442 protein-coding genes, 11 tRNA genes, 1 other RNA gene and 1 riboswitch (1 of these 455 running past the window's edge) are annotated in these 461,373 nt (G+C 43.3%); of the genes, 278 read left to right on the top strand and 176 right to left on the bottom strand.

Annotation, left to right across the window (positions count from 1 at the left end; genetic code table 11):
* Window positions 1-86 precede the first annotated feature (86 nt).
* A complete protein-coding gene (gene flgA / locus HVMH_RS07745) occupies window positions 87-845 on the bottom strand; it encodes a flagellar basal body P-ring formation chaperone FlgA (protein ID WP_162174177.1) in 759 nt (252 codons plus the stop codon).
* Window positions 846-1,005: 160 nt separating this feature from the next.
* On the opposite strand from flgA, the gene HVMH_RS07740 reads away from it, so the two are divergent.
* The 29 genes from HVMH_RS07740 to HVMH_RS07600 all read left to right on the top strand — a co-directional run bounded on the left by HVMH_RS07740 (window position 1,006) and on the right by HVMH_RS07600 (window position 31,569).
* On the top strand, window positions 1,006-1,977 hold the full coding sequence (locus HVMH_RS07740) for a chemotaxis protein (protein ID WP_029909605.1): 972 nt from the start codon (window positions 1,006-1,008) through the stop codon (window positions 1,975-1,977).
* Window positions 1,978-2,061: 84 nt separating this feature from the next.
* Window positions 2,062-3,381 carry a hypothetical protein gene (locus tag HVMH_RS07735; RefSeq protein WP_051622998.1) on the top strand — a complete coding sequence of 440 codons (1,320 nt, stop codon included), beginning with the start codon at window positions 2,062-2,064 and terminating at the stop codon, window positions 3,379-3,381.
* A gap of 316 nt (window positions 3,382-3,697) precedes the next feature.
* Complete coding sequence (gene flgB / locus HVMH_RS07730; protein WP_029909597.1) at window positions 3,698-4,102, top strand: flagellar basal body rod protein FlgB; 405 nt, start codon at window positions 3,698-3,700, stop codon at window positions 4,100-4,102.
* A gap of 5 nt (window positions 4,103-4,107) precedes the next feature.
* The gene (gene flgC / locus HVMH_RS07725; protein ID WP_029909594.1) at window positions 4,108-4,518 is read left to right on the top strand and encodes a flagellar basal body rod protein FlgC; all 411 of its coding nucleotides are present in this window, start codon (window positions 4,108-4,110) and stop codon (window positions 4,516-4,518) included.
* A gap of 10 nt (window positions 4,519-4,528) precedes the next feature.
* The gene (locus HVMH_RS07720) at window positions 4,529-5,212 is read left to right on the top strand and encodes a flagellar hook assembly protein FlgD (protein ID WP_029909591.1); all 684 of its coding nucleotides are present in this window, start codon (window positions 4,529-4,531) and stop codon (window positions 5,210-5,212) included.
* A 14-nt stretch (window positions 5,213-5,226) separates the two neighbouring features.
* Window positions 5,227-6,828 carry a flagellar hook protein FlgE gene (locus HVMH_RS07715; RefSeq protein WP_029909588.1) on the top strand — a complete coding sequence of 534 codons (1,602 nt, stop codon included), beginning with the start codon at window positions 5,227-5,229 and terminating at the stop codon, window positions 6,826-6,828.
* Window positions 6,829-7,140: 312 nt separating this feature from the next.
* Window positions 7,141-7,878, top strand: coding sequence for a flagellar basal body rod protein FlgF (locus tag HVMH_RS07710; RefSeq protein ID WP_029909586.1), 738 nt, complete (start codon window positions 7,141-7,143; stop codon window positions 7,876-7,878).
* A gap of 15 nt (window positions 7,879-7,893) precedes the next feature.
* On the top strand, window positions 7,894-8,685 hold the full coding sequence (gene flgG, locus HVMH_RS07705) for a flagellar basal-body rod protein FlgG (protein ID WP_029909582.1): 792 nt from the start codon (window positions 7,894-7,896) through the stop codon (window positions 8,683-8,685).
* Window positions 8,686-8,730: 45 nt separating this feature from the next.
* A complete protein-coding gene (locus HVMH_RS07700; protein WP_029909580.1) occupies window positions 8,731-9,474 on the top strand; it encodes a flagellar basal body L-ring protein FlgH in 744 nt (247 codons plus the stop codon).
* A gap of 280 nt (window positions 9,475-9,754) precedes the next feature.
* Complete coding sequence (locus HVMH_RS07695) at window positions 9,755-10,855, top strand: flagellar basal body P-ring protein FlgI (protein WP_029909577.1); 1,101 nt, start codon at window positions 9,755-9,757, stop codon at window positions 10,853-10,855.
* 19 nt (window positions 10,856-10,874) lie between these two features.
* Window positions 10,875-11,357 carry a rod-binding protein gene (locus tag HVMH_RS07690; protein WP_029909575.1) on the top strand — a complete coding sequence of 161 codons (483 nt, stop codon included), beginning with the start codon at window positions 10,875-10,877 and terminating at the stop codon, window positions 11,355-11,357.
* 20 nt (window positions 11,358-11,377) lie between these two features.
* Window positions 11,378-13,180: a flagellar hook-associated protein FlgK gene (gene flgK, locus HVMH_RS07685; protein WP_029909571.1), complete on the top strand. Its 1,803-nt coding sequence runs from the start codon at window positions 11,378-11,380 to the stop codon at window positions 13,178-13,180.
* 17 nt (window positions 13,181-13,197) lie between these two features.
* Window positions 13,198-14,238, top strand: a complete 1,041-nt coding sequence (gene flgL / locus HVMH_RS07680; RefSeq protein ID WP_029909569.1) for a flagellar hook-associated protein FlgL — start codon at window positions 13,198-13,200, stop codon at window positions 14,236-14,238.
* Between the two features lie 153 nt (window positions 14,239-14,391).
* Window positions 14,392-15,789, top strand: coding sequence for a murein transglycosylase domain-containing protein (locus tag HVMH_RS07675; RefSeq protein ID WP_051622997.1), 1,398 nt, complete (start codon window positions 14,392-14,394; stop codon window positions 15,787-15,789).
* A 38-nt stretch (window positions 15,790-15,827) separates the two neighbouring features.
* Window positions 15,828-16,826, top strand: a complete 999-nt coding sequence (locus tag HVMH_RS07670; protein ID WP_029909564.1) for an NAD-dependent 4,6-dehydratase LegB — start codon at window positions 15,828-15,830, stop codon at window positions 16,824-16,826.
* Between the two features lie 51 nt (window positions 16,827-16,877).
* Complete coding sequence (locus HVMH_RS07665; RefSeq protein WP_081822698.1) at window positions 16,878-18,128, top strand: LegC family aminotransferase; 1,251 nt, start codon at window positions 16,878-16,880, stop codon at window positions 18,126-18,128.
* The gene (locus HVMH_RS07660; RefSeq protein ID WP_051622996.1) at window positions 18,125-18,799 is read left to right on the top strand and encodes an acetyltransferase; all 675 of its coding nucleotides are present in this window, start codon (window positions 18,125-18,127) and stop codon (window positions 18,797-18,799) included. Before HVMH_RS07665 ends, HVMH_RS07660 begins: the two co-directional genes overlap by 4 nt.
* Window positions 18,799-19,827: an N-acetylneuraminate synthase gene (gene neuB, locus HVMH_RS07655; RefSeq protein WP_029909557.1), complete on the top strand. Its 1,029-nt coding sequence runs from the start codon at window positions 18,799-18,801 to the stop codon at window positions 19,825-19,827. Before HVMH_RS07660 ends, neuB begins: the two co-directional genes overlap by 1 nt.
* A 2-nt stretch (window positions 19,828-19,829) precedes the next feature.
* Window positions 19,830-21,044, top strand: coding sequence for a UDP-N-acetylglucosamine 2-epimerase (gene neuC / locus HVMH_RS07650; protein WP_051622995.1), 1,215 nt, complete (start codon window positions 19,830-19,832; stop codon window positions 21,042-21,044).
* Window positions 21,034-22,851, top strand: coding sequence for a motility associated factor glycosyltransferase family protein (locus HVMH_RS07645; RefSeq protein ID WP_029909552.1), 1,818 nt, complete (start codon window positions 21,034-21,036; stop codon window positions 22,849-22,851). Before neuC ends, HVMH_RS07645 begins: the two co-directional genes overlap by 11 nt.
* 125 nt (window positions 22,852-22,976) lie before the next feature.
* Window positions 22,977-24,293: an N-acetyl sugar amidotransferase gene (locus tag HVMH_RS07640; RefSeq protein WP_029909550.1), complete on the top strand. Its 1,317-nt coding sequence runs from the start codon at window positions 22,977-22,979 to the stop codon at window positions 24,291-24,293.
* A 114-nt stretch (window positions 24,294-24,407) separates the two neighbouring features.
* Entirely contained in the window at window positions 24,408-24,968 is a 561-nt protein-coding gene (locus tag HVMH_RS07635; RefSeq protein WP_155837658.1) for a hypothetical protein, read from the top strand.
* Complete coding sequence (hisF, locus tag HVMH_RS07630) at window positions 24,943-25,719, top strand: imidazole glycerol phosphate synthase subunit HisF (protein ID WP_029909544.1); 777 nt, start codon at window positions 24,943-24,945, stop codon at window positions 25,717-25,719. The genes HVMH_RS07635 and hisF overlap by 26 nt, the downstream gene beginning before the upstream one ends.
* Window positions 25,716-26,351, top strand: coding sequence for an imidazole glycerol phosphate synthase subunit HisH (gene hisH / locus HVMH_RS07625; RefSeq protein ID WP_051622994.1), 636 nt, complete (start codon window positions 25,716-25,718; stop codon window positions 26,349-26,351). The genes hisF and hisH overlap by 4 nt, the downstream gene beginning before the upstream one ends.
* A 31-nt stretch (window positions 26,352-26,382) precedes the next feature.
* Window positions 26,383-27,450: an N-acetylneuraminate synthase family protein gene (locus HVMH_RS07620; RefSeq protein ID WP_051622993.1), complete on the top strand. Its 1,068-nt coding sequence runs from the start codon at window positions 26,383-26,385 to the stop codon at window positions 27,448-27,450.
* A 16-nt stretch (window positions 27,451-27,466) separates the two neighbouring features.
* Complete coding sequence (locus HVMH_RS07615) at window positions 27,467-28,561, top strand: phosphotransferase enzyme family protein (RefSeq protein WP_029909536.1); 1,095 nt, start codon at window positions 27,467-27,469, stop codon at window positions 28,559-28,561.
* 21 nt (window positions 28,562-28,582) lie between these two features.
* Window positions 28,583-29,749, top strand: a complete 1,167-nt coding sequence (locus HVMH_RS07610; protein WP_029909532.1) for a hypothetical protein — start codon at window positions 28,583-28,585, stop codon at window positions 29,747-29,749.
* A 29-nt stretch (window positions 29,750-29,778) separates the two neighbouring features.
* A complete protein-coding gene (locus HVMH_RS07605; protein WP_029909529.1) occupies window positions 29,779-30,495 on the top strand; it encodes an acylneuraminate cytidylyltransferase family protein in 717 nt (238 codons plus the stop codon).
* 12 nt (window positions 30,496-30,507) lie between these two features.
* Complete coding sequence (locus HVMH_RS07600) at window positions 30,508-31,569, top strand: nucleotidyltransferase family protein (protein WP_081822695.1); 1,062 nt, start codon at window positions 30,508-30,510, stop codon at window positions 31,567-31,569.
* A 58-nt stretch (window positions 31,570-31,627) separates the two neighbouring features.
* Here HVMH_RS07600 and HVMH_RS07595 read toward each other — a convergent pair whose 3' ends face one another.
* The gene (locus HVMH_RS07595) at window positions 31,628-34,111 is read right to left on the bottom strand and encodes a 6-hydroxymethylpterin diphosphokinase MptE-like protein (RefSeq protein ID WP_029909523.1); all 2,484 of its coding nucleotides are present in this window, start codon (window positions 34,109-34,111) and stop codon (window positions 31,628-31,630) included.
* Between the two features lie 302 nt (window positions 34,112-34,413).
* Between HVMH_RS07595 and HVMH_RS07590 the strand changes: the two genes are divergently transcribed.
* From HVMH_RS07590 to fliN, 23 genes are all read left to right on the top strand, one after another.
* Window positions 34,414-34,941, top strand: coding sequence for a flagellar protein FlaG (locus HVMH_RS07590; RefSeq protein WP_029909520.1), 528 nt, complete (start codon window positions 34,414-34,416; stop codon window positions 34,939-34,941).
* A 401-nt stretch (window positions 34,942-35,342) separates the two neighbouring features.
* Entirely contained in the window at window positions 35,343-36,161 is an 819-nt protein-coding gene (locus tag HVMH_RS07585; protein ID WP_029909516.1) for a flagellin N-terminal helical domain-containing protein, read from the top strand.
* Window positions 36,162-36,658: 497 nt separating this feature from the next.
* Window positions 36,659-37,474 (top strand): flagellin N-terminal helical domain-containing protein, encoded by an 816-nt coding sequence (locus HVMH_RS07580; RefSeq protein ID WP_029909510.1) that lies wholly within the window; start codon window positions 36,659-36,661, stop codon window positions 37,472-37,474.
* 622 nt (window positions 37,475-38,096) lie between these two features.
* A complete protein-coding gene (locus tag HVMH_RS07575) occupies window positions 38,097-38,912 on the top strand; it encodes a flagellin N-terminal helical domain-containing protein (protein ID WP_029909510.1) in 816 nt (271 codons plus the stop codon).
* A 217-nt stretch (window positions 38,913-39,129) separates the two neighbouring features.
* Complete coding sequence (gene fliD, locus HVMH_RS07570; protein ID WP_029909505.1) at window positions 39,130-41,181, top strand: flagellar filament capping protein FliD; 2,052 nt, start codon at window positions 39,130-39,132, stop codon at window positions 41,179-41,181.
* Between the two features lie 36 nt (window positions 41,182-41,217).
* Complete coding sequence (gene fliS / locus HVMH_RS07565) at window positions 41,218-41,670, top strand: flagellar export chaperone FliS (protein ID WP_029909502.1); 453 nt, start codon at window positions 41,218-41,220, stop codon at window positions 41,668-41,670.
* A complete protein-coding gene (locus HVMH_RS07560; RefSeq protein ID WP_029909499.1) occupies window positions 41,663-41,959 on the top strand; it encodes a flagellar protein FliT in 297 nt (98 codons plus the stop codon). Before fliS ends, HVMH_RS07560 begins: the two co-directional genes overlap by 8 nt.
* A gap of 111 nt (window positions 41,960-42,070) precedes the next feature.
* The gene (locus tag HVMH_RS07555; RefSeq protein ID WP_051622992.1) at window positions 42,071-43,177 is read left to right on the top strand and encodes a sigma-54 interaction domain-containing protein; all 1,107 of its coding nucleotides are present in this window, start codon (window positions 42,071-42,073) and stop codon (window positions 43,175-43,177) included.
* 15 nt (window positions 43,178-43,192) lie between these two features.
* Window positions 43,193-44,383: a sensor histidine kinase gene (locus HVMH_RS07550; RefSeq protein ID WP_029909493.1), complete on the top strand. Its 1,191-nt coding sequence runs from the start codon at window positions 43,193-43,195 to the stop codon at window positions 44,381-44,383.
* On the top strand, window positions 44,380-45,765 hold the full coding sequence (locus HVMH_RS07545) for a sigma-54-dependent transcriptional regulator (protein ID WP_029909491.1): 1,386 nt from the start codon (window positions 44,380-44,382) through the stop codon (window positions 45,763-45,765). Before HVMH_RS07550 ends, HVMH_RS07545 begins: the two co-directional genes overlap by 4 nt.
* 172 nt (window positions 45,766-45,937) lie before the next feature.
* Entirely contained in the window at window positions 45,938-46,270 is a 333-nt protein-coding gene (gene fliE / locus HVMH_RS07540) for a flagellar hook-basal body complex protein FliE (protein ID WP_029909489.1), read from the top strand.
* A 21-nt stretch (window positions 46,271-46,291) separates the two neighbouring features.
* On the top strand, window positions 46,292-47,986 hold the full coding sequence (gene fliF, locus HVMH_RS07535; protein ID WP_029909487.1) for a flagellar basal-body MS-ring/collar protein FliF: 1,695 nt from the start codon (window positions 46,292-46,294) through the stop codon (window positions 47,984-47,986).
* A 6-nt stretch (window positions 47,987-47,992) separates the two neighbouring features.
* Complete coding sequence (gene fliG / locus HVMH_RS07530; protein ID WP_051622991.1) at window positions 47,993-49,012, top strand: flagellar motor switch protein FliG; 1,020 nt, start codon at window positions 47,993-47,995, stop codon at window positions 49,010-49,012.
* A 3-nt stretch (window positions 49,013-49,015) separates the two neighbouring features.
* On the top strand, window positions 49,016-49,867 hold the full coding sequence (locus HVMH_RS07525) for a FliH/SctL family protein (RefSeq protein ID WP_035628843.1): 852 nt from the start codon (window positions 49,016-49,018) through the stop codon (window positions 49,865-49,867).
* A gap of 12 nt (window positions 49,868-49,879) precedes the next feature.
* The gene (gene fliI / locus HVMH_RS07520; protein ID WP_029909482.1) at window positions 49,880-51,220 is read left to right on the top strand and encodes a flagellar protein export ATPase FliI; all 1,341 of its coding nucleotides are present in this window, start codon (window positions 49,880-49,882) and stop codon (window positions 51,218-51,220) included.
* Between the two features lie 11 nt (window positions 51,221-51,231).
* Entirely contained in the window at window positions 51,232-51,681 is a 450-nt protein-coding gene (gene fliJ, locus HVMH_RS07515; protein WP_029909479.1) for a flagellar export protein FliJ, read from the top strand.
* Between the two features lie 87 nt (window positions 51,682-51,768).
* Window positions 51,769-53,577 carry a flagellar hook-length control protein FliK gene (locus tag HVMH_RS07510; RefSeq protein ID WP_029909475.1) on the top strand — a complete coding sequence of 603 codons (1,809 nt, stop codon included), beginning with the start codon at window positions 51,769-51,771 and terminating at the stop codon, window positions 53,575-53,577.
* 18 nt (window positions 53,578-53,595) lie between these two features.
* Window positions 53,596-54,603 (top strand): methyl-accepting chemotaxis protein, encoded by a 1,008-nt coding sequence (locus tag HVMH_RS07505; RefSeq protein ID WP_162174176.1) that lies wholly within the window; start codon window positions 53,596-53,598, stop codon window positions 54,601-54,603.
* Window positions 54,604-54,634: 31 nt separating this feature from the next.
* Entirely contained in the window at window positions 54,635-55,486 is an 852-nt protein-coding gene (gene motA / locus HVMH_RS07500) for a flagellar motor stator protein MotA (RefSeq protein ID WP_029909471.1), read from the top strand.
* Between the two features lie 29 nt (window positions 55,487-55,515).
* Entirely contained in the window at window positions 55,516-56,496 is a 981-nt protein-coding gene (gene motB / locus HVMH_RS07495; protein ID WP_081822692.1) for a flagellar motor protein MotB, read from the top strand.
* A 29-nt stretch (window positions 56,497-56,525) separates the two neighbouring features.
* Complete coding sequence (locus HVMH_RS07490) at window positions 56,526-57,122, top strand: flagellar basal body-associated FliL family protein (protein WP_029909466.1); 597 nt, start codon at window positions 56,526-56,528, stop codon at window positions 57,120-57,122.
* 21 nt (window positions 57,123-57,143) lie between these two features.
* A complete protein-coding gene (fliM, locus tag HVMH_RS07485) occupies window positions 57,144-58,163 on the top strand; it encodes a flagellar motor switch protein FliM (protein WP_029909464.1) in 1,020 nt (339 codons plus the stop codon).
* Window positions 58,156-58,617: a flagellar motor switch protein FliN gene (fliN, locus tag HVMH_RS07480; protein WP_029909462.1), complete on the top strand. Its 462-nt coding sequence runs from the start codon at window positions 58,156-58,158 to the stop codon at window positions 58,615-58,617. The genes fliM and fliN overlap by 8 nt, the downstream gene beginning before the upstream one ends.
* A gap of 80 nt (window positions 58,618-58,697) precedes the next feature.
* Here fliN and HVMH_RS07475 read toward each other — a convergent pair whose 3' ends face one another.
* Window positions 58,698-59,141 carry a MarR family winged helix-turn-helix transcriptional regulator gene (locus tag HVMH_RS07475; protein WP_051622990.1) on the bottom strand — a complete coding sequence of 148 codons (444 nt, stop codon included), beginning with the start codon at window positions 59,139-59,141 and terminating at the stop codon, window positions 58,698-58,700.
* Window positions 59,142-59,271: 130 nt separating this feature from the next.
* Here HVMH_RS07475 and HVMH_RS07470 point away from each other — a divergent pair, with 130 nt between their 5' ends.
* Window positions 59,272-60,894 carry an MFS transporter gene (locus tag HVMH_RS07470; RefSeq protein WP_081822691.1) on the top strand — a complete coding sequence of 541 codons (1,623 nt, stop codon included), beginning with the start codon at window positions 59,272-59,274 and terminating at the stop codon, window positions 60,892-60,894.
* Between the two features lie 22 nt (window positions 60,895-60,916).
* Here the strand turns inward: HVMH_RS07470 and HVMH_RS07465 are convergent, their stop codons facing one another.
* Window positions 60,917-61,891: a helix-turn-helix domain-containing protein gene (locus HVMH_RS07465; RefSeq protein ID WP_029909454.1), complete on the bottom strand. Its 975-nt coding sequence runs from the start codon at window positions 61,889-61,891 to the stop codon at window positions 60,917-60,919.
* A 265-nt stretch (window positions 61,892-62,156) separates the two neighbouring features.
* Here HVMH_RS07465 and HVMH_RS07460 point away from each other — a divergent pair, with 265 nt between their 5' ends.
* The 3 genes from HVMH_RS07460 to eat are packed head-to-tail and all read left to right on the top strand — an operon-like array spanning window position 62,157 to window position 65,799.
* Window positions 62,157-63,488, top strand: a complete 1,332-nt coding sequence (locus HVMH_RS07460) for an ethanolamine ammonia-lyase subunit EutB (RefSeq protein WP_232087746.1) — start codon at window positions 62,157-62,159, stop codon at window positions 63,486-63,488.
* A complete protein-coding gene (eutC, locus tag HVMH_RS07455) occupies window positions 63,485-64,357 on the top strand; it encodes an ethanolamine ammonia-lyase subunit EutC (RefSeq protein WP_029909448.1) in 873 nt (290 codons plus the stop codon). The genes HVMH_RS07460 and eutC overlap by 4 nt, the downstream gene beginning before the upstream one ends.
* A 20-nt stretch (window positions 64,358-64,377) precedes the next feature.
* Window positions 64,378-65,799, top strand: coding sequence for an ethanolamine permease (gene eat / locus HVMH_RS07450; RefSeq protein ID WP_029909445.1), 1,422 nt, complete (start codon window positions 64,378-64,380; stop codon window positions 65,797-65,799).
* Between the two features lie 583 nt (window positions 65,800-66,382).
* Here the strand turns inward: eat and HVMH_RS07445 are convergent.
* Together HVMH_RS07445 and HVMH_RS07440 are read right to left on the bottom strand one after the other, a co-directional pair.
* Entirely contained in the window at window positions 66,383-68,410 is a 2,028-nt protein-coding gene (locus HVMH_RS07445) for a copper-translocating P-type ATPase (RefSeq protein ID WP_081822690.1), read from the bottom strand.
* Window positions 68,411-68,501: 91 nt separating this feature from the next.
* Window positions 68,502-68,738, bottom strand: coding sequence for an SHOCT domain-containing protein (locus tag HVMH_RS07440; protein ID WP_029909441.1), 237 nt, complete (start codon window positions 68,736-68,738; stop codon window positions 68,502-68,504).
* Window positions 68,739-69,069: 331 nt separating this feature from the next.
* Between HVMH_RS07440 and HVMH_RS07435 the strand changes: the two genes are divergently transcribed.
* Window positions 69,070-69,639: a Spy/CpxP family protein refolding chaperone gene (locus HVMH_RS07435; RefSeq protein WP_051622989.1), complete on the top strand. Its 570-nt coding sequence runs from the start codon at window positions 69,070-69,072 to the stop codon at window positions 69,637-69,639.
* A 147-nt stretch (window positions 69,640-69,786) separates the two neighbouring features.
* Window positions 69,787-70,977 (top strand): hypothetical protein, encoded by a 1,191-nt coding sequence (locus HVMH_RS07430; RefSeq protein ID WP_029909437.1) that lies wholly within the window; start codon window positions 69,787-69,789, stop codon window positions 70,975-70,977.
* A gap of 221 nt (window positions 70,978-71,198) precedes the next feature.
* Here the strand turns inward: HVMH_RS07430 and ssrA are convergent.
* Window positions 71,199-71,554: a transfer-messenger RNA gene (gene ssrA, locus HVMH_RS07425) on the bottom strand.
* A 152-nt stretch (window positions 71,555-71,706) separates the two neighbouring features.
* Window positions 71,707-72,183 carry an SsrA-binding protein SmpB gene (gene smpB, locus HVMH_RS07420; protein ID WP_029909436.1) on the bottom strand — a complete coding sequence of 159 codons (477 nt, stop codon included), beginning with the start codon at window positions 72,181-72,183 and terminating at the stop codon, window positions 71,707-71,709.
* A 35-nt stretch (window positions 72,184-72,218) separates the two neighbouring features.
* On the opposite strand from smpB, the gene HVMH_RS07415 reads away from it, so the two are divergent.
* Window positions 72,219-72,650: a type II toxin-antitoxin system RatA family toxin gene (locus HVMH_RS07415; protein ID WP_029909433.1), complete on the top strand. Its 432-nt coding sequence runs from the start codon at window positions 72,219-72,221 to the stop codon at window positions 72,648-72,650.
* A gap of 18 nt (window positions 72,651-72,668) precedes the next feature.
* Window positions 72,669-72,959, top strand: coding sequence for an RnfH family protein (locus tag HVMH_RS07410; RefSeq protein WP_029909431.1), 291 nt, complete (start codon window positions 72,669-72,671; stop codon window positions 72,957-72,959).
* A 16-nt stretch (window positions 72,960-72,975) separates the two neighbouring features.
* Here HVMH_RS07410 and HVMH_RS07405 read toward each other — a convergent pair whose 3' ends face one another.
* The gene (locus tag HVMH_RS07405; protein WP_232087745.1) at window positions 72,976-73,284 is read right to left on the bottom strand and encodes an outer membrane protein assembly factor BamE; all 309 of its coding nucleotides are present in this window, start codon (window positions 73,282-73,284) and stop codon (window positions 72,976-72,978) included.
* 147 nt (window positions 73,285-73,431) lie between these two features.
* Here HVMH_RS07405 and fur point away from each other — a divergent pair, with 147 nt between their 5' ends.
* A complete protein-coding gene (fur, locus tag HVMH_RS07400; protein WP_029909427.1) occupies window positions 73,432-73,836 on the top strand; it encodes a ferric iron uptake transcriptional regulator in 405 nt (134 codons plus the stop codon).
* A 93-nt stretch (window positions 73,837-73,929) separates the two neighbouring features.
* Here fur and HVMH_RS07395 read toward each other — a convergent pair whose 3' ends face one another.
* On the bottom strand, window positions 73,930-74,847 hold the full coding sequence (locus tag HVMH_RS07395; protein WP_029909425.1) for a sensor domain-containing diguanylate cyclase: 918 nt from the start codon (window positions 74,845-74,847) through the stop codon (window positions 73,930-73,932).
* Between the two features lie 58 nt (window positions 74,848-74,905).
* Complete coding sequence (ettA, locus tag HVMH_RS07390) at window positions 74,906-76,576, bottom strand: energy-dependent translational throttle protein EttA (protein ID WP_029909423.1); 1,671 nt, start codon at window positions 76,574-76,576, stop codon at window positions 74,906-74,908.
* 251 nt (window positions 76,577-76,827) lie between these two features.
* On the opposite strand from ettA, the gene glyA reads away from it, so the two are divergent.
* The 8 genes from glyA to thiL all read left to right on the top strand — a co-directional run bounded on the left by glyA (window position 76,828) and on the right by thiL (window position 83,788).
* Window positions 76,828-78,123, top strand: coding sequence for a serine hydroxymethyltransferase (gene glyA, locus HVMH_RS07385; RefSeq protein ID WP_029909421.1), 1,296 nt, complete (start codon window positions 76,828-76,830; stop codon window positions 78,121-78,123).
* Window positions 78,124-78,133: 10 nt separating this feature from the next.
* Window positions 78,134-78,598, top strand: a complete 465-nt coding sequence (gene nrdR / locus HVMH_RS07380) for a transcriptional regulator NrdR (RefSeq protein WP_029909419.1) — start codon at window positions 78,134-78,136, stop codon at window positions 78,596-78,598.
* 15 nt (window positions 78,599-78,613) lie between these two features.
* Complete coding sequence (gene ribD / locus HVMH_RS07375) at window positions 78,614-79,774, top strand: bifunctional diaminohydroxyphosphoribosylaminopyrimidine deaminase/5-amino-6-(5-phosphoribosylamino)uracil reductase RibD (protein WP_029909417.1); 1,161 nt, start codon at window positions 78,614-78,616, stop codon at window positions 79,772-79,774.
* A gap of 9 nt (window positions 79,775-79,783) precedes the next feature.
* Window positions 79,784-80,434 carry a riboflavin synthase gene (locus HVMH_RS07370; RefSeq protein ID WP_029909415.1) on the top strand — a complete coding sequence of 217 codons (651 nt, stop codon included), beginning with the start codon at window positions 79,784-79,786 and terminating at the stop codon, window positions 80,432-80,434.
* Between the two features lie 65 nt (window positions 80,435-80,499).
* Complete coding sequence (ribBA, locus tag HVMH_RS07365) at window positions 80,500-81,615, top strand: bifunctional 3,4-dihydroxy-2-butanone-4-phosphate synthase/GTP cyclohydrolase II (protein WP_029909413.1); 1,116 nt, start codon at window positions 80,500-80,502, stop codon at window positions 81,613-81,615.
* A gap of 129 nt (window positions 81,616-81,744) precedes the next feature.
* Window positions 81,745-82,206 carry a 6,7-dimethyl-8-ribityllumazine synthase gene (gene ribH, locus HVMH_RS07360; RefSeq protein ID WP_029909411.1) on the top strand — a complete coding sequence of 154 codons (462 nt, stop codon included), beginning with the start codon at window positions 81,745-81,747 and terminating at the stop codon, window positions 82,204-82,206.
* 14 nt (window positions 82,207-82,220) lie between these two features.
* Window positions 82,221-82,715 carry a transcription antitermination factor NusB gene (gene nusB, locus HVMH_RS07355; RefSeq protein WP_029909410.1) on the top strand — a complete coding sequence of 165 codons (495 nt, stop codon included), beginning with the start codon at window positions 82,221-82,223 and terminating at the stop codon, window positions 82,713-82,715.
* Window positions 82,716-82,804: 89 nt separating this feature from the next.
* Window positions 82,805-83,788, top strand: coding sequence for a thiamine-phosphate kinase (gene thiL, locus HVMH_RS07350; protein ID WP_029909407.1), 984 nt, complete (start codon window positions 82,805-82,807; stop codon window positions 83,786-83,788).
* Window positions 83,789-83,806: 18 nt separating this feature from the next.
* Here thiL and HVMH_RS07345 read toward each other — a convergent pair whose 3' ends face one another.
* Window positions 83,807-84,874 carry a 3-deoxy-7-phosphoheptulonate synthase gene (locus HVMH_RS07345; RefSeq protein WP_029909405.1) on the bottom strand — a complete coding sequence of 356 codons (1,068 nt, stop codon included), beginning with the start codon at window positions 84,872-84,874 and terminating at the stop codon, window positions 83,807-83,809.
* A 251-nt stretch (window positions 84,875-85,125) separates the two neighbouring features.
* Here HVMH_RS07345 and HVMH_RS07340 point away from each other — a divergent pair, with 251 nt between their 5' ends.
* Window positions 85,126-85,443: a DUF3579 domain-containing protein gene (locus tag HVMH_RS07340; RefSeq protein WP_051622988.1), complete on the top strand. Its 318-nt coding sequence runs from the start codon at window positions 85,126-85,128 to the stop codon at window positions 85,441-85,443.
* A gap of 49 nt (window positions 85,444-85,492) precedes the next feature.
* Here HVMH_RS07340 and HVMH_RS07335 read toward each other — a convergent pair whose 3' ends face one another.
* The 5 genes from HVMH_RS07335 to HVMH_RS07315 form a co-directional block, all read right to left on the bottom strand.
* Window positions 85,493-86,293, bottom strand: a complete 801-nt coding sequence (locus tag HVMH_RS07335; RefSeq protein ID WP_029909401.1) for a prepilin peptidase — start codon at window positions 86,291-86,293, stop codon at window positions 85,493-85,495.
* 16 nt (window positions 86,294-86,309) lie between these two features.
* On the bottom strand, window positions 86,310-86,600 hold the full coding sequence (locus HVMH_RS07330) for an STAS domain-containing protein (protein ID WP_029909400.1): 291 nt from the start codon (window positions 86,598-86,600) through the stop codon (window positions 86,310-86,312).
* A 23-nt stretch (window positions 86,601-86,623) separates the two neighbouring features.
* The gene (gene queD / locus HVMH_RS07325; protein ID WP_029909399.1) at window positions 86,624-87,013 is read right to left on the bottom strand and encodes a 6-carboxytetrahydropterin synthase QueD; all 390 of its coding nucleotides are present in this window, start codon (window positions 87,011-87,013) and stop codon (window positions 86,624-86,626) included.
* Between the two features lie 87 nt (window positions 87,014-87,100).
* Window positions 87,101-87,976 carry a (2E,6E)-farnesyl diphosphate synthase gene (gene ispA, locus HVMH_RS07320; RefSeq protein WP_029909398.1) on the bottom strand — a complete coding sequence of 292 codons (876 nt, stop codon included), beginning with the start codon at window positions 87,974-87,976 and terminating at the stop codon, window positions 87,101-87,103.
* 68 nt (window positions 87,977-88,044) lie between these two features.
* Window positions 88,045-88,647, bottom strand: coding sequence for a peroxiredoxin (locus HVMH_RS07315; protein ID WP_029909397.1), 603 nt, complete (start codon window positions 88,645-88,647; stop codon window positions 88,045-88,047).
* Between the two features lie 201 nt (window positions 88,648-88,848).
* Here HVMH_RS07315 and HVMH_RS07310 point away from each other — a divergent pair, with 201 nt between their 5' ends.
* Complete coding sequence (locus tag HVMH_RS07310) at window positions 88,849-89,481, top strand: CBS domain-containing protein (RefSeq protein WP_029909396.1); 633 nt, start codon at window positions 88,849-88,851, stop codon at window positions 89,479-89,481.
* A gap of 40 nt (window positions 89,482-89,521) precedes the next feature.
* Here the strand turns inward: HVMH_RS07310 and trxA are convergent, their stop codons facing one another.
* Both trxA and HVMH_RS07300 read right to left on the bottom strand, forming a co-directional pair.
* The gene (gene trxA, locus HVMH_RS07305; protein ID WP_029909394.1) at window positions 89,522-89,896 is read right to left on the bottom strand and encodes a thioredoxin; all 375 of its coding nucleotides are present in this window, start codon (window positions 89,894-89,896) and stop codon (window positions 89,522-89,524) included.
* A 30-nt stretch (window positions 89,897-89,926) separates the two neighbouring features.
* On the bottom strand, window positions 89,927-91,315 hold the full coding sequence (locus HVMH_RS07300; protein ID WP_029909392.1) for a class II fumarate hydratase: 1,389 nt from the start codon (window positions 91,313-91,315) through the stop codon (window positions 89,927-89,929).
* Window positions 91,316-91,487: 172 nt separating this feature from the next.
* Between HVMH_RS07300 and HVMH_RS07295 the strand changes: the two genes are divergently transcribed.
* Both HVMH_RS07295 and HVMH_RS07290 read left to right on the top strand, forming a co-directional pair.
* Window positions 91,488-93,404: an ATP-binding protein gene (locus HVMH_RS07295; RefSeq protein ID WP_029909390.1), complete on the top strand. Its 1,917-nt coding sequence runs from the start codon at window positions 91,488-91,490 to the stop codon at window positions 93,402-93,404.
* Between the two features lie 85 nt (window positions 93,405-93,489).
* Window positions 93,490-94,176: a response regulator gene (locus tag HVMH_RS07290; protein WP_029909389.1), complete on the top strand. Its 687-nt coding sequence runs from the start codon at window positions 93,490-93,492 to the stop codon at window positions 94,174-94,176.
* 55 nt (window positions 94,177-94,231) lie between these two features.
* Here the strand turns inward: HVMH_RS07290 and HVMH_RS07285 are convergent, their stop codons facing one another.
* On the bottom strand, window positions 94,232-95,356 hold the full coding sequence (locus HVMH_RS07285; RefSeq protein WP_029909387.1) for an NAD(P)/FAD-dependent oxidoreductase: 1,125 nt from the start codon (window positions 95,354-95,356) through the stop codon (window positions 94,232-94,234).
* Between the two features lie 270 nt (window positions 95,357-95,626).
* On the opposite strand from HVMH_RS07285, the gene HVMH_RS07280 reads away from it, so the two are divergent.
* Genes HVMH_RS07280 through HVMH_RS07265 form a run of 4 tightly spaced genes read left to right on the top strand, consistent with a single transcriptional unit; the run spans window position 95,627 to window position 98,016 of the window.
* Window positions 95,627-95,932: a DUF5052 family protein gene (locus tag HVMH_RS07280; RefSeq protein WP_029909385.1), complete on the top strand. Its 306-nt coding sequence runs from the start codon at window positions 95,627-95,629 to the stop codon at window positions 95,930-95,932.
* Complete coding sequence (locus HVMH_RS07275) at window positions 95,929-96,270, top strand: hypothetical protein (protein WP_029909382.1); 342 nt, start codon at window positions 95,929-95,931, stop codon at window positions 96,268-96,270. The genes HVMH_RS07280 and HVMH_RS07275 overlap by 4 nt, the downstream gene beginning before the upstream one ends.
* A 46-nt stretch (window positions 96,271-96,316) precedes the next feature.
* On the top strand, window positions 96,317-97,570 hold the full coding sequence (locus HVMH_RS07270) for a GGDEF domain-containing protein (protein ID WP_029909380.1): 1,254 nt from the start codon (window positions 96,317-96,319) through the stop codon (window positions 97,568-97,570).
* A complete protein-coding gene (locus tag HVMH_RS07265; protein ID WP_029909378.1) occupies window positions 97,567-98,016 on the top strand; it encodes an FKBP-type peptidyl-prolyl cis-trans isomerase in 450 nt (149 codons plus the stop codon). The genes HVMH_RS07270 and HVMH_RS07265 overlap by 4 nt, the downstream gene beginning before the upstream one ends.
* 21 nt (window positions 98,017-98,037) lie before the next feature.
* Here the strand turns inward: HVMH_RS07265 and HVMH_RS07260 are convergent, their stop codons facing one another.
* Window positions 98,038-98,325: a hypothetical protein gene (locus HVMH_RS07260; protein ID WP_029909377.1), complete on the bottom strand. Its 288-nt coding sequence runs from the start codon at window positions 98,323-98,325 to the stop codon at window positions 98,038-98,040.
* A 9-nt stretch (window positions 98,326-98,334) separates the two neighbouring features.
* Window positions 98,335-98,862 (bottom strand): DUF3087 family protein, encoded by a 528-nt coding sequence (locus tag HVMH_RS07255; protein WP_029909375.1) that lies wholly within the window; start codon window positions 98,860-98,862, stop codon window positions 98,335-98,337.
* A 193-nt stretch (window positions 98,863-99,055) separates the two neighbouring features.
* On the opposite strand from HVMH_RS07255, the gene queA reads away from it, so the two are divergent.
* The 7 genes from queA (at window position 99,056) to HVMH_RS07220 (ending at window position 107,007) form a co-directional block, all read left to right on the top strand.
* Window positions 99,056-100,105 (top strand): tRNA preQ1(34) S-adenosylmethionine ribosyltransferase-isomerase QueA, encoded by a 1,050-nt coding sequence (gene queA, locus HVMH_RS07250; protein ID WP_029909373.1) that lies wholly within the window; start codon window positions 99,056-99,058, stop codon window positions 100,103-100,105.
* 23 nt (window positions 100,106-100,128) lie between these two features.
* Window positions 100,129-101,241: a tRNA guanosine(34) transglycosylase Tgt gene (gene tgt, locus HVMH_RS07245; RefSeq protein WP_029909371.1), complete on the top strand. Its 1,113-nt coding sequence runs from the start codon at window positions 100,129-100,131 to the stop codon at window positions 101,239-101,241.
* A gap of 187 nt (window positions 101,242-101,428) precedes the next feature.
* Window positions 101,429-101,767, top strand: a complete 339-nt coding sequence (gene yajC / locus HVMH_RS07240; RefSeq protein ID WP_029909369.1) for a preprotein translocase subunit YajC — start codon at window positions 101,429-101,431, stop codon at window positions 101,765-101,767.
* Between the two features lie 128 nt (window positions 101,768-101,895).
* Window positions 101,896-103,779 carry a protein translocase subunit SecD gene (secD, locus tag HVMH_RS07235; protein ID WP_029909367.1) on the top strand — a complete coding sequence of 628 codons (1,884 nt, stop codon included), beginning with the start codon at window positions 101,896-101,898 and terminating at the stop codon, window positions 103,777-103,779.
* A 9-nt stretch (window positions 103,780-103,788) separates the two neighbouring features.
* Window positions 103,789-104,823, top strand: coding sequence for a protein translocase subunit SecF (gene secF / locus HVMH_RS07230; RefSeq protein ID WP_408610125.1), 1,035 nt, complete (start codon window positions 103,789-103,791; stop codon window positions 104,821-104,823).
* A gap of 166 nt (window positions 104,824-104,989) precedes the next feature.
* Entirely contained in the window at window positions 104,990-106,564 is a 1,575-nt protein-coding gene (locus HVMH_RS07225; RefSeq protein ID WP_029909364.1) for a peptide chain release factor 3, read from the top strand.
* A 116-nt stretch (window positions 106,565-106,680) separates the two neighbouring features.
* Window positions 106,681-106,755, top strand: a riboswitch (cyclic di-GMP riboswitch).
* Between the two features lie 102 nt (window positions 106,756-106,857).
* Window positions 106,858-107,007, top strand: coding sequence for a hypothetical protein (locus tag HVMH_RS07220; protein ID WP_155837653.1), 150 nt, complete (start codon window positions 106,858-106,860; stop codon window positions 107,005-107,007).
* A 24-nt stretch (window positions 107,008-107,031) separates the two neighbouring features.
* Here HVMH_RS07220 and mgtE read toward each other — a convergent pair whose 3' ends face one another.
* The 7 genes from mgtE to HVMH_RS07185 all read right to left on the bottom strand — a co-directional run bounded on the left by mgtE (window position 107,032) and on the right by HVMH_RS07185 (window position 112,422).
* Complete coding sequence (gene mgtE, locus HVMH_RS07215) at window positions 107,032-108,378, bottom strand: magnesium transporter (protein ID WP_029909362.1); 1,347 nt, start codon at window positions 108,376-108,378, stop codon at window positions 107,032-107,034.
* Window positions 108,379-108,504: 126 nt separating this feature from the next.
* Window positions 108,505-108,834: a ribosome hibernation-promoting factor, HPF/YfiA family gene (gene hpf / locus HVMH_RS07210; RefSeq protein ID WP_029909360.1), complete on the bottom strand. Its 330-nt coding sequence runs from the start codon at window positions 108,832-108,834 to the stop codon at window positions 108,505-108,507.
* Between the two features lie 146 nt (window positions 108,835-108,980).
* A complete protein-coding gene (gene lptB, locus HVMH_RS07205) occupies window positions 108,981-109,703 on the bottom strand; it encodes an LPS export ABC transporter ATP-binding protein (protein ID WP_029909358.1) in 723 nt (240 codons plus the stop codon).
* Window positions 109,703-110,263, bottom strand: a complete 561-nt coding sequence (lptA, locus tag HVMH_RS07200) for a lipopolysaccharide transport periplasmic protein LptA (protein ID WP_232087832.1) — start codon at window positions 110,261-110,263, stop codon at window positions 109,703-109,705. Before lptA ends, lptB begins: the two co-directional genes overlap by 1 nt.
* Complete coding sequence (gene lptC / locus HVMH_RS07195; RefSeq protein WP_029909355.1) at window positions 110,235-110,798, bottom strand: LPS export ABC transporter periplasmic protein LptC; 564 nt, start codon at window positions 110,796-110,798, stop codon at window positions 110,235-110,237. The genes lptA and lptC overlap by 29 nt, the downstream gene beginning before the upstream one ends.
* 47 nt (window positions 110,799-110,845) lie before the next feature.
* Window positions 110,846-111,388 (bottom strand): KdsC family phosphatase, encoded by a 543-nt coding sequence (locus HVMH_RS07190; RefSeq protein ID WP_029909347.1) that lies wholly within the window; start codon window positions 111,386-111,388, stop codon window positions 110,846-110,848.
* Between the two features lie 44 nt (window positions 111,389-111,432).
* Window positions 111,433-112,422, bottom strand: a complete 990-nt coding sequence (locus HVMH_RS07185; RefSeq protein ID WP_029909345.1) for a calcium/sodium antiporter — start codon at window positions 112,420-112,422, stop codon at window positions 111,433-111,435.
* 73 nt (window positions 112,423-112,495) lie between these two features.
* Here HVMH_RS07185 and HVMH_RS07180 point away from each other — a divergent pair, with 73 nt between their 5' ends.
* From HVMH_RS07180 to HVMH_RS07095, 18 genes are all read left to right on the top strand, one after another.
* Window positions 112,496-113,128, top strand: a complete 633-nt coding sequence (locus tag HVMH_RS07180; protein ID WP_029909343.1) for a DUF72 domain-containing protein — start codon at window positions 112,496-112,498, stop codon at window positions 113,126-113,128.
* 58 nt (window positions 113,129-113,186) lie between these two features.
* Window positions 113,187-113,984, top strand: a complete 798-nt coding sequence (locus HVMH_RS07175; RefSeq protein ID WP_029909342.1) for an ABC transporter ATP-binding protein — start codon at window positions 113,187-113,189, stop codon at window positions 113,982-113,984.
* Entirely contained in the window at window positions 113,981-114,766 is a 786-nt protein-coding gene (gene mlaE / locus HVMH_RS07170; protein ID WP_081822797.1) for a lipid asymmetry maintenance ABC transporter permease subunit MlaE, read from the top strand. The genes HVMH_RS07175 and mlaE overlap by 4 nt, the downstream gene beginning before the upstream one ends.
* Before the next feature lie 31 nt (window positions 114,767-114,797).
* Entirely contained in the window at window positions 114,798-115,271 is a 474-nt protein-coding gene (mlaD, locus tag HVMH_RS07165; RefSeq protein ID WP_029909338.1) for an outer membrane lipid asymmetry maintenance protein MlaD, read from the top strand.
* Window positions 115,268-115,885, top strand: a complete 618-nt coding sequence (locus HVMH_RS07160; RefSeq protein WP_029909336.1) for an MlaC/ttg2D family ABC transporter substrate-binding protein — start codon at window positions 115,268-115,270, stop codon at window positions 115,883-115,885. Before mlaD ends, HVMH_RS07160 begins: the two co-directional genes overlap by 4 nt.
* A 19-nt stretch (window positions 115,886-115,904) precedes the next feature.
* On the top strand, window positions 115,905-116,189 hold the full coding sequence (locus tag HVMH_RS07155) for an STAS domain-containing protein (RefSeq protein WP_035628835.1): 285 nt from the start codon (window positions 115,905-115,907) through the stop codon (window positions 116,187-116,189).
* Window positions 116,190-116,208: 19 nt separating this feature from the next.
* Window positions 116,209-117,147 carry an ABC transporter ATP-binding protein gene (locus tag HVMH_RS07150; protein ID WP_029909333.1) on the top strand — a complete coding sequence of 313 codons (939 nt, stop codon included), beginning with the start codon at window positions 116,209-116,211 and terminating at the stop codon, window positions 117,145-117,147.
* Window positions 117,137-117,904 carry an ABC transporter permease gene (locus HVMH_RS07145; RefSeq protein WP_029909330.1) on the top strand — a complete coding sequence of 256 codons (768 nt, stop codon included), beginning with the start codon at window positions 117,137-117,139 and terminating at the stop codon, window positions 117,902-117,904. Before HVMH_RS07150 ends, HVMH_RS07145 begins: the two co-directional genes overlap by 11 nt.
* A gap of 22 nt (window positions 117,905-117,926) precedes the next feature.
* Complete coding sequence (locus tag HVMH_RS07140) at window positions 117,927-118,154, top strand: BolA family protein (protein ID WP_029909328.1); 228 nt, start codon at window positions 117,927-117,929, stop codon at window positions 118,152-118,154.
* A gap of 3 nt (window positions 118,155-118,157) precedes the next feature.
* On the top strand, window positions 118,158-119,414 hold the full coding sequence (gene murA, locus HVMH_RS07135) for a UDP-N-acetylglucosamine 1-carboxyvinyltransferase (RefSeq protein ID WP_029909327.1): 1,257 nt from the start codon (window positions 118,158-118,160) through the stop codon (window positions 119,412-119,414).
* A 13-nt stretch (window positions 119,415-119,427) separates the two neighbouring features.
* Entirely contained in the window at window positions 119,428-120,063 is a 636-nt protein-coding gene (gene hisG, locus HVMH_RS07130) for an ATP phosphoribosyltransferase (protein WP_029909324.1), read from the top strand.
* Window positions 120,064-120,084: 21 nt separating this feature from the next.
* The gene (gene hisD / locus HVMH_RS07125; protein WP_029909321.1) at window positions 120,085-121,386 is read left to right on the top strand and encodes a histidinol dehydrogenase; all 1,302 of its coding nucleotides are present in this window, start codon (window positions 120,085-120,087) and stop codon (window positions 121,384-121,386) included.
* 70 nt (window positions 121,387-121,456) lie between these two features.
* Window positions 121,457-122,200 carry a Nif3-like dinuclear metal center hexameric protein gene (locus HVMH_RS07120; RefSeq protein ID WP_029909319.1) on the top strand — a complete coding sequence of 248 codons (744 nt, stop codon included), beginning with the start codon at window positions 121,457-121,459 and terminating at the stop codon, window positions 122,198-122,200.
* A 162-nt stretch (window positions 122,201-122,362) separates the two neighbouring features.
* Entirely contained in the window at window positions 122,363-122,974 is a 612-nt protein-coding gene (gene petA / locus HVMH_RS07115) for a ubiquinol-cytochrome c reductase iron-sulfur subunit (RefSeq protein ID WP_029909317.1), read from the top strand.
* Window positions 122,974-124,209 carry a cytochrome b gene (locus HVMH_RS07110; protein WP_029909315.1) on the top strand — a complete coding sequence of 412 codons (1,236 nt, stop codon included), beginning with the start codon at window positions 122,974-122,976 and terminating at the stop codon, window positions 124,207-124,209. Before petA ends, HVMH_RS07110 begins: the two co-directional genes overlap by 1 nt.
* Window positions 124,209-124,859, top strand: coding sequence for a cytochrome c1 (locus HVMH_RS07105; RefSeq protein WP_029909313.1), 651 nt, complete (start codon window positions 124,209-124,211; stop codon window positions 124,857-124,859). The genes HVMH_RS07110 and HVMH_RS07105 overlap by 1 nt, the downstream gene beginning before the upstream one ends.
* Window positions 124,860-124,908: 49 nt before the next feature.
* Window positions 124,909-126,273, top strand: a complete 1,365-nt coding sequence (gene radA / locus HVMH_RS07100) for a DNA repair protein RadA (RefSeq protein ID WP_029909312.1) — start codon at window positions 124,909-124,911, stop codon at window positions 126,271-126,273.
* Between the two features lie 63 nt (window positions 126,274-126,336).
* On the top strand, window positions 126,337-128,589 hold the full coding sequence (locus tag HVMH_RS07095) for a PAS domain-containing hybrid sensor histidine kinase/response regulator (protein WP_051682470.1): 2,253 nt from the start codon (window positions 126,337-126,339) through the stop codon (window positions 128,587-128,589).
* An 18-nt stretch (window positions 128,590-128,607) separates the two neighbouring features.
* On the opposite strand, the gene HVMH_RS07090 is transcribed toward HVMH_RS07095, so the two are convergent.
* The 3 genes from HVMH_RS07090 to HVMH_RS07080 all read right to left on the bottom strand — a co-directional run bounded on the left by HVMH_RS07090 (window position 128,608) and on the right by HVMH_RS07080 (window position 131,604).
* Window positions 128,608-129,417, bottom strand: a complete 810-nt coding sequence (locus tag HVMH_RS07090; RefSeq protein ID WP_029909308.1) for an inositol monophosphatase family protein — start codon at window positions 129,415-129,417, stop codon at window positions 128,608-128,610.
* 2 nt (window positions 129,418-129,419) lie between these two features.
* Complete coding sequence (locus HVMH_RS07085; RefSeq protein WP_269473347.1) at window positions 129,420-130,649, bottom strand: HlyC/CorC family transporter; 1,230 nt, start codon at window positions 130,647-130,649, stop codon at window positions 129,420-129,422.
* Window positions 130,650-130,806: 157 nt separating this feature from the next.
* Window positions 130,807-131,604 carry a cytochrome C assembly family protein gene (locus tag HVMH_RS07080; protein ID WP_029909306.1) on the bottom strand — a complete coding sequence of 266 codons (798 nt, stop codon included), beginning with the start codon at window positions 131,602-131,604 and terminating at the stop codon, window positions 130,807-130,809.
* Window positions 131,605-131,770: 166 nt separating this feature from the next.
* Between HVMH_RS07080 and ffh the strand changes: the two genes are divergently transcribed.
* Window positions 131,771-133,150, top strand: coding sequence for a signal recognition particle protein (gene ffh, locus HVMH_RS07075; protein WP_029909305.1), 1,380 nt, complete (start codon window positions 131,771-131,773; stop codon window positions 133,148-133,150).
* Between the two features lie 145 nt (window positions 133,151-133,295).
* Here ffh and HVMH_RS07070 read toward each other — a convergent pair whose 3' ends face one another.
* On the bottom strand, window positions 133,296-133,949 hold the full coding sequence (locus HVMH_RS07070) for a histidinol-phosphatase (protein WP_029909304.1): 654 nt from the start codon (window positions 133,947-133,949) through the stop codon (window positions 133,296-133,298).
* Window positions 133,950-134,167: 218 nt separating this feature from the next.
* Between HVMH_RS07070 and HVMH_RS07065 the strand changes: the two genes are divergently transcribed.
* The 7 genes from HVMH_RS07065 (at window position 134,168) to HVMH_RS07035 (ending at window position 142,972) form a co-directional block, all read left to right on the top strand.
* Complete coding sequence (locus HVMH_RS07065) at window positions 134,168-134,680, top strand: RNA pyrophosphohydrolase (protein WP_029909303.1); 513 nt, start codon at window positions 134,168-134,170, stop codon at window positions 134,678-134,680.
* Between the two features lie 331 nt (window positions 134,681-135,011).
* On the top strand, window positions 135,012-137,672 hold the full coding sequence (aceE, locus tag HVMH_RS07060; RefSeq protein WP_029909302.1) for a pyruvate dehydrogenase (acetyl-transferring), homodimeric type: 2,661 nt from the start codon (window positions 135,012-135,014) through the stop codon (window positions 137,670-137,672).
* A gap of 84 nt (window positions 137,673-137,756) precedes the next feature.
* Window positions 137,757-139,076, top strand: a complete 1,320-nt coding sequence (gene aceF / locus HVMH_RS07055) for a dihydrolipoyllysine-residue acetyltransferase (RefSeq protein WP_029909300.1) — start codon at window positions 137,757-137,759, stop codon at window positions 139,074-139,076.
* Between the two features lie 13 nt (window positions 139,077-139,089).
* Window positions 139,090-140,871 carry a dihydrolipoyl dehydrogenase gene (gene lpdA, locus HVMH_RS07050; RefSeq protein ID WP_029909299.1) on the top strand — a complete coding sequence of 594 codons (1,782 nt, stop codon included), beginning with the start codon at window positions 139,090-139,092 and terminating at the stop codon, window positions 140,869-140,871.
* Between the two features lie 223 nt (window positions 140,872-141,094).
* Window positions 141,095-141,676 (top strand): hypothetical protein, encoded by a 582-nt coding sequence (locus HVMH_RS07045; RefSeq protein ID WP_029909297.1) that lies wholly within the window; start codon window positions 141,095-141,097, stop codon window positions 141,674-141,676.
* Between the two features lie 24 nt (window positions 141,677-141,700).
* Window positions 141,701-142,863 (top strand): IS3 family transposase gene (locus tag HVMH_RS07040; protein ID WP_155988733.1). Its coding sequence is split into 2 segments (ribosomal slippage): window positions 141,701-141,965 and window positions 141,965-142,863, totalling 1,164 coding nucleotides; the frame shifts between segments, so codons are not numbered across the junction.
* Window positions 142,826-142,972, top strand: coding sequence for a hypothetical protein (locus HVMH_RS07035; protein ID WP_155988737.1), 147 nt, complete (start codon window positions 142,826-142,828; stop codon window positions 142,970-142,972). The genes HVMH_RS07040 and HVMH_RS07035 overlap by 38 nt, the downstream gene beginning before the upstream one ends.
* 96 nt (window positions 142,973-143,068) lie before the next feature.
* On the opposite strand, the gene HVMH_RS07030 is transcribed toward HVMH_RS07035, so the two are convergent.
* Window positions 143,069-143,542, bottom strand: coding sequence for a lecithin retinol acyltransferase family protein (locus HVMH_RS07030; RefSeq protein WP_081822688.1), 474 nt, complete (start codon window positions 143,540-143,542; stop codon window positions 143,069-143,071).
* 107 nt (window positions 143,543-143,649) lie between these two features.
* Here HVMH_RS07030 and HVMH_RS07025 point away from each other — a divergent pair, with 107 nt between their 5' ends.
* From HVMH_RS07025 to HVMH_RS06980, 10 genes are all read left to right on the top strand, one after another.
* On the top strand, window positions 143,650-144,033 hold the full coding sequence (locus HVMH_RS07025) for a helix-turn-helix domain-containing protein (RefSeq protein WP_029909293.1): 384 nt from the start codon (window positions 143,650-143,652) through the stop codon (window positions 144,031-144,033).
* A gap of 96 nt (window positions 144,034-144,129) precedes the next feature.
* Entirely contained in the window at window positions 144,130-144,339 is a 210-nt protein-coding gene (locus HVMH_RS07020; RefSeq protein WP_029909291.1) for a DUF3820 family protein, read from the top strand.
* A gap of 248 nt (window positions 144,340-144,587) precedes the next feature.
* A complete protein-coding gene (locus HVMH_RS07015; protein ID WP_197942619.1) occupies window positions 144,588-145,322 on the top strand; it encodes a class I SAM-dependent methyltransferase in 735 nt (244 codons plus the stop codon).
* 141 nt (window positions 145,323-145,463) lie between these two features.
* Window positions 145,464-146,555, top strand: a complete 1,092-nt coding sequence (locus HVMH_RS07010) for an ADP-ribosylglycohydrolase family protein (RefSeq protein WP_232087743.1) — start codon at window positions 145,464-145,466, stop codon at window positions 146,553-146,555.
* Window positions 146,556-146,570: 15 nt separating this feature from the next.
* Complete coding sequence (locus HVMH_RS07005; protein WP_029909285.1) at window positions 146,571-147,146, top strand: helix-turn-helix domain-containing protein; 576 nt, start codon at window positions 146,571-146,573, stop codon at window positions 147,144-147,146.
* A gap of 92 nt (window positions 147,147-147,238) precedes the next feature.
* The gene (locus tag HVMH_RS07000; protein WP_029909283.1) at window positions 147,239-147,667 is read left to right on the top strand and encodes a DUF4396 domain-containing protein; all 429 of its coding nucleotides are present in this window, start codon (window positions 147,239-147,241) and stop codon (window positions 147,665-147,667) included.
* A 179-nt stretch (window positions 147,668-147,846) separates the two neighbouring features.
* Window positions 147,847-148,527, top strand: coding sequence for a rhodanese-like domain-containing protein (locus HVMH_RS06995; protein WP_029909280.1), 681 nt, complete (start codon window positions 147,847-147,849; stop codon window positions 148,525-148,527).
* Window positions 148,528-148,550: 23 nt separating this feature from the next.
* Window positions 148,551-149,270, top strand: a complete 720-nt coding sequence (locus HVMH_RS06990; protein WP_029909278.1) for a methyltransferase family protein — start codon at window positions 148,551-148,553, stop codon at window positions 149,268-149,270.
* Between the two features lie 123 nt (window positions 149,271-149,393).
* Window positions 149,394-149,909, top strand: a complete 516-nt coding sequence (locus HVMH_RS06985; protein ID WP_029909276.1) for a hypothetical protein — start codon at window positions 149,394-149,396, stop codon at window positions 149,907-149,909.
* Window positions 149,910-149,997: 88 nt separating this feature from the next.
* Entirely contained in the window at window positions 149,998-150,828 is an 831-nt protein-coding gene (locus HVMH_RS06980) for a glucosaminidase domain-containing protein (RefSeq protein ID WP_051622985.1), read from the top strand.
* A 99-nt stretch (window positions 150,829-150,927) separates the two neighbouring features.
* On the opposite strand, the gene HVMH_RS06975 is transcribed toward HVMH_RS06980, so the two are convergent.
* Entirely contained in the window at window positions 150,928-152,004 is a 1,077-nt protein-coding gene (locus tag HVMH_RS06975) for an alkene reductase (RefSeq protein ID WP_029909274.1), read from the bottom strand.
* A gap of 280 nt (window positions 152,005-152,284) precedes the next feature.
* Here HVMH_RS06975 and HVMH_RS06970 point away from each other — a divergent pair, with 280 nt between their 5' ends.
* The 3 genes from HVMH_RS06970 to HVMH_RS06960 are packed head-to-tail and all read left to right on the top strand — an operon-like array spanning window position 152,285 to window position 156,096.
* Complete coding sequence (locus HVMH_RS06970) at window positions 152,285-153,223, top strand: sensor domain-containing diguanylate cyclase (RefSeq protein WP_051622984.1); 939 nt, start codon at window positions 152,285-152,287, stop codon at window positions 153,221-153,223.
* Between the two features lie 60 nt (window positions 153,224-153,283).
* Complete coding sequence (locus HVMH_RS06965; RefSeq protein WP_051622983.1) at window positions 153,284-154,918, top strand: sensor domain-containing diguanylate cyclase; 1,635 nt, start codon at window positions 153,284-153,286, stop codon at window positions 154,916-154,918.
* Window positions 154,919-154,920: 2 nt separating this feature from the next.
* A complete protein-coding gene (locus tag HVMH_RS06960; RefSeq protein ID WP_029909271.1) occupies window positions 154,921-156,096 on the top strand; it encodes a hypothetical protein in 1,176 nt (391 codons plus the stop codon).
* Window positions 156,097-156,189: 93 nt separating this feature from the next.
* Here the strand turns inward: HVMH_RS06960 and HVMH_RS06955 are convergent, their stop codons facing one another.
* The 4 genes from HVMH_RS06955 to HVMH_RS06940 all read right to left on the bottom strand — a co-directional run bounded on the left by HVMH_RS06955 (window position 156,190) and on the right by HVMH_RS06940 (window position 159,915).
* Window positions 156,190-156,456 carry a hypothetical protein gene (locus tag HVMH_RS06955; RefSeq protein ID WP_029909270.1) on the bottom strand — a complete coding sequence of 89 codons (267 nt, stop codon included), beginning with the start codon at window positions 156,454-156,456 and terminating at the stop codon, window positions 156,190-156,192.
* A 185-nt stretch (window positions 156,457-156,641) separates the two neighbouring features.
* On the bottom strand, window positions 156,642-157,136 hold the full coding sequence (locus tag HVMH_RS06950) for a host attachment protein (protein ID WP_029909263.1): 495 nt from the start codon (window positions 157,134-157,136) through the stop codon (window positions 156,642-156,644).
* 124 nt (window positions 157,137-157,260) lie between these two features.
* On the bottom strand, window positions 157,261-158,655 hold the full coding sequence (locus HVMH_RS06945) for a DEAD/DEAH box helicase (RefSeq protein ID WP_035628825.1): 1,395 nt from the start codon (window positions 158,653-158,655) through the stop codon (window positions 157,261-157,263).
* 66 nt (window positions 158,656-158,721) lie between these two features.
* On the bottom strand, window positions 158,722-159,915 hold the full coding sequence (locus HVMH_RS06940; protein WP_029909259.1) for a DEAD/DEAH box helicase: 1,194 nt from the start codon (window positions 159,913-159,915) through the stop codon (window positions 158,722-158,724).
* 287 nt (window positions 159,916-160,202) lie between these two features.
* On the opposite strand from HVMH_RS06940, the gene HVMH_RS06935 reads away from it, so the two are divergent.
* Window positions 160,203-160,538, top strand: coding sequence for a hypothetical protein (locus HVMH_RS06935; RefSeq protein WP_035628823.1), 336 nt, complete (start codon window positions 160,203-160,205; stop codon window positions 160,536-160,538).
* 88 nt (window positions 160,539-160,626) lie between these two features.
* Here the strand turns inward: HVMH_RS06935 and HVMH_RS06930 are convergent, their stop codons facing one another.
* Complete coding sequence (locus HVMH_RS06930; RefSeq protein WP_029909256.1) at window positions 160,627-162,699, bottom strand: [FeFe] hydrogenase, group A; 2,073 nt, start codon at window positions 162,697-162,699, stop codon at window positions 160,627-160,629.
* Window positions 162,700-162,864: 165 nt separating this feature from the next.
* Here HVMH_RS06930 and HVMH_RS06925 point away from each other — a divergent pair, with 165 nt between their 5' ends.
* From HVMH_RS06925 to HVMH_RS06900, 6 genes are all read left to right on the top strand, one after another.
* Complete coding sequence (locus HVMH_RS06925; RefSeq protein ID WP_035628821.1) at window positions 162,865-163,554, top strand: dUTP diphosphatase; 690 nt, start codon at window positions 162,865-162,867, stop codon at window positions 163,552-163,554.
* A 154-nt stretch (window positions 163,555-163,708) separates the two neighbouring features.
* The gene (locus HVMH_RS06920; RefSeq protein WP_029909252.1) at window positions 163,709-164,323 is read left to right on the top strand and encodes an FKBP-type peptidyl-prolyl cis-trans isomerase; all 615 of its coding nucleotides are present in this window, start codon (window positions 163,709-163,711) and stop codon (window positions 164,321-164,323) included.
* A 264-nt stretch (window positions 164,324-164,587) separates the two neighbouring features.
* Window positions 164,588-166,189 carry an ABC-F family ATPase gene (locus HVMH_RS06915; protein WP_029909250.1) on the top strand — a complete coding sequence of 534 codons (1,602 nt, stop codon included), beginning with the start codon at window positions 164,588-164,590 and terminating at the stop codon, window positions 166,187-166,189.
* A 230-nt stretch (window positions 166,190-166,419) separates the two neighbouring features.
* The gene (gene parA, locus HVMH_RS06910; RefSeq protein WP_029909248.1) at window positions 166,420-167,052 is read left to right on the top strand and encodes a ParA family partition ATPase; all 633 of its coding nucleotides are present in this window, start codon (window positions 166,420-166,422) and stop codon (window positions 167,050-167,052) included.
* The gene (locus HVMH_RS06905; RefSeq protein ID WP_029909246.1) at window positions 167,049-167,306 is read left to right on the top strand and encodes a hypothetical protein; all 258 of its coding nucleotides are present in this window, start codon (window positions 167,049-167,051) and stop codon (window positions 167,304-167,306) included. The genes parA and HVMH_RS06905 overlap by 4 nt, the downstream gene beginning before the upstream one ends.
* Window positions 167,307-167,541: 235 nt before the next feature.
* Complete coding sequence (locus HVMH_RS06900; RefSeq protein ID WP_029909244.1) at window positions 167,542-167,991, top strand: Dps family protein; 450 nt, start codon at window positions 167,542-167,544, stop codon at window positions 167,989-167,991.
* 57 nt (window positions 167,992-168,048) lie between these two features.
* Here the strand turns inward: HVMH_RS06900 and HVMH_RS06895 are convergent, their stop codons facing one another.
* Window positions 168,049-168,663 carry a DUF938 domain-containing protein gene (locus HVMH_RS06895; RefSeq protein ID WP_029909242.1) on the bottom strand — a complete coding sequence of 205 codons (615 nt, stop codon included), beginning with the start codon at window positions 168,661-168,663 and terminating at the stop codon, window positions 168,049-168,051.
* A gap of 322 nt (window positions 168,664-168,985) precedes the next feature.
* On the opposite strand from HVMH_RS06895, the gene HVMH_RS06890 reads away from it, so the two are divergent.
* The 12 genes from HVMH_RS06890 to HVMH_RS06845 all read left to right on the top strand — a co-directional run bounded on the left by HVMH_RS06890 (window position 168,986) and on the right by HVMH_RS06845 (window position 174,410).
* A complete protein-coding gene (locus tag HVMH_RS06890; protein ID WP_174403346.1) occupies window positions 168,986-169,141 on the top strand; it encodes a hypothetical protein in 156 nt (51 codons plus the stop codon).
* A 42-nt stretch (window positions 169,142-169,183) separates the two neighbouring features.
* Window positions 169,184-169,309, top strand: coding sequence for a hypothetical protein (locus HVMH_RS11870; RefSeq protein ID WP_269473346.1), 126 nt, complete (start codon window positions 169,184-169,186; stop codon window positions 169,307-169,309).
* Window positions 169,310-169,317: 8 nt separating this feature from the next.
* Window positions 169,318-169,473 (top strand): hypothetical protein, encoded by a 156-nt coding sequence (locus HVMH_RS11925; RefSeq protein WP_408610133.1) that lies wholly within the window; start codon window positions 169,318-169,320, stop codon window positions 169,471-169,473.
* A gap of 292 nt (window positions 169,474-169,765) precedes the next feature.
* Complete coding sequence (locus tag HVMH_RS06885; RefSeq protein WP_029909240.1) at window positions 169,766-170,374, top strand: MarC family protein; 609 nt, start codon at window positions 169,766-169,768, stop codon at window positions 170,372-170,374.
* 24 nt (window positions 170,375-170,398) lie between these two features.
* Window positions 170,399-170,854: a YaiI/YqxD family protein gene (locus HVMH_RS06880; protein ID WP_029909239.1), complete on the top strand. Its 456-nt coding sequence runs from the start codon at window positions 170,399-170,401 to the stop codon at window positions 170,852-170,854.
* A gap of 27 nt (window positions 170,855-170,881) precedes the next feature.
* Window positions 170,882-171,217 (top strand): TfoX/Sxy family protein, encoded by a 336-nt coding sequence (locus HVMH_RS06875; RefSeq protein ID WP_029909237.1) that lies wholly within the window; start codon window positions 170,882-170,884, stop codon window positions 171,215-171,217.
* 21 nt (window positions 171,218-171,238) lie between these two features.
* Complete coding sequence (locus HVMH_RS06870) at window positions 171,239-171,724, top strand: GNAT family N-acetyltransferase (RefSeq protein WP_029909235.1); 486 nt, start codon at window positions 171,239-171,241, stop codon at window positions 171,722-171,724.
* Between the two features lie 22 nt (window positions 171,725-171,746).
* Window positions 171,747-172,088 carry a cupin domain-containing protein gene (locus HVMH_RS06865; RefSeq protein WP_029909233.1) on the top strand — a complete coding sequence of 114 codons (342 nt, stop codon included), beginning with the start codon at window positions 171,747-171,749 and terminating at the stop codon, window positions 172,086-172,088.
* Window positions 172,085-172,792 (top strand): DNA alkylation repair protein, encoded by a 708-nt coding sequence (locus tag HVMH_RS06860; RefSeq protein ID WP_029909232.1) that lies wholly within the window; start codon window positions 172,085-172,087, stop codon window positions 172,790-172,792. Before HVMH_RS06865 ends, HVMH_RS06860 begins: the two co-directional genes overlap by 4 nt.
* Window positions 172,793-172,807: 15 nt before the next feature.
* On the top strand, window positions 172,808-173,206 hold the full coding sequence (locus tag HVMH_RS06855; protein ID WP_029909230.1) for a DUF4260 domain-containing protein: 399 nt from the start codon (window positions 172,808-172,810) through the stop codon (window positions 173,204-173,206).
* Between the two features lie 15 nt (window positions 173,207-173,221).
* Entirely contained in the window at window positions 173,222-173,392 is a 171-nt protein-coding gene (locus HVMH_RS06850) for a hypothetical protein (protein WP_155837650.1), read from the top strand.
* Window positions 173,393-173,507: 115 nt separating this feature from the next.
* Window positions 173,508-174,410: a M23 family metallopeptidase gene (locus tag HVMH_RS06845; RefSeq protein WP_029909228.1), complete on the top strand. Its 903-nt coding sequence runs from the start codon at window positions 173,508-173,510 to the stop codon at window positions 174,408-174,410.
* Window positions 174,411-174,479: 69 nt separating this feature from the next.
* On the opposite strand, the gene HVMH_RS06840 is transcribed toward HVMH_RS06845, so the two are convergent.
* Window positions 174,480-175,511, bottom strand: coding sequence for a YeiH family protein (locus HVMH_RS06840; RefSeq protein WP_029909227.1), 1,032 nt, complete (start codon window positions 175,509-175,511; stop codon window positions 174,480-174,482).
* Window positions 175,512-175,624: 113 nt separating this feature from the next.
* Here HVMH_RS06840 and HVMH_RS06835 point away from each other — a divergent pair, with 113 nt between their 5' ends.
* A complete protein-coding gene (locus HVMH_RS06835) occupies window positions 175,625-176,494 on the top strand; it encodes a LysR family transcriptional regulator (protein WP_051622982.1) in 870 nt (289 codons plus the stop codon).
* 12 nt (window positions 176,495-176,506) lie between these two features.
* Here HVMH_RS06835 and HVMH_RS06830 read toward each other — a convergent pair whose 3' ends face one another.
* Both HVMH_RS06830 and HVMH_RS06825 read right to left on the bottom strand, forming a co-directional pair.
* Window positions 176,507-176,788, bottom strand: a complete 282-nt coding sequence (locus HVMH_RS06830) for a hypothetical protein (RefSeq protein WP_029909222.1) — start codon at window positions 176,786-176,788, stop codon at window positions 176,507-176,509.
* Between the two features lie 51 nt (window positions 176,789-176,839).
* Window positions 176,840-177,613: a TIGR01458 family HAD-type hydrolase gene (locus tag HVMH_RS06825; RefSeq protein ID WP_051622981.1), complete on the bottom strand. Its 774-nt coding sequence runs from the start codon at window positions 177,611-177,613 to the stop codon at window positions 176,840-176,842.
* A 200-nt stretch (window positions 177,614-177,813) separates the two neighbouring features.
* Between HVMH_RS06825 and HVMH_RS06820 the strand changes: the two genes are divergently transcribed.
* On the top strand, window positions 177,814-178,119 hold the full coding sequence (locus HVMH_RS06820) for a hypothetical protein (protein WP_029909219.1): 306 nt from the start codon (window positions 177,814-177,816) through the stop codon (window positions 178,117-178,119).
* Between the two features lie 23 nt (window positions 178,120-178,142).
* Window positions 178,143-178,466 (top strand): DUF4156 domain-containing protein, encoded by a 324-nt coding sequence (locus tag HVMH_RS06815; protein ID WP_029909217.1) that lies wholly within the window; start codon window positions 178,143-178,145, stop codon window positions 178,464-178,466.
* A 145-nt stretch (window positions 178,467-178,611) separates the two neighbouring features.
* On the opposite strand, the gene HVMH_RS06810 is transcribed toward HVMH_RS06815, so the two are convergent.
* Together HVMH_RS06810 and HVMH_RS06805 are read right to left on the bottom strand one after the other, a co-directional pair.
* A complete protein-coding gene (locus tag HVMH_RS06810) occupies window positions 178,612-179,832 on the bottom strand; it encodes a GNAT family N-acetyltransferase (RefSeq protein ID WP_029909215.1) in 1,221 nt (406 codons plus the stop codon).
* A 179-nt stretch (window positions 179,833-180,011) separates the two neighbouring features.
* A complete protein-coding gene (locus HVMH_RS06805; RefSeq protein WP_051622980.1) occupies window positions 180,012-180,464 on the bottom strand; it encodes a hypothetical protein in 453 nt (150 codons plus the stop codon).
* A 215-nt stretch (window positions 180,465-180,679) separates the two neighbouring features.
* Here HVMH_RS06805 and HVMH_RS06800 point away from each other — a divergent pair, with 215 nt between their 5' ends.
* From HVMH_RS06800 to HVMH_RS06760, 9 genes are all read left to right on the top strand, one after another.
* Window positions 180,680-181,426 carry a TIGR01621 family pseudouridine synthase gene (locus tag HVMH_RS06800; protein ID WP_232087742.1) on the top strand — a complete coding sequence of 249 codons (747 nt, stop codon included), beginning with the start codon at window positions 180,680-180,682 and terminating at the stop codon, window positions 181,424-181,426.
* A 279-nt stretch (window positions 181,427-181,705) separates the two neighbouring features.
* Window positions 181,706-182,689 (top strand): glucokinase, encoded by a 984-nt coding sequence (gene glk, locus HVMH_RS06795; RefSeq protein WP_029909212.1) that lies wholly within the window; start codon window positions 181,706-181,708, stop codon window positions 182,687-182,689.
* 23 nt (window positions 182,690-182,712) lie between these two features.
* Window positions 182,713-183,981 carry a glucose-1-phosphate adenylyltransferase gene (gene glgC, locus HVMH_RS06790; protein ID WP_029909211.1) on the top strand — a complete coding sequence of 423 codons (1,269 nt, stop codon included), beginning with the start codon at window positions 182,713-182,715 and terminating at the stop codon, window positions 183,979-183,981.
* Window positions 183,982-184,025: 44 nt separating this feature from the next.
* Window positions 184,026-185,759 (top strand): glycoside hydrolase family 57 protein, encoded by a 1,734-nt coding sequence (locus HVMH_RS06785; protein WP_029909210.1) that lies wholly within the window; start codon window positions 184,026-184,028, stop codon window positions 185,757-185,759.
* Entirely contained in the window at window positions 185,759-187,120 is a 1,362-nt protein-coding gene (malQ, locus tag HVMH_RS06780) for a 4-alpha-glucanotransferase (RefSeq protein WP_029909209.1), read from the top strand. The genes HVMH_RS06785 and malQ overlap by 1 nt, the downstream gene beginning before the upstream one ends.
* Before the next feature lie 36 nt (window positions 187,121-187,156).
* Window positions 187,157-189,379, top strand: coding sequence for a 1,4-alpha-glucan branching protein GlgB (gene glgB / locus HVMH_RS06775; RefSeq protein ID WP_051682469.1), 2,223 nt, complete (start codon window positions 187,157-187,159; stop codon window positions 189,377-189,379).
* Window positions 189,380-189,411: 32 nt separating this feature from the next.
* Window positions 189,412-190,893, top strand: a complete 1,482-nt coding sequence (gene glgA / locus HVMH_RS06770; protein ID WP_029909207.1) for a glycogen synthase GlgA — start codon at window positions 189,412-189,414, stop codon at window positions 190,891-190,893.
* 68 nt (window positions 190,894-190,961) lie between these two features.
* Complete coding sequence (locus tag HVMH_RS06765; protein ID WP_029909205.1) at window positions 190,962-193,454, top strand: glycogen/starch/alpha-glucan phosphorylase; 2,493 nt, start codon at window positions 190,962-190,964, stop codon at window positions 193,452-193,454.
* A gap of 72 nt (window positions 193,455-193,526) precedes the next feature.
* The gene (locus tag HVMH_RS06760; protein ID WP_029909203.1) at window positions 193,527-193,976 is read left to right on the top strand and encodes a YcgN family cysteine cluster protein; all 450 of its coding nucleotides are present in this window, start codon (window positions 193,527-193,529) and stop codon (window positions 193,974-193,976) included.
* Between the two features lie 94 nt (window positions 193,977-194,070).
* On the opposite strand, the gene HVMH_RS06755 is transcribed toward HVMH_RS06760, so the two are convergent.
* The 8 genes from HVMH_RS06755 to HVMH_RS06720 all read right to left on the bottom strand — a co-directional run bounded on the left by HVMH_RS06755 (window position 194,071) and on the right by HVMH_RS06720 (window position 203,153).
* Window positions 194,071-194,454, bottom strand: coding sequence for a DUF302 domain-containing protein (locus HVMH_RS06755; protein WP_029909201.1), 384 nt, complete (start codon window positions 194,452-194,454; stop codon window positions 194,071-194,073).
* Window positions 194,455-194,551: 97 nt separating this feature from the next.
* Window positions 194,552-194,854 (bottom strand): DUF3240 family protein, encoded by a 303-nt coding sequence (locus HVMH_RS06750; RefSeq protein ID WP_029909199.1) that lies wholly within the window; start codon window positions 194,852-194,854, stop codon window positions 194,552-194,554.
* Window positions 194,855-194,857: 3 nt separating this feature from the next.
* Window positions 194,858-197,947: an efflux RND transporter permease subunit gene (locus HVMH_RS06745; RefSeq protein WP_029909198.1), complete on the bottom strand. Its 3,090-nt coding sequence runs from the start codon at window positions 197,945-197,947 to the stop codon at window positions 194,858-194,860.
* Between the two features lie 2 nt (window positions 197,948-197,949).
* On the bottom strand, window positions 197,950-199,146 hold the full coding sequence (locus HVMH_RS06740; RefSeq protein ID WP_029909196.1) for an efflux RND transporter periplasmic adaptor subunit: 1,197 nt from the start codon (window positions 199,144-199,146) through the stop codon (window positions 197,950-197,952).
* Window positions 199,143-200,402: a TolC family protein gene (locus tag HVMH_RS06735; protein WP_029909194.1), complete on the bottom strand. Its 1,260-nt coding sequence runs from the start codon at window positions 200,400-200,402 to the stop codon at window positions 199,143-199,145. The genes HVMH_RS06740 and HVMH_RS06735 overlap by 4 nt, the downstream gene beginning before the upstream one ends.
* Before the next feature lie 137 nt (window positions 200,403-200,539).
* A complete protein-coding gene (locus tag HVMH_RS06730; protein ID WP_029909192.1) occupies window positions 200,540-201,892 on the bottom strand; it encodes a sensor histidine kinase in 1,353 nt (450 codons plus the stop codon).
* Window positions 201,889-202,584: a response regulator transcription factor gene (locus HVMH_RS06725; RefSeq protein WP_029909190.1), complete on the bottom strand. Its 696-nt coding sequence runs from the start codon at window positions 202,582-202,584 to the stop codon at window positions 201,889-201,891. The genes HVMH_RS06730 and HVMH_RS06725 overlap by 4 nt, the downstream gene beginning before the upstream one ends.
* A gap of 86 nt (window positions 202,585-202,670) precedes the next feature.
* On the bottom strand, window positions 202,671-203,153 hold the full coding sequence (locus HVMH_RS06720; RefSeq protein WP_029909188.1) for an FKBP-type peptidyl-prolyl cis-trans isomerase: 483 nt from the start codon (window positions 203,151-203,153) through the stop codon (window positions 202,671-202,673).
* 70 nt (window positions 203,154-203,223) lie between these two features.
* On the opposite strand from HVMH_RS06720, the gene HVMH_RS06715 reads away from it, so the two are divergent.
* On the top strand, window positions 203,224-203,640 hold the full coding sequence (locus HVMH_RS06715; RefSeq protein WP_029909186.1) for a CopD family protein: 417 nt from the start codon (window positions 203,224-203,226) through the stop codon (window positions 203,638-203,640).
* 54 nt (window positions 203,641-203,694) lie between these two features.
* Here the strand turns inward: HVMH_RS06715 and HVMH_RS06710 are convergent, their stop codons facing one another.
* The 4 genes from HVMH_RS06710 to exbB all read right to left on the bottom strand — a co-directional run bounded on the left by HVMH_RS06710 (window position 203,695) and on the right by exbB (window position 206,610).
* Window positions 203,695-204,747: a carbohydrate porin gene (locus HVMH_RS06710; RefSeq protein WP_029909184.1), complete on the bottom strand. Its 1,053-nt coding sequence runs from the start codon at window positions 204,745-204,747 to the stop codon at window positions 203,695-203,697.
* A gap of 172 nt (window positions 204,748-204,919) precedes the next feature.
* Window positions 204,920-205,780, bottom strand: coding sequence for an energy transducer TonB (locus HVMH_RS06705; protein ID WP_029909182.1), 861 nt, complete (start codon window positions 205,778-205,780; stop codon window positions 204,920-204,922).
* A gap of 1 nt (window position 205,781) precedes the next feature.
* A complete protein-coding gene (locus tag HVMH_RS06700) occupies window positions 205,782-206,168 on the bottom strand; it encodes an ExbD/TolR family protein (protein WP_029909180.1) in 387 nt (128 codons plus the stop codon).
* A complete protein-coding gene (gene exbB / locus HVMH_RS06695) occupies window positions 206,155-206,610 on the bottom strand; it encodes a TonB-system energizer ExbB (RefSeq protein WP_035628816.1) in 456 nt (151 codons plus the stop codon). The genes HVMH_RS06700 and exbB overlap by 14 nt, the downstream gene beginning before the upstream one ends.
* A gap of 315 nt (window positions 206,611-206,925) precedes the next feature.
* Between exbB and rimO the strand changes: the two genes are divergently transcribed.
* From rimO to HVMH_RS06670, 5 genes are all read left to right on the top strand, one after another.
* A complete protein-coding gene (rimO, locus tag HVMH_RS06690) occupies window positions 206,926-208,302 on the top strand; it encodes a 30S ribosomal protein S12 methylthiotransferase RimO (protein ID WP_029909175.1) in 1,377 nt (458 codons plus the stop codon).
* A gap of 84 nt (window positions 208,303-208,386) precedes the next feature.
* Window positions 208,387-208,878: a hypothetical protein gene (locus tag HVMH_RS06685; protein WP_051622979.1), complete on the top strand. Its 492-nt coding sequence runs from the start codon at window positions 208,387-208,389 to the stop codon at window positions 208,876-208,878.
* A 55-nt stretch (window positions 208,879-208,933) separates the two neighbouring features.
* Window positions 208,934-209,440 carry a DNA-deoxyinosine glycosylase gene (locus tag HVMH_RS06680; RefSeq protein ID WP_029909171.1) on the top strand — a complete coding sequence of 169 codons (507 nt, stop codon included), beginning with the start codon at window positions 208,934-208,936 and terminating at the stop codon, window positions 209,438-209,440.
* Between the two features lie 89 nt (window positions 209,441-209,529).
* Complete coding sequence (gene trhP, locus HVMH_RS06675; protein ID WP_029909169.1) at window positions 209,530-211,023, top strand: prephenate-dependent tRNA uridine(34) hydroxylase TrhP; 1,494 nt, start codon at window positions 209,530-209,532, stop codon at window positions 211,021-211,023.
* Between the two features lie 13 nt (window positions 211,024-211,036).
* Complete coding sequence (locus tag HVMH_RS06670) at window positions 211,037-211,294, top strand: YfhL family 4Fe-4S dicluster ferredoxin (RefSeq protein ID WP_029909167.1); 258 nt, start codon at window positions 211,037-211,039, stop codon at window positions 211,292-211,294.
* 91 nt (window positions 211,295-211,385) lie between these two features.
* Here HVMH_RS06670 and HVMH_RS06665 read toward each other — a convergent pair whose 3' ends face one another.
* Window positions 211,386-211,808 (bottom strand): gamma-glutamylcyclotransferase family protein, encoded by a 423-nt coding sequence (locus tag HVMH_RS06665; protein ID WP_029909165.1) that lies wholly within the window; start codon window positions 211,806-211,808, stop codon window positions 211,386-211,388.
* Window positions 211,809-211,920: 112 nt separating this feature from the next.
* Between HVMH_RS06665 and HVMH_RS06660 the strand changes: the two genes are divergently transcribed.
* The 14 genes from HVMH_RS06660 to HVMH_RS06595 all read left to right on the top strand — a co-directional run bounded on the left by HVMH_RS06660 (window position 211,921) and on the right by HVMH_RS06595 (window position 225,056).
* Window positions 211,921-212,478, top strand: coding sequence for a DsrE family protein (locus HVMH_RS06660; protein ID WP_029909162.1), 558 nt, complete (start codon window positions 211,921-211,923; stop codon window positions 212,476-212,478).
* Window positions 212,479-212,658: 180 nt separating this feature from the next.
* Window positions 212,659-213,321: a glutathione S-transferase family protein gene (locus HVMH_RS06655; RefSeq protein WP_029909160.1), complete on the top strand. Its 663-nt coding sequence runs from the start codon at window positions 212,659-212,661 to the stop codon at window positions 213,319-213,321.
* Between the two features lie 32 nt (window positions 213,322-213,353).
* Window positions 213,354-214,184, top strand: a complete 831-nt coding sequence (locus tag HVMH_RS06650) for a hypothetical protein (RefSeq protein ID WP_051622978.1) — start codon at window positions 213,354-213,356, stop codon at window positions 214,182-214,184.
* A gap of 39 nt (window positions 214,185-214,223) precedes the next feature.
* Window positions 214,224-215,213: a prenyltransferase gene (locus HVMH_RS06645; RefSeq protein WP_051622977.1), complete on the top strand. Its 990-nt coding sequence runs from the start codon at window positions 214,224-214,226 to the stop codon at window positions 215,211-215,213.
* 21 nt (window positions 215,214-215,234) lie between these two features.
* Entirely contained in the window at window positions 215,235-216,128 is an 894-nt protein-coding gene (gene cysM, locus HVMH_RS06640) for a cysteine synthase CysM (protein ID WP_029909155.1), read from the top strand.
* Window positions 216,129-216,150: 22 nt separating this feature from the next.
* The gene (locus HVMH_RS06635; RefSeq protein ID WP_029909153.1) at window positions 216,151-216,657 is read left to right on the top strand and encodes a CYTH domain-containing protein; all 507 of its coding nucleotides are present in this window, start codon (window positions 216,151-216,153) and stop codon (window positions 216,655-216,657) included.
* Window positions 216,635-218,041 (top strand): TolC family outer membrane protein, encoded by a 1,407-nt coding sequence (locus HVMH_RS06630; protein ID WP_232087740.1) that lies wholly within the window; start codon window positions 216,635-216,637, stop codon window positions 218,039-218,041. Before HVMH_RS06635 ends, HVMH_RS06630 begins: the two co-directional genes overlap by 23 nt.
* Before the next feature lie 74 nt (window positions 218,042-218,115).
* Complete coding sequence (locus tag HVMH_RS06625; RefSeq protein ID WP_029909148.1) at window positions 218,116-219,651, top strand: ABC transporter substrate-binding protein; 1,536 nt, start codon at window positions 218,116-218,118, stop codon at window positions 219,649-219,651.
* 2 nt (window positions 219,652-219,653) lie between these two features.
* Entirely contained in the window at window positions 219,654-220,289 is a 636-nt protein-coding gene (locus HVMH_RS06620; protein WP_051622976.1) for a DUF2238 domain-containing protein, read from the top strand.
* A 75-nt stretch (window positions 220,290-220,364) separates the two neighbouring features.
* Window positions 220,365-220,844, top strand: coding sequence for a L,D-transpeptidase (locus tag HVMH_RS06615; RefSeq protein WP_029909143.1), 480 nt, complete (start codon window positions 220,365-220,367; stop codon window positions 220,842-220,844).
* A gap of 18 nt (window positions 220,845-220,862) precedes the next feature.
* The gene (gene nikB / locus HVMH_RS06610) at window positions 220,863-221,786 is read left to right on the top strand and encodes a nickel ABC transporter permease (protein WP_029909140.1); all 924 of its coding nucleotides are present in this window, start codon (window positions 220,863-220,865) and stop codon (window positions 221,784-221,786) included.
* A complete protein-coding gene (locus HVMH_RS06605) occupies window positions 221,783-222,640 on the top strand; it encodes an ABC transporter permease (RefSeq protein WP_232087739.1) in 858 nt (285 codons plus the stop codon). Before nikB ends, HVMH_RS06605 begins: the two co-directional genes overlap by 4 nt.
* A 92-nt stretch (window positions 222,641-222,732) precedes the next feature.
* Entirely contained in the window at window positions 222,733-223,809 is a 1,077-nt protein-coding gene (nagZ, locus tag HVMH_RS06600) for a beta-N-acetylhexosaminidase (protein ID WP_029909138.1), read from the top strand.
* An 8-nt stretch (window positions 223,810-223,817) separates the two neighbouring features.
* Window positions 223,818-225,056 (top strand): mechanosensitive ion channel family protein, encoded by a 1,239-nt coding sequence (locus tag HVMH_RS06595; protein WP_232087738.1) that lies wholly within the window; start codon window positions 223,818-223,820, stop codon window positions 225,054-225,056.
* 15 nt (window positions 225,057-225,071) lie between these two features.
* On the opposite strand, the gene murB is transcribed toward HVMH_RS06595, so the two are convergent.
* Window positions 225,072-226,103: a UDP-N-acetylmuramate dehydrogenase gene (gene murB, locus HVMH_RS06590; protein ID WP_029909135.1), complete on the bottom strand. Its 1,032-nt coding sequence runs from the start codon at window positions 226,101-226,103 to the stop codon at window positions 225,072-225,074.
* A 59-nt stretch (window positions 226,104-226,162) separates the two neighbouring features.
* On the opposite strand from murB, the gene HVMH_RS06585 reads away from it, so the two are divergent.
* Window positions 226,163-227,515, top strand: coding sequence for a sodium-dependent transporter (locus HVMH_RS06585; protein WP_029909134.1), 1,353 nt, complete (start codon window positions 226,163-226,165; stop codon window positions 227,513-227,515).
* Window positions 227,516-227,584: 69 nt separating this feature from the next.
* On the opposite strand, the gene HVMH_RS06580 is transcribed toward HVMH_RS06585, so the two are convergent.
* The 3 genes from HVMH_RS06580 to HVMH_RS06570 form a co-directional block, all read right to left on the bottom strand.
* Window positions 227,585-228,070: a Crp/Fnr family transcriptional regulator gene (locus HVMH_RS06580; protein WP_029909132.1), complete on the bottom strand. Its 486-nt coding sequence runs from the start codon at window positions 228,068-228,070 to the stop codon at window positions 227,585-227,587.
* 234 nt (window positions 228,071-228,304) lie between these two features.
* A complete protein-coding gene (gene dapE / locus HVMH_RS06575; protein WP_029909129.1) occupies window positions 228,305-229,438 on the bottom strand; it encodes a succinyl-diaminopimelate desuccinylase in 1,134 nt (377 codons plus the stop codon).
* Window positions 229,439-229,534: 96 nt separating this feature from the next.
* Window positions 229,535-229,876: an arsenate reductase gene (locus HVMH_RS06570; protein WP_029909127.1), complete on the bottom strand. Its 342-nt coding sequence runs from the start codon at window positions 229,874-229,876 to the stop codon at window positions 229,535-229,537.
* 181 nt (window positions 229,877-230,057) lie between these two features.
* Here HVMH_RS06570 and HVMH_RS06565 point away from each other — a divergent pair, with 181 nt between their 5' ends.
* Entirely contained in the window at window positions 230,058-230,957 is a 900-nt protein-coding gene (locus HVMH_RS06565) for a DapH/DapD/GlmU-related protein (protein WP_029909125.1), read from the top strand.
* Window positions 230,958-231,054: 97 nt separating this feature from the next.
* On the top strand, window positions 231,055-231,435 hold the full coding sequence (locus tag HVMH_RS06560) for a VOC family protein (RefSeq protein ID WP_029909123.1): 381 nt from the start codon (window positions 231,055-231,057) through the stop codon (window positions 231,433-231,435).
* Window positions 231,436-231,437: 2 nt separating this feature from the next.
* On the opposite strand, the gene glnD is transcribed toward HVMH_RS06560, so the two are convergent.
* A complete protein-coding gene (gene glnD, locus HVMH_RS06555; protein WP_232087737.1) occupies window positions 231,438-233,990 on the bottom strand; it encodes a [protein-PII] uridylyltransferase in 2,553 nt (850 codons plus the stop codon).
* 102 nt (window positions 233,991-234,092) lie between these two features.
* Window positions 234,093-234,875 carry a type I methionyl aminopeptidase gene (map, locus tag HVMH_RS06550; protein WP_029909119.1) on the bottom strand — a complete coding sequence of 261 codons (783 nt, stop codon included), beginning with the start codon at window positions 234,873-234,875 and terminating at the stop codon, window positions 234,093-234,095.
* Window positions 234,876-235,200: 325 nt separating this feature from the next.
* Here map and rpsB point away from each other — a divergent pair, with 325 nt between their 5' ends.
* From rpsB to HVMH_RS06475, 15 genes are all read left to right on the top strand, one after another.
* Window positions 235,201-235,941, top strand: a complete 741-nt coding sequence (gene rpsB, locus HVMH_RS06545) for a 30S ribosomal protein S2 (protein WP_029909117.1) — start codon at window positions 235,201-235,203, stop codon at window positions 235,939-235,941.
* 76 nt (window positions 235,942-236,017) lie between these two features.
* Window positions 236,018-236,902 (top strand): translation elongation factor Ts, encoded by an 885-nt coding sequence (tsf, locus tag HVMH_RS06540; protein ID WP_029909115.1) that lies wholly within the window; start codon window positions 236,018-236,020, stop codon window positions 236,900-236,902.
* Between the two features lie 144 nt (window positions 236,903-237,046).
* Complete coding sequence (gene pyrH, locus HVMH_RS06535) at window positions 237,047-237,760, top strand: UMP kinase (RefSeq protein ID WP_029909114.1); 714 nt, start codon at window positions 237,047-237,049, stop codon at window positions 237,758-237,760.
* 18 nt (window positions 237,761-237,778) lie between these two features.
* A complete protein-coding gene (gene frr / locus HVMH_RS06530; protein WP_029909111.1) occupies window positions 237,779-238,336 on the top strand; it encodes a ribosome recycling factor in 558 nt (185 codons plus the stop codon).
* Between the two features lie 118 nt (window positions 238,337-238,454).
* Window positions 238,455-239,174, top strand: coding sequence for an isoprenyl transferase (locus HVMH_RS06525; protein ID WP_029909109.1), 720 nt, complete (start codon window positions 238,455-238,457; stop codon window positions 239,172-239,174).
* The gene (locus tag HVMH_RS06520) at window positions 239,161-239,964 is read left to right on the top strand and encodes a phosphatidate cytidylyltransferase (protein ID WP_029909107.1); all 804 of its coding nucleotides are present in this window, start codon (window positions 239,161-239,163) and stop codon (window positions 239,962-239,964) included. The genes HVMH_RS06525 and HVMH_RS06520 overlap by 14 nt, the downstream gene beginning before the upstream one ends.
* 4 nt (window positions 239,965-239,968) lie before the next feature.
* A complete protein-coding gene (gene rseP, locus HVMH_RS06515; RefSeq protein ID WP_029909105.1) occupies window positions 239,969-241,369 on the top strand; it encodes an RIP metalloprotease RseP in 1,401 nt (466 codons plus the stop codon).
* Window positions 241,362-243,650: an outer membrane protein assembly factor BamA gene (gene bamA / locus HVMH_RS06510; RefSeq protein ID WP_029909103.1), complete on the top strand. Its 2,289-nt coding sequence runs from the start codon at window positions 241,362-241,364 to the stop codon at window positions 243,648-243,650. Before rseP ends, bamA begins: the two co-directional genes overlap by 8 nt.
* A gap of 81 nt (window positions 243,651-243,731) precedes the next feature.
* Window positions 243,732-244,265: an OmpH family outer membrane protein gene (locus tag HVMH_RS06505; protein ID WP_029909101.1), complete on the top strand. Its 534-nt coding sequence runs from the start codon at window positions 243,732-243,734 to the stop codon at window positions 244,263-244,265.
* A gap of 11 nt (window positions 244,266-244,276) precedes the next feature.
* Window positions 244,277-245,317 (top strand): UDP-3-O-(3-hydroxymyristoyl)glucosamine N-acyltransferase, encoded by a 1,041-nt coding sequence (gene lpxD, locus HVMH_RS06500; protein ID WP_029909098.1) that lies wholly within the window; start codon window positions 244,277-244,279, stop codon window positions 245,315-245,317.
* Window positions 245,318-245,319: 2 nt separating this feature from the next.
* Window positions 245,320-245,760 (top strand): 3-hydroxyacyl-ACP dehydratase FabZ, encoded by a 441-nt coding sequence (fabZ, locus tag HVMH_RS06495; protein WP_029909096.1) that lies wholly within the window; start codon window positions 245,320-245,322, stop codon window positions 245,758-245,760.
* A gap of 22 nt (window positions 245,761-245,782) precedes the next feature.
* Entirely contained in the window at window positions 245,783-246,553 is a 771-nt protein-coding gene (lpxA, locus tag HVMH_RS06490; RefSeq protein WP_029909094.1) for an acyl-ACP--UDP-N-acetylglucosamine O-acyltransferase, read from the top strand.
* Window positions 246,554-246,557: 4 nt separating this feature from the next.
* Window positions 246,558-247,715 (top strand): lipid-A-disaccharide synthase, encoded by a 1,158-nt coding sequence (gene lpxB, locus HVMH_RS06485; protein WP_029909092.1) that lies wholly within the window; start codon window positions 246,558-246,560, stop codon window positions 247,713-247,715.
* A 4-nt stretch (window positions 247,716-247,719) separates the two neighbouring features.
* Window positions 247,720-248,328, top strand: coding sequence for a ribonuclease HII (rnhB, locus tag HVMH_RS06480; RefSeq protein WP_081822686.1), 609 nt, complete (start codon window positions 247,720-247,722; stop codon window positions 248,326-248,328).
* A 79-nt stretch (window positions 248,329-248,407) separates the two neighbouring features.
* Window positions 248,408-249,379: a chemotaxis protein CheV gene (locus HVMH_RS06475; protein WP_029909088.1), complete on the top strand. Its 972-nt coding sequence runs from the start codon at window positions 248,408-248,410 to the stop codon at window positions 249,377-249,379.
* Between the two features lie 88 nt (window positions 249,380-249,467).
* Here the strand turns inward: HVMH_RS06475 and ykgO are convergent, their stop codons facing one another.
* The gene (gene ykgO, locus HVMH_RS06470) at window positions 249,468-249,593 is read right to left on the bottom strand and encodes a type B 50S ribosomal protein L36 (RefSeq protein WP_011370693.1); all 126 of its coding nucleotides are present in this window, start codon (window positions 249,591-249,593) and stop codon (window positions 249,468-249,470) included.
* Window positions 249,594-249,812: 219 nt separating this feature from the next.
* Here ykgO and HVMH_RS06465 point away from each other — a divergent pair, with 219 nt between their 5' ends.
* The 3 genes from HVMH_RS06465 (at window position 249,813) to HVMH_RS06455 (ending at window position 253,421) form a co-directional block, all read left to right on the top strand.
* Window positions 249,813-251,747 (top strand): ATP-dependent DNA helicase, encoded by a 1,935-nt coding sequence (locus HVMH_RS06465; RefSeq protein WP_035628802.1) that lies wholly within the window; start codon window positions 249,813-249,815, stop codon window positions 251,745-251,747.
* Window positions 251,740-252,420 (top strand): tRNA (adenosine(37)-N6)-threonylcarbamoyltransferase complex dimerization subunit type 1 TsaB, encoded by a 681-nt coding sequence (tsaB, locus tag HVMH_RS06460; RefSeq protein WP_029909081.1) that lies wholly within the window; start codon window positions 251,740-251,742, stop codon window positions 252,418-252,420. The genes HVMH_RS06465 and tsaB overlap by 8 nt, the downstream gene beginning before the upstream one ends.
* A 158-nt stretch (window positions 252,421-252,578) precedes the next feature.
* Window positions 252,579-253,421, top strand: a complete 843-nt coding sequence (locus HVMH_RS06455) for a hypothetical protein (RefSeq protein ID WP_029909079.1) — start codon at window positions 252,579-252,581, stop codon at window positions 253,419-253,421.
* 68 nt (window positions 253,422-253,489) lie between these two features.
* Here HVMH_RS06455 and HVMH_RS06450 read toward each other — a convergent pair whose 3' ends face one another.
* Complete coding sequence (locus HVMH_RS06450) at window positions 253,490-253,711, bottom strand: hypothetical protein (RefSeq protein WP_232087736.1); 222 nt, start codon at window positions 253,709-253,711, stop codon at window positions 253,490-253,492.
* Window positions 253,712-253,913: 202 nt separating this feature from the next.
* On the opposite strand from HVMH_RS06450, the gene ycaO reads away from it, so the two are divergent.
* The 7 genes from ycaO (at window position 253,914) to HVMH_RS06415 (ending at window position 262,307) form a co-directional block, all read left to right on the top strand.
* Window positions 253,914-255,641 carry a 30S ribosomal protein S12 methylthiotransferase accessory factor YcaO gene (gene ycaO / locus HVMH_RS06445; RefSeq protein ID WP_029909069.1) on the top strand — a complete coding sequence of 576 codons (1,728 nt, stop codon included), beginning with the start codon at window positions 253,914-253,916 and terminating at the stop codon, window positions 255,639-255,641.
* Window positions 255,642-255,731: 90 nt separating this feature from the next.
* Complete coding sequence (locus HVMH_RS06440) at window positions 255,732-256,688, top strand: acetyl-CoA carboxylase carboxyltransferase subunit alpha (protein WP_029909067.1); 957 nt, start codon at window positions 255,732-255,734, stop codon at window positions 256,686-256,688.
* Between the two features lie 14 nt (window positions 256,689-256,702).
* Window positions 256,703-257,965 (top strand): tRNA lysidine(34) synthetase TilS, encoded by a 1,263-nt coding sequence (gene tilS / locus HVMH_RS06435; protein WP_029909065.1) that lies wholly within the window; start codon window positions 256,703-256,705, stop codon window positions 257,963-257,965.
* A 132-nt stretch (window positions 257,966-258,097) separates the two neighbouring features.
* Window positions 258,098-259,732 (top strand): CTP synthase, encoded by a 1,635-nt coding sequence (locus HVMH_RS06430; RefSeq protein ID WP_029909063.1) that lies wholly within the window; start codon window positions 258,098-258,100, stop codon window positions 259,730-259,732.
* On the top strand, window positions 259,732-260,568 hold the full coding sequence (gene kdsA, locus HVMH_RS06425; RefSeq protein ID WP_029909062.1) for a 3-deoxy-8-phosphooctulonate synthase: 837 nt from the start codon (window positions 259,732-259,734) through the stop codon (window positions 260,566-260,568). Before HVMH_RS06430 ends, kdsA begins: the two co-directional genes overlap by 1 nt.
* An 85-nt stretch (window positions 260,569-260,653) precedes the next feature.
* Window positions 260,654-261,934 (top strand): phosphopyruvate hydratase, encoded by a 1,281-nt coding sequence (gene eno, locus HVMH_RS06420; RefSeq protein WP_029909059.1) that lies wholly within the window; start codon window positions 260,654-260,656, stop codon window positions 261,932-261,934.
* A gap of 19 nt (window positions 261,935-261,953) precedes the next feature.
* Window positions 261,954-262,307, top strand: coding sequence for an FtsB family cell division protein (locus HVMH_RS06415; RefSeq protein ID WP_029909057.1), 354 nt, complete (start codon window positions 261,954-261,956; stop codon window positions 262,305-262,307).
* Window positions 262,308-262,327: 20 nt separating this feature from the next.
* On the opposite strand, the gene HVMH_RS06410 is transcribed toward HVMH_RS06415, so the two are convergent.
* Window positions 262,328-262,870 (bottom strand): Smr/MutS family protein, encoded by a 543-nt coding sequence (locus tag HVMH_RS06410; protein WP_051622974.1) that lies wholly within the window; start codon window positions 262,868-262,870, stop codon window positions 262,328-262,330.
* A gap of 159 nt (window positions 262,871-263,029) precedes the next feature.
* Here HVMH_RS06410 and surE point away from each other — a divergent pair, with 159 nt between their 5' ends.
* The 4 genes from surE (at window position 263,030) to HVMH_RS06390 (ending at window position 265,883) form a co-directional block, all read left to right on the top strand.
* Complete coding sequence (gene surE / locus HVMH_RS06405; protein WP_029909053.1) at window positions 263,030-263,773, top strand: 5'/3'-nucleotidase SurE; 744 nt, start codon at window positions 263,030-263,032, stop codon at window positions 263,771-263,773.
* A 96-nt stretch (window positions 263,774-263,869) separates the two neighbouring features.
* Complete coding sequence (locus HVMH_RS06400; RefSeq protein ID WP_029909051.1) at window positions 263,870-264,511, top strand: protein-L-isoaspartate(D-aspartate) O-methyltransferase; 642 nt, start codon at window positions 263,870-263,872, stop codon at window positions 264,509-264,511.
* 83 nt (window positions 264,512-264,594) lie between these two features.
* A complete protein-coding gene (locus HVMH_RS06395) occupies window positions 264,595-265,101 on the top strand; it encodes a YqaA family protein (RefSeq protein ID WP_332102798.1) in 507 nt (168 codons plus the stop codon).
* A 35-nt stretch (window positions 265,102-265,136) separates the two neighbouring features.
* On the top strand, window positions 265,137-265,883 hold the full coding sequence (locus HVMH_RS06390; protein ID WP_051622973.1) for a M23 family metallopeptidase: 747 nt from the start codon (window positions 265,137-265,139) through the stop codon (window positions 265,881-265,883).
* Window positions 265,884-265,892: 9 nt separating this feature from the next.
* Here the strand turns inward: HVMH_RS06390 and HVMH_RS06385 are convergent, their stop codons facing one another.
* Entirely contained in the window at window positions 265,893-266,261 is a 369-nt protein-coding gene (locus tag HVMH_RS06385; protein ID WP_029909046.1) for an Mth938-like domain-containing protein, read from the bottom strand.
* Between the two features lie 160 nt (window positions 266,262-266,421).
* On the opposite strand from HVMH_RS06385, the gene alaC reads away from it, so the two are divergent.
* From alaC to thrC, 4 genes are all read left to right on the top strand, one after another.
* The gene (gene alaC, locus HVMH_RS06380; protein WP_029909044.1) at window positions 266,422-267,621 is read left to right on the top strand and encodes an alanine transaminase; all 1,200 of its coding nucleotides are present in this window, start codon (window positions 266,422-266,424) and stop codon (window positions 267,619-267,621) included.
* 52 nt (window positions 267,622-267,673) lie between these two features.
* Window positions 267,674-268,990: a homoserine dehydrogenase gene (locus HVMH_RS06375; protein WP_029909042.1), complete on the top strand. Its 1,317-nt coding sequence runs from the start codon at window positions 267,674-267,676 to the stop codon at window positions 268,988-268,990.
* Window positions 268,991-269,098: 108 nt separating this feature from the next.
* Window positions 269,099-270,142, top strand: a complete 1,044-nt coding sequence (locus HVMH_RS06370; RefSeq protein ID WP_029909041.1) for a hypothetical protein — start codon at window positions 269,099-269,101, stop codon at window positions 270,140-270,142.
* A 130-nt stretch (window positions 270,143-270,272) separates the two neighbouring features.
* A complete protein-coding gene (gene thrC / locus HVMH_RS06365) occupies window positions 270,273-271,748 on the top strand; it encodes a threonine synthase (RefSeq protein WP_029909039.1) in 1,476 nt (491 codons plus the stop codon).
* Here thrC and HVMH_RS06360 read toward each other — a convergent pair.
* Window positions 271,745-273,568, bottom strand: coding sequence for a single-stranded-DNA-specific exonuclease RecJ (locus tag HVMH_RS06360; RefSeq protein WP_232087735.1), 1,824 nt, complete (start codon window positions 273,566-273,568; stop codon window positions 271,745-271,747). The two genes, thrC and HVMH_RS06360, sit on opposite strands and share 4 nt — an antisense overlap.
* A 17-nt stretch (window positions 273,569-273,585) precedes the next feature.
* On the opposite strand from HVMH_RS06360, the gene HVMH_RS06355 reads away from it, so the two are divergent.
* The gene (locus tag HVMH_RS06355) at window positions 273,586-274,176 is read left to right on the top strand and encodes a YqiA/YcfP family alpha/beta fold hydrolase (protein ID WP_051622972.1); all 591 of its coding nucleotides are present in this window, start codon (window positions 273,586-273,588) and stop codon (window positions 274,174-274,176) included.
* A 4-nt stretch (window positions 274,177-274,180) separates the two neighbouring features.
* On the opposite strand, the gene HVMH_RS06350 is transcribed toward HVMH_RS06355, so the two are convergent.
* From HVMH_RS06350 to dksA, 4 genes are all read right to left on the bottom strand, one after another.
* The gene (locus HVMH_RS06350; RefSeq protein ID WP_029909033.1) at window positions 274,181-274,408 is read right to left on the bottom strand and encodes a hypothetical protein; all 228 of its coding nucleotides are present in this window, start codon (window positions 274,406-274,408) and stop codon (window positions 274,181-274,183) included.
* 41 nt (window positions 274,409-274,449) lie between these two features.
* A complete protein-coding gene (locus HVMH_RS06345) occupies window positions 274,450-275,064 on the bottom strand; it encodes a hypothetical protein (protein WP_029909030.1) in 615 nt (204 codons plus the stop codon).
* 42 nt (window positions 275,065-275,106) lie between these two features.
* Window positions 275,107-276,672 carry a bifunctional aminoglycoside phosphotransferase/ATP-binding protein gene (locus HVMH_RS06340; RefSeq protein ID WP_029909029.1) on the bottom strand — a complete coding sequence of 522 codons (1,566 nt, stop codon included), beginning with the start codon at window positions 276,670-276,672 and terminating at the stop codon, window positions 275,107-275,109.
* Between the two features lie 94 nt (window positions 276,673-276,766).
* Entirely contained in the window at window positions 276,767-277,195 is a 429-nt protein-coding gene (dksA, locus tag HVMH_RS06335) for an RNA polymerase-binding protein DksA (protein ID WP_029909027.1), read from the bottom strand.
* Between the two features lie 210 nt (window positions 277,196-277,405).
* Between dksA and HVMH_RS06330 the strand changes: the two genes are divergently transcribed.
* Complete coding sequence (locus HVMH_RS06330; protein WP_029909025.1) at window positions 277,406-278,167, top strand: HAD family hydrolase; 762 nt, start codon at window positions 277,406-277,408, stop codon at window positions 278,165-278,167.
* A gap of 7 nt (window positions 278,168-278,174) precedes the next feature.
* Here HVMH_RS06330 and HVMH_RS06325 read toward each other — a convergent pair whose 3' ends face one another.
* Complete coding sequence (locus HVMH_RS06325; protein WP_051622971.1) at window positions 278,175-279,515, bottom strand: FGGY-family carbohydrate kinase; 1,341 nt, start codon at window positions 279,513-279,515, stop codon at window positions 278,175-278,177.
* Window positions 279,516-279,692: 177 nt separating this feature from the next.
* Here HVMH_RS06325 and HVMH_RS06320 point away from each other — a divergent pair, with 177 nt between their 5' ends.
* Genes HVMH_RS06320 through yjgA form a run of 3 tightly spaced genes read left to right on the top strand, consistent with a single transcriptional unit; the run spans window position 279,693 to window position 283,253 of the window.
* Complete coding sequence (locus HVMH_RS06320) at window positions 279,693-280,631, top strand: cell division protein ZipA C-terminal FtsZ-binding domain-containing protein (RefSeq protein WP_029909021.1); 939 nt, start codon at window positions 279,693-279,695, stop codon at window positions 280,629-280,631.
* Window positions 280,632-280,643: 12 nt separating this feature from the next.
* The gene (gene ligA, locus HVMH_RS06315) at window positions 280,644-282,674 is read left to right on the top strand and encodes an NAD-dependent DNA ligase LigA (RefSeq protein ID WP_029909019.1); all 2,031 of its coding nucleotides are present in this window, start codon (window positions 280,644-280,646) and stop codon (window positions 282,672-282,674) included.
* 33 nt (window positions 282,675-282,707) lie between these two features.
* Window positions 282,708-283,253, top strand: coding sequence for a ribosome biogenesis factor YjgA (yjgA, locus tag HVMH_RS06310; RefSeq protein ID WP_029909017.1), 546 nt, complete (start codon window positions 282,708-282,710; stop codon window positions 283,251-283,253).
* A gap of 24 nt (window positions 283,254-283,277) precedes the next feature.
* Here the strand turns inward: yjgA and HVMH_RS06305 are convergent, their stop codons facing one another.
* From HVMH_RS06305 to HVMH_RS06285, 5 genes are read right to left on the bottom strand one after another with little or no spacing between them, the layout of a single operon-like run.
* Entirely contained in the window at window positions 283,278-284,174 is an 897-nt protein-coding gene (locus HVMH_RS06305; RefSeq protein WP_029909015.1) for a DMT family transporter, read from the bottom strand.
* Window positions 284,175-284,230: 56 nt separating this feature from the next.
* On the bottom strand, window positions 284,231-284,764 hold the full coding sequence (locus tag HVMH_RS06300) for an asparaginase domain-containing protein (protein WP_051622970.1): 534 nt from the start codon (window positions 284,762-284,764) through the stop codon (window positions 284,231-284,233).
* A complete protein-coding gene (gene lexA, locus HVMH_RS06295) occupies window positions 284,761-285,222 on the bottom strand; it encodes a transcriptional repressor LexA (RefSeq protein ID WP_029909011.1) in 462 nt (153 codons plus the stop codon). The genes HVMH_RS06300 and lexA overlap by 4 nt, the downstream gene beginning before the upstream one ends.
* Window positions 285,223-285,278: 56 nt before the next feature.
* Complete coding sequence (locus HVMH_RS06290) at window positions 285,279-285,578, bottom strand: YciI family protein (RefSeq protein ID WP_029909010.1); 300 nt, start codon at window positions 285,576-285,578, stop codon at window positions 285,279-285,281.
* A gap of 24 nt (window positions 285,579-285,602) precedes the next feature.
* Entirely contained in the window at window positions 285,603-286,268 is a 666-nt protein-coding gene (locus HVMH_RS06285) for a septation protein A (protein ID WP_029909007.1), read from the bottom strand.
* Window positions 286,269-286,423: 155 nt separating this feature from the next.
* On the opposite strand from HVMH_RS06285, the gene HVMH_RS06280 reads away from it, so the two are divergent.
* The 6 genes from HVMH_RS06280 to HVMH_RS06255 all read left to right on the top strand — a co-directional run bounded on the left by HVMH_RS06280 (window position 286,424) and on the right by HVMH_RS06255 (window position 291,399).
* Window positions 286,424-287,266 carry a PHP domain-containing protein gene (locus HVMH_RS06280; RefSeq protein ID WP_029909006.1) on the top strand — a complete coding sequence of 281 codons (843 nt, stop codon included), beginning with the start codon at window positions 286,424-286,426 and terminating at the stop codon, window positions 287,264-287,266.
* Window positions 287,267-287,368: 102 nt separating this feature from the next.
* Window positions 287,369-287,992: an L-threonylcarbamoyladenylate synthase gene (locus HVMH_RS06275; protein ID WP_029909004.1), complete on the top strand. Its 624-nt coding sequence runs from the start codon at window positions 287,369-287,371 to the stop codon at window positions 287,990-287,992.
* 50 nt (window positions 287,993-288,042) lie between these two features.
* Window positions 288,043-288,696 (top strand): site-2 protease family protein, encoded by a 654-nt coding sequence (locus HVMH_RS06270; RefSeq protein WP_029909002.1) that lies wholly within the window; start codon window positions 288,043-288,045, stop codon window positions 288,694-288,696.
* Window positions 288,696-289,649, top strand: a complete 954-nt coding sequence (gene rluB, locus HVMH_RS06265; protein WP_051622969.1) for a 23S rRNA pseudouridine(2605) synthase RluB — start codon at window positions 288,696-288,698, stop codon at window positions 289,647-289,649. Before HVMH_RS06270 ends, rluB begins: the two co-directional genes overlap by 1 nt.
* A gap of 32 nt (window positions 289,650-289,681) precedes the next feature.
* On the top strand, window positions 289,682-290,395 hold the full coding sequence (locus tag HVMH_RS06260; protein ID WP_029908998.1) for a hypothetical protein: 714 nt from the start codon (window positions 289,682-289,684) through the stop codon (window positions 290,393-290,395).
* Window positions 290,396-290,496: 101 nt separating this feature from the next.
* On the top strand, window positions 290,497-291,399 hold the full coding sequence (locus tag HVMH_RS06255) for a bile acid:sodium symporter family protein (protein WP_029908996.1): 903 nt from the start codon (window positions 290,497-290,499) through the stop codon (window positions 291,397-291,399).
* A gap of 11 nt (window positions 291,400-291,410) precedes the next feature.
* Here the strand turns inward: HVMH_RS06255 and HVMH_RS06250 are convergent, their stop codons facing one another.
* Genes HVMH_RS06250 through HVMH_RS06240 form a run of 3 tightly spaced genes read right to left on the bottom strand, consistent with a single transcriptional unit; the run spans window position 291,411 to window position 294,494 of the window.
* A complete protein-coding gene (locus HVMH_RS06250; RefSeq protein WP_029908995.1) occupies window positions 291,411-291,656 on the bottom strand; it encodes a SlyX family protein in 246 nt (81 codons plus the stop codon).
* Window positions 291,641-293,452 carry a M61 family metallopeptidase gene (locus tag HVMH_RS06245; protein ID WP_051622968.1) on the bottom strand — a complete coding sequence of 604 codons (1,812 nt, stop codon included), beginning with the start codon at window positions 293,450-293,452 and terminating at the stop codon, window positions 291,641-291,643. The genes HVMH_RS06250 and HVMH_RS06245 overlap by 16 nt, the downstream gene beginning before the upstream one ends.
* 1 nt (window position 293,453) lies before the next feature.
* Window positions 293,454-294,494, bottom strand: a complete 1,041-nt coding sequence (locus HVMH_RS06240; protein ID WP_051622967.1) for an SLAC1 anion channel family protein — start codon at window positions 294,492-294,494, stop codon at window positions 293,454-293,456.
* A 232-nt stretch (window positions 294,495-294,726) separates the two neighbouring features.
* On the opposite strand from HVMH_RS06240, the gene HVMH_RS06235 reads away from it, so the two are divergent.
* From HVMH_RS06235 to pgl, 9 genes are all read left to right on the top strand, one after another.
* Window positions 294,727-295,710 carry an SLAC1 family transporter gene (locus HVMH_RS06235; RefSeq protein WP_162174173.1) on the top strand — a complete coding sequence of 328 codons (984 nt, stop codon included), beginning with the start codon at window positions 294,727-294,729 and terminating at the stop codon, window positions 295,708-295,710.
* A gap of 82 nt (window positions 295,711-295,792) precedes the next feature.
* Window positions 295,793-297,205 (top strand): glutamate--tRNA ligase, encoded by a 1,413-nt coding sequence (gene gltX / locus HVMH_RS06230; RefSeq protein ID WP_029908991.1) that lies wholly within the window; start codon window positions 295,793-295,795, stop codon window positions 297,203-297,205.
* A 213-nt stretch (window positions 297,206-297,418) separates the two neighbouring features.
* Window positions 297,419-297,494 (top strand) — tRNA-Ala (locus tag HVMH_RS06225).
* A 71-nt stretch (window positions 297,495-297,565) separates the two neighbouring features.
* Window positions 297,566-297,641: transfer RNA gene (locus tag HVMH_RS06220), tRNA-Glu, on the top strand.
* A 4-nt stretch (window positions 297,642-297,645) separates the two neighbouring features.
* A tRNA-Gly gene (locus tag HVMH_RS06215) sits at window positions 297,646-297,720 on the top strand.
* Window positions 297,721-297,818: 98 nt separating this feature from the next.
* Window positions 297,819-297,894: transfer RNA gene (locus tag HVMH_RS06210), tRNA-Glu, on the top strand.
* 243 nt (window positions 297,895-298,137) lie between these two features.
* Complete coding sequence (gene gnd / locus HVMH_RS06205) at window positions 298,138-299,586, top strand: decarboxylating NADP(+)-dependent phosphogluconate dehydrogenase (RefSeq protein ID WP_029908989.1); 1,449 nt, start codon at window positions 298,138-298,140, stop codon at window positions 299,584-299,586.
* 3 nt (window positions 299,587-299,589) lie between these two features.
* Entirely contained in the window at window positions 299,590-301,080 is a 1,491-nt protein-coding gene (zwf, locus tag HVMH_RS06200) for a glucose-6-phosphate dehydrogenase (protein WP_029908986.1), read from the top strand.
* Between the two features lie 10 nt (window positions 301,081-301,090).
* Window positions 301,091-301,798 (top strand): 6-phosphogluconolactonase, encoded by a 708-nt coding sequence (pgl, locus tag HVMH_RS06195; protein ID WP_029908984.1) that lies wholly within the window; start codon window positions 301,091-301,093, stop codon window positions 301,796-301,798.
* 66 nt (window positions 301,799-301,864) lie between these two features.
* On the opposite strand, the gene HVMH_RS06190 is transcribed toward pgl, so the two are convergent.
* Complete coding sequence (locus tag HVMH_RS06190) at window positions 301,865-304,036, bottom strand: RelA/SpoT family protein (RefSeq protein ID WP_051622966.1); 2,172 nt, start codon at window positions 304,034-304,036, stop codon at window positions 301,865-301,867.
* 180 nt (window positions 304,037-304,216) lie between these two features.
* Here HVMH_RS06190 and dusA point away from each other — a divergent pair, with 180 nt between their 5' ends.
* The 5 genes from dusA to HVMH_RS06165 are packed head-to-tail and all read left to right on the top strand — an operon-like array spanning window position 304,217 to window position 308,722.
* Window positions 304,217-305,284 (top strand): tRNA dihydrouridine(20/20a) synthase DusA, encoded by a 1,068-nt coding sequence (gene dusA / locus HVMH_RS06185; RefSeq protein ID WP_029908981.1) that lies wholly within the window; start codon window positions 304,217-304,219, stop codon window positions 305,282-305,284.
* Entirely contained in the window at window positions 305,281-306,867 is a 1,587-nt protein-coding gene (xseA, locus tag HVMH_RS06180; protein ID WP_029908978.1) for an exodeoxyribonuclease VII large subunit, read from the top strand. The genes dusA and xseA overlap by 4 nt, the downstream gene beginning before the upstream one ends.
* A 34-nt stretch (window positions 306,868-306,901) precedes the next feature.
* On the top strand, window positions 306,902-307,120 hold the full coding sequence (gene xseB / locus HVMH_RS06175; RefSeq protein WP_029908976.1) for an exodeoxyribonuclease VII small subunit: 219 nt from the start codon (window positions 306,902-306,904) through the stop codon (window positions 307,118-307,120).
* A gap of 4 nt (window positions 307,121-307,124) precedes the next feature.
* Window positions 307,125-307,493: an arsenate reductase (glutaredoxin) gene (arsC, locus tag HVMH_RS06170; protein WP_029908974.1), complete on the top strand. Its 369-nt coding sequence runs from the start codon at window positions 307,125-307,127 to the stop codon at window positions 307,491-307,493.
* 14 nt (window positions 307,494-307,507) lie between these two features.
* Window positions 307,508-308,722 carry a hypothetical protein gene (locus HVMH_RS06165; protein ID WP_029908971.1) on the top strand — a complete coding sequence of 405 codons (1,215 nt, stop codon included), beginning with the start codon at window positions 307,508-307,510 and terminating at the stop codon, window positions 308,720-308,722.
* A gap of 203 nt (window positions 308,723-308,925) precedes the next feature.
* Here the strand turns inward: HVMH_RS06165 and HVMH_RS06160 are convergent, their stop codons facing one another.
* Complete coding sequence (locus tag HVMH_RS06160; protein ID WP_155837648.1) at window positions 308,926-309,372, bottom strand: hypothetical protein; 447 nt, start codon at window positions 309,370-309,372, stop codon at window positions 308,926-308,928.
* 185 nt (window positions 309,373-309,557) lie between these two features.
* Here HVMH_RS06160 and HVMH_RS06155 point away from each other — a divergent pair, with 185 nt between their 5' ends.
* From HVMH_RS06155 to HVMH_RS06140, 4 genes are read left to right on the top strand one after another with little or no spacing between them, the layout of a single operon-like run.
* A complete protein-coding gene (locus HVMH_RS06155) occupies window positions 309,558-311,048 on the top strand; it encodes an RNA polymerase factor sigma-54 (RefSeq protein WP_029908966.1) in 1,491 nt (496 codons plus the stop codon).
* Window positions 311,049-311,079: 31 nt separating this feature from the next.
* Window positions 311,080-312,012, top strand: a complete 933-nt coding sequence (locus HVMH_RS06150) for a cupin domain-containing protein (RefSeq protein WP_029908964.1) — start codon at window positions 311,080-311,082, stop codon at window positions 312,010-312,012.
* A 41-nt stretch (window positions 312,013-312,053) separates the two neighbouring features.
* On the top strand, window positions 312,054-312,761 hold the full coding sequence (locus HVMH_RS06145; RefSeq protein WP_232087734.1) for a response regulator transcription factor: 708 nt from the start codon (window positions 312,054-312,056) through the stop codon (window positions 312,759-312,761).
* Window positions 312,762-312,817: 56 nt separating this feature from the next.
* Window positions 312,818-314,302, top strand: a complete 1,485-nt coding sequence (locus HVMH_RS06140) for an ATP-binding protein (RefSeq protein ID WP_232087733.1) — start codon at window positions 312,818-312,820, stop codon at window positions 314,300-314,302.
* 3 nt (window positions 314,303-314,305) lie between these two features.
* Here HVMH_RS06140 and pyrF read toward each other — a convergent pair whose 3' ends face one another.
* The 11 genes from pyrF to gyrA form a co-directional block, all read right to left on the bottom strand.
* Window positions 314,306-315,022 carry an orotidine-5'-phosphate decarboxylase gene (gene pyrF, locus HVMH_RS06135; RefSeq protein WP_029908959.1) on the bottom strand — a complete coding sequence of 239 codons (717 nt, stop codon included), beginning with the start codon at window positions 315,020-315,022 and terminating at the stop codon, window positions 314,306-314,308.
* Between the two features lie 14 nt (window positions 315,023-315,036).
* Complete coding sequence (locus HVMH_RS06130) at window positions 315,037-315,369, bottom strand: LapA family protein (RefSeq protein ID WP_029908957.1); 333 nt, start codon at window positions 315,367-315,369, stop codon at window positions 315,037-315,039.
* A 67-nt stretch (window positions 315,370-315,436) separates the two neighbouring features.
* Window positions 315,437-315,742, bottom strand: a complete 306-nt coding sequence (locus tag HVMH_RS06125; protein WP_029908955.1) for an integration host factor subunit beta — start codon at window positions 315,740-315,742, stop codon at window positions 315,437-315,439.
* Between the two features lie 131 nt (window positions 315,743-315,873).
* The gene (rpsA, locus tag HVMH_RS06120) at window positions 315,874-317,547 is read right to left on the bottom strand and encodes a 30S ribosomal protein S1 (protein WP_029908953.1); all 1,674 of its coding nucleotides are present in this window, start codon (window positions 317,545-317,547) and stop codon (window positions 315,874-315,876) included.
* A 210-nt stretch (window positions 317,548-317,757) separates the two neighbouring features.
* Complete coding sequence (gene cmk / locus HVMH_RS06115) at window positions 317,758-318,423, bottom strand: (d)CMP kinase (RefSeq protein ID WP_035628798.1); 666 nt, start codon at window positions 318,421-318,423, stop codon at window positions 317,758-317,760.
* Window positions 318,423-319,769: a 3-phosphoshikimate 1-carboxyvinyltransferase gene (gene aroA, locus HVMH_RS06110; protein WP_029908949.1), complete on the bottom strand. Its 1,347-nt coding sequence runs from the start codon at window positions 319,767-319,769 to the stop codon at window positions 318,423-318,425. The genes cmk and aroA overlap by 1 nt, the downstream gene beginning before the upstream one ends.
* 56 nt (window positions 319,770-319,825) lie before the next feature.
* On the bottom strand, window positions 319,826-320,710 hold the full coding sequence (locus tag HVMH_RS06105; protein ID WP_035628797.1) for a prephenate dehydrogenase: 885 nt from the start codon (window positions 320,708-320,710) through the stop codon (window positions 319,826-319,828).
* Between the two features lie 9 nt (window positions 320,711-320,719).
* Window positions 320,720-321,820 carry a histidinol-phosphate transaminase gene (hisC, locus tag HVMH_RS06100; RefSeq protein WP_029908945.1) on the bottom strand — a complete coding sequence of 367 codons (1,101 nt, stop codon included), beginning with the start codon at window positions 321,818-321,820 and terminating at the stop codon, window positions 320,720-320,722.
* Window positions 321,821-321,839: 19 nt separating this feature from the next.
* Complete coding sequence (gene pheA / locus HVMH_RS06095; RefSeq protein WP_029908943.1) at window positions 321,840-322,943, bottom strand: prephenate dehydratase; 1,104 nt, start codon at window positions 322,941-322,943, stop codon at window positions 321,840-321,842.
* Window positions 322,944-322,974: 31 nt separating this feature from the next.
* On the bottom strand, window positions 322,975-324,039 hold the full coding sequence (gene serC / locus HVMH_RS06090) for a 3-phosphoserine/phosphohydroxythreonine transaminase (RefSeq protein WP_029908941.1): 1,065 nt from the start codon (window positions 324,037-324,039) through the stop codon (window positions 322,975-322,977).
* Between the two features lie 122 nt (window positions 324,040-324,161).
* On the bottom strand, window positions 324,162-326,780 hold the full coding sequence (gyrA, locus tag HVMH_RS06085; RefSeq protein ID WP_029908939.1) for a DNA gyrase subunit A: 2,619 nt from the start codon (window positions 326,778-326,780) through the stop codon (window positions 324,162-324,164).
* A 271-nt stretch (window positions 326,781-327,051) separates the two neighbouring features.
* Here gyrA and slyA point away from each other — a divergent pair, with 271 nt between their 5' ends.
* From slyA to ppsA, 7 genes are all read left to right on the top strand, one after another.
* Window positions 327,052-327,522, top strand: a complete 471-nt coding sequence (slyA, locus tag HVMH_RS06080) for a transcriptional regulator SlyA (protein ID WP_029908938.1) — start codon at window positions 327,052-327,054, stop codon at window positions 327,520-327,522.
* A gap of 29 nt (window positions 327,523-327,551) precedes the next feature.
* Window positions 327,552-328,610 (top strand): HlyD family secretion protein, encoded by a 1,059-nt coding sequence (locus tag HVMH_RS06075; protein ID WP_029908935.1) that lies wholly within the window; start codon window positions 327,552-327,554, stop codon window positions 328,608-328,610.
* Window positions 328,611-328,630: 20 nt separating this feature from the next.
* Window positions 328,631-329,659 carry a DUF2955 domain-containing protein gene (locus HVMH_RS06070; RefSeq protein ID WP_029908932.1) on the top strand — a complete coding sequence of 343 codons (1,029 nt, stop codon included), beginning with the start codon at window positions 328,631-328,633 and terminating at the stop codon, window positions 329,657-329,659.
* Window positions 329,660-329,734: 75 nt separating this feature from the next.
* Window positions 329,735-330,454 carry a bifunctional 2-polyprenyl-6-hydroxyphenol methylase/3-demethylubiquinol 3-O-methyltransferase UbiG gene (gene ubiG / locus HVMH_RS06065; RefSeq protein WP_029908930.1) on the top strand — a complete coding sequence of 240 codons (720 nt, stop codon included), beginning with the start codon at window positions 329,735-329,737 and terminating at the stop codon, window positions 330,452-330,454.
* Between the two features lie 36 nt (window positions 330,455-330,490).
* Window positions 330,491-331,150, top strand: a complete 660-nt coding sequence (locus HVMH_RS06060) for an HAD family hydrolase (protein ID WP_029908928.1) — start codon at window positions 330,491-330,493, stop codon at window positions 331,148-331,150.
* Window positions 331,151-331,180: 30 nt separating this feature from the next.
* Window positions 331,181-331,903, top strand: coding sequence for an SDR family NAD(P)-dependent oxidoreductase (locus tag HVMH_RS06055; protein WP_029908926.1), 723 nt, complete (start codon window positions 331,181-331,183; stop codon window positions 331,901-331,903).
* 157 nt (window positions 331,904-332,060) lie between these two features.
* A complete protein-coding gene (gene ppsA / locus HVMH_RS06050; RefSeq protein WP_029908924.1) occupies window positions 332,061-334,475 on the top strand; it encodes a phosphoenolpyruvate synthase in 2,415 nt (804 codons plus the stop codon).
* A gap of 6 nt (window positions 334,476-334,481) precedes the next feature.
* Here the strand turns inward: ppsA and HVMH_RS06045 are convergent, their stop codons facing one another.
* From HVMH_RS06045 to HVMH_RS06025, 5 genes are read right to left on the bottom strand one after another with little or no spacing between them, the layout of a single operon-like run.
* Entirely contained in the window at window positions 334,482-335,312 is an 831-nt protein-coding gene (locus HVMH_RS06045; protein ID WP_029908922.1) for a hypothetical protein, read from the bottom strand.
* Window positions 335,313-335,318: 6 nt separating this feature from the next.
* On the bottom strand, window positions 335,319-336,971 hold the full coding sequence (locus HVMH_RS06040) for an ABC transporter ATP-binding protein (protein WP_035629258.1): 1,653 nt from the start codon (window positions 336,969-336,971) through the stop codon (window positions 335,319-335,321).
* 32 nt (window positions 336,972-337,003) lie between these two features.
* Window positions 337,004-338,374, bottom strand: a complete 1,371-nt coding sequence (locus tag HVMH_RS06035) for an ABC transporter permease (protein WP_029908919.1) — start codon at window positions 338,372-338,374, stop codon at window positions 337,004-337,006.
* Complete coding sequence (locus tag HVMH_RS06030) at window positions 338,371-339,351, bottom strand: ABC transporter permease (RefSeq protein WP_029908917.1); 981 nt, start codon at window positions 339,349-339,351, stop codon at window positions 338,371-338,373. The genes HVMH_RS06035 and HVMH_RS06030 overlap by 4 nt, the downstream gene beginning before the upstream one ends.
* Entirely contained in the window at window positions 339,351-341,462 is a 2,112-nt protein-coding gene (locus HVMH_RS06025; RefSeq protein ID WP_051622965.1) for an ABC transporter substrate-binding protein, read from the bottom strand. The genes HVMH_RS06030 and HVMH_RS06025 overlap by 1 nt, the downstream gene beginning before the upstream one ends.
* 251 nt (window positions 341,463-341,713) lie before the next feature.
* Here HVMH_RS06025 and HVMH_RS06020 point away from each other — a divergent pair, with 251 nt between their 5' ends.
* Window positions 341,714-342,490, top strand: a complete 777-nt coding sequence (locus HVMH_RS06020) for an enoyl-ACP reductase FabI (protein WP_029908913.1) — start codon at window positions 341,714-341,716, stop codon at window positions 342,488-342,490.
* A 150-nt stretch (window positions 342,491-342,640) separates the two neighbouring features.
* Here HVMH_RS06020 and HVMH_RS06015 read toward each other — a convergent pair.
* From HVMH_RS06015 to tig, 9 genes are all read right to left on the bottom strand, one after another.
* Window positions 342,641-342,717 (bottom strand) — tRNA-Asp (locus tag HVMH_RS06015).
* A gap of 21 nt (window positions 342,718-342,738) precedes the next feature.
* A tRNA-Val gene (locus HVMH_RS06010) sits at window positions 342,739-342,814 on the bottom strand.
* A 30-nt stretch (window positions 342,815-342,844) separates the two neighbouring features.
* A tRNA-Asp gene (locus HVMH_RS06005) sits at window positions 342,845-342,921 on the bottom strand.
* Window positions 342,922-342,938: 17 nt separating this feature from the next.
* A tRNA-Val gene (locus HVMH_RS06000) sits at window positions 342,939-343,014 on the bottom strand.
* A 400-nt stretch (window positions 343,015-343,414) separates the two neighbouring features.
* Window positions 343,415-343,687 carry an HU family DNA-binding protein gene (locus tag HVMH_RS05995; protein WP_029908910.1) on the bottom strand — a complete coding sequence of 91 codons (273 nt, stop codon included), beginning with the start codon at window positions 343,685-343,687 and terminating at the stop codon, window positions 343,415-343,417.
* A 115-nt stretch (window positions 343,688-343,802) separates the two neighbouring features.
* On the bottom strand, window positions 343,803-346,241 hold the full coding sequence (gene lon, locus HVMH_RS05990) for an endopeptidase La (RefSeq protein ID WP_029908908.1): 2,439 nt from the start codon (window positions 346,239-346,241) through the stop codon (window positions 343,803-343,805).
* Window positions 346,242-346,331: 90 nt separating this feature from the next.
* A complete protein-coding gene (gene clpX, locus HVMH_RS05985) occupies window positions 346,332-347,582 on the bottom strand; it encodes an ATP-dependent Clp protease ATP-binding subunit ClpX (protein ID WP_029908905.1) in 1,251 nt (416 codons plus the stop codon).
* A gap of 12 nt (window positions 347,583-347,594) precedes the next feature.
* Window positions 347,595-348,203, bottom strand: coding sequence for an ATP-dependent Clp endopeptidase proteolytic subunit ClpP (gene clpP / locus HVMH_RS05980; RefSeq protein WP_029908903.1), 609 nt, complete (start codon window positions 348,201-348,203; stop codon window positions 347,595-347,597).
* Between the two features lie 142 nt (window positions 348,204-348,345).
* A complete protein-coding gene (gene tig, locus HVMH_RS05975) occupies window positions 348,346-349,659 on the bottom strand; it encodes a trigger factor (RefSeq protein ID WP_029908901.1) in 1,314 nt (437 codons plus the stop codon).
* Window positions 349,660-349,912: 253 nt separating this feature from the next.
* On the opposite strand from tig, the gene HVMH_RS05970 reads away from it, so the two are divergent.
* A complete protein-coding gene (locus tag HVMH_RS05970; protein ID WP_029908899.1) occupies window positions 349,913-350,128 on the top strand; it encodes a YgaP family membrane protein in 216 nt (71 codons plus the stop codon).
* 37 nt (window positions 350,129-350,165) lie between these two features.
* On the opposite strand, the gene HVMH_RS05965 is transcribed toward HVMH_RS05970, so the two are convergent.
* The 6 genes from HVMH_RS05965 to HVMH_RS05940 all read right to left on the bottom strand — a co-directional run bounded on the left by HVMH_RS05965 (window position 350,166) and on the right by HVMH_RS05940 (window position 357,610).
* Window positions 350,166-352,115, bottom strand: coding sequence for an ABC-F family ATP-binding cassette domain-containing protein (locus tag HVMH_RS05965; protein WP_029908897.1), 1,950 nt, complete (start codon window positions 352,113-352,115; stop codon window positions 350,166-350,168).
* Between the two features lie 9 nt (window positions 352,116-352,124).
* Window positions 352,125-352,817 carry a lipoprotein-releasing ABC transporter ATP-binding protein LolD gene (lolD, locus tag HVMH_RS05960; RefSeq protein WP_029908896.1) on the bottom strand — a complete coding sequence of 231 codons (693 nt, stop codon included), beginning with the start codon at window positions 352,815-352,817 and terminating at the stop codon, window positions 352,125-352,127.
* Window positions 352,810-354,060 carry a lipoprotein-releasing ABC transporter permease subunit gene (locus HVMH_RS05955; RefSeq protein WP_029908894.1) on the bottom strand — a complete coding sequence of 417 codons (1,251 nt, stop codon included), beginning with the start codon at window positions 354,058-354,060 and terminating at the stop codon, window positions 352,810-352,812. Before HVMH_RS05955 ends, lolD begins: the two co-directional genes overlap by 8 nt.
* A gap of 18 nt (window positions 354,061-354,078) precedes the next feature.
* The gene (locus tag HVMH_RS05950; RefSeq protein WP_029908893.1) at window positions 354,079-354,702 is read right to left on the bottom strand and encodes a trimeric intracellular cation channel family protein; all 624 of its coding nucleotides are present in this window, start codon (window positions 354,700-354,702) and stop codon (window positions 354,079-354,081) included.
* Between the two features lie 133 nt (window positions 354,703-354,835).
* Window positions 354,836-356,146 carry an NAD(P)/FAD-dependent oxidoreductase gene (locus tag HVMH_RS05945; RefSeq protein WP_029908892.1) on the bottom strand — a complete coding sequence of 437 codons (1,311 nt, stop codon included), beginning with the start codon at window positions 356,144-356,146 and terminating at the stop codon, window positions 354,836-354,838.
* A 240-nt stretch (window positions 356,147-356,386) separates the two neighbouring features.
* A complete protein-coding gene (locus HVMH_RS05940) occupies window positions 356,387-357,610 on the bottom strand; it encodes an RND transporter family protein (RefSeq protein WP_155837647.1) in 1,224 nt (407 codons plus the stop codon).
* A gap of 126 nt (window positions 357,611-357,736) precedes the next feature.
* On the opposite strand from HVMH_RS05940, the gene mfd reads away from it, so the two are divergent.
* Together mfd and HVMH_RS05930 are read left to right on the top strand one after the other, a co-directional pair.
* Window positions 357,737-361,267: a transcription-repair coupling factor gene (gene mfd, locus HVMH_RS05935; protein WP_051622964.1), complete on the top strand. Its 3,531-nt coding sequence runs from the start codon at window positions 357,737-357,739 to the stop codon at window positions 361,265-361,267.
* A gap of 59 nt (window positions 361,268-361,326) precedes the next feature.
* Entirely contained in the window at window positions 361,327-362,136 is an 810-nt protein-coding gene (locus HVMH_RS05930) for a peptidoglycan binding protein CsiV (RefSeq protein WP_051622963.1), read from the top strand.
* A gap of 140 nt (window positions 362,137-362,276) precedes the next feature.
* On the opposite strand, the gene minE is transcribed toward HVMH_RS05930, so the two are convergent.
* The 4 genes from minE to HVMH_RS05910 all read right to left on the bottom strand — a co-directional run bounded on the left by minE (window position 362,277) and on the right by HVMH_RS05910 (window position 364,982).
* The gene (minE, locus tag HVMH_RS05925; protein ID WP_029908888.1) at window positions 362,277-362,531 is read right to left on the bottom strand and encodes a cell division topological specificity factor MinE; all 255 of its coding nucleotides are present in this window, start codon (window positions 362,529-362,531) and stop codon (window positions 362,277-362,279) included.
* A gap of 2 nt (window positions 362,532-362,533) precedes the next feature.
* The gene (gene minD, locus HVMH_RS05920; protein WP_029908886.1) at window positions 362,534-363,343 is read right to left on the bottom strand and encodes a septum site-determining protein MinD; all 810 of its coding nucleotides are present in this window, start codon (window positions 363,341-363,343) and stop codon (window positions 362,534-362,536) included.
* Between the two features lie 94 nt (window positions 363,344-363,437).
* Entirely contained in the window at window positions 363,438-364,136 is a 699-nt protein-coding gene (gene minC, locus HVMH_RS05915; RefSeq protein ID WP_029908884.1) for a septum site-determining protein MinC, read from the bottom strand.
* Window positions 364,137-364,340: 204 nt separating this feature from the next.
* A complete protein-coding gene (locus HVMH_RS05910) occupies window positions 364,341-364,982 on the bottom strand; it encodes a hypothetical protein (RefSeq protein ID WP_029908882.1) in 642 nt (213 codons plus the stop codon).
* Between the two features lie 227 nt (window positions 364,983-365,209).
* Here HVMH_RS05910 and HVMH_RS05905 point away from each other — a divergent pair, with 227 nt between their 5' ends.
* Window positions 365,210-366,223, top strand: a complete 1,014-nt coding sequence (locus tag HVMH_RS05905; RefSeq protein WP_029908880.1) for a CsgG/HfaB family protein — start codon at window positions 365,210-365,212, stop codon at window positions 366,221-366,223.
* Entirely contained in the window at window positions 366,220-367,224 is a 1,005-nt protein-coding gene (locus HVMH_RS05900) for an LPP20 family lipoprotein (RefSeq protein ID WP_029908879.1), read from the top strand. Before HVMH_RS05905 ends, HVMH_RS05900 begins: the two co-directional genes overlap by 4 nt.
* Before the next feature lie 4 nt (window positions 367,225-367,228).
* On the opposite strand, the gene HVMH_RS05895 is transcribed toward HVMH_RS05900, so the two are convergent.
* On the bottom strand, window positions 367,229-368,308 hold the full coding sequence (locus HVMH_RS05895; RefSeq protein ID WP_029908877.1) for a sialidase family protein: 1,080 nt from the start codon (window positions 368,306-368,308) through the stop codon (window positions 367,229-367,231).
* Window positions 368,309-368,381: 73 nt separating this feature from the next.
* On the opposite strand from HVMH_RS05895, the gene HVMH_RS05890 reads away from it, so the two are divergent.
* Entirely contained in the window at window positions 368,382-368,621 is a 240-nt protein-coding gene (locus HVMH_RS05890; RefSeq protein WP_029908875.1) for a (2Fe-2S)-binding protein, read from the top strand.
* On the opposite strand, the gene HVMH_RS05885 is transcribed toward HVMH_RS05890, so the two are convergent.
* From HVMH_RS05885 to HVMH_RS05855, 7 genes are all read right to left on the bottom strand, one after another.
* Window positions 368,618-373,021, bottom strand: coding sequence for an EAL domain-containing protein (locus HVMH_RS05885; RefSeq protein ID WP_051622962.1), 4,404 nt, complete (start codon window positions 373,019-373,021; stop codon window positions 368,618-368,620). The genes HVMH_RS05890 and HVMH_RS05885 overlap by 4 nt on opposite strands.
* Window positions 373,022-373,094: 73 nt before the next feature.
* Window positions 373,095-374,051, bottom strand: coding sequence for an HlyD family secretion protein (locus HVMH_RS05880; RefSeq protein ID WP_029908871.1), 957 nt, complete (start codon window positions 374,049-374,051; stop codon window positions 373,095-373,097).
* Window positions 374,051-374,422 carry a DUF3302 domain-containing protein gene (locus HVMH_RS05875; protein WP_029908869.1) on the bottom strand — a complete coding sequence of 124 codons (372 nt, stop codon included), beginning with the start codon at window positions 374,420-374,422 and terminating at the stop codon, window positions 374,051-374,053. The genes HVMH_RS05880 and HVMH_RS05875 overlap by 1 nt, the downstream gene beginning before the upstream one ends.
* A 158-nt stretch (window positions 374,423-374,580) precedes the next feature.
* Complete coding sequence (locus tag HVMH_RS05870) at window positions 374,581-375,705, bottom strand: ABC transporter permease (RefSeq protein WP_029908868.1); 1,125 nt, start codon at window positions 375,703-375,705, stop codon at window positions 374,581-374,583.
* 1 nt (window position 375,706) lies between these two features.
* Entirely contained in the window at window positions 375,707-378,466 is a 2,760-nt protein-coding gene (gene rbbA / locus HVMH_RS05865) for a ribosome-associated ATPase/putative transporter RbbA (protein WP_029908866.1), read from the bottom strand.
* A 14-nt stretch (window positions 378,467-378,480) separates the two neighbouring features.
* Window positions 378,481-379,551, bottom strand: a complete 1,071-nt coding sequence (locus tag HVMH_RS05860; RefSeq protein ID WP_232087823.1) for an HlyD family secretion protein — start codon at window positions 379,549-379,551, stop codon at window positions 378,481-378,483.
* 201 nt (window positions 379,552-379,752) lie between these two features.
* Entirely contained in the window at window positions 379,753-380,655 is a 903-nt protein-coding gene (locus HVMH_RS05855; protein WP_051622961.1) for an AraC family transcriptional regulator, read from the bottom strand.
* Window positions 380,656-380,855: 200 nt separating this feature from the next.
* Between HVMH_RS05855 and HVMH_RS05850 the strand changes: the two genes are divergently transcribed.
* From HVMH_RS05850 to HVMH_RS05840, 3 genes are all read left to right on the top strand, one after another.
* On the top strand, window positions 380,856-382,025 hold the full coding sequence (locus tag HVMH_RS05850) for an NAD(P)-dependent alcohol dehydrogenase (RefSeq protein ID WP_029908858.1): 1,170 nt from the start codon (window positions 380,856-380,858) through the stop codon (window positions 382,023-382,025).
* A 115-nt stretch (window positions 382,026-382,140) separates the two neighbouring features.
* Window positions 382,141-382,668 (top strand): (R)-mandelonitrile lyase, encoded by a 528-nt coding sequence (locus tag HVMH_RS05845; protein WP_197942635.1) that lies wholly within the window; start codon window positions 382,141-382,143, stop codon window positions 382,666-382,668.
* Between the two features lie 2 nt (window positions 382,669-382,670).
* Window positions 382,671-383,726, top strand: coding sequence for an NAD(P)-dependent alcohol dehydrogenase (locus HVMH_RS05840; protein WP_029908854.1), 1,056 nt, complete (start codon window positions 382,671-382,673; stop codon window positions 383,724-383,726).
* A gap of 207 nt (window positions 383,727-383,933) precedes the next feature.
* Here HVMH_RS05840 and HVMH_RS05835 read toward each other — a convergent pair.
* From HVMH_RS05835 to uvrC, 5 genes are all read right to left on the bottom strand, one after another.
* Window positions 383,934-384,020: transfer RNA gene (locus tag HVMH_RS05835), tRNA-Leu, on the bottom strand.
* Window positions 384,021-384,096: 76 nt separating this feature from the next.
* Window positions 384,097-384,170: transfer RNA gene (locus HVMH_RS05830), tRNA-Cys, on the bottom strand.
* A gap of 2 nt (window positions 384,171-384,172) precedes the next feature.
* A tRNA-Gly gene (locus HVMH_RS05825) sits at window positions 384,173-384,247 on the bottom strand.
* A 119-nt stretch (window positions 384,248-384,366) separates the two neighbouring features.
* Complete coding sequence (gene pgsA / locus HVMH_RS05820) at window positions 384,367-384,924, bottom strand: CDP-diacylglycerol--glycerol-3-phosphate 3-phosphatidyltransferase (protein WP_029908852.1); 558 nt, start codon at window positions 384,922-384,924, stop codon at window positions 384,367-384,369.
* Window positions 384,925-385,076: 152 nt separating this feature from the next.
* The gene (uvrC, locus tag HVMH_RS05815; protein WP_029908850.1) at window positions 385,077-386,909 is read right to left on the bottom strand and encodes an excinuclease ABC subunit UvrC; all 1,833 of its coding nucleotides are present in this window, start codon (window positions 386,907-386,909) and stop codon (window positions 385,077-385,079) included.
* A gap of 71 nt (window positions 386,910-386,980) precedes the next feature.
* On the opposite strand from uvrC, the gene HVMH_RS05810 reads away from it, so the two are divergent.
* The gene (locus HVMH_RS05810) at window positions 386,981-387,910 is read left to right on the top strand and encodes a S49 family peptidase (RefSeq protein ID WP_029908848.1); all 930 of its coding nucleotides are present in this window, start codon (window positions 386,981-386,983) and stop codon (window positions 387,908-387,910) included.
* A gap of 175 nt (window positions 387,911-388,085) precedes the next feature.
* Window positions 388,086-389,288, top strand: coding sequence for a GGDEF domain-containing protein (locus HVMH_RS05805; protein ID WP_051622960.1), 1,203 nt, complete (start codon window positions 388,086-388,088; stop codon window positions 389,286-389,288).
* A gap of 68 nt (window positions 389,289-389,356) precedes the next feature.
* On the opposite strand, the gene acnB is transcribed toward HVMH_RS05805, so the two are convergent.
* Both acnB and HVMH_RS05795 read right to left on the bottom strand, forming a co-directional pair.
* On the bottom strand, window positions 389,357-391,930 hold the full coding sequence (acnB, locus tag HVMH_RS05800) for a bifunctional aconitate hydratase 2/2-methylisocitrate dehydratase (protein WP_029908844.1): 2,574 nt from the start codon (window positions 391,928-391,930) through the stop codon (window positions 389,357-389,359).
* A gap of 186 nt (window positions 391,931-392,116) precedes the next feature.
* Window positions 392,117-393,385 (bottom strand): Nramp family divalent metal transporter, encoded by a 1,269-nt coding sequence (locus HVMH_RS05795; protein ID WP_029908842.1) that lies wholly within the window; start codon window positions 393,383-393,385, stop codon window positions 392,117-392,119.
* Between the two features lie 312 nt (window positions 393,386-393,697).
* On the opposite strand from HVMH_RS05795, the gene purB reads away from it, so the two are divergent.
* Window positions 393,698-395,095, top strand: a complete 1,398-nt coding sequence (purB, locus tag HVMH_RS05790) for an adenylosuccinate lyase (protein WP_029908840.1) — start codon at window positions 393,698-393,700, stop codon at window positions 395,093-395,095.
* Window positions 395,096-395,194: 99 nt separating this feature from the next.
* Window positions 395,195-396,364 carry a cupin domain-containing protein gene (locus tag HVMH_RS05785; RefSeq protein WP_029908838.1) on the top strand — a complete coding sequence of 390 codons (1,170 nt, stop codon included), beginning with the start codon at window positions 395,195-395,197 and terminating at the stop codon, window positions 396,362-396,364.
* 22 nt (window positions 396,365-396,386) lie between these two features.
* Here the strand turns inward: HVMH_RS05785 and HVMH_RS05780 are convergent, their stop codons facing one another.
* The 19 genes from HVMH_RS05780 to dnaE all read right to left on the bottom strand — a co-directional run bounded on the left by HVMH_RS05780 (window position 396,387) and on the right by dnaE (window position 421,887).
* Complete coding sequence (locus HVMH_RS05780; RefSeq protein ID WP_029908836.1) at window positions 396,387-396,914, bottom strand: hypothetical protein; 528 nt, start codon at window positions 396,912-396,914, stop codon at window positions 396,387-396,389.
* 13 nt (window positions 396,915-396,927) lie between these two features.
* Window positions 396,928-399,852 carry an insulinase family protein gene (locus HVMH_RS05775; protein WP_029908834.1) on the bottom strand — a complete coding sequence of 975 codons (2,925 nt, stop codon included), beginning with the start codon at window positions 399,850-399,852 and terminating at the stop codon, window positions 396,928-396,930.
* A gap of 168 nt (window positions 399,853-400,020) precedes the next feature.
* Window positions 400,021-402,114, bottom strand: coding sequence for a polyribonucleotide nucleotidyltransferase (gene pnp / locus HVMH_RS05770; RefSeq protein WP_029908832.1), 2,094 nt, complete (start codon window positions 402,112-402,114; stop codon window positions 400,021-400,023).
* A 255-nt stretch (window positions 402,115-402,369) separates the two neighbouring features.
* Window positions 402,370-402,636 carry a 30S ribosomal protein S15 gene (gene rpsO, locus HVMH_RS05765; RefSeq protein ID WP_029908830.1) on the bottom strand — a complete coding sequence of 89 codons (267 nt, stop codon included), beginning with the start codon at window positions 402,634-402,636 and terminating at the stop codon, window positions 402,370-402,372.
* A gap of 130 nt (window positions 402,637-402,766) precedes the next feature.
* Entirely contained in the window at window positions 402,767-403,258 is a 492-nt protein-coding gene (locus HVMH_RS05760) for a Crp/Fnr family transcriptional regulator (RefSeq protein ID WP_051622959.1), read from the bottom strand.
* Window positions 403,252-404,070: a methyltransferase domain-containing protein gene (locus tag HVMH_RS05755; RefSeq protein WP_051622958.1), complete on the bottom strand. Its 819-nt coding sequence runs from the start codon at window positions 404,068-404,070 to the stop codon at window positions 403,252-403,254. The genes HVMH_RS05760 and HVMH_RS05755 overlap by 7 nt, the downstream gene beginning before the upstream one ends.
* A gap of 9 nt (window positions 404,071-404,079) precedes the next feature.
* Window positions 404,080-404,976, bottom strand: coding sequence for a tRNA pseudouridine(55) synthase TruB (truB, locus tag HVMH_RS05750; RefSeq protein ID WP_029908824.1), 897 nt, complete (start codon window positions 404,974-404,976; stop codon window positions 404,080-404,082).
* Between the two features lie 48 nt (window positions 404,977-405,024).
* A complete protein-coding gene (gene rbfA, locus HVMH_RS05745) occupies window positions 405,025-405,399 on the bottom strand; it encodes a 30S ribosome-binding factor RbfA (RefSeq protein ID WP_029908822.1) in 375 nt (124 codons plus the stop codon).
* Between the two features lie 83 nt (window positions 405,400-405,482).
* Window positions 405,483-407,963, bottom strand: coding sequence for a translation initiation factor IF-2 (infB, locus tag HVMH_RS05740; RefSeq protein ID WP_029908820.1), 2,481 nt, complete (start codon window positions 407,961-407,963; stop codon window positions 405,483-405,485).
* Between the two features lie 22 nt (window positions 407,964-407,985).
* Window positions 407,986-409,473, bottom strand: a complete 1,488-nt coding sequence (nusA, locus tag HVMH_RS05735) for a transcription termination factor NusA (RefSeq protein ID WP_029908818.1) — start codon at window positions 409,471-409,473, stop codon at window positions 407,986-407,988.
* A gap of 83 nt (window positions 409,474-409,556) precedes the next feature.
* The gene (rimP, locus tag HVMH_RS05730; RefSeq protein WP_029908815.1) at window positions 409,557-410,009 is read right to left on the bottom strand and encodes a ribosome maturation factor RimP; all 453 of its coding nucleotides are present in this window, start codon (window positions 410,007-410,009) and stop codon (window positions 409,557-409,559) included.
* A 211-nt stretch (window positions 410,010-410,220) separates the two neighbouring features.
* On the bottom strand, window positions 410,221-410,577 hold the full coding sequence (locus tag HVMH_RS05725) for a 3'-5' exonuclease family protein (RefSeq protein ID WP_051682468.1): 357 nt from the start codon (window positions 410,575-410,577) through the stop codon (window positions 410,221-410,223).
* Window positions 410,574-411,736, bottom strand: a protein-coding gene (locus HVMH_RS05720; RefSeq protein ID WP_155988733.1) for an IS3 family transposase whose coding sequence is annotated in 2 segments (ribosomal slippage) — window positions 410,574-411,472 and window positions 411,472-411,736 — 1,164 coding nt in all. Because the reading frame shifts where the segments join, the coding sequence is not laid out codon by codon here. The genes HVMH_RS05725 and HVMH_RS05720 overlap by 4 nt, the downstream gene beginning before the upstream one ends.
* 24 nt (window positions 411,737-411,760) lie before the next feature.
* Entirely contained in the window at window positions 411,761-412,108 is a 348-nt protein-coding gene (locus tag HVMH_RS05715) for an exonuclease domain-containing protein (RefSeq protein WP_051682467.1), read from the bottom strand.
* 20 nt (window positions 412,109-412,128) lie between these two features.
* A complete protein-coding gene (locus HVMH_RS05710) occupies window positions 412,129-414,033 on the bottom strand; it encodes a putative nucleotidyltransferase substrate binding domain-containing protein (protein WP_029908811.1) in 1,905 nt (634 codons plus the stop codon).
* A 128-nt stretch (window positions 414,034-414,161) separates the two neighbouring features.
* Window positions 414,162-415,823 carry a cation acetate symporter gene (locus HVMH_RS05705; protein ID WP_029908809.1) on the bottom strand — a complete coding sequence of 554 codons (1,662 nt, stop codon included), beginning with the start codon at window positions 415,821-415,823 and terminating at the stop codon, window positions 414,162-414,164.
* The gene (locus HVMH_RS05700) at window positions 415,823-416,128 is read right to left on the bottom strand and encodes a DUF485 domain-containing protein (protein WP_029908807.1); all 306 of its coding nucleotides are present in this window, start codon (window positions 416,126-416,128) and stop codon (window positions 415,823-415,825) included. The genes HVMH_RS05705 and HVMH_RS05700 overlap by 1 nt, the downstream gene beginning before the upstream one ends.
* 100 nt (window positions 416,129-416,228) lie before the next feature.
* Window positions 416,229-418,187: an acetate--CoA ligase gene (gene acs, locus HVMH_RS05695; RefSeq protein WP_029908805.1), complete on the bottom strand. Its 1,959-nt coding sequence runs from the start codon at window positions 418,185-418,187 to the stop codon at window positions 416,229-416,231.
* Window positions 418,188-418,410: 223 nt separating this feature from the next.
* Window positions 418,411-421,887 (bottom strand): DNA polymerase III subunit alpha, encoded by a 3,477-nt coding sequence (gene dnaE / locus HVMH_RS05690; RefSeq protein WP_029908803.1) that lies wholly within the window; start codon window positions 421,885-421,887, stop codon window positions 418,411-418,413.
* 137 nt (window positions 421,888-422,024) lie between these two features.
* Here dnaE and aat point away from each other — a divergent pair, with 137 nt between their 5' ends.
* Complete coding sequence (aat, locus tag HVMH_RS05685) at window positions 422,025-422,792, top strand: leucyl/phenylalanyl-tRNA--protein transferase (RefSeq protein ID WP_081822680.1); 768 nt, start codon at window positions 422,025-422,027, stop codon at window positions 422,790-422,792.
* Window positions 422,793-422,907: 115 nt separating this feature from the next.
* Complete coding sequence (gene infA / locus HVMH_RS05680) at window positions 422,908-423,126, top strand: translation initiation factor IF-1 (RefSeq protein ID WP_024851017.1); 219 nt, start codon at window positions 422,908-422,910, stop codon at window positions 423,124-423,126.
* Window positions 423,127-423,282: 156 nt separating this feature from the next.
* Here the strand turns inward: infA and clpA are convergent, their stop codons facing one another.
* From clpA to HVMH_RS05665, 3 genes are all read right to left on the bottom strand, one after another.
* On the bottom strand, window positions 423,283-425,532 hold the full coding sequence (gene clpA / locus HVMH_RS05675) for an ATP-dependent Clp protease ATP-binding subunit ClpA (protein ID WP_029908797.1): 2,250 nt from the start codon (window positions 425,530-425,532) through the stop codon (window positions 423,283-423,285).
* The gene (clpS, locus tag HVMH_RS05670) at window positions 425,532-425,846 is read right to left on the bottom strand and encodes an ATP-dependent Clp protease adapter ClpS (RefSeq protein WP_029908795.1); all 315 of its coding nucleotides are present in this window, start codon (window positions 425,844-425,846) and stop codon (window positions 425,532-425,534) included. The genes clpA and clpS overlap by 1 nt, the downstream gene beginning before the upstream one ends.
* A 136-nt stretch (window positions 425,847-425,982) precedes the next feature.
* Window positions 425,983-426,783 (bottom strand): DnaJ domain-containing protein, encoded by an 801-nt coding sequence (locus HVMH_RS05665; RefSeq protein ID WP_029908793.1) that lies wholly within the window; start codon window positions 426,781-426,783, stop codon window positions 425,983-425,985.
* 192 nt (window positions 426,784-426,975) lie between these two features.
* On the opposite strand from HVMH_RS05665, the gene HVMH_RS05660 reads away from it, so the two are divergent.
* Window positions 426,976-427,545: a PhnA domain-containing protein gene (locus tag HVMH_RS05660; protein ID WP_029908791.1), complete on the top strand. Its 570-nt coding sequence runs from the start codon at window positions 426,976-426,978 to the stop codon at window positions 427,543-427,545.
* Window positions 427,546-427,633: 88 nt separating this feature from the next.
* On the opposite strand, the gene HVMH_RS05655 is transcribed toward HVMH_RS05660, so the two are convergent.
* Complete coding sequence (locus HVMH_RS05655) at window positions 427,634-428,992, bottom strand: GGDEF domain-containing response regulator (protein ID WP_029908789.1); 1,359 nt, start codon at window positions 428,990-428,992, stop codon at window positions 427,634-427,636.
* A 95-nt stretch (window positions 428,993-429,087) separates the two neighbouring features.
* Complete coding sequence (locus HVMH_RS05650; protein ID WP_029908787.1) at window positions 429,088-431,307, bottom strand: NADP-dependent isocitrate dehydrogenase; 2,220 nt, start codon at window positions 431,305-431,307, stop codon at window positions 429,088-429,090.
* Between the two features lie 216 nt (window positions 431,308-431,523).
* Here HVMH_RS05650 and HVMH_RS05645 point away from each other — a divergent pair, with 216 nt between their 5' ends.
* From HVMH_RS05645 to HVMH_RS05630, 4 genes are read left to right on the top strand one after another with little or no spacing between them, the layout of a single operon-like run.
* Complete coding sequence (locus tag HVMH_RS05645) at window positions 431,524-432,084, top strand: rRNA large subunit pseudouridine synthase E (protein ID WP_029908784.1); 561 nt, start codon at window positions 431,524-431,526, stop codon at window positions 432,082-432,084.
* Between the two features lie 21 nt (window positions 432,085-432,105).
* Window positions 432,106-433,299 (top strand): tRNA 2-thiouridine(34) synthase MnmA, encoded by a 1,194-nt coding sequence (gene mnmA / locus HVMH_RS05640; protein ID WP_051622957.1) that lies wholly within the window; start codon window positions 432,106-432,108, stop codon window positions 433,297-433,299.
* Window positions 433,296-433,982, top strand: a complete 687-nt coding sequence (gene hflD / locus HVMH_RS05635; RefSeq protein WP_029908780.1) for a high frequency lysogenization protein HflD — start codon at window positions 433,296-433,298, stop codon at window positions 433,980-433,982. Before mnmA ends, hflD begins: the two co-directional genes overlap by 4 nt.
* A 28-nt stretch (window positions 433,983-434,010) precedes the next feature.
* Window positions 434,011-434,283 carry a cupin domain-containing protein gene (locus HVMH_RS05630; protein WP_029908778.1) on the top strand — a complete coding sequence of 91 codons (273 nt, stop codon included), beginning with the start codon at window positions 434,011-434,013 and terminating at the stop codon, window positions 434,281-434,283.
* Between the two features lie 74 nt (window positions 434,284-434,357).
* Here HVMH_RS05630 and HVMH_RS05625 read toward each other — a convergent pair whose 3' ends face one another.
* Window positions 434,358-436,259, bottom strand: coding sequence for a SurA N-terminal domain-containing protein (locus tag HVMH_RS05625; protein WP_029908776.1), 1,902 nt, complete (start codon window positions 436,257-436,259; stop codon window positions 434,358-434,360).
* A gap of 178 nt (window positions 436,260-436,437) precedes the next feature.
* Here HVMH_RS05625 and HVMH_RS05620 point away from each other — a divergent pair, with 178 nt between their 5' ends.
* Window positions 436,438-436,794: a response regulator gene (locus HVMH_RS05620; RefSeq protein WP_029908774.1), complete on the top strand. Its 357-nt coding sequence runs from the start codon at window positions 436,438-436,440 to the stop codon at window positions 436,792-436,794.
* A 96-nt stretch (window positions 436,795-436,890) separates the two neighbouring features.
* On the opposite strand, the gene HVMH_RS05615 is transcribed toward HVMH_RS05620, so the two are convergent.
* The 11 genes from HVMH_RS05615 to tsaE form a co-directional block, all read right to left on the bottom strand.
* On the bottom strand, window positions 436,891-438,213 hold the full coding sequence (locus HVMH_RS05615; RefSeq protein WP_029908772.1) for an adenylosuccinate synthase: 1,323 nt from the start codon (window positions 438,211-438,213) through the stop codon (window positions 436,891-436,893).
* Window positions 438,214-438,238: 25 nt separating this feature from the next.
* Window positions 438,239-439,414: an ATP phosphoribosyltransferase regulatory subunit gene (locus HVMH_RS05610; protein WP_029908769.1), complete on the bottom strand. Its 1,176-nt coding sequence runs from the start codon at window positions 439,412-439,414 to the stop codon at window positions 438,239-438,241.
* Window positions 439,415-439,463: 49 nt separating this feature from the next.
* On the bottom strand, window positions 439,464-439,652 hold the full coding sequence (locus HVMH_RS05605; protein ID WP_029908767.1) for a DUF2065 domain-containing protein: 189 nt from the start codon (window positions 439,650-439,652) through the stop codon (window positions 439,464-439,466).
* Window positions 439,653-439,711: 59 nt separating this feature from the next.
* Window positions 439,712-440,569 carry a protease modulator HflC gene (gene hflC / locus HVMH_RS05600; RefSeq protein ID WP_029908765.1) on the bottom strand — a complete coding sequence of 286 codons (858 nt, stop codon included), beginning with the start codon at window positions 440,567-440,569 and terminating at the stop codon, window positions 439,712-439,714.
* 1 nt (window position 440,570) lies between these two features.
* A complete protein-coding gene (hflK, locus tag HVMH_RS05595) occupies window positions 440,571-441,767 on the bottom strand; it encodes an FtsH protease activity modulator HflK (protein WP_029908763.1) in 1,197 nt (398 codons plus the stop codon).
* A 90-nt stretch (window positions 441,768-441,857) separates the two neighbouring features.
* Window positions 441,858-443,156: a ribosome rescue GTPase HflX gene (gene hflX, locus HVMH_RS05590; protein WP_029908761.1), complete on the bottom strand. Its 1,299-nt coding sequence runs from the start codon at window positions 443,154-443,156 to the stop codon at window positions 441,858-441,860.
* A gap of 51 nt (window positions 443,157-443,207) precedes the next feature.
* Window positions 443,208-443,471: an RNA chaperone Hfq gene (gene hfq / locus HVMH_RS05585; RefSeq protein WP_029908759.1), complete on the bottom strand. Its 264-nt coding sequence runs from the start codon at window positions 443,469-443,471 to the stop codon at window positions 443,208-443,210.
* Window positions 443,472-443,651: 180 nt separating this feature from the next.
* Window positions 443,652-444,623: a tRNA (adenosine(37)-N6)-dimethylallyltransferase MiaA gene (gene miaA, locus HVMH_RS05580; protein ID WP_029908757.1), complete on the bottom strand. Its 972-nt coding sequence runs from the start codon at window positions 444,621-444,623 to the stop codon at window positions 443,652-443,654.
* Between the two features lie 4 nt (window positions 444,624-444,627).
* Window positions 444,628-446,484: a DNA mismatch repair endonuclease MutL gene (mutL, locus tag HVMH_RS05575; protein ID WP_029908756.1), complete on the bottom strand. Its 1,857-nt coding sequence runs from the start codon at window positions 446,482-446,484 to the stop codon at window positions 444,628-444,630.
* Between the two features lie 275 nt (window positions 446,485-446,759).
* The gene (locus tag HVMH_RS05570; RefSeq protein ID WP_232087822.1) at window positions 446,760-448,358 is read right to left on the bottom strand and encodes an N-acetylmuramoyl-L-alanine amidase; all 1,599 of its coding nucleotides are present in this window, start codon (window positions 448,356-448,358) and stop codon (window positions 446,760-446,762) included.
* On the bottom strand, window positions 448,348-448,971 hold the full coding sequence (gene tsaE, locus HVMH_RS05565; RefSeq protein ID WP_197942634.1) for a tRNA (adenosine(37)-N6)-threonylcarbamoyltransferase complex ATPase subunit type 1 TsaE: 624 nt from the start codon (window positions 448,969-448,971) through the stop codon (window positions 448,348-448,350). Before tsaE ends, HVMH_RS05570 begins: the two co-directional genes overlap by 11 nt.
* 322 nt (window positions 448,972-449,293) lie before the next feature.
* On the opposite strand from tsaE, the gene queG reads away from it, so the two are divergent.
* A complete protein-coding gene (gene queG, locus HVMH_RS05560; protein ID WP_029908753.1) occupies window positions 449,294-450,472 on the top strand; it encodes a tRNA epoxyqueuosine(34) reductase QueG in 1,179 nt (392 codons plus the stop codon).
* Window positions 450,473-450,481: 9 nt separating this feature from the next.
* Here queG and HVMH_RS05555 read toward each other — a convergent pair whose 3' ends face one another.
* From HVMH_RS05555 to HVMH_RS11865, 4 genes are all read right to left on the bottom strand, one after another.
* A complete protein-coding gene (locus HVMH_RS05555) occupies window positions 450,482-451,753 on the bottom strand; it encodes a cation:proton antiporter domain-containing protein (RefSeq protein ID WP_029908752.1) in 1,272 nt (423 codons plus the stop codon).
* 20 nt (window positions 451,754-451,773) lie between these two features.
* Window positions 451,774-452,415, bottom strand: coding sequence for an amidohydrolase family protein (locus HVMH_RS05550; protein WP_269473368.1), 642 nt, complete (start codon window positions 452,413-452,415; stop codon window positions 451,774-451,776).
* A 125-nt stretch (window positions 452,416-452,540) separates the two neighbouring features.
* Window positions 452,541-453,857, bottom strand: coding sequence for an anti-phage deoxyguanosine triphosphatase (locus tag HVMH_RS05545; RefSeq protein ID WP_232087831.1), 1,317 nt, complete (start codon window positions 453,855-453,857; stop codon window positions 452,541-452,543).
* A gap of 95 nt (window positions 453,858-453,952) precedes the next feature.
* A complete protein-coding gene (locus HVMH_RS11865) occupies window positions 453,953-454,081 on the bottom strand; it encodes a hypothetical protein (protein WP_269473365.1) in 129 nt (42 codons plus the stop codon).
* Window positions 454,082-454,204: 123 nt separating this feature from the next.
* Between HVMH_RS11865 and HVMH_RS05540 the strand changes: the two genes are divergently transcribed.
* From HVMH_RS05540 to HVMH_RS05530, 3 genes are all read left to right on the top strand, one after another.
* Window positions 454,205-454,408 (top strand): hypothetical protein, encoded by a 204-nt coding sequence (locus HVMH_RS05540; protein WP_029908748.1) that lies wholly within the window; start codon window positions 454,205-454,207, stop codon window positions 454,406-454,408.
* A gap of 25 nt (window positions 454,409-454,433) precedes the next feature.
* Entirely contained in the window at window positions 454,434-455,060 is a 627-nt protein-coding gene (gene trhA / locus HVMH_RS05535) for a PAQR family membrane homeostasis protein TrhA (RefSeq protein ID WP_029908746.1), read from the top strand.
* Window positions 455,061-455,174: 114 nt separating this feature from the next.
* Entirely contained in the window at window positions 455,175-456,887 is a 1,713-nt protein-coding gene (locus HVMH_RS05530) for a proline--tRNA ligase (protein WP_029908744.1), read from the top strand.
* Between the two features lie 105 nt (window positions 456,888-456,992).
* On the opposite strand, the gene HVMH_RS05525 is transcribed toward HVMH_RS05530, so the two are convergent.
* Window positions 456,993-457,361 carry a VOC family protein gene (locus HVMH_RS05525; protein WP_029908742.1) on the bottom strand — a complete coding sequence of 123 codons (369 nt, stop codon included), beginning with the start codon at window positions 457,359-457,361 and terminating at the stop codon, window positions 456,993-456,995.
* Window positions 457,362-457,496: 135 nt separating this feature from the next.
* On the opposite strand from HVMH_RS05525, the gene HVMH_RS05520 reads away from it, so the two are divergent.
* The 6 genes from HVMH_RS05520 to HVMH_RS05495 form a co-directional block, all read left to right on the top strand.
* Window positions 457,497-457,943, top strand: a complete 447-nt coding sequence (locus HVMH_RS05520) for a MarR family winged helix-turn-helix transcriptional regulator (RefSeq protein ID WP_051622955.1) — start codon at window positions 457,497-457,499, stop codon at window positions 457,941-457,943.
* Between the two features lie 773 nt (window positions 457,944-458,716).
* Window positions 458,717-459,529, top strand: a complete 813-nt coding sequence (locus HVMH_RS05515; protein ID WP_029908738.1) for a DUF2189 domain-containing protein — start codon at window positions 458,717-458,719, stop codon at window positions 459,527-459,529.
* A 181-nt stretch (window positions 459,530-459,710) separates the two neighbouring features.
* On the top strand, window positions 459,711-460,202 hold the full coding sequence (locus tag HVMH_RS05510) for a hypothetical protein (RefSeq protein WP_051622954.1): 492 nt from the start codon (window positions 459,711-459,713) through the stop codon (window positions 460,200-460,202).
* Between the two features lie 212 nt (window positions 460,203-460,414).
* Entirely contained in the window at window positions 460,415-460,639 is a 225-nt protein-coding gene (locus HVMH_RS05505) for a hypothetical protein (RefSeq protein WP_029908734.1), read from the top strand.
* 185 nt (window positions 460,640-460,824) lie between these two features.
* Window positions 460,825-461,211 carry a hypothetical protein gene (locus tag HVMH_RS05500; protein WP_155988736.1) on the top strand — a complete coding sequence of 129 codons (387 nt, stop codon included), beginning with the start codon at window positions 460,825-460,827 and terminating at the stop codon, window positions 461,209-461,211.
* A gap of 27 nt (window positions 461,212-461,238) precedes the next feature.
* On the top strand, window positions 461,239-461,373 hold the start of the coding sequence (locus HVMH_RS05495) for a DUF4395 domain-containing protein (RefSeq protein WP_051622953.1). Its footprint extends 579 nt past the window's final position; the window shows 135 of its 714 coding nt (coding positions 1-135); the start codon lies at window positions 461,239-461,241; its stop codon lies off the right edge, out of view.

The following is a 461,373-nucleotide window of genomic DNA, read 5'->3' as shown; positions in this document are numbered from 1 at the left end:
GTAATATTCTGTTTTCTAGTCTTTTTATCGGCAGACATAGAATTACTTTAGTAAAAAATAAGCAGAAACATCACTTTTTTATCTGTTTACGGAACCAATACAGTGTTCGGAGCAATAACTATGCCTTTTAGTTCTTTTTTGGAACTGGCGTTGCGAACGGGTATTTGTTGCCGGTTCGTCCCGCTTTCCAAAGCAATGCCTTCAGTTTCTACTCTTACGCTACCTGCAAAGGTCACTATTTTTATCGGCTGATTTTTGAAAACTAAATAGGGCGGTTGCAACATTTTTACGGTAATGATGCTGTTAGGGCCAATGCCCATTTTGGCTCTCATGCCGATAACGTTTTTAATGTGCATCATCGAGTTGCGTTTTGCCTGCTTATAAGGAACGTATGCCTGCTGAATATCCGAAGATTTGATTGTTGCATCTCTTAGAATGCCTCTTGTCGAAATAATGACAGGCACTTCGCCATCAACCGTTGCGATGACATACAACGTCCAGTCAGGGTCATCACAACTGAGGCGAAAGCTCATGCGTCCAGCGACTTTGTCTGGAGTCTTGTCTTCCAGATTGACCGCTTGCTTACAAACGCCCAACTGAAGTCTGGAGCTGATTGGGCTGATGTCGATTTTCGGGTTTCGTAAATGTTGGTCGACTTTTTGCTTTACGAAGTCGTAAACCTGTTTTTCAAGGCTTTCTGCGGACTGATAAACGCTTTTATTAGTGTTTGAATCAGCATGAGCGAAGGAAAACGGCAAGATTGTCCATAGTGTTATGGCGAGAAGCCGATTAAAAGCAGAGCCGGAAAAGAGGTTGGATGAATAATAAGTGGGATAATGTGTCAAAATGCACTCTAATCCAGTGTTGGGTTTCGTTTTGATTGCATAGAAAATTTCAGTTATATTAACTGAATTGAAATCAATTTTCTCGCTTTTCATTGTTGCCGATTGCGGTGCGATGTAAAGGGAGATTGCTTTCTAAGGTAGATAATAAAGGTGGCTTTACATGTCTAGTTTTCTAAAAGGGGTTGACCAAAGAACGTCTCTTGCGGGGATGAACCGTATGGAGTTGTTGTTGTTTAAGATTCAAGGTGAACAGTTATTTGGAATAAACGTGTTTAAAGTTCGCGAAGTCATTCGTACACCTTTTATTTCACCTGTTCCTAAGGCTGACTCGCGTATTGTTGGCGTAGCGGATATTCGTGGGCAGACCATGCCGATGATTGATCTGGCAAAAGCTTTGGATCTTCCTTCAATTCCGAAGGATAAATACAGTGATTCTCTGACCATTGTGACAGAGTTTAACAGTTCGGTTCAGGGGTTCTTGGTGGAAGATGTTGATCGCATCGTGCATCTTCGTTGGGAAGATATCTTGCCACCGCCGGACTCTTTGCAGAACGTCAACTATCTCACAGGTATTACCCGTGCCCAAGATCGCATTGTTGAAATTGTCGATGTCGAAAAAGTCTTGGCAGAAGTATCGGGTCGTCAAGAAGAAATGTCAGACGAGTTTTTGCATGCAAACCAAGACAAGACAGCAGGACACAACTTCTTTGTGCTGGGTGCGGATGATTCCGCGGTTGCGCGTAACCAGTTAAAAGTTACGCTTGATAAGCTGGGTATCGCCAATAAGATCGTTACCAACGGTCGCATTGCGTTGGACTTCCTGAAGAAGTGGGCTGACGATGCTGATAAAGGTATTTCTGAGCCGGTTGGGCAACGCGTCTTGATGGTGATTTCAGATATTGAGATGCCAGAGATGGATGGTTACACCCTAACCACGAATATCCGAAAAGATCCTCGTTTAAGCGATATCTATGTTGTATTGAGTTCTTCTTTGAGTGGTGGGTTCAATGCATCTTTGACCGAGAAGGTCGGTGCGAACAAGTTTATGTCGAAATGGCATCCTGAAGAGTTGGCACAAGCGATTATTGATCGCATTGATGAAGTAAAGTCTCAGATTGAAAAGTCTGCTTAAATTTAAGTTGATGTTTGATTTGTTTGGCGTTGAGTAAAAGTTGATACAAGGCGGTTGGTTTTGCAAAGTTCAGGATTTGTTTCTATGACAAAATTTTGGTTAATGGCCTTGGGGCTGGCTTTTGGCCTGACAGTGTCTTTTCAAAGTTTTGCCGAGCAAGCTGCATATCAACAACGTGATTTACCTCAACAGGCACCTCAAAGTAATTCTGCAAATCCTTACCCTATAAAGTGCGTAACTGTCACCGGAACGGCATCAACCGACGGTGTGACAGAAGCTTATGCCAGAAAAATGGCAATCCGTGATGCTTTGAAGTTAGCAAGCATGCAAAACAACCTTCGAGTCTCCAGTGCACAAGAAGTTAAAGACTACGCAATATCAAATGATGTCACGCGTTTTACAACGCATTCTAAAGTGTCTGGATTTAAAGTTGTCAGAGAAGGCTATAAAGAACTGCCTTTCGATGAGCAGTTTGATAAAGACGGCAAGCCTTTAAAAGACACGCGTTCTAAAACCTACCAAGTGACACTGAAAGTCTGCCTGACCGAAGATCCACTGGCATGTAGTAATTATCCAGGTAACCAATATCAGCCAAAACTGGCGATCGCCCAAGTGGTGACAACAGATGGTTACGGTGGCAGAGATATTTCCAACTTGTTGTCTGGTTACCAACTGGAATTAAATCGTCGAATTCGTGATTTAGGATATTTGAATGAGAAAATGTTGGAAACCGGTAGTCAGTTGACCGAGTCGCCAAGCATGGTGGCACCAAACGTATCAAGAGATGTGCTGCAGCCTGTTCGTGAGAACACGGGGGCGCAATATCTGATGATGACGGTGTTGCGGTCGCTATCGAGACATAACACTGATCCTGCAGTTTGGAACAAAATTAAAGGCTATTATGATTTGGAAGTGAAGCCTGATGCGCGTTATATCGAGGCGGATTCTTATATTATCGACTTGACGACTTTTCAAATCGTTTTCCAGAAGCGTTATGGGTTTGATATTAAAGGTAAGGTAACGGTTGGACGTGATCGACCTTTTGGCACCAATGCGTTTTTTGCGACCAATACCGGTATGGCGTTTCATGCGATGTTACAACAGCAATCACGCGATGCTTATCGTTACTTGCATTGCCAGCCTTTAAAAACACGCATTATCGATATTCGTAACGGCGAATATATTCTTTACCTTTCTGAAGAATCCGGCGCAAAAGTGGGTGATGAACTAGCGGTTTATCATCAGTTTGGCAGCAGTGTTCAATATCAAGGGCAAAACCTTGGTTTTGATTCGGTGCCGGCCGGTTTCCTGAAAATCGAGCGTATTCAATCCAAATTCGCTGTAGCAAAAGTGACAGCTGAAAAAGGGCTTATTCAAGTAGGGGACGAAGTCCGCTCCTGGTAATCTTAAAGTCGTCTTTTTCTCAAAAGGCGGCTTGTTTCTATCTTCTTTTCTTTTACCCCAACCTGGTAGATTTTGATCATATTCATAAGTGGTTTGTCGGTGTCGGCAATATTTGCCGAAACTTTGTATTTTTTTGACTTTTCTGCCTAAAGTTTTTTTAAGCCCTGCCGATAAACGCCCGTTTTTTCGTAACTTTAGACATTTTTTTCAATTTTGGCACTCTGGTTGCTAAAAGCTACATGACGGAAAAACCATAATAAAAAATTGACACTTAGTGTATTCCGTTACGACCAGATTAAATTTAAGGAATAAGGTTATGGAATCGATATTTGGAATACATGAGCAGGCTTTGCTGATTCGCAAAGAACGCGAAAGTATTTTGGCAAATAACCTTGCCAATGCGGATACGCCAAATTTCAAGGCTAGAGATATTGATTGGCGTAAAGAAATTAAAAACGCTCAAGATCAGATGGATGCCAAAAAATTTGCTCCAGACTTGGAAATGACAAATAGCCGTCATATCGAAGCTTTTGGTGACATGACAACGGGTGACTATTTGAAGTATCGCGTTCCGACTCAGCCTTCTTTGGATGGCAACACAGTTGAAGCGCATATTGAAAAAGCCAAGTTTATGGAAAACGCCATTCAGTACCAAGCTTCGCTTGAATTTATCAATGGCAAGATTTCCGGTATTCGTACCGCATTAACAGGTGGAGGCTAAGATAAATGTCAGTATTTCCGACTCTAGATATTTCTGCGACAGGCATGAGTGCGCAGACGATTCGTTTGAATACGATTGCCTCGAATATGGCGAATGCAGACAGTATCAGCTCCAACTCGGCTGAGACTTATCGTTCCAAACAACCGATTTTCAAAACGATTATGGATAACGAAACAGGGCTACCGGAAGGTGGTGTTGAAGTTGACAAAATCGTTGAAAGCAAGGCTCCTTTGAAAATGGAGTATGCGCCGAATAACCCGATGGCAAATAAAGATGGTTATATTTTCCGTCCTAATGTTAATCCGGTAGAAGAGATGGCAAACATGTTGGATGCCTCTCGTTCTTATGAAACCAATATCCAAGTCATGAATACGTCTAAGCAATTACTGCTAAGAACCATTCAGATGGGTAAATAAGGAGTAGGTTATGTCAACGGTATCATCAACTTCTAGTGATTATATTAAGGCGCTTCAGCAGTCGTCGAATACGGCAGCATCTGCTCCGAATCAACAGCTAGGACAAGCGGATTTCTTAAGATTGCTAACAACGCAATTGCAAAACCAGGATCCTAATAAACCAATGGACCCTAAAGATTTTGTTACAAACTTGACACAAATGAGTCAGTTGCAGTCAACGCAGGATTTGAATACATCAATGACGGCGATGTTGTCTGGTTTCCAAGGACTACAAACTTTGCAGGCGGCCAGTATTATCGGTAAGTCTGTACAGGCCAATGGTGAAGACTTGACTTATACCCAGGGCCAGGATGCTCAGTTCCGCTTGACGGCGAAAACTGACCAAGCCTTGACGGATGTCAAAGTGGTTGTCTCGAAAGATGGTGAGGCAGTGAAAAATATTTCGGTAGGTGATTTGTCTGCTGATAAAACAATCAATTGGGACGGAACCGATGATAACGGCAACGCCCTAGCGGATGGTACTTATAAATTGACCGCTTATGGAACGGATTCCAATGGAAGTATCCAACAAATAAGCACAGTCGTGGGTACTAAGGTTAACAGTGTTGCTATCGGGACGGATGGCAAAATGAAACTGACCCTTGCAACAGGTGAACAGGTTGCAATGGATGCGGTTCGTGAAATTGGTCAATAAGAGAGAGGTGGATTATGTCGTCTTATGATTTAAATGCATTAAGTGGTATTAATGCCGCATCAACAGGGTTGTCGGTTATCTCCAACAACTTGGCTAACTCAGAAACGGTTGGTTTCAAAAGCTCACGAGCTGAGTTCGCCGATATGTTTACTGGCGCACAAAGCTCTCCAGGGAGTGGTACTCGTGTCAACGCAATCACTCAGGATTTCACACAAGGGACTCTAAACAGTACGGGGCGTGACTTGGATATGGCAATCGATGGAGAAGGTTTCTTCATCTTGGATGACCAGTCTGGTAAATACCCTAACGTTTATACTCGTAATGGTTCATTCAAGTTAGATCAGGACGGTTTTATTACCGACCAGAACGGTAACAAGTTGCAAGGGTACTTGTTGAATACGACGCTTTCAACTGAAACCAAACCGGTGTTTGAAACCACGCTGGGCTCTATTGACTTGAATAAGTTGAATAAAACGCCGAAAGCAACGGATGAAATGACCTATAACATCAACTTGAACGGTGATACGGCTAATAACGTTGATCCAAATGGTAATGGCGTAGGTTCAACCACGACGACAGGCGCGCCTGCTAGAACAAACTTTCAACGTTTGGTGGATTTCAACGATGCGACAGGTGGTTCTAAAGATCCTTATTCAGGTTCTCCAGACTTCTCGACCAATAAAACTGTTTATGATTCTTTGGGCGGTGAGCACCGTCTAACGGCTAACTACTATAAACGTGATGTTGTTTCGGTTGGGAACTCGACACAAGATTACAATGGTGACGGTACTAACGATAAGTATACGAGTTGGATCGTTCAATACACCATGGAAGACCAAGATGCTAACGGTAACTGGGTAACTAGTGGTCACGTATCAAACACTGCTGGTCAGCTTGTTGATAATGCGGGCGCTGCGGTAGCGACGATTCCGGCACCTGCGGGTACGGATTTGCTGGATGGTCAAATCTTTGAATTACGATTTGATACAGATGGTAACTTGGTAGATGTTCAACAACCCAACTCCCTAAATGCACCGGTTGGTATTAACACAACCAATGGCGAATTACCTCCTGCGAGTTGGACTCAGGTAACAAATAAAAGTGCGGCTTTGAATTGGGTTGTGGATTCCCCACTGACAGGTGCAAATGACCCACTAGGTAATCCTACCAGTGCATCTATTAATATCGCGGCTGACTTTACGGATATGACCCAATTTGCGGGTTCCAATAACCTTCGCGGTGTTTCTCAGAACGGTTATGCAATCGGTGACTTGGTTGGTTTGAAGACGGGTCTGGATGGTGTTATTCAGGCTAACTATTCAAATGGTCGAGCAGTACCCATTGCACAGGTTGCTCTGGCTAACTTCAGCGACAAGAATGCGTTGACGAAGCTGGGTGGTCAAACTTATGCAGAGTCTTATGGTTCTGGTACGGTTCAGGTCGGAACAGCTAACAACAACGGATTTGGGAAAATTAACTCGGGTTCACTGGAGTATTCAAACGTTGATACGGCTGGTGAGCTGGTTAAGATGATTCAAACACAACGTACTTATCAAGCAAGTACGCAGGTATTGTCAACTTCGCAAACCCTGATGCAAAGAATTCTGCAGCTATAAACAGTTCTCATTGCATGGAAAGCCGGCAACTTTTGCCGGCTTTTTTGTTTGTTCTGCCGCTAAACAGGTTATCGGCCGTTTTCTAAAAGCTTTAATTAAATTTTTATACCGTGTTGGCACGTTGAATGCTTCTACTTAACTGATGAATAAAGACGTCAGCTTTTTGGCAATAGAACGTTAACACACAAGGAAATGAAACCGAGACCGTAAGAGTCAATTTAAAAAGTGTTTCATCGTTTGAACTAGGGCAGCACGATTTTGCTGTCTTGGTTCAGATTTTTTGACTGGATAAAAATTGCAAGGAACTGTCAGATGGATCGTATGTTATACATTGCGATGAGTGGTGCGAAGGAAGTTGCTCTTTCTCAAGCCAACAACGCAAACAATTTGGCAAATGCGACAACAGACGGATTCAAGCAGGACTTCAACCAATTTCGTGCCATGCACGTGGAAGGTCCTGGTTGGAACTCCAGAGCTTATGCTTTGGATGAACGTTCTGGTACGGATTTTACTCCAGGACCGATTAAGGTCACGGGGCGAGATTTGGATGTCGTAACGAAGGAAAACGGCTTTATGGCTGTTCAGGCACCTGACGGTTCCGAAGCATTGGTGCGCTCTGCATCCATGCATGTTACTCCGGAAGGGGATTTGGTTGATGTTAGGGGCGATCCGGTTCTTAACGAAGGCGGATCTCCGATCAATATTCCACCTGCCAAAAAAATATCGATTGCTTCCGATGGAACCATCTCGTTTTTACCGGCAGATTCTCAAACCAACATTATGGTAACTGCAGATCAGTTACGACTGGTTGAACCGGATATCAAAAACCTGCAAAAAGGGTTGGATGGTTATATCCGCAATACGGGTGGTAATTTGGATCAAGCGATTGTCAAGGTTACCAGTGGCGCTTTGGAAACCAGTAACGTGAACACGGTAGAAGCACTGACGAATATGATCGAATTATCCAGAAAATATGAAATGCAAGTGAAGATGATGAACACATCGAAAGCACATGCACAAAAATCCGATAGCTTGTTGAGCTTAAGTTAGGAATAGGAGAGAACAATGGAAAGAGCACTTTATGTCGCCAAAACGGGGTTAGAAGGTCAGTCATTCCGATTAGCTGCTATTTCTAACAACATTGCCAATGCCAACACCTATGGCTTTAAGTCAGGCCGTGCAGAGTTTGAAGACTTGATGTACCAAAACGTCCGTCAGCCAGGCGCGCAGGCCACGCAGGATGAAGCGAATACACTTCCTTCTGGGCTACAGCTGGGTACAGGGGTGAAAGCTATTGGTGTTCAAAAAATCTTTACTGAAGGTAATGCGATGATTACCAACAACCAACTGGATGTCATGATTCAGGGGAAAGGTTTTTTAAGAGCATTGGATCAAAACGGAAACATTCTTTATACCCGCGATGGTTCATTACAGGTCAACCAAAACGGTGACTTGGTAACCTCATCAGGCTATTTGATCGACCCGAACATCAACATTCCACAAAACGTTACTGAGATTACCATCTCCAGTGATGGGCAAGTAGCAGGTCAAGAACCTGGTAACACCCAGCCAACCGTTTTGGGACAGTTGGAGTTGTCTACTTTCATCAACCCAGCCGGTTTGGAGTCAGTAGGTCAGAACTTCTACAAAGAAACGCTAGCGAGTGGTACGCCTCAAGACAAAAACCCGGAGACGGATGAGGCAGGAAGTATTTTGCAAGGTGCGTTGGAATCTTCGAACGTTAACACGGTTGAAGAGTTGGTGAGTATGATCGAAGCTCAGCGAACTTATGAAATGAACTCGAAAGTCGTGAGTGCGGCTGACGGCATGATGAAATACCTAAACAATAATGTTTAATGCGTTAAACATCTGAAATCTCCTAACGATAAGGAGGGTAGAACCATGACCAGAAAAACAAACAATAAAACAAGAAAATCGTTGAACACTTTAGTGAAGTTGGCCATTGCTGCGGCAGTGATGCCTGCTCTCTTGGTAGGTTGTTCAGCGACTCCGGAACGTATGGATAAATTCAGCTACGAGCCAAATTATCCAACGAATATTCCAACGAAAAGCACACCGACAAACGGTTCTTTGTATCAGACGGGCGATAGCATGACGCTATTTGACGACTCTCGTGCCCATAAGGTCGGGGACATTATCACCATTCAGTTGGATGAGAAGTTTGACGCCAAGAAAAAAGACGAAGCCAAATATAACAAAACCAATACCCAAAACTTTGGTTTGAATGGCTCCGGCACAGTCGGATCTAACGCAACAGCATTCGGTACTACATTAGGTGGGACAACCGGGTTGGGAATCGGCTATGGCTCGAAAGGTGCCTTCAATGGTAAATCCGACGTTAAACAAAACTCAAGTTTGTCGGGGGCGATTGCCGTCACCGTTGTTGAAGTGATTCCAAATGGAAATCTAGTGATCCGAGGCGAAAAATGGCTGACGATTCATGACGGAGAAGAAGTGATTCGTTTTGCCGGCATTATCCGTCCTCAAGACATTCGTCCGGACAATACGATTGATTCAACCAAAGTGGCAGATGTACGCCTAATCTACAAAGATACAGGTGTCGCTGGCGACATGACAAAACCAAGTGCGGTGACGCAGTGGTTGCATAAATACTGGCCGCTTTAAAGCAACGCCTTGATTATTGAGTAATAGATTTAAAAGTTTAATTTAGTGTCTACTGCCGGGGCGGGTTACCCCAACCTGGCAGATTTTTTAATACATATCTACCGGTTTTTTTCTGGTCTTTGGGGGCGTTTATTCGCCCCATTTTTTTATCTAAAAATCGTCGTTCGGCAAATTCTCGAAAACTTTAACTTTTTTCTCATTTTTTTGTATAAATGGCATATCTGATGCTTAATTCTTTCTAAAGATAACAATAGAAATCCTGAAAGATAGGAGTTTGACCATGTTTACCAGAAAAATCGCCATTTTCATGACGGCATTAATTCTTTGGAGTAGCTTTGCGCAAGCGGCTCGTGTCAAAGATTTGGCTAATATTGCAGGCGTGCGAAGCAACCAATTGATTGGTTACGGCTTGGTTGTCGGCTTGGACGGTACGGGCGACAAGACTGCTTATGCCGATCAAAGCTTGATGAGTATGCTGAATAAATTTGGTATCAACCTTCCTTCTGGAACAAAAACCAATTCGAAAAACATTGCTGCCGTTGCGGTTCATGCCGACTTGCCTGCATTTTCCAAGTCTGGGCAACGTATTGATGTGACGGTTTCCTCGTTGGGGAATGCCAAAAGTCTACGCGGTGGAACGCTATTGCTAACGCCGCTGAAAGGGGTGGACGGTAATGTTTATGCACTAGCGCAAGGCAGCTTGGTGGTTGGTGGCTTGAATGCAACTGGAGCGGATGGTTCTAAAATCACCATCAATATTCCAAGTGTCGGTCGTATTCCAAATGGTGCTATGGTTGAAAAAACGGTTAATACCGGGTTTGATTTAGGGAACACCATTACCCTTAACCTGAAGAATTCGGATTTCACAACTGCGACGAACTTGGTCAATGCCATTAATGAGAAACTTGGGCCAGGAACGGCTTCGGCGATGGATGGTGATTCTGTTGAAGTGATGGCGCCAAGAATGCCAAACCAACGTGTTGCGTTCTTGTCCATGATAGAAAACATTCAAGTCAAACCGGGTGTTGAAGCGGCTCGAGTGATCATCAACTCCCGTACTGGAACGGTTGTTATCGGTGCCGACGTCAAAGTCTCTGCCGCGGCAGTGACCCATGGTAATTTGGTGGTCAAGGTATCGGAAGCCCCTAAGGTCTCTCAACCGAATGCTTTGGCGGGTGGTCAGACAGCAGTTACACAGTCTTCGCAATTAAGTATTCAAAATCTGGGAACCAATCAGATGATGAGATTTCCAAAGGGCGTGACCTTGGACGATATCGTTCAAGCGGTGAACAAAGTCGGCGCAGCGCCAAGTGATTTGATTGCGATTTTGGAAGCATTAAAACAAGCCGGTGCTTTGCAAGCCGACTTGATGGTTATTTAAGGAAAAGAGGGGCAGTGCCATGGCAGATATGATTGCACCATCTTCTGATTTGAAAGCGTATCAGCAAATTTATTCGAGCCCGAATAACTTAAACGAACTGAAGCTTGAAGCCAAAAAAAATCAGCTAGCGGCGTTAAAGCCTGTCGCTCAGCAGTTTGAAGCACTGTTTTTATCGCAAATCTTAAAAGAAGCGAGTAAAGTAAAATTTGATAACGGTTGGCTGGATGGCGGCCAAGCGGATTTTTATAAAGATTGGTATAACCAGCAAATTGCCCAAGAGCTTTCGACTAAAGGAAGTCTTGGTTTGGCCGATATGATAGTTAAGCAACTGGCGCCAAAGAACCCTTCGCTGAAACCAACAGATCTTAAAGCGAATTTCCATCAAGAAGGAAATTCACTGAATGTTCTGACAGGTAAAGAAGGACAAGCTGTTCAGACAATGACGACAGCAAGCAATTTGGCATCAAGACCAATCAATAAAAATAGCGCTAGTGCTGACTAGGACCAGAAAGGAAATAAACTATGGCGAACTTACTTACGATAGGCATTAGTGCAGCCAGTACCTTCCAAAAAGCAATTGAGGTAACTGGTAACAACACTGCCAACGTATCGACCCCAGGCTACAACCGTCAAAGAGCCGAAATCATCAGTAATTCAACAGGTTTGGTTGGAAACGCTTATACAGGCGGTGGTTCCACTGTTGAATCCGTTCAGCGCATTTATGCGAGTTATATCCAAACCCAACTGGTCAGTGCCAATAGTTTGAAGTCTCGTTATGATGAGCAGCTTTCGCTGGCGCAGCAAGTAGAAGGGGTGGTTGCCAGTAACGACGGTAGTATCCAGAACTTCATGCAAAATCTGTTCGATTCTTTCCAAAACTTGGCAAACAATCCAACAGATACCAGTAGTCGTCAGCAAGTCATCGATCAGTCCAACAACCTGCAAACGATGGTGGGTAACCTTTCTGGCGTTTTGAAAGACACACAAAAACAAGTGAATGATCAAATCAGTGGTATGACGGATGAAATCAACAACCGTCTTGATACGATTTATCAAATCAATAAACAAGTATCGATTGCGCAAAGTGGTGGTACAGCGTCTCCGAATGAATTATTAGACCAGCGAGATCAGGCAATACTTGAGTTGAGTAAGTATATGGACATCAAGACCTATACTCAGTCGGATGGAGAAATGGTTGTCTACACCGGGAATGGTAAATACCCATTGGTAACGGGCAATACCGTTAACCATCTTCAAGCTAGCTCCTCAGAGTTTACGAATGATGGACGCACAGAAGTCTATATGGACATTAGTGGTCAGAAAACAATGGTGTCTAGCCAAATTAAAGGCGGGCAAATGGGAGCGGTTCTAGATTTTCGCTCTAATATGCTCGACAACACAATCAATGATTTGGGTGTTATGTTGAATGGCTTGGTGGCAGGCGTGAATTGGCAGCATTACCAAGGTTATGATGCGAACGGTAACGCTGGCGGTAATGTTTACACGCCACTTAGTTTGACTGCGGATAAGAGTGTCAAAAACGTTGGTACGGAAGATGGGACGAATATCGTTGTCAGCTTCAAGCCAGCAATCGCCGGTAATCAGCCGCCATATACGCCAGCAACACAGCCTGCTACTTATACTGCGAAACAAACAGACTTAGCAACCGCGAATGCGGCTATTGGTAATTTGCAACCGAAAGATTATCTTATTAAGGTTAATGCGGGCGGTAACTTTGAAATTTATGATCAAAAGGATCCAACCACTATTTTGGGGACGGTAGCACTTGGTGCTTCAGGGCAAGTGGATGGACTGAACTTTGATTTCACTTCAGTTGCGGCGGGTACGGTTCAATCTGGTGATAAGTTTTTGATTAAGCCTAACCAAGGGATGCTTGATAATTTTAAAACGGAAATCTCTGATCCTAATAAGCTGGCAACACGTGGGCAAAGCCCTAATCCAGCTGACGTCGCGCCAACACCGGCAGCAATCGGAGACAATACCAATATTGCAAACTTGGCGAACTTGTCGGATAAAAAGTTATTGTTTAATGATGCATCTGGCAATCCTGCTCAGACGCTTTTAGGCGGCTACTCACTTATGTCTACGCATGTGGGGGCTTATGTTCAGGCAACGCAAACACAATCAGTAGCGCAAACAAACGTTTATAAGCAGATTTCAGACAGACGTGAAAGTATGTCTGGTGTAAGTTTGGACGAAGAGGCGGCAAACTTGATAAAATTCCAGCAAGCCTATCAAGCGTCTGCTCAAATCATTCAGGCGTCAAAGACCTTGTTTGATACGTTGATTGGCGCAATCCGATAGGGTAGAAGGAGAAGGTTATGCGAGTCTCAACAATGCAGTTTTATACAAAAAGTTACTCTGCCATTCAGGATAATCAGAATGCGGTTCTCAACCTGCAAGAACAGATTGCTTCAGGCAAAAGAGTGAACAAGCCGAGTGATGATCCTTCTGCTAATCCGCAAATTAATCTGTTGAATAAAACAATTAATAGCTTGTCTCAGTATAAGACAAATGGTCAATTTGCTTCTTCTCAATTGTCTTTGGAAGAAACGCAGTTGAATTCTGTTGTGAACTCTGTTCAGCGCGCGCGAGAGTTGGCGCTGCAAATGAGTAACGGAACCTATTCGGCAACCGATAGACAAGCGACTGCAAAAGAAATCGGTCAGATTATTGATCACATGAGCAGCTTGATGAATAGCAAAAACTCTCAAGGAGAGTTGTTGTTCGCTGGAAACAGCGTCAATGCGACGGCAGCGTTCATTCCAGATGCAAATGGTAACACTACTGCTGCGATGACTGCCCGTGGTAACCAATACTATGCCTATATCGGTAGTAATAACTCAAATGGTGGTGTGCCAGTTGATTCACAATCAAACTATGGTGCCCGATTTGTTCAGATCGGTTTCGATTCGGATAATACGCTGACCCCGAACGACAAAGGGGATTCAAGCCGTGTAAGAATTACCGATAATGGTGCATCTGTATTTAATTTATCTGGTGGTGCAACGTCTTTGCCTGCTGGGGTGGATCCTAGTCTTTTGAATGTTTTGGTGACATTGAAAGACAACCTTGACCAAGGTTTGGCGCCGCCGGCAAGTATTGCAACGGATTTGGAAACCGGCATCAAACAGCTGGGATCATCACTTGCTGAAATTGGTGGACGCCAAAACCGTATTGATGCGCAAAGCACTGCGGGTGATACTTTTACCATTGCTTTGAAACAACGTTTATCCAACCTGCAAGACATGGATATGGTTCAAGGTGTCACAGACCTGACGACCAAACAAAACTCTTTGCAGATTGCACAGCAAGTGTTTGCCAAAGTGCAAGGTATGTCGTTGTTCGACTATATCCGCTAATCATTACTGACAAGCCTCTCCTCTCAGAGAGGCTTATCTTTCTGAATTTTCTATAAAAGCTTCCTTTCTCTTCAGAATTGGCTTTCATATTGCTAATATCTTCTTTGTTGATACTTTACTGATAATAATGATGAATTTTTGACAGAGAAAGCCATGTCTAATACGAGAATCTGGGTCTATTTGATTATTGCCTCTACCATGTTGATGGTGGTGAGTGGTAGCCTGTTCGTGTCTTTCCAGCATTGGGTCGTCAAGGAATCGCCAAATGCCGTATCAGTAATTGAATCCATCATTCCGCGTTCATCAACACAAAATACCCTACAAGTCGCATCTGCCAAGCCTGTTCAATCGCATCGTGTTATGTTGAGTACCGCTTGGGACAATAAAGATGCAGAGAAAAACGAACCTGAGACTAAACCGGACGCTGCTACAGATACTGTTGTAGATGTTTCAGAAACGCCCAAGCTGCAAGTGGTTGAAACTCGTGTCACCACCAATGTCGCGACTAGAGTTTCGAGTATGCCGAATCCTGTCATCAAGACATACAGCTCGCCTCAGCCTGAAAGGTTAGATTTGGTTGAAGCTTCCGATACGCCAACTAATTTCTCCGTGAGACCTGCGGTTTTGACAATTGCAAAACCGCAGAAAGCTACACTGTCTCATAATCATGCGTCAAAACTCACCCCTTCGTTTGTTATTTATCAGGACGAATTGGTCGTGGAGTTTCCAAAGGCAATTGCCACCACGCAAAACATCAAAAAAGCCGTGACAAGACTTTTGCTATCGCATCATTTGGTCAGAGATGGCAATTTGTTGTCGGACAAGCATCTTGATTATACAAATCGTCCCTATTTCTACCGTAAAGTGTTGGATGAAAACAAACTGCCAATCCGTTATCCGAAACAAGCATATGATTACATCAACTACCTGATGAGCGCCTCGGTGGAAGAGGTAAAAGACGAGGACGGTGAGTTTGTTGAAGTGCATATTCCTTTACATGAAAGCGGTTTGAAAGGGCCGGCTAAAAGCTATCGCGAAATCGTGAACACCTACGCCAATAAATTCGATATTAACCCGGCACTGGTTTATGCGGTGATGGAAACCGAGAGCGGATTTAACCCGAAAGCGGTGAGCTCTTCGAATGCGATTGGTTTAATGCAATTAAAGCCGGGCACCGCCGGAAAAGACGTCTATCAGTACATCGACCAAAAACCGGGACAGCCTTCTAAATGGGATTTGTTCGATTCAGAAAAAAATATCCGCATGGGCATCGCCTACCTCAGCTTGTTGAAGCACGACTATCTTTCAGATATTCGCAATGACAAAATCAAGCAAATGGTCACCATTTCTTCTTATAATGGGGGCATTAAGACGGTACTTGGTTTGTTTGGTAAAACGCCGGACAAAGCCATTGCACGCTTGAATCGACTCAATCCAAAACAGGTTTATCGTACCTTGCGTTATCAACATCAATCGGATGAAACGCGTCGTTATTTGGATAAAGTCTTGCGTGCCGAAAGCCGTTATAAAGCATTATTGGATGATGCTTAAGTCATCTCCAAATCGTTAAGGACAAAAAGGATATCGAGATGCAGCCATATTGGCAGGGCAAACAGGTTTTGGTAACGGGAGCAGATGGTTTTATCGGTTCTCATTTGGTGGAAGCACTGATCAATGCAGGTGCTAAAGTCAGAGCGCTAGCGCTATACAATTCGTTTAACGACTGGGGTTGGCTCGAACAATCTCCAGTATTGAGCCAAGTTGAAGTGGTGAGCGGCGATGTTCGTGATCCATTCCTTTGTAAGCAAATTACAAAGGATTGCCACACGGTGTTTCATTTGGCCGCTCTGATTGCCATCCCGTATTCTTATGTCGCCCCAAACTCTTATGTCGAAACCAATGTTAATGGTTCTTTGAACATGGTACAGGCGGCAATGGAAAATGGCGTGCAACGTTTTATGCATACCTCAACCTCCGAAGTTTACGGTACGGCGCAGTATGTGCCGATTGACGAAAAACATCCGTTACAACCCCAGTCACCTTACAGTGCCAGTAAAATCGGTGCAGATGCGATGGTGATGTCCTATTTCAACGCCTTTGAATTTCCGGTTTCCATTGCCCGTCCATTCAACACCTATGGACCAAGACAATCCGCGAGAGCGGTGATTCCAACCATCATCACGCAGATTGCCAACGGTATGAAAGAAATCAAGTTGGGCGATACCTCTCCAACGCGTGATTTCAATTTTGTAACCGATACCTGCCGTGGCATGATGGCGATTGCCCAATCGGAAAAAACCATTGGTGAAACTGTGAATATCGGCTCCAACTACGAGATCTCTGTTCAAGATACGCTAGAGTTGATTAAAGAACTGATGGGCAGTGATGTGGTGTTTGTGCAGGATGAACAACGTATCCGTCCGAAAGACTCTGAGGTTTTCCGCCTGTGGTGTGATAATACGATGATTCGTGAGTTGACCGGGTTTGAACCTGCAACGGATATTCGCGCAGGCTTGCAACAAACCATTGATTGGTTCACCAACCCAACTAATCTTAAGCGTTACAAAGCCGATATCTATAATGTCTAACTCCGGTTTTAGACGAGACATTTAGATGAAAATGGGTAGGTGGCAAAATTTATGACGGCGGACAATTTGAAAAATGTAACTTCAGAAGCTCAGTCTGATCGCTGGCAAAGCCTTGCCAATGCTATTCGTAACCATTATCAGGTTGCCGAATCCGATTTCGTTCCGTTACACGCGCCGTGCTTTGATGAAACCGAAAAAGAACTGCTCAACGCCTGCATTGATTCTACCTTTGTGTCCTCGGTAGGTGAGTTTGTCGGCGCGTTCGAAGAACAGATTGCTGACTTTACTGGCGCAAAGCATGCAGTAGCTGTCGTCAACGGCACCATGGGATTATTTCTCGGTTTAAAAGTGGTTGGGGTGAAGGCAGGAGACTTGGTACTGACCCAGTCGTTGACCTTTGTTGCTACGCCGAATGCCATCAAAATGCTGGGTGCCGATCCTGTGTTTGTAGATGTTGCTCCCAAAACCATGGGGTTGAGCGCAGAAGCTTTGGCAGAATTTTTAAGCACACAAACCTATCAACAGAACGGCAAGTGTTTTCATAAGGCTTCGCATCGCCTTATTTCTGCTTGTGCGCCGATGCATACCCTTGGCTTTCCCATGGAGATTGAGCAAGTCGTTTCGCTCTGTCATGAATATGGCATCAAGGTGGTTGAAGATGCCGCCGAGAGCTTGGGCTCGTTTGTCAACGGTGTGCATACCGGTACGTTTGGCGATGTCGGCGTGTTCAGCTTCAACGGTAATAAAGTCATTACCACTGGTGGCGGCGGTATGCTGGTGACCAACAACCCAGATATTGCTGCACATGCCAAGCATTTGAGCACCACGGCAAAAATTCCGCATCAATGGTTGTTTGAACACGATGAAATCGGTTACAACCTGCGCATGCCAAACCTCAATGCCGCACTGGGTGTGGCACAGATGAAAAAGCTGCCGAGTTTCTTGGCTGAAAAACATCAGTTGGCGTTGCAATATCAAGATTGGGTGAGCAGTACTCAAACTTCTGGCTCCCCCAACCTGGTAGATTTTGGCGCGGATTATCGTCAGAACTTTCCAGACAATCTACCAAACTACTGGCTGAACGCATGTGTACTGAATTCAAATGAAGATCGAGATGCCTTCTTATCCGAGTTCAATGGCGCTAATTTACAAACTCGCCCTTTATGGACGCCGATGCATCGTCTTGAGATTTATCAAAACGAATTGCGTGGTGACATGACGCATACCGAATTTTTTGCCGAGCGAGTCGTGAATGTACCGAGTGGTGTCATTTGCCCGCCACCTGTGGAGTTAGCATTATGAAGACGCCTTTGCTCCTGATCGGCGGCGGTGGTCATTGTGCATCGGTGATTGATGTCATTGAGGCCAATGACAGTTTTGAGATTGTTGGCATTGTCGAAGCACCAGGCGCAGAGACCAAATCTTTGTTGGGCTATCCGGTTATCGGTACCGACGATCATTTGAGTGAGCTACTCAAAACCACACAGAATTGCGTGATTACCGTCGGGCAAATCGAGCATGCCGCGGTCAGAAAGTCTTTATTCGCCAAGGTGAAAAAACTGGGTGGACAATTGCCGAGCATTGTTTCGCCGTTGGCAAGAGTTGCAAGATCTGCCAGGTTGGGGGAAGGGGTTGTGGTGATGCATCATGCCATTGTTAACCATTTTGCTAGTATTGGTGATAACAGTATTATCAATCACAAGGCATTAGTTGAGCATGGTGCTCTGGTTGGCAAGCATTGTCATATTTCTACCAGCGCAACCTTGAACGGGGATGTTGAAGTGTCGGATGAATGCTTTGTCGGCAGTGGTGCTGTGTTGGTTCAAGGGGTGATGATTCCTGAAAACTCTTTAGTTGGCGCGGGTGCGGTGGTGACACATCATTTGCAAACACCGGGAGTTTATGTCGGTTGCCCGGCGGTGTTGAAAAAGCCTCGTTCAATTTCGCGTGATGATCATTTGGGGGATAACTGATGGCTGCAGTCTTTGTCATCGCCGAAGCAGGCGTGAATCATAACGGTGATTTACCCCGAGCCTTTGCGTTGGTCGACGCTGCGGTAGAAGCAGGCGCGGATGCCGTCAAATTCCAGACTTTCAAGGCGGACAGCTTGGTGTCGAAAAGTCTGGCGCAAGCGGCTTATCAGGAAAAAAATACCGGGCAAACGCAAACACAGTACGAACTACTCAAATCACTTGAGCTTTCTGAAGCCGCACACAAGGAATTGTTTGATTACTGTAACGATAAAAACATCGAGTTCATGTCAACGCCGTTTGACGATGACAGTATCGATTTCTTGAAAGCTTTGGGCATGCGTCGCTGGAAAATTCCATCGGGCGAATTGTTGTCCATTCCTTATTTACGCAAAATCGCCGCGTTTGATGAGCCAACCATTCTCTCGACAGGTATGGGGAATCTTGCCGAAGTACATTTAGCGGTCGATACCTTGTTGAAAGCGGGTTTGAGCAAAAAACATCTCACCATTCTGCATGCAAACACCGCTTACCCAACGCCTTTTGAGGACGTCAATTTAAGAGCGATGCTGACGCTGGCGGAAACTTTTCAGGTGGCAGTAGGTTTGTCGGATCACTCTCTTGGCATTGAAGTGCCAACGGCAGCGGTAGCGTTAGGCGCTGCGGTGATTGAAAAGCACTTCACATTGGATAAAACCCTGCCGGGGCCAGATCATCAAGCCAGTCTTGAACCTCAGGAATTAAAGGCGATGGTGAGTGCCATTCGTCATATCGAATTGGCTCTGGGGTCGGGTGAAAAAGTTACCTCAACCTCCGAAAGCGGGCACAAATCTTTGGTTCGCAAGCGCATTGTTGCCAAACAGCCGATTGAAGCGGGTATGATTTTGAGTGAAGACAATGTCACCCTCAAGCGTTCGGAAAAAGGTGCACTAGCGGCCGAGTGGGATAGGATTCTTGGGCAAACGGCGCAGTTGGACTATGAAGTGGATGATGGCATTGAGATTGGCATTGATGGTGATGATGGAGTATAGCCTTGACGATAGCCTCGACTAAACAGTTTCAACAAGCACAAAACCGGCGCAAAATCGCTGTGGTGACGGCAACCCGTGCCGAGTATGGGCTACTGTCACAATTGATTGGTTTGCTGGAAAAGCATCCTGATTTTGAGTTGCAGCTGTATGTTACCGGTGGACACTTGTCAGATGAGCAAGGCTATACCGTTGAGCGCATCCGTCAGGATGGTCATCCCATTACGGCAGAAGTGCCCATTTTGAGCCATTCAGAGCTAGACACACCATTCGGCATTTCCAAAACCACTGCCAAAGCACTAGAAGGTTTCGCGTCGGTTTTTGCACAACATCATCCTGATGCACTCTTTGTTTTGGGCGATCGTTATGAGTTACTCGGCATCTGCTCGGCAGCCTTATTGGCGAATATCCCCATTTTCCATCTCCATGGGGGAGAGGTGACAGAAGGCGCGGTAGATGACGCTATCCGCCATGCGGTTACCAAAATGGCTTCCCTACACTTTGTTGCTGCAGAACCTTATCGCCAGAGAGTGGTTCAGATGGGCGAGCAACCCGATACCGTCTTTAATGTTGGCGCACCGGGTTTGGATGTGATTTATCAGATCGACAAACTGCCGTTGACTGAGATCGAAACCTTTTTGGAGATGACCATTCACTCCCCGATTTTTTTGGTGACTTATCATCCGGTTTCTTGGGGGGACACACAAGGGCAACAGGCACTGGAAAACCTGTTTAATGCCTTTGAATCCTTGAAAACAGATTACCCGGATATGTCGATTGTTTGGACGGCGTCCAACACTGATGTCGGTGGGCATGCTTTGAATCAGCGCATCCAACAATGGGTGGTGGAAACCGAAGTGAATGCCGAGTTTGTTACCTCACTAGGCTCGCAGCGTTATTTGAGCTTGATGGGCTTATGCGATGTCGTCGTGGGGAACTCCTCCAGCGGCATCATCGAAGCACCCGCCATCGGTACGCCGACTGTGAATATAGGCGAACGCCAAAAAGGCAGACTGATGGCAGACTCTATTATCCAATGTGATGAATCTACAGCCGCTATCATTGACGCCATCCACCACGCCATGAAGTTATCGACAGCTGGCGTCACCAGCCTTTATGGTAAAGGCGATACCGCCCAACAGATACTCCAAGTGCTTGAAAAAACAGATTTTGACACCTTGCTGCCTAAGCGATTCTACGACCTCTCTTATGACGTTTAATGCGACTGATGACAGTAACCCTATTGTCGTTTTGATTGGCGCATTGGACGAACTGAACGCCGAACTTCATACCCGAATTCAAAGTGCTGAATCTGATCATTACCTTTTAATCGAGACTGAAAGCGCAGAGACCACCAATCGTAAACTACCTGAACAATTACACAGAGTTGGTTATCAAACTGATTTGCAAACCACGCTGTTACCTTTTTATGAACTGTTGGAGTCACGAGAGCTAGAAGCGATTGTATTGTCCAAACAGAATGCATTGGCTTTGGATTTGATGCAACAACTACCTCAAGCGCTGGAATCTCTAAGATATTTCAAACTTCGGGCGGATTATCCTTTTTACGTCAAAAATGCTTTGCTGAATGTTTATGACCTCAGTCATCCGATTATTGAATTTTCGGATGCTTATGAAGGCAAAACAGCGGTGGTTCTGGGTGCGGCACCTTCACTTGAGAAGCTATTGCCCTGGTTGAAACAACATCAGGAAAAGTTGGTTGTTTTCGCTGTGGCAAGGCTTGCCAAAAAACTCTTGGAAGAGGACGTTTATCCCGACTTTCTCGTTGCCTCAGATCCTACTGAAGCTTCACTGGCGCATGCACAAGACATGGAGCTGTTGCAGAACAAGAGTGTTCTGGTGGTGCAACACTATAGCAAGCCAGCATTGTTGGAGCGTTGGGGTGGCAGCATGCTTTACTGGGGGCCAAAATGGCCTCAAGAAAGTAAAGATTTCGGGCAAGAAAGGAATGTGGAAGTGTCAGGCGGCACCGTTGCCAATCTTGCAGTGGTATCGGCTTTAGGCATGGGGTGCAAAACGGTTTACCTGGCAGGGTTCGATTTTTGTTTTCCACCATCCGGTGAAACCCACCTAAAGGGGAGCATAGAATCCAATCACACCCATCGCTATGAACAAAGCGAGCAGGTCGAAAACTATTTGGGTGAAATCTGTGAGACAACGCTGGAATTCAAAAGCGCGATAGATGCTTTGCCAGAGCAGCTGCAAACACTCGTTCAGCGTTATGGTTTGCCAAATGATTTTGAGTTATGGAACCTTAATCCTAAAGCCGCCAGAATCGATGGTGTCAATGTAACTGACATCACAAGCCTTAAGCTGCCATCCTCTCAAAAGACATCTATTGATGATCTGCAAGCAAAGTTGTCTGTAGAAAGCCCTTCAGGCAAAACGGCTATCAAACACCTCCTGACGGAACTACACTCGCTGCAAAGAAAGTACCGAGATATTAAACAACTTTGCATCAAAACGCTTGCAGCTTCGTCGTCTTCTCAGCCGGATGAAGTGTTGATACAAAAGTTCGCCAAAGCCGATAAAAAGCTGAAGAAGTTAACTCACAGCGAGGATGCCTTTATCCAGCGATTCGGCTTTAAGTTTTTCACATTTGTGATTCAGTTGACAGAAAAACTGGAGCAAGAACCTAACAACCAAGCTTTGACGCGGCAATATTTTCAAACACTATTTGAAGCTTATCGTGACTCAGCGGCACAGTTGATTGCTACCGTTCAGCAGTCGCAGGAAAAAGGGCAGTTTCTATTGCACGAGCTGGAAGCTGAGCACGATTTCGAAGCACTGACAAAGCTTTGGTTGCAGCATGATAAACCGCACCGTTTCTTGCCTTGGCGATTGAAGCATTCAACCTTAGCAGCACAAGCGCAGCAGGATGCACCAGCAATTTACAATCAGTTGCAAACAGCGATAGACGAGCAGCAAAAACAGCAGCAGGAATTATCGAAAAACACCTTCGCTTATTTCACAAAAAATGCGCATAAAATCGAGGCGGTGGGCTGATTGAAGGGTAAAAAAATAAATTGCCGGCTAGAAATTACATGAAAGGTGCAATTTAGGGTCGATTTTTGCTATAACTTGCCGATAAAACATAAAACAATGAAAACAATCAGGGGAAGTACGTTTAAATGTCATTTCTAATTCCAAAACCAACACCTGTCGATCTTTCTCAATTTGAACTTCCAGAAGACCAGCTCGCTACCAAATACGGTCTGCCGCATGATGTGAAGTTCTGTAAAAAATGTACCATTTCCAACCAACGACCTAACTCTGCAGTCGAGTATAAGCACACCAAAGACTCCAAAAAAGCCACCATCAATTTTGATGAAGAGGGTGTGTGTGATGCGTGTCGTGTCGCGGAAGAAAAAGAACATACGATTGACTGGGGCATGCGTGAAGAAGAGTTGCAAGCCTTGTGCGACAAGCATCGCTCAAAAGACGGTTCTTATGATTGTTTATTGCCAGGCTCAGGTGGAAAAGACAGTTTTTATGCCTCGCATATCCTGAAAGAAAAATACGGCATGCACCCATTTACCGTGACTTGGGCACCGCATATCTATACCGAATGGGGATGGCGTAATTTCCAACGTTGGATTCATGCTGGTTTCGATAATCAACTGATGACGCCAAACGGTCGTGTACACCGCTTGTTGACCCGTTTGTCGGTAGAGAAGCTGTTCCATCCGTTCCAAGCGTTTATGATCGGGCAAAAAGCCTTGGCACCGAAAATGGCGGCGATGATGAATATCCCGTTGGTATTCTTCGGTGAGAACGAAGCCGAATACGGTAATCCAAAAGGCGATACCGATAAGGCGCAACGTGATTGGCAATATTTCACCATGACTGATGAAGCGGACATCAATATCGGCGGTGTGTCCATCAAGTCCCTAAAAGAAGATTTCGGGTTGGAAAAGTCCGACCTAGACCCTTATATGCCGGCAGACCCTGAGAAGTTGAAAGAAACGGGTGTGGAAGTGCATTACTTGGGTTACTACCTGAAATGGCATCCACAAAGCTGCTACTACTATGCGCATGAACATGGTGGGTTTGAAGCTTCTCCTGAGAGAACGCCGGGCACCTATTCCAAGTACAACTCCATTGATGACAAAATCGATGACTTTCATTACTACACCACGGGTGTGAAATTCGGTATTGGGCGTGCAACCTATGATGCCGCGCAAGAGATTCGTTCCGGCGATATTGACCGCGAAGAAGGTGTGGCGCTAGTGAAACGTTTTGATATGGAATTCCCTGAGCGTTTTGCCGAAGAGATTTTCCAATACCTGAGTATTCCGGAAAAAGAATTCCCAATCGCCTCCAAAATGTTCGAGCAACCGATTATGGACAGAGAGTATTTTGACCTATTGGCAGACACTTTCCGCTCACCGCATTTATGGAAGAAAGAAAATGGGGTTTGGGTGCAACGTCATACGGTTTGGAGGTAAATTCCGGTGTTTTCCGAAATTAATATTCTAGTTCACTACATAACGGGTTCGTCTGTAATCATTATGCTTTCTATGTTTGGTGTTTATTCATTCTACAAGCTTAGAGAATATCAGATGAAATCAAAGAAGAATGAACGGGATAGTGTAGAAGCACTTTCAAAGGCGCTGAGTGAATATCATTCAAGCAAGCTTCCTCGTAAGTTAAAGGAAGTATTATTAGAGCAAAGTTTTTCGATGAGATACGGATTTGATTTTAGCTATACGTTGCTTAATTTTTTTTTAGAAAAATATGATACATCCGAATTATTGAGACTTTATTCTAAGTCAACTAAATATATTGAATTTGATCCAAATTTGAATGAAGTGAAAATTAAAAAAGAATATGACAAACATTCTTTTTTATTTAGAAAATTGAGTAAATTAACTGTAAAAAAATATTGGTATTTTTGCATTTATTTTATAACAGCATTTTTAGCTACTATGATCTTGGCGTTTATTCCCGCTTTGGCAAAAGCCCTAGCTAGCTTTGAAGATCTTTATGTATTGGCATTTTTATGTGTAACTTTTTACCTGATTGCATGGAGTGCTCTTGATGAACATGACCAGTTATCAAGTGCAGAATTTTTGTTAAAAAAATTAGATATTAAACATGATTCGCTTAATCCCTCGTCTTGATATTAAATCCTCTCACCTGATTAAAGGGGTGAAGTTGGAAGGGTTGCGTAAAATTGGTAACCCGAATGAATATGCCCGCCGTTATTACGAGCAAGGCGCGGATGAACTGCTCTATATGGATGCAGTGGCTTCGCTTTATGGTCGTAACAACCTGACGGAAATCATCAAAGAAACTGTTAAATCCGTGTTTATCCCGATTACTGTTGGTGGCGGAATTCGTTCGGTAGCGGATGCCCGTGAAATCCTGCGTTCCGGTGCAGATAAAGTTGCTATCAATACCGCAGCCGTTCAACGCCCTGATTTGATTAATGAGATGGCGAAAACCTTTGGTGAGCAATGCGTGGTGCTGTCGGTAGAAGCCATTAAACAAGCAGATGGCAGATGGTTAGCGTTTACCGATAACGGTCGTGAGCACACAGGATTGGATGTGGTCGAGTGGGTAACGCAGGCTGTGGAGAGAGGCGCGGGTGAAATATTGCTGACATCGGTTGACCATGAAGGCGGGCGTAAAGGCTATGATTTGGATTTGGTGAGAGCGGTGACCTCTGCGGTGAATGTCCCCGTAATCGCTTCCGGCGGTATGGGTGAAGCCATGCACGGTGTGGATGCGGTGAAAGCGGGAGCGGATGCCATTGCGATGGCGGATATTCTGCATTATGACCGTGATGCGGTAGGCGGCATTCGCCAAGTCTGTTTGGACAATGGGTTGGAGGTGCGTCCTCCCCAAGCGATTTTGGAGGCCGCATCATGAGTGCAAAGGTCACCATTATCGATTACGGCGCAGGTAACCTGCTGAATGTGCAGCGTGCGTTTGAACATCAAGGTGCGCAAACCGAAATCGCCACCACCCCAGAGCAAGTTGAGCAAGCAGATCGTTTGGTATTCCCCGGCGTAGGGGCGTTTCCTGAAGCCATGCAACAACTTAAAACACAAAACCTGGTAGAAGCCATTCAGATCGCTGCCGAGCAAAAACCCTTTTTAGGGATATGCCTGGGCATGCAGATGATGCTAGAGGAAAGTGAAGAATTCGGTACCACCGAAGGCTTAAAACTTTTACCCGGCAAAGTCAGAAAACTACCGGAAACCAGTATTTCAGGTGAAATCATGACGATTCCACACATGGGGTGGGCGCAAATCAGACCGAACAAAACGCCTTGGCAAAACAGTCTATTGACATCCGTACCGGAAACCAATGCGTTCTATTTTGTGCATTCTTATTTTGCCGATGTGGCGAATGAAACTGATCAATTGGCGGTATTTGATTTCGGTGGTCACGCTATTACCGCGGCAGTGCAGCAGGATAACCGCATGGGCTGTCAGTTCCACCCGGAAAAATCGGGTGAGATGGGTTTAAGATTGATTGAAGCCTTTTTGAAGGTATGAGCCTAAATTAAAGGTGCTATTGGAGAAGCAGATGGCAGGTTATTGGCAACACATTCAAGATTCGAAACGCCCGTTGTTTTTACCGGACATCGGTACCTATTTCAATCAGGACATGGATGAAGCCAAAAGCATGATTGATGCTTTGGCGGCAACGGGTGTCACTACGGTTAAAGGTGAGGTTCTGCAAAATGCCGATGTTTGTCTGGATGCGGAATTATCCGGCAATGAAAAGTTCTGGGGACACAAGACAGGTCAAGTTGTCGAGGAAAATTACCGTGCGCTGATTGAACGTAAAGTCTTGCCGTTAAGTGCTTATGAAGAGTTGTTCAACTATGCCAAGCAAAAAGGCATGGATGTCATTGTCTCTGTCTATGATTTTGAAGGCGCAGATTTCGCCAAAGAAATTGGCTGCAAAGCCATCAAAATCGCTTCTTCAAATATCACCCATCAACCGCTGATTGAATATGTCGCACGCCTTGGGTTGCCGATGATTATTGATACCGGTCATTCCACGATTGAAGAGATGGCGAGAGCCGTCAACTGGGCACAAGATGCCGCTGCAAACCATGAAGTTGACTTGGTGGTTGAGCACAGTCCGAAAGGCCCACCAAACCCTGTGGATCAGCAAAACCTCAAGTTTATGCAAACCTTAGGCAATGCCGTTGGATTGCCTTATGGTTTATCTGACCATCATGGTGGTGAAGAAATGCTGTATGCCGCGACGGCTATGGGTGCCGTGGTATTGGAGAAAGGCGTTTGTCACGACGATATGGGTGATGAACAGGACGGCGGTCATGCCTTGCCGATTGGTCAAGTTGCCGAAGTATTGCAGAAAATTCATAACATTGCCGATGCGATGGGCGATGGCATCCGAGTATTGCCGCGTCAACGAGACAAGTATGTTTCTCGCATGGGGATGGTAGCGAAAACCCACTTGAAGGCGCAGGACACTCTGACCTTGGAAAGCGTGCACTTCGCTTTTCCAGCGCAGGGTATCAAAGCTGAGTATTGGTCTGAAGTGGAAGGGCACGTACTTAAAAATCCGATTGCCGCGGGTCAGGTTATCCGTTGGTCGGATGTTGAATTCAAAGACGATTGATTCAGGCGCTTGAGGCATGAGTTGGCTACCTGCTGAACCTGCATTTCTTGGGCTAAGACCGCCGGAGTTGGAATGGAATCCATACTTTTTGGATGACCACTCGCTTGCCTATCTATCCCCAACCTGGCAGATTTTAACAGCACTTTTTGAGAGCTTGCCGACTGTCTACCGGTTGGATACACATCACCCTCAGCCTTATGGTTTCTACCGCTTTCAAGGCGTGATTACGTTAAAAAATCCAACTCAGGAATCTCAAACTCAAAAAGTTGATTGGTTTGTCAAACTGGTTGACCCTTCTCAAGCTGAAAGGTTGATGGCGGCGCAGAACGTCGCTGACTATGTTTCTCAGCATGGCGTTGTTTCACCTCCGTTAATTGATGGATTTCCCTTGGTGTTGGCGGACGATGTGACGGCGTTTGCTTATCCTTTCTGGCAAGGACGTTTGACGAATTATGATGAGACCGATTTGAAGCAACTGGGTCGAGCAGTTGGTCAGTTGCATCAAACGCTGGCGAGTTATCCACAGCGGGAGTCGGTTCAGCAAGCCGGTGAAAAGCGCCATCACATGCTGGTGACGCGTTGGCAGAGCTTGCAACAACACGCGGCGCAGATGACTTCTTTACCAGAGGAAGCGCAAGCGATTTTGTCTTCACATAACCCTGAGTGGCTGTGGCACTTGACCGAACAGGCGCAGATGGTGCATGGCGATTTGAATGTGGGAAATATTCTGTTTTTGGACACGGGAGATGTGGCTTTTCTGGATTTTGAAGACAGCTTGACGGCATGGTTTGATCCTTTAAAGGATTTGGCGTTTATCATTGAGCGTTTTGTACTCACCGTACATGAACCAGAGCAACTAGAGTCTCATGCCTATGCCTTGCTGGATGCCTACTTTGAAGCTTACCCTTCAACGGTTGTTTCTCCGCAAAGGTTTGTGGATTTAATACAGGCGCTGGCGGTACGAGCCATGCTGTTACTGGCGGAATTAACGTTGAAACGACAGCCTGTGACAAATTCAGAGTGGAAAAAGTTTGTTTTTCTATATAATCTAGCAGAACGACACCGAATGGAGCTTGAGAATATTACGCAACCCTACACGACGCGAACTTGAAGTGGGTTGTTATCAACGTTTATGAAACTACTCATTACAGCCAGAGACCCAGCCACCGCCGTATCTTTTGAAAGATTGATTCCCACCCTGATGTCGGATGACCGTTTTACCATCCGCGTACTTTGCCAACCGCCAGCCTGTCAGATTTTTGCACCACTTGTAGAAGCCTATGCTTCCGCCACCAAACCTTTGACGTTGGTGGAAATGCCAGCAGATGAATTCACACAAGTGATTGAAGACGATTTTCTTAGAAACCAGTTTACCGAGTTTGCGCCTGATGCGGTGCTAACCGGCATTTCCGGGCCGGATACCGGTGTGGATGAAGCGGTTTTGCACTATGCACGCGAACATGGCATCGACAGCTATGCACTACAAAGCTTTTGGGGTGATATGAACCAAGCCTCCGGCGCGATACCCGATACCGCTTTTGTACTGGATGACGAAGCTGTGAGAATCACGCAAAGACGCTATCCGCAAGTGGAAAGCATTGCCATCGGTTCCATCAAGCATATCGACTATCAACATTACGATCCAATATTGGCGCGAGCCAGCCATAGACCCAACCTGGTAGATTTTTCAGATGAAAAGAAGGCTGGAAAGCCTGTTGTTTTAGGGTTTTATGGACAACCTATTTTGGAGATTCCTGGTTACTTTGCCACGATAGAAGCCTTGACCCGTCAACTGTCCAAATGGCAAAGACCTTTCAAACTGATGTACCGCCCACACCCTAAAGAATCCGATGAGCTTCGCCACAAAACCCTGAGTTTGTTTCAGGAGGCATTTGGTGACGATGTGTTCTTGGATAACTTTAATGACATCAAAGACAGCTTGGTTGTGTGTGATTTGGTGCTGAGTGCGTTCTCCACTTGCGGGTTTGATAATTTATACCTGAATGAAATGGCGCCGGAAGCTTTTAATAGCAGTGTTTATCTTTGGTTTGAACCTGAATTGATTGCTTGGTGGCAGGAATACAGTCATCTGCAAGAAATGCCGTTGATTAGTGAAGATTTGTTACTGTCGGTCGATAAAGAAGAGCAGATGCTAGAAGTTTTTGAGCAAGGACTGACACAACCAGTACAACAGCGACTGTGGCGACAAGCCAAAGCGCACTTACCAAGTGCGAGCGAGTCGATAAATATTCTGGTGAATAAGATTTGGTCGGATTTTTGCTCAAAGCAAGATAGATAAAAAAACAATGACACACTAAGGGAACACGGATGACACAACAGGCAAATATCTTAGCCTTGATTCCAGCAAGAGGTGGCTCTAAAGGGTTGATCGGAAAGAACCTTTATCCGATTTTAGACAAACCGCTATTGCAATACACCATTGATGAAGCGCAGAAAAGCCGTCATATCACTAAGTTGATGATGTCGAGTGAAGACGTGGAGATCAACCGTTATGCAGAAAGCCTTGGTGTAAAGGTGAACTATATTCGCCCAGCATCGCTTGCAGAAGATCACACGACCACCGCAGAAGCGGTGTTGCATGCCCTTGATTGGTTAGAAGAAAGAAATGAATTGCCCGATGCAATTATCTTGCTTCAGCCGACGTCTCCATTGAGAACCGTAGAGGAAATGGATGATGCCATTGAGCAGTTCCTGGCGAGTGACAAGCAGTCGTTGGTCAGTGTTCAGCCGATGAAGGAGCACCCATTTAAATGTATCCAGCAACAAGACGGTGAGTGGCAATATCTTGCCAAACCGGAGAAGTTTGTTTCTCGCCGTCAGGATTACACCAATGACTATTATGTCATTAACGGCGCTATCTATATTGTGACGCCGCAATGGTTGCGGGAAAAGGGGGAGTTTACTGGAGAAGGGGAATCCGAACTGTTTGTGATGGATTGTATTTCCGGTGTCGATATCGACGATTTGACAGACGTATTCCAAGTTGAAGCCTTGTTGAAAATGCGTCAGATGCAGCTTAAATAAGAGGGCGGTGCGATGGATTTGTTTGATTGGCAGATGATTGCAATTGATGAAAGCGCAACCGTTCGTGAAGCATTGACCGTGCTTGACCAACAGGCGATGCAAATCGTTTTGGTAGTGGACGAACACCAGCAATTAAAAGGAACGGTAACGGACGGAGACATCCGCCGTGGTTTGCTACGAGGTGAAACGCTGGACAGCCTGATCACCAGTGTAGCGAATAAAAGCCCGACCGTAGGTTATGAATCGGAAACCGAGATTGTCTGGCGCCAGCACATCAAACGTCGCTCGTTGCGACACTTGCCGATCTTGAATGACAACAAACAAATCGTTGCACTTTATTATCACAAAACCCAATCTACGCCACGACGCAACAACCCGGTTGTATTGATGCTGGGTGGTTTGGGAATGCGTTTAAGACCTTTAACCGAGACAATTCCAAAACCAATGTTGCCAGTCGGTAATCAACCGATTTTGGAAACCATCGTCAAGCATATCGCCGATCAAGGGTTTACCGAGTTCTATTTTTGCATCAACTATTTGGGTGATAAAATTCGCCAATATTTTGGTGACGGAAAGCAGTGGGGGATACATATCACCTACATCGAGGAAACTAAACCATTAGGCACGGCAGGGGCATTGAGTCTATTGCCAGAGCCTGCGAAATCGGTAGATGAACCTTTGATTGTGATGAATGGTGATTTGCTGACCAAGGTCGATTTCCGTTCTTTGCTGGAGTTTCATCAAGAACATAAGAATACGGTCACAACTTGTGTCAGAGAATATTCACATCAAGTACCTTATGGCGTGATTGAAATGGAAGGGCCGTATATCAATCAACTGGTCGAGAAACCGATTTACCGTTATTTTGTGAATGCCGGTATTTATTGTTTGTCTCCGGGTGCGTTGGGCAGAATTCCTGATAACGCGTTTTTTGATATGCCAACATTGGTTGATGATGTCATTGCGGATGGTCAAAACTCAGGGGGATTCCCGCTGACAGAATATTGGATGGATATTGGGCATATTCCAGACTATGAACAAGCCCAGGCAGACTATGAGGTCTATTTTAAGTAGTTAAAGTCTCTTGTGTTTACAAAGTAAAAAGCCGACGTTATGTCGGCTTTTTTGTGCACTAGTGTCTGGGCTGAGTGGCCAGAGCCATCAATTCGTCGGAAACGGAATTGTCTGGCTCAAGTGCCTTGATCTTATTGATGGCCTCTATCGCTTCTTCTTGAATGTTTAAGTGAATCAGCAGTTTGGCGACCTTAATCCAGGTAGCGGCATCGTCAGCATGCTTTTGCAGGTAGTGGAAATAGATTTCTACCGCACTGGAACCGTCGCCCATCGCCGCTAACATGTCAGCATAAGAGACAAAGAATTCGTCGGAATAATGTGTCAAAACTTCCAGCGTGTTAAGCGCATTGTCATAGTCTTTCTTCATCAACAGAATGTTGAGTACACGTTTTAAGCCTTCAAGCAAAAGCTTGTTGTCTTTGATTTGAATGAAGCGGTCTACGGCATCATCCGGCATGTCTTTTAATTCATAAAGATAACCTGTTCCTATGTGACAGAGATCTTCAGAGTAGGACAAGTCTTTTTCCGCAATGTAGTTGATCAGCTCTTCCAGCTCGTAAGGACGGTTTTCCGAGAAGTAACGTTTGATACGTTCATATAGCGCGCCAATATTGTCACCTTGAGACTTCAACTGTTGGCTGAGTTTGGTTTCAGTGCGTTGCAACTCTTCGTTAAACGCATCAAGCACTTTTTTTAGTGTGCTTTGCTGTTCTTCAGTCAAGTCATCAATTGACAGGCCATTCATTTTCAACCAAACAAGCGGGCGACCTTCTTCTTGGTATTCCTGCCATTTTTCAATCAATTTGGTAAAGGATTTAGTCCCTTTGGTTTCGTTAATACGATGGTTGAGACGGGTAATCGCCGTTTCAATGGATTTACGCAGGGGAATCGCAGAGTTGATGATGCCGTTGAAATAATGGATGAAAGAGTTTTTGATGTCATCACGAGTCATATTGTCTTCTTTGATACTCGGGTTCATAAACTCTTTGTAGGCTTTGATAGAGTAGTTGAAGATAAACTCCGAATGCTCACCCATGATGTGTGTGGTGTTTTTCTGAGACAAGATGATTTCTTGGGTCAGTTTGTCGGTTTCATCAAGGTTAACGAAAAGTTTCTTCGCGATTTTCTTACCGTTTTTCGCTTCTTTAACGGCATCTTTACAAATATCTCGCATTTCCTGGCAATAGGTTTTGGCGTAGTCCAAGTGTTTTTTATAGTCGTTCAAATCAAAATGCAGGATGTCTTTCATTGTCTGAACGGCATCGGCTTTTTGGGTCTCAGGCAGAACGATTTCTTCTGGGCGGCTATAAGCGACATTTTCCATCAGCGCTGTTTCTGGGCTGAGTGTAAAGAATTTATTGCCAAAGAACTCAATTGCGTGGGCAACCAGTTCTTCCATCCCTTGTCGGGCATTGGCAAAGCTTGGTGTGGTTTCCGCAATGCGCCCGGAATAGGTCTTGACGCGGTTGGTTGCCGTATCTAAGTATTTCCCAGTTTTCGACTCAAGGCTTTCGGACTCGTAGCTTTTACCGTTTTCGCCATAACAGAAATCAACACCTGAGAAGATAATCTGTTCGGATCCTAAATAACCTGCAACCGATGCCATGGTATTGGTCACCGTTGGACCAACGGTGGTGAGGTTTTCTGGTTGCTCATGTAATGAGTCTCGCCAAGGAAACATCAACCCTAAATAAGCATGAAGCCCTGTCCACTCCGCAACAAGTTTGCTGTTGACGTTGTTGGAGTGAACCAATATCGCCGTATCGCCGAACTGAAGAATTTGTTTGCTGTTGTCATAGCTCACATCATGTGGGTCAACCGATACAAAGAAATCTGGCTGAATGCCTTCTTTTTTCAAACGGTTTGCAATACGGGCAGCCGCGAAAATAACCAGTCTATCCTGGTTTTCTTTAATCCAGCCGATGCTGTCATCTAAAGAAGGCCCGCCCCCCATAATAATAGAAGTTGTGCCTTCCAAGGCACGACCAAGGTTGGCCAGTGGCATATTGTTGGATGCTAGGTTTCTGAGTTGACTGTCGATGAAGATATTGTTGATGGCATAACCGCTTTCCGAGGAAGCGAAAATGTTGTATCTATCTAATGCCTGATCCCAGTGGGTGGTGTAGGTTTGACTTTTACCATCAATCACCGCAAGAGATCGTAACAACATGTATCGGTTGTGGGACACGTAATCCGTATATAAGTCATGCAGTACGCCAAAATCCATATCCATCGGTTGCAGGTCAATTATATCTTCATCGATTTTAAAGCGATCTTGTATGTAGTCAATGATTTCAGGGCGCTCCATAATGATGTAATGGCGGCCTCGATCTTTATGGAATTGTTGCAGGTAGGGAATAAGCAGTCCCGAATCAGAGCCAACGATAATGAATAGCATGTTGTCCACATCAAGGGTTTTGCTGAAAACCTTATTGAAGGTCGAAGTGGCACCGACTGTATCAAAAGCGTTTTGGTTTATTTCCTGGAAATAGTTGTCTCCAAAAGCGTTCGTATAGAGTTTTGAGGTATCGATGCTATTCATATGTAAATCACTTGCTCTTTTTTTAAAAAATTTTCATGAAAATTTTTGGGTAAGAATCCTTTAATTTAAAGGCTTTCACGGTGATAACAGGAAGTATGCCAAAAAAAATTGAAAAAAAATTAAGTTTTTTTTCTAAAGATATATAAATACCCGCCGTTAACGATGTTGAGGACAAATAAATTAAGCGTAACGGCCTGTTAGCCAGAAAATGGAATTTGTGACATAACATATGGATTTTGTTAAGATAATTATCAAAGACGTTAACGAAAGTCGCTACACATTACTAGATGAAGGTGAGAGTCATGAACACTCTACAAAACTCTATATCTGCGGATACGCAATATAAAAGTATTGATGTTAGTGCTCAAACAGCGGCATCTTCTGGCGTAATCCAAGATGCTGGAAAAGTTAGTGGCGCTAGCACAAAAAAAGTGACGACGTCTGTCAGCGCGCAGCAGGTAGCGATTAATGCGGCTATATCTTCTACGCATTCAAAGCAGCCACAGGCTACGTCGACTCCAGCATCCAGTAGCAGTTCTTCTAGTAAGGACAATAAGCTGGCAATGGAGATATTGAACAACAAGTTGGCGCAGCTGAATAACCAAATGCAATTTAAAAAGGACGAAGTGAGCGGATTGACCTATTTTTCGCTGATTGATTCCACGACACATAAAGTCATTAAGCAGTATCCGTCTGAAGACTTTTTGCATGTCGCAAGGCGATTGACTGAGTACTTGGATCGTGTGAATTCGTCGCAACCCTTAAGTAGTGCAACAGATTCGAGAAGTGTTTCAAGTGCTATAGGTAATATTATTAGCGAATCCGCTTGATTATATAAGTTTGTCCTTTTCGCTAAAGAACGCAGAGAATGAAAATTCTTTGCGTTTTTTGTTTCTGATGTTTGGTTTTTCGACCTTTGTTGTGTTTAACCTCTTTATTACGCCTAACTATATATGTTCTTTTCCACGCGTATCATAGCTATTAACGCTGCTTAATCCTTGATTTTAAAGATGATTGACTAAAAGTGGCAATAAAAAGACAAATGTTAAGTTATTGATATTTATATAAAAATATATTTTTTTTGTTTTTTTTCTCAATTCTGTTCAAGTTTTTAATTTCTTACCCGATAACTAAACTGAAAGGAAAATGTTTTAAATACTGAATTAGCGTGAAGTGTTTAGGACATAGCAAATTTAGCTATATCTAAAGTAACCACTTGGGAGTAAGTATTATGGCTATGGTAATCAACACAAATATCGCTGCTGAAAATGCAGTACGTTTGTTGGACAGATCTCAAAAAGAAATGTCTACCTCTATGGAACGTTTGACTTCTGGTCTACGTATCAACAAAACTGCGGATGACGCGGCAGGTAAAGCGGTTGTAATGTCTATGACATCACAGGTTCGTGGTACCACAATGGCTATCCGTAACGCAAATGATGGTATTTCTCTTGTACAGACTGTTGACGGTGCTGCAGAAGAAACGGTAAACATGCTTTATCGTGTTCGTGAGCTAGCGGTTCAGGCATCCAACGCCACCTACAGTTCAGCTCAGCGTTCACAAATGAACCTTGAAGTTTCTCAGTTGAGAATCGAGATGAACCGTATCGCTTCAACCACTAAATTTAACGGTGTTAAGTTGATGGCGTCTAGTAAGACTGTTTCCATCCAAGCTGGTTGGGAAACTGCTTCTCAAAACACAGTTAAAATCTCACTTAAAACTATGAACGCATCTGCTTTAGGTGTAACTGGTACTATCCAGACAGCAGCTTCAGCACTAGGTGTAATGTCACAGGTTGATGCAGCCCTAGGGTCAATCGCAAAAACTCGTGCGAAGTACGGTGCGGTACAAAACCGTTTGGACTACACAGTATCGAACTTGCAGAACGTAAACGAAAACATCATGGCGGCAAGAAGCCGAATCGAAGATGCTAACTTTGCGACTGAAAGTGCGAACTTGGCAAGAACTCAGATCCTACAACAAGCAGGTATGAGTATGTTGTCTCAAGCGAACCAATCGCAACAAAACGTACTAAGCTTACTTCGATAAGTGAAGTCTTAAGCCAGGGCAACAGCTCTGGCTTATCCCTTTATAAAACATATCTACCTTAGTTCTCTTGCTTTAGAAATAAAGTAAATGTGTTTTTAAATGCATTCAATATTCAGATGATAGATTTTGAATAAAAGATAGCTGTAACCCTTACAGCAATTATTCTCAAGGTTTCCCTTGTGTGTTAACGGCATTGTTCAGAAATGGCTTGCCGTTTTTTTTATTCCCGCTTTTAGCTTTTCCAAACGACCTCCGTTTCCCCAACCTGGCAGATTTTGCCATGTACGTCCATGCTCATTATTTTTCATATCTAATTCAGTGTGATCAAAGCATTATTTTTCATTGATTTTTCTAAGTTGTTGAAAAAAATATAGATTTTTTTAGTAAAAAAACTAAAGCATTTGTTTTACTGCCGATAAATAAGTTGAAGGCAGCAAAGAATGCCTCACATAAATATATAAAAAGATACACACACAACACACACAAGGAGAATCACCATGTTAGTGATTAATACTAATATTGCATCTGAAAATGCAGTACGTCTGTTAGACAGATCTCAAAAAGAAATGTCAACCTCTATGGAGCGTTTGACTTCCGGTCTAAGAATCAACAAAACAGCGGATGACGCGGCAGGTAAAGCGGTTGTAATGTCTATGACATCACAAGTTCGTGGTACCACAATGGCTATCCGTAATGCAAATGATGGTATCTCATTGGTGCAAACTGTAGATGGTGCTGCGGAAGAAGTGGTAAACATGCTTTACCGTGTTCGTGAGCTAGCGGTTCAGGCAACCAACGCCACCTACAGCTCGGCTCAGCGTTCACAAATGAACATTGAAGTTTCTCAGTTGAGAATCGAGATGGGGCGTATTGCTTCAACCACCAAATTTAACGGTGTTAAGTTGATGGCATCTAGTAAAACTGTTTCTATCCAAGCCGGTTGGGAAACAGCCTCACAAAACACCATCAAAATCTCATTGAAGCGTGTAGCAGCTTCTGCATTAGGTGTAACAGGTACTATTCAAACAGCGGCATCTGCACTTGGTGTAATGTCACAGGTTGATGGTGCGTTGGTATCGATTGCGAAGACACGTGCTAAGTACGGTGCGGTACAAAACCGTTTGGACTACACCGTATCGAACTTGAAGAACGTAAACGAAAACATCATGGCGGCAAGAAGCCGAATTGAAGATGCAGACTTTGCGACTGAAAGTGCGAACTTAGCAAGAACTCAGATCCTACAACAAGCAGGTATGAGCATGTTGTCTCAAGCGAACCAATCGCAACAAAACGTTCTAGGTCTGTTGAAATAATCAGGTATTAGATTGATACGAGTTTGTTTTTACTCTGGAAATACCTTACAGGTAAACTCCAGAGTAAGGACAGGTTCGCAACTTACTTTGCGGAGATAAGGAAACTACCTGTATTCAACCAGTTTTTATGTATCCGATTTCGAACCAACACTGACGAGATTTGATACATCAATACTGGTGATTGAAAAAGCTGATGCATTGTTGCATTGAAGTATTGAGTAAAAATTCAAGGGTTGACCCTGATTAAGAGCTTTATAAAAACTAACGAAAGTTATATCATATTAGCTTAGGAGTTTTCCTTGTGTGTTAACGGCATTGTCCAGAAATGGCTTGCCGTTTTTTTTATTCCCGCTTTTAGCTTTTCCAAACGACCTCCGTTTCCCCAACCTGGCAGATTTTGCCATGTACGTCCATGCTCATTGTTTTTCATATCTAATTCAGTGTGATCAAAGCATTATTTTTCATTGATTTTTCTAAGTCGTTGAAAAAAATATAGATTTTTTTTAGTAAAAAAACTAAAGCATTTGTTTTACTGCCGATAAATAAGTTGAAGGCAGCAAAGAATGCCTCACATAAATATATAAAAAGATACACACACACAACACACACAAGGAGAATCACCATGTTAGTGATTAATACTAATATTGCATCTGAAAATGCAGTACGTCTGTTAGACAGATCTCAAAAAGAAATGTCAACCTCTATGGAGCGTTTGACTTCCGGTCTAAGAATCAACAAAACAGCGGATGACGCGGCAGGTAAAGCGGTTGTAATGTCTATGACATCACAAGTTCGTGGTACCACAATGGCTATCCGTAATGCAAATGATGGTATCTCATTGGTGCAAACTGTAGATGGTGCTGCGGAAGAAGTGGTAAACATGCTTTACCGTGTTCGTGAGCTAGCGGTTCAGGCAACCAACGCCACCTACAGCTCGGCTCAGCGTTCACAAATGAACATTGAAGTTTCTCAGTTGAGAATCGAGATGGGGCGTATTGCTTCAACCACCAAATTTAACGGTGTTAAGTTGATGGCATCTAGTAAAACTGTTTCTATCCAAGCCGGTTGGGAAACAGCCTCACAAAACACCATCAAAATCTCATTGAAGCGTGTAGCAGCTTCTGCATTAGGTGTAACAGGTACTATTCAAACAGCGGCATCTGCACTTGGTGTAATGTCACAGGTTGATGGTGCGTTGGTATCGATTGCGAAGACACGTGCTAAGTACGGTGCGGTACAAAACCGTTTGGACTACACCGTATCGAACTTGAAGAACGTAAACGAAAACATCATGGCGGCAAGAAGCCGAATTGAAGATGCAGACTTTGCGACTGAAAGTGCGAACTTAGCAAGAACTCAGATCCTACAACAAGCAGGTATGAGCATGTTGTCTCAAGCGAACCAATCGCAACAAAACGTTCTAGGTCTGTTGAAATAACAAAACAAAAAAGCCCCAGATAGGGGCTTTTTTGTTTAAGTTGGCGCATAATTTGTTTAGAAGCTTTTCTCTAACCATGAATAAATATTGAAAAGTCTTCTTCTATGTTTAAAGTTATTGCTCAGTTGGCCGATTTAGTCATCAAGAGCTATAATAAAACAACGAGCAGCTCGGTTAAGTTATTAAAACTTGCACGCCTTGAGACTGGAGAAAAGTTATGACCACATCAACAACACCAACGAATAGTGAAATTGGTGCTAGCATATTAAACTCTTTGGGAGCTAATAAGTTTGACGTTACAACCATAACGAAAACATTAGCGACAGCATCTGTAGCAGCACAAAGAGCGAACCTGGATGCTCAAAACACCAAATACACAACACTTCAAAACGGCTTTGACACTTTAAAGCAAGCGCTTGAAGGCTTTTCTTCGCAGATTTCAACGCTAACGGACTTTTCAAATTTTCAGCAAAAAACCATTACGTCCTCTGACGCCAGTGTTATTGATGCGACGGTAACAGGTACGCCTGCAAATGCAACTTATCAGGTTGAGGTTCAAAACCTTGCAACTGCTCAAACGATAGCAACCCAAACAGCTTATTCTTCAGCCGCGACGGCGATTGGCCAAGGGACTCTGTCTATAACTGCAAACGGCACGACAACCAACCTGACAATTGACCCAACGAATGATACTTTGACAGGCATTAGAGACGCTGTTAATGCTGCAGGTATTGGTGTGACAGCTTCCGTAATTAATGTTGGAACAGGGTACAAGCTTGTATTTTCATCGGCCAATACAGGGGCGAGCAATCAGTTCACTGTTTCAGTAACAGATTCTGATGGTAATAACACTGATACAAGTGGTCTATCACAATTAATCAATGCCAATATGAATCAAACCGTAGCGGCACAAGATGCTACTTTTGTCTTGAATGGCTTGAGCATTAATAGCGCTTCCAATAATGTTTCAGGCATCATTGATGGCGTGACTTTGAACTTGAAGGGTTCAGCGCTAGGGCAAACAAAAACATTACAGATTTCTTCAGATACCAGTAAGTTAGATCAAAGCATTTCGGATTTTGTTGACCTATATAACTCATTAGACAATATCTTTAAAACGCTAGGATCTTATGACAAGCCACCAACAGATGCGAGTGGTAACCCTGTACAGGGAGATCAAACAGGTGCGTTGAAAGGTGACCCAGCATTAAGAGAAATTAAAAACCAAATTCGTCAATCAATGATTGAGTCTATTCCAGGGCTTACGGGTGCTATCCAGTCATTTGCTGATATCGGTATTACATCTAACTTGGATGGGACATTAAGTCTAGATAAAACCATGTTATCTAATGCGTTGGCAACTAGCCCGGATGCGGTTGGAAAATTGTTTGCTGCAAATGCCACAGCGACCGACAGCTTGGTGACTTACAAAGGGTCAACGACGGATACGGTTGAAGGTACTTATAACCTGACCGTAAACGTTGCTGCGGCACAGGCTTCTATTACCGGCGGCGCGACTGGTGGCGGTAATATCACTATCGACAACACAAACAACACTTTGCAAGTCAGTGTGGATGGAACCAGTTCTTCGACATTAACGCTTGCAGCAGGAACCTATACGCCAAATGATTTGGCAACAGCGATCACGAGTGCAATTAATAATGATAGCGCGATTAAGGCCGGTGGTAGTAGTGTGTCCGTTCAGTACGATACGACTACTCAAGCATTCACGATTAATACGAATAAGTATGGTTCTGCATCTACCTTGTCGTTGGATAGTGGAACACTGTTGACATCTGGTGTAACTGGTTTAGCTGTGACTGCACAGGTGACAGGTCAAGATGTTCAAGGGTCGCTTGATCAAAACGGTAGCTTCTATACTTTTATAGGGAAAGGGCAAGATGTCACAATTAACAGTATCTTGGCCGGTTCTCCAAAAGGCTTAGAGTTTAATGTTGACGGTACACAAACAGGTGCTCGTGGAACCATTACGTTTAACCGTGGTTATGCAGATAAACTAACAAAATTGTTTTCAGGGTTGAATGATACTTCAACGGGTCTGATTGGAACTCGTTTATCGAATATTCAAGACAAACTTGACAGGGTGAAAGAAGAGCAAACAAAAGTCGATGACCGCTACAACAAAATATTGGCGCGTTACCAAGCTCAGTTTGGTGCTTTGCAAACATTGTTGAACCAAATGGATAGCACCAGACAGTCTTTATCAAGCTCTTTAGCGGGCATTTTAAGCAGCAGTACTGGAAAATAATAAATCAATAGCCAGAAGTAAACCAAGGGAAGTATTATGAATCCATTGATGAAACAGAAATTCCTAAACCAATACCAACAAACTTCATTGGAAACGGGTTTAGAGAATGCGTCTCCTCATAAGCTGGTTTCAATGTTGTATGATGGTGCGCTTGAGACCATGGCGAATGCTAAAGGTGCCGTAGAGCGTAAAGATTATGAAGCCAAAGCGCACAATCTAAATCGTGCCATTCTGATCATCGGTACATTGCGTAGCGGGTTGGATATGGAAAACGGTGGAGAGGTTGCTAACAACTATGCGGAGCTTTATGGCTATATCAACCAAAAACTATTGCATGTCAGTTTTAAAAACGATTTGGAAGCCCTAGCAGATGTGATGGATTTGATTCGCAATTTGCGTGATAGCTGGAACTTGATGCCTGACAACATGAAGTCTGCGACTAAAGATCAGTTGGGTAACCTTAAAAAAATGAAGGCTGGACGTGGATAATCAAGTTGTACAGTGCCTGCATCATTCAAAATTGATGCTTATGCATGCCGAAAATCAAGAATGGGAAGAGTTCATTGAGCTTCACCCTGTTTGGGAAGATGAAATCGGCAAGTGTTTCGTTGGTATCACTCCGCAAGAAGATGCTGAAGCTTTAGCAAGCATTTTGGTGGAGTTGATAGCAGATGTCGATAAAATTCAAGGGCTTATCAAGAGCCGTATGTCTGAAATTGAAAATAATTTCTCACGAGTTATTCAGCAACAGAAAGCAATGAATAGCTACTTAAAATAACCCTAAAACTTCTAAGATCATTCTTTTAATTTAAAAATCGTGCCAAATTTTTGACATCCCGCTGAAAAACCGCTATAAAGTAGGAAATGTCGAAAACGGAACGGCGACTAGATGTCTCAAGAACTTTTAACCTCTTTGGTTGGCAACGGGCCAGCCATGCAGAAAGTCAAAAAACTCATTCTTCAAGTGGCGAAAACAGATGCCACAGTTCTTATTCTTGGTGAATCAGGCACAGGTAAAGAAGTCGTCGCACAATCGTTGCATACGGTTTCAGCTCGGTCAGATAAGCCATTTGTCCCTATCAATTGCGGCGCTATCCCAGGCGAACTCCTAGAGTCCGAGTTGTTCGGTCATGAAAAAGGTGCGTTTACCGGCGCGATTACTGCTCGAAAAGGGCGTTTTGAAATGGCTGAGAAAGGCACGATTTTCCTGGATGAGATTGGTGACATGCCTTTGCCGATGCAGGTCAAACTGTTGCGAGTGTTGCAAGAACGTATTTATGAGCGTGTGGGCGGTACGCGAAGCTTAGAGTGCGATGTACGCGTTATTGCAGCGACACACAGAAATTTGGAAGACAATATTTCTGAAGGCAAGTTTAGGGAAGATTTGTTTTATCGCTTAAACGTTTTCCCTATCGAAATGCCGGCTCTAAGAGAACGCCCAGAAGATATTCCAGATTTGTTCGAGTTCATGTTTCAAAAAATCAAAGGGATGAGCCGAGAGATACCACTCATTTCCGAAAGGGCAATGATTGCTTTGCAAAATTATTCTTGGCCTGGAAATGTACGTGAGCTTGGTAATCTTGCAGAAAGATTGTCTATCCTATTTCCTGGTCTCACTGTCGACTATGATGACCTTCCTGAAAAGTACCAAGTTGAGCTAAAAGAAAATGCTTCTCTCATTAAGGTGAGTGATACTTCATTAATTACCTCGAATAAAGCGTTAGTCGCTGATGATGAATCAAAAACTGATGTTCCTGAAGTGAGTAACAGTGAAGAATTGCCCGGTGTAGAAGGGGCTGTTGTTTATGAGAGTGGGTTAGGTCGTATTCCTGACTTAGAGTCCGGTTTGGACTTGAAGTCATATTTGGTTGAAATGGAAGTTCAGCTAATTCAGAGAGCTTTGGCACAAACAGATGGGAATGTTTCGCAGGCAGCGAAACTCTTACAGACCAACAGAACAACGTTGGTTGAAAAAATTCGCAAATTTAACCTTTAAACTTAAGAGTCGTGTGTGTCTGAAAATACAGAACTCGAACAAAAACGGTTAGCCGAATTGGAAGCAGCCTTTGAGCTGTTCAATCAAACGTCTTCGCAATTGACGCAAGCCTATGAATCTTTACAGAATCAGGTTGAAGATCTTCAGACAAAACTAGCTGAGAGTGACAGAGAGAAACAAAAAGTCGGCGAGCGTCTTGAGCAGCTCCTGAACCTTTTGCCGGCGGGCGTTATTGTTCTGGATTTAGATCAAAAAATTATTGACCTTAATCCTGCTGCTATCGCTATTCTTGGGCGAGATGCCATTGGTCGTCAATGGGATGTTGTGGTGAGAAATGCATTTTTGATGCAAGACGATGCGGGGACATTGTTAACTCACAATCGGATGGCCTACCAGCTTTCAGAGTCTGTATTGACCTTTTCGGAAACGGAAAGAGAATCTTCTCAGCCAGTTGGAAAGATTTTGTTGATACAAGATGTGACTGATGCGCGCAATTTACAACAGCATATCAGTCGTTATCAACGTTTAAGCTCAATGGGTGAAATGGCTGCTTCACTTGCTCACCAAATCAGAACCCCTTTAGCTTCTGCATTGCTCTATGTTTCGCAACTAGGCTCCGAAGAGCTGGATGATGACAAGCGACAAAAGTTTGTCGACAAGTCTTTGAAAAGCTTACACCACCTTGAAAACCTGATAAAAGACATGTTGCAATATGCAAAAGGTGGGCGTGTTCATGATAAAAAAATTCAGATTGCAGAATTAATTGAAAATGTTAAGCACGCCGTAGAAAGTCGTGTAGAGCAGTCGGAAAGCGAAATACGCTATGAAACGATTTCTGAAGAATTCTATGTGGTCGGCGATACTGATGCGCTCTTGACAGCATTACAAAACTTGGTGATAAATGCGATAGACGTTGTACATAAGCATGCGTATATCACAGTGGATGTTAGAAAAATCACAGAGGGCCAAAGAGAAATGGTGGATATTAGAATTTCAGATCGTGGCCCGGGAATTGATGAAACCTTATTGAATAAGGTTTTCGAACCTTTTTACACAAGTCGTGCTCAGGGAACCGGTTTGGGTTTGGCGGTCGTGCGTGCGGTGGCAGAAGCGCATGATGGCGAAGCTTGGGTGATGTCCGTCCAGGGAAAAGGGGCGACATTTGGTATTAGACTGCCACTGATTCAAACGAAGGAGGCTGCATGACGATTGCAAAGATTTTGATTGTCGAAGATGACAGCAAACTTCAAGAAGCTCTAGTCGATACGCTTGAGTTGAACAAATTTGAAGTCGTTGCGGTGAGCTCTGCACAAGATGCTCTAGTCGCTTTGGATGATGAGATTGCTATGGTGTTCTCGGATATTCGTATGGATGGTTCTATGGATGGCTACGAGTTGATGAAACGCATTCGTGCAATCAAACCCTATTTACCGATTGTTTTGATGACTGCGTATGGCACGGTTGAGCAGGCAGTAGAAGCAATGAAAGCCGGTGCAGTGGATTACATCCTGAAGCCATTTGAAGCCGATATTCTTGTGGAAAAAGCCAAAGCCTACTTTTATCGTGATGCTTCCAGTACAGAGGATTTTGTAACGGCCGATCCTGCGATGATTCAGCTTAAAGCGATGGCGCAGAAGGTTGCAGACAGTGAAGCCAGTGTCATGATTTCCGGTGAAAGTGGTACGGGTAAAGAAGTGTTAGCACGCTTTATTCATAATAATTCCAAAAGAAAAGACCAACCATTTATTGCGATTAACTGTGCAGCCATTCCTGAAAATATGTTGGAAGCCACTTTATTTGGTTATGAAAAAGGCTCCTTCACAGGAGCCTTAAAATCTATGCCTGGAAAGTTCGAGCAAGCGCAGGGCGGTACCATTTTTCTTGATGAGATAGGTGAGATGAAAGCTGACCTGCAAGCCAAGCTACTGCGTGTGTTGCAAGAAAGGGAGGTGGAGCGTATTGGCGGGTTGAAGTCGGTGGATTTGGATGTCCGAGTATTGAGCGCTACAAATGTTGATATGAAAAAAGCCATTATGAATGGTGATTTCCGTGAAGACCTATTCTATCGACTCAATGTATTTCCAATTAAATTGCCTTCGTTGAAAGAGCGACCTAAGGATATTGCCGCGATTGCGGAAAGATTGTTGCAAAGACACTGTGGTAATAGTCGTGTTGAACCCATGATGTCAGCACCTGCCATGAAAGCACTGTTACAGTATCCGTGGCCGGGTAATATTCGAGAGTTGGATAATGTTATTCAGCGCGCCTTGGTTGTGATGTCTGGTAATACCATTCATGAAAACGATATTTTGTTGGATGATGTTCCTCGGTATGCCCCAGCTGCTCCAGAGGAAACCTCGGAAGCTCCGAAAACCGTTTCTATGCAAGAAGCATCTGAAATGGATGATATGCTTGAATCAGAACCTATGTCTATGGATTTGAAAGAGCGAGAAGTGCAGCTGATTTTAGAAACGCTTAAAGCCAACGACGGCCATAGACAAAAAACGGCAGAGGCCTTGAATATCAGTCCTAGAACGCTTAGATACAAATTGGCGAGATTCAAAGAACAAGGTTTAGAAGTTATGTAATTCGACATTTGTCGGGAGCCCCCAACCTGGCAGATTTTTGAAGTCGGAAATTTGACACTTTTTTGGCATGTCAATTGCTGAATTGTGTCATAATTGAAAGAAATTGACGGTTAGTTTATTTAAGATAGAATGCTTAAATACGCTGATTGTAGACACTGGAGTGGTTGAAAGAATGAGTCAAACAATTGATACGCAAAGCTTAATGATGCAAATGCGAGCACTTGCTTCTGAAGCTGCATCCAAATCTGCGCAGCCAGCTGAACAAGCGACGGGGATGAAGAGTGCGGAAAATTTTGCCGACCTTCTGTCCCAATCTGTGAACGCGGTAGCTGAACAGCAAAATAAAGCTTCTGAGCTGAAAGATGCTTTTGAGCGCGGTGATAAAGTTGATTTGACAGAAGTCATGATTCAGGCACAGAAGGCAAGTTTGTCTTTTCAAGCAATGACACAGGTTCGTAATAAACTTGTAGAAGCTTATAAAGACATCAAGAACATGCCGATTTAATTTACAAGGATTCTGTAGTCGATGGCTGAACAACCTGTAATGGATTCAAACTTGAATACGGTTAAACCGTCAGCGGCATCGACTCTCATTAAAAACCTCACCTCTTTGTCCGTTGCTAAACAAGTTAGCCTTGTCATAGCGCTGGCTGCCGCTATTTCTCTAGCGGTAGGGATTGTTCTGTGGTCGCAGGCGAAAAACTATACGCTTTTATTTGGCAGTATGGACGCCAAAGACCTAACTGAAGTCATTCAAACATTAGACCAGGAAAAAGTCCCTTATAAGTTAGATGAAGGATCCGGCGCGATTCTTGTGCCTGATGATATTGTGCATTCATTGCGTCTTAAACTTGCAGCTCAAGGCTTCCCTAAACAAGCACCTACTGGCTACCAGATTCTAGACCAAGATCAGGGGTATGGGATTTCTCAGTTTAAAGAAACCACCCAGTATCACCGAGCACTAGAAGGTGAGCTGGCCAAGTCTGTAGAGACTATCAATTCTGTGAAGTCGGCGAGAGTCATGCTAGGTCTGCCGAAACGTTCTGTTTTTGTCAGAAAGCAAAGAGATGCGACCGCTTCTGTTGTTGTGACTCTTTACCCAGGACGAGGCTTGAATGACGAACAAGTCAACGCGATTGTGTACTTGGTGTCGTCAAGTGTTCCCAATTTGCAACCGAAAAATGTGACGGTGGTCGATCAGCAGGGTAACTTGTTGACGAGCGATCAGCAAATCGGTGGTATGAGTACGAGCTTGAAGCAATTGGCTTATACACGACAAATCGAAGATACCTTATCACGCAGAATTACCCAGTTACTGTCTCCGATTGTGGGTGGTAATCATAAAGTCCGTGCCCAGGTGACAGCGGAGATGGACTTTACTCAGCAAGAGCAAACAAGGGAAAACTATCAGCCTGATCCCGAAGCTATTCGCTCTGAGCAAGAAATCAAAGAAGTGAATAATAAGCCTGATCCAGGCGGAATCCCAGGTGCGTTAACCAACCAACCACCAAGAGCTGGTGTGGCACCAGAAACGGGTTATAAATCTTCAGGTGCTTCTGGTGGTGTTCAAAGCTCAAAAGAAAAAACCACTAAAAACTATGAGTTGGATCGCACGGTTTCACATATCAAAAATGCAGTCGGTTCTATCAGACGTCTTTCCGTTGCTGTGGTTATCGATGATAAAACAGATGTAGATGCTGAAGGTAAGACCAGTAAGAAACCGCTGACGGAAGACGAATTGAAACGTTATCGTCAATTGGTTAGTGATGCGGTTGGGCTTGATGAAACTCGTGGTGATACATTAAGTATTGTCAATGCTGCCTTTGCGCCAGAAGTTCAGCAGTCATATGAAGTACCTAAGATTTGGGAACAATCATGGTTCTGGAATTTGGTCAAACAAGTGCTTGCAGGTCTTGCGGTGTTGATCATCATCTTCGGTGTGATTCGTCCGATGTTGAGGGATTTGTCGAAACAAGACGAAGCCTTTAACGATTACCTAGAAAATGTTCCTCTGGAAGAAGAAGAGCTGGAAAATGCAGACGAGATTTCTAAAGCGCTTGAACAGATGAATGAAGAGGTTAAAGCGACCGCAGAAGAAGTACAAGAAGAGTCTCAGGAAGAGAAAGAAGTTATTGAGAAAGTTAAAGCCATTGTTGCAGCCAACCCGAAAGTGGCATCGCATATTATTAAGCAATGGATGAAGCCGTCGGAAAAAAGGTAAGTAGTCATGCCTAAGTCAAATATTGAAGAAGTTGAAGAAAAAGAACTGACTGGTTTGGAAAAAGCTTCCATTCTACTGTTGGCTTTGGGTAAAGATACGGCCTCTAAAGTGTTGGCGCATTTGAACCCGAGAGAAGTCCAGCAAATCGGTACAGCGATGACAAGTGTGACGGATGTTTCTCACAGTGATATCCATTATGTCATGCATGACTTTATGGATGAGTTAGGGGAAGATGCACTTGGTGTTAACCCTACCGAGTATGCGCAGTCGTTGATGGTAGATGCACTTGGCGACGGCGGCGGCGGTTTGATGGATGCCGCGATGTTAGGAGATCAAATTAAGGGCTTGGAAGCATTGAAATGGATGCATCCATCAACTATCTCCAATATGTTGCGCAATGAACACCCTCAGGTTACAGCGATTGTTTTGTCTTACTTTGATCCAGAATTATCCGCTGAAATCCTGAGAGGTTTGCCGGAGCGGTTCCAATCGGAAATTGTTTATCGTATTGCAACGTTAACCACTATTCAGCCTAGAGCACTATTTGATTTGAATGATGTTATTCAAAATGCATCAAGTGATGGTGAAGGTGGTAAGCTGGCAACAATTGGCGGTGAGAAAAAAGCGGCGGAAATCCTCAACTTTGTTGGTAGTGGTATTGATTCACGTGTGTTGGACGATATTGCGGTTGAACATGAAGATATCAGTAAAGCGATTCAAGACAAAATGTTCGTCTTTGAAGATATTAGTGGCATTGAACCTCGTGGTGTTCAGACAATTCTTTCCGAAGTACCGAATGAAGTGCTTAAGGTTGCATTGAAAGGTGCGGATCAAGATATGATCGACCTATTCCTTGGTAACATGTCTAAACGTCAGGCTGAAATGTTGAAAGAAGAGCTCGAAATGAGTGGGCCAGTCAAACTCAGCGATGTTGAAGATGCGCAAAGATCTATTATTCAAACGGTTAGGCGTTTGGCAGACGAAGATAAGATCGTTATGCCTGGCGGTGGTGAGGAGTTTGTATAATCTATGTCGATGGAGACTGAAAAGGAAGGTGTGTCGTCAAGCATTGATGAACAAGAAGATATTCCTCAAGCGACCGTAATCAGTTCGGATGCTTTCAATGCTCCCGAGGTAAAAGCCTGGAAATTTGCCAACCTAGAAGAACAGGCAAAACAGGAACATCAAAAAATTCGTGATGATGTGCTAGAAAAGCTTCGTAAAGAAGTGGAGCCTCAAGTTCGTGAACAATCCATATTGATTAAAAGGCAAGCCTACGAAGAAGCTCAGAAGAAGGGTTATGAAGAAGGGTTCCAGCAGGGTGTTAAGGCAGGGCGATTAGAAGGCAAAAGCCAAGCTCAGAAAGAAGCCGAAGAACGTCTAACTCCTCAGGTCAAATCTTTGCAAGAACTTGCAGAATTCATGGTTGCACCTTATCAACGTATAACGGAGCAAGTATTTGCCCAGTTAGCCGCGTTGTCGATTGAAATTGCCAAAAAAGTCGTTGAGAAGGAAATCGTTCAGCACCAGGATTGGGTTCTTGAAGCGGTAAAAAAATCGGTTAATCGTCTTCCAAATGAGATTGAACCGATAGAAGTGCATTTGAATCCCGAAGACAAACAAATCGTAGAAACTTATGCGGAAGATTCTCGAACCAATTGGGTGTTGATCGCGGATGAAAATATTTCTATCGGCAGTTGTAAGGTTAAACAGAATGCATCAACCTTGGTTAACGATTGGCGAGAGCAGTTGGAAACCTTGTTAGAGGAAACCTATTCCATTGCAGAAAAACTTTCGGAACCCGAAGAAACAACGGCTTCAGCTGAAGACGCTAATCAAGAACAAACTGTAGACGAAACATCTTCTTCGCCTAACCTATAGAGAGAAGATGCCATGCTTAAACAGCTTTTCAATCAATATTTATCCCACAAAACCTCAGAACTCATTGAGCAGATTCCTGAAGTTTCCCCTTTGAGAGTAGAAGGGCGACTTACTCGAAGTGTTGGAATGACACTTGAAGTTGAAGGAACTTATGCACCTATTGGCTCAAGATGCCAAATTCAGTCTCAATCACATGGTGATGTTGAAGCTGAAGTGGTCGGGTTCAATGGTGATCGTTTATTTTTGATGCCCATTGGCGATGTTCAGGGCTTAGAGTCAGGCGCAAAAGTGACACCAATACCTGGTGGTATCAAGGTTGGGGTTAGTGAGGCTATGTTGGGACGAGTGTTGGATGGAGCTGGAAAACCCTTGGACGGTAAATCACCAGTTGTTTGTGAGGATCGCGTTCCGCTTCATGGTAGGAAAATCAATCCTTTGGAGCGCAGTCCAATCGAAGAACCATTGGACGTCGGTATTAAGGCAATCAATGCATTATTAACAATTGGCAAAGGTCAGCGTGTTGGCTTGATGGCAGGAACCGGTGTTGGTAAAAGTGTGCTGCTGGGGATGATGACTCGCTACACGGAGGCCGATATCGTTGTTGTTGGTTTGATTGGTGAACGTGGTCGAGAAGTAAATGATTTTGTAAGGAATAATTTAGGACCTGAGGGGTTGAAGCGAGCAGTAGTTATTGCAACGCCTGCAGACGTTTCTCCTTTGATGAGAATGCATGGAGCTATGTTGGCAACCGCGATAGCTGAGTACTTTAGAGACAAAGGTAAAAAGGTATTGTTGTTAATGGATTCCTTAACGCGCTTTGCTCAAGCTCAGCGAGAGATTGCGCTAGCAGTTGGAGAACCACCAGCCAGTAAAGGTTACCCGCCTTCGGTTTTTGCAAAGTTACCACAATTGGTGGAAAGAGCGGGTAATGGCTTTGAGAACGGCGGTTCCATAACGGCAATTTATACCGTGTTGGCTGAAGGGGATGATCATGTCGACCCTGTTGTGGATTCAGCAAGAGGGGTGTTGGATGGGCATATTCTGTTATCAAGAGATATTGCTGACTCAGGTCGTTATCCTGCCATTGACATAGAGTCTTCCATTAGTCGTCTGATGATTGATATTGTTCCTAAGGAACAAGTCAGTGTGGCGCGTCGTTTTAAGCAGATATATTCTAACTACCAGAAAAATATCGATCTGATTAACGTTGGCGCCTACCGCCAAGGAAGTGACAGAGAAATTGATTTGGCGATTGCCAAACACCCGATTTTTAATCAATTCCTTTCTCAAGATATCGGTGAAAAATACACGATTGAAGAAAGTGTTCAATCCTTAAAAGCTGTTGTTTCATAAAGTAATTTTCAATGTTAAAACGTTTGGAACGAATGAAAAAGTTGGTCGAACTTGCTCAGGATGATCTTGAAAAAGCATCAACTTATCTGAAAGGAATCCAGCAGCAGATTGCACTGCATCAAAGCCAGATCGAGGCACTAAAATCTTATCAATCTGACTATATCCAGCAGTTAACCCGAAGAGAATCGACAACTTTACAGCAGTTGAATACCACCCAAGCGTTTTTGGATAAGCTCAATACGGCAATTGACCAACAAACTGAAGAAGTGGCGCGCCTTAATCAAGCTGCGGATGAAGCTGAAAAGTCCTGGATTGAATTCAAGACCCGAGAGCAAGCGTTGGTTAAACTTTACGAAAAAATTAAAAAAAATCATGATGTTAAAATGGATAAGGCTGAACAGAAAATTCTTGATGACCTTAGCGGGAGACAGTTTTTTCTCAGAAATCAATTGGATGATTAATCTCGTTTGTTCAATATTTTCTGAAATTGGCTTGCTAGTTGCTTTGACATGGATAAAATCACCAACTCAATTGCAAAGAGCATGTTTATGAATGGACAAATTAGCCTATTAAATGCCATTTCCGAAAAAGAGCCTCAGACAAGCAATGTCGAGCGGCAAACTTTGCCTAAAGGCGCTAATGCATTTGCCTTATTAATGGCGGGCAATCATTCAAGTAAATCAATTCCAACCTCTAAATCAGTAGAGAAACACAATACTGAAGCTGATAGTGGTAAAGAGGCGGTTGCATCTACTGAACAAGTTTCTACTGACAAAAAGATAAAAGAAAGCGATAGCGATAGCAAAAGTGCAAAAAAAGCACTGGATGATGTACTTCCTCAGCTTTCTTTGAAAGACACACCATTAACCGTTTCTAAAGACAGTCCATCGCAAACTGTTTCAACTCAATCTCCTTCAACGCCAGCTGATGAAACAATTTCGGTAGAAGACGCTGGCATTGCCCCGCCCTCAACAGAAGTAGCTGACGGCAAAGATACGGTCGACACAGATGCGCTTGTCAATGTGCCTGTGCAAACAGACGGTAATGCGACTTTGCCCTCTGTATCACCAGTTGCCGCTGACAGCAGTGTTACTGATGTTTCTAATCTAGAGACTGATGAAGCTGGCGCAGCAAATACTCAAAGTGTGACGACGGTTTCAAGCAGCATCGCGACAAGCGCGCCAGTGGCTGCTCTTTCTGCAGATGATGAACCTTCACCGAGTGTTGTTGATAAAAAGACAAATGGGCAAGTTGTAGCCTCTCAGGACGTGAACGTAAATGCGAATAAAGCAACGGGAGTGGATGCGAGTAAGGTAGCTACCCCCGCACCAGTGGCTCAAGAAAGGAACGTTGTAGATAATAGCTCAACACCTGTACAGCAAAGCTTAGTGGACAGCCATAAGGTAAATACTCACCAAACGAATTTGACAGTAAATGCTGTAAATAATGATCAGGCGAGCACGCCAGCCGCTTCTGTTCAAAGTACTCCTAATCCAGCTATTACTGCTGAAGTCGCAACAGCAGCTACTCCTGCTACCGACAAATCACAGGTGGCAATGGCTTCTCAATATACAGGAAACCAAGTTACTGCTAGTGCGACGACTACTAGTACGAGCACTACTACAGTGTCTAGTGCGACAACTTCAAGTTCAGATAATTCATTGAATTCTCAATCTGGACAACAAGGTGGCGGACAACAAAGTTTTTCTCAAAATGGGCAAGGTAATCCATCGTCCCAGAGCAACCTGTTGAACCAATTTGTTCAGTCTCAGATGCAAGCTCATCAAGCCGCCGTGCAGCAAGCAGCGGTGAAGAACTTTAATGACTTGTCTATGGGAGCCGACTCAACGTCTTCTGACTCATCAAAGCTTCTAGGTGGCTTAGGGTTTGATAACAAAGCGCAATTGCCACCAGGCATGCAGGGAATCGTTTATTCACTGCGTTCTCCGCAGTGGAGCCAAGCTTTAGGTCAGCGCATGATTTACATGGCTAACAACAAAGTTCAGGAAGCAAAAATTACGTTAAACCCTGAAAAATTAGGGCCTGTTCAAATAAAATTACACTTAGATAAGAATCAGCAAGTTCATGTTGCGATGTCGGCGCACCATCATATGACCAAAGAAACGATGGAAGCGGCCATTCCAAAATTGAGGGAAATGTTTGATTCGGCGGGTATTGACCTAGGTTCGATAGATGTGAATCAGGATAGCCAGTTTGAAGCGCAACAACAGAATAATGAACAAGGTAATCAACAAGGCAAAACTTTCGGACAATCTCTTTCAGCAGATGAAAGTGAACATGAAAGCGCGCCAGTTATTGTCAAACAAACCGATGGTTTGATTGATTATTATGCATAGCCGAAAGGAATGAGTGTTATGAAAGGTTTTATACAGTTTTGTTTTAGCTTAGCCGCTATGGCCTTTTTGCCAACGGCCTATGCAGGAGGTTCAGAGATGTTAGGACAATCGACCATGGGCATTGTTGTCATTGCTGTTATCGTCGCGGCAGTAATTGCCGGAGCACTGGTTTACTTATTCTGGTGTAACCGTGCGGGTGTTTGTGACCAGTCTGAACTGGTAGCGAATATTAACAAAGTGGTTTCTGAGGCTGACTATTCTTCAAAAGTAACGTCATCCTCTTCTGATCCGAAGTTGCTATCCTCCATCAACGAATTGATGGTGAAGCTTCAAGCACAGGTTGCTGAAAAAGATGAAGCGCTGAATGAAGCAAACGCTAAGATCAGTAACTTGCAATCAGAGATTGGATCTTTGAATGACACGCTTGCCTTTTGCCAACAGCAAAACCAAGAGTTGGAAGCTAAACCCTGTATGGATGCAGAAGTCGGGGCAAAATTGGTAGAATTGTCCGACGATTTTTCTGACGCGGTTGCGAAGATGGGAGAAGGTACCAAAATTGGGATGGATTCCGCTTCTAAGGTTATTTCAGAAGTTGGTGGTTTGACTGAGGAAGTCAATCAAGCATCAAGCGTTATTATCAAGCTTGAAGAAGACAGCAACAATATCGGAACAGTATTGGTGCTGATTCGAGACATCGCAGAACAAACAAACTTATTGGCGCTAAATGCTGCAATCGAGGCAGCACGTGCAGGTGAGCATGGAAGAGGCTTTGCCGTTGTTGCCGATGAAGTACGTTTATTAGCAGGGAAAACACAACAGGCTACAACTGAAATCCAAGGCATTATTGAGGAACTGCAACAACGTGCCCGTAATGCGGTGGAAGTAATGAGCAACGGGAAGGACAAAGTGGAATTGACTCGATCCCAAGCTGCGAACGTCAATGAGCTACTGTGTGATATTAATGAGCAGTTGGATAAACTGAAATCGGTTCAGACAGAGTTACAACAAGCAGTCGCGGAAATTTAAACTAAAAGATTGAGTTAACGGGATTTTCTAAATGAAAGCAATTGTCGGCACATTGGTGGTAATAGGATGTCTTCTAGGAGGTTATTTACCTCACGGGAGCGTTGGTATCCTGATTCAACCATTAGAGGTTGTGATCATCTGTGGTAGTGCATTTGGTGCTTTCGTTATTGCGAATCCGGGCTGGGTTATTAAAAAGAGTTTCTCAGCAGCTTTGGGGCTTGCAAAACCTTCTCCTTACAACAAAGACACCTATATGGAGTTGTTGGGGTTGATGTTCAGATTGTTTAACAAAGCAAGAAGAGAAGGATTGATGGCGATTGAAGCGGATGTTGAAGACCCGCATGCCAGTGAGTTGTTTAATTCGTCACCAAAGATCATGGCGGATCACCATGTTGTCGACTTTATTTGTGACTATTTGAGATTGATGATTTCCGGTGCGAGTAACCCTTATCAGTTAGAAGATTTGATGAACCTAGAGATGGATACGCATCACCACGAAGCGTTGGCACCATCTGAAGCCATTGGGAAAGTGGCAGAAGCTTTGCCTGGTTTCGGTATCGTTGCTGCGGTACTAGGGATTATCGTGACGATGAGTTACTTGGATGCAGGGCCTTTGGAAATTGCCCATCATATGTCTGTGGCATTGGTAGGGACATTCCTCGGTATTTTGGCTGCTTACGGTTTTGTCGCGCCGATCTCTGCAGATTTGGCTAACAGAGCAAATGATGAAGGTGCTTTTTATGGAACCATCAAGGCTTGTTTGATGGCAAACTTGAATGGTTATGCACCTCAAATTGCGATTGAGTTCGGAAGAAAAGCCGTGCCTGGAGTCAATAGACCTAACTTCCAGGAAGTGGATGAATTCTTGCAAACCTTAAAATAGAGGCTGCTGATTAAACTGGGACAAGACCTATGGCTGATGAACAGTCAATAATTATAAAACGCCTGACAAAATGCCCGCACTGTGCACATGGTGGAGCATGGAAGGTTGCATTCGCCGACTTTATGACGGCCGCAATGGCGTTCTTTTTGATGCTATGGGTATTGAGTGGTGTCAATGACGAAGAAATGAAAGCGATGGCCGAATATTTCCGCGATCCAAGTGTCATTGAAGCTTCGCCAAATGTGTTGGTGAAGTCCAAGGAAGCTGGGCAAAGCTCTAATTCAGTTATTGATATGGGCGGCTTCAAGGATGCACCGCAGCATTCTGAAGATGACGGAAAAGATATTGATGCTGCAGAGAAGAAAGCTGAAGCGGCTCAAATGTTGGATTTGAAACAACAGATTGATCAGAAGATAGATGACAGTCCGACGTTAAAAGAATTAAAGAACCAGCTTAAGATTGATTTGACGCCTAATGGGTTGCAAATACAGGTGCTGGATGATCGTAAAAAGCCGATGTTTGAATCTGGGGTTGATTTACCTAAAGATTATGCGGCGAAATTGCTTGAAGAAGTGGGACAGGTGTTGTCAAAAACACAAAATCGAATCAGTATTGCAGGGCATACGGATTCATCAAGCTATCATTCGAATGCAGCTTATACCAACTGGGAGTTGTCCGCTGATAGAGCAAATGCTGCGAGACGACTTTTGATTGATGGAGGGGTTAACCCTAAAAAAATCGCACAAGTAGTAGGGTTATCAGATACGGTGCCATTTGATAAGGAAAATCCGTATAATCCTCGGAATAGACGGATTAGTATTGTCGTCTTGAATAAAGAAGCGGAAGATAGGCTGAAAAGTCTGAGCGACGCTCCGGGGGTAGAAGATTTGTCAAAGGATTTGTCAAAATCTCCGGAAACTCAAACAACGACGGATGCTACCAAACCACAGGTGAATCCGGTACAAGAACCTATTTCTCCTCCAGTGACCGGCGCACCGGCATCACATTAATTTGGTTGTAAAGCAATAAGGGAAAAGCTATGGCGGAAGAAGCAAAAGAAGAATCGACAGAGAAAAAAAGTGGTGGAAAAGGCATTATTATCATTCTCTTGGTGGTAATGATTTTGCTAATAATTGGGATTGGGGTATTGACCTTTTTCCTTTTGACATCCAAAAACCATGAAGGTGGCGGTGATGCGGCAGCAACCGCACAACACGCTTCTGCCGAACATGGAGATGCAAAAGAAGAAGTGAAAGACGGTGTTGTCCGTAGTTATTCTCCTAAATACAAGCAGTATGATCCACCAGAGCCAGGGGCAGCACCGCAGTATTTTGCGATGGAGCCTTTTGTTGTGAACTTCAAAGGTCAAGGGCAAGCTAAGTTCCTAGCAGTAACCATTAAATTCATGACGCATTACCCACAGTTGGTAAAAGACTTGGAAAACTACCGCCCTATGCTGCGAAATGACATTACGGCGATGTTGAGAATTCAGACCTACACAGAGTTGAACCAAGACAACGGACAACAGCTTTTAGCTGATAAGATTTTGAAGATTGCCAAAGCGGATTTGGAAAAAAACAATATTTATCCTGATTTGCTTGAAGCGGTATATTTCGATCGTTTTGTAATGCAGTAATAGAGAACTGGATTTAAAGAAATGGAAGATATATTAAGTCAAGACGAAGTCGATGCCCTATTAAGGGGTATGGGCGGTGGTGACATCGATACAGAAGATGATGATTCTTCTGAAGCGACGTCTGCCAAAGTCTATGACTTTACTAACCAAGAAAGGATAGTTCGTGGTCGTTTACCTGCGTTGGATATTATCAACGAAAGGTTTGCACGAGGGTTCCAAAGACACTTCAACGAGATGATTATGTCGAGTGTTGAAGTGACTGCGGGCGAAGTGAAAATTATCAAGATGATTGACTACCTTCGTAACTTGTTTGTACCGACGAGCTTGAATATCTATCGTATTAATCCATTGAACGGTGTGTCTTTGTTCACACTCGATTCAAAGCTGATTTTTACCGCGGTAGATATCTATTTTGGTGGTACGGGACTTCTGCCATTCAAAATCGAGGGTCGTGAATATACGCCGGTCGAAATGAGTATGGTAAGAAGCATCCTGGATATTTCTTCCGATAACCTCCGAAAAGCTTGGGGGCCTGTAATGGATATTGAAATCGATTACATGCACTCGGAAATGAACCCTAAGTTTGCCAGTATCGTTGAAGCGACCGACATGATTGTCGTTAGCCCAATCAACGTGAGGTTTGAAGGGGTCGAAGGCCGTGTCGACATTGTCATGCCTTATGCGATGTTGGAGCCGGTAAGAGATAAGCTTGAAGAAGGGATGTCTAACCTTCAAGGTGAGTCTGATAACCGTTGGTCTCGCACACTTAAAGAAGAAGCCAAGAACATTGAGGTCGAAGTTTCCGTTAATCTTGCTGAGCTTAAGATGAACATGGATGACCTCATGAAAATGGAAAAAGGCGACATTATTCCGATTGAAATGCCGGATAGAGTTGCCGTCAAAGCTGAAGGTATTGCTTTTGTTAAAGGTAAACTGGGCGAAAGCAATGATAAGAAGGCGGTGAAGGTAGAAGAAATTCTCCACCATCCAGCTTATTCGGAACGAATGATAGAAAACGTAAAGGAATGGTACGATGAGTGATCAAGATGACATGAGTGCATGGGGTGATGCACTTGCAGAACAAGCGGATGCTGAAGGTTCATCGACTGCGACTGATGATGATCCATGGGGATCGGCATTAGCTGAGCAAGCCGACGCTGAAGCCACTTCGCAAGGTGACATTGATGCCGCTTCCTTTGACGCTCTTGAAAAAGGTCGTGGAGAAGGTGGCGAGAAGGTTGATTTGGATGTATTACTTGACATCCCGGTAACACTTCAGCTTGAAATCGGTCGAGCCAAAGTGTCGATTCGTAACCTGCTTTCTTATACGCAAGGTTCTGTCATTGAGATGGATCGTTTGGCGGGTGAGCCTTTGGATTTACTTGTGAACGGCACATTGATTGCACACGGTGAAGTTGTCGTTATCAATGATAAGTTCGGTGTGCGTCTCACAGATGTAGTTAGCCCACAAGAGCGAATCAAAAAGCTTAAATAACTTTTCTGATATTGCATAAAAAAAGCGGCTTCGGCCGCTTTTTTATTGTCTTAAAAACACAAAATCTGCCAGGTTGGGGGTTACATTTCCGCCAAGCGGTTATACAAAGATTCGTTGCATCGTCCAAGCATCTTGGAAAAAGTATCTTTGTCTTGTGGCGTCCACTCCTTAAACATTTCATTGATGCGGTGAATGCGGATTTCACGCATTTCACTGGCGAGTGTTCTCCCTTTTTCTGTCGAAGTCACCCAAGTAATGCGGCGATCCGACGGATCACTTTCTTTCGTGACCAAACCATTAAGTTGCATTGCCGTCACCTGTCTTGTAACCGTAGTGGCATCCAATGCCAATATTGCAGCAAGATCATTGATTTTCTTAGCTTCTGCCTGAACTTGAAGTAACAGTAAGTAGTGAGAACGCTCAAGAGGATAGTTTCGTCTTCGGTTCAAGGCTTCCAGTAAACGCATTAGTAATGCCATTTCTTTTTCTAGTGATTCCGCGGATAAATATTGGTCAGGTGTCAAAGTAGTTCCTTTTCGCTTTCCTTGTAAATTCAATATATCAAAAATTGGCAATGAAATTTTGCGTTGTTCAATCAGGATGAAATAAATTATAATCTGTATAATACAGATATTAAGTTTTTAGGGTAAGTACATGTCAAGTGAAGCGTCTTTGCGTCAAACTTCAAAAGCGCCAAACTTCCTCAATCAGCCAAAGGCTGTTTGGGCAACGGCTTTTGCTGCCGTAGTGGGGTTTATGTCGATAGGGTTGGTTGATCCAATTTTGACTTCCATCTCCAAAGGGTTGAATGCGACACCGACACAAGTTTCTTTATTGTTTACCAGCTATTTTTTCGTCACATCAGTGATGATGATATTCACCGGATTTATCTCCAGTCGTTTAGGGGGCGGCAAAACGTTGCTGCTCGGCGCCTTTTTCATTATTGTTTTTTCTGCGCTATCTGGTATGTCATCATCGGTGACTGAGTTGGTGGGGTTTCGTGCGGGTTGGGGGTTTGGTAATGCATTGTTTGTTGTGACTGCATTATCCGTCATTGTGGCATCATCTCGTGGCGGAACCGTGGCTGCAATTTTGATGTATGAGTCGGCACTTGGCTTGGGTATTTCCGCCGGACCATTATTGGGAGCTTTTCTCGGCGCTCACTCGTGGCGTTATCCATTCTTTGGTACGGCCGTTTTAATGACAATAGGCTTTATTGCGATTTGGTTATGGTTACCTAAGCAGCCGTTGCCTGTGAAAAAGACATCCATATTGGAACCAATCAAGGCGCTGGGGCATAGTGGTTTGTTGACAACGGCTTCCAGTGCATTTTTCTACAACTATGCCTTTTTTACGGTGCTGGCTTTTGTACCTTTTGTGTTAGATATGTCTGCCCATGCGGTGGGGATGATTTTCTTCGGATGGGGCGTTTTGCTGGCATTGTTTTCAGTGATTGTCGCCCCTAGGTTACAAATGCGATTCAGTGGGCTTCAAATCCTATTTGCAATACTCTTAACCTTTAGTTTTCTGCTACTGGTCATCGCTTTCGGTGATAAGACGGACATTATTGTGTCGGTGATTGCTTCTGGTGCGTTGATTGGTATTTGTAATACGGTTTATACCGAGATGGCTCTAGAGGTTTCCGAGATTGAAAAACATGTGGCGTCGGCGGGCTATAATTTTGTTCGCTGGTTTTCAGGAGTGATAGCACCTTTTTCAGCCCCTTTGGTTGCGCAACATTTTGGCAGTCAATGGGCATTTATCATCGCTGCAATTGCACTGCTTATTGCGCCAAGTATTTTATTTGCGCGTAGAGCTTCACTTGGAAGGTTTGCGCAAAATTATATTGAAAGTACCATTCATGATGCGATGATTGCTGGGCAAAAGGGAAAGGAAAAACTGCTTTTGGTTATTTTCGATAAGGCAGAGGAATCATTATTGGATAGAGCGGTTGAACAAGCCAAGAGTCGGAAGTTATTCGTTCATGTTGCATATATCCATACTTATGATGTGTTTGACGAAGACATTGCAGAGCCGGAATCTTATGAAGCATCGGAAAAGCTTTTAAAGAAAGCGCTATGTCATTTTGAAGATAAAGGTGTTTATGCGGAAGGAGAGGTTGTTGAGTCTTCAAAGGTTCGCCTGTATGACAGTCTTGAAGCCATTCTTCATAAAGTTCAGCCAGGCTATTTGATGCTGCCTAAAGGTATGAAAGACAAGGTAAAGACATTGGCGTCGACACGAGGAGGTCAAAGCCCTTTTCTCGTAATTCAGTAGAGTTGGTTTGAGGAATACCTTATCAGCGGTGTGGGCGCTGGGTGGTTTCGGAAGGGGTTTCACCGAAAAGCTGTTTGTAGTCTTTGCTGAATTGTCCCGCGTGCCAAAACCCCCAGTAAGAGGCAATATCTGCAATGGACTGGTCTTCTTTAGCTTCCTTTAAAGCTCGTCTTACCTGATTCAAACGCATGGTTCTCAAAAACTTGAGAGGGCTACAGCCCAGTATAGTTTCGAAACTGTACTGAAGCGTTCGGCGACTCACATAGGCAATCTCACACAGCTCGGTAATGGTAACGGGCACATCATTCCGGCATTCATTCAAGTAAGCTTTGACTCTATCAACCACGGCCTTTCTATGTTGATAGCTAGGAATTAGGTTAGAGGCGCCATCTGGTTCCTCAGGCAATGCATTAATAATGGCGGTAACGAGAAAGTCTTGTTTGATTTTTTCGGAGATGACATATTTTTCTGACTGGATCATAAAACGTTTTAGCAATGCTTGAAGTAACAAGTTTTGTTCTGGCGTAACACGGAACTGAAGAGACTTATAAAGTGGACTGTTCAGCAAATCAACGCCTTGTTTTTCGGCGATCGATTTTAAGGCGGTTTCTTCTAATACAACACCATAGATCGAAAAGTCTTCGGGTGTTACTAACTCAAACTCTTGGTCGCCGACATGGCAGGCAATGGTATCTTTGCTGATTAATTGCCCATTGATTCTACTGTCTTTCTGATCTTGAAAGGGGATACCAAACCATATGGCATTCGACCAGAGTTGGCAATCCTGGTGTAACGCGTTGCTGGTGTATTCTTGAAAAATATGGACGTGATCGCTCTCGATCTTTTCAGTACGCCCATAGAACTTTCCATTACTGATCTGATCATATGCTTGAGACCAATTCGTCAAGCTGTCTGCTTGATGGTCAATATCCATCGTCTCAATAACGCACTTTTTGAGTGCGGAAAGCGTATCTTTTTGGTGCTCTGTAAATTTCATATTTATCGAATCCAAAATCCTACAAATCAAATATCGTTAAAAATCCATTTTAAATAATTGATATTTAACGTCTTTTTTAAGTTTGCCAAAACTTGATAGTCTCGGGGAACGCTTCTGGCTGTTTCTCTTAACAACTGAATAAGCAATCTTTATTCCTAACTGATAACAAGAAGCATTCAAAGGAGGGGTGTGGTAATCAATGAGCACTGCTTACAAATATGTGTTAGGTCAGCAGACATATCATTTTAAAAACTTAACAGACCTTATGGCCAAAGCAACACCAGCTCGTTCGGGTGACAGACTTGCTGGCGTTATTGCGAGCTCTGCAGTGGAGCGTTCAGTTGCACAAATGGCATTGGCGGACCTGCCACTTAAGACTTTTTTGAACGAAGCTCTTGTTCCCTATGAAATAGACGAAGTCACGCGACTGATTATGGATGAGCATGATGCTGAAGCGTTTTCATTAATCTCGCATTTGACGGTAGGGGATTTCAGGAACTGGTTATTGAGCGATGCGGTGACGCCTGAAGTTTTGGAGCAGATTCGTCCGGGTATTACACCCGAAATGGCCGCAGCCGTCAGCAAGATTATGCGTAACCAAGATTTAATCATGGTGGCGCATAAGTGCCATGTTACAACCGGGTTCCGTAGCACCATTGGTTTGCCTGGCCGTATGTCAACCAGGTTACAACCCAATCATCCAACTGATGACTTAAACGGAATTGCTGCCAGTATTTTTGATGGTTTGCTTTATGGAAATGGGGATGCGGTGATTGGTATCAACCCAGCAACCGATAATGTTGCTCAGGCAACGCGTTTGATGAAGCTGATGGATGAAGTTATTCAGTCTTACCAGATACCCACACAATCTTGTGTTTTAACCCATGTAACCAACACCATGGAAGCGATTGAAAAGGGCGCACCAGTCGATTTGGTATTTCAATCAATTGGCGGCACGGAAGCAACCAATAGCAGCTTTGGGTTTAACCTGAATATTTTAGAAGAGGCTCAGCAAGCGGCTTTATCTCTCAACAGAGGCACAGTGGGACAGAATGTCATGTATTTTGAAACTGGACAAGGCAGTTCACTTTCAGCTAATGCCCATCATGGTGTTGACCAACAAACTTGTGAAGCAAGAGCTTATGCCGTTGCGCGAAAGTTTTCTCCCTTACTGGTCAATACGGTGGTTGGGTTTATAGGTCCGGAGTATTTGTTTGATGGAAAAGAAATTACAAGAGCAGGCCTGGAGGATCATTTCTGCGGAAAGCTGTTAGGTTTACCGATGGGGTGTGATGTTTGTTACACCAATCATGCCGAAGCTGATCAGAACGATATGGATAACTTGCTAACCCTGTTAGGCGTAGCTGGCTGTTCATTTGTGATGGGTATTCCCGGTTCTGATGACATCATGCTCAATTATCAAACCACCTCTTTTCATGATGCGCTTTACGTTCGTAGAGTGCTTGGATTAGATCCTGCACCAGAATTTCAGAAATGGCTTAAGGATATGGAAGTTTTTACAGACACCGATAAATACCTGTTGTCTTCAGAAGTCCCTAGAAAGTTTTCAGGTTCTCTCAAGGGGCTGTTGCAATGAGTAAGATCAGCTTTTCAAACAGCCAAGCGCTCAGTGGAGGTGGCACTACTGAAAACCCGTGGAAGGTTTTGCAACAGTTTACGCAAGCGAGAATCGGGCTTGGTCGCGCGGGCGTCAGTATCCCAACTAAAGAACTGCTGGAGTTTCAATTATCTCATGCGCAAGCCAAAGATGCGGTTCATCAGCCTTTGGATATTGATAAGTTGCAGCAGGATCTAGAACAACTTGAAAGTACATTGCTCCCCAAAACGGTTGAAGTTGTTCAAAGCCGAGCCTCTGATCGGTTTATTTATCTTCAACGTCCAGATTTGGGTAGAAGGCTTAGTAAGGACTCAAAAACCTATATAGAAGAGCACTACTCAGGCAATCAGGACATGGTTTGCGACCTGGCGATTGCAGTTGTTGACGGACTTTCATCCAAAGCAATTGAAACCAATACTTTGCCGTTCTTACAAGCGTTATTGGACTTGATGGCAAATGAAACACAGCAAGATTGGACGCTAGCGCCTATCACTATTGTGAAGCAGGGGCGTGTTGCTATCGGTGATGAAATCGGTGAGCTTTTCAATGCAAAAACAGTGCTGGTTTTGGTGGGCGAGCGACCTGGGTTAAGTTCACCGGATAGTTTGGGGTTGTATTTAACCTGGAACCCACATATTGGGTTAACCGATGCATTTAGAAACTGCATCTCAAATATTCGCCCAGAAGGGCTGAACTACAAGGAAGCGGCAAAGCGGGCGCTTTTTTTACTGCAAGAGTCACGACGGTTGAAGTTATCAGGGGTGAACTTGAAAGACCGAAGTGACGAAAAGGTAATCGAACATTCGTCCGATACCGGAAATTTTTTAGTTAATACGTTAGATAAATAGCGTTCATTTGGAGGAAAGTTATGAGTGCGTCTCAAACTGATCACGACTATCTCGCTAAGAGACAGTTGAAAAGAGGAACAGCAGGCTGGTTTTTGTTAGCTGGTTTGGGAGTTTCTTATGTTATTTCCGGTGACTTTGCCGGCTGGAACTTCGGGCTGGCACAAGCAGGCTGGGGTGGTTTTGCAATTGCTGCGGTGTTGATGGCAATCATGTACTTCACGTTGGTACTGTCATTGGCGGAAATGTCTGCAGCAATTCCAACTGCAGGTGGCGGGTATAGTTTTGCACGTCAGGCAATGGGTACAACTGGCGGTTATCTCACAGGGCTTGCGGTACTCATTGAGTATGCATTAGCGCCTGCGGCAATCGTCATATTCATAGGCTCAGCGGTTCAAGCGCTGATAGGCTTTGATGGTATTTGGGTCTATGCGCTCTTCTATCTCGTGTTTGTTGGTATCCATTTGATGGGGGTTGGCGAAGCCTTAAAAATCATGATGGTCATTAGTGCGCTTGCGGCACTAGCAATCATTGCGACGGGCGTTGCGTTAATCAGTGGTTTTGACGTTAATAACCTGTTTGACATTCCTGTGAAGGAAGGGGCATTGGGGGCTAACAGCTTTATGCCGATGGGATGGTACGGTATCTGGGCGGCTTTGCCTTTTGCAATGTGGTTGTTCCTAGCAATTGAAGGGGTTCCTCTAGCAGCAGAAGAAGCTAAAGAACCTGAAAAAGATGTTCCAAAAGGCATTATCGCTGCGATGTTGTTCTTGTTGGTTACCGCTGTCTTGGTTGTCTTTTTGTTAGCGGGTGCTGCCGGTGCGAAAATGATTAGTGAAAGTGGCGTACCTTTGGTCGATGCATTGAATGCACATGGTAATGCAAGCCTTGCAACTATGGTAAATGTGTTGGCATTAGTGGGGCTGATCGCATCTTTCTTCTCAATTATTTACGGTTATAGCCGTTTGGTATTTGCATTGTCTCGTGCCGGTTATTTGCCGAAATCGCTTTCTATCACTAACGATCGTAAAATTCCATCAAGAGCATTGATTGTTCCTGGTGTACTTGGATTCATCGCCTCGTTAAGTGGTGAAGGGGATTTGATGTTGGCAATGGCGGTAGTTGGAGCAACAGTCTCGTATGCATTAATGGCATTGAGTCACATCATGCTTCGTATCAAACAGCCTGACTTGGAGCGTCCATATAAAACGCCTGGTGGTGTATTTACTTCTGGTATTGCGTTAGTGCTGTCTTTGGTTGCTCTGACTGGAGTATATGCATTTGATCCACGTGCATTTAACTACACTATGTTGTTGTTCGTTCTAGGAGCAATCTACTACTTTGCGTATAGCAAAAACCACTTGGTAGCGAAATCTGCCGAAGAAGAGTTCGACATGCTTTCTAAAGCTCAGGATGAGTTAGGGGAGTATGCGGAAGTCGCTTAACTTTCATTCTTAAGTTCCATACCTCGCCCTGTTTTTCTACAGGGCTTTTTTTACTAGTAGTCTTTGGCCTTTTCTACACTTGATTACAGACTCAGTAGAGAAAGTTACCTCTATGGTCCAAGAAATTGCACATACTTCACATGAGCAGGCAGAAGGAATTCAGCAAGTTCATAAACCTATTGCAGAGATCGATCAGGTTACATAGCAAAATGCAGCGCTTGTAGAGCAAACTTCAGTCGCGACTGAAAGTATGAGTGAACAAGCGGCTATGTTGAAAAAAAGATATGGCATTCTTTGTTACAGGCAAAGTTAGCAACCCCGCTAAAGTGGCTAGGATTGGTGACTCAGGAAATAGGGATACTCAAAAAGTAGTCAAGAAAGTTGCAGAGAAAAGCCGTGATAAACCTTTGCAATTTCCTTCAGAAAGTAAATCAGGTAAGGATGAATGGTCGAACTTCTAGTTAACGCTTAAACTAACCAGCGTAAAAAAGCGACGAACAGGGATACAGTGATTTCTGTGAGTCGCTTTGTTGCTAATTAGTGCGCATATTCTTGGCAGAGTTTCATACGCCCTCTAAAGTGTTTATTTTTCGTACTTCAGGAGCTTGGCATTGATTGCGACTACAACTGTACTTAACGACATCAATACTGCGCCCGCTGCAGGACTCAATAATATACCGACATTGAATAACACGCCCGCAGCTAAAGGCATAGCAATAATGTTATAACCAGCAGCCCACCAAAGATTCTGAATCATTTTCCTATAGGTTTTCTTTGCAAGTTCAATAGTTGCCACCACATCTCTAGGATCGTTGTGAACCAAAATAATATCAGCAGACTCAATAGCGACTTCCGTTCCTGCTCCGATAGCTATCCCAACATCTGCTTGAACTAAAGCCGGGGCATCATTTACACCATCTCCAACCATTCCGACCAGAAGTCCTCTAGCTTGAATCTCTTGTATCTTTTTGGCTTTTTCTTGCGGTAGAACTTCAGCAAAATAATCGTCCAAACCAATTTCATCCGAGACAGCCTTGGCAACTTGATGGTTATCGCCTGTTAGCATCATGCATTGAATTCCCATCGCTTGTAGTTGCTTGATGCTTTGAATGGACTCCTCTCGAACCATATCTGCTAATGCAATAGCACCTTTGAGCTCTCCATCAGTTAAAACAAATATGACGGTTTTTCCTGATTCAAAAGCCTGTTCAATTTGCTTTGACTGAAAGGTAATATTGTTGTCACTTAGATAGCCCGGACTGACTACTTGAACATGCTTTTGTTCGATAGTGCCCTCAGCACCTTTTCCCGGAATTGATTTAAAGTTATCCACTTTAAAAAATTCAGTGGAAGCTTTAGCGATTGCTTTTGCTATAGGGTGCTCTGAGTGTTGTTCAATAGATGAAGCAAGCATCAATAAATTTTTTTCGTTTAACGAACCCTCTAAACAAACAACATCGGTGATGCCAAATTCACCTTTTGTCAAAGTGCCTGTCTTATCAAATACGATTGCTTGAAGGTTTCTTGCCATTTCAAAAGCGGTACGATTTCTAATCATTAAGCCATTACGGGCGGCGAGTGCTGTAGAAACAGCAACCACCAGAGGAATGGCTAGACCTAAGGCATGAGGGCAGGTAATGACCATTACCGTTACAGTCCTTTCTAAGGAAAAAGCAATGTCATGCGATAGAATTACTGACCAGGCAAAGAAGGTTATTGCGCCGCCTGATAAAGCGACAATCGTTAGCCAGACAGCAGCACGATTGGCCAAGTTCTGAGTTTTAGACTTACTTTCTTGAGCTTTTTCTACCAGCAGTATTACTTGAGATAAGAAGGAGTCTTTTCCAGTTTTTTCTACCTTTATCGTTAAAGAGCCTTCACCATTGACTGTGCCACCAATAACAGGGTCACTTGTCTGTTTTGAAATGGGGTTGCTTTCTCCTGTTAACATAGCTTGATTTACAGAGCTTTCCCCTTCAAGCACAACGCCATCTGAAGGTATTTTTTCACCGGGTTTAACAAGGACTTTATCGCCAGGCTTTAAATCTTCAAGGTTAACTTCAATTAAGTTGTTTCCTTCAGATATTTTATGGGCCGTAGTTGGCATTAAAGCCGCAAGTTTTTGGAGAGCCTGAGATGCACCTACAACAGACTTCATCTCTATCCAATGACCCAGTAACATTAAATCAATCAGAGTGGCTAATTCCCAGAAAAATACCTTACCAGGTAAGCCTAATACCACAACTGCACTATAAAAAAAGGCCGTACTAATCGCAACTGCGATGAGGGTCATCATTCCTGGTGTTTTGTTGCTTAATTCGCTCCAAAGTCCTTTTAAGAAAGGTGTTCCTCCATATATGAAAATGATGGTTGAAAAAACAAGTAACCAATATTTGTCACCATTAAAACTGAGAGATTTTTCGAACCCGAAAAGTGTTTGAAGCATTGGGGACAAAAATAAAATAGGAATTGTTAGTATCATGGATACCCAAAACCGTTGCCTGAAGTCTTCTATCATGTGTTGATGGTGGTTGTGATGATGATGTTGATGCATGCCGTCTTTTTCTTTCATTGCAGCATGAGAATGATGAGTGGTGTGTTTTACATCCATGTTCAACTCCCTCTAACGTATGAGCGTAGCAGGCCGCTACATTTCATCGAGTTAAGTATTCAGTTAATTTTTAAAGCTTAAGGTCTAAAAATTAATTGCTTTCCAGGGTTTGTTTCATATTTTTATATTCTTCAGCACTAATTTCTCCCCGCGCGAATCGTTTTTCTAATATTTCCATCGCACTTTCTTTAGGAGGGTTAGGTGTTGAATTATTATTTCTAAACATTGGCACTAGAATGAATGCCAGTATCAAAATGATTACTAAAAACCACAACCACATGAACCCCCCCCCATAATATCCATGCATATTCATAAAGTCCCAGTTCATATGTCCCCCTTACAAGATACAGTTCATTGCACATTGTTTTCTTTTTAAAGGTTACTCTTTTTTTGTAAAAATCAAAGTCATATTAGTAATGAATAATGGCAATAGTCTTAATTCAAAACTATGTCGCGAATAGTGTGAATTTATTTGACATTAAAAAAAATAAGTTCAAAATCAACATGTAACGTTGCGAAAGCATTCACAGAAATGTTTCTCTCCCGTAACGTTATGCATGCTTTAGTTTTTATTGAAACACCGCGGCAACAGGAGGTTAGTCAGCGAGGTAGGTTGTTTTTATATCTAATTTTTTAAAAGATTTAAGAGGCATTACAAAATGAAAACATCTTTGAAAGCATTATTACTATCGGCAACTCTAATTATTCCATTTTCCCAAGCACAAGCTGATGATGACTATACCCCGATGATGGGGAATGGTTACGGCATGATGGGGGGTGGTGGATATGGTCCTGGATATCACATGCAAAATGGCTATGGTCCTGGCATGATGGGGGGTTATGGTAGCCCTGGCATGATGGGCGGTTACGGCGGTATGGGAATGATGGGCGGCTACGGCGGTATGGGCATGATGGGTGGTTATGGCGGCATGGGTGTAATTAATCTGAGCGATAAACAAATCAACCAAATGCAAAAGATTCGTTCTGAACAAATGGCCCAAATGACTCCTATGATGAACGAAATGTGGAAAGCCAGAAATGATATGTTCAAAGCCATGCGTTCTCATGATCAAAAAGCTATCAGCAAAGCCTATGATGAAATGGCCGCTGTTAGAAAGCAGGCCTTTATGCTCCACTCTAAAATGCGTGAAAAAATGCAATCGATACTTACCAAAGAGCAAAAAGAAAAGTTACGCAATGCTTACCGAGGCATGATGATGGGGTATTAGCATCAAAAAAAGTAGTTCAGATATTTTTTGGACTACTTTTTTATTCTAATTTTCAAGTTCCCAAGCTATGTTCCAAGAACCTAGCACAGCTTGAGTCTAAATTGAATAATATCAGGTTCGTTCAATAGTTTTATTGAGGAGATACATATGATATTTAGAAGCATACTATCCTTCCCGCTATTTTTTATTGAACTCGTAGTTGTCACTGTTCTTTATTTACCAAGTGTTGCTAATGCGACGCCTGCTTTTGCCCGTATGGAGCATGAGACTTGTGAAGAATGTCATACGGCTTACCCAGCGCTGAATGCGACAGGTAGACTGTATAAAATGAATGGGTATTCATTTAATAATATGATGCGTGGTCGAGGCTTTGGTATGAATAAAATGGCCAACGAATCACAATTTGAAAGCATGATGAAGCAGTTCCCCATTGCAGCAGCGATAACTTCAAGACCCTATGACAAGAAAAAAAGCGGAAAAAAAGAAATCCGAGCCATTCATGAAGTGGAACTATTGGCTGGTGGAAATTTCAACAAAGTCTTTACCTATATTGATATTGAAGCTGAAGGGGAAGATGGATTTGGTCTAACTACCGAAGCGACTTCTTTAGGTTATACGATTAACCCGCACCTTCATCTAGAGGCAGCTTACGCCCCTAGTTTTTTTTCCGATCCCTATGACACTTTGTCAAACATGCGCCGCTTATCCGTAAGCAACTACAATGTTTTGGAATCAAGTTTCAGTGGGGTAGATGGTCAATTAAGACATCCGCGTCAGCAGTTTTCGATATTTGGTCGGCTTGCTCGACGTTTGTTTTATGACGCAACAGTCGGTGGTTTAACTGAGGATAAAACAGGGCAAGATTCGACAGTTTATCTTGGAAGACTCGCTTTAGACATTACACCTCGCTTGATGGTAGGAACCTTTGGAGTATCCGGCCGTAGTGAAATCTCTTCAACGAATAATAAATCAAGTCAAGCTCGTAACTTTGACCGCTTCGGTTTTGATACTCAGGCAGATATTCTTCAAGTGAGATTAACCGGTGTCTATATGAGAGCTCACGATCAATATGCTACGTCGAAAGCAAAAGAAAGCAACGTAGATGACTACGTTCAAGCAGTCTATTTTTCAAGCAATAGACATTGGGTGCCTTTGCTGCGCTATCAGTCTTCGGAACAAAACAATGGTACACAAAAAACTGAATCAGTAATTGCTGGCTTAAGCTACTACCCGATGGAAAATGCAAAAGGAACCATTGAGTACAGTGAAGACACTAGCGTGCCTGCAGGCCAAATAAAAGACAATCGTTTCACGTTGCAATTCCAAGTAGCACTGTAATTTCCATCTTCTATTTGCAAGGCAATGAAAATATTGGCTTCTTTTGATTAGGTATTTCAAGTATCCAATGGATACTGTTAATAAGTGGCGCAAACACATTTAAATGACAGTTTTTATGCCACTTAATTCTATGTCTTGTTGAATTATGGGATGTATAGATAAGAAAAAAGCCCGTTCAAGGGCTTTTATGAAATTACTGGAAGTTGACCAGTAATGTATATTGGTGGAGATGGGCGGAGTCGAACCGCCGTCCGTAAAGCCTCCATCTAAAACTCTACATGCTTATTTGGTCTACTAATTTAACCTGAACGCTGCCCGACCAGCAGGGATCACGTCAAGCGAGTTTGTAAAGTTTAACTGCCAACATCCAAACACATGCTAACAGCGGTTTCGCGTAAGTCGATACAGCGCTAGAGGCCACGAACAACTGGTCTAGGCTGCACTAGCTGGATTAAGCAGCTAGAGCGTAGTTATCGTCGTTTGCAACTATAACAAATTGAACTAAGATTAACGTGCATCATTCAGGCACGGCATGCATTTTAAACTTCGTACTCCCCGTCGAAACCAGTGCATCCCCGAATTCGGTATCACTTAAATCGCCGTGAAAATCTGCCAGGTTGGGGGTAACCGAACCAAACAGAAGCGTTTAAAATTTGTCGTTATTATAGCACTTAGGCTGTAGATGTAAGTGCTTTTGAGTTTAAGTTTCTTTCAGAAGCTATATAGGGATTAAATACTAACTTTCAAGAGGCGTTGTTTTTCTCTATTCCAGTCGCGTTCTTTTTCAGTTGCACGCTTGTCGTGAAGTTTCTTACCTTTTGCCAGTCCGATGGAAATTTTTATTTTCCCTTTGGACCAATGCAAATTGAGGGGAATCAGCGTGTAGCCTTTTTGGTCGATAAGCCCCATCAACCGGTCAATCTCTCTGCGGTGCATCAATAGCTTTCGCAAGCGAAGTGGGTCTGCGGTGTTGTGAGTAGAAGCGGTGATAAGTGGTGTAATTAACGCACCAAACAACCAAGCCTCGTTATTCTTTAGTAGAATGTAGCTTTCGTTAATTTGGACTTTACCTTGTCTCAAACTTTTGACTTCCCAACCTTCCAGTGCCAAACCGGCTTCGTATTCTTCTTCAATGAAGTATTCAAAACGCGCCTTTTTGTTGACGGTAATGGAGTTGGAATTGTTTTGCTTCTGCTTTTTTGCCATAATCTGCAAATTATAGCGAATCTCGTTCTTCAAAAATGAAAAAAATTACTCGATCGGCATTACTGCCGTATGCCGCTTTAGAGGTCTACAATATCGTCAATGACGTTGCCTCCTATCCTGAGTTTCTTCCTTGGTGTGGCGGGGCCGAAGTCTTGGAGTCTACTGAAGCTTCTATGCTTGCCAGCGTGACCATCGCCAAGGCGAGGCTGAAACAAACTTTTGTGACCAGAAATGAGCTGACACCTGGTGAGCTGATCAAAATGCAGCTTGTTGAAGGCCCATTCAGTCATTTATCCGGGAAATGGGAGTTCAAGGTTTTGGATGAACGAGCGTGCAAGATTTCTTTTGAATTGGTGTTTGAAGTAAGTCATCCTTTGCTTAAGGCTGCACTTGGGGCGGTTTTTGAACAGATTGCATCGACTATGGTTCAGTCGTTTTGTGAGCGTGCTAAGCAGGTTTACGGCTAAGAAGAGTTACAGATACAAATGATAAAAATTGAAGTTACTTATGCATTGCCGGATAAACAGTACCTTTTTGAGCAAGAAGTTGAAGAGGGTGCTACGGTTGAGCAAGCGTTAAAACAATCTAAGTTATTGAAAGAGGTGCCGGATTTATCTTTTGATAAGGTCGGGATTTTTGCACAATTGGTGACGTTGGATACAGTGCTGAAAGATGGGGATCGAATCGAGGTTTACCGTCCGCTCAAAGCTGACCCAAGAGATAGACGTAGACAGAAAGTGCAAGAGGAAAGAAGCGAGTCAAAGACTCGCTCCTGAAGAAAAGGTTTGAAAATCAGCCTTTATCTTTTTCGGATTTTTTGACGATTTTCCAGTTTTCTAAATAGGCATCGTGGTCGAAATTGACGATTAGATGTCTTACCGCATCAGGATGGAATGATTTGTCGGTAGTATAGAAAACGTATTCCCAATGTCTTGGATTATAAGGGTCTTGCCCAAGTGGTGGTCCCAGTAACTGCTGGACTTGCCCCATCGTTAAGCCAGGCTGTAATAAGCTAACGGCTTCTTGATTGATGACCGTGCCTTGGGTAATGGCGGCTTTATAGGGCTTGAAAAATGAGCATCCACTTAATAGCGTTGTCATCACGAAAGCTAGCACTGCTGTGCGCAGTAGGGGCTTAAAAAGGCTTTTTTTGCAAATGGTTCGCATCTTTGGTTATCTTAAAAGTAAATTTGGTTTATTATACCGCTTTAATAAGTGAATTAAATATGATTAGGGTAGATTCGTCTTATGAGTAGTGCAGAGTTAAAAAAAGTTGGGTTAAAAGTAACGCTTCCTCGCTTGAAGGTGCTAGAGATTTTGGAAACACAAAGTGAAGAGCACCACTTAACTGCTGAAGACGTTTACAAAATATTGATCGAACAGGGTGAAGAAGTTGGTTTGGCAACGGTTTACCGTGTGTTGACGCAATTTGAGCAGGCCGGTATTGTTCGACGTTTGAACTTTGAGAACAATATTTCAGTATTTGAATTGGATACGGGTGATAACCACGACCACTTAGTGTGCATCAAAAGCGGTAGGGTAAAAGAGTTTGTTGACCCAATCATTGAAGAACGTATTCAAGAAATTGCGAAAGAAAAAGGTTATGAATTGGCAAGCCACTCTTTAGTGATTTATGGAACTTTAAAACACTGATAGATTTTCAAGTTTTTAAGTTTCAACAAAAAAGCCCCGCTTTGTCTAGACAAAGCGGGGCTTTTTTGTTGGTGTTTACAAAGGCCGTGACGATTACATCACTTTGGTGATTTCTCGTGTACCTTCTAGGGCTTTAATCGCTTTGTTAACGCGTTTGAACAGGTCTTGGCTGTTTTCTGTTTCTAGGCGCATTTCAGTGACTCCTGCATGACTGGTTAGGCAGGTGGTTTCACCGTCATCCAGTTTGATTTTCTGTGCGGAAATCGTTTCTTGTGCAAGTTTGGTGATGCGGAAGGCATCAACAGACTTAACGTCCGGCAGAACAAACATAAACTGATCACAGCTTAAACGGCCGATATAACCCAAGTCTCCCACGACATTTTTAATGGCATGAGCGGCAATCAAAATCGCCTTATCTCCCATTTCATGTCCGAAGGCATCGGTAATGCGTTTGAAGCAGTCCAAGTTGATTTTTGCCATGGAAAGCGGGCGGTTGTTTAAGCGTGCTTTATTGACTTCTTCGTCAACAATTCCCAGGAAATAGTCGCGATTGAAAAGTTCTGTTAATGGGTCGTTGGAAGACAAATGCTCAATTTGCTCTTCCATATGCTTGCGACTAGTGATGTTGATAGCTAGCCAGATTACAGCAGGTTGGTCGTAAACGTCAGAGTTTAGCGGGTAAACGCGAGCTTCGTACCATTGTCCTTCGTTCGCACGTTCTGATTCGATTCCGTTGACTTCATCATCTGCCAATTGGTACTCAATTTCTTGTAGCGTATTACTGGCAATTGATTTTCTAACGATTTTCAAAAAACGGTCAGCCATTTTTTCCGGTAGAACATCATGATATTTTTTGCCGATTAAAGGATGACCGTCTGCATAAAGCGATCTGTCACTTCCACCAATGACATCCAAATAGGTGCCGTCTTGTCCCATAACAAAAATGGGGTCAGGCATAGCATTGGCAATGGCTTCAATGTGCGAATGAATTCGATCAAATTGTTCAGACATATCTTTTTCCTTAAAAATGGGGTCAGAAAGTAAAAATCACAATGCTAAGTTATCGTTATCAGTCTTTCGAAATAGGCTTATATTTTATACGATGCGGTTGAGCAGCATCTGCACCTTTTCGACGTTTTAAGTCTTCTTCGTAGTCAGAGAAGTTACCCTCGAACCATTCTACGTGTGAATCTCCTTCAAATGCTAACATATGAGTGGCGATACGGTCTAGAAACCAGCGGTCATGCGAGATCACCACGGCACAACCAGCGAAATCCAAAAGTGCCTCTTCCAATGCACGAAGGGTTTCAACATCCAAGTCGTTGGTAGGTTCATCAAGGAGCAATAGGTTACCACCGCTACGTAATGTTTTTGCCAAGTGTACGCGATTGCGTTCACCACCGGACAGTTCACCGATGCGTTTTTGTTGGTCGGTGCCTTTAAAGTTGAAACGACCAACGTAAGCACGGGCGTTGATTTCAATGTTTCCGACGGTGAAGATTTCATCGCCTTGCGAGATTTCCTCGTAAACGGTTTTGCTGTCATCCAGTGCATCCCGGCTTTGGTCGACATAAGACAGTTGAACCGTTTCACCGAAGTTGATTTCACCTGAATCTGGTTGTTCTTGCCCGGTCAGCATGCGGAATAATGTCGATTTACCGGCTCCGTTAGGCCCGATGATACCGACAATCCCCCCTTGAGGCAGATTGAAGGTTAAATCATCAATTAACAATCTGTCGCCAAACCCTTTGGTTAGGTTTTTCACTTCAATAACTTTTTCACCTAGGCGTTCTGCAACCGGGATGAAGATTTCTTTGGTTTCATTTCGTTTTTGAGATTCTTGGCTACTAAGCTCGTCAAAGCGGGCAAGACGTGCCTTGGATTTGGCATGACGCCCTTTCGCATTTGAGCGCACCCATTCCAATTCGTTTTGAATGGTTTTCATGCGAGCCGCTTCTTGCTTAGCTTCAATCTCAAGACGTTTTTCTTTTTGCTCTAGCCAAGAAGAGTAGTTGCCTTGGTAAGGAATACCTTGTCCACGGTCAAGTTCTAGAATCCATTCAGCGGCATTGTCTAGGAAGTAACGGTCATGCGTGATGGCTACCACTGTTCCGCTGAATTCAAGTAGGAAGCGTTCAAGCCATGCAATGGATTCTGCATCCAAGTGGTTGGTCGGCTCATCCAGTAATAGCATGTCTGGTTTCTCGAGTAACAACTTGCATAACGCTACACGACGGCGTTCACCACCGGACAATTTGGTGACGTCTGCATCCCAAGGTGGCAGACGTAAAGCATCGGCAGCAATTTCAAGACGACGCTCAAGGTTGTGACCGTCCATTGCTTGAATCAAGTCTTCGATTTCAGCCTGTTTTTTCGCCAAGGCATCGAAATCTGCATCCGGTTCAGCATAGGCGGCGTAAATTTGATCTAGTTGCGCAAAGGCATCTTTAACGTCTTTGACAGCCTCTTCAACATTGCCGCGAACATCTTTGGTTGGGTCAAGTTGTGGTTCTTGAGGTAAGTAGCCTACTTTTATGCCAGGTTGGGGTCTTGCTTCACCGACGATATCGGTATCAATACCCGCCATGATTCTCAAAAGGGTGGATTTACCCGCACCGTTAAGGCCCAAAACACCGATTTTGGCGCCTGGAAAGAACGAAAGGGAAATATCTTTCAGAATGTATCTAGAAGGGGGAACAACTTTCCCGACTCGGTTCATGGTATAGACAAATTGTGCCATTGCTTAACTCTTACTGGGGTTTGTTTTACGTACGAAAATAATCGATAACTGTACCGAAAATCCTCTATTTAATAAAGTTAAAGAGAACTTATTATTTTTATTTACGCTGAATTATAGAAGCAAATGTCAATGAATAGGAAATTGGTTTTATTTTCTTGTGAATTACCCGTAGAGAAAAGTAGTTTCAAGCGTTGATAATTGGTAGAATTCCTCTTTATTTTTAAAAGTTAATTCAGTGTGGAGAAAACAGCATGTTTGATAAGTCAATGACGATTGCAGGTTACGACGATGTATTGGCGGATGCAATCAAATCAGAAGCGCAACGTCAGGAAGATCATATCGAATTGATCGCATCAGAAAACTACACCAGCCCAAGAGTAATGGAAGCTCAAGGCAGTGTTTTGACGAATAAATATGCTGAAGGTTATCCAGGGAAACGCTACTACGGTGGTTGTGAGTTTGTTGATGTTGTTGAACAACTAGCCATCGACAGAGCGAAAGAATTGTTTGGTGCGGACTATGCAAACGTACAACCTCACTCAGGTTCGCAAGCGAATGCACCGGTTTACATGGCACTTTTAGAGCCAGGCGATACCGTTCTAGGGATGAGCCTAGCACACGGTGGGCATTTGACTCACGGTTCTCACGTAAGCTTTTCAGGGAAAATCTATAACGCCGTTCAGTATGGTTTGAACCCTGAAACAGGTGAAATCGACTATGAAGAAGTTGAGCGTTTGGCAAAAGAGCACAAGCCAAAAATGATCATTGCCGGCTTCTCTGCATACTCGCAAGTCGTTGATTGGCAACGTTTCAGAGATATCGCTGATATGGTTGGCGCTTACCTGATGGTTGATATGGCTCACGTGGCTGGTTTGGTTGCAGTAGGTGAATATCCAAATCCAGTACAAATCGCTGACGTTACCACGACCACAACTCATAAAACACTTCGTGGACCTCGTTCAGGTTTGATTTTGGCTAAAGCGAACCCTGAGATTGAGAAGAAATTGAACTCTGCCATCTTCCCTGGCGCACAAGGTGGTCCTTTGATGCACGTTATCGCAGCAAAAGCGGTTGCGTTTAAAGAAGCAATGGAACCTGAATTCAAAACTTATATCCAAAACGTCAAAGCAAACGCGAAAGCCATGGCGAAAGTATTCATGGATCGTGGTTATGATGTCGTTTCTAAAGGGACTGAGAACCACTTGTTCTTGGTGAGCTTCATTCAACAAGGTTTGACTGGTAAGTTGGTTGACGCAGCATTGGATGCAGCGCACATTACGGTTAACAAGAACTCAGTTCCAAATGATCCTATGTCACCATTTGTAACAAGTGGTATTCGTATTGGTACAGCGGCATCTACAACACGCGGTTTCACGGTTGAAGATTCAACTAATCTGGCCAACTGGATGTGTGATGTGATTGATTCTTGTAGCCAAGATGATGGTACTTGGGATGAAGAAGTTGTGGATCAGGTTCGTCAAAAAGTTGAAGCACTTTGTGCTGACCGTCCTGTTTATACAAATGCCACTGACTTTATGCAGATGTAAGTGCTGATTTATGCAATGTCCGTTTTGTAACGCACCTGATACTAGAGTTATTGACTCACGCTTAGCGACTGATGGCGCGCAGGTGCGCCGTCGTCGTGAATGTATCCAGTGTATGGAACGTTTCACCACTTATGAGACGGCAGAACTGACGTTGCCTAGAGTAATTAAATCAGACGGGAATCGTGAAAGATTTTACGAGGATAAAATTCGAGGGGGCTTGATCAAAGCACTTGAGAAACGTCCGGTTGAAAGTGATGCAATCGATCAAGTGATCCATAAAATCACCAAACAACTGACGGCGGATGGGCTTAAAGAAGTGCCTTCGTCGCAAATCGGTGAGCTGGTAATGGAAGCTTTGAAAGAAATCGATCAAGTCGCTTATGTCAGATTTGCTTCGGTTTATCGTTCTTTCCAAGATGTGAATGCATTTAGAGAAGAAATTGAAAAACTGGTTAAAGCGACAACTTCTCAGTAACTTTGTGAGTGATTAATGTTCTCTGACTTTGACCAAGAAATGATGCGCCAAGCTATCGACTTGGCGAAGCAAGGATATTATTCCACAAAGCCAAACCCATCTGTGGGTTGTGTAATCACCAAAGATGGTCGTATTATCTCAACAGGCTGGCACCAAAAAGCTGGTGAACCACATGCGGAACGTGTGGCTTTAGCCAACGCAAAAGCCGCTTCATTATCGGTTGAGGGCGCAACAGTTTATGTGACGTTAGAGCCTTGTTCGCATTTTGGAAAAACGCCACCTTGCGCCGATGCCTTAGTGGATGCAAAAGTTGCTAGAGTTGTGGTGGCAATGCAAGACCCTAATCCTCAAGTCGGCGGTAGTGGAATTAAGCGTTTACAAGCCGCAGGCATAAATGTTGATGTGGGACTGATGCAAGCCGATGCAGAAAGTTTAAATAAAGGGTTTATCTTTTCCATGACAAATAATCGTCCTTTTGTACGTTTGAAAATAGCCAGTAGCCTTGACGGGCGAACAGCGATGAGTGATGGAAAGAGTCAATGGATTACGGGCGCTGAAGCCAGAGTAGAAGTTCATAAAATGCGAGCAATGCATGGTGCTGTGGTAACAGGCATTGGAACAGTGCTTGCGGACAACCCAAGTTTGAATGTTCGTTTGGATTCAGATGTGTTGGCCTCAATGAATCTTGATGAGACGACGGCAAACCCGATACGAGTGGTTCTGGATGCTAATTTGAGTATGCCATTGGATGCAAAGATGTTATCGCTTCCGGGTAGAACCTTGTTGATGACGTCAAAGATAACGGCGGAGCGTAACCCTGATTTGATAGAGAAAATCTACCAGGTTGGGGGTGAGGTCGTTGCGGTAGCAGCAGAAGATGATAGGCTTGATATTGAATCTGTACTCCAATACCTATATGAAGTAGAACAGGTGCGCGATGTGATGGTGGAAGCGGGCGCGATTGTCGCGGGTGCATTCATCGAGTCAGGTTTTGTGAATGAAATTCATGCGTTTGTGGCCCCTTCATTGATGGGGGATAGCGCTAAACCGATGTTTGCATTGCCAAGTATCCAGTCTATGTCGGATAAGATTCAGTACCAATTTGATGCTATTCAGAAAGTTGGTGAAGATTTGCACTTGGTGCTCAGTCCGTCGAAGTCAACCTTGTCAAAATAGGAGAAAAGTGTGTTTACAGGTATTATCGAATCCGTAGGTTCACTTTCAAAAATCGAACAGGTGAATGGTGATGCACGTTTCACTATAGATACCGGCAAGCTGGATATGGCTGATGTCAAAATCGGGGACAGCATCGCCTGTAACGGGGTTTGTCTCACGGCTATCGAGTTGGGTGCCAGACATTACGTTGCTGACGTATCCGCTGAAAGCTTAAGTGTCACAACTCTTGGCGAGTTATTGGTTGGTTCTCCGGTTAATTTAGAAAAAGCACTACGTTTACAAGATCGTTTAGGTGGTCACCTGGTCAGTGGTCATGTTGATGGTGTGGGTGAGATTTTGACTATTGAACAGGATGCGCGTTCATGGCGTTATCAGATTCTCGCCCCTGTGGCATTGGCAAAATATATTGCGGCGAAAGGATCGATTTGTTTGAACGGAATCAGCTTGACCGTCAACAAGGTTGAGGGAACGAATTTTGATATCAATATCGTGCCACACACTCGCCAGGAAACCACCATTAAAGATTTGCAGATCGGTTCCAAGGTCAATCTTGAAGTAGATCTATTGGCGCGTTACTTGGAAAGAATGATGACTGCGCCGCAAGAGGCGGAAGGCAGTCGAGTCACTAAAGAACTTTTGGCCGAAAACGGTTTTCTCTAAACAGGGTTGATGCACAATAGGTCATCCAAGAGAAATACAAGACAAACTCAAACAGAGCAAAGCAGATGCAATTAAATACAATTGAAGAAATTATCGAAGACTACAAGCAAGGCAAGATGATCATCTTGATGGATGATGAAGACCGTGAGAATGAAGGTGATTTGATGATGCCCGCCAGTGTGGTTTCTGCCGACGATATTAACTTCATGGCGAAGTTCGGTAGAGGGCTGATTTGTTTGACTCTGACAAAAGAACGTTGTCAGCAATTGCACTTGCCACTGATGACTCGAAACAATCAAGATACTTTAGGAACGAACTTTACGGTTTCCATTGAAGCGGCTCAAGGGGTGACGACCGGGATTTCTGCTGCTGATAGAGCGACTACGATTCAAGCTGCAGTGAAAGCCGATGCTCAGCCAAGCGATATTGTTACGCCGGGTCACGTTTTCCCGATTATGGCGCGCGCTGGTGGCGTGTTGGAAAGAGCAGGGCATACTGAGGCTGGTTGTGATTTGGCGGCTATGGCAGGATTTGAACCTGCATCGGTTATTGTCGAAATCATGAATGAAGACGGTACGATGTCGCGTCGCGATGATTTGGAGAAGTTTGCGGCAGAACACGGTATTAAGTTGGGTACGGTTGCGGACTTGATTGAATACCGCCTTAAAAACGAAAAAACCATTGAAAGAGTATCTCGGTGCCGCTTGCCAACCGAGTTTGGTGATTTTACACTGATTGGTTATGAAGATGTGCTGGATCATAGAGCGCACTTTGCGTTGACCTTTGGAGATATTTCTTCAGAAGATCCAATTCCGGTTCGTGTGCACATGGCTGATACTTTGTGTGATCTGTTTTCTGCAAAGCGAGATGAATGTAAATGGTCATTGCGTTCCGCGATGCAACAGGTCTCTGAAGAAGGTAAGGGGGTCATCGTGGTGCTAAGAAAGCATGAAGAAGGTACCGAGTTATTGGATAAAATTCAGCAGTTCCAAATGAAAGACAGAGGTATCAGTCAGCCTGAAGTTCAAGTAGAAGATGATGCGAAGACTTACGGGCTTGGAGCACAGATTCTTTCTGATTTGGGGCTGAATAAATTAAAGGTTATTGGGTCAGCTTGGCGTATGAATGCTTTGAGCGGATTCGGCTTAGAAATTGTTGGCCACATTGATAAAAAAGACTGATTTCAAAAGCAGGCAATGGGCAAAAAAATATAAAAATTAGGGTTTTTCGTCAAGGTGACGTTAAAATAAATGCGCTAAATGCAAGTGCAAACAGATAAGAAAACAAATCAGTAAAACAAAGGAAACACTATGAAAACAGTTGAAGGCCACTTAACGGCGCAGGGTTTGAAAATTGGCTTGGTAGTCGGGCGTTTTAACAGTTTTATCGTAGACAGCTTGGTAAAAGGTGCTGTTGATACCATCATCCGTCATGGTGGTTCTGAAGACAATATTCAACAAGTACTTGTACCTGGTGCGTTTGAAATTCCAGTGGTTGCGAAAAAGATGGCTGAATCCGGCAAGTATGACGCTATCGTCGCATTGGGTGCGGTGATTCGTGGTGGTACGCCACACTTCGATTATGTTGCGGGTGAGTGTGTTAAAGGGCTAGGGGTTGTTTCTCTACAAACGGGTACGCCAGTGTCTTTTGGCGTGTTGACGGTTGATACCATTGAGCAAGCGATCGAGCGCGCTGGAACCAAAGCTGGTAACAAAGGTGAAGAATGCACCTTGGCTGCGATTGAAACAGCAAACGTTTTGAAGCAACTGTAAGATTATCGGATTTTATGAATATATCTAATTTTAAGCCAGGGCAAGGTGAAGAAATTGCCGAAGACGATTCAAAGATAACGCCACGTTCTTTATCCAGAGCAGTGGCGCTACAAGCTCTTTATCAATGGCAGTTGAATCGTTCCGAGATTTCGGAGATCACCAAGGAATTCAATGAAGAAGGCCGCCTAACAGGTATTGATGTTCCTTTGTTCCAAGATATCGTGAACACGGTTGTCAGTGAAACAGAAGACTTTGATGAGCTTTATGGACAGTTTCTAGACAGATCTGTTGCGATGATTGACCCGGTTGAGAAAATCATTTTACGGATTGGGGTTTATGAACTGAAGTACAAGCCAGAAATTCCCTATAAAGTGGTTTTGAATGAATCGGTCGAGTTAGCTAAGCGCTTTGGTGCTGAAGAAAGCCATAAATACATCAATGGGATTTTGGATAAGGTCGCTCAGCAAATCCGTTCACTTGAAGTTGCTGCAGTTAACGCATCCAATTAGCAAATAAGGCTTCACCAACTACTTTTCTTAGGTGAAGCTTCATATCTTTACTATCAATTTACCTATCAATACAGAACTTTGAGAGGCTTATGTCAGAATTTTCAATCATTGATGAGTTCTTTAAGCCATTAGGGTTGATTGGTCATTCCCATTCGACAGACATTGGTATTGGCGATGATGGTGCCGTCATCAGTTGCCCGGAAGGTAAGAAGCTTGTTGTCGTAACGGATACTTTGGTGGAAGGGGTTCACTTTCCTTTAGAAACGTCAGGTTACGATATAGCATGGAAGGCATTGGCGGTTAATCTGAGCGATTTAGCTGCGATGGGAGCGGTTCCTGCCTTTTATACTCTTTGTTTGAGCTTACCTCCGCGTTGTGCAGATAAATCATTTTTGATGGATTTTGCAGCAGGGTTGAAGGGTTTAGCGACAAAGTATGGTGTGCCTTTGGTGGGAGGAGATACCACTAAAAGTGACCGTTTGACTTTGACCGTCAGCGCTCATGGTTGGGTCGACAGTGCCAAAGTGTTAAGGCGAGATGCTGCCAAAGTTGGCGATAAGATTTATGTGTCCGGCAACATTGGTGATGGCGCATTGGCGTTACAGGCACTACTGAAAAAATATGATGCGGCGTTGGTGTCTAGTACGGTTTTCGACAAGTTTTACCGGCCAGAACCTCGTGTAAAGTTAGGGTTGATGCTCGGTGATATTGCCAATGCAGCAATTGATATTTCTGATGGTTTCATCGCTGATTTAGAACATATTTTGCTGGCATCAAATGTATCTGCCGAGGTCGATTATGCGGCCATGCCATTCTCAGATTCAATGAAGCAATATCTGCAAGAGATAGATAATCCTTGGCTGCCGTTAACGGGTGGGGACGACTATGAGTTGTGCTTTACGCTACCCGTGTCTCAGATAACTGCATTTGAAAGCGCTATCAATAAAGAAGATTTGGGCGTGCCTGTTCGCAGTATAGGCACCATTGTGCCAAGAGAAGAGAGTGGGGTTATTTGGAAAAATGCCCCCGAACTTGTCGAGAGCATTTCAGCAAAAGGCTATGAGCACTTCTAAGGGTGAAGTGCGGTTGCTTTATTTAGCGACTTTTCTGCGGTTTCTTACGCCTTCAGCCAATAGTTCAAGCGCAGTGATGCTGTCATCCCAACCAATACAAGCATCGGTGATGCTTTGGCCGTAAGTCAAAGGTTGTCCTTCGACAACATCTTGACGACCTTCTGTAATGTGACTTTCAATCATGGCACCCATGATGTGTGGTTCACCCGATGTAAGTTGATCTCTAATGGATTTTGCCACCACTAGCTGATTCTTATGTTCTTTGTTACTGTTAGCATGACTGCAATCAACCATTAGTTTGGTTTGTACATGCGCTTCTTCAAGAGCTTTAACGGCTTCAGCAACATGCGGTGCATCGTAGTTAGGGCCATCATTACCGCCTCTTAAAATAACATGGCAATCCGGATTTCCAGTAGTGGAGAAAATCGCAGAATGACCTTGCTTGGTAAGAGACAAGAAAATATGAGGGTTGTTCGCAGCGCGAATGGCATCTACCGCGATTTTAAAGCCACCGTCTGTACCGTTTTTAAAACCGATAGGGCACGAGATACCTGAAGCCAATTCTCTGTGACCTTGGCTTTCAGTTGTACGGGCTCCGATAGCACCCCAGGAGATCAAGTCGGCAACATACTGCGGAGAAATCAAGTCCAGAAACTCAGTTGCACTCGGTACGCCTTCACTATTGATGTCTAGCAATAATGAGCGAGCCAATTCCAAACCTTTATTGATTTCAAAAGATTCATCCAAGTTCGGGTCGTTGATAAGCCCTTTCCAGCCAACGGTTGTTCTTGGTTTTTCAAAGTAGACACGCATGACGATCAGCAGGTCGTCGGCATATTTCTCAATAAGGGTTTTTAAGCGAGTTGCGTAGTCGCGGGCAGCTTTCGGGTCATGGATAGAGCAAGGGCCGATGACAACAAGCATGCGATCGTCCTTATCGTGAAGGATGTTTTTGATAGCTTCTCGAGTGTTATAAACCGTTTGAGCTGCAAGGTCGGAAATAGGATATTTTTCATGCAACTTTTCCGGTGCACTTACTTCTGTGATGGCTTTAATGCGTAGGTCATCTGTTTGAAAATGGCTCATCTCGGTATATCTCGTCAACTTGTCTCGGTACGTCTTAAAAAAGAGGCATATTATGCCATTATTTGAGGGTTTTATGGGGCTAAAAATATTTGAATTTATCATTTTAATCAATGATTTTGATTCAAACCTTGTTGAATTTAAGCAGAATCAGGCAAAAGTCTGATTTATTCAGTTCAATTAGTGTGCTAAAATTCGCGGCAAGTTTTAAATAGATGCATTTAACGCACTTCACATGCTATTTGTGAAGTTGCATGAAGTTTAGTTTGGAAGTTATGGTTCATTGTCGCTACATTATCGAAGGCTACACCGAAGATGGTAGGAAGTTCCGTCCGAGTGATTGGATTGATCGTATTGCCTCTATGATGGCTTCTTATGGCTCATCTCACCGCTTGGTTTTCTCCGAACTATTGCATCCAGAGTTATATCAAGGGCAGAAGTGCTTGATTATCGATACTCAATTGGAAGATGTGAATCCTGGTATGTTTGAGTATGTCATGGATTTCGTCAAAAACAACAAACTGAAAATGACACAAGTCTGTGAAGAAATGGAATCTGAGTTAGGAAGCTAACTGACTAGGATTTTTATTTCCATGAGCCGTTCAGCTCTCCTTTCCTGATTTACGCAATCAAAGAAAAAATAAACGAACTTCCCAACAATAAAGTACATAGGCCGCCCAAAGCCAAGAATGGGCCGAATGCGACAGGTTCTTGTAGATTTCGTCTATGGAATAAGCTGAGAGCTACTATCCACAAAATACTGCTCAATGAAGCGATCAAGATGATTTGAGCCAGTGCTTCTACGCCAAACCATGCGCCCATTGCTGCTAGTAACTTGAAGTCTCCAAATCCCATTCCTTCCTTTTTGGTTAGAAATTTGAAAGCATAAAACAGTGTCCAAAGCAGTATGTAACCAATGACTGCGCCCCATATCGCATCAATAGGGTCGGTGAAGACCGACTGAGAGTTGATGATGAGCCCAATCCATAGCAGAGGTAGGCTAAGGATGTCTAAAATCAGCTGATGCTCTATATCAATGACGGTAATTGCGATAAGCATCCAAGTAAAAATCAGTGCAAACCAGCCTTTGGCGTCAAGTCCAAAGTGAAGTGCCACGATTAAGGTCAAAAGCATCGACGATAATTCAATAAGAGGGTAGCGAGCGGAAATGGATGTTTTACAGTGTCTGCATTGACCTTTGCTACTTAGCCAACTGAATACTGGGATGAGTTCTTTCCAAGAGAGCGCGGTATCACAGCTAGGGCAATGTGAGCGAGTGAAAGAAATGTGTTTGAGTTGGGCTTCACCTTCCCATTCCATCATGCGAGGTAGGCGCCATGTCAACATAGACAGAAAACTACCTAGTAGTAGCCCAAAAACAGTGATGAGAGAAATTTGCGCTACTGGGGAAAGTTCGAGCATTTAGTGTGCTTCTAAATCAGGTGATCTTGAACAGTTTATCGAAATTAACCACTTCAAAAATCTTCAGAATATGTTCTGAAGCCGAGTGGAGAATAAGCTGGTCTGCTTTGTCGCCCAGTTGTGAGCGAAGTTGCAACAGCATGCCTAACCCACCACTGTCAATGTGAGTCGCATTCGAGAAGTCTATGATAATTTGGTCACAATCAGCATTTTGATGGGCTACTTGGAAGGTATTGAAGTCGTCGACAGTGAAGTTGTCGATAACGTGTAGCCAGAGTGAATGGTCTTTCAATTCATGTGTGATCATGATGTAAGCAGCCTCTTTGGTGATTAACTTGTTGAAGGTTCACTGTAAATAACGCAATTTCGGTCATTTTCCCAAACGGTAATTTGGTGCATGGTCACGTTTGGCGCCTCAATACGTTGCTGTATTTGTCTGAAAAGGTACTGGGCAATATTTTCTGCAGTAGGATTGACCGTTTTGAAATATTCGATATCGTTAAGAAATTTATGATCTAGCTCTTTAACGATTTCTTTCGCATGTTTCTTGATTTGTTTGAAGTCAATCACCATGCCGATGTCATTGAGTTCTTGTCCAACAATTTCCACTTCAATTTTCCAGTTATGCCCGTGCAGATTAGCACAGTCACCCGGGTAACCTCTTAGGCTGTGGGCAGATGCAAAATCGAGTAATGTTTTTAAAACAAATTGTTGAGCCATTTCGTATCAAATTGATCTAGTAAAGAATAATTGCAAATTATAGCAAATATCCCATGTTGTAGAGCACTCTTTAATCGGTTGTTATCTTTAGTGATTTCGATCTGCAATATAGCCAGCGATTGAGATTAGAAAATCGCTTTGAATATCCATTTTTGTTAGACATTCCTTGGCTTCGGAGATAAGAGTATCTCGCATGTTTTTCGATGCGTCAAGGCCGATAAGTTTCGGATAGGTTGCCTTGTCGGCATCTTCATCACTACCTTGCGGTTTGCCAAGGGTTTCGGTATTGGATTCTATATCAAGAATATCATCCTGAATCTGGAAAGCGAGCCCGATTTTTTCAGCAAAATATGCCAGGTTGGGTCTAAGGGCGTCAAAGCGGTCTGATTGGCAAGCTCCCAGTAATAATGCAGCTTGGATAAGTGCACCAGTTTTCATTTGATGCATTTTCTGCAATGCTGAAAGGGAGGGGAGTTTTCCTTCAGAGTGAATATCAATAAACTGTCCACCAATCATTCCGACAGTCCCAGAAGCTTGACTAAGAATTTGAACCATACTGACTTTATGTTTGTCCGAAAGGTTGGTGCCATTCGCCAAACAATCAAAAGCCAGGGTTTGCTGAGCATCTCCTACGAGTATTGCAGTTGCCTCGCCGTATTTGATATGACAAGTTGGTACGCCTCGGCGTAAGTCATCATCGTCCATTGCCGGTAAGTCATCATGAACCAAAGAGTAACTATGGACGAGCTCAATGGCGCATGCGGCAGCATCTAACTTATCTAGTGACATGCCTAATGCTTCGCCGGTAGCATAAACTAGAGCTGGCCTTAAACGTTTGCCGTTGTTTAGGGTTGCGTAACGAATGGCCTCAGCTAGCTCGGTAGGGGCAGTTTGATGGCTTGTTAGAAAATGAGTTAAGGCATCATTGACTCGTTGTTGATAGAGGGCGAGTTGTTTTTTCATGCATCATTCCAAATAGGGAAAACAAAAAAGGCTGTCCGAGGACAGCCTTTTTTACTACGAAAAGCGGATTAAAGCTTGTCTGCGTTTTTAGATAGGTACTCAGCAACACCTTCTGGCGTATCTTTCATTCCTGAATCACCTTTGTTCCAACCAGCTGGGCAAACTTCACCATATTCTTCGTGGAATTGAAGCGCTTCAACCATACGAACCAATTCATCAACGTTACGGCCTAGTGGTAGGTCGTTAACAACTTGATGACGAACAATACCTTGATCATCAACTAGGAAAGCACCACGTAGAGCAACGTTACCTGGGTGAACGATACCGTAAGCTTCCATGATAGACCCACCAAGGTCAGCAACCAATGGGAATTTAACTTTCCCTAGACCACCTTGTTCAATAGGTGTGTTGCGCCATGCGTTGTGAGTGAATTGCGAGTCAACGGAAATACCGATTACTTCAGTGTTTAGTGCTTTGAAAGTCTCAACACGGTGATCAAAAGCCAAGATTTCAGAAGGACAAACAAAAGTGAAGTCTAGAGGGTAGAAGAAAACAATCGCGTATTTACCCTTGATGTGGTTTTTCAAGTTAAAGTCATCAACGATGGTTCCATCTGCCAAAACGGCCGCAGCTGTAAAGTCTGGAGCAGCTTTTGTTACTAATACTGACATAAGTTATTTCCTTATAGTTGTTAAACTGAATCTGCAATAGTATAGTCAATTCATTTCATATTGAAAGTTCAATTTCCTGTGTTTTTAGTCAAAAAATACCTTAAATATTTTCAGGCTATTATCTGTTTTTGTTATAGAAAACATGGGTTTGGCCGATATTAAAAGCAGTGATAGAGCTTTTCTTATTAAGGAAAAAGTTGCATGTTTATCGTTTATTCGCCTGAAGGCCAAAGCTACATTGGCACTTCACAAATACGTCCAGATCTAAGAGTTGATCCTGCGGCTAAAGTTCCGGCTGTGCCGGAATCTGGGCTAGAAGAAACCAATATTGATCTTGAGATGGCGGAAAAGAATAAGAAAATGCACCAAGCCATTCATCAATATCAGTCGGTAAAAGAAGGTGATGGGCGTCATGCTGTTTTTCATATTGGTGAGATTATGTCGACACCGGTATTTACCATTTCTGAGAAGGCTTCCTTAATGGATGCATGGGAAATGATGCAACGCCATACGATTCATCATATCCCAGTGGTGAATGAAATGGAGACACTGGTAGGAATGATTTCTTTCCATGAAATACTTCAAAGATCGATTGTCGATAGAGAAGGTGAGCTAGAGGAAATTCGTCAGGAAACCGTTGGGCAATGGATGCATAAAGAGGTGATTACAACCCTTGGTAAAACTGATATCAGGAAAGTTGCATTGGTCATGAGTCAATATCAAATTGGCAGTATCGTTATCTTGAGTGATGACAAAAAGTTGTTGGGGATTGTGACGCTGTCAGACTTGGTGAGACGTTTGTCAGAAGAACCGCCGTTGACGGTCTATGCATAAAAAAGCCGCATGAACTTGCGTTCTGCGGCTTAGTGTTGCTTTAAGCTTGATCGTTGTTTTGCGCTTCAGCCAAATCTTTGTGAACCTGTTCCATATCCAGTTCGCGTAGGCCTTTGATGCCTTCTTCTAAATTAGCCTCTGGTAGTAGTCCTGGATTTGAGAAAACCACGATTTTTTCACGCATGAAAACCAATGTTGGAATTGAACGTACTTGAAACAAGCCAGCAAGTTCTTGCTGTTCTTCAACATTGACTTTAGCGAAAACGATATCAGGGTGTTTTTCAGACACGGATTCAAAAATCGGCGAAAACTGCTTGCATGGACCACACCATTCTGCCCAGAAATCTAGAATAACGATGTCATTATCTGTGATGGTTTTTTCAAATTCTTCTGCCGTCAGATTGATGGTTGCCATAGTTTGCTCCTTGTGAGTGCTTTGAATAGCTTAGATGGATGGTGTTCCGCCGCGAGTTAATAAAAGAGGGTTGAGGTAATGCTTAAGCGTTTCATCGTCTAAGTCGGTCATTTCTTTGGCGACATCAAATACAGGTCGGCCGGTTTGGTAAGCTGTTTTGGCGATTTTTGCGCCGGTTTCGTAGCCCACAACAGAGTTTAAAGCGGTTACCAGAATCGGGTTGATCTCCAATGCCTCATTAAGCTTGGTCTCATTCACCACAAACCCAGTAATCGCTTGATCTGCAAGTTGAGTAGCTGCGTTTGCAGCAATTTCCAAGCTTTGAAGCAGGTTGGTTGCAATCATTGGCAGCATTACATTTAATTGAAAATTACCCGACTGCGCACCAACAGTAATTGCGGTGTGATTTCCCATGATTTGGGCGGCGACCATGCAAACAGCTTCAGGAATAACCGGGTTGACTTTACCAGGCATGATTGAGCTTCCAGGTTGGAGTGCCGGTAGTTGGATTTCACCCAGACCCGCTAAAGGGCCAGAGTTCATCCAACGCAAGTCGTTAGCGATTTTCATTAAGCTGGCAGCCAGAACGTTTAATTGTCCACTTAACTCCAATGCAGTGTCCTGTGAACTTAAGCCAACGAAGAAGTTAGGCATGGGTTCAAACGGAATCGCTGTGATGGTGGAAAGGTTGGCACAAACCAAAGAACTGAATTCTGGTTCGGCATTGATGCCTGTACCAACGGCAGTGCCACCTTGAGGTAATTTATGTAAACGTTTTTGTGTGTCTTTTAGGCGGTCAATGTTATCTTCAATAAGTTGGCGCCATGCAGAAATTTCTTGTCCAAGGGTAACAGGGGTGGCATCCATTAAATGCGTGCGACCGGTTTTGACAATGTCTCCAACTTCTTGTTCTTTGTCTTTCAATACTGACGCAAGGTGCGTCAACGCAGGTAATAGGTGCTCTTCTAGCTCAATAGCGGCTGAGATATGAATGGTTGTAGGAATAACATCATTTGAACTTTGGCTCATATTGACGTCATCATTAGGGTGAACTTCAGTTGCCATCATTTGATTTGCAAGGTGGGCAATCACTTCGTTCGCATTCATATTGGTACTGGTACCAGATCCAGTTTGAAATACATCTATCGGAAAATGCTCATAGTATTTGCCGTCGATTAACTCTTTTGCGGCAGCTTGAATGGCGGTTGCTTTTTCTTGGGATAAGAGATTCAGTTCAAGGTTACTTTCGGAACAGGCGAATTTTACATAGCCGAGTGCTTGAATGAATTTTTTCGGCATTGGCGTGTGGCTAATAGGGAAGTTGTTAATGGCTCTTTGTGTTTGTGCGCCATAAAGCGCATCAACGGGAACTTCGAGTGTTCCCATGCTGTCTTTTTCTGTGCGAAATGCCTGTGTCATATAAGTCGATCTCATCCAAATTGCGAACTCTGCTAATGAGGTTTTAGCGGGCTTAGAGGCCGAAACCTTTTTGAAGAGTCTTTCATGTGAAGAAAAAAAATTAAATTGTTGGTATTCTATCTTATCCAGACAAGTGTCTGAGAAAAACTCTTTATAAATAGCGATAAACTCCATGAAGTCAATTAAAAATGATATATCCCGTTTCTTTTACAAGAATGGACTATGGTGGTGCTTGCACTACAACCGGAAGTTTGCCGCTATTACCTTGTCCGACGAATTGGAATCCCGCATAGGTGCAGCGGTTATTACAAGTGATGATTTCATGTCTTATATGGAACCGGAATCGGTGCATCATTTTATGACACATACCCAAGCCTTGCTTGAGGGTAAGCAGTCGCATACGCAATTCTTGACGGGGTTGAACATAGATGGGGATGTTGTTTGGCTGGTGAATGATTTACGTCATCAAAAAAACTCGAACTCTGATACAGAAGTCATTTGTGCTTCCTGTATCGATATTTCGCGGATGTACAAGCTGGAAGAGCGCTTAATTGCATCTCATAGTGATTTAATTATCGAAAGGCTACAAGAGAAAGAGCGTCGCTCTCAACAAGAGAATGCCTTACTTCATGACTTATATAAAAGCCAGACCAAGTTTCTGGCAATGCTTAGTCATGAATTGAGAACCCCTTTGATGGGCATGAGCAGCTTGATAGGTGTGGCCAAACAGAATCAGGACAATGGTTTGCCAGTTGATGAACAGCTTCAAATCATGAAGTTGACAGTGGATCAGTTGAATTTCTTAATCAACGATATTCTGACTTACTCCCAAACAGAATCTGAGCACATTCAGATTAACCCAAGTACTTTCACTGTAGATGAAATGGCGGAATATGTTACACATCTTACAAAATCAATAGCCAACGACAAAAAGGTAACGGTGTCGGTGGCCAAAAAGACTCGTAGTTGTTGCTTTTATGGGGATTTGTTAAGGGTTTCTCAGATACTGGTTAATTTGATTGTCAACGCCATAAAATTTACGCATGAAGGCGGGGTTTTTGTTGAGATAGAAGAGTCGAAAATAGGGTTGCAGTTTTCCATTACCGATTCCGGTGAAGGGATTGATAAGGAGCAATTGCAAAATATCTTTGAGCCATTTAAACAGCTTGAGTCAAAAGGGAGTCAGCAATATTTTGGTTCGGGGTTAGGTCTTCCTATTGTTAAACGACTGGTTGAGTTACTGGGCGGTACGATTGATGTTGAGTCTATCAAGGGCGTTGGTACCAAGTTTACCGTTGATTTGCCCATGGAGGAGGGTGTTTGTGCTGAGCCTGATGACCAGTCTTCTGCAGATATCGAGTCTCGTATTGAACACAAGCAAAAATTGATTGAGCTAAAGGAGCCGCTTAGTGTCCTGATTGCAGACGATTCAATCATTAATCGAAAAGTCTTGGAATTGTTCTTGCATGAAATCAATTGTGAAGTTGAGCATGCTGAAGATGGTAACCAGGCATGGCAGAAATTTTTGGAAAAAGACTTCGATATCGTCTTTCTTGATATACAGATGCCAGAAATGGATGGCATGGAAGTCTGTAGAAAAATCAGGGAACTTGATCATGGCTTAAAGCCAAAGTTAAAAGGTGTTTATGCTCTTACCGCAGCTCATACGGAAGATGAGATTTCCAAACTGGGATTAGAAGTAGACAAAACACTTTTTGATGCCTGGATTGAAAAGCCTATTTCACAAGACAAGGTTTTTGGCGTGCTTTATAAGGAGCTAATCGCAAGAGAGGAACTATCAAAGGCTCCACTGACAAAACTTGTTCCGGATTCCTTGGTTCATCTCTTACCTCAATTTATTGAGTCAACGTCGAATGACTTGATGAAACTGGAAGTGCTTTGGAAAGAAAAAGACGAAGCGCAATTTCGTCAGGTCTCTCATAGCTTAAAGGGGAATTTGATGTTGTTTGAAGTTGAAGAGATGTTGGCGTTGATTAAAAGGATGGAGAAGCTGTCCTTTGAAGCCGATAAAGAAGAACTTGATGAGTTGTTATTGCAAATAAATAGAATTTATCGTAGCCTGTATTAATTTTTTGGCAAATGAAGTTATAATTAATAGCTGTTTGCTAAGACAGATTTTACATTTTCAAATTAAAAGGATTTAAGGAACGATTATGGCAGGTGCCAAACCTACAGTTTTGATCTCTGAAGACCATGACCTAGTAAGAGCGGGGTTTAAGTCAATTTTGGAGTCTGATGGTGCTGTGTCAGTGATTGCTGAAGCCAAGGATGGTGAGGAAACACTGACGTTAACCGAAGAAAAGAAACCGGATTTGTTGTTGATAGATCTATCCATGCCTAAATTAAGTGGCATGGCGGTAGTGTCCCAACTTAAGAAACGTAAAAATCCAGTTAAAATTATTATACTGACCGCCGCGGAAGCGCCGAATGTTTGGAAGGAAGTTCTGGACTTGGGGGTTGATGGTGTTGCGCTGAAATCAGTTTCAAAAAGCGAATTGATTTCAGGCATTGAACTGGTTTTAAAAGGTCAGGTATTTGTTCACTCTGAAATTGAATCCGATTTGAACAGTTATCTTGAATCGCTTGAGCAAGTTAAAGCCATTGAGACTGGATTTAAAAAGCCTAAGAAGCTATCCGTTCGGGAAAAACAGGTTATCAAGTTGGTCGCCGAAGGCTATAAAACAAAAGATATTGCGGAGATGCTAGACATATCGGACAGAACGGTCTCTAAGCACCGTGAGAATATCATGACCAAGCTAGGGATGACATCTTCTGCCGAATTGATTAACTACGCAAGCCACATTGGGTTGCTGAAAGTTAAACTAGACGAAATCAAGTAACGTCATTGTTAGAATAAATACCCCGCGCGCAAGTGTGCGGGGTATTTATTCTTTTCTATCGGTATTGTCTCAAATACCACCATTCAAAGAATTTTTTCGCGTAATGCATTAAACGACAAGGCGGTAGCAAAATTGTACCTTGCTCTGTGCGTTTGATGAACACGCCATGCGAAAGTGTGTCAATAATACAAATCAACTCATGTTTGATGGTTTCAGATGGTACAGAGCCTCGCAGTTCGCTGATTAAGTTATGTGTAGCGGTGGCAGCTTGTAAGTCCGCTGCATGTGCTTGTTTTGCCTGCCAATCAGGCCCTGGGTAGCTTCCGGAGTCGCCCGCAACATAGGTTTTCTCCAGACCTGAAACTTGGCAAAGTGCGTTGGCTTTTATCATGCCACCTTCGGATTTTTCGATCTCTGAATCTTGTAGCCACGCCGGACCAGTCATTCCTGGCATAAAGAGAATCAAATCGGCATCGAATTCACCGCCTTCGGTTATTACCTTGTTAGATTCAAAACCTTTCATTTTGTGCCCCAAGTGGGTTTTAATACCTTTTTTCGCCATCATTTTTAGGACGGCATTAGGCACTTTATCTCCGAGGCGTTTTCCGGGTTGTGGGGCTGGGTTGAAAAAGATGATTTCAAACTTGCTGCGTCTACCTTGTCTTCGCAGTAGGGTGTCGATACCAAATAAAAACTCAAACATTGGACCGCCGCGCATAGCAGAAGGCTCGTTTGGGTTGCCGCCAAAACCAATGGCGATAGTTCCTTCGGGCATGTTGTCTAGCCTGTCTCTAATGGCTTCAGCTGCGGAAATACCTTCGCAAGGCGTAATGGCATGCTCAATGCCTGGTAGTTTCTTGATGAAACGACCCCCCGTGGCGATAATCAGGCCGTCATTCTGGTACTCTCCATCTGTTGTTACAACGGTTCTACCTTGGTTGGTGACATTGAGTACACTGGCTTGGATGTATTTCACGTTTTGTTTTTCAAAAAAATTGGTTAAATCAATCTCTAAGGATCCGCCATCTTTTTCTCTAGCAGGAATCCAGATAATGCTTGGTAAATAAATAAGTTGTTTGCTTGGTGCAATGACCGTGATTTCTGCTTGAGGAGCTTGTTTTCGAGTTTCTTTAACTGCAGTCAGAGCTGCAAACCCTGTTCCAAGGATGGTAATGTTCATAGGAGGTACCTTGTTAACTACTTAGGTTTTTTAAGTTGTTGAATATCTATTTGATTGTATGATAACGAGAAAAACCAAGGGTTTGGAATCAATTTTTATGTTGAATATTTATAAGTAATTTCTATTTTGCATAAATTAAACTTATTAACTGACTTTTCATGGATTTATGGAGTCATGATTTAGTGGGAATCCTCTCAGCAATCTGTTAGTTAAAAAGGTAAAATACCGATACCGTGAACATACACAAAGAGAAAATCTGAAGTGGGAATTATGAGAAATATTCTGCTAGCAATTGCTACTGGCGCCACTTTGCTGAGCTTGTTCAGTTTAAGTGGTTGTGAAAAGGTCTCCAATACAGCTAAAAACATCCAATCAGACTGGGTTGGTCTAGATCGTAAGATAGAAATTTATAGTTGTTACTCCGGTAAGTTAATTAAAGTGATTAAAGGTAATATTCGTCTTAACCAAGATGACAAATTTGCCAACGGCGCGTCTTTTTTAGTGAATGGAAAGAAAATGCATACCAATATGTGTTTTATCGTGCAAGAAATCGGAATTAAAGAAGAGGCACAGTGATCTTGAAAAACCTTGCATTTATACTTGTGGCTATGACTGTTTTATTGTCAGGTTGTAGCCAGATTCAAACTAAAAAAATCGACGACACACATTTTATCTTAACCCATCCATATAACGAGCCGCCAAGAGATTTGATGAGTAGTGCACTGGCTTCGAAAGCAAGTGAGCTTTGTCCGAGTGGCTATGATGTGTTGTCCAAAAATGCAGCAAAAAAAGCCGAGTTTGGTTACAGCGACGACCAATGTGCAGCATATAAACATTGTGACTATGTTTTAGAGTGGCGTATCAGTTGTGTCGATAAACCGAAAGATGATTTTTCAATATTCGGTAAGCACTAACTCAGAAACTACTCTCTTCAATTAAGAATGTACAAACGGAATTGCCATGTCTAATGCGAAGCACTATATCTGGTTAGTCGGATTTTCAGTTTTGGCCTTTTGGCAAATAGGACAAATTGCCCATTGGCCGAAGCCAGTTCAAACATTATTGCTCTATGCACCATATATCACGGCTGCATTGGGTATCTTTATCAGTGTTTTTCTAAACCGAATTCAACCTATCTTTCTGTTGTTAACCTTGGCGGTATTGAACTTCGCCATTGTTTACTTTTTTCCGAAAAATACCGGACAAACGGATATCTTAGCGGTTACAGCATTTTATCCATTGTTGGCAACCTTCCTGCCGTTGAACCTTTTAGTTTGGATTTTACTGCCTGAAAAAGGCGTAATGTCTAAACCCTACGTCTTTAGTCTGCTAGCGCTGTTTGGTTTGCAAGGATTTGGGTTCTACTGGTTGATGGATAATTTGCCGATGAATGTCATACTGACAATGGCGCAGCCTGTGGGCGCTTCCGGTATTACGTTGCCAATGGTTCCGTTTTTAGTGACGATGGCGGCGTGGTTGGTTATTGTTATTCGTAATGCGTTTCAAGACCACCCTAAAGTTTTAGACAATACAGTCATCTTTGTATTGATATTAATGGCGTACGGTCTGAATCAATATGCGTCTTTTGGTGTATTGGCTTGGCTGTCATCTATTGCCGCCGGGTTGATTATTTTATCTTTGGTTTTTGACTCTCATCAAATTGCTCACACCGATCAATTAACCGGTATGAAGGGGCGTAGAGCATTATTTGAAAGATTTACTGGCTTAGGTCGTAAATATGCGATTGCCATGATGGATATCGACCACTTCAAATCCTTTAATGACCGCTATGGGCACGATATTGGAGATAACGCGCTGAAGCTGGTTGCTTATCAATTGTCGAAAATCCCTGTTGGTTACCCTTATCGCTACGGTGGGGAGGAGTTTACTGTTGTTTTCCCAGGTAAAACTGCTGAACAAGTAAAGCCGATTTTGGATGATATTCGCGTACAGATATCAGAAGTACCATTGGAAGTCATGGAAAAGGGACAGAAAGCCGAGACAAAAGTGACCGTGAGCTTTGGATTGGCAGAAAAAACGGAAAGAAGTCAGCAGCCTGAAGCTGTTATGAAGTTGGCGGATGAAGCCCTTTACGTTGCGAAAAAAGCAGGAAGAAACTGTGTGAAGGTGTATGGAGAGACCTCTACCAAAACCACATCAAAAACATCGTCAACAACTAGAAAACGTACACAAACGAAAGAAGATAAAGCATGACCGAAAAAACTAGGCTAAAACGCGTTTCTGAAACTTCAGAGCTAGAAGTTCAGTTCAAACTTAGTTTGCTCGATGACACAGTGGTAGAACAGACTGAGGAAAATGAGGTCTTTGTATTTCAAGTTGGAGATGGTCAGTTTTTAGCCAAGTTGGATGAACTGCTGGTTGGGCTAGAAGAAGGAACACGCGCAAAATTCACTCTGATGCCGGAAGATGCTTTTGGTCAACCGGATCCTATGAATTTTCAAACCATGAAAAAGGCAGACTTTCCTGAAGGTATGCAGTTGACCGAGGGGCATGTCATTGGTTTTAACACACCAACTGGAGATGAAATTCCAGCAACGGTGTATCAAATCAAAGAAGATGAAGTGGTGATGGACTTTAATCATCCATTGGCCGGTCAGCCACTAATTTTTGATGTAACGGTCGTAAAGGTTTTATCTTAAGGCTATAAGCTTCTATGAAGTTTATGAGTGTTTTTTCAAATAAAGCTGTTTATGCTCTTGACTGCAAAAAGCAATGTTATAGGTGTCGCCAATCTTTTCAGCCGGGTTAAGGGGAATGGCTTCCGATTCAGGTAGTCTCAAACCGCATTCGACACAAGTGGCCATACGTTCGGCTTTTTCAGATGTCGTATTCTGTTCCTGTTCATTGCCAGACAATGCATCTTGACGAATCTCATTGACTCTTTTCATGATAAAACGCACTAGCAAGTATGCGAAGAAAGCGACGACGAATAATAGTAGAGTTTTCATTTTGCCAACCTAGTTTGATTGTGAGTGGTAACGCGCCACTTGCGACGGGTCAAAAGTGCTTTGGTTCAGGTCTATGCCTGCGGCATTCATTTTATCTTCCAACTCACGCTTTTCTGCCAATAAATCAATGAGTTCAGAGTGGTTGTCTTCAAGGCGATGCATCTGCTCAAGCCCTAAGTGATAAAATCTCATGGTTTTCATGGCTTGGTGGTCGTTGATGGCGACATCTTTTCTGAGTTTTTCCATGACGTTAGTGATGCGCATTAAAGAGCGTTTTAGTTGCCAGCCATACATGGATTCACGCATCCACTCTTTGTCAATAAAGAAAACTTTGACGATAAAAAAGGTGATGATTAGGCCAACCAACGCGCCAATGAAATTCAGTACCCAAGGATTTGAGTTATACGCAGAGAGTAGTTTGACACTTAGCGTGGCGAAAATCATGCCGATGACTAAAAACATTCCCATGATGATGAGGGTGGCATTACGTGTTTTTTGTCGATACAGCTTGGGATCAACGTCTTGGATTTCGAACATAAATTTTCCAGAGTGCTTGTGTAATCTTATATTTTTTAACAGAAAGCCAATTCTATTAAAAAAACCGGTGTAGCGGGTAGCTTTTAGCAACCAACTTCCAACTTAAATAGTTGGAATCAAGTATAATTTGCGGTTTTAAAAGATTTGCACTTTTGCTGTTTGGAGCGGAAGTGCTGTTTAAATTTTATAGATGATGAAGCGACAAGATTTTTATTTTGACCTACCGGAAACACTGATTGCTCAAACGCCTGCTAAGGAGCGTACGGGCAGCCGTTTGTTGGTTATCGAACCCAATGGAGGGGTTTCGGATAAGCAGTTTCCTGATCTTTTGGATTATATTCAGCCAAACGACTGTCTGATTTTCAACAATACGAAAGTGATACCGGCACGATTGTTTGGTCATAAACATAGCGGCGGTAAGGTTGAGTTCTTGGTTGAGCGTATTTTGGATGATCAGCGTGTGCTGACGCACATTCGTTCAAGTAATGCGCCTAAGCCCGGGACGAAAATCCGCATTGAAGATCAAATTGAAGTTGAAGTACTAGGTAGAGATGATGCATTGTTTGAAGTTGCATTCGAGCTACCGGATGGTGAAACGGCACTTTCATTGATTGAAGCCTGTGGTCACATGCCACTGCCTCCCTATATTGAGCGAGCGGATGGTGAAGAAGACAAGTCTCGTTACCAGACAGTTTACTCCGAGAAGCCTGGAGCTGTTGCTGCGCCGACTGCTGGACTGCATTTTGACGAAATTATGTTGGATAAAATTCGACAAAAAGGTACCCAAATCGGTTTTGTGACTTTGCACGTAGGGGCGGGGACATTCAAGCCGGTACAGGTGGACGACATCAGTGAGCATCGTATGCACTCTGAAGTTATCGAGGTGCTGCCGGAAACAGTCGAATTGATTCATTCTACAAAGCAGAAGGGCGGTCGGGTTTTTGCCATAGGTACGACATCCGTCAGAAGTTTGGAGAGTGCAGCGACTTTCAATGATGGCGTGCTGACTGCGTATCAAGGTGAAACCGATATTTTCATTACTCCTGGCTATGACTTCAAGGTGGTGGATGTTTTATTGACCAATTTCCATTTACCGGAATCTACCTTGATCATGTTGGTATCTGCGTTAGCAGGCTATGAAGCGACTATGAATGCATACCGGCATGCGGTTGAAGAAAAGTATCGATTTTTCAGCTACGGTGATGCAATGCTGGTACATCCAGCGAAAAAAGCTAAATCTTAAATTTATTTGACGAAGAAAAGACGATGGAATTCGAATTAGATAACCAAGACGGAAGAGCCAGAAGAGGGCGATTAAAATTTGAGCGAGGAGTGGTGGAAACGCCTGCCTTCATGCCTGTAGGAACCTATGGTTCCGTAAAAGGGATGACGCCGGAAGAAATTGAAGATACGGGCGCTCAAATTATCTTGGGCAACACCTTTCACCTGGCAATTCGTCCGGGAACGGATATTATTGAACAGCATGGTGATTTGCATGATTTCATCAACTGGAAAGGCCCTATCCTGACGGATTCGGGTGGTTTTCAAGTGTTCAGCCTTGGTAAGATGCGGAAGATCAGCGAGCAAGGTGTTCACTTTCGTAACCCGGTGAATGGTTCCAAACTTTTTATGGGGCCTGAAGAGTCAATGGAAGTGCAGCGAAAGCTTGGCTCAGATATCGTGATGATTTTTGATGAATGTACTCCTTATCCGGCAAGCTATGAGGTAGCGGCAGACTCAATGCGCCTGTCGTTGCGCTGGGCTCAACGCTCCAAAGATGCGCATGGTGATAATCCTTCGGCGTTGTTTGGTATCGTGCAGGGTGGTATGTATGAAGCGCTACGTATCGAATCCATTGAAGCATTAAAAGCAATTGGTTTTGATGGTTATGCCATTGGCGGATTGTCCGTTGGTGAACCCAAAGACGAAATGATGGCGACGCTTGATTTTACTGAGCCGCACATGCCGAAAGATAAACCTCGCTATATGATGGGTGTCGGTAAACCGGAAGATATTGTTGAAGCGGTACGCCGCGGAATCGATATGTTCGACTGTGTTATTCCAACTCGTAATGCTCGAAATGGCTTTTTGTTCACTCATGACGGCGTGGTTAAAATCCGAAATGCGGTACACAAAACCAGCTTAGAACCATTGGATGCACAGTGTGATTGTTATACCTGCAAAAACTATACACGTGCCTATCTGCACCACTTGGACAAGTGTGGTGAGATTCTGGGAGCTAGATTGAATACCATTCATAACCTGCATTATTATCAGTTGTTGATGAAAGGGCTTCGTGAGGCGATTGCAAATAATCAGCTGGAATCCTATGTAAAACACTTTTATTACCAACGAGGCGAGGTTGTTCCGCCGATGTGATTCTGACCCAACCTGGTAGATTTTGAAGAAAATCTGCCAGGTTGGGGTTCTGGTAGGATTGTAGTGCTTATCGGAATTTAATGAGTGAGAAACTGTTGATTTGGCCTGTTTTTGCATAGTATTTTGAAGTGAACTATGCCAAAATACGGCGACTAATTTTTAGATAAATCTTATTGGGAGACAAAAGATGGGTTTTTTTATTTCTGATGCGATGGCAGATGGTGGCGCGGCAGCGGCACAAGGTGGCGGTTTTGAAGCTTTGTTGCCATTGATTATTTTATTTGTCGTATTTTACTTCTTGTTGATTCGTCCTCAGCAAAAGAAAGCGAAAGAGCACAAAAAGTTGGTGGAAGCACTTTCTAAAGGTTCAGAAGTTGTTACTTACGGCGGTCTTGCCGGTAAGGTCCGTGATATGGACGAGAACTTCGTTGATTTGGAAATTGCCAACAACGTAATCGTCAAAGTTGAAAGACAAAATGTTTCTCGTGAATTGCCAAAAGGGACCTTGAAAGGGACTGCGGAATAATCGAGACACTTTTCAGAAGGGGCATTATGCCCCTTTTGTTGTTTTAAGCCACGCTGTAAGTTCAAACCTTTGAATCTTGAAATCCTTGCAGGTGGTGCTGTTTTAATGTTGAGTTTGGAAAATTAAACATGTTTGACTCTAAGAGAAAAGTCATTAGTAACCAATACCCAGCCTGGAAATATATTTTGCTGGCAGTCGTGATTGTATTGGGGGTGATTTATTCAGCCCCTAACCTGTTTGGTGATGACCCTGCGGTTCAAATCTCGCCAGCGAAAGCCGTGAACTTCAATGCTTCTATTGAAACCAGAGTGCAAAAAGCTTTGGAAGATGCCAATCTCCCCATCAAGAGCATGAGTTATAAGGCTGACCAATTGTTGGTTCGATTCAACTCAACTGAAGAGCAGTTAAAAGCGAAGAGTGTCATCAAAAACCTTTTGGGTCGAGAAGCGGTTGTCGCACTTAACCTTGCGCCTGCAACGCCGCAGTTTTTAAGAGACTTGGGTGCTGAACCTATGTTCCTAGGTTTGGACTTGCGTGGTGGTGTGCACTTCTTGATGGATGTCGATATGGAAACGGCGGTGCAAAAAGCCTATACCCGTTATGTCGACGAAATCAAAGCCTCTTTCCGTGAAAAGCGTATTCGTTACCTGTCAGTAGATTACGAAAAAGAAGCTTTGTGGGTTAAATTCCGTGAAGGGACGAACCTTGATGAAGCTCAGGCGGAAATCAACAAGAAATTTGATGGCGATTTCATCATCAAGCAACTGCCAGAAGGAAGAGAACCTTCATTGGAATTGCTGCTGTCTCCTAAGACCATCGCTACAGCTAAGTCTTATGCTTTGAAACAAAACATCACCACGTTGCGTAACCGTATCAATGAGCTAGGGGTTTCCGAGCCGGTTATCCAACAACAGGGCGATCGTCGTATTGTTGTGCAGTTACCGGGTGTTCAGGATACCGCTAAGGCTAAAGAAATCTTAGGGGCGACGGCAACACTGGAATTCAGATTGGTTGAAGAAAAAGGGGATCCTCAGGAAGCTGAGAAAACAGGTTATGCACCTCATGGCGCTCGCTTGTATCATTTCCGTGATGGCCGTCCGATTTTACTTCAACGTCGTATCATCGTTAGCGGTGACAACGTTATCAATGCGCAATCAGGTATTGAATCCAAGTCAGGTTCTCCTGAAGTTAGCGTGACATTGGATAGCGTTGGTGGTCGTAAGATGTTGGCAACGACGAAGAAAAACGTCGGTAACCGTATGGCGGTTGTTTACATCGAAACACGCATTGATACTGTGCTGGAAAACGGTAAAAAGGTTAAGCGTCGTGTAACGTCTAAAGACGTCATCAACGCGGCAGTTATCCAAGGGCAGTTCGCTAATCGCTTCCAGATCACAGGCTTGTCTTCACCACGTGAAGCTCAAGACTTGGCATTGTTGTTAAGAGCGGGTGCGCTGGCAGCGCCAATGGAAATTGTTGAAGAAAGAACCGTTGGGCCAAGCCTTGGTAAAGATAACATTGACCAAGGGTTCATGTCGGTCATTATCGGCTTTATCCTAGTGTTGGTAGTCATGGCATGGCGCTACAAAGTGTTTGGCATGATTGCCAATCTTGCGCTGACACTGAACTTGATTTTGATTGTCGCCATTATGTCATTGATGCAGGCAACTTTAACGCTGCCGGGGATTGCAGGTATCGTTCTGACCGTCGGTATGGCGGTTGATGCCAACGTACTGATTTTCGAGCGTATCCGCGAAGAGTTGAGAGTGGGTTCTGTACAGGCGGCTATTAATGCTGGTTATGAAAAAGCATTTGTCACCATTGCGGATGCGAACATCACTACCTTGTTGGCGGCCATCGTACTGTTCAGTTTTGGTACTGGGCCAATCAAAGGGTTTGCAATCACCTTGTCTATCGGGATTATTACTTCCATGTTTACGGCCATTATGGGTACGCGTGCTATCGTCAATTGGCGTTATGGCAACAAGCCGATTGAAAAGCTATCGGTTTAGGAGAGAAACATGGCAACAGATAAGAATCAGGATAAAACGAATATGTCTGAACAAAAATTGATTAACTTCATGGGACAACGCAAGATCGCGATGGTGGCATCGACGATTTTGATTATCGCTTCCATTGTCGGGATTCTCATCAAAGGCTTGAACTTTGGTATCGACTTCACTGGTGGGACGATTATTGAGTTGGCGTATGATAAGCCAGCCAATGTTGATAAGATTCGCCAGAATTTACAAGCAAACGGTTTTGACCAAGCGGTTGTGCAGAATTTTGGTTCAGCCGAAGATGTGTTGATTCGTATTGCGCCTCGTGAAGGTGTGAACTCTTCAAAAATCTCCAATCAAATTTTAGGAATTTTGAAGTCGAACAACGACGATAAAATCGACCTTAGACGTGTTGAGTTCGTTGGGCCTCAAGTTGGGGATGAATTGACCGAAGACGGTTTCTTAGCGGTTATCTATGCATTAATCGGTATTTTGATTTATGTCGCGCTCCGATTCGAATTCCGTTTTTCTGTCGGGGCGGTTGCAGCTTTGATTCATGACGTAACGATTACCGTAGGTGTATTCGCTTGGACACAGGCGCAGTTTGACCTGACAGTACTAGCGGCCATTCTTGCGGTTATTGGTTACTCCTTGAACGATACCATTGTTGTATTCGACCGTGTCCGTGAAAACTTCCGTATTGAGCGTCAAGGGACGCCAGTTGATGTAACCAACTTAGCGGTTAACCAAATGTTGGCGAGAACCATCATGACGTCATTCACGACGTTGGTGGTGTTGATCGCGCTGTTTATTTTTGGTGGGGAAATTATTCACAACTTTGCGATGGCATTGATTGTGGGGATTGTAGTCGGTACCTATTCCTCAACTTACATTGCAAGTGCCATTGCATTGGCTTTGGGTGTTTCGAAAGAAGACTTGATGAAACCTGCTAAAGAAGGCGCTAGCCGAGATGAGCAGGAAGAAGAGCTAACCAGACTCTTCTTGGAAGAGGAAGCGCAAAGAGAAGCTAAGCAGGCTCCCCAAAAGAAAAAATAGCCGGATAAATCTTCCTGCGTAGTTTGTTCTACGCAACGAAAATCTGCCAGGTTGGGGAATGAAAGACCCAACCTGGCAGTTTTTTTATTTGTAATGGGAGATTTGATAGAACAGATTTAAATTGATCCATTTCAATTCACTTAGATAGTTTGAGTTTTTGACCCTTATGTCCTTACAGTTAGAAAAAAATAAAAGACGTACGTTTGCGATTATTTCCCATCCGGATGCCGGTAAAACCACGGTAACAGAAAAGTTGTTGCTTTACGGTGGTGCGATTCAGATGGCGGGTGCGGTGAAAAGCCGTAAGACCGACCGAGGCGCAACATCCGACTGGATGAAAATGGAACAGGAAAGAGGGATTTCCGTTGCTTCGTCTGTGATGCAGTTCCCTTACAAAAAAGTCATGATGAACCTGTTGGATACCCCGGGTCATGAAGATTTCTCGGAAGATACTTACCGTACCTTAACGGCAGTTGACTCGGCATTGATGGTTATCGACGTTGCAAAAGGGGTTGAGGATAGAACCATCAAATTGATGGAAGTTTGTCGTTTACGTGACACACCAATCCTGACCTTTATCAACAAACTTGACCGTGAAGGTAAAGAACCAATTGAGCTGCTAGATGAAGTTGAAGAGGTGTTGAAAATCAGCTGTGCGCCAATGACTTGGCCAATAGGGATGGGTAAACGCTTTAAGGGAATCTATCATCTTTACAATGACACCATCAGACTTTTCGAAGTGGCAGACGGCTTGAATGCCTCTGTAGGGGAGTTGATTGAAGGCTTGGATAACCCTCTGCTGGATGAAAAAATCGGTAGTATGGCAGAAGAGTTGAGAGAAGAAATTGAACTGGTGCGTGGCGCGAGCCATGAGTTCGACTTGGATGCCTTCTTGTTGGGTCAGTTGACACCTGTGTTTTTTGGTTCTGCGGTGAATAACTTTGGATTGCAGGAACTGTTGGATGGGTTTGCCGAGTATGCGCCACCGCCAAAAGGACGTGAAACGGAAACTCGTATGGTCAATGCCGAAGAGGATAAACTCACAGGGTTTGTCTTTAAGATTCAAGCAAATATGGATCCTCAGCATCGAGACAGGGTTGCATTCATGCGCATCGTGTCCGGTAAGTATGAAGCTGGCATGAAGCTTAAACATGTGCGTATTGGTAAAGATGTGAAAATTTCCAAGGCAATTACGTTCTTGGCAAACAAACGTGAGCATGCAGAAGAGGCATATCCTGGTGATATTATCGGATTGCATAACCATGGAACCATCAAGATTGGTGACACTTTTACACAAGGTGAAGACCTGAAGTTTACGGGGATTCCAAACTTTGCTCCTGAGCTTTTCCGTCGCGCACAGTTAAAAGACCCAATGAAAATGAAAGCCTTACAAAAAGGGCTGACACAGTTATCAGAAGAAGGGGCAACTCAGTTGTTCCGTCCTATTGCCAATAACGATTTGATATTGGGTGCTGTTGGTGTACTACAGTTCGAAGTGGTTGCGCAGCGCTTGAAAGACGAATACAACGTCTCATGCTTGTTTGAAGCAGTGAATGTCTCGACGGCACGTTGGATCATGGGTGACAAGCCTGAGATTGAAAAATTCTTGGCGAAGGTAAAGGATAACGTTGCTTACGATGCGGCTGATCAATTGGTTTACATCGCACCTACAAGGGTGAATTTAAGCTTGATGGAAGAGCGTTGGCCAAACTTGCAGTTCGTTGCTACGCGCGAGCATTAATCTTTTTTAAGTTGGTTTCAGAAAGTAAAAAACAAAAATATTCGATAAGTCGATGATTTATATTGCATTTGTGAAAAAAATATGTCATAAATGCATATCGAAAACCATATTTAACAATAATGTTGAGCCAAACTTACTGTGAAGTAAGGACGGAAAGCCACGGGTCTTTCTAAGATAGCCGGGTTGCCATTTGCCTATGTAGCCGCTTTTACTTTGACAAAAGTTGCGGTTATATCGTAACTTGGTTTTATCCTAGCTAGACCCCTTGATGCTATCAAAAAAGGAATTGCAAAATGGCAGTCAAATTGGTCAAACGCAAATCGAATATTTTCAGGGAAAATAAAAAGACACCTATGGTGTTGAAGTGGTTGTTTGTGACGGTTTTTCTTACCGCGGCAACTGCGTATGCCTATAGTGAAGATGTCTTAGCGAAGATGTTTTAGTCAAGTACTGCTCTTTAGCGGTTCTTACACTAAGATGATGGTCGCCAACCCCAAGAATACAAAAAATCCTAGAGAATCAGTTACCGTTGTTAGCATAAGACCTGATGCTAGGGCAGGGTCTATTTTAAATTTATTGAGTGCTAACGGAATCATTGCGCCAGCTACTGCCGCTGCAATCAAATTCAATAGCATTGCCGCGCCAAAAATCATTCCCAGAGACAGTTGATCAAACCAGATGGCAGCAGTAGCTCCCGTCAATACTGACCAAATTAAACCATTTAAAAAGCCAACCAACCCCTCTTTAAGCACTAGGGCACGACTGTTTTTTGCGCCCAGTTTTCCTGTTGCCAGAGCACGAATGACGATGGTTGCTGTCTGAGTGCCGGCAATACCTCCCATGCTGGCAACAATGGGCATCAGTATCGCCAAGGCGACAATTTGTTGGATAGTAGCCTCAAAGGCACCGATAACTGTTGATGCAAATAACGCAGTGAGTAGGTTGATGCCGAGCCAGAAAGAGCGACGCTTGGCTGAGCGAAGTGGAGGAGAAAATAAATCTTCTTCTTCGGTCAAACCTGCGCTAGCCATTTGCGCATGTTCGGCTTCTTCACGGATGATATCAACGATATCATCAATGGTGATACGGCCGAGAATCAAATTGTTTTCATCGACAACCGCTGCAGAAATGATGTCGTTCTTTTCAAAGTAATGGGCAACATCTTTATCGGAAGTAGTTGCCTTGATGGCATCTTTTTTCTTTACCAGTTCATGAACAAGTGTGTCCTCATCGTTAGTGATGAGGTCGTTAACTCTTAGGACACCTTCATATTGACCTTCGCGATCTCTCACAATCAGGTCAAGCGTTGCTTCAGGTAGTGAACCCATTTTTCTCAGAAGACGCAACACAACTTCAAGGCTGACATCCGAACGAACGGTGACAATGTCGGTACTCATCAGTCCCCCAGCGGTGTCCTCTGGGTAGCTAAGAGCCGTTTCTACAGCAGTTCTTTCTTCATCAGAAAGGTTGTCTAGGATGTGCTGCTGCCCTTCTTCGGGCAGAGATTGAACGATATCGGTGATATCATCTGTTCCCAACTCTTCAGTCAGTTCAATAATTTCTTGGTTATCAAGCTGTTGTAGTAGGGAAGAGCGAACTTCCTCATTCGTATGGCCGATGACTTCCCCCTGGATTTCAGGAGAAAGGTGAACCCAAAGCGGATAACGCTGTTTGGGAGGGGTAGCCTCAAGTATTTCAGCAATTTCTTCAGGAACAAGGCTGGTCAATATTTGTTGAGCATAATCCTCGTTATTTGCATTGACAGCTTCGAGTAGTTGTTCCGTGATTTGAAGTTTGTCGCTAGTCTGAGACATATAGGCGGCCAGGAGAGTTGGTTAATTGTGAGTTATTCTAAAACAATTATTTGGTAAGAATAAGGGGAATTTAGTTAAAAACGCTCATAAAAAAAGGGCCTCAGGCCCTTTTTCTTTCGGAAAACTTTAAGCCTGCTCGGCCATATTTTTAATGCCACCAGATTTTTGGTTGTGGCTTCCGATTTTTTCTTTGTACTTGATGATTTGACGGTCAAGTTTGTCAACCAAACCATCAATAGATGCATACATATCATCAGTAGTATGTTCAGCAAATAAATCTTTCCCTGAAACGTGGACAGTCGCTTCCGCTTTTTGTCCTTGCTTGTCAACAGTCAAAATTGTGTGAGCAATCGTGACATGGTCAAAATGTCTGGTTAGCTTCTGCATTTTTTCTGTAACGTAATCATGAAGAGCATCTGTGATGTCGATGTGGTGACCTGTGATGTTGATTTGCATAATATCGCTCCTTTGCCTGTGCTTGCGATGTGCAGTTCGTTTATTTTTATCTATTTTTACGCTGAGCGTGTTTCCCACGTCTTCAATTGAAGTATAGCACAAAAGCACTTTACGTTAATCTGAGTTCGTGATGGAAAAGTGAAAAATTACTTGAAGTTTTCGCCTAGATAAACCCGTTTGACGTCTTCGTTTGAAAGGATGTCTTGCGGAGTCCCACTCGCTAGAATAGTACCAGCGTGAAGGATATACGCGCGGTCACAAACACCAAGAGTTTCTCTTACATTGTGGTCCGTGATGAGAACCCCAATTTCTTTTTGCTTTAAATGCAAGATGATGTTTTGAATATCTTTTACAGAGATTGGATCAACTCCCGCAAAAGGTTCATCAAGAAGGATGAAGTCAGGCTCCATAGCCAAAGCACGAGCAATTTCTACGCGGCGTCTTTCTCCACCAGAAAGCGCTTGCCCTAATTGCTCTGTAATATGGCCAATTTGAAGGTCATCTATTAATTCTTCATATTTTTGGTTTTGTTGTTCTTTTGATAGCTCGTTACGCATCTCAAGAATTGCCATGATATTTTGCGTGACGGTCAGTTTTCTGAAAACGGAAGCTTCTTGCGGTAAGTAACCAATGCCCAGTTTGGCACGTTGATCAATGGAAAGGTCGCTGATATTGTTATCGTTTAAGAAAATATCTCCACCGTCATTTTTAACGAGCCCTGTCATCATATAGAAGGTGGTGGTTTTTCCAGCGCCGTTTGGCCCTAGAAGGCCGACGACTTCACCGCTGCAAACATCCAAGTCAACAGAGGTAACGACAACACGCCTTTTATAGCTTTTCGCCAAGCCGCGAGCGTAGAAAGTCGCCATTATTTTTGTTCCTGTTCGTCAGGGGTAAAGATCATTTTGATGCGATCTTGTTTTTCACCCTTTGCTGACAAGGTTTTGAGCGTTAGATCGTAAAGTATTTTGGGGCCGCTGATACTGTTCTTGCCTTCTTGAATTACTTGAGCGTGGCCTTCAAGTAGAAGTGTTTTCTGTGCCGCAGAGTAGGTTATCTTATCGGCATGGCCTGTCACCCAACCTTTTTCTTCTTCGAGGTAGCGTTTGAAAGTAGCGGGTTTGCCAATCACAATTGCAGTAGATATTTTTCGATGAGGGTGGTGTAGAGTAACTTTGTCACCTTTTATAGTTGTTGTTCCTTGAGTAATAACAACATTGCCCTGGTAGATGCTGACGCCTTCTTTGTCTTTCGCGTTCAATGAGTCGGCGGTGACTTCCACGGGAAGGTTTTCATCTGATGTGTTCGCAGTATTTTCCGCATGTGCAGAGAAAGCAGTGAATAGCATCGAGAGCATCAACAATAGTGTGAAAGCATCTCGCATAGCAAAAGGAAATCGATTAGTGAGGTTGGTATTGCGTTTTAACATTTGATTCAAATTTGTATTGGTCTTGTTTCAAATTGGCAGAAAAACCAACGCCCGTAATGGTTACGTTAGGAGTTGTGAGTTTGGTAAAGACATGGTTTACCAGCTGTTCTGTTTCGCTATTATAAGTAATTTGTTCTGTTTGAAGGCTTTTATTTTCTTTGTTGCTAGATGCACTTTCTATTTGAACTTTGCCTTCTAGATGGATGGTTTGATCGTTTTGACTGCTTCCTTTTAGGCTACGAATCAGCAAGGTTTCGTTTGGCTTTTGCTGGATAGAAAAGGGCGTAGTGAAGTCACTTTGCTTGGAATCATTCTGATAGTGAATGGCTCTGGCCGTTAAGTAGGTTTGTTGTTGATCAGGAGCGCTTTTATTGATTTGCCAAGTAGTCGAGTCAAAAATTTGCCAGCTGTAAGTAGTCTTTGGTCGCTCAAGCGGCGTTTTGTTAGACGGTTGTATGAAGTTTTGTCGTGTGTTGATCAACAAAAGAGAGATGGATAGTACAAAAACCAGAATCATTGGTAAGCGTTTTTTCATAAGCTATCCCTCATTGGTTTTGTTCTGATAAACTCTATCTTGCTTATTTATAGGCTTTTTCTGAGGTAAAAGTCTATATGTTTTTGCCAAAGCCCTTGGGACTTTAGAAGCAATTCACACATTTCACGGACACAACCTTCACCACCGTTAAAGCGAGAAACATAGTGAACATGTTGCGGTACTTCAGTGTCTGCATTTTTAGGGCAGGCGGCAAGTCCAACACGGGTAAGGATTGGTAGGTCAAGAATGTCATCCCCCATATAAGCGATTTCACTCAGGTCTAACCCTAGTTCTTCTACCAATTTTAAAAAGGTAGGAAGTTTGTCTGGAACACCTTGATAGACGTGTTTCACTTTCAGGTCTTTCATTCGCTTGTCGATTAGCGGGGATTTACGGCCTGTAATAATGCCTATCTCAATGCCGCTTTGTTGTAGCATGACCATTCCGTGCCCGTCGCGGGTATGAAAGCTTTTGTACTCTATGCCATTGTCGCCGTAGTAAAGCTTGTTGTCGGATAAAACCCCATCAATATCTAGAATTAAAAGTTTTATTTTGGCGGCTTTTTCTAAAATATTGGTTTGAAAATCCATGCTGACTACCTTGCTATTCTGTAAATACGTTTGAGACGACGCTCTTATGGGTGAACCATTCTATAATAAAGTAGTATCAAATAGCCAAGATAACTGAGTGTTAGGAGCATGCCTTCTGCTCTGGTGATTACTGCGCTGCCATTTCTAGGAAGTGCGACAATCAACATGGCGAGAGTCATTCCAAGCATTACAGGATAATCGATAATTAAAGTCGAATTGTCTACTGGTGAAGGGTCGATCAATGCAGGCATTGCCATAACGGCAAGCAGGTTGAAAAGGTTTGATCCTAGAATGTTTCCGATCATCAGGTCGGACTCGTCTTTTTTGGCGGCGGAAATGGCCGCTGCAAGCTCAGGTAAGCTAGTTCCGACAGCAACGATTGTTAAACCGATGATCAAGTCTGGAACTTCGAAATATTGCGCAATTTCTACTGCACCCCATACCATTAATTTGGCACTGGCGATAAGAATAACAAATCCGATTAGAAGTAAAACGATTGATTTTTTGAGAGATAGTTGTGGTAGATCTTTGATTTCTTCTATAGTTTCTTCAACAAGAGGGTCGTGTTTATCGACCGTTTTGTTGGCTTTGATCATCCAAGCCATAACGAAAATCAGCATGCCGATAAGGATGATACCGTCCAACCGTCCTAATTCATGATCTAGCAGTAAAAACAGACCCAGTACTGAGACAACGAGTAAAATAGGAAACTCGCGTTTTAAAAGAGAAGATTTAACGACTATCGGCGAAATTAATGCGGTTATCCCAAGCACCAATCCGATGTTGGCAATGTTCGAACCAATGACGTTACCAACGGCTAAGCCAGGGCTGTTATCAATTGATGCCAAGATAGAGACTAGTACTTCTGGGGCAGAGGTTCCAAAGCCTAAAACCACGACGCCAATAATCAGGGGAGAGATGTTTAAGTGGGTCGCTGTGCTTGCAGCTCCGTCAATGAAAATGTCTGAGCTCCAGACAAGAAGGGCTAGTCCTACGAGTAATACCAAGCTTGGTAAAATGAGCGTCATTGTCATACAGTTTTCTTTTAGACTGTTTTACGTAAAGTCGTTATTATAGGGTTTTTTATAATTAAAATAAATAAAGCTTATGGCGAATGAAGTTGAAAATTTATTGGTAGGGACTCGAGGTTGGGCTCATAAAAGCTGGAATGGCGGCTTTTATCCTGGTGATATGCCTGTTGAATGGCAACTGGATTTTTACGGTCAGCATTTCAAAGCGATACTCTTACCTCAAGCCGAGTGGCAAGGGTGGACTAAAGCGCATATTGAAGAGTTTGAGGTTTTGCATGAGCCTGAATATTTCTTTGTGGTTTTTGAAGTAAGTGCTTTTAATGATGGTGTTTTGCCAAAGTTAGAAGCTATCAAGGGTTGGTTAAGAAATAAGGCTTTTGGTGTTTTGGGGTTTCATTTATCTCAGGCTGAAATGAATGCTCTGCAATCTGAACTTGAACCTCTGGGTTATAAATTGACATCTTGCGCTTCTAGGCCACAACTAATGGGCTGGTCCTTGGAGTCAGAGTTTGGTGTTTTGACAGGAGAACCATTGTATTTGGTACGAATGAATGACCATCCGATGAGTCAATTGAAGGAAACAGTGACCCCATTTTTGGAGTCACTGCCACATGATTACTCAGGTGGTTTTATCTTCTCTATTGATGAAGATGTGTCGACCAAGCATGTGACTGATCTAAAGTTGTTGTTGGAACTATTGGGATATTAATATCATCTCAATGTTCAATGATTCTTTTATTTAGGCAATTTTGTTATGATGAGCCGCTATGAATACTGAAACCGTTATTCGAATTGAAAACCTTAGATTCCAACGAGGGGATAGGGTTATTTTTGATGATGTTACCCTGGATATTCCCGAGGGCAAGATCACTGCGATCATGGGGCCTAGCGGAACGGGGAAGACAACTTTACTTAAGTTGATCGCAGGGCAGTTGGTACCTGATTCGGGTAGTGTTACGGTTTATGATAAAAATGTACACAAGCTTTCACGATCTCAACTCTATGCATTGAGAAGCCGAATGGGAATGCTATTCCAGTCTGGCGCATTATTGACAGATTTGAATGTGTTTGAAAATGTCGCCTTTCCCATTCGAGAACACACAGACCTTCCTGAAGAACTGATAGAACTAATTGTTAAGCTAAAATTGCAGGCGGTAGGATTAAGGGGGGCGTTGGAACTAATGCCCTCCGAATTATCAGGAGGGATGTCTCGTCGAGTTGCCTTAGCTAGGGCAATTGCATTAGATCCTGATATGGTTTTCTATGACGAACCTTTTGTTGGGCAAGACCCTATTACAATGGGCGTTTTGGTGTCATTAATAAAGAAACTGAACCAAAGCCTTAAGTTGACAAGTGTTGTTGTATCTCATGATGTTAAAGAGGTGCTTTCAATTGCAGATTTTGCCTGCGTTATTTCAGAAGGTAAAATCATCGCCCAAGGTACGCCAGAGGAGTTGCTGGCATCCGACTCAGAATATGTTAAGCAGTTTTTACAAGGCCTGCCGGACGGTCCGGTACCTTTCCATTATCCGGCAACGGATTACATAGAGGATTTGTCTTGCTGAATTATTTTCACTCTTTGCTATTCACGTTGGGTAGGGTAACACTGGGTATTGCCTCCTCGGTCGGTAGAGGAGCGTTATTTGTCGCTTCTTTAGTGCCAGCTTTACCTTATGCGTTTACTCGCATTGATCTGCTCGTTAAGCAAGTCTACTTTTCTGGTGTTTTATCATTACCAATTATTTTAACGGCCGGCTTGTTCGTTGGGATGGTACTGAGTCTGCAAGGTTATAATGTGTTGGTGGATTACAACTCCGAAGAGGCAGTCGGAACAATGACAGCACTTTCTCTGTTGCGTGAGTTAGGCCCGGTAGTCACTGCCTTGTTGTTTGCAGGTAGAGCGGGTTCGGCCTTGACCGCCGAGATCGGTCTCATGCGTTCTACAGAGCAGACGTCAGCACTGGAAATGATGGCGGTAGACCCATTGAAATTTATTTTTGTACCAAGGCTTGTAGGCGCCATTATCGCGCTGCCAATGCTTTCTGTTATGTTTACAGGTATGGGGATTTTTGGGGGCTATTTGGTTGCCGTAGGCTGGTTAGGCGTTGATGATGGTGCTTTCTGGTCGCAAATGCACGCTCATGTTGACTGGAAAGATGATGTTGTCAACGGCATGATAAAATCAGTTGCATTTGCCGTATTGGTTTCAATTATTGCTCTATTTCAGGGACAAGATGCTATACCAACATCTGAAGGGGTGAGTAGGGCAACAACCCGAACGGTTGTGCATGCCTCGTTAGGGGTTTTAGGGTTGGATTTCGTTCTAACTGCATTAATGTTTAATTAATCAACGCAAGTGTGTGTAAGGAATTCTTGATATGTTTCGTCGTTCCAGTATAGAGATATGGGTAGGTGCATTCGTTTTAATGACACTGGTTGCATTGATCTTTGTCGCATTTAAAGTCAGTAATTTTCAAGGGTTTCAAGACAAACCAACCTACCAAGTTAGCGCATTATTTTCTAATATAGGTGGCCTTAAAGTGAGGGCACCAGTCAAAATAAGTGGCGTCGTCGTCGGGCGTGTTGATTCTATTTCGGTGGATCAAAGAACCTATCGTGCAAAAGTCGTGATGGATATCTATAAAGAATACAATAAGCTTTCGCTGGATACCTCTGCATCAATCCTAACGTCCGGTTTGCTAGGAGATCAATATATCGGCTTGACTCCTGGAGCAGATGATGAATTTCTTAAAAATGGTGATCAGATCGATATCGCACAATCTGCGTTGGTTTTAGAGGAGTTGATTGGCCAGTTCTTAACTAAGTTAAGTGATAGTGGGAATAAAAAATGATTTTTAAGCGCAGAATAGTAGTTTTATTTGGTTTATTGGTATCACTGGTTGTTACAAGTGCTCAAGCTCAGATTAATCAATCTGATCCTAAAGAAATGGTTCAGGAGCTTTCTCAAACTGTTTTAAAGCAGATTGATCTTCAAAGAGAAGAGTTGAACTCTGATCCTGAAAAGGTCAAAGCATTTGCTGATGAATATATTTTGCCTTATGTTGATACGCCAAAAATGGCGCGTTACGTCATGGGGCAATATTGGCGTTCAGCAACGCCTAAGCAGCAGGAAGAGTTTACCGAGGCTTTTAAAGACACATTGCTTCGTTCTTACTCTCAAAGCTTGATTAAATTAAGGGTATCAAAAATCAAGGTGACTCGCGTTGAAGAGCCTCGTGAAGGCAGAGCAACGGTTATGACAGATGTTACCCAATCAGATGGGAATGTATCTTCGGTCATTTATCGCGCCTATTTAAACAACCATACACACAAATGGATGCTGTATGACGTGACGATTGAAGGTATTAGTTTATTGCTTAACTACCGAAAAATTTTCGCGTCTGAATTTGACACTAAGGGCATTGATCAGGTGATTGCTTCCCTTAAAGAAAAGAATAAGGTGTAAGTTTGTGGAAGCAGTGAATATGTCCGAACAAACGGCTTATGTTGTTAAAGATAAGACGCTCACCTTAACGGGTGATTTGACGGTTCACGCTATCAGCAAACTGTTTAAAAACAATCCCTGGATTGCTGAGCAGAAGATTGAAGAGATTGATTGTTCTCTTGTCACCTCTGCAGATAGTAGTTGCTTGGCATTGATTCTCTTTTTACAGGCCAAAGCAGGACACAAGGTAAAAGTGACTTCTTTACCTGAAGACATGTCTGGCTTGATTGATCTTTATGAACTAAAGCCATTTTTATCGGCTTAACAAAATATATAAATTAAATATGACTAGTGCGGCAGTTTCATTTCAGAATGTCAGTAAAGCCTATGGCTCGTTACAGGCGCTGAAAGGTGTTTCCTTTGAAGTTGAAAAGGGAGCTTTTTTTGGTTTGCTTGGGCCAAACGGTGCGGGTAAATCGACTTTAATTAATTCAATGGCAGGGCTGGTGAAGCCTAGTTCAGGGCATATTCTTGTTAACGGGTATGATACTGAGAAATCTTATCGTCAAACTAGACGACAACTAGGGCTGGTTCCTCAAGAGTTGATTTCGGATCCTTTTTTCTCAATAAAAGAACTTCTAACAATCCAGTCCGGATATTTTGGTCTTTCTGGTAGTGTTCAGGATAAATGGATTGGGGAGTTGCTTGAGAGGCTGGCTTTAAGCGATAAAGCGGATGCCAACACAAATCAGCTTTCTGGAGGCATGAAAAGACGAGTTCTTATTGCTATGGCTCTGGTTCACAAACCGGACGTCATTGTTTTAGATGAGCCAACAGCGGGTGTTGATGTTGATTTAAGAAAAACATTGTGGGACTTTACTAAAGAGCTTCATCAAAAAGGTCACACGATTATTTTGACAACACACTATTTAGAAGAAGCAGAGTCTTTGTGTGAAAAAGTAGCAATACTCCAAAAAGGGCAGTTAAGCGCTTTAGAGGCGACGTCAGATTTGGTTTCTATGCATCCTTTCCGTTATGTGCGAGTGAGTTTGTCCCAGCGATTTGAAAACGCGATGCTTTCAACCGTGGTGGATTTGGCAACCCGTTTGGATAGTTTCAATGTGAACGAAGTGGTTTTCAAAGTTGAGAAAGAATTGCCTTTGAATCAAGTGATGTCTTGGTTGTCTGCGTCACCGTTGTCTATCAAGGATATTACTAGTAGAGATGCAACTTTAGAGGAAGTGTTTATCAGTTTGACAGGAGGTAAAGATAATGAACTTTAATCTTGTTGGTTGTTGGGCGCTTTTTGCCAAAGAGGTCAGACGTTTCTACTCGGTTGCTATTCAAACTATTTTCGCGCCAGTGGTTTCGTCGCTATTGTATCTGCTGATTTTTGGGCAAGTCATTGATACGCAAATTGAGGTGTTTAGTGGTTTGACCTATAGTCAATTTTTGATTCCTGGTCTGGTTATGATGACGGTGTTGCAAAATGCTTTTTCCAATACATCTTCAAGTATTATTCAGTCAAAAATGCATGGAAACTTAACTTTTGTCATGTTGAGTCCTATTTCTCCCTTGGAGTTGTACCTTGCATTTGTTGGTGCGTCTGTTATTCGAGGGCTTGCTGTAGGTGTAGGCGTTCTACTGGTAGGAATGTTTGGCTTTGATTTGACGATGAACCATCCTGGGTGGATTCTTCTTTTTGCAGTATTAAGTGCAGCTATTATGGGCTCGGTAGGCTTGACGGCAGGGTTGTTGTCTGACAAATTCGATCAGCTTGCAGCGTTTCAAAATTTCATTATCGTTCCATTGACCTTCTTGAGTGGTGTTTTTTATTCTATTCACGCATTACCGGGTATTTGGCAGCATATTTCTCACCTGAATCCCTTCTTCTATATGGTTGATGGCTTTCGTTATGGTTTCTTTACTCAGTCCGATGTATCTATTGCGTTGAGCCTGACCATCACGATTGTTTTCTTTTTAGTGATAACGGCGATTAATCTGATTTTGTTATTCAAAGGCGTTAAAATACGCGATTAAGTTTTTTATAAAGTGGAAAGTTATGTCTCCCGAAAATATTCGAAACAAGATTCAAGCGGCTATTTCTGGCGCACAAGTTGTAACCAGTGGTGAAGATTGTAACTTTGCAATCGAAGTAATTAGCGCCGAGTTTGAAGGTAAAACCCCCCTGCAACGCCACAGAATGGTGAATGATGTTTTTAAACAAGAGTTTGAAAGCGGTGCGCTTCATGCCTTGTCGATTAAAACAGCCGTTCCGGAAAAAGAATAGACTATGGATAAATTGGTAATTGATGGTCCATGCAGCCTTTCTGGACAAGTGCAGATATCTGGCGCAAAAAACGCTGCATTGCCTATTTTAATGGGATGCCTTCTTGCTGAAACACCGGTTAAGTTATCGAATGTCCCACATTTGAAAGATGTGACAACTACGATTCAATTGTTGGCGACCATGGGCGTTCAAGTCCTATTCGATGAGCAGTTGAATATTGAAATTGATGCCTCGGAGATTGTGACCAAAGAAGCTCCTTATGAGCTAGTGAAAACGATGCGAGCTTCAATTTTGGTAATGGGTCCTTTGTTGGCACGTTTTGGAGAAGCTAAGGTTTCTTTGCCTGGTGGTTGTGCCATTGGTTCGCGCCCAGTTAATATCCACATTGAGGGTATGCAAAAAATGGGCGCTGAGATAAAAGTTGAGCAAGGTTATATCATTGCCAAAGCAGGCAAGCTGAAAGGTGCTGATATTACAATGGAACCAGTCACTGTGACCGGTACCGAAAACTTGATGATGGCCGCAGTGCTTGCTGAAGGTCGCACAGTTTTAAGAAATGCCGCTAGAGAGCCAGAAGTCTCAGACTTGGCAAATTTCTTGAACAAGATGGGAGCCAAAATTTCTGGTATCGGGACAAGTACATTAACTATTGATGGCGTTGAATCCTTAAAAGGAGTCGCTTATAGCGTGATTCCTGACCGTATTGAGGCGGGAACTTACCTTGCTGCAGCAGCAATCACACATAGTTGCATCACGGTAACGCATGCAAACCCTGAACATATGGAATCCGTATTGGAAAAGTTTCGTGAAGCGGGTGCCATAGTAACGACTACACAGGATTCCATTACCTTGGATATGCGCAATAGAGAATTGAAGCCCGTCAATATTGTGACTGACCCGTATCCGGACTTTCCAACAGATATGCAAGCTCAATTTGTTGTGATGAATGTTCTAGCGGAAGGTGAAGGTAATGTGGAAGAGACGATTTTTGAGAATCGTTTTATGCATGTTTCCGAGTTGATTAGAATGGGAGCGGACATTAAAGTGACCGGCAATACAGCTCAGACACATGGTGTAAAGAGTTTAACCGCAGCACCTGTGATGGCAACAGACTTAAGGGCTTCTGCCAGTTTGATTTTGGCCGGTTTGGCAGCAAAAGGTCAAACAGTCATCAGTCGTATCTATCATATTGATAGGGGTTATGAGTTGATAGAAGAAAAGTTCCACAAGTTGGGCGCCCATATCTACAGAGCAAATTAACAGAAGAACGAAAATGGATAACCAATTAACAATCGCCTTATCAAAAGGCAGAATTTACAAAGATACTTTGCCGCTTCTGGAAGCGGCTGATATTTTGCCTTTGGAAGATCCAAGTAAGAGCAGAAAGCTTATTATTCCGACTAATCAGGAAAATGTAAGGCTTTTGATTGTGCGCGCCACTGATGCGCCAACCTATGTTTCTCATGGGGCTGCGGATATTGGTGTCGCAGGTAAGGATGTTTTGATGGAAGCGCCATCAGACAACCTCTATGAGTTGCTGGATTTACAAATTGCGAAATGCCGTTTAATGGTTGCAGGGCCTGAAACTCCTAAGCCTCATGGGCACCGTTTAAAGATCGCAACCAAATATATCAATTCAGCTAAAGCCTATTACGCGCAAAAAGGTGAGCAAGTTGATTTGATTAAGCTTTATGGCTCAATGGAGATCGCTCCATTGATTGATTTGGCAGATAAGATTGTAGACTTGGTGGATACGGGAAATACGCTACGAGCGAATGGATTAGTGCCAGAAGAGCATATTGCCAATATTAGCTCTAGATTAATCGTGAATGAACATGCGTACAAAACTAAATTCAATCAAATAAATGAAATTGTTGAGAAGTTTCAGTCAGCTATCTCAAATACCTAATTAAAGTTGGAAGTTATCACTATGTTAAATATCAGAAAACTCTCAATCGATTCAGAAGGCTTTAAGCCTGAACTTGAAAAATTACTTGCTTGGGAAACCGTTTCAAATGAGTCGGTTAATTCGGTGGTAAAAGATGTTATTCACAACGTAAGAACACGAGGTGATGAAGCATTGCTTGAATATACGGCAAAATTCGATCGTTTGAGCTTGGAGAAAGGTTCAGACTTGGAAGTGCCTAAGGCAGAGTTAACTGCGGCGTTGAACCGCATTCCACAAGACCAGAAAGATGGTTTGGAATTGGCTGCGCAACGCGTGAAAGATTATCATGAAAATCAAATTATGAAGTCTTGGAGCTATAGAGAAGCTGACGGCACGATGCTGGGTCAACAAGTGACAGCTTTGGACAGCGTTGGCTTGTATGTTCCTGGAGGTAAAGCCGCTTACCCTTCATCAGTCATTATGAATGCGGTTCCTGCAAAAGTGGCCGGCGTCAAGGACTTGATTATGGTTGTTCCAACGCCAGATGGTGAAGTGAATGATATGGTGTTGGCCGCTGCTGCGATTTGTGGGGTGGATCGTGTGTTTAAGTTAGGTGGTGCGCAAGCTGTTGCAGCGCTGGCTTATGGCACCGAAACCGTTCCATGTGTCGATAAAATTGTTGGTCCGGGTAATATTTATGTTGCGACTGCTAAGCGAGAAGTATTTGGTGCTGTTGGTATTGATATGATTGCAGGACCATCTGAAATTTTGGTTTATTGTGACGGTCAAACTGATCCAGATTGGATTGCGGTTGATTTGTTCTCTCAAGCAGAGCACGATGAAGATGCTCAATCTATTTTAGTGACTCAAGATGCCGAATTCGCAGAAAAAGTTTATGAGAGCATGAATAAGCTGATTTCTGAAATGCCACGCCAAGCCATCATTACTAAAGCTTTGGAAGACAGAGGGGCGATTATTGTGGTTGAGAATGAAGACCAAGCCATTGATCTAATCAACTACATTGCGCCAGAGCATTTGGAACTTTCTATCGAAGATCCAGAAGCTTTGTTGCCAAAGATTAAGCATGCGGGCGCAATTTTCATGGGACGTTACACAGCAGAAGCATTAGGTGACTACTGTGCAGGGCCTAACCACGTGTTGCCAACCTCTAGAACGGCTCGTTTTTCATCTCCACTAGGCGTATATGATTTCCAAAAACGCTCTAGTTTGATTATGTGTTCTGCTGAAGGTGCGAATCTTCTGGGTCAAGTAGCAGGTGTGCTGGCCGACGGAGAAGGTTTGCAGGCTCATGCAGCATCGGCAAGATACCGAGTGAAAAAATAACTTTTCAATCGAAAGTCCTAAATAAAAATGGCCTGTTTTAGGTCATTTTTTTTATCAGCGGTGGCAAAATATGGATAGAAAAGCACTGTTAAATTATTTGGATGATTATCTAAAGGTTTCAAGCTTTAAAGACTATGCTCCAAATGGACTTCAGGTAGAAGGTGCTGAAGACATTCGTAAAATTGTCACGGGTGTTACTGCATCACAAGCTTTGATAGATAAAACGATTGAGCTAGGTGCAGATACATTGTTAGTTCATCACGGTTATTTTTGGAAAAATGAAATTCCAACCATAACCGGCATGAAAAAGAAGCGCATTGAGTCTTTACTGAGTCATAACATCAATTTAATTGGTTACCATCTTCCTCTTGATGCTCATCCGGTACTTGGAAACAACGCGCAGCTGGCTACTCTATGGAGTATCGAAGATATTACGCCTGAGCCAACGAGTTTGGTTCGATTGGGGGTGTTGTCGGAACCTATGGCAATAGAAGCCTTTAAAGGGCGTGTAGATGAATCTCTAAAAAGAGAATCCTTACATTTGCCAGGCGGAAAGTCTCAAGTACAGAAAGTTGCTTGGTGTAGTGGGGGAGCTCAAAACTATATTCAGCAAGCAATTGACTGGGATGCTGATGTTTATATCAGTGGAGAGGTGTCTGAGCAAACAACGCATCAAGCTCTTGAATGCGGTATTCACTATTTGGCAGCGGGTCACCATGCGACCGAAAGATTGGGTGTGCAAATGCTGGGCGAGCATCTTAAAGAGCATTTTGCGCTAGATGTTGTTTTTTGTGATATTAACAACCCTGTTTAACAGTAAACTATAAATATATTAGTACTTTGTGAAATAAATTTTTTTATGAGGTTATATAAATATAATTATGTAACCCAAAAATGGCTTTGCTAAAATACGTCGATTCTAAACTTAAGCAACCTAACATTGAGGTAGCTCAATGGGGAAGTAGAGGAAAACCCTATGTCACAAAATGTGCATAATGAGAATAATAACTTAACGCGCCGTAAAGTTTTAACGGCTGCAACGGGTGTGCTAGGGGCAACAGGGGCAACTTTTCTGGCTGTTCCATTTGTAAGTTCATGGCAACCAAGTGAGAAAGCTAAGGCTGCCGGTGCTCCTGTTGATGCTGATATCAGTCATCTTCAACCAGGCCAAATGATGACCGTGTCATGGCGTGGAAAACCTGTCTGGATTGTTAGAAGAACGCCAGATATGTTGAAACGTTTGCCTGAGATGGATCCTAAACTTCGTGATCCAGAGTCAAAAGAATCCACACAACCTAAATACGCAACCAATGAATATCGCTCTATTAAGCCAGAATATTTGGTCGTAGTCGGTGTTTGTACTCACTTAGGATGTTCTCCTTTATATCGTCCCGCTGTGAATTCACCAGATATGGAAAAAGGCTGGGAAGGTGGCTTTTTCTGTCCTTGTCATGGTTCTATGTTCGATTTGGCTGGTCGCGTTTTCCAAGGCGTTCCTGCGCCAACAAATTTGGTTATTCCTCCTTACTACTTTAAAACCGCCTCAATTGTTCGAGTAGGTGAAAACGCTAAGAAAGGAGTTGCTTAATGTCAAATACTACACATGAAAGGCCTAAGAACTCTATCCTAGCTTGGATTGATAGACGCTATCCTTTGGTAAGCACATGGAATGCTCATGTTGGAGAGTATTACGCACCAAAGAACTTCAACTTCTGGTATTTCTTCGGATCCTTAGCATTATTGGTTCTGGTCAACCAGTTCATTACCGGTGTTTGGTTGACGATGAGCTATAAACCAAGTGCCGCAGAAGCTTTTAACTCAATCGAATATATCATGCGTGATGTCGAATGGGGTTGGTTGATTCGCTATATGCACTCTACTGGCGCATCTGCGTTCTTTATCGTTATTTATCTTCATATGATGAGAGGGTTACTATACGGTTCCTATAAAGAGCCAAGAGAATTGGTTTGGATTTTGGGGATGTTTATTTTCCTGGTACTGATGGCTGAAGCTTTCATGGGGTACTTGCTACCTTGGGGACAAATGTCTTATTGGGGAGCTCAGGTAATCATTTCTCTATTCGGAGCCATTCCGGTTATCGGGCATGATTTGGCGACATGGGTGAGAGGGGATTTCATTATTTCTGATGCGACATTGAACCGCTTCTTTGCTTTGCATGTTATTGCTTTGCCATTGGTTTTGATTGTATTGGTGTTCATGCATATCGTCGCACTTCACCAAGTCGGCTCAAACAACCCTGACGGTGTTGAAATCAAGAAATATAAAAACGACAAAGGCTTACCAATTGATGGTATTGCTTTTCACCCTTATTACACAGTCAAAGACAGTATGGGAGCTATTGTGTTCTTGTTCTTCTTTGCATTCGTTGTGTTCTATATGCCTGAAGGTGGTGGCTTCTTCTTGGAACCACCAAACTTTGAGCCGGCAAACCCGTTGAAGACGCCTGATCATATTGCGCCAGTTTGGTATTTCACACCGTTCTATGCCATTTTGAGAGCAATTCCCGATAAATTGATGGGGGTTATCGCGATGGGAGGTTCTATTGCTGTCCTGTTTGCGATGCCTTGGCTAGATCGCTGTAAAGTGAAATCCATCCGTTATAGAGGCGCTTCATATAAAGCTTTGCTAACAATGTTCGTGATTAGTTTCTTGGCGTTGGGTTGGTTGGGAACGCAGCCAGCATCACCAGAGTTGACTAAGCTAGCGAGAATCTTCACTGCAACTTATTTCTTGTTCTTCATTATCTTGCCGTTTACTTCGGTATCTGAGAAGACAAAACCGGTTCCAGAGAGGGTAAGTTAATGAAAAAACTATTCGGATTGTTGTTGTTTGTACTGCCGTTTGTTTCCGTTGCTGCCGTTCATGGGGTTGAGCTGGAAAAGGCGCCGATTAACCTAAAAGATAAAGCTTCTCTGCAAAGAGGCGCGCTTCTGTTCTCAAACTACTGTATGGCGTGTCACTCAGTCAAGTACATGCGTTATAACCGTATTGCGCGTGATTTGGGTTGGACTGATGATGAGATCGTCAAGAAGATGGCTTATGGTCAAGCAAAGCCTGTTGATGACGTGATGACTCGCATGTTGCCGGGTGTCGATATGGAAGTTTTAGGAACGCATGTTCCAGATTTATCTTTGATGGCACGTCTAAAAGGTCCTGATTATATTTATACCTTCTTGAAGGGCTTTGAATATGATGAAAAGACCAAAACATGGGATAACAAAGTTCTTCATGGAACGGTTATGCCAAACATCTTGGAAGGCGTTCAACGTTATTCGACAAAAGAACAATTTAGCCAGGATGTCGCTGACATCACTAACTTCTTGGCATATGTTGGTGAACCAATCAAGGTGAAAAGAGAATCTCTTGGCTGGAAAGTGATGCTGTTCTTGTTTATATTCTTTATCATTACTTATCTGTTGAAGAAAGAATATTGGCGAGATATTAAACACTAAATGATAAAGCCCGCTGATGCGGGCTTTTTATTTTCAAGAAGAAAGTTTTATGGCAAAGAAATCAAAATCAGCTTACGTCTGTACCGAGTGTGGTGCCGAGCATTCGCAATGGCAAGGGCAGTGTGTCGCTTGTGGTGAGTGGAATACGCTTAAGGAAATAAAACTAGGCGCACAAAAAGTAAGTAGTAAGCGTCAGTTGGGTTATGCTGGGGAACAAAGTTCTGACATCAAAGTCATAAACGATGTCAGTCTGGATGAAGTTCCGCGCTTTTCCTCTTCTATTGAAGAGTTGGATCGTGTTCTGGGCGGAGGAGTAGTCTCCGGTTCTGTTGTTTTGATTGGTGGAGATCCGGGCGTAGGTAAATCTTCTTTGTTATTGCAGGTGTCCTGTCACCTAAGCGAAAACATGTCAGTACTCTACGTGACGGGGGAAGAGTCGCTTCAACAAGTGGCCATGCGAGCTAAGCGCATGGGCTTGCCAGACCAGAGTTTAAAACTCTATTCAGAAACCGATGTAGAGTTAATAGCTGAGGCAGCCAGTAACGAAAAGCCGAAAGTGATGATTGTTGACTCGATCCAAACTCTACAGCATTCAGAAGTTTCCAGTGCCGCAGGTGGTGTTTCTCAGGTTAGAGAAACGGCAGCTTATCTCACACGCTTTGCCAAGCAAAACAACATTATGATTTTCTTAGTTGGGCATGTCACCAAGTCGGGTGAAGTTGCTGGACCAAGAGTGTTAGAACATATTGTCGACACGGTATTGTTTTTGGAGGGACAGTCAGACAGTCGCTTCAGAACGTTAAGGGCGATTAAGAACCGTTTCGGAGCAGTTAATGAGCTAGGTGTGTTTGCCATGACCGAAAAAGGCATGAAGCAAATCAAGAATCCATCAGCGATCTTTTTATCGAGGGGCGAGGTTGTGTCTCCCGGTTCCGTTGTTATGGTTGTTTGGGAAGGATCTCGTCCTTTGCTCATTGAAATACAGGTATTGGTCGATGATTCCCCTTATGGCTCACCAAAACGGGTCACGGTTGGTTTTGATAATAACCGTATGTCGATGTTGCTAGCGGTATTGCATAGGCATGCAGGGATTCAAGCATCGGATCAGGATGTGTATGTCAATGTGGTTGGCGGAGTAAAGGTTAATGAAACCAGTGCCGACTTAGCTGTGTTGTCTGCTGTGGTTTCGAGTCTGCGCAATAAAGCACTACCGGAAGATTTGGTGGTGTTTGGGGAGGTGGGGCTTTCAGGAGAAATCCGCCCAGTATCAAGTGGACAGGAACGTATTTTTGAGGCAGCCAAGCATGGATTCAAAAAAGCGATAGTACCCGCCGCAAATGCGCCCAAAGAACCTGTTCCTGGAATGAAAATATATCCGGTGAGCCGATTATCAGAGGCGTTAGAGCTGCTTTAACCGAAGCTTTTATATTTGTCGACAATTCGGTTAGAATAAACTAAAAGATAAGAAAAAATTCCCATGGCAAATGCTTTAAATCAAATGTTGATCGACTTCAGCGATTTACCAATCGCCGCTGCCTATGTTGAAAAAGACGACGATATCAATTTATTTATCGCCTGGCAAAATAAAGCGGCGGATGCTTTATGGGATGATTACGATCTGAATGAAGATGTCGATCTTAAACTTCAGATTATCCAAGCTTTCTCGCATTCTGCGCCCACTTCGTTCACCCATCATTTAAAAGAAAATGTACAGCCTTGCCGTTTTTTTGTTACGGAGATGGGAGAAGGTTTGCTGGTGCAATTTTTCTTCGGAAATATTCGTGAGTCAGATATAAAACGTTCACATAAATCCATTCATGAAATGATGTTGGATACCTCCAAAACTTGTGGACTAGAGCTAGATTTAAAAACAAAGCATATCCACTATACACAGAATTTTTATGAAATCTGTACTATTGACTACTCGTCATTAGGTCATGATTTTGATCAGTTTATTGATCGGATCCATCCATCAGACCAAAAACGTGTTTTAGATACGATTCAGTCGCACTTTGAGGTTTCATGGGCATTTGACATTGAGTTTCGATTCAAGAACATTTTTGGAGAGTTCATTTGGTTGGCGATGACAGCAAAGGCTGTCTCGGACAAGGATGATGATGAGCTTACCCATCTGATTGCGACATTGCACAACATTAGCGAGAAGAAAGCGATCGAACAGACACTGAAGACAAGAGAGCAATTAATCGTACAAATCCTCGACAGTCTTCCGATCAGCATCTACGTTAAAGATGAAAATGGGTGTTATCGCTTCTTCAGCCATCAAGCTGAGATTGAACTGGGTTATAGTCGTAACAAAATTATCGGTAAAACGGACTTTGAGTTTTTGCCCCCTCAGCAAGCCAGGCAACAGCATGAAGAAGATGTTGATACTAGTCGATCTCGCAAAATCATCATTAATGAAGAAAAAATCTGCCAGGTTGGGGATGAAGAGAATTGTAAATGGTTCTTGAGAGGTAAAGGCCCAATCAACATTAAGGTGGATGATTATCAGCAAACTTGGATTTTAGGCTTTTTGGTTGATATCACCCATCAAAAGGATACCGAGTCCAAGCTGATTGATGCCAAGGATGTTGCAGAGCAAGCGCTGAAAGCTAAGGCGGACTTCTTATCTATCATGAGTCATGAAATTCGTACACCACTGAATTCTGTAATTGGTGGAGCGCAACTGTTGATGATGAACGAATTTGATGAAGAGTACCGCTCTCAAATTGAAATGATTCACCACTCCGGCGTTCACTTGTTGAACCTTATTAATGACGTTCTTGATTTGAGTAAGATGGAAGCTCAGAAACTTGAGTTGGAAGAGATTCCATTTGATTTGACTCAGCTAGTCGAAATTGTCACCAAAATGAATCAGCACATGGTGCAAGAGAAAGGTTTGTATCTTGATTTACAGATTGATCCAGCTTTACCGATTAATCGTAAAGGTGACGCCGCTAGGTTACGCCAGATATTGCTGAATCTCATTAATAACGCCTCAAAGTTTACTGAAAAAGGTGGTATTACACTTAAGATATCAAAGTCCACTCGAAACAACCCAATGTTTGTGCGCTTTGAGGTGACTGATACAGGCATCGGAATCACGCCCGAGCAAAAGCAGAAGCTTTTTAACGAGTATGTACAGGCGGAAAGTTCCATTAACAGAAAATATGGTGGAACTGGATTGGGCTTGCTGATTTGTCAGAAAATCGTGGACTTGATGGAAGGTTCTATAGGTGTCAACAGTAAGATAGAAAAAGGAACAACTTTCTGGTTTGAAATTCCCCTTAAGATTGATACTGAAGCAGCTGATCAAAATGCTTTAGGGGATCAAGCCTCCCAAGAAGATCAGAAAAAATCGAAGCATCTATCGATTTTGGTCGCAGAAGATAATCAGACAAATCAAATGTTGATTCAAGCGATCTTGAAAAAGTTAGGGCACCAATCCGTTATTGCTGCCAATGGTCTAGAAGCCGTGGATGCTTTAAAAGCGGGTCAGAAGTTTGATTTGGTGCTAATGGATTTGAACATGCCGGAGATGGATGGGATTGAAGCTGCCAAAGAGATTCGTGCTTTGGATAGTGATGTTTCCACCATTCCTATTATTGCATTGACGGCCAATGCTTTTGAATCCGCTCAAAAAGAAGTCTTTGAAGTCGGAATGAATGACTTTCTAACCAAGCCAATCAATTTATCCGACCTAGGACGAGTATTGGATACCTGGGGTTAGTGTAGCTAGTTGGACGCCCTAATTTTCAAGTAAGTACGTTTGCCATTCGCTAAAGAGTGCAGGTGTAGTTGCAGCAACAGCGGAGCGCTTCACCACTTCTGTTACGAAAACATCTTCGCCTGTCAACGTACTGCTTTTTCCACCCGCTTCATTCAGAATTAAGTAGCCCGCCGCGTAATCCCAAATGTTTTGCGCACCATGGCAATAAAGCTGTCCGCGACCGTAAGCAACCCAGCACCAGTCTAATGCAACCGAACCGATGCTACGTTGTGAAGCATAGGGGTTATCTTGAATGATCTTGATGGAGAGTTCGGCAGGTAAGCGTTTGAAGTCAATCAAACCAATGCATTGCTTCATTTTCTCTTTTGGCGTATCTGCACTAAAACGTTTGCCATTAAGCTCCGAACCCATGCCCAATCTAGCGGCAAACATTTCATCTCGGCTTGGGTCATACACCAAGCCCATGACAGTTTTCCCTTGCACAACTAACGCAAGGGAAACGGTGAATACTGGAATGCCACTTGCAAAGTTGCTGGTACCATCCACTGGATCGAGAATCCAGCACCCAATATCAGATTGAAGTGCTTTTACCTGTTCTTCACGCGTTGACTCTTCCCCTAAAAAAGAAAATACAGGCCAGTTGTCATGCAGAAAACTTTTGGTTTTTTTCTGCATTTCAAGGTCGGCTTCTGTGAGTAGAGAACCGTCTTTTTTGACTTCAGCGCTGATCTTTTCAAAGCGAGGTAGGATTTCTTGTTTGGCTAAATCAATAATGCCGGTTTTAAGCTTTTCCCACTGGGAAGCATCAGAAAAGGGGTAGTTAGACATGTTTAATCCAGTAAATGTATTTTGACTTTTTCAATCGTGTGTTTCGAGGTCTCCACCACTTCCAGGCAGTAGCTATCGATTTTTAGACAAGTGCCCACGCCAGGCAGTGTTTCAAGCTCTTCTTGAATCAGGCCATTAAGTGTTTTTGGACCGCCAGTCGGCAGCTCGAAGTGGTAGGCTTTGTTGATGTCACGAATAAACTCCGAGGCGTCGAATGTGATAGAGCCATCATCATTAACTTCGGCATTCAATTCACTTTTGGTGCGTTTGTCTGTACTGAGTTTACCGACGATTTCTTCCAGTAAGTCTTCCATGGTCAACAAGCCTTGTAAATTGCCATACTCGTCAACAATCAGAGCCATCTGGCGTTTGTTCTCATTGAAGTTTGCTAACTGTATGTTAAGCGTCGTTGTTTCAGGAATGAAGTAACCAGGACGAGCGGTTTTCACCAAATCCTTTAGGGTAATGTCATTTTTGGCGATAATCGGCAGCAGTTTTTTGATATTGACGACACCAATCAACTCTTCATCGATATTGTCACGGTATACAGGAATGCGCGTGTAGGGTGATTTGACAATACGCTTGGTGATGTCTTCGATGGATTCATTGACATCAATACCGTAGATATCCTGTTTTGGAATCATAACGTCTTCAACGGTGATGTTTTCAAGCTGCATGATGCCGTTCAGCATATTACGGTATTCAACCGGTAGCTTTCCCGTCGCTTCGTTGATGAGTGTTTGAAGTTCTTCCTGGCTCAATGCATGTTGATCGGTTGCATCTTCTTTGACTTTTACACCAAACAGTCGCAGAAAACCGTTTGCCAGAAAGTTGACCATCCAGACTAATGGTGAAAGCACCTTGAGCAGCGGCTCAAGAAGGTAGGCAGCCGGGTAAGCGATTTTTTCAGGATAAAGTGCAGCAAGTGTTTTTGGCGCCACTTCAGAAAAAACCAAGATAACCAGTGTCAAGATACCTGCAGCTAGTGCGATACCAGCTTCACCCAGTAATTGCATGAAGATAATGGTCGCGATGGATGACGCAAAAATATTAACGAAATTATTTCCAAGCAAGATAACGCCAAGCAAGCGATCAGGTTTTTCCAATAGTCGGTCAACTTTGATTGCGCCTTTGTGGCCTTCTTTAACTTTGTGTTTCAGGCGATAGCGGTTAATCGCCATCATACTGGTTTCAGAGCTGGAAAATAGTGCGGATAGAATAATCAGAAGCAATAAGATGCTAAAGAGTACGGATAAGGGGAGACTGTTCAATTTTCATAATAACGGAGTTAGTCGAACTGGAATTATATCGGCTACCAACTCACCGCATCAAGAACTTTTCAAAAAGTTTGGGGAATTAAATGGATTTTATTCTGTGATAATCAAATACTTAGTTTAAATTAAGCAAGACAACTTCAGTTCCGATGTAACTCAGAATCAACAGAAAATAAGCCCAGATTGTATAGTAGGCTGCTTTTTGACCTCGCCAGCCGAAGCGGAAATGTCCAATCAAGAACACGCCATAAGTCAGCCAGGCAAGGATTGCGAAAAAGGTTTTATGGATGAGATGTTGCGCGAACATATCTTCCATAAAGAAAGCGCCGCTCAATAGTGAGAAGCTCAAAAGTACAAAACCGATCATCACCAATTGAACCAGAATCTTTTCCATCACTTGTAGTGGTGGTAGGTTTCTGAAAAGAGTGCTTAATTCTTTTTTGCGGAAACGTTTTTCCTGCGCTGAGTAAAGGATTGCCTGAGCGGTAGCAAGCCCCATGATGCTGTATGCACTGACGGAAATCAAAACATGGCTTCCCAACTCGGTAGGTAGAGGGTGGACTTCTGAAGACATAAAAGGCATGAGACTGGTAATGCCTGCAATCGGGAAGATGAAAATCCCCAAGTTCTCAGTAGTGTTGTTCAGGTTGGTTGCCAATAGCGAGAGAACCGCCAGCCAGCTGATCAATGAAAGAGAGGTGCCGAAGCTGAACAGAATCATACCGTTGGAATACAGGCTGCCCGCAAACGACAAGAACTGGAAAACAGCAGCAAAGACAATTAAGGTCAAGAATTTTGAACGTGGCCATTGGGCGACCGCGGTATCAGTGTCAAAACGTCTCCAAAGCATGTAAGTGGTGTAGAAATATAGCAGACTGGAAAGTGTGGCTAACAAAATCGTAGCGGTATACATGCAATGAGTCCTTGATCCCTTTTCTCTTTCTTCTTTGACAGGCTGTCGCTGTCTTCTTAGATATTTAAGTCGTAAACCCGTATAATAGCGAAAATTAAAATGAATTGACAAAAAAATGCGTCATCGCCATGTATTTTGAGATCAACCTAATTATTCGGAAGACAGTATGTTTGACAATCTATCAGACCGCTTAGCCCAGACGTTTAAGAACATCACCGGTCAAGGGAAGCTAACGGAAGCCAACATCAAAGACGCCATTCGTGATGTACGAAAAGCACTGTTGGAAGCTGATGTCGCTTTACCGGTAGTGAAATCTTTTATTGACCAAGTGCAAGCTCGAGCCATAGGTCAAGAAGTCAGCAAAAGCCTGAATCCCGGGCAAGCATTCATCAAGATCGTTCGCGACCAATTGACTGAGGTCATGGGTGGCGAAGCTGAACCTTTAAGCTTTAATGTTGAACCGCCAGCCGTCATTATGATGGCGGGTTTGCAAGGTGCAGGTAAAACCACCACCGTCGCAAAACTTGCCAAATGGTTGCAAGAGCGCGAGAAGAAAAAAGTCATGGTGGTGTCTGCCGACGTTTATCGCCCTGCGGCGATCAAACAGTTGGAAACGGTTGCCGAGCAAGTAGGTGCGATGTTCTTCCCATCGACAGCGGATCAAGACCCGGTTGAGATTGCAAAGAACGCCCATGCCGAAGCACGTAGAAAATTTGCTGATGTATTGATTCTGGATACCGCGGGTCGCTTGCATGTCGATGAAGAGATGATGGCGGAAATCCAGCGCCTGCATAAAGCCATCAAACCGGTTGAAACCTTATTTGTTGTCGATTCCATGACGGGGCAAGATGCTGCTAATACCGCTAAAGCCTTTAACGACGCTTTGCCGCTGACAGGGGTTGTATTGACCAAGGCAGACGGTGATGCGCGTGGTGGTGCGGCATTGTCGATTCGTGAGATTACCGGTAAGCCAATCAAGTTCGTTGGGATGGGTGAGAAAACCGATGCATTGGAGCCTTTCCATCCTGACCGTATGGCTGGACGAATCCTTGGAATGGGTGACGTCCTGAGTTTGATTGAAGAAGTCGAAACTAAGATTGATAAAGAAAAAGCCGAGAAGTTTGCCAAAAAGGTTCAAAAAACCGGTCAATTCGATTTGGAAGACTTCTTGCAGCAACTGCAACAGATCAACAATATGGGCGGTCTTGGTGGTTTGATGGGTAAACTGCCTGGAATGGCGCAGATGAAAGATCAAATCAACCAAGGTGCCATGGAAAAAGATTTCAAACGCCTCGAAGCGATTATCTACTCTATGACACCTCAGGAAAGAGCGCACCCATTGATTATCAAAGGGTCACGTAAAAAGCGTATTGCCGCAGGTTCTGGGACGACTGTGCAAGACATTAACAAGTTGATGAAACAGTTTACTCAAATGCAGAAGATGATGAAAAAAGTCTCCAAAGGCGGCATGAAAAACATGATGCGCGGCATGGCAGGCAAGATGCCTGGCATGGGCGGAGGCATGTTGCCGCCAGGTATGCGATAAGTCTTGTTGTAGATACAAAAAAAACCGGAATATATTCCGGTTTTTTTATGCCTAGCGTTTAACCCAATATTCAATTCAACATTAGTGAAAATCTGCCAGGTTGGGGTAGGGGGTAGGGTATCTTTGGCTCAGCTTGCGTTGTGGCTTAACGCAAACTGATAATCGGCCAATCTTTCTTCTGTGCGTGTGCCAGTAGTTGCTCGTCGGCATCCACAACAATTGGAAAGGACACCTCTTCCAATAATGGAATGTCATTGTGAGAGTCTGAATAGAAATGGCTGTTTTCTAAATTCTCACCGGTTTCTTTTAGCCACATATTTAGGCGCTCGACCTTACCATGTTGGAAAGTCGGAATACCATCCACTTCACCCGTGAATACGCCGTCTTTGACTTCAGGGTCGGTGCCCAAAAGGTTCTCGATACCGTAAAGCTTGGCGATAGGGCGTGTGACAAAGCTATTGGTGGCGGTAATCACCAGTAGGGTATCGCCTTTGTCACGGTGGCTGTTCACCAAAGCTTGTGCCTTTTCCAGATAAATTGGCTGGATAAAGTCTTCCATAAACTGTCTATGCCATGCATCCAACTCTTCCATGGGGCGGTTAGCAATCGGTGCAAGTGAAAAACGTTGATACGCCATGATATCCAAAGAGCCTTTTTTATAGTCTTCATAAAATTGCTCGTTTTGTTGTTCAAAGTTTTCGGCATCAACCAAACCTTGCTTAATCAAAAACTTGCCCCAAAGGTAATCACTGTCACCACTAATCAGGGTATTGTCCAAATCGAAAATTGCTAGAGCCATAGCGGAAAGTCATCTTACAGTTAGTTGTTAAAATAGCCGCCTATTGTAACGAAAACACAGGGTTATTGCAGGTTCTCAATAGAGAATTCAGCGAATACCAAAACAAAGGTGGAGTATGGCTTGGGGAACCTTACGCATATTTAATGCAAAAATTTGTAACTTGCCGCCTTTTACTGCCATAATATCAGTATTAAATTTAAGTTTTTTTAAGGTTAAAAGTGATTGATGCAGATGGTTATCGACAGAATGTCGGCATCATTATCGTAAACAAGGAAGGTAAGCTATTCTGGGGAAAACGTGTCAATCAGGATGCGTGGCAATTTCCTCAGGGTGGTGTTCGAGTGCACGAAACGCCGCAACAAGCTGTTTTTCGTGAGCTGAAAGAAGAGGTCGGTCTTGACCCTTCCGATGTACGTATATTGGGGCGAACTAAAGATTGGATTTCTTATGATCTTCCCAAGCATCTCATTCGTCACTACAGTCACCCTGTTTGTATCGGACAAAAACAAATCTGGTTTTTGCTCGGTATGGTCGGTGATGAAGCGAAGATTAACCTAGATTGTCATGAAACACCTGAATTCGAGGGGTGGCAGTGGGTCGAATATTGGCTTCCAGTGCAAAACGTGGTCGATTTCAAACAAGGTGTTTATCATCAAGCCTTAACTGAACTTGAAGAGCACCTGCAAAAGTTCTGGCTGAACGAAAAGAATCCTGTGGAATCAGATAGTTAATCTTTTTCCCAAGATTCTTTTAACATCGCTAACCCATTCTCTTTATTAAAAACTTTTCCCTGTATCACCGCAGCAACTACTCTATGGGGCTTTCATCAATAGCGCCCCCATGTAAAAAGTGTTATTATTGCCAACTGTTTTAATAATTAGATAGGGATTTCTGTGTCCTTTTATCAGAAATTCCGACGCCTTATGAGTACTAAGTAGCAGAAAAATAAGGTGTTTTTTTGGACGGTTCTGTGTATGAACTACACAGGCCGAGTGACCATCCGACTTACCCTGTTGGATGGTGAGCTGGTAAACCAATACCAACCAATGAGGTTAATAAAATATGAGCGAGATGTTCATCGACCAAGATCCACAAGAAACACAAGAGTGGATCGATGCATTAGAAGCAGTTGTTGAGTTTGAAGGTTCTGAAAAGGCTCAACACCTTATCGCGAGCTTGATTGAAAAAGCACGCGTCCACGGAATTGATATTCCTTATTCTGCAAACACCCCATATATCAATACTATCGCCCCTGAAGAGCAAGAAAACTATCCAGGTGACTTAAGTCTTGAAAAACGCATGAGAGCGCTTTTGCGTTGGAATGCGATGGCGATGGTGGCAAGAGCAAACAAATATACCAGTGTGGGTGGACATATCGCTTCCTATGCCTCAAGTTGTACGCTTTATGAAGTGGGAATGAACCACTTCTTCAAAGGTCCAAAGCATGAGTTGGGTGCAGACATGGTCTTTTTCCAAGGTCATACCGCACCAGGAATGTATTCACGTGCCTTTATGGAAGGCCGCCTAAACGAAGACCAATTGCACAAATTCCGTCAAGAAGTAGATGGTAACGGTCTTTCTTCTTATCCTCATCCATGGTTGATGTCTGACTTCTGGCAGTTCCCAACCGTATCGATGGGTCTAGGGCCTTTGATGGCTATCTACCAAGCACGTTTCATGAAATACATGCATGCACGCGGTTTGGCTAAAACTGAAGGTCGTAAAGTCTGGGCTTACCTAGGTGATGGTGAGATGGACGAACCAGAATCACGTGGTGCGATTCAGTTGGCTAAGCGTGAGAAATTGGATAACCTAATTTTCGTTATCAACTGTAACCTACAACGTCTAGACGGCCCTGTTCGTGGTAATGACAAAATCATCCAAGAACTAGAAGGTGTCTTCCGTGGTGCTGGTTGGAGCGTTATCAAAGTCATCTGGGGTTCAGGTTGGGATCGTCTATTACAAAAAGACACCAGTGGTAAGCTAATCGAGCGTATGGGTGAAGTTGTTGACGGTGAGTACCAAGCCTACAAAGCAAAAGACGGTGCTTTCGTTCGTGAACACTTCTTCGGTAAATACCCAGAGACACGTGCTTTGGTTGAAGACATGACTGATGATGAAATCTTCAAACTAAGCCGCGGTGGTCACTCACCTCGTAAGATTTACAACGCTTATAAGCGTGCGTCAGAAGCTAAAGGTCAGCCAACTGTTATCCTAGCCAAAACCATCAAAGGTTACGGTATGGGGCAATACGGTGAAGCGGCAAACACGGCTCACCAACAGAAGAAACTGGATATCGACGGTTTGAAATACTTCCGTGACCGTTTCTCTGTACCGATTTCTAACGAAGCATTAGATAAAGACATTCCTTTCTACCGTCCAGAAGAAAACTCAGACATCATGCGCTATATGAAAGAGCGTCGTGAAGCACTAGGTGGAAGCCTGCCAGCACGTCATGACGACGCAGAGCCTTTACCGGTTCCAGATATGGATGCATTCAAAATGTTGACCGACGGTACGGGTGATCGTGAAATGTCTACTACCATGGCATTCGTTCGTATCATCTCTATCCTGTTGCGTGATAAGACATTAGGGCCTCGTGTTGTACCGATCATTCCTGATGAAGCACGTACTTTCGGTATGGAAGGGTTGTTCCGTCAAGTTGGTATCTACGATCCTGCTGGTCAGCTTTATCAGCCAATGGATTCAGACCAATTGATGTGGTACAAAGAGTCTGCTAACGGTCAAGTATTCGAAGAAGGTATTAACGAAGCGGGTTCCATGGCGAACTGGGTTGCTGCGGCAACTGCTTATGCCAACTACGGCGTGAGCATGATTCCTTTCTACATCTACTACTCAATGTTCGGTTTCCAACGTATTGGTGACTTGGCTTGGGCGGCAGGTGACTCTCGTGCAAGAGGTTTCTTGATCGGTGGTACTGCTGGTCGTACAACCCTTGAAGGGGAAGGCCTACAGCACCAAGACGGTCATAACTTGATCCAATTCGACCACGTACCGAACTGTTTGACTTACGATCCGACTTTCGCTTATGAAATGGCGGTCATCATCCGTGACGGTATCCGTCGCATGATGCACAACAAAGAAGACGTTTACTACTACATTACCGGTATGAACGAAAACTACATCCATCCGGCGATGCCAGAGGGTGCAGAAGAAGGTATCTTGAAAGGGATTTACCCATTCAAGAAATCAACAGCCAAACATAAGTTGAAAGTTCAACTAATGGGGTCTGGTACGATTTTCCGTGAAGTCATCGCAGCAGCAGAGATGCTAGAAGCAGACTGGAAAGTAGCAGCAGACATCTGGGGTGTACCAAGCTTCAATCTACTACGTCGTGACGGTATCGAAACGACTCGTTGGAATACTTTGCACCCAACCGACAAACCTAAAGTTCCTTATGTCACAGAAGTGCTTAAGGATGCTAAAGGTCCTTTTGTAGTCGCTACCGACTACATTCGTGACTATCCAGAGCGTATCCGCCAATATGTTCCAGGTGACTACTATGTCCTTGGTACAGATGGCTTCGGACGTTCTGACACGCGTGAACAACTGCGTAAGTTCTTTGAGGTAGACCGCCACTACGTTGTGGTAGAAGCTCTAAAAGCACTTGCCGACGCAGGCAGTATCAAACCTGAAATCGTTGCAGACGCCATTAAGAAATATGGCTTGGATGCAGACAAGGTTTTCCCAACACACGCTTAATGCGTTAGGGATGCGCTAGGAGTCGTATTTATGCAATCAATACGGCTCCCAATAGTGATAGCATGAACAAAAAGGACACAAAGTATGTCAGTTGAACAAATCAAAATTCCTGATATCGGCGATTTCGATTCGGTCGATGTCATTGAAGTTTTAGTTTCAGAAGGCGATGTCGTTGCGGTTGATGATTCTTTATTAACACTTGAATCCGATAAAGCCACCATGGAGATTCCATCTCCAGTTTCCGGTAAAGTCACTAAAGTTTCCGTTTCTGTCGGTGACAAGGTTTCTGAAGGCGCTTATGTGCTGGATATCGAAGTCAGCGGTGAAGCAGCAGCTTCTGCTCCTGCGGCAGAGTCAAAACCTGCTCCAGCCGAGAAAGCACCTGAAAAGGTAGCCGAACCAGCACCTGCACCAAAAACAGAGCCAGCACCTGTGCAGCCAAGTCCGGTTGCCATTGCCAATGCCAAACCAGTCAATACGCAAGAAATGGGCGCAGCATACCATGCCTCGCCATCAGTACGTGCGTTTGCCAGAAAACTGGGTGCAGAGCTTTCACAAGTTTCCGGGTCTGGGCCAAAAGGCCGCATTATTCAAACGGATGTTGAAGCTTTCATCAAATCCGTTATGCAAGGCTCTGCACCAGCTTCTGCTGGTGCAACAGGTGGTGCTGGTATTCCTCCAGTTCCGGTCATCGACTTCTCGCAATTTGGTGAAACCGAAACAGAAGAGTTGGGTCGTATTAAGAAAATTTCCGGTAAGTTCCTTCACACTAGCTGGTTGAACGTACCGCACGTCACACAATTCGACGAGTGTGACATCACCGAGATGGATCAATTCCGTAAAGACATGAAAGCCACTGCTGAGAAGCAGGGCGTGAAACTAACACCATTGGTTTTCGTGATGAAAGCGGTTGTCAAAGCTTTGCAAGATTACCCATCTTTCAACGCATCTTTGTCGCCTGACGGTCAATCCATCATCAAGAAAAAATACTACAACATCGGTATCGCGGTCGATACGCCAAACGGCTTGGTGGTACCTGTCGTGAAAGACGTTGATAAAAAAGGTATTTACGAACTATCTCGTGACTTGATGGAGCTTTCAGTCAAAGCACGTGACGGCAAGTTGAGCCCTGCGGATATGTCTGGTGGTTGCTTCACTATTTCAAGTCTTGGTGGTATCGGTGGTACACAATTCACGCCTATCGTCAATGCACCGGAAGTTGCCATTATGGGCTTGTCAAAGGCCAAGATGCAACCGGTTTGGAACGGTAAAGAGTTTGAGCCACGTTTGATGATGCCATTCAGCGTTTCTTACGATCACCGTGCTGTCGACGGTGCCGAAGGCGTACGTTTCACCACAACCGTTAGCCAATACCTATCTGACTTGCGTCAGTTGATTCTTTAATCGGGAGTAACAGATGAGTAAAGTTGTAGACATCACAATTCCTGATATTGGTGATTTCGCCTCGGTTGACGTTATCGAGGTTTTGGTGGAAGCCGGTCAAGAAGTTGCTCAAGACGACTCTTTGGTTACCTTGGAGTCCGACAAAGCCACCATGGAAATCCCAGCACCTTATGCAGGTAAGATTGTCTCTTTCACTGCAGCAGTAGGGGATAAAGTTTCCGAAGGGTCGATTATCGGTCAAATGGAAATCGCCAGTAGCGATACCGTTGCCGCTAACGTAGAGCAAAGCGTTGCCGCTTCCGCTGCGCCAGAAAAAGCGCCTGAAGCACCTAAGCAAGAAGCACCAAAAGCGGTTTCTTCTGCTGACCTTCCACCTGCTGATATGCAGTGTGAGGTTTTGGTGCTAGGTTCTGGCCCTGGTGGTTATACTGCTGCTTTCCGTGCGGCTGACCTTGGCAAAAAAGTGGTCATGATCGAGCGTTATGCAAATATCGGTGGTGTGTGCTTGAATGTAGGGTGTATTCCTTCAAAAGCGTTATTGCATATGTCTGTCGTGTTGAACGAAACACGTGAAATGGGCGCACACGGTATTACGTTTGCCGAGCCAAAAATCGACACCAACAAAATGCGTGAGTACAAAGACAGCGTTATCGGTAAATTAACCGGTGGTTTGGCTGGCCTTGCTAAAGCGCGTAAAGTGGAAGTCGTTCAAGGCTATGGTAAATTCAGTTCTGCTAACACTGTGACTGTTGAAGCGGCAGATGGCTCTACTAAAACCATCGCGTTTGAAAAAGCCATTATCGCCGCCGGTTCTCGCGTTGTTAAGTTACCTTTCATTCCACATGATGATCCTCGTGTGATGGACTCAACCGATGCACTAGAGTTGGAAGAAGTACCAAAACGAATGCTTGTTATCGGTGGCGGTATCATTGGTCTGGAAATGGCTCAGGTTTATGATTCACTGGGTTCAAGCATCACTGTGGTTGAACTGGGTGACACCATTATTCCTGGTGCGGATAAAGACATCTCTAAACCGCTACTGAAAAAGATTCAGAAGAAATACGAGAACATCTACCTCAACTCAAAAGTCACTAATGTAGAAGCTACTAAGAAAGGCTTGGTCGTTACTTTTGAAGGGAAAGATTGCCCAGAAACTGATACCTTTGACCGTATCTTGGTTGCCGTAGGTCGTGCACCTAACGGTAAACTGATCGATGCTGAAAAAGCCGGTGTTTTGGTGAATGACTGGGGCTTCATTGAAGTCGATGAGCGTCAAAAAACCAATGTCGACCACATCTATGCTATCGGTGATATTGTTGGTCAACCTATGTTGGCGCACAAAGCCGTTCATGAAGGTAAGGTTGCCGCAGAAGTGATTGCCGGTATGCCAAGCGCATTTACACCGATGGGTATTCCATCTGTTGCCTATACTGACCCTGAAGTGGCTTGGGCAGGTAAGACAGAGCAGCAGCTTAAAGATGAAGGCATTGATTATGAAAAAGGTGCTTTCCCTTGGGCAGCGTCTGGTCGAAGCCTAAGTTTGGGTAGAGATGAAGGGATGACCAAAGCCCTGTTCTGCGCGAAAACACACAGATTGCTTGGTTGCGGTATTGTCGGGCCTAACGCTGGGGAGTTGATAGCAGAAGCTATGCTTGCCATCGAAATGGGTGCAGACATGCAGGATATTGGTCTAACCATTCATCCGCATCCAACACTCAGCGAAACCATCTGTTTCGCAGCGGAAATGGCGGAAGGAACGATTACAGATCTAATGCCACCGAAAAAGCGTAAATAACTTTCTTTGCGGCTAAAACTCGCCACTTCTGCGTTGGGAAATGGTCACTTACAATTTGTAAGCTCACATTTCCCGTCTTGAACTGACAAGTTTTTTCTCGCAAATAAAGCCATTACTCGATATATTGAAACCCGCGCTCAAAAACGCGGGTTTTTTATTAGTTGCTTCCTAATCCCCAAATTTAAAGCACTGTTTAATACCAAGTTAACAGGAAAGTCACGAAATGCCAAATTCTGAAATACAACAATGGTTAGCCCTTATTAAGGATTTTTTTTTGGCTCTAGCTGCATTATCTACCATAGTTATTAGTATTTATGGCATAAGGACATGGAAAAGAGATTTAGTGGGCAAGGAGGTATATTCTGCTGCCAAAGAGCTAGTCAAGGAAAGTCATTTGATTTGTAGAGCTGCTCAGAAAATTAGAGAACCAGTTCAGACATATGAAAGAAGGTTTTTTACAGAAAATGACATTCAAAATACGACAAGAGAAGAAAGATGGAAAATCTCAGAGATAGATGCATATAAAGCCAGAGTCAAACTTTTTTCTAAAGAAATAGCAAAATACGAGGCAGCCAAACTCGATTTACGTATTCTTGTAGGATCGAAAATTTATCAAGATTTTTTACCACTTGGAGCGTTATTAACAGAAACAGTTAATCGAGTTAACTCCTATCTAGATGTTATTGAAAGCGACTCAATAAACAATATTCAGCAATCTGAAGAAGTTGTGAGGGCACAAGAATTACTCTACCCCTCAAGTATGAACTGGTCTAATGGAAACGGACACTTCAATGAGAGACAATAGATGTTGTCGAATCTAGGAGTGGTTATGAATCAGAAGCGAGTTTATAAAACTTACACCAAAGAATTTAAACAAGAAGCGGTCGCGCTTGTCACTGAACAAGGTTATAGCGTTGCTGAAGCGGCGCAAGCGCTAGGCGTTAATCCAAACTTGCTTTACAAGTGGAAAGACAAGCTTGAAGCGCAAACCAATGGTGCGGCCTTAAGCGATAATGAGCGTGAAGAACTCAAAAAGCTGCGAGCTGAAAACAAGCGGCTTCGAATGGAAAAAGACATTTTAAAAAAGGCCTCAGCCTTCTTCGCCCGAGAAATGCACTAGGATTTGAGTTTATCCATACGTTGGCGCAAGAAGGCTACTCGGTTAAATTAAGCTGTAAGGTGATGAGTTTTAGCCGCTCCGGCTATTACGATTGGATCAAGCGTCCCAAGGCTATTATTACCGAAGAACAACTGCGACTGTATCGGCGAGCTAAAGCCCTTTTTATAGCCAGTCGAAACAGTCTCGGTTCACGAGAACTGATGAAGCGATTACGTAAAGAAGGCTTTAAGGTTGGGCGCCACAAAGTCATCAAGTTAATGGAAATCTTAAACCTAAAGGTTGAACAGCGTGTTGCATTCAAAGTCACCACAAAACGGGACCCAAGCCACGCTGTGGCAGATAACCTTGTGAACATGGACTTTAACCCCACAGGCATGAATCAAGTGTGGGCCGGTGATATCACCTATTTAAAAACCGCACAGGGTTGGCTATACCTGAGCGTGGTGATGGACTTGTACTCACGCCGGATTATCGGTTGGTCAATCAGCCCGCGCATGACCACCGAACTCGTGCTTGAGTCGCTCAAGCAAGCCTACTGGCTTAGAAAGCCGCCCAAAGGGGTGATCTTCCATAGTGATCGTGGATCACAATACACCAGTGACGCATTTAGAGCGCAGCTGAAACAATTCAAAATCCGAGCCTCAATGGGCGATGTTGGCGCGTGTTGGGATAATGCCGTGGTTGAAAGGTTCTTTGGCAGTTTAAAGCATGACTGGCTGCTCAAAGTACATCAACCTAACCATGAGCATATGATTGACGATGTGAAAGCGTATATGCGTTATTACAACTTAGAAAGGCTTCATACAAGCAATGGTGACATGAGTCCTATTGAATATGAAAATTATAAACGTGATGTGTCCGAAATTGCTTGACCAGTACAGTAATCTAGATGATGAGCTTTCAGAGAAAATTTATAATGCACGTGAGACTGGCGAGAAGTCATTGCTGGCGTATTTGCACCGAAACAGTATTCGTGGCTAAGATCCAATGGCAACAGGCTCGATTGATTTGTAGAAAATTATCAAAATCTACCAGGCAGGGTAGAGCTAAGCCCCGCATCGCGAGACTTTTTTGTATTTAAACAAGGTGGTCATATTTTCGCATTGAATTGACCATAGCACACCCAATTGCCCCGCCTAGAATTGTAAGTAATAAAAGATTATTTGACTTCATTTTGTGCGCCAATGCGAACGCTGTGCCTGCCCCAAGGGCTGCACCTTGAAGTTGTTTGCTAGAGGGTTTTTCTTCAAGGAAAGCGGATGCTAAATGTTCACAGTTGAAGTTCAGTAAGTTGTACTTTTTATCAATGGATAAGTAGTTTTCAGCCTCTGTGATTAAGTTCTCCTGTTGGGCTTTAGTAAAATTGTTTGAAATAACTTTTACCTCCTTCTCATTAGAATAATCTTTGAGGGATGTTATTTGGGTATTTCCATTAGGACTGTTGTGTATCACACGGTCTTGACCAAGATAGACTCCGGCATGCTCTACTATTCCTTTCTTGCGATATAACAAGTCTCCGGGTTTTAATTTATTTTGCATAATATACTCCATGCGTTTAAAGTAATATTTATCTTAAAATTTATTTTGTATACGTAAAACGTATTTAAATTCATTTTATGACCATGCAGTCATGCAGTCAATTGTTTTGGTAAAAATTTATGATAAAAAAAACAGTTTCTTATTCTTCTATACTAGGAGTTGTAGTTGCTACTAAACGGAAAGAGCTTGGCATTGAACAAAGTGTATTAGCTGAGGAAATGGGGTTGTCACAAGCTAGTTATAGCCGTTTGGAGTCAGGAAAATCTATGTTTTCCGTTGATCAGTTGTTTGAATGTGCTCAGGCATTAGACATTCCTGTACAAGATTTATTTCAATCAGTTGTAAAAATGGCGCAAAACTTGGAAAACAGTGGAGAGGTTTCTATTCAGGCGCAGTCAAGAGGGAATGCAACAAGAGCCAAGTCCTCAGAGGGGAATGAAGTAGGTTCGTTTATCGCCGGTGCAGCTCTTGCAGCACTTATTATTGGGCTTGCAAGTAAATAATTGAGGGTAGAGGCGGCGGCAGCTCTCCTAAAACGCTACTGAAAGATGTACCCGTATATCTCCAAGGTCTAAACGCTTATATCTATACTTTAACTTATGAATCCAGAGAACCTAAAAAAACTCGTTACAACCACTATGCCTTATGGAAAATACAAGGGTCGAATTATTGCTGATTTACCGGGCAATTACCTTAATTGGTTTGCGCGTAAGGGCTTTCCATCGGGTAATTTAGGAGAGTTATTGGCACTCATGCAGGAGTTGGATCACAATGGCTTAAAGCAGCTTCTTGATCCCTTAAGAAAATAAGCTTTTAATTAGAAAATAATCAAAATCTACCAGGTTGGGGTAGAGCCATTATTTATTAAGCCTCGCATTGCGAGGCTTTTTTGTTTGTGAAGAAAAACTCTCGTTTCTATTTGAAGGCTAAGCATTAAATTTTCAGCAGCTTTTTGGCACGAAATGGTAAGATTTATTGGCGTTCAAAATTATTAACAGGTCAGTATGACTTGTTGCTGTGATGTGTTTTTAGGTTTACAAGTTAAGGGAGAAACGTTGTGGGCAATGAGATTAAGGCAGTTGATTCAGCAAGTAAATTCGATCAAGATCGGGCAGGTGAATACGCACAGCAAAGTCGTATTGGACTGGCTGGTTATGATGCCTGCCACGATCTAGCCGCTTGCCTACTATCTGTAACACTCGACTCTGAGAGTGAAGCCCAAATTCTTGTTGTTGGCGCGGGCGGCACTGCTCAAGAAATTGTTGCTGCATCGAAGCTGGCACCTAACTGGAAATTTACGGCTGTAGATCCTTCCGAACCCATGTTGCAGCTATCTCGAGAATCTCTTGCCAGTAAAGGGTTAGAAGCACGTACCGAACTACACTTGGGTTATGTAAGGGACTTGAGAACCGAAAAAAAATTCGATGCAGCAACATTGATTGGCGTTATTCATCACTTGCAAGGTGAGGATAAAAAGAAAGAAATTCTTGATGAAATTGCAAGCAAGCTTAAGCCTGGCGCACCGATTATTCTGGCTGGCAACCGTTTTGACTACGCGAGTAAACCTCTTTTTTTATCTGCATGGGGAGAGTTATGGCGCATGAACGGTGTTTCAAAGGAAGAGGTCGAAAGTAAGAGAGCAAAAATACTACACGGGGCTGATCCACTTGCATCAAATGAAGCCGTTATAGACTTGCTTGGCAGTGCTGGATTTATTGAAGCAGAGCAATTCTTTTCTAGCCTGTTTTGGTCAGCGTGGATAGCGAAATATAATCCAAACCAAAGTCAGTAGGGCTAATGGATATAGAATAATCAAAGCCAGGCAGAATTAGATTTTGATTTGATAAGTTTAGTTAAAACAATTTGTTATAAAGGGTATGATTGAATTTAATTCCGCAAACTAATGTCAGATTAAACGCTGCATTAAGGAGGTATGATGATGAACTCTTCGGAAATTAAAGATCGTGCTGCGGGTGCCATTATGGGCGCTTTTATCGGCGATGCGCTTGCACTAGGCCCTCATTGGTATTATGACCTGACCGAACTGCGTAGAGACTACGGCGATTGGATAGAGGACTACACTGATCCAAAGCCGGGTCGATACCATGACGGTTTGAAAGCCGGTCAACTCTCTCAGGCAGGGTTTATTCTAGAACTCCTGTTGCGCTCCCTAGTTGAAAACAAGGGTTATGATGAACAAGATTTTTGTCGTCGAATGGACGAAGAACTTTTTCCGCTCATTGACGGTACGCCTATCAGCGGTCCTGGGAACTATACCAGCCAATCCATTCGAGATGCTTGGCGAAAACGCATTCAGCAAAACTTTCCTTGGGGGCAAGTCAGCGGGCATGCGGATACCACAGAAGCGATTGAGCGTACCCTTGCCATTGCTGTTCGTTATGCATTTCAGCCAGACAAACTTGCTACAGCCATTACGCATAACACGATTCTGACACAAGATGATGATACGGTCGTCTCTATGACTGTCGCCTTTGGTGCGGTATTGGGGCTGCTTGTTCAGGGTAACCGCTTGGATATGGATATCTCTGCAAAACTGATGAAGCTGGTGAAAAGTGGTGCGTTACCTTTTCATGCCGTCACCAATGATGATTTGCAACCGCCGAAAAAAGGAGACCCTGATCCACCACGTGTAGGACGTTTTGCTTCTCCAGATGCCTTGCTAACCCCTTCTTATATGGCGGAAGCTGCCTTTGATCCTGATATTCAAATTGAACCGCCTTGGAAAGTCTCAATCGTTTATGGGATGCCATGTGCTATTTATCATCAACTACCTGCGGCTTACTATCTGTCTGCTTTATTTCATGATGACTTTGAGTTGGCCGTGTTGCATGCGGTTAACGGTGGCGGGCAAAATCAGGCACGTGCAATTCTGACTGGCGCGCTTACCGGTGCTCAAGTTGGCATGAGTGGCATCCCCAAGCGATTCCTTGATGGGCTTGATAAGGCTGATGAACTGATGCAGTTGGCGGAGCATCTGGCCGCTGATATGGAAACCGGCAATTGAACAATTAAAGAAACAATGAAAATTTATATCAAAAATATGGTCTGTGACCGATGCTGTCTGGCCGTTGGCAATGTATTAAAAGAGATGGGTTTGCAATATGAATCCATTAGTTTGGGCGAAATTGATTTTGCAGACCATTATGGGATAAAGCTCCCAAACAGCATACAAAAGCGCTTGTCAGAAGCATTGGAAGCTTTGGGGTTTTCAATTCTTAATGATAAAAACAGTCAGCTCATCGGTGAAATAAAAATATCATGTTTGAACTATCTTCAGGATATTGAAAATCCTGGTAAGAAAAAGCTATCGGAATACATCAGCAGCACGATCCAGCTTGAATATAACTATTTGAGCAGTCTGTTTTCCGTTGTTGAAGGTATAACCATTGAACAGTATTTCATACAGATGCGAGTGGAAAAAGTGAAAGAGTTACTGGTCTATAGAGAACTGGCGCTGAAAGAGATTGCCTTTCAATTAGGTTACAGCAGTGTTGCTCATTTAAGTGGGCAATTCAAAAAAATCACCGGCCTGACGCCAAGTCACTTTCGTTTATTGAAAGATCAAAAATTGCGAACCCCTTTGGACAAACTGTAAATTCTGTAAAAGAAGGCAGACAGGATGTAACAGGGTTTCGTCTCCAGCGCATTAGAATCATTCCCGATGTTTAACGAAATCGGAGTAATGAAATGAATACCGTGTGGAACAATAAAATTAACTGGATTAAGAGCGCCCATAATACGAAATGGTGTTTGATTGGCTGTGCCATTGGAGATTTTGGCACGATTGCCTATTTCCAATTTAACGAACATAGCCTTTCGACTTTTTCAGTCATGATGTTGGCAACCTTAAACGGCCTGTTAACCAGTATTTTGCTTGAAACCCTTATTTTGTTTCGTTCAAATTTCAGTTTGAAGGATGCGCTTATCACGGCGCTGGGTATGAGTTTTATATCCATGTTGGCCATGGAAATTGCAATGAATATTACAGATTACTTGTTGACCGGCGGCGCAGTATTGAACTGGTGGGTCATCCCTATTTCACTGTTTATCGGTTTTTTAACCCCTTGGCCATATAATTATTGGCGGTTGCAGAAACATGGTAAATCGTGCCACTGATTATTGAAGTAGGGTTATAAGTCAATGGAGCTTGAGCTCCATTGATTTCTTCGAACTCCCAAAATCTACCAGGTATGGGGGGAAGAAGCATCCGATAAATATCAATTTCTTTTCAGTATCACTCTGCTAAGATTAATGTTGATCGTATAGCCAAATGACTCTCATTTAAAGGAGGTAGCATGGCTCGTAGAATCGTATTGATCATTACCGCAGCCGTCATGCTTTTTACAACGCCAGCTTGGGCGGCAGACGCTTCTAAAGCTGACAATAAAGCCGATCTTAAAGTCAAAATCACCCGAGATATCAGTTCTTTCACTGTGATGCACAATGGTAAACCCGTTGTGATTCAACGTAACCAAAACCAGCAAAATACTATTGTTAAGGATTATGCACTCACCTCAAGAGTATGCCCTCCTTTCTGTATCCAGCCCATGCACCTGCTACCAGGAGTGGAGACGATAGGGGAATTGGAGATGTTGAATTACATTAAACGCGCATCTAAAGGTGACCCGAACCTATTGATTATCGATTCTCGTACGCCGGATTGGGTGGCGAAAGGGACGATTCCCACGTCTATTAATATTCCATGGACACAACTGTATCAACAAGCCTCTAACTATGAACCGATGGTTGTAGAAGGTATTTTGACTGACCGATTTGGCGCAACCGTGCATGATGGAATTTGGAATTTTTCCAATGTAAAAGATTTGGTGTTTTTTTGTAATGGCCCTTGGTGCGGACAATCGCCCACCAATATCAAAGCATTGGTCAGTATGGGCTATCCTGCGCATAAGCTCCATTGGTATCGAGGAGGGATGCAGTCCTGGCATGCCTTTGGTTTGACGACCGTTACACCCTAAGTTGCTATTTTGGAGAATAAGACATGTCTGTAACGCCGGCTAATAACGACACTGCTCAAACTGTCTCCCTTCGACATTGGGTTAGACTGGTTTTGGTGTATTTCTTCATTTTGCTGATTTTACTGGTCTGTGGTGGAGATTTCGGGTGGTGGCAGGCTTGGGTTTATTCTCTATTTATCTTTACGTCTGGGATTGGTGGACGCATGTGGGGAGAGCAACGCCACCCTGGATTAACCGCCGACAGACAAGATACAGAAAGTTTTCAACAAGCCAAGGCGTGGGATAAAGTACTTGCGCCTTTGATGGCGGTGAGTATCAGTTTCCCTATGGTGATAGTGGCTGGGTTGGATCATCGCTATCAGTGGTCTCAAGCGTTTCCACTTTGGGTTAACCTTACCGGGCTTTTATTCGTTGCAGTGGGCTATGCTTTTTCGGCATGGGCATTTGCGGAAAACCGATTTTTCTACAGCGTGGTTCGCATTCGTACAGATCAAGGTCATGTGGTTTGTGACAGTGGTCCGTATCGGTTTGTGCGACACCCGGGCTATGCGGGAAATATGTTGGCGTTGTTTGGTATGGCGTTTGCACTAAGCTCGGTTTGGACTTTGATTCCTGCAGTAGTAGCATCCATTATCACAGTGACGAGAACAGAGCTTGAAGACCGCGCGTTACAAGCCGAGTTACCGGGGTATCAGGATTATGCGCAGCGCGTGCGTTATCGATTGATACCTGCCATATATTAAACCCGCCATGAGCGGGTTTTTGTTGGGAGCATTTAATTCTATTCCGTCTCTAATGATTTCGTAATAATATAAGTAATAACCGTTAGCAATAGTTAGGTCAATAACAAGAATAGGGGTTGGGATATGAAGAGTCATATTTCATGGGGTATTGCGTTGTTAATGTTGATGACGCTTTCCGGGTGTGCTTCGCACAATGCACGTAACATCAATTTGGGTGACATGATGCCAGGTGAAATGATTTCACTGAAAGATGGAACTAAGTTGGCGTGTGCAGTGGAGTTTATTTCGAGCCATTATGAGGGCGGTAAGATTACGGCATTTAACTCTACAACGAATGAAGCATTTAGCGGTCGATATCATGTGATGTTAGTTGGCGGCGGTTCATCGACGGGGGTTGTGACAAACGCCTGGGGGTTTACAACGGGCTCTATTAAGACAACCTCTGACGCCACCGCGGCTACCGCTAAAGGAGTCTTGACGGGAAGCAAGGGGACGGTGATTGATATTTCTCTAAACCTCACGCCAACCAAAAATCCTAATAATGATTATGCGGTGTTCTTTTCAGGTCAAGGAACGGGCGTTGACAACCGTGGTGCCCGCTATCAGATTTACTTCGGCCCCAACTACTATAAAAAATAATGTGATAGCAACCATCAAAATCTACCAGGTTGGGGTGTTTTGATTATTGAGATGAGCTAAATCGGCTGGAATTCGATAAAATACCGCGATGAAATTTTTTATCTTATTCTTGTCTGTTGTTAGTGCTGTTCTCACCGCGAGATTATTTATGGGAGTGCAGGCGAACACAGAGATTCATAGTAAAGCTTCCAATACTGCTTCTAATAACTCTCATTACTCATTGCGCAAATACCCTCACGTTGAACAGTTTTACGGTTTAACGGCGAAAGAGGCGGTAAAAATCGGAATGAAGGAAAACATTCCTCCCGCGGCTATCTTGGCGATTGCCGGTTGGGAGTCAGGCTTTGGGCAAGGGTATGTTTCGCAGATTACGGGTAATATCATGAGCTTGGGCGCGCGAAAGGGTGAGCCCGAGTTGCCACCATTAACCTTGCCGAGAAATCTTGAGACCAATAAGCTCATGATTGATTTCAAAAAGGCAAAACAGCTGCCGAAAAATCAGGTGGTTTGGCAAAAAAGACCGCCGAGCCTAAAAAAAGATTACCGTCCTAAACCTTATGCCGGTACGAAAAACAATCTGCTTTACTTTCGCAATCATCCTCAAGCTTTGAAGCAAGCCTATACCCATGTGATGCAGGATTTTTCCGGTAGCTGGATAAGTGAAAAATCTAAAGTGCCTGTGTTTTTTAAGGCTTCGAAAGATATGGATAAATTGGTTTCCAAGAAGGGTAAAAATATCTTGTTGAATTGCAAGGTCGCAAAAGAGTTTTTGAAAAGCATTGGTGGCAAACCGAGAAGTTTTAATACGAGACCAGCGTGGATTAAGCATGTATCCAAGGTGATGGACAATGCCGGGTTGTGTCTCTTGGCCAAAGAAATGAATCAAGGGAAAGCTTTTAAACGTGCTTGGCTACAATAACTGTCAGGGATAACCGTCGGACGTTACTGAGTAAAATCTACCAGGTTGGGGCAGGTTTCAATACGTTGAAACCTGCTTTTTTATTTACCGGATTTGTATTTAAGCTTTCATGAAAGGATAATCGGTGTAGCCTTTTGCATCAGAGGTGTAGAAGGTGTCTTGATCCGGTGCATTCAACTCAGCGCCTGCTTTAACACGCGCTGGCAGGTCTGGGTTGGCAAGGAAGCCAGTACCAAAGGCTACGGAGTCCGCCAAGTTGTTGGCAATCACTTCTGCGGCTTCTTCAGCGTTATAGCCCATATTCACCATCAAATGTCCTTTGAAGTGCTCACGAGCGATAGGAATGACATCCGCTTGCTGTAAGCCAAAGAAATCCGCTCTCATTACATGCAGGTACGCGAGATTGAATCGATTGACATGCTCTGCAAGGTAACTGATCCAATAGGTTGGATGGCTGTCTTTCATGCTGTTGAAGCTATTCAGTGGCGAGAGACGTAGGCCGACACAACCCCCCCCAATTTCATCGGTAACCGCTTCAAGGACTTCCGTCAGGAAACGCGCGCGATTTTCGATTGAACCACCATATTCGTCGGTGCGTTGATTGGCGCTGTCTCGTAGGAATTGGTCGATAAGATAACCGTTGGCACCATGTACTTCGACGCCATCGAATCCCGCCGCCATAGCATTTGCTGCTGCCTTGCGGAAATCCAACACAATATTGGCGATTTCTTCTTTAGTGAGTTCGTGAGGCACGGTGTAAGGCTGTTTGCCTTCTGGTGTTTGGGTTTCTCCGTCAATGGCGATAGCACTTGCACTAACGGCTTCTTTGCCATCATTCAGTAATGGGTGTGCAGCGCGTCCAGCATGCCAGATTTGTAGGAAAATCTTTCCGCCGGCTTGGTGAACCGATTCAGTCACTTTTTTCCAGCCTTCAACTTGTTCTAGTGAGTAAATGCCAGGGTCGTTACCAAAAGCGGAGGTTTGTGGGGTGACCATGGTGCATTCGGTGATGATTAAACCTGCACTTGCGCGTTGTGTGTAGTATTCCGCCATGAGGTCGTTAGGAATATGGTTGATGGCGCGACAACGGGTAAGAGGCGCCATCACAAATCGGTTGGCGATTGTTAGGTCACCGAGTTTTACAGGGTGAAACAGGGGCGTTGTATCTGTTGGCATTGCATGTCTCCTTCTTCATGAATGGACGTTATTGCGAATCCATACAAAAAATCAGTAAATTGATTTGTTGAGTAACGTTCAAAGTATAACTCCCGATTGTTTCTGGATGGTGACGTTTATCATTGAATGAGTATGAAAGTCTGTGTCGCGATTAAATTATCATGTTGGCGCGAAAGAAAAACTGATTGTAAAAATTACGAATTATATTTATATTGAAATCCACAGTCGGGAGTGTGGTTTTAGTTAGATATTCATTCATTGAATGGCAAGGGATTGAAAAATGGCAGTAAGCGTGCCTGATGCAGGAGCAATGACAAGTTTTGTAGAGTTTTTACCAGCGGTTCTGTTCGAGTATGCGCTTGAAACTGATGGTTCCCGAGAGTTGATTTACATTAGCCCTAAAAGCCTTGATGTTTTAGGTTACGCCCAAGAAGACTTTCTTGAAGACATGGATACATTTTGGCGTTTGACTCATCCTGATGACCTAGCGCAAAAGGATGAAGTAGACGGTCAAGATGAAAACACTTCTGCTTTTGATACCAAGGTAGTGCATCCATCAAAAGGCGAAATCTGGATTCGGGTTACCACTAAGCCAACGGACAGAAAAAAAGGCGATGCAGTTATCTGGGGTGGCTATATCTTTGATGTCACTGACAGCAAAGTTCAAGAAGCTGAATTGGAACGCCTGAATACAAAATTTGAAAGAATATCGACATCTGATGGGCTGACAGGTGTGCTGAACAGACGTGCCTTTGATGAAAGCATGCATAAGGAATGGAAGCGTGCGTTAAGGGATGATACTGAGCTATCGCTAATCATTGTCGATATAGATCATTTTAGAAATTACAACATTGGTTATGGGCACTTGGCAGGCGATGATTGTTTGAAAGTGGTTGCCAATACATTATCAAAAGTGGTTAAACGATCGTCCGATATTGTTGCACGTTATGGTGGGGAAAAGTTTGCCATTTTGCTGCCCAATACGGGATTGGTAGATGCCATTAAACTGTCTGAACGGTGCAGAGTCAGTATTCTTGATTTGAAAATGCCGCATGAAAGCTCAAACGTGCATTCGATAGTGACTGTCAGCTTAGGCGTGAGCACGATTTCTCCGGAGTTTGACTTCGATATGCTTACTTTTATAGAAGCTGCCGATACTTGTTTATATGAAGCCAAATCAAATGGTCGCAATCAGGTGGTTTCTATTAATAAACTGTAACCTTCAGAATTTAATTAATCATTATCATAGACTTCTAAATTGAGTGATAAGAATATACGCATGAACAATCCTCCTCACCTTCGGCCTTACATGACACTGCTGCTCATTGGTTTGTTACTCAGTTTTGTCTTTTCCAGTCGAGCTTTTTCACAATCTGAACACATTGATTGGCAACTCTACAGCATAGATAGCAGCTTACCGATTGATCCCAGTAGTCCTGACACAACAAATCTACAGAAAGCGGATGGTATTTCTTTGGTGGGTGGGCACTATCTCTATGAGGGAACGTTGCACATTAATAAAACAGGGGATTATGTTGTCGATTTTAAAAACACCACGACGATAGATCGCTTTTCTTTTTATGTTTACGACCAACAAAACAACCTTGTTGCCAGTGCGAATGGCGGCATAGGCAGTAAGGCGTTAAATCCATTCTTCCTTCGCCACGGACGTATTTTTGATTTGAAGGCAGGGCAGTACAAGCTGCTAGCGGAAGTGTCTTCGCCATACTTTATCGCGCAACCCGTTCCTTATATCGAAACCCTTAGTGACTACCAGCAGGAGATAAAGCTGGGGAATGCGATTGTGCTGATTGGTATCGGCATTTTCCTCGCGTTGGGGATTTATTATGGCGCGCTGGCATTTGCCAGCTCCCGTAAAACCGAGCTTTTCTATGCCATCTTTATCTTCTCCAATTTGATATTTAATGCCGGAGCGCATTTGATTCTGGCGCAGATGTTGAACTGGCATAACTTCTATCTGGTGTCCTTTCCTATTCTCATCTCCAACTTCTTCTATGTCCTCTTTGTTATGAGGTTGTTGGAAATCCATCCTGTTAAAAACAAACGTCTGTACACCTTGGGTATTGTCGGGTTGGTGCTGTTGGCAATATTCGCATTGTTTGCGCTGATGGCGCCTAACTGGATCAATGAGATGGCTCGTTATGGCGTATGGGTGTTTTTGCTGTATGGCTTTATTGCGGGTGTCTCACGCGCCATTAAGGGCAGCGTTGTCGCGCGTTTGTATTTGGTGGCACTCACAGCATTTATCATGCTTGCCAGTATGGCGACGTTGCCGACGCAATTGAGTTCAAATACCATTGATGTCGAACATTATGGGATAGCAGCGATTGCTGTTGAAGCGATCTTGTTGGCGTTAACCTTGACCTATCGAGTCGGTGAGCTTTACCGAGAGCGCATGAATATATTGCATCATCTCGACCACAATAAAAAGTTGGCGCATACCGATTCTTTGACACAAATTCCAAACCGTTATTCGTTGGAGATGGAGTTTTCTTCAATGGGACCATATGCTTCTTTGACTTACATTGATATGGATAACCTCAAGTTTTACAACGATCGTTTTGGGCATGCGAAGGGCGATGAGCTATTGTCGACATTCGCCAAGTTGATGCACCAAAGACTGGAAAATGGCAAAGAAAATGCACGTATCTTCCGCGTGGGCGGGGATGAATTTGCAATCATCTGCCAGGATGGCAATGAGCAAAAAGTGCGGGGGCTTATAGAACATGTTGTCGATGAGATGAGAGGGTCCGGTTTTGAAAATGCCGGTGTCAGCTCAGGGGCAGCCTATATGCATGAAGTAACCAATACATCCGAGTTGAAGCACCTTGCGGATATCAGGATGTATGAAAATAAGTATAGACGGAAAAAACAACTTAACAAAGAGGGATAGGGATGCGCTCACAAAAGAAAGGTTTGATTTTACCGATAGTTGCTTTAACGATTTTGCCACTGATTGCTTCATGGTTTGCCTACGCAGATCACCTTCCACCCGGATTTGGTGTGTTTCCACCACTACAGGTGACTGAACCGCCAACGCCTGGCTTTAACCTGACCATATTTCTTGTGTTGTTGGCAGTAGAAGCATTTTTAATTTTTTTCTTAGTCTTTCCCCAAAAGTTCGGGTTCAAGCCCGTTGAACCGCCTACACCTTACGACCGTAAACCTTTGCCATGGTGGTTTTGGGCGGGGTTGATCATTACTCTGTTCTTTTGGTATTTGATGTGGGCACGTCCAGAGCCGCTCATGAATCTCGTTTATTTGGCATTCCCACCATTGTGGTGGGGTTTTATCACACTGATTGATGGCTTGGTTTACTCCAGAAGTGGCGGCTACTCGTTGATGAGCAAGAAGCCGAAGCTGTTTGCCATCACCATTGTGGTGTCGATGTTTGCCTGGTTCTACTTTGAGTATTTCGACTACTTCGCATTGGGTAACTGGTATTATCCAAATACGGTTTTGATTCCAGCTTTATCTCATCCTGAGATTGTCGTTCTCTATTTGGTAGCTTACACCACTGTATGGCCAGCAGTATTCGAGTGGTACGCTTTGCTACATACCTTCCCGAAACTAGCCGTGAAGTATTCTGATGGTCCTAAAGTGAAGCTGCCAGGTACGGCGTTGTTACTTGTAAGTTTGGCATTAATCACCATTATGGTGTTCTATCCTTATCCATTCTTTTGGGCGATTTGGGTCGGCATTATGCTGGCGTTCTCCGGAGTGTTGGTGATGTTGAGTATTCCTTCGCCATTGAGTGAGTTGGCAAAAGGTAACTGGAGCCCGATGATTTTGATTGCGTTGTCGGCGCTGTTCAACGGTTTCTTCTGGGAAATGTGGAACTACGGAAGCTCACATCCAACGAACCCGATTTCCAACCCAAACTATTGGGTGTATGACGTGCCTTATGTGAATGTCATTCACATCTTCTCTGAAATGCCGCTGGAAGGCTATTTGGGATACATGCCATTTGGATTGATGGTGTGGCTGATGTTTATCTGGGCAGGTAAGGTATTTGGGTTTGATACTTACTTGTTGAAAGAAGACGAACGCAAATACAACAGTGAAGTCTAAAGCGCAATCGTTTTGCTGTGCTTTTACCAGTCGCAACCCTGACTCGGGTTTCGGCTGGTGTCATTAAGGTTTATTGTCTAGCAGAAGTAGGGCTTAACCTAGCTGAAGTTTATGATGTTCGATTTTGTGGAACTGCATCAAGACAATGTAAAACGTAATCACATCTGCTGCTGTATTGAACAGCATATAGAAAGCTATTTTGAAATGAGATAGGAAGTAGGGTAACCCAATATCGTTAATTACATGAGAAACGATAATGAAGTTAAGAATAAAGAGCGGAATACTCAGGATAATGGCTTTTTTCAGAGCTTCTTTGCCGCTTGCACCTATTGAACCGAATGTTTGTCTTTTCTGCGCCATTTAATAATCCCTCATTTCCAATTTAAAAGTAAAAATAGCTAACCGGACTATCCTAAGCCAATCACGCGCAGGTTTACTTGAAAAACCATGACTGTTTTCAAGACTATGAAAAACCGCGAACAAGTGTCACGGTTTTTTTATGTGGGATTAAAAAGTAGCGCTTTTGCTGACCTTACGTTCATAACTTAGAGCTCAAAAGCTTTTTGTATGTTTTCAACGTTTTGATGGGTAAAGTCTTTAGCCAGAAATACTTTAATTTTAGACAAGGTTAAATCATTTAAGCCTTTCTTAACTTGGTTGTGAATTGGTTTTGAGATTGATAAATAGAGTTTTGCATCATGCTGCTTCGCGAATGCGTTGATAAATTCACTTAAGCTTTCAGTCAGATGATGTTTTCGTTCTATTTCACTTTTATTTTCAAAAGAACTGTGTCCACCTGCGATTGAATTAGAATAGCCTCCCGCCCTATCGCTATAGATTTCCGATAGTTTAGCGTGACCTTCAATGCTTTCAATAGACTGGTAGGCATGGAATGAAACTGTTTTTTGCTCGGTTTGTTCTATGTCAAACACTTTAATGTTGCCAATATCAGCAACGATAGCATAGCCAATGGTGGTACTCATAATCACCCTCCCTTTGAGTTTAAGTTGAATAACACAACAAAAGGTTTGAACAATCATAATTTTATTCTAATGAAATTGCAGCATATCACAAGAGCAATCATTGGCTGTTTGAACAATAAAATGCCATCTGGTTGGGATATTGTTTAGTGTATTTCAATACCCCTAGCAAGTTGATTTAATTTTATGAATTGGTGTTTTGAGCGTTTGCAGGTTTGCGATTGCGCCCAGAAGAATTAGGCTTAGAGCCCTTGCGGTAAGGGGAGTCATTGCCCGTTCTTTTGTTCGTACGGTTCTCGTTTTGTTTACCGCCTGTATTGCGTTTGTCAGGACTTTTGCGTGGCGAAGCGGGTGCTTTGCCTGCTGGCTTGTCTTCAAACACTTTTGGTTTTTTAGGCTTTTTGGGCTTCTTCGGTTTGAGACCGATTTTGGATTCTCCCAGTGGGTTTTTCGGCTCGAAACCAGGAACGATTTCCCTTGGTAGAATTTGATTGATCAGGTTTTCAATGCCGACCAGTTCTTGGAATTCTTCCGCACATACCAGAGAGATGGCTTCACCACTCTCACCCGCACGACCTGTTCTGCCGATACGGTGCACGTAATCTTCAGATACATGCGGTAAATCGAAGTTCACCACATGGGGTAGCAAATCAATATCAATACCGCGTGCGGCGATGTCCGTAGCAACCAGCACCTGTAACTTGTTTTCCTTAAAACCATTCAATGCGCGAACTCGCGCATTTTGGCTTTTATTGCCATGAATGGCATCGGCTTTGATACCACTTTTATCCAATTGCGTGGCCAGTCGGTTTGCACCATGTTTTGTGCGGGTAAAGACCAGCACTTGGTACCAGGCATGGTCTTTAATGAGCTGGATCAGTAATTTGGTTTTTTGAGCTTTGTCGACGGGGTAGATTTTTTGTTTAATGGTTTCTGCGGTAGAGTTTTTCGGGGTAACCGAAATCTCGACTGGATTATGAACCAGACCTTTTGCCAGCTCTCTAATCTCATTGGAGAAGGTGGCTGAAAACAGCAGGTTTTGGCGCTTTTTAGGCAGCAGCGTCAGAATCTTTTTGATGTCGCGAATAAAGCCCATATCCAACATACGGTCGGCTTCGTCCAAGATGAGTACTTCCAAGTGATCGAAGCGCACAGCATTTTGCTGATAAAGATCAAGCAGTCTGCCGGGTGTGGCAACCAAAATGTCTGCACCTTTACGTAGGCGTTGCATTTGCGGATTGATCTTCACACCACCGTAAACCACAGCAGAGGTTAGTGTGAGCTCTTTGCCATAGGTTTCAACACTCTCACTGACTTGCAACGCAAGCTCACGTGTAGGCGTTAGAATCAACGCACGTGCTTGGTTTGATTTTGCTTTAGGTCCTTTGGAAAGGTTTTCAAGCAAGGGAAGTGTAAAGGCGGCGGTTTTTCCTGTACCCGTTTGGGCAGCTGCCATGACATCGTGCCCTTCCAAGACAGCAGGGATTGCCTGCGCCTGAATAGGGGTCGGTGTCGTATAGCCAGTGTTTGCAATGGCTTGTGTAATTTGGGCATTTAAGCCAAGTTCGGTAAATTTCATTGTTTCTCGATATTAAATTTAAATCAGCATTCGTTTCGCGAGCGCTGTTGTTTGTGGGGAGACAACCTATCTTTTATTTTGTGTTTTATTTTTCGGTTGATAATTCAGAATCGAAATGGGGACGGTCTTTTTGACCGGAAAGCCTTCGATTTCTATACGTTGGATAAGGTGCCCCAATAAGCTTTCAATGGCGCAAAGGTTTTTGAAGTCATCTTTCGATACTAGAGAGATGGCTTCGCCTGTGGCACCGGCTCTACCTGTACGGCCGATGCGGTGGATGTATTCTTCAGCCGGATAAGGTAAATCGTAGTTCACTACGCGGCTGAGGTTATTTATATCAATACCACGGGCAGCAATGCCGGTGGCAATCAAATATTTCAGTTTGCCGGATTTGAAGTCGGACAAAACCTGTTCTCGCATCGCCTGACTTCTACCGCTATGGATGGAGTCAGCAATAATGCCTCGCTTGCCAAGCTGTTCGACGAGTTTGGCGGCGGAGTGTTTTTTCTCAACGAAAATCAGTGCCTGATCCCAGTGTTGTTCATTAATCAAATGGCTCAGTAGTGCGGACTTAGTATCTTTGTCGACCGTAACCAACCATTGATTTATCTTCGGAGCCGCTTTGGTTTCGGGCGAAACCGAGATTTCGACGGCACTATGGGAAACCGTGTCGGCAAGATAACGTACATCATCTGTCAGCGTGGCGGAAAACAATAGGCTTTGGCGGTTAAGCGGCAAACGGTCGATGATTTTATTGATGTCATCAATAAAGCCCATGTCGAGCATTCTGTCGGCTTCATCTAAAACCAGAAATTCCAAGTCATCAAAGAACAGGGCGCGTTGATACGCCAAGTCCAGCAATCTTCCTGGTGTTGCCACCAATAAATCAACACCTTGCAACAGACGCTGCTTTTGCGGCTCTAAATCCGTACCACCGTAAACCACCAATGAACTCAGGTTCAAGTGCTTGGCGTAATCCACGATATTTTTCTCAACCTGCACAGCCAGCTCACGCGTCGGCGCAAGGATAAGTGCGCGGATGGAGCGACCACGAACAGCATCAAACGCGGTGAGCTTTTCCAGCAAAGGCAATACGAAACTGGCAGTTTTACCTGTTCCAGTCTGTGCTGCCGCCATGAGATCCTTGCCAGACAAAATAACTGGAATCGCCTGTTGCTGGATTTCAGTAGGTGTGTCATAACCAAGCTCGGTAACCGCTTTAACTATCGGAGCAGACAATCCAAGTTGTGAAAATGACATAGAAATCCTCATCGGTCGAATAAATTGCAGCGGGTAGGCTTCTGAAACTGGAATGGTGAATTAGGAGAGATGCCGTTGAATTATAAAGCATTACGCACATAAATGTCGGAAAGCTCAACCCAAACGCCAAGATAAATCGAAAATAGTGAAAAAAATCTACCAGGTTGGGGGAAGAAAGAGGGATTCATTGACTCATTTCCCGTGGTGAGCGGATTATGATAACAATTCAAAATTCGTCGGAAACCGTGATTTAAGGTAGAATCTTCTGAAAAAATTGGAGAAACAAAGTGATTCAAAATTACGAAGAGTTATATATCACGGTTCAATCGGCAGTTGAAGCCTATTTAAAACAGGATGATACTGTGGAAATCGTTTTTCAGAAAAACGACAATAATACCTGTGAGATCAAGAACAAGCAAAACGGCAAAAAGCTGGTCATGATGTTTGCCCGCATGAGCGATGAATATAAAGTCGGCTTTGCGTTTTATGAACCCGATGCTTATGGCGGGTTTAGCAACCCGGAGTGGATTGATGATATTGGGCACACTGAGTTTGATGAGAAGTTTGCACTAACCTTGATTGACCAGCATTTAGTCCGCTCAGCGCCTGCGAGCGATTGGTAATCTCAGTTTCAAATCTATCTATATCTCAAGCTGTAAAAATAAAGAGCGACCTTGTTGCAGTTTACACAGCTTGAGTCTTAACCAAGTTTTACAAAACTTCTCTGACCAGTTTTTTAATCACCATTCTTGAAGAGTTGCCATGCTGTTGAGTATCAACCTCAAGCGTAAAGCGACAACGTTCACCCGTAGGGGTTATTACCGTTAAATCTTCAATATCCGCAGCCGATGCCATTTGATGACGGACATACTTAGAACCATACTGACGTGGTGGGAGTTTGCCTGTAATCAACGCTTTGATGTTTGATATGCCCTGCACATCGCCAAAAGGAGAGGCTGTTGACCAGATGGCATCCGGATGGAGCAGTTTGGCAATTTCTTCAGCATCTCGTCTATCCACACAATCCAGGAATTGCATCAGCAGAAGACGTTTGGAAGCTCGAGGCGCATAATGCGTGTGTAACAAGTGATGCGCCTTTTCAGAGTTGGGCTTCTCTAATTCCGTTTCGTAAAGCTTTTGTACGTCTTGGTTTTCGTAAGAACGTCGGCGTGTGGAGTTTTTGTCGATTTCGTAAATGGCATGCATACGTTTCTCTAGGACTTTTGGATCCATGGACTTCGGTTCGCCACCACCACCTAAGCATCCACCTACACAAGCCATGACCTCAATGGCGACATATTTTTTTCGCCAGTCATCATTTGATAACAATCGTTGTGCTGCCGCTATGCCATTGCAAATGGCAATCTTGCCGATGCCAGGCACCTCGGCGGTTTTTACGCCGGTGTTGACGCCGCGAAGTTGCTCCCATTCCAGAGGAAGCGTGTTTTCCTTGTCAATCAAGTGGGTAGCGGTTCGCACCACAGCTTCCATCACGCCACCCGATGCACCAAAGATTTGTGCGGCTCCAGTGCTTTCCCCTAGTGGATTGTCGAACTTACCGTCATCCGGTAATGCGCTGAAAGCAATACCACGAGCCTTGATCATTCTGGCGAGTTCTCGGGTGGTCAAAACGCGGTCAATATCTCCAGACGTTCCAGGGCGAACAGCTTCATCTTTTTTGGCGGTACAAGGCATGACACTCACCACATAAGGTTCGGTTTTACCCGACTCAAATTCAGCGCCAAGTGAGCGGGCGAAGGCACCGCGTTTGGTGAGGGCACCATGCATTTGTTGTGGGGATTTGGTGGTACTTAAATGTGGAATCAAGTCTGGGCGATTCAGCTCCACCCAGTTCACCCATCCGGGGCAACAGGAGGTAAACAAGGGCAGGTTTTTCTGTGCTTTCAGGCGAGAAAGAAACTCGGTGCCTTCTTCCATAATGGTCAGGTCTGCGGCAAAGTTGGTGTCGAACACGTAATCGAACCCAAGTTGTCTCAGGGCATTTATCATCCGCCCGGTACTGATTGTGCCTGGGTTCATGCCAAACTCTTCGCCGATGGCAACACGTGTTGCAGGGGCAACTTGTACGGCGGAAATATGTCTGTGAGCATCTAGTGTATGAATCACATCATGCCAGTGCGGTGCTTCAATTAAAGCGCCGACAGGGCAAACGAGTGTGCATTGCCCGCAAGAGATACATTTGGTTTCCGAAAGCGGTTTATCGAAAACCGTGACAGGCACTCGCCCAGAACTGTTCTCCGCAAAGCCGATGATGTTTTGCTGTTGACCAGCTTCGCCACAGGCATCTGCACATAAACCACACTCGACGCATTTTGAAATGTCCCGCCAAATACTGGGTGAAGTGTGGTCGGAGAGTTGATGTTCTGGATGTTCTTCCGAACCTCGGGGCAATTTTTCCCAACAGTCTTCCAGTTGGTACTCGCTGACGAAGTTTTGAAACTGGCATGAGCCATTGACTTCACAACGAATGCAATCATTTGGGTGGCGAGCCAATAACCATTGCGCATCAGTTTTGCGGTATTCGATTAATTCTTGGGTATCGGTTTCGACGATATCGCCATCTTTGACGGTGGTTTTGCAGGCAGGTTGAGGTTTCTTTTCACTACTGACGTTAACCAGGCAGAGTCGGCATACGGCGTGAGAGGGTAAGCGAGGGTAGTAACAGAGTGTTGGAATGTGAACACCGACGGCTCTCGCTGCCTCCAGCAACGTAGTACCTTCTTCTACTTCGGTCTTTCTACCATTAACGGTCACCTCAATCATATGCTCCTCCTGATGATGTCCAAGGCACAGTAGTGACTCACTCTTTGTTGAGTATCACATAATTCAATGTAAATTAGAAAGAATTTTAGGGGATGAAACAGTGTTGAAAATAAATTTGAACTGGTATTATCTCTTTACGATTTTAATTTAAGTAAATGGAATTTTATGTCTAACTCAAAATCAGCCAATGCGATTAATGAAATGCTTTCAATGCAAGCTGCATTGAATGAAATGACAAACGGTGCAAACTGGCGTAGTGGTAAGACGGCACTAGGTAAAGTGATTGATTGGCGACGCTGCATAGTGATGGAAACCGCTGAGCTGATAGACAGTTACCCATGGAAACACTGGAAGAGTGTTGATGCGACAACCGATAGGGAAAATGTCCGTGTCGAGTTGGTGGATATCTGGCATTTTCTACTGAGTTTGGCGTTGGAAAACTTCAGTAAGGATGACGCGGCAGATATCCTGAACAAAGCTTATGAATCCAGCGATGACGAAAAGCTAAAAGATTTGTCTGTTATTATCCAAGTACAGGTTCATGAAGCGATGATGGCAAAAGCGCTGATTAAAACACAAGTGACAGACAGCTACCTGTCGGCACTCACAGTGACATTCTTCAGGTCTTGCCAGGTTGCCGAGCTTGAGTTTGATCAGTTGTACCAAATCTATATGGCGAAGAATGTTTTAAATAAATTTCGCCAAGACCATGGCTACAAAGAAGGCACTTATGTCAAAGTGTGGGATGGTAAAGAAGACAACGTAGTGATGTTCGAGATTATCGAGCGCATGACGATCTTTTCCGGTGATGAACTTTATATCAGTTTGAAGGAAACCTATTCCCAGCTTGCTTAGCACCTTATAGCGAATTAAAGCTTTAAATAAAACCGCCATGCGCCCCCCCAACCTGGCGGTTTTTTATGCCTTTATTTGAGTGGACCAAACCCGAAAAAAGTCGGTAAAACTATGTTAAGCTACGCCTCTTTTGAATTGATTGAGTAGTGAAATTATGTCTTATACTTCTTCTGCAGATATTGTGAGTTATACATTAGGGCGTCAGTTTGGCGACCAGTTGGTGGCAGATCCGTTTGATGGTTTGAATGCCGAAGCAATGGCGCAAGGTTTGATTGATACGCTTAGCGGTAAAGCAAGCCCAATCGACCAAGCGGCTATGCAAGATGCTTTCCAGGAAATCAATGATGTGATGATGGCAAAGCAAGCTGAGAAAGCGAAAGAAGCTGCAGCAGAAGGGGAAGCCTTCTTGATGGAAAACGCTAAAAAAGACAATGTCGTGGTACTGGAATCCGGTCTTCAATATGAGATTCTAGTTGAAGGCAATGGCGAAAAACCTAAGGCGGATTCTGTGGTTTCCACTCACTACCACGGCACGTTGGTTGACGGTACGGTTTTCGACAGCTCGGTAGAGCGTGGTCAACCAGCGGAGTTCCCTGTGAATCGCGTGATTGCCGGTTGGACAGAAGCATTGCAATTGATGCCAGTGGGTTCAAAATGGCGTCTGACAATCCCTTACGATTTGGCGTATGGTGAGCAAGGTTCTAGTGGCGCAATCGGGCCTTACCAAACTTTGGTTTTTGAAGTTGAGTTGCTGGGTATTGCTTCTTAAGTAAACGTTTGCTCTGTACTCAGTTAAAGCCCGCAATAGCGGGCTTTTGTATTTTTGCTGAACATCAGGCTTGGCAAAATAGATTCAAGTCATGCAAAATCTACCAGGTTGGGGTGTTTAGTCTGTAAAAAAACTAGAGGAAAAACTAGCGTATTCGCCCCAAATTTCCTTCGAGTTATGTCAGAATACCGCATTCATTTTATTTGTTAGAAATTCAGTCAGTTAAGTTCATTCGACCCGTCAGTTAAATAAGGATTTTTTAAGGTGTTATCGACCGCAAACATTACGATGCAATTTGGTGAAAAACCGCTTTTTGAAGATATCTCAGTCAAGTTCGGCGATGGTAATCGCTATGGTTTGATTGGGGCAAATGGTTGCGGTAAGTCTACCCTAATGAAAATCCTTGGGGGCGACTTGGAGCCTACTGCTGGTAATGTGAGCCTTGATCCAGATGAGCGTCTGGGGAAACTGAAACAGGATCAGTTCGCCTATGAAGAATTCTCAGTGGTCGATACCGTGATTATGGGCGACCCTGAATTGTGGGAAGTGAAGCAAGAACGTGATCGCATCTACAGTCTGCCGGAAATGACTGAAGAAGACGGTATGAAGGTCGCAGATTTGGAAGTGAAATTTGCTGAGATGGACGGTTACACTGCTGAATCTCGTGCGGGCGAATTGTTGTTGGGCGTGGGGATTCCGGTTGACCAACACTTCGGGCCGATGAGCGAAGTTGCACCGGGTTGGAAGCTGCGTGTGTTGCTGGCACAGGCGTTGTTTGCTGACCCAGATATTCTGTTACTGGACGAACCGACGAACAACTTGGACATTGATACCATCCGTTGGTTGGAAAACGTACTGAACGAACGTAAAAGTACGATGATCATCATCTCGCATGATAGACACTTTTTGAACAGTGTTTGTACGCACATGGCCGATTTGGATTATGGTGAGCTGCGCGTTTACCCTGGTAACTATGACGAGTACATGGTGGCGGCTACGCAAGCGCGCGATCGTCTGTTGTCTGACAATGCTAAGAAACAAGCGCAAATCAATGAATTGAAAACCTTCGTGAGTCGTTTCTCTGCTAATGCTTCAAAGGCCAAGCAAGCGACGTCACGCGCTAAACTGATTGATAAGATTGAGTTAGAGGAGGTCAAGCCTTCTAGCCGTGTGAACCCGTTCATTCGTTTTGAACAAGACAAGAAGCTTTTCCGTTTGGCGTTGGAAATTGAACACCTAAGCAAAACCTATCATGACGATGATGGCGACAATGAAGTGATTAAAGACTTCAGTATGATGTTGGAAGTGGAAGAGCGTCTTGCGATTATCGGGGGTAACGGTATCGGTAAAACAACCTTCTTGAAATGTTTGGTTGGGGATACTGAGCTGACATCCGGTGAAGTGAAGTGGTCTGAAAACGTTAAGATCGGTTATTACGCTCAGGATCATGCTTCGGATTTTGCTGAAGACTTGAGTCTTCTGGATTGGATGAGCCAGTGGAAACAACCGGGTGATGACGAGCAAGCCATTCGCGGCATTTTGGGGCGCTTGTTGTTCTCGCAAAAAGAAATCGACAAGTCTGTCAAAGTGCTTTCCGGGGGAGAGCAGGGCAGAATGCTGTTCGGTAAGCTGATGCTGCAAAAACCCAATGTGTTGATTATGGATGAACCGACCAACCACTTGGATATGGAATCAATCGAGTCGTTGAACATCGCATTGGAAAACTATCCTGGGACGGTTATCTTCGTTTCCCATGACCGCGAGTTCGTATCTTCGATTGCAACACGTGTTTTGGTGATGACGGAAAAAGGTATTGAAGACTACCGTGGGGATTACGAGTCATATCTTCAAACTCTTGATGCTTGATTCCTATTCAAACGTTTTTCAGAAGCCCGCATTTGCGGGCTTTTTTGTTTGTGCCCGCCCATTTTCATTCACCGTTTTTAATCCATTCACAACGTCTATGGGTTGCGAGTTGTCCATAGGATAAAACTCTGATTGTGAATCATCCGTAAAAATATAATAGATCGCAGTTAATCATTATTCTTGCAAACCAGCAGTGCTGCTGGCTAGCAAACTTAAACTTGGAAGCCTGAATGCCAGCACGTATTTTTTCGATCGCCAACCAAAAAGGGGGAACTGGCAAAACCACCTTGAGTATGAACTTTGCCGCAGGTCTGGCCAAACGCGGAAGAGCCCTAGTTATTGATGCCGATCCACAAGGTTCAGCGGGACAATGGAGCAGCCTGGCACCGGAAGACAGATTATTTCCGGTCTCGGTGATTCGAGTTGGCGGTAATTTGGCGACTGAAGTAAAACGTTTCGCACAGGATTATGACTTTGTGGTCATTGATTGCCCGCCAACACTTGAAACAGGCGTGATGCAAATGGCAATGAAAGTATCGGATGTGATTTTGATACCGGTATTGCCATCACCAGTGGACTTATGGGCGAGTATCCGTTTGGTTGAAGCTATTGAGCAAGCTAAGATGCAAAACCGTGCGTTGAAGCCGTTTATCGTGGTCAATCAGTTGGAACCACGTAGTGCATTGTCGAATGCGATGAAGCAAGCACTGGGAGAGTTTGATATTCCAGCATTGAAAGGCGGTATTCGTCGCAGAGCGATTTATCGTAATGCGGCAGTGGATGGCGCGAGTGTCTACTGTGTCGGTAAGACAGGTGCAGCGGCAGCCAAAGAAGTCGATGAAATTATTGAGGAGGTATTATGAGTAATACACAAACAGCAGGATCAAAACTAACCAACAGCGTACGCCGAGCGAAGACGGCGCAAACCGAAAACAAAGTGGCAGAGGAAGAAAAGAAGGCCACAACAACTGCGGCTCCGAAAGCAACGACAACCACTCGAAGAGCGCCAGCTAAGACAGCTAGCGCAAAGCCAGCTGCGAAGCCAGCACCAAAGACAGAGCAGGAGTCTGAAACTATTAAGCCTATGGGATCAAACCAACGCGTTTGGCCTGACTAAGTTCCTGTAGATTTTTCTGTTTTGAAAAACTGAAAAATCCACCAGGTTGGGGGGAAATGCTGTATTCAGGAAGAATCGGCGATCCCCCCTTTTTTTTATCAATAGAAATAAACTATTGAGATGATTAATAAATATTCGTTCTCCGTACATGATCCTTCCTTGCTATTGGGGTGATTTTTTGCCAACATAAGAATTGTTCTTATTTGTTTGTTCAAAAAACATCAGGAGAAACACCATGTCAGTTATCACGCAACTCAAAACCATTCAAGCAAATGCCCACACTTACTATCTTCAGCTTCACCAAATTCATTGGTTGGTGCAAGGACCTCGTTTCAAGGCTATGCACGAAATGACTGAAGGCTACTATGAACGCATGTCTGAAATGTATGATGATGCTGCAGAGCGTTTACTGCAAAAGGGTGCAATGCCGCTTTTGAGCATAGATGAGTTGAAAGTCGCTTCGACATTAGCACCATTGAGCGATAAGGTTTTTGATGAAAAAGCAGTATTGGCGTATGTTGAAAAGATGCTGAAGCATTTGATTGATAGTTATAGAACGCTTGCGGAAACAGCCGATGACGAAGGCGACCGTACCACTGCGGCATTGGCCGATGACCAATTGGAAGTATTGGAAAAAGAAGAGTGGATGCTATTGGCAACCAAAGGCGAGGCAAAATACGTCTAATTTGGTTTCAACTTGCCGATCACTAGAAAAAGCCACTGTAAAAGTGGCTTTTGTTTTTCAAACGTTATTCTGCCAGACCAATATACGATTGTTCTGCGGCATCTCAATATCATCCAATAAGCTTAGACCTGCATTTTCCGCCAATTGATGAGACCACTCAAAATCCTTGATGCAACTTTCCGGATTACGTTGTTTTAGCCAAACATCAAATCGAGCGTTACTTTCACAGGTGTACTGACCGTTGTAATTAAATGGTCCATAAATCATGATGATGCCATTTTCAGTGAGTATGGATGCAATGTTGTCAAAGAAGTCCTCTACGTTCCTGTGCGCCATGATATGGAAGCTATTGGCAGTGAAGACGGCATCGTAGCGCTCATTTGGCCAGGCATCTTCCGATACATTCAAACGAAGTGGCGCAAGCACGTTAGTCAGTTCCGCATCCGCAATCCACTGATTAATGCCATCATGCGATTCCATTAAATCTGACGTTTGCCACGTCAGGTGAGGCATTTCCGCGGCAAAATGCACTGCATGCTGTCCGGTACCACTACCGATTTCTAATACGTTTGAACGCGGCATTAAAAATGGGCGAATCGCTTCAAGGATAACGTGTTTGTTCTCTTCGCTGGACTGCGCAAATGGTTTGCGATAGGTGTCTTGTTGTAACATAGCTAGGACTTTTTGAATTTAAGTTCATTTGATTATATCGAATAAGGCAAGGAAAGATGAGAGTGTGGCGAGATGACGTTTGAAGCATCCAAGCCCAAGAAACAACTTATGGCTCACGCGGAATCCTTGGTTTGATCAGGAAGTCTTACCTGAGTTGAAAGCGCGTATTCACGCTTTGCTTGCGATATAAAGGCGTGGCGTCTACTGGGAGATTGTTTATACTAGCGCCCTAATTTTTTGGCTCATCTGGACGCATTGAATCCGGTTTTTTTGAAAGACAAAAAGTGGATATTGGGCTTTATTCAATCTTTTTGTGACAACTGTGATGATGATTATGGTGCCGGAGCCAAGCGCCATTACAGTCGCCGCACAGCTTGCCAAACAACGAATAACGGCATGGGCGGTAAACCTCATCAATAAAGCGGCAGGCGCGGCTACCGGCATTCAAATGGCGCTTTTAAAAAGCACGCAATCTTAAGCAAGTATCAATAAAAAAATTAACGATAAAAGGAGGAAACTTTTGAAAGGTTTAATGGATTATATTGAAGAAGCCAAACAGCAGATTAAGGAAGTGCCTGTGGAAGAAGGTCACGCTTTGGTGGAAAAGGGTAAGTTTGGGATGTTCGTGAGCCAGGCGAATACCTAGCAGGCGCGATTCAAGGCGCTATCAATGTGCCGAGAGGGGTCTTGGAACCTGCTGCCGATTTAAACTACCCGGGTGCTATCCTGCTTTGCGTGATGCACGTGATAATGCTTGATTGGTCGTGTGTTTGTCTGGTGGGCGCGCAGCATTGGCAACCAAAACCCTGAATGAAATGGGTTTCAGTAATGTCACAACTTGGTTGCTGGTATGGGCGGCTGGCAAGCAGCAGGTTACCCTATGGTTATTCCTTCTGACGAAGGGGTGACGGTAACATTGAAAGAGCCTTGTCGTATTGATTAAGCCTTTACCCAACAAGCGTTTTAAACCTCTGACAAAACCCGCCCGATAAGATTATCAGGCGGGTTTTTTTATGCTCCACAATGGTTAAGTACCGGGTGAGCATTGACGCCGAAGTCATCCTAACTTAGGATGACGGAAACGAATTCACATTGGATGGTTATGAGCGAATTATTGGCGACTTTTATTTTCTTTTTTGCGGTCATTGACCCGATTGGTACTGTGCCGGTGTTTATCTCTGTTACCAATCATTATGAAGAAAAGGTCAAACGTAAAATCGCTTTTCAGGCGACATTTGTGTCGGCATTGATTTTGATTTTCTTCGTCGTTGCAGGTGAACTTGTCCTCAATGCCATCAATATCCCGCTATCCGCCTTTCAGATAGCGGGAGGTATTATCCTGTTTCTGTTTGCTCTGACGATGATCTTTGGCGAAAGCAAGCCAGAAGAAGAACTTAAGATGGCTGGAAACGCCAATGAAACTGCGATTTTTCCACTCGCAGTGCCATCCATCGCGAGTCCAGGAGCGATTTTAGCGGCGGTGCTCATGACTGAAAACAACCGCTATAACCTGTTTGAACAAGTACAAACTTCCCTGATGATTTTAGCGGTACTATTGGTTGTGCTGGTGTTGATGCTATTGGCTACCTGGGTTCACCGCTTTATTGGCAATGGCGGTGCAAGTATTGTCAGCCGAGTAATGGGGATGATTTTGGCCGCCATGGCTGTCTCTAATGTTCTGGCGGGAATCAAAGACTACTTTGCTATTTAACCTTCAAGTAATGAGAAATACCGAATGAAACAAGTCTGGGTAGACGCCGATGCCTGTCCCGTGGTGATTAAAGAGATTCTTTTCAAGGCGGCAAACCGTACGCAAACACAGGTGACATTGGTTGCCAACCATGCCATGCGCATTCCCGCTTCGAAGTGGGTGGATTTTCGGCAAGTCACTCAAGGGTTTGATGTTGCTGACAATTGGATTGTCAAAGAGTGTCAAAAAGGCGATTTGGTCGTTACACAAGATATTCCTTTGGCGTCAGAAGTCATTGCCAAAGGGGCACTAGCACTGAACCCAAGAGGTGAGTTGTATACCGAAAGTAACATCCGTGCACGTCTCAATATGCGTGACTTCATGGAAACCCTTCGTTCCAGTGGTATTCAAACCGGTGGGCCGGATGCGTTCAACCAAAAAGACAGACAGGCTTTTGCCAATCAGTTGGACAAATGGCTAGCGAAGAACAAGGCGAAATAATAATAAAATCTGCCAGGTTGGGGTGAAATGGCCAAGCAGCGAGATGACTTTGTTGACCTCATAGTGGATAACCTCCAGTTGTTTTGTCCTGCGACGGCAAAACGTATGTTTGGTGGCTATGGCATTTTTTGCGGTGACTTGATGTTTGCACTTATCATCGCTGGGGAGCTTTACGTTAAGGTTGATGATGAAAACCGCAACTTGTTTGAAGAAAAAGGATTGGAGAAGTTTTCCTACCTTCGCCAAGGCAAGACTTGTTATTTATCCTACTACACGGTTCCCGAAGAAGTGATTGATGACCTGGATACCTTGAGCTATTGGGCAGGTTTAGGTTATGAAGCAGCACTTAGGGCAAACAATTAAGGTAAGCACATAGAACGTGTCATGTTGTTTAAAATCGAAAAATGTCATGAGGAAGTCACGGATGCTGAGCTGTCAGCATTACTTGACGAGGTTTATGTACAAGGTGGTTTTATCAGAAAGGATGTTGCCGAAAGCGTTTTTGAACCTAACAAGGTGAAAGCACGGGGGCAAATGCTATGCGCGCGTGACACTGCAACAAGTGAGCTTGTCGGCATGGTTATCGTCGTGCCGCCGACGTCCAGTACTGTTGTGAGAGCAAAGCAGGATGAATGCGAGATGCATTTATTGGGAGTCAAAAACAACTTTAGAAATTTGGGCGTTGGAAAACAATTGGTTTCGCATGCTTTAGCGTTTGCACAAGAAAATCATTGGAAAAAGATGATCTTATGGACGCAATTGACTATGACAAGCGCGCATAAGCTGTATGAAAGTTTCGGTTTTGTTCAAACGGACAAAATGGTTAAAAGTGATATAGCGTTCATTGTTTACGAAAAAGAATTGTTCTAAGCCTAGCTGAGAGAGATATGCGATGAAAGTGACATCCATTAAAAATGCCGAGCACTACAACTGGGGCGATAACTGTGATGGTTGGCACTTGGCTCGTTCGGATAACCTCAGTGTGATAGAAGAACGGGTGTTGCCCGGCTGCTTTGAGGTGAGACATTACCATGAGCGCGCAGAACAGTTTTTCTATGTGTTATCCGGTCAAGCTGAGCTTGAAGTGGAAGGGATAGCTCACATGCTTCACGCAGGAGAAGGGATGCACGTTCCGGCAGGGGTGAAACATCAGCTCAGTAACCAGACACAAGAGGATGTGAGATTTCTCGTCATCTCAACACCGCCCAGCCATGGAGATAGAATCATCGAATGAATGCAGACATCATTAATCAACAACTCATGAGCTTGGGAAATGCCGAGATGGCGGAGCAAGCTCAACGTTTCTTCAAAACTGGTAAGGGTGAGTACGGTGAAGGTGATGTGTTTATTGGTATTCGTGTGCCGGTGTTACGCCAGCAGGTGAAGCAATTTTTTGCGGTGGATTTGACGGAAGTCGTACCGCTGTTGAACTCTCACATTCATGAAGTTCGTTTATTTGCATTGTTGCTATTGGCGGATCGCTACAAAAAAGCGAAGGCAGATGAGCAGGAAACTATTTTTCAACTCTACAAGTCGCATACCGCTTGCATCAACAACTGGGATTTGGTGGATGGTTCTGCGCCTTATGTCGTGGGGGCTTATTTGTTGGAACGTGACAAGACATTGCTTTATGATTGGGCAATCTCTTCAATTCTGTGGGAAAGGCGCATTGCTATGGTTTCCACATTTCATTTCATCCGCAATCATCAGTTTGATGATACTCTGAAGCTTGCCGAAATACTTCTGCAAGACAAAGAGGATTTGATGCATAAGGCCGTGGGCTGGATGCTTAGAGAAGTGGGCAAGCGAGATGAGCTGGTTTTGAAAGCTTTTTTGAAGCAGCATTATCACAACATGCCGAGAACCATGCTACGCTACGCTATTGAACGCTTTGCTGAGCCTGAACGTAAACGTTATTTACAAGGTCTGATTAACTAAGCCGGAGGAGTGCTTATGTTAAACCTGCTTGCTAAACCAAATGTGTTATTGAAGCTTGAAGGCTTGTCTATTTTTGTGTTGTCATTAGTGGTTTATGACGTGCAAGGTTTCAGCTGGTATAGTTTTCTGTGGCTGTTTCTTGTGCCGGATCTGGCAATGTTGTTCTATCTTTTCAATCCCTTGGTAGGGGCAGCCGCCTACAATCTCACGCATAATAAAGTTTTCCCTGCGGTATTAGCGATTATTGGGCTAATGGCTCATAACGATGTGGCACTGATGTTAGCAGTTGTTTGGTTTGCTCATATCGGTTTTGACCGTATGTTGGGCTATGGTTTGAAGTTTCCCGATAGTTTTTCGCATACGCACTTAGGTATGATCGGCAAGGGTGTAAAATTATCCAAACATGAAGAATAATCAAGAGAGGCAACTATGATGATGCTGTTGATTTTGATGACTTTGGTGTCGATGATTATTGTTTATTTTATTGCCGACAAGAAGGGCGCCGATGTCGTATTTTGGGTTGTGATGGCGCTATTGTTTGGGCCTTTGGCAATTGTTTTTGTGTTGTTTGTAAAACCAAAAACAGACCTGAAAGAGTGATGTTTTTCAAATGCTTACAGAATTTTATGTAGGGTGATGTTTAGTGATTGATGTAATATAGTAGTACATCAATTTTAAGTTTCGCCAGTATAAATACTCTGGCAGGGAGTCTGTCATGGATGTTGTTCTTCCCTACTTATTTGCACTCTATCCTTTGTTGTTAGCGGCAGCAGCGACTTTCTGGATCTGCGGTGCGCATCGTCACAATTGGGCGAACTGGATTGCGCTATTATTGGCGACGAGCAGTGTCATGCTGTTTGTCTATTTGACCAGTCCTTGGGCATTTTCAAGTTACTATTTGCGGTACTTCGTAGTTGCGGTGTTTGCTGTTGCCGTGGCATATTCTTATCTCAAAATGATATTGGGCATTTCCGAGGTGGAGCCGGATACCATCAACACCAAAGTGGTTTCTTTGGCGTCTATTGTCGTTTTCTTGATGTTCATGGCATTAAGCATTATCGCAATTTTGTCTCGTTACCCGGCGGACAATACTTTGAATATCGATTTTCCGCTCAAGTCAGGCCGCTACTATGTGTTGCAAGGCGGTAATAGTTTCGTTACCAATCCTTTCCATACGATAGGCGGTGCAGACAAGGCGATGGATATCGTTAAATTGAACGTTTTGGGCAACAGAGCATCTGGTTTGGCACCAAGCGATCTGAACGATTACAACATTTACGGCGAAACCGTTTACAGCCCCTGTAGTGGGAAGGTGGTGTCTGTGCATAATGACGTTGCCGATAACGAACCTATGCACCCAAATCCTTCAATGCCAGAGGGAAACAGCGTTGTCATCAAATGTGATAGTGGTGAGGTGCTGTTAGCGCATTTGAAACAAGGGAGTATTCAAGTGACGCCAAAACAATTGGTATTGGACGGAGACCCTATTGCACAAGTCGGTAACTCAGGGAATTCCTTAGAACCACATTTGCACATGAGTGCCAGTAAAGACGGTAAATCAATGGGAATCTCATTCAATGGTTTTCCTTTATCCATCAATAGTGTGATTTCCCGGTAGAGAGATACCGATAAATGAAAAAACAAAACCCACATTTCGGTGGGTTTGTTGTTTGAGCTGATAGGAAAGTTAAACAATCATCAGTTTAACCAGGAAATAACCGCCAATCATCAGAATCAGGAATAGGATACCAGCCAGAATAAAGGCGCTTGACCCAACCTGTTTCATTTTACTCACTTGAGTTTCCATTCCCAAAGCCACCATCGCCATGGTTAACAGGAAAGTATCGATTTCATGAATCGAATCGACGATGTCATGAGGCAATAGGTTCAATGAGTTGAATGCTGTTACGGCAAGGAACCCAACTGCAAACCAAGGAATAGATGCCACAAGCGATGATTTTTCAGTTTGCCCGGCAGATTGTCTACGAGACATCAACCAGCCAACCACCAGAATGGCAGGCACGATCATCAAAACACGGGTCATTTTCTCAATCACCGCATAATCCTGCGCGTGGCTTGGCAAAATACTGGATGCGCCAACCACTTGCGCTACTTCATGGATAGTGCTCCCGAAATATAAACCTTTGGCTTCTGTACCCAGTTGGAAAAGGTGTAGGCTGTCCAAAACCGGATACAAAAACATCGCCAACGTGCCGAAAACCACCACTGTCGCAACTGCAACGGCTGTTTGGTGACCTTGAGCCTTGGTGACAGGTTCCATTGCCAGTACGGCTGCCGCACCGCAGATACCACTACCAGCGGAAGTCAGTAGGGCGGTTTCAGGTTCCATTTTTAGCACTTTAGTGCCAATCACGTAGCCAACAGACAAGATGGTCAAGACCACGGTAGCAGCCAGCAAAATACCTTGCCAACCGATGGAGGCAACTTCCTGCAATGTAATGGAAAATCCATAAAGGATAATCGCCAATCGCAGAATTTTTCTCGCTGAGAAATGAATCCCAGCGTGCCACTCCGTCGGAATGTGCTGGTGTAGTGTATTACCGTAGATAGCACCTAATAGAATCCCGACAATTAAAGGACTCAAGCCTAAGCTTGTAATGATGCTGGTTTGTGAAATGGCATGAGCGGCAATCGCAAACAAGGCGACCAACAAAATGCCATTTAAGGTTTGACTCCGAAGGGTAGCGGTAGCAAACATAATAACGCTCCTAAAGATTGAATAGATTAAGTTGGGATTGATTTAGGTGTTATTTTAGAAAAGTCTATATATAATAAAATCCTATTTATTTATACAAACTATCGGAAATTCTGATGATTAAGGCCAGCTATCTACAAACCTTTGCTAAGGTTGCCGAGCTAAAAAACATCTCTCTGGCGGCAGAGGCTTTACACCGCTCACAACCGGCTGTTTCCGGTCAGTTGAAAGCTTTGCAAGAGTCGTTCACGCAACCTCTGTATGAGCGTAAAGGCATGGGGGTTGAGTTGACGGAACTGGGAAAATCTCTATTGCCCTATGCACAACGTCAGGCAAAGTTGTTGATAGATGCAGAGACTTTCCGACTTCAGATAGAATACGATCAGGTTGTTACCTTAAAGGTTGGTGCTTCAACCACCATTGCCAACTATGCATTGCCGACATTGATTGCGCAGTTTCATAAGGATTATCCAGCGATTAAGGTTGATGTATTGGTCGGTAACACCCAAAAGATATTGCAGAATCTAACCACTTTGGATGCCGCGTTTGTAGAAGGGCGAGTACATGGCATCAAAAACACAGGTTACTACCCAACCGCTTGGAAACAAGACGAGTTGATTTTGATTATGCCCGAAAAGCATCCGTTGTCAGAGGTGGAAGAGGTTACACTCGAGTCACTCTATGATTACCCGCTGATTATGCGCGAGCAAGGCTCAGGAACGCGTGAGATGATTGAACTCGCCTTTAAGCAGCGACTGGATTTGGAAATAGAACCCGTTATTGAGCTTTACAGTACCGAGTCCATTAAAGAAGCTGTTCGAGTCGGGCTTGGTATAGCATTGGTCTCCAAGCTGGCGGTGGAGACGCTGCCGCCAACGATTCGTTGGCGAAGTTTGCGCGAAGAAGACAGAATCATTCGTCCCTTGTCTATGCTGTTACCCGATCTCGGGCATAACACACATTGGATTCGTGCGTTTATACGCTAAAACGAAGATTACTTAACGCGCGCTACGCCAAATGTTCGAAACCGCCTTATCACTGCCCAAGAATCCGACAATGGCGCAAACCAAGCCAGTGGCTGCAAAAATCAAAGTTGGTAATAATGCCGCCATTTGGTCTGTGCGGAAAGTGAAATACAGAGACACACCCGCCAGCCCTAAAAACAGCACGCCCATAATCAAAAGGATTTTTCGGTGGGAAGGTTGATAGTTCTCAGGCTCCTCACCTTTTTCGAATAGCTTTAAGATTGGGGAGAAGAGTTTGGTGAAAAATGCTTTCATTTAATCAAAGTCCTTTTGTTGCATGAAAATTGATTATAAAAGCAAAGAGGTTCATTCGGTGACTAAATGACTAATCGATGTTATCAAAAAGGCATTATTTGGAAGAGAGCTTAAATCACTTTCCTTAAATTTACCTGTTTGAACCAAACAAGCCTTTAATCCGGCATCAATGGCGCCTTTGACATCACCAATCACATCATCGCCTATCATTAGGCATTCTTCCGGTTTGAAATCCGTTGAGGCAACCACTTCGTGAAAGAAGTGGTGGTCGGGTTTCCCCATAATAATCGCTTCCGTTCCGCTAGCCCATTCCAACGCGTGGATAAACACACCAGCATCCAGTTTTAAACCATCATGACTCATGAAGTATTTGTTTTTGCCTATGCCAATCAGCGGGCAGCCATCTTCAATCAAACGAAAAGCTTTGTTAAGGCTGCTGTAGTTGAGTGCATCTTGCGCATCGCCCAGCAGTACGCAATTAGGGGTGTCGGATTGTAGCTCTGCAAATTCGGGCATGAGGTTGGGGTGCAGAATGCAATAGGGCTTAAGCTGGTGTTCGGTAATATAGTTCTTAGCCGCTTGTGGTGCAGTGAAAAGCTCGAATTCTTCAAGATGAAACCCAAGCTCTATCAACTCATCGAAAATCATGTGATGTGATTTGGTGGCAGTATTGGTGACAAAGCGCAAAACATAGCCTTGCTGCCGTAGCCATTGTACGGCTTCGACGGCACCATCAATCAGCCGGTGGCCTTCGTAGAGTACACCGCTTAAATCGAGGAAAACGGCTTTGATACCGTTTAGGATGTCTGATGAGTTGTTTGCCATGATTCGCATCTTAAATGAACTGTCATAGTGTAATGATAGGATAGTCATTAATCTTTATACAATGCTTGACCCATATAAAATGCATATTGAACTCTTCATGTTTTTAAGCCAAACTTAATATAACCTTGTTTTGCAGCACTCGCGCAAAGAGGGTTAGAGGTAAGACGTTTATCCATAATAAGAATATGAAGGCGTCGGCTATGAGTGAAGTGTTGAATATTAAATACCGTTTGAAAGCCAAGCAGCTGCTGGATGCTTTTGACTTGAACCTGAAGCGCTTGAAGGAAGAAGGTGTGGATGCTGATGGTAATGAGTCGGAAGCCGGGACAATAGACTTGTTGTCCGAGTGGTTGGAAGAGGCGATTGAAAACGGTGTAGAGATGGATGAGTTGCACGAACGAGCACGCCAGTTGGCGCAGTTTGCTTTTGAGCGTGGTTATACTCAGCATGAAGTTGAAGAATTGTTGACGATGCGACCGAATCCAAACGGTAAGCGTCCTGAGTAGTTTTAATTAAGGTGGAGAAGTTTATGAAGAGAAGATTGTTGTTTTCAGCGGTTGTGGCCGCAGTGGTGTCTTTATCAGCGTGTTCATTTGTGCAAACCACAAAAGAGGGCGCTCAAGTCACATTGGTGAAAGAGTTCAATGTGAAGGATTGTAAGAAGCTGGGGTCAACCACAACGAGTGTTGCGGATAAAATCGGTATTATCAAACGTGATCCGGAAACCATGCAGAAAGAGCTAGCGGATTTGGCTAGAAACACAGCCGCTAAAATGGGCGGGGACTCTATCGTTGCTACTAGCCCGTTGAAAGATGGCACGATGACATTTGATATCTACAAATGTAAGCCATAATTCGCTTCTGAATTTAAAACGAAATTTGTTTTAAAGCCTTAACCCAACCTGGTAGTTTTTCATGAAACGAAGCACTCGCCGCCCGAAGGGGTAAGGCGAGAAAATCTACCAGGTTGGGTTTTGTTGTTTTTGGCGGTGAGAAACACTAGTCGATTTCAGGATTGGTTTTGTAAGGACTCATGTCTGAACACTCATCCATATAGCCATTGATGGCAGCCTTTTCTTGTTCAATGAAGTGGTCGATGCCTTCTGCAAACGGATTCACCCTTAGCCAGTGAGTTGAGTGAATCGGCACGGGAATAAACCCGCGCGCAATTTTGTGCTCACCGCCCGCACCGGGTTCAAAAATCTTCAGGCCTTTTTCAATAGCGTATTCGATGCCTTGATAAAAGCAGGTTTCAAAATGCAGGTGTTTGACGTCTTTGATAGCACCCCAGTGGCGGCCATACAGCGTGTCGTCTGATTGAAACATCAACGCGCCGGCGATGCATTGCCCATCCAAGTCTGCAAGCACCAACACAATGGTGTCCGGTAGCTTTTGTGCGACTTCAATAAAGAAGTCTTTGTTGAGGGTTGGCGTACTCCATTTCTCAATAAAGGTTTTATCGTAGAAATAACTGAAGTTCGCCCAGTCGGTTTCTGTGGCAGTGTGGCCGTCCAGTATGCGGAAGGTGACACCAGACTCTTGTATGGCACGACGTTCTTGTTTGATGTTCTTGCGTTTTTTAGAGGTCAGCTGAGCCAGAAAATCATCAAAACTTTCATAGCGCTGGTTAACCCAATGAAATTGCGTGCCGAAGCGAAAGAGAAGATTGTTTTCGCTCGGTAAGGACTCCAGCCAGTTTTGTTGTTCGGCGTTGGCAAACAGAATATGTGCGCCACTAAGTTGGTATTCATTACACAGGGATTTCATGGCATTAAGCAAAAGTTTGCGTTGCTGTTCAACATGGATGTCGGGATGATTGTCTGTCGTAAGGAACCTTGGCCCTCGTGCTGGTGTATAAGGCATGGCACTGACAAGTTTGGGGTAGTAATCCAACCCGACTTGTTTCCAAGCACTTTCCCAGGCTTGGTCGAAAACGAACTCGCCATAGTTGTTATATTTTTCATAGAGAGGCAAGGCTGCAATGAGTTTATCCTGATGAAAAACGCCGAGATGGCAGGGAATCCAACCATATTTTTCACCGACACATTCATGGGTCTCCAGTGCGTTGAGGTATTCGTGCAGGATAAAAGGGTAATGATTTGGTACTAGAGCATTCCATTGATCGGCAGGAATTTGATCAATAGAGGAAAAGGATTTGATTTCAATCTGCGAGAGCAGCTCTTGGGTCATTTCTTTGATAAAGGGTTCCGTTTTGCTCATAGGTCATTCAACTGTAGTTGAACTCTATTGTATGCAGTAAGGCGTAAATTTGTCACTATTTGAAGTGTGAAAGAAGTTTGATTGGTGTTGAAAAAACCCCAACCTGGCAGATTTTTGTTTGAAAACAAGGGGAAAGAAAAATCTACCAGTTGAGAAAAGGGTATAGATGAAAAAGAAAGTTAGTGTTTTGTTGGATTATTGTTTCGGGTATTCATCAGGTTTTTAAACGGTAGTGCCGGTGTTTTGGCAGGGGTTTTACCGTTTTTGAATTGGTAATCGACCGCTTTCGGGAGATCAAAGTCCAAATGTTTCATTTGTTTTTTGTTCAAGTTGTTGACGAAATTCTGTAATGCCTGGATGACCTGATTGTTTAACTCACGATTGGTTTGATCCAAGATAATGTCATGCAGTTGGTTGACCCATTTCATTTGGGTGTTGTGAACCTTGTCGGCATGCTCGCGAAGGCGGTGGCTTTCGATGGCGTCTTTATAGCTGCTACTGAGTGATTTGATATCATCGATAATGGTTTCTGCAATGTGCAGTGTTTGCTCGGAAGTGTTTTCCAAGCGCTCATCAATGTATTCCAAGCAAGAATGTACTTTTTCTTCTGGTGTCATCAACTTCTGTTTCATGTCTGGCCCCTTGTATTTTCGTATGACGTCATGTCCGAAATGTTTTTTTTGTGTCAAAAAAATGACTATTTTTGGATGAAAAATCCTATTTCAATGACTCTATTCCAAGAAGCGTGCCAATTTGAAAAGGCAAAAAAATTGACGCTGGCAAACAGCGGTATTCGATAGAATAGGCGTTAATACCAGAGTGAATAAAACGAATAGTGCCAAGCATCATGACAATGGATTCAGCCATCAAACCAGAGCAAATATCTAACAGCACGCACCCAGTGCAAATGCTTTACCGAAATGAACACTTCGTTTTGGTGAATAAACCTGCGGGCATGAACTTTCATTCGGAAGAAGAAGCTGGTTTGGCAGTTGTCGTGAAGCAGCGGTTACAGACAGAGTCATCAGGTGATATTGAGCTTTATCCTGTACATCGATTGGACAAGATGACTTCTGGTTTGGTGTTGTTTGCATTGACTAAAGAAGCTGCACAGGCGTTTCAAACCCTGTTTGAAAATCGTGAGATGGATAAGTTTTACTTGGCAATTGCGACGGATAAGCCTAAGAAAAAGCAGGGTTGGATCAAAGGCGATATGCAACCTGCCAGACGCGGCAGTTGGAAGCTGACGTCAACGCAAGATAGCCCCGCCATAACCAGATTTATCAGCCAAAGCATTGGGCCAAATCAAAGGTTGTTCTTGGTAAAGCCTCTAACGGGAAAGACGCATCAAATACGTGTAGCACTTAAAAGCCTTGGCGCGCCAATCGCTGGAGATGAACGTTATCAAAATCTGCAACAAGCACATCAGGAAGATAGAGGGTATCTGCATGCCTTTGCCATTCGGTTTACTTTGTTTGGTGAAAGCTACGCCTTCAGCGTGTTTCCACAAGAAGGACAGCGTTTTGTGGCGCAAGGCTGTGTTGAACAAATTCGGCAGTGGCGAGAGCCTTGGAAAGCGTTTGATAGCAACTAGTTATGAAACAATTGTAAAAAATTGCAAAAAACACTTCTGTTAAATAAGTAGATTATAGTATTCTTATTTTCATTGGGGTTATTAAACAAAAATAATCAAAATAACAAAATTCATGCTCTGTATGTAGGCTGCAGGATTTATTAATCTTGTCGTCTTTTTATTTTCATGCAGTCGTCATATTTGCCCCCAAGCGCCTTGTTAGAATCTTTCATAACATGGCGAAGTCGCACGCTAACGACACAGTTAGGTTTCAAGTGTTGATAACTCGAGGTAAGAGTAATGGGCAAACTGCTAGCAGTAGATGTCGGCGCAACAAAAGTCTTGGTTTCTGCATTTGATGCTGAAACAGATCACACCTTGGCGCAAAAACGCTACTTGAGCGCAGATTTCAGTTCACTGTCCAAGTTGATTCAAACCTTCCAAGAAGAATTTTCCTATTCACATTTTGACGTTGCCTGTTTAGGGCTAGCAGGGCCTGTTTCTGCACGACAAGTTCATTTAACAAATTTACCCTGGATCGTGGATGCCGATGTTTTGGCGGAAGACTGCCATATTGATTATGTTGAAATCATGAATGATTTCGCTGCCGCTGCATTAGGCATCAATGAGTTGTCTGAAGAAGATACTGTGTGCCTACAAACAGGTGATTACGATGCCGCGGGAAATAAACTTATCGTCGGTGCAGGTTCGGGATTGGGCATTTCGCCCATAAAGAACTGTGGGGGAGAGTTTATCCCTCAACCATCTGAGGGCGGACACATGGATTTCGCACCTTTGGATAGCACACAATTGAAATTGTTTGACTGGTTGCACAAAAAATGGACGCATGTGTCGTATGAGCGTATTCTATCTGGAGAAGGGATTGAGTTTCTCTATGCGTTTTTCAACGCTGAAAATCACGGACATAGCCATCACAACCTCACCCCAATTTGTTCTGCCGAGCAAGTCCATGAACTTGCCATGAAAGGAGAACCTATTGCACAGAAAACCTTGAACACTTTTGTTGAAGTTTACGGCGCGTATATCGGCAACGTTTCATTGCTATGGCAAGCCAAAGCCGGTGTTTATATCGCTGGCGGCATTGGCCCCAAAATACGTGACTGGATGCAACAACCCCGCTTTATAAGATCCATGACGGCAAAAGGTCGTATGTCGGGATTGGTGAAAGATATACCGGTTTATTTGGTAGTAAATGACCAGATTGGCTTATTGGGGATGAAGCATTTGGCCAAACTAAGATTTAGTCAAAAAAATAATAAATAGATAACAGCAGGAGAGAGACATTCATGAAGTATTACTGTGAGACCAAGACAGAGACTGATTTGACGAAAAATACTCTGGCGCTGGTTTTGGCTGGTGGAGAGGGCAGCCGACTGAAAGACTTGACCAAGTGGCGTGCAAAGCCCGCAGTACCGTTTGGTGGTAAATATCGCATTATTGATTTTGTGTTGTCCAATTGTGTGAACTCCGGTATTCGTAAGATTGGGGTGTTGACGCAGTACAAATCGCACTCATTGATTCGTCACGTGCAACGTGCGTGGTCTTTCATGCGTTATGAAGTGGGGGAGTTCGTCGAGTTGCTTCCGGCACAGCAACGTGTCGATAAAGATTGGTATCGTGGAACGGCGGATGCCTTATTTCAAAACCTGGACATCATGCGCCGCCATACACCTGAATATGTGTTGGTGTTAGGTGGAGACCACATTTACTCGATGGACTACAGTAAGATGCTGATGGCGCATGTCGCCTCGGCAGCAGATGTAACGATTGGTTGTATCGAAGTGCCGGTTAACGAAGCCAAAGGCTTTGGAGTCATGTCCGTTGATCGTACGCTGACCATTACCAAATTTACCGAAAAGCCTTCGGAACCAGATACTTTGCCGGGCAAGCCGGACACTGCTTTGGCATCCATGGGGATTTATGTTTTTTCCAGAGAGTTTTTGTTCCAAAAATTGATTGAAGACTATGACAACTCGACGTCAAGCCATGACTTTGGGAAAGACATTATTCCGTCAGTGATTGAAGACTGGCGAGTGAAAGCTTATCCGTTTGTAGATGACAACGAAGAACCTGCCTATTGGCGAGATGTGGGAACAATCGAATCCTTTTGGAAAGCAAACCTTGATTTGTGTAGCATCACGCCAGAATTGAATCTTTATGACAGAGACTGGCCGATTTGGACGTATCAGGCACAGATGCCACCGGCGAAATTTACATTTGACGATGATGGTCGTCGTGGTGAAGCCATTGACTCAATGGTTGCTGGAGGTTGCATTATTTCCGGTGCTCGAATCAAACGTTCGGTCATTTCGAGCGGTGGCCGCGTGCACAGCTATAGCTTGATTAAGGACTCCGTGTTGTTACCTCGGGTGGAGGTTGGTCGTCACTGTCGTATTCAAAATGCGGTGATTGATAAGGGAACCGTCATCCCTGACGGCACGATTATTGGTGAAGATCCGGTAGCAGATGCCGAGCGCTTTTACGTCGAGCCAAGCTCGGGAATAGTGTTGGTGACGCCGGATATGCTTGGACAAAGACTGCATATCATTCGTTAAATCTTAGCAAAATCTTTTTAGGTCAAAAAAAGTAAGGTTCAATCATGGAAAACAAAAAACTCAAACTGGTGATTTGCTGGCATATGCATCAGCCGCATTATCGTGACGGTTTGGATGGTTTGTATCGTCTGCCTTGGGTGTATTTGCATGGCATCAAAGACTACACGGACATGGTTGCTCACCTGGAAAACTGCCCAAAAGCTCGCGTGGTCGTGAACTTTGCACCAGTGTTGTTGGAGCAAATGGACGACTATGCAAAACAAATGCGTGATTGGCTGGCATCAGATGTTGCTATGTGTGATCCCTTACTGAATTGGGTTTCGGGTGAAAATGCCATCAGCACAGATCTTGAGCAACGTTTTGAGATAGTCCAAGCCTGCCAAAAAGCGTTTGCGCCTACCATGATTGACCCTTATCCGGCATTCAAGAGCTTAATCATGATGTCGCAGTGTGATGAAAATACGCCATTCGAAGAGTCCAAAGGACTGTCTTATTTCAATGATCAGTTTTTTATTGATTTGTTGATGTGGTACCACCTGACTTGGATGGGAACGAGTTTGCGACTGAAAGATGATCGAGTCAAAGCGCTCATCAAAAAAGGCAACTTGGGGCAACACTTCTCACCAGAAGATCAGAGAACGCTGATTAAGGTGATGGCGGATGCGATTGAAGGCATTATTCCGCGTTATCGCGCATTGATGGAGTCAGGACAAATTGAAATTTCAATGACGCCTTATGGACACCCGATTGTACCCTTGTTAATCGACTTCAATTCTATGAAGGATGCCTTGCCTCATGCGCCTATGCCGTTGAGTGACGCCTACCCGGATGGGTATGAACGCGCTAAATGGCACATGGAAAAAGGCTTTGAGGTTTATGAGCATTACTTTGGTACAAAACCGAAAGGTGTATGGTTGTCCGAAGGTGCTATCAGTAGTGCTTCTGTAGGTTTATTGGATCACTATGGCATTCAATGGACGGCTTCAGGTGAAGGTGTCTGGCGTCACTCATGTGAGGCGTCGCATTTGGACCATCACGATATCGCTTCGAAGCGGGCGTTGTATCAGCCGCTACAACATGCCTCACAAAAGTGCGCCATGTTCTTTAGGGATGATGGCTTGTCCGATTTGATCGGTTTCCAATATAAGGACTGGAAACCTGAAGATGCTGCTAATAACTTCTTGCACAACTTACACAATATTGCCGAGTTTCTTGGAGACAAAGTTGAAGACCATGTTGTGTCAGTGATTTTGGATGGAGAAAACGCCTGGGAATACTACCCTGAGAATGCATACTATTTCTTGAGGACGCTTTATGAAAAACTTGGAAAAGATGAACGTATTGATATGACGACTTTTTCCGATGCGTTGGCTCAGGAAATTCCGCTAAGACATTTGCCTATATTGAAAGCGGGAAGTTGGGTATATGGCTCTTTCTCTACCTGGATTGGCGAGCCGGATAAAAATGCAGGTTGGGATTTGCTGGTAGAGGCAAAACAAACTTATGACAAAGTTGTGGCTTCAGGAACATTGACAGCAAGCCAAAAGCAAGCTGTGACTGAGCAGTTGGCAATCTGTGAAGGCTCGGATTGGTTCTGGTGGTTTGGTGATTACAACCCTGCGGGAAGCGTCAAAGATTTTGACCAGCTTTATCGCCGTCATTTGGAAAAACTTTATCAGTTGCTTGGCGAACGTCCGCCGGAGCAATTGCAGATTCCTTTGTCCCAAGGAGGTGGCGAAATGGATAACGGTGGTGTGATGCAAAGAGGGATTTCCTAATGTCCGCGGCCAAACGTGCGGGGGTGTTGTTGCATCCGACATCGCTGCCGCATGAAGGGTCATTGGGTAGACTGGATAAAGCCGCTTGGCAATTTTTGGATTGGATGCAAGAAGCCGGGTTGAGCGTTTGGCAAATGCTACCTTTGACCCAACCGGTACAAGGGTTATCGCCGTACCAAAGTGTTTCTGCGTTTGCAATGAATCCGGCACTGTTGCCGGAAGATTGGCAAGAACAATTTGATGCCACAGCGTTTGATGCGTTTTTGCAGGATCCTCCGCACTGGCTTGATGACTATGCGCTTTTTATGACGCTTAGAGAAGTGTTCAATTACGAACCCTGGTCAAGCTGGCCGGATGTTTACCAAAAGCGTGATTTACTGTCGTTGGCCAATTTTGCTCAACAACATCAGGAACACATCACGTTTTTGAAGAAGGAACAGTTTGTGCTGGGTGTTATCTGGCAGAAACTTAAAGCGGACGCCAATGCCAAAGGCATTATGCTGTTTGGTGATATGCCTATTTTTGTCGCTTACGACAGTGCTGACGTTTGGGCGAATCCGGATCAATTCAAACTGGATGAACATTTAAAACCAACTGTTGTGGCGGGTGTGCCGCCGGATTATTTTTCGGAAACTGGGCAACACTGGGGTAATCCTCACTACAACTGGGAAGTGATGCTGGAGGATGATTTTGATTGGTGGCATAAGCGTATTGCGCAAGCAATTTCGCAATTTGATTTCGTCCGTATTGATCATTTCCGTGGTTTAGAAGCCTGTTGGGAAATTGATGCCAAAGAAGAAACGGCAATGAATGGAGAGTGGCGTAAAGTGCCGGGAGATAAGTTGTTGTCGGACTTGCACCGTAACTTTCCACATATGAATTTGGTAGCCGAAGACTTGGGAGTAATCACGCCGGAAGTAGTGGCGTTGAAAGAAGCCTTTAACTTGCCGGGTATGTCGGTGTTGCAGTTTGGCTTTAACGGTCTGCCTGACAACCCGCATGATCTGAAAGAGCAGGTTGAAAACTCTATTGTCTATACGGGAACGCATGACAACGACACCACCTTGGGGTGGTGGGATAGCCTAGACGATGAAACACGCCACTGGGTTGACTTGCAGTTAGCAGATTTTCAGTTCGCTGGCGATATGCCTTGGCCGTTGATTGCAGCGGCGATGTCTTCACCCGCCTTGACGATGATTGCGCCTTTGCAGGACTATCTTGGGTTAGCAACGGAAGCGCGTATGAATATCCCCGGTACTTGTGATGGAAACTGGGCGTGGCAATTTGAATGGCAGGAAATCCCCAATGATTTGTCTGCTAGAATCAAAACATTAATTAAGAAATATGAACGAATAGCTTAAGAGCTGTTGAATTAACTACGAAACCAAAGAGATGTTATGGCAAGAACCACGAAAGCCTCAAAATCCACTTCCGTCGTTACGGATGATGAATTGAACAGAATTGAGTCGGATATTGCCCGGTTGCAGTCCGGTACGCACCATGATCCGTTCCAAGTGCTCGGTTGCCATGAAGATGACAAACACTGGATGCTTCGTGTTTGGTTACCAACAGCTGAAGAAGCCACTGTAGAGAATACTCATAGCCTGACACGCATAGATGGTACAGATTTATTTGTAGCGAAAATAACCAAGACAGCGAAAAAATCGCTCCCACAGCATTTTAAAGTACAGTGGACTGAAGCGAATGGATCAACTCACGAAGCAGTTTCTCCTTATACCTTTTTACCGACGGTAGGTGAACTGGACTTACACCTATTTCAAGAAGGGCGTCACTGGGATGTCTACGATATTTTGGGGGCACACCACAAAACCTTTGATGGTGTTGAGGGGGTTCAATTTGCGGTTTGGGCACCTGCAGCCAATCGTGTTTCGGTAGTAGGTGACTTCAACGGTTGGCATGGTTTGCGTCACCCTATGCGCACTATTGGCGGTGGTGTGTGGGAAATCTTTATCCCGGGACTTCATCCTGGAGATATTTATAAATTTGAAATCCGAAATGCCCGCACAGGTTATTGCTACACCAAAACTGATCCCTACGCGCAATGGATGGAAGAGCGCCCCAAAACTGGAAGTGTTGTGTATAACTCAGTTTATGAGTGGGGAGATCAAACTTGGCTTTTGCAAAGAGCTAAAGACCAATGGGCTTCGTTGCCGATGAATATATACGAAGTACACTTGGGATCATGGCAAAGAGACGATTACGGCAATTTTTTGAGTTACCGGGAAATGGCACACCGTTTGGTTGACTATGTGAAATGGATGGGCTTTTCTCATATAGAGCTATTACCGATTACTGAACACCCTTTGGACCAGTCCTGGGGTTATCAAACGACTGGGTATTTTGCCCCGACTTCCAGATTTGGTTCACCAGATGACTTCCGTTATTTCGTTGACCATTGCCACAAAAACGACATTGGTGTGTATTTGGATTGGGTGCCGGCGCACTTTCCGAAAGATGAATTTGCTCTGGCGAGATTTGACGGTTCTGCACTTTATGAACACGAAGATCCAAGGCAGGGTGAGCATCAGGATTGGGGAACATATATCTTCAACTTTGGTCGAAATGAAGTTCGCAACTTCCTGATTGCCAACGCGTTGTACTGGTTGAAAGAGTTTCATATTGATGGACTGCGAGTCGATGCGGTCGCTTCAATGTTGTACCTTGATTACTCGCGAGAAGAAGGACAGTGGATAGCCAATAAGCATGGCGGTCGTGAGAACCTTGAAGCCATTGAATTTATGCAAACATTGAATGCTGAAGTTCACTCACAATGCCCGGGAATTGTGATGATGGCAGAAGAATCCACTTCCTGGCCGATGGTATCTAGACCGACTTGGATGGGCGGGCTCGGTTTCTCTATGAAATGGAACATGGGGTGGATGAACGATACGCTCGGCTATTTCGAGAAGGACTGCATTTATCGCCCTTATCACCATAACGATTTGACCTTTAGTCAGATGTACGCGTACTCGGAGAACTTTATTTTGCCGTTGTCGCATGATGAAGTGGTGCACATGAAAAATGCTTTGGTCAGCAAGATGCCAGGGGATCACTGGCAGAAAATGGCGAACTTGAAGTTGTTGTTGGGATATCAGCTAGTCAATCCGGGTAAAAAATTGTTGTTCATGGGCGGTGAATTCGCGCAATACGGCGAATGGTCCGAAGAGCGTGGATTGGACTGGTACTTGTGTGATCAGCCAGCAAATCGCGGTGTTCAACTGTGGGTACGAGACATGAATCATTTGTATCAGGCTCACTCCGCATTGCACCAACGTGATTTTGAGTCTAGTGGTTTTGAGTGGATAGACTGTCATGATTATGAGCAATCCATTTTGAGTTTTATTCGTATTGCCGAACATGAAAAACTCATTTGTATCTGCAACTTTACACCTGTCCCTAGAGAAAACTACCGTATAGGGTTACCGGAAGCTGGGCATTATCAGGAGTTGTTAAACTCGGATTCTGAGGTTTATGGCGGCGGGAATATCGGTAATAGTGGTGGCATTCACACTCAAGAAGTCGCTTGGATGAACAGACCTTATTCAGCAGAGTTGACCTTACCGCCATTATCGGTATTGGTATTTAAACTGACAAATTGATTTTAAGACGTTTTTAGGAAGAGATATTTAACGTGAAGATTTTATTTGCAGCTTCAGAAGCGCATCCTTTAATCAAAACTGGTGGATTAGCGGATGTGTCAGGCAGTTTGCCAAGTGCTTATGCTAAATTTAAACATCATACTAAGCTGGTTTTACCCGCTTATGGTGATGTTTGGGAAAAAGTTACTGATGTTAAAGAACTAACGGATTTCATGGTCGGTGGCTGTAACCGAGATGTGCATGTTCGTGTGTTTAAAGCAAAAGCAGAAGGTTTGGACACCCCTGTATGGTTAGTCGATGTGCCGGACTTGTTCAACCGCCCAGGTAATCCGTATCTATCTCCAGAAGGAGATGACTGGTGGGATAACGGTGAGCGCTTTGCGGTTTTTTCCAAAGCGGTGGTTGAAATCGCAATGGATAGAGTCGGTTTAAATTGGAAACCAGACTTGGTTCATAGTAATGATTGGCAAACAGGCTTGGTACCTGCGCTGTTGTCGATTGAAGAAGAGCGTCCTCAGACTTTATTTACCATTCACAATATGGCGTATGCAGGGCTGTTCCCGAAATCGCTATTCGAGAGTTTGTCGTTGCCATGGCATTGGTGGACACTTGAAGGCATTGAATTCTACAACAACATGTCGATGTTGAAAGCCGGTATTTTGTTTGCGGATTGGGTCAACACCGTTAGCCCTACCTATGCGCGTGAAATTTGTTTTCCAGAGTATGCCTACGGATTGGAAGGTGTCTTGCAAAAACGTCAGGATGAAGAACGTTTGGTCGGTATTTTGAATGGTATTGATACCGAAATTTGGAACCCCAAAAAAGACACCTACATTAAACGCCACTATGACCTTGAGAAAGGGCGCGTAGCAGCCAAAAAGGAAAATAAGAAAGACTTGCTGCGATTTTGGGATTTGCCAGACGAGGTGATTGAATCGCCAGCACCTGTAGTAGGTTTTGTTGGGCGCCTTGTTCCTCAAAAGGGTATAGATTTGGTGCTTGAAGTCATCCATGAAGTGATTGAACAAACAGATGCTCGATTTGTGTTTGTTGGTTCAGGAGATTCAACCTACGAATATTTATTGAGCGAACTAGCGCATCAATACCCTAGCCGAGTAATGGTTTATATTGGTTATTCTGAAGCCTTGGCTCATAAAGTAGAAGCGGGTTCTGATTTGTTTTTGATGCCTTCACGCTTTGAGCCTTGTGGTTTGAATCAGATGTATAGTCTGGTCTATGGGACTTTGCCGATTGTTCACCACACAGGGGGCTTGGCAGATACCGTGGTGAATGCGACGGAAGAAAACATCAAAGAAGAGACTGCGACCGGATTTGTATTCTACGACCCAAGTTACCATGCGTTGAAGTCGACGCTATTGCATGCATTGTACCTTTACACCAAAACACGGACTTGGCAGAAAATTCAGAGAGCTGCAATGTCTGTAGATTTTGGTTGGGAGAAAAGTGCCAAGCAGTATTTGAGTCTGTTTAAAGCAACCGGTAAAAAGAAGTAAACTTATTTTGAACCACCTTGAAGTTGCAACGAAGCGATTTCCAAACGATTGAATGTTAGGAGTGAACCATGTCTGCTGCAAAGAAAACCGAAACCGCCAAAAAAGTTGCCAAGGTTCAACAAGACCTCGGTATGTCTACAAAAGATATTGAAAATGGTTTTGTTCATTACCTCTATAACACGCTGGGACGAAATGTTGATGCCGATCTCGAATATCAATTTCGAGCGTTGTCCTATGCTGTTCGAGATCGATTAATCGGTTATTGGAAAAAAACGTGGAATGAATATAACGAAACTGACTGCAAAAAAGCCTATTACCTTTCGATGGAGTTTTTGATTGGTCGTTCCTTATGCAACAACCTTCTTAACCTGGGCATTGAGGATGAAGCCCATCAGGCGATGTATGAGCTTGGTGTTTCTTTGGAAGAAATTGAAAGCGCTGAAAAAGATGCAGGGTTGGGCAATGGTGGCTTAGGGCGCTTGGCAGCGTGTTTTATGGATTCTTGCGCAACCTTGCAATTGCCGGTGATGGGGTATGGTTTACGTTATGAATATGGGATGTTTAAACAACGTATTCAGAACGGTTATCAGGTGGAAGACCCAGATCATTGGTTGGGATTTGGTTTCTATCCTTGGGAGTTACAGCGTACTGAGTATGCAAGAAAGGTCAAGTTTGGTGGATCTACACACTTGTTCAAAGATCCTCATACAGGCAAGCTTTCTACTTTATGGGAAGGTACGGATGACGTGGTTGCTGTGCCTTTTGATGTGCCTATCCCGGGTTTCAAAAATAAAACCGTCAATACGCTACGACTGTGGTCTGCGTGTGCTGAAGAAGCCTTTAATTTGACAGAATTTAATGCGGGCTCTTATTTTGAAGCGGTTGCCCAGAAGTCTGAAGCAGAAAATATCACCATGGTTCTCTATCCAAATGATGTGAGTGAGAACGGTAAAGAACTTCGTTTAAAGCAGCAATATTTTTTGGTGTCAGCTTCATTGCAGGATGTCGTTTGTCAGTGGGATAAGAATCATGATGGAGATTTCACCAACTTTGCTGAGTGCAATGTTTTTCAATTGAACGACACCCATCCAAGTTTGGCGGTTGCCGAGCTGATGCGTATCTTGCTCGATGACTATGCCATGGAGTGGGATGAAGCCTGGAATATAGTTTCCAGTTGCATGGCTTACACCAACCATACTTTACTGCCTGAAGCCTTGGAGCGTTGGCCAGTGCCGTTGTTCCAGAAGCTGCTACCGCGTCCGCTGGATATCATCTATGAAATCAACAGACGCTTCCTCAAGCAGGTTGCGATGAAATGGCCTGGTGACTCGGCAAGGTTTCGCCGTATGTCGTTAATTGACGAAGGCAATAACGTTTGTATGGCTTATTTGGCGATTGTCGGTAGTTTCTCCATCAATGGGGTGGCGGCATTACACTCGCAGTTGTTGAAAGAAGGACTGTTCCACGATTTTTACGAGCTTTGGCCGGAGCGCTTCAACAACAAAACGAATGGTGTCACTCAGAGACGCTGGATGGCAGGTTGTAACCCAGGGTTACGTGCATTATTGAAAGATAAGATTGGCGAAGGTTGGATTACCGATTTGACTCAGTTGAGCCAAATCGAAGAATTTGTTCATGACAAGTCTTTCAGAAGGGCTTGGATGACGGTGAAACGCGAGAACAAAGCTCGCCTTGCAGAATTAGTTAAGGAAACCACTGGCGTGGAATTCAACGTAGAGTCTTTATTCGATGTACAAGTAAAGCGTATTCACGAATATAAACGTCAGTTGTTAAATATTCTTCATGTCATCCATCTTTATGCAAAAATCAAACGCGGTGAGACCGACAAATGGACCAATCGCTGCGTTATTATCGGCGGGAAAGCAGCACCAGGATACGCGATGGCTAAGAATATCATCAAGCTTGTCAACAACGTTGCTGAGATCATTAATGACGATCCAGAAGTCGGTGATATGCTTAAAGTTGCTTTTATTCCAAACTACCGTGTGTCAGCCATGGAGGTGATTTGCCCAGGTGCGGATGTTTCAGAGCAAATTTCCACAGCGGGTAAAGAAGCCTCCGGTACCGGGAACATGAAGTTTATGATGAATGGTGCGGTGACGATTGGTACTTTGGATGGTGCGAATGTCGAGATTCTTGAAGCGGTAGGGGAAGATAATTTCTTCCTGTTTGGGTTAAAAGCTGCCGAAGTCGAGGAAATCAGAAAACACTACAATCCTCAGCATCACATTGACAATGATGAAGATTTGCGAGCAGTTATGACTTTGTTGGAGTCGGGGCATTTCAGCCAGTTTGAGCCAAATATCTTCAATGATATTATCAACTCGTTGAAATCCCCTCATGATCCTTGGATGACATTGGCGGATTTCCGCAGTTACATTGATGCGCAGCATAAAATCGGTTTAGCTTACCAAGACCACGAACATTGGAATACCATGAGCATCATCAACTCTGCGAGAAGTGGTATCTTCTCAACGGATAGAACTATGAAAGAGTATAATGATGGCATTTGGAAACTAGACCCTATTCATTTAGGTTGATGGTTTTGTAGCCTCAAAGCTGACTTATACAAACGCCTCTTCCGAGGCGTTTTTTGTTACAGGATAATTAACATGACGAAGTCGTCAAAACGTTATTGGGATACCAAAACGCTTGAAGAAATGACTCAGGAAGAGTGGGAGTCTTTATGCGATGGTTGTGGTTTGTGCTGTTTAACGAAACTGCAGGATGAAGACACGGATGAAATTGTCTATACCTCGGTGGTTTGTCGTTTTTCAGACACGGAAACCGGGCAATGCAGTGATTATGCTAACCGGTCAACCAATGTACCAACCTGCGTACCTCTGACACTACAGGGCATAGCGGAGTTTGATTGGTTGCCGGACTCCTGCGCGTATCGCGTGATTTATCGTGGTGACAAACTTGCAGACTGGCATCCCCTGAATTCGGGCAAGAAAGAGTCGGTCAAATTGGCTGGAGTTGGTTTGTTGGCGATACCGTTACTGGTTGTGGATTCGGACGAGATTGAAGATTACGAAGACTTCGTAATGGATAAACCTTAGGTGTTTGGAAATAGAACTATAAGGTAGAAAATCTACCAGGTTGGGGGTTGTAAGGCAGAGACCCCAACCTGGCAGATTTTAATCAGAAATGATGTTATTTAACGGCGTTGATGATATCGACGGAAATAGCTTCCACTTCTTCGGCAACGGCTACTAGAGCTGGGCTGTCGTTCAACGCTTTCAGCATGTCAGTCGGTTTGATCATACCGATTTTGGTGACACCACCGTCTTGGTAAACGGAAATACGGCAAGGTAGGGCAGACGCCAAGTCCATATCCACTTCCAAGACGCTTTTTGCTTTCATCGGGTTACAGATTTCAAATACTCGGACTTCGTTTCCGAATTCCACACCTTTTTTTGCCATAGTGGCTTTCAAATCATGGATGCCGACGATACCGAATTTATGCGCAGGTACGGCTTCTTCCATTGCCTGGCAAACTTCATCGACTGATTTATCCGAAGTAACAACATATTTCATTTTTCTCTCCAATGCATTTTTAAGTTTTATTTGTCGTTCACATTATAGGTTAAAGCGGTCAGTCTTCAACACCCTATAATGGTTACTTCAGACTGACTCAAGCAATCCCCAAATCGGCAATCGGCATGAGGATATACTGCATTTCCGAATAGGTCAGAGGCTGTTTTGCATGCTCAATGACCGCTCGATAATTGTCTTCAGTCACCAACACCTCGATTTTGACTCTCTTCACATGCCCTGAAACCTGCTCACTGGTTGAGCTAAGTCTTTGTGACGAGTGGTAGGCATTGATGTCTTCGACATTGAACTTTAGAGATGTTTCAAATGTCAGGAGCTGGTCAATCACTTCATGAACGACCTTACCATCGACAATCAATTGCAATAGGTAGTTATTTGCCATGATTTACTCCTGTTCTTTATTTGAAACGGATTTGGCTGAAAGTGACTTCAATCCGAATCGCTGATAGATGATCGGTAAGATTAACAGTGTCAACAGGGTAGATGAAATCAAGCCACCGATAACAACTATCGCCAAAGGTTTCTGAATCTCAGAACCCGGACCGGTTGCGAAAACCAAAGGCACCAGACCCAATGCAGCAATGGATGCGGTCATCAAGACAGGTCTTAAACGTCTCAAAGCGCCCTCGACAACGATGGTTTTTGCATCATCAATTTTCGCAGCCAGCTGGTTAAAGTAACTGATCATCACCACGCCATTCAATACCGCGATACCGAGTAGCGCAATGAATCCGACCGATGCCGGCACCGATAAGTACTGTCCCGTCATCCAGAGCGCAAGAATCCCACCAATCAGTGCGAAAGGTACGTTGGTGAGTACCATTACCGCCTGAGAGACAGATTGGAAGGTGCTGAACAGGATGATGAAAATCAATACCAATGCAATCGGTACGACCACAGCAAGTTTCGCAGCGGCACGTTGTTGGTTTTCAAACTGTCCACCCCACTCAAAGTAATAACCAGGAGGCAGCGCCACTTGTTTGGCGACTTGTTTGGCTTCTTCTACGAAGCTGACCAAGTCACGACCAGTCACGTTGGCAACCACAGTCGAGAAGCGTTTGCTCTGTTCACGTTTGATAGAAACAGGGCCTTCGATTTCTTCTGCATTGACTAGCTGTCCAAGTTGCACACTTTCACCGTTAGGCAGAGCGATAGGTTGCTTCAACATTTCTTGTTTGGACGACTTGTAGGCATCTGGACCACGAATGATGAGCGGTACCTGGCGGATGCCCTCATAAATAATCCCAACAGGCAAACCATTGACTTCTACGCGCAGAATATCTTGCACTTGCTCGACGGTTAACCCGAGTCTTCCTGCCATCACGCGATTAACAGTGAGCTTCAGATAGCGTAACCCATCGTTTTGCGGTGTATAAACATCCGTGGCACCCGGAATTTTCTTCACTAGGTTGACGAGCTGTTCTGCTGCATGGTTAAGGGTTTGGGTATCGTCACCAAAGATTTTGATGGCAAGGTCACCACGCGCACCCGTTAACATTTCATCGACACGCATCTGAATAGGTTGCGTGAAGGCAAAGTTGAAGCCAGGGAAGTTTTCTTCCATAACACGACGAATTTCACTAATCAGTTCTTCCTTGGTTTTTACACGCCATTCAGATTTTGGCTTCAACACAAGGTAAGTGTCGGTATTGTTTAGACTCATGGGATCAAGTCCCAGCTCATCAGAGCCGACACGTGCAACGATACGCTTAACTTCAGGAACCTGTTTCATGATTTCGCGCTGGATGCGTAAATCCAATTTCACGGTTTCTTTTAAGCCGATAGCAGGCGTTTTCTCAACCTGCAGAATCAGGCCACCTTCATCCATGGTCGGCATAAAGGTTTTACCAACTTGGGTATAAACCACACCGGCAATGACCAGCGCACCGATGGCTGAACCAATGACGATTCGGTCATGTATCAGACTCCACTCCAGCACAGGACGATAGAAGTTAGTGAGCTTACGAATCAACCAAGGTTCTTTATGAGAAGGTTTGCCAAGGATGAAAGATGCCAAGGTCGGAATTACCGTCAAAGACAGAATCAATGAGCTACCAAGGGCAAAGATAATCGTTAAGGCTACCGGAACGAACAGCTTGCCTTCCAGACCTGTGAGCGTCAATAAAGGCAGGAATACCGTCATGATAATCAAGATACCTGAAACTACCGGAATAGAGACTTCCTGTAATGCACGGTAAATCAAATGCAGTTTAGGGAGATTGGCTTTGTCTTTTTCCTGCATGGTGACGATGTTTTCAACCACCACCACGGCAGCATCCACTAGCATACCCACGGCAATTGCCAGCCCTCCCAATGACATGAGGTTGGCAGATAATCCAAAGGTATTCATCAGGATAAAGGTCATCAATGCTGCCATTGGCAGAATCAGCGATACCGTAATGGCTGCTCTCAAGTTACCAAGGAAGACAACCAGAACCAATACCACCAATATAACGGCTTCAATCAAGGCGCTGGACACGGTAGAGATGGCTTTGTCCACCAGTGCGCTACGATTGTAGAAGACACTAAGGGAAATGCCTTTTGGCAAAGAGGGTTTCAGTTCGTCCAGCCGTTTCTGAACAGATTCTACTACCTGCTTGGCATTGGCACCACGTAAGGCAATAACCAACCCTTGAACCGCTTCACCTTTCCCGCTGTCGGTTACCGCACCATTACGATAAAGGGAGTCGATTCTGACTTTGGCGACATCCTTTACCTTGACCGGGTATTCGTTTTGGTAAGCGACAACGGTGTTTTCAATGTCTTTCACTGATGTGAGGTTGCCTTGTGTTCTTACCAGCAAGACTTCTTCGCCCTGATTCAAACGACCGGCACCATCGTTTCGGTTGTTTGCTTTCACTGCGGCAATCAGCTTTTCCAAAGGAATCTTGTAGGCTTGTAATTTAGTGAAGTTCGGTTCGACACTATAGACCTTCACTTCACCGCCCAGTGAGTTGACGTCCGCAACCCCCTGTACTGAGCGCAGAGCAGGGCGGATTACCCAGTCTAATAGAGTACGCTTCTCTTGGTTGTTCAGGGTGTTTCCATCAATAGTGAACATGAAAATATCACCCAAAGGTGTCGATAGTGGTGAGATACCACCTGTCACGCCCTCAGGCAAGGTAATGCCGTTGAGCTTTTCCGCCACTTGTTGGCGAGCCCAATAAATATCGGTGCCTTCTTTGAAGTCAATGGTGATGTCCGCAATTGAATATTTTCCCATGGAGCGCAGTAGTTTTTGGTTAGGAAGACCCAGCATCTCCATTTCAATGGGCGTAATAATCCGTTGTTCCACTTCGGAAGGTGTCATTCCCGGCGCTTTGAAAATCATTTTAACTTGAGTCGGAGAGACTTCCGGAAAAGCATCAATTGGCGTATTTTTAAAGGCGACCCAGCCACCGGCGGTAATGGAGAAAATAATCAACACCACCATCATACGTTGGGTCAGAAAAAACTGAATCAATCGAGATAGCATGATTATTCTTCTCCGTTTGAAGGTTCGCTAGCAGAAAGCAGTGCGGCTTTAACCGCAGAAGTGCTTTGCGAGACGATTTGTTGTGCATCGTCGATAGGTTGCTGGGTTTTAAATACCATCACGCCGTCTTGCTGTAGAAGCACTTGAATAGGCTGAACGGTGATTTGGCGTTGGTGCATCAAGAACACGACATCATGCCCGTCATAATTACCGATAGCTGAACCCGGTGCTTGATAAACATACTCACCATCTGCGACATCATTGACGAACTCAATTTGCAGTAATTGTCCTGGATGAATTTTCCCTTCGCCATTGTTGAAACGGTTATGAATCTCAACCGATTGTGTCATCGGGTCGATGAAACTAGAGATATGGGCGACAATCCCTTTTGAGATGATCTCGCCGCTGGTTGTCAAAGCCAGGGAAGTCATGCCTTCGTTGACCTGTGACAGTTGCGAAGCAGGTAGTCTCACGTCAACAACGATTGGGTCGACGATACCGATGGAAATCAATGTTTGGTTAGCGGTCAAGCGCTCACCGACCTTGATTTTAAGATTGAAAAGTTCGCCCGTTACCGGCGCAGGCACTTGAATGATGGCGGGTTGCTGTTTTCTGGTCTTTTCCAGTTTTTCAATAGCGGTTTCTGCCATCCCCATCAACGTCAGGTCTTGTCGTTGTTGGCGTTTGATTTGTGACAGCTTGTTGACGTCTGATTGTGCTTGTTGCTTGTTTTTGACCGAGACCACACCGTTCTGAGTCAGTTTCATTGCACGGGCAAGATTGTTCTGTGCAGTAGACAAGTCCGATAGCGTGTTCAGATAGTTTTTCTGTGCATTCAGCAACTCTGGGCTGAGGATTTCCACAATCACTTCGCCTTTTTTGATTGGACCATGCACGTGATCGATTTTGGTCACCAAGCCAGAAATAGGAGTCGTCACCAAGTGGGTTTGGCTAAGTGGCACCACGGCTTCCGCAGGGTAGGTTTCATTAGGGTATTGGTGAATTCTTTTCACCGGTGCGGTGGCAATGCCCAATGTGGTGATTTGTTGACTGGAAAAAACCAAAGGCTCAGCCGCATGCGATGCCATCGGCGCCATACCGAGAGATACCAGCAGCAAAGAAGCTCTTAGGTGACGGTTCAATGCGTCTGTGTTGAATTTAGATGAAATCTTCATGGATGGGGTTTGCAGCGCGCTCATTGTAGGCTAACTCCCTGTGCTTGGTTATAGTCTGAAAGTGATTGTTGTGTGTTTAACTGGCTGAGACGATAGTTCAGTTCGTTGTCATAAAGCTGTTGTGTGGCTTGAAGCAAGATCTGAATGGAAGTTTCTCCTTGCTGGTAAGCCTGTTTGGCAAGTAAGACGCTTTGGCTGGAAAGGTCAAATTGTGACTTTGCCAACGTTTGTGTCTGCTGTGCTTGTTGTAAACGGGTTTCGGCATTACGACGGTCGATGGCAATCTGCTGTTTTGCTTTAGCCAATGCGATATCGGCATTCACCTTGTTTTGGTTTTGTTCTGAAACCGCAATGGCACTTTGTTTGTTAACGCCCAGAGGAAAGCTGATTTGCGCAATCAACATAGTGTTGTCCGACATTTGGTGGCTTTTTTCTGTTTTGGAGCCCAAATAAAGATTTGGATTTTGTTTTTGGCTGTATTTGGTCAGTTGCAGTTTTTCAGTCTCTATGGATTGAAGGCTTTGCAGGAAAGCTATGTCAGGGTGTTCCGCTAGAGGTAACGATTGTTCATGTTCGGCAAAGGTTTTAGGTAATTGCTCGCTCCCTGTCCAAGTTGAATAGGCGTTCAAGGCGATACGATAATCCTGTTCAGCAAGTGTCAGTTGTTTCATGGCGTTAAGTGTGACTTGCTGCGCCATCAATAAGTCCATTTTTGGGTTTTCGCCCGCATCGACACGCTGTTTGACCAATTGTTCCAAAGCTTGCGCTTGTTGGTGGCTTTTTTGGCGATAGGCAAGAGTTGTTTCCGCCTTTTTCAACTGCCAGACCAAGTTGCGTATCTTGCCGGAAGCCATCAGTGCCAAGCGTGCAGTTTGCGCACTTTGCAAAGATCGATAGTCTTCTGAAAGCTGTTGTTTAGCGCCACTTTGACCCGGTAACCAGATAGGGAAAGCCGCACCGACTTCCCAGGATTGATAACCCTGATTGCCGGTCATGCCATCATTCTCATGGCGAACGACCAAATCCACATCACCGGCAATCCATGAGTCAGCGGCATTGCCGTTGGCTTGCGTCAACTGTTGCAATGCCTGCTTTTTCTCTTGTTCGGGAAGTTGGGTTTTGACGTGCTCCAACAATTGTTGAAGACTTGGCGCCACTTGATTGGTGCTTTCTGCCGCCATTGTCAAAGAACCGAATGATGACATGGCCACGAAGGAGGCAATCAACAAAGGTTTCTTTAGAGCGGTTCCAAAGTTAGGTGTCGTGCTGATACTTTTCATATGTTTTCCATAAAAAGTGAATTTATCGCTTTAATTCTGCGCCGATGGCTCATTGAATCAAAGCGGTTTTTTTAATACTTATGGCTAAGCTTAGAAAAGTAAACTGAATTGAACCTTAAAAAAGATTAAAAAGTTGTTCAGTCGTTATCCAGATTAAAAGAGAGAGTGACGGATAAACCGCCCAGTTCGGAAAGTTGGAAGTCAATGTTGCCGCGGTAAGCTGAGACGATTTGTTTGACGATGGACAGCCCGATACCATGCCCGGGTTGCTCTTCATCTAAACGGAAACCTCGTTGTTGAATCTGTTCAACGGCTTCTGGAGGAACGCCTGTGCCATCATCTTCAACTTGAATGGTTAATTGCTTGTCACTGCCGTTTAGAGTCAAGCGCACATGATGGTTTCCGTATTTACAGGCATTATCGATAAGATTGCCCAGCAATTCGAAACCATCCTCTTTCTCCAAAGGAAGTTGTTTTTGTTCGGTGTTGTCGATGACTTCAATATGACGTTGAGGATAAAGCTGCGCGAATGAGCTGAGCAAATCTTCCAAATCGCTTGGCGAAGCATCAGGTGTATTTTGTACCTTGAGGGAAAAGGGAATCATCGAAATCATACCTGAGGCCAACCTGGCAGATTTTAGCTCCCGCTCAATCAAACGCAGGATTTTTTGCGATTGTTCCGACAGTGTTTTTTGTAGTTCCGGATAATCTGTGAGAATCGGGCTGTCTGAGATTTGAAAGATGATATTCAATGGTGTTTTCAAACTATGCGCGAGGTTTGCATTGGATTGACGGGATTTTTCCAATAGCGCAGTGGCACTGGAAATTGCTTGGTTTAAGCTTTCGATTAAACTGGTGACTTCAGTAGGGTAGTCTTCCGGTATCAGTCTGACCGCTTTTCCTTTGTGAAGCGCTTGCAAGGTTTTGTTGATAGGGGTCAGGCGGTTAAAGCCGTTTTGCAACAGGTAACGTTGCAATAGATAGAGTGTTATCAAGCTGAGCAGGGTTAATACTGCAAAGACAATATCAAACAGGTGAATCATGTGCTGAATTGGACTGTGGTCTTCAGCAACGTAGAGTGTAAGTGTTTTACCATGGAATTCGCTCTGGTAAGCGCGGACGAGTACGGTTTGTTTATTCGGCCCAAGTGTCTCGTAAACTTCCGGATTACGATGAATTGGTTTTAGGTAAAGCGGGTAGCCTTCAAGAGAAGGGGAAGCAAGCGTGCGTAGTGAAACCTTTGCCACAAAATAATGACCGGAGTCCTTGCGTGAATAAATTGGGTTGATGTTGTTGAGGTTGATGGTTAAGCGATCGGGCTCAACCTTCAAATGCTCGGTAATGGAGTCATTATCATGATGAAGACGTGTAACAACATAGTCTTCAGTCAGGTGATGGATACTGAAGACAGAAATCATCCAAAACACCACGAAGATAATCAGCAGGCTGACAAACAGTGAGAGGTTGAGGCTTTTCTCAATAGATTTCATGGTGCCGAGACCTTGTTGTCACTAGTGATGTTTTCAGGCAGAACAAAGCGATACCCTTGCCCTCGCAAAGTCTCAATGCTAGGTTTGCCAAAATAATGGCGCAGTTTACTGATATAGACTTCTATCACATTACTTTCTCGGTCATAGTGCTGATCAGTCACCTGTTGCAATAAGGTATCCTTGGCAAACACTTTATTTGGATGACTCATTAAGAGCCTCGCTAACCCGAATTCGGTCTTGGTTAAGGCGTGGCTTGCCTCAGGTGTTTTGAGTTCGCGGGTGTTGAGATCTAATTGAAAAGGGCCAGCTTGAAGGGTATCATCAATTCGATTGTGAGGGCGCTTCAGCAAGACCTCAATGCGAGCGAGTAATTCCTCGAAATGAAACGGTTTGCCGAGATAGTCATCAGCCCCTTTTTTCAGACCTTCAACACGCTCTTGCCATGAATTACGCGCAGTGAGAATCAGTACCGGGGTTGTATTTCCCATGTCACGGATTTCTGATAACACGGTTAATCCCGGTTTTTTGGGTAGCCCTAAATCCAGAATGATAATGTCGTAGTCGTACTCTTGAATAAGATAAGAGGCTTGGTCGCCATCTGTTGCTGTGTCGACAACAAAATCAGCTTGCTCAAGCTGTGTCTGCAAATGATTAACTAACCAGAGTTCGTCTTCTACGAGTAGCAGTTTCATGGCTTAATCATCATTTTATATAGAGAGGTTTTGTAGGAAAGACAACACCTTTCAAACGCTTGGTCTGAAAGGTGTGGATAGGGCAGTTAGTGGTGATGACCGCCATCGCCATGTGCGTGACCGTGTTCGATTTCTTCGTCAGTTGCATCACGAACACCTGTAACTTCCACTTCAAAGGTTAAGTCTTGGCCAGCAAGAGGATGGTTTCCATCAACAGTGACGTGCTCTTCAGAAACCTCAGTGATAACAACTGAGTGTACCCCGTGCTCTGATTGCGCTTCAAAGCGCATACCGACTTCCAGGTTCTCAACACCTTGAAACATGGCTTTTGGTACTTCAGTTTGAATCAAATGCGGCTCGATTTCACCATAGCCTTCAGCAGCCTTGACCGTTGTAGAGAATTTATCGCCTACAGTTTTGCCTTCCAACTCATTTTCCAAACCAGGAATCAGATTCGAGTATCCGTGAAGATAGGCCAGAGGCTGACCGTTCGAGGCATCGATTACATTTCCATCGTTATCCGTAAGGGTATAGTTGAAAAGTCCGACTTTGTTTTTTTCGATTTTCATGACAGATTCCTGTTTTGCTTTTTTAAAATAGGTATCATACAAAATTCAAAAAGAAATTAGGAGAAAACTGATGTTGTGGCTGAAAACCTTCCATATTTTGTTTGTTATGTCATGGATGGCGGGTATTTTTTATTTGCCACGTATCTTTGTGCATTTTGTAGAAGGACAAGCGGCTGGTGAACAGGTAACGCGTTTGGCCATCATGGGGCAAAAACTCTATAAGTTTATGACCATTATGATGATGTTGGCTATCGGTACAGGGTTATGGCTGTGGGTCGCTTACTTTCCACATGCTACGGGTTGGATTCACGCCAAGGTAACGCTGGTGGTTTTGATGTTGGTTTACCACTTGTGGACGAAGCGCCGAGTGAAGGAAATGCAAGAAGGTCACTTGGATCATTCGGGCATTTATTACCGCTGGGCAAATGAGATTCCGTTGGTACTGACAATTGGCATTCTGATTTTGGTTGTTATTAAGCCTTTTTAATAAAATCAAGTCTTTAGAAAGGGTTTTAAATATCGTTTAAAACCTTTTTTACATTCAAAACGCAAAATTAACTCTTAAGTTGGCGGCCCAAACTTCATTGGCAAGACTAGGCGCAACCGTTGAATTATGGAACGGATTTTTGAAGTATTGCACGGAAGGCGTTAACGAAAAATATTTGCCAACCATGTGTTTTCCGTAAACTTCCACCTCTTGTGCAGCGTCATGGCGCATTGACGAATACTTTGAAATTTCCGTGTATCCATAGGCAGTACCTAGCGTCCAGTCGCTCAAGGTAATTTGATAGGCCAATGAGACAAAGTCTTTCGTTGCCGACACTCTTGCATTGGCAATACCCGCGCGCGCTTCCACGGTTTGTTTCCCAAAACTTTGTGCCGCTGTTAGATATGCTCCATAGTTCTTTAGGTGTTTGTTGTTAGCATCGTCCAAAGCTCGGTGATCGCCATTGTGTAGCCAGACGCCTGTTTCAAATAAAGTGTTGTCGGTTTGCCACTGGGTTTCTAAAATGCAGAAAATCCCTTTATTATCACTATTCACTTCAAAAAGACTACTGTAATCACGGTTTGGGTTATCTGCCAATCCATTGGTTGAAGAGGCCATGAATCGTGTGGTGTTGGTGGCAGAAAACTGATATTCAACAACGCCAGCCAGTGCATAGTCGGGGAAGTCAATGACCGGGTTATTGACGAAGTCTGAGGCAATAAATTGTGTGTTCTCATTGTTACCGATAAGACTGGTATCAAAGAAAACTGTAGAGTTTAAAAGTCCAACATGAAAAGAGGTGTTTTTTTCATAAGAAAGACTTAGATACAGTTCTGAAAGTTGAAGCCTGCCTTGGTTGTTCTTTGACAGCGCGGTGCCGGCATCCGCATTACTTTGACGAATGACCGATGCCATTCCTTTTGTCTTGGGCGTGGAGTTCACTTCAATATGAGAGTTCACAATGAAGTTTTTGGCTAAGTAGCGGGTATATAAGTCGCCAGACAGACTTGTGTCATCTTCTATCGACTTGTCAAAAGAGTGTTGGTAGATTGCCGTCGCGTAAGCATGAAACTCTAACGGGGAGGGCTTTTTTGCTTGCGCGTGCATACTGATAGATAAGGTTAAAATAGACAGTAGAAATATACGGTATTTATCAATAGTTAAAATACCATTATTAATACAAATCGAAGTGCAATTGAGAATTTTAGTTATCGTTGGTGTGTGCTGTTTGATAGTTGTCTGTCTTTTCATATTAATTTTTGTCTAGAAAAAGAAGGTGTTAGCGTAGGAAATAGCTAATGGGTACACTGATATCCCAGCTGTTTCGAGTAATTTCCTTTGGAAAAGGTTTGTAATGCATCTGCATTTCGTCAGTGAAGATGCTCAGTGCGGCATCGTTGAACATATCGTGCATGTCCGGTTTGGAAACTCTTACATCCGAAATGTCACCGTTGTGATGTAGCGTGAAGCTGATTTGCACATTACCTTCCCAGTGGCGGCGTTTGGCCATAAATGGATAGGTGTTTTGAGCATAGCGGGACAAAGCTTCCTGTAACTCTGCAAGGTATACTTTTTCAGCTTTGGCTTGTTGCGCCGGTGACACACCAGATGACTGTTGTTTGGTTACGGTCTGCGCTTGGCTCACTGGTGGCGCCGGTGTTTTCTGTGCCGGCTGTTCAACAGGTTTAGTCACGGGTTTGGTCATTGTCTTTTGTGGTTCTACCTTGGCAGGCTCAATGGGTTTCACGGGAGTAGGTTTGACCACTTTTTTGACAGGTGCAGGCTTTGGAATAACTTTTTCAACTGGCTTGTGTACCGGCTTCACTTTTTTCACTACTTGCTTTTCCGGTTTGTGCACAGGTTTGACCGGGGTTGGTGGTTGTATTTTTTGAACAGGCTTAGTGACAGGTTCTACTTTAGGGGTCGGTGGCGCAACGGAGAACATACTGGCACTAATGGCTACCTGCTTTAAATCCGATTTTTGTTCCGTGTTATGGGCAAAGTGCTGAAAGGAAACATAAAACGCGCCGACAACAGAAGTATATAGCGCCAACGTGATCACAAACGCTTTCTGACTGTTGGAAAGTGAAAGCGTTGGCGCGTTATAGCTGTAATACATGTCGGATGTCGCTGCTGTCATGTTAATCTGTCGCTTTATCCGTCAGGAACGTGAGTCGATTGAGGTGGTTTGATTTTAGAATATCGACCAATTCAACCACTTTACCGAAAGTTGCCTGGCGGTCTACCTTGATGACAATGTCAGATTTCTGGTTAATCTTAGCCGCCTCTGCTTTGAAATCTCCAAAACTAATCGGCTTATCTTCCAAAAACAAAATCCCTTTATCGTTAATTGCCAAATGCTTGGTGGGGTTATCTGTCGGTTGATAGGATGACGTGCTTTGTGTATCAGGCAAATCCAGTTTCAGCGCATCATGCACAATAAAGCTTGCCGTTGTCAGCACGATCGCCAATAACACCAACATAACGTCGATGAGCGGAATGACGTTGATGGAATCAAACTTTTTCATGTGCAGATTTTTCTACCAAAAAATCCCGGTGAGCCCGGAACTTTGCTTGTTGAACCTCAACTTTTCGCATCAATGCGTTGTAGGCAATGATGCTTGGAATTGCAAGCGCGATACCGCCAGCCGTTGCTTTTAGCGCCAAGGCAAGCCCAACCATGATTTGCCCGGTGTCGATGGTTTTGGTTGTTCCCAAATCAAAGAAAGTAATCAATATCCCCAACACTGTTCCCAATAGACCGACGTAAGGGGCGTTGGCACCCACGGTAGAGATATAGGTCAGGTTCTTGGTCAGGTCAATCGTCAGTAAATCAAAGTGATCATAGTCTGAGACATTCACTTGTCTGAAGAAAAGAAGGCGTTCAATGATGAACCAAGTTGCGATAAAAGCCATCAACCCCAATATGGAGAAAACACTGAAGTCTAAATAATGCTTAAGAATGTCCATGAAAATGTCTTTGTTAATCTTTAAATGAGAATTATTATATTTTGAAAATGAATTGCGTGCAAGGTTCTATTGAAAAAAACACCGCAGAAATCACCGAGTGTACGGCGCAATTCAGAGCGCTCAGAATATCATATATAAATTGTAGGGTTAATCATCATTTAGCAAAAGCGAAATTTATCGAAGAACAATTGAAAAGTACCGGAAAGCAATCCGCAAAATATCAAGACAAATCGAGTAAAATAGGCGCAGTTTATTTATTGGCGGTTACCAGAGCAAAAGGCAGCCCGAATACAGTTTTAAGAAGAAGAGAGTTTTATGTCGCAATCACAACCTACGGTCGGTATCGTCAGCTTAGGCTGCCCTAAAGCTACGGTCGACTCGGAACGCATTCTGACGCAATTGAAAGCAGAAGGGTATCACCTGACAAATAGTTATCAGGATGCCGATACCGTCATCGTCAATACGTGCGGGTTTATCGACAGCGCTGTGCAGGAGTCATTGGATACCATCGGTGAGGCATTGGCTGAGAACGGCAAGGTAATCGTTACTGGTTGTTTGGGTGGTAAGGAAGACAATCAAATTAAGGAAATCCATCCTAAGGTATTGGCGGTTTCCGGCCCGGCTGCTTACGAAGAAGTGTTGACCGCCGTTCACAATGTGATTGCGCCGCCACAACATAATCCATTCGTGGATTTGGTTCCCCCTCAAGGCATTAAGCTGACACCAAAACACTATGCTTATCTGAAAATATCCGAAGGCTGTAACCACCGTTGTACTTTCTGCATTATCCCGTCCATGCGGGGGGATTTGGTCAGCCGACCTGTGTCGGATGTCATTGCTGAAGCCAAACGCCTGAAAGAAGCCGGTGTTAAAGAGTTGTTGGTGGTGTCACAAGACACTGCGGCTTATGGTGTGGATGTGAAATACAAAACCGAGTTTGCGGATGGACGTCCTACCAAAACCTCAATGGTTGGCTTGTCTGAAGCGCTTGGTGAACTGGGTGGGGTTGATGAGTTCTGGGTGCGTTTGCATTATGTTTACCCTTACCCGAATGTAGAGGATGTTATTCCGTTGATGGCGGAAGGCAAAATCCTGCCTTATCTGGATATGCCATTGCAGCATGCTCACCCGCGCGTGCTTAAAGCAATGAAGCGCCCGGGCAATGTCGAAAAGACTCTGGAACGTATCCAAAAGTGGCGTGAGCAGGTACCAGACCTGACCATTCGCTCTACATTCATTGTCGGCTTCCCGGGGGAAACGGAAGAAGAGTTTCAAACTCTATTGGATTTCATTGCAGAAGCAAGGCTGGATAGAGTCGGGTGTTTCCAATACTCTCCGGTTGAAGGGGCTGTGGCGAATGACTTGGCGGAACAGGTGCCGGATGACGTCAAACAAGACCGTTTCGATCGCTTTATGCAACTACAGCAACAAATCAGTGCAGAGAAGATGCAAGCCAAAATTGGCAAGCGTATCCAAGTACTGGTAGATGAAGTGGACGAAGAGGGTGCGATTGCTCGCTCAAGAGCGGATGCCCCTGAAATTGATGGATTGGTTTTCATTCCAGACGGGCATCACCTTAACCCGGGTGAGTTTGTCGAGGTCGAAGTTTTTGCTGCGGATGAATATGATTTGTGGGCAAACCCTGTTGGTGATTTCGTACCTCAGGAAACGTCATTTATTGAATTGGGTTAATCGCCTTTAACGCTGTTTCAATGCTTTAGTCTTAAGCCGCCTGTATTCTTACTGGCGGCTTTTTACTTTTTGGAGATATAGATTATGTTTCAACGCCCGATTTTTACATCCTTTCTGTTGTTGGTTCTTAGCTTTGGCTTTTTAAATTTTGCTCACGCTGGTCAAGCAGATGCTGTGCAACTCACCGCGCACGAATTCAAAAACCAGTGGGATAAGCCTGCAAAACTCGATGCTTCTGTTCAGTGGGTGATTTTCTCTCACCACAAAGATGGTAACGAATGGGTTAGAGATGCACTAAATGAATTGGGGATTAAAAACCTGGAAGAGCGTCATTGGCTTTATGTTGCCGATATTTCCGGTATGCCAAGCTTCGTGACCAAGCTATTTGCACTTCCAAAAATGCGTAAATATGATTTCCCAATTGCTTTGTCTGATGATGAAGTCAACACTCAAAACTGGCCGGAAAAAGAAGATACCGTTTCTGTCTACAAGCTAGAGAACCTAAAGATTGTTGAGACGAAGACCTTTCCAAGCAAATTGTCTTTAGAAGATTTCTTAATGTCTATTTCCAACTAAGAAAGCGCTCAAAATCTGCCAGGTTGGGGTTGAGCTTTCATTATAAAATAGCGCAATGTTTAAATGTAACGGTTTCAACCCCATACTTTCTGACGAACCAAAATGCATGGTACTTGGCACCATGCCGAGTGTCGCTTCCTTGGAAGAGTCTTTTTATTATGCGCATCCGCGCAATGCCTTTTGGCCGATACTGTCTGATTACTTTAAACTGCCGATTGAGAGCACTGAGCAGAAAGTCGCGCTCTGTAAGCAAAGTGGTATTTTATTGTGGGATGTGCTCTCAAGCTGTGAGCGGCAGGGGAGTTTGGACTCCGCGATTAAACAACCCGAAGCCAATGATTTTGCATCGCTTTTTCAACAATATCCCAGTCTGAAAACCATTCTATTTAATGGCAAGGCAGCCCAAAACCTGTTTGAAAAACAGGTGACCAAAAAGCAAGCTTTACCGGATGATTTGGTTTTCTTTTCACTCCCTTCAACCAGCCCTGCAAATGCCCAATTAACCTTTGAAAACAAAAGGGTTTTATGGCATGAAACACTTGAGCAAGTGTTATCCAAATAAAGTAAAATACCCGGTTATTTAGTCAAGTATTTGCCGGACATGATTCCGGCATCACTTTTTCACCACTTTTAACTTAAAGGAAGTTTGCCTTGGAAGCAGAAAACCTAAAAGTAGAAAAGTTCAGACCCGAACTTTTGTCGCCTGCCGGTACTTATAAAAACATGGAATACGCTTTTGCGTATGGTGCGGATGCGGTTTATGCCGGTCAGCCACGTTACAGCTTGCGTGTTCGTAATAACGAGTTTGATGAAGCTACCTTGGAAAAAGGTATCAAGCGCGCGCATGAGTTGGGGAAAAAGTTTTATGTGGTGAGTAACATCGCGGCGCATAACTCGAAAATCAAAACCTATATGCGTGACATTGCCCCGATTATCGCGATGAAGCCGGATGCGTTGATTATGTCTGATCCGGGGCTGATTGCGATGGTGCGTGCGGAATATCCTGAACAGGAAATCCATTTGTCAGTTCAGTCGAATGCGGTGAACTGGGCGACCGTAAAATTCTGGTATGACCAAGGCATTAGCCGTGTGGTCTTGTCTCGCGAATTGTCAATTCAGGAAATCCGTGAAATCGGTGAAGCTGTGCCAGGCATGGAGCTGGAAGTATTTGTTCACGGTGCTTTGTGTATTGCCTACTCTGGGCGTTGTTTGCTGTCTGGTTATATCAACAAGCGTGATGCCAACCAAGGGACTTGCACCAATGCTTGCCGTTGGAACTACAACACTTATGAAGGTAAAGAAGACGAGTCAGGTGACATTGTTGGGATTCCAGTCGAGAAAATCGGCAATATCACTGATTTGACGGGGGATGCAGTTGCTACTCATGAAGCGGAAGATTACAACGAGCCGACTTTAGGCCTTGGTGAAACGACTGATACAGTGATGTTGTTGGAAGAAGAAGGGCGTCCGGGTGAATATATGCCTGCGTTTGAGGACGAGCATGGTACTTACATCATGAACTCGAAAGACCTTCGTGCAGTGGAGTTGATTCCAGAATTGGTTGATATGGGTGTGGACTCATTGAAAATCGAAGGGCGCACCAAGTCTCACTATTATGTAGCGCGTACCGCTCAGGTGTATCGTCAAGCGATTGATGATGCGGCAGAAGGTAAACCTTTTGACACCAATTTGCTGGCAGACTTAGAAAGTTTGGCAAGCCGAGGTTATACCGAAGGTTTCTTGCGTCGTCACGTGCATTCTGAATATCAAAACTACGAATACGGTGTGTCCAAGTCAGATCGCCAGCGTTTTGTCGGTGAAGTGGTGGATGTTATTGAACGTGATGGCAAAAGCTTCTTGGAAATCGATGTGAAAAACAAATTCTGCGTTGGAGATTCAATCGAAGTCATGACGCCAGCAGGAAACGTCACCATGGTATTGCCTGAAATGCGTGATCAGCACGATAAAGACATTGAAGCGGCATTAGGCTCCGGCTGGGTTGCACGTATTCCAAACCCGTTTAAGAATATTGATATTGATGTTTTGAAATTCGGTTTGATTATGCGTAACGAAGCTTGGGGTGGTGATGCTAAGCGTGACGCGGCTGCGAAGAAGCAAAAAGAACAGCAAGCGGCTCAGGTTTGATTCGGGAAATAACATGGCGTTAAAAATTCTTGAAGGCTGTACCAATTGCGATATGTGCGAGCCGGAGTGCCCGAATCAAGCAATCTACTACGGCGAGAAAATCTACGAAATCAATCCTGATTTATGTACGGAGTGTGTCGGTTATTATGACACGCCAACCTGTGTGAGTGTCTGCCCGGTGGATTGTATTATTACCGACCCGAATCGGGTTGAAGATCAGGATACTTTGCTTAAGAAGTTTGAGCATCTGGTACTGACTGACAAGATTTAATCACTCAGTTTGAAACGCTGTTTTATCTTTAAAATCTGCCAGGTTGGGGGAACGTATCACTCCCCCAACCTGGCAGATATTCTCATGCAACTTAACTTTCGAAACCTTTATATTGCTGTAGGAAGCGCTGTAATCCTTCCGCCTCAAAAGCTTGTACATCCCAATCTCTTTCAGAAACACGATGCAAGAAATCCGGTTTGATGACATAGATTTCAATCGTGATTTCGTTGTTATCAGTTGTTATAGCTGTTTCTGTCAGACGAAGATATTCCTCGCCTTCAAACTTATCTAGTGAAACTTGGTCTTCTGGTGAAACATCAAAGTACACTCGTCCAAGAACTTGATTATCTAGCGAACTGTCATCTTTATAAACAGCAGGGTAATCTTGATCAATAACACACTTTCTGTGAAATCCATTAAGCGTGGCTTGGCAAGATTCATAATTGCCTGTAACAAGTTGCTGCCAGACTTCAGGGTACATAAGTGAACCATAAGTAAAAATGTGCTTTTTCATGTGTTTGCTCTTTGTGACTAAATATAAGTCTATATTAATGTGTTCGCGGAAAAATACCACGCTATTTAAAATATAAATATAACCCTAGTCCAAAGTTGGAAAGGAGGTTGAGATGTTAAATGTTAAATGGCTTGCCGGTTTGTTCTTTGTGATGCTGTTTTTTGCCACGGGCGCTTACCCACAGCAGCAATCATTGCCTGAAGTTGCACCGGCAGTGGCAAAAATCCTTGCTATGCAGCATCAACCAGATGGAGTGGTGTTTGATATTGAAACACTGGACGAGAATGCCTTACCCGCCTTTGCGCCTTATGTCAGTAAGCAAATCCAGATGATCCGTAAAAAGTTTCCGGATGTTGATATCGCGGTGGTGACGCATGGTGCGGAAGAGTTTGCATTACAGAAAAAAGAAGAAGCAAAAAATCACAAGTTGCATGACTTGTTCAATCAAATGGTCAAAGATGAAGGGGTGAGTGTGCATGTGTGCGGCGCAGTCGCCGGGTTAAAGAAACTTACTCAGGAAGACTTTCCTGACTTAGTGAGTTTTTCCACTTCAGGTATGGCGCAGTTGAATGACTATAAAGCCTTGGGTTACACGGTCGTGACAATTCGACAGCTCGATAAACAGCAACGAGATGAATTGTTTGATCACCCTGACAAATATTTGAAGTAAATCAACAAATAGACCTGAAAGCAAACAGCACTCTTAAATCTCTGTGAATCTCACTGCACAACGGTTGACCTCACCTTTATTCTTTGTATGATGACAAAAGTAACGGCATTAATTGAGCCTTAAATTTTATCTTTTAGTGCCAAATTCAAACCTGCTAGTCCAATCCAGAGGTGGTTTTCTATGTCGGAAAAACTCGAACTCATCAGTTTTAAGCTGTGTCCTTTTGTACAAAGAGCCGTCATTATCTTGAATTACAAAAATGTTGACTTCGATGTTACCTATATCGATTTGAGTGATCCACCGGATTGGTTTAATACGCTTTCTCCACTCGGTAAAGTACCGGTTTTGAAGGTGGGTGATGAAGTGTTGTTTGAGTCATCGGTTATCCAGGAGTATCTGGATGAAATCACCCCACCTTGTTTAATGCCTTCCGACCCGCTTGTTAAAGCTAAAAACCGTGCATGGATTGCCTTCGGTGGCGAGATGATGATGTATGTGCCTCAAATGATGCAAGCCAAGACGGAAGAGGCTTTTGAAGAAGCAAAAGCGGGATTGATCGATAAACTGTCTCGCTTGGAGGTTGTGCATTCCGCTGGAACCTATTTCAATGGTGATGACTTTGCTTTGATTGATGCGGCCTATGCGCCATTGTTGATGCGGTTGGAGATTTTCGAGAAGCTCTGCGGTGTAAGTTTCTTGGATAGTTTGCCGAAAATCAAACGTTGGGCGGATACTTTATTGGCAATGCCTTGTGTAAAAGAGTCCGTAGTGGATGAATTGCCGCAACTCTATGCTGGCGCCTTGCAAAGGACTGACGGCTATCTTGCGTCACTGGCGTTTTAAGCTGAGTTATGGTGTTTAAAAGAATGAAGAAAATGGAGTTAGCGCCTCTCGGCTTTATGGTTGCTTTGTTGGTGCTGGCACTAAATGCGAAGGCATCACCAAAGGTTAAGTTTCATCTAAGTTCCGCGGACTTACATTGGATAGCGGAGCGCATTTCTTTCAATGAAACGGCAGATAAAGTTGAAAATCTGACGTTCTGGAATCCGAAAGAGTCTTTTCCTTCTTTTGGAATAGGGCATTTTATTTGGCTTCCAAAAGGCGTTGATGTACCGTTTGAGGAAACCTTTCCAAAAATGGTGCGGTTTGTTTCTCAAAAAAATCCTCCCCCGGACTGGTTGGTCGAACTAAATCCAATGCAACCACCTTGGTCAAACCGAGAAGCATTTATTCGTGAACAAAACTCTTCCAAAATGCAGATGCTTCGTCACTGGTTGTTGCAAACCAAAGATGAGCAGGCGGCATTTATTTTGCAGCGATTTCAGCAGACATTGAACGAATCAATAGCGAATTTATCCTTAACCGATCAGTGGAAAGTAAAAGAAACCATTGAATTGATGTCAGCCCATAAAGTGAGTGCTTATGCATTATTGGATTACTTTAATTTCAAAGGGTTAGGTAATAATTCTAAAGAGCGTTATAAAGGGCAAGGGTGGGGCTTGTTGGATGTATTGTTGGCGATGCCATCCGTCACTAAACAAACACGGTTGGAGGCTTTTGTCACTACGGCGAAGACACTGTTAAAAGATAGAGCGAATAATGCGCCGACAGAAAAACAACGTGCCATTGAGCAGAAATGGTTAACGGGTTGGAATCATCGATTGGACGCTTATCTTAAGTTGGCTAAAGAGCATGCTATTGAATAAGTTGATCAGCGCAAGATATTGCCATGCTATGAGGGTTGGATGAACGACACTTCTTTAAAGTTAAAAACCGTTTTCATGACGATGCGACCGCCATTTCTGGTGCTGACGTTATCCATTATGTTGTTACTGCTGGCAGTGTCGATTGAGCAGGCGGGCATAAGGATATTACACTTTTCGTTTGGACTGTTTGCGTTGGTATGTATTGGTGCTTTGGCAGCGCATATCAGTGTCAATATGCTGAACGAATACGAAGATTATCAATCTGGGTTGGATGCGACTACTGATAGAACGTCCTTTAGTGGTGGTAGTGGCGGTTTGCAGGCATTTTCTGGCGCACAAGAATGGGTAGCGGCAGTTGCCTACGCATTGATTGGATTGATTATCGCATTGGGCGCCTATTTTGTTTATTTGAGAGGCTGGAGCTTATTACCGCTAGGCTTGTTAGGAGTGTTTGTCATCCTGTCTTACACTTCATTGCTGACGCGCTTCCCTTGGTTGTGCTTTATGGCACCCGGCTTAGGGTTTGGTCCTTTGATGATGGTCGGTGGTTATTTCGTGCTGTTTGGTGAGTTTTCGTGGCAAGTGGCTTTGGTTTCTTTAATTCCGTTTCTTTTGGTGAACAACCTATTACTCATCAATCAATTACCGGATAGGGCAGCAGATAAGCAGTTTGGGCGTTTTAACCTGTGGCATAGATATGGCGTTGCCTTTGGGTTGAAGCTTTTCGTTTTACAGGGCGTGCTGGCGTTTGTGGTTTTGGCGATGGCGATTTTTCTAGGTGCGCTACCGGTGGCGGGAAGCACTGGATTTTTGTTGCTATTGTTGTTTGTGCCTATGGCGCATAAGGTAGAATATCTGCAACCCGTTGTCTCAAAAGAAGCTGGTGACGATGCATTAAAAGAGTTTGAAAGCATCCAGAACACCGCAGTTTGGAAAGATAAACTGAATTCTGTGATGGCATTGAATGTCGGCGTGACGATTTTATTGCCAATAGCTGTTGCGACGGGCATATATCTGTCGTTGATTTAAAAAATTAAAAGTGGATAGTTTATGAAAACTTTAATGGATGTCGTTGGAAACACCCCCTTGATTAAAATCCAACGTTTGGTGAATGCGAATACCAATAGTGTGATTCTGGCAAAGCTTGAAGGAAATAACCCGGCCGGTTCGGTGAAAGATCGACCCGCTCTAAACATGATCAAGCAGGCCGAGCTACGCGGAGAAATCAAGCCGGGCGATACGCTGATTGAAGCGACAAGTGGCAACACAGGGATTGCTTTGGCGATGGTTGCCGCGATGTTGGGTTATAAGATGAAATTGATTATGCCGGACAATATGTCTATGGAGCGTAAGGCATCTATGGCGGCCTATGGCGCTGAATTGATTTTGGTGTCAAAAGAAGAGGGCATGGAAGGTGCTCGAGACCTAGCACAGAAAATGCAGTCAGAAGGACAAGGAACCGTTCTCGATCAATTTGCCAATCCAGATAATCCATTGGCGCACTATTTCACCACCGGTCCAGAAATTTGGGATGAAACCGAAGGCAATATCACGCATTTTGTCAGTGCAATGGGAACGACGGGAACCATTATGGGAACCTCCATGTACCTTAAAGAACAAAATCCAGATATTCAGGTGGTTGGCGTACAGCCAACCGAGGGCTCTTCCATTCCCGGCATTCGCCGCTGGCCGAAAGAATATTTACCCAGTATCTATGATGACTCTCGCGTAGACCGCACCATTGATATGTCTCAAGCTCTTGCTGAAGACACCATGAAACGCATGGCGAAAGAAGAGGGTATTTTCGCTGGTGTCTCTTCGGGTGGAGCGATGGCTGCGGCTTTGCAAATTGCCAATGAAACGGAAAATGCGCTGATCGTGACAATTGTTTGCGATAGAGGAGATCGTTACCTTTCAACGGGTGTTTTTAACCCAAAAAACTAAACACAGAAGAAAATATAAAAATATGGCAAGAGAGATTGAAAGAAAGTTTCTGGTTGCAAACCTTGACTGGAAACAGCTTGCGAAAAAGAAAACGCACATGGCACAAGGCTATTTGAATGATATTCAGCAGCCTGGTAGTAAAAGTTCCATTCGTATCCGTTTGGAGGGAGATGAAGCGACTATCAACATCAAGAGTTTGGAAATTGGTCTCAGTCGGGATGAATATGAATATCCGGTTGATGTCTCAGATGCAGAGAAAATGCTTAAAACACTTGCTGTTGGCCCTGTAATCGAGAAGGTGCGTTATTTAGTAGACATTGAAGAACATACCTGGGAAATCGACGAATTTTTAGGGGATAATGACGGATTGATTGTCGCGGAAGTGGAACTGGACAGCGAAGATGAAGCGCTGGAACTACCTGAATGGATTGGGCGCGAAGTGACGAATATCGTTCGTTATTACAATATCAGTCTGACCCAGAAGCCCTACACCACCTGGAGTGAAGATGAAAAAAACAGCTTTGAATAATTCAGTTAGACCAGCGAATCCATTTAAAAAGAAAGCCGTCACATTAGTGGTCTCCAGCATGATGGCTGCGGGTTTAGCGATGACTTCGTTTCAGTCGCAAGCAGCTTATAGCCTATTTGATGTTTATCAGATGGCTGTCGCCCATGATGCGACGTTGGCGCAAGCACAAGCGACGTATCAGGCTAATCAACAACTGGTCAAAATCGCACGTGCGTCGTTATTACCTCAAGTCAGTGCCAATGCAGCCTATACTGACAGCTACCTGAATGAAAAATCGGTGGATACCAAAACCGCTGATATCACTTTGAAGCAGTCTCTTTACCAGCATGATTCCTGGGCAAAATACTCTCAAGCAAAATACAGTTTGAAGAAGGCTGAATACACGATTAAGAGCGCGGAGCAAGACATTATTGTCCGTGTGGCGGATGCTTACTTCAAAGTGTTGTTGGCGCAAGAAGATGTCAAACTAGCCAAGGCGAAAGAGAAGGCTGATGAAACTCAGTGGGATCGCGCTAAAGCTTCCGCTCAGGTTGGTCTGGCGAGTAGAACAGATGTGTTGCAAGCCAAGTCGAGTTATGACTTGTCAAAATCCGACCGCATCTCTGCTGAGAACAACTTGGATGTGGCTTACGAAGAGTTGACCAAGTTGACAGGCAAGCCAGTAAAAGACTTAAAAGTCATCGCTTTAAGCGTGAAGTTGCCTCAACCACAATTGAATATCAATACCTATGAACAACAAGCGCTAGATAGCAACTTGACTGTTCTACAAGCAGAAGAACAAGCTAAGGTCGCTAGTGAAGAAGTTGAAGTTCAGAAGTCAGGGCATTGGTTTAATCTAAGCTTACAAGCACAATATGAACATACCGAAGGGTCGGCTATCCCGAGTTATTCGTTCAGTGCAAAGTATCCTAATAATGCAAGTGCCAGTATTGTCGCTTCGTTGCCACTGTATTCAGGTGGTGGAACGTCAGCATTGGTCTCTCAAGCCCGTTCAAACTATCAAGCTGCAGAAATCGGGGTGCGAGATGCAAGAGAAAACGCCAAGTTGAATGCACGTGTTCAAGTGCGTAATGTTGAAAGAGGGGTTGAATTGGTCGCTGCCAACCGTGCTGCGGTGAAGTCGAATGATGCCTTCCTTGAAGCTGCCGAAGAAGGATACAAAGTCGGTTTGAAAGACTTGTTGGAAGTCCTGACTGCGCGTACCAATAAGTTCCAGGCAAGACGTAACTTGGCACAGTCGTTACAAAATGTTGTATTGAGCCGCTTGAAATTAGAGGCGGCAGTGGGAACACTAGATGCCGATAAGCTACAAAGATATGACAGTATTTTGTCTGATCCGGTTGACGATGCAAATCCACCCGTGGATTCGGGTAGCAGTTCCTAGTAATAGGTTTCTGTCTGAGCTGTTTTCTATGAAGTCGCCATTACAATGTGTTTCAAGTTATGATGTTTTAACAGATGGATAGGCGAACTTTTTTTAAACGAACGTCTAGTGGACTGGCTGGCTTAGCCGTTTGGCCGTCCATATCGCTATTGGCGGGTTGTGAAACTCACTCTAGTGCGAGTCAAATTCTGGTTGGTGTTACCTCAAGAACACGTGTGCTGGATCCGAGGCAAGCGACAGATGCTTTGTCGAGCCGACTTAATCGTCTGATTTACCGTCAACTAATCGATTTCAACGAGTCTTTTGAGCCGATTCCAGATTTAGCGACTTGGGAAATGGTTTCACCCACGCAATATCGTTTTACACTCAAAGTGCGTCCAAGGTTTCACCATGGTAAGCAGTTGTCTTCTGAAGATGTGGTGGCGACATTTGATTCGATTCTGGATCCCAAGCAAGGTTCTCCTCTTAGAGGATCGTTGAAGCACATCACTTCAGCCGTGGCGCTTAACGACACCCAGTTTGATTTTCATTTGGCACATCCTGATACGTTATTTGTTGGTCGTTTGGTGATTGGTATTTTGCCGAAAGATCTGATTGAGCAAGACCATTCGTTTTTGTCGTCACCAATTGGCTGCGGTGCCTGTCGTTTTCTCTCTATGGACGAACAAAGGCTTGTATTACAAAGGCCGGATAAAACAACGCTAGAGTTCATCCCGGTTAAGGATGCGACTGTCAGAGTGTTGAAACTCCGTAAGGGAGAACTGGATCTCATACAAAACGATTTGTCGCCTGAATTGTTGAATTACTGCCATCACCGCGATGATTTGGTCGTATCGTCTCATTTCGGTACCAGCTTTGCCTATATTGGCTTTAATTTTGAAGACCCTTTGTTATCCAAACTTGAGATGCGGCAGGCGCTGGCGCACGGTATTAATCGACCATTGATAATTGATACGCTGTTCGCTGGCGAAGCGCGCTTGGCTGGCGGGTTATTGGTGCCGGAGCATTGGTGTGGTGTGCCTGATTTAAAAGGGTTTGATTATGATCCTGATAAGGCACGAGCTTTGTTGTCGGAGCTAAGGAAACAAACCGATTTAATCAAACCTTATCTAAACGAAGCTGGAGAAATCCAGCTGAGCTATAAAACTTCATCGGATCCGACGCGAATTCGGCTGGCGACCATCTATCAAGCTGAGTTGAAGAAAATCGGTATCGCGCTCGATATTCAAAGTTATGACTGGGGAACCTTTTACAGCGACATCAAAAAAGGGCGTTTCCAGTTGTATAGCCTTGCGTGGGTGGGGATTAAGAGCCCGGACATTTTTCAGTACGTGTTTGACTCAGATGCCATTCCGCCCAGAGGCGCGAACCGAGGGCGTTATCGTGATGCGGAAGCGGACACCTTGATTCGTGAAGCAGGAGAGGCACAATCCTTAGCGGAAGAAGCTAAACTCTATCGACAGCTACAACGTCATTTACAAGATACACTGGCGGCAATGCCCTTATGGTATGAAAACCAGTATGCTGTAATGAGAAAGGGCGTAGAAGGCTATCAGCTATATTCCGACGGCCGTTTCGACGGGCTGCTTAAAGTCAAAAAAATGGTTTGAATATGCCGGCTGCGATTCGTAAAGAACATTATTATGGCGCAGTTGGTTTATGGGCTGGAATATTCATTGCGGTCTTATTGTGGTCAACCTATCAACCTAAAGACTGGCTCACATGGTGGATGGAAGCACTGCCTGCATTGATTGGCTTTTTGCTGGTGTTGCGATATAGAGTGACTGTCGGTATCACGCCATTGGTATATTGGCTGATTTTATTGCATTGCATTGTCTTGATGGTCGGTGCCCATTACACCTATGCAGAAGTTCCGTTGTTTTCAGATTTGGAACATTGGCTGCAACAAAGCCGAAACAATTACGATAAGGTAGGGCACTTTCTGCAAGGATTTGTCCCCGTAATGATTGCTAGAGAGCTGCTTTTAAGGCAAAAAGTACTTTCATCGAAGGCATGGATGAATTTTTTTATTGTCTGCTTTGTACTGGCTTTCAGCGCATTTTACGAGTTGGTAGAATGGAGCGCGGCCATGATTTCGGAAACGGGTGCCGAAGCTTTTCTCGGAACGCAGGGCGATGAATGGGACACGCAAACAGATATGTTATTTGCATTGATAGGTGGTATTGCCGCGTTGGTCACGCTGTCTAAGCTGCATGACAAGCAATTGCTTTATTTTTCAAACCGTTAGTATAAACTTTAAAGAAAGGGTTTTAACCCAACCTGGTAGATTTTTAGCGAATTTAGTGCATCCGGATAATTTATTTTGAAGATTCTCATTTCTATTCCACAACAGACGTTAACGTTACTTGACGGCGAAAAAGAAGTTAAGCGTTATTCTGTGAGTACTGCTTTGGCAGGGATTGGCAATGAAAAAAACTCAGGGCAAACGCCTTTGGGTAAACACAAGATTCGTGCGAAGATTGGTGACGGATTACAAAAGAATAGTGTTCTTATAGGGCGCCGTCCAACGGGAGAAATCTATAACGATGCTTTGAGACAAGAGTTCCCGGATAGAGACTGGATATTGACCCGTATATTATGGTTGTCCGGTCTGGAAAAAGGGACGAATCGTTTAGGTAATCAAGATACGATGCAACGTTATATTTACATTCATGGCACACCAGATACCGAACCAATGGGCGTTGCGTTGTCGCACGGCTGTATTCGTATGCGCAATGAAGATGTGATGGATTTATTTGATAGAGTGCCTGTTGGCAGTGAAGTGGAGATTGTTAATGGTTAAGAATGGGGTGACTGTTTAATGCTCCAGTACCTCGTTCGTTTGGTAGGTTCACTTATCTTCATTTCCTGGGTCGTCGGTTCGATGGTTTTCTTCTTGATTCATCTTGTACCGGGCGATCCTGTTGAGGTCATGCTGGGTGATTGGGCAAGTCCGGCTGATGCTGACGCACTGCGCCATCAATTGGGCTTGGACTTGCCGCTATTTCAGCAATATATTCATTATCTGACGGGTATCGTCCAGGGTGATTTTGGCCAGTCATTGTTTTATCAACAACCGGTATCCGAGTTGATCACCAATCGTTTTCCATACACTTTGCAGTTGGCATTACTGTCTTTACTGATAGCGGTATTGATTGCCTTTCCATTAGGTATTTGGGCATCTATCCGTGCGGGAAAATGGCCCGACCATCTGGCAATGTCGGTTTCTTTGATCGGGGTTTCTGTGCCTAACTTTTGGTTGGGACCAATGCTGATTCTGGCGTTTTCCATTGGTTTGTCATTGCTACCAGTGAGTGGTGCCGAGCAACCTTTTTCATGGGTATTGCCTGCCATAACCTTGGGAACGGCGTTGGCTGCGATATTGGCGAGAATGCTGCGTGCGTCGTTATTGGAAATCTACCATGAAGATTTTATAAGAACGGCAAGAGCAAAAGGTCTGTCTGGCGCTGCGGTTTACGGCAAGCATGCATTGATGAATGCCATGTTGCCTGTTATCACTGTGTTGGGTTTGCAACTTGGAACGTTGCTTGGTGGAGCGGTTATTACGGAAGTGGTGTTTGATTGGCCAGGACTGGGACAACTCTTGGTGGAGTCGATACAGCGTCGCGACTATCCTGTTGTCCAAGCCTGTATTTTGATTATCAGTGTGGCTTATATTTTGGTGAATGGTTTGACGGAAGTGGTTTATGCTTGGTTAGACCCTAGGATACGTTTAGCAAAATGATGAAGTCAATGCAGTTTCAATCTATTCGCGATTTACGAAATTACCTGGTTAGCTTTAAGGTGCTGCCATTGTTGGTGGTGCTTATATGGCTAATGATGGCCGTATCGGGTGCGTTTGTCGGCGATGAAGCAACGCAAATTGATTTGAAGAAACTACTCGCTTTTGGTGTTGATCAAAGCTGGTTGGGGTATGACGAATTAGGGCGTCCTGTGTGGGATAGACTGCTTATGGGCGCACAAACCTCTTTTTTGGTGGCGCTGGGTGTTGTGGTCTTCTCTTCAATCATCGGCACAACTATTGGTGTTTATAGTGCTTATGTTGGCGGTTGGACGGATAAGGTTATCCTGAAGATAATAGATGTCTTTTTGGCCTTTCCAGGTTTGTTGCTGGCAATTGCTTTGGCGGCTATTTTAGGGCCAGGAATTGAAAATGTTGTCTTTGCTTTGGTGACGGTAGGTTGGGTAAGTTACGCGAGATTGGCACGGGCACAGACGCTAAGTTTACGTAACCGCGAGCATATTCAAGCAGCTAAGGCTTTTGGAGTACCGACTTATTTGATTTTATGGCGCCACTTGTTGCCATTAATATTGGCGCCTTTAGGGGTTGAAGCCACTTTTGGTATTGCCGGTGCGGTGATTTCAGAGGCGGGGCTTTCTTTCCTTGGGTTGGGGGTACAAGCTCCAGATGCGTCTTGGGGAAGCATGATTAGAGAAGGAACTCGTTACCTTCTGGTTGCGCCACATTTGGTGCTGGCCCCAGGTCTAGCGTTGATGATGGTGGTCTTAGCTGTTAATTTGCTGGGAGATCAGTGGCGAGATCACTTGGATGTGAAGGCAAAGTCCCGCAGAGAATGATTACCCAACAGATTTCCTAAAACCGATTTCGGTTTTTACCCGAAAGCTATTTATAATGTTTAAAAAGTAACGCGAGAAAGTACGATAAATTTATGGAAAAAACCGTCCAAGGAAAAGCCATGTCACTTGGTAGTGTCATGATTGATATTGAAGGTACACGTCTGACGGAGGTCGACCGTGAACGATTGATGACCCCTTTGGTTGCGGGCGTGATTTTATTTTCTCGTCACTTTGAATCAGTTGAGCAGTTACAGAAGCTAACACAAGAAATCCATAGCTTGCGTCACCCTAGGTTGTTGATAGCCGTTGACCATGAAGGTGGGCGGGTACAAAGGTTTAAAGAAGGATTTAGCCGCTTGCCAGCCATGCGTTTGATTGGGCACCTCTATGATACGTCGCCCGAAAAGGCAAAAGAAGTGGCATCAAATGTTGGTTGGCTGATGGCAACGGAGCTTTTGGCGGTAGGGGTAGACTTCAGCTTTGCGCCAGTAGTCGATTTGGATTTTGGTGGTAGTCGAGTAATCGGCGATCGTGCATTTCACTCTAATCCTCAAGTGGTTGCTGACTTAACTTGGCATTTGATGAATGGTATGCATAAAGCAGGAATGGCATCAGTCGCAAAGCATTTTCCTGGGCACGGTTATATTGAAGCTGACACCCACTATGAAATTGCAGTGGATGAGAGAGGTTTCAATGAAATCGCTCAACACGATTTACAGCCGTTTTTACGCTTGATTGAAAATCAAGTGGAAGCGGTGATGCCGGCACATGTTATTTACCCGAAAGTGGACGCGTTACCTGCGGGCTTCTCCAAGCATTGGTTGCAAGATGTACTGCGCAAGCAATGTCATTTTGAAGGGGCGATTATCAGTGATGACTTGTCAATGAAAGCCGCTGAGGTTTTCGGCACGCCGGCTAAGCGTGTGACAATGGCGTTGGAAGCAGGCTGTGATTTGGTTTTGGTTTGCAATGATTCTATGGCGGCTGATGATGTATTGGCAAATGTGCACTGGGAAGGAGATGCTTTGTCTCATGCAAGACTGATCCGCCTACATGGCAAGCCACACTTAAGCTATGTACAGTTGCATAAAGACCCAACATGGCAATCAAAGTCTTATGCAGTCAACCATTTTGTTAACGAATCCAATCAACAGGCATTGTTAGGGTAAGAAGTTTTATGAGTAGTTTGCAAGATCCATCCACAGTTGATTTGGTAACGGAGCCGGTGAAACATCATTCTCCAACATTGTTTGAGGATATTACTTTTTCAGGGTTTTCTGAGCTGATTAAAATGTTCCCAGACACTTGGCTTGCGTTGACACAGTTTTTTGGCTCTTATGCCTGGCTCTTGCTGTTGCTAATTATTCTAGGCTTTACCTTCGTTATCGATTTTGTGATTCGCATGGTATTGTCTCGTGTGGTTCGCTATCTTCAGCATCGAAAAAAGGAAGTGGCGAAGACCTTTTTTGTTGCGTTGAAATCGCCGTTTTCCTTCTACATATGGTTGTCTGGGACAGTATTCGCTCTGAATACAATACTGGTAACTTTTAAGGTCTTTACCGATTTTGTTCCTTATATCAATGGCTTTAAATCTTCCCTCGCGCTGATTGCGGTGGCTTGGTTCTCGATTCGCTGGGTTCAGCGGATCGAGAGTTATTTAAAGCGTTTAGAGCGTTCGAACAGCAAGTGGGATCCAGTGACACTTGAAGCTTTGGCAAAAATATTCAAGCTGACGGTTTTTATCATTACCGGTATTTTTGTACTGAGTGGTCTAGGGGTTAATCTGACTGGACTGATTGCCTTTGGTGGTATTGGTGGTGTGGCTGTCGGTTTCGCTGCCAAGGACTTGGTTAGTAATGTGCTGGGTGGTTTGATGCTTTATATGGATAAGCCATTCGTGACTGGAGATTGGATTCGATCACCTGATAAAGAAATTGAAGGGACTGTAGAAAGCATCGGTTGGCGAATGACGATCGTCAGAACATTTGATAAGCGCCCGCTGTATATCCCAAACGGCATGTTTGCCACCATTTCTATTGAAAACCCATCGCGAATGACTAATCGTCGTATCAAAGAAACGATTGGTGTTCGATATTGTGATATCGGTCAGGTGTCGAAAATCACGTCTGAAATTAAAACTATGCTTCAGGAGGATCCAGACATAGACAGCAATCAAACCCTGATTGTCAGTTTCAACGGGTTTGGCGCATCGTCTCTGGATTTATTGGTTTACACCTTTACCAAAACGATAGTTTGGATTGAGTACCATGAAGTGAAAGAAAAGATACTGCTTAAAATCGCGGAAATCATTGATAACCACGGTGCGGAAATTGCCTTCCCGACCAGAACGCTTTATATGGAAGACTCAGTCAAACTTGAGCAGGTGGCGAATGCTGAGCAGGGGAAGAAAAAGTAATCATTAACTTAGTGGTTACTTCAATATGATCACTTCACACTCCAAGTGAATGCCGAACTTATGATCAATATCTTCACGAATATGTTGGGATAGCATAACAATGTCTTCTCCCTTGGCATCACCGTAATTCACTAAGAACAGCGCATGCTTCTCGGAAACACCAGCTTTTTTGTTAACACATCTTTTGCCTTTCCAGCCAGCTTTTTCTATTAACCAAGCTGCTGGAATCTTATATTGGTTATCCAGTGTCTTGTGATAGGGAATATCACCGTGTTTCTCAACGAGTTCTTGGAAATATTCTTCTGAAACAATAGGGTTCTTAAAGAAACTGCCTGCATTACCGTAAATATGGGGGTCAGGGATGCGATTCTGTCTTATCTTCACTACCGCATCGAAAATGTCGCGGGATGTTAGCTCGCCTTTTTCCTTGTCACTCAGTGCTTCTTTCAAAGGTTCATAGTAAAGATTAGGTTGCCCTGCATGAGCTTTTCTTAATCTAAAGGTGACTCGGTGTACTAATAATGAATTTTCATATTCGGTTTTAAAGATACTTTGGCGGTAGCCGAATTGGCAGTCTGAATGTCGGAATTCTCTTCTTTCGCCATTGAACAGGTTAAGGGTTTGAACGCGAGTAATGGTATCCTCAGCTTCTGCACCATAAGCACCAATGTTTTGTACGGGCGCTGCACCGACGGTGCCAGGAATAAGGGCAAGATTTTCCAATCCCCAGTAACCTTGATCAACGGTGTGTTCCACAAAAGTGTGCCAGTCTAACCCTGCACCAACCGATAACCAGACATTATCAGCATCTTCTTTAACAATCTTAATTTTTTTAAAACGACAGGTGACAACCACTTTGTCCAGATCATGGGTAAAAAGCAGGTTACTTCCACACCCCATAATCATCCAGGGAAGGGCGGCAATTTTAAGGTCAGAGCGCAAAGTGGTGATGTCTGATTGTTTTTCTATTTCAACAAAATAATGCGCTTTGACATCAATATGGAAAGTATTTCGGTTTTTTAGGGAATAATTAGCCTGAATACGCATATCTGTTATAATTTTTTGAAAATTTTAATCACAATTAGGGCAATTATAAAGGAAACCTCATGTCACGGTTGAAACTTTCCACTTCATCTTGGTCGAACCAAACGGCGTTTATTATGGCTGCGACCGGTTCGGCGGTTGGACTTGGAAACTTGTGGAAATTTCCTTATATCACTGGAGAGAATGGCGGTGGTGCCTTTGTGATAGTTTACCTGCTCTGCGTACTCTTTATTGGGTTGCCTGTCTTGATGGCAGAAATCACTTTAGGTAGGAGAGGTGGAGCCAACCCTCCTCAAGCACTTCTTAACCTTGCACTTGAAACAAAGTCTTCAAAGTGGTGGTGGCTATTAGGCTTAAATGGGCTGATTGCAGGCTGTCTTATTCTATCCTTTTATACGGTAATCGCAGGTTGGGGGATAGCGTACTTTTTTGAAAGCTTGTCCGGTGATTTCATTGATATTTCTGCGAAATCCGTTGGGGAACGATTTTCAAACCTGATTGCTTCGCCATGGGAGCTAGCTTTATGGCACACCCTTGCAATGGTGTTTACCGTTTACGTGGTGTCAAAAGGTGTAAAAAGCGGGTTGGAAAGGGCAATTAATATCATGATGCCCGGTTTATTTGTCATATTGCTGATTCTGTTGGGGTATGCAGCTTCCTCAGCGGCGTTTGCGGAGAGTTTTCACTTCTTGTTTTATCCTGATTTTTCTAAGCTGACATGGGACGGTGTGCTAGTCGCCATGGGACATGCCTTCTTTACCCTGAGTATCGGGATGGGAGCCATGATGGTTTATGGTTCTTATTTATCGAAGGAATACTCCATCCCAAAAGCAGGACTTTGGATTGCTGGGATAGATACCTTGGTAGCGTTAATGGCTGGATTGGTCATCTTCTCAGTGGTATTTGCCAATCATTTGCAGCCAGGGTCGGGACCTGGCTTATTATTTCAGACATTACCGGTAGCTTTTGGGAAGATGTCAGGCGGTTGGTTTTTTGGAACCTTGTTTTTTGCCTTGGTTATCTTGGCAGCGTTAAGCTCAGCTATTTCGTTAATTGAGCCTGCTGTGAGCTGGTTTGAGCAGAATTGGGGTATTAAGCGCCAGAAAGCATCCCTATTAATTGGTTCAACCACTTGGGTAATGGGAATTGGAACGATTTTGTCTTTTAATGAATGGAAAGATTTTCATCTCATAGGAAATCGAACCATCTTTGAGTCACTTGATTTTCTAACGACAAATATCATGTTGCCTCTTGGTGGGTTGTTGATGGCTCTGTTTGTCGCTTGGGTGATGACACAGGCTCAGCGTGATGATGAAATGTCTTTGGCTTCACCTTGGAAGGATCTGTACCGTAATGTTCTTAAGTACATCACTCCATTGGCAATCTTAATCGTATTTCTATACAACTTACTTTAAAGCAGGAAAGTTTTTAGAGGGTAGTGGTCACCTAGGAAAGCTCCTAAGAGACCATTGAACAGGCTTTGTTTAGTATTGTGAAGTGTACTCGTTCAATACCATACGCTGCATTTCGATATTTTCTTGAAGCATCTTGCGTTGTAGCGTATGTGAATATCTCAGAATTGACTTCATTACATTGAAAACAACTCTGTTGTTACTTTCTGCCAAAGCTTCGAAGTCATCCCTGTGCAAAACAAGCACTTCAGAGTCAATACGTGCTCTTAAACGCATGGTGTGTGCAACACCATCAATAAAGCTTAATTCACCAATCATTGAACCTGGCTTTAATGCATTGATGCTTAATTCTTTGCCCGGGCCAACGACCTTGAGAATATCAAGCTTGCCATTCACAAGAATATAAAGACTACCGTCAACGGTATCTGCATCAAATAATATTTCGTTTTGCGTCAATTTTTTGTGTTTAACCACTTTAGACAGAACTTCGCAATCTTCTTCAAGTAGATCGCTGCCTAAAAGGGATTGCGCAATGACTTGTACATCAGCTTTCGCCATAGTTAAGAGTCTCCTTATTTTTGGATCACATCCAGTCTTTCGACTGGAAAGAAAATATCAAAAAACAGCCCGATTCCCAGAGAAAACAGCAGGATGATTACAAAAATAATCAAGATAGACCGAGCCAGTTTGTTATCAATAAATTTTTCTTTCCATTCCTCATTCTTAATGTTGGGCCAGATGACGATGAGGAACAATACTAGAACCAGAAGTTCGATGGCTATATACATAAGCTTAGTTTACCAATAGGTTTATCAATGTTTGGTAATAAATATCCGTTAATTTTTCTAAGTCTTTGACACTAACTTGTTCATTAACCTTATGAATGGTGTCGTTTAGTGGACCTAGCTCAATTACTTGTGCACCAGTAGGGGCAATAAAACGACCATCAGATGTTCCGCCACCGGTTGAAAGTTCTGGCTCGTAACCCATTTCCGATTGAACCGCTTTGTTAATAGCTTGAATGAGTTCACCTTCAGCAGGTGTAATAAACGGCATGCCTGACAAATTCCAATCCAGTTCATAGTTTAACTGGTAACTATCCAGTATTGCGTGGACACCAGACTTAAGTGAATCGGGCGTTTGTTCAGTTGAGAAACGGAAATTAAAATCTAAAACACAATCACCAGGAATGACATTGGTGGCGCCTGTGCCCGAGTGAATGTTGGATACTTGGAAAGATGTCGGAGGAAAATATTCATTCCCATTATCCCAGACAGTTTCCGTCAGTTTTTGCAATGCCGGTGCGAGCGTGTGAATAGGGTTGAGAGCCAGTTCTGGGTAAGCTATATGCCCTTGAATGCCTTTAATACGCAGCTTTCCGCTAAGAGAGCCTCGGCGTCCGTTTTTAATGGAGTCTCCAAGTTTTTTACTGCTTGATGGTTCTCCAACTAGGCAGTAGTCGAACTTTTCGTTTCTGGCTTCAAGTGTTTCGATAACTTTTACGGTGCCATCAATCGCAGGACCTTCTTCATCACTGGTAATCAAAAAACCAATAGAGCCCTTGCAGTTAGGATAGTTGTTTAAGAAACGCTGTGTAGCAATCATAAAACACGCGATACTGCTTTTCATATCCGCAGAGCCACGGCCAATCAACATTTCATTTTCTACCGAGGCAGAGAAAGGCGGGTGAGACCATTTTTCTACAGGACCAGTGGGAACTACATCAGTATGACCAGCAAATACAATAAATGGTGTCTCAGTTCCATGACGAGCCCACAGGTTAGATACATCACCAAAGTTCATTTGTTCAGTTTTAAAGCCTAAAGGAGTAAGAAAATCAGAGATGAGTTTCTGGCAACCTTTGTCATCAGGTGTGACTGAGTCGATTTGGATCAGTTGTTGCGCGAGTTTGATTGTTTCACTCATGTTCAATGTTTTTATAGCTTCTTAAATTCCGAGTTATTTTAGGCTTTCATCGGGGCTTTGAGAAGCAAATAATCCTTATGTGTCAGATTACATGACTTAATTTAAGAGTTCTTCATATTCTGCTTGGCTAAAACCAATTAACAGAGATGCATTGATTTCTAGAACAGGTCTTTTAATTAATGTAGGCATTTCTGTTAAGACAGATAAATCACTTCCAGATGTTAATGCTGCTTTCTGTTCGTCAGATAGTTGCTTCCAGCTTGTGCTTCTTTTATTGACTAGAGTATCAAGCGGTTGTTTGTTTAGCCATGTTTGAATGGTATCAATGTCTAGTCCTTGCTTTTTAAAGTCATGAAATTCATAGTCGATATCATGAGATTCTAAGAATTTACGTGCCTTACGGACAGTATCACAATTTGGGATGCCATACATTTTCATGTTACTTCATACCTGATAACGGGAAAAGTCGATGATTATATAGTTTATTCTTCTCTATTTCCTTAAAAGCAATAAAAAACCTATAAAATCCGTGTTTTACATTGATGTAGTTTTGTATCTAATCCATCAAGAGGGTATACTTACCGGCTTATGTATTTTTGATTTTTAAGAGACTAGATATATGACAATCAAGCGAATTGGACACCGTTATAGCGATGCTAAAACTGGGGCGACTTTGGATGTATGGTTTCCACGTTCTAACAAAGAAATTGCTCGTAATTGCTTAGCATTACAAGCGGGTATCATTAAAGCTGATTTTGTAACAGTTGAAATTGATTCTGTTGATAGTGTGCCTGAGTCAGCAGAAGATGCTTATTTACGCCTTCATTTATTGTCTGAGTGTGCTTATAAGCCGCATGAAATTAATCTTGATGGTGTGTTTGGACTTTTAACGAACGTTGCTTGGACTAACGCTGGTCCGGTATTGCCACCCGAAGTAGAAAGTCTTCGTGAAGCAATTGCTGATCAACCAATTCAGTTAACAATTACTTCTATCGATAAATTCCCTCGTATGGTGGATTATGTCGTTCCTGAGGGTGTTCGCATCGGAGATGCAGATCGTGTTCGACTTGGAGCGCATTTAGCACCAGGAACAACTATCATGCATGAAGGGTTTGTGAACTTTAATGCAGGGACTTTAGGTCAATCAATGGTTGAGGGCCGTATTTCAGCTGGTGTTGTAGTCGGTGATCATACTGATATTGGCGGTGGTGCGTCCATTATGGGCACATTGTCTGGTGGCGGTAAGCAAGTCATCTCTATGGGACAACGTAATCTGTTAGGAGCTAACGCTGGATTAGGCATTTCTCTTGGAGATGACTGTATTGTTGAGTCAGGCCTTTATCTGACTGCGGGTACCAAGGTGAAGATGCCTGATGGTTCTATCGTTTCCGCTCGTGATCTGTCAGGTCAATCGAAGTTGCTTTTCCGTCGCCATAGCCAAACAGGCCAAGTTCAGGCAATTATGACTGATGGTACAGTTTGGAGTGGCCTAAACAGCGTTCTTCACAGTAACGATTAATCGTTAGGTTGTGTACTTGGCGTTCTGCTAAGTAATCTATTGAATTACTCGGCAGTTCTTGCCGGGTAATATACTTTCCTCATCTCAAGGGTTTTAAATGTCTAGGATATTAGGACTTGATCACGTCAGTATTCTTGTTAAAGATGCAGAAGCATCTCTCGAGTTTTATCAAAGTCTGCTTGATCTCAAAGTGCTAGAGCGACCAAACTTAGGGTTTCCTGGTTATTGGTTGGACTTGTCACAGGGGCAAAGCCTGCATTTGATGCAACTGGAGAACCCAAGTTTAGGCGTTGAAAGACCCGAGCATGGCGGAAGAGACTTTCATTTTGCGCTAAGAGTTGATGATATAGAGGTATTTCAGAAACGCCTTGAAGAAAAGGGTGTGAGTTATACCGCTAGCCGGTCGGGTAGGAAAGCCCTTTTTGTCAGAGATGCTGACGATAATGCATTTGAGCTTTTTGAAGTATCCGGTTTATAGATCTATTCGATATGTTCCAGTAGGGTTGCAGTTAAATTTTCTTTAAAACTGGCATCATTCATCTGAGCATTGGTTGTTGAGCTGATTAGAAAAACATCTTCGGCTTTTTCACCAACCGTGTTGATTTTTGCACCATGAACTCTGATTTCACATTGTTTGAATGCTAAACCAATTTTTGCCAGCAAGCCTGGAATATCCTTAGTGTGGATGGTTAGCTCTGTCAGTTTGTCATTCACTTCCATTAGTTGTATTTCAGTAGGTGTCTCGAACACACGAATTCTTCTTGGCTGTGGTTGTTGAACTCTTGGTGTTGGGGTGGATAAACTTAGCTCATAGCGAAGTGTTTCTGAAATTTGATGTAAGTCGTCTTCAGCCTCGACATACTGGTTATCTCTATCCAGCAAGTAGATGATGACGAGTGTTTGCTTGTTCATGCCGGAGTAAATTTTCGCCTCTACTATGTTTAACCCTAATTTATCAATGACATTTGTGATTTGCGCAAAGAGATAATTACGATCAGGCATGTAGATAATTAATTCGGTTGCGCCACGTTGAGTTTTACTTTCTAGATTAACAAGGGTCGCTTTCGTCTCTGCTTTGTAAAGTAGTTTGGTGATTCTTGATATTTCTGCTGAAGTTAGCTGGTTGAAGAATTCTGTGTTGTCGAATGCTGCCCAAAACTCTTGGTATTCGCTTGTATCTAATTCTCTTTTTTGTAAAAGCTCGCGCGCTCGTTCTTTGTTCAAAATGGCTTGTTTTGTTTTGTCTCGAGGCAGAACTGTTGACTTGTCCAATGCCTGTGTTGTGCTGTGGTACAATTGGAGAAAAAGTTGGTTTTTCCAGTCACTCCAAACTTCTTTTGATGTTGCGAGAACATCCGCTAAAGTCAAAAGGTATAAGTAGTCCAGTTGTTCTTGTGTACCCACTAATTTTGCAAACTGATTTATGACGTAAGGGTCAGACAAGTCCTTCTTTTGAGCAACATAAGAGAATTCCAAGTGTTTGAGAACAAGCCAGCTTAAGAGTTCGGTGTCTTTTTCAGATAAGTTGTGTTTGAAGCTAAAGTTTTTTGCATCAATGGCTCCGAGTTCTTCGTGTGCACCATCACGCCCTTTGGCAATATCGTGGAATAAACCGGATAAAAGAAGTATTTCGGGCTTACAAATGTTCTTAGCTATCTGGTAAGCCGTAGGGAATTCATAGGCATGTTCTTCCAAAAAGAAACGTCTAATATTTCTAATTACTAGTAATGTGTGTTCGTCCACTGTATAGGCATGAAAAATATTGAACTGCATCAGTCCTGATATTTTTTGAAAAACAGGAAGGTAAGCACCTAGAATGCCATAAGCATACATTCGTTTTAATGACGTGTAGACGCCCTTTGGCTGTCTAAAAATTTCGATAAACAGCGCTTTATTGATAGGGTCTGAACGAAACTCATCATTGATTAAATGTAGACTGTTTCTAATTAAACGTATTGTCCTAGAACGAATGCCTTGTATGGATTGCTTATAGTTTTCGAGAATGATAAAAATTTCGAGAAGGGCGGTCGGATTCTTGTCAAAAAGGTTGTCCTGCTTTGCATCAAGATAACTGTCGATTAGCTGAAACCTAGGGTTTATCGTCTCGATGACTTCATGTTCCGGCTTAAAAATTTCTTCCTTAAAATGCTGAATCAGTATTTCATTTAAACGGGCGATTGTGCCAACGTTTTGATAGTAAGGTTTCATGAAGCTTTCTACAGTTTTATTGATATCTTCTTCGTGGAAGCCAAATAATTCTGCCAGTTGTTGTTGATATTCGAATAGCAAACGGTCTTCATGGCGTTTTTTTAATCGGTGTAAGCCGAAACGAATTTTATTTAGGTACCAGTAAGCTTTGTGAATTTCTTGGAACTCTCGTAAGGAAATGAAATCATGTTCAAGCAATCCTTGAAGAGAGTGCGCGCCAAAATGCCTTTTAGCAATCCAAAAAATGCTGTGTAAATCACGTAAACCGCCAGGGCTCTCTTTAACGTTTGGTTCAAGTTGATAGAAGGTGTCTAGGTAGCGCTTATGTCGTGCTTGTTGCTCTTCTAGTTTTGCTTCAAAAAACTCTTTGCTTGGCCAAAATGATTTGTTAAGCCAGATTTTTTGGAGTTTTTGTGAAGTTTCATAATCGCCAGCAAGCCAGCGAGACTCGATTAAGCTAGTTGCTGTTGATACATCTTCTTTAGCATCCGCTATACATTCGGCAATGCTTCTTACCGAGTGGCCAACGTGAAATCCTAAATCCCATAGATAAGTAATAAAAGTGGATATGGGTTCTTGTAGTTTGTCGCAATTATCACCCAAGATAAGTAGGTCGATATCGGAAAAGGGCTGTAATTCTTTGCGGCCATAGCCCCCGATGGCGACTAGAGAAACATCTTGCTGATTTTCCTTCGGCACAAAATGGTTCCATATCTTGATGATAAGCTGATCTACAAAGGAGGTGCGCTCCTTCAATAAAGATTCAATAGATACATTATTATCAAATTTTTCAAATTGCTGTTGGTTGAAATGTTCCAACAGCATTCTCCCGTTTTGCAGAGAAATTTTTCTTGCATCATGCTGTAGGCTAGAGATGAAATTTGGCAGAACGGGGGTGTCAGACATGTATCTTTAGTCCATTAAAGTTTAAGGAAGGATAGGGGTTTCGTTTTGTCTGAGTGTAAATGCTTCATAGCCACTTTCCGTTACCAGAATAGTGTGTTCCCACTGGGCAGATAGCTTTTTATCTTTTGTGACAACCGTCCAGTTATCGCCTAAGAGGCGGATATCTGATTTACCTAGGTTGATCATTGGTTCAATTGTAAAGACCATTCCCGGCTTAAGTACAATGTTTTTTAATTCGGGTGTTCTATAGTGCAAGACTTGTGGTTCTTCGTGAAAGTCTGCACCGATGCCGTGACCACAATATTCTTTTACAACAGAAAAGTTGTTTTTGTGGGCGTGATCTTCTATGGCTGCGGCGACATCATACAGTGTTGCTTCCGGCTTAACTTGCTCTATCCCAAGCCACATGCATTCTCTTGCAACTCGGCAAAGACGGCTTGCATAAGGTTTTACTTCGCCAACTTCAAACATCATGCTGGTATCCCCGTGGTATCCATCTTTAATAACTGTGATATCTATGTTGACAATATCCCCTTTTTTAAGACGCTTGCTGTAATCTGGAATGCCGTGGCAGACGACGTGATTGATTGATATGCAACTTGATGCTGGAAATCCATGGTAGCCTAAAGTTGCAGGAATGGTTTGTTGCTCGTTGACCATGTAGTTGTGAGCAATTTCATTCAGCTCTCCGGTTGAGATTCCAGCGACAACATGGGGGGTTAACATGTCAAGCACGTCCGCAGCGAGTTTACCCGCTATGCGAAGCTTTTCGATTTCTTCCTGTGTTTTTATCTTTATTGCCATTGTTCGGGAACCATGAGTTTGGAACCTGAAGTTTCATTAGTGATCTTCAAAAGAAATGCCGAGTTTGCCGTGTGACAAAAGACATGTGACTTTAATCTTTTATGAAACTACAAGGTTTAAATTGAAATAAGTGTGGCGTTATGGTATAAATGCGCCGCCCATCAAAGTTTGATGGCAATTTTAACAGAAAAAACCACACGCTTTCCAATACATCATTTGGGGTGCCTTAATTACCCGATAGCGGTAAGCCAAGCGAAACTGCTTTGTTAAAAAGGTTCGAATGATGGGAGATGCGGAGGCTTAACCCAAGAAATGGAGAAAAATCATGGCAAAAGTTACTATGCGCCAAATGCTTGAAGCGGGTGTTCACTTCGGACATCAAACTCGTTATTGGAACCCAAAAATGGGTGAGTACATTTTCGGTGCTCGAAACAAAATTCATATCGTAAACTTGGAAAAAACTTTACCACTGTTTAACGATGCTTTGAACTTTCTAGGTGGTGTTGCTGCGAAAAAGGGAAATATCCTTTTCGTAGGTACAAAAAGAGCTGCTGGTGAATTGGTTGCTCAAGAAGCTCAACGTTGTGGAATGCCTTATATAAACCACCGTTGGTTGGGTGGTATGTTGACAAACTTTAAAACCATCAAGCAATCAATTAAGCGTTTAAAAGACTTAGAAACACAAGAGCAAGACGGTACTTTCGAAAAAATTACCAAAAAAGAAGCTTTGATGCGTACGCGTCAAAAAGAAAAGCTAGAGTTGTCTCTAGGTGGTATCAAAGATATGCGTGCAATGCCTGATGCTATCTTTATTATCGATACAGGTAATGAAAAAATTGCTATTCAAGAAGCTAAAAACTTGGGGATTCCTGTAGTTGGTGTTGTTGATACTAATAACGACCCTAGTGGTATTGACTATGTAATTCCTGGGAATGATGACGCTGTAAGAGCGGTTTCTCTATATTTGTCTGCGGCGGCAGATGCAATTAACGAAGGTAAATCAACTATTACAACTGCGGTTGAAGGTGATGACTTCGTAGAAGAGAAAGCTGAAGCAGCAGAGTAATACAGACTCACTTTTACAAGGCCTGGCATTTGCTGGGCTTTCTTATTTTTAAATCTAAATATTGAGGAAATTAAGAATGGCAGTTACAGCTTCTATGGTAAAAGAGCTGCGTGAAATTACAAGCGCAGGAATGATGGATTGTAAAAAAGCTCTGTCTGAAACTGATGGAGATATGGATGCGGCAATCGAGTATTTGCGCAAGAAAGGTATGGCTGGTGCTGATAAAAAAGCTGGACGTATCGCTGCTGAAGGCGTAATCGCGATAGCTATTTCTGATGACAAGAAAAAAGCTGCAATCGTTGAAGTAAACTGTGAAACTGACTTTGTTGCAAAAGGCGATGAGTTTAAAGGTTTTGCAGATGAAATCGCAAAAATTGTTTTGAACACTGATATTACAGATGTAGAAGCTCTTATGGGGCAAACAATGTCTAGCGGTAAATCAATTGACGAAACTCGTCGTGAACTGATTGCAAAAATTGGTGAAAACATGGGGGTGCGCCGTATTGAATTGGTTGAAACAAATGGCCAAATCGGTCAATATCAGCATGGTGAAAAGATTGGTGTTGTTGTTGCGATGGAAGGCGGTGATGACTCACTGATTCGTGATGTAGCAATGCATGTTGCTGCTTCTAAGCCAACAGCAATTTCTGCGAATGATGTTGATGCTGAAGTGATTGAAAAAGAGCGTAACTTCCAAATCGAACAAGCGCAAAGTTCTGGTAAGCCAATGGAAATCATTGAAAAAATGATTGAAGGGCGTATGCGTAAGTATCTTGAAGAGATCACTTTATTGGGTCAAGCGTTTGTTAAAGATCCTGACCAAACTGTTGAGAAGCTTCTTAAATCAAACAATGCAGAAGTAAAATCTTTTGTACGTTTGGAAGTTGGTGAAGGTATTGAAATTGAGCAAACAAACTTCGCTGATGAAGTTGCAGCAGCTGCAGCAGCAATAAAAGGTTAATTCCTTTTCTGAAGTCACAGCGTGCATATTTATTTTGTGCATACTGTGGCTTTTTTTATATGTAAAAAGATATTTTTAAATTAGACCTGTTGTTTTGGGTTACTTTAAAAATAGTTTTTAGAAAATAATTGGTTGAGGGCGCGTATGTCATTGAAGTATTCAAGAGTGTTGCTGAAGTTTAGTGGAGAAGCGCTGATGGGGTCTGGTGATTTTGGTCTGGATTCAGCAACATTGCGTCAAGTGGTTGGAGAAGTAAAGACGCTTAGAGGCTTGGGTGTCGAAGTAGGTATTGTTGTTGGTGGTGGTAATATTTTCCGTGGTGCTCAAATTGCTGGGGCGGGTATTGCTAGAACAACGGGTGATCAAATGGGAATGATGGCAACGGTTATTAATGCGCTGGCCTTAAGAGACGTTGTTGAAGATATGGAAATGGATGCGGTTGTGTATTCCGCTATGTCGATAGAAGGGGTTAGTCACGGGTTTCATGCTAATCAAGTTCAAAAAGATTTGAAGCAAGGTAAAGTGGTTATTTTTGCTGCAGGAACTGGTAGTCCTTTCTTTACAACAGATACAGCCGCTGCTCTTAGAGGAATAGAGATAGATGCGCAGCTGGTGATGAAAGCAACAAAGGTTGATGGTATTTACACAGCAGATCCAATGAAAGACCCTAGTGCCGAACGTTACTCTGAGCTTTCATTTGATGAGGTGATTGCTAAAAATTTACAAGTAATGGATATGGCGGCCTTTGTTCTTTGTAGAGAACATAATATGCCAATACGCGTGTTTGATATGTTTAAAAAAGACGCAGTAGTCAGAATTGTTAAGGGTGAAGATGAAGGCACTCTTGTTCGTCCATAATAGTTTAAGGAGAGAAAAATGATAAATGAGATTCATGACGATGCAAAAGGGCGCATGTCAAAGTCTGTTGAAAATCTAGAATCTAATTTTGCCAAAATTCGTACAGGGCGAGCTCATCCAAGTATTTTAGATGCTGTAATGGTTGAATATTATGGTTCTGAAGTCCCGATTAGCCAAGTAGCAAATATTAATATAGAGGACGCTAGAACCTTAGTAGTTCAGCCATGGGAACAGCCAATGGTAGCGCCGATTGAAAAAGCTATTATGCAGTCTGAGCTGGGAGTGAATCCTGTTTCAAATGGCCATATGCTAAGAATTCCAATGCCCCCGCTAACAGAGGAAAGACGTAAAGAGTTTATCCGTCTAGCTAGAGCTGAAGCTGAGTCAGCAAGAGTTGCTATTAGAAATGTTAGAAGAGATGCTAATTCAGATTTGAAAGACTTAAACAAAGATAAAGAAATTACCGATGATGAGCTGAGAAGAGCTGAAGAAAATATTCAAAAAACGACAGACTCTTTTATTGCTGAAATTGACAAGCTTCTATCTGAAAAAGAAGCCAGTCTCATGGAAATATAAGCTGAATTTAGAATGCTTTTACGGCATAATGGTTCGCTAGTCGTATAATCGGCCTACCCAAAATGGTGGGCCGTTTTGTTTTATTTGAAAGCATAAGTTTTATTAAATATTTACCCTCATGAATCAGCCTAAACATATAGCCATTATTATGGATGGAAATGGACGCTGGGCAAAAAAACGTTTTTTGCCTCGTTTTGTCGGCCACCAAAAAGGGCTTAAGGCTGTCAAAAAAGTCGTTTCTCATTGTGCTGAACTAGGTGTTGAATCCTTAACACTGTTTGCGTTTAGTACGGAAAATTGGAAGCGCCCTCAAGACGAAGTTTCAAAATTAATGGGACTTTTCTTAACAGCACTTCAAAGTGAAGTCGGAAAGCTGCATAAGAATAATGTTAAGTTGACAGTAATAGGTGACCAAACGCCATTTTCGGAAGAAATAAAAAGACACATTGTCGAGGCAGAAAAATTAACGGAAGATAATTCCGGTTTGAAGCTGAATATTGCTGCGAATTACGGTGGAAGGTGGGATATTCTCCAAGCTGTAAAAGCTTGGCAGAAGTTAAACCCAAGCTGTTCAATTGATGATTTAACAGAAGAAGATATTTCAGGAAAGCTTTCTCTTGCGGGGCAAAGTGAGCCAGACCTGTTAATTAGAACAGGCGGAGAGCAAAGAATCAGTAACTTTTTGATTTGGCAAATGGCTTATGCAGAGTTCTATTTTACAGATGAGTTATGGCCGGATTTTAATGAAAAATCCATTGATTCGGCGATTAGGTCTTTTTCAAATAGAGAGAGGCGCTTTGGAAAGACCAGTGAACAGGTAAGCCATGATTCAGACTAGGGTTTTGACGGCAATAGTTTTAGTACTGATCTTTGGAGCAGCGTTGTTTAAGTTTGACTTGTTGCAGTGGGTCGGATTTATTTTGTTTGCTACTTTTTGGGCTGGCTGGGAATGGGCTGGGCTGGCTAGTGTTAATAACAAACTATTCAAGTTGATCTATGCATTTATTGTCACAGTATCATCATACCTACTGTATGTTTACTTCGATGACAGCTTTATTTTTCTTTTAGTTCCGGTTGAGGTTGTTGTCATGATCTCGATGGTGACTGTCTACCAATTGAAAAAAGGGAAGCGACTCGTTGATAATTCATTAGTTTTATTGCTTGGATTCTTTTCTATCCTTCCGTTCGCGCTCTCAATGATTACTTTCAGACAAACATTTTCACCTGAGTTGTTGTTGTTGTGTCTAGCAATTATCTGGGCAATTGATATCGGTGCATTTTTTTCTGGCAGACGCTTTGGTAAGCGGAAACTTGCTTCTTATGTTAGTCCAGGTAAAACATGGGAAGGTGTGCTTGGTGGTTTTCTCTTTGCTATCGTTGTTGCCTATTTAGGTTTGTATTTTATTCAACCCTATATTCTATCAAGTGCTTTACAAGTCACTTTACTGCTGGCAGGTATTGGTCTTCTATCAATTTATGGAGACCTGTTTGAGAGTCTATTAAAGCGTCAAGCTAATATTAAGGATAGTGGTTTTTTGTTGCCTGGGCATGGTGGGATTCTTGATAGGGTTGATAGCTTATTGCTAGCGATGCCAGTCTTCTATGTTTTTTGGCTTTGGGTGAGTTAGTTTAATGACATTTCTTTGGTCAGCACTTGGGTTTGTTATTGCTATGGGGCTACTTGTCGCAATACATGAGTGGGGGCATTTTATTGTTGCTAAACTTTTTAATGTTAAAGTTCTGACTTTTTCCATTGGTTTTGGAAAGCCTCTGTTAAGGAAAAGAATTGGCGAGACACAGTATCAAATTGCAATGTTTCCACTAGGAGGATATGTAAAGTTTCTTGATGAGCGAAATGGTGATGCAGTATCTGTTAATGATGATCTGACTAGAGCATTTAATCGCCAAACAGTATTCAAGCGGTTTGCAATTGTATTAGCAGGGCCTTTGATTAATCTGATTTTTGCTTGGATGGTCTTTTCGTGGTTATACTTTTGGGGTGTACCGGGAATGAAGCCTATTTTTGAAAAGGTTGTTCCGAACTCAGCATTGTCATCTTCTTTCCAAAGTGTTTCGAGCAATCTATGGCAAATTGAAGCGGTAGATCAAAAGGTTACGCAAACGTGGAGAGCAGTGCACCAAAAGTTACTGTTGGAAAAGCTTTCTGGTAAAGACAGTGTTGCGTTAACATTAAGAAATTTTTCGGAAGGCACCCACCCTCAAGAGGTGTCAATTCAAAAAAATATTCTGCTTTCAATCAATGAGTTGGACTTAAATAACCCTAAACAAGATTGGTTAACCCAACTTGGTTTTGTGCCTTTTTCGCCAAGCTTCCCTCCTGTTATTGGGGAGGTCATTCCTAGTTCGCCAGCTTTTGCGGCAGGTTTCTTACCAGGGGATCGGTTAGAAGAATTTAATGGGAAGAAGTTGTCAAATTGGGCTGAGTTTGCGACTGAAGTTCGTGCTAATCCAGGCAAAGAGATTAGTGTTGTTTTTTTAAGAAATGGAAATCGCCATTTTATCAGTTTGAAGCTAGGTGAGCAGGTTGTCGAAGGTAAGCCTAAAGGACTTTTTGGAGCAAAACTTCATATAGATGAGAAGCTGTTTTCTCCATATCAAACGGTTGTTTCATTTCCATTTTTTGATGCTGTTCAAGAAGGTTTTACGCATTCCGTCAATCTAATAGAAATGACGTTAGACATGATTCAAAAGATGTTCAGCAGTGAAGTTTCTCCTCGAAATTTGTCCGGTCCAATTTCGATAGCTGATTACTCTGGGAAAGCTTTAGAAAATGGATGGATAAGCTTTTTGAGTTTATTGGGATTGTTAAGTTTGAGCTTGGGAATATTGAACTTATTGCCCATTCCTATGTTAGATGGCGGGCACTTAGTGCTGTATTCAATAGAAGCCATAAAAGGTGTGCCCGTCAGTGATGGTACAGAGCTTTTTGTGCAAAAGCTGGGTTTTATAATAATTGTCAGCTTGACTATTTTTGCTTTAATAAATGATTTGGTTCGTATTTCAAATGATTAAACGTGTTTTTCTTATACTTGGGTTGATGGCTTCCTGTTTACTGGGGCCCGTTGCATATGCAACAGATTTCAAAATACAAAAAATTGAGGTTGAAGGGAATCATAGAATTAGCTTTGAAACAGTCAGAAGCTATTTACCAATTGATGTCGGCGACACGTTGACTACGAAACTTACAAGAGAGAGCTTAAAGCAATTATATGCGACAAAGTTTTTTCAGGACATTGCACTTTACCAGCTTCCTAATGGGCTACTAAAGGTCGTTGTGAAAGAAAGACCTTCAATTTCTGATATTACGTTCGAAGGTAATGAGCTAATAAAAACAGATGACTTGAAGCAGGCACTCGATGGCCTTGGCGTGAAGAAAGGTCGTATTTTTAACAAGAATCAACTAGTAAAAATCATTGTAGATTTGCGTCGACAGTATCAAAATCAAGGCTATTATGCTGCCGATGTTAAGATTGATGTGGAAAACCTGCCTAGAAATCGAGTTTCATTGAAAGTTAAGGTCGAGGAAGGTCAACCTGCCAATATTGGTCGTATTACTCTAGTGGGAAATAAAACTTACAGTGATAATAAACTCAAAGGCACTATGATGCTTTCAGAGTCTGTGGTCATTGGTAGTAATGATAAATATTCAAAGCCAAAGCTTCAGTCTGATGAAGAATCTCTTAGATCATATTATATGGATCGTGGTTTTGCAGAGTTTAAGCTTGAATCCACACAGGTCAGCTTATCACTTGATAAAACTCAGGTTTTTATCACCATCAATATGAACGAAGGTCCTCAATATACAGTTTCTAATGTGAAGTTCTCCGGAGAAACCATTCTTAGTAAAGAGGAACTTAATAAGTTGCTTAGGATTCACCCTGGGGAATTATTTTCTCGCAGCCATATCGTTGCAACCGTGAATGCTTTGAGAGATAGATTGAGTGAAGAAGGGTATGCATTTGCGAATGTTGAGCCTATTACTATTCTGGACAAAAACAATCGATTGGTCAGTATTGATTTCAGGGTTGAACCTAAAGATAGAGTGTACGTTCGACGAATTATTATTAAGGGAAATACTCGAACCAGAGATTATGTTATACGTCGCGAACTGCGTCAGTTTGAAAGTGCGCCATATTCTTTAAAAGGAGTTCGACGTTCCAATACTCGATTGAACAGGTTGGGGTATTTTAAGAAGGTTAAGATTGATACCCAACGCATCTCTCGAGATCAGGTTGACTTGGTTGTAAATGTTGATGAACAATCTACAGGCTCATTCAATGCCGGGATTGGATATTCGCAAGTTGATGGTGTGAATTTTACGATTGGTGTTACAGAGCGTAACGTAATTGGAAGTGGTTATAAAGCCAATATTAACAGTACTTATAGTAGTTCAACAAAATCCTTGGATCTAGGCGTTACCAATCCTTATTTCACTCCTGATGGCGTTTCGCTGGGCGGTGGAATTTATGCTAGTGAAATTGATGCGGCGCAACTAGGGGTATCAGACTATACGACGAATAACTATGGTGTTCGTGTAAATATGGGGTATCCAACAAGTGAGTTTAGTAACTTGAGTTATGGCTTGAAGTTCGATGATCAAAAACTCGTATGTATTGATACTTTCAGTGTTTGTAAAGATTACACAGCAATCTATGGAAGTCATTTTAACTCGGTGCGTTACTCAATGGGTTGGAGTTATGACTCGAAGAATTCGTTCTATTTCCCAACTGACGGTCAGTCAACAGGTGTAACTGGAGAAGTCACTATTCCAACCAGTTCAGAGGTCTCATTCTATAAATTGTACTTAGATGAAAGTGTTTATTTTCCGATGTCAGATAACTTTACATTTAAGGTCAAGGGAAATGCAGCTTATGGTGATGGTTTAGGGAGCTATAAAGGGCTGCCATTTTATGAAAACTTCTATGCTGGAGGTATGGGGTCAGTTAGAGGGTATGAACCAAACTCTTTAGGTCCTGTTTATGATTTGGCAACTCAAGGGTCAGATAGGCCGACAGGTGGTAATGTAAAACTGATTGCGAATGCAGAGTTGATTTTCCCAATGCCATTTATTGAAGATTCGAGCAATATCAGAATGAGTGTATTTTTGGATGCCGGTAATGTTTTTAATGGTTTTGACAATGTAAAAGCAGAAGATTTCCGTGCTTCTACAGGGATATCTATGGCGTGGATTACCCCAGTAGGGCCATTGGCATTCAGTTTAGCAAGAGCACTTAACGATAAACCTGGGGACAAAACGCAAGTGTTCCAGTTTAACCTCGGTGTTCCGCTTTAATTTGCTGTCTATAAAGCTAGGTATGCTTAAAAAAAATCGTTTACAATTAATCCGTTTGATTTAAATAAATAAGGAATTGGTATGCGTCGTTTACTTGTGGTTCTAACAAGCATTATGCTGTTTTCCCTTTCAGCCAATGTTCAAGCTAAGGACATGAAGCTTGGCGTCGTAAATGTCGGATTATTATTGGAGAAAGCGCCTCAAGCACAAAGTGCGAGCAAAAGCCTAGAAAAAGAGTTTGGGCCTCAACAGGCTGAGTTAACTCAGCTTGCAAAAAAGCTTGAAGCAAAGCAAAAAGATTATCAAAAAAATAAACTAATCCTTTCGGATGCTCAAAAAAGTGCGTCAGAGCGAGAAATTAGCCTAATGACTAGGGATATTCAAAGAAAAAGGAATGATATTCAAGAACTTGTAAATATCCGCAGAAATGAAGAGCTGGCTAAGCTACAGAAAATCGTCAATCAGGGTATTAAGGCTATCGGTAAAAAAGAAGGGTTTGACCTGATTTTGTATGAAGGAATTGCTTATACCAACAATAGTCTAGATGTCACGCAAAAAGTTTTGGATTACTTGAGAGAAGAAGACAAGCAGCAACGAGCAGGTTTTAATAAATAAAAGGAATTAGTTTGAAACTTTCTGAAGTCGTTGAATGGTTGTCTGAATGTGAAATTAGCTCTTATTTAATAGGGGATGAAACACAAGAAATAGTTCAAATTGCTGGTTTGGCAGAAGCGCAGGGAGGGCAAATTAGCTTTTTTTCCGATAAGCGCCGACTCAATCAGCTCAAAGCTACAAAAGCTTCTGCTGTTTTGATTACCAAAGAGATGGCTAATCAAACGAGTGCAAATAAAATAGTTGTAGATGTTCCTTATGTCGCTTATGCATACATCGCGCAAAAACTGAACCCCGAAAAAACTTATCCGGGAATTCACCCAGAAAGTTTTGTTGCTTCTAGTGCCGTTATTCCAAGTAGTTGCCAAGTCGACGCCGGCGTTTATATTGCTGAAGGTGTTCAAATGGGAGAAAACTGTATCATCAACTATGGTTCTGTGATTGAAAAAGGGACTGTTTTAGGCGATGACTGTCGGGTTTATCCTAATGTAACCGTTATGAATGATTGTGTACTGGGCAACGCTGTAACCGTTGAGTCTGGAACGGTTATTGGTGGACAAGGTTTTGGCTTTGCAAACCAAAAGGGGAAGTGGATTAGAATTCCTCAACTAGGGCGCGTCATAATTGGGAATAATTGCTGGATTGGTAATAATTGCGCGATTGATCGCGGTGCGTTGGGGGACACAGTTATTGGTGATAACTGTATATTAGATAACTTGATTCATATCGCACATAACGTAGAGATTGGAGCTGGCTGTGCCATAGCCGGTCAGGTTGGGATTGCCGGCAGTACAAAAATTGGAAATTATTGTGTGTTTGCAGGCCAAGTTGGCGTAAATGGCCATATTGAGGTTGCGGACAAAGCAATGTTTAATGCAAAATCAGGCGTCACACACTCAATCAAAACGTCCGGAAGTTATTCTGGGTTTCCTGCTGTAGAAACTGGAAGTTGGCAAAAAACAACCGTAAGGCTGAAGAATCTGGAAAAAATGAGTAAGCAGATTAAGCAGTTAGAAAAAGAATTGGAAAGTATAAAAAAACAATTGGAAGATTAACCATGTTATTAGACGTTAAAGAAATTTTTGAGTATTTACCTCACCGCTATCCGTTTTTGCTTGTTGATCGCGTTACCGAGTTTGAAGCGGGTAGTCACTTAAAAGGGTATAAGAACGTCACATATAATGAACCTCAATTTACAGGGCATTTTCCGGATAACCCTATTATGCCTGGCGTCATGATTATTGAAGCCATGGCTCAATGTACTGGGATTCTTGCGTTTAAAACACAAGAAGTTAAGCCAGACGGTACATCTATGTACTATTTAGCTGCAGTTGATAATTGTCGTTTTAGAAAGCCAGCAGTACCGGGTGATAAGCTAGAGTTTGAAGTTAAGACTGTTAATAATAAAAAAGGCATTTGGAAGTTTGAGTGTAAAACTTTTGTTGAAGGGAAAATTATTGCGTCGTGTGACATGTTGTGTGCAGAACGTAAAGTTTAATGACTTTTAAGGAATGAGAGTTTTGATTCATCCGACAGCAATAATTGATGATAGCGTAACTTTGGATGAAGGCGTGTCAGTAGGCGCCTATGCAGTCATTCAAGGGAACGTTATGATTGGAAAAAACACTATTGTTGAGCCTCATGTGGTTATTTCTGGTCCGACAATGATTGGAGAGGGAAACCACTTTTTCCAGTTTTGTTCAATCGGTGCAGCGCCGCAGGACAAAAAGTACACCAATGAGCCGACAAAACTAACCATCGGCAATAACAATACCTTTCGAGAGAATGTAACTGTCAATCGTGGTACCGTACAAGATAGAGGCGAGACTACTATCGGTGATAATAACTGGATTATGGCAGGTGTACATATTGCCCATGATTGTATTGTAGGGAATAACACCATTATGGCTAATGCATCAGCATTGGCCGGACATGTCACGGTAAATGACTGGGCTATTTTAGGTGGTTATACTTTGGTTCACCAATTTTGCCATATCGGTGAACACAGCTTCTGTGGAATGGGAAGTGTGATCAACCAGGATGTACCAAACTTTATTACTGTTTCAGGAAACCTTGCGGGGCCAAGAGGACTAAATGTCGAAGGTTTAAAGCGACGAGGTTTTTCCCGCGAGCAAATTAACTTGGTCAAAAAAGCTTACCGTGCTTTGTATCGAACTGGCTATCGTCTAGAAGAAGCTATCAAAGAAATCGAATGTATCAACGATGAGAAGGATACGCTTTCATCTCTAATCAAATTCCTCAAAAACTCTTCTCGTGGAATCGTCAGATAATATTATGACTGAAGCCGAAAAGCCTGTTTTTGCAATGATTGCAGGCGAAGCTTCGGGAGATTTATTGGCGGCAGGGTTAATAAAATCCCTTAAGCGCCGTTATTCTGGTGCTAGGTTTATTGGTATCGGTGGTCCAAGAATGATCGCGGAAGGCTTTGAAAGCCTGTATCCAATGGAAAAACTTTCTGTGATGGGGTTTTCTGAGGTCCTCAAGCACTTGCCAGAACTGCTTAAAATTCGTAAAGAGATTATTCAAACTCTCTTACAATTAAAGCCAAATGTGTTTATTGGTATTGATGCGCCAGACTTTAATTTTAAAGTTGAAGAAACCCTGAAAAAGTCTGGGATAACATCTGTACATTATGTAGGTCCATCGGTTTGGGCATGGCGAGAAAAGCGCTTAAACAAAATTAAGCACCAAGTAGACGGCGTGCTGGTTTTGTTTCCTTTTGAAATTCCTTACTATGATAAATATGATATTCCAGTAAAGTTTGTAGGACATCCGTTAGCGAATCAGATTCCCGAAACATCTGATGTGCAGGATGCTAGAAATACACTTCGTTTGCCCTTAGAGGCAAATATAACTGGGCTTATGCCTGGTTCAAGAATGTCTGAAATCAATATGATGGCTGAAGTTTATGTTAAGGCTGCGGTGATCCTTGCGAAAATCTATCCGGATATGATATTTATTGTTCCTTGTGTGCATGACAAAGCAAGACAACGCATTCAAGAAGCTGTCGACAAGTATGGCAAGGAATTGAATGTTCACCTATTTGATCGTCAGTCAGATAAAGTTATTGCCGCCTCAAATCAACTTATTGTTACCTCTGGTACGGCGACATTGGAAGTCGCGCTACACAAGAAACCATTGGTCTTGGCAATCAAGTTACATCAAATTTCTTATTGGATAATGAAGTCTTTGGCAACCACTCAATGGATAGGTTTGCCAAATATTTTGGCACAAAGGTCTATCGTTCCTGAATTAATACAACAAGATGCGACGCCTGAAAAAATAGCCCATGCATTAGGCGTTTTAATCTCTACACCAGAGTTGAGACAGCAGCAAATTGAAGCTTTTGAGCAACAGTATAAACAACTCAAGCAGAATGCATCTGAACTGGCAGCGGATGCTATTGAGTCTTGGGCCGACTTAAAAAGATAAGGTGATGTTGATGGACTTGGATTACCAGCTTGACTTACCTGTTGAACGTTTGGTGGGCGTTGATGAAGTTGGAAGAGGCCCTCTCGTTGGAAATGTGGTTGCGGCGGCAGTTATTTTGCCGGCAGACTGCAATTTGCGACTAGTCGACTCCAAAAAACTTAGTGAGCAAAAACTTAGACTGTTGTCTGATGAAATTAAATCAGTTGCCCTGGATTATGTGATTGCCTCTGCATCACCTGATGAAATTGACGAGTTGAATATTCTCCATGCCACGATGTTGGCAATGAAGAGAGCTGTAGATGGCTTGAAGCTGGACTTCGATAAAGTTCTGGTTGACGGGAATAGATGTCCGAAAATCGACTATGCATGTGAAGCGGTGGTAAAAGGGGATGCTAAAGTTCCCTCAATCAGTGCGGCTTCGATATTGGCCAAAGTTGCACGTGATGAAGAGATGATTGAGTTGGATAAAATGTACCCTCAATATGGTTATGCCAGGCATAAAGGGTATCCGACAAAAATGCATTTGGAAGCAATTGAAATGCACGGTTTGATTGATGGATATCGGCAAAGTTTTAAGCCAATAAAATCCCTTTTGGAGAACGGAAGCATTTGATATTGCTTGCGCCTTACGTAATTTTTGTTAATCTAATATTTATATTTGGTTTGAATATGATTTCCAAAGGTGGAAGGACATGAGTACAACACTAGAACAAGTTGAAAAAACGGCTCAGCTTAGTAAGAACAATCAGCTGAGCCTGATGGTTTTCCAAGTTCAGTTCCCAAGAGAAGGGTATGAGCCACCTTATTATGGAATGAATGTATTTAAAGTTAGAGAAGTCCTTGAGGGACGCGCCTTTGAAGTCTCTGAAATGCCTGAAGCCAATCCTTTGATAGAAGGAATGGTTGAATTACGGGGCGTCTACCTTCCTGTTATTGATTTGCCGAAATGGATGGGCTTTGATATGACCGAGGAAGAAAAAGAAAAGTCCATCATTATCGTATCTGATTTCAGTCATAATTTTGTTGGATTGAGGGTCGCCCACATTCATGGTGTTGAAGAAAAGAACTGGTCAGATATCAAGCCAGCATCAAACTACAATATCAATGTAAATACCAATCAAGTAATCAACCACACCTACCTCGAAAACAGTGACAAGCTTTGCTTCATCCTAGATATTGAAAAGCTACTAATTGAAGCTATGCCTACTATGGCTGAAAAAATCTTTTCTTCAGCAAAATCGGTGGGTAATGAAAGTTATGATTTTTGTGATCAAGTTAAAGAGAGAACCATTCTCTTTGCTGAGGACAGCAAGGCAATACAAAAATACATGGGCATGGTGTTTGAGCAGTTAGGGTTGAAATATCAATCGTTTGATAATGGTAGGTTGTTGTTGAACTACTTGGATAGTCTTGAAGATACGAGCAGTGTTTCAATGGTTTTTACCGACCTGGAGATGCCAGTTGCTTCAGGGCACACAGTGATTAAAGAAATCCGCCAAAATAAAAAGACAAGTGCGCTACCGATTATTGTTCATACCTCTATGACCAGTGAAAACAATAGCCGAGAAGTACTTTCGATGGGGGCTGACTTTTTTGTAGGGAAGGTCGATACTGCTTTAATCGTCGAGACCATCAAAAAGGTCGAGGAAAAGTATTTTGCATAAAATCTGCCAGGTTGGGGGTATAACCCTGAACGACAGGTATAAAAAAAGGCACTGATCAGGTGCCTTTTTTATTCGCCATGCTTTTAAATTAGCGCTGACGTGCTTTGAAACGTGGGTTGGTTTTGTTGATAACATAAACCTTTCCACGACGTCTAACGACTTGGCAGTCTTTATGACGTGTTTTTGCTGATTTTAATGATGATAAAATTTTCATAACTAGATATCCAATTTTTAAGTTTAGTGTCTTCTTCAAGACTTTCAAATTTGAAAGTGGGAATTTTACCGATTTTCAACGAAATGTCTAGTTTTAGCGTAGGTTTTTTATTAGAATTCGGCGAAAATAATGATTTTCGTTTCGTCCACAAGTCATAATCTCGTCTACGGTCTGTAAAAACGGAACACTAAACCTCTTCATGAAAGGCTAGACTAAATTTTGTCTTTAATAACAGAAACTCAAGATCTGCTAACAAACGACGCTAAGCTTAAGCGGTTGATTACAGATTTTGAAGTGCGATCTTCTCAGCTAGAAATGTCTTTAGAGGTCGCGAAGTCCATTGAAGAAAAAAGTGTTTTGTTGGCGGAAGCAGGGACAGGGACAGGAAAAACCTTCGCCTATCTCATTCCCGCTTTGCTTTCCGGTAAAAAGGTCATTATTTCGACCGCAACCAAGAATTTGCAAGAACAACTACTTTCAAAAGATATTCCATTAATCAAACAATTGTGTGGCTTTAAGGGCTCAGTTAAGCTTTTGAAAGGTCGAGAAAACTATCTTTGCCCGCAACGGCTTGAGATTGCCGAAACAACAGAACAAAATACACGTTCTGTCTGGCAGAAACTATCTCTAATTCATGACTGGATGGAGAAAACGCATGCTGGTGATAAAGCAGAATTAAACACTCTTGATGAAAACGATCCTATATGGCATAAGGTGTGCGCCAGATTAGAGTTTTGTCAGGCAAATGGTTGTCATGCTGACTCAGATTGTTTTTATCCTAAAGTGAAGCAAGACGCTGTTGAGTCAGATGTCTTGATAGTCAATCACCACCTGTTTTGTGCGGATTTGGCATTAAGAGAAAATGGCTTCGGTGAGTTACTTCCAGAGGCTGATGTTTATATTTTTGATGAAGCACATCAGCTACCTGATATTGCAGCACAATTTCTTGGCTTTACCTTGTCCAGGGGACAGTTTGATGAACTGGCTAGAGATATGCGGAATGCTGTTGTTCAAGAGGCAAAAGAATCGGCAGACATGTTGGATGCAGCCAAGCAGTTAGAGCTCTCAGTGCAGCAGTTTAATGAAATACTCGGTAAATGGGAAAAACGTTGGAATTGGGAAAGTTTTTCGGCACACGCCAAATCAATAGATGGCTTGGACGCGATTCTTGATTGCCTTAAAAAGATAGAGGAGGGCCTCAAGCCTTTCCTTGATAGAGGCAAGTCAATTGCAGCTGTTCAAAAGCGTGCTCAGGATATGGCAGATCAATTGAGGCGTTGGTTAACCTCAAACTCACAAAATGAAGTGCGTTGGGTTGATTCTTCGCAGGCACGTTTTAGGCTGAACTTTACGCCGATGAGTGTGTCTGAACCTTTTAGCAAGCAAAGAGATATTTTAGGTGGCGCTTGGATTTTTACTTCGGCAACCTTAAGTGTAAATGGTCAGTTCGATTATTTTTCAAGACGATTAGGGCTTGAAGATGGGCGAGCACTACAGTGGGACAGCCCGTTTGATTATTTAAAACAAGGGTTGATCTACCATCCTGTTGGTTTACCTGACCCCAAATCCCCTGACTATATCAAGATATGCCTAAGAGCAATATGGCCGCTTCTGCAAGCCAGTGAAGGAAATGCATTTCTTTTATTTACCAGTCACCGGGCTTTGATGGAAGCCAATTCAATTTTGAAAGATCATTGGGATGGTAGTTTGTTTGTGCAAGGTGATGCGCCAAAGCATGATTTACTACTTCAATTCCGAAAATCAGAGCGATCAATCTTACTAGGTACAAGTAGCTTTTGGGAAGGTGTTGATGTGAAAGGGGATGATCTTAAACTGGTAATGATTGATAGGATTCCCTTTATTCCACCAGATGATCCTGTGGTTCAAGCAAGAGAAACCGCCCTTAAGCAGCAAGGGCTGAATGCATTTTATGCATTTCAGATTCCCGAGGCTATTATTGCTTTGAAGCAAGGAACAGGTAGGCTGATCCGTTCAACAGAAGACAAAGGGGTTTTGGTGCTGTGCGACCCCAGAATTATGACAAAACCTTATGGAAAAGCGATAATAAATAGTTTGCCAAGGTTTAGATGGGTCTACGAACCCACTGAGGCAAAGCAACTGTTAAATGATATGTCGGAAAGAACAAATGACTAACGCACAAGAACCCAAAATCCTTGCAATTGATACCTCTACTCAAGCCTGCTCAGTCAGTTTAACGTGTGGCGGCAAATCATATACTGATTTTGCAATGACTCCGCAAACGCATGCCAATCACGTTTTACAGATGGTTGACAGTGTGCTTGAACAAGCGGGAATTGAAGGTAACGATTTGGATTGTTTGGCGCTCAGTGAAGGACCTGGGGCATTTACTGGAATCCGTATTGCCGCTGGGGTGGTTCAAGGGTTGGCCTTTGGGTGGAACAAGCCTGTAATTTCCATTTCAACACTGGAAGCTGTTGCATGGCCCATGTTGAAAAATTATTCAAAAAGCAAGGTAGCGGCGTGCTTGGATGCCAGGATGAAAGAGTTATACTTGCAAATTTGCTCTTTGCAAGAGGGAAAAATGATTTCAGAACCCGCTCAATTGTTATCTGAAGCAGATGCACTGGTCAAAATTCAATCAGAGAGTGTTTTGTTAGGCACAGGAGATATTGCAACTGAGTTTTCTGACCTGGTAGCAAAGTTCGATCAATGGGAAGAAAGGTTGCCAACTGCTGAAGCAATAGTGGAAATAGCCAAGCAAAGAGTTTCATCTGCAAAAAGTGTTTTGGATAGCGTGCCTTTACCTGTGTATTTAAGAAATAATGTGGCAGAGAAGCCTAAATGATATTGGCTTGCAAATAAGATATTGCAGAGTTTATCCACACTTTCTAGTGATTACTTAAATTATAATGCCCTCATATATTGTGCCTTGGAGCTTAATTTTACCTGAAAGGTATGATTGGTAAGGTTTTGATTTTAATTAGAAATTAAAGAAGAAAAATCATGAAAAAAATTCTAATGTTTAGCTTGCTGTCCGTCATGTTGACGGCTGTTTCTTCTGCATACGCACAGCAGTTCAAAGTGGATGATACTATTTTGATTGCCTTCCCAGCGAATAACATCAAAGATGATGCTTATATTGTTGGTGTCGTGAGAAAGATCAGACCCAACGGTGACTATCAAATTGCTGTTCAAGATTTTGTAGAAGGTCATGATTACGGCATTTCATGCCAGCCAATCGCCGTCAACAACGAAGGCCAAGATACCGGGCAGTCTGGTTGGCAGATTTGGGGTAAAGACCATACCAAACTTCGTACTCAAGGTTTGGATTATATCGTGCCAGCTAAAAGAGCCATGCCACTTCGTACGGGGCAGTTAAACTTTATCGATCGCTATAATGTGTATGTGCTTTATTCTCGATGGAAATCCAATGCGCCGGTACTATCGATTGATCGTATCAAAACAGCTGAAAACGACGCCAAAATGGCGGGTATTTCTCCAATGATTCCTGCATTGGAAATTGCAATTCTTGATAGACAAAGCTACTACGATAAAGTCACGGGGATTCCATATCAGCCAGAAGAATCAATCCCGCATTTAGTTAAGTTGTTTGATTATATTCAAGCTCAGCTTAAGCAAAATCCTGAGTTAAACAAGCTATGGCGTGCTAAAAACCGTGATTGGAAGAAAATCAATGAATCAATGAAAACCTATTTCTTGGTGGATGCAATTGACCAAGCGGTTTCAAATGCGGAAGGATGCTTATCTGAAGACATGGAAAACGCAAATCCTAAAGAGTTGAAAAAGTTGAAGTCTCAGTTAAAAGCTTTAGGGGTAAAGCTATAAGCAGAGTGCCTGATTAGAATAAAAAATGCAGCTAACGCTGCATTTTTTATTTGAGGGTTTGTAAAAGGTTAGTTGGGAAGCTTGTAATAGGTCTTATTGAGGTAGTCAACAACTTCGCTGACTTCATCATCAAACCAGCCGACATTCAAATTGTGGTTACAGAAGTCGACTGCGCGCTTCAAGTCCTTTATAGAATGAATGTTCATTCGGATGGTTTTGTCCGTGTTATAACCCAGTCTGGCATGGCACCTCATGCAATTCGCATCATCATGAAGTTTTTTTCCTGGCATAATGCTGTCATCTGATTGAGCAGAAAAGCTAAGACAGCAGGTAAGTATGATCAAAGAATGTTTCCACATAGCACACCTCACGGGATAAAATGCATACTTAATTCCCTATCAGTTTACTCGGTTTTCCTATATCATTAATTGCTTTTTTTTATTTTTGAAATAAAAAAGTCTTATATTATCAAACGGTTATGAGAGAAGAGTCATGGTTGAACAAACATATATAAAAGGCAAAGATGCCTGTCTTGAAGATTCAATTTTGAAAATGCATCAGTTGTTAGAAAAAGCTGGTTTTGAAATCGAGGAAGCATCATGGTTAAACCCTGTTCCAAATATCTATTCTTTACATATCCGTGATAAAAACTGCCCGGCGCTCTTTACAAATGGAAAGGGAGCTAGTCGAAAAGCCTGTTTGGCGAGCGCTTTGGGAGAGTTTTTTGAACGGTTGGAAACTAACTATTTTTTCTCAGATTTCTTCTTAGGTAGCCAAGCAATTAAAACTCACGATTGGCTCTACTTTCCAAATGAAAAAGCGATCGAGCCTAAAAAATTTAAAGATGTTTTGACGCCAAGTCTTTGGCAATTCTATGACCCTTACGGAGAGATGGCCGCGACAGACTTTCTTAGTTTGAATGATAGTGCCAACACTATCCGTTGTTTACCTATGAGACAGGTATCGACAGGGAAAACCATATATTTCCCAATGAACTTGTTTAGTAATCTCTATGCCAGTAATGGGTTGTGTGCGGGTAATACGCATGTAGAGGCTCAAGTACAAGGGTTGTCGGAAGTTTTTGAACGCTGGGTAAAAAGAAAGATTTTGATAGATAGTTTATGCATTCCGGAAGTTCCTGAGCATGTTGTCCTAAAGTACCCACAAGTGGTTGAAGCAAGAAAAAAACTGATCGAGCAGGGCGTAGAGGTTTCTATTAGAGATGCTTCTCTTGGCGGGAAATATCCAGTTATGAACGTTACATTGTTTGATCAGAGTTCAGGGCAATGTTTTGCATCATTTGGAGCGCACCCTATTTTTGAAGTTGCACTAGAACGTACATTGACTGAATCTTTGCAAGGACGAAGTCTTTCCAATCTTGATGGTTTCCAAACGCCGATATTTGACGAACAATTGGTTGCTGATGATGAAAATATCGAAAACCACTTTATTGATTCAAGCGGGTTGATACACGCTAAATTTATTTCAGATCAATACGATTATGAGTTCTGCGAGTGGGATTTTAGCGGTACGACGCAGGAGCAGTTCGACTTTCTTGTTAAGGCGATACATCAAGAGGGTAGTGATGTTTATGTCGGTGAGTATGAGCACTTTGGCGTTCCTGCGAGCAGAATCGTGGTGCCTGGCATGTCTGAAGTGTTCCCACTACAAGAGTTGGTGGACAACAATCAGAATAGAGGTCGAGAGTTGCGTGAAGCGCTTGATAATCTTGCGGATAACTTTTCAACTCAGCAGTTTGAAAAAACTTTGGATGCCTTAAGTGAACTTGCTTTTTCAGATCATCAAGGTGTGGCAAATCTCATTGGTTTGTTGCCAGATGGTGATAGTTATTGGAAGAAGTTTAAAATTGTAGAGCTTGAAATGTGGTGTCTGTTGGCGGTAAAAGACTATGAACAAGCCCAAGAAAGACTACAGGATTGTTTTTATTTCGTTGATGATGAAGACATGAAAGTGCTATACAAAGCACTTTCATTTGCTTTGGAAATAGTGCTTAGCGATGAAATGGAATTCTATAGTTTTGAAATGCAGAAAAAACTTTTTGGTGCTGAGCTTGTGGATAGAGTGTGGCGCTATATAGAGGGTGAAGCTTACTTGGCCGATTTACCTATTGGCAACAAGGCATTCGAGCTCAGTAAAAGCCACCAAGTTTTGTTGAATGTTTACCGAGGAATTCAGGACGTTAAGCAAAAAGCTATTTAAAGCTATCCATAGATAAATTACGTTAACTTCAAAATGTTTGTTAAAATACGCGAATTATATTTGAACTAAAAATGACACCTTGGAAAAAGAATGAAGTTAGATTTTTTGGATTTTGAACAACCTATTGCAGAGCTTGAAGCCAAAATTGATGAGTTGCGCCATCTAGATGGTAAAGATATGAATTTAATTCATGAAGTAACGGCGCTAGAAGAGAAGAGTAGAAGTCTGACAGAGTCTATTTTTAGTAAACTTTCTGATGTGCAGGTTGCTCAAGTTGCTAGACATCCGCAACGCCCATTCTTGTTAGATTACATTAAAGAAATTTTTTCGGACTTCACCGAATTGCACGGAGATAGAGCTTTTGCTGATGATCCAGCAATTGTTGGTGGTTTAGCGCGTATTGATGGCCGTGCAGTTATGGTTATCGGTCAAGAAAAAGGTAGAGATACCAAAGAGAAAATCTATCGTAACTTTGGTATGCCTAGACCTGAAGGTTACCGTAAAGCCCTTCGATTAATGAAAATGGCTGAGCGTTTCGGATTGCCGATCTTAACCTTTATTGACACTCCTGGTGCCTACCCTGGAATTAATGCTGAAGAACGTGGTCAGTCAGAAGCGATTGCTCGCAATCTGATTGAAATGTCTGAATTGAAAGTTCCAGTTATCTGTACTGTTATCGGAGAAGGTGGATCTGGTGGTGCATTGGCAATCGGTGTTGGCGACGTCACTATGATGATGGAATACAGCACTTATTCAGTGATTTCTCCGGAAGGGTGTGCCTCTATCCTATGGAAAGATGCCGCTAATGCTGCTGATGCTGCGACAGCACTCGGGATTACATCTAAGAGATTGAAAGAACTAGGATTGATTGATGCAATTATTCCTGAACCTTTAGGTGGCGCTCATAGAAATCCTCAGCAAGCTGCGTTAACGCTGAAACAGGCTTTGGTTGATCAGCTGGATTTGATGGAGAATAGAGCCATTGATCAGCTGGTCGACAGTCGTTACCAACGTTACATGAAATACGGTAACTTTGAACTGGCATAATAAGTGGTTTAACCATGTCTTCTAACTCCGTTGAAAGGGCAATTGACCATTTTTTAGCGGAGTTACCTTCTCAACAAAAGATTGTTGTTGCATTTAGTGGTGGTAAAGACTCCATCGCTCTTCTTTATTGTTTAGCTCAAAAAGCTGAAAAGCATCGTCTGACAGCTATATATATTAATCATCAACTTCAAGCGGAATCGGACTCGTGGGGAAGATTTTGTAATGATTTCAGTCGAGAAAATGGCATAGCCTTTGAAGAATTGAAAGTTAAAATTGAAGCCAAGCATCGTAAAGGTGTTGAAGCGGTCGCCAGAGAAAGACGCTATGAAGCTTTGTTTGGTTGGGTTCAAAAGCAAACGAATAGGGTCTTGGTAACCGCGCACCACGCACAAGATCAAACAGAAACTGTGTTGTTGAATGTTGTTCGTGGTACAGGGCTATTCGGTTTGCGTGCGATGAATTACCTTAAAGTCTGGCATGTCGAAAAAGAAGCTATTGAACATTATCGTCCACTGCTGTCGGTAGAGCCACAAGCAATTAAAGACTACTTGCTAGAAAATAATTTATCTTGGATAGAAGATCCAAGTAACCAAGAAAATCAATTTAGCCGGAACTATATTCGGAATCAACTGCTACCCAACATCTATAACAAATGGCCAAAATTTAATGAAGCAATTGCAAGGTTGTCGGGTAATGCTTCTGAAGCTGTTGAGTTGTTGCATGAGCTTGGTGAACAAGACCTCTCAAGAGTTGAAAGCTCTAGTTTTAGTTTAGATTTGTCTACAATGTCTGGCGAAAGTTGGGCTAGACAAAAAAACCTGATTTCTTATTGGTTGCAAAAATCGCAACCGAAGGTAGAGTTAAATCAAACTATTTATCAATGGTTGAAAGAGGTTTTGTACTTAAATAACCCGAATGCGCACCCTAAGAGAATGATGTCAAACCATTCCGAGATTCGGGTAGAGGGTAAAAAGATTTATTTTCTGGTCAATTTCGAAGAATCTTACAGGTTGGGGTATATTCCTGAAAACTTTGAGTTTTTACACTTTGATGAAAAAGGCATGCTTGATCACCAAGTTGCAGATCGCTGGCTGGAAAGCCCAGTGGTTTTTAGATCCATCGAACTGGGGGATTTTGAAAAAATTCCAGGGCTAAAGAAGTGGCTGAATAACAACCAGATCGTATACTGGAACCGAAATCGTTGGCCTGTTATTGAGATAGAAGATGAGGTTGCTGCTGTATTGGGGTATTCTACGAATGAAAAGTTTAAGAGATGAGTCTTCAAATAACTGGCCAAAATCTGCTGAATAGTTTGCTGTGTATGGCGACTTACGCTATAATTAGCTTCCATTCTAGCGGGCAAGTTCCTCTTGTCTCAAAACTCAGTTTTTAACGTCAAAAGTGATTTCATGACTAAATTTATCTTTGTTACCGGTGGTGTGGTTTCTTCTTTAGGAAAAGGTATTGCCGCAGCTTCTTTGGGCTCTCTTCTTGAAGCGAGAGGTTTGCGAGTCAGTATGCTGAAAATGGATCCATATATCAATGTGGATCCAGGTACGATGAGTCCTTTCCAGCATGGAGAAGTATTTGTCACCGATGATGGTGCAGAGACCGATTTGGACTTGGGTCATTACGAGCGCTTTGTACAACGCAACTTTACCAAAAGAAATAGTTTTTCAACCGGTCAGGTTTACGAAAAAGTTATCCGTAAAGAAAGACGTGGTGACTATCTGGGCGGTACGGTTCAAGTTATTCCTCATATTACTGATGAGATTAAAAGTCGTATTCTGAAAGCAGCCGAAGGCTCTGATGTGGCACTGGTTGAGGTTGGTGGAACAGTTGGGGATATCGAATCCCTTCCATTCCTGGAGGCTATTCGTCAGTTGGGTGTAGAAGTAGGGCGTGATAGAGCATTATTTATGCACTTAACCCTACTGCCATACATTGCGGTTGCGGGTGAGGTTAAGACCAAGCCGACACAGCACTCAGTAAAAGAATTGCGCTCAATCGGTATTCAACCGGATGTTTTGATTTGTCGTTCAGAAAGACCCCTAGAAGAATCGGAAAAACGAAAAATCGCACTTTTCACAAATGTCGAAGAGAAGGCGGTTATCAATTCTTTGGACGCTCGCACGATATATGAAGTGCCTAGAATGCTCCATGAGCAAGGTTTAGATGAAATTGTAGTAAACCGTTTCAGACTGGATGTTCCTGTAGCGAACTTGTCTGACTGGGATAAGGTTGTAGAAGCTCAGCTTAACCCTGAAAAGTCGGTTGAGATTGCGATGGTTGGCAAATATGTCGATTTGACTGAAGCCTATAAATCACTGATTGAGGCTTTAACGCACGGTGGTATTCAACTGAAGACCAAGGTGAATATTCACTATATTGACTCAGAAGAGATTGAGCAAAAAGGTACATCGCTTATTGAAAATATGGATGCGATTTTGGTTCCAGGTGGTTTCGGCGAACGTGGTGTTGAAGGGAAAATTGCTTCAATCAAATATGCCCGTGAAAATAAAATTCCATATTTAGGGATTTGCTTGGGTATGCAAATGGCAGTTGTTGAGTACGCCAGAAATGTGGCGGGTTTGACCAATGCGCACAGCACTGAGTTGAATCCAAATACTCCGTATCCGGTTGTTGCGCTAATTACTGAATGGACTGATGAAGAAGGTAATACCGTTCAGAGAGATGAAACGGCTGACCTGGGCGGCACTATGCGTCTAGGTGGACAAAACTGCATTTTGTCAGATGGTAGCAAGATACATGATATTTATGGAAAAACAGTTATTCGCGAGCGCCATCGTCACCGCTATGAAGTGAATGACGGCTATATTTCGCGTTTGGAAGCTGCAGGTTTGACAATTTCTGGACGTTCAGAAGACGGAAATCTGGTCGAAACTATTGAAATCGCAGAACATCCATGGTTCGTGGCGTGTCAATTCCATCCTGAGTTTACATCGACACCTCGCAACGGACACCCTTTGTTTAAAGCGTTCGTAGAAGCGGCTAACCAGTATAAATCGAAAGAGAATAAATAATGAATCTATGTGGCTTTGAAGTAGGTATTGATAAACCTTTATTTTTAATCGCAGGTCCTTGCGTTATCGAGTCTGAACAGTTGGCAATTGATACTGCCGGTCAGCTTAAAGAGATGACAGATGCTTTGGGGATGCCTTTTATCTTTAAGTCGTCTTATGACAAAGCCAATCGTTCCTCGACAAAAAGCTTTAGAGGGCTTGGGATCGAAGAGGGGCTTCGAATTCTTCAGAAAGTAAAAGATGAAGTCGGCGTACCTGTTTTAACTGACGTCCACGAAGATACACCGCTTGAAGAAGTGGCATCTGTGGTTGATGTGATGCAAACCCCTGCGTTTTTGGTAAGACAAACCAACTTTATCCAAAACGTGTGTCGCCAAGGGCTTCCGGTAAATATTAAGAAAGGGCAGTTTCAAGCACCTTGGGATATGGATCAAGTAGTTGCTAAAGCAAGAGAAGTTGGAAATGAGCAAATTATGGTTTGTGATCGCGGAACTTCTTTTGGTTACAACACTCTGATTTCGGATATGAGAGGCTTGGCTTCAATGAGAAGTACCGGTTGTCCTGTCGTGTTTGATGCGACGCATTCAGTCCAGCAGCCGGGCGGTCAAGGAACGACTTCTGGTGGTCAAAGAGAAATGGTGCCGGTATTGGCGCGTGCAGCAATTGCTGCAGGTATTTCAGGTGTATTTATGGAAACGCACCCTGATCCAGCGAATGCATTGTCTGATGGGCCTAACATGTGGCCGCTTGGCAAGCTAATGCCACTGCTAGAAACAATGAAGCGACTTGATGACGTTGTTAAAACGCAAGGCTTTATTGAAAACGAATTACTGTAAGACGCCGGTTGTCACTTGTGTGACATATTGGTTATGTAAAATGATTTGAATTTAAAAGTATTAACGAAAATAGGAAGAACGATTAATGTCATTGATTAAAGATATTAAAGCGCGTCAAGTGATTGACTCTCGTGGAAACCCGACTGTAGAAGCAGATGTTACTTTGGAAGATGGTTCTATGGGGAGAGGGATTTCACCTTCAGGAGCTTCTACAGGGTCTCGTGAAGCCATCGAGTTAAGAGACGGTGACAAGTCTAAGTTTGGTGGAAAAGGTGTTTTAAAAGCAGTTAGTAATATCAACACTGAAATTAAGTCTGCTTTGATTGGTAAAGACGCGACGAACCAAGCTTTAATTGATAACACAATGATCGAGCTTGACGGTACTGAAAACAAAGCGCGTTTAGGTGCAAATGCGATTTTGGCGGTGTCTATTGCTGTTGCTCAAGCTGCGGCTAAGTCTAAAGGTCTTCCACTTTATGCTTATTTGAAAACTGATGATTACAAAATGCCTGTTCCAATGATGAATATCATTAACGGTGGTGAGCATGCTGATAACTCAGTGGATTTTCAAGAATTTATGATCATGCCAGTTGGTGCACCAAGCATTACGGAAGCGATTCGTTATGGCGCGGAAGTGTTTCACATGTTGAAAAAAGTATTACATGACAAAGGCTACAACACTGCAGTAGGTGATGAAGGTGGTTTTGCCCCAGACTTGAAATCGAACGAAGAAGCGATTCAAGTTATTTTGGAAGCGATTGAAAAGGCCGGCTATGTTGCTGGTAAAGATATCATGATTGCAATGGATGCTGCGTCTTCAGAGTTGTACAAAGACGGTAAATACTACTTGGCTTCAGAAGATAAGACACTAACCTCAGCAGAAATGGTTGATTTCTTGGGTGCATGGGTTGAGAAATACCCAATTATCTCTATCGAAGACGGATTGGATGAGTCTGACTGGGACGGTTTCAAGTTGCAAACTGAAAAGTATGGTGACCGTCTACAAATCGTCGGTGACGACTTGTTTGTAACCAACCCAAAAATTCTTAAAGAAGGGATTGAAAAGGGTGTTGGTAACTCAATTCTAATTAAGATTAACCAAATCGGTACTTTGACAGAAACTTTCGAAGCGATTCGTATGGCGAAGGAAGCTGGCTATACTGCTGTGGTTTCACATCGTTCTGGTGAAACGGAAGATACGGTCATTGCCGATATCGCAGTAGCGACAGGTTCTGGTCAAATCAAGACGGGTTCTATGTCTCGTACGGACCGTATTGCGAAATACAACCAGTTGATTCGTATCGAAGAAGCGTTGGGTGACCAAGCGGTTTATCCTGGCAAAGACGCTTTCTACAACCTGAAGTAATCGGAAAGGAAATCGTTCTTTGAAAACGGTCTATGTTGTTCTAGGAACGGTTATTTTTTTGTTGCTGATTCGCTTATTGTCATCTGATGGTGGCATAAGCGATTACCTATCTCTTCAGAAAAAGCTGGGAACCTTAGAAGATAAAGTTCAACAGCTTGAATCTCGAAATGCAGACTTAAAAAAAGAAGTTTATGTCCTGCAATCACAAAAGAACTCAGTTGAAACCATTGCTAGACAAAAGCTGGGAATGATTGGCAAAGATGAAGCCTTTGTTAAGGTAATCGAACTCCAGTCAGAAGCTAAGAATACAGCTGATGTCAGTCACAAGAGCAGTCCAGAAAAAATTACACCTGCACCTGAAAAGGCTAAGTAAGTCTTTCTTGAGTTGTTTTCTTAATCTTTCTTGAGTTTTAGAAAAGCGTAGGTTGCGCCAGTTCCACCATCTTTAGGTTTTGCACTACAGAACGCAATAATATGCGGCCAATTTCTTAGAACTTGGTTTACAAGGTTCTTTAAAACAGGCTGTTCTGTATTCGAGTGGTAGCCTTTTCCGTGGACAATTAACACATGTTTTTGTTCATGTAACAACGCATCATTTAGAAAATCAATAAGTTGTTTTTCAGCTTCAAGCTCGGTTAAGCCGTGAAGGTCAGTTGACCAGTTATATTGAAAGCTTCCATTTTTCAATGCTTTTAAATCGCTTTTACTCAATGAGTATCGTTGAAAAAATAGTGTTTCGTGAGCAGACACTTTGTCCGCGGGCTCGTTATAGAGGTCAGCAGTATTAAAGCGTGTATTCGAGCGCATTGGTTTTTTAGTGTTGACAGGCCGCGGCTTTTTTTCCGAAGCAACCTTATTGGAAGACAGCTGCAAAGGTGTTACGTCACTCATTGCTTCCGCAAATAAATTTTTTTCATCGTCATTCTTTCGAGTCATATTTTGAATGCTTTGTTTTGAATCAGAACTTATGTGTATTTTAGCTTCACATTAAAATGAATGGTGTAGAATGTATTTCGTTTATTGCAGGTTACACTTTCTAGTTTTGGTTGTGATCGGGTAATCTCTTTTTCAGTTTTTGTTAAAAATTATGAGTACATGAAAATCCTGCTTTCAAATGATGACGGCTATAACGCACCGGGAATACGTGCATTATATGAATGTCTAAATTCTACCGACTTCCACTCCGAGATGTTGATTGTTGCTCCTGACCGTAATAGAAGTGCTGCCAGCAATTCTCTCACCCTCACAGAACCTTTACGCATGACACAGCTGGAAGAGCACATCTTCTGCGTTAATGGAACGCCTACAGATTGTGTCCACCTTGCGGTGAATGGTGCTTTGGACTATCAGCCTGATATGGTGATTTCCGGTATTAATGCCGGCGCGAATATGGGGGATGATGTTCTATATTCCGGAACAGTTGCAGCGGCGACAGAAGGGCGTTTTTTAGGAAAACCTTCCATCGCGATTTCATTGTGTGGTGACCGTCACTTTGAAACAGCAAGTGAGGTTTTGAGGCTGTTTTTGAAAGATTTTCATCACATGCCCCTAGATGCCGATACAATCTTGAATATTAACGTTCCTGATATCCCAGTAGAAGACCTTAAAGGGATAAAAATGACCAGGTTGGGTAAGCGACATTGCTCGGAGCGGGTTGTCAAACATCAGGATCCCAGAGGGAACCATATTTTTTGGATCGGTCCTGCTGGCGAAGCTGAAGATGCCAGTGAAGGAACAGATTTTTATGCTGTTGAAAACGGTTATGCATCCGTGACGCCGTTGAAAATAGATTTAACGCATTATGATATGCTCAATAAACTTTCAGATTGGTTTAATTAAACGGCGATGAAACTCGACTTTTCAGAACTTTCTACCTTCACGCAACAACAAGTTATTTATCCTAATGAAGCTTTCCGAGAAAACCAAGGGCTTGGGATGACTTCACAAAGAACCCGTAATCGGTTGGTGCAAAGACTTATCGACCATGGTGTTAATGATTCGGATGTGTTGAATGCCATCCGAGTAACACCAAGACATCTTTTTCTGGATGAAGCGATGGCGACTCGTGCTTATGAGGATACGGCGCTTCCGATCGGTTATGGCCAAACTATTTCGCAACCTTGGGTGGTTGCTAAAATGACATCTTGGCTTTTTCAAAACGGCCCTCTTTATAAGGTATTGGAAATCGGGACTGGCTCAGGATATCAAACGGCAATTTTGTCACTAATGGCAAAGCACGTTTACAGTGTGGAGCGTATTGAACCTTTACTGAACCGTGCGCAGAACGTTCTAGCAAAACTTGAACTCCATAACATTGACTTTACCTTGTCTGATGGGCATTGGGGCTGGCCTAAGCACAAACCTTTTGATGGTATTATTTCAGCGGCATCACCTGCTAAAGTCCCCGAAGAGCTCATTGAACAACTCTGTGAAAATGGTCGTTTGATTATGCCGATAGGGGAAGAGAAACAGTACTTATACGGCTTCATCAAGACATCGACCGGTGTCAAAGAAGAGTGTTTGGGCGAAGTGTTGTTTGTTCCAATGAAAACAGGCCTAGTGACGGAGTCAGAATAACCATTATGAGAATATTCACCAAACTATACGACAAGGCAATTAGCTGGTCGAAACACCCTAAAGCACCTTGGTATCTTGTCGGAATGAGTTTTGCTGAGTCTTCTTTTTTCCCGATCCCTCCAGATGTCATGTTAATGCCGATGGCACTGTCCCAACCTGAAAAAGCCTATCGCTTTGCTTTGATTACTACACTAGGTTCGCTATTCGGTGGGATATTCGGTTATTTAATTGGTTACTTGATGCTGGACGCTGTGCTGCCTATTATTGAGTCAATGCATTACCTTGATAAATATCATCAAGTAGAAGGCTTTTTCAATGAATATGGTTTTTGGGTGGTGTTTTTAGCTGGTTTTAGCCCTATTCCATACAAGCTTTTTACCATTGCTTCGGGTGCGATGCACTTAGCAATCTTGCCTTTTATCATTGCGTCTTTGGTTGGTAGAGGTGCACGCTTTTATCTAGTCGCCTTTTTAATGAAAAAAGGTGGCGAGAAATATGAGGCCCAAATTCGACGTTCGGTTGATTATTTAGGCTATGGAACAATTGTGTTAGTATTAGGTTACTTGTTAATCAAACACTTGAATTCATGAGACGAAATAGCCTTCGCATCGTTAGGAATTTGCTTTTGTTGCTTTCTTGCGTGTCGCTCTACGCATGCTCTCCAGCCAAGTACAGAGGTTGGAATGGTGGTGATCAATACTTTAATGATCAAGACAGAATGTTTGGTCAAGAAGATCGTATTTCACCACGAAGTCAATCCGGTTCATCCGGGTGCTCATCTCCCTATGTGGTTCGTTCCGGAGACACACTTAGTATTATCGCCGACCGTTGTGGTGTGGATATGATGAAGCTGGCCGATGCTAATGGTTTACACCCGCCTTATACCTTGTACATCAAACAAGAGTTGGTGTTACCCCGCAAAGTCACCAAAGCACCTTTGGTACATGACTTCTCTAAAAGTGAGCATAAAGCGCCGAAAATGGATTCTACATCCGGTTTTGGATGGCCGTTGAGTAAACCATATAATTACCAATTTTTGAGTGATTCCGCTGGAAACAATGCCTTAGTAATTAAGGCTCCAGTCGGCGAAGCCGTTTATGCTGCAGAGCAGGGGGAAGTCGTTTATTCTGGTAGTGGTATTGAGCACTATGGAAGATTAATCATCATTAAGCATGATGACGGGTATCTTACAATTTATGCACACAATGACAGTCTATTGGTGAAGGAAGGGCAGGAAGTGAAGAAGGGGGCTCTCATTGCGACGGTTGGCGTAACCGGCGATGTACAAGAACCTCAACTGTTTTTCGAGGCGCGTTATCATGGACGAAAAGTCGATGCTAAGCCGTTATTCCATCAAAAATTTTTACACTGATTTGTAGGGTTAAATAATCAGCGCCAGTACCACCTCGCGCTGCTCTGTAGTCAAAACATTGTAGGTTCGACAAGCAGCTGAGTTATCCATAACTTCAAGCCCAATGCCTCTCTGTGCACAATAGGCAAAATACTTGGGTGCTGGGAATTGCTGGTTTTCTCCAGTACCAAGAATAATGATTTCTGGCTGTAGTAGGAACAGTTCATCTAGGCGAGCTTCGCTAAGCGCTTCAAGGGTGTCACAAGCCCAGTTTTCGACCAGATTTTTTTGGTTTAGATAGCAACTGTGATTTATCCAATCATTATTTACTTTGACCCCCCCAACCTGGTAGTTTTTGACAGTCAAGATGTTGGAATCTCTGTGTTCGGTAAACTTCATAAAACAGCTCGTCGAAATCTCATGTTTAGTGCTTATTTAGCCGTAATTATAGCGCAAATTGCATTGACGAAATCGGGCATTTCTGTATATCATTAACAGCTTAAATTTATCTCACAGCATTTGCACAATTTCGTGCGTTTTTTTACAAGGTTCATTTTCCGTGACTGGCGACTTTCAGAGAATTAAACGACTTCCTCCTTATGTATTCAACATTACCGGTGAGTTAAAAGCCGAGGCCCGCCGCAGAGGCGAAGACATTATCGATTTCGGTATGGGGAATCCAGATCAAGATACGCCGAAACACATTGTTGATAAGTTGATTGAAGTGGTTCAGCGTGAAGGAACGCATCGTTATTCTGTGTCACAAGGGATTCCTCGCCTGAGACGTGCCATTTGCAACTGGTACAAAACCAAGTTTGACGTGGATCTGGATTATGAAACCGAAGCGGTTGTTACGATCGGTTCTAAAGAAGGTTTGGCGCACTTGGCGTTGGCGACAGTGGATAAAGGGGATACGGTTTTGGTTCCGAATCCGGCTTATCCTATCCACCCTTATGGTTTCGTGATTGCGGGGGCAGACATTCGCCATGTTCGCATGACGCCTGATGTCGACTTCTTTGAAGAATTGGAAAAGGCTATCAAAGAATCCTGGCCGAAACCTAAAATGCTTGTGTTGAACTTCCCTGGAAACCCTACGACGCAAACGGTTGAATTGCCATTCTTCGAGAAAGTGGTCGCTATTGCTAAAGAGCATAATATTTGGGTTATCCACGATTTGGCTTATGCGGATATCGCATTTGATGGCTATAAAGCCCCCTCTATCATGCAGGTGGAAGGCGCAAAAGACATTGCAGTAGAGTTTTATACCTTGTCTAAAAGCTATAACATGCCAGGTTGGCGTGTTGGCTTCATGGTTGGGAATCCTGAGTTGGTCTACGCGTTGAAACGTATGAAGTCGTATTTGGACTATGGAACCTTTACTCCGATTCAGGTGGCGGCCATTACAGCATTGGAAGGGCCTCAGGACTGCGTTCAAGAAATCAGCGATATGTACAAATCAAGACGTGATGTTTTGTGTCAAGGACTGAACTCTATTGGTTGGAAAGTAGAACCGCCTAAAGCAACCATGTTTGTATGGGCACCGATTCCTGAAGAGTACAAAGCGATGGGCTCGTTAGAGTTTTCTAAAAAGCTTTTAACGGAAGCGAAAGTTGCTGTGGCGCCAGGTATCGGGTTTGGTGATTATGGAGATGATCACGTGCGCTTTGGTTTGATTGAAAATGAGCACAGAACACGTCAGGCAATTCGTGGTATTCGTGATATGTTCCGCAAAGACGGGTTGATTAACGTCAACGTCTAAGAGTTATCGTTTTTTTTATAAATTAGAAATTGAGTAAGGAATTGGAGTTTTCGTGAAAGAAGTAAGATTGGGTCTTCTAGGGTTAGGTACTGTTGGTGGTGGAACGGTCAATATTTTGCAAACCACTCAGACCGAAATTCAAAGACGATTGGGCGGAAAAGTTTCCGTTAAAGTTGAGCAAATCGCTGTTAGAGACCTTAATCGCGCAAGACCTGTTGACACAACGGGCATTGATTTAACGACAGACCCTTTGGCGGTTGTAAATAACCCTAATGTTGATATTGTTGTTGAATTGATGGGTGGGACAACGCTTGCGAAAACCTGTTTGGAACAAGCAATCCAAAACAAAAAGCATATCGTCACGGCAAACAAGGCTTTGATTGCCGAACATGGTAACGAGTTGTTCAAGACCGCTGAAGCTCAAGGCGTAATGATTGCTTATGAATCAGCTGTTGCAGGTGGTATTCCAATCATCAAGGCGCTGAGAGAAGGGCTTGCCGCTAACCAAATCGAATGGCTGGCGGGTATCATTAATGGAACCGGGAACTACATCTTGACTGAGATGAAAAAGCCGGGGGCTGATTTTTCACAAGTTTTGAAAAAAGCGCAAGAATTAGGTTATGCAGAAGCAGATCCGACATTTGATGTTGAAGGGATTGATGCAGCGCATAAATTGACCATTATGGCCTCCATTGCCTTTGGCATCGAACTGCAGTTCGACAAGGTCTACACAGAAGGGATTTCAAAAGTCACTGGGGATGATATCCAGTTTGCACAAAAACTAGGTTACCAAATCAAACATCTTGGTATTGCAGCACGAGCAGATAATGGCTTTTCATTGAGAGTTCACCCAACTTTGGTAAAAGACTCTGTTCTAATTGCAAATGTGAACGGCGTCATGAATGCCGTTATGGTAGCCGGTAATCACGTTGGTCAAACACTTTATTATGGACCAGGGGCAGGGGCAGGCCCAACGGCAAGTGCGGTTGTAGCGGATATTATTGATGTCATCCGTGCATTGCGCCAACCACAAGAAGATCGCGTACCGGGTCTAGGGTTCGCTTTGGATCAGCTTACTTCAGCACCAGTGGTTGCCATTGATGACATTAAGTCAGCGTACTATCTAAGATTTTACGCAAAAGACCATGCAGGTGTTTTGGCAAAAGTATCCTCAATCATGGCGCAATCGCAGATCAGTATTGAATTGCTTCACCAAGAGCCATGTGCAGATAATGAAGATGATGCTACGATTGTGATGATTACCAACAAGGTTCAGGAATCTACAATCAATCAAGCGATTTCAGCACTTGAGAGTATGGAAGAGATTGATGGTGACATCATGCGTATTCGAGTAGCAGGGTTCAAATAAACTCGAAATTACTTGAAGACACCTGAAAGAAAAAGCCTTCTAATTGAAGGCTTTTTTGTTTAATTTTTAATAACTTATTGTTATGTATTCAATCATTTAGGAGAGGGTATGACCTCGTCGGCTTTAACATTGTGGGTTCCCAATCTTCTGACACCAGCGCATATTGCTGAAGCTGGTGGTGCGCTTGAAGGAAAACGCTTCTCCGCGCTTGAAACGCTTTTGGCTAAAGCAGATAAACTGCCAAAAGATAAAACGCATCAAATCTCCTTTTCGGATAATGCCAGTTATTTGTTTCATCAAAAAAGTACGCTGCCTGTTGCGCCGACCACCGCAATCGTGGATTTGGAGAGCTTTGATCCGAGCTATTTTTGGTTAAGGGTTGATCCTGTTCATTTGATTCCCGATAGAGATACGTTGGTATTGATTCCAGGAGAAGGGCTTGGGTTAGAAGATGACGAGGCAAAAGCGCTGGTTGAAACATTCAATAAGCACTTTGAACAAGATAGGGTCGAGTTGGTGTTGGGGAGCAGCCTCCGTTGGTTTATCCGCATCCTTCAACCCGTAGATGTACAGACGCATTCACTTGAGGCGGTGAGTTACCAATCCATACAAGATGCCATGCCGGAGGGTAATGCAGCCACTTATTGGCGCCAACTGATGAACGAAGTTCAAATGTTGTTTTTTACACATCCTGTCAACGAGGAGCGTCGTTCAAAAGGTCTGCCTGAGATCAATGGTGTTTGGGTATGGGGAGAAGGGCAGCTTCGTACAGAAGATATTTATGCAAGGCAAGATGCAGTGTTGGCGGGAGATTTTGCTTATCTGAAGGGCTTGGCAAAACTGTCGCAATCGAATTTTATGAACGTACCGGATACTTACCCAACCTGGCAGAAATTAATGGTCGACAATCCCTCTAGCGAGCAGATGGTGGTGCTGGATGAAGCGATGTCCGATATGATGCAAGATGAGTGGTTATCACTGATAGAACAGCTTGAAGAAAACTGGTTTGCTCCAATATTGTCTGCACTTCAAAATGGAGATATTCATTCACTATTGCTGGATTTAGGGATGAGTCATCGCTATTACCTAACACCAAATCATTTGAAGAAATTCTGGCGCTGGAAAAAGTCCATCCAGAAATATACAGATTAACCGTTTAATCACGGTAGATTCAGGGCGAAAAAAACCAATGTTTCCGGTATAATTCGCCGTTAGTTAAATAATTGAAACTCCATCGTTTATTGTATGGATCATCGACCGAGAATTTATCAACAGGGATCATATGAAATTTATCGAAACCCGTGGCAATGATGGCCAGCGCCCAACTCATATTTCTTTTGCTCAAGCGATCTTGAGCCCGATGTCTTCTTTTGGTGGCATTTATTCCCCTGAGTCTTTACCAAGCTTTGATGAAGCTTTTTTCATGTCTCATGTAAATTCAGGTTACAAGACATTGGCAAAAGATGTCTTGAAGGCGTTTGAAATTGATATCGAAGAAAAGATTATTGATGAAGCGCTAGCACTATATGATGAGTTTGATGATCCAAGCAATCCTGTTCCAGTCGTCAAAGTATATGACGACCTTTTCGTGAGTGAGCTTTACCACGGACCTACTCGTGCATTCAAAGATATGGCATTGCAGCCTTTCGGTAAAGTACTGTCAGCCCTTGCTCAAGCTCGCGATGAGAAGTATTTGATTCTGGCAGCGACCAGTGGCGACACAGGGCCTGCGGCACTAGAAACTTTCAAGAACCGCGATAATGTTCAAGTAGCTTGTTTGTATCCAGATGGTGGAACTTCAGATGTTCAACGCCTGCAAATGGTTACAGAAGATGCTGCCAACCTAAAAGTTATTGGGATTCATGGTGATTTTGACGATGCTCAAACAGCACTGAAAAGCCTGTTGGTTTCTGAGAAATTCCGTGATGCTCTGAAAGAGCATAACATCTCGCTTTCAGCGGCCAACTCGGTTAACTTCGGACGTATTATTTTCCAAACCATATACCATATCTACAGCTATTTGGAGTTGGTTCGTCAAGGCGCGATTCAGATGGGTGATCAGGTTTACCTGAATGTACCAAGTGGAAACTTCGGTAATGCTTTGGGCGGTTACTATGCCCTCAAGATGGGCTTGCCAGTTAAACAAATCCACATCGCCTCGAACATGAACAATGTCCTAACCAAATTTATTAATACCGGTCGTTATGATTTACGTGAGATTTCGGTAATTCCAACCACTTCACCGGCAATGGATATTTTGAAGTCCTCTAATATTGAGCGCGTGTTGTTCGATTTGTTCGGAGCAGAACGCACGAAGGAGTTGATGTTTGAGTTGGATAACCATAAGTTCTACGAGTTGACCGAAGCAGAGTTGTCTCAAGTGCAAGCGATTTTCGCGGCAGACTTCTGTACAGATGAAGAGGGCATGAACTACATTCAACAAGCGTTTTCAGTTGGTTACTTGATGTGTCCACATACGGCAACCTGTTTTAAGGCTTATGACACTTGTCGTGAAGATAAAACATTGAAAACCATTGCTTATTCAACCGCGGAATGGACGAAGTTTTCACCTGTTATTGCCAAGGCGCTGACGGGAGATATTTATGAGCATGACCGTGATGCATTGAAAATGATTGCGGATAAAGCTGGAATATCCATTCCTTCGCAAATTGAAGCTTTGTTCTCAAAACCGGTTGCACAGAAAACAGTTATTGATAAGCAAGATATTGAGAGTGAAATCTTAAAGTTTCTGGCTTAAATCACTTCTGCATGAACCAGCCTGAGTTGTAGGCTGGTTGACCCCATATACCGGTTCAATGCCGGTTGATACACACAACGAACTTCCTGACCTGTATGGTATGGAACTGCCTCATCATTGGAATCCAATGCGTTAAAGAAGATTGCTGAAATCGGGCGTCCATCTGACGCTTTTAGGTTGAAGGCAAGATGGGTTTGAGTCTGTCCGACTGTTCGGCAAGATTGAATCCAAAAATCACCATAAAACAAAGGTTTAGCCCAATCTCTTCCATATGGCTCCAGCACGTTTAGTTCCTCTAAAAGGCTTGGCGTTAGCTGATAAGGGTCAAGCTGGCCATCGGTTTCAATTTGGAATATTGGAACTTCATGGTCAAGTTGATGGCGGATTGCCTGTTCAAACAAATCCGAAAATACATCAAACTTTTCAATCGGAATCATACAGCCTGCGGCGCCTTTATGTCCGCCCATTGATTCAAACAGGTCGTTATCTTGGTCGGACATCCATTGAAATGCTTCGCGTAAATCAATGTTGGAAATGATGCCGCGTCCACTGCCCGCTAAGAAGCCATCTTCCAAATCCGTCATGGCAATGGTTGGCAATCCATATTGTTCGCCGATGCGAGAAGCGATAATGCCTTGAATCCCCGCATTTCCCTGCATTTTGATGACCATGGTGAACTTCCCAGGGTAATACAGAGCATCCGCAGTTTGTTTGGCCTGTAATAACATGGTTTCTTGCTGTTCTCGACGGTTGAGGTTGTCTATTTCCAGCTGATCCAACATTTGTTGCGCCTGATGGAAGTCTTCAGCATTCAAGAAGTGAAAAGCTGTGGTGACATCGCTTACACGGCTTGCGGCATTGATGCGCGTTGCCACTTGAAAGCCAAGATATTCAGCCGTAAAGGGCTGTTGGTTATTGTCATTCAGTGCATGCATGGCTTGCCAGCTAGGGTGCTTCAATTCATTCATCATGGCAAGACCCGCTTGCACGACTGCACGATTATTGACGCCTTTTAAGCTGACGCTGTCTGCGACTGTACCCAAAGCAACATTCATAACCAAGTCTTTAAGCGAGGGAGATGAGGCGGGGAGGATACCACGGTCAATCAATTCTTTGCGGGTTTGCCCCATCACTAAGAAAATAACGAAACAGCCGGCTACCGTTTTGTCGTATTCGCAACCTTCCTGTTGCGGATTGACTGTGCAGATAGCACTTTTGGGTGTGCCGTCAGCAGGTATCTGGTGGTGGTCTGTGACACAAACCGAAATGCCATGCTGAGCCAACCTTTGAATTCTTGCCTCATCACTGGAGCCTTGGTCGGCTGAAATTACCAAATCAATTTTCTTATCAATGGCTAGAATGCGATCTACCACATCATCAGTGATACCATAGCCGGACCTACGCTCACCCAAGATGTGTGTGATGCGCTCTGGCTCAACCTGAAAATAGTCTACAAGTGCACGAGTGGCGACCCATGCTGAAGTGACACCATCTGTATCGTAGTCTGTGGCCAAGACAATTTGTCCATCTGATTCGATGGCATCGGCAATATGTTTAGCCGCTTGTTCTGCATTTTTAAGTTCGTGAGGGTGTTGGAGGTATTTGAGTTTCGGAAAAACGATTTTTTCCAACATTTCCGTCATGTTATCATCTTCAAAATCAGCATCCGTCAAACGCATGGCAACAAGCCGAGCTTGAAGCGGGGTCAGTCCCAATTTTGTTGCAGCATCAAATATTTTTTGAGAAAAAGGGCGCCCAACAATTTCAGGTTGTTGCGGGTCTAATTTTTTGAGTGATTCGGCGTTGGCATTCATTAGCATAGGAAATAAATTTTAGCATGATTCTTTATTTGCATGGTTTTTTAAGCAGTGGAGAAGGCCATAAAGCTCAATGGTATAAAAAAGCGTTTGCTAGCTTGGGTATTGAGGTTTTGGTTCCGACTTATCCGCAAAGCTCACCCGAAGCATCCATTGCCTATTTAAAAACGATAATTGAACATGAGGTATTGCTAAAGCCTACAACCCCAACCTGGCAGATTTTTGGTTCATCTATGGGGGGCTTTTACGGAGAGTATCTGGCTGAGTTGTATGCAGTTCCTTTGGTGATGGTTAATCCTGCACTTGACCCAGTTCCTATTTTTGAACAAAACATTGGCGAATATGATCATCCTAAAACCGGGGAGCATATTGTTATCGATGAAGCCTATATAGAATCGTTAAAACAGTACATAACGCCTAGCGCCATAACGACACCAAGTCGATTATTGTTGGATAAAGGGGATGAAGTAATCCCTTACGAGTTTGCTTATGAAAAATATCGAGAAGTAAGTTCTTCAAAAGTATTGGCTTTTGAAGGCGGGGATCATGCTTTTCAGCATTTAGAAGCGTCTTGGGACGAGGTTAGAGGGTTTATCGAAGACTGTAGCTAACTTTTTAGGCCATGACGTCTAAAAGTGTGCCGATACGACCATCCGCCGCTTTCAAAGCTTTGGTAGAAGCTTCAACTTGCGTTTCGCTGAATTTGGTTTGTACTAAGCCGCTTGCCTTATCCGGCTGATTTGGGTTTGCAATGTCTTTACTCGCTTGATCTAGTTGTTCAAAGCCTTTTTGCATGCCTTGAATCGAGTTTTGAGTCGCTGAACCTACGCTTGAAACATCCATCTTCTTTAACCCTTTGCTTTTCTTAAATCATAACGCTGTCGTTAGTAGGATGCAACCAGATAAGGGTTGATTTTCATTTGATAAAGCACGAAGACTTCACCATAAATTTCACTGCCGACACGGTCTACAGTGATTTTAAGGTTCTTACCGTCCCAAATGTAGGCGTTATAACCGGGAGTACCATCGGCAGATTTTCTTTCGATTCTACTGGGTTGTCCTATTTTCTCTGCCAACTGACGTGCCACTTCTCTGGTTTTAATTGGGGTTAGCTTGTTTTCGAAACGAGTCGAAATAGGGCGGAAGACCTCTTTAGCGGAATAAAACTGTCCATCTGGCGTGTAGTGAAACTCAACATAATAGAGTTCACGTTTTCTAAAGGTTGGAAAGTATTTGTCAAAATTGTGCTCTCGCTGGGTCGATCTAGCTTCAGCGAAGCCACCGATGTCTTTAATTTGGGTGTTGATCAAGTCTCGTACGGCACCATTTAATGCAACCCCAAATAAGGTTACGCCATCAGGTGTCCCTTGCGTGCCGGATGGCGGTGGAGGCGGAGCCTTAAATTTTGGTTTTGGCGGAGCGTCCGGATTGTCTTCGGCATTGACTGCCTGAGGCAAGCAGCAAAACAGCAGAAAAGGAATGACTAGCCATTTTTTCATAATAAATACCGAGAAAATACAGTTTGTTAACTAGGATATGAGTTATATCGGCCGGTTTAGCCAGGACTTGAAAGTTTCCGGGCAAATGTTTTCATGCGGTGTCAGTTTAAAAACTTCTTCATCGTGTGAAGGAGGTTCAAGCTGTTCCAAGTGACGATGCATAATGTCGATAGTCGCATCGGAAGGGCTATCGTTTTTATAAAGTCGTTGTTCGATATTCTGCTCAATCAAATTAATTTCCGGTTCGATATAAACCACTCGATAATCCGCATTCAGTTTTTCAGCAAGTTCCATGAAGACTTCTCGGTGTTGGTACTTCAAGAAGGTTGCATCAACTATAACGCTATAACCCGCTTTAACAATGGTTTCAGTTAAGTCATACAGTGTTTCGTAGGTGCGTTGGTTCATCTCAGCAGAGTAGAGTTCGGTCTTTTCTTCTTCGGTCACACGGTGCAATGGCGAAACACCATATAGGCGTTTGCGCTCAATGTCTGAGCTGATAATAATGGCATCGACTTCATTTAGCAGTTGTTGTGCGTAGTGACTTTTGCCAGAACCCGCAATACCTTGCATCAGAATAATTTTAGTGTCTGGTACATCATAGGCGTAGCCTTCTGCTTGCTTGATATAGTCTAGAGCCATTTGCCAGCAATCTTCAGCTTCACGACTGTTTTTATCGAGTTGGTGGTAGCGCAAGGCAGTGATTTTGGCACGAACCATAGCTCGGTAAGCCTGATAAAAACGTAACAATTCCAAAGCCTTATAGTCGGAAGTTTGGTTCATGTATAACGAAAGAAGCTGTCTTCTTAAAGCAGTTTGTTGCCTGTAATCGAGATCAATCAACAGGAAAGCAAGGTCGTTGATAGTGTCTATCCAACGAAATTGGTCATTGAATTCAATGCCATCAAATAGCACAGGTTTTTCATTGATAAGGGTGATGTTGTCTAGGTGCATGTCGCCATGACAAGCCTTCACAAAACCATCATTTTTACGACCTTCAAGCAGAGAATAAAGTTGCTTTTGCTTAAAGTGTGTCCATTGCGCTAGCTGTGTTAAGCGGTAACGAACCTCCGGGTGCTCAAAAGTTTGAATCAAAGAGGGAAAATTTTCCAACATAGGATGGACGGCATCGTCAGGATGACCATATATCAGGTCAGCCGGGCAGGCTTCAGCCTGTTGGTGAAAGTTTGATATTTGTGTAGCCAAGTTTTCGATTTGTTCGAATTCTAAAGTGTTTTCTCGTAAAAAACGGCCTAATACATAGTTGGGGTTAAACTGGTTCATTTTTACAAGATACTCCACTGGTTCGCTGTCGTTGGATTGCGTAAAGCTCAAGCGATCATGGTGTGCATAGAGTGGCACAGCCTCTAAGTAGATTTCGGGAGCCGTTCTTTTGTTAAGTGCTAACTCAAGACTGCAGAAGTTTTTACGCTGTTCAAGCGTAGAGAAATCTAGAAACCCGAAGTTAACTGGTTTTTTTAGTTTGTAAGCGAATTGACCTGTTAGAAATACAATGGATATGTGTGTTTCAATTGTAGTGATCACTTCTACGGGGTGAGGGTAGAGGTCGCTAGCGGAGAGCTGATCAATGAGGGGAATTAAGTCCATTGAGTCAGGTGCAAAAAGAATAAGGTTGGGGTTTGTTCAACCTGAATACAATCCAGATTGAACGCAATCGCAATACGAGAGAAAATGGCAAGGATTAGGCAATGCCTTGCTTCTCGCGCATCTCTTGTTTGGTTTTCATTTCAACCGTTAAGGTTGCTGTTGGACGAGCTTCCATTCTAGCAAGGCCAATTTCTTCACCAGACATTTTGCAGTAACCGTACTCACCGGTTTCAATGTCTTTAAGAGACTTGTCAATTTTTGAAATCAACTTTCTCTCACGATCACGTGTGCGCAATTCAAGAGCAAACTCTTCCTCTTGTGACGCGCGATCGTTAGGATCAGCAGGCGTGCTTGAGTCAGACTTTAGGTGATCGACAGTGCTCGAAGCTTCATCCATTAGCTGTTTTTTCCAAGCAAGCAACTTATTCTTAAAGTGCTCACGCATTTTTGGGCTCATGTATTCTTCACCTTTTTCAGGCACGTAAGCTGGATAGTCTTCAATGAAATCAGTCTCAATATTCATTTCTGTTTTCTTCTTGTAGTTGAAAAAATTTTATAACCCGGATTTATACCATATAAAAATCAGACGAGACAATATTTATGTACTTAAAACCCTATAAATTATTTCAGCAAATGATTGAAAAATTTAATAAACAAAGGATAATACCGCGCTAACTAATTGAATTAAATGACAATACTTTTTGTATTGAAATTACGACTTGGAGAGTAAAGTATGTCTAAATTGCAAGCACTGTTGTTTGACGTTGATGGAACCTTAGCGGACACTGAAAGAGATGGGCATCGAGTAGCCTTTAATATGGCGTTTGAAGACGCTGGATTGGACTGGAGCTGGGATGAGGGGCTGTATGGAGAGTTATTGGCGGTAACGGGTGGTAAGGAACGTATTCGCTTTTATCTTGAACAGTTCAACACCGATTTTGAAAAGCCAGAAAACTTTGATGATTTCGTTAAAGGTCTTCATGAATCTAAAACCAATTTTTACACGCAATTGATGGCGGAAGGAAAGATTCCATTACGCACGGGGGTTGAGCGTTTAATCAAAGAAGCAAGAGAAGCAGGCATGCGTATGGCTGTCGTAACAACAACGACGCCTGCTAACGTTACAGCATTATTGGAAAGTACTTTAGGACCAGATTCAGAATCTTGGTTTGAGGTTATTGCTGCTGGAGATATCGTGCCGGCTAAAAAGCCTGCGCCAGACATCTATTACTGGGCATTGGAGCAAATGAACCTAACACCAGAAGATGCGATTGCCTTTGAAGATTCTTCAAATGGTATTCAGTCTTCTGCTGCAGCTAACTTGAAGACTATTGTCACAATCAACGAATACACTAAGGATGATGACTTTTCTGATGCTGTAGTCGTTTTGGATCACATGGGTGAACCAGGACGACCATTCACGTTACTGTCAGGTGAAACATTCGGGCAGGATTATTTGGATTTGGCTTTGGTACACAAAATCGCTAATGCCTAAACCAAGTTTATCGACAAAAACTTCTAAACAGAAGTTGAGTCACACCAAAAGCGGCGTCTGTTTGAGCCGCTTTTTTTGTTTTATAGCCTAGCCGCGTTTCTCGTAAAGCCATCCAAACGTCATTTTTTGTCCCACCGCCGGTTGTATAAATTGTTTGAATCTTAGTTGAACTTAATTCCTCAAGCAGTTCGTACCCGAGTTTTTCGATGCCAACTAATCCCTCAATCAAAGCGAGAAGAAATTTACTGTCAGATGACGGGCGAGGGGATACTCTTGGCTGCAGTGCATTGTTTGCTATGGGAAAACGTTCACCTGGTGTCAGGAGCGGGTAGTAATCTAAATTGGTTGGCTGATTGATATTCACTTCCTCTAAAAGAGAAAGGATTTCAGGTAGTGAAAAGTATTTCAGCAGTACCGCACCACCTGTATTAGATGCACCACCGACTAGCCAAAGTTCTCCTAAGGTGTGGCTATAGATACCATGTTCCGGGCTGAATATCGGTTTATCGGTTAAGAGTTTTAAACTTATTGTTGAGCCAAGCGATGAGGTCGCATCTCCAAGGTTTTTTGCGCCAGAAGCTAAAAAGGCAGCAATGGAATCCGTTGTACCTGCATAAACTTGAGCGTCATTTGGAAATCCATAGGTATCTGCGACGGTTTGTGAAATTTTGCCGATTATTGTGCCAGGTATGACAACTTCTGGAAGGGAAGAATTTACAAGTTTCTGAACCCAGTCCGGCCATTTGTTTTCAACCGGATTAAACCCTAGTTTTAGAGCGTTGTTGGCATCAGTAGGGCATAACGCTTGAGTAAAAAAACTATTTACCCAGTCAATTTGGTGTGCAATTTTACAACCGTTTTGAGGAAGCTTTTGCTGCAGCGACCCTTCCAGCCACATGACTTTTGCTAATGTGGAAGAGGCACCATGAGCAGCACTATTAGTTGGTGCATATTTAGAGATTTTAGTTGCTTGTTCAATAGCTCTTTTATCGTCATACATCAGAGCAGTAGTGAGTGGCGCCAAATGATCGTCCATTAATAAGACAGAAGATGAGGTGGCATCAGCAACAATATGCTTTATTCCAGATAAAACAGAATTCTGCTGTAATCTGTTCAACAAGCGTTTCAGGGTATCTTGCCATACTGCTGGGGATTGCTCGCTGATGAGATTGTCACGGATGGGAAAGGGCATCTCTTCTTGAATAGTATGTAATAAGACATTTGTTGGTGAAACCACGGTCGCACGAATGCCAGATGTCCCTATATCAAGCCCTAAAATGTTTCCGTTAAGCGAGTCGTTAAAGCTGATGACTTTATTCATGCGTTTATTTTTCTCTGTTTCTGCCAAACAGGGGGTATCTTGCCTTTTCATTGCCGATGATTTCAAGTAGAATTTGAGCGGATATGTTGGTCATTAAATTTTGCATTAATTGCAGCATTTTTTGAGGCGACTAAAACCTAGGACAATGTGAGACAAAATTAAGACCGAAGTTTAGTCGGTCGTAAAATCAGAGGGTACAGTTAAATGAATGAATTGCAACAGGTTTTAATCATATTTGCAATTATTGTCATTGTCGGCCTTTATTTTCTACAAAAGAAAAAGTTTACCTCGTCGTCTCACCAATCTGACTCTGAAACAGAAGTACCGTCTTCCGACACCTCGACAGACTCTACCAAAAAGAAAGCGGATAATGCACTGAATGACTTAGGTGAGCCGCACATCACGGTTTCTTCTCAAACGCAGCATAGACTCCATGTGGATGAAGAGGATGTCCCCGAGAACCAACTTGGTCTATCTTTTGGAGAAGGGTTTGAACCCCCTAAAAAAGAAAAAGAAGAACCAGTTCCTGAGGTTGCTGAGAATGTTAAAGATACTGATGACAAAGCTGAGCAAAAGAAACCAAAGCATATTGTCATTAAGGATGAAACCTTGGTTGCAATTGATGGTTTTGCCGCTGACAAAGATGACCTTCCTGATTTTGGTGTTCCTACTGAACCGTCAAAAGTCGCAGCAGAAATTGCCCAACAAAAAAGTAATGTTGAAAAGACAGAACCACAGGTTTTTGCACTTATCGTAATGGGAACAGAAGACTTCCTATGGCCAAAAGTGAATCAAACCCTTCAAGGAGTTGGGTTGGTTTCCAATGTAAGCCAGATTTTTGTCAAAAAAGATTCCATGGGAAATGAAATTATCCGAGTCGCCAACCTCTTGGAACCAGGCACTTTCCCTATTGAAGAACCAACAAACAATGATTATCAAACGCCAGGCGTTGTACTTATTCTAGAGTTGCCAACAACCGTTAAAGCACCAGCAGTCATGCATGACATGATTATGATGGCTAGAAAGATTTCTCAGCGTTTAAATGGGCGTCTATATAATGCAGAACGTCATCTTATAAAAGAATCAGATTTGCAACAGATGCGCGATACCGCTGTCGCCTATGAATCACAAGCATTAAAGTAATTTTCTCGTTTTATGACTTTAAATGCTGCCTGCCAATCACTTGAGTGTTATAACGATCTCGTTACTGAACTCAATCATCACAGCTATCAATATTATGTTTTAGATGCCCCTCAGATTAGTGATGGGCAATATGATGTGCTTTACCAAAAGCTACTAAAAACTGAAGCGGAAAACCCAGATTGGATTGCTACAGATTCTCCTTCTCAACGAGTTGGCGATCAGCCTCTGAGCCATTTTGAATCAGTTACCCACCGTGTTGCGATGTACTCGTTGGATAATGCATTTGACGATGACGATATGCAGGAGTTTTACCAACGAATTGCTGAACGCTATCCTGAACAAAGTTTAATGTTTTCTGCTGAGCCCAAAATGGATGGTTTGGCTATCAACCTCCGCTATGAAGAGGGTGTGTTTGTCCAAGCTACAACAAGAGGCGATGGCAAGGTAGGTGAAGATGTTACTCAAAACGTTAAAACCATCCAGTCAATTCCATTAAAGCTTAGCGGTGCGAATTTCCCGACGACTTTGGAGGTCCGTGGTGAAGTTTTCATGTCCAAGTCGACTTTTGAAAAGTTGAATCAACAACAATTAGACAAAGGTGACAAACCGTTTGCGAACCCTAGAAATGCTGCTGCAGGGACGTTACGCCAACTAGATTCAAAGATCGTTGCGCAGCGACACCTGAGCTTTTATGTCTACGGTTGGGGTGAGGTTTCAGAAGGTTGGGCTATACCCGAATTATACAGTGAGATGATTGCATTTTTTGGTGAGTGGGGGCTTCCTTTAAATCCCAATGCGACTGTTGTTGAGGGCGTTGAGGGAATGGCTGGCTACTATGAAAAAATGCTACAGCTGAGACCTTCCTTGCCTTATGAAATTGACGGCATTGTCTATAAACTGAATGCCATACAGTTGCAGCAGCAACTTGGCTTTACCGCCAGAGCGCCTAGATGGGCCATAGCCAGAAAATTTCCAGCGGAAGAAGTCTGGACTGAATTGTTGGCGATAGATGTTCAAGTGGGTCGCACCGGCGCCATTACCCCTGTGGCAAGGCTTAAACCTGTTAATGTTGGCGGTGTAATAGTTTCAAATGCCACACTGCATAATATGGATGAAATACAGCGAAAGGATGTTCATATAGGTGACACTGTTATTGTGCGCCGTGCGGGTGATGTCATTCCAGAAGTAGTTGGTCCAGTGTTATCTAAAAGACCCGATAATACAAAACTCTTTTCAATGCCACATTATTGCCCTGAGTGCGGTTCAGAGATTGTTAAAGAGCTTGATAAGGCCGTTTACCTGTGCACTGGAGGACTATTTTGTCCTGCACAACGAAAACGGGCTCTTGAGCATTTTGTTTCAAGGAAAGCAATGGACATTCAGGGCTTGGGAACGAAGCTCATCAACCAGTTGGTCGATGAAAAACTGGTCAATCACCCTGATAACCTTTATGCCATGGATGTTGAAACATTAGCTGGTCTTGAACGTATGGCGACAAAGTCTGCACAGAATGTTGTGGATTCAATACAGGATTCCAAGTCAACAACCTTCGGTAGGTTTATTTACAGTTTGGGGATTCCTGAAGTTGGAGAAGTCACGGCTGAAAGTTTGGCAAGACACTTCAAAAACTATGAAGCCTTGTCGTCGGCGACACTGGAAGATCTCATTGAAGTGAATGACGTTGGAGAAGTGGTTGCGAGCCATTTGGTTCATTTTTTCCAGCAGCCACATAACCAAGAAGTGATACAAGGTTTGTTCAACGCAGGGGTGCACTGGCCGGAACCTAAAGATATAGTCGTTCAGGAAGACAGTCCTTTTGCAGGTAAAGTCATTGTCATTACCGGTACCTTGGAATCCATGGGAAGAACGGGTGCCAAAAAACTGCTGGAAGCGGCAGGAGCAAAAGTCACAGGAAGTATCTCAGCCAGTACGGATTTTTTGTTGGCGGGTGAGAAGGCTGGCTCTAAGTTGGCAAAAGCCGAATCACTTGGTATAACTGTGCTAAGTGAACAGCAATGGCTTGAAATGATGCCGGAAAGTTAACTTCGGCAAAGAGGCAAAGAAAAGGATAAGAAGATGGTTAGACCACGTAATGTAAACCGCGCCAAGACGCCTAAAGAAATTCCTGACTGGGAACAAGAAGAGTTTGAGAGCCGAACGGATATTAAAAAAGCTGCTCAGGCTGTTACCGATTTAGGTGAGAAGTTGGCGGAACTGTCTGAGTCCAAAATTAAATCCTTAGGCTTAACGGATGAGCTGTTAAATGCGATTTTGTTATTAAAGCGTATGGATAAAGGACCAGCACTAAAAAGGCAAAAAGCTTTTATTGGGAAGTTGCTTCGCAAGAATGAAGATTTAATTGTTGAAATCAAAGAAAAATTTCAGGAAGAAGAACAAAAAGCTCAGCAACAAAATGCACACTTTCATCGTTTAGAAAAATGGCGTGACCGTTTGGTCGAAGAAGGGGATGATGCCTTGAATGAGTTTTTGGAATCTTACCCACAAGCGGATCGAACGATTCTACGACAAGCCATTCGTAATGCTCAAAAAGAAGCTGAGCAAAACAAGCCGCCTAAATCCTCGCGCGCTATCTTCAAATACCTCAGAGGACTTGAGTGGTAGAAAGTGAGTTAAAAAAGCTCACTTTCACCGATTAACTTTTACTTTCCGATTAGGTTTACGGATTTTGTGTCCAAATTCGTAAACGATCAAGCCCGATATAACCAAAGTCACCCCTAACAGAATCATGCTATCAAGAGGTTCTTGGTTTAGGAAGTGTCCTAGAAATACCGCGACAATCGGCGTAATCAGGGTAATCAACCCAATTCTTACTGCATCTAGCCTTTTCAAAATGTAATAGTACAAAATAAAACCAAATACCGAGCCTACACTGCCTAAATAGAAAATAGCGCCAAGTGCTTTCATATCCATTTCAGGAAATGACAATAAATAGCTTGGATGTAAAATCGTATACACCGCAGCGCTTATCCAAACCGTACCTGCGACCACATGTGTATGAGGCACTTCATGGTTATAGCGTTTGACCAAAACTGTACTTAGAGAATGAAAGCTACTACCCAATAGTGCCAGCAATAAGCCATGAAGAGCCAGTGAAGAATGCCAATCCAAATGTGGGCTGAAAACCACGATTAAACCGCCAAAGCTGACAAAAATCCCCAATAGTTTATTGGATGTTAGCCTGAAGTTCTTCAACAAGAAATAAGAAAAAATACCTGTCAAAATTGGTGTCAATCCAAAAATAATCGAAATCCAGCCAGAAGGCATGGTTTGTGCAGCAAAATAGATAGGCGTCATTCCTCCGAGCATACCTAAGCTTGCTGCAGCATAAACTTTGAGTGCAGATGGTTTTAACGAAAATGACGTTTTGCCAAAGACAAAAACTAAGGGAATGACGATGATGGCACTGATCAAAATACGTGCAGCAACGCCAAAAAACCAATCAAGGTGCCCACTCCATTGAATTGCTAATGGCGTAGTGGCCCATATAAGGATAACTAAAAAATAGGCGACGGATACATTCATGCTTGGTCTCTTTAAATTTAAACTTTAACGAAATAAAAGAAGTGATTTTTTGAACGTTAGCGTCGAAGTCGTTCAAAAATGCCAAGCGATTTATTTTTGCAGACGTCATCCGCCTCAAAGCGAATTCCGTTCATTGTGATATAGACACCATTTTCAGATAGATTCGCCGCCATAATAGCCGTGCCCAAGTTGAAGCTAGCGTCCGAATCTCCGAGCATGAAAGGGCGCATAGCCCCTGTTAGAACAATAACTTTGTCTGCCAGCTCTGGACACGCCTTCAAATAGTGTGCAGTGTCTGTCATGGTATCGGTACCATGAGTGATGACGATTTTTTGCTGGAGTGCTTTAATGCAGGCTTCGGCAATTGTTTTTCTGTCTGCTTGCGTCATGTCCAAGCTGTCTTTTAGCATTAAGGTTTGAACCGAGTGCAAGGATGCATTGGCTTGAGACAGCATTTGTGGAGCATGCGTGGACGAGAACTCAAGTTCGCCGGAAAGAGCATTGTAGTTTTTATCCAGAGTGCCGCCTGTTACCAGTAGAAGTAACTCTGATTGGTTGTCAGTAATGGATGACGGCGGTTGGTCTTTCATGGTTGACGTAGGATTCCTGTAACGATTCCTAAAATTTCAATTTGCTCGTTGGTGATATAGATAGGTTCCATTTCACTATTTGCAGGTTGCAATCGAATACCGTTTTTTTCGATGTAGAACTTTTTCATAGTTACTTCTTCGTTGTTGATGCGAACAACGACCGATTCACCATTCTCTGCGGTTGAGCGTCTTTCGATAATGACAATATCGCCATCCTCGATGTTTTCTTCAATCATGGAATTTCCTTTAACACGTAGTGCAAAGGTTTCCTTTTTAACCATGGTTTTGGGAACAGCGATGGTGTCGTAGTCCATTTCCATTTGAATCGGCTGACCAGCTGATGTCCAACCAAGCAAAGGAATTTGGACGAAATCGACATCCACCATTTCTAGTGGATCGGCTTCAGCCAATTGAAGTTTCTGATTACGTTTTGGAATCAAGTAAGCTACATTCGACATTGCACACCTCTGGTTATGTTTGCCCAATTAGGTTTTATTCTAACGACTAAACTTGATTAAGGTAACACTTTTTTGAAAGGTTTTACTTCTACCTTTTTATAAACCCCGGCAGCAAGGTAAGGATCTGCATTAGCCCATGTCTGTGCGGCTTCCAAAGAGTCAAACTCAGCGACAATCAAGCTTCCCGTAAAACCCGCTTCACCTGGCTCTTCACTGTCAATCGCAGGGTTTGGACCTGCAAGCAGTAATTTCCCACTTTCTGACAGCGCTTTTAAGCGTGCAATATGGTCAGGGCGAGCACTTGCTCTCAACGGCAAGCTGTTTGGAACGTCGTAGGCAAAAATAGAGTAGTACATCGTTTTTCCTGTTCTGAATCGTAATTATTTGGTGTCTGGTGAAGCGGGTGGTTGACCTTCGTCGTCTTTCTCTTCTTGCTGGTGTTTGGCGACGACAACCGAGTCCATTTCCACATCTGCAAGGGTTTCCATCGCTTTTTCATTCACCTCGTTGGCAACGTTGTCATCCTGAATATAACGGGAAATATAGACACCTTGAACCAAAATAAAGGCAAGCGTTAAGCCCATCAAACCGAAAAGCTTGAAGTTAACCCAAGTGTCTGTGTCATAGTTGAAGGCGACATAAAGGTTGGCAATACCAGAAAAGATGAAGAAGACCACCCACATGTAGCTCAAGCGAATCCATACTTTTTCAGGCAGGTATAGCGCTTGATCCATCAAACGTCTGACGATTGGCTTTTTGCCGATGAAATGACTGCCAAGGAAAACAAGCGCAAAGCCCCAGTTAACAATAGTTGGCTTCCATTTGATAAAGGTTTCATCATGGAAAATTAGAGTGGCGCCACCAAGGATGATGATCAAAGCAAGTGTGACCAAATGCATGTTTTCGACGCGCTTGTTTTTGAAGTAGACATAGCCTACCTGCAAGACTGAAGCGGCGATAGCAACAGCAGTTGCGACATAAATTCCAAAAAGTTTAAAGGCTATAAAAAAGAGGAGGATCGGAAAAAAATCGAATAATAATTTCATGTTTTTGAGGTAGTCTTGTTAGAGTCTTATTTGTTTAGTTCCTGCATTTTATCTGGGTTATCGGGCTAAATAAAGTTAAAATGCTGTAGAAAAGGTGGAAACTTGGTGTTGCTGCCACAGTTACATCAACTTACGTTTGAAGAATTTTTGCTCACATGTCCGATTTCAAAGCTGACTTTCATTGTCATACTCACATATCCGATGGCTCACTGTCTCCTGAAGCCCTAATTTCTTTGGCGAAGGAAAGGCGAGTAACGCATTTATCTATTACCGATCACGATACGACCCTAGGATATGAATTGGCAAAACCTTTTGCCGATGAGCAGGGCATAACGTTGATTTCCGGAACGGAAATTTCTTGTCAGTGGCAAGGCCATACAATTCATGTTGTCGGTCTTGATGTCGATGTGATTAACAGCGACTTACAAAACGGCTTGAAGATGAACCGCGTCAAGCGTTGGTTACGTGCTTTTGAAATGGATACCAAGGCGCAGAAACGTTTCCCGAGTTTATTAACTGACATTTTGCCAAAACTGGAGTCTGGTATGATCGGGCGAAACCATTTTGCGCATGCATTGATTGAGCGCGGCATTGTTAACGATCAACCAAAGGCATTTGACCGTTATTTGAAGAAAGGTCGTCCCTTGTATGCACCAGTGGATTGGCCAGACATCACAGAAGTGGTTGAGTGGATTTTAAGTGCAGGCGGTATTGCGGTCATCGCACATCCACACATTTATAAAATGGGCGCAAACAAACTCAACAAAATGATTGAGACGTTCAGGGATGCTGGTGGACAGGCTATCGAAGTGGTCAATCAACCAAGAGTTTGCTCCGATCAAATGGGGATGGCAGATCGTGCAAAACGTTTTGGCCTCTATGCCTCTCTAGGAAGTGATTTTCACCGTCCTGAGCAATCATGGAGAGGGTTGGGGTGGTTGTCTCCTATGCCTAACGGCGTCGATCCGGTATGGAACCACTTTAAGTCCCCAGTATAAGCCGTTCAATCAGTCCTCAATACTCTGCACATTCATTGTTCTTTTTCATATAATACGCAGCAACTTTAATGTCATAGAAAATAAGCTATATCGGTAAAAGCTGTGCGAAAAGACTGTCAATATATTTCCGTTCATCCTGACAACCCTCAGGAGCGACAACTCAAGCAAGTGGTTGAAATTCTTAATTCAGGCGGTGTCATCGCTTATCCGACGGAGTCAGGTTATGCGCTTGGTTGCTTGCTGGATAACAAAGAAGGGGCAGATCGCATTCGCGCTATCCGTCGCTTGGATGAAAAACATGATTTCACCATTATGTGTAAGGATCTCAGCAACTTATCGGAATACGCTAAGGTTGGAAATATCCAATTTCGTTACTTAAAGTCCCATTTACCTGGACCCTACACCTTTATCTTACCAGCAAGCCGAGAGGTGCCGAGACGTCTGCAAACCCCTAAGAAAAAAAGTATAGGATTAAGGGTTACTCCAAACATTGTCGCCAATCACTTGCTAGAATATTTTGACAAGCCCTTGATTTCTGTATCATTGATTTTGCCGGGTGAAGAGCTGCCGATGACAGATGGTTGGTCTATTCAGGAGCAAATAGGTCATGCTTTGGATGCTGTTTTGGATGGCGGCTTTGGTGGTTTTGAGCCAACGACAGTGATTGATTTTACGGATGACGTTCCGGTATTGATACGTCAAGGTCAGGGAGAATTCAGCGAGTAACGTTCAAAGTTGAACCTCGTCTTTCATAACGCAATGGCAAAGGATTTCAGATGGATGAATTAACGATTATGCAGAAAATTGCGGTGTGGTCCATCCCCGTGATTTTCGCCATCACCCTTCATGAAGTCGCTCATGGCTGGGTAGCGATGAAGTTTGGAGATCGTACTGCGGAATTGCAAGGCCGTTTAACCATCAATCCTTTGAAGCATATCGACCCCTTCGGTACAGTCATAGTGCCAATCGCCTTATTGATCATGGGGGGCTTCATCTTTGGATGGGCAAAGGCCGTTCCGGTCAACCCGAGTAATTTCAAGAATCCTCGAAGAGATATGGCGTGGGTCGCTGTCGCCGGCCCAGTTTCTAACTTTTTGATGGCTATTTTCTGGGCAATCATCGCGCGAATTGGTTATGGACTGGACTCTCAGCCAGAGATTGCTCAGTTCATGACTTATACCGGCACTGCAGGTATTGCCATTAACTTGGTGTTGATGGTGCTGAACATGATTCCTATCCCGCCGTTGGATGGTAGTAGAGTATTGTCGGCATTTTTATCGCCACGTTTAGCGTACAATTACAATCGTATAGAGCCTTATGGTTTCTTTATCTTATTAGGCATGATGTTGCTAGGATTCCTCGGGCCGATTATTTCCGGACCTTACCAGGCATTTCAGCAACTTATTTATCAAATAGTCGGACTCGCATAATGAATAAAACACCAAACAAATCGGCATCGCCGAAAACTGCAAAGATCGCAGCAAATCCTGCTGGCGAAAAATTGCAGAAAATTTTGGCTCGAGCGGGTTTCGGATCACGCCGAGAAGTTGAAAAACTGATTGAAGCCGGTTTGGTCAAAGTCAATAACCGTGTGGCGACACTGGGTGAAAGAGCTTTACCAACGGATACCATCAAGGTTAAAGATCAACCTGTTAAGGAAACGCGCCTAGCCAAGCAATCTACGCAAGTTATCTTGTACAACAAGCCCGAAGGGCAAGTTTGTTCCCGCAAAGATGAAAAGGGCAGAGACACGGTTTTTGCGCATTTACCGCGCATTATTAACAGCCGCTGGGTGAGTATCGGTCGTTTGGATTTGAACACTTCAGGTTTGTTGATGTTCACCAATAATGGCGAGCTGGCCAATCGCATGATGCATCCATCCTATGAAATCGAGCGCGAGTATTCTGTACGAATTTTTGGCGAAGTGACTGATGAGATGATTAAAACCTTGAAAAAAGGGGTTAAGCTTGAAGATGGCTGGGCAAAATTCGACAAGGTTGAACACTTGAAACTACAAGAAGAAGACTCTGTTAACCAATGGTTCCGTGTTGTGCTGAAAGAAGGTAAAAACCGTGAAGTTCGACGCATTTGGGAATCTCAAGGGGTGCAGGTCAGTCGCTTGATCCGTACACGATATGGTGAGTTTAGTTTGCCGAGAACATTACGACGCGGCAAGGTTGAAACCCTGACCTGGAAGCAAGTAAACCAGCTATTAAAGAGCGTTGGCTTACCACTTGACCCAAGACCGGATTTAACACCGAAGGCGGCACCAGACTATTCTAAATCAACTTCAAACAACAAGCGTAGCAACCCAGCGGGCAGCTTAAGAGGAAGACCTTCTTCTAGCCCTTATAAAGGTAGGCAGCGCGGAGAGAATCAGTAACCCCCAACCTGGCAGATTTTGAGTGAAAAATTATGTTGGATAAAAACCTATTAACCAATGGCATTAGCCTGATTATTGTTTTGATTGGAGTCGCTTTTCATAATCATTGGATTATGATGGCAGGCGCATTTGCTTTGTCTGGTGCGTTGACCAACTGGCTAGCAATCTACATGTTGTTTGAGCGGGTTCCGGGCTTGGTTGGATCAGGGGTTATCCCAAACCAATTTGAACAATTTAAAACCGCCATCAAGAGCCTGATGATGGCGCAGTTTTTTACTCAGGAAAATATCGATCGTTTTGTTCAAGCGGAAACCGCATCGCCTCAGTTGAAGCTTGCGCCGGTTATCGAAAAGGTAGATTTAACACCCGCATTCGATAAGTTAGTTGAGGTTATCATGCAATCTAGCTTTGGCAGCATGTTGGGTATGTTTGGCGGCGCCAGCGCACTAACACCACTTAAAAATCCTTTTATTATCAACATGAAAGAAGCGTTAATTGAAATGACGCAAAAAGATGAATTCGTTGAGTTGCTACAAGCGGAAATCGATCAACCTAATGTTATCTCAGAGATTCGTCAGCAAGTTGAATCCATCATCGAATCCCGTTTAGAAGAGTTAACGCCGCAGTTGGTTAAGCAAATGGTTCAACAAATCATCAAAGAACACCTTGGTTGGCTCGTGGTTTGGGGCGGAGTGTTTGGTGGTGTCATCGGTCTGCTTTCCGCTTGGGTATCTCAAGTCATTTAAGAGTATTTACTTTCGCCGTACAGCAGAATAAAGCTGTCACCAAAATCTGCCAGGTTGGGATAGTCACTTAATTTGAACAACAAGAATGCTATGCAATAGTTATGCTAAACCTTACGACGAGACTGTTTCCACTTTGGGTTTTGCTGGCCTGCTTTTGGGCGTATCAGCAACCCGATGAATTCACAGCACTAAGGCCTTGGATTACGCCGCTTCTGGCGCTCATTATGTTCAGCATGGGGTTGACGCTTCATTGGCAGGACTTCCAACGTGTTCTCTCTGAAAAACGCGTAGTCATGCTTGGTGTTGCCATTCAATTTATCGTGATGCCGCTTGCGGCATTATTGCTTTCCAAAGCCATGAATTTCTCGCCTGAACTGACCGCCGGGATGATGTTGGTGGGCACGACAGCAGGCGGTACTGCCTCGAATGTCATAGTTTACTTAATCGGTGGGCGTGTTGCGCTCTCTATCAGCATGACGCTGGTCTCAACTTTATTGGCTGTTGCGCTGATGCCTTTGTTGACTTGGCTTTATCTGAATCAGATGATTACGGTACCTGCCGGTAAAATGCTGTCCAGCTTGTTGATGATTGTGCTGCTGCCGGTTGTATTGGGAATGTTGGTGATGCATTTTTTGAAAACCAAACTGTTGTCAGTACAGCCATTCCTACCTTTGGTTTCGATGACATCCATCGTGTTGATTATCGCCATCGTCGTTGCGTTGAACCACGACAGAATGTCAACAGTAGGTGTAGCGATTATCTTTGCTGTTATATTGCATAATCTGATTGGTTTAGCTTCTGGATACAGCATTACTAGGCTGTTGGGCTACGATGTTCAAACCAGTAGAACCGTGGCAATAGAAGTTGGTATGCAAAACTCAGGTCTGAGTGTTGCGTTGGCGTTAAAGTATTTTAGTCCAGTCAGTGCGTTGCCAGGTGCATTATTCAGCATTTGGCACAATTTGTCAGGTTCATTATTGGCCGCTTTTTGGCGGCACAAATAACGAAAAAATATTTAATAGTGAGGCGGGGGACTTTCCTCGCTCGGCAGCTTGATTTGGCTCCCCATTTCGGATTTCATGTTCTTTAAGAAGTCCGAAAGCACCTTCAATTGATGTTTTAACTCCACGATGTCTTGTTGCTGCTTGGCAACCAAGTGACTGAGTTGATCAACTGTTTCATCTTGATAGGCTTGATGGATTTCCAATTGATGAATTTTGGCTTCCTGTTCAGAAACGCGCACATCTAATTCTTCAGCCATGACAAAGCCTCTCCATATTGATTGTTTTTTTCCAAAACGACTCGATCCGATACTAAATGGTTGAATTGTATTTCCGTTTCCATAAGTTCATCACGCCTGAAATAATGGCAGCTAACTTTGTCACCCAGCTCACAACCTTTCAAAAAGCTTTCCACCGCATCTGTAGAGACCATTTTGTAGCCATTCAAAGCAATGATTTCATCTGATGCTGCGATACCTGCATTGTGAAGCGCCAAGTCATTCCATACATGCGTTACTCGCACGGTTTGATGCTCTGTTGTTTGTAGGTTTGCGCCTAGCTGTACAGGGAAGTTGGTTTCCTCGGTAGTGCCACCCGTGTCTTTCAATCCTGTTGCCGGACGTAGTGTGAAATCAACACCAAAAGGTGAGAATAGGTTTTCAAAAGGTAAATCTTCCTTCTCAAACAGATGTTGCTTGAAAAAATCTGTCAGATCGACACCTGAAACCTCCGCACAAATCTGCTCTATTTCACCTTCGCACAGACCTTTTCGGGGCAGGCCATGATTTTGCCAAAGTGCCTTTAGAACATCCACAAGGGTCTTTTGGTTTTGCGTTTGCTGACGAATAAGCAGGTCTAAACCTAAGCCGATTAAACTGCCTTTGGTGTAGTAGCTGATAATGGCATTGGGAGCATTTTCATCCTGCTGATAGAATTTGGTCCAAGTTGTTATGCTAGACTCTGCTACGGATTGTTTGAAGCGCCCCGGCATGCGATAGACACGCGTCATTTCTTTTGACAGGCGCTTAAGGTAAGTGTCAGAGTCAACCAAGCCTGCCATATTCAAAAATAGACCATCGAAGTAAGAAGTAATGCCTTCAAACCACCATAGTTGGTTGGTATAAACAGGTTCAGATAAGTCCGATGTTTGATAGACGGCTGGTTGAATTCTCTTTACATTCCAACTATGGAAATACTCATGCGAGCACAACTCTAGGAATTGAATATAACCATCCGTAGGTTTTGCATCCGTTGTATAAGGCAAATCACTTCTAGAACACAGTAGTGCAGTAGAGTTGGTGTGTTCCAACCCTCCATAGCCGTTATCAGTGATCATGACTTGAAATAGATATTCATCAAACGGATAGGGCTCACCAAATAAGCTCAACTCTGTTTCGCAAATAGCTGTTAAGTCTTTGATTAGTTGATCTTTGTTCAGTTTTTGTCTTTCAAACTTTCCGGTAAAAGCAACACGATGAGGAACGCCATTGGCAACAAACGCAATCTCAACAAAATCACTCACTTCAACTGGATATTCAATTAAATCTCGGTAGTTTTCTGCACGGTAGTCACCAAAACCAAATGGATCAACACTTACCTTTGGTAGAGTGGAAGCTACGCGCCAACCTTGCTGTTCGCTTAGGTTAGTTTTCGGTAAAGAAATTTCGTACGGCGCGTCGGCAAAATCATCAACACGCAGAAACACAGACGTCCCATTAAAGAAGGCATGCGTTTGATCAAAGTGTGCGGTACGTACCGATAAATCCCAGGCATAGACCTGATAACTGACTTCAAGGCTACCAAGCACGTTTTCATCCGTGCTCAAAAGCTGCCAATGAGACTTGTCGAGTATCCGGATTTCCAAGGCTTTGCCATTGCTATCTTTTGCGGTCATGCCAATGAGGTTTTTGGCAAAATCTCGGATTAGATAACTGCCAGGAATCCAGCTAGGCAAACTTAGATTCAGCGTTGTCTGGTTAACGTTCTCAATACGAAGGTGTACATCTATTAAATGAGCATGTGCCTTTTCTAGACTGATGGTGTAATGGATTGTCATATTAACCTTGGTTTTGTTCTGTTTCAGAGGGTTCCACTTGCTTTGGTTCTGCTGGTGGCGGTATGCAAAGCTTTTTGTTCTTGATTGCGATAAACGTTTTTAGCGTTAGATGTAGAACCAAGGCGGAAAGCACTGATAAAAAGAACGCGGCAAAAAAGCCAAATGCGTTCATGTGTAGCTTTTCGTACATCATAAAGCTGGCATTGGCAATGGTTGCGATCGGGAAGGTGTATGCCCACCAAGATAAAGAAAATGGAACCTTAATAAAACGCCAAATTTGCGTGAACAACAATAGCGCAAAGAATAGGGCGGTGTAATAAAGCACTCGACCAAAGTTATCAATTGAATCGCCGTGCTGAATCGCTAAGTAGGACAAAAAGCCCATTGCAGGCGGTGCAATTAAAATAAACAAGGTCGGTTCCATCAACCTGAGCATTGGCGGATGGAAAAACAATCGATACATAACAATGGCTAATAGAATCAACCAGAACACCAAGCCGATGCTGAAATAAAACCATGCGATTTCATGGAATCCGAATTGCATTGCCGGCAGTGGCGCAACAATGTTACCAACAACCGGGATAAACCAAGCCGGCGTCATTTGGTTGATTTGCCATTTTTCATGCAAAATCCAGGATTGCACAACATAGAAGGTCAGTACCAGTTGGGCAAGGGCACCAATGATAAACATCCCTTCTGAAAGGGTCGGCGCGATATCTTTATAAAGAACCGACAAAAGCAATAGGCTGATACTGGCAGTAGGAAAGAAGTTGACTGCTATCGGGTGATTGATTTCTTTGGTTACGGCATCCTTGTATTTCAACAGCTTAACACCGTAAGCTAATGCAACCATAATAAAAAACAACGTTGTAATCGCCGTTAGCGCCAAGGCAACGGTTTGCGACATTCCTAAAATAGTATGTGCATTATGAAAGCCAATGGTTAAACCCGCATAGCCCATAATGGCTCCGAAAAGTGTAATCGGGAAGAAGATTATGCGGTCAGGTGTCGTTTCGGTAGAAATAGTTTGTTGTTCAGTCATGGTGTCCCCAAACGATAAGCGATGTTGCAAAGAAAAATTGGATTTACGGCTATTATAATGACTTGCCGAAAAATTGTTATCCTTCAGCCCCGCATAATCCTAGCGTAAGTATTTTGGGCGTGAAGAAATGATTGAATATTTCCAGTAAGTTCACCATACTTTTAACTAGTGAATATTAATTCCATGCACCGAAAAGCGAAAGGAACCCCGTAAACCGATGGAAAAAAGCCCCATGTTTGAAAAGCGTGACTTCTTTAAGTTACCGGTCAGTTATTTTTCGATGCCTATGGGGCTTATCGGTTTGGGCATCGAAGTGCATCATTTTGAAAGAATCATTGCTTCGGGTACCACTTTTAGCGCGTGGATAATGCATCTTGCTTGGTTGATTCTTGCCGCAATGACGGTGTTTTCGTTTGCAAACCTGTTCAAAGCAGAAGGGCGACAATTCATTAAAGCCCAGTGGCAAAACTCCATCAGCTTACTAGACTTTCCTATTCTCACACTCACAGCGCTCTTGCTTCTGCTCTCTCTGGAAGACTTCAATGAAGGGCAGGGCTTATGGTTGATCGCTTTTGCACTGATAGTGATCGCTCATACCTTTTTGAATATTGAGATTCTGACGCGTTGGCTGAATGACACAAACCTGAAGCTTCAAGATATACGTCCAACCTTTTTCATTCTGTTGTCCGGTAATTTCATGGTGGTGATTGTAGGGGATTTCTATTTACCGAAATCCTATGATGAATTCTTATGGTTCTACTTCTCGGTCAGCTTATTTTTGTGGTTTACATTTATTTTTATCCTGTTTTATCGCCTGATTTTTGAAGTCAGTATCCAAGACACTTTAAGACCGAGTCTGTTTATCATTTTGTCGCCACCATCGCTGGGACTGATCGCTTATGCACTGTTGTCTCATGCGACAGAAATGAGTGTGGTAACCTGGGCCTTGTTCAGCTTTGCGACCTTCTTTTTGGGAATGTGGTTCTTGATGCAGCGCTTTTTCAGGAAGATTCGTTTGACCATGATAGGGTGGGCGTTCATTTATCCCTTAGCATCCTATGACGTTTCACTACAGTTTATTTACGACCTAACAGGAAACCCTGTGATTCTAAGTCTGGCATTTATTGTCATGGTGACGAATATCACGTTATCGAGCATTTTGCTGTACCACATGACACGTACCCTTCTGACAAGAAGTATCGTTGAAGAGCAATAACTGTCACGATGTCTCATCATTGCTGCCCTAAGATGTTTTATAATAGATGCCATTTTTGATTCACTTTTTCTAGGAGAACTTCGTGGTAAAAACTCGCTTTGCGCCCAGTCCAACAGGTTATTTACATATCGGCGGTGTTAGAACGGCACTTTATTCTTGGTTGTATGCCAAGCAAAAGGGCGGCGATTTTATTTTACGAATTGAAGATACTGACTTGGAGCGCTCAACTCAGGAATCTGTCGATGTCATTATGGAAGGGATGGAGTGGCTTGGCTTGTCACATTCAGAAGGTCCTTATTACCAAACGCAAAGGTTTGACCGCTATAAAGTTGTTATTCAACAACTTCTTGATAATGATTTGGCTTATTACTGTTATGCAACGCCTGAAGAGTTGGATGCGATGCGTGAGCAACAACGCGAGCGTGGCGAAAAGCCACGTTATGATGGACGCTATCGTGACTTTAAAGGAACACCTCCTGAAGGTGTTAAGCCAGTTATCCGTTTCAAGAACCCTTTGGATGGTGATGTCGTTATTGATGACATTGTAAAAGGAAAGGTGACTGTTTCTAATAAAGAACTGGATGATTTGATTATTGCACGCTCGGACGGCACGCCTACTTACAATCTAACAGTTGTTGTGGATGACTGGGATATGAATGTCACGCACGTCATTCGTGGTGATGATCATTTGAATAATACGCCAAGACAAATCAACCTTTACCATGCACTGGGCGCATCCTTACCAAGATTTGCCCACATTCCAATGGTATTGGGACCTGATGGAAGTCGCTTGTCCAAGCGTCATGGTGCTGTTTCTGTATTGCAATATAAGGAAGAAGGGTTCCTACCTGAAGCCTTGTTGAATTACTTGGTGCGCCTTGGTTGGTCTTACAAAGATCAGGAAGTTTTCACTATCGATGAGATGGTTGAGTATTTTGATTTGGAAAAGGTTAATTCAGCACCCTCTACGTTCAATGTAGAAAAACTACTATGGATTAACCAGCAACACATCCAAAATACTGGAATAGATAACCTGGTTAAAAACCTAACACCGTTTATGGAAGCGAAAGGCTTGAACATAGCACAAGGTCCAGATATTTCAAAAGTGGCGGATTTGTTGCGAGAAAGAGCCAAAACCCTTGTTGAAATGGCTAATGGTGCTGTGTATTTCTATCAGGACTATGAAACTTTTGATGACGATGCTGCCAAAAAGCACCTAAGAGGGGTTGCGGAAGAGCCACTAAGAAACGTTCAGGAAAAGTTTGCTGCGTTGTCTGACTGGAGCAAAGAAGCCATTCACCATGCAATTGAAACCACGGCTACAGAACTTGATGTAGGAATGGGGAAAGTAGGGATGCCTTTACGTGTTGCGATTACTGGAGGCGGGCAGTCACCATCAATTGATGCTACGGCCGAGTTGATCGGGCAACAACGTTGTGTGGATCGTATTAGCCTTGCAATCGAATATATTCAACAGCGCATGAAAGACGCTTAATATATTGATAAAAAAAGAAATACAACGGGCGGCTTTGTAATGAAGTTCGCCCGTTTGTTTTTGGGCCGACGTTAGCACACTCAGTGGAACGAAAAATATTTACAGATTTATGAAAAAATGCCTTGACCCAAGGCGGCATATCTTTATAATACGCGCCTATCAGTTACATGGCTCCTGACTAAGATTTCACAATCTTAACTAGAGTGGAAATTTGGGGCTATAGCTCAGCTGGGAGAGCGCAACACTGGCAGTGTTGAGGTCAGCGGTTCGATCCCGCTTAGCTCCACCAAATTTGAACTGATAAACACGATTATACTAGGCCATAGTCGCGTCATATTTTAGATATGCACTTTCAAAAGTGTCCCGTTCGTCTAGAGGCCTAGGACACGGCCCTTTCACGGCTGTAACAGGGGTTCGACTCCCCTACGGGACGCCATTATGCGGGAATAGCTCAGCGGTAGAGCACAACCTTGCCAAGGTTGGGGTCGCGAGTTCGATCCTCGTTTCCCGCTCCATTTTTAGGTAAGTTGAATAGGGTACGACTAGGCCCGTACATAAAACCTTTCAGCTTATCGCTTGTTGAAATACAAGCACCGAGCGGACGCTCAAATCTGTCCCGTTCGTCTAGAGGCCTAGGACACGGCCCTTTCACGGCTGTAACAGGGGTTCGACTCCCCTACGGGACGCCACACACTAAAAGCCCGACATAATGTGAGTTATGTCGGGCTTTTTTATTTCTCGTTTTTCCGCTTTCTCGATTTTATTTTTCCTGTTAAACTGAAATTCAAGCACATCGTCGTGTCTAGGTGTCTATCAGCACAAATTCGCTTTTCTTAAAATTTATTTCATATTGATAATGTATTTCATCGCTAAGCTAAAGCTTCATCTCAACGTTGTTTAGTGAGTAAATGCGTCTAGGTAGGAGTTGCTCTATGTCAAAATCGGATATCGGTCTAATTGGTTTAGCAGTCATGGGGCAGAACCTTGTTCTAAATATGGCGGATCACGGTTATCGCGTAACGGTTTACAACCGATCTGCCGATAAGACAGAAACCTTTTTGCAACAGCGTGTTGAAGATCGTCCGATTGTAGGTGCTTACTCTCTGGAAGAGTTTGTTGATAGCCTTAGCGCTCCTAGAAAAGTCATGCTGATGGTTAAGGCTGGTGAAGTGGTTGATCACTTTATTGAATTGCTATTGCCCCTCCTAGAAAAAGGTGACATCATTATTGATGGTGGAAATTCGCTATATACCGACTCCGACCGTCGTACCAAATACTTAGAAGAAAAAGGCATTCTGTTTATTGGAACAGGCGTCTCCGGTGGTGAAGAAGGCGCTAGATTTGGACCCTCCATTATGCCTGGTGGAAACCCGAAGGCATGGTCATCCGTTAAACCTATTTTTCAGGATATTGCAGCGAAGAGTCACGATGAAGCCTGCTGTGATTGGGTTGGGCAAGGTGGCGCTGGACATTATGTCAAAATGGTTCACAACGGTATTGAATACGGTGATATGCAGTTGATTACCGAAGCCTACCAACTTATGAGAGAGGGGCTTGGGCTAAGTGCGGATGAGTGCCAACAGATTTTTGCAGAGTGGAATAAAGGGGTTCTGGATTCTTATTTGATTGAGATTACGGCAAATATCCTTTCGTTTAAAGATGAGGATGGTGAACCGCTAGTCGATAAGATTCTTGATGCCGCAGGACAAAAGGGAACCGGAAAATGGACGGGAATCAGTTCATTGGATTTGGGGATTCCTCTAACCTTGATTACCGAGTCAGTCTATAGCCGTTGCTTGTCGTCACTAAAAACCGAAAGACAAAAAGCAGCGGGCATTTTCCCGAAACAACAAGTCGCGTTATCCGTTGACAAACAAGAGACATTGACCGCTATTCATGATGCACTGTATGCCTCTAAAATCATTTCTTACACACAGGGCTATATGTTGATGTCCGAAGCCGCCAAGGAGTTTGGTTGGGAATTGAACTATGGCGGAATCGCTTTGATGTGGCGCGGCGGTTGCATTATCCGCAGCACCTTCCTGGGTGAAATTAAGGCGGCCTATGACAAGCAGCCAGATTTACAGAACCTTCTGCATGCGAATTTCTTTGAGTCGGCCATTAAAGGGGCAGAGTCCAACTGGCGTAAAGCAATTATTTTTGGTATTCAAAGTCAGATACCTACGCCTGCACTAAGCTCTGCACTTGCTTTCTTTGACGGTTATCGCAGTGCGACACTCCCAGCCAACCTATTACAGGCTCAGCGTGATTATTTTGGCGCCCATACTTATGAGCGTGTCGATAAACCTCGCGGCGAATTTTTCCATACCGACTGGATTCAATCCGGCGGAAATGTCAGCTCCACAACTTACGAGGTGTAATGAATGCCACAAGATTGTTCATTTGTTGTTTTTGGTGCGACGGGAAATCTATCTTTAACCAAGCTGATGCCTGCCTTCTATCACTTGGATGAAATGAACCGTTTAAGTGACGGCATGCGTCTTATCACCCTAGGACGTAAAAACTATACGCAAGAAGAATGGTTGGAGATCATTAAAAAATCCGTTTCACCAAAGGCGCGTGGCGGACTAAAAGATGATGTTTTCGCACGTTTTGCAAAACGCATGCAATATTTTGCCATGGATGCCGATGAAATCAGTTCTTATCACGAGTTAGAAAACTTGTTGAATGCTGAAAATATGCCATCGAACATGGCGTTTTATCTTTCTTTGGGACCTGACCACTTTGCCAAGGTTGTTAGAAACCTAAACAAAACAGGCTTGCTTGATGAAAGCATGGGCTGGAGAAGAGTGGTACTTGAAAAGCCATTTGGTTATGATACTGCCAGTGCAAAAGCGCTTCAACTAGAACTAAACAAACACATCAGTGAATCACAAACCTATCGGATTGATCATTACTTAGGAAAAGGAATGGTGCAGAACGTGATGGTTTTCCGCTTCGCCAACTTGTTGATGGAGCCGCTCTGGAACCGAAATTATATTGACCATATTCAAATCACGCATGCAGAAGATCGTCCAATTGGAAGCCGAGCTGGTTATTACGACACCAGTGGTGCTATGCGAGACATGATTCAAAGTCATTTATTACAACTTCTGGCACTTGTGGCGATGGAACCTCCGGCATCCATGGATGCTGAAGATTTACGTGATGAAAAGGTCAAGCTGCTTAAGTCAATTCGCTCCATTTCCAAGAACAATGTTAAATCTCAAGCTTATCGCGCGCAGTATGCAGCTGGAGAAGTGAAAGGGGAGCAGGTTCCAAGCTATCTTGAAGAGCCAGGCGTTGCAGAAGATAGCGTCACAGAAACCTATGCTGCCCTTAAGCTTTATATCGATAATTGGCGTTGGGCAGGTGTGCCGTTTTACATTCAAACGGGTAAAAATATGGCTGCGTCGAAAACATTGGTTTCCATTTGTTTTAAACACCCTCCCAAGCAGTTTTTCCGCGATTCTCAGGTTAAAAAAATGGATCCTAACTGGATCATTTTTGGGATACAACCTCGCGAATCTATCAAAGTCGAAATGACTGCTAAAGAACCTGGTTTGGAGATTTCAACCCAGCAGATTAGTTTGGATGCCGCCATGAGATTGGAAGGCGAGGACTCTATAGATGCTTATGAAGAACTCTTGCTGGATGTAATTAAAGGCGACCGCTCACTATTCCTGCGCTACGATGAAGTCAAAGCGGCTTGGAAAGTTGTAGATCCTGTATTGGAAGTTTGGGCATCCGATACCAGCTATATTGATACCTACCCATCGGGAAGTTGGGGGCCACAAGGCGCTGAAAAACTCTTTGATCATCCAGATCAAGGTTGGCGTCGTCATATCAACCCAGAGTGCGCCACTAATCCGTAAAGATAGCCAAATGAACACATCCTTACCAAATAATTGGATCGCGCTACAAACCGCTGAAGACGTTGCCCAAAAAGTTACTGAGCAAATTCTTCTGATTGCGGAACAATCTATTTCACAAAAGGGAAGTTTTCATTTTATTACAGCAGGGGGCTCGACTCCCAATCGTTGTTATGAACTGCTTTCAAAGGCAGATTCAGATTGGGCACGTTGGCATATTTATATGGGTGATGAGCGCTGTTATCCTGAAACTCATGCGGAAAGGAATAGTGTCGCCTTAACTCAGTATTGGTTGGGTAAGCAGGGCCAAATCCCAAATGACCAAATTCATTTCATGCCAATGGAGCTAGGTTTAGAGACAGCCTCCAAAGCTTATAATGACATTGTTCATGCTGTGATTGATTCTGTTGGATGCTTTGATTTGTGTTTACTAGGAATGGGCGAGGACGGACATACCGCCAGTTTGTTCCCCGGGCATTTTTATATCGAAGATCAATATACTGTGCTGGAACATCAATCCCCTAAACCGCCAAGTGAGCGTTTGAGCTTGTCTTTCGAAACGCTTTGCAACAGTAAAACCGTGATTAAGATTGTGACGGGTGCTTCAAAACATCAGGCCATTCAACAATGGCTAAAAGGGGAGAATCTCCCCATTTCAAACATCTATGGCTTAGAAAATACATTCACTTATCTGAGTGAAGATGTTTTTAAAACTCTATAAATTTCGACTTTTATAAAACAAAACAAGTTGTTGATATTTAAAACAAATACCCCAACCTGGTAGATTTTAGTTTAAGTTAATTGAAGCGGTTTCTACGTTATCAATCTGCTCCAGCTGGTCAAGTAGATTCCCCACGCTAATATGTGAATCCAGTTCTAAGACAAACTGCATTGTTACCGTACCATCGGATTTATCGGATGACGTATCAGAGCGTAAAATATTAATGTCCATTGATGTCAACAAAGTCATGATATCTCGCAGTAGACCTTTTCGGTCAAAGCAAAGCACGCTCAGCTCGGCCTCGTAAGTCTCAACCAGCTCTTCTTGATGTCGCGTCCAAGACACGGCAATCAAGCGCTTTTGCTCTTCGTAACTCAGGTTAAGAATATTATTACAATCTTTTTTGTGGACGGTAATCCCTCTACCTCGTGTGACATAACCGATAATCTCGTCATGCTCGGTCGGGTGACAACAAGGAGCCAACAGTGTTTTTAGTTGAGGTGAGCCGATAACATAAGCTCTTGCTGGCTCATGACGGTTGTCGGTCAAATGAATTGAATCAGTAACCTTGGTTTTAGCCGGATCTTGAGATGTAATGTGTCTTTGTTGCGGTTTCAGTTGTTTTTGAATTGCACTGTTCAGTTGTCGGTCATTGATTTGACCTCGACCTAGCGCTTCAAAGAAGTCTGATACGGATTCGGACTTGAACTGCTGAACCAATTGATCGACATGAAAATCTTGAGCATGCAAACGGCGCAATTCTTTATTGAAGATTGCTTCACCGGCATCTCGGTTGGCTTCTTTGTTTTGATGATTGAACCAATGGCGTACTTTGGCACGTGCACGGCTGCTTCCCAAATAATTTAAGTTAGGATTTAGCCAGTTGCGGCTCGGTTCACCAGACTTAACGGTAAGCACCTCAACCTTATCACCCGTTTTCAGCTGATAGGTAAGTGGAACGATTCTGCCGTTAACTTTTGCGCCACGACAACGGTGCCCAAGCTCGGTATGGATATAATAGGCAAAGTCCAGCGGTGTAGAGCCTTTACTTAGCGTAATGATTTCATCCGTTGGCGTCATTGCATAGATATGCTCAGACAAAAGTTCTGTACTGATTTCATTCAACAAATCCGGGTTATCGTTGTACTCCAGCATTTGTCGAACAAGGTTGATGCTTTGTTCAAGACGCGCATCCAGCTTCTTGCCGCCTTCTTTGTAGCGCCAGTGTGCCGCTACACCATATTCCGCGTGGTGATGCATTTCATAGGTACGAATTTGAATCTCAACGGTTTTGTTTTCTGCACCGATAATAACGGTGTGAATTGACTGGTAACCGTTTTCCTTTGGGCTTGCAATGTAATCGTCGAACTCATCTTTAATGTAGTTCCAACGGCTGTGAACCATCCCTAATACTTCATAGCATTGCTCAATAGAATCCACATAGATACGAACCGCTCGAAGATCATAAAGTTCATCAATCGGAAGGTTCTTTTTTGACATCTTTTTCCAGATGCTATAAATGTGTTTCGGGCGACCTGATATCTTGAAGTCCATATTTTTTTCATGAAACATTGCTTTCAAAGTGTCAATCACGTTACTGATAAAGGCTTCTCGTCCGGCACGCTTTGAGTCAAGTTGTTGAGCAATAGATTTATACAGCTCAGGATTCAGGTAGCGGAAGGACAAATCCTCAAGTTCCCACTTGAGCTGGGCAATCCCTAAGCGATTGGCAAGGGGGGCAAAAATCAACTGGGTTTCGTTGGCGATTTGTTCCTTGACGTTATCAGGTTCATTTTTTAGGTTACGCAGGCGCACAACGCGATACGCTAACTTGACAATCATAATGCGAATGTCTGAAGTCATGGCTAATAGCATTTGCCTTAGGCGCTCGGTTTGAACTTCGTTGGTAGCAGAGGCCGCGTTAAATTCTTTGATGGCGTTCAAGCGACGAATTTCTGAAACCATCTGAACAATGTTAGGACTGAAGAGAGATTTCAGTTTTTCGATGGGATAGGCTTCGTCTAAATTGCCGTCACTTAAGAGCGTCGCAATTAAGGTATCTCTATCGAGATTTAGTCCAGCCAAAACAACAGCGACATCAGTGCTTCTTACTCGGGCTACTTTTGGTAATTCTTCTGCTTCAACCGCAATTTCACAAGCTTTAAAGCTGAGAGCATCGTCTTCTTGGTGGTCAAATTCTTTTTTAAAGACTTGTAGATAAAGTTCTTGGGGAGTCATTTTTATTGTTTTTCCGCCTCTGAAATCTTTTCTTATTTTGTTTCTTAGGTATTAGGTCACCGTGTAGTTTACCGAATTTATACCTATTTATGCTCGATAAATCTGGATATAGTGGTGAAAAAACCATTGGCAATGTTCATCAACTTGAGAAAATGCGATAATGCCAAGATTATGAACTTTATGAACTCACAAGATAGTATGTTTCAAAGCACTACAACTCACTCTCTCATTCAGCAAAACAGCGCCCAAGGCTTTTCTGTTGCGCCAATGCTGGACTGGACTGACCGTCACTGTCGGGCATTCCATAGAAAGCTTACAAAGCACGCTTGGCTATATAGTGAAATGGTGACGACGGGCGCGATTATTTATGGAAATAATCTTCCTCGTTTTTTAGGGCATGAGCAAGATCAACCTGTGGTTTTACAGCTCGGTGGTTCTGATCCGCTTGAATTAGCGCATTGCGCAAAATTAGGCGAAGGGTGGGGGTATGATGAAATCAACTTAAATGTGGGTTGCCCCTCTGACCGTGTTCAGAATAATATGATTGGTGCCTGCCTGATGGACCACCCCAAGTTGGTGGCAGAAGGCGTTGATGCCATGAAGCAAAAGATTTCAATTCCGGTTACCGTGAAGTCGAGAATCGGACTAGATGATAATGAGGATTTTGGCAAATTAGTCGATTTCGTTGGTGGCATTATTGATGCCGGTGGCGACGGTGTTATTTTGCATGCAAGAAATGCCTGGCTACAAGGCTTGTCTCCAAAAGAGAACAGAGATGTTCCTCCTTTGAAATACGACTGGGTTCGTCAAATCAAACAAACATTTCCGACATTCTCCATTGCCGTTAATGGCGGCATTGCAACCCCGGAAGCGGGACAGGATTTCTTAACGACAGAGCAATCACTTCCAGCTGTTGATGGGGTAATGCTAGGTCGAGCCATCTACGAAAACCCTTACTTATTGACGAGTGTTGACCCCCTTTACTATCAAGACAACACTCAGGTGCCGACTCGTCAGGAAGTTCTGGAGGCCCTTTATCCCTACATAGAAAAGCACTTGGCAAATGACGGTAAACTGCATCAGGTTTCCCGTCATATTCTTGGGCTATTTCATGGTATGCCTGGGGGAAGGATTTGGCGACGTTACCTTTCTGAAAATGCATTTAAACCGGGTGCAGGAATTGAAGTACTGCAAACTGCATTGCAGAAGGTCAATGATGAAATTTACCGGATGGAACAAGCGTCATGATTCTGCTTGAAGTGCCATTTGCCGAAAAAGATATTGCCAAGTCTGTTGGCGCGCGCTGGAACCCCGTTGAAAAGAAATGGTATGTTCCTGATGACTTGTCATCTGACCTTGCGCCATTTGAACGTTGGCTACCTCAAGATGCCGCGCATGAATCAACTCAGCAAATAGTCCTTCCTGGTAGTAATGAAGCGACGTCTTCAAATGAAAAAGAAAAGGGCATTCCACTGAGTCAGTTAATGTCTCAGGTTCAATTGGCGATTCGTAAACAATTTACTGGTGCGGTATGGGTGACAGCAGAAGTCGCCAATATGAATGAGCGAAGAGGGCACTGGTATTTCGAGTTGACCGAAACTACCGAAGAGGGCGCTCAACTGGCCAGTTGTCGCGCGATGATTTGGCAAAGCCAAGCAGAAAGGCTTTTAAGAAAGTTTGCGGATGAAACCGGCTCTGATTTGGCTCCAGGTCAAAAAGTATTGTTGATGGTAGAGCCGACATTTCACGAGAAATTTGGTTTTTCATTAGTGATTCAGGACATTGACCCAAGTTTCACTTTAGGTGAGTTGGAAGCTGCTCTACAGGCAGTCCGAAAGCAATTAATTAGCGAAAAGCTTTACGATAAAAACAAAGCCTTTTCCATGCCGAAAGACTTTTACCGTGTTGCGGTTATCGCACCGCCTTCTGCAGCAGGACTTGGAGATTTTCGCGCCGATGCAGATCTATTGGTTAAGCATAAGTTATGTGAATTCAAATATTTCTATTCGGCGTTTCAAGGTGAAAACGTAGAAAAAGAAATGCTTTTGGCATTTGAAGCATTTCTGGCGCTACATCAATCCAACCACTTTGATGCGCTGATTATTATCCGCGGCGGCGGTGCGAAGCTTGATTTACAACCGCTCAATAATTATGCATTGGCAAAAGCCATCGCAAACATGCAGCTCCCAGTATTAACAGGTATAGGGCATGAAAGGGATAATACGCTTTTAGATGAGGTGTGCGCAGTCAGGTTTGACACGCCGAGTAAAGTAATTGGTGCAGTACAGCGTGCTATTGTCACATCTGCGCAAACAGCAAAACAAAATTGGCTTTTTATTGAAAAGGCCAGTTTGTTGTACGTACAAAGACAAAAGCAACAGCTACAGGAAATGGAGTCTCGCATCCAAACCAAGAGCTTACAGTCCTTACACCTGCATAAACAAAACCTAACGCCGTTGATGATTCATATTCAGCAGCAAAGTATTCGTAAGCTAAATCAGCAGCAGCATCTATTGGAGCAGTGCTTTGATACCATTTTCCATCAGGCAACCAACCAAGTGCAGCTACAAAAACAAAACCTATCTCACTACCGTGACATTTTGTTATTGCGACCTGCAAAGTTGCTGGAATCTGCCAAGCAAAATGCACAACAATTGATTGGCTTTATTTTGAGTTCTGGACCCAAAACCCAATTAAACAGAGGGTTTGCAATGATTAAGGCAAAGGACACCCAAAAACCAATCACGACAAAAGAACTGGCTGCACAACAGGATACTCTGGAAATACAGTTTTCAGATGGTTCTATTGATGTAAGCGTCATTAAAGAATAGATATTCAGAATTGAACAAAACGGAGTTTTAAACGATGGCTCAGAGTACAGAAAACAGTTACCAAAAAAACTATGAGAAATTGCAGGAAATTGCACAAAAGCTCTCTCAATCAGACAATATTGATATAGATGAGTTGGTGCCAATGGTTGATGAAGCCACTCGTGCTTACACCTTGTGTCAGTCACGTATTGAAGCCGTGGAATCTGCGCTGAATAAGCGACTCGACAAAGTGGATGACGATAGCGAAGACTAGACAAATGAAGGCAATAATTTATCACAACCCCCGATGCTCAAAGAGTAGACAAACTTTACAACTCCTGGAAGATAGTTCAGTTACATCAGACGTTGAAGTTATCGACTATCAAAAGACACCACTTGATGTCGCTACGCTTGATGAAATTTGCACGGGACTAGGAATCGAGCCGCAGCAACTCATTAGAACAAAAGAAGAACTATTTAAAGAGTTGGGACTATCGATTAACGATAATAAAACCCGTGAAGAGTGGTTGGCGATTCTAGAACAAACCCCTAAATTGATTGAGCGCCCAATTGTGAAAATAAATGGTCGATATGCAATAGGGCGCCCACCAGAAAACGTTGCCGCATTATTAGGAAATATGGGTTAAGGTTTTTGGTAAGAATGATTGATAAGTATTGTGTAAATCGCCGAGCAGCTACTACTCTTAGGCTTTCTGCTATTGTTCTTTCCTTAATCTACTCTGGCAGTAGCTTTGCTGCGGAAGGTAATTGCGGCTTCCCTGATTATCAAGACAAAGTCACCGGAAAGTACCATGGACAACTATTCAAGCTAAACGATCACTATCCAAAGGCTTTTCCCACGACTCCACGACCATGGGAAAACTGGAACTTCAAAAAAGATCCTGTCGATTACCTAGAGAAAATCAAAGCCTATATTTTTGCTGGTATGCAACAAGCTGATTGGCGCCCAGGACAAAATAGGGTGCATCACTGGTACCATATGCCATGGGTCACTATGGGAAGACGTGCCAGAGAAGGGGTGAGAGGGCTCAACAGAAATGCGGATGCCAAGCCATTTGAGCTTTCGCCAACGCAAACCGAACCCCAGCAAAAATGGGAGCTAAGCTTTTATAATAATTATTCAGCCTACCAAATTGGACAAATCTGGTGTCATGGTGACAAGGTAAATTTAAAACAAGGGGCGCCAGACCTGACAAAAACAGAGTTCCCTGAGGGCAGCTTTATTGCCAAATTCGTCTTCATAACAGGCTCGGATAAACAATTACCTTTCATGCAAGGCGCACCAACAGTGCTTGCCAACATAAACGAAACCATTAATCGAAAAAGCCCTAAAAAAATATTGCCGGTTAGACTGGTTCAAATCGACTTTTCCATTCGGGATAAACGTGCAGATGATACAACTAGCTGGGTTATGGGTGCCTTTGTTTATGATAAAGATGCTCAAGCAGGTAAAAACGGTGCTTGGGACAAAATGGTACCACTTGGCGTCCAATGGGGAAATGACCCAACGATAACGCCGAGCATGGTAAAGAATGGTACTAAATTGAAAGAAACGGTTGTTATGAATAGCATTCCTGATTATGCGCGCCGCAGACTGGGTTATGGAGGTCGCTTGAATGGGCCGCTCGACTTCTATGGATTCTCATGTCTTGGTTGCCACAGTATGGCGCAATGGCCAAAGCCCTTGGCCAAAATCCCAAAAGGCAAAACGGAAACTGAAAAAATGCATTACTTCAGAAACCTCAAGCCAGACGAACCATTTCAAAAAGGTCACATCTCACTTGATTATCAATTGCACTTTGAAAATGCATTGAGAAACTATTTCCACAAAAACGCTATTTCTGCAGGTGATTAAAATAACAAATCTATAATTACGAAGGGAGCTAACCAGTTTCTTTTGTGAGATATCGAGTTTTAAATACAAAATATTGAATTTAACATAATATACATTATGCGAAGTTAGCCAAAATTCAAATAATAAAAAAGCGGCCATATAAGCCGCTTTCCTAATTCTCTCAACTTAGCTTCAAAATCTCTACCAGGTTGGGTTTGTGCAAATTAGCCAACTGCAGCTGGCAATGCCACAAACAAAATTAGCTCGATCACACCAACCACTGTTGGCAGCCATGCACCATTAACTTTTGACATACAAGCTTTAGCACCAAAAACGATACCGAGTGCAGATAATAGATATGCCGCAGGCGCAATAAGAATAGAAATAAACAACAATGGCGCTAAAGAAACCAATACCCAGCTAATCGTCAGGGCGTCATCTGGATTATATTTACGAGTGTTTCTCATGTCGTCTTGAGCAGAACTTGCCGATTCAAGCCTTGCGATGACAGCGGACAATTCCTCTTCTGTCAGTTGATCCTGAACCACTTCGATATCCGTCAATCCTAGAGTGACTTTTCGGTCACGAATCAGGCTTTTTACAAGGTCATTCCAACTGGCTTCTTCAGGAAGCTGCTCTACAAGTTTGATTGCTTCTTCTTTAATTGACACAATACCCTCCATCTATGCCATTTGATAATGTCTAATTTGCGTTTACGTCCTTATTCTAGCGTCTTTTTTTGTAATATACATGTAAAAAACTCTAACAAGAAACATACCGATTTTTAGGATTTTCGATTATTATAGTGTTAAATCAGTTTTAAAAGCGAATTTCGGGTTTCAAGGAGAAACGTGCAATGGCATTAATGCCTGGATTACAAATCAATATTGGTCAACAGCTTAAGCTTACCCCACAGCTGCAGCAGTCTATCAAAATATTGCAATACTCTGCACTTGAAGTCCAGCAAACCATCGCTACTACACTTGAAAGTAACTTCATGCTTGAGGTGGATGACATTCAAGATGATATGGATGATATTTCTCCCGAGATTGAGTCCTCATCTGAAGATCAGCCTGATGCGTCTGAATCAGAAATTGACATTGAACAAGCAGATGCCATTTCTGACAATATGGAAATAGACTGTGAGTGGGAAGAAGTTTACAGCGATTACGGCACCTCTCAGATTTCCAAAACTCAGTCTTTAGATGATTACAATTCACCAGACACCTACACCTCCGCTGAACTTACCTTAAAAGATAAACTGTACTGGCAATCAGATATTTATCCTTGGCAAGGTGAACAGGAACTTGTTTCCTCTTTCATTATTGATGAAGTCAGCGACGAAGGTTTTTTGGCCGTTTCTTTGGAAGAAATCCTGCAAGACATCCTAGATAAAGAGCCTGACTTGGATGTTGATCTTGCCGACGTTGAAGAAGTATTGGCGATTATTCAGGACTTTGAACCCACTGGCGTCGCGGCACGAGATTTGCCGGAGAGCTTGGTGATTCAACTGAAATCTCTTCAACAAAACCCTTTTGTTGTAACTGCGACAAAAATGATTCAAGAAAACTTCGAGCTTTTGACGGTTAGAGACTACAAACGCCTTAAGAAGATTTATTTCTTGGATGATGATGAGTTGCATCAAGTTATTCAGGTTATTCAATCACTTAACCCAAGACCAGGGCGTGAGTACTCTCCCTCTCAAGGTGAAATGATTACGCCGGATTTAATCCTTTCTCGTACCAAAAATGGTTTCCTGATTGAATTAAACCAGGATGCCTTCCCTCGCCTAACCATTAATTCAGCTTACTTGAACATGGCGTCGGAGTTGTCAGGGCAATCAGATGAATCCAAGAAAATAAAAGAACAGCTGGTTGAGGCAAAAGGTCTTATCAAAAGCATTCAAAGCCGCGGTGAAACACTGCTGCGAGTTGGTAAATATATTATCGAAAAGCAGGCTAGATTCTTTGATGAAGGTGAGCAAGCCATGCAACCAATGGTGCTGCGAGATGTTGCAGAGTCGCTTGAACTACATGAGTCAACCATTTCGCGGGCAACTAACCAAAAATACATGCAAACGCCTAGAGGTACATTCGAGTTGAAGTATTTCTTCTCAACAGGGGTTTCTCAGTACGGCAGTGAAGACCAATCAGCTATTGCAATTAAATCGCATATCAAACAACTGATTGAAGCTGAAGATCCAAACAAACCTTTGAGCGATAACAAGCTAATGTCACTTCTTGAAGAAAAAGAAATCAACGTGGCTAGACGCACCATCGCTAAATATCGCGAATCTATGGGTATCCCCTCTTCTAGTGATAGCAAAAAACTAAACAGATTCAAATAGTTTTATAAAAAATTAAACAAGAGTATTAACAATGATTCCAAATCAATCCGTTGAATTACGTCAAGAAGTTTCTCAACAGCAATGGCAAACACAGGCTGACTTTAAAGAGTACATGTCTGCTGTAAACCCGCCAATGCCTAAAATTGATGTAGCAAGCTTTGCGGCATCTTTACATCAATCCGGACCAACACGAATCATTCCTTTTGATTTGTCCAAATCACTTGAAATTGACTACCCAGCAACATCCCCAAATCTATTGGCGAACTTTGTTCGCATTTGCAAGGGCGAGTCTATCAAAACTTCAGCGAAAGTAACCTCTCAAATGTTCTATGTCATTAACGGACAAGGTAAAACACAGATGTCAGAGGGAACTATCGAGTGGAAGACGGGCGACCTTTTCACACTACCTTCTGTTGAAGGTGCTTTACACACTGCTTCGGAAGACACTGCTATATATTGGGTAAATGATGCCCCGCTATTGAAATATTTGGGGGTACAGCCTACTCAGCAACGCTTCAGCCCTGTTCTTTACACTAAAGAGCGTTTGGATAATGAACTTGCCAAAGTACGAAGTGAAGGTGAGGGCAGAAATAGAACAGGCATTCTTTTGGCGAATCCTAACTTCCCAAAAACCATGACGCTTACCCATACACTATGGTCTTTATATAATGCTTTGCCTGCTGGTGTCGTCCAGAAGCCTCATAGACACAACTCTGTCGCGATCGACTACTGTGTTGCTGCCGGCTCAGATACCTACACTTTAATCAGTAAAGAAATTGACGAAAACGGCAACTTGGTTGATCCAATCAAAGCAATGTGGGAACCGGGCGCTGTATTTGTTACGCCTCCTGGCTGGTGGCATTCGCATCATAACCATTCAGGCGAAGATGCCATCGTACTGCCTATTCAAGATGCTGGATTAATTATGAATATGCAGGTTTTGGACTTCCAGTACATCAGTTAAGTTGTAAAATCTTATAAAACCAATTACAACAGGAAGAGTTCATGGCAATGCTAAACAATGATTACACCATCACAATTGTTGAAGACGACCCATTACAATTGGAAAACCTAGGTACGGCACTTTCAGAACAAGGTTTCAAAATCAAAACCTTTAGCGACAGAGCTTCTGCTGAAGCTAGCTTTGAAGAGGGCCTACCTGATTTGGTTATTTCCGATATTATTTTGGGGAATGAAATTGATGGTGGTTTTGAGCTTGCTAAGCACCTTTTATCATTTGAAATTGCAATACCCGTGATTTTCCTTTCTGAACGTCAATCGGAGTTCGACATTTACACAGGCCATGCTCTAGGTGCTATCGACTATTTGCCAAAACCGATCAGCCTTGGTGTATTAACGGCAAAAGTTAAAAACCTTTTGCGCATCACCGGCTCAATCCAATCTAGCGATGATGGCGACAAGTCATTAATTGATGGTTTAGTGTTGGCAAACAATGAATTCAAAGCCTACTGGCACAGCCAGGTGTTAGACCTGACTGCCACTGAGTTTGAAATGTTGAAGCAGTTTGCTTTAACGGGCGAAAAAGGTGTTGTCACTTATGACAAGCTTCAGGAATCGACACAGGGTGTTGTTGAACGAAATACTATTAATACCCACATCTGCCGTATTAGAAATGCATTTAAGAAAGTTGATAATGACTTTAATCTTATTCACAACGAATATGGCCGAGGTTACAGCTGGCGACAAAAATGAAGCCCTCATTTAAAATGAGATTAACAATCAGAACGCGGTTTTACATACTGCTTCTGATGTTAACCCTCCTTCCTGCACTTGCTTACCGATTTGCAATTGACCTTCACAGAATGCTGCTTGAAAACCAAGCGATTATTCAGCAGCAAACTGTTATAAACCTATCCTATGTACTTGAAAATCGTACAGATTTATGGGCGCAGCAAATATTGTCTGGTACACCAACAAATCAACTTAGCCATTTAAATCTGGATAAGTCAGTACTTTGGATTGTCAACGAGTTCGGTCAAGTAACTTACGTAGTGGGTCGTCTTTCACAACAGCCGAGTGACTTGAATAAGGATTGGTTTGCCAGGGTCGGCTACTTTTTGATCAAAACACTTTCCAATGTCATTCCCTTTACTCTGCCATACCCCTACCCTCAGAGCACCAACCCGGAAGTAGCACTTATTCGTCAGGCAATTTCGGGTCATACATTCCAGCAATACCGTATGTATAAAGATAACCCTATTTCTTTAATGTCCGCCACCCCGCTAAAACTTAGAGGACACATTATTGGTGCGATTGTTTTAGAGCAAACCATGAACAGCTTGCTGACCGACTCTCTGAAGCGGTTTTATCGCTTAATCGGAATGGGTGCATTGATTTTCCTTGTTGTATTCTTTGGTGCGGTACTTTACATCGCATCGCTCTCAAAACGAATTGCCCGCTTGGATTACGATGTCCGCAATACGTTTGATGCGCACGGCAAGGTCAATAAGCTTAACTTTTCCGATATTCTGCCTCGATACTACTATGACGAGATTTCAGATTTGCGCCACCATATCCACGATATGTTAAGTCAGCTTTCAGCTTATGAACGTTACTTAAAGCAGTTGCCAAAAGCTTTGCGACATGAGCTGCACAACCCTATGAATCGTTTATCAATGTCATTGTCATTATTGGAACAGGATATCGACCATAAACAGGTTCGGTACTCAAAACATGCTTTAGAGCAATTAAAGCAAATCATCAGTTCTTTGTCGGAAGCCAACAGTATTGAAGAAAGTTTATCAATGCAGGAGCCAGAACCTTTTTATATATCCGAAATGTTGACTCATTACCTAGAGAACGTGATTGCCTTGAATCCTGACCATCGATTCAATATTCAAATCAACATGCCGTCCGACACTCGCGTCATTGGTGATGGTTTTATGCTTGAGCAACTTATGGATAAGTTGATCAGCAATGCTAAAGATTTCGATAATGGCAAGGAACCGATTACCATCAGTGCGGCATTAAACACTCAAAATGAGGTGGAAATTCTTGTGCAAAATACAGGGAAAGCGCTGCCGCAATCAATTGAGAAGCAAATATTTGATGGTATGACATCTATTCGAGAAACCAACGCTGACAATCAGGCACATTTGGGACTGGGGCTTTATATTGTTAAACTGATTACAGATTTCCATAAAGGCAAGGCCGAAGCCTTTAACTATATGGACATAGGTAACCAGCCCATTGGAGTGGTGATAAAAATCACGCTACCCACTATTAAGAATTAAGCACTATAGACCCTTGATGGATTCATTGATATCAACCAAAGCTTGAATAGGATCTTTAGCTTGTGTGATTGGTCTTCCAATGACCAAGTAGCTTGATCCTGCCGCTAGTGCTGCCTCAGGTGTCATTATGCGTTTTTGATCATTTGCATCTGCTGTCTCTGGTCTAATGCCAGGCGTCACCAAACAAAAATCTTTCCCTACTACTTCACGAATTGCGGCAGCCTCTTGTGCTGAGCAAACAACCCCGTCTAAACCGGAATCTGATGCCAACTTTGCCAAGCGCAGCACATTGTCATGGGGCGTTCCGACCAATCCCACCTCTTTTAGGTCAGATTCTTCCATGCTTGTTAATATGGTCACACCAATTAGAATCGGTTGATGAGAGTTTTGCAAGACAGCTTCTTTTGCTGCTTCCATCATTTTGCGTCCGCCCAAGGCATGAACATTAATCATCCAAACGCCCATTTTTGCAGCGGCTTGACATGCTTTCGCGACGGTATTTGGAATGTCGTGATATTTTAAATCCAGAAAAACATCAAACCCTTTGTCGATACAACTTTCGACAAAAGCAGGCCCACCAATTGCAAACAACTCCTTACCTATTTTTAGGCGACACAGATTGGGTTTCATCTGATTGATGAAAGATGTTGCTCTTGCGACTGATGGAAAATCTAAAGCCACAACGACTTTAGGATCTGGAATACCTGATTTTTTGTGCATATATCTCTCTTTGCTTACAACGTTGCAATTTCATTCTTAGCTTCAATCACTTTCGAATTCTCGTAGCCAGCAATCTGCTTTTGAAGCTGGACTATCTCACCGGAAAGTTTTGCTTTTTGCTTATTTACTTTTCTTAATTGCCATTGTTTACTCAGCAAAATAAAAGTGAAATAAGTGCCTGACAATAACATGCCTATAGAAAACGTAATCGCTAACAGAATTGATAACGGGATATCAATTTGCTGAAAAATTAAATCAAATTTAACATTGCCCGGATTCAGAACACCTAGAAATATTCCGAAGGCCAAAAACAGGATGGTGATAATGATTGAGAATGCTTTGAACATAAAAAAAGGGGTACAATTTTTTAAAATATTGTACCCCTTTGGAAAATTAGAATGTGAGTTTTTATCGTTAAGAAATAATGTCGTACATATCCTTAGATTCGTCGACCTCATCTCTTAAAGTCTTTCCAGGTTTGAAATGAGGAACCCTCTTCTCTCCCAGCTCAACATTCTCACCGGTTTTAGGGTTTCTCCCAACACGAGCTTGCCGATGATGAAGACTAAAACTTCCAAAGCCGCGAATCTCGATTCTATCCCCCTCTGATAGGCTTTCTATCATAGAGTCAATAATTTGATTCACCGCTAACTCAACGTCTTTTTGACTAAATTGAGTTTGACGTCTAGCAATCAATTCGATCAATTCTGACTTAGTCATTTTTACTGTCTCTTTCTGTAAAAAGTCTCTTAATTACTTAAGAGTAAAATGGGATATCCATCCCCCATAAGTCTATTAAGACTAGGCACTACTCCATCTCTTAAACGAGAGATAGAGCAGTTTGTTGCATTTTACTCGTCAGTAGAAAGCTGACCTTTTAGCAAGTCACCAATAGTACTTGCTGCTTGCGGTTGTGATGATGAATAGTCTTTAATCGCGTTTGCTTCTTCCTGAGCTTCTTTTTCTTTTACAGAAAGAGAAAGCGTACGGTTTTTACGATCGACATTCATCACTTTCGCTTCGACAGTATCACCAACTTTAAGAACTGAGCTTGCATCGCGAGTATCTTCAGCAAGTTCAGAAGCTCGCAAATAACCTTCAACGTCATCAGCTAGATCAATAACAGCACCTTTTTCGTCAACAGACTTAACAGTACCAGTTACGATGCTATTTTTACCGTTTTCAGCAACAAATTCACCAAAAGGATCTTGTTCAAGTTGCTTAAGACCTAGAGAGATTCTTTCACGCTCTGGATCAATTGAAAGGATAACAGTTTCTAGTTCATCACCTTTTTTGAAGTCACGAACAGCTTCTTCACCTGGTTGAGACCAAGAAATGTCTGTCAAGTGAACAAGACCATCAATGTTACCATCTAGACCGATGAAGATACCGAAGTCAGTAATAGACTTGATGCTACCAGAGATTTTGTCACCTTTAGCATGAGTTGCAGAGAACGCTTCCCATGGGTTAACAGTACACTGCTTGATAGACAATGAAATACGACGACGCTCTTGGTCAACATCCAAAATCTTAACTTTAACTTCTTGTCCTAGGTGAACAACTTTAGATGGGTGGATGTTACGGTTAGTCCAATCCAACTCAGAAGTATGCACCAACCCTTCAATACCATCTTCGATTTCGATGAATGCGCCATAATCAGTGATGTTGGCAACTTTCCCCATGATTTCCGCACCAATTGGGTAACGAGCAACCATATCAGCCCAAGGATCTTCTTGAAGTTGTTTCATACCTAGAGAAACACGGTTCTTGTCTTTGTCGAACTTAAGAACTTTAACTTCAATCTCATCACCCACTTGGATAACTTCTGATGGGTGGTTAACACGACGCCAAGCCATATCAGTGATGTGAAGTAGACCGTCAATACCACCAAGGTCGATAAACGCACCATAGTCAGTAAGGTTTTTAACGATACCTTTAAGCGTAGAACCTTCTTCCATGTTTGCAAGAAGCGCTTCTCTTTCTACAGAGTTTTCAGCTTCAATCACAGCACGACGAGAAACAACAACGTTGTTACGCTTACGATCTAGTTTAACAAGTTTAAGTTCGATCTCTTTACCTTCTAGGAAGCCAAAGTCGCGAATCGGACGAACGTCCACAAGTGAACCAGGCAAGAAACCACGAACACCTTCAACGTCAACTGTTAAGCCACCTTTAACTTTACCGGTAACAAGACCCACAACAGTTTCGTTATTTTCAAGAGCAGTTTCCAAACGATCCCAAGTCTTAGCACGCTTAGCTTTTTCACGAGACAAACGAGTCTCACCAAAGCCGTCTTCTAGCGTTTCCAAGTAAACTTCAACTTGATCACCAACAGCAACTTCTAGTTCGCCGTTAGCGTTTTCAAATTGTGCTTTAGGAATAGCAGATTCAGATTTCATACCAGCATCGACCAAAACAGCTTCTTTGTCGATTGCGACTACAGTCCCTAGGATTAGGGAACCAGTTTGGAATTTGTCTTCTTGTAAAGACTGTTCAAATAATTCAGCGAAAGATAATTCACTCATGGGGTTATACCAAAATTTTAAAAAGCCGTTTATATTCTCTTGATTGGGGTGTAAAAGAAATAATCGGGTCAGTTAATTAAAGATCAGACTCCCAAACGCCTGACTAAATCGCTCTGCAGTTTTAAATCACTACAAAAACAAAAATCTTTATTCGAATTTTCGAATAAAGATTAGATTCTTTTTACATAACAATAAGTTACGTAGTTTTTATCAGAAATCAATTCCCGCTTCAACTAACGCGCCTTGTGCTTTATCGCATACTTCTTGAATCGTTAAACTCGTCGTATCAATAATCAAAGCATCGTCTGCGGGGATCAGAGGAGAAGAGCTTCGAGTACGATCTCTTTCATCTCTTTCCATGATGTCCTGAGTAATTTGCGCAATGTTAGCACTAACCCCTTGATTTTTCAACTGGTTAACACGTCTTTTTGCTCTTTCTTCTGCAGAAGCAGTTAAAAACAACTTAACATTGGCATTTGGGAAAACAACCGTCCCCATATCTCGTCCATCAGCGATTAATCCAGGTGCTTGTGCAAAATCTTTTTGGCGCTTTAGTAATGACTGCCTAACTTCAGGAATTGCGGCCACTTTCGATGCAACTGCAGCAACCTCTTCTGTTCGAATAATCGACGTCACATCATCACCTGCATAAATAATACTGGTCGCCTTAAACTCAACCGGCAAAGATTCCGCCAATGTCACCAAACTCTCAACATCGGCAATATCAATACCTTCTTTCGATACGCCGTAAGCCAGTGCTCGATAAATAGCGCCACTGTCTAACAAGTGAAACCCGGTTTTACAACAAAGCCACTGCGCCAGTGTACCTTTACCTACGCCACTAGGACCGTCAATTGCTACAACAGGAGATGACATTATTGCCCTTCCTTAACGACATTTACTGTCATTCCGATCTGATTAACCAATTGGACAAATGTTGGAAATGATGTATTCACGTTAGCGCAATCATCAATCACAATATCGTCAACAGCATTCAATCCGGCAACAGTCATTGCCATTGAAATTCTATGGTCGTGATGACTGTTAATACCCCCAACCTGGCTTTTTTGTTGCCCACCATTAATCACCATTCCATCAGGTGTCGGTTGCGCATCAATACCAACCGCAATTAATGCATCCGCCATCACCTGGATACGATCGGACTCTTTTACACGCAACTCTTCTGCACCAGTCAAAACCGTTTGCCCTTCTGCGGCAGCGGCTGCTACGAACAACACTGGAAACTCATCAATCGCAAGAGGTACCAAGGCTTCTGGAATCTTGATGCCTTTTAATTTAGAAGACTTAACATGAATATCTGCAACAGGCTCACCACCAACTGTAGATTCATTTTCCAAAGTAATATCAGCGCCCATCAGCTTCAGAATATCTATAACGCCAGTTCTTGTCGGGTTGATACCAACATGCTCAATCACCAAGTCTGCTTCCGGTGCGATGGCGGCTGCTACCATAAAGAATGCTGCTGAAGAGATGTCTGAAGGTACATCGATATCCATGGCCTTTAATACACCACCACCCTTCAGCTCAACACGAGTTTGCATGCTATCAAGTTTTTCGGTTTTTACATCATAACCAAAGCCTTTCAACATGCGCTCCGTGTGATCGCGAGTTGGTGCAGGCTCAACGACAGAGGTCGTCCCATTTGCATAAAGACCTGCAAGCAATACGCAAGACTTAACCTGAGCACTCGCCATTGGCAGCGTGTAGTCAATAGCATTTAAACCTGTTTTAGTCGGCTTAAGATGCAAAGGAGGCATTCCACCTTCGGCAGTATCAATATCAGCACCCATTTCACTAAGCGGTTGGGTCACGCGCTTCATCGGGCGTTTGGATAAAGAAGCGTCCCCAATCAAAGTACACTCAAAGTCTTGGCCCGCAAGAATCCCTGCCATCAATCTCATTGCAGTTCCTGAGTTCCCCATATCTAAAGGATTTGATGGTTTTTTCAAGCCACGTAAGCCAACACCGTGGATAGTGACATTTCCCTGATCAGGACCTTCGATTTGGACTCCCATATCTTTAAAAGCTTGCAAGGTTGCTAAACTGTCTTCACCTTCCAGAAAACCGGTTACTCTGGTTGTTCCTTCTGCGATTGACCCCAGCATAATACTTCTATGCGATACCGACTTGTCACCAGGTACACGAATGCGTCCCTTTAGAACCCCTCCAGGTTTGACGTGAAACTGTACATTTTTAGCCATTACTTTTTAAAACCCTAATCTATAAAAATCGTGTGTAAATCATTCGACCGCTGACTTTACAGCGTGTCTTTTACAATATGTGTGTCTCGCGCGACTTTGGCATCATGAAACAGCTTATATAAAGCGTCAGACTGTTGCCCATCAATCAAGCCGATTAAATTATCTAATTCGGCTTGGTAGCTTCTAAGCCACTTCACAATCGCTTGAGCGTTACTAAGTGAAATGTCTCGCCACATGGTGGCATCACTTGAAGCAATACGGGTAAAGTCACGGAATCCGCCTGCAGTATATTGAAAAACATTACCCAGCTCTTCGTGCTCGTTAAGCAAGTCAACCAAGCTAAACGCCAACAAATGCGGTAAGTGGCTAGTCGCGGCGAAAACTTCATCATGAAACTCAGGCGCCATTTCAGTAATACAAGCCCCCAAGCTTTCCCACAAAGCTCTAACCGTTGCCATTGCATCGGCAGAAGTTTCCTGTGTAGGCGTTAGCACCACTCTGTGATCTATAAACAAATCTGAGCAAGCTGCTTCTACCCCACTCTTTTCTTTTCCTGCGATGGGGTGGCCAGCAACAAAGTTTGGCAACACTTCACCAAATACTTCCTTAACCGCAGAAATAACCGACATTTTGGCACTGCCAACATCCGTAATAATGGTATTGGGCTTGATACAACCACGCATTTCGCTCAAGACCGTCGCCATCGCTCCAAGCGGAACACCCAAAAGAATCAAATCCGCATCTTGAACTGCATTTGGTAATTCTGTTTCGTAGCGATCAATAACCCCTAAAGCAACGGCTTTCTTCAGATTATCGACATTCGGTTCATAGCCAGTTATCTCGTAGCCTAGGTTGTTCTTTTCAGAAACTTCCTTCAATCCCTTGGCAAACGAACCTCCAATCAAACCCACGCCGATAATTGTAATTTTCTTCACATCCATCATTCCGCGCTACTTCATCAAAGAGGTAATAACACTGATAAAGTGTTGGTTTTCGGTTGAACTACCGATAGATATACGCAAATACTCAGGCATAGCATACCCAGCCAATGGCCTGGTGATCACGCCTTTTTTAAGTAACTCTTGATTCACTTCATTGGTTTTATCACCAAAAGAAGCGCACACAAAATTACCGTATGAAGGAATATAGTCAATGTTAAGTTTGTCAAAAACCGCCAGAAATTGTGCCATACCCGACAAATTGTAATCTACTGTCTTTTTGACGAAATTTTGGTCCTTAATTGCAGCCACTGCGGCGACTTGCGCATAGTGGTTAACATTAAACGGAGCACGTAGCTTGTTAATATAGCCTATCAGCTCTTTGTGCCCTACCAAATAACCTAAGCGCAAAGACGCCAACCCATAGGCTTTGGAAAAGGTTCTTGAAACCAACAGATTAGGATAATCGTCAATATATTCCAAACCGTTTGCATAGTCTGTGTCATTGACATACTCAAAATAGGCCTCGTCAAGAACCACAATAACATCCGAAGGCACTTTTGAAATAAAAGCTTCCCATTCATCTTTGGTAAACATGGTTCCCGTCGGATTATTTGGGTTGGCCAAATATACAACCTTGGTTTTTGGTGTAATTGCTTTCAAAATAGCAGGCAAATCATGCCCCCACCCTTTTGCTGGCACTTCAACACCCTTTGCACCCACAATCTGCGCACTGATAGCGTAAATGGCAAATGCATATTGCGAGTAAACGATTTCATCGCCTGGTCCTGCAAAAATTCTTGCAACCAGTTCCAGCATTTCATTTGAACCATTCCCAAAAGCAACTTCTTCAGGTTCTCTATTCAGAAACTTTGCCATCTCATGCGTCAGATAATAAGCACTTCCATCTGGGTAGCGTCCAATATCCGCTAACTGGTCGCGAATAGCCTGTAACACCTTTGGACTGGCTCCCAACGGATTTTCATTCGATGCAAGTTTGGAAACACGTGAAAGATTGTATTCGCGTTGAAGCTCTGAAATAGGCTTACCAGGTACGTAAGTTTGAATACCAGTGATTTGCGGTTGTAACAGCTTTTCAAAAAGTTTTGTCATGATTTTATAAGCTCAAATATCAGCTGAATGGTGAAGTAGGAAAAGATCCAAGTAATTTGAAGTAGGATGTTTTTTGCTTCACCTCTTCAAGTGCTTCGGCAACGGAAGCTTCTTTCTTATGCCCTAAAATATCAATGAAGAACAAGTAATCCCACTTTGTGTCAGTGGATGGCACTGAAATAATGCGTGTCATAGAGATTTTGCGGCTGGCAAAGCTGGATAACACATCCATTAGTGCCCCAGATTTGTTTGACATGGAAACAATCATGGCTGTTTTATCATCGCCACTTGGTTCGGTTTCTTCAGAACCAATTGCCCAAAATTTTGTACTGTTTTCATGGCTGTCTTCAATGTGTGATTCCAACACGCGTAAGCCATAAAGCTGTGCAGCCTGTTCCGAAGCAATTGCCCCCAAAGTATCATCTTGACTTGCCATTTGAGCCGCTAATGCGTTTGACGCAACCGCCTCAATTTCCACCCACGGCATATTATTCTTCAGCCAGTGTTCACACTGACCTAAAGCTTGCGTATGGGCAACGACTTTTTTGATGTTTTCCAGCTTTTCATTCTGAGACATGATGCAATGATGGATCACCAGTTCAATTTCACCAGTGACCTTGAGTGAGGTTTTCATCAAGGCTTGCTGTGTTTGTTTTACCGCACCTTCCGATGAGTTTTCAACAGGCACCAACCCATAGTTGGCATCCCCTTTTTCCACTGCAGTAAACACTTCTTCGATTGAAGAAACGGCCAAGGTATGGGCCGACGCACCAAACTGTTTGATAACACTGGCGTGGGAATAGCTTCCTTCTGGCCCTAAATAGGCGATTTTAATTGGTTGTTCCAACGCCAGACATACAGACATGATTTCACGAAACAGACGCATCATTTCATTGTCAGAAATCAAACTCTTATTGCGTTCTTTCACAGCTCTCAAGACCTGAGCTTCCCTTTCAGGGCGATAAAATACCACATCAACCTGACCACCTTGTGTCTTGGCATGTGCAACCTGTTGAGCACATTCAGCACGTCTGGCAATCAATGTTTGGATTTCCGCATCGATTGAGTCGATCTCATTGCGAATTTCGAGTAGTCTTTCCTTTTCTGCCTGTGAAATTTCCATATATCCGATTCGTTTCTCTATTTAATCTGGGTTACGCGTGTTTCTCTTCAAAATCTTTCATGAATGATACAAGAGCATCAATTCCAGCTTCAGGCATAGCGTTGTAGATACTCGCTCTCATACCGCCATAAACTTTATGCCCTTTCAGACTTAACAAGCCAGCCTTTTTGGACTCTTCCAAAAACAAGGTATCCAACTCAGGGTTTTTAAGTTTAAAAGTTACGTTCATCCAAGAACGTACTGAAGGCTCGATTTCGTTATAGTAAAAGTCAGAAGCATCAACCAACTCATAAAGCTTATTCGCTTTGCGCTGGTTGATTTCGGCCATCTTCTCAACACCGCCTTGATCTTTGATCCACTCGAACACAAGACTAGCCAAATACCACGCATAAGTGGATGGGGTGTTAAACATAGATTCGTTATCGTTATAGGTCTGCCAATTCATCAATGTTGGCGTATCTGAGCGAGCATTACCAATCAAATCTTCTCTAACGATAACGATCGCTAAACCGGCTGGTCCAATGTTCTTTTGGGCGCCTGCGTAGATAACACCATAATCCGAAACATTAATTGGTCGAGACAAGATAGTTGATGAGAAATCTGCAACGATTATCTTGTCTGTCTTTGGTAGTGATTGATATTCAACACCGGTGATGGTTTCATTTTGGCAAATGTGAATATATTTGGCATCTTTGCTGAAAGTCATTTCATCAAAATTAGGAATAGCCGTTTCAGAGGTTGCCACTTCATTGACATTCACATAACGAGACGCTTCTTTAATGGCTTTTTCTGACCATACACCAGTATTGATGTAATCAACAGTGTCGCCTTCCTGTGTCAAGTTCATCGGAATCGCGGTAAATTGCAGAGAAGCACCACCATGCACAAACAACACTTTATAGTTATCAGGGATATGCATCACTTCACGCAAATCGGCTTCCATTTTATGTGCCAATGCCATGAACTCTTTGCTTCTATGGCTGACCTCCATAACCGACATGCCAGTGTTCTTCCAATCCAAGAACTCTGCTTGCGCTTTTCTCATAACCTCTTCAGGCAGCATCGCTGGCCCAGCACTAAAGTTAAATGCTCTCATTTATTGCGTGTTTCCTATAAAAAATTTTGAATAGCGAAGTGTAAAAGTATTAAGTTAGCGTTCGTATATCAACAACCAAAAACAGGCGCTAATACGGCGCCTGTCTTGGTGTTGTCTTTTAATTATTCTTCACTTTCGGGTGTATCGTCAGAGATAGGTGTTTCGGATGAAATATTCTCTACTTCACCTTCTTCCAGGTCTTCCTCATCGATTTCGTCATTGACATCGACCACGGCCAAACCGACAACCCATTCACCTTTACCGACATTGATCAGCTTAACACCTTGAGTGTTTCGACCAACAACCGAAATTTCAGACACTCTTGTGCGAACCAGCGTTCCTTTATTGGTAATGAGTACAACTTCCTGCTCAGGTTTGACTGATACTGCGGAAACGACATTACCGTTACGGTCGGAAGTCTTGATGGAGATAACCCCTTGTCCACCACGATTGATGGTTGAGTAGTCTTCAACTGGCGTACATTTCCCGAAGCCGTTTTCAGTTGCAGTCAAAATCAAAGTATCCGGCTCGGCAACTTGCATGCTGATGACATTAACGTCATCTTTCAGCTTCATACCGCGAACACCGCGAGCTTGACGTCCCATAACACGAACATCATTCTCATCAAAGCGGATTGCCTTACCTACATCACTAAACAGCATGATTTCTTGCGCACCATTGGTCAACGCTGTACCAACCAGTTCATCGCCTTCCAACAAATCAACCGCGATAATACCGTTTGCACGCGGACGAGAGAAGTCAGTCAATGAAACACGTTTCACTACAGATTTCTTTGTTGCCATAAAGACGAATTTATCTTCAACAAACTCAGAAACCGGCAAGATGGACGTGATGTGTTCGTTTTCTTCCAATGGGAAGACATTTACAATCGGCTTACCCTTTGAACCACGGCTTGCCAATGGCAATTGCCATGTCTTCTGCCAGTACAATCGCCCTCGGTTCGAGAAACACAGCAACATATCATGCGTGCTCGCAACCAACAATTGACCGACTTCATCGTCTTCTTTCATCTGCGTTGCAGACTTACCACGACCACCACGTCTTTGTGCCTGATAATCAGACAAAGGCTGTGTTTTGATGTAACCATCTTGAGACAAGGTAACGATTCGATCTTCAACAGCAATCAAATCTTCCGCATCCAAATCTTGGTAGTTGTAATCAATTTCAGTACGTCGTCCGTCACCAAAACTGTCAATCACTTCCAACAATTCATTGCGAACCACTTCTGTTAGGCGGTCAGAATTTCTCAAAATATCCAAGAACTCGGCAATCTTCTCAACAAGCTCTTTATATTCTTCAATGATCTTGTCTTGCTCTAATCCTGTCAAACGATGTAGACGCATTTCCAAAATTGCTTGCGCCTGAACAGGTGATAACTTGTAAATTCCACCATCGGCACCATAACCAGGCTCAAGATCTTCTGGTCTCACATCATTCAAATCTACTTTTTCAAGCAGTTGCTCAACGTTACCAACCGGCCAATCACGCTCCAACATACGCTCTTTCGCTACTGCAGGACTAGCAGATGACTTGATCAACTCGATCATTTCATCAATGTTGTTCAGCGCAACAGTCAGACCTTCCAGCAAATGCGCTTTTTCACGTGCTTTACGTAAGTCATAGATGGTACGTCGTGTAACAACTTCGCGACGATGTTTGATAAACGCATCAAGAATCTGGCGCAAGTTCAATAGTTTTGGCTGACCATCAATCAGAGCAACCATATTGATACCAAACACTGTCTGCATTGCAGTCTGTTTGTATAGGTTGTTGATAATGACTTCAGGCACTTCGTTTCGACGAATCTCGATAACGATACGCATCCCGTCTTTATCAGACTCATCACGTAATCCAGAAATCCCTTCGATTTTCTTCTCTTTTACCAGCTCAGCAATGCGCTCAATTAGCTTAGCTTTGTTTACCTGGTAAGGAATTTCATTAACGATAATGGATGTTTTACCGGACTTGTCAGTTTCAATAGCCGTTTTAGCACGAATTTGCACACGACCACGACCTGTCTCATAAGCTTCACGGATACCGCGCGTACCATTGATAATCCCTTGTGTCGGGAAATCTGGGCCCGGAAGGTATTCCATCAAGTCATCAATGGTTAAATCCGGGTTATCAATCAAAGCAACGCAGGCATTGACTGTTTCAGTCAAGTTGTGCGGAGGGATGTTTGTTGCCATACCAACGGCAATACCAGATGAACCATTTACCAAAAGGTTTGGAATACGCGTTGGCAAAACATTTGGCTCTGATTCTGAACCATCGTAGTTAGGCGAGAAATCTACTGTTTCTTTATCAAGGTCTGCTAGAAGCTCGTGTGCGATCTTCGCCATACGTACTTCCGTATAACGCATCGCAGCCGGTGCATCACCATCAATCGAACCGAAGTTCCCTTGACCATCTACCAACATGTAGCGCAACGAGAAAGGCTGTGCCATACGAACAATCGTGTCGTAAACAGCAGTATCACCATGCGGGTGGTATTTACCGATTACATCCCCGACGATACGAGCCGATTTCTTATATGACCTATTCCAACCATTACCCAATTCGTTCATGGCGTAAAGCACGCGTCTGTGAACGGGTTTCAATCCATCTCGAACATCGGGCAACGCACGGCCGATGATAACGCTCATGGCATAACTCAAATAGGATTGCTTCATTTCATCTTCAAGCGAGATGGGAAGGATTTCTCTTGCAAAATCTGACATATAAAAAATCGACTTATATTGAGTTGAAATTAGCCAAAGATTATAACCAAAAAATCGCGTTTAGAGTGTGTTTTGTTAAGTTTCGGTTAATTTTGTAATCTCATCCTTTTTTCTGAATTCCCCACAGGGCATTTCCAACCCCTTTTCTTACGAACCTTCTTCCCTTTCATCTTTTTGAAAATCTTCGGACTTGATTTGACAAATTTACTTAGCATGCTAAACTATTTATTACTTAGCACGCTAAATAACTAATCAAAGAATAATGAACGCTATGAAAAAATACATCTCCCAATCAACCCATACCTCATTAGTAGAAAAGCTTGGCCGTTTACATCGCCAATGGCGTGCTATTGTCGATGCAGAACTACTGCCTTTGGGTCTTACCCACCCCCGCTGGACTGCTATATGGAAACTTTGGCGCATGGGTGAAAACATCAGTCAAAAGCATCTGGCCGATGCACTTGAAATCGAACTTGCTTCACTTATGCGCACGCTTGGCCAACTAGAGGAACAGGGATTAATTCAGCGACACACCTGTCTTGAAGACAAACGTGTAAGACTGGTGAATCTAACACCAGAAGGTATTGCCATCATTCGACAAATGGAAGCCCGCATTGTTCAAGTTCGAACCGAATTGCTTGCCGGCATCACGCCAGAAGAATTGGCTTTATTTGACTCCGTGATCGAGCGTATCGCTACGAATATACACGACAAGCTATCTTCGACCCCCCTGGCACCATAAAAAAACAAAACAGTCACAGAGAGAAAGAGATGACGCCTGATCAACAATTCGCACGATTAATCAAATTTTCAATGCTACTTTTTGTCGCGATTCTCGCCTACTTCATGCTTGCAGATTTGAAAATGCCTTTAACCACTCAAGCCATGGCAACTAGAACGGTTGTCAAAATGGCACCTCAGGTGAGTGGCAGAGTAACCAATGTGCTTGTGCATAATAACCAGCATGTCAAACAAGGTGATATTCTCTTCACCCTTGATGACTCGCCATACAAGCTAGCCTTGGAGAAAGCAAAACTATCATTGGATGAAGCGATGCAAAATAATGCCGAGCTAGACGCTTCCATTAGAGCTGCCTCGGCTGAAATTCATGCAAACGAAGCACAACTTGAACAAAAACGACGTGATGCAAAACGCCTGAGTGCTCTCTATGCCAGCAACGGCGTTTCTCGTCAATTAAGAGATCAAGCCGCTACCGATGTACGGACAACAGAAGCAGCTCTAACCGCTTCCAAAGCACAATTGGCTAAATTGATTGCCGCAAGAGGCAATACAGGCAGCAGCAATCTGAAATTACTGCAAGCTCACAACCAAGAACAACAAGCAGAGCTCAACCTCAGCTACACCAAAGTGTGTGCTCAGGAAGACGGCGTAGTCACCAACCTACAACTCATGGATGGCAGTATCGCGGCTAACGATCAGCCAGTGCTTGCCATCGTATCCGACAAGCTCGACATCATTGCAGACTTTCGTGAAAAAAGCCTCCGCGGTGTCAACAGCCAAACACAGGCTTGGGTAACGTTCGATGCCGATCCGGGCAAACTCTTTTTGGCTCAAGTAACCAGTCGAGATGCCGGTGTGAGCACAGGCCAATTCGATGCCAATGGTAGTCTAGCCACACCTATAAAATCTGACCGCTGGATTCGCGATGCACAGAGAATGCGCCTGCATTTATCCCTGCAAACCAAAGACTTCCCTTTACTGGCAACCGGTTCATTGGCTACTGTGCAATTGATACCGAAAAATAGCCTCTACCGTTTCCTTGCCAAGTTGCAAATCAAAGGCATCAGCCTGTTGCACTATATTTATTAAGAAATTAACCGAGATTTCAGATGATACTAAACCATGTTGCACTAAATGAAAACGGCTTAAGACGAAGCATTCGCGTCGGATTAGGTGCAACGCTCGGCTTCACCATCTGCAAATTAATGAACTGGGATTATGGTGTATTCTTCACCATCTTCCCTATCCTATTGCTGGGCTTGGTTCCAGAGATGAACGCCCATGCCGCAAAGCAGCTACTGGCGTCTTCGGCAATCAGCGGTATTGAGCTTGGTATCCTTGGAGGTCTATTTGGCACACACCCGGGGATTATGATTCCTGTGGTATTTGTACTCTTTCTGTATCGTTTTATCGCCATGTCACGAGGCAGCTTGTTTTTATTTGGTGCCAATGGCGTTTTGACATTAAGTATCATGCTGCATTTCGCCAGCTATGCCGATACCGACATTAATGACATGATATTCACCAATTTTGGGGCAGGCATTCTCTCAGTGTTGATTGCCTACGCAGTGACCGCACTCATTCCAGATGCCGAACCGCTCCCAAAACGAACACCGCCAGGAAAACAACCGCACCGTGTGCGACACGAAGCCTTGATGGGTGCCAGTGTGGCAACCTTATCTTTCGTGGTGTTTCAGGTATTCGATTTATACGACTCACTTTCTGCACAAGTCACAACCATTCTATTGCTCTTTCCCATGCACTGGCATGGCAGTATGGATTACGCCAGAAAACGCGCTACAGGAGCCACTTTGGGTGTCATCTACGCGCTGGTAATACAAATTCTTCTACAAGATTGGACCAGCGAACTGATTCTTGTTGTGCTATCGCTCTGGATAGGAACGTTTCTGTTCTGCCAAACGCACGTTAAGGAAGGTGTCAGCTCTGGTGCAGGTTTTAGCGCGATGACAACCCTAGCGGTATTATTTGGTCTTTACCTGACGCCACAAAATGATTTGGTATTCACCTCTTTTTATCGTGTCAGTAGCATCATGGTGGCAATCATCGGCACGCTCGTTTTCTGTTATCTCATGCATTATTTACTTAACAGCTTTCAAGCAACACGCTTTGGTGACTGACAATCCTTTCACGAAAGATAAAGTCATGCCACAAGCCCGGTTGAAGTTGTTTATAATTCAAGGCAACTAAGATTAATGATATTGAAAACTATGTCCGACCATTCAAACGCAGATCAAGCAGAACTCAATAACTTCAACCAGTTTGCCCATACTTGGTGGGATAAAGAAGGTGAATTCGGGGCGTTGCACACCATCAACCCTTTTCGTGTTGAATTCATCGAGTCTCACACCCCATTACAGGGCAAAACGGCACTTGATATTGGTTGCGGCGGCGGAATTCTATCCGAGTCTTTGGCACAAGCCGGTGCCAAAACAACCGGTATTGATTTGGCCGAAGAGGTTCTTACCGTCGCCAAGCTGCACAGTTTGGAATCCGAGTTGAGTATTGACTATCAGTGCATTGCAGCAGAAGCACACGCAAAAGCCCATCCTGAACACTATGACGTCGTGACTTGTATGGAAATGTTGGAACACGTTCCAGACCCGGCTTCCATCATTCAGGCTGCTGCGGATTGTGTCAAACCAAACGGATGGGTGTTCTTCTCTACTTTGAACCGCAATTACAAAGCCTATCTTCTCGGCATTTTTGCAGCGGAAAACCTGTTGAATCTGGTACCGAAAGGCACGCATACCTATGACAAATTCATCAAACCTTCTGAGTTGGACGCAATGGCTCGTCAAGCAGGTTTGCAGTTGATTGATGGTGCGGGAATCGACTTTAACCCTGTACTCAATCAATATGGTCTGTCAGACAAACTAGACGTCAACTACCTGTTGGCGTACCAAAAAAACTGACAAAAACACTCCTACATTTATACTGATAAGGTCACTATGAGCATCGACTGCATTCTTTTTGATTTGGACGGCACACTACTGGACACTTCCTACGATTTTGCCTACGCCCTGAACCGTACCTGTAAACATTTCAATGCACCGCATTTGCGCTACCAAGATATTCGCAAAACCGTTTCTCAAGGCGGTCTAGCCATGACAAAGCTCGCATTTCCAGATTTGGAAGGTGATGCTTTAGAAGAAAAGCGCCAATACTTTCTACAAGTATATTTTGATAACATTAACCACCACACCCGTATTTTTCCCGGCCTTGAGCGTGGTTTAACCCTTATCAATGAAAAGAAAATTCCATGGGGAATCGTCACCAACAAACCCGGTTGGTTAACTGAAAAACTCCTATCGGGAATACCATTCCCTTCTACGCCGTTGACTGTCATATCGGGCGATACCCTGCCCGTTCGCAAACCCAATGCAGAACCGATGTTCAAGGCCGCCGAAGAATGTGGCATCGAGCCTGCAAAATGCATTTACATCGGTGACCATCCTCGTGACATCGAAGCGGGTATCAATGCAGGGATGAAAACGGGTGCCGCGCTGTTCGGCTACTTGCCGGAGTCGGCAGCAGACGGTGACTGGCCAGCGGATTTCTTCTTCGATACGCCTTTTGAAATCAGCGAATTCATCAATCAGCTAAAATAGCCACAAAACAAACACCAAGGGAACAAAACCATGAGCACTTACTTAATCACTGGCGCTGCACAAGGACTCGGTCGCGCACTCGCTTTGGGTTTAGCAAGCAACAATAACAACTTGATTTTATTTGATAAAGACCTTGAAGCTTTGAATCTGGTTTATGACGAGCTGACGACTAAAGGTGATTGTGAACCCGCGTTGTTTCCTATGGACTTATTGGGTGCAAACATCGACCACTATGGTCAGTTGCAAGAAACGTTACGTAGCGAATATGGTCAACTTGATGGTGTTTTCCTGAATGCTGCTATCCTGCCGGCCTTTACACCTATTGAGTTCTTCGACTACAAACAGTGGTACGAAGTACTGCACACCAATCTAAACGCCAATTTTCATCTGATCCAGCAATGTTTGCCTCTAATGAAAAACGGCGAGACAACGAGTCAATTAGTTGCCATTCTTGACCAAGATACTGAAAGCCACCCTGCTTATTATGGCGCTTACGGTGTTGCCAAAGCTGGACTGGAACAATTGATGGTTACCACCGCATTTGAAAACCCATCCGACAATATCGATTTTTACAATGCTAAACTTGGCGCATTCCAGTCTGCGACACGCAGTAGACAGTTCCCAAGTGAAGACCCTACTCTGCTCCCAACTGCTGAAGCCATGGCAAATCACCTGTTGCAAATTGTTTTAGAAGGCCTGCACTCCGAAGACATCAGCAAACTCAACGATGACGCAGCTCAATCATCCGATTAAGCACCAAATCAAATCCCTTTCTAAAATCTGCCAGGTTGGGGGTTAAATTGTCTGAATAAAGTTTGAATTCCACACTTTCGATAGTGATTTTATTTAGGCAATTCTGTTATGCTGTTCAACACTAAAGAAGTCTTTTACAGTCATTTCCGGAGGAGCCATGTCGCGTTTTACTTATATCAAGTTTTTTGACGAAATCGGAATTGAAGACATTCCCCTGGTTGGTGGTAAAAATGCCTCTCTCGGCGAGATGTACCAAGCACTTGTTCCGCAAGGTGTATTGGTTCCCAACGGCTTTGCCATTACCTCCGAAGCCTACCACCTACTCATCAATGAAAACCAACTGCTCGGTGAAATGCACCGCCTACTTGATACACTGGACATCAACAATGTTCGAGACTTGGCCGACCGTGGGCATCATATTCGAGACTTGGTTTACAACGCCCCTCTACCAAAAGTTCTTGAGTTGGAAATCATTGAAGCCTACGAACTTCTCAAAGACCAATTCGATGAAAACATCAGTTTGGCGATACGTAGCTCTGCAACGGCCGAAGATTTGGTCACCGCCAGTTTTGCCGGACAACAGGACACCTACCTAAACATTCACGGTAAAGGCTCGTTATTGGATGCCTGTAAGCGTTGTTTCGCCAGTTTGTTTACGGATCGTGCTATCCACTATCGTGTCGAAAAAGGCTTTGATCACTTTGATGTCGGCTTGTCTATTGGGGTACAGAAAATGGTACGCTCCGACTTGGCGGCTTCCGGCGTCATGTTCTCACTGGATACCGAAAGTGGTTTCCGCGATACCGTTTTCATCACTGGTGCTTTCGGCTTGGGTGAAAACGTAGTTCAAGGCGCGGTTGATCCCGATGAGTTCTATGTACACAAACCGACTTATGAGCAAGGTTATCGCCATATTTTGCGTCGTCACCGCGGTGCAAAAAGCATCAAGATGATTTACTCTCCAGACATCACCAAATCTCCAGTCAGAAACATCCCGACCTCTTCCATCGAACAAAAATCCTTCTGTATTCAAGATGATGAAGTGCTCAAACTTGCCGAATACGCCATCAAGATCGAAAAGCATTACAGCAAGAAAGCCGGTTACCAAAAACCGATGGATATGGAGTGGGCAAAAGACGGATTAGACGGCAAACTCTACATCGTGCAAGCTCGTCCTGAAACCGTTGCCTCGCAAACCAAAGCCAACTTGCTTGAAACCTATCATGTCAACAAAAGTGAAGACACCAAAACACTGGTCACCGGTAGAGCCGTTGGTAGCAAAGTCGCTCAGGGTAAAGCACACGTCATTCGTGATGCTTCATTCATGCATGAGTTCAAAGCGGGTGAGATACTGGTTTCAGATATCACCACACCAGACTGGGAACCTGTGATGAAAATCGCCTCGGCAATCGTCACCAACCGTGGCGGGCGCACCTGTCACGCTGCGATTATCGCCCGTGAGCTAGGTATTCCAGCAATCGTTGGTTGTCAGGATGCGACTGAAGTGCTCATAAACAACCCGGAAATCACCGTTTCCTGTGCCGAAGGCGACACGGGTAATGTCTATGAAGGTAGCGTGCCTTTTGATGTCATGCACACAGATTTATCCGGTTTACCAACACCAAAAACAGAAATGATGCTGAACATCGCCAACCCGGATTTGGCATTCAAAACCAGCTTCCTACCTAACCAAGGCGTTGGTTTGGCGCGTATGGAATTTATCATCAATGAGTCCATCAAAGTGCACCCACTTGCCCTACTCAACATGGACAAAATCGAAAGTGACCATGAACGTCAGCAAATTATCGAACTGATTGATGGACATGCTTCCGGTAGAGATTTCTTCCTGCATGAGCTTTCCGAAGGTATTGGTACCATCGCCGCCGCTTTCTATCCGAAACCGGTCGTGGTTCGACTATCCGACTTTAAATCAAATGAATACGCCAGCTTACTGGGCGGGCGCGCTTTTGAGCCAAAAGAAGAAAACCCGATGATTGGTTTCCGTGGCGCATCTCGCTATATTTCAGAGGCTTTCGAGCCGGCTTTTGCCTTGGAGTGCCAAGCCATCAAAACCGTGCGTGAACGTATGGGCTTGAACAACGTCATTGTCATGATTCCATTCGTGCGTCGTGTGAAAGAAGCCGAGCAAGTGCTTGAAGTGATGAAGAAATATGGCTTAAGCCGCACTGAAAACGGTTTGAAAGTGTATATGATGTGTGAGATTCCAAACAACGTGATTGAAATCGATCACTTCGCCCCACTATTTGACGGTATTTCCATCGGTTCAAACGACTTAACGCAACTGGTGTTAGGCGTTGATAGAGATTCCGAACTGGTCGCTTATGACTATGATGAGCGCGACCAAGGCGTGAAAACCATGATTAAGTGGGCGATTGAAGGCGCAAAACGCAATGGACTACACTCAGGCATTTGCGGACAAGCGCCTTCGGACTATCCAGAAATGGCAGAGTTTTTGGTGGAATTGGGTGCTGACTCTATGAGCTTAAATCCAGATTCAATCTTAAAAACTACACAGGATATTATTGAGTTGGAGAAAAGGCTTAATCGTTAAAAGTGACTAACTTGAATAGTTGTGGCCATCTAAGTTATTATCGACTAAAAAGTCTCTACCTTCTCTAGTCAAACTAAAATGGTCATACTTGTTTCTCTTAACAAGATTAAGTTCTTCCAATTTTTCTATGTAGTTTAGACACCTTGCCTGATGTAAATTTATATTTTTACGAGACAGATAATCCAAAATTCCTGACACACTTACATTACCGTCCCCAATAGCAACCAACACTTCACCTACATCCTTCGAGATCTCAGGCTCAATATTATTTTTTGTGATTGCGGATTTTTTATTACTAACATTTTGTCCGTGAACCGATGACTCTAATTTAGAGTTAAGGTTATCTAATCTTTTTATTAGTTCTTTTTCTTTGGATGACCTAGCCTCTAATTCAGCATTTAACTCCTTAATTTTTGCTTCTTTTTCATGATTATCAATGTGGGTTTGGTTTTGAATTGCATCTATTTGTTTCCGAATCTCATTTGATTCTTCTAGTGACATTACGACTTGTTTTTCAAGAGTTTTCTTTGCTTCAATAAGCTCTTGATTATTTTTTGTTGCCTTCCTAAAAACCCTAATAGAAATTTTATGAAGCCACCAATGATAGACATAAACAGCAAATGATGGGATCAAAAAACCGTTAAGCAAGCACTGAATCCAGTTTCCAAAAATGAATGTATGTATATAATCTAATTTGTATGACAATTCTTCATTAGAAAAAAATGCTAAGACAAAATCATAATTCCAAAGCAACCATGCAACAACAAAACTACCTACTAAGGGGCTTGTAGCCCGATCATACAGCGCTGCTTTAATTGATTTAATCATTTCATCCATAAATTTTCATCCTGATATTAATGACTCTTTTACTAGCTTTGGAGCAGAAGCTAACAATCTTTGTGTGTAGTCATGCTGCGGGTTTTGCATAACCTCTTCAACCAAGCCCTGCTCGACGATTTTGCCTGCCTGCATGACTGCCACATGGTGTGCAATACTGGGTACGATAGATAGGTCATGGGTAATAAACAGATAAGACATTTGATAAGTCTTTTGCAGGTCTTTCAATAGCGCCAAGACTTGTGCACGAACAGAAACATCCAATGCACTGGTTGGTTCGTCACAGATAATCAATTCCGGCTCTACTGCCAAAGCTCGGGCAATGCCGATGCGTTGACGTTGCCCGCCAGAAAATTCATGCGGATAACGGTATTTATGTTCCGGCAATAAGCCAACTTGCTCCAACAATGACTCAATACGTTTGTCTTGCTCAACTCTGCTTTTAGGGCCAACCTGTAGGCTGTTCATACCTTCGCGAATAATTTCGTTTATGGTCATTCTTGGATTCAGTGCCGAAAACGGGTCTTGGAATATCACCTGCACCTTTTTACGAAAAGGCTTCATAGCTTTTTCGGATAAGTCCACCAAGTTAATGGCTTGAGCAGCTTGGTCATTGGTAAAGTTTACTTGCCCAGCAGTGGCATCCACCAGTTTTAAAATGGCTTGTCCAATAGTGCTTTTACCGCTGCCTGACTCACCTACCAGCGCCAATGTCTGCCCTTTTGGAATGGTTAAGTTGACGCCATCCACCGCTTTAACATGGCCAACTGTGCGTTGAAAGATGCCTTTCTTGATTGGGAAATAAACTTTCAAATCATTCACTTGCAAAAGATTTTGAACAGTACTTAAAGCTTCATCTTCAAAACTTTCTCGTTTTGGAATTGCATCTGACAACAGCTTTTGCGTGTAAGGATGTTGCGGATCGGTAAAGAAATGCCCTGTCTCTGCTTGCTCGACAATTTCACCGTCTTTCATCACAGCAACGCGATCGGCAATTTCATTGACCACACCCATATCATGCGTGATGAACAATATCGCCAAACCACGGTCATCTCGAATTTGTTTAAGCAGATTCAACACTTGCGCCTGAATGGTGACATCCAAGGCAGTTGTTGGCTCGTCGGCAATCAATAAATCAGGCTCACAGGCAAGCGCCATCGCAATCATGACTCGTTGTTTCTGACCGCCGGATAATTGATGCGGATACCAGTCATAACGTTCTTCTGGATTAGGAATACCGACTTCATCAAACAGACTGACGACTTTTTCCCTAGCGGTTTTACGATTCATGCCCAGATGTACTCTAAGCACTTCTGCAACCTGATCCCCCACTTTCATGACTGGGTTCAAGGATGTCATCGGTTCTTGGAAAATCATGGCAACCTGTCTACCACGCACTTTTTGCATTTGGTACTCAGGCAATGAGAATAGGCCTTGATGGTTAAGCGAAATAGCGCCCGAAGACACCTGCAAAGCTTCAGGCAACAGGCGCATAATCGCCAGTGAAGTGAGAGATTTACCACTGCCCGACTCGCCTACCAGTGCAAAAATCTCCCCTGCTTTGATCTCAAAGCTGACATTGGAAATCAAAGGTCGATGATTCTTTTCCAATTCAACACAGAGGTTTTCGACTTTTAATACGGGCTGATTTGAACTCATTACTTCTAAACTCATCATTAAAACTTGTTGGATTATTTCGTGTTATCTCTAGGGTTCAATACGGTCTGTACCCTATCTGAGAAAAGGTTGGCGGCCAGCACCAGAATAAACATAAACACGAATGCAGAAAACAGTGACCACCAAACCATAGGTTCTCGCGCCATTTCCAGACGTGCTTGGTTGATCATATTCCCCCAACTGTTCATAGTAGGGTCAACACCGACTCCGACATAAGACAGTACAGCTTCTGCAAGCACCAGACTACTGAAATCCAATACGACCGATATTAATACAATATGCATGACATTTGGCAAAATATGACGCGAGATGACTTTGGCTCTGCTCACGCCAAAAGCACGGGCTGCAACGACATATTCCATCTGGCTGATTTTAAGGGTTTCGGCACGCAACAAGCGGCACAGTCCTGTCCAGCTAGTAACCCCCAGAATGCCCACCAAAAACAACAAACGTAAATCGGCGCGCTCGGCGGTAGATTGCATCCAATCCGGATGGTTGTTAATCATGACTTGCATCACCAGCACTGCGGCGGCAATCAATAATACGCTGGGAATGGAATTCAACGTGGTGTAAAGATACTGGATGACATCATCGACCCAACCTTTGAACAGCCCTGCGGTAATCCCCAAGGTCAACGCTATCGGCAACATCACCAAAGTAGTCAGCACACCAATCAATACGCCAGTACGAATACTCTTGAGCGTTTCATAAAGTACGTCGATGCCGACTTGATCTGTCCCCAATACATGGAATGAATAACTGAGGATGAATAACCAACTCATCACGACCACAAGCAATGTCAGAGTAATGTAAGCGGTACGCCAAGGTAACTTGGTTTGCTCAAACCAAATGGCGGATAGCATTCCGATTAATGACGTTTGATTAAGTCTGGCAAGATACAAACCGTGCAAACCAATCAAAACCGCACTAATAACCAAACCTAGCGCGATGGCTTCAATGCTTTGCATCCATATCGAAGCGGTAGCATCAACATGCTTAAGCGGTAGATACACCTGCTGCATTTCACCATTCAAGCCCATCTGTGTTGACTTGGTAAACTCAGACAGTGCAAAAGGTGCTGAATAAGTGCGCTCGGTTGCAGACACCAAATGCGTCAGTAAAACATCCAAAAAACTGCCAGGTTGGGTATTGGCATGCGCCAAGTGGATTTGCACCGAGTCCATCAATGCTATCGCAAAATACGTCACCAGAATAATGGCGGCAATCATCGCAACATTGGATTCAAACACGCGATGCCATTGCGCTTTGACCTGCTCAGACCGACCAATCACTCTCGACCAAACCAACAGGCTGAAAAACAGCCCCCAGATCATGATATCAGTCCAAAAGAAATAAATGGAAATGCCGTTGAACAAAGGAATCATCCGTTCAACCTCACTCTTGGATCAAAGAAGGTATAGGAGATATCCGTCAGGATTAAACCGAAGATGTACAACACGGAACCTAGGAATACCATTGCCTTAACGATGCCGAAGTCCTGCGAGTTGATGGCATCAATGGTGTAGCTCCCCAACCCGGGGATGCCGAAGAAGGACTCCATAATCAAGCTTCCCATAAACAAGGTCGGAATCACCACCACGACGCCAGTCAAAATCGGCAACAAGCCATTTTGCACCACGTGCTTGAACAAGACGGAAATTTCAGACAGCCCTTTTGCCCTTGCGGTGCGCACATAGTCTTTATTGATTTCTTCCAAGAACAAGCTTCGGTACCAGCGCACGCCGGAACCTAACCCTGCGAACACGCCAATCAAAATAGGCAGAACGACGAATTTCGCGCCCTCCCATCCTGTGGCATAGCCGGAAATAGGCACCCAATGCAATAATTTACTGAACAAGACTTGTCCGGCAATAATGTAGAACAACCCGGAAATCGACATGATAGCGACCGCAATTGTCATGGTGACCGAATCCAACACCGAACCTCGGAACAGCACAATCAATAGTGCTAAAGCGATGTTGGTAATCAACCCAATCATAAACGTCGGTAAGGCAATCGACAAACTCGGTACCATGCGTTGCAAAATATCACTGGAAATCTGCCTACCGGCATCAGACTGCCCAAAGTCGAACATAAAGAGTTTCAGCGACTCTTGCGTGAACAGGGTATTTGTCACTTTTTCAAAGCCAGGTGCCTTCTCATTGAAGAACAACGGTTTGTCATAGCCGTGGGCCACTTTCCATGCCTGAATCAACTCAGGTGACGTTTGCTTGGCACCTAGCTGCGCACGCGCCATGTCATCCGGTGTATTAACCATGAAAAACAACGCAAAGGTAATAAGGTTAACACCAATGAGTATCGGGATGGCATAGAGCAATCGACGGATGATATAGGCAAACATCAGGCGACATCCTCTTTGTCAGCATCAATGCGTGAATGTAATCGTCTCAAATAGGCTTTTCTCAAAGGGTATATCGAACCGATGACAATCAGCAAAACGAAAATAAACGGCCAGATAACCGGCTTGTTCCAAGCTTGTTGTTCTTGATAACGTTTTTGGGCATCAATACGCTTGTATTTGAGCGTGTTGTTTGCCAAAGGGTTTGCCCAAGCATTGTGGTACCAGTCATGATAGAGCACCAGAGTTTTCGGGTTAAATCCCCAAACCCAGGGAGCGTCTTTCTGAAGCTTGCGAATCATCTTATGAATGATTGCCATACGCTCGGGAGAATTCGGCATGGTTTTGATCTGGTCGAACCATTTGTTGTATTGCGTGTCATCATAGTTGGCACCATTCACACCTTGCCCGTTGGTATTGATCGGCGCATTGACCCCTGCCAATAAGAATAAGAAGTTTTCTGGATCAGGGTAATCCGCGTTCCAGCCCCAGGAAAACATTTGTACTTTGGCGGTGCGAACTTTATCTTGAAAACGGTTGTAATCGGTGGCACGCACTGCGAGCTGAATACCGAGTTTCGCAAATTGCTTGCGGTACCAATTCAACATGGATTTGCTGTCAGGTCCGGTTGCTGCCGTGTCATAGTAAAGCACCAATGGCGAACCATCTGCTTTACGTCCACCGGGATACCCTGCTTCCGTCAACAGCTTTTTGGCGACTTCTATCGACTTTCGTTTGGCTCGTCCATTGGTACCATTGCCTATCCAGTCATAAACATAAGGGTCAATGCCCTCTTTACCGGATTGATAACCGGCAACCCCCGGCGGAATCGGACTTTGTGCAACAATGCCGCGCCCATTTAAGAAAATGGAAATATAGTCTTCCATATTGATGGCAATACTGATGGCTTGGCGCAGCTTGCGTTGCTTTTCGGTGTAGCCACCTACAACCGGATCCGCCATATTGAATGCGAAATAGAAAATGGTCGGCTCAACTTGATTCAGGAAATGGATGCCCTTTTCTTTCATCGCTTGCGTTAACGCCATATTGCCGCTGGATGAAACGGAAATCGCCTGGTCAAAACTGTCGGATGACACACCTGAAGCATCATAGTAGCCTTGGAGGAATTTATTCCATAAAGGCACGCTTTCCTTCTCCAGCGAATAGATGACTTCATTGATGAAAGGCAAAGGTTTACCCGCGTCTTTCAAAAGGGACTTTGGCGCGCTGGCCGGCAAGCCATGCGATGGATAGACTTCATGATCGAAATTCGGGTTCTTCAATAACCTCATACGTTTATTCGGATTGTTCTCCACCAACATATAAGGGCCTGTGCCCACGGGAAAAGTATCCAGCGTAATATTCTTTTGTTTCAACGCCGCCTGACGATAAAAACGCACTGCCTCCCAAGGCACCGGTGCAAAGAAATTCATGCTCATCCAATATAGAAATTGTGGATACAAACCTTTGATTTTAATAGAGAATACATCATTAGAAACGACTTTAACGCCGGAGATAGCTTCTTTCCTGAAAGCAAAATCTAGGTTCTGCGAAACTTGTTTTGAAACCTTATCTGAATAGGCTTTTAGCCCAACAATATACTGCTGCATCGTCCCCAAAATAGGCGAATGATTTTGTTTCAATGCCATGCGCTGAATCGCATAGACATAATCTGCGGCGGTGAGTTTGCGCGTATCTTGCAACTTGAAGTCACCAGGGCTTTGAATCCCGTTAACATCCTCAGCACTCAAATGACCATAGACTAGATTCTCATTGGCATCTTTGACAAAGGCAGGATGCGGCTGGAAATAGATTTCAGGCTTTAGCGTAAAGCGGTATTCCGTATAGGCCAACCTGGCAGATTTTTCATCGACTTTATTGCCGTCTTTATCCAGGTAAGAAACCTGCGGCATGTTCATCAACGTTAATGGCTCCAAGCTATAAGGTCGCTTGAAGTAATGGTATTGCAAAGGTGGTTCGTAAACCTGGCTGATAATCGCCCACTCATTGGCATTATAAGAGACAACTGGATCAAGATGTTTAGGTGGAGATGAGAAGGAAGAGTAGAGAATGTCTTGTTGGGTCTGCCCTACTGGATAAGGGCTATTCCACATAGAGCCCGAGCAAGCAGTTAGTCCCGATATCAACAGTAAGAATACAACAGCACGTCCGATCAAAATTCTGCCTTAATTCCTAAGTATGGTTTTGGTAAGACATTAAACATAATAACGCTGCAAGCCAGTATACACCAGCCCATTGACATTTGGGAGATTTGGCGACAAACCTATCCTATAGAATGATTTACGTTATAATGACACCACTTTATTTATTGAAATAACAACATAAACACTTACAAGGAGTTGAAATGGGCTTCCTAGCAGGTAAAAAGGCACTGATTGTTGGCGTAGCCAATAACAAATCCATTGCTTACGGTATCGCTAAGCAAATGCATGAGCAAGGCGCTGAAATCGCATTAACTTACCAAACTGAAAAACTACAAAGTCGTGTTGAGAAAATCGCCGAGGAATTAGGAAGCAACATCGTTTTGCCTCTTGATGTTACTTCTGACGAGCAAATCGCAAACGTTTTTGCAGAACTTAAAAAATCTTGGGGTGGTTTGGACATTCTGGTTCACTCGGTTGCTTTCGCTCCGCGTGAAGAGCTTGAAGGACGCATGATCGATGCATCGACTCGCGACGGCTTCTCTATCGCTCATGACATTTCTGCCTACAGCTTAACAGCTTTGACCAAAGCTGGTTATGACATGCTTAAGGCTAATCAAGGTTCTGTGATGACAGTATCTTACCTGGGTGCTGAGCGCGCTGTGCCTAACTATAATGTTATGGGTATTGCCAAAGCGTCTTTAGAAGCGACTGTACGCTATTTAGCTGCAGACCTTGGTCAGGATGGCATTCGCGTTAATGCTGTCTCTGCAGGACCTATCCGTACCCTTGCTGCATCAGGTATCAAAGACTTCCGTACTATGCTTGATAAAGCGGCGGCTGCGACGCCTCTTCGTCGTAATGTTACGATTGAAGAAGTAGGTAACACTGCGGCGTTCCTATGCTCTGATCTAGCATCAGGTATCACTGGTGAAATCACTTATGTTGATGGCGGCTACAATATCGCGTCTTCTAACTAAGATAAGCTGATTGCAATTAAGAATCCCCTTCACTGGGGATTTTTTATATCCAAAATTTATGAAAATGAAATATGCAGAAACATAGAAGTATTCCAGAGTTCTCTGGCTTCTAGTGTAGATTTAAAATTCGATAAAAATAAAGAAGAATAATGGCGGAGTGGACGGGACTCGAACCCGCGACCCCCTGCGTGACAGGCAAGTATTCTAACCAGCTGAACTACCACTCCGTACAGGTGTCAAAAAATAAATGGTGGGTGATACTGGGTTCGAACCAGTGACCCTCGCCTTGTAAGGGCGATGCTCTCCCAGCTGAGCTAATCACCCGAATTAAAGAATTAATTCGTGTTATAAAAATGGCGGAGTGGACGGGACTCGAACCCGCGACCCCCTGCGTGACAGGCAAGTATTCTAACCAGCTGAACTACCACTCCGTACAGGTTGTCAAAATTGGTGGGTGATACTGGGTTCGAACCAGTGACCCTCGCCTTGTAAGGGCGATGCTCTCCCAGCTGAGCTAATCACCCAACTCTGACTTTTATAACCATTAAGTTACAGATTTGTTATAAACAACGCTGCCCCTTAACTGATGGGCGTATTATAAAGACTCGGCTTCCATTGTCAAACCAAAATCTTCATTTTTTACGATTTTATATTTAGTCCCTAAACAAATAGCTACTACAAGACAAAAGCTCACTTCTCTATAACAAACAAACTGCGTTTTGAAGCCCCTTGCAGATGATTCACACTTCACGTGTAGAGGTGATTAGATTTTTAAATCTATTAAGAGACATCTAGGAAAAATAAAGATGCGTGTTTCCAAATAAAAACAACTATTTATAAGGAAAATCAACAAATGAACTTAAAAATTTAGGACATAAAAAAACCTCCACAAGGGAGGTTCTTTTCAGAAGAAGGAAAACTCTATTAGTTAACTGCTTCTTTTAGTGCTTTACCAGCAGAGAATTTTGGAACTTTTGCTGCTGGGATTTGCATTTCTGCTCCAGTTTGTGGATTACGGCCAGTACGCGCAGAACGCTCCCCAACTTTAAATGTACCAAAACCGATAATTGCAACCGAGTCACCAGAGCTTAACGCTTTAGTAACAGTTGAAACGGCAGCGTCCAATGCGCGAGCCGCATCAGCTTTAGTTAGACCAGCTTCTTCAGCAATTGCAGCAACTAATTCAGTCTTATTCATGTTTGAGTTTCTCCATAAGTATTTAGTGTCTTACAAACCACTTTAATGGCTTGAGGTAGTTATATCAACGAACAATATTTACTGTCAAGCCATGTTTTCGCATTTTTTTACGAATTTAGTGCCTTTTATGATCTTTTTTAAGATTTTTGGCTTTTACGGTCTCATTTGCCACAATTTTTTCTATTACTTCATCATCCAAGTTTATAGAAGATTCTGCTTGTTTAGGCATAGATTCCAGCGCGATTTTAAAGACTTCATCAATCCATTGAACAGGATGAATATCTAAACCTTTCTTCACTTCTTCGGGAATCTCAGACAAATCACGTATGTTGTCATAAGGAATCAAAACTGTTTTGATTCCACCACGAGAAGCTGCTAAAAGTTTTTCTTTCAACCCACCAATTGGAAGAACTTCACCCCTTAGAGTAATCTCTCCTGTCATGGCGACATCTGCTCTCACAGGAATTTGTGTCAAAACAGAAGCTATTGCCGTACAAATGGCAATACCAGCACTCGGCCCATCTTTTTTGGTCGCACCTTCCGGGAAATGCAGATGGATATCTTGCTTTTCATAGAAGTCGTCAGTCAGCCCAAGTTCTTTGGTTCGACTTCTAATCACACTCATTGCTGCTTGGGTTGACTCCTGCATAACACTACCTAGCTGACCCGTTGAGGTATTCTTACCCTTCCCGGGCATAGCGGTCGCCTCAATACGCAACAAATCACCACCAACTCGAGTCCAGGCCAAACCAGCTACCTGCCCTATCTGGTTCTTTTCGTCAGCCAACCCAATGCGATACTTAGCAACACCAAGATATTCTTCCAAATCATCTACCGTTAAATGAATAGAGGATAAAGAATCATCTGTCACCAGTTTTTTCACCACTTTTCGGCATATCTTGGATAATTGCTGGTTCAACAAACGCACACCCGCTTCTCTTGTATAAAGCTGAATGATTTTAGTAATAACAGCTTCATCAACCTGAAGTTCATTAGACTTTAAGCCGTGATTTTTAATCTCTTTGGGCAATAAATGCTGTTGCGCGATATTAAGCTTTTCATTCTCGGTATAACCTGACAAATCAATGATTTCCATTCTATCCATCAAAGGTTCAGGAATATCCATTGAGTTAGAAGTGGCGATGAACATCACATCCGACAAGTCGTAATCAACTTCCAAGTAATGGTCGTTAAAGCTCTTGTTTTGTTCTGGATCCAACACTTCAAGCAAAGCACTCGCAGGATCACCACGTTGGTCACGAGCCATCTTATCGATTTCATCCAACAGGAATAACGGGTTACGTGTCCCGGCGATCTTCATTTTCTGGATGATTCGCCCTGGCATAGCACCCAAGTATGTCTTACGATGCCCTCTGATTTCAGCTTCATCGCGAACGCCACCCAATGACATACGGACATATTTACGGTTGGTCGCTTCAGCAATGGAACGCGCCAAGGAGGTTTTACCCACACCCGGCGGCCCCACCAAACACAAAATAGGGCCCTTCAATTTGTTGACACGCTTTTGAACCGCCAGGTATTCAACAATACGCTCTTTTACTTTTTCCAGGCCATAATGCTGTGTATCCAGAACATTTTGTGCTTTGCTTAAATCTTTGGAAACACGAGAACGTTTTTTCCACGGGATATTAACTAGCCACTCTAGATAGGTGCGGACGATATTCGCTTCTGGAGATTGAGAAGACATTTGCTTAAGTTTCTTCAGCTCATCTTCAGCCACTTTCTTAGCTTCTGGTGTCATACCAACAGAATCAATCTGCTCTTTTAAACGATTGAATTCTGTCACATTGTCTTCAGCGCCTTCACCAAGCTCTTCATGAATCGCCTGCAATTTCGTATTTAAGTAGAAATTGCGTTGTGTTTGATCCATTTTCTTCTTAACGCGTTGGTTAATTCTGCTTTCCGACTCCAACAAATCAATTTCTGATTCGATCGTCGCTAGAATTTTTTCCAAGCGATCGGTCAAAGAAAGCATTTCAAGCAAAGTCTGCTTGTCTTCAATACTCAACTTCAAGTTCGCGGAAATAGTGTCAACCAACTGATTAGGGTCATCTGTTTTCTGAACGCTTTTTTGTACTTCAGAAGGCACTTTTTTCTTAAGATCAGCATAACTTTGAAAGCTTTTCTGAATAGATCGGACAAGTGCTTGCTCTTCAACGCCAAGCGTTTCATTAATTGCCACTTGCTGAATATCGCCCGTTAAATACTGGTCTTGGTCGTTCAAATCTATCAGCTCAAAACGTTTGACCCCTTCAACCAACACTTTCAATGTGCCATCAGGCAACTTCAACAACTGAAGAATGTTTGCCATGACCCCGATTTTATAAAGACTATCCAAGGTCGGTGTTTCTTGTGTAGCGTTCTTCTGCGTTACCAAAAAGATTTGCTTATCTTCTTGCATGGCTGCATTCAATGCGTTCATTGACTTTTCACGCCCAACAAAAAGCGGCACAACCATACCTGGGAAGACAACGACATCCCTCAGTGCAAGAACGAAAACATTTGTTTTAAAATCGATTTGATCTATGTCCATACAACAACCATCTGAACTGAAAAATAAGCCAGTAGGATTACTGGCTTATATATTCTCAAGAATTTTTAAATAGATGCGCGTTGAAAGAATCTAGCTTGAGACTTTTTTCGCGCTTTCTTTGTACATTAACAGCGGTTTTTTCTGACCTTTAATCACCGCTTTGTTAATAACGACTTTTTCGACATCCGACATACTTGGCAAGTCATACATAGTATCAAGCAAAGTATGCTCCAAAATTGAACGCAAACCACGAGCGCCCGTTTTTCTTTCAATTGCCATCTTGGCAATTTCACTCAGGGCGTCTTTTCTGAACTGAAGCTCAGCGCCCTCAAGCTCAAACATTTTCTGGAACTGTTTCACCAAAGCATTTTTAGGCTCAGTTAGAATTTGAATCAATGCTTCTTCATCCAACTCTGCAAGTGCTGCGACTACCGGCAAACGCCCAACAAACTCAGGGATCAAACCAAACTTAATCAAATCTTCCGGCTCGATTTCCTTAAATTTTTGTGTCAAGGTCGCTTTTTCATCTTTGGATTTCACTTCAGCTGAGAAACCAATACCGACATTTTTCTCAGTTCTCTGCTCAATGATTCTATCCAAGCCTTCAAAAGCACCACCTACGATAAACAATATCTTAGAGGTATCAACTTGAATCATGTCTTGATTCGGATGCTTACGCCCACCCTGTGGCGGAATATTCGCAACCGTACCTTCAATCAGTTTCAACAAAGCTTGTTGAACTCCTTCACCAGAAACATCTCGAGTGATTGATGGGTTTTCAGACTTACGTGTAATCTTATCGATTTCATCAATATAGATAATGCCACGTTCCGCTTTCTCTGGATCGTTGTCACACTTTTGAAGTAGCTTAAGAACGATACTCTCAACATCTTCACCAACATAACCTGCTTCAGTCAAGGTTGTTGCATCCGCTATAGCAAAAGGAACATCCAGCAGTCTTGCCATGGTTTGAGCCAGCAATGTTTTCCCAGAACCAGTCGGCCCAATCAGCAGAATGTTACTTTTGTTAAGCTCAACATCATCTTTTGCGTGACCGCTCTGAAGGCGTTTGTAATGATTATAAACCGCTACGGACAATACCTTTTTAGCTTGCTGTTGACCGATAACATAATCATCAAGAATGGCGCTAATTTCATGAGGCGTTGGCAAGTTTTCCAACTCAAATGTGCTTAACTCTTCTTCACCAAACTCTTCTTTAAGAATATCATTACATAACTCGACACACTCATCGCAAATATAAACGGATGGCCCGGCAATCAATTTTTTGACTTCGTCTTGTGCTTTCCCACAAAACGAACAATACAATGTTTTCTCACTCATAACTCACACCCGTTATCCGTTGCGGCTGTTTAATACTTTATCCACCAAGCCGTATTCACAAGCTTGTTCTGCACTCATAAAGTTGTCTCGATCAGTGTCTTGTTCGATACGCTCTATCGGCTGCCCAGTATGATCTGCCAAAGCACGATTCAACTTGTCTTTGATTTGTAGAATTTCCTTAGCGTGAATTTCAATATCAGAAGCTTGGCCTTGGAAACCACCCAAAGGCTGGTGAATCATGACTCTTGAGTTAGGCAAAGCAAAACGCTTGCCTTTTGTACCGGCAGACAACAAAAACGATCCCATGCTTGCTGCCTGACCAATACACATTGTACTGACATCAGGTTTAATGAAACGCATCGTATCATAGATGGCCATTCCAGCTGTCACGCTACCGCCAGGCGAATTGATATACAAATGGATATCTTTATCAGGGTTTTCAGATTCAAGGAACAACAATTGCGCAACAATCAAGTTCGCCATATGATCTTCAACCTGACCAACGAGAAAAATCACGCGTTCTTTCAATAAGCGTGAATAGATATCAAACGATCTCTCCCCTCTACTCGTTTGTTCGATAACCATTGGAATCAATGCATTTTGAATTTCACCTGGATACATTCAATACAACCTTTTTATATTTTGTTATTCATTCGGTTTCTATATTAGCCGTTTATCGGGCAAAAAAAAACTTAACGATGCCAATAAATCGTCACAATTTATGGCAAGGTTAAGTTTTTTATAGAACTAAGGAGGAAATATATTAACCAGCTTGGTTAACTACGTCGTCAAAAGACTTCTTAACTTCCTTAACTTTAGCTTTACCAAGAATCAAGCTAGCAACTTGCTTCTCAACCAACAATGAATCAATTTCACGCTGAGCTTGAGGGTTTTTAGCATACCATTCGATTACTTGCTGAGGATCTTCGTATGAAGACGCTTGCTCTTCAATATAAGCTTTCCTGTCCGCTTCAGTTGCTTCGATTTTGTTTTCTTTGATGATATCACCCAAAACCAATCCAAGTTTTACGCGAGTTTCAGCGTCAGACATGAAAGCTTCAATTGTCAAACCAACATCTTCTGGCTTGATGCCTTGTTGTTGGAAGTTTTGCGCTTGACGCTGCATCAAATCAGAAGCTTCTTGTTCAACAGCAGATTTTGGCAATTCAATTTTAACCGCATCAGACAACGCATCGAAAACCGCTGTACGGTTTTTACTGTCAACTGCTCTAGACAATTCTTTTTCCATGTTTGAACGAATTTCTGTTCTCAAAGCTTCTTCAGTACCTTCTTCAATACCGAAAGACTTAACAAACTCTTCGTCCATTTCTGGCACTACTTTTGTCTGAATAGAATGAACAGTGATGTCAAAAGTAACGGTTTGCCCTTTTAGTTCTTCTGAATGATAGTCTTCAGGGAAAGTTACTTCGATAACTTTCTCTTCACCTTTCTTCATACCGATGATACCGTCTTCAAAACCAGGAATCATCTGGCCACCACCCAATACCAAAGGTACGTTTTCTGCGCTACCACGGTCAAATGCAACACCATCTTTCTTACCAACGAAATCGATGATAACTTGCTCACCTTTTTTCGCTTTTTTCGCTGCACTTTTCGAAGGCTGCCAAACCATTTTTTGCTCAAGTAACTTATTTAGCATGTTGTCGACATCTTTGTCAGCCACTTCAGCCTGAATAGAGTCAACTTTTAGCTTCGCAAGATCAGGTAATTTAACTTCTGGGAAGATTTCAAAACGTGCTGTAAATTCGATTGAACCGTCTTTTTCATCAAGACTATCAAACATTGGATACCCAGCAACATTCAACTCTTCTTTGGTAACTGCTTCATAGAATGATTGTTGGACAGCATCCCCCATCAATTCTTGACGAACTTGACCACCGTAACGCTTTTTGACAACGCTCATTGGCACTTTACCAGGACGGAAACCATCCATTTTTACGTTGCGGCGCATTTCAGCTAAGCGCTTTTCAACTTTTGAATCCAAATCACCAGAAGGCATTACAACGGTGATTTTATGTTCTAAACCTGACTTTGGTTTTTCGACTGTTACTTGCATGATGTCACTTTCTCAAAATTAAAAATTCGGTCGTACTTCTAAATACAGGCCAATAACCCAGCCCGAAGTACCTCTTAAAACAAACGTCGAATTATACTGAATTTATTCATAAATATAAAGGCATCAAATATATAGACTAAATTAACCAGTGCCATGATTTAAGTCCTCAATAATATTTTGAAAGATTGACATATCAGTATTTTCTTATATAATTTGTTTTAATCTAGCCATTAAAGTATCGGAGTATCTACAAATGAAAATCGAAAAAATCATGATGATGATTGTTGGAACAATGATTTTGGTAAGTGTTGCACTGGGTTACTATGTCTCTGCGACATGGTTGCTTTTGACAGCATTCATTGGTGTTAACCTACTTATCTCAGCGTTTACAGGTTTCTGCCCAATGGCCACCATCCTGCGCAAACTTGGATTACAACATGGTTGTGCTTTCAGAGGTTGCGCTCAGTAATCTCTTATAAAGAAGCTCGGCCTAGCCCGGGCTTTTTTTATTCGTTCGAAGATAACCGTTCTGTTATCTCCATCACCTCTTCTTCAAGCATCAACCACTCTTCTTCCATAGCCGCCAAACTTTCTTTAAGCTCCGCCTCTCTTTTTAAGGTTTCAGTCAAACGTTCAGCATTCTCACTTTGATAAAGGACACTGTCCTCCAACGCTTGATGCAGTTCGGACAATTCAAGTTGTGCTTTCTCCAGTGCTTTCTCAACTTGTTTTAATCGAGATGACTGTTTACTGGTCGCTTGCTGGATTTGTTTTCTCAACTGTGCGCCAGCCTGTCGTTTCTCTTTTTTGTTTGGGACTTGTTGCGCTTTATCAATTTGTTGCTCACGCTCATCAACTTTCTGGCTTTTTATCCACTGTAAGCGTTGGTTTAGGTATTCATCCAACGAGCCGAAGTAGGCTTCCACTTGCCCTGCGTGTACCCACCAATATTGATCGACAATACTGGAAAGCAAGTGACGATCATGAGTGACTAAAATTAATGCACCATTGAACTCCTGCAAAGCCATGTCCAAAGCGTCACGCGTTTCCATATCTAAATGGTTGGTCGGCTCATCCAAAATAATCAGGTTCGGTTTTTGGTACACCATCAAAGCCAATGAAAGGCGCGCTTTTTCACCACCGGAAAAGTGCTTTGTCGCCTCAAGTGCTTTTTCATTCGTAAAACCAAATCGCCCCAGAAAGCTTCTAGCATCCTGATCTGAAATGAGCGATCCATCTTCTATATTTTGCTTATCCAGCTGAATCAAGTGCTGCAAGGGAGACCAGTCTAACGTCAGGGCTTCTAGTTGATGCTGTGCAAAATAACCGGTCTTCAAACCTTTTGCATGAATGACTTTACCCGCTTGCGGCTGAAGTTCTCGTATCAATAGCTTTAGAAGAGTTGACTTCCCCGAGCCATTGACACCAACCAACCCTATTCTGTCGCCAGCCCTGAGTACCAAGTTGGCATTATGAATAATTTCCTTGTCATAACCAAAGCTCATGCCTTCCACTTTCAACATCGGATCCGGCAAGTAATCTGGCTGAAAGAAGCTAAACTTGAATGGATTGACCGCTTGAACCGCGGCAATCTCTTCCATACGCTCCAATGCCTTAACTCGGCTTTGTGCCTGCTTTGCTTTGGAAGCTTTTGCTTTAAAACGTGAAATGAATGTCTTCAAATGCTGCATTTGGACTTTTTGCGCTTCATGCAAAGACTGCTGCTGCATCAACTGCGCATTCTTTTGCCGCTCAAAAGATTCGAAATTTCCTGAAAAGAAGTGAATTTTTTGCTGTTCGATTTGGGCAACCCCCGAAACCACTTCATCCAAGAAAAAGCGGTCATGGGAAATAACAATCACTGCACCTTCATAGCTTTTAAGCCACTGTACCAGCCAGGAAACCGCTTCGATATCCAAGTGGTTGGTAGGTTCATCCAACAACAACAGGTCTGAACGTTGCATTAACGCTCTTGCCAACTTCAGTCTAACTTGCCAGCCACCTGAAAATGCGGATAAAGATTTAGAAAAAGCTTCTTCTTCAAACCCTAAACCAAACAAAAGCTGCTTAGCTTTTTGCGGAACAAGATAACCGGAGATACGATCTAGGCGATCATAAGCATGGACCAAATCATCTTGATTGCCTTTTTCCTCGGCCATGCGAATGCTTTGCTGAACATCTGCATAGAGTTCATCACCATCAATTACAAACTGCAATGCATTGACATCGGTGACCGCCAACTCTTGCTGAACGCAGCCAATTATCCAGTTTGCAGGAAGCTGAATCGTTCCTGCGTCCAAAGACAACTCTCCCAAAATGGCTTTTAACAGTGTCGATTTACCGGCACCATTCTGTCCGATAAGTCCTATTTTCTGCCCAGGGTGGATCGTTAAAGATGCACTTTGTAGCAACTGCTGTTTACCGACCATCAAGTCGATAGATTGAATGCTCAACATAAAGAAAAATCAGTAGGTGAAAGGTGTGTCGACAAAGATGCCATCCAAAATATGCATTTGTCTATCCATTCTGGAAGCTAGCTTCAGATCGTGCGTCACCATAATAATGGAAGTCTGCATTTCTCGATTCAACTCCAACATCAAATCAAAGACCTGATTTGCAGAGCCTTCATCAAGATTTCCAGTTGGTTCATCTGCTAAAACACATGCAGGTTTAGTAATCAGCGCGCGCGCAATTGCCACTCTTTGGCGCTCACCGCCCGACAGCTCGGATGGTTTATGATGCAGTCTGTGCGATAATCCTACTCTACCCAGCAGCTCCGCCGCCTGTTTTTCTGCATTTTTAGCAGGTTCTCTACGAACTCTCAGCGGCAACATGACATTCTCAAGAGCGGTCAGTTCGGGCAAAAGAAAGTGGAATTGATAGATAAACCCCATGTGACGGTTTCTTAAGGTGCCACGCTTGACTGTCGATAAACCTGAAAAGTCCTGCCCCATCAAACTTACTCGCCCCTGTGTTGGCGTATCCAAACCTCCTAACAAGTGCAATAACGTGCTTTTTCCGGAACCAGAACTACCGATAATTGCCACAGTCTCATTGGTTTCCACCTGAAAATCAATGCCGTTGATTACCGCTGTTTCAAGCTTGCCGTCTTTATAGGTTTTATGAAGACCTTGCGCTTCTAAAATCAAATTACTCATAACGCAAAGCCTCCGCCGGTTGTGTCTTTGATGCTCTTCTTGCAGGATATAAAGTCGCCAATAGCGTCATGACAAACGCAATGATTGACACAGTCCAAACATCTGACCAATGTAAATCTGAAGGAATCTCGCTAATGTAATAAATATCTGGCGGAAAGAACTTAAAGCCAAACAGGTTTTCGATAAAGGGCACAATGGTTCCAATATTCAATGAGGTAATTACCCCCAGAATGGCACCAACAATCGAACCAACGGTTCCAATAATCAGCCCTTGAATGATGAAAATCGATTGAATACTAGCAGGCGTGGCGCCAATGGTTCTCAGAACAGCTATATCTTTTTCTTTATCTGTCACCACCATCACCATTGTCGAAACAATATTGAAGGCCGCCACCATAATAATAAGCGTGAGGAAAATAAACACCATACGTTTTTCCATCTGGATCGCCTTGAAGAAATTCGCATGCTCTTGCGTCCAGTCTCGAACATATAGAACTCTATCTACGTGTTGGCCAATTTCTTTTCTCACTAGCGATGTTTTAAACATGTCATCCAGTTTCAATTGTAGCCCTGAGACCTTGTCATGCATTTTGAAGACGCGTTGCGCATCAGAAATATTCACTAATGCCAGGCCATTGTCGTACTCATACATACCCGCTTCAAAGATACCAACCACGGTAAAACGTTTAACACGGGGAATCACCCCCATTGGTGAAACCGTCCCTTCCGGTGCAACCATGGTCACTTTATCACCAACCGACACTCCCAGGCCGTTTGCCAATTCGGAACCCAAAATAATGCCATAGCCTTTTGGCTTCAAATCAGCAAGCTGTCCGAACTTCATCTTAGAGTCGATATCCGCAACCTGTGGTTCATACTTGGGTGCAATCCCTCTAACGATTGCGGCTTTCACCTTGTCGCCATGTGCCAACATACCCTGTCCCATGACATTAGGGGCTGCCCCCTTGACGTGATCAAGATGAATGACTTTGTCATACAAGTCATGCCAATTTCCCAGTCTCTCATACTGCTCGGAAAGCGTCATATGCGCTGTCATACTCAAGATTCGATCTCTCAATTCTTGCTGAAAACCATTCATAACAGACAAAACCGTTATCAACGCAAAAACACCCAGCGTGATACCGATAATGGAAGATAAGGAGATAAAGGAGATAAAGCCATTTCTTCGTTTGGCTCTGGTGTAGCGAAACCCTAGCAGTAGCTCAAAAGGTTGTTTAAACATAGTTATTACTCTTCCGGGTTAATTGCGTTTTTCCGTATCAAATGCAGGTAAACTGTGGTTATACCGAACAGCCCAAACCCGGTATATGAAAATAAATCCAACTGACACAACAATCAGTAAATCGCTTGAGATAGGCAATTGCCGACCCGCGACGTACAGGATAGCACCTAAGAAAGACGCCGTGGCATAGATTTCCTTACGAAAAATAAGCGGAACCTCTCCCACCAACACGTCACGTATTACACCACCAAGTACCCCGGTCATCACTGCTGTCATGATAACGATTGGAACCGAGAAACCTAAAGAAAGGCTTTTTTGCGCGCCCAACACTGTAAATACCGCAAGGCCAAGTGCATCAAGATAGAGTAAAAGAGGAATAGGTAACCGGAAACGTTTTGAATAGAAAAAGACGAACAAAGTCGTGATAAGCACAAGATAAATATAGATATTGTGCTGAATCCAGAAAACCGGCTGACCCAACAACAAATCTCGAACTGTTCCGCCACCAACAGCGGTTACCAATGCCACAAAAAGCGCCCCAAACAAATCCAGCTGTTTTCCGCTCGCAGCCAAAAGACCGGTAATGGCAAAAACCACCGTTCCCAATAAGTCTAAGTAATAAAGAGATTGCAATACTGTCATGGCGGCTATTATAAGAGAAAATAATTAACAGAGACTTTCTAAATATTGAATTTTCGACCTCAAGAATGGATTGCCACACACAAACAAAAACGCCCTCATAAAGAGGGCGTTTAAGGTTTCAATTATGAAAAACTTACTTGTCTGCTTTCAGACGGTTAATGCCTAGCATTTTCATAATGTATTTTTGGTAAATCGGCTCAGAGTTACCAGACTTCATGTTACGGATGAAGTATTTTTCGAATGCGATTTTCGCCAAGTGAACCCACTTACCTTTTTTCGCCCACGTAAGGTTACGAGGAGGAATTTGAGGTAGTGCTACGAATGCCGCACCGGTGTCACCCATGTCCGCCAAACAAACTGTGTTCCAAGTTGGTTCTGACGCAGGTTCTTTACCAGCCAACTCATCTTCGACGTTGCGGCAGATCGCTGTTACCATTGATTCGATCATCAAACCTGTTTTTGGTGTACCACATGGTACTGGACAGGAAGCATCAACTGGTGGAATCGCAATCCCTACACCCAACGCATAAATGTTGTGGTAAGTTGGGTTACGGCTAAATTGGTCAACTTTAACGAATCCACGAGGGTTAACCAAAGGACCGCCCATATTCTCTGGCTGAACCAAATCAACCAAGAACTTAGAACCTTTAAATGCAGGTAGCATCATTGAGTAACCGAAAGGCAGTTCGTGTTGATCAATAACGTCGCCACGGTTGTTGTGCTCGTCAACGTACATTTTACCGTCTTCGATTTTGGTAACTTTTGCATTACAAATCCAGTTGATGTGACGGTTACGCATTTCAGATTCCAACAAACCTTTAGAATCACCAACACCACTTAGACCCAAGTGACCGATATATGGCTCAGCTGTAACAAAAGTCATAGGCACTTGGTTACGGATTTTACGCTTACGCAATTCCGTTTCCATAATCATTGCAAATTCATATGCAGGACCGAAACATGATGCACCTTGAACCGCACCAACAACGATTGGCCCTGGCTTTTTGCAAAACTCTTCCCATTCGTCAAAAGCTTCAACAGAGTGAGGCGTTGTGCAAATGGAAACCGTGTTACCACCATGAGACTTAGGACCGAATCCTTCAACTTCATCGAATGCCAAGCTAGGACCTGTTGCAAGAATCAAGTAGTCATAACCCATTTCTGAACCATCACTAAGTGTTAACATGTTCGCATCTGGATCCAACTTCGTAACAGTTTGATGATAAAACTCAATCCCTTTACGAACCAAGTGTGGTTCCAATTTGAATGAAATGTCTTCTGGTTTACGCCAGCCAACTGCAACCCAAGGGTTTGAAGGCACGAATGTAAATTCATCAACAGCGTTTACGACTTTGATTGTATGTTCCTTTCCTAATGTCTTACGAATATCGTAAGCCATCGGTAGACCACCGGTACTTGATCCGACCACAACAATAGTTGCCATATCGATTACTTCCTCTTAACTTTATTTTTTTATTTTGATTGCTCGATATTTCGATGAGTCATTTTGAGCCTCACGTCCCTACCAGAGCATCCTGCCTAGCCATATCGAAGGATTTGACTAAATAAGTAAGACTTATGATGGGGTATAAGGATTCAAAATAGAAATCAAATTTCATTATATTAGGAAATAGTCATATTTAATGGCGTCATACATAATTTGCTTATGACGAATCACATATTTTTATGACGTTAGTTTCTCATCACTTTTCTTTACCGAAGCGGCAATTGAAGGCATAACCGATAGCAACAGAAATGAAACCAATAAAATGGAGAGTATTGTCATCATACTCGCTTGACGAATCAACTCGTTATCGCTAAAGAGTAACACCACTAACCCAACAACCAATAACTGACTGGTCAACCAAATCGAGCGCCCAACACTGGCAAGCGCAAAGCGTGTTTTATCTTCATGCTTAGAAAAAAAGGATTGCTCCGCTTTCAAATAGCGGGAAAAGAAGTGCACAACATCATCCAACACAATACCCATTGGTACCACCAACACAAAAGGTGACAAGGCTGAAATAGCATGCCCCCAATGCATGGGGGACAAAATAACGATGACAGATAAACAACCAATCAAGGTTGCCGCCAACGCAACTTTTAAATTGCGCCATGCAAATAACAGTAAAAAGAAACTCGCAACAATCATAGTCAACACAGCTCTCATAGCATCGAACTGTTCAACCAACTGAAACACCGCCCAAGCCGCCAACAAAATGCCGATCAGCGTTAACCCTCTTCTCAACATCAGGTTGCTTTCTAAGCTTTTTGCCACAAATGACAAACCGTGTCGATCTTCATATTGCCCTACCCTGAACTCCAACAACCAATTCAACAGCACCCAAGGCAGCCAACTCAAAACCACCAAATAAGAAAACAACACCCCTACCGCTACAATCACCGCCATATTGATATAATGTGCATCAAAATAAGCCGCTACAGCAAACCCCACGACGGTGGTTAACGATGATAGTAAAATCGGCTGATGGGTTTGCCCTAGCGCTTCTGCAATAGCGTCATGCTGAAAACTACCTCTTGCCATCGCCCGCAGTAACGCGGTCACGAAATGAATCAAATGACTCATCATCATCGTCATTACAACTACCCAAGCCAAAGCGGAAACACTGTCAGGTACCAACCCAATCCAGCCTAACAACCCCAAGGTCATAACAGTCACATACAAACTAAAGCCCAGTAGCAGCACACCGGATTTCACTGAATCCATCAACTTCATGGCAACCAATGACATCAAGATAAGACTCAGCAACCCTAAACTCATTTGAGGCATACTCACCCACATCAACCCCATTAAGTTGAAAATGGATATCACTGTCAGAAAAATCAGTGCCGGTTTCTTCGATTGCGACAAAACCATTACCCAACTATATGCCCATTGTGATCTCATGAAATCCTTGATCCTTTACTTTATTATGTTCGCAAATCCGGGTCATCAACCCATCCCGCATCTGCTAAAATACTGCGTTTTCAATCTCTTTGTTATAGATGCAAGTTAAATAAACTCAGACACGCAATGGCTCAAAACGCTTCAAATCAACCATCCGCCTACTCAATCCAAGCGCTCATCAACCTTCCATTCAAAGGTCAGCGCTCTCATTGGCAAGTTTCCAACCTGGCGGAAACCGCTTGGCTGCTCAGTGAGAAAATCAAGGCGACCCCCAACCTGGCAGTTTTTTTAACCGCCAGCACACATGAAGCAAACAAGCTGGAAGAAGCCGTTAACTTCTTTGCTGGAGAAACCTTTCCCATCCTGAACTTTCCGGATTGGGAAACCTTACCTTACGACCAGTTCTCCCCACACCAAGACATCATTTCCCAGAGACTGAAAACCTTACATCAACTACCAAGCTTAAAACAAGGCTTGCTCATTCTACCCGTTTCCACACTATTACAAAAAGTGGTTCCTCATCACTTTATCGATAAGTACACTTTTTTCCTGAAAACACAGGACAATATCGATATTGAAGCCTTTAACCGTCAACTTGAAACAGGTGGCTACCAACGCGTAAACCAAGTGGTTGAACCGGGTGAATTTGCCGTGCGAGGCTCGCTGATTGATGTTTTCCCTATGGGGAGCAAAACCCCTTTTAGGCTAGATCTATTCGATGATGAAATCGAAAGCATCCGCAGTTTTGACCCGGAAAACCAACGAACTCTAGACGCCATTGAGCAAATCGAGTTGTTGCCCGCAAAAGAATACGATCTAAGTGATGCAGGTATTCAGCTTTTCCGTCAAAACTTCCGTACCCAGTTTGGTGAAGATGCGCGCCACGCCACACTTTATAAAGCGGTCAGTGACCACCAAACCCTTGATGGATTGGAATACTACCTTCCGATATTCCACGAAACACTGGCAACGTTATTTGACTACTTACCACAAGACAGCCTGTTCTTCGACAATGGCGACCTGAGCGACGGCATTCAAAGAACTTGGAACGACTACCAAGAACGTTATCAAATCGCACAGCACAACCCGGATTATCCAGTATTGCCACCAGCACTGCTGATTTCAAATGAAACCGATACCCTTGCGAAGTTAAAGCAATATCACCGCGTCACCTTTGAAAGAATTCAGGGGGCGAAAACAAATGCTCGACTTGCCAACAAACCGCTACCGGATTTAAGCATTCAAAACAACGCTGATTACCCTCTGGCAAAGTTAAATGCATTTGTTGATCGTCTATTCAACGACAAACTTAAGAATGATAAACACAACCAAAACGTGCGTTTGCTCTACTGTGCTGAGTCAACCGGGCGTCGCGAAACACTGCTGGCCTTACTCAAAAAAGAAAAAACCCTGAGCGGTCCGCAACCGACCATTGCCGATTCTTGGCAAGATTTTATTCATGCTGATACCAAATGTGCCATCGTTGTCGGGCCTTTGGAAGAAAGTCTTTATGTATCCGCCAGTGACGCTACGCCTGATATCTGCGTTATTTCAGAAACGCAAATTTTCGGTGAGACCGTTACTCAACGCCGTCGTCGTAAGCAAAAACACAGTGATTTCGATACTTCAATCTCCAACCTGATTGAGTTGGAAGTCGGTGATCCGATTGTACACATCGACCACGGTGTCGGTCGCTATCAAGGTCTCATCACCATGAATATCCAAGATGAAGACCATGAGTTGCTGTGTATAGAGTATGCTGACGAAGCCAAACTTTATGTTCCTGTCACCTCCTTACACCTGATTAGCCGCTATACCGGCGCCAGTGCGGAAAATGCACCGCTTCATAAAATCGGTTCAGACCGCTGGAAAAAAGCCAAACGTAAGGCAGCCGAAAAAGTCCATGATGTCGCCGCAGAGTTACTGGATATTTACGCGCAACGTGAAGCACGCCCTGGTTTTGCTTTTGAAACCGATGAGCAAGCCTATGCACGCTTCCGTGCTGGATTTCCATTTGAAGAAACCCCGGATCAGGAAGCCGCTATCGAAGCAGTACTTGCCGATATGGCCTCTCCTAAACCAATGGATCGATTGGTGTGTGGTGATGTTGGTTTCGGTAAAACAGAAGTTGCCATGCGCGCAGCCTTTATCGCTGCTTATTCAGGCAAGCAAGTCGCCATTTTGGTTCCGACGACGCTACTTGCCCAACAGCATTTGGAAAACTTCCAAAACCGTTTTGCCGACTGGCCAATCAAAGTTGAAGGTTTGTCTCGCTTTCAATCGGCAAAAGAAACTCAACGCATTCTGGAAGACGCTAAAGAAGGCAAAGTCGACATTATTATTGGCACGCACAAATTGATTCAGGGTGACACCCAGTTCAAAAACCTTGGCCTGATTATCATTGATGAAGAGCATCGCTTTGGCGTTCGTCAAAAAGAACAATTAAAAAAAATGCGCACTGAAGTGGATGTCATGACCATGACGGCAACCCCTATTCCGCGCACCTTAAACATGGCGATGAACGATTTGCGTGATTTGTCTATTATCGCCACTGCACCGGAAAAACGCCTTGCGGTACAGACCTTTGTTCAAGAGTGGAATCCTGACGTTGTTAAAGAAGCCTGCCTGCGTGAAATTCGCCGTGGCGGTCAAATCTACCTGCTTTATAACAATGTCGACAAAATCGACAACATGGTTGAAGAAATGCAAGCCTTGTTGCCCGAGGCTTCCGTTCGCTCCGCGCATGGTCAGATGAACGAGCGCGAGCTGGAACATGTCATGCAGGACTTCTATCACCGCCGCTTCAATATTTTGGTCTGTACCACCATTATCGAAACGGGGATTGATATCCCAACCGCCAACACCATACTGATTCACCGCGCGGATAAATTTGGTTTGGCACAGCTACATCAGCTACGTGGTCGCGTCGGACGCTCTCACCATAAGGCTTATGCTTACTTGTTTACCGCAGGCAAATCTTTGATGACCAAAGATGCCGAGAAACGTCTAGCGGCGATTTCCAAACATGACACGTTGGGCGCGGGCTTCATGCTGGCAAGTCATGACTTGGAAATCCGTGGCGCTGGTGAGTTACTGGGAGATGGTCAATCAGGACAGATTCAGGAAATCGGTTTCGGATTGTATGCCGAGCTGCTTGATCGCGCTGTCAGAGCCTTAAAGTCAGGTAAACAACCTGAGTTGGATACCAGCTTGCATCATGGTACGGAAATCGAACTGGGCGTGCCGTCCTTGATTCCGGAAGACTATCTACCTGACATTCACACTCGACTGGTTTTCTATAAACGTATTGCCGGCGCAAAAGACACGCAAAGTCTACGCGAACTTGAAGTGGAAATGATTGACCGTTTCGGGCTGTTGCCCGATCAGGTGAAAAACCTGTTTGCGGCGACATCCGTTAAGTTACTGGTTGAACCTATGAACTTACTTAAAGTCGAGGCACATGAGACGATGATCCGCATCCAATTCGGTTCTTCGCCGAACATTGACCCGCTGAGATTGATTCAACTCATCCAGCGCCAGCCCAAAAATTATCAGCTAAAAGGGCAAACGGAACTGAAATATTTCGATACAATGCCGGAAACAGCGCAAAGAATTCAAGCCATCGAGCTCATTGTGGCTTCAATAAAAGCCGGATAAAATTGCCTCAAATGACAACAAATTTGACGATAACTTTCGCCAAGGATTGATAAATCAAGATGAAAAACCGATTCGCATCGAACTTCAAATCCACTTTTCTCAATATCACTACCACGATTGCACTGTCGCTAATTTGTTTATTCCCTGCAACAAATGCCCAAGCGGACGAAAGTACCGCCCCACCAAAATTTGAAGTAGAAGTTGTCATTTTCGAAACGCTTGCTTTAAAAGGCTGGACGGAAGAGTTTTGGCCGGACAACCTTCCGATTATGGATTTGAACGATGAAGACGTCATCGCGCCTCCAAGAGTTCGCCCACAATACAACTTGTTGAATGACGAAGTTTCCTTAATGACACGCCGCATGGGGTACAACATCCTCTACCATCAAGCCTGGGTTGTGGATGCATTACCGGAAAATCAAGCCAAACCGATTTATATCAGCTCATTGCCGGATGAAGACTATAAGTCTCGACTTGAAGGTACGCTACTATTCTATAAATCACGCTACCCTCACATTGAAGTCAATTTGGAGCTAGAGCGTAAAATCCCATTGGTTATTCGCCCAGACTTCGCTAAGAACCAAAGCATTCAGGAAGATCTGTTACCAGAGTTCTGGCGCTTCCAACTTAAAGAATCCCGAAAAATCAAAACCGGGCAAATTCATTATCTGGATCACCCTATCTTCGGCGCCTTGGTTGAAATCAAATACCTGCCAAACTACAAGCCAGATGGAAACATGATTGATCCTGAGCTTCCACCTGCCACACAACCTGAGATGCCTAGCATCCATGCGAATGATGAAGACGTTCCTAGCAACCCGAACGACACCTCAACAGACTCTGCTGAAGACCCGGCTACCGCGCAATAAAATCTGCCAGGTTGGGTAGCTTGCCCGCATACTGAACAAAATCAAGGATAGTAGAGAAATAAGGATAAGCTAGAAGCGCTTATCCTTTATTGCCGGCCATCACATTGACAACCGTTGCGACTAAAGTAAGCCCAAGACTTTTACTTTTCAGGCAGCACCAAGTTCAGTTCCAACACTTCGTAGCCATTGGCTTCATCGATGGAAATCTGTAATTGGTCCTGATCGATCTGAACATACTTACCAATCACCTGAAGAATCTCTTCACGCATTTTCGGCAAATACTCAGGCGATTTACGTTCCGAACGTTCATGCGCCAACAAAATCTGCAAACGGTCTTTGGCGACCCCTGCCGATTTCTTTTTCTTTTGTCCCAGAAGATAATCTAGTAATGCCATGCTTATCTCCCAAATAGTTTCTTGAGCAATCCTTTTTTCTCAGCCGTCAAGAAGCGATGCTCTTTTTCTTCACCCAAGAAACGGTCAACGATATCGATATATGCCTGTGCTGCATCCGACCCGGCTTCCAATATCACTGGACTACCAGAGTTAGAAGCATTCAGAACCTGTTCAGACTCCGGAACAACACCCAGCAACTTCACGCTCAGTAGGTCGATAACATCATCCACAGACAACATTTCACCCGTCTCCACACGCTCTGGGTTATAACGCGTCAACACCAAGTGTTCGACAATGGCCGTGCCAGATTCCGCACGTTTTGATTTTGCTTGCAAAATGCCCAGAATACGATCCGAATCACGCACTGATGACACTTCAGGGTTGGTGACGACAATCGCTTCATCTGCGAAATACAATGCCAATTGCGCACCTTTTTCAATCCCTGCTGGCGAGTCACAGATAATGAAGTCGAAGCCGTCTTCTTTCAAGGCTTCAATGACGTTACCAACACCTGCTTGGGTCAAGGCATCTTTATCTCTTGTTTGTGAAGCGGCTAGGATATAGAGGTTATCAATGCGCTTGTCTTTGATTAGCGCTTGTTTCAAGGTTGCTTCACCCTGTACGACGTTCACAAAATCATAGACAACTCGGCGCTCACACCCCATGATCAAGTCCAGATTTCTCAGTCCCACGTCAAAGTCGATCACAGCAACTTTATAGCCTTTCATGGCCAAACCGGTAGAAATACTGGCACTCGTTGTAGTTTTACCGACCCCACCCTTCCCAGAGGTCACAACAATCACTCTTGACACATTTGTCTCCTAATCATCACAAACATTTCCCCAATAACAGGGCATTAAAATTCAAAATTCTTTGGTGGAATTTGGCTTCATCAACACATTAAAACTAATCTTCAAGCGGTCTTTGAAACACGAGTTTATCATCTCTTAGCAGAACTTCAATGAAGCCTTTTTTATATTCTGCGCCAATGTCTTCTGCCAATAAATACAAACCGGAAATACACACCAGTTCTGGATTCAGTTCTTTTGCGAAAATACGCGCATCCGTCATACCAGAAGAGCCTGCAAATACTTTGCCTAGAATCTTGCCGAAAACATGAACATGTCCGTCCGCAACGACTTCAGCGCCAGGGTTAACCGAGCCCATCACCATCAAGTCACGTCCCTTGGCATAGATTTGCTGTCCTGAACGAACCGTGCCTTGCACCACCATCGCAGTGGTTGCTTTAGGTTCATCACTTTCTACCGGCGATTCGGAATTCTTCTCTTTCTTGCGTTTCTTAACTTCTTCAGGGAACACTGCCAAACCGGCGTAAGAAGCTTGTTCTTGAATAGACTGGTCTTCTGTACGCACCCCAATTGGAATCATCTGTTTCTGGTGCAGGAACTCAACCAACAATGCTAAGAACATCGGGTCTTCAGGTTGAATCTTGAATTCAATCACTACGGGAATGCCCGCAAAGAAATCCGGCGCCTGATCGATTTTGTCGGCGATAGCAGATTTGGTCTGTTCAATGTCAGCAGAGTGGACGCGTAGTACCGTCAAAGACAGGATGGAGCCTTTCAGCTCAATAATTTTACTCATAATGGGTTTATTAGATTTCTGTCCCGTTTTGCATCTTAAATCGGATGTGCGGGTTTTATATTTTTATAGGAAATTTGTTCTCTAAAACTGCCAAGAATCTTACTTGAGAGAAGCCTTAGAGTCAAAACAAAAACGCCGGAGAAATGCATAAATACACTCGCTCCGGCGTTTTAGTGTGCAAGCGTCAAGGCCAGCTCCTAACGCTTACTCTCGACCGATCTTTTTCATCAATCTTTGGTAAGCGTCTTCCAACGTTTTCTTATTGGCTTCATTTGCTTGAGAGTCTTTCAACACCTGATTGAAGTCGTTATACGGATACTTCATCAAAACATAAGACTTATACATACCGTTGATTGGCTCAACTTTTTGTTTAACCACCTGCGCACCAGACAGATTTACCTTATCGACAAAGTTATTGATAACGTAACGGTACTCACCTTCTCCAGAACCTGTCATCGTATCTTCACCCGACAATTCGGATTTCATGGTTTTTGCTAGCTCATAAGATGCTTGCAGTTTGGCTTTTCGCATGGAGTTGACTAGATCTCTGTCTGAACCGATACCCACGCCATAAAAACCGTTGCCATCAGTCTTAGGTGGATCAAGCACCCAACCTGGCAGATTTTTCATTTCTTGTTCCATCTGCTCTTGGCGTCGCTCAGCTTGAGCTTCAGCGGCATCAGACTGAATCTTTTCAACCTTGGCTTGCTCTTCGGCGATATCCGTTTTAGACGGTGAACTTGAACAGCCCACCAAACTCATTGCCGCACCAAACATTACAAGGTGTAACAGACTTTTTTTATTGTCTTTCAATCGGTTACTGATGTTTTCTTTGCAAATTTCCATGCTACCTTCCTTTTGTATCGCTCTTTTCGTCTTAGTTATCACATGACGCGATTTACTGTCATTCTACTCAGGTAATGAAGTTTTTCCAGTATAGTTTATCTTCAATGAATGGTTTACAGAATTAAAGCAATATGAATTTTTCCTTGATTGACCTTTTACGAAGGGCGCATTTTCTATTACTATTGCGTCATATAGATTTTGCTTAATCAGGGCTCACATAATTCCACATGAAAACAATAAAACCCTTCTTTGCTATTTTTGCAGCACTACTTGTCCTTCAACTTTCCAGCTGTGCCACCACAACCCGCATCCAGTATCTTGAACCCGCTCAAGTAGAGCAGGCAGCGAAATACAAACGTGTTGCCGTCAACGCCTTTAAAAATGACAATGTAGGACTGGGGGGCAAAATAGAAACCCGCTTGAGCCAAAAGAATGTTGAAAACAAACCCTACTACACCGTTCTAAATCGTCAGGATTTCGATAAAATCCTGAAAGAGCAAAAACTGCAGTATTCCGGGCTCACCGACGAAAAAGACATCGTCAAGGCAGGTGAATTGATTGGCGCCCAAGCTTTTGTCACAGGTGAAGTCTCTTCTGCAGCATCGCAAGACAGCCGTTTTTATACCGAGCGCCAAGAGTGCTTAGACAAGAAATGTAACTATGTTCGAACCTATCGTGTGCCTTGTACCAAACGCACCATTTCAATGAGCGCATCCGTCAAGATTATCGACGTTCAAACTTCTGGTGTCATTTATAGCAACAGCTACTCGCCTTCCAATAGCTGGTTTTCCTGTGCAGATATGCCGGTGACACTACCTGCGTCAGACACCGTTTGGCAACGTCAGGCAAATGACATCGCCGCAGATTTCGTGAGTAAAATTGCTCCGCGCTATGTCTACAAGCGCATTGAATTGCTTGATGATCCCGATATTGAATACAACGACAATGAAAAGCAATTGCTAAAAAGTGGTATCGCTTTTGTTGAAGCGCACCGCATGGATAAAGCTGACCAGATTTTCAGCCAATTGGTCTTTCAAACGCAATCACTGTCTTACGTAGCGGCTTACAACTTGGGCGTTGTCAAAGAAGCAACTGGAGAGTATGAAGAAGCCAAAAAACTCTACACGCTTGCCGATAGCTTGCAAAAAGAACCTGTTGAGGCCATTAACAAAGCCATCAACCGCATCAACCAAGTCATCACACAACATAAGAAAGCCACACAACAGATTGCTCAACCATGATGATGCGATTTATTTTCACTCTAACACTCGGTTTGCTACTCACTGCTTGTGCTGAAACGCCTAGCAAACCACTTCCGCTCATTAAGCCACCTGCTTGGTACATGATGCCACCAGCCGATACTCAGTTAGATTTATATGGTGCCGGCGCAGGGAAATCTCGCGAAAAAGCCGTACAAGCAGCACTCAACGATTTAGCATCCAAGCTTGGCGTACAAGTCAGTTCTCAATTCAAACTCCAGCATAAAAGCACCAATAGTGCCTATGCGTTTGATGAAGAAACCTCCGACCAAAAAATCCTGACTGAGGTGCAAACCACCACGCTCAATCAGTATCAAGTCGTCAAGACAGAGCAAACCGGGTATGACCGTTTTTATGCCTTGGTGAAAACAGATAAAACCGCATTAGCCTTTGCGATTCGTAATCAGCTGCAACAACAGATTGAAAGTTTTTTGCATGCCGAAAAACAGTTTTTAAAGGCTCATCAAGCAGGTTATTTAACCTGGCAATTCTATGATTTAGAAAACCAAAAACTACCCGCCTTTGAGCGACAAGTTGCAATATTACAAACCCTTAAAAAACGTGAAAATACAAAGATTTATACTGACTATTTAACAGATGTTTCAAAAAACTATCAGACTGCAAAAGCAAGCGTAAAGTTCTTTATTAACGCAACCTCTTCAACCGCCAACATGCTCCAACTCGCATTGGAAAATAAAATCACGGCATCGGGCTTTTCACTGGCAGCAACAGCCAAAGATGCTACGGATAACATTAACCTGGAAGCGACTGAAAAATCGACTCAAGCTTACGGATTTACCATTATCAGAAGCCAAGCGACAATTGCTTTTTATGAGGGGCAAAAACAACTAGGAAGTAATCAATTTTCACTAAAGGGACAAGGGTTAAACAACGAGCAAGCCAGCATCAACTTGCAAAACGATTTCAAGCAACAGCTACAAAGTAGTTCGCTGCAACAGACGCTTGGTCTGAATAAAGAATAGACCGCTAAACGAAATCCGATTCGTTTAACTTAATACGTAGCTGTGACTGCATGGTAGAAATCCAGATTTCTCCTGGAGAGGCTTCAAAAACAAACGCATAAGACAACCAAGCACCCTGACAACTGGCAATAACAACAGGATCCGTCCAACTCACCCCATCGTCATCAGAAAATCGGATGGACAATTCTTCTCTTTGCCAAGAAGCTGCAACTTCAGAAAACAACCCGGACACCCGTCTTGCCTCTGACTCGCCCTCTCGATAAAGTTGGTTGTAAACCAAGCAAATCCGACCACTATTCAGTCGTCTAATCGTTGACGGCGAACTACTGGCACTGAGCCCTTTTTCTAGGTGTGTCCAGCTTTCTCCCTCATCATCCGAGTAGGCATTCCAGAACCAATCCCTATTGGTGCGTATGCAATACCATAGACGCCCGTCATTCAAAGGAAGCAATCGCCCTTCGTAACAGCCGCCATGATGACCTCTGCCGCCAATATCGATTTTATTACTGGCATTCCAGCTCACACCGTCATCATCGGAATAAAAAGACAAGCTATAGTGACGACCTTCTTCATAGTCAAGATTTTGTGCGGAAATCACCAGACGTCCTGAAGGAAGCACAACCATACTCATGGCTTCGGCGGCATAGCCTTTTTGTACCAAGACAGGTTCTTGCCAGGTTTTTCCACCATCCAAACTGCGAATCACCCACTGATAGGCATGAGTGTTTTTGGTTGGTTTATTGGTTTTGCTGTGCCAGTTAAAATAGAGGTCATAAATGAAAGACACCACCAATGTGTTATCTTGCGAGAGCGCAATACAATGGCTGTCATTGAGTACAAAATTATCATCCTCATCAAAGATAGAAAAAATCTGCCAAGTTGCCCCCTCATCATCTGAAAGATAGGCGGACTTTCTATGCAGCCAAATCAATTGTCCAAATTGATTGCGGGCAAAAGGGCCATTAAAGGCATGGTCTAAAGGCTTGACAGCGGGGTGAAGATAAACCGAGTGATCGGTTACCGGTGCCAACTCGAAACTCAGTTTGATTTCAGGGTACTCAATTCTTTTGTTTTGTTCTGCCATGCTTATGTTTACTCTCTTTATCTAGCCTTCTTTATCCAGCTTTTTCGGCTTGAGTTTACGCTAAAATAGCGTAATGACACCAGAAACTTTAGACAAACTGCCGGAAATCCTTCGTCGTGACTTGGATGAAAATCTCTGCGTTTGCAATGAGGTCACTAAACGAAAAATCATAGATGCCATTGAATCCGGCGCAACAACCCTAGCAATGGTTCAACGCCAGACTTATGCTTCGGATGGTAATGGATGCTGCAAACGCCAAGTCACCCGACTTATTGAGTGCTTAACCACTCCTGAAGATTCTTCGCAGGATTAACTTTTGCGCTCAGAAATAAACTGCGCAAACTCATCTGAAGGAATTGGCTTGCTGAAGTAGTAGCCCTGAATTTCATCACAGCCTTTTTCTTCCAAGAAACTCAGCTGGTATTGAGTCTCAACCCCTTCTGCAATGGTTTTCAATCCTAAGCTTTGTGCCAGGCTAATCATACCAATAATGATAGAACGGTCATCCGCATCTTCTACTACATCTCTCACAAAAGATTGATCCAGTTTTAACTTGGTTGCTTTGAACTTTTTGAGATAACTGAGTGATGAGTAACCTGTACCAAAATCATCAATGGCAATTCTCACACCATGTGATGTCAACTTATCCATAATTTGAACCGCTGAATGTGGATTCGACATGGCAAGGGTTTCTGTCAATTCTACCGTCAGGCAGGATGGATCAACTTTGTATTTATTCAGTAAACCTATAATTTGACTGGGCAATGCTTCATCACGGAATTGTGCGGCAGATAGATTCACGGCAATATTTACAAACGGTAGCCCTCGTTCTTGCCATTCCTTGATTTGCTCAATTGCGGTTTCCATGACCCAATTACTGATATCAAGGATTTGTCCACTTTGTTCCGCAACAGGAATGAATTCGGTCGGAGAAATTCTTCCCAATTCAGGGTTATCCCAACGAATCAAAGCTTCGGCACCCACCACTTTATGCGTATGAGCACAAACTTGCGGTTGGTAATACATCTCAAATTCATTTCTGACAAGCGCAGTTCTCAAGGCACTTTCAATGGACATAATTTTAGCCGCATGCTGTTGCATCTCATGAGTAAAGAATCGGTAGTTGTTTCGTCCGTCACTTTTGGCTTGATACATTGCGGTATCGGCATTTTTCAACAAACTTCCTGCATCAGAACCGTCTTGAGGATAAATAGCAATCCCCACCGATGGCGTGATTTGCAGGTTCAGGTTTTCTAATGACATTTCGAATGCGACAGATTTCAAGACATTTTCTGCCATGTGCGCAGCCTCACTTTCATCTGCATTAGGCATCACTGCGATGAATTCATCACCACCTTGTCGTCCTAGCTGATCTTCTGCCCCTAACAGATCTGAAATGCGTCGCCCGACTTCCATCAACATCTTATCTCCGACATAATGCCCCAAGGTATCGTTGATATTTTTGAAGTGATCCAAGTCGATAAATAGCACCGCGACATTTTTATGATTTTCTTCTGCTTGACTGATCGCTTTTGTCAGCCTTTTGATAAGAGATTCTCTATTGACCAAATTGGTAAGTGAATCAAAGTGTTCAAGGCGGTGAATATGTTCTTCCGATTCTTTCATTTTTGAAATATCTGTGAACACGCCAATATATTGCATCACCTCGCCGTCCTTATTCTTACCCTGACTGATGGACAGCCATTCAGGGTAAAAACGACCTGATTTATGCTTGTTCCAAATTTCCCCTTGCCAGTGACCTTCCCCTTCAATTTGCTTCCACATTTGGCTGTAAAATTCTTTAGTGTGCTTTCCAGAAGAAAGAACACTTGGCGCACTTCCCAACACTTCTTCTCTAGAGTAGCCAGTGATATCACTAAAAGCGTCATTCACCATCAACAGCTTCAAGTTTGCATCTGTAATCATGATACCCTCTCGGCTCTGCTCGAATACTTTTGAGGCCATCTCGATTTGTTCTTCCGTTTTTCTTCTTTCCGTTATATCTGTGATAAAGCCATGCCACAGAATCGAATCATCGCTCTGTTTTTGAGGTATAGCATTACCTGATAACCACTTTATTTCACCATCATCAAAAATTAAACGAAACTCATACTGCCAAGATGCAAGATTTTCTGCTGATTCTTGAATAGAAAGGTTCAGGCCTTCCAAGTCATCAGGGTAAACGCGATCAAAAACAGCCGTCGCATCTTCAAAAATGCTTTCCGGCTTAACGCGGAAAATGTGTTCCATGGCCTCACTTGCAAATGGGAAACAACTTCGCCCATTTTTATACAACTGAAATTGATAAATCACACCAGGTAAGCGCCCCGCTATTTTCTGTAAGCGCTCCAATGCCTCCTGTCTTTCATGCTCAATGACTTCCCTCTCTTGTTCCGCAACGTAGGATGAAAGAGCGAAACTGATGTCCGCCCCCATTTCCAACAGGAGGTCTTTCATTTCATCGTCAAAAGCATTGACAACATCAGAGTAGATATTCAATGTTGCAACCACTTGAGAACGCTGTGTTAGAGGGATGGAGGCTGAAGACTGCCAGCCGAATTTTTTTGCTCGTTCATGCCAGTGGGCTGTATGTGGATCTTTCTGAAAATCTTCACACCAATAAGGCGCGTTGGTCATAATTGCGATTGCTGTAGGTCCTTTTAACTCCTCATTCTTGACCGATATTTCAAGACCCTGAAGGTAATTTGAATTCATACCTGACCAGGCAACAGGCTTAACTAAACCAGAGACCATATCCAGCTTACCTATCCAAGCCATTTTCATATCACCATTGTTAACAATAACCTCGCAAACGCGGTCATATAAATCCTGTTCAGTATGGCATTGGATAATGGCTTCATTCGTTTGGCTTAGCGCAGAATGGATTCTTGCAAGCCTTTCCAGTCTCAGTTCGTCTTGTTTACGTTTGGTGATGTCGCGTCCAACCCCTAGTATGCCCATCACCTGCCCACGGCTATTCAGCATCGGTGTTTTAATGGTCGAGAACAAGCCACGATAACCAGTTTCTGCAAAGGTTAACCACTCTTCGTTTTCGGTTGAACGACCTGCTTGCATTGCCTTTTTATCATGCTCTCTAAAGAAGTCTGCCAACTCTTTATCGACAAAGTCATAGTCCGTTTTGCCGACAATATCATTTTCTTTAGCGCCATAAAGTGATTCGAACCTAGAGTTGCAACTTAGATAAACACCATTAATGTCTTTTAGCCAAATCAAATCAGGAATTGTATTAATTAATATATTCAGGTGGTTTTGACGCTCAAGGTAACGGTCACCTAGCTGTTTAATTTCCGTCATGTCTTGCACAGTCAACAAGAAATGCTGAACATCGCCATTGGTACGGCGAGTACACTGAACACTGACAATAACGTAAACCAATTCCTGGTTTGCACCCACCAAACGCGTTTCTTGAGTAAACCCGTCTAACTTGTGGCTAGCAAGCTCAGTAAAACGCTGTTTGAAAAGAGCGACCTCCCCATAAGGTAATAAATCGAAAAATGATCGTGCCGTTAACTCTTCTTCAGAGTAACCAAGCATCAACTTGAAACGTTGATTAAAACGCGACCAGCGAAAATCCTCTGCCGATAAGATTGCCATTCCGATAAATGGCAGATCATAAAACTGCTGTAACACACGCTCATTTTCGGTTTTTTGCGTCAACAGGCGATAGTTATCTAGATGTCTTTGCTTGGATAAAACTACCCAAAATGCAGCCCCTATAATTAAAAATGCAATGAACGAAACAACACTGATCCAGAAAACCAAATCGTCTAAAGATGCATGTGCTTCTTTGACATCAACCTTAGAAACAACCATCCAATGTGTGCCCTTGATGGGATAATAGGCAGCCATAACAGCCTTGCCACGGTAATCAATGCCTTTGGTCTTACCGGAAATACCTGCCCTTAAGGCAATTGCAGATACAAGATTTTGATCGCTAACCGAAAATTTGTTTTGAGAAGAGCTTCCTTCTCCAGCAAACTTCATTGGAGAAAGATATTCGACATGTCCGTTTTCATTGTGAATTAGCAAGCTTTCACTTGTTCGGCTAAAGGTAGGCCACTTTTGTATATGGGAAAAAACGTGGTCAGATAAATCCGAAAATAAAACGACCATAGCTAAAATGGTAGGCTTGCCATCAATGGCATAGATTAAAGGAACAACCGCACCTGTGTCCAAGGTACCGTCTTTATCCTTCAAAATACCACTGCGGACATCACGCCTGTTTTTAACGCTTTTGCTAAAAAGCTCGGCTATGACTGCATGGTTGAAATGGTTGCTACTTCCCTCTCCTAGCTTCAACATCAATTGTCCACTAGAAGAAATAAGCTCTATGGATTCATAACCATAGAACTCCTTCAGCGCGCCAAACAACGCCAAAATACTATGTTTTAACGTTTCGTCATTTGGTTTTTTCAGAAGGCTTTGGACATAATCCATTAAGACTTTATTACTTGAAACGACATTAGCGACTTTGTTTTGCTCTTCTAGCCAACTTTGTACTTGATAAGCTCTTAACTCGGCAACAGAAGACAGGTTATTAAAAGACTGAGCCTCTATTTTTGGACCATGGTTTTTGATGATCGTAATCGCCAGAGCTGGCACCATTAAAAACAACAGGAAGAAAACAAGCCAGATATTCTGGCGCAGTATCCGTTTTTTTACACCCGCTAAAAAATTATTTCGTTTCGTCATTGCACTTTTATTTTTCTATACAATTCTTAATAGTTTAACGCCTAATCATTGAACGTCGCCAGTAAAATACGCACTAATGCATAGGAAATACATAATTCATCCAAGAGCTCATGCGCAACAGTACTTTACGAATAACCGATAAGTGGTGAAAGTGATCTGAATAGACCGCTACTTGTCCATAAGCTCCACCCAACACTTTATCTTGGTATTTTTCAAAGCGAGGATCGGTGATTTCTATTTGCACAGGTATAAGTCCAGGACGATGATTCGTATCCGAAAGCAAATAACCATTTGCTTGAAGCTGCCCTTCCGCTAAAACGGGTAAAACATGGGAGACTTTTCCTTTAAAAACTTCTCCCGGTAACCCATCAAAAGCAACCTCGGCTTCAAATCCTGGTTGCAACCGCATCATGCTGTTTTGACGAAACCAGGCGACCAACAAATGCGCATCAGAGTTTACAAACACCATTACAGGTCTTAACGGCATTGGAACAGCGTACATACCTGGCTTTAAAAACAACTGCGAAACATAGCCATCAGTCGGTGCATAAACCGTTGTTTGTTCCAAATCAAACTGTGCTTTTTTCAATGCCCCTGTCAAAGAGTCCACTGTCGCGGTTGTTTCATCTACCGAAAATTGTTTTCCAAGCCCCTTTCGCATCATTTCTTGTGCACGTTTTTGATTTTTCTCAGCAACAATCAATTTAGCCTCAAGTTCTTTTACCTTGTCTTCGTAAGGCTCGGAATCAAGCTTAAACAAAGGCGTACCCTGCTTCATGAACTGGTTTGCCTTAGCATCAACTTCTACAACTCGCCCCTTAACCGAAGGAGAAATTGGCGTCGTGTAAAAATACTCTCTTGCTTGAGATGAATACGGATGGCTGTAGTTCATTAGCGTCAACAGTCCGCCAATCAGGAGAACGCCACCCAAAAAGGCGGTTGGAACAGTCCATTTATTAAGAGGGATTTTAAATATCTTAAAAACCGCAACTGCAATCGCCACGTAGGTTGCAACCAATAACATATCCATTATTGATCTCCTCCTTGCGAAACCTGGCGCTCGTGATGCAGTTGCTCTTTCAAAATGTTTAATTCAGTTTGCAGTTCACCAACTTGTTTTTCCAAGTTAATGAGGTGCTCTGTTTTAGCGCCTTGAGATGAATCATTTTGGGAAAAGCCCCACCCCCTGTCTTCACGATACAAGGTTGCCCATATCCATAAAAACGGCCAAAGAAGGTGTAAGGTAAACAAACTCACCCAACCTGCTACATGAATTGCATCTTGCTGTGGATGATTACGACGTTTTGCGATTTCGTAGGGAATATCATGAATGGCAATGATGCCGTAGAACAAAGTAATGCCAACAAAAAACAGCATAAACAACGCAAAGTAATCCAGCATGACAGCCTCCTAAGCTCAATTAAATTTATTCTAGCCTAATTCAGGCGTTAGTCATCAACTTATTGGATTTTTACGTATAACAGGATTCAAAGCAAAATAACTCATAAACGAAGAATCATTGCAAAAAGCTAAACAGGAAAGGTTTATAAGTGATTCTCTCAGATCATTTTCCCCAAAGAATTTCTGAACCAAGCCAGTGATAAAGAAAAAAGCACGATTCCAATCACACAGAGTGAAAGCAACTGAGGCCAAACGATTGAAAAATCAGCGCCACGATATAGGATTGCTTGAGCCATTGAAACAAAGTGTGTGTTCGGCGCTAACTGCATGATCAGCTGAACAGGCTTAGGCATGCTTTCAAATGGCGTCATAGCTCCCGAAAGGATTTGCAACGGCAGTAAAACCATAAACATCAGCAAGCCAAATTGAGGCATAGATCTTGCAATAGTACCCAAAAAAATTCCTAGCGAAGTTGCCGCAAATACATTGAGTGTTACGCCACTAAAAAATAACACTAACGAACCTTCAATTGGGACACCCAACAGCGACTGAACTACGACAGTTAACGAAAAGAATGAAGATAAAAGAACAACCATTCCCATTGACCATACTTTACTAATCATAATTTCAAAAGGTGTAACGGGCATAACCAATAAATGCTCAACTGTTCCATGCTCTCTTTCTCGGATCAATGCTGCTCCGGTCAGCACGATTGCAAGCAAAGTAATGCTGTTAATAATCTCCATTACAGAAGCAAACCATCCGTTATTCAGTTCCGGGTTAAATCTTGCTCTTAAAGTTAATTCCACAGGCATAGCAGTCTTTGCTCTATATCCTTGAAGGTACTCCGTAATTTCGGAGTTTACAATTGACTGAATATAGCCGCCACCTGTAAAAGCTTGGCTCATACGTGTCGCATCAACATTAAGTTGAATAGCAACGTCTCTCCCAGCCAGCACATCTCGCTCAAACCCGCTTGGGATGTGTAAAGAAAATGTATCAACACCCGCGTCCATACGCGCATCCATTTGATTTTCAGTAATCATTACGGGAGGCAGAAAATATGGTGGGTACAGCGCATCTATAATTCTCTTGGACAGTTTGGAATGGTCATCGTCAACAACGGCTATAGCAACCTTATTTAAACTCTCCGGCATTGATGTCGCTTTTGTATAAACTGAAAATGTAAAGGAAAAAACGATCAAAAATATCATAATCGGGTCTCGTGACAGGCTGCGCAGCTCTTTAACCCCCAAATTAAAAATATTACGAAGTTTTCTCACTTCATCTCTCCTGCTTTTTTAACAGAACAGCTGTAATTCCTATTAATACAGGAATTACCATGATTAAGGGTATAAAGGCCATATGCAAATCTGCAAATTCAAGCCCCTTAGAAAAAGTTCCTCGAGAAATGGTAACAAAGTGCGTTGTTGGATAAACCTCTCCAATCAAACGACCAGCACCTTCTAATGATGCAACAGGATCAATTAATCCCGAAAATTGAACTGCAGGCAGCATTGTGACTATTGCCGTACCAAAAAGCGCGGCCACTTGGCTTTTGACAAAAGTAGACATAAGTAATCCCAGTGCTGTCGATGCTGTAACATAAAGCACCGCTGCAACCGCCAATGTCAAAAAGCTACCTGAAACCGGCACTTGAAATAAAAACACAGCCAGTAACACCAGTAATATGAAACTTAGAGTTGATAATGCAATATAAGGCAGCTGCTTCCCTAATAGAAACTCCAATCTTGTGACTGGTGTCACATAGAGATTAATAATCGACCCCAACTCCTTCTCGCGTACAACGGATAAAGCGCTCAAAATGGCAGGAATCATCATTAATAAGATGGGAATCACCGCAGGTACCATTGCAGGTAAGCTTTCTATATCTGGGTTATAGTGAAACCGTGTTTCTATATTCACTTGAGAAGCAACAGCGCTATCACCATAGGCTTCTCGTAATTTTTCAGCTATCCAATATGCATGCATGCCTTGTACATAACCAAGCACCGTCTCAGCCCTTTGCGGCATGCTTCCATCAACCCAGGCACCGATCTCTACGGAATCTCCTCTGGCTAGATCTCTCGCAAAACCACTAGGAATAACAAGTGCTAGGCTAATTTCTCCGGCCTTCATCCTTTGATCTAGCTCAGCATAACTATGGAGAGGAGGCTCTTCGATAAAATACCTTGACCCTGAAATATTCAAGACATAATCATGGCTTGCATTACTTTTATCTTGATCCCACACTGCAAACTTCAGGTTTTCAACATCCATATTTAAACCATACCCTAGTACAAGCATTAGGATGATGCTGCCAAATGCTGCTAGAGACATACGAATGGGATCTCGAATTAACTCCAGCGTTTCTCTTCGTGTATAGCTAAATAATCGGCGCAAGCTAAATGATGAACGATTAAACAAAGAACTCGTACCTGACGTTTCACTTTGATTATGGGCAAATGAATCACCAGTCTTATCATCTGGTATAGCTTCTTTAACGCCTACGGCCTCTTCAAGGTGATGTATGAACGCTTCCTCTAGAGTTTTTGACTGCTTTCCTTGCGTTATTGCCTCAGGTGTATCGCTAATCAAAACTTTCCCGGCATGCATAAGCGAAATACGATCACATCGTTCAGCTTCATTCATAAAGTGCGTGGAAATAAAGATGGTCACACCTTCATTTTGCGCCAGATGAATTAAGATACGCCAAAACGCATCCCGCGCTAATGGATCAACCCCAGAAGTAGGTTCATCCAAAATCAACATTTCAGGACCATGAATCATTGCTGACGCCAACGAAAGCCGCTGACGCTCCCCCAATGGCAACGAGTTTGGCAAACTATTCATCTGTTCTTCCAAACCGAACTTTTTTACCATCTCATTAACTTGTGTTTCTACCGAGGCTTCTGCAATGCCATAGAGCCGAGCATGAAGCTCAAGGTTCTGCTTCACGCTAAGCTCCGAGTACAACGAGAAAGATTGTGTAACGTATCCCACTCGACGGCGTGTATCAATATCATCAGGATCGACTATCTTGCCGAACAGCTTAGCCTCACCTTCACTTGCAGATAACAAGCCCGTCAACATTTTCATGGTTGTCGTCTTCCCGCAACCATTGGAACCGAGAAAACCAAATATTTCACCGCGATGAATTGAAAAACTAACACGATCCACTGCAACAAAGTCACCAAAGCGCATCGTTAGATTTTCTGCCTTAATTGCAATATCGTTATTACCATCCAAGCTGCGGCGATGTATTTCTATCGGTTTATAACCCAATGTTTTGGAAGAAGGTAACAGCCGAATGAACGCTTCTTCCAATGTTTCACTATTGGTTTTATCCAATAGTTCTCTTGGCGAGCCAGTCGCTAAAACCACTCCATCATCCATTGCCACTAAGCTGTCAAACCTTGCCGCTTCTTCCATATAAGCAGTCGCGACTAAAACACACATCGTTGGACGCTGTACACGAATGTGATCAATTAGCTCCCAAAATTGGCGGCGGGATAGTGGATCAACCCCTGTTGTTGGTTCATCTAAAATCAACAGATCAGGGTCATGAATAAGTGCACAACATAGCCCAAGTTTTTGCTTCATTCCTCCCGACAGTTTACCGGCCAATCGGTCTTTAAATGGAAGGAGTCCTGTCGCTGTCAAAAGCACGTTAATACGCCTTTCTCGCTCCCCTTTAGCGTGACCAAATAAGCTTCCAAAGAAATCTATGTTTTCAAAAACGGAAAGCGTTTCGTATAAATTTTTTCCTAAACCTTGCGGCATGTAAGCGATGTCAGGGCATACTCTATGGCGATGCTTGCTATCTGACATATCACCACCTAGAACATTAATTGTACCGCTCTGAATAACCCTTGCACCAGAAATGAGTGATAGCAAGCTTGACTTCCCAACACCATCCGGGCCAATCAAACCCATAACCTTGCCAGCATAAGCCTCAATAGAAACCTTGTTAAGTGCTAACGTCTGTCCATATTGCAAGCTCACTTCCGTAAGTTTGACAACCAACTCGCTATGTTTGGTCATTGCACTAAAAGCCCCTACTCAACTAGATTTTTTTGGAGGCGATCAGGCCAAGGGACGTTAGGTGAAATCTTTATGTAGGCTTCGCCAGGCAACCCTGTTTTGACTCTTTGGATATTCTTTTGCAATAACGCAGGAGAAATCCTCGCCCTCACACGGAACATCAATTTTTCACGTTCTCTTTCTGTTTCGACTGTTTTTGGGGTGAATTGTGCGACATTAGCGATAAAAGAAATGTGCGCTGGTATGACATAATCAGGCGCGGCATCAAGGACAATTCTTACTTCAGTTCCCATTGAGACTTGACCAGCATAAAGTGTTGGCAAGAAAAATGTCATATAGACATCCGTTAAATCAACTAAATTTAGGACTCTGCCGCCAGCTCCAAGAACTTCACCCGAACGGGCTACGATATATTGAATTCTTCCACTTACAGGTGCTTTTAAAGAAGCATCATCAATTTCTATTTGTACCCTTTTGATTACGGCTTGAGCTGCTTTCACGGAAGATTCAGCACTATCTATTTGAGATACCGCAACTGATATGGCTGCCTCACTTGCGGCAACCTGGGAATGTGCTGCATTTAAAGCAGCTTCAGCACTATCAACAGCAGCGCGCGCGTCATCAGCTGATTGCTCAGAAGTGTGTCCCGATTTAACCAGACTAATCACTCGCTCAGTGCGTTTTTTTGCTAAATTTAATTCTGTCTTACGTTGAGATACTACAGCTACTGCAGTTGCTTTTTCACTTTGTCTCAGCACTAGCTGATTCTTAGCTGTTATAACAGAGTCTTTAGCCTGCCGAAATTGAGCTTTGGCTTGCAGAAGCTCGGCCTCCAGTGTTTTTGTATCCATTAAAGCAACAATTTGACCTGCTTTAACAAAATCGCCTTCCTTTACAAGAACCTTTTCTAACCTTCCCGCAATCTTGGTAGAGACATCAACTTCTACTGCTTCAATACGGCCGTTGCTACCCATCACACCATCAGATTTCGAATTGTTATGAAAGTAATTCCAAGCAAAAAAAGACAGTATAACGACAAGTGCAACCGCAACGATCTTCAGTAAACCACTGAAACGAATATTCACAAACTTCTCTCCTTTTGAGAAAACGCTCTTTACCACAACATCACTAAACTAAGCATTTCAAACATTATAGTGTCTGCTCAGTAACACTATTACATTAACAAAAATGAACGCTTATAAAATTACCCTTATAAAACTTCTTAACCATTTTTGAAGCAAAACTACAAATAACTATACGTCTGTAACACTGAAAGCTTGAATTAGCTACACCATTGTTTTTTCATTTTTCACATCAGCTTTAGGTGATTTGCCATACATTCGAGAATATTCACGACTGAACTGCGACGGGCTCTCATACCCTACTTTAAATGCAGCTTCGTTCACAGGAACTTTTTGAATTGTCAAAAGTTGTCTGGCTTCTTGCAAACGTAGTGTTTTTTGAAATTGTAGTGGGCTTAATGACGTGATTTTTTTAAATGTTGAATATAGCGAAGATTCACTCATACCTACTTTTTCAGCAAGCTCTTTCACATTGAGACTCTCTGAAAAATGCTCTTTTATCAGACATATTGCTTCAACAGTCCTTTTTGTGGAATGGTCATCTTTAATATATTGTCGAATAAAGTCTCCTCCCTTTTCTTTCATCACAAAGTACAAAATTTCTTTGATGAACAGAGGTGACAATACCTTCTGATCCTCTACTGCATCCATTGTTCTAACAAGCCTAACAACAGCATCAAGTAATTGAGGCTTTAAATCTCCAAAATACAGTCCACTCCGTGTTTCTACAGCTTGTATTTCTTCTGTCTCAATGTCCTTTAGAACTTCAAATATTTGTTCCATCGAAAAGGTAATCGTAAACCCCATATAGGGTTTTTCCGGCGAAGCATCAGTGATTCGTACCTGAGCGGGCGTATGAATCGACGCGAGTAAATATTGATTCGGAGAATAACGAATCAACTTGTCATCAACACCAACCTCTTTCTCTCCTTGAACTATCACACATAGTGAAGGTTCATAAAGAATAGAAAGCATTTCTGTAGGATTTTCATGGAAAAAAAAGCTTAAAGGCTTAATTGAAGTTTGGATAAAGCTTTCGCCGCTGAAGGACGAATTGATATATTGAATCAATTCCTGACGACTACTAGTCAATTGATCTGTACTCACAGCATTTCCTTTTAAATTGCTTTAGGATTGGAGAATTAGGCAAACAATTTCGAGAATTGTGCTACCGCCTACATTAACTAAACCTATAAAGTTATCGATACGACTTTAAGAGACATTTGCCAAAACTTTTCTTAAATCACAATACCTTAGCAAGTACGTGTAAATCATACTACGAAATCAAATGACCAGGAAATTTTATTATGTGTGATAAATGTAACGGTTTAACCAGAAGAGAATTTATACAGACAACAGCTGCATCTGGCGCAGCCTTAATGTTATCGGGGACTTCAGCTATGGCTTCTACAAAAGAATTACATAATGGAAATATTAAATCACGTGGCTACGCCGCTACAGACACTTCAGGTGTTCTAAAACCATGGTCATTTGAGAGAAGACCAGTAGGAGATAATGATGTTTTGATTGAAACCAAATATGCAAGCATCTGCCACTCTGACATCCATCAAATGAAAGGCCACTGGGGTCCACAGCAATACCCTCAGGTTCCCGGTCACGAGATTGCCGGAGTCGTTACAGCAGTAGGTAAAAACGTTACTAAATTTAAGATTGGTGACAGAGCCGGCGTTGGGTGCATGGTAAGTGGTAACCCTGAATGTGAAAGCTTTAAGCAAGGTGAAGAGCAATACTGTCCTGATACAACTTTTACCTATGGTTACCCTGAAGCCAGTTCGCCTACAGGTATTTCTCAAGGCGGTTACTCAACCAATATTGTTGTGAATGAGCACTTTGTCGTTCACATCCCAGAAAACATTAGCTTTCAGGAAGCTGCTCCTCTCTTATGCGCGGGTATCACCACCTATTCTCCAATCATGAAATTTGATCTAAAGAAAGGCGATAAAGTCGGTGTTGCAGGTATCGGAGGACTCGGACACATGGCAATTAAAATCGCGGTATCTAAGGGTGCAGAAGTATATGCATTCACTACTTCCCCCGATAAAGTTGACGATATCCTTGGGTTTGGAGCAAAAGAAGCTGTTGTTGTGGATGATATAGGCAACCTAGCGCCCTATAGAGGTAAGCTGGATTACATGATTTGTACCATCCCCTATCAATATGATGTCGCATCCTATGTGTCTGTTGTAAAGCCTTTTGGTTACTACACTCAAGTTGGTATGCCTGAAAAATTTGAATTAACACTAAGTGCTATCGGGCTTTCAATTAGCCGAGTCAACTTCAACGTTTCACTCATCGGTGGCATGAAAGAAACCCAAGAAGTGGTTGATTACTGTGCAGAGAACAATATTCACCCACAAATACAAATTATCTCTGCTGATCAGATCAACCAAGCATGGAAAGACGTGGTGGATAAAAAAGCTCGTTACCGCTATGTAATAGACCCTGCAACATTTTAAGTGTCTAGCAATCATTGCTAGCGACTTTACTGACACAATAAAAATGAGTGGCGCGAAGCATTATTTAAAAAATGCCATAGCAATCACTCTTACATTCGACTAAGAGGTGTTCAACATGAAAGACATAAGTAAGGCACATTTTAGTAGGCGAAAATTTCTGTTCTTTTCTTTGGCTACTGCAGTGTCATTTAATGCCTCAAACCTTGCTTATGCTAATAACTCTAAAAAGGAGAACATGATGGTTTTAGTTAAACACAGTGAGCATAAAGCTGTTGATGGCCCTGCCGACTACTTTACGGGTAATGTCACAATTGATTCCATGTTTCAACCTGAAGGCGATAGAAGTTACAGTAGCGCTATTGTAAATTTCGAAGCCAGTGCTAGAACAACTTGGCACACGCACCCCAAAGGACAAACTCTTATGATTCTTTCTGGCGAAGGGCGTGCTCAAATTGAAGGTCAAGAGATCTTTAAATTAGAGCCTGGTGATGTTGTTTGGTTCCCAGCAAATGTAAGGCACTGGCACGGCGCCGCTCCCGATCAAGCAATGTCTCATGTCGCTATTACAGGAGAAAGCAACGGTAAAGTCGTAGATTGGATGGAACATGTTACAGATCAAGATTATTTAGGTAAGGGAGTATAAAAATGACTATTACGGCACATGGATATGCAAATCATAGTCCTACAGATAAATTAGAAACATTTAGCTTTGAGCGCAGAGCCCCTCTTGCTGAAGACGTTGTAATAGATATTCAATATTGCGGAATTTGTCACTCAGACATCCATTCTGCCCGTAATGAGTGGGGAGGAACCATTTATCCGTTTGTACCCGGACATGAAATTGTTGGTCGTGTCACTGCTGTTGGCAATAATGTAAGTAAATTTAAAAAAGGTGACCTTGTCGGCATTGGGTGCTTAGTCGACAGTTGCCGCCACTGTGAGCCATGTAATCACGGATTAGAACAATATTGTGAAAACGGCTGGACGGGAACCTACAACAGTGAAGACAAAATAGGCGGCACCAAACACAATGTTACCTATGGCGGCTATTCAGATACCATCACCGTCGACCAGAGATTCGTTCTAAATATTCCAGAAAACCTAGATGCAGCTGGTTCGGCTCCTCTACTTTGTGCAGGTATTACGACCTACTCTCCTCTTCGTCATTGGAAAGTTGGGCCAGGGCAAAAAGTCGGTGTGATAGGACTAGGTGGACTTGGCCACATGGGCGTTAAGTTTGCCCATGCTATGGGCGCTCATGTTGTCATGATTACAACCTCACCCGAAAAGGGAAAAGATGCTAGAAAGCTAGGCGCTGATGAAGTTCTACTCTCTACTGATGCTGAAGCAATGTCAGCAGCCGCAGGCACTTTTGACTTTCTTCTAAACACAATTCCTGTAGGTCACAATACCGATCCTTATATGAATCTACTGAAGCTTGATTCAACAATGGTCATCGTAGGTGCGGTTGAAGCGCTTACGAATGTTAGTGGCGTGCCATTCATTTTTAAACGCCGTAACATGGCAGGTTCGCTTATTGGGGGCTTACCTGAAACTCAAGAGATGCTCGACTTCTGCGGAAAACACAATATCACATGTGATATTGAACTGATTGACATGAAAGATGTAAATACCGCATATGACCGAACAGTTGCAGGAGATGTTAAATATCGCTTTGTAATAGATATGGCGACACTTTAAAAATCAAACGCAACAGATCCACTCAACAATCAAATACAACTCATAAAGTTGTTCGCTATCTCCAGGGGATAATTATCCCTTGGTTCTCATCCATTCACGCACAAATTGTCTACTAATCTTATCGTTCATAGCGATAACTTGCCGCTAACTTGCTAGCATCAGAAAGTTATTCAAAAGAAAGAAGTTTGATTTTAAAAAAAGAAGTAATGGTGCCCAGGGCCGGAATCGAACCGGCACGGTGTTGCCACCGAGGGATTTTAAGTCCCTTGCGTCTACCAATTTCGCCACCTGGGCTTATAGGTGGTTCGCCGAAGCGTTGGATTTGTATTACGAATGCTTGATTTGTTTTTTATAAAGACTTTATAAAAAATGGAGGCGCGACCCGGAATCGAACCGGGCTAGATGGATTTGCAATCCACTGCATAACCTCTTTGCTATCGCGCCATTGGAGCGGGAAACGAGGATCGAACTCGCGACCCCAACCTTGGCAAGGTTGTGCTCTACCGCTGAGCTATTCCCGCTTCGTAATGAGGGCGTATTATAGGATGTGTCAAAAAAATTACAAGCTTTTTTTCAGAAATTTTGAAGGCGCCTATCCTGCAAATAGAGCGGCTTTCACCGCTCGTTTGCACTAAGCGTTTTAGTGATTTTCGTCTTGAGCTGCATCCCTTAAAACGGGAAGTGCCGCCACAGAATATTGCCACCAAGTAATAATCGTTAAGGCTGCGGCAAAATAAAGCATTGGGAAGCCAAGTTCACCCCAGTTAATGCCCCACAAGCTGCCGCCATAAATCAACCACGTCAAAGCCGCTAATTGGGAAGCTGTCTTTATCTTTCCTAGCTTGGAAACCGCGACCACTTCGCGTGCATTGTTTTCTGCCATCCACTCGCGTAATGCAGAGATACTGATTTCACGCATCATGATAACGATAGCGGATAAAGTCACCCATAGGTTTTGATATTCCACCGAAACGACAATCAACGCTGCCGAGACAATCAACTTGTCTGCCACTGGGTCAAGAAATGCACCCAGTTTGCTGCTGACATTCAGCCTTCTCGCTAGAAACCCATCAAACCAGTCGGTGATGGCGGCAATCATAAATGCCAAGCCCGCCCAGAAACGCGCGTCAGGAATAGGAGAAAAATAACAGATTAAAAAAACCGGAATCAAGGCAACTCTTGTCCAGGTCATTAACATAGGGAGTGATCTTAAATATTGCATTCTTTCGTTTTAAATTTGTGAATTTTAAGGAATCTTATCATAGTCATCCGGCTTACTGAGGGGAAACTTAGCTTTTTGGCCGAATAACAAACCATTCCTCTGCAAGGTAGAAATGTCATCCTCTTTGTTTAAACGTCACCATGGAAAAAATCGTAAATGGTTTGCGCCATATTGCCACTGATTCCCGGTACTTTTTGTAACTCTGAAACAGCTGCATTCTTGACATCGGTGATACCACCAAAATGTAGCAATAGTTTCTGGCGTGTCTTAGCACCAACGCCTGGAATGTCTTCAATTCTGGAGTGGGTCTGTGCTTTTTGCCTACGAGCACGGTGGCTGGTGATCGCAAATCGGTGGGCTTCATCTCGAACATGATTAATCAAGTGTAAAGCGATGTCGTCCGCTTCAAGATCGATGCCTTCAAAATTCTCTGGCGTGTAAAGTATTTCCAGTCCGGCTTTGCGCCCTTCTCCCTTGGCGACGGAAACCAAAGGCACACTTTCCAAATCCAATTCTTTAAAGACCTCAATGGCTTGGTTCAACTGCCCTTTACCACCATCAACCAACACCAAATCCGGAAGCGGTTTGTTTTCTTTTTTCAAACGGCTGTAACGTCTGCTAATCACTTGGCGCATTGCGGCATAGTCATCACCCGGTTGGATGCCTTCTATATTGAACTTACGGTAGGCATTGGTATTAGGCACGCCTTCACTAAAGACCACACAACTGGCAACCGTCTGATTCCCTTGAGTATGACTGATGTCAAAACACTCAATATGATTTGGCAAGTGCGCAAGCAACAACACTTCTTGGAGCGCTTTGACGCGATCCATCTGCGAGGCTTTTTGGGTAATGTGTTGTTTCAAACCAGAAGCAGCATTGGTTTTCGCCAGAGACATTAAGCCTTTGGTTACTTTGTTCGTCGGTTGTTTAATTTCGACTTTACCCATGTCTTGCTGAGACAATAAATCTGCCAGGTTGGCCTGCTCTTCCATTTTGTGTTCTAACAGAATCACTTTGGGCAATGGCAAATCCAAATAGTGCTGGCTAATAAATGCTGAGAGTATTTCTTCTTCGGTTGAGTCCGCATCCATTTTGGGAAAATGATTCTGGCTTCCCCACAGGTTACCGCCTCGATACATCATCAGAGAAACACAGGTTTGTCCTGTTTGTCTTTCCAACGCAATGACATCGGAATCCTGACTGCCCGGTTGGTTAATCAGGTGCTGGCTTTGGATAGCACGCAGAGAGGAAATCTTGTCTCGGTAAGAAGCCGCCTTTTCAAACTCTAGCTCTTCAGATGCCTGCTGCATTTTATCGGCAAACTCATCTATCAACTCAAAGCTTTTACCCTCGAGAAAAGCAATGGTATGTTGCACATCCTCATCATAAGCTTCTTTAGTAACTAAGCCATCAACACAAGGCCCGGTGCAACGTTTAATTTGATATTGCAAACAGGGTCGTGAGCGATGGTTAAAAACGGATTCATTACATTGCCTTACCGGGAAAATCTTTTGCAAACTGTCCAAAGTTTGATGCACGGCCGACGCATTTGGAAAAGGCCCAAAATATCGCCCCACTCTACGCTTGGCGCCACGGTGATAACTTAATGATGGAAACTGTTTTGCAGTTGAAACAAAAATATAGGGATAAGACTTATCATCACGGAACAAAATGTTATAACGCGGCTTGTAGCGTTTGATCAAAGTGTTCTCAAGAATCAACGCTTCTGACTCAGTATCGGTAAGCGTCACTTCAATACTGGCTACCTGCTCCACCAAAGCACGAGTTTTGATTTCTTGATGGTTTTTATTGAAGTAACTGGAGACCCGTCTCTTTAGGTTCTTTGCCTTACCGACATAGATGATCTCGCCTTCGGCGTTCAGCATTTGATAAACCCCTGGACGTTCGGTGAGGTTTTTCAAAAAGAGAGTCAGGTCAAAGTTTTCGTTTTGCGACATGTTTCCAGTAGAATAGTTGAACTTATTGAATTACACATATTATATCGAAATTAGCGAACAGGGATTTTACTATGGAACAAAACAAAGCATTCGACAGGCTCGCTACCGCAGCAGAGAACTTTATCAAACAAGAGCGTTGGAGTCGCCGCTGGAGCAACTTGCTTAAAATCATCATTGTTCTATATGTGTTGATTTCACTTGGTACGCTGGTTAAGCAAATTTCGCCCGCTGATGAATTGTCAACTTCGTCTAAACATGTCGGTATCGTCAGTTTGCAAGGCGCAATCATGCCTGGTTCCAAAACCAGTGCTGATGCAATCAACCCATTATTGAGAGATGCTTTTTCTGACCCTAAAACACAAGCAGTCATCATCAAGGCCAATTCACCGGGGGGTAGTCCGGTTCAGTCAGCAATGATTAATGATGAAATCACCCGTTTAAAAGAAAAGTATAAAAAGCCGGTTTACGTTGTTGTGCAAGACCTATGTGCTTCAGGTTGCTACTATGTTGCCGTTGCTGCAGATAAAATTTTCGCCAATAAAGGCTCTATCGTCGGCTCTATCGGCGTCCGTATGGATACATTTGGCTTTACCGGACTGATGAGCAAGCTGGGTATCGAAAACCGTTCTATGCATGCGGGTGAACACAAAACATTCATCGATCCTTTCTCACCTGAAGATAAAACCGGGCGGGCCTTTTTCCAGAAAAACATTTTGGATAAAAGTCATGACCAGTTTATCGAAACCGTTAAAAAAGGTCGCGGTGACCGTCTAAAAATCAACAAAGATACCTTTACAGGTTTGGTTTGGTTAGGTGACGCTGCGGTGAAAAACGGTCTAATTGATGGCCTGGGCGATACTGGCTATGTTGAGCGCGATATCATCAAAAACACAAATGAGAAAAACTATGAAGGTCGTAAATCGTTAATTGAACAAATGATGGGCGATATTTCTACCGAAACCGCCAGCAAGCTGTCGTTATACCTCAGCCAGCTTTATTAACGAATCACTAACTCATAATATTACTCCTCTCAGCCTCTTATACCAAACATATAAGGGGCTTTTTCTTTTCTTTTTTAAGTAATTTGTTCGTAAATTGCCTTATATCAAAAACTGACTAAAAACGGATTTTTCCCGATTTCTTCGAGGTCTATACTGAAAGAAAAAAGGAGTGGTTATGGATAACTTCAAACCGAATCCAAGGGAAGTGAAAACTGAGTTAAACGCACGCCTGTTCAGCGAAATGATGCGCGGAATGTGGTTAACGCTTAGTTTTTCGATTTTGGTCGTATTAATTATTTCCTATGTGTTGGTCAACGTTGATAAAAGTATCTGGCCGTGGGTTTGGCTTATCATCAGCTTGATCGTGATTAGCCTGCGGTTTTATCTTTTATGGTTGCATTATCGTGCCAAATTTCCACCCAGAACGTTAATTCCCTATAGTTATGGCATAACATTCCTTTCCGGTATCGTATGGGCATGCATGTCATGCTTTTACAGCTTAGACCACCCTCTTGTCATGCAACTCATGCTGTTGATGGTATTAGGCGGCATGCCGCTCATCTCTCTATCAACACATGGCAATATGGTGATGTCGCATATTCTGTTTTCTCTACCATCCATGCTGGCACTGAACTATTGGGCACTGTTCAAAACACCAGACTATTCATTGATCTTTTTTGTCATGACCTTGTTCTATACTTTTTTGGTGTACACCGCTTCTTTTCAGTTCTACAAACGGATCAAAGACAGCTTTGCGATGAATCTGGAAAATGCTGCACTGGTAAAAGCTTTGCAAGAACGGCAAGCGCAACTTGAAAGTTTGGCGTATGTTGACTCGCTAACGGAGCTTAACAACCGTCGCTACTTTACTGTCTCTGCGGAATTGGCGTTGGAAACTATCTTTCGCAAAAAAGCCAAACTCTTCTTCTTTTTGGTAGATGCCGACAAGTTCAAACACATCAACGACCATTATGGTCATGAAACCGGCGACAGAGTTCTTAAACACGTTGCCGACTGCTTAAAAGAGATTGTTGAAGGCTTCAATAAAAACCCGCTTTATGAGCAAGGTCAGGTTGCAGAATCTGCCAGGTTGGGGGGAGACGAATTTATCATCAGCTTTGTGGTGCTGGACGCGGAGTTTGATATTGAAAGTATTGCAGGCAAACTGCTTGATAAAATTCATCAACCGATTGAAATCACTGGAAAAGTCATTTACCCACAAGTCAGCATTGGTATTTCCGAGGCACCTAGACAGGCTCGAGACGTCAGCAGCCTATTGCGTTTAGCAGACAAGGCGATGTACCAAGCCAAAAAGCATGGAGGAGATCAGGTTTTCTACTGCCATTCCTCAGAGTTGCCTAGTGAAAAAACCGAATAATCATTGGATTTCCTAGCCAAAAAAAAGCCCGCATTTGCGGGCTCTTTTTACTTTGATATTCAGTACGCTTAAGCGACGGCGACACCAATGTCGGATAGCTTTTTAGGCGACTCAACTTCGTAATCCGCCATTTCATCAAACTGCAAATAGCGATAGACGTCTTTTGCCATGGTATCCAGCATCGCAACCGCTTCCAGATATTCTTCCAACGAAGGAATACGCCCTACCGCCGCACAAACCGCAGCCAACTCGGCAGAACCAAGGTAAACGTTCGCACCATTCCCCAAACGGTTCGGGAAGTTACGCGTTGAAGTTGAAAAAACTGTCGCACCATCGGCAACACGTGCTTGGTTACCCATACACAAAGAACAACCCGGCATTTCAGTACGCGCACCCACCTTACCGTAAATGCTGTAATAGCCTTCTTCAATCAACTGGCGCTCGTCCATTTTGGTTGGTGGTGCAATCCACAAACGGGTTGGCACATTTTTCATGTTCTCAAGCACTTTCCCGGCTGCACGGTAATGACCGATGTTGGTCATACAAGAACCGATAAAGACTTCATCAATTTTGTCGCCAGACACCGCAGACAATAGCTTGACGTCATCAGGATCATTCGGACACGCTACAATCGGCTCTTTGATGGTATTCAGGTCGATTTCGATCACGGCAGCATAGTCTGCATCGGCATCTGCTTCCAACAGCTCTGGCGCGTCAATCCAAGCCTGCATTTCATCACGACGACGCAATAGCGTACGTGCATCTTGGTAACCGTTTTCAACCATCCAATCAATCAAAGCCATGTTTGATTTTAGGTATTCGATAATCGGCTCTTCAGCCAATTTGACCACACAACCGTTTGCCGAACGTTCAGCGGAAGCATCAGACAATTCAAACGCTTGTTCGACTTTTAGGTGATCCAAACCTTCGATTTCCAATACACGGCCGTTAAAGATGTTTTTCTTACCTTTTTTCTCAACCGTTAACAAACCGTCTTGAATCGCTTGGTAAGGAATAGCATTCACCAAATCACGTAGCGTGATACCTGGTTGCATTTCACCTTTAAAACGAACCAAAACTGATTCAGGCATATTCAAAGGCATCACACCCAGAGTCGCACCAAACGCAACCAACCCTGAACCTGCTGGGAAGGAAATACCAATAGGGAAACGCGTGTGAGAGTCACCACCGGTACCGACCGTATCAGGCAGCAACAAACGGTTCAACCATGAATGGATAACCCCGTCACCTGGACGCAAAGCTACCCCACCGCGACTTGTCATAAAGTCTGGCAAGCTGTGTTGTAGTTTAATATCAACTGGTTTTGGGTATGCCGCAGTATGACAGAAAGATTGCATAACCAAGTCCGCAGAGAAACCAAGACACGCCAACTCTTTCATTTCGTCACGCGTCATTGCACCCGTGGTGTCTTGAGAGCCAACGGTTGTCATGTGAGGCTCACAATACATACCTGGGCGAACCCCTTCGATACCACAAGCTTTACCAACCATTTTTTGCGCTAAAGAATAACCATGCGCAGCTTGAGATTTGTCTTGAGGACGGATGAATACATCAGAAGGCTCCATTCCTAGCGCACGACGCGCTTTGTCTGTCAAACCACGTCCAATAATCAATGGAACACGTCCACCGGCACGGACTTCATCCGGCATGGTATCTGGTGCCAGTTCAAACGTTGAAATAGTCTCACCTGCTTCGTTGGTGATCTTACCTTCGTATGGATAAATGGTAATCACATCACCCATGTTCATTTGCTCTACATCACACTCAATAGGAAGTGAACCGGAATCTTCGGCTGTATTGAAGAAAATCGGAGCGATTTTTCCGCCCAATACAACACCACCTTGGCGTTTGTTTGGAACATAAGGAATATCATCACCGAAAAACCACATAACAGAGTTCATCGCAGATTTACGGGAAGAACCAGTCCCAACAACATCACCAACATAAGCAACTGGGTGACCTTTTGCTTTTAATGATTCAATCGTACCATCGACATCATCCATTCTCGCCGCCAGCATTTCTTTTGCATGTAACGGGATATCAGGACGTGACCATGCTGCAGTTGCAGGAGAAAGATCGTCCGTATTGGTTTCACCTTCCACTTTAAAAACGGTAACGGTAATGCTTTCTGGCATTTTAGGTTTAGAGGTAAACCACTCGGCATCTGCCCAAGCTTTAACTACTTGCATGGCATAATCGTTGGTTTTAGATTTCTCAACCACATCGTGGTACGCATCATAAACCAGCAACGTTTTGGAAAGTGCAGCCACCGCAGCTTCAGCAACTGCTTTATCGCTTGAATCCAACAATTCAATCAAAGGTTGTACATTGTAGCCACCTAACATGGTGCCCAATAGGAACGTCGCTTGTTCAGATGAAATCAAGTCAACTGAAATGCTCCCTTTCGCCACATCCACCAAAAAGCTGGCTTTTACGTAAGAAGCTTCGTCTACCCCAGGCGGTACACGGTTGGTCAACAAATCTACAACAAACGCTTCTTCTCCCGCAGGTGGGTTTTTAATCAGTTCAACCAACTCAGCGGTTTGCTTTGCATCTAATGGTAGTGGTGGAATACCTTCTGCTTCGCGTTCTGCGACGTGTTGACGATAGGCTTCTAACATGGATTGTGACATAGTAGGTTCCTCAAAAATAAATTTAGCTTATTTTACCACAGCCATCGCTAATGGCGAGAACCAAGACGCATGAATGCGGCATTTCAGGCAATAAAAAACCCAACCTGGCAGATTTTCAACGAAAACTACCAGGTTGGGTCTATGAATAGCTCTTTTGGTATAAATGCTAATCAATCATTTAAAGGCTTCTACCGCCAACATAACCAACAACCAGATATTTAATCCGACAATCAATGCCGTTGCCGACCAAGCAGTGATTTTGGTTTTTGCATCATTCACCAAGTCGCCCATAATCATTGGATTGGAAGTCATCCTAACCAGAGGAATCACCGCAAAAGGCAATTGCATAGACAAGATAACCTGAGACAAAACCAGAAGCTTCAAGGGTGTTGTACTTAATAGAATCGCAATCGCCGCCGGAATCATTGTTCCAAGTCGAATGAACAAACGTATCTTCAAAATATTAACCGGACGTTTTTTGAAAAAAGATTCAAACACGATTTGCCCAGCCAGCGTTCCGGTTGTTGAACTGGCAATACCCGAAGCCAACAACGCAATACCAAAGGTCAAGGCTGCTGCTTCACCCAATAATGGTCCTAGCGTTTTATAGGCTTCATCAATATCGGTAATCAGCAATCCCTTCTCGTGAAAAGCCGCCGAAGCCATAATCAAGATTGCCGAGTTCACAATCCATGCAGCGGTTAGCGCCAGAATCGTATCCCAACGCATCATCTTATAAAAACGTCTACAGGTTTCTTCGGAACAGCCTTCGTCACGTCGCGTCATAACTTGGTGAGAATGCAGGTACAGATTGTGCGGCATCACCGTTGCCCCCAGTATCCCCATTGCAATAAATAATGCTGTGGTATCCATAATGGTGGCATTCGGTACAAACATGGCCTTTGCCACATCCGCCCATTCAGGCTGCGCTAGCCAAAGCTCAACAACATAACCTAAGCCGATGGTTGCAACAAAAGCAAGAATGGTCATTTCCACCCAGCGGAAACCAAAACGCTCCAGCCATAGAATCAACAACACATCGAAAATTGTCAGGAAAATGGCCACCACCAATGGAATATCGAACAACAGATTCAATGCCACCGCAACGCCGAGAAACTCAGCCAAGTCAGTCGCCACCATTGCCAATGCTGCCGTTGAGAGTAAAAATGTACCGCCCTTCCCTGGGTGTTCAACACGAATCATTTGCGCCAAATTCTTACCGGAGGCAATGCCCAATTTTGCACTCAGCAATTGCATCAAAACAGCTATCAGAGAAGCCAGTGTAATCACCCACAACAATGCATACCCATAACGGGAACCTGCTTCCAAAGAAGTCGCCCAATTCCCGGGGTCCATATAACCGACTGACACCAGAAATGCCGGGCCGATAAAAAACCAAAACGATTGTTTTGAATTTAAAGTTTCTTTTACAGATGTACTCATAATTTATTGTTTTTATTCGCTATATCTATTTTCATTAATCTCTATTCTGTTTGACTGACTAGTTCATCTATTACTTTAAGTTTTTGTTCAAAAATCAAAATATTTAGCCATGACTAACTTTTGAATAAACTATAGCAAATTTTTTCAACCTTCGCAGTAAATTTTCACTAACCACTGCTTTTAAAACGGCTGTAAAACCAACTCTTTAACAACCCTACATTCAACATAAAGCTAACGCGCAAAGATAAGTTGTTTTGCGCTATAATACGCGGCATTAAAAATAATGAATTGATTGAAGTAAGGAACTAGAGCATGCAACTTTCGGAATTGACCGCTATCTCACCTGTTGACGGCCGTTACGGCGCGCGTTTATCGAATCTAAAAGAAATTTTCAGCGAATACGGCTTGATCAAAAACCGTGTTAAGGTTGAAGTCTCATGGTTGAGAATGCTGGCAAACCATCCAGGTATTCCAGAAGTTCCGGCATTAAGCAGCGATGCTGAAAACCACCTAATGAAATTGGTTGATGAGTTTTCTTTGGAAATGGCGCAGCGCGTTAAAGAAATCGAACGCACCACCAATCACGATGTTAAAGCGGTTGAATACCTAATCAAAGAACACTTTGGCGACAATGCCGAGTTGAATGCTATTGGTGAATTCGTTCACTTTGCTTGTACTTCAGAAGACATCAACAACCTGGCTTACGCTTTAATGTTGAAAGATGCTCGTGCCAATGTCATCGTGCCAGAAATGCAGACAGTGATCGACAAGATTGCTGGCATGGCAAGCGACATGGCAGACATCCCAATGATGTCTCGTACACACGGTCAGCCAGCGTCTCCAACAACAGCCGGTAAAGAGTTCGCTAACGTCGCTTACCGTTTGCAACGTCAAGTCAAACAACTGATGAACGTTCAAATCATGGGTAAAATCAATGGTGCGACAGGTAACTACAATGCACACTTGGCCGCTTACCCTGCTATCAACTGGTATGAGTTGTCAGAACAGTTCGTGCAAAGCCTAGGCTTGGCTTGGAATCCATATACTATCCAAATCGAACCACACGATTACATTGCTGAATACTTCCACGCAATGCAGCGATTCAACACGATTTTGATTGATTTCGACCGTGACGTTTGGGGTTATATTTCAATCGGTTTCTTCAAGCAAAAAACCGTTGCCGGCGAAATCGGTTCTTCTACCATGCCACATAAAGTTAACCCTATCGACTTTGAAAACTCTGAAGGGAACTTGGGAATCGCTAATGCTATTTTCGACCACCTAGGTCAAAAACTACCAATTTCCCGTTGGCAGCGTGATCTAACAGACTCTACCGTATTGCGTAACTTAGGTGTTGGTGTTGCACACACTATGATTTCACTACAAGCTACGCTAAAAGGCCTAAACAAGCTTGAAGTGAATGCCGAAGCCATGGCCGCTGACTTGGATCAAAACTGGGAAGTCTTGGCGGAAGCGATTCAAACCGTTATGCGTCGTTATGGTATTGAAAAACCATACGAAAAACTAAAAGACTTAACGCGCGGTCGTCGTGTTAACAAGCAAATCATGCAAGATTTCGTTGATACCTTAGAGCTTCCAGAAGAAGCAAAACAGGCATTAAAAGACATGACCCCTGCTACTTATATCGGTAATGCAAAACAACAGGCTGCTAACATTGAGTTGGCGCTAACCATGTTAAAAGGCCGTTAAGCTTAAACACACTTTTCGCAATTAAAATCTGCCAGGTTGGGGGCACCATAAGCCCCCCAACCTGGCAGATTTTTTTTCATTTTTAGACAGGACAAAACCATGCTTAACTTCAGCGACATTACTCTAGATGTTTTCCTAAAAGACTATTGGCAAAAGAAACCTTTGCTAATCAAAAATGCTTTTCCGGACTTCGTCTCCCCTATTTCCGCTGAGGAACTGGCTGGACTGTCTTTGGAAGAAGAAGTGGAAAGTCGCATCGTCATCCAACATGGCGAACAAGACTACGAGCTCAAGCGCGGCCCTTTCGAAGAAACTGTCTATAGTGAGTTACCAGAACAAAACTGGACGCTTCTCATCCAAGGAATGGATCGCTTGATTCCAGAGGTAGGCGAACTGCTTGAACAGTTTGATTTCATCCCACAATGGCGCTTGGACGACATTATGATCAGTTATGCTGCTACTGGCGGTAACGTTGGTCCTCACTTCGATCACTATGATGTTTTCCTGCTTCAGGCACAAGGTCAACGCAACTGGAAACTGACATCTCAGGATTGCGAGCTTTCCAACTATATTGAAGGCGTCGATTTACGCTTGATGCAACGCTTTGTGGTCGAGGATGACTATGTTTGCGAAGCGGGTGACCTGCTGTATGTTCCACCCAAATGGGGACATCACGGCGTTGGTTTGACAGATGACTGCATGACGTGGTCTATCGGCTACCGAACCTATAAAGGACTTGAGCTTTGGGACAGTTTTGGGGATTACCTAGCGGAAAACAATGCTTTCCAAACACTATACCAAGACCCGAACTGGCAAGGCTCTGCCCCAGGAGAAATCACCGAAGGTAGCTGGCAACAAGCCAAGGTTCTTTTGGAATCTGTTTTGCAGGATGAAGCGGCATTGAAACAATGGTTTGGGCGTTTTGCCACCCAGTTGGATCAAAGCGCCTCACAACAATTACCAGAACCTTTGACGGAAGAAGAACAATCAGATATTGAAACTTTGATTGATGTTTTGCATGAAGCGGAAGGTATTGTGCGCGACCCGGTTTGTCGTTTCGCTTATTTGCAAACGGAAGATGGTGTTACCTTTTATATCAACAGCGCGATTTGGCAGGATTTTGGAGCAACACCGGAGTTCTTACGCCTACTTGCCAATCAACGCCGCATCCTGCAAGATGAATTGGTGCCTCACCTTAATCAGGAAGGCAATCAAAAACTACTTTCGGATTTATGGCAGTTACAGTTTTTCGAAATTTTAGAAGCTTAATTAGCTGTCTGAAATTAAGCCTTTAAATTAAATCTTGTTGCTGGAAGTTCGCTATTGAGCTTCCAACATCTGCACCCAAATAATTTTCCAAGCGATCACATAACGTCAGTACCTGATCTTTCACTTGATTGAAAAACACCTGTGTGCTGTCAGACTCACCTGCCAGAGGTCCTGGCATATCCTTGAAGTGCGTTGCGCTAAAGCGAATCAAGTTTGCATTCACAACGGTAATATCGGCATTAAATGACACCTTCAGTTCTTTGTTCTTGATATGAACCGTCACGACACCTTTTGCCTGCAAATTATCATTTTCCATCGCAACAAACTTCAAGGTATTCTCACCCTGAACACCCTGCGTGGCCATCCATTGGCGTACTTTCTTGAGCACATTTTCGTTGGTCGGTTCATAGTCCGGCATTTCAAATTGCAGCATTGCCAACATTTGCTTATCATCTGGGCGAATCAATGTCTCACCGCAGCCGGATAAGGTCAACGCGGTTCCTGCAGCACTCAAACCTGCCAACAATTTAATAAAAGATCTTCTTTTCATCACACAGACTCAATTAAAGTTTGAAAATATCAAACGCGTGCTCTTGTAACAGCTCTTTTTTCGCATCCGAGGTCAACACCGCAAAAGATGCTTTTTCCGGCAAAATGTATTTTTGTGCAACTTCACGTAGGTCTGCCAACGTTGTTGACAAAACCCCTTCACGATATGCCATCAACATATCATGGCTTCGACCATAAAGCTGTTGGTAAAAAGCTTTTTTCGCTTCACCTGCTGGCGAACCAGGTTTATCCATGGCACTGATAACATTCAAAATCGCTTCTTCAACCTGTGCCTGAGTGGCTTCGTTTGAAAGCAGCCAGCCCAATGCACTATCGAAGTCTTCATAGGTTTCCAACAAACGAGGATCACGATAGGAATAGAAGCAGAAAGAAGCACTTTCAGCGTTAAATGCCGCACCACCGCCGTAAGCACCGCCCTTTTCACGTACTGCAGAGTGCAGGAAGCCATTGCGCAAGCATGCACCCAACACTGAAAGCTTTGGCGCGTCAGGGTGTGCAGACGTCACAGCTGGATAGGCTTTTGCACAGAAATTGACTTGTGTACTGGTGATCCAGGCCTGTTTGATTTTTTGGTGTGAAGCCGTCAATTGGAATGCGCTGGTCGACGCATTATGCATCAAACCATCCCAAGACGATTGCATGGTGGAATAAGCTTCATCCAAAACCGTTTCATCCGACACCAACAACGCTTGTTTTGATGCCGACATCAACTTGCTGCGAATGGACTCAAAATGCCCAATCATTTTTTCCAAGCCTGCACCTTCCTCTACTGATTTATGCAGTGCTTTGATCGCTTTAATGCCTTCAAAACCGGTACGATCAAACTGCCACTTAGCAACGGGAGAAAAATTCTGCATCGCTGCTCTCATTGCATGACTATGCCCACTTCCGGTAACACCGTGGTCGATAGAGCTACGAATTTGATCGAGCAAATCCTTGATGCGATCAGTTTCATCAAAACGTGCTGTTTGCAGCGTTTCCTGCATTAAGTCTGCCAAGCCTGAATGGTTACGGTTAAGTGCTTTGCCCGACAAAATGGTATGGCTGTGATAATTGTCTACATCATGAATATTGGCTCGAATGGATGATTTAGCACTTAAACCGCCCGTAACGGCTGCCTGCAATGATTGCGTTTGCAGGTAATCCCTGCCACCAGAACCTAATTCCGGCAAACAACTATGGAAAACCGGCAACACCGCTTTTTCTTCGTCCGTAAGGTCTGGTAAATCAATCAACAACTGTTCGTACACAATCCCGTTGGTACCCGCTTCATAAACACTGTAAGGCTTGCTATCGGTTGCCAAAACCTTAGCGGGAACCACTTTGATGTCTGCAGGAACATCATCCTTAGTCACTTCCGGCAAAATAGAAGGATCATCTTCTTGCTCTTGGCGCTCTTTCAGCGCCGCTGCCAAGTCAACAATCGCTTGTGCTTCTGCTTCACTCAGACCCGCTTTGACCTTCGCCAATTTGGCTTTTTCATCGGCATCCTGTTTCGCGGACAATTCCGCAGCAGGAACAAGCGTCAGACAGATACGGTGAGGATTGTCCAGCAACCACTCTTGAACCAAGTCTGGAATAAATCGTGGATGTTTAACGGCTTCACCCAACGTCAACAGAGCCTTATCCGTATCCAGTAGTGCAATGGGATCTCCGTCGTGCATCGCACCTGCCAGTGATTGCAGAATCAATTGCAGTCCATAAGGATAACTGTCTCCACCGATTTCACGTTGAGACAATTCCAATTGGTGCAACATTGCTTCTACCTGATCGGCATCAACACCCTCTTTGGCAATGCGCTGCAATTCATTCAAAATCAAAGCCTCAACCGCATCGGTATGTTCAGCTTCACTGCCTTGCACACCAACAGCAAACACCATTTCTTTATTGGAGTCTTCTAAGCCACATAATGGTGACGGCGCAGAAGCCAGATCGGTTTCTTCCAACACTTTACGAAGTGGCGATGCGCTATTGTCCAGTAAAACGGCCTCCAACAAATGACCTTTTAGGACATCCAGTTCGTTTTTGTTTTCACCCAACAACCAACCTAAGACGATGTGAGTTTTCTTTTCAAGCGACTCTTCATCCAGCGCATAATGCTCAACGACTTTTTTCGGCTGAGTAAGACGCAGCTCTGAAGGCACTTTAATGACATCGACTTTGTCTTTAAATCGAGATAACCCCAAAGCTTCAAACTGTGTTTGATGCTCAGCGGCAGTGATATCGCCATACGTCATGAATACAGCGTTGGATGGGTGGTAATGCAGTTTATGGAAGTCCACCAACTGTTGGTGCGTTAAATCCGGAATGTCCTTTGGCTCACCACCACTGTTGTAATGATAAGTTGAGGTTGGATAAAGTTCCGTTGTGAATGTCTGCCATAGTGTCGAAACTGGAGAACTCATCGCCCCTTTCATTTCGTTGAAGACAACACCTTTGTAGGTTAAATCCGATGCTGGATTTTCCGGTTCAGCAAACTCGAAACGATGTCCTTCCTGAGCAAAATCTAACGCATCCAAATTTGGAAAAAACACTGCATCCATATAGACTTGCAGAAGATTTTGAAAGTCTTTTCTATTTTCTGTCGCAAAAGGATAGGCCGTCCAATCACTGGAAGTAAATGCATTCATGAAGGTGTTCAGTGAACGACGAATCATCATGAAAAAAGGGTCTCTTACCGGATATTTTTCGCTACCACACAACACGGTATGTTCAAGGATATGTGCGACCCCGGTCGAATCCATTGGCACAGTACGTAGGGCGACCATGAAGACATTTTGCGGATCGTCAGCAGCCAAATGATAATGTTCTGCACCCGTCACTTTATGTTTAAAGTGCTGAACATTGATATTTAAGGATTCGATGCTGTGCTGACGGATAAATTCAAACGCAGAATGACACTCGATAGTTTTCGACATAGTGCTCTCTTAGTAGTGATTAGTTTATGCTGAAGTTCCGAATCTTTACCGTAAAATTCGGACATAAAAAAACGGCCATTTAGACCGTTTTATTATAGCAAGTTTCCCCGTTTTCAAGGGAAGGAAACCTGACAAGAAGATTAAATTATCTCAATAGAATTCTGACAATTACTTGTCAGCATCCTTCATAGACAATTTAACGCGACCTTGCTTGTCAATATCTGTCAGTTTCACACGGATTTGCTGTCCTTCAGACAAGTAGTCAGCCACATTCTCAACACGCTCTTCAGCGATTTGAGAAACGTGAACCAACCCTTCTCTACCAGGCATGTAGCTAACGAAAGCACCGAAATCAACCAACTTAACGACAGTCGCATCATAAGTTTTTCCGATTTCTGGTTCTGCAACGATTTCAGCAATGCGTGCTTTCGCCAAATCAGCAGATTCCTGATCTGTTGCAGCGATTTTGACGTTTCCATCATCATCGATTTCGATAACTGTTCCAGTTTCTTCGGTCAAAGCACGAATCGTCGCGCCACCTTTACCGATGATTTCACGCACTTTTTCAGGCTTCACTTTTACCAATGTGAAACGTGGTGCTGTGCTAGCAACATCTTGGTTAGAGTGATTGATTGCACCAGACATTTCCTTCAGGATATGTAGACGCCCATCTTTTGCCTGATCCAAAGCGATTTTCATGATCTCTTCGGTAATACCGGAAATCTTGATATCCATTTGGAGTGCCGTTACACCTTGGTCAGTACCGGCTACTTTAAAGTCCATATCACCTAGGTGATCTTCGTCACCAAGAATGTCAGATAGAACCGCAAAACCAGACTCTTCTTTCACTAAGCCCATCGCAATACCCGCGATAGGTGCTGCTATTGGAACCCCTGCGTGCATCAATGACATGGAAGTACCACAAACGGTTGCCATAGATGACGAACCATTTGATTCAGTAATTTCAGACACAACACGAATGGTATATGGGAATTCTTCGGATGTCGGCAACAAGGCAGATACACCACGACGCGCCAACATACCATGACCAATTTCACGACGTCCAGGTGAACCTACACGACCACACTCTCCAACAGAATACGGAGGGAAGTTATAGTGCAACATAAAACGATCATGATAAGAGCCGGTTAGCTCATCAACAATTTTCGCGTCTTTTTCAGTTCCAAGCGTTGTAACAACCAGTGCCTGTGTTTCTCCACGTGTAAACAACGCAGAACCATGAACCTTAGGTAGTACACCTACCTTACAAGCGATCGGACGAATCGTTTTGGTATCACGACCATCAATACGAGGTTCGCCCGCGATAATACGACCACGAACGATGTCTTTTTGTAGCTTACCGAACAATTTTTCGATTTCGCCAGCATCTGCACCGGCAGGATTTTCTTCCGTCGCAACCAACGCCGCCATGACTTTTTCTTTTGCTGCGTCATTCGCTGCATAGCGTTCCATTTTGTCAGCAATGTTATAGGCCGCTTCAACATCCGCGCGAACCGCTGAATAAACTTTTTCTTTCAGCTCAGTATTTTCTGCTGCTGGAGCCCAATCCCATGCTGGTTTACCGGCTTCAGCTTTGAATTCGTTAATTGCATTGATGGCAACTTGGAATTGTTCATGACCGAACATGACCGCACCCAACATGATTTCTTCAGACAACTCAGCCGCTTCTGACTCAACCATCAATACCGCTTCTGAAGTACCGGCAACACTCAACTCCAAATCTGACTCTTCCAACTCGAACTCAGATGGGTTCAACATATAACCGACTTCTTCGTTATAACCAACGATTGCCGCGCCGATTGGTCCGTCGAATGGGATACCAGAAATAGCTAGTGCTGCTGAAGTCCCTAGCATGGCTGGAACTTCTGTCCCTACTGCTTCATCCAACGATACAACCGTTGCAATGATTTGCACTTCATTCATGAAGCCTTTAGGGAACAAAGGACGGATTGGACGGTCAATCAAACGAGAGGTCAACGTTTCTTTTTCTGAAGGACGCCCTTCTCGCTTCAAGAAACCACCAGGGATTTTCCCTGCTGCATACGCTTTCTCTTGATACTGAACAGTTAGAGGAAAGAAGTCTTGCCCTTCTTTTGCACTCTTAGCGCCGACAACAGTAACCAAAAGCTGGGTGTCACCCATTGAAACCATAACCGCACCATCTGCCTGACGTGCGATTTCACCTGTTTCAAAGGTAACTTGGTGTTTACCGTATTGGAAAGTCTTTACGTGCTTTGCCATGTCATTTCCTTTTCAAGTTGGCTTTAACCGAAACCTGAATCCCAAGTGACCTGACTTGATCAACACTACAATCGTCAGAACACTTGGGATTCAGGCTTATTTTGGTTTCCAGTTAAAGTCTTATATTAATTTTCTACAAAATAAAACTCGTCCATTTTACAGCAAAGAGACGGTTTAACAACATGTGATAAATCATTTTTTGAAACAAAAAAGCCCGCATAAATGCGGGCTTTTTTATCGATCAAAATAACCTTATTACTTACGTAATCCAAGTTTTTTGATTAGCGTGAAATATCTTTGCGCGTCTTTCTTGTGCAAGTAATCCAACAATTTACGACGACGACTAACCAAACGCAACAAACCAGTACGTGAATGGTTATCTTGTTTGTGTGATTTGAAGTGTTCTGTTAGATATTGGATGCGGTTAGTTAGTAACGCAACCTGAACTTCTGGAGAACCAGTATCGCCTGCACCAGTCGCATATTCAGCAACGATAGCAGCTTTATCTTGAGCTGTTAACATATTTTTATCCTTTGATAATCGGTTTATCGTAGAGTTTGTTTCCATAACCGATGACAGAAACAAAAAACGGAATTATACAGAGTTATTAGTCAATGACAAGCCTAATAACTTGAAATTCCGTTATTTTTTATTAGTGGCGACCAAAACCTTTCATGTAGTGCTCAAACTGAGAAACATCGTTGCTCAGCGCACGAATCAAACGGTCAAGACTGACCACTGCGTTTTCAATGATATTTACCGCAATATATGGGTGTTCAACCTTCAGACGCTGGTACATAGGGCGAGTTAGCTGCAACAACTTAACTTTCTTGGAGTAAGCTGACATTCTCATCATTCTAGGTACGTTATCGAAGAAAGACATTTCGCCAATCAAATTTCCTGGACCTTGCTGACCAATCTCAGCTTCATCCTGACCGTCCGTTGCTGTGAACCCGACTTTTCCTTCGACAATAAAAAACATGGAATCACCGATATCACCCATATCGGAAATGATGTCACCTTTTTTTAAAGTCTTCTCTTGTAAAAACTGCGCCATCACCTCAACGTCGTCACGCGTCAGGGATTCGCATATTTTATTCTCTTGAAAATATTCAAATAATTCTGCAGGTGTCATTTCTAGCATGTTTCTTGTTCTTCCTTGTTCTTGGCTACAAAGGACGCAACAGGACGTCCATCTTTGAGTAGCTCTATTTTATCAACAATTATTTCAAAATCCGAAAATGTTTTGGCGAGTTCTCCTGACCGCAGTATGAAATTTGGATTTTTTGGGGAACCGAATGCTTCAACGCCCTCGGTAAAGGTTTGCATCACCAACGTGCCGCCGGGTGCTAAATGCTGTTTTATCCATTGATAAAGATCGCGATTCAAATAACGAACCATGACAATCAAATCAAACCTTTCGTCGGGTAAACATAGGGGTTCTGACAAATCACAACTGAGAAAATCTATGGTTTGGTGATGATTTTCTGCAAGCTGCCGTGCACGCGTCAAAACCGCTTCCTGCTTATCTATTGCCGTGACCTGCCAACCTTGTTGAGATAGGTAAACCGTATCTCTGCCACCACCACAGCCAACATCCAACGCCTTGCCTGGTGGCAAATTTTCAACAGTTTGTTTGAGAAGATAGCATGGCTGCCATAGAATTTGGGAATCAGCCCCAACCTGGCAGATTTTAGGGTTCTGTGACAACAAATCCGCTACGTTTTCTGTAGTCAGTAATTGCACGACCTCATAACCTTTGTCTGCTAAAAAGTCGGCAGCGTCATCCAGAATGGTCGCTTCCCCCACTATTTGAAGCTTGGCTGGCCTTGCTGGCAACTCATTGAGTCTTTCAAGCAAACATGGCCAAGGAAAGTGAGTGGCGCCGATAAGATGGCCTTCGCGATAAACATCCTCTTGACGCAAATCCAGAACGGGAAGCTTGTCGTCAAACATGATTGCCTCTTAATCGTCTGCCAGATTAAATAGACGCTTCGGCTTCAACAGATTCTTTTCAAACTGCCACTCGCCCACACCGAAAAAGCGCTCTTTATCATCATAAAAACGAACTAAATCCGTTTGCGGCTTTTCAACCGCCAACTTGCCACCATGCTGAATAGTTTGAGTATCTAGCTCGTTTAAATGCATTGCCTGAAGGTGCTCCAAAGGCAAATCAAGTGCTTGAAGATAGTCATCTGGATTTTGTGATACCACTTCCATTGTATGCATATCATCTGCAGTCAATGAACCTGTTTGCAAGCGACGTAACGCAGTCAAATGCCCGACAGTTCCTAGCACTTTGGCAATATCTTCTCCAAGAGTGCGGACATAGGTTCCCTTTGAGCAAAAAACTTCAAACCGAATTTCATCTGATTCAAAGCCGAGTAACTTGATTTCCAATACTCGAATGTTTCGAGCAGGTCTTTCTATCTCAATACCTTGTCTTGCATACTCGTAGAGCGGCTTTCCTTTGTGTTTCAATGCTGAATACATGGGCGGTACTTGCGCAACCTCACCAATAAAGCTGTTCAATACGCCTTCTATTTTTTCCTGAGACAATTCGGGAATGGATGCTTGTTGTGCAACTTCTCCATCCTTATCTCCTGTATCGGTTGCCACACCTAGCTTTAGTGTTGCTTGATAACGTTTATCCGAGTCCAGAAGCAGTCCGGAAATCTTGGTGGCCTCACCAAAGCATATCGGTAACAATCCGGTAGCAAACGGATCCAGAGCGCCAGTGTGCCCGGCCTTTTTAGCCTGATAAATTCGTCTTACTTTTTGCAGCAGGTCATTGGAAGTCATTCCTTCCGGTTTATCTATCAGGACAATGCCGTCCACTCGTTGCCATTGTTTTTTTGTCATGAGATTTCAGGTAGGTTTTCCGGCCGCCAAATACGGCCAGATAAATGATTATTTGTATTCGTCTTTCTTATGAAGTGCTTGAAAAATAAGCTCTTCGATATGGCTCGCATTTTCTGCAACCGTATCGTAGAAAAAACGAACTTCAGGGGTGATACGTAAGTTCATGCGCTTACCAACCTCAGTTCTGAAGAAACCTTTGGCTTTTTCCAACGCCTTGATAGCATCTTGCGCTGCTTGATCCGCTTCATTCTGACCAATGATGGTGAAATACACCGTCACCACACTCAAATCTTTTGAAATCTTACACTCGGTAATATTTACTTTTGATAAGCGTGGGTCTTTGGTTTCACGATGCAGAATCTCAGACAAGGTTTTTCGAACTTCAAGCGCGACCCTTTTTGTTCGACTCACTTCTTGATTCATTTTTATTCCTTTTTAAACAAAAAAACCTCTATTTTCAGAAAAATACTTTCTAAAAACAGAGGTTACACGGTTTTCAGCGTGGTTTAGTCAATCGTACGTTTAATTTGAACGCGCTCGTAAACCTCGATTTGGTCGCCGACTTTAACATCGTTATAATCTTTAACCCCGATACCACACTCCATGCCTTGACGAACTTCGTTCACATCGTCTTTAAAGCGTCTCAAGGACTCAAGGGCACCTTCATAGATAACGATATTGTCTCTCAAGACACGAATTGGGTTATTACGTTTAACGACACCGTCAGTCACCATACAACCAGCAATCGCGCCGATCTTAGGTGCTTTAAAGACATCACGTACATCAGCAACACCGATAATATCTTCTCTAAAGTCTGGCGCAAGCTTACCTTCAATAGCACGCTTAACTTCATCCACGATCTCATAGATAACGCTGTAGTACTTCAAGAAGACGCCTTCGTTATCAATAATGCGCTTCGCTTTTGCATCGGCACGCACGTTGAAACCGAAGATCAATGCATCAGAAGCCAGAGCCAAGTTCGCATCGGTTTCGGAAATACCTCCAACACCAGAAGATACGACAGAGACTTTAACTTCTTCATTAGACAGCTTCAACAAAGCGTCAACGATTGCTTCAATCGAACCTTGAACGTCGGCTTTAAGAATGATGTTAACGTTCTGAACTTCACCTTCCGCCATCTTGTTGAACATGTTATCCAACTTGGATTTTTGCTGACGTGCAATCTTCTTCTCTTTATACTTAGACTGCCTGAACATCGCTACTTCACGTGCTTTACGTTCAGATTCAACGGTAATCATATCGTCACCTGCAACAGGAACCGCAGACAAACCAAGCACCTCTACAGGAATAGAAGGGCCTGCACTTTCAACGTTTTCGCCGTTTTCGTTCACTAGAGCACGAACACGACCGTATTCCATACCACATAGTGCGATATCGCCTCTTTTCAAGGTTCCAGCCTGTACTAATACAGTAGCAACAGGACCACGCCCTTTGTCAAGACGGGACTCAACGACAACCCCTTTAGCAGGACCGTCAACTGGTGCTTCAAGCTCAAGAATTTCAGATGACAATAGAATTGCATCCAATAATTCATCAACACCTTGACCTGTTTTAGCAGAGACGCGCATGAACTGAACATCACCGCCCCACTCTTCAGGAACAACTTCTTCAGCAACCAATTCTTGCATAACGCGGTCAGGGTTCGCACCTTCTTTATCGATTTTGTTGATTGCAACAACCATCGTCAGATTAGCTGCTTTAGCATGCTGAATCGCTTCTTTGGTTTGTGGCATAACACCATCATCAGCGGCCACAACGATAACAACTACGTCGGTAACTTTTGCACCACGGGCACGCATTGCGGTGAACGCTTCATGGCCTGGAGTATCGATAAAAGTAATCCCGCCGTGACCAGTTTCTACGTGGTAAGCACCGATATGCTGCGTAATCCCACCAGATTCACCATGCGCAACTTTTGCTTGTCGGATGTAATCCAACAACGAGGTCTTACCGTGGTCAACGTGACCCATAATGGTCACTACCGGAGATCGTTTAACTACCTTGTCGCTGAATTCTTGGTTCATAACATCGTCTTCGATTTGGTTTTCGTTCACCAAAACCGCTTTATGTCCCATTTCTTCAACAACCAACTGTGCTGTCTCTTGGTCAAGTACTTGGTTAATCGTAACCATTGTTCCCAAAGACATCATCATTTTGATAACTTCAGTCGCCTTAACCGCCATCTTATCAGCAAGTTCAGATACTTTGATTGAGTCACCGATGGCGACTTCATGCACACGTTTCTCAACAGGTTTTTGGAACCCGTGCTCGTTGCTTTGTGCAGATTTTTTGTGGTGACCTTTATGGCGTCTGCGACCAAACTCTTGCTCTTCGCCACCGGCAAATGCCAAGTTCTTTTTCTGCTGTTTTTCTTTGATTTTTGGCTTGCCTTTATGTCTTAAGTCATCAGCAGTGTCCACCTTCTTATGTGGCTCAACATGCTTTTGCTTTTTGTCGTGCTTCGCTTTCTTCTCAGCAGCGGTTTCTTCCACTACAGGAATGTCTCCAACGACTTCTGGCACAGCAACTTCATCAACTGAAGATGTTTCAGATTCTTTGCTTTCAGTTGTTTCAACAACCACCTCATCTGAAACAGGTGCTTCGTTAACCACCTCTTCAACTGCTGGTAGATCTTCAACGACTTCTTCAACCGTTTCTTCAGCGTGCTCAGGCTTCTTAACATAAGTACGTTTTTTACGCACTTCAACATTCACCGTTCGCTTACCAGAACCGGAAGATAGGTTCAACGTCTGTACTTTCTTACGTTTAAGCGTTACTTTCGCTGGCGCTTCCGATGAATCGCCATGCAAGCTTTTCAAATAAGATAAAAGCGTCATTTTTTCTTCTTCAGATAATGAATCAGACGCTTTTTTACCAGAAACACCTGCATTTTCTAACTGTGAAAGTAATCTTTCTACAGAAAGGTTCAGTGTTTCTGAAAATTGTTTTATGGATACTTGTGACATCTATATTTTGCCTCCCGGGGTTTTACTCGAACCAAGGGGCGCGAGCTTTGAGAATCAATTCTCCAGCCGCCTCTTCGTCAATCTCAATCATTTCCATTAGTTCATCTGTACCAAGCTCAGCTAAATCTTCTTGGGACTTAATACCTTTAGAAGCCAATGCTTTTGCCATTTCTGGCGTCATACCATCTAGGCTTTTCAGATCTTCATCTGGCTCAGCAAGTGCCGCTTTCTCTTCATCGGCAATAGCCTGAGTCAATAGAGCATCTTTTGCTCTTTCTTTCAGTGCTGTCACGATTTCTTCATCGAAACCTTCAATTTCCAACATTTCTACTGCTGGAACATAAGCCACTTCTTCAAGAGAAGTAAACCCTTCCGCAACCAAAACTTCAGCCAACTCTTCATCAACATCCAAACCGTTCATAAACAGTTCTATTTGATCTTTAGATTCGCTTTCATGCTTGGCAGCCATATCAGATTGGCTCATGACATTCAGTTCCCAACCGGTTAATTCAGTTGCCAAACGAATGTTTTGACCGTTTTTACCAATCGCTTGAGACAATTGCTCATCGTCAACTGCTAAATCCATTACATGTTTGTCTTCGTCAACCATGATTGAAGTTACTTCGGCAGGTGCCATCGCATTGATAACGAACTGTGCATCATTTGGATCCCAAAGGACGATATCGATACGCTCACCATTCAATTCATTGGTCACAGCTTGAACACGTCCGCCACGCATCCCAACACACGCGCCGATTGGATCTAAGCGAGGATCGTTAGCACGAACAGCTACTTTTGCACGCAATCCAACATCACGAGCTGCTGACATAATATCAATCAAATCATCACCGATTTCAGGCACTTCGATTTTGAACAGCTCAATCAACATTTCTTTAGCCGCACGGGACATGATAATTTGAGGCCCGCGTGGACGGTAACTCACTTCCTGTACGTAAGCGCGCACACGGTCACCCATTTTGAAAACTTCACGATTGATCAGTTCTGAACGTGGGATGATTGCATCAACATTGTCACCCAAGTCCAAAATCACATCGCCACGATCAACTCTTTTGACTTGACCTGTAAGGATTTCACCAACGCGCTTAACGTATTCTTCAACAACCTTCTTACGTTCCGCTTCACGAACTTTTTGAATAATAACTTGCTTAGCGGTTTGTGCGCCGATACGTCCAAACTCAATCGATTCCATTGGTTCTTCTACAAACTGACCGGGCTCGATATGTGGATCCATTTCAACCGCATCCATTTGACGCATGTACCAACCGACGTTTTCTTCGATTTGTACATCATCTTCAACAACTTCCCAACGACGGAAGGTTTCGTAATCTCCTGTGTGACGGTCAATTGAAACACGAGCATCTAACTCGTCATTATGACTTTTACGAGTGGCGGTAGCGAGCGCAGCTTCGATCGCTTCGAAGATAATTTCCTTATCTACACCTTTTTCGTTAGACATGATTTCAACAACGGCTAAAACTTCCTTGCTCATTTCAGTTTTCCTCAAAAATAGGATTAATATTCAACCTTAAAATTTAAAATAAATGCATGACACGTTTGTGATTCACAAACACATCAAAATTCTGGTACGACATTGGCCTTTTCAATCATGTTAAAAGGAATAGGATAAATTTCGTTATCCACTTCTACTTCAATGCCATCTTGTTCAACCCGAACCATTTTGCCTTTAAAACGTTTGCGCCCCATGACATCCATTGACGTGCGAACTTGCACAACCGCATTCACATAAGCCTGAAACTGTTCGGGTTTCATCAATGGACGGTCCATTCCTGGCGAAGAAATTTCCAGCATGTAAGCATTAGAGATAGGGTCTTCAACATCCATAATCGCACTAACTTGGCGGCTGACCTTCCCACAATCATCTACAGTCACACCACTTGGTTTGTCGATATAGATTCTTAATGTCGAATGCTGGCCAGCCGGCAAATACTCACATCCCCAGAAGTCAAATCCCATTGATTCAACCGTTGGTTTTAGAAGTTGCTCGATTTTGTCCTCTAACGTCACACACTTTCCTTATTTCTAAAAACAAAAAACCCCGTAAAACGGGGTTTTTAAATGGTATCAGCACAGAAACCTTAGAAACTTACGGAAAAATATAAGCCATCCGCTTGATCCTAAATTTCTAAAGTTCTCTGTTAAACAGATTTAAAAAACTGGCAACATTATAAGGGCTTCAACGTCTGTTTTCAATGCACATCCTTATTTTGTTTAAGTTTTATTCTCTTGCCGAAAGCGATTTCAACTTAAGAAAAGCCAACGCCGTCATCATTGCATCATTCTTTGCATTATGTTGCCCTAAATTTGGCAACGCCAATTGCTCAAGAATTCTCTCGAAAGACAGGTCAATATTCGGCATATAAGGCGAATGATATTGGGATTTCAGCTGATAGTCGTAAAACAACTCTGATACTTCAATTTGCGGGTTAGGCAGCACGATGCTCAACCATGGCTTAATCAGCCTGTTGACTAACTCGACATCGAACTCAAGGTAATAACCCACCAAAGGTCTGCTACCTATAAAATAGAGGAATTGCCTCATCGCTTCAATTTCGTTAACACCTGTACTGGTCAAGCAATTTCGGACACATCACGTTTATAATTTTCATATTCAATAGGACTCATGTCACCATTGCTTGTATGAAGCCTTTCTAAGTTGTAATAACGCATATACGCTTTCACATCGTCAATCATATGCTCATGGTTAGGTTGATGTACTTTGAGCAGCCAGTCATGCTTTAAACTGCCAAAGAACCTTTCAACCACGGCATTATCCCAACACGCGCCAACATCGCCCATTGAGGCTCGGATTTTGAATTGTTTCAGCTGCGCTCTAAATGCGTCACTGGTGTATTGTGATCCACGATCACTATGGAAGATCACCCCTTTGGGCGGCTTTCTAAGCCAGTAGGCTTGCTTGAGCGACTCAAGCACGAGTTCGGTGGTCATGCGCGGGCTGATTGACCAACCGATAATCCGGCGTGAGTACAAGTCCATCACCACGCTCAGGTATAGCCAACCCTGTGCGGTTTTTAAATAGGTGATATCACCGGCCCACACTTGATTCATGCCTGTGGGGTTAAAGTCCATGTTCACAAGGTTATCTGCCACAGCGTGGCTTGGGTCCCGTTTTGTGGTGACTTTGAATGCAACACGCTGTTCAACCTTTAGGTTTAAGATTTCCATTAACTTGATGACTTTGTGGCGCCCAACCTTAAAGCCTTCTTTACGTAATCGCTTCATCAGTTCTCGTGAACCGAGACTGTTTCGACTGGCTATAAAAAGGGCTTTAGCTCGCCGATACAGTCGCAGTTGTTCTTCGGTAATAATAGCCTTGGGACGCTTGATCCAATCGTAATAGCCGGAGCGGCTAAAACTCATCACCTTACAGCTTAATTTAACCGAGTAGCCTTCTTGCGCCAACGTATGGATAAACTCAAATCCTAGTGCATTTCTCGGGCGAAGAAGGCTGAGGCCTTTTTTAAAATGTCTTTTTCCATTCGAAGCCGCTTGTTTTCAGCTCGCAGCTTTTTGAGTTCTTCACGCTCATTATCGCTTAAGGCCGCACCATTGGTTTGCGCTTCAAGCTTGTCTTTCCACTTGTAAAGCAAGTTTGGATTAACGCCTAGCGCTTGCGCCGCTTCAGCAACGCTATAACCTTGTTCAGTGACAAGCGCGACCGCTTCTTGTTTAAATTCTTTGGTGTAAGTTTTATAAACTCGCTTCTGATTCATAACCACTCCTAGATTCGACAACATCTATTGTCTCTCATTGAAGTGTCCGTTTCCATTAGACCAGTTCACACCACCCTGCACATCCAAATGTCTAAGTTGGTGAATTTTTATACTATCTTCGTGAATCTGCCCGGAATGCTGAACCACCAAATCCAAAGACTCTCCTGCTAGTACATTATTGCCTTTTATTTTGACTGCTGAGAGCGTCAGAATCTTGTCTTTTTTGGGGTTCAACCCGGTTGTTTCACAATCAAAACAAACATATTCATCTTCCGGAACCGGATCGAACAAGAAGTCGAATTCAAACTCTTTTAGACGATATTGTTGCCACTGGCGAACCAACATGTGTTTGAGTGAACTAAAGCGATTCATATTTCACTATCCTGGCGAGCTTAAAGCAACGCATCCAATTTATAGTGTTGATTCAGCATTTTCTTGAAACGCTTCACAACATCAAAAGCATCTTTCAGCAGATCCTGCTGAAGCGTGGATAAGTGCGTAACTTGTATTTTATTTTGTTTATTTGCAAATGCCTGTTCACCAACGCCTGCTTGCTTCAAGGAGATCATATTTTCCAATCGCAAAGTATTAAAGAAGTTCAGCGTTTCTCCCAGCTCATAACCGAACTCTTCCGAAAAAAAGCCTTTTTCCATAAGGGCTTTAATTCGCCAGTGTGTATTGGTTTGAGTAATACCGAATTCCAGCGCCAAACAACGAACACCATGAACGATGGCGAAGATCCCGCCCTTTTTCAAATCCAGCAAATCCTGTTGATCTTGCTTTTCCAAGACCAAACGCCCAAAGAAATTGACCGGCGTTTCAAACTGGAGCACGGGCTTTGCGAAGTGCCTCAAAAATTGAGGGTAAGTGCTTGCCCAATCAAAGACCAATTGCTTGCAGTCATCCAAAAGTGTTTCATCTCCAAAGACAGCCTCTGCATCAATAAAAATCGACAAATTCATAAAGCTGGCTTCATCCTGCGCGTCCATCCAGAATTTAAGCTGTTTTTTGAACTCAGTAACAGGTTGAAACCACATAGGGTTGCAAACCATCACATTCCCAGGGCACTTTGGAAAACCCAGCTGTATCAGTGTCTCGGTCATGCGTTCAGCGAAGGGTCTGATTGCTCTTAGTGTTTCAACATCAATATCGGGCAAAATAAATGCATTATCCTGGTCGGTTTTCATCACCTGCTCAGCTCGCCCTTCACTTCCCATGACAATAAAACAACCGGATTGCAGAGCGGCATCGGGAGACAAGAGTTCAAACACCTTTTGAAAAACTTTGCGATAAACCTCTGTCGCCAGTTTTGCAATGTAATGTGTTTTGACGCCGCGGGTATTCAAGTTCACAATCAGATCATCTACCTGCTGCAATACTTTCTCAATTTCTCCCAGACTGGAAACGCTTTCCAGGGTCAAAACCCCAAGACCGGACTGCGTTGCAAAATGCCCCATTAGGTCTTTTTGATAAAGCATTGCGATAGGACCATGATCATCTCTAATCACCAATCGATTCACGTAGTAACGCGTCATTTTCAAGAGTGCATTAAATAAATAATCATGATGATGCACGCTGATAACAGGGGCATGTGCAAAGCTCGATACCAATTGATTAAGAGCATCGGACTCACTGGAGATTGCGCGAAGCAAATCCATCGCCGTAACAATACTGTATGTATTCATTACATCGGTCGTCGATTGCTCTGCTTGTTGACCTCCCTCGTCACTGTCTACCAAGCAGGCATCGACCTGCGTAACAGCCATTTGATCTATGGCTTCTTTGACCGTAGCATTTGACGAAAGAACATTCAGCGTTTTGATTGGTGCATCAATCACCAACCCCATCAAGGCTTCACTTGAAGATGCCATCTGCCTGTTTTTATGCATCTGCTCAAGCTTATCGGTAATGGAGTTAAAGAAGTAGTTGGCTAATTCGGGTAGTTTGACCCATTCCATAAAATCATCACCACGAAGTCGATAAGCGATTGCTTCTTCTCTGACTTCATAATGACTTTGCTTGACCTTTTTTAGCAAAACAGATTCGCCAAAAAAGGTATGGTGAAGGTATAAAGCCATTTGACGGCCTTCATCATCAAACTCGGCAATGCGCCCTTTGATAACGAAATAGAGTGATGCGTTTTCCTCAGGATTCTCACTGAATTGAATATTGAATTTCGAACCCTGAGGGAAATAAACCACATCCATCGTGGATGACATTTTCTGCAGTGAATCTTCAGACAGGTTAGAAAACGGTTCTAACTGCTGGAGTAAGTTCACGACTGGGCTATTATTCATAACACTGTCCCTGTTACCTTTATGCTTTTATCATATCTAGAAAAATGGCGATACAAAAAAGGAGGCAAAAAAGCCTCCCTTAATGTTAAGTCATTTTCATGAATCCATTAGATAAACTGGATAACATGTTAGTGACTCGAAGCGCCTTCAGCACCAATACCAGTTTGAGCACGAATAAATTGCGCTTCAAACCCTTCTTTATCAGTACGCGCTCTTTCTGATTTATCAGTAATAGAGAAGAACCAAATACCGATAAATGCAATAGCAACCGTGAATAGCGCTGGGAACTTGTAAGGTACGATCGCTTCACCCATGTGTAGGATTTGTGTCCATACAACAGGCCCAAGAACAACCATAACCACCGCAGAGATTAGACCTAACCATCCACCGATTACCGCACCACGAGTTGTCATATTCCCCCAGAACATTGACATAATCAATACTGGGAAGTTTGCTGACGCAGCAATAGTAAATGCAAGTGCTACAACGAAAGCGATGTTTTGATCTTTAAATCCGATACCGAAAATAATCGCCAAAGCACCGATAACAAAAGTGGCTCTTTTCGCTACTCTTGTTTCTTGTTCTTCAGTTGCATTAGGGTTGATAACGTTTGCATAGATGTCATGCGAAATTGCCGATGCACCAGCCAATGTCAGACCAGATACAACCGCCAAGATTGTTGCAAAAGCAACCGCAGAAATGAAGCCTAGGAACGCATCACCACCCAATACGTGAGACAAGTGGATAGCCGCCATGTTGTTACCACCAATCAGCTTACCTGCATGCATGTACATATCAGCTGTTACCAATGCAATCGCACCGAAACCGATAATAAACGCAAGAATGTAGAAGTAACCGATGAAACCCGTTGCATAGAATACAGACTTACGTGCTTCTTTTGCATCAGGTACTGTGAAAAATCGCATTAGGATATGTGGTAGACCTGCTGTACCGAACATCAAGGCAATACCCAATGAAATTGCGTTAACAGGATCAGAAACGAATCCACCTGAGAACAGGATATTCATGTTACCACCACGATTATCAACCGCTGTTTTAAACAGAGTTTCAAAGCTGAAGCCCATGTTTACCATTACCATCAATGCAATAAATGTCGCACCACCAAGCAATAGAACCGCTTTGATGATTTGTACCCATGTTGTTGCCAACATACCACCGAAAGAAACATAAGCGATGATTAGGACGCCAACCATAACAACAGCGTAAGAGAAGTCCAACCCGAACAATAGTTCAATCAGTTTACCCGCACCAACCATTTGCGCGATCAAGTAAAGGATAACAACGGCTACCCCACCGAATGCCGCAAGAATACGGATTGGTTTTTGCTGGAAACGATACGCCGCAACGTCAGTAAAGGTATATTTTCCGAGGTTTCTTAAACGTTCAGACATCAAGAAAAGGATGATCGGCCAACCCACAAGGAAACCGATAGCGAAGATCAAACCATCGTAACCTTTTAGGTAAACCATACCAGTAATCCCCAGGAAAGACGCAGCCGACATATAATCACCGGCAATCGCCAAACCGTTTTGAAGACCAGTAATTCCACCGCCTGCAGCGTAGAAATCTTTTGCAGATTTAGTACGTTTTGCCGCCCAGTAAGTGATGTAAAGTGTCAAACCAACAAAAATCACAAACATTGCGATTGCCGAGAAGTTTGTTTCAGACTTGGTGCCGTCTGTTTGCATATCACCAGCAGCGAAAGCGATGGTTGGCACTAACAAAAGTGCAGCCAAACTAAGAATATTTTTCAAAAGATTCATTGTCATTACTCCGCCTCTTTCTTGATTTGAGCAGTTAATTCATCAAAATCGCTGTTCGCTTTCTTGACGTAGTAGCCTGTCAATAAAAAGGCAAAAATAATGATTCCCACACCTACTGGAAAACCAATAGAAACGTATTGACCACTAACGATTTGCGTAAAGAACGCAGGATCGAATGCCAATAACAGAATGTAACCATAATAGACAACCAGCATGGCAATGGAAAGTTTCCAAGCTAAGCTAGAACGTTCTTTCACCAGTTGGTGATATTGCGGAAGACTTTTAATCTTCTCTATCTTCGACTGTTCCATCAGTTCCCTCCTTTGGTGTATTCACTTATAGAACAAGGTTTAAAAAATCTGCCAGGTTGGGTATTCCGCTATCCCAGCAGATTTCTTTTATTGAAATCAATTATTTGTGCTGCATGAATTGATCCAGAATCGTTGGGTCTTCAAGCGTTGAAGTATCGGAAGTGATTTCTTCACCTTTCGCGATGCTTCTTAATAAACGACGCATGATTTTTCCAGAGCGTGTTTTTGGAAGGTTGGACCCGAAACGAATATCATCCGGTTTCGCAATCGGTCCAATTTCTTTTGATACATGATTTCTGAGTGTTTGGATTAGTTCACTACGGGCTTCACCATCTGGAATATCAATATTCAAGACGACAAATGCGAATACCGACTCCCCTTTCACATCGTGAGGCTTACCAACAACTGCTGCTTCAGCAACGTTTTCGTGAGAAACCAATGCCGACTCAATTTCCATGGTTCCCAGTCTGTGTCCGGAAACGTTCAAAACATCGTCGATACGCCCCATGATCCAGTAGTTACCGTCATTGTCCAAATGAGCACTGTCACCAACAACATAATATTTGTTTTTAAACATTGCGAAATAGGTGTCGACAAAACGCTCATCATCATTCCAGATGGTTCTCAACATCGAAGGCCAAGGCTTATCAATAACCAAATACCCCCCTTCACCGTGAGTCAAAGGATTACCCTCTTCATCAACAATCTTAGCATCGATCCCCGGAAGCGGCTTGGTACATGAACCTGGTTTTAATGGTGTTACCCCTGGAAGCGGTGCAATCATGTTCGCGCCTGTTTCAGTTTGCCACCAAGTATCCACAATCGGACATTTCTCACGACCGATAATCGTGTGATACCACATCCAAGCTTCAGGGTTGATAGGTTCCCCTACCGTCCCCAACAAGCGTAGTTTAGATAAGTCGTATTGTTTAGGTAAGTCGTCACCGAATTTCATCAATGCGCGAATAGCGGTAGGGGCCGTATAGAAAACGGTTACCGCGTGATCTTGGCAAACTTGCCAAAAGCGTCCCGCGTCAGGATACGTAGGCACCCCTTCAAACATAACAATCGTCGCACCAACCGATAGTGGTCCGTAAGCAACGTAAGTGTGACCTGTAATCCAGCCAACATCAGCCGTACACCAGAAAACGTCATTATCTTTAAGGTCAAACACCCACTCATTAGTGATGTGAGCATTCAACAAGTAGCCACCTGTGCTGTGTTGAATCCCTTTTGGCATTCCTGTCGAACCAGATGTATAAAGAAGGAACAAAGGATCTTCAGCATTCACCATCACTGCATCATGATAGTTGCTCATACCAGCAATCGCGTCATGCCAAGAGATATCACGCCCTTCTTTCATCGGAACAACATCTTTGGTGCGGTTATAGACAATGACTTTGCGAATAGAATCCCCGCCTTTCTCCAAAGCTTCATCAACAGATGCTTTAAGAGGAATCGACTTACCACCACGAACACTCACGTTCGCAGTAATAACCATGCGAGCAGAAGCATCTTCAATACGATCTTTTAAAGCTTCTGCCGAGAAACCTCCAAATACCACTGAGTGAATCGCGCCAATACGAGCACAGGCTTGCATCGCAAATACCGCTTGAGGAATCATTGGCATATAAATAACAACGCGGTCACCTTTTTGGATGCCTTGCGCGGTCAAAGCGTTTGCCAAACGGCTCACTTCATCATGTAAATCTTTATAGGTAAACTGTTCGACACGTCCGTCATCTGTTTCAAAGATAATCGCCAACTTGTCTTGCTTTTCTGCCAAATGTCGATCAATACAGTTATAAGAAGCATTTAGCTCACCGTCGGAGAACCATTTATAGAAAGGTGCTTTTGAATCATCCAACGTAACAGTAAAAGGCTTTGACCAAGTTAATTTTTCTCTGGCTAAATCTGCCCAGAAACCTTCGTGATCGTCCTCTGCTTTTTTCATCAAGTCTGCATAAATTTTATCGTTCACATTAGCTTGAGCCTTAAATGCTTCAGTTGGATAGAACACACGTGTTTCATGCAAAATGGATTCAATATTGTTGGACATTTCCTCTCCCTTCTCTCTACCTAAGTCGCATTTACCTGACTAGGCAATCCTGTTATTTAGCTTTGAGCCATACTACACGGTTAGCATGACTTTAGAAATTAAAATTCTTTATCACCTAAATATGGTGCTGTTACGCCCCGAATATCGCGTCAGACATTAAAAAATCAACGGTCTTAGCGCTTGGGTGTGCATAAAAAGCGCTTATTGTAGCGATTTTTTTCGCTTAAAGTACGATTTCCGCCTGCCAACCGTTAGATTTTAGTGCCTCCAATAGAGCATCATCCGGGTAATAGATAAAACCCTCTTGACTGATCAGCTGAGCCTTGGCATTTCCGTTCTGGTAATCCACCACCAACGGCAAGCCTTGTTCCGACCGAGACGGCAACATAATACTTTGTAATTCATGAATTTCGGCAACATTCAGCGGCTTATGGGCAAGTACTTTAATCGCTCTGGCTTTTTCAATTCGAGATTCTGCCAGTGTAACGACTTGCTCGGCATCCAACTTGATGCCACCATTAAAGGTATCCTCAGAAATCTCTCCATACACCATGACAATATTGTCAGGTTCGAGAATCTCTCTGCTGGACTCAAAAACGGCAGGTCTCAACACCACTTCCAATCGAGCAGTTTGGTCATCCAAAGACACGAAACCCATCTTGCTACCGCTTTTCGTCACCTTGGCACGTGATTCGACAATCAAACCTGCCACCCATTTTTTCGCCCATTTTTCAGGCTTTAAATCTGCCAGGTTGGCATCCACCAGTTTGGAAAGCTCTTCACGATAGGCAGCAATGGGATGCCCGGAGAGGTAAAGTCCCAAAACATCTTTTTCTGCTTTTAAACGCTGTTTCTCAGGCAGTTCATTTACTTTGACCAACTCAGAAGCATTTTCACTTTCAAAAGCCGCACTATCCCCAAAGAGATCCGTTTGTCCTGCCTCTTCGTCTTTTTGCTTTTGTTCAGCTTTTTGCAATGCAATGCCAATAGATTCCAACATCGCATTTCTATTGCCGTGCAAGCTGTCAAATGCGCCTGAAAACACCAAGGCCTCAATAACACGCTTGTTGACCTTTTTATTCACTCGCATACAGAAGTCGAATAAATCTTTGAAAGGGCCGTTTTGCTCTCTTTCTTGAATCATTCCTTCAAGTGCGGACTCACCAACACCTTTGATGGCTCCCAAACCATAGCGCAGTCTTTTCTCACCCTTAACCGCTTTGAAATGAATCTGCCCCAAATTGACATCCGGCGCATCAATTTCTAAACCCATTTGGTAACACTCATTCACCATATGAACCACTTTGTCAGTGTTATCCATATCGGAAGAAATCTGTGCTGCCATGAACTCGGCAGGATAATGTGTTTTCAGCCATGCGGACTGATAAGAAACCAAGGCATAAGCAGCGGAGTGAGATTTGTTGAACCCGTACCCGGCGAATTTCTCCACCAAGTCAAAGATCTTCATTGCAAGATTGCCGTCGACACCATTCTTGATCGCACCTTCTTCAAAGACGGAACGCTGTTTTGCCATTTCTTCAGGTTTCTTTTTACCCATGGCACGACGAAGCATATCGGCGCCACCGAGCGTGTAGCCAGCCAATACCTGAGCAATCTGCATGACTTGCTCCTGATAAAGGATAACCCCATAAGTCGGTTCAAGAATTGGCTGAAGAGACATGTGTTGATACTGCGCATCCGGGTAAGAAACCTGCTCTCTACCATGCTTACGCGCGATGAAGTTATCAACCATCCCCGACTCCAACGGACCAGGGCGAAACAATGCCACCAAAGCGATAATATCTTCGAAACAGTCTGGTCTCAGGCGGACGATAAGGTTCTGCATCCCGGAAGACTCCAACTGGAAGACCCCAGTGGTTCGCCCGGTTTTGATAAGGTCAAAAGTTGCCATATCATCAAGCGGAATTCGCTCTATTTCAACAAAGCCTTCATCGCCTTTCTGCTTGCCTTCATTGATGGATTGCAATGCCCAATCGATGATGGTGAGGGTTCTCAAACCCAAGAAGTCGAATTTAACAAGCCCAGCTGTTTCAACGTCGTTCTTATCGAGCTGAGTAACAACACTCGAACCATCAGGTTCACACAAAACGGGACAAAACTCGTCCAATGGTTTTGGTCCGATAACCACCCCACCAGCATGTTTACCGGTGTTACGAACTGTCCCTTCAAGTTTCAGTGCTAGATCAAGCAACTGCTGAACGTCTTCTTCTTCATCATAACGAGCTTGAAGCATCTCTTCCTGCTCAAGTGCTGCCGCTAGTTTGATACCCAGGTCGTTCGGTATCAACTTAGCGATACCGTCCACCATCCCATAACCTAATCCTAGTACACGCCCAACATCCCGCACAACGGCTTTTGCTGCCATGGTACCGAAAGTAACAATTTGCGAGACATGGTCTTGCCCATACTGTCGGGATACATAGTCGATGACCTCATCACGACGATCCATACAGAAGTCGACGTCGAAGTCAGGCATCGAAACACGTTCAGGGTTAAGAAAACGTTCGAAAAGCAGGTCGTATTCAAGCGGGTCAAGATCAGTGATTTTCAGGGCATAGGCTACCAAAGAACCTGCACCGGAACCCCGCCCTGGCCCTACAGGTACTTGGTGATTTTTACCCCATTGAATAAAGTCGGCAACGATAAAGAAATAGCCCGGGAACCCCATTTGTAAAATAATGTCTAACTCAAATTTAAGACGCTCATCGTACTCTTTACGTTTTTCTTTGAATTCGTCTGCAGAAAGATAACCGAACAAAAATTGCAGACGTTCTTCCAAGCCTTGTTGTGAAGACTGGATGAAGTACTCATCCATAGTCATACCTTCTGGCACAGGAAAGTCTGGTAGGAAATAGGTGCCCAGGGTCAAGTCGACATTGCAGCGCTTGGCAATTTCAACCGTGTTTTCGATGGCTTCGGGAACATCTTGAAACAGAGCAACCATTTCTTCGGTACTACGAAAATATTGCTGTTCGGAATAACGTTTAGGTCGGTTAGGATCATCCAAAACATTGCCGTCATGGATACAAACCCTAACTTCATGCGCATCAAAATCATCCGGTGACTCAAAACACACATCATTGGTTGCAACAACAGGTAAGTCATAGCGATGGGCAACTTCCACCGCTAATGCAACATATTGCTCCTCTTGAGGTCGCCCCGTTCTCGTCAACTCAAGATAAAATCTATCCGGAAAATACTTTTGCCACCAAGTGGTTCGGGTTGCAGCCAAGTTGGGTTTTTCCGCCAACAAGGCTTGGCCAACATCGCCATGCACACCACCTGACAAAATGATAAGGCCTTCGTTTCGGTCCTGAAGCCACTCTTGCTTCACCAGCGCTTTCATATCATTGTCTATCAGCTTCTGATTCTTGAGGTATCCCATCGAAATCAGATGCGATAAATTGAGATATCCCTGCTCATTCTGACAAAGGCAAACTACCTTAAAAACATTGCCATCTTCAGCTTCCACCTCAATATCTGCACCGATAATAGGCTTGATACCTTCACCCATCGCGGCCGTATAGAACTTGACCAAGGCAAACATATTGCGCTGATCGGTCAATGCCATAGCAGGCTGTTGGTGTTGCTTCGCGAGCGCAACAGCTCTTTTGACCCTTAAGGTTGCATCAACAACAGAGTATTCGGAGTGAACGTGTAGGTGGACAAATTGAGACATCAATACTTCAGTAACAAAAATTAAAAACGAACAAATCGTAACATGAGAGGCTTAACAATGATTTTTTATATCGGTTATGATTTTATATTTTAAGCGAATTTAAAAACGGCGACAGCGAATATTTCCTGCAACATTGTATGACAGAGCCTCAAAATCCTTCACAAACCAAGCCTAGAAGCAAACCTATCACCCAACCTTTTTGGCTGGACCCGTTTCCTGTGATGTTTCCACCTACAAACATCGCCATGACCGATCCGAACGGGTTGCTTGCAGTCGGAGGAGACTTATCTCCTGAATGGTTGCTTCTTGCCTATAGCAAAGGCTTATTCCCTTGGTTTAGCGAAGACGACCCGATTTTGTGGTGGACACCTAACCCTCGTGCCGTATTGATGATAGACAATCTAAAAATCAGCAGAAGCCTTAAGAAAACCATTCGAAAAGGGCAGTTTCAAGTCACACTGGATCAAAATTTTAGAGCGGTAATGGAAGCCTGTTCCCTCGCACCACGAGAAGGTCAAGATGGTACATGGATTACCGAAGATATGATTGAGGCCTACTGTACCCTACACGAAAAAGGTCATGCCCACTCTGTTGAGGTGTGGCAAGAATCGGAATTGGTTGGAGGACTTTACGGCGTCTCTATCGGCAAAGTATTCTTTGGTGAATCCATGTTTTCCAAGCGCACTGATGCTTCTAAAGTCGCGCTCGTTGCCTTATGTACCCAGCTTAAAGCTTGGGACTTCAATATGATTGATGCCCAAGTGACTTCCAACCACATGCTGTCTCTCGGGGCTACTGAAATATCCAGGGAAGAATTCGAACAGCGATTGATTGCTGATGTCCAGCAACCTTTTCCGCCCAAAAAATGGGTTTTCAATGTAGATTGGCAATCCGAAGTCGCTTGAACAAGCCTATAGAGGCCAATGACAAAGATTATGACTAGTTAATTGAACATCGCGACCATTATTGCTATAATCCCCGCTTCTCTTTTCACTGGGGCTAATTTAGCTAACTAAATCTATGTCAAAACAAGACGTTATTGAATTTGATGGCGAAGTGTTAGAAACACTTCCCAATACTATGTTTAAAGTTCGTTTAGAAAACGGACACGAAATCCTTGCACACATTTCTGGTCGCATGCGTAAGAACTATATCCGCATCCTAGCTGGTGATAAGGTAAAAGTAGAATTGACACCTTACGACCTCACAAAAGGTCGTATTACTTATCGCGGTAAATAAGCGCCGAGATTAAATACTCCAGAAAAGAGAATAAAGTGAAAAGAAAAAGCCCCGGATTGTAAACAACAACCGGGGCTTTTTTTGTAACTGAAATTTGTTTGAAGCAAAAATAATCGGCTGGGGCAATACCCCAACCTGGTAGATTTTTAATCGAAGTTAGACTTCCGCGACCTCTTCCACTTGCAGCACCAACTGATCTTTTTCCAAGTCCACCACAACCTTACCGCCGTCTTTCAATGAAGAGAACAGTAACTTGTCAGCCAAAGGTTTCTTGATGGTATCCTGAATCAATCTCGCCATTGGTCTAGCTCCCATCAGCGGATCATAGCCTTTTTCTGCCAGCCAGTCATGTGCCGATTTAGTCAGAGAAATCTCAACTTTCTTATCTGCCAAACTCGCTTCAAGCGCATAAATAAACTTGTTGACCACAGAGTGCATAACATCCGAAGACAAACGTTTGAACTGAATCACCGCATCCAATCGATTACGAAACTCCGGGGTAAACACTTTCTTCAACTCACCATCGACATCAAACGAATGGTCTTGCTCGACAAAGCCCATGGAAGAACGTGACGCATAGCTTGCACCAACATTGGATGTCATAATCAACACCACATTTCTAAAATCAGCTTTACGCCCATTGTTGTCGGTTAACGTACCGTTATCCATCACCTGTAACAACAGGTTGAATACATCCGGGTGCGCCTTTTCAATTTCATCCAACAAAACAACAGAGTGCGGTTGTTTATTCACGGCTTCGGTCAACAACCCGCCTTGATCAAACCCGACATAACCTGGAGGCGCGCCAATCAGTCTAGAAACGGAATGGGCTTCCATGTACTCGGACATATCAAAACGGATCATTTCAATACCCAAATGATGCGCTAGCTGTTTAGTCAGCTCAGTTTTCCCTACCCCTGTCGGGCCTGAGAAAAGGAAAGACGCCGTCGGTCTATTCGGATCATTCAAACCGGAGCGTGCCAGCTTGATGGCAGAAACCACTTGTGAAACCGCATCATCCTGACCAAATACCACTCGTCTTAGGCTTTCTTCCAACGTCTGCAATTTATCACGTTCTTTCTGAGTGATTTGCGACACTGGAATACGCGCGATATTCGCAACAATCTGTTGAATCTCATTCACAGAAATTTGCTTACGACGTTTGCTCTTCGGCATCAACGCTTGCTTCGCACCCGCTTCATCAATGACATCGATCGCTTTGTCTGGCAAATGTCTGTCAGTAATGTAACGTGCAGACAAATCAACCGCTGTGCGCAATGCCGGCAAAGTGTACTTCACGTCATGATGCGCTTCGAATTGAGACTTCAATCCTTTCAAAATATCAAATGCTTCCTGAGGGGTTGGCTCACGCACATCCACTTTTTGGAAACGTCTTGCCAAAGCACGGTCTTTTTCGAAAATACCACGATATTCTTCATAGGTGGTCGCACCGATACAGCGTAACTTCCCGGATGCCAGCGCAGGCTTCATTAGATTAGAGGCATCCATTGCACCACCCTGAACCGAACCGGCACCGATAATGGTATGAATCTCATCAATAAACAAAATGGAATGAGGCTGTTCTTCTAATGCTTTCAACAGTGCTTTGAAACGTTTCTCAAAGTCACCACGATAACGTGTACCTGCAAGCAAAGCACCCATGTCCAAACTGTAAACCACGGCATCTTGAAGTTGCTCTGGAATATCCTTGTGTACTATTTTATAGGCTAGCCCTTCTGCTACTGCCGTTTTACCGACACCAGGTTCACCCACTAGTAATGGGTTATTTTTGCGACGGCGAGAAAGTACTTCCAGTGTGCGATTTAATTCCCAGTCACGCCCGATAATGGGATCAATTTGACCTTTTTTTACCGACTCGTTCAGGTTTTGGCTGAAGCTGGTGATAGGGTCACTCTCCTGCTCACCCGCAGCGTCTTCCTTAGCTTCTTGAGACGTACTGGTATTCAAGAAATCTTCTTGTTGTTGCGCTATAACGCCGTGTGAAATGTAACTCAATACGTCAACACGGTGCACACCACAAGACTCAAGCACATAAACCGCTTGTGAGTCCTGCTCTGAGAAAATGGATGCTAGTGCATGCAAACCTGTCACTTCGTTATAGCCATTTGACTGCACTAAATAGATGGCGCGCTCAATGACGCGCTGAAATGCCATGGTAGGCAACAACTCTTCCGGCTTAACCGAAGCGGTCTCGGTTTCAAGATAGGATTCCAGTTCTGATTCGATTTTCTGTACCGATGCTCCACAGGCTTCAACCACTTCTCTGACAGAAGGCAAGCCTAACAACTCCAGCAACAAATGCTCTAAAGTGACGTATTCGTGCTCATACTCGCTAGCCAAACTGAAGGCATTGCTCAGGGTCAATTGCAATTCTTTACTTAACATTAAACAATCTCCATTTGGCACTGCAAAGGATGTTGGTTTTCCCGAGCATATCGGTTTACCTGCATCACTTTCATTTCAGCGACTTCTTTACTATATACACCACAAACACCCTTTCCTTGGGTATGAACTGCCATCATCACGGCTACTGCCTTGGCCTCGTCCATTCCGAAAAAGCGCATGAGCACTTCAACCACAAAATCCATCGGTGTGAAATCGTCATTCAATAGTACGATTTGATACCTTCTTGGCGGCTTTAAAGGCAATTTGACTGCCTCTAAAATTGCGCCATCATCTTCAAAAGGCCTAGTTGCCATCTAAAATCCTATCATTTGATGCTTAGACAAACTCATCAATCTAACATCTTTGTTTCTTCTTATCATATATGGGCAAATAATCTGTAATCAAGCGACTTTTGAACAGAGTGGCGGCTTATTTTGCTTATAGCAAAAATCACGCCGCTATCAATTTGGCGAAAAGGTGCCCAGGCGAATGAATCTCATCGCCCGGCAAGCCCATATTCTCGACTTTAATATAATCTTTGGAGGAATAGTTTTTTGGAACAACCAACTTGAGAGGTCCAACGGGAGATTCCAGCTCTATTTTACTTCCCGATGCCAGCAATGGTTCAGGAACTTCAATAACGCCATATAAATCAGAACCTTTCAATTCCCACTTCAAGCCGGTCATCTTCAAGCTGAACTTCACCAAATAATCACCGTTTTCCCCACCAAACAATCCAGGATAACCTTTATTTCTGATGCGGAACGTTTTCCCTTGGAAAGCTAAACGGGAAAACTTCATACGAATCTTCAACCCGGGAATATAGAAATAACCGATTTTCAGTAATCGTATCGCGTAACGCAGAGTTAAAGGGTAAGTAATCACCTTATCCTTACCGCGAATGGGTTTTCGGGCTTGTTGAGAATACCCCCAAAAATCTCCTTGAGCACCGGCATTGTTATTGCCCGTATCATGACGCGTATTTTTCCTATAACCGGAAGATGTATTGGAAGATCGATTACTGTGTCGGCAATATGCCTTCCAATAGGCATCCTTATGCTTTGTCAGAATCTCAAATGCTTCAGAAACTTCCTGAAATTTCTGCGTTGCATTATGGATTTTTGAAACGTCGGGGTGGTAGCGCCTCGCCATTTTCCGGTAGGCTTGTTTAATGGTTTTATCACAAGCAAGATGATGAACGCCCAGTATAGCGAAATAATCTTTAGTGACATCAAAGGGTGAATTTACCATTCTAAAAGAGTGTGAAACGCCTACAACAAATAAAAAAATGACTTCTTAAGTTTGGTTTTATTCTAACGTGTTTGCTTTTAAAAACAAAGCGAATAAAAAATCAAAAACCAAACATCCCAACCTGGCAGATTTTTTCCAAAAAAAGGTTTCAATAAAGGATAATACCCTTTCGATTTAAAAGGGAAATAAAAAATGAGCGTAGAACAAACTTTGCAGGAAAGAAGCGGACACAAATGCGAACTATGTGGTTCGGAGGAAGGACTTCAAGCTTTTGAAGTAGCGCCTAGTGACGGTTCTGCAGAACAATCTATTCTCGTCTGTGCAACCTGCGCTGAACAAATTGAAAATCCTGAAAAAATGGATTCCAATCATTGGCGTTGTTTGAACGACAGCATGTGGAGTTCAGTGCCAGCTGTACAAGTAATGGCTTACAGACTTTTGTATCAATTAAGAGCAGAAGGTTGGCCACAAGAATTGTTGGACATGATGTACATGGAAGACGATGTACGCAAATGGGCTGAAGCAGGCTTACCGCAAGACGATGATGACGTTACACCAACCAAGGACAGCAATGGCACCATTCTAAATGAAGGTGACGATGTGACGCTTATCAAGGATTTGGATGTAAAAGGCGCTGGATTTACTGCGAAACGCGGTACTTTGGTCAAAAACATTCACCTGACCAACAACCCTCTACACATTGAAGGTAAGGTCAACGGTACACAAATCGTTTTGGTTGCCGCTTACTTGAAGAAAGCTTAATTCAAAGCCTTTTATTTAAGCGTTCTCTCTAAACTCTCTGTTTTTCATTATCTTAATAAACAGAGAGCTTTAATCACTTCAGCTCGTTCTAAACATCAACGTGTTCAAATAAATCACTAATACAGACTTTATTGCGTCCATCACGTTTCGCGCTGTACAGCGCATGATCCGCCGCACTAAACAAAACATCAAAATCCACTTTCACATCTTGGTGGCTTACCTGCTCGACATTATCCAGCAAAGATACCAGTCTTGAAACAACTCGCTTGTCATGACAGGCAACACCTATACTTGCTGTGACCTGAATACCAAGTGGAGAGAGTTTCTCGATTCCCGTACGGATTTCCTCCATACGCTCTTCGACATCAGTATGCTCACAACCAGACATCAACAGAATAATTTCGTCACCACCAAATCTGGCAACGACATCACCGGGATGACGTAAACTCTTGATTAATGAGGCTACCTGCCTCAAGACCTCATCACCGCTTGAATGTCCGCTTCCATCGTTAATCTTCTTGAAGTGGTCAATATCCAGCAACGCCAGAGCAACCCCTTCATTATTTTCAATTGAATCCTTGACGATTTTGGAACCGAACTCTTCCATGAAGTGCCTATTATTCAGACCAGTTACCGCATCAATATTAGCTTTTTCGTACAGCGCTTTTTGCGTTGCTTTAACCTTGTCCAACTTCTTCTTATTCAGAATCAAATTAATGGCGCGAGCCAGAAAGTCAGTTTCATGAAATGGCTTGGCAATAAAATCCCCTGCACCATGTTTCAGAACATAAAACTGTCTGAGCAGATCATTCCAACCGGACACAGCGAGAATCGGAATGTTACGAATATCTTCATTCCCTTGGCGAATCAGGTTGATGAGACCGATACCACTGATACGTCCCTCCAACACCAAATCCGTCACCACTAAGTCAAAACGATTGTTTTTGTCATCCAACAACTCGGCAGCCTCTTCACCGCTTTTCACATGTACTACTTCCCAACCCGCACTTTTCATGATGTAAGTGGTGTAGTCCGCGGTACTTTGCGCATCTTCAATATAAAGCACTCGCGCAGAAATATTGGTTGTCGCATAGAGAACCAAACTTCGCAATGCTCGCTTGAGGGTGGCAAAATCGGACTTAATAAAAACTTCGGTAAAGCCAGCATCATAGGCTTTTCGCTTGAATTCCTGCGTCGTATTCGACGTTAAAAGAAAGCTAGGAATATTATCAAGGTTACTGTTTTCTTTGATTTTTTTGAGAAAAGCAAAACTTTCCATATCACCCAACTCATGAGCAATACTGATGGCATCAGGTTTGTTTTTTTCAAGGTAAGCTAAAGCTTCGGTACCGTTGACGCACTCTATCGCTTCAACGTCCTCACCAAGTAATATTTGTTTCACGACTTCGCGATAACTTGAGGACGGGTCAACAATCAAAACATTCATAAATCGTTTACCTTTACGATTTTCAGGGTTCTATATTTGCTGTTAACTGCGCAACGTTGAGATAAAACCCAGTAAAACCAATAACCTTAACGGACTTAGATATGGTCAATAATGCCATTCAACGTTTGGCTAGGACGCATGACACCGTTCACACTTGCAATATCAAACTTGTAATAACCGCCAATATCAACGGCTTTTCCTTGAACGCCGTTTAACTCTTCCATAATTTGCATTTCATTTTGAGTCATAGCATCAGCAACTTTATGGAAAGTAGCTTTCAAGTCTGCATCAGCATCTTGAGTCGCCAACTCCTGTGCCCAATACATTGCCAAATAGAAATGACTTCCACGGTTATCAATCTCACCGACTTTACGGGATGGCGATTTGTTGTTTTCTAGGAAAAGACCCGTTGCTTTATCCAACGTTTCCGCCAAAACCTGCGCTTTGCCGTTTCCGAAATGCGTTGACAAATGCTCCAATGAAACCGCTAGTGCTAAAAATTCACCTAGCGAATCCCAACGCAAATGGTTCTCCGAAAGCAATTGCTGCACATGCTTAGGAGCAGAGCCCCCCGCACCGGTTTCAAACAACCCACCACCGCTCATCAGTGGAACGATTGACAGCATTTTTGCAGACGTACCCAACTCCAGAATTGGGAACAGGTCAGTCAGGTAGTCACGCAATACGTTACCGGTAACAGAAATAACATCCTTACCTTCCTTAACATGACGCAAAGTAAAGCGAGTCGCCTCTTCTGGCGACATGATGTGAATTTCCAACCCCGCCGTATCATGATCCAATAGATAGTGATTCACTTTTTCAATCAACTGATGGTCATGCGCACGTTTAGTATCCAACCAGAACACCGCTGGTGTGTTGGTTGCACGCGCTCGCGCCACAGCCAACTTAACCCAGTCCTGAATCGGCGCATCTTTAACCTGGCACATACGGAAGATATCTCCCGTTTCAACATTTTGTTCCAACAAAACATTACCGTCTGCGTCAACAGCACGCACAACGCCCGTATCTGCCATTTGGAATGTTTTGTCGTGAGACCCATACTCTTCAGCTTTTTGCGCCATCAACCCGACGTTTGGAACAGTCCCCATCGTTGTCGGATCAAACGCACCATGATGCTTGCAGAAATTAATGGTTTCCTGGTAAACACCGGCATAACTACGATCAGGAATGACCGCCAAAGTATCTTGTTGCTTACCCTCTTTATTCCACATTTGCCCTGATGAACGAATCATTGCCGGCATAGAGGCATCCACAATCACGTCAGAAGGAACATGAAGGTTGGTGATGCCTTTGTCGGAATCTACCATCGCGATATCCGCTTTTTCACTGATTGTCGCCTGAATATCTGCTTCAATCGCTTTTTGCGTTGCTTCTGGCAAGGCTTTGATTTTGGCAAAAAGGTCGCCCAAACCATTATTTGGGTTGACACCAGCAGACGTAAAATCAGCCGCATACTTATCAAATACTTCTGCAAAATAAGCCGATACTGCCTGTCCGAAGATAATTGGATCAGAAACCTTCATCATCGTTGCTTTCAAATGCAATGAGAAGAGTATGCCCTTCTCCTTCGCCTCGGATACTGCTTCTTTCAAAAACGACTGTAGCGCTTTTTGGCTCATCACTGCAGCATCGATAATCTCGCCTTCTTGCAAAGATGCATAAGCTTTCAACTCTTTAACATCACCAGAATTGGAGACAAACTCAATCTTGAATTTCGTTGCTTTCGGTACAGTCATCGACTTTTCCGTACCGTAGAAATCACCTTCAGTCATATGGGCAACTTGTGTTTTGGAGTCTGCTGACCACGCGCCCATCGAATGAGGATGTTTCTTGGCAAAATTCTTCACCGACAACGGTGCACGTCTATCGGAGTTACCTTCGCGAAGCACTGGGTTAACCGCACTTCCTAACACTTTCGCATAAGTAGCCTTGATCTTTTCTTCTTCGGGCGTAGCAGGGGTTGCCGGATAATCCGGGACATCATACCCTTTTGCCTGTAGTTCTTTGATGGCTGCGTTCAACTGTGGAATCGACGCACTGATGTTTGGAAGTTTTATGATGTTCGCATCTGGCGTTTTTGCCAATTCGCCCAATTCACTCAGGGCGTCGTCAATGCACTGTTCGGCAGTCAACTTTTCAGGAAAGTTCGCCAGAATTCGACCTGCTAAAGAAATATCCCTTGTTTCAACTGCCACACCTGCAGCTTTGGTAAAGGCTTCAACTATCGGTAAAAAAGAGAAAGTCGCCAGCGCTGGTGCTTCATCGGTCAAGGTATAAATAATCTTTGCAGTCATCTAAATCAGTCCTAGTTTCGAATATTGGCAAACGGCTCAACACAGCTGTTTCAAAGCTCTTGACGCCGAAATGCATCAACATTATTAGAAAGTGTTAAAATAGATACTATTCTAACTTACTCAGTCGTGCTTTGCATAACTTCAAGCCCTGTAAATGTGAGGTTATTAGCGCACACTGCAAAACCCTCTATCAATTAGCACAAATTAAGTCGATTCATGCCAGAAATATTACTATTCAATAAGCCGTTTAACGTTTTATGCCAATTCACCGACGAACCCCAATATAGTGGTGAACGGGAAACACTTGCAGACTACATTCAACGCCCAGGATTCTATGCCGCCGGTAGACTTGATCGCGACTCTGAAGGGCTTCTACTTCTGACCAACGATGGTGTCTTGCAACACCAAATCTCCGACCCTAAACACAAGCAACCTAAAACCTATTTAGTGCAGGTTGAGGGCGATATTACGCCACAGGCGGTTAAACAACTCAAAATAGGCGTTGAGCTTAAAGATGGTATGACACGCCCTGCTGTGGCAAAAAAGATCAACGAACCCAAGTGGATCTGGCAAAGAACCCCTCCCATCAGAGAGCGCAAAAACATTCCGACTTCATGGTTGGAACTAACCATTACGGAAGGCAGAAACCGACAAGTTCGACGCATGACTGCTGCTGTAGGCTTCCCCACTTTAAGGCTTATTCGTACAAAAATAGGACCTTATCAACTCAACAATCTACAGCCAGGTGAATCCATCATGCAAAAAGCTCAATCCTAAGTTTCATGATAAAATAGCTTTATGAAAGAAAGATTACCATCCATCCATAAAAATACATCAGAGATAAAAGTCATCGTCGGATTATCCGGAGGAGTTGACTCGTCGGTTGCGGCGTTGCTTTTAAAACAGCAAGGTTATCAGGTTGAAGGGCTTTTCATGAAAAACTGGGAAGGCGATGATACCGAAGATTATTGCCCAGCTGCTGAAGACCTGAAAGATGTGCTTGCTATCTGCGAAAAACTCGATATCCCCCTGCACGTCGAAAACTTTTCTAAAGAATATTGGGACAGAGTTTTTGAGCATTTTCTTACCGAATATGCAGCCGGAAGAACTCCAAATCCAGACATCCTATGCAACAAGGAAGTAAAGTTCAAAGCATTCCTAGAGCATGCCATGACCCTGGGTGCTGACTACATTGCTACAGGACATTATGCTCGTATTCACGAAGATGAGGACGGTCATTTTCATCTTTTGAAAGGGCAGGATAACAATAAAGACCAGAGCTATTTCTTGTATACACTACAACAGCATCAGTTGTCCCGCTCTCTATTCCCAATTGGCGAACTTGAAAAACCTCGTGTGCGCGAGATGGCAGAAGAAGCTGGTTTGATTACACATGACAAAAAAGACAGCACCGGCATTTGCTTTATCGGCGAAAGAAAGTTTAAGGACTTCTTGCAACAATTCCTACCTGCTCAACCCGGTGATATCGTTGACACCGAAGGCAAAGTGATTGGCAAGCACGATGGTTTAATGTACTTAACCTTAGGGCAACGCAAAGGACTTGGTATTGGTGGTGGTCATGGCGACTCTGGACTTCCTTGGTTTTCGGCAGACAAAAATCTTGGAAAAAATCAGTTAATTGCCGTACAAGGTTCAGACCACCCATTGCTCAATCATCGTTATCTTGTAGCAACCACTTGTGACTGGGTCGCTGGAAAAATACCCGCCACCGGAACCGCTCTTAAAGCAAAAGTTCGCTACCGTCAGCCTGAACAGCCTTGTACAATTTTAAAAGAACACGAAGGTAAAATCATAGTCGCTTTCGATGAGCCTCAAACAGCCATCACCCCAGGTCAATCTATCGTTTTTTATCAGGGTGAAGATTGTTTGGGCGGCGCGATTATTACGCAGCGCTACCATGAGTTAGATATGATTCCAGAATATGACAATCACAACAGTGAAACCTCTTTCACCCAAGCGGAATACGTATGAACCAAAGTTACACGGATCAAGATAAAACCATTGCCCTGATTGGCATATACCAAGTCGCTCAACAAGTTTTCGATTTGGCAACCACGGGTAAAACTGACGCCATAGCTTTTGAAACCAGTATCAACTCTTTGTTTTGTGAGAGCCCGAACGACACCCTTGATGTTTTCGGCGGCGATGTCATGAACATTCAAAAAGGTGTCAATACGCTATTAAGCCAAATAAGTTCAAATCAAGCCGAGCAAATCCGCAACATTGAAATCACCAAATATGTTTTGAACCTGATGGTTTTAGAGAAGAAGCTTTCTGAAGATAGCGACGCGCTTGGCAAGATTTTCAAGATTATCGAGTCTGCTCGTTCCAGCCGTGAACACTTTGGAGAGTTTCACGAAAATGTCATTGCAACACTTGCCAGAGCCTACACCGAAAACATCAGCCCATTAACACCTCGCATTATGGTGAATGGCGCCCACGGTCATTTGCAGAACCCTCTGATTGCCAACAAAATCAGAAGTCTTCTACTTGCTGGCATTCGAGCATCAATGTTATGGCGTCAGGTAGGCGGCAGTCGTTGGGGACTATTATGGTCACGCAAACGTTATTTACGCTCTGCGCAAACTTTACTGCGTACAACTGCAACCTCTGCCGAATCGCCTTACTTCGACAAAGATTCTCAAGACAAGTAGTAGAACCATACGAGAGGCTAAGTAAGATATGTCTGATGTGAAAGTACAAAACCAACCTTCCGAAAACGAACTGGACTCGCTAGGCGCTTTTCAGTGGCCGATTTGGGAAAAAGAAGCCTCAAGCTTTCCTTGGCACTATGATACTGAGGAAGTCTGCTACTTGCTTGAAGGTAAAGTAACCGTTCATGCAAACGGCAAAACCTTTGAGTTTGGAAAAGGTGATTTAGTAACCTTTCCGCAAGGCATGAGTTGCGAATGGGTCATTCACCATCCTGTTAAAAAGCATTACCTATTTAGATAAGACCATTTAATTTTTAGCCTAAATCCAAATAAAAAAGCGCCAAATGGCGCTTTTTTATTGTGTCGTCAAAACCGTTATTTAATCTTCTGATAAATCGGCTTTTTCTCAATCTTAGCAGAAGAGACTAGCGCTTGGATTCTAGCTTTAACTTCAGCATCACCCAACACACCTGCAACAGACTCTTTCAACTGACTCAACTCTTCTTTATCAGCAGGTTCTTTACCTTTCTGAACACCTGTCACTTCAATCACAACAGAGTCTCCTGAAGGCAATTCATAAGTTGAGAACGATGTTTTACCATCTTTAGGCTTAGGCGCTTTGAACAATGCCGCAGTCAACTGAGGCAACACTAAACGGTTTTGGCGGTCTAGCCAATCCGTTTGATGGTAATCAACACCATCACGAGCCATAGATTTCAGTGACGCACCGGCTTTGACTTTATCAAGAATGCCTTTCGCCAAGTCTGCAGAAGCTTTAACGCCGGCTTCTTTTCTTAGTGATTGTTCTACTTCGTCTTTCACGTCATCAAATGCTTGTTGTTTAGTAGGAATGACTTTATGAACGCGAATCACAACCGAAGATGTTGGTGACAGTTCAATCGAAGAACTGTTATTACCCTTCATAACTTCTTCAGAGAATGCCGCCTTAATGACTTTAGGGTTTTGCGTCAACTCATCAACACCACCTGCTTTTGAGAACGGTTCTGACGTTTTCACATCCATGCCAACCGCATCCGCTGCAGGCTCCAATGTATCTGGCTGTTCATAAGAGATTGAGTTCAGTTTATCCTGCAACTCGAAGTATTCTTTTTCAGCCTGCTTCTTACGATACATCGTTTCCACATCCGTTTTCACTTCTGCAAAAGACTTGGTGCGCTTAGGTTCGATTTTTGTCAATTTGATTAAGTGATAACCAAAGTTAGTTTTCACGGGTTCGCTAATCTCATTCACTTTCATCGAGAACACAGCTTTATCAAACGCTGGCACCATCATACCTTGCTGGAAAAGACCTAGGTCACCACCTAATTTAGCAGACCCTGGATCTTGAGAATACTTCTTCGCCATCTCAGAAAAATCGGCTCCCGCCTCGATTTGTTGGCGAATATCTTGTGCTTTCTTCAGTGCCTGTTCAGCTGTTGTTTTGCCATCAATACGAATCAGGATATGGCTAGCTTGTCTTTGCTCTGGCTCAGTAAACTGATCTTTATTGTCTTGATAATAGGCTTGTAGAGCATCATCAGTAACTTTGATTTTTTCGGACAACTCATCTTCCGATAACAATACATAATCAATGCTGATTTGTTGAGGAATCACATACTGTTGCTTGTGTTTCTCATAATAACTGTGCATTTGGTCTTGAGAAATCACCGCCATTTTCATCAAAGGCTTTTGATCAATTCTCAAATAATTCATTTTACGTTGCTGATATTGAAGATCCACCAACTGCTTGAAAAGACTTTCTGGCGCCATCTGAGAAATAGCAGTCAATTGACGACTTTGGTTCTCAAGCAAGAAATCACGCTGTTCCTGCTCAAAACCACCAACAGTCAATCCATTGCGATTCAGGATATTCTCATAAGTCGCTTGATCAAATTTTCCGTCCTTTTGGAAAACTTTTGCAGACTGAATAACCATCGACAATTCAGCATCAGTAATCGCCATATTGTGCGATTTTGCCCACTGCTCAACGACTGATGATTCAATCAAAGCGTTCAAAACCTGGTCTCTTAGCTGATCGTCTTTTACGATTTGATCGTACATATCACCAAACTGTTGCTGCAAACGCGCTTTTTGTCGGTGGTATAATTTCAAAAAATCTGTTGCAGTAATGTCTTCACCATTCACGACTGCTACAGCTGTTTTTTTCTCACCTTGTGCATATTCCTGAATACCGAAAAGCGCAAATGTGATAATAATCAAACCTACGATGATCCACGCAATCCATCCTTGCGCGCGTTCTCTAATGCTTTGTAACATTACGGACAACCTATTTTCTGATGTAATTAAACTTGAAAGTGGCTATTTTATCAGGCTATCGACTGGGTTTCATATTAATTTCATTGATATAACCTTACAGTCATCGCCGCAGACAAACGTGATAAAATTACGTAGTATAAAAGTAAAAATAAATGCACTCACAAAGAGTCAACAGACTATGAATAAAATTCTTTACATAGATGACGCCCCTTCCATGAGGAAGCTGGTTGAAATGGTTTTGAGTTCGGAGTTCGAGCTCACCTTGGCTTCCAATGGTCAAGAAGCGCTTGATGCGACGAAACAAGAACAATTTGATGTCATTATTTCAGACATCAATATGCCTGTCATGAACGGACTTGAGTTTCTCGAAAAGGTTCGGGCAGAAGAAAATTACAAATTTACGCCAGTATTGATGATGACAACCGAAGCCAGTCGTGAAATGAAGGATCAGGGCAAAAAACTAGGCGCCACTGGTTGGATTGTAAAACCCTTTGATCCTGTCAAACTGCCAGGCATCATCCGAAAAGTGATTTAAGGTTAGGTAAAAATCAACTACCCCCAACCTGGTAGATTTTCATACTTATAAAAAAACCGCCATTAGGCGGTTTTTTTTATTTCACAAGGAAAACACTCAAGACTCAAAAGGATCACTTAGAATCAAGGTTTCTGCACGATCAGGTCCAGTTGACAAAATCGCAACAGGAACGCCCATCTGTGCTTCCAAAAACTGAATGTAGGTTTTCGCCTCATCCGGTAATGCATCCCGTGAAGAAATGCCTACGGTCGATGTTTTCCAACCTTTCAGCGTTTGATACTGTGGAACAACCTTTTCATAATCTTCTGCACTGCTTGGTGGCAAAGTTAGTTCTTTACCGTCACTCAGATAGTGCGTACAAACTTTGATTTCATCTAAAGTATCTAGCACGTCCAGTTTTGTCAAGCACACACCCGTCAAACTATTGATTTGAGCAGAACGACGCAAGGCAACTGCATCAAACCAACCACAGCGTCTTTGACGTCCAGTAGTCGCGCCAAACTCATGCCCACGTGTACCTAAAATCTTTCCAATCTCGTCGCCCTGATCAGTGTTCTTGTCATAAGGCAATTCCGTTGGGAAAGGTCCTGAACCTACTCGCGTCGCATACGCTTTGGTGATCCCCAGAACATAATCTAACTGACAAGGTCCAACACCGCTACCAGAAGCCGCGCCACCTGCCGTCGTGTTTGAGGAGGTTACATAAGGATAAGTCCCTTGATCGATATCCAACAATGTGCCTTGTGCCCCTTCAAACATCAGGTTCTTTCCAGCACGGTTATATTGGTCAATCAAATTAGGAATATCTGCCAACATCGGCAAAATCATTTTTTCGTACTCAGCACACTTCGCCCACTGAGTATCAAAATCGACAGGATCTGTTTTGTAGTAGTTGGTCAACATATAGTTGTGATAAGCCAATGTCGACGCTAACTTCTCTTTAAACGTCGCCATATCTCTCAAGTCGCCGGCACGCAATCCACGGCGGGCAACCTTGTCTTCATAGGCAGGTCCAATTCCGCGTCCTGTGGTTCCGATTGCTTTTGAGCCACGCTCCTTTTCTCGCGCCTGATCCAATGCCACGTGATAGTCCAAGATCAGTGGACAAGCATCGCTGATTTTTAAACGCTTGCTGACCGATACCCCGGATGCTTCCAACTCGCCAACTTCTTTTGCCAAAGCTTGCGGGCAAAGTACTACGCCATTTCCGATAAAACATTCAACATCTTCACGCAAGATACCGGAAGGAATCAAATGTAATACGGTTTTCTTGCCATCGATAACTAGGGTATGACCTGCATTATGACCACCTTGGAAGCGAACTACCGCGGCGACACGATCAGTCAGCAAGTCAACAATTTTACCTTTACCCTCATCACCCCATTGGGTTCCGACCACAACGATATTCTTTTTTGTCATTTCTTTCTTCTTTAACTCAAAGGAACTATTTTTGAACAAACTGCCAAGCGTTATTTTGCTTGGTCAAGTACTCACTACCTGTAGGAATCTCAGACAGCTCGTAGTAGCGTTTTACAATGATGCTTTTTTTCAATTTTAAAATTTCTTTCACCAACTCAGGATCCGCTTCAATCGGTGCATATACCACCTTTTTTTCAACGACCGGTGGGCAATCTAGCAAATCCAAGGTGCTACGCAAATCCAAGCTAAAACCGGTTGCAGGCTGAGCTGCTCCAAAATCAGAAGCGATTTCGTCATAACGACCGCCCTTGGCAATCATATATAGCTTCTGGCCTGCAGAATAACACCCAAAGATAGCGCCTGTGTGGTATTCAAAGCCTCTTAAATCGGCTAAATCCAAATGAATACCTAACAAATCGGAAGCCACATTAAAGTAACCGACAATCAACTTCAAACGCTCGACAGATTCATCCATTTTGGAAGACAAACCAGACAGTAACGTCTCACTTTTTGTCAATACGTCATCTGCATCACCACATAGAGATAACAAGTTTTCAAAAGCATTTTGCAACCCGCCTTCCAAGTTCAATGCTGCTGTAAACTCATGGTATTCAGGGACTGCTTTTCTGACTAGAATATCAACCAACTGTTGCGTTTGCTTCTTATTCAATTGCGCCAAGCGCATCAACTCTTCCACAACTGATACATGACCCAGACTCAATGTCAGATCATTCAGACCTAGCGCTCTGATCGAACTCAACATCAAAGCAATCACTTCGATATCACTTTCTACCCCTTCATGACCAAACAATTCAGCACCGACTTGAATCGGACTACGAGAACCTTTCGCTTTGTTATTACGTGTCTTAAGCACTTCACCAAAGTAACAAAGGCGAATAATCTGATCTTTATTCTTTAAGCGATTGACGACGATACGAGCGACTTGCGGTGTCATATCTGCTCTAACACCCATCATTCTTCCTGACTCTTGGTCTGGGAAACGGCAAGTATCAATAGCAAGGTGGCGGGCAGTCCCGGTTAAAAGGGAATCTGTATATTCTGCAATAGGCGGCAGTATCAAATCGTATCCGGAACATTCAAAACCATCCAGCAACTGGCGTCTGTAATACTCCAGCTTTTTCGCTTCTTCAGGAAGAAGATCTTCGATACCGTCGGGGGTAAACCAAATATTTTGTTGCATTGAACTCTTTCTTTCTTTTTAAAACGATTCGCCTGAGAAGCCTTAACTTCTAGGCAAGTAAAAATAAAATCACCATGCCGATCAGCAAACTGAAAAAACCCATCAGGCGTATTTTCTTTTCGGTCAACTTCACTGCTTCCAACATCATTTTTTGCCAAAAATGGGGGAAAACAAAAGGCATTAAACCCTCAAAGATAAATACTAGAGCAATCGCACTAATCAGCACATTATCCAACATAAATCCCTTCCACAAAAAAGGTGGTATAACACCACCTTTTTTATTTAAAACTTAATTGATTATTTTTTCTGTTGGTTGAAGTATTTAAAGAAATCCGACTTAGGGTCAACTACCATTACATCAGACTTATCTTTAAACGCTTGCTGGTATGCATTCAAACTTTGATAGAACGCATAGAACTCATCATCTTTTGAGTAAGCTTTTGCGTAGATATCTGCGGCTTTTGCATCCCCTTCCCCACGAATGGTTTCAGCATCACGGTAAGCATCCGCTAATATAATTGTACGTTGTCTATCAGCATCAGCACGAATCTTCTCAGCTGCTTCAGAACCTTGAGAACGCAAATCTTTGGCAACACGGTTACGTTCTGCTTCCATTCTTCTATAAACAGAATCACTAACATTTTGAGGTAAGTCTACACGTTTGATTTGAACATCAACCAAATCAATACCGAAAGAACTAACAGCTTCAGCAGTTTTCTTACGAATATCTTTAACGATTAAGTTTCTATCTTGTGAAATAACTTCCTGAACGGTACGGCTACCAAATTCAGCTCTCAAGCCATCTTTGATAATCTGTGCCAAGCGCATATTCGCCAAACGAATATCACCGTTCATTGTCGTGTAAAAACGCTTCGCATCAGCAATACGCCATTTAACAAATGAATCAACGATCAAGTTTTTCTTTTCACTCGTCAAATAACGTTCAGGTGCAGCGTCCAAAGTCTGTAGACGAGCATCGAAACTACGCACATTGTTCACAATCGGCATTTTGAAATGCAAGCCAGGCTTGATATTACTCTCAACAATCTCACCAAAACGGAATAACAGCGCTGTTTGCCCTTGCTGAACCGTATAAAGTGTGCTAATTCCCAATAAAACTGCAGCTGCAGCGATTACTAATAAAATGGCTCTCATCTTAACGCAGCTCCCTTGATCTTAACAATTCACGAATATTCGTCCGAGGGGTTGGACGCGTTTCCTGAGTTGAGGTTGTAGGCTTCGAAGAAGAAACATTTTCAGCTGGTTTGAAAGGTACTTTTGCTGAGTTACCAATCATCTTATCCAAAGGTAGATATAGCAAATTATTGCTTGAACTAGAGCCAACAAATACTTTTGATGTAGCTTCAAGTACGTTGGTCATTGCATCGATATACAAACGTTCACGCATTACTTTCGGCGCTTTTTTGTACTCGGCGACAATACTGTCGAAACGGCTGGCTTGCCCCGTAGCTCGTGCAATCACAGAGTCATGATAAGCGCGCGACTCTTCAATTTGTCTCGCCGCGTTACCTCTTGCCTTAGGCAAGATATCGTTCGAATAGGCTTCTGCTTCATTGATTAAACGCTCTCTATCTTCACGTGCTTTTACAACGTCTGCAAAAGAGTCTTGTACTTGCTCAGGTGGCTGAGCATCTTGTAAGTTAAGAGAGGTAATGAATAAACCTGTTTCGTATTTATCAAGGTTCTTCTGAGTAATTACCTTGACCTTATTAACAACTTCATCACGACCTTCAGTCAGCACAAAATCCATCGTATTCTGACCAACCACTTCACGTAACGCACTTTCAGTCAGTGCACGAAGCGTCATATCAGGGTCGGAAACATCATAAAGATATTTCTTAGCGTCGCTGACTTTATATTGAACCGCAATTTTGATATCGACGATGTTTTCGTCTTTCGACAACATCAAAGATTCGGAAGGTACGTTTCCATCTCGACGCGAATCAGTACGGTAGCCGATTTCAGCAGTACGGATACGATCGACGTTGACGAGTGTCACACTTTCAATCGGCCATGGAAGATGCCAATGTAGACCAGCTGTGGTTTGCCCAACATAAGCACCGAAGCGTTTAACAACACCTCTTTCTGGAGAGTCAACAGTATAGATACCGCTCAGCAACCATACAACGATGGCAACGATCACTGCAAAACTGACGCCTTTGGCATTAAAGCCACCGCCCATTTTGCTCCCTCCACCACCGAGGAAGTTTTGCAGCTTTTTAAGCAGTTCATCTAAGTCAGGATCGGGTTTTTGTCCGTTAGGCTTATTAGGGCCGTTCGAGTTATTTCCCCATGGATCTTGTCCTGGTTTACCGGGCTCGTTCCACGCCATTCTTTTCTCCAGAAATTGAAATAGATTCGATATTTTAGTTTCAATGACCACAAAAGTCATCAATTATTCTTATTTAAAACCAGATTCGGCTTATTGATCTTGTAGCTCTGCAAGTTTGACTTCAGGCCAACCTTGAATTGCTTTCCACTCTTGCTCGGTTAAGCACATCGTGAATTGGCTATTACCTTGCTCATCAAATCCTTCGTCCAAAATCGTGCCAAGGGTATAAAGCTCTGCACGTCTCTTCCCAGCAGTTACATCCAACGTCAATTTGACCGTAACGAATTTGCCTCTGAAATAACTGGCAACAGCATCAAGCATCAACTCTATACCCTGCTCGTCTTGTGCGGATATCCAAACGCGCTCTGGTAACTGTTTGTCATTCAGATCAACATGAGGTGCAACGGGAGGATCAAGCAAATCGATTTTATTGAACACCAGCAACTGAGGCACATCTTCCGCACCTACCTCTTTGATAACATCCAATACGTCTGCAATCTTCTCGTCACGATGGGGGTCAGACGCATCAACCAAATGAATCAACAAATTGGCTTCACTGGTTTCTTCCAATGTTGAACGAAATGCCGCTACCAAATCATGAGGGATATGACGGATAAACCCTACCGTATCCGCAAAAATAACTGAACCCGCCCCTGGCAACCTTACTTTTCGCAAAGTTGCATCCAAGGTCGCAAATAAGCGATCTTCTGCATATACCCCTGCTTGAGTCATCTGATTAAACAGCGTGGATTTCCCTGCATTGGTATATCCGACAATGGTAACCGTCGGCATATCCGACTTTTTACGTGAACGCCTGCCAAGCTGACGCTGATGACGGACTTTTTCAATGCGTGTTTCAAGTTGCTTAATTTTGCCTTGAATCAAACGTCTATCAGTCTCTAGCTGAGTTTCCCCTGGCCCTCTGGCTCCGATACCACCTTGTCGATCCAAGTGAGACCAACCTTTGACAAGACGAGTTGCCATGCGCTTTAGTTGCGCTAATTCGACCTGCAACTTACCTTCATGTGAACGAGCTCGTTGTGCAAAGATATCCAAAATCAAGCCAACACGGTCTAATACCTGGCAATCAAGATATTTACTCAAATTGCGTTCTTGGGCGGGTGACAAAGCATGATTCACAATCACCACATCGGCTTCATGAACCTCAACGGCATTTTTGATTTCTTCTGCCTTACCTTTACCGACAAAGTATTTCGGGTCAGGTGATTGACGCTTAGTGGTAATGAGTTCAACGACTTCAGCGCCAGCGGAATCAACGAGTTCATAGAACTCTTCTAGTATTTCGCGGTCTGATTCTTGATAAAAATCAACGTGAACCAAAACGGCTTTTTCAAGTTCACGTTGTTCGAGCCTTCCAAATAACTCCATGGTTATTTGAAAGCTCCTTTAAAGATGGGATAAATTTCTGTCGACAAGGAATTAAGCGTCTGCGGAAGAATCTGAAGAATCGAATTCGTAAGCTTTAGGATCGCGAGCAGGAACAATCGTTGAAATTGCATGCTTGTAAACCATTTGCGTCACATTACTGCGCAACAATACGACAAATTGATCGAATGAATCAATACGACCTTGTAGCTTAACGCCGTTTACCAAATAAATCGCTACGCTGATTTTTTCTTTTCTAAGCGCATTTAGGTACGGGTCTTGAATCGGCAAAGCTTTGGTCACTTTTTTATTCTCCATGATTATTCCTTGTTTTCAGAGTTTTCTTGCATTATATATTGTTTGTATTTTATTTTCCGCCATGGGCGAATCCGTTCATTTAAAGGATTTGCGCGCACATAGCTTGCAAAATCATAACATATCGTAATTGCAAAGGTAAACAGCAATCCCTGATAGACTAAACTCTAAACGAAAATTAAACTAAATTGCATTTTTCAATAGCTGACAGGTTTCCGCTATTTGTTGCTCCAATATTGTCTCAAACGGGTCTATCGTCAAATCCACAACTTCCTTTCTCAACCAAGTGATTTGCCGTTTCGCTAACTGCCTAGTTGCCACAATACCCTTATCAAAAAAAGTTTGATAACCATACTCGCCTTTATAGAAAGACCATGCTTGACGATAACCAACACTTCTTACAGAAGGCAGGTCGGCATGAATATCGGGGATCTGAAATATGCAGCCCGCTTCCGCCAAGAAGCCCTGATCAATCATATGTTGAAAACGGATTGCAATCTGCTCATGCAATTTAGCACGATCTTCTGCCATTAAGGCCACCTTGATTAGATGAAACGCCGTCAACCCTTCGCTTTGTTCTGTTCTTTGCAATTCACTTAAAGGTTTACCAGTCAATTCATAAACTTCAAGCGCACGCGTTAATCGCTGAGAGTCATTCGCATGAATTCTCTCTGCCGCTTCCGGATCAACCTCAGCTAGCCTCGCATGCATTTCTTCTGGATTTGCCTCCCATGCTTTAAACAACGTCTCTCGTAATGCTTCGTCTGCCGACGGCAACTTTGCCATACCCTTTTGCAATGCATTGAAATACATCATCGTCCCGCCTACCAATAAAGGAATCCGTCCACGAGAGAAGATTTCTGGAACAAGACGATGAACATCATCAACAAAATCTGCAGCAGAGTAACTTTCCGTTGGCTCCATAATATCAATCAGGTGATGAGGAACTTGTTGCAACTCCTCTTCCGTAGGTTTGGCGGTACCAATATCCATTCCGCGATAAATCAGCGCAGAGTCAACACTAATAATTTCAACCGGCAAACATTGCGCCAACGCCATAGAAAGGCGACTTTTACCGGACGCTGTCGGCCCCATGACCGCCAAGCACTGCTTATTTGCAATCAGTGACGCTACTTCTTCTGGTGAAAATACCATCTAATTACTGCCCTCTCATGAAAAGTGAGTCCAACTGTTCCATAGAAAGCTGCACCCAAGTCGGGCGACCGTGATTACATTGCGCTGAGGCATCTGTTGCTTCCATATCTCGTAATAATGCATTCATTTCTTCAAGCGTCAGCTGTCTGTTTGCTCTGACAGAGCCATGACATGCCATGGTGGATAAAATCGCATTAATTTTCTCCTCGACGACTTGAGACTCTCCCACTACCGCAAAGTCCGCAATCATGTCATGAATCAAATTCGTTACATCCGATTTCGCCAATAATGCTGGCACAGCGGTTACTTTCAACTGCTCTGGACCGAATGGTTCCATCTCAAATCCCAAACGCTGAAAATCGGACTCAAAGCCCTGCCAAGTCTTTAATTGAGAACTTTCCATCGCAATCACAATCGGCACTAACAGAGGCTGCGAAATCAGACGATCGACTTCCCACTGTTTTTTCATACGTTCGTAGACAATACGCTCATGAGCGGCATGCATGTCTACCAATACCAAGCCTTGTGCATTTTCAGCAAGAATAAACACCCCTTTGATTTGTGCTTTTGCGTACCCAAGCACATGAGGTGTTTGCGCACTATCCCTAGCGATTTCTTCAGAGGTATAGCTGCTCGTCATTTCTGAAAATGCTGGTGTATAGCCTGGCTGATAATCAGCTCTAGATTCAAATACAGATTTGGGCTCAAAGGTATTTTGTTCGTTTGCCACTGGCGTCGAGTCATAACTCTGAAATGACATTGACGCCTGGTAGCCTTGCTCTTTTGTTGCATCCTGCTGTGGTACATTCAATGCCTTACCGGGCGCGTTACCAACTCCAACAGGCTTGGTGACAATCTCACGAACAGATCGACGTAAGAAATCGTATACCCAACGTCCGTTGGCAAACCGCACTTCGTATTTTGCAGGATGGACATTCACATCCACCATCTCGAAGGGAATTTCGACGAACAATAAATAAGCAGGATGGCGGCCATGATAAAGCACATCTGCATAAGCCTGTTTTACGGCATGAGACAACAACCTATCGCGAACGATGCGACCGTTCACAAACAAATATTGCATATCGGTCTGCGCACGGTTAAAAGTAGGATATCCAACCCATCCACTCAATCGAATGTCTTGCGCCTCAAAATCCATATCAAAACACTGCTCAACGAATGGCGCGCCCATCAAATGCTTCAACCTAACTTTTAGAGCAGACAAGTCCTCTACCGCCTGCACTTGGCGAACAACGCTGTTGTTATGTACAAGCTTCATCGACACATCAGGACGACTGAGCATCACTCGCTTAACCAACTCATCAATGTGAGAGAATTCCGTTCTTGGGGTCCTTAAAAATTTTTTACGCGCAGGCGTATTGAAAAACAAATCACAGACTTCAATGCAGGTTCCAACTGGGTGAGCCGCTGGTTGGATATCTTGCCAACCAGACTCTCCCTCTCCAACCAATTTCCAAGCGTGCTTATCTTGATAATGACAGGTCGTTAAAGTAAACCGTGAAACAGAGCTGATACTCGCCAAGGCTTCTCCACGAAACCCCAAAGTAGAAACCGCAGACAAATCTTCATAATTGGCAATTTTGCTGGTGGCATGCCGACTCACCGCCAACACCATTTGCTCCTTACGGATGCCACAACCGTTATCTACAACGGTAATACGTTTTTCGCCACCCTCTTCAATGTAAATTTCGATATGGTCAGCGCCCGAATCCAGAGCATTCTCCAATAACTCTTTTACCACCGAAGCGGGTCTTTCAACCACTTCACCGGCAGCAATCTGATCTGCCAAATGGTTAGGTAAAAGCGCAATTTCTCTATCAAATGATCGTGATGAATGCATATTTGAAGCGTGAAGTGAGGATTCTTTTTGCAAAACGATTTAAGCCAAATTCAAAGTTAAAAAAAGTCCAAATAATGCGAGCAATTATACAGCTTCTAACCTTGAAATAATATGTGATTACCTGCCAACCACAATGCGGATACCTTTTAATGATGCGAAAAAAAAAGACCGCTAAACGGTCTTTAAAAAGCGCTCGACCAGGACAAATGATCGAGAAGCAAGACCTCGACGTCCCAAGGGAATGGGGTAGCCGAGAATACTCAGGAGTTATTATCTTACAACGAGGCAACCACACTATCCGAAACCGGAATACGCAATCTTCTGCCTACATAAAGCTGATCTGCTTTTTTGATTTTGTTGATTCTCTTCAACTCACGCGTTGAAATTTTGTAGTTTGCGGCAATTTCAGACAAGGTGTCACCACGCTGAACTCGGTAATGCAAATACAATTTTTCACCCCAACGTGGTTCATCGCCATTATTGCGAACGAACTTAGTCACACCCATTGCAATAGAGCGCGCCATTTGATCTTGAAAATGATTATTCGTTAGTTTTCTTGCTTCTGACGGGTTGGAAACAAAAGCCGTCTCAATCAACATCGAAGGCATATCTATCGACTTCAATACTGCGAAGTTTGCCGCCTGTACACTGTGTTTATGCAGTTTTACCGAACGTCCCATTGAACCCAGAACCGTTCTTGCCAATTTACGACTCGCACGAATATTGGCTTCGCGAGACAAGTCAGACAACACGAACGCTACGTCAGAATCACGCCCTTTCAATTTAATATCATTCAAAGAAGCATTTTCAGATTTCGCCAAAATACGCGCCATCACCGAGCTCGCGCCGCGAGTTGACAACACATAAACCGAACCGCCTCTCGCGCTTCTATCCGGGAAGGAATCCGCATGAATAGAAATAAAAATATCCGCATTCATTTTGTGCGCCAAACGCACACGTTTTGCCAATGGAATGAATACGTCTCGGTCACGCGTTAAAACCGCATGCATTCCTGGCTGGTCATCAATATATTTTTTCAGCTTTTTCGCCATCGCCAACACAACATTCTTTTCATAAATGCCGTGAACCCCAATCGCACCGGTATCTTTTCCACCGTGACCAGGATCAATCGCAACGATCAAATCTTTGTTTCTAGGATCAAACACCGAGCTTCCAGCGTTCATCACATTTTGCGTGTTTTGTTCTTCAGCAATGTCTTTTGCTTTAGGCTTAAATTGTTTTTTGTTCTCTGCCGACTGAACCTTCGGCTTTGCAACCGCTGGCTTGGCTTTCACCACTTCTTTTTTAACGGCAACTTTGACGGGTTTTGCAGGCTTGGCAACCGGTTTTGCTTTTGCAACCTGTTTAACTTCAGGCTTTTTAACAGATTTCGCTTTTACCACTGCTTTTTTAGCTAGCGTTTTGGTGACATCTACCACCACCCTTTCAGCACCTGATTTGTTTTTGCCAAGCGTGAAATAGTTGTATTCGTAATCTTTTCTTAAGTCCAATACGACACGAACTTTGGATTTTTTGTCATAAAGACGAATCGATCCCAGTCTAGGATCAAGAAACTTCATCTGCTTGAAGCTGACATCATTTTTTGCTTTGTAGAAATCTACGACGATACGGGAAGGGTTTTCCAACTTCCTGATTTTGAATGAATGATTGTGTTTGATATCGAAGACTATGCGAGTTTTTTCATTGGTCTGCCCAACGCGAATTTTAGACAACGTTGCCGCTGCCATCGCATTTGACGTATAAACCAATGCCAAAAACATAATCAGCATCGCGATAAAAGATGACTTTCCGTGTGACTGCATTTTTCTGGTCATGGCATTACCCATCGTTTTTCCATATTCTTCATTCAACACCTTGCGAACCAAATACCATGCCAGAATTTTTCATCAATTCTGCCAGGTTTTTGACAAGACGCCCACCTGTATCCGTTACTGGGGTGATCGTAAAGAGTCGCCCCGCTTCGTTTTTATTATCGTCTTCAGCTTCACTTGCGTGCTGCAATTGCACAACAATATCCGCACCTTGCAAAACCCCCGCTCCTTTTGATGGCCATTCCACCAAAGAAAGAAAGTGGGTTTTCAATAAATCTCGAATTCCCAAAAATTCAAGCTCTTCAGGATCACAAAGTCGATACAAATCAAAATGATGTATCTCGCCCAAAGGGCCTTCATAAGTTTCTACCAGCGTGTAAGTCGGACTTTTCACTTTTTGTCCAGGTAGAAAACTTTGTATCAGTGCTCTGGAAAAAAAAGATTTTCCCGCGCCGAGATTCCCTTCCAGATATACCACTATGCCGTTGCTGATCTGAGTATCCACCCAACCTGGCAGATTTTTCAATTCTTGTGCATGCTGCGTTGCCAATGTTTCCAACGCCTCTGCAAACAACTTTGCCAATTTTTCCGTTGCCGATTCATCATCAAGGCGTCCGGTTAAATTTTTTATCAATGCCTGTTCGGGTGTTTGCATATTTAAATCGTCGTGCATTTTTACAGAATTATCACTACAAAATTCCCTATCAAAAACAGGGCTAAATGACTCAAAACGCCATTAAAATGCAGAAAATTCCAATAAATACAACAAAGTAGCCACTCTTAACCACTCTGTTTAAATTCTAGTTTCATAGTTATTTCAATGAATTAGGTATCATTTTATAGAAATTGTATAAAAAAGAAACCCTAAAATGAACAAAATTTTATTTCTGCGGCTTTTTTACCACAAATAATCCTTCATTCAGGCACGCCCAAACACGTTAAAATGAGCGCAATACTTAGCGCTAAAGAGAAAGCATTTGCAAAATACCACTCACGCTCAATTGGTGACCAAAATAAAAGGCTGGGGTAAAGCCTTAGGGTTTGCTGATGTCGGCATCTCATCGACCGACCTGTCTGATTATGAAGCTGCCTATTTTAATTGGCTGGGAGAAAGCTACCATGGCGAGATGCAATACATGGCCGCACACGGCACTAAACGCACTCGTCCACCTGAACTTGTGCCGGGCACGCAATCTATCATCAGTGTCAGAATGAACTACTATGATGCGGATGCCCACTCACCTATCGAGCAACTGCAAACCAGCGATAAAGCCTACGTCTCGCGCTATGCCTTGAACAAGGATTACCACAAACTCATGCGCAAGCGCTTGCAACAGCTCGCCAGTAAAATCCAACAAGAAGTGCCAGACTTTACTTACCGAGCCTTTGCCGACTCGGCTCCCGTGCTCGAACGCCCCATCGCCCAACAGGCTGGTCTTGGGTTCATTGGCAAAAACAGTTTGATTATTCACCCCCGCGCTGGCTCTTGGTTTTTTCTGGGCGAGCTTTATTGCAACATTGATCTGCCAGCAGACCCACCATTTGGAAAACAAGGCTGTGGCCCTTGCACAGCTTGCATCGATGAGTGTCCAACACAAGCAATATTGCCAAACAACCAAGTCGATGCCCGCCGCTGCATTTCTTACCTGACCATAGAGCATCAAGGTTCCATTGATGAAGCGCTGCGGCCGCTTATCGGCAACCGCATTTATGGATGTGACGACTGCCAGCTGGTTTGCCCATGGAACAAATTCACTGATTCCACAACAGAAGAGGCTTTTAAAGCCAAGCAAATAAAAGCAAAACATCCGCTTGATGCCACAACACTTTTGGCTCTATTGAGTTGGAGTGAAGAAGAGTTTTTGAACAACTTTGAAGGCTCACCCATTAGGCGTATTGGATTTACGCTCTGGCAAAGAAATCTGTGCATTGCGATTGGCAATGACGACTACCGCCCCCAAAACATCGAAGCACTTACAGGTTTAAAGACAGATTCAGAACTGGTACAAGAACATCGAGAATGGGCAATCACCCAGCAAACACAAAAGAAACAGCAACAAGCACAAACGCAAAAATCCGCCAGGTTGGGGGGATTTACCCAGCTAGGTAAACCAGCAGTTGCCCCTAAATACTACCTGCCGAAAAAGCCTCGCTAAGATTAGTCCTCACAACCCGACTTGAGAAGAGAATGATACCCTCCTCATCTTGACATAAACGGTCAGCAACAATGAGTAAACAAAGGTCGTTAAGATAATATTGCCCAAGATAATCGCTGTGAATAGCTCTTTATAGATAAAAGTTTCCGGCAGCATGTGCACCATCAAAATAGACAACCCGCCTTTTACCCCTGCAAACGTCAGTACCACCCACCAGTCGAAAGAGATTGTCTCCATTGACTCAACTCGGTGAGAAGTATTTTTGAATCGCCACATCATCAGTGCGCGAATCAAACTGGTTGCCACAAACACCGCAAGAATCTCTTTCCAGTAACCCAGCAGACAATGCAAATTGATAATCTCACCGATAGAGATATACAACAGCACGTTTGCCAACAGCGCGGCAAACCCCAGAAACTGCACAATAGACGGATGGTTTTGATAGGTGTCGTTCAAGTGCGAGAATAATTTGTGCCTCAGCCCCGGACGATTTGCATGAATATTGAAACGAGAGTCTTCAGACAAAATCGCGGCGTTCATCACCACCATAGACACCACCAGTGAGAATATCGCCGCCACTTCAAAATACTCTGCAAACTCGAATGACAAATAAGCGACCAATAAAATGATGGCAGTTTCCGTCTGTGCGCCATTGGAAAGTTTGAGCAACAAGATACCAACAACTCCAACAATCAACCCCACTAGTAGAGACATAGAAATTGTCACTACTGAAAACACCAGCACTTCATCCGCTGACATCGGTTGCGCTAGCATGGTTAACGCAATACCGAAAATCACAAAGGCGCTGGCATCGTTAAACAAAGATTCAGACTCGGCAATAAACTTTAAATGGTGTGGTAAACGGAAATTGCTGAATACCGCTGAGACAGTTACCGGATCGGTCGCTACCACCATCGCCATCAACGCCACCATTGCGGGAATGCTCAAGTCGTAATGCGGCAAAATATAAGCTTTAAGCAGCACACCGAGAATCACTGATGCTACCACCACTACGCCGGCCGTCAGCACAACACTCAACCAGTTTTTCTTGAGTTCATCTGGCTTTAGGTTGAGTACATCGGAAGAAATCAGTAATGGCAACAACAGCATCAACATGGAATCAAAAGTCGAACCTTTGATCTCTATGTGATAGCCAAACACCGCAAACAGCAACACCACGGAAATCAAGGTAACCGGCATCGGAATCTTAAGGCGCTCTTGCGCCACCATCGATAGCACCATGAGCCCAATCACAATTAGGCCGATTTCAAGAAATCCCATAATCTACCTTAACTCAAGAATTAATGATCTTGCACACGATAAAATGCCATCGCATTTTGAAATAACACCTTACCAAAATCCTTCTCACTAAAAACCTCGCAAACCAATTCATAGTCTTTGTGACTATAAGGCCTCTCTGCCCGGGTTGAAGGTAAATCCGTGCCGAACATAAGGGCACTAGGATTTGTTTCATGAATGCGTTTCATGGCATTTACCACATCCAGTTTTACGCGTCCGAATCCGGTTGCTTTGACATGAACGCCCTTTTCAACCAAGTGTAATAAATCCCTTAAGCCGCCCTCAGACATACCCAAGTGATCAATGCTTACACGCGGTAACTGCAGTATTGCTGTAGAAAGCTCTTTTAAATGATTTGAATCGACGTACAACTCAATATGCCAGCCGACTAAATCATGAAGTCGTTGCGCCATCGATACCATATATAACAACTGCTCTCGACCACCGCGATACAGATTAAAGCGAGCGCCCCTCACTCCATGCTGATGCAAAGAAAGCACCTCTTCATCCGAAACATCAGGAGCAAGTTGTGTTACACCGACAAATCCATTTCCTAGCTGTTTTAACGCATCGACCAAATAAGTTTGATCGTTTCCTTGAAAAGAACCGGAAATCACCACTCCTCCTTTCCAGTCGTAAGGGATAATTCCTGTAAATATTGTGTTACTGAAAAAGTGGGCGGCAAATAGCCTTGATTTTCAATGAGAGGAAACCCCTCACTGATAATATGACAATGCGCATCAAAAATAGGAAACGCCATGACTTAAACTCAAAGGCGATCGAAGATCGAACCTTGAGATGCCGTAAAGAACTTCTCATACAAGCGTGACGCATAAGTATTCGTCATGCCCGCGATATAGTCGGAAATCACTCTTTGCTGCGCCCTTTCAGACTCAGCACGTTGATGTTTCTCATAGGTGTTACGAGGCAATAACGCTTCCGGATTGGCACGCAGCGACTTGAACAAGTCCAGCACGATCAATTGCCCTTTATACTCCATGCCTTTTACTTCCGGCAACGTGATGACATGGACGTAAACGAACTTTTTAAGTAGCTCCAACACGGCCATTTCCGCTTCACCCAGCTTGGCTTGGTAGCGCAACAACGGGTGCTCGAAAATCTCGTTTACATCCACAAAAATACTTTCGACCATAATACCCACCATTTTACTGATGGCATGTTTACGGTCTTTGGAGCGAGAGCTGAACAACATGGTCGTCATCTCGTCACCCCAAAGCGCATAGCGTTTAAAGACCTCGCTCTCCATGACTTCTGCTTGCCATAGATCACGAAGTACCATGCCCATCGCGACAGCATCTTCCAAGTCATGAATACCGTAGGCAATATCATCCGCCAATTCCATAATGGTCGTGTCGAATGCTTTATATTGCGTTTTGTGAAAATCGTGCTGAAAATGGCTTTCATTGGAAACCAGTTGTGTGAAAAGCGCTTTGTCTTTATCGGAAAACAAGCCCAACACCCACTCAAATTGCTCACGCTCTTCTTGATACACACTTGCTTTCGGCGGATACCAGCGGCTCATGTCCAATGTGCGGAAATCAAATGCATCTTCCTGTTTAATCCGAGCTTGATAATCGCTACTGGTCGCCACCACCTCGTCATAAATTGCAGGATACTTCAGCACCCCCAAGGTAGCACGTCTAGACAGGTCGATACCGTTTTTCGGCGTATACTCGCCCAATCGGGAAAGGATGCGCAAGGTCTGTGCATTGCCTTCAAAGCCACCATGTTGTCGCATCATATAATTCAATGCCACTTCACCGCCGTGTCCATAAGGCGGGTGCCCCAAATCATGCGCCAGACAAATCGCCTCAATTAAGTAAAACGAAGGCAACCAATCCATATAAGCTTTGCCTTCACCGACTGTAATCAACTGTTCCACCAAACCAGAACCGATTTGCGCCACTTCCATCGAGTGCGTCAAACGCGTGCGATAGAAGTCAGATTCATTCAAACCAAAAATCTGCGTCTTCGCCTGCAAACGACGAAACGCCGCCGAGTGAATGACTCGCGCTCTGTCTCGTTGATAAACGATACGCGCAGGACGAGATTCCTCATTGTCCAAAAAGTTGGTATAACGTTGCGTCCAATCAAGCTCTTGTTTGTGTGCGGAAATTGTCACGGAGGTTCCTTTTCTTCCAAAGGTTCGGTATTAAGACATTACTGTATGCCAAGCATTGGTGCGTTCATCATACCGATTTTAAGGTCATTCACCAATAACTTCATACTTTTACGCAGGCCATCTTTCCTCAACTCCGCTGTCAGTTTGCTTCTTGACGAAAATTTCATTCAAAAATCTGCCAGGTTGGGTTAAAGCATGTTTAAATAAAACTCAAATGTCTTTAGAACATTATTTAATAAAATACATATAGAGTTTAAATACGCATTCATGATGGGTATAGGAGATTTCTCATGAAAAAAGCAGTACTCGGTCTACTATCTTTTCTGACAGTCACTTTCTCTCTGGCATCGCTTACCGCCTGTGAAAGTAAGGAATACACAGAGTGTAAAAATAGAGCCAACGCTCTATGGGACAACACCAAAGGCGGCGACCCTCATAAAAATGACGCCTACTGGGCTGCTATCAAGCACTGTAAAGAAAAATACGACAACTAAGGCGACTACATAATTAAGAAACCGTATGTACCACACTGAAAAGTTCAACAGCATCTCTCACCTTGTGGGCACCGTACTCGCCTTAATGGCATTCGGTTCGCTCCTGACAGTTGGCATTCAACAACAAAGCATCCCGTTGTTTATAGGGTTTCTGACTTTCGGTTTGACATTGGTGCTGCTTTACAGCTTTTCCACGCTTTATCACAGCTTCAAACACCCACTCGTTAAACGCATTTTCCAAAAGCTCGACCACATTTCCATCTACCTGCTTATTGCCGGAACCTATACCCCTTTTACACTGGTAACGCTCTATGGTAGTGGTGGCATTTGGTTACTCATTGCCGTCTGGTCGCTTGCCATCATTGGCATCACGCTAGAACTGGTGATTAAAAACCGCATCGAGTGGCTACAACTCGGCATTTACCTCATTATGGGTTGGCTCGTTGTTTTCGACTTTGGTGCGCTAAAAGACGCCCTGACAACCGCAGGCATCTGGTGGCTTACCGCGGGCGGTATTGCTTACACTGTTGGCATTATCTTCTATGTGCTTGACGACAAAAACCTGCTCAAACATGCGCACGGTATTTGGCACCTTTTTGTTATTGGCGGTTCCTTCTGTCATTTCATCACCGTTATCGCTTACGTTAGATAATTCTGCGTGCTAAAATACCCCATTCCAAAACGGGGTTATTTCTATTCTTAAACCCTGTTATTTAACCTGTTACTTTAGAAATTAATTTAAAAACGAAAAGAGTCTTTCCTTAGAATGAAAACCTCAAACTTATTGCTCGCCACCACTCGTGAAACCCCAGCCGACGCCGTTGTTATCAGTCACCAATTGATGTTACGTGCAGGTTTGATTCGCCCGCTTGCCGGCGGTCTATACAACTGGCTACCGCTAGGCTTAAAAGTGTTGCGTAAAGTCGAGCAAGTTGTCCGTGAGGAAATGAATCGTTCCGGCGCGCAAGAGTTGTTGATGCCAGTCGTCCAACCACTTGAGCTATGGGAAGAGTCTGGTCGTGCGCAAGACTACGGTCCAGAGTTGCTACGTTTTAAAGACCGTCATGACCGTGATTTCGCGCTAGGCCCAACACACGAAGAAATCATCACTGACTTGGTTCGTAAAGAAATCCGCAGCTACAAACAACTGCCAGTGAATTTCTACCAAATCCAAACCAAATTCCGTGACGAGATTCGTCCACGTTTCGGTGTGATGCGTTCACGTGAGTTCATCATGAAAGACGCCTACTCTTTCCACATGGATCGTGACAGCCTGCAAGAAACCTATGACGAAATGTACGATGCCTACAACCGCATCTTCACTCGCCTAGGGCTAGACTTCCGTCCAGTGCAAGCAGACACAGGTTCTATCGGCGGTGATGGATCTCATGAGTTCCACGTACTGGCTGAGTCAGGTGAAGACGACATCGCCTTCTCTACCGAGTCAGACTTTGCTGCAAACGTTGAGCTGGCAGAAGCCCTAGCACCAAAAGGTGAACGTGCTGAGCCTACAGAAGAATTAACTAAGGTTGAAACCCCAAACAAACACAGCATTGAAGAAGTGTGTGACTTCCTACAACTTAAGAAAAAGAAAGTCCTAAAAACCCTTTTGGTTAAAGGGGCTACTGAAGCAGCGCCTGTGGTTGCGCTAGTGGTTCGTGGCGATCACGAATTAAACGAAATCAAAGCTGAAAAATTAGAATTGGTTGCAGAGCCTTTCGAGATGGCGACTGATGAAGAAATCAAAGCTGCCGCTGGTTGTTCCGCTGGCTCTATTGGTCCTGTCGGTTTGAACATTCCTGTTATTGTTGACCGCACAGCGGCACACGCAAGCGACTTTGTTTGCGGCGCTAACGAAGACGGCTTCCATTTGATTGGTGCAAACTGGGACAGAGACGCAACGCCTACTCTGGTTGCTGACATCCGCAACGTGGTTAAAGGTGACCCAAGCCCATGTGGACAAGGTAAAATCGAAATCCGCCGTGGTATCGAAGTGGGTCATATCTTCCAACTGGGTAATAAATACTCACAAGCTTTGAATGCAACCGTACTCAATGAAACCAGCCGTGCGCAAGTATTGGAAATGGGTTGTTATGGCATCGGTGTCACACGTGTGGTTGCCGCTGCTATTGAGCAGAACCATGATGATAAAGGCATTATCTGGCCGGAAGCCTTAGCCCCTTTCCAAGTGTGTATTGTGCCAATGCAAATGCACAAATCGCCTCGCGTAGCAGAAGCCGCTACCAAGATGTATAACGACCTTAAAGCCAAAGGCATTGAAGTATTGTTTGACGACCGTAACGAGCGCCCAGGCGTTATGTTTAATGACATGGAGTTGATTGGTATTCCGCACCGCATCGTTATCGGTGAACGCGGTCTGGACAAAGGCGAGATTGAATACAAATACCGCCGAGATGAAAAGGCGCAGGATATTCCAGAAACGGAGTTTATGGACTTCTTGCTTATGAAGCTAAAATAAAATTTAGAAATGAGATCAGCTCTTAAACAGCAACGCTTGATTTAGAAGCCAATAAAGCTTAACACCCCATTGGCTTTCTACTATTGAGTCTATCTAAGCTAATATTTATTTCTCGCCATGTATCGTAATTTGATATCCATCAGGATCTTTTAGTATAAATACGCGGCCAAAAGGATCATCCTCAATGGGCTTAACTATAGGAACATTCCCTGATTGCAATTTCTGAAATAAAATATCTGCATCAGGGACCTTAAACCAAAGTGATATACCCGCCCCTTTTTCATTGAAATTTTGCAAATCTAAAATGGGCGTGCGAATTGCAAATATTGATCCAGCTCCAGTTTCGAAAACAATTGCGTGGGGGTTTGGTGCGTCCCCTTTTTTAAAACCCAAAGTGTTCATATAGAAATCTTCAGATTTTTTCATATCAATAACCTGTATTGACACAAAATCCAGATTAGTAGGTGTTTGCATGATAGCTCCTTATTTGTTTTTATAAAAAAATTAGTTCTTACATAATTAATATTAGCATGCTAATTATATTATAACAATATTAGCTTGCTAACATATAACTATAAATTAAATAAAAAACCAAAGGAGACTTTAGTAATGAACCTTGAGTTTGATGGTGATATTCGCGGGCAAATTGGCTTTCTCGTAAAAAGAATACAGCAAGCACTTCGAGCAAAGATGGATTCATCTCTAGCAGACAATGGCCTTACAACTTCACAATATGCGGCACTTGTTCACCTACGAGAAAGTCCCAATTTGTCCAATGCTGAGCTTGCTAGACGAAGCTTTGTCGCCCCCCCCACTATGATTCGCATTGTGCAAGACTTGGAAAAATTAGGTCACATAACCAGAGCTTGTAATGATGAAAATGCAAAGGTTATAAATATATCACTGACAGAGAAAGGGAAAAGAACGTTAAAGGGTTGTGACTCAAAAGTCGTCTCTATTCAACGACAAATGCTTTCAGGTATGAGTGATGAAGAAATCACTGATTTCGCTCGCTTTTTAGTTCATAGCGCTGAACAACTCGAGTCAAGCGAATAAGATGAGTCAATGTCAAAATCAATTTGCCATAATTTTCAATATTAGACAACTGCTGTTTTAACAACTCATCTCTGAGTTAATCATGCATCTGAACCACACATTTTCATCTTCACTTCTTTCATTATCAGTTAAAGTTCAATGGAAAATCTCTCCAAAAAACTAAACATCTGTTATTTCGTGTAGGGTAAGTTTTGTTCTACTTATCAGTTCAACGAAAAAACACTTGTAGACACATTAAGGTAGCTAAGCCAAATAATTCCAAAACTAGATTGAACGATGTTTTCTTTTATAGACTCTACATGGATCCTGAAATCCTAAACGCGAAAGGTGTATCTCCAAGAAACGCCGCAAGCAAAAGTAAGAGGGTTTAAGCTACGAATAGGAAAAATGACCACTCTATTGAGAGAAGAAAATGTACTGTATACGGCATCGTTTATGCACTTACTCGCAATGAACTGAACTCACTCTACCGGGGTGCTGGCTTAGATGTTTATGTAGCAGAAGCACTCTTAGCATAAACAGAGAGTGGTGAAAAAAGCCATGTACTCTGCTGCAACCTTGCATTTTCAATGTTCTCTGAAAACCATCCTAAACACATAAGAATATTATAATTTTATCTTATATAACAAAGATATAGCGCATAAATTTATTCGATCAATTCGCTATTAGCGATTATGTATATTATTAATAACCTACTTGAATAGTAGGAAATGCTAAATGAGAAAACTGATTGCGTATCACCAATTTGCAAGATGCAAATAAAGGAGACCTTTATGCCGCAAGTAATTTCATCTTCACACATACATGACCATTATCTGGAAAATGGAGAACACCTGATTTCACATGATGCGAAAGTTTCGGATATCGGGGTTTGGTTGAAAAAAGCCTGGGACGATATTCCCAATGCACCGAGAGAGTCTTTGTTCTACGGATTTGTCATGTGGTTCGCGATGTTTAGCGTTTTCCTCATGTTCCGACAACAAGCGGTGATGATATTCAAGTATGCGACCTTTTTTGTCATGCTGTCTCCTTTCTTGGCGACAGGACTTTATTACATTGCCCAACAATTGGAACAGGGCAAACACCCTGAACTGAAACACTCCATGTTTGCTTGGCGCAATAACACAACCGAGATTGCCTCCTTTGCTTTGATACTTGGCGTGGTGGTTGCCGCTTGGTCTTTGATGACACCACTCATTGCTGCTATTGCACAATCCAACAGCCTGTTGATTGTGAACCCGGATGAAGGGCTCATGGGCTTTTTGAAATCAGAAGCTGGGCTGAACTTTATGGTGTTCTTTATGGTGGGCGCAGTGATTATCTCGGCTTTTGTATTCAGTATCAGCGTCATTACTCTGCCTTTGCTGTTGAAAGACAAAAACATTGGGGTTATCAATGCGATGATCCTTAGCTTTAAAGTGGTAATGGAAAACAAACTGGTGATGCTTGTCTGGGCATTGACCATTGGAATGTTCTTAACGCTAGGACTGGTCACACTCGGGTTTGCGATGATTCTGATCATGCCACTACTTGGGTATGCTAGCTGGCATGCTTTCAATCAACTAATCGAGTTCGATAACGCTTAATCATTCCGCACACAACACGCCGCCTTCATAGAGGGTTGGCGTGTTGTGTTTTCTCCACCGTCATTTTTTACCCTACCAATTCTCAAAATCAACTTAGAACAAACCGAATTGTAATTTGTTAAACACCCATTCACGGTCTAAAATCAAACTCATATGCTTGGTTTTATGGACGAGAGTAACTATGCAAAACAGTCTGGCGATGGGTGAACATACCGTTTACCTACAAATTACCGAAACGGAATCTACCTTCACTTTCAAGCAACCCGGCATCACTAAAGTCACTTTACCTGTTGGTTTTGGATTGGTAAGTAACGCTTACTTCAAACACACACCACCGACTTATAGTGAAATTGAGTATGCCATCAACTTCATTGAAGATGAAATTGAAAAAATCGTGCCAATGATTCCCGTTGATGGATTTCGCTTAGTCAGTGAAACGCCTTTTATTAAAGGCATGGCTTCTTTGGCAGGCGTTTCTGATTCCGATGAAATGATCTTATCTAGAGACTCGCTGGAGTGCTTATTTGGGCTTTATGCGGAGATTGCCATGGGTAAGCGGCCAAGTGCTTATGAACCTGACATATCTCCCAAGTTTTACGCGCAACTTTTGATGCTGCGCGAATTCATGCACCATCTTAAGTTTGCACAAATCACCACTACCCCAACCTGGTAGATTTTAGTATTTCAAAATCAAACTATATCGCACCAGTATTGCTTCATTGAATACACTAAGTTTTGATGAATATTAATGAAAAGCTGACTGATCTCTGAAGATGAACGCACAGCTATTTTCTGCATTTTCATTCGGCGTATAGTGAAAGTGAGTGAAAAACTTACTCGAGTTACTTTTTCTCATTTAATGCTATGAAAATTCAGAGGTGACGTATGAAAACGCAACTGATTGGAATATTGTTCGCAGCAGCCTTTAGCACGACTGCTTTTGCAGGTAGTAATTTAAACTCGTTTAAATTTCCAACACCAGACTCTGCCACAGGCGCCGGTTTTGAAAGTTGGGCAAAAGACGTTTTAAAATTTGGTGGTCCGGGTGGCGGCGCGCTTGCCGGTGAAGCAATCGCCTGGGTCCATAAAAGTAAACAAATCGATAAGTAATCAATGATTGGGTTAGCATAAAGTGACATTCATAGTTCTTGCATCACTCACTTTATGCTGCCTCTAAGTTAAACACTCCTTCCCTCCCCAACCTGGCAGAAATTTTACTTGTTAATTGCCTATTAATGACTATACTAACAAACGTTAGTTAGTAAATTAAAAGGCACGCTATTATGGATAGAATTATGAACAAGGTTTGGGTTTACTGGTTTATCACGGATATTTTGCTGATATTGGATGTCAGCGGTTGGCACTATGGCTTACCTTTGGCAACGGCGTTGACTGTGATACAAATTATTCACTTTTATGCTGAAAGCAAATCCATCTCGGCTTTTCCGGTACAGGTGCGCATTGCTTATACTCTGTTACTCCTAGTTGCCTTCTGGGCGCCAATGTATTGGGTACTGTATTTCGTGATTCTAGGTACAACCGCGATGGTGTTGTTTGATTACTGTTTCTTGGCGCGATTTATGTCTCTCATGCCGTGGAATCACAATGAGCGCTATTCGGTCTCAATGGTTTTCCGTACTTTTTTCAGCAAGCCTATCTCTGGCTCGGTTCAAAAAATTTAATCCTTCTAAATGCATAAGGAGGCAACGATGTCTTGGTTTAAAAATACTTGGTTTAGAGACCCCAACGAGGAAATCCTTTTCATCAACGATACAGCCGTGCGTATTCGTGCTGGAATGATGTTAGCGATTCCACTATTTATGGCATTGACGTTATTTGATGTG

The sequence above is a fragment of the Hydrogenovibrio marinus genome, from assembly GCF_013340845.1.
GTDB lineage: Bacteria > Pseudomonadota > Gammaproteobacteria > Thiomicrospirales > Thiomicrospiraceae > Hydrogenovibrio > Hydrogenovibrio marinus.
This window is presented reverse-complemented; position numbering and strand designations above follow the sequence as displayed.

Excerpts from the sequence above, each read along its gene's own strand:
- HVMH_RS07740 (WP_029909605.1), top strand. The coding sequence starts at position 1,006 with ATGTCTAGTTTTCTAAAAGGGGTTGACCAAAGAACGTCTCTTGCGGGG.
- HVMH_RS07735 (WP_051622998.1), top strand. The coding sequence starts at position 2,062 with ATGACAAAATTTTGGTTAATGGCCTTGGGGCTGGCTTTTGGCCTGACA.
- flgB (WP_029909597.1), top strand. The coding sequence starts at position 3,698 with ATGGAATCGATATTTGGAATACATGAGCAGGCTTTGCTGATTCGCAAA.
- flgC (WP_029909594.1), top strand. The coding sequence starts at position 4,108 with ATGTCAGTATTTCCGACTCTAGATATTTCTGCGACAGGCATGAGTGCG.
- HVMH_RS07720 (WP_029909591.1), top strand. The coding sequence starts at position 4,529 with ATGTCAACGGTATCATCAACTTCTAGTGATTATATTAAGGCGCTTCAG.
- HVMH_RS07715 (WP_029909588.1), top strand. The coding sequence starts at position 5,227 with ATGTCGTCTTATGATTTAAATGCATTAAGTGGTATTAATGCCGCATCA.
- HVMH_RS07710 (WP_029909586.1), top strand. The coding sequence starts at position 7,141 with ATGGATCGTATGTTATACATTGCGATGAGTGGTGCGAAGGAAGTTGCT.
- flgG (WP_029909582.1), top strand. The coding sequence starts at position 7,894 with ATGGAAAGAGCACTTTATGTCGCCAAAACGGGGTTAGAAGGTCAGTCA.
- HVMH_RS07700 (WP_029909580.1), top strand. The coding sequence starts at position 8,731 with ATGACCAGAAAAACAAACAATAAAACAAGAAAATCGTTGAACACTTTA.
- HVMH_RS07695 (WP_029909577.1), top strand. The coding sequence starts at position 9,755 with ATGTTTACCAGAAAAATCGCCATTTTCATGACGGCATTAATTCTTTGG.
- HVMH_RS07690 (WP_029909575.1), top strand. The coding sequence starts at position 10,875 with ATGGCAGATATGATTGCACCATCTTCTGATTTGAAAGCGTATCAGCAA.
- flgK (WP_029909571.1), top strand. The coding sequence starts at position 11,378 with ATGGCGAACTTACTTACGATAGGCATTAGTGCAGCCAGTACCTTCCAA.
- flgL (WP_029909569.1), top strand. The coding sequence starts at position 13,198 with ATGCGAGTCTCAACAATGCAGTTTTATACAAAAAGTTACTCTGCCATT.
- HVMH_RS07675 (WP_051622997.1), top strand. The coding sequence starts at position 14,392 with ATGTCTAATACGAGAATCTGGGTCTATTTGATTATTGCCTCTACCATG.
- HVMH_RS07670 (WP_029909564.1), top strand. The coding sequence starts at position 15,828 with ATGCAGCCATATTGGCAGGGCAAACAGGTTTTGGTAACGGGAGCAGAT.
- HVMH_RS07665 (WP_081822698.1), top strand. The coding sequence starts at position 16,878 with ATGACGGCGGACAATTTGAAAAATGTAACTTCAGAAGCTCAGTCTGAT.
- HVMH_RS07660 (WP_051622996.1), top strand. The coding sequence starts at position 18,125 with ATGAAGACGCCTTTGCTCCTGATCGGCGGCGGTGGTCATTGTGCATCG.
- neuB (WP_029909557.1), top strand. The coding sequence starts at position 18,799 with ATGGCTGCAGTCTTTGTCATCGCCGAAGCAGGCGTGAATCATAACGGT.
- HVMH_RS07645 (WP_029909552.1), top strand. The coding sequence starts at position 21,034 with ATGACGTTTAATGCGACTGATGACAGTAACCCTATTGTCGTTTTGATT.
- HVMH_RS07640 (WP_029909550.1), top strand. The coding sequence starts at position 22,977 with ATGTCATTTCTAATTCCAAAACCAACACCTGTCGATCTTTCTCAATTT.
- HVMH_RS07635 (WP_155837658.1), top strand. The coding sequence starts at position 24,408 with ATGAAATCAAAGAAGAATGAACGGGATAGTGTAGAAGCACTTTCAAAG.
- hisF (WP_029909544.1), top strand. The coding sequence starts at position 24,943 with ATGATTCGCTTAATCCCTCGTCTTGATATTAAATCCTCTCACCTGATT.
- hisH (WP_051622994.1), top strand. The coding sequence starts at position 25,716 with ATGAGTGCAAAGGTCACCATTATCGATTACGGCGCAGGTAACCTGCTG.
- HVMH_RS07620 (WP_051622993.1), top strand. The coding sequence starts at position 26,383 with ATGGCAGGTTATTGGCAACACATTCAAGATTCGAAACGCCCGTTGTTT.
- HVMH_RS07615 (WP_029909536.1), top strand. The coding sequence starts at position 27,467 with ATGAGTTGGCTACCTGCTGAACCTGCATTTCTTGGGCTAAGACCGCCG.
- HVMH_RS07610 (WP_029909532.1), top strand. The coding sequence starts at position 28,583 with ATGAAACTACTCATTACAGCCAGAGACCCAGCCACCGCCGTATCTTTT.
- HVMH_RS07605 (WP_029909529.1), top strand. The coding sequence starts at position 29,779 with ATGACACAACAGGCAAATATCTTAGCCTTGATTCCAGCAAGAGGTGGC.
- HVMH_RS07600 (WP_081822695.1), top strand. The coding sequence starts at position 30,508 with ATGGATTTGTTTGATTGGCAGATGATTGCAATTGATGAAAGCGCAACC.
- HVMH_RS07595 (WP_029909523.1), bottom strand. The coding sequence starts at position 34,111 with ATGAATAGCATCGATACCTCAAAACTCTATACGAACGCTTTTGGAGAC.
- HVMH_RS07590 (WP_029909520.1), top strand. The coding sequence starts at position 34,414 with ATGAACACTCTACAAAACTCTATATCTGCGGATACGCAATATAAAAGT.
- HVMH_RS07585 (WP_029909516.1), top strand. The coding sequence starts at position 35,343 with ATGGCTATGGTAATCAACACAAATATCGCTGCTGAAAATGCAGTACGT.
- HVMH_RS07580 (WP_029909510.1), top strand. The coding sequence starts at position 36,659 with ATGTTAGTGATTAATACTAATATTGCATCTGAAAATGCAGTACGTCTG.
- HVMH_RS07575 (WP_029909510.1), top strand. The coding sequence starts at position 38,097 with ATGTTAGTGATTAATACTAATATTGCATCTGAAAATGCAGTACGTCTG.
- fliD (WP_029909505.1), top strand. The coding sequence starts at position 39,130 with ATGACCACATCAACAACACCAACGAATAGTGAAATTGGTGCTAGCATA.
- fliS (WP_029909502.1), top strand. The coding sequence starts at position 41,218 with ATGAATCCATTGATGAAACAGAAATTCCTAAACCAATACCAACAAACT.
- HVMH_RS07555 (WP_051622992.1), top strand. The coding sequence starts at position 42,071 with ATGTCTCAAGAACTTTTAACCTCTTTGGTTGGCAACGGGCCAGCCATG.
- HVMH_RS07545 (WP_029909491.1), top strand. The coding sequence starts at position 44,380 with ATGACGATTGCAAAGATTTTGATTGTCGAAGATGACAGCAAACTTCAA.
- fliE (WP_029909489.1), top strand. The coding sequence starts at position 45,938 with ATGAGTCAAACAATTGATACGCAAAGCTTAATGATGCAAATGCGAGCA.
- fliF (WP_029909487.1), top strand. The coding sequence starts at position 46,292 with ATGGCTGAACAACCTGTAATGGATTCAAACTTGAATACGGTTAAACCG.
- fliG (WP_051622991.1), top strand. The coding sequence starts at position 47,993 with ATGCCTAAGTCAAATATTGAAGAAGTTGAAGAAAAAGAACTGACTGGT.
- HVMH_RS07525 (WP_035628843.1), top strand. The coding sequence starts at position 49,016 with ATGTCGATGGAGACTGAAAAGGAAGGTGTGTCGTCAAGCATTGATGAA.
- fliI (WP_029909482.1), top strand. The coding sequence starts at position 49,880 with ATGCTTAAACAGCTTTTCAATCAATATTTATCCCACAAAACCTCAGAA.
- fliJ (WP_029909479.1), top strand. The coding sequence starts at position 51,232 with ATGTTAAAACGTTTGGAACGAATGAAAAAGTTGGTCGAACTTGCTCAG.
- HVMH_RS07510 (WP_029909475.1), top strand. The coding sequence starts at position 51,769 with ATGAATGGACAAATTAGCCTATTAAATGCCATTTCCGAAAAAGAGCCT.
- HVMH_RS07505 (WP_162174176.1), top strand. The coding sequence starts at position 53,596 with ATGAAAGGTTTTATACAGTTTTGTTTTAGCTTAGCCGCTATGGCCTTT.
- motA (WP_029909471.1), top strand. The coding sequence starts at position 54,635 with ATGAAAGCAATTGTCGGCACATTGGTGGTAATAGGATGTCTTCTAGGA.
- motB (WP_081822692.1), top strand. The coding sequence starts at position 55,516 with ATGGCTGATGAACAGTCAATAATTATAAAACGCCTGACAAAATGCCCG.
- HVMH_RS07490 (WP_029909466.1), top strand. The coding sequence starts at position 56,526 with ATGGCGGAAGAAGCAAAAGAAGAATCGACAGAGAAAAAAAGTGGTGGA.
- fliM (WP_029909464.1), top strand. The coding sequence starts at position 57,144 with ATGGAAGATATATTAAGTCAAGACGAAGTCGATGCCCTATTAAGGGGT.
- fliN (WP_029909462.1), top strand. The coding sequence starts at position 58,156 with ATGAGTGATCAAGATGACATGAGTGCATGGGGTGATGCACTTGCAGAA.
- HVMH_RS07470 (WP_081822691.1), top strand. The coding sequence starts at position 59,272 with ATGTCAAGTGAAGCGTCTTTGCGTCAAACTTCAAAAGCGCCAAACTTC.
- HVMH_RS07465 (WP_029909454.1), bottom strand. The coding sequence starts at position 61,891 with ATGAAATTTACAGAGCACCAAAAAGATACGCTTTCCGCACTCAAAAAG.
- HVMH_RS07460 (WP_232087746.1), top strand. The coding sequence starts at position 62,157 with ATGGCCAAAGCAACACCAGCTCGTTCGGGTGACAGACTTGCTGGCGTT.
- eutC (WP_029909448.1), top strand. The coding sequence starts at position 63,485 with ATGAGTAAGATCAGCTTTTCAAACAGCCAAGCGCTCAGTGGAGGTGGC.
- eat (WP_029909445.1), top strand. The coding sequence starts at position 64,378 with ATGAGTGCGTCTCAAACTGATCACGACTATCTCGCTAAGAGACAGTTG.
- HVMH_RS07445 (WP_081822690.1), bottom strand. The coding sequence starts at position 68,410 with ATGGATGTAAAACACACCACTCATCATTCTCATGCTGCAATGAAAGAA.
- HVMH_RS07440 (WP_029909441.1), bottom strand. The coding sequence starts at position 68,738 with ATGAACTGGGACTTTATGAATATGCATGGATATTATGGGGGGGGGTTC.
- HVMH_RS07435 (WP_051622989.1), top strand. The coding sequence starts at position 69,070 with ATGAAAACATCTTTGAAAGCATTATTACTATCGGCAACTCTAATTATT.
- HVMH_RS07430 (WP_029909437.1), top strand. The coding sequence starts at position 69,787 with ATGATATTTAGAAGCATACTATCCTTCCCGCTATTTTTTATTGAACTC.
- smpB (WP_029909436.1), bottom strand. The coding sequence starts at position 72,183 with ATGGCAAAAAAGCAGAAGCAAAACAATTCCAACTCCATTACCGTCAAC.
- HVMH_RS07415 (WP_029909433.1), top strand. The coding sequence starts at position 72,219 with ATGAAAAAAATTACTCGATCGGCATTACTGCCGTATGCCGCTTTAGAG.
- HVMH_RS07410 (WP_029909431.1), top strand. The coding sequence starts at position 72,669 with ATGATAAAAATTGAAGTTACTTATGCATTGCCGGATAAACAGTACCTT.
- HVMH_RS07405 (WP_232087745.1), bottom strand. The coding sequence starts at position 73,284 with ATGACAACGCTATTAAGTGGATGCTCATTTTTCAAGCCCTATAAAGCC.
- fur (WP_029909427.1), top strand. The coding sequence starts at position 73,432 with ATGAGTAGTGCAGAGTTAAAAAAAGTTGGGTTAAAAGTAACGCTTCCT.
- HVMH_RS07395 (WP_029909425.1), bottom strand. The coding sequence starts at position 74,847 with ATGTCTGAACAATTTGATCGAATTCATTCGCACATTGAAGCCATTGCC.
- ettA (WP_029909423.1), bottom strand. The coding sequence starts at position 76,576 with ATGGCACAATTTGTCTATACCATGAACCGAGTCGGGAAAGTTGTTCCC.
- glyA (WP_029909421.1), top strand. The coding sequence starts at position 76,828 with ATGTTTGATAAGTCAATGACGATTGCAGGTTACGACGATGTATTGGCG.
- nrdR (WP_029909419.1), top strand. The coding sequence starts at position 78,134 with ATGCAATGTCCGTTTTGTAACGCACCTGATACTAGAGTTATTGACTCA.
- ribD (WP_029909417.1), top strand. The coding sequence starts at position 78,614 with ATGTTCTCTGACTTTGACCAAGAAATGATGCGCCAAGCTATCGACTTG.
- ribBA (WP_029909413.1), top strand. The coding sequence starts at position 80,500 with ATGCAATTAAATACAATTGAAGAAATTATCGAAGACTACAAGCAAGGC.
- ribH (WP_029909411.1), top strand. The coding sequence starts at position 81,745 with ATGAAAACAGTTGAAGGCCACTTAACGGCGCAGGGTTTGAAAATTGGC.
- nusB (WP_029909410.1), top strand. The coding sequence starts at position 82,221 with ATGAATATATCTAATTTTAAGCCAGGGCAAGGTGAAGAAATTGCCGAA.
- thiL (WP_029909407.1), top strand. The coding sequence starts at position 82,805 with ATGTCAGAATTTTCAATCATTGATGAGTTCTTTAAGCCATTAGGGTTG.
- HVMH_RS07345 (WP_029909405.1), bottom strand. The coding sequence starts at position 84,874 with ATGAGCCATTTTCAAACAGATGACCTACGCATTAAAGCCATCACAGAA.
- HVMH_RS07340 (WP_051622988.1), top strand. The coding sequence starts at position 85,126 with ATGAAGTTTAGTTTGGAAGTTATGGTTCATTGTCGCTACATTATCGAA.
- HVMH_RS07335 (WP_029909401.1), bottom strand. The coding sequence starts at position 86,293 with ATGCTCGAACTTTCCCCAGTAGCGCAAATTTCTCTCATCACTGTTTTT.
- HVMH_RS07330 (WP_029909400.1), bottom strand. The coding sequence starts at position 86,600 with ATGATCACACATGAATTGAAAGACCATTCACTCTGGCTACACGTTATC.
- queD (WP_029909399.1), bottom strand. The coding sequence starts at position 87,013 with ATGGCTCAACAATTTGTTTTAAAAACATTACTCGATTTTGCATCTGCC.
- ispA (WP_029909398.1), bottom strand. The coding sequence starts at position 87,976 with ATGAAAAAACAACTCGCCCTCTATCAACAACGAGTCAATGATGCCTTA.
- HVMH_RS07315 (WP_029909397.1), bottom strand. The coding sequence starts at position 88,647 with ATGTCAGTATTAGTAACAAAAGCTGCTCCAGACTTTACAGCTGCGGCC.
- HVMH_RS07310 (WP_029909396.1), top strand. The coding sequence starts at position 88,849 with ATGTTTATCGTTTATTCGCCTGAAGGCCAAAGCTACATTGGCACTTCA.
- trxA (WP_029909394.1), bottom strand. The coding sequence starts at position 89,896 with ATGGCAACCATCAATCTGACGGCAGAAGAATTTGAAAAAACCATCACA.
- HVMH_RS07300 (WP_029909392.1), bottom strand. The coding sequence starts at position 91,315 with ATGACACAGGCATTTCGCACAGAAAAAGACAGCATGGGAACACTCGAA.
- HVMH_RS07295 (WP_029909390.1), top strand. The coding sequence starts at position 91,488 with ATGAAGTCAATTAAAAATGATATATCCCGTTTCTTTTACAAGAATGGA.
- HVMH_RS07290 (WP_029909389.1), top strand. The coding sequence starts at position 93,490 with ATGGCAGGTGCCAAACCTACAGTTTTGATCTCTGAAGACCATGACCTA.
- HVMH_RS07285 (WP_029909387.1), bottom strand. The coding sequence starts at position 95,356 with ATGAACATTACCATCCTTGGAACAGGGTTTGCAGCTCTGACTGCAGTT.
- HVMH_RS07280 (WP_029909385.1), top strand. The coding sequence starts at position 95,627 with ATGAGAAATATTCTGCTAGCAATTGCTACTGGCGCCACTTTGCTGAGC.
- HVMH_RS07270 (WP_029909380.1), top strand. The coding sequence starts at position 96,317 with ATGTCTAATGCGAAGCACTATATCTGGTTAGTCGGATTTTCAGTTTTG.
- HVMH_RS07265 (WP_029909378.1), top strand. The coding sequence starts at position 97,567 with ATGACCGAAAAAACTAGGCTAAAACGCGTTTCTGAAACTTCAGAGCTA.
- HVMH_RS07260 (WP_029909377.1), bottom strand. The coding sequence starts at position 98,325 with ATGAAAACTCTACTATTATTCGTCGTCGCTTTCTTCGCATACTTGCTA.
- HVMH_RS07255 (WP_029909375.1), bottom strand. The coding sequence starts at position 98,862 with ATGTTCGAAATCCAAGACGTTGATCCCAAGCTGTATCGACAAAAAACA.
- queA (WP_029909373.1), top strand. The coding sequence starts at position 99,056 with ATGAAGCGACAAGATTTTTATTTTGACCTACCGGAAACACTGATTGCT.
- tgt (WP_029909371.1), top strand. The coding sequence starts at position 100,129 with ATGGAATTCGAATTAGATAACCAAGACGGAAGAGCCAGAAGAGGGCGA.
- yajC (WP_029909369.1), top strand. The coding sequence starts at position 101,429 with ATGGGTTTTTTTATTTCTGATGCGATGGCAGATGGTGGCGCGGCAGCG.
- secD (WP_029909367.1), top strand. The coding sequence starts at position 101,896 with ATGTTTGACTCTAAGAGAAAAGTCATTAGTAACCAATACCCAGCCTGG.
- secF (WP_408610125.1), top strand. The coding sequence starts at position 103,789 with ATGGCAACAGATAAGAATCAGGATAAAACGAATATGTCTGAACAAAAA.
- HVMH_RS07225 (WP_029909364.1), top strand. The coding sequence starts at position 104,990 with ATGTCCTTACAGTTAGAAAAAAATAAAAGACGTACGTTTGCGATTATT.
- HVMH_RS07220 (WP_155837653.1), top strand. The coding sequence starts at position 106,858 with ATGGCAGTCAAATTGGTCAAACGCAAATCGAATATTTTCAGGGAAAAT.
- mgtE (WP_029909362.1), bottom strand. The coding sequence starts at position 108,378 with ATGTCTCAGACTAGCGACAAACTTCAAATCACGGAACAACTACTCGAA.
- hpf (WP_029909360.1), bottom strand. The coding sequence starts at position 108,834 with ATGCAAATCAACATCACAGGTCACCACATCGACATCACAGATGCTCTT.
- lptB (WP_029909358.1), bottom strand. The coding sequence starts at position 109,703 with ATGGCGACTTTCTACGCTCGCGGCTTGGCGAAAAGCTATAAAAGGCGT.
- lptA (WP_232087832.1), bottom strand. The coding sequence starts at position 110,263 with ATGTTAAAACGCAATACCAACCTCACTAATCGATTTCCTTTTGCTATG.
- lptC (WP_029909355.1), bottom strand. The coding sequence starts at position 110,798 with ATGAAAAAACGCTTACCAATGATTCTGGTTTTTGTACTATCCATCTCT.
- HVMH_RS07190 (WP_029909347.1), bottom strand. The coding sequence starts at position 111,388 with ATGGATTTTCAAACCAATATTTTAGAAAAAGCCGCCAAAATAAAACTT.
- HVMH_RS07185 (WP_029909345.1), bottom strand. The coding sequence starts at position 112,422 with ATGACAATGACGCTCATTTTACCAAGCTTGGTATTACTCGTAGGACTA.
- HVMH_RS07180 (WP_029909343.1), top strand. The coding sequence starts at position 112,496 with ATGGCGAATGAAGTTGAAAATTTATTGGTAGGGACTCGAGGTTGGGCT.
- HVMH_RS07175 (WP_029909342.1), top strand. The coding sequence starts at position 113,187 with ATGAATACTGAAACCGTTATTCGAATTGAAAACCTTAGATTCCAACGA.
- mlaD (WP_029909338.1), top strand. The coding sequence starts at position 114,798 with ATGTTTCGTCGTTCCAGTATAGAGATATGGGTAGGTGCATTCGTTTTA.
- HVMH_RS07160 (WP_029909336.1), top strand. The coding sequence starts at position 115,268 with ATGATTTTTAAGCGCAGAATAGTAGTTTTATTTGGTTTATTGGTATCA.
- HVMH_RS07155 (WP_035628835.1), top strand. The coding sequence starts at position 115,905 with ATGTCCGAACAAACGGCTTATGTTGTTAAAGATAAGACGCTCACCTTA.
- HVMH_RS07150 (WP_029909333.1), top strand. The coding sequence starts at position 116,209 with ATGACTAGTGCGGCAGTTTCATTTCAGAATGTCAGTAAAGCCTATGGC.
- HVMH_RS07145 (WP_029909330.1), top strand. The coding sequence starts at position 117,137 with ATGAACTTTAATCTTGTTGGTTGTTGGGCGCTTTTTGCCAAAGAGGTC.
- HVMH_RS07140 (WP_029909328.1), top strand. The coding sequence starts at position 117,927 with ATGTCTCCCGAAAATATTCGAAACAAGATTCAAGCGGCTATTTCTGGC.
- murA (WP_029909327.1), top strand. The coding sequence starts at position 118,158 with ATGGATAAATTGGTAATTGATGGTCCATGCAGCCTTTCTGGACAAGTG.
- hisG (WP_029909324.1), top strand. The coding sequence starts at position 119,428 with ATGGATAACCAATTAACAATCGCCTTATCAAAAGGCAGAATTTACAAA.
- hisD (WP_029909321.1), top strand. The coding sequence starts at position 120,085 with ATGTTAAATATCAGAAAACTCTCAATCGATTCAGAAGGCTTTAAGCCT.
- HVMH_RS07120 (WP_029909319.1), top strand. The coding sequence starts at position 121,457 with ATGGATAGAAAAGCACTGTTAAATTATTTGGATGATTATCTAAAGGTT.
- petA (WP_029909317.1), top strand. The coding sequence starts at position 122,363 with ATGTCACAAAATGTGCATAATGAGAATAATAACTTAACGCGCCGTAAA.
- HVMH_RS07110 (WP_029909315.1), top strand. The coding sequence starts at position 122,974 with ATGTCAAATACTACACATGAAAGGCCTAAGAACTCTATCCTAGCTTGG.
- HVMH_RS07105 (WP_029909313.1), top strand. The coding sequence starts at position 124,209 with ATGAAAAAACTATTCGGATTGTTGTTGTTTGTACTGCCGTTTGTTTCC.
- radA (WP_029909312.1), top strand. The coding sequence starts at position 124,909 with ATGGCAAAGAAATCAAAATCAGCTTACGTCTGTACCGAGTGTGGTGCC.
- HVMH_RS07095 (WP_051682470.1), top strand. The coding sequence starts at position 126,337 with ATGGCAAATGCTTTAAATCAAATGTTGATCGACTTCAGCGATTTACCA.
- HVMH_RS07090 (WP_029909308.1), bottom strand. The coding sequence starts at position 129,417 with ATGTCTAACTACCCCTTTTCTGATGCTTCCCAGTGGGAAAAGCTTAAA.
- HVMH_RS07080 (WP_029909306.1), bottom strand. The coding sequence starts at position 131,604 with ATGTATACCGCTACGATTTTGTTAGCCACACTTTCCAGTCTGCTATAT.
- ffh (WP_029909305.1), top strand. The coding sequence starts at position 131,771 with ATGTTTGACAATCTATCAGACCGCTTAGCCCAGACGTTTAAGAACATC.
- HVMH_RS07070 (WP_029909304.1), bottom strand. The coding sequence starts at position 133,949 with ATGGCTCTAGCAATTTTCGATTTGGACAATACCCTGATTAGTGGTGAC.
- aceE (WP_029909302.1), top strand. The coding sequence starts at position 135,012 with ATGAGCGAGATGTTCATCGACCAAGATCCACAAGAAACACAAGAGTGG.
- aceF (WP_029909300.1), top strand. The coding sequence starts at position 137,757 with ATGTCAGTTGAACAAATCAAAATTCCTGATATCGGCGATTTCGATTCG.
- lpdA (WP_029909299.1), top strand. The coding sequence starts at position 139,090 with ATGAGTAAAGTTGTAGACATCACAATTCCTGATATTGGTGATTTCGCC.
- HVMH_RS07045 (WP_029909297.1), top strand. The coding sequence starts at position 141,095 with ATGCCAAATTCTGAAATACAACAATGGTTAGCCCTTATTAAGGATTTT.
- HVMH_RS07035 (WP_155988737.1), top strand. The coding sequence starts at position 142,826 with ATGAAAATTATAAACGTGATGTGTCCGAAATTGCTTGACCAGTACAGT.
- HVMH_RS07030 (WP_081822688.1), bottom strand. The coding sequence starts at position 143,542 with ATGGAGTATATTATGCAAAATAAATTAAAACCCGGAGACTTGTTATAT.
- HVMH_RS07025 (WP_029909293.1), top strand. The coding sequence starts at position 143,650 with ATGATAAAAAAAACAGTTTCTTATTCTTCTATACTAGGAGTTGTAGTT.
- HVMH_RS07020 (WP_029909291.1), top strand. The coding sequence starts at position 144,130 with ATGAATCCAGAGAACCTAAAAAAACTCGTTACAACCACTATGCCTTAT.
- HVMH_RS07010 (WP_232087743.1), top strand. The coding sequence starts at position 145,464 with ATGATGATGAACTCTTCGGAAATTAAAGATCGTGCTGCGGGTGCCATT.
- HVMH_RS07005 (WP_029909285.1), top strand. The coding sequence starts at position 146,571 with ATGAAAATTTATATCAAAAATATGGTCTGTGACCGATGCTGTCTGGCC.
- HVMH_RS07000 (WP_029909283.1), top strand. The coding sequence starts at position 147,239 with ATGAATACCGTGTGGAACAATAAAATTAACTGGATTAAGAGCGCCCAT.
- HVMH_RS06995 (WP_029909280.1), top strand. The coding sequence starts at position 147,847 with ATGGCTCGTAGAATCGTATTGATCATTACCGCAGCCGTCATGCTTTTT.
- HVMH_RS06990 (WP_029909278.1), top strand. The coding sequence starts at position 148,551 with ATGTCTGTAACGCCGGCTAATAACGACACTGCTCAAACTGTCTCCCTT.
- HVMH_RS06985 (WP_029909276.1), top strand. The coding sequence starts at position 149,394 with ATGAAGAGTCATATTTCATGGGGTATTGCGTTGTTAATGTTGATGACG.
- HVMH_RS06980 (WP_051622985.1), top strand. The coding sequence starts at position 149,998 with ATGAAATTTTTTATCTTATTCTTGTCTGTTGTTAGTGCTGTTCTCACC.
- HVMH_RS06975 (WP_029909274.1), bottom strand. The coding sequence starts at position 152,004 with ATGCCAACAGATACAACGCCCCTGTTTCACCCTGTAAAACTCGGTGAC.
- HVMH_RS06970 (WP_051622984.1), top strand. The coding sequence starts at position 152,285 with ATGGCAGTAAGCGTGCCTGATGCAGGAGCAATGACAAGTTTTGTAGAG.
- HVMH_RS06965 (WP_051622983.1), top strand. The coding sequence starts at position 153,284 with ATGAACAATCCTCCTCACCTTCGGCCTTACATGACACTGCTGCTCATT.
- HVMH_RS06960 (WP_029909271.1), top strand. The coding sequence starts at position 154,921 with ATGCGCTCACAAAAGAAAGGTTTGATTTTACCGATAGTTGCTTTAACG.
- HVMH_RS06955 (WP_029909270.1), bottom strand. The coding sequence starts at position 156,456 with ATGGCGCAGAAAAGACAAACATTCGGTTCAATAGGTGCAAGCGGCAAA.
- HVMH_RS06950 (WP_029909263.1), bottom strand. The coding sequence starts at position 157,136 with ATGATTGTTCAAACCTTTTGTTGTGTTATTCAACTTAAACTCAAAGGG.
- HVMH_RS06945 (WP_035628825.1), bottom strand. The coding sequence starts at position 158,655 with ATGAAATTTACCGAACTTGGCTTAAATGCCCAAATTACACAAGCCATT.
- HVMH_RS06940 (WP_029909259.1), bottom strand. The coding sequence starts at position 159,915 with ATGTCATTTTCACAACTTGGATTGTCTGCTCCGATAGTTAAAGCGGTT.
- HVMH_RS06930 (WP_029909256.1), bottom strand. The coding sequence starts at position 162,699 with ATGATTGAGGTGACCGTTAATGGTAGAAAGACCGAAGTAGAAGAAGGT.
- HVMH_RS06925 (WP_035628821.1), top strand. The coding sequence starts at position 162,865 with ATGTCTAACTCAAAATCAGCCAATGCGATTAATGAAATGCTTTCAATG.
- HVMH_RS06920 (WP_029909252.1), top strand. The coding sequence starts at position 163,709 with ATGTCTTATACTTCTTCTGCAGATATTGTGAGTTATACATTAGGGCGT.
- parA (WP_029909248.1), top strand. The coding sequence starts at position 166,420 with ATGCCAGCACGTATTTTTTCGATCGCCAACCAAAAAGGGGGAACTGGC.
- HVMH_RS06905 (WP_029909246.1), top strand. The coding sequence starts at position 167,049 with ATGAGTAATACACAAACAGCAGGATCAAAACTAACCAACAGCGTACGC.
- HVMH_RS06900 (WP_029909244.1), top strand. The coding sequence starts at position 167,542 with ATGTCAGTTATCACGCAACTCAAAACCATTCAAGCAAATGCCCACACT.
- HVMH_RS06895 (WP_029909242.1), bottom strand. The coding sequence starts at position 168,663 with ATGTTACAACAAGACACCTATCGCAAACCATTTGCGCAGTCCAGCGAA.
- HVMH_RS06885 (WP_029909240.1), top strand. The coding sequence starts at position 169,766 with ATGAGCGAATTATTGGCGACTTTTATTTTCTTTTTTGCGGTCATTGAC.
- HVMH_RS06880 (WP_029909239.1), top strand. The coding sequence starts at position 170,399 with ATGAAACAAGTCTGGGTAGACGCCGATGCCTGTCCCGTGGTGATTAAA.
- HVMH_RS06875 (WP_029909237.1), top strand. The coding sequence starts at position 170,882 with ATGGCCAAGCAGCGAGATGACTTTGTTGACCTCATAGTGGATAACCTC.
- HVMH_RS06870 (WP_029909235.1), top strand. The coding sequence starts at position 171,239 with ATGTTGTTTAAAATCGAAAAATGTCATGAGGAAGTCACGGATGCTGAG.
- HVMH_RS06865 (WP_029909233.1), top strand. The coding sequence starts at position 171,747 with ATGAAAGTGACATCCATTAAAAATGCCGAGCACTACAACTGGGGCGAT.
- HVMH_RS06860 (WP_029909232.1), top strand. The coding sequence starts at position 172,085 with ATGAATGCAGACATCATTAATCAACAACTCATGAGCTTGGGAAATGCC.
- HVMH_RS06855 (WP_029909230.1), top strand. The coding sequence starts at position 172,808 with ATGTTAAACCTGCTTGCTAAACCAAATGTGTTATTGAAGCTTGAAGGC.
- HVMH_RS06850 (WP_155837650.1), top strand. The coding sequence starts at position 173,222 with ATGATGATGCTGTTGATTTTGATGACTTTGGTGTCGATGATTATTGTT.
- HVMH_RS06845 (WP_029909228.1), top strand. The coding sequence starts at position 173,508 with ATGGATGTTGTTCTTCCCTACTTATTTGCACTCTATCCTTTGTTGTTA.
- HVMH_RS06840 (WP_029909227.1), bottom strand. The coding sequence starts at position 175,511 with ATGTTTGCTACCGCTACCCTTCGGAGTCAAACCTTAAATGGCATTTTG.
- HVMH_RS06835 (WP_051622982.1), top strand. The coding sequence starts at position 175,625 with ATGATTAAGGCCAGCTATCTACAAACCTTTGCTAAGGTTGCCGAGCTA.
- HVMH_RS06830 (WP_029909222.1), bottom strand. The coding sequence starts at position 176,788 with ATGAAAGCATTTTTCACCAAACTCTTCTCCCCAATCTTAAAGCTATTC.
- HVMH_RS06825 (WP_051622981.1), bottom strand. The coding sequence starts at position 177,613 with ATGGCAAACAACTCATCAGACATCCTAAACGGTATCAAAGCCGTTTTC.
- HVMH_RS06820 (WP_029909219.1), top strand. The coding sequence starts at position 177,814 with ATGAGTGAAGTGTTGAATATTAAATACCGTTTGAAAGCCAAGCAGCTG.
- HVMH_RS06815 (WP_029909217.1), top strand. The coding sequence starts at position 178,143 with ATGAAGAGAAGATTGTTGTTTTCAGCGGTTGTGGCCGCAGTGGTGTCT.
- HVMH_RS06810 (WP_029909215.1), bottom strand. The coding sequence starts at position 179,832 with ATGAGCAAAACGGAACCCTTTATCAAAGAAATGACCCAAGAGCTGCTC.
- HVMH_RS06805 (WP_051622980.1), bottom strand. The coding sequence starts at position 180,464 with ATGAAACAGAAGTTGATGACACCAGAAGAAAAAGTACATTCTTGCTTG.
- HVMH_RS06800 (WP_232087742.1), top strand. The coding sequence starts at position 180,680 with ATGACAATGGATTCAGCCATCAAACCAGAGCAAATATCTAACAGCACG.
- glk (WP_029909212.1), top strand. The coding sequence starts at position 181,706 with ATGGGCAAACTGCTAGCAGTAGATGTCGGCGCAACAAAAGTCTTGGTT.
- glgC (WP_029909211.1), top strand. The coding sequence starts at position 182,713 with ATGAAGTATTACTGTGAGACCAAGACAGAGACTGATTTGACGAAAAAT.
- HVMH_RS06785 (WP_029909210.1), top strand. The coding sequence starts at position 184,026 with ATGGAAAACAAAAAACTCAAACTGGTGATTTGCTGGCATATGCATCAG.
- malQ (WP_029909209.1), top strand. The coding sequence starts at position 185,759 with ATGTCCGCGGCCAAACGTGCGGGGGTGTTGTTGCATCCGACATCGCTG.
- glgB (WP_051682469.1), top strand. The coding sequence starts at position 187,157 with ATGGCAAGAACCACGAAAGCCTCAAAATCCACTTCCGTCGTTACGGAT.
- HVMH_RS06765 (WP_029909205.1), top strand. The coding sequence starts at position 190,962 with ATGTCTGCTGCAAAGAAAACCGAAACCGCCAAAAAAGTTGCCAAGGTT.
- HVMH_RS06760 (WP_029909203.1), top strand. The coding sequence starts at position 193,527 with ATGACGAAGTCGTCAAAACGTTATTGGGATACCAAAACGCTTGAAGAA.
- HVMH_RS06755 (WP_029909201.1), bottom strand. The coding sequence starts at position 194,454 with ATGAAATATGTTGTTACTTCGGATAAATCAGTCGATGAAGTTTGCCAG.
- HVMH_RS06750 (WP_029909199.1), bottom strand. The coding sequence starts at position 194,854 with ATGGCAAATAACTACCTATTGCAATTGATTGTCGATGGTAAGGTCGTT.
- HVMH_RS06745 (WP_029909198.1), bottom strand. The coding sequence starts at position 197,947 with ATGCTATCTCGATTGATTCAGTTTTTTCTGACCCAACGTATGATGGTG.
- HVMH_RS06740 (WP_029909196.1), bottom strand. The coding sequence starts at position 199,146 with ATGAGCGCGCTGCAAACCCCATCCATGAAGATTTCATCTAAATTCAAC.
- HVMH_RS06735 (WP_029909194.1), bottom strand. The coding sequence starts at position 200,402 with ATGAAAAGTATCAGCACGACACCTAACTTTGGAACCGCTCTAAAGAAA.
- HVMH_RS06730 (WP_029909192.1), bottom strand. The coding sequence starts at position 201,892 with ATGAAATCTATTGAGAAAAGCCTCAACCTCTCACTGTTTGTCAGCCTG.
- HVMH_RS06725 (WP_029909190.1), bottom strand. The coding sequence starts at position 202,584 with ATGAAACTGCTACTCGTAGAAGACGAACTCTGGTTAGTTAATCATTTG.
- HVMH_RS06720 (WP_029909188.1), bottom strand. The coding sequence starts at position 203,153 with ATGAAAATCGAAAAAAACAAAGTCGGACTTTTCAACTATACCCTTACG.
- HVMH_RS06715 (WP_029909186.1), top strand. The coding sequence starts at position 203,224 with ATGTTGTGGCTGAAAACCTTCCATATTTTGTTTGTTATGTCATGGATG.
- HVMH_RS06710 (WP_029909184.1), bottom strand. The coding sequence starts at position 204,747 with ATGCACGCGCAAGCAAAAAAGCCCTCCCCGTTAGAGTTTCATGCTTAC.
- HVMH_RS06705 (WP_029909182.1), bottom strand. The coding sequence starts at position 205,780 with ATGACAGCAGCGACATCCGACATGTATTACAGCTATAACGCGCCAACG.
- HVMH_RS06700 (WP_029909180.1), bottom strand. The coding sequence starts at position 206,168 with ATGAAAAAGTTTGATTCCATCAACGTCATTCCGCTCATCGACGTTATG.
- exbB (WP_035628816.1), bottom strand. The coding sequence starts at position 206,610 with ATGGACATTCTTAAGCATTATTTAGACTTCAGTGTTTTCTCCATATTG.
- rimO (WP_029909175.1), top strand. The coding sequence starts at position 206,926 with ATGTCGCAATCACAACCTACGGTCGGTATCGTCAGCTTAGGCTGCCCT.
- HVMH_RS06685 (WP_051622979.1), top strand. The coding sequence starts at position 208,387 with ATGTTTCAACGCCCGATTTTTACATCCTTTCTGTTGTTGGTTCTTAGC.
- HVMH_RS06680 (WP_029909171.1), top strand. The coding sequence starts at position 208,934 with ATGTTTAAATGTAACGGTTTCAACCCCATACTTTCTGACGAACCAAAA.
- HVMH_RS06670 (WP_029909167.1), top strand. The coding sequence starts at position 211,037 with ATGGCGTTAAAAATTCTTGAAGGCTGTACCAATTGCGATATGTGCGAG.
- HVMH_RS06665 (WP_029909165.1), bottom strand. The coding sequence starts at position 211,808 with ATGAAAAAGCACATTTTTACTTATGGTTCACTTATGTACCCTGAAGTC.
- HVMH_RS06660 (WP_029909162.1), top strand. The coding sequence starts at position 211,921 with ATGTTAAATGTTAAATGGCTTGCCGGTTTGTTCTTTGTGATGCTGTTT.
- HVMH_RS06655 (WP_029909160.1), top strand. The coding sequence starts at position 212,659 with ATGTCGGAAAAACTCGAACTCATCAGTTTTAAGCTGTGTCCTTTTGTA.
- HVMH_RS06650 (WP_051622978.1), top strand. The coding sequence starts at position 213,354 with ATGGAGTTAGCGCCTCTCGGCTTTATGGTTGCTTTGTTGGTGCTGGCA.
- HVMH_RS06645 (WP_051622977.1), top strand. The coding sequence starts at position 214,224 with ATGAACGACACTTCTTTAAAGTTAAAAACCGTTTTCATGACGATGCGA.
- cysM (WP_029909155.1), top strand. The coding sequence starts at position 215,235 with ATGAAAACTTTAATGGATGTCGTTGGAAACACCCCCTTGATTAAAATC.
- HVMH_RS06635 (WP_029909153.1), top strand. The coding sequence starts at position 216,151 with ATGGCAAGAGAGATTGAAAGAAAGTTTCTGGTTGCAAACCTTGACTGG.
- HVMH_RS06630 (WP_232087740.1), top strand. The coding sequence starts at position 216,635 with ATGAAAAAAACAGCTTTGAATAATTCAGTTAGACCAGCGAATCCATTT.
- HVMH_RS06625 (WP_029909148.1), top strand. The coding sequence starts at position 218,116 with ATGGATAGGCGAACTTTTTTTAAACGAACGTCTAGTGGACTGGCTGGC.
- HVMH_RS06620 (WP_051622976.1), top strand. The coding sequence starts at position 219,654 with ATGCCGGCTGCGATTCGTAAAGAACATTATTATGGCGCAGTTGGTTTA.
- nikB (WP_029909140.1), top strand. The coding sequence starts at position 220,863 with ATGCTCCAGTACCTCGTTCGTTTGGTAGGTTCACTTATCTTCATTTCC.
- HVMH_RS06605 (WP_232087739.1), top strand. The coding sequence starts at position 221,783 with ATGATGAAGTCAATGCAGTTTCAATCTATTCGCGATTTACGAAATTAC.
- nagZ (WP_029909138.1), top strand. The coding sequence starts at position 222,733 with ATGGAAAAAACCGTCCAAGGAAAAGCCATGTCACTTGGTAGTGTCATG.
- HVMH_RS06595 (WP_232087738.1), top strand. The coding sequence starts at position 223,818 with ATGAGTAGTTTGCAAGATCCATCCACAGTTGATTTGGTAACGGAGCCG.
- murB (WP_029909135.1), bottom strand. The coding sequence starts at position 226,103 with ATGCGTATTCAGGCTAATTATTCCCTAAAAAACCGAAATACTTTCCAT.
- HVMH_RS06585 (WP_029909134.1), top strand. The coding sequence starts at position 226,163 with ATGTCACGGTTGAAACTTTCCACTTCATCTTGGTCGAACCAAACGGCG.
- HVMH_RS06580 (WP_029909132.1), bottom strand. The coding sequence starts at position 228,070 with ATGGCGAAAGCTGATGTACAAGTCATTGCGCAATCCCTTTTAGGCAGC.
- dapE (WP_029909129.1), bottom strand. The coding sequence starts at position 229,438 with ATGAGTGAAACAATCAAACTCGCGCAACAACTGATCCAAATCGACTCA.
- HVMH_RS06570 (WP_029909127.1), bottom strand. The coding sequence starts at position 229,876 with ATGAAAATGTATGGCATCCCAAATTGTGATACTGTCCGTAAGGCACGT.
- HVMH_RS06565 (WP_029909125.1), top strand. The coding sequence starts at position 230,058 with ATGACAATCAAGCGAATTGGACACCGTTATAGCGATGCTAAAACTGGG.
- HVMH_RS06560 (WP_029909123.1), top strand. The coding sequence starts at position 231,055 with ATGTCTAGGATATTAGGACTTGATCACGTCAGTATTCTTGTTAAAGAT.
- glnD (WP_232087737.1), bottom strand. The coding sequence starts at position 233,990 with ATGCTGTTGGAACATTTCAACCAACAGCAATTTGAAAAATTTGATAAT.
- map (WP_029909119.1), bottom strand. The coding sequence starts at position 234,875 with ATGGCAATAAAGATAAAAACACAGGAAGAAATCGAAAAGCTTCGCATA.
- rpsB (WP_029909117.1), top strand. The coding sequence starts at position 235,201 with ATGGCAAAAGTTACTATGCGCCAAATGCTTGAAGCGGGTGTTCACTTC.
- tsf (WP_029909115.1), top strand. The coding sequence starts at position 236,018 with ATGGCAGTTACAGCTTCTATGGTAAAAGAGCTGCGTGAAATTACAAGC.
- pyrH (WP_029909114.1), top strand. The coding sequence starts at position 237,047 with ATGTCATTGAAGTATTCAAGAGTGTTGCTGAAGTTTAGTGGAGAAGCG.
- frr (WP_029909111.1), top strand. The coding sequence starts at position 237,779 with ATGATAAATGAGATTCATGACGATGCAAAAGGGCGCATGTCAAAGTCT.
- HVMH_RS06525 (WP_029909109.1), top strand. The coding sequence starts at position 238,455 with ATGAATCAGCCTAAACATATAGCCATTATTATGGATGGAAATGGACGC.
- HVMH_RS06520 (WP_029909107.1), top strand. The coding sequence starts at position 239,161 with ATGATTCAGACTAGGGTTTTGACGGCAATAGTTTTAGTACTGATCTTT.
- rseP (WP_029909105.1), top strand. The coding sequence starts at position 239,969 with ATGACATTTCTTTGGTCAGCACTTGGGTTTGTTATTGCTATGGGGCTA.
- bamA (WP_029909103.1), top strand. The coding sequence starts at position 241,362 with ATGATTAAACGTGTTTTTCTTATACTTGGGTTGATGGCTTCCTGTTTA.
- HVMH_RS06505 (WP_029909101.1), top strand. The coding sequence starts at position 243,732 with ATGCGTCGTTTACTTGTGGTTCTAACAAGCATTATGCTGTTTTCCCTT.
- fabZ (WP_029909096.1), top strand. The coding sequence starts at position 245,320 with ATGTTATTAGACGTTAAAGAAATTTTTGAGTATTTACCTCACCGCTAT.
- lpxB (WP_029909092.1), top strand. The coding sequence starts at position 246,558 with ATGACTGAAGCCGAAAAGCCTGTTTTTGCAATGATTGCAGGCGAAGCT.
- rnhB (WP_081822686.1), top strand. The coding sequence starts at position 247,720 with ATGTTGATGGACTTGGATTACCAGCTTGACTTACCTGTTGAACGTTTG.
- HVMH_RS06475 (WP_029909088.1), top strand. The coding sequence starts at position 248,408 with ATGAGTACAACACTAGAACAAGTTGAAAAAACGGCTCAGCTTAGTAAG.
- ykgO (WP_011370693.1), bottom strand. The coding sequence starts at position 249,593 with ATGAAAATTTTATCATCATTAAAATCAGCAAAAACACGTCATAAAGAC.
- tsaB (WP_029909081.1), top strand. The coding sequence starts at position 251,740 with ATGACTAACGCACAAGAACCCAAAATCCTTGCAATTGATACCTCTACT.
- HVMH_RS06455 (WP_029909079.1), top strand. The coding sequence starts at position 252,579 with ATGAAAAAAATTCTAATGTTTAGCTTGCTGTCCGTCATGTTGACGGCT.
- HVMH_RS06450 (WP_232087736.1), bottom strand. The coding sequence starts at position 253,711 with ATGCCAGGAAAAAAACTTCATGATGATGCGAATTGCATGAGGTGCCAT.
- ycaO (WP_029909069.1), top strand. The coding sequence starts at position 253,914 with ATGGTTGAACAAACATATATAAAAGGCAAAGATGCCTGTCTTGAAGAT.
- HVMH_RS06440 (WP_029909067.1), top strand. The coding sequence starts at position 255,732 with ATGAAGTTAGATTTTTTGGATTTTGAACAACCTATTGCAGAGCTTGAA.
- tilS (WP_029909065.1), top strand. The coding sequence starts at position 256,703 with ATGTCTTCTAACTCCGTTGAAAGGGCAATTGACCATTTTTTAGCGGAG.
- HVMH_RS06430 (WP_029909063.1), top strand. The coding sequence starts at position 258,098 with ATGACTAAATTTATCTTTGTTACCGGTGGTGTGGTTTCTTCTTTAGGA.
- kdsA (WP_029909062.1), top strand. The coding sequence starts at position 259,732 with ATGAATCTATGTGGCTTTGAAGTAGGTATTGATAAACCTTTATTTTTA.
- eno (WP_029909059.1), top strand. The coding sequence starts at position 260,654 with ATGTCATTGATTAAAGATATTAAAGCGCGTCAAGTGATTGACTCTCGT.
- HVMH_RS06410 (WP_051622974.1), bottom strand. The coding sequence starts at position 262,870 with ATGACTCGAAAGAATGACGATGAAAAAAATTTATTTGCGGAAGCAATG.
- surE (WP_029909053.1), top strand. The coding sequence starts at position 263,030 with ATGAAAATCCTGCTTTCAAATGATGACGGCTATAACGCACCGGGAATA.
- HVMH_RS06400 (WP_029909051.1), top strand. The coding sequence starts at position 263,870 with ATGACTTCACAAAGAACCCGTAATCGGTTGGTGCAAAGACTTATCGAC.
- HVMH_RS06395 (WP_332102798.1), top strand. The coding sequence starts at position 264,595 with ATGAGTTTTGCTGAGTCTTCTTTTTTCCCGATCCCTCCAGATGTCATG.
- HVMH_RS06385 (WP_029909046.1), bottom strand. The coding sequence starts at position 266,261 with ATGAAGTTTACCGAACACAGAGATTCCAACATCTTGACTGTCAAAAAC.
- HVMH_RS06370 (WP_029909041.1), top strand. The coding sequence starts at position 269,099 with ATGACCTCGTCGGCTTTAACATTGTGGGTTCCCAATCTTCTGACACCA.
- thrC (WP_029909039.1), top strand. The coding sequence starts at position 270,273 with ATGAAATTTATCGAAACCCGTGGCAATGATGGCCAGCGCCCAACTCAT.
- HVMH_RS06360 (WP_232087735.1), bottom strand. The coding sequence starts at position 273,568 with ATGCTAATGAATGCCAACGCCGAATCACTCAAAAAATTAGACCCGCAA.
- HVMH_RS06355 (WP_051622972.1), top strand. The coding sequence starts at position 273,586 with ATGATTCTTTATTTGCATGGTTTTTTAAGCAGTGGAGAAGGCCATAAA.
- HVMH_RS06350 (WP_029909033.1), bottom strand. The coding sequence starts at position 274,408 with ATGGATGTTTCAAGCGTAGGTTCAGCGACTCAAAACTCGATTCAAGGC.
- HVMH_RS06345 (WP_029909030.1), bottom strand. The coding sequence starts at position 275,064 with ATGAAAAAATGGCTAGTCATTCCTTTTCTGCTGTTTTGCTGCTTGCCT.
- HVMH_RS06340 (WP_029909029.1), bottom strand. The coding sequence starts at position 276,672 with ATGGACTTAATTCCCCTCATTGATCAGCTCTCCGCTAGCGACCTCTAC.
- dksA (WP_029909027.1), bottom strand. The coding sequence starts at position 277,195 with ATGAATATTGAGACTGATTTCATTGAAGACTATCCAGCTTACGTGCCT.
- HVMH_RS06330 (WP_029909025.1), top strand. The coding sequence starts at position 277,406 with ATGTCTAAATTGCAAGCACTGTTGTTTGACGTTGATGGAACCTTAGCG.
- HVMH_RS06320 (WP_029909021.1), top strand. The coding sequence starts at position 279,693 with ATGAATGAATTGCAACAGGTTTTAATCATATTTGCAATTATTGTCATT.
- ligA (WP_029909019.1), top strand. The coding sequence starts at position 280,644 with ATGACTTTAAATGCTGCCTGCCAATCACTTGAGTGTTATAACGATCTC.
- yjgA (WP_029909017.1), top strand. The coding sequence starts at position 282,708 with ATGGTTAGACCACGTAATGTAAACCGCGCCAAGACGCCTAAAGAAATT.
- HVMH_RS06305 (WP_029909015.1), bottom strand. The coding sequence starts at position 284,174 with ATGAATGTATCCGTCGCCTATTTTTTAGTTATCCTTATATGGGCCACT.
- HVMH_RS06300 (WP_051622970.1), bottom strand. The coding sequence starts at position 284,764 with ATGAAAGACCAACCGCCGTCATCCATTACTGACAACCAATCAGAGTTA.
- lexA (WP_029909011.1), bottom strand. The coding sequence starts at position 285,222 with ATGTCGAATGTAGCTTACTTGATTCCAAAACGTAATCAGAAACTTCAA.
- HVMH_RS06290 (WP_029909010.1), bottom strand. The coding sequence starts at position 285,578 with ATGTACTACTCTATTTTTGCCTACGACGTTCCAAACAGCTTGCCGTTG.
- HVMH_RS06285 (WP_029909007.1), bottom strand. The coding sequence starts at position 286,268 with ATGAAATTATTATTCGATTTTTTTCCGATCCTCCTCTTTTTTATAGCC.
- HVMH_RS06280 (WP_029909006.1), top strand. The coding sequence starts at position 286,424 with ATGTCCGATTTCAAAGCTGACTTTCATTGTCATACTCACATATCCGAT.
- HVMH_RS06270 (WP_029909002.1), top strand. The coding sequence starts at position 288,043 with ATGGATGAATTAACGATTATGCAGAAAATTGCGGTGTGGTCCATCCCC.
- rluB (WP_051622969.1), top strand. The coding sequence starts at position 288,696 with ATGAATAAAACACCAAACAAATCGGCATCGCCGAAAACTGCAAAGATC.
- HVMH_RS06260 (WP_029908998.1), top strand. The coding sequence starts at position 289,682 with ATGTTGGATAAAAACCTATTAACCAATGGCATTAGCCTGATTATTGTT.
- HVMH_RS06255 (WP_029908996.1), top strand. The coding sequence starts at position 290,497 with ATGCTAAACCTTACGACGAGACTGTTTCCACTTTGGGTTTTGCTGGCC.
- HVMH_RS06250 (WP_029908995.1), bottom strand. The coding sequence starts at position 291,656 with ATGGCTGAAGAATTAGATGTGCGCGTTTCTGAACAGGAAGCCAAAATT.
- HVMH_RS06245 (WP_051622968.1), bottom strand. The coding sequence starts at position 293,452 with ATGACAATCCATTACACCATCAGTCTAGAAAAGGCACATGCTCATTTA.
- HVMH_RS06240 (WP_051622967.1), bottom strand. The coding sequence starts at position 294,494 with ATGACTGAACAACAAACTATTTCTACCGAAACGACACCTGACCGCATA.
- HVMH_RS06235 (WP_162174173.1), top strand. The coding sequence starts at position 294,727 with ATGTTTGAAAAGCGTGACTTCTTTAAGTTACCGGTCAGTTATTTTTCG.
- gnd (WP_029908989.1), top strand. The coding sequence starts at position 298,138 with ATGTCAAAATCGGATATCGGTCTAATTGGTTTAGCAGTCATGGGGCAG.
- zwf (WP_029908986.1), top strand. The coding sequence starts at position 299,590 with ATGCCACAAGATTGTTCATTTGTTGTTTTTGGTGCGACGGGAAATCTA.
- pgl (WP_029908984.1), top strand. The coding sequence starts at position 301,091 with ATGAACACATCCTTACCAAATAATTGGATCGCGCTACAAACCGCTGAA.
- HVMH_RS06190 (WP_051622966.1), bottom strand. The coding sequence starts at position 304,036 with ATGACTCCCCAAGAACTTTATCTACAAGTCTTTAAAAAAGAATTTGAC.
- dusA (WP_029908981.1), top strand. The coding sequence starts at position 304,217 with ATGAACTCACAAGATAGTATGTTTCAAAGCACTACAACTCACTCTCTC.
- xseA (WP_029908978.1), top strand. The coding sequence starts at position 305,281 with ATGATTCTGCTTGAAGTGCCATTTGCCGAAAAAGATATTGCCAAGTCT.
- xseB (WP_029908976.1), top strand. The coding sequence starts at position 306,902 with ATGGCTCAGAGTACAGAAAACAGTTACCAAAAAAACTATGAGAAATTG.
- arsC (WP_029908974.1), top strand. The coding sequence starts at position 307,125 with ATGAAGGCAATAATTTATCACAACCCCCGATGCTCAAAGAGTAGACAA.
- HVMH_RS06165 (WP_029908971.1), top strand. The coding sequence starts at position 307,508 with ATGATTGATAAGTATTGTGTAAATCGCCGAGCAGCTACTACTCTTAGG.
- HVMH_RS06155 (WP_029908966.1), top strand. The coding sequence starts at position 309,558 with ATGGCATTAATGCCTGGATTACAAATCAATATTGGTCAACAGCTTAAG.
- HVMH_RS06150 (WP_029908964.1), top strand. The coding sequence starts at position 311,080 with ATGATTCCAAATCAATCCGTTGAATTACGTCAAGAAGTTTCTCAACAG.
- HVMH_RS06145 (WP_232087734.1), top strand. The coding sequence starts at position 312,054 with ATGGCAATGCTAAACAATGATTACACCATCACAATTGTTGAAGACGAC.
- HVMH_RS06140 (WP_232087733.1), top strand. The coding sequence starts at position 312,818 with ATGTTAACCCTCCTTCCTGCACTTGCTTACCGATTTGCAATTGACCTT.
- pyrF (WP_029908959.1), bottom strand. The coding sequence starts at position 315,022 with ATGCACAAAAAATCAGGTATTCCAGATCCTAAAGTCGTTGTGGCTTTA.
- HVMH_RS06130 (WP_029908957.1), bottom strand. The coding sequence starts at position 315,369 with ATGTTCAAAGCATTCTCAATCATTATCACCATCCTGTTTTTGGCCTTC.
- HVMH_RS06125 (WP_029908955.1), bottom strand. The coding sequence starts at position 315,742 with ATGACTAAGTCAGAATTGATCGAATTGATTGCTAGACGTCAAACTCAA.
- rpsA (WP_029908953.1), bottom strand. The coding sequence starts at position 317,547 with ATGAGTGAATTATCTTTCGCTGAATTATTTGAACAGTCTTTACAAGAA.
- cmk (WP_035628798.1), bottom strand. The coding sequence starts at position 318,423 with ATGTCATCTCCTGTTGTAGCAATTGACGGTCCTAGTGGCGTAGGTAAA.
- aroA (WP_029908949.1), bottom strand. The coding sequence starts at position 319,769 with ATGGCTAAAAATGTACAGTTTCACGTCAAACCTGGAGGGGTTCTAAAG.
- HVMH_RS06105 (WP_035628797.1), bottom strand. The coding sequence starts at position 320,710 with ATGGATGTGAAGAAAATTACAATTATCGGCGTGGGTTTGATTGGAGGT.
- hisC (WP_029908945.1), bottom strand. The coding sequence starts at position 321,820 with ATGACAAAACTTTTTGAAAAGCTGTTACAACCGCAAATCACTGGTATT.
- pheA (WP_029908943.1), bottom strand. The coding sequence starts at position 322,943 with ATGGAAATTTCACAGGCAGAAAAGGAAAGACTACTCGAAATTCGCAAT.
- serC (WP_029908941.1), bottom strand. The coding sequence starts at position 324,039 with ATGAGAGCATTTAACTTTAGTGCTGGGCCAGCGATGCTGCCTGAAGAG.
- gyrA (WP_029908939.1), bottom strand. The coding sequence starts at position 326,780 with ATGTCAGATTTTGCAAGAGAAATCCTTCCCATCTCGCTTGAAGATGAA.
- slyA (WP_029908938.1), top strand. The coding sequence starts at position 327,052 with ATGAAAAAATACATCTCCCAATCAACCCATACCTCATTAGTAGAAAAG.
- HVMH_RS06075 (WP_029908935.1), top strand. The coding sequence starts at position 327,552 with ATGACGCCTGATCAACAATTCGCACGATTAATCAAATTTTCAATGCTA.
- HVMH_RS06070 (WP_029908932.1), top strand. The coding sequence starts at position 328,631 with ATGATACTAAACCATGTTGCACTAAATGAAAACGGCTTAAGACGAAGC.
- ubiG (WP_029908930.1), top strand. The coding sequence starts at position 329,735 with ATGATATTGAAAACTATGTCCGACCATTCAAACGCAGATCAAGCAGAA.
- HVMH_RS06060 (WP_029908928.1), top strand. The coding sequence starts at position 330,491 with ATGAGCATCGACTGCATTCTTTTTGATTTGGACGGCACACTACTGGAC.
- HVMH_RS06055 (WP_029908926.1), top strand. The coding sequence starts at position 331,181 with ATGAGCACTTACTTAATCACTGGCGCTGCACAAGGACTCGGTCGCGCA.
- ppsA (WP_029908924.1), top strand. The coding sequence starts at position 332,061 with ATGTCGCGTTTTACTTATATCAAGTTTTTTGACGAAATCGGAATTGAA.
- HVMH_RS06045 (WP_029908922.1), bottom strand. The coding sequence starts at position 335,312 with ATGGATGAAATGATTAAATCAATTAAAGCAGCGCTGTATGATCGGGCT.
- HVMH_RS06040 (WP_035629258.1), bottom strand. The coding sequence starts at position 336,971 with ATGAGTTCAAATCAGCCCGTATTAAAAGTCGAAAACCTCTGTGTTGAA.
- HVMH_RS06035 (WP_029908919.1), bottom strand. The coding sequence starts at position 338,374 with ATGATTCCTTTGTTCAACGGCATTTCCATTTATTTCTTTTGGACTGAT.
- HVMH_RS06030 (WP_029908917.1), bottom strand. The coding sequence starts at position 339,351 with ATGTTTGCCTATATCATCCGTCGATTGCTCTATGCCATCCCGATACTC.
- HVMH_RS06025 (WP_051622965.1), bottom strand. The coding sequence starts at position 341,462 with ATGTGGAATAGCCCTTATCCAGTAGGGCAGACCCAACAAGACATTCTC.
- HVMH_RS06020 (WP_029908913.1), top strand. The coding sequence starts at position 341,714 with ATGGGCTTCCTAGCAGGTAAAAAGGCACTGATTGTTGGCGTAGCCAAT.
- HVMH_RS05995 (WP_029908910.1), bottom strand. The coding sequence starts at position 343,687 with ATGAATAAGACTGAATTAGTTGCTGCAATTGCTGAAGAAGCTGGTCTA.
- lon (WP_029908908.1), bottom strand. The coding sequence starts at position 346,241 with ATGGACATAGATCAAATCGATTTTAAAACAAATGTTTTCGTTCTTGCA.
- clpX (WP_029908905.1), bottom strand. The coding sequence starts at position 347,582 with ATGAGTGAGAAAACATTGTATTGTTCGTTTTGTGGGAAAGCACAAGAC.
- clpP (WP_029908903.1), bottom strand. The coding sequence starts at position 348,203 with ATGTATCCAGGTGAAATTCAAAATGCATTGATTCCAATGGTTATCGAA.
- tig (WP_029908901.1), bottom strand. The coding sequence starts at position 349,659 with ATGCAAGTAACAGTCGAAAAACCAAAGTCAGGTTTAGAACATAAAATC.
- HVMH_RS05970 (WP_029908899.1), top strand. The coding sequence starts at position 349,913 with ATGAAAATCGAAAAAATCATGATGATGATTGTTGGAACAATGATTTTG.
- HVMH_RS05965 (WP_029908897.1), bottom strand. The coding sequence starts at position 352,115 with ATGTTGAGCATTCAATCTATCGACTTGATGGTCGGTAAACAGCAGTTG.
- lolD (WP_029908896.1), bottom strand. The coding sequence starts at position 352,817 with ATGAGTAATTTGATTTTAGAAGCGCAAGGTCTTCATAAAACCTATAAA.
- HVMH_RS05955 (WP_029908894.1), bottom strand. The coding sequence starts at position 354,060 with ATGTTTAAACAACCTTTTGAGCTACTGCTAGGGTTTCGCTACACCAGA.
- HVMH_RS05950 (WP_029908893.1), bottom strand. The coding sequence starts at position 354,702 with ATGACAGTATTGCAATCTCTTTATTACTTAGACTTATTGGGAACGGTG.
- HVMH_RS05945 (WP_029908892.1), bottom strand. The coding sequence starts at position 356,146 with ATGGCAACTATTGTTGTGGTCGGATCAAGTACCGGTGGTCTACCGATG.
- HVMH_RS05940 (WP_155837647.1), bottom strand. The coding sequence starts at position 357,610 with ATGAGATCACAATGGGCATATAGTTGGGTAATGGTTTTGTCGCAATCG.
- mfd (WP_051622964.1), top strand. The coding sequence starts at position 357,737 with ATGGCTCAAAACGCTTCAAATCAACCATCCGCCTACTCAATCCAAGCG.
- HVMH_RS05930 (WP_051622963.1), top strand. The coding sequence starts at position 361,327 with ATGAAAAACCGATTCGCATCGAACTTCAAATCCACTTTTCTCAATATC.
- minE (WP_029908888.1), bottom strand. The coding sequence starts at position 362,531 with ATGGCATTACTAGATTATCTTCTGGGACAAAAGAAAAAGAAATCGGCA.
- minC (WP_029908884.1), bottom strand. The coding sequence starts at position 364,136 with ATGAGTAAAATTATTGAGCTGAAAGGCTCCATCCTGTCTTTGACGGTA.
- HVMH_RS05910 (WP_029908882.1), bottom strand. The coding sequence starts at position 364,982 with ATGGAAATTTGCAAAGAAAACATCAGTAACCGATTGAAAGACAATAAA.
- HVMH_RS05905 (WP_029908880.1), top strand. The coding sequence starts at position 365,210 with ATGAAAACAATAAAACCCTTCTTTGCTATTTTTGCAGCACTACTTGTC.
- HVMH_RS05900 (WP_029908879.1), top strand. The coding sequence starts at position 366,220 with ATGATGATGCGATTTATTTTCACTCTAACACTCGGTTTGCTACTCACT.
- HVMH_RS05895 (WP_029908877.1), bottom strand. The coding sequence starts at position 368,308 with ATGGCAGAACAAAACAAAAGAATTGAGTACCCTGAAATCAAACTGAGT.
- HVMH_RS05890 (WP_029908875.1), top strand. The coding sequence starts at position 368,382 with ATGACACCAGAAACTTTAGACAAACTGCCGGAAATCCTTCGTCGTGAC.
- HVMH_RS05885 (WP_051622962.1), bottom strand. The coding sequence starts at position 373,021 with ATGACGAAACGAAATAATTTTTTAGCGGGTGTAAAAAAACGGATACTG.
- HVMH_RS05880 (WP_029908871.1), bottom strand. The coding sequence starts at position 374,051 with ATGGATATGTTATTGGTTGCAACCTACGTGGCGATTGCAGTTGCGGTT.
- HVMH_RS05875 (WP_029908869.1), bottom strand. The coding sequence starts at position 374,422 with ATGCTGGATTACTTTGCGTTGTTTATGCTGTTTTTTGTTGGCATTACT.
- rbbA (WP_029908866.1), bottom strand. The coding sequence starts at position 378,466 with ATGACCAAACATAGCGAGTTGGTTGTCAAACTTACGGAAGTGAGCTTG.
- HVMH_RS05850 (WP_029908858.1), top strand. The coding sequence starts at position 380,856 with ATGTGTGATAAATGTAACGGTTTAACCAGAAGAGAATTTATACAGACA.
- HVMH_RS05845 (WP_197942635.1), top strand. The coding sequence starts at position 382,141 with ATGAAAGACATAAGTAAGGCACATTTTAGTAGGCGAAAATTTCTGTTC.
- HVMH_RS05840 (WP_029908854.1), top strand. The coding sequence starts at position 382,671 with ATGACTATTACGGCACATGGATATGCAAATCATAGTCCTACAGATAAA.
- pgsA (WP_029908852.1), bottom strand. The coding sequence starts at position 384,924 with ATGTTAATGACCTGGACAAGAGTTGCCTTGATTCCGGTTTTTTTAATC.
- uvrC (WP_029908850.1), bottom strand. The coding sequence starts at position 386,909 with ATGTCGCAAAACGAAAACTTTGACCTGACTCTCTTTTTGAAAAACCTC.
- HVMH_RS05810 (WP_029908848.1), top strand. The coding sequence starts at position 386,981 with ATGGAACAAAACAAAGCATTCGACAGGCTCGCTACCGCAGCAGAGAAC.
- HVMH_RS05805 (WP_051622960.1), top strand. The coding sequence starts at position 388,086 with ATGGATAACTTCAAACCGAATCCAAGGGAAGTGAAAACTGAGTTAAAC.
- acnB (WP_029908844.1), bottom strand. The coding sequence starts at position 391,930 with ATGTTAGAAGCCTATCGTCAACACGTCGCAGAACGCGAAGCAGAAGGT.
- HVMH_RS05795 (WP_029908842.1), bottom strand. The coding sequence starts at position 393,385 with ATGAGTACATCTGTAAAAGAAACTTTAAATTCAAAACAATCGTTTTGG.
- purB (WP_029908840.1), top strand. The coding sequence starts at position 393,698 with ATGCAACTTTCGGAATTGACCGCTATCTCACCTGTTGACGGCCGTTAC.
- HVMH_RS05785 (WP_029908838.1), top strand. The coding sequence starts at position 395,195 with ATGCTTAACTTCAGCGACATTACTCTAGATGTTTTCCTAAAAGACTAT.
- HVMH_RS05780 (WP_029908836.1), bottom strand. The coding sequence starts at position 396,914 with ATGAAAAGAAGATCTTTTATTAAATTGTTGGCAGGTTTGAGTGCTGCA.
- HVMH_RS05775 (WP_029908834.1), bottom strand. The coding sequence starts at position 399,852 with ATGTCGAAAACTATCGAGTGTCATTCTGCGTTTGAATTTATCCGTCAG.
- pnp (WP_029908832.1), bottom strand. The coding sequence starts at position 402,114 with ATGGCAAAGCACGTAAAGACTTTCCAATACGGTAAACACCAAGTTACC.
- rpsO (WP_029908830.1), bottom strand. The coding sequence starts at position 402,636 with ATGTTAACAGCTCAAGATAAAGCTGCTATCGTTGCTGAATATGCGACT.
- HVMH_RS05760 (WP_051622959.1), bottom strand. The coding sequence starts at position 403,258 with ATGCTAGAAATGACACCTGCAGAATTATTTGAATATTTTCAAGAGAAT.
- HVMH_RS05755 (WP_051622958.1), bottom strand. The coding sequence starts at position 404,070 with ATGTTTGACGACAAGCTTCCCGTTCTGGATTTGCGTCAAGAGGATGTT.
- truB (WP_029908824.1), bottom strand. The coding sequence starts at position 404,976 with ATGACAAAAAAACAATGGCAACGAGTGGACGGCATTGTCCTGATAGAT.
- rbfA (WP_029908822.1), bottom strand. The coding sequence starts at position 405,399 with ATGAATCAAGAAGTGAGTCGAACAAAAAGGGTCGCGCTTGAAGTTCGA.
- infB (WP_029908820.1), bottom strand. The coding sequence starts at position 407,963 with ATGTCACAAGTATCCATAAAACAATTTTCAGAAACACTGAACCTTTCT.
- nusA (WP_029908818.1), bottom strand. The coding sequence starts at position 409,473 with ATGAGCAAGGAAGTTTTAGCCGTTGTTGAAATCATGTCTAACGAAAAA.
- HVMH_RS05715 (WP_051682467.1), bottom strand. The coding sequence starts at position 412,108 with ATGAATCGCTTTAGTTCACTCAAACACATGTTGGTTCGCCAGTGGCAA.
- HVMH_RS05710 (WP_029908811.1), bottom strand. The coding sequence starts at position 414,033 with ATGAATAATAGCCCAGTCGTGAACTTACTCCAGCAGTTAGAACCGTTT.
- HVMH_RS05705 (WP_029908809.1), bottom strand. The coding sequence starts at position 415,823 with ATGACAATGAATCTTTTGAAAAATATTCTTAGTTTGGCTGCACTTTTG.
- HVMH_RS05700 (WP_029908807.1), bottom strand. The coding sequence starts at position 416,128 with ATGGAACAGTCGAAGATAGAGAAGATTAAAAGTCTTCCGCAATATCAC.
- acs (WP_029908805.1), bottom strand. The coding sequence starts at position 418,187 with ATGTCCAACAATATTGAATCCATTTTGCATGAAACACGTGTGTTCTAT.
- dnaE (WP_029908803.1), bottom strand. The coding sequence starts at position 421,887 with ATGTCTCAATTTGTCCACCTACACGTTCACTCCGAATACTCTGTTGTT.
- aat (WP_081822680.1), top strand. The coding sequence starts at position 422,025 with ATGACAGAGCCTCAAAATCCTTCACAAACCAAGCCTAGAAGCAAACCT.
- infA (WP_024851017.1), top strand. The coding sequence starts at position 422,908 with ATGTCAAAACAAGACGTTATTGAATTTGATGGCGAAGTGTTAGAAACA.
- clpA (WP_029908797.1), bottom strand. The coding sequence starts at position 425,532 with ATGTTAAGTAAAGAATTGCAATTGACCCTGAGCAATGCCTTCAGTTTG.
- clpS (WP_029908795.1), bottom strand. The coding sequence starts at position 425,846 with ATGGCAACTAGGCCTTTTGAAGATGATGGCGCAATTTTAGAGGCAGTC.
- HVMH_RS05665 (WP_029908793.1), bottom strand. The coding sequence starts at position 426,783 with ATGGTAAATTCACCCTTTGATGTCACTAAAGATTATTTCGCTATACTG.
- HVMH_RS05660 (WP_029908791.1), top strand. The coding sequence starts at position 426,976 with ATGAGCGTAGAACAAACTTTGCAGGAAAGAAGCGGACACAAATGCGAA.
- HVMH_RS05655 (WP_029908789.1), bottom strand. The coding sequence starts at position 428,992 with ATGAATGTTTTGATTGTTGACCCGTCCTCAAGTTATCGCGAAGTCGTG.
- HVMH_RS05650 (WP_029908787.1), bottom strand. The coding sequence starts at position 431,307 with ATGACTGCAAAGATTATTTATACCTTGACCGATGAAGCACCAGCGCTG.
- HVMH_RS05645 (WP_029908784.1), top strand. The coding sequence starts at position 431,524 with ATGCCAGAAATATTACTATTCAATAAGCCGTTTAACGTTTTATGCCAA.
- mnmA (WP_051622957.1), top strand. The coding sequence starts at position 432,106 with ATGAAAGAAAGATTACCATCCATCCATAAAAATACATCAGAGATAAAA.
- hflD (WP_029908780.1), top strand. The coding sequence starts at position 433,296 with ATGAACCAAAGTTACACGGATCAAGATAAAACCATTGCCCTGATTGGC.
- HVMH_RS05630 (WP_029908778.1), top strand. The coding sequence starts at position 434,011 with ATGTCTGATGTGAAAGTACAAAACCAACCTTCCGAAAACGAACTGGAC.
- HVMH_RS05625 (WP_029908776.1), bottom strand. The coding sequence starts at position 436,259 with ATGTTACAAAGCATTAGAGAACGCGCGCAAGGATGGATTGCGTGGATC.
- HVMH_RS05620 (WP_029908774.1), top strand. The coding sequence starts at position 436,438 with ATGAATAAAATTCTTTACATAGATGACGCCCCTTCCATGAGGAAGCTG.
- HVMH_RS05615 (WP_029908772.1), bottom strand. The coding sequence starts at position 438,213 with ATGACAAAAAAGAATATCGTTGTGGTCGGAACCCAATGGGGTGATGAG.
- HVMH_RS05610 (WP_029908769.1), bottom strand. The coding sequence starts at position 439,414 with ATGCAACAAAATATTTGGTTTACCCCCGACGGTATCGAAGATCTTCTT.
- HVMH_RS05605 (WP_029908767.1), bottom strand. The coding sequence starts at position 439,652 with ATGTTGGATAATGTGCTGATTAGTGCGATTGCTCTAGTATTTATCTTT.
- hflC (WP_029908765.1), bottom strand. The coding sequence starts at position 440,569 with ATGAGAGCCATTTTATTAGTAATCGCTGCAGCTGCAGTTTTATTGGGA.
- hflK (WP_029908763.1), bottom strand. The coding sequence starts at position 441,767 with ATGGCGTGGAACGAGCCCGGTAAACCAGGACAAGATCCATGGGGAAAT.
- hflX (WP_029908761.1), bottom strand. The coding sequence starts at position 443,156 with ATGGAGTTATTTGGAAGGCTCGAACAACGTGAACTTGAAAAAGCCGTT.
- hfq (WP_029908759.1), bottom strand. The coding sequence starts at position 443,471 with ATGGAGAATAAAAAAGTGACCAAAGCTTTGCCGATTCAAGACCCGTAC.
- miaA (WP_029908757.1), bottom strand. The coding sequence starts at position 444,623 with ATGGTATTTTCACCAGAAGAAGTAGCGTCACTGATTGCAAATAAGCAG.
- mutL (WP_029908756.1), bottom strand. The coding sequence starts at position 446,484 with ATGCATTCATCACGATCATTTGATAGAGAAATTGCGCTTTTACCTAAC.
- tsaE (WP_197942634.1), bottom strand. The coding sequence starts at position 448,971 with ATGCAAACACCCGAACAGGCATTGATAAAAAATTTAACCGGACGCCTT.
- HVMH_RS05555 (WP_029908752.1), bottom strand. The coding sequence starts at position 451,753 with ATGGGATTTCTTGAAATCGGCCTAATTGTGATTGGGCTCATGGTGCTA.
- HVMH_RS11865 (WP_269473365.1), bottom strand. The coding sequence starts at position 454,081 with ATGAAATTTTCGTCAAGAAGCAAACTGACAGCGGAGTTGAGGAAAGAT.
- HVMH_RS05540 (WP_029908748.1), top strand. The coding sequence starts at position 454,205 with ATGAAAAAAGCAGTACTCGGTCTACTATCTTTTCTGACAGTCACTTTC.
- trhA (WP_029908746.1), top strand. The coding sequence starts at position 454,434 with ATGTACCACACTGAAAAGTTCAACAGCATCTCTCACCTTGTGGGCACC.
- HVMH_RS05530 (WP_029908744.1), top strand. The coding sequence starts at position 455,175 with ATGAAAACCTCAAACTTATTGCTCGCCACCACTCGTGAAACCCCAGCC.
- HVMH_RS05525 (WP_029908742.1), bottom strand. The coding sequence starts at position 457,361 with ATGCAAACACCTACTAATCTGGATTTTGTGTCAATACAGGTTATTGAT.
- HVMH_RS05520 (WP_051622955.1), top strand. The coding sequence starts at position 457,497 with ATGAACCTTGAGTTTGATGGTGATATTCGCGGGCAAATTGGCTTTCTC.
- HVMH_RS05515 (WP_029908738.1), top strand. The coding sequence starts at position 458,717 with ATGCCGCAAGTAATTTCATCTTCACACATACATGACCATTATCTGGAA.
- HVMH_RS05510 (WP_051622954.1), top strand. The coding sequence starts at position 459,711 with ATGCAAAACAGTCTGGCGATGGGTGAACATACCGTTTACCTACAAATT.
- HVMH_RS05505 (WP_029908734.1), top strand. The coding sequence starts at position 460,415 with ATGAAAACGCAACTGATTGGAATATTGTTCGCAGCAGCCTTTAGCACG.
- HVMH_RS05500 (WP_155988736.1), top strand. The coding sequence starts at position 460,825 with ATGAACAAGGTTTGGGTTTACTGGTTTATCACGGATATTTTGCTGATA.